The sequence below is a fragment of the Luteolibacter ambystomatis genome, from assembly GCF_018137965.1.
Taxonomy (GTDB): Bacteria; Verrucomicrobiota; Verrucomicrobiia; order Verrucomicrobiales; family Akkermansiaceae; genus Luteolibacter; species Luteolibacter ambystomatis.
On the sequence record NZ_CP073100.1, the window covers coordinates 2,650,270 to 3,111,642 of the forward strand.

General features: G+C 62.9%; 333 protein-coding genes, 3 tRNA genes and 2 pseudogenes (2 of these 338 cut by a window edge). 157 read left to right on the top strand and 181 right to left on the bottom strand.

Features of this window, described 5'->3' with window-relative positions:
- Together KBB96_RS21325 and KBB96_RS10145 are read right to left on the bottom strand one after the other, a co-directional pair.
- Window positions 1-154, bottom strand: the 5' portion of a protein-coding gene (locus tag KBB96_RS21325) for an IS3 family transposase (protein ID WP_386780373.1). Its footprint begins 284 nt before the window's first position; only the first 154 of its 438 coding nucleotides appear in the window; its start codon is at window positions 152-154; its stop codon lies off the left edge, out of view.
- Window positions 155-340, bottom strand: coding sequence for a transposase (locus KBB96_RS10145; protein WP_211634582.1), 186 nt, complete (start codon window positions 338-340; stop codon window positions 155-157).
- 183 nt (window positions 341-523) lie between these two features.
- Here KBB96_RS10145 and KBB96_RS21330 point away from each other — a divergent pair.
- A pseudogene (locus KBB96_RS21330) lies at window positions 524-700 on the top strand (thermonuclease family protein); the annotation flags it as partial.
- Window positions 701-818: 118 nt separating this feature from the next.
- On the opposite strand, the gene KBB96_RS10155 reads toward KBB96_RS21330, so the two are convergent.
- Both KBB96_RS10155 and KBB96_RS10160 read right to left on the bottom strand, forming a co-directional pair.
- Window positions 819-3,935: an efflux RND transporter permease subunit gene (locus KBB96_RS10155; RefSeq protein WP_211634583.1), complete on the bottom strand. Its 3,117-nt coding sequence runs from the start codon at window positions 3,933-3,935 to the stop codon at window positions 819-821.
- Between the two features lie 11 nt (window positions 3,936-3,946).
- The gene (locus KBB96_RS10160; RefSeq protein WP_211634584.1) at window positions 3,947-4,978 is read right to left on the bottom strand and encodes an efflux RND transporter periplasmic adaptor subunit; all 1,032 of its coding nucleotides are present in this window, start codon (window positions 4,976-4,978) and stop codon (window positions 3,947-3,949) included.
- 127 nt (window positions 4,979-5,105) lie between these two features.
- Here KBB96_RS10160 and KBB96_RS10165 point away from each other — a divergent pair, with 127 nt between their 5' ends.
- The gene (locus KBB96_RS10165) at window positions 5,106-5,786 is read left to right on the top strand and encodes a response regulator (RefSeq protein WP_345779490.1); all 681 of its coding nucleotides are present in this window, start codon (window positions 5,106-5,108) and stop codon (window positions 5,784-5,786) included.
- Window positions 5,783-6,868 carry a sensor histidine kinase gene (locus KBB96_RS10170; protein ID WP_211634585.1) on the top strand — a complete coding sequence of 362 codons (1,086 nt, stop codon included), beginning with the start codon at window positions 5,783-5,785 and terminating at the stop codon, window positions 6,866-6,868. The genes KBB96_RS10165 and KBB96_RS10170 overlap by 4 nt, the downstream gene beginning before the upstream one ends.
- Before the next feature lie 1,569 nt (window positions 6,869-8,437).
- Here the strand turns inward: KBB96_RS10170 and KBB96_RS10175 are convergent.
- The 9 genes from KBB96_RS10175 to KBB96_RS10215 all read right to left on the bottom strand — a co-directional run bounded on the left by KBB96_RS10175 (window position 8,438) and on the right by KBB96_RS10215 (window position 13,674).
- Window positions 8,438-8,872: a hypothetical protein gene (locus KBB96_RS10175; protein ID WP_211634586.1), complete on the bottom strand. Its 435-nt coding sequence runs from the start codon at window positions 8,870-8,872 to the stop codon at window positions 8,438-8,440.
- Window positions 8,869-9,216, bottom strand: coding sequence for a hypothetical protein (locus KBB96_RS10180; RefSeq protein ID WP_211634587.1), 348 nt, complete (start codon window positions 9,214-9,216; stop codon window positions 8,869-8,871). Before KBB96_RS10180 ends, KBB96_RS10175 begins: the two co-directional genes overlap by 4 nt.
- Before the next feature lie 391 nt (window positions 9,217-9,607).
- Window positions 9,608-9,943 carry a hypothetical protein gene (locus KBB96_RS10185; protein ID WP_211634588.1) on the bottom strand — a complete coding sequence of 112 codons (336 nt, stop codon included), beginning with the start codon at window positions 9,941-9,943 and terminating at the stop codon, window positions 9,608-9,610.
- A 151-nt stretch (window positions 9,944-10,094) separates the two neighbouring features.
- Window positions 10,095-10,544, bottom strand: coding sequence for an Hsp20/alpha crystallin family protein (locus KBB96_RS10190; protein WP_211634589.1), 450 nt, complete (start codon window positions 10,542-10,544; stop codon window positions 10,095-10,097).
- A 234-nt stretch (window positions 10,545-10,778) separates the two neighbouring features.
- Window positions 10,779-11,309 (bottom strand): sensor histidine kinase, encoded by a 531-nt coding sequence (locus KBB96_RS10195; RefSeq protein ID WP_211629220.1) that lies wholly within the window; start codon window positions 11,307-11,309, stop codon window positions 10,779-10,781.
- 141 nt (window positions 11,310-11,450) lie between these two features.
- A complete protein-coding gene (locus KBB96_RS10200) occupies window positions 11,451-11,819 on the bottom strand; it encodes a hypothetical protein (RefSeq protein WP_211629222.1) in 369 nt (122 codons plus the stop codon).
- Window positions 11,820-11,921: 102 nt separating this feature from the next.
- On the bottom strand, window positions 11,922-12,092 hold the full coding sequence (locus KBB96_RS10205) for a DUF1328 domain-containing protein (protein ID WP_211629224.1): 171 nt from the start codon (window positions 12,090-12,092) through the stop codon (window positions 11,922-11,924).
- Window positions 12,093-12,287: 195 nt separating this feature from the next.
- Entirely contained in the window at window positions 12,288-13,115 is an 828-nt protein-coding gene (locus tag KBB96_RS10210; RefSeq protein WP_211629225.1) for an SDR family NAD(P)-dependent oxidoreductase, read from the bottom strand.
- A gap of 67 nt (window positions 13,116-13,182) precedes the next feature.
- Window positions 13,183-13,674: a DUF6328 family protein gene (locus KBB96_RS10215; RefSeq protein WP_211629227.1), complete on the bottom strand. Its 492-nt coding sequence runs from the start codon at window positions 13,672-13,674 to the stop codon at window positions 13,183-13,185.
- A 103-nt stretch (window positions 13,675-13,777) separates the two neighbouring features.
- Between KBB96_RS10215 and KBB96_RS10220 the strand changes: the two genes are divergently transcribed.
- Window positions 13,778-14,806, top strand: a complete 1,029-nt coding sequence (locus KBB96_RS10220; RefSeq protein ID WP_264176970.1) for an SDR family oxidoreductase — start codon at window positions 13,778-13,780, stop codon at window positions 14,804-14,806.
- Window positions 14,807-15,118: 312 nt separating this feature from the next.
- On the opposite strand, the gene KBB96_RS10225 is transcribed toward KBB96_RS10220, so the two are convergent.
- Window positions 15,119-15,643 carry an HD domain-containing protein gene (locus tag KBB96_RS10225; protein WP_211629229.1) on the bottom strand — a complete coding sequence of 175 codons (525 nt, stop codon included), beginning with the start codon at window positions 15,641-15,643 and terminating at the stop codon, window positions 15,119-15,121.
- Window positions 15,644-17,056: 1,413 nt separating this feature from the next.
- Between KBB96_RS10225 and KBB96_RS10230 the strand changes: the two genes are divergently transcribed.
- From KBB96_RS10230 to KBB96_RS10245, 4 genes are read left to right on the top strand one after another with little or no spacing between them, the layout of a single operon-like run.
- Window positions 17,057-17,560 carry a ferritin-like domain-containing protein gene (locus KBB96_RS10230; RefSeq protein WP_211629230.1) on the top strand — a complete coding sequence of 168 codons (504 nt, stop codon included), beginning with the start codon at window positions 17,057-17,059 and terminating at the stop codon, window positions 17,558-17,560.
- 36 nt (window positions 17,561-17,596) lie between these two features.
- Window positions 17,597-17,863: a hypothetical protein gene (locus tag KBB96_RS10235; RefSeq protein ID WP_211629231.1), complete on the top strand. Its 267-nt coding sequence runs from the start codon at window positions 17,597-17,599 to the stop codon at window positions 17,861-17,863.
- Window positions 17,864-17,885: 22 nt separating this feature from the next.
- Window positions 17,886-18,110, top strand: coding sequence for a hypothetical protein (locus KBB96_RS10240; protein WP_211629232.1), 225 nt, complete (start codon window positions 17,886-17,888; stop codon window positions 18,108-18,110).
- Window positions 18,111-18,146: 36 nt separating this feature from the next.
- Window positions 18,147-18,593: a host attachment protein gene (locus KBB96_RS10245; protein WP_211629238.1), complete on the top strand. Its 447-nt coding sequence runs from the start codon at window positions 18,147-18,149 to the stop codon at window positions 18,591-18,593.
- A 541-nt stretch (window positions 18,594-19,134) separates the two neighbouring features.
- On the opposite strand, the gene KBB96_RS10250 is transcribed toward KBB96_RS10245, so the two are convergent.
- Window positions 19,135-19,848 carry a glutaredoxin family protein gene (locus KBB96_RS10250; RefSeq protein WP_226373520.1) on the bottom strand — a complete coding sequence of 238 codons (714 nt, stop codon included), beginning with the start codon at window positions 19,846-19,848 and terminating at the stop codon, window positions 19,135-19,137.
- Window positions 19,849-20,261: 413 nt separating this feature from the next.
- On the opposite strand from KBB96_RS10250, the gene KBB96_RS10255 reads away from it, so the two are divergent.
- Window positions 20,262-20,885 carry a DUF2238 domain-containing protein gene (locus KBB96_RS10255; RefSeq protein ID WP_211629247.1) on the top strand — a complete coding sequence of 208 codons (624 nt, stop codon included), beginning with the start codon at window positions 20,262-20,264 and terminating at the stop codon, window positions 20,883-20,885.
- A gap of 122 nt (window positions 20,886-21,007) precedes the next feature.
- Here KBB96_RS10255 and KBB96_RS10260 read toward each other — a convergent pair whose 3' ends face one another.
- The 4 genes from KBB96_RS10260 to KBB96_RS10270 all read right to left on the bottom strand — a co-directional run bounded on the left by KBB96_RS10260 (window position 21,008) and on the right by KBB96_RS10270 (window position 26,496).
- A complete protein-coding gene (locus KBB96_RS10260) occupies window positions 21,008-22,294 on the bottom strand; it encodes an erythromycin esterase family protein (protein WP_211629248.1) in 1,287 nt (428 codons plus the stop codon).
- A 106-nt stretch (window positions 22,295-22,400) separates the two neighbouring features.
- A complete protein-coding gene (locus KBB96_RS21270; protein WP_345779491.1) occupies window positions 22,401-22,640 on the bottom strand; it encodes a plasmid stabilization protein in 240 nt (79 codons plus the stop codon).
- 191 nt (window positions 22,641-22,831) lie between these two features.
- The gene (locus KBB96_RS10265; protein WP_211629250.1) at window positions 22,832-24,088 is read right to left on the bottom strand and encodes an acetate/propionate family kinase; all 1,257 of its coding nucleotides are present in this window, start codon (window positions 24,086-24,088) and stop codon (window positions 22,832-22,834) included.
- Window positions 24,064-26,496, bottom strand: coding sequence for a phosphoketolase (locus tag KBB96_RS10270; RefSeq protein WP_226373521.1), 2,433 nt, complete (start codon window positions 26,494-26,496; stop codon window positions 24,064-24,066). Before KBB96_RS10270 ends, KBB96_RS10265 begins: the two co-directional genes overlap by 25 nt.
- 438 nt (window positions 26,497-26,934) lie before the next feature.
- On the opposite strand from KBB96_RS10270, the gene KBB96_RS10275 reads away from it, so the two are divergent.
- A complete protein-coding gene (locus tag KBB96_RS10275) occupies window positions 26,935-27,153 on the top strand; it encodes a hypothetical protein (RefSeq protein WP_211629257.1) in 219 nt (72 codons plus the stop codon).
- 271 nt (window positions 27,154-27,424) lie between these two features.
- On the opposite strand, the gene KBB96_RS10280 is transcribed toward KBB96_RS10275, so the two are convergent.
- Window positions 27,425-27,904 carry a DUF4339 domain-containing protein gene (locus KBB96_RS10280; RefSeq protein WP_211629259.1) on the bottom strand — a complete coding sequence of 160 codons (480 nt, stop codon included), beginning with the start codon at window positions 27,902-27,904 and terminating at the stop codon, window positions 27,425-27,427.
- Between the two features lie 689 nt (window positions 27,905-28,593).
- On the opposite strand from KBB96_RS10280, the gene KBB96_RS10285 reads away from it, so the two are divergent.
- The 3 genes from KBB96_RS10285 to KBB96_RS21280 all read left to right on the top strand — a co-directional run bounded on the left by KBB96_RS10285 (window position 28,594) and on the right by KBB96_RS21280 (window position 29,874).
- Window positions 28,594-28,776 carry a hypothetical protein gene (locus tag KBB96_RS10285; protein ID WP_211629262.1) on the top strand — a complete coding sequence of 61 codons (183 nt, stop codon included), beginning with the start codon at window positions 28,594-28,596 and terminating at the stop codon, window positions 28,774-28,776.
- Between the two features lie 202 nt (window positions 28,777-28,978).
- A complete protein-coding gene (locus tag KBB96_RS21275; RefSeq protein ID WP_211629264.1) occupies window positions 28,979-29,257 on the top strand; it encodes a helix-turn-helix domain-containing protein in 279 nt (92 codons plus the stop codon).
- A 485-nt stretch (window positions 29,258-29,742) separates the two neighbouring features.
- Window positions 29,743-29,874 (top strand): hypothetical protein, encoded by a 132-nt coding sequence (locus KBB96_RS21280; protein ID WP_345779466.1) that lies wholly within the window; start codon window positions 29,743-29,745, stop codon window positions 29,872-29,874.
- A gap of 279 nt (window positions 29,875-30,153) precedes the next feature.
- On the opposite strand, the gene KBB96_RS10295 is transcribed toward KBB96_RS21280, so the two are convergent.
- From KBB96_RS10295 to KBB96_RS10315, 5 genes are all read right to left on the bottom strand, one after another.
- Window positions 30,154-30,615, bottom strand: coding sequence for a JAB domain-containing protein (locus KBB96_RS10295; protein WP_211629270.1), 462 nt, complete (start codon window positions 30,613-30,615; stop codon window positions 30,154-30,156).
- The gene (locus KBB96_RS10300) at window positions 30,612-31,382 is read right to left on the bottom strand and encodes a DUF932 domain-containing protein (RefSeq protein ID WP_211629272.1); all 771 of its coding nucleotides are present in this window, start codon (window positions 31,380-31,382) and stop codon (window positions 30,612-30,614) included. The genes KBB96_RS10295 and KBB96_RS10300 overlap by 4 nt, the downstream gene beginning before the upstream one ends.
- 127 nt (window positions 31,383-31,509) lie before the next feature.
- Complete coding sequence (locus tag KBB96_RS10305; RefSeq protein WP_211629274.1) at window positions 31,510-31,656, bottom strand: hypothetical protein; 147 nt, start codon at window positions 31,654-31,656, stop codon at window positions 31,510-31,512.
- Between the two features lie 11 nt (window positions 31,657-31,667).
- On the bottom strand, window positions 31,668-31,850 hold the full coding sequence (locus tag KBB96_RS10310; protein WP_211629280.1) for a hypothetical protein: 183 nt from the start codon (window positions 31,848-31,850) through the stop codon (window positions 31,668-31,670).
- 134 nt (window positions 31,851-31,984) lie between these two features.
- Window positions 31,985-32,389 (bottom strand): hypothetical protein, encoded by a 405-nt coding sequence (locus KBB96_RS10315; RefSeq protein ID WP_211629282.1) that lies wholly within the window; start codon window positions 32,387-32,389, stop codon window positions 31,985-31,987.
- A 604-nt stretch (window positions 32,390-32,993) separates the two neighbouring features.
- Here KBB96_RS10315 and KBB96_RS10320 point away from each other — a divergent pair.
- A complete protein-coding gene (locus KBB96_RS10320) occupies window positions 32,994-34,643 on the top strand; it encodes a radical SAM family protein (protein WP_211629284.1) in 1,650 nt (549 codons plus the stop codon).
- A gap of 284 nt (window positions 34,644-34,927) precedes the next feature.
- On the opposite strand, the gene KBB96_RS10325 is transcribed toward KBB96_RS10320, so the two are convergent.
- From KBB96_RS10325 to KBB96_RS10335, 3 genes are all read right to left on the bottom strand, one after another.
- On the bottom strand, window positions 34,928-36,166 hold the full coding sequence (locus KBB96_RS10325; protein ID WP_211629285.1) for a hypothetical protein: 1,239 nt from the start codon (window positions 36,164-36,166) through the stop codon (window positions 34,928-34,930).
- A 154-nt stretch (window positions 36,167-36,320) separates the two neighbouring features.
- Window positions 36,321-37,742, bottom strand: a complete 1,422-nt coding sequence (locus tag KBB96_RS10330; RefSeq protein ID WP_211629287.1) for a hypothetical protein — start codon at window positions 37,740-37,742, stop codon at window positions 36,321-36,323.
- 70 nt (window positions 37,743-37,812) lie between these two features.
- Complete coding sequence (locus KBB96_RS10335; protein WP_211629289.1) at window positions 37,813-38,940, bottom strand: hypothetical protein; 1,128 nt, start codon at window positions 38,938-38,940, stop codon at window positions 37,813-37,815.
- A gap of 455 nt (window positions 38,941-39,395) precedes the next feature.
- On the opposite strand from KBB96_RS10335, the gene KBB96_RS10340 reads away from it, so the two are divergent.
- The gene (locus tag KBB96_RS10340; RefSeq protein ID WP_211629291.1) at window positions 39,396-40,217 is read left to right on the top strand and encodes a hypothetical protein; all 822 of its coding nucleotides are present in this window, start codon (window positions 39,396-39,398) and stop codon (window positions 40,215-40,217) included.
- A gap of 64 nt (window positions 40,218-40,281) precedes the next feature.
- On the opposite strand, the gene KBB96_RS10345 is transcribed toward KBB96_RS10340, so the two are convergent.
- From KBB96_RS10345 to KBB96_RS10375, 7 genes are all read right to left on the bottom strand, one after another.
- Complete coding sequence (locus KBB96_RS10345; RefSeq protein ID WP_211629293.1) at window positions 40,282-40,728, bottom strand: helix-turn-helix domain-containing protein; 447 nt, start codon at window positions 40,726-40,728, stop codon at window positions 40,282-40,284.
- Window positions 40,729-40,844: 116 nt separating this feature from the next.
- Complete coding sequence (locus KBB96_RS10350) at window positions 40,845-41,990, bottom strand: tyrosine-type recombinase/integrase (protein WP_211629295.1); 1,146 nt, start codon at window positions 41,988-41,990, stop codon at window positions 40,845-40,847.
- Between the two features lie 93 nt (window positions 41,991-42,083).
- Window positions 42,084-42,157, bottom strand: a tRNA-Gln gene (locus KBB96_RS10355).
- 54 nt (window positions 42,158-42,211) lie between these two features.
- Window positions 42,212-42,282: transfer RNA gene (locus KBB96_RS10360), tRNA-Gln, on the bottom strand.
- 63 nt (window positions 42,283-42,345) lie between these two features.
- The gene (gene trpB / locus KBB96_RS10365; protein WP_211629297.1) at window positions 42,346-43,539 is read right to left on the bottom strand and encodes a tryptophan synthase subunit beta; all 1,194 of its coding nucleotides are present in this window, start codon (window positions 43,537-43,539) and stop codon (window positions 42,346-42,348) included.
- Between the two features lie 241 nt (window positions 43,540-43,780).
- Window positions 43,781-44,458: a dethiobiotin synthase gene (bioD, locus tag KBB96_RS10370; protein ID WP_211629299.1), complete on the bottom strand. Its 678-nt coding sequence runs from the start codon at window positions 44,456-44,458 to the stop codon at window positions 43,781-43,783.
- The gene (locus KBB96_RS10375) at window positions 44,455-44,712 is read right to left on the bottom strand and encodes a hypothetical protein (protein ID WP_211629300.1); all 258 of its coding nucleotides are present in this window, start codon (window positions 44,710-44,712) and stop codon (window positions 44,455-44,457) included. The genes bioD and KBB96_RS10375 overlap by 4 nt, the downstream gene beginning before the upstream one ends.
- A 178-nt stretch (window positions 44,713-44,890) precedes the next feature.
- Here KBB96_RS10375 and KBB96_RS10380 point away from each other — a divergent pair, with 178 nt between their 5' ends.
- A complete protein-coding gene (locus tag KBB96_RS10380; protein WP_211629302.1) occupies window positions 44,891-45,463 on the top strand; it encodes a hypothetical protein in 573 nt (190 codons plus the stop codon).
- A gap of 39 nt (window positions 45,464-45,502) precedes the next feature.
- On the opposite strand, the gene KBB96_RS10385 is transcribed toward KBB96_RS10380, so the two are convergent.
- The 8 genes from KBB96_RS10385 to KBB96_RS10420 all read right to left on the bottom strand — a co-directional run bounded on the left by KBB96_RS10385 (window position 45,503) and on the right by KBB96_RS10420 (window position 57,126).
- Complete coding sequence (locus tag KBB96_RS10385) at window positions 45,503-47,950, bottom strand: choice-of-anchor tandem repeat GloVer-containing protein (protein ID WP_211629304.1); 2,448 nt, start codon at window positions 47,948-47,950, stop codon at window positions 45,503-45,505.
- 133 nt (window positions 47,951-48,083) lie between these two features.
- Window positions 48,084-48,632 (bottom strand): dihydrofolate reductase family protein, encoded by a 549-nt coding sequence (locus KBB96_RS10390; protein ID WP_211629313.1) that lies wholly within the window; start codon window positions 48,630-48,632, stop codon window positions 48,084-48,086.
- Window positions 48,633-49,012: 380 nt separating this feature from the next.
- A complete protein-coding gene (gene eno / locus KBB96_RS10395) occupies window positions 49,013-50,308 on the bottom strand; it encodes a phosphopyruvate hydratase (protein WP_211629315.1) in 1,296 nt (431 codons plus the stop codon).
- A gap of 23 nt (window positions 50,309-50,331) precedes the next feature.
- Window positions 50,332-52,170, bottom strand: coding sequence for a GreA/GreB family elongation factor (locus KBB96_RS10400; RefSeq protein ID WP_211629317.1), 1,839 nt, complete (start codon window positions 52,168-52,170; stop codon window positions 50,332-50,334).
- A 75-nt stretch (window positions 52,171-52,245) separates the two neighbouring features.
- Window positions 52,246-53,739: a tetratricopeptide repeat-containing sulfotransferase family protein gene (locus tag KBB96_RS10405; protein WP_211629319.1), complete on the bottom strand. Its 1,494-nt coding sequence runs from the start codon at window positions 53,737-53,739 to the stop codon at window positions 52,246-52,248.
- A 95-nt stretch (window positions 53,740-53,834) separates the two neighbouring features.
- Window positions 53,835-54,497, bottom strand: coding sequence for a PEP-CTERM sorting domain-containing protein (locus KBB96_RS10410; protein ID WP_211629321.1), 663 nt, complete (start codon window positions 54,495-54,497; stop codon window positions 53,835-53,837).
- A gap of 196 nt (window positions 54,498-54,693) precedes the next feature.
- Window positions 54,694-55,413: a choice-of-anchor M domain-containing protein gene (locus KBB96_RS10415; protein WP_211629323.1), complete on the bottom strand. Its 720-nt coding sequence runs from the start codon at window positions 55,411-55,413 to the stop codon at window positions 54,694-54,696.
- 24 nt (window positions 55,414-55,437) lie between these two features.
- Window positions 55,438-57,126: a choice-of-anchor M domain-containing protein gene (locus KBB96_RS10420; RefSeq protein ID WP_211629324.1), complete on the bottom strand. Its 1,689-nt coding sequence runs from the start codon at window positions 57,124-57,126 to the stop codon at window positions 55,438-55,440.
- Window positions 57,127-57,188: 62 nt separating this feature from the next.
- Between KBB96_RS10420 and KBB96_RS10425 the strand changes: the two genes are divergently transcribed.
- Window positions 57,189-59,372, top strand: coding sequence for a TonB-dependent receptor (locus KBB96_RS10425; RefSeq protein ID WP_211629326.1), 2,184 nt, complete (start codon window positions 57,189-57,191; stop codon window positions 59,370-59,372).
- 221 nt (window positions 59,373-59,593) lie between these two features.
- On the opposite strand, the gene KBB96_RS10430 is transcribed toward KBB96_RS10425, so the two are convergent.
- The 8 genes from KBB96_RS10430 to KBB96_RS10465 form a co-directional block, all read right to left on the bottom strand.
- Window positions 59,594-62,362, bottom strand: a complete 2,769-nt coding sequence (locus KBB96_RS10430) for a tetratricopeptide repeat protein (RefSeq protein ID WP_211629328.1) — start codon at window positions 62,360-62,362, stop codon at window positions 59,594-59,596.
- A gap of 439 nt (window positions 62,363-62,801) precedes the next feature.
- Entirely contained in the window at window positions 62,802-63,827 is a 1,026-nt protein-coding gene (locus KBB96_RS10435; protein WP_211629330.1) for a toll/interleukin-1 receptor domain-containing protein, read from the bottom strand.
- 347 nt (window positions 63,828-64,174) lie between these two features.
- Window positions 64,175-65,530 (bottom strand): tRNA uridine-5-carboxymethylaminomethyl(34) synthesis GTPase MnmE, encoded by a 1,356-nt coding sequence (mnmE, locus tag KBB96_RS10440; RefSeq protein WP_226373522.1) that lies wholly within the window; start codon window positions 65,528-65,530, stop codon window positions 64,175-64,177.
- A gap of 123 nt (window positions 65,531-65,653) precedes the next feature.
- A complete protein-coding gene (locus tag KBB96_RS10445) occupies window positions 65,654-67,384 on the bottom strand; it encodes a beta strand repeat-containing protein (RefSeq protein ID WP_211629334.1) in 1,731 nt (576 codons plus the stop codon).
- A gap of 106 nt (window positions 67,385-67,490) precedes the next feature.
- Complete coding sequence (locus KBB96_RS10450) at window positions 67,491-68,975, bottom strand: hypothetical protein (RefSeq protein ID WP_211629342.1); 1,485 nt, start codon at window positions 68,973-68,975, stop codon at window positions 67,491-67,493.
- 69 nt (window positions 68,976-69,044) lie between these two features.
- Window positions 69,045-70,151, bottom strand: a complete 1,107-nt coding sequence (hisC, locus tag KBB96_RS10455; RefSeq protein WP_211629344.1) for a histidinol-phosphate transaminase — start codon at window positions 70,149-70,151, stop codon at window positions 69,045-69,047.
- A 264-nt stretch (window positions 70,152-70,415) separates the two neighbouring features.
- A complete protein-coding gene (locus KBB96_RS10460) occupies window positions 70,416-71,093 on the bottom strand; it encodes a ubiquinone/menaquinone biosynthesis methyltransferase (RefSeq protein WP_211629351.1) in 678 nt (225 codons plus the stop codon).
- Between the two features lie 54 nt (window positions 71,094-71,147).
- The gene (locus tag KBB96_RS10465; RefSeq protein WP_211629352.1) at window positions 71,148-71,318 is read right to left on the bottom strand and encodes a zinc ribbon domain-containing protein; all 171 of its coding nucleotides are present in this window, start codon (window positions 71,316-71,318) and stop codon (window positions 71,148-71,150) included.
- A gap of 148 nt (window positions 71,319-71,466) precedes the next feature.
- Here KBB96_RS10465 and KBB96_RS10470 point away from each other — a divergent pair, with 148 nt between their 5' ends.
- Window positions 71,467-71,838 carry a hypothetical protein gene (locus tag KBB96_RS10470; protein WP_211629354.1) on the top strand — a complete coding sequence of 124 codons (372 nt, stop codon included), beginning with the start codon at window positions 71,467-71,469 and terminating at the stop codon, window positions 71,836-71,838.
- 18 nt (window positions 71,839-71,856) lie between these two features.
- The gene (locus KBB96_RS10475) at window positions 71,857-72,459 is read left to right on the top strand and encodes a hypothetical protein (RefSeq protein WP_211629358.1); all 603 of its coding nucleotides are present in this window, start codon (window positions 71,857-71,859) and stop codon (window positions 72,457-72,459) included.
- A 191-nt stretch (window positions 72,460-72,650) separates the two neighbouring features.
- On the opposite strand, the gene KBB96_RS10480 is transcribed toward KBB96_RS10475, so the two are convergent.
- Window positions 72,651-73,421 (bottom strand): endonuclease/exonuclease/phosphatase family protein, encoded by a 771-nt coding sequence (locus KBB96_RS10480; RefSeq protein ID WP_211629359.1) that lies wholly within the window; start codon window positions 73,419-73,421, stop codon window positions 72,651-72,653.
- A 294-nt stretch (window positions 73,422-73,715) separates the two neighbouring features.
- Here KBB96_RS10480 and KBB96_RS10485 point away from each other — a divergent pair, with 294 nt between their 5' ends.
- Window positions 73,716-74,711: a hypothetical protein gene (locus KBB96_RS10485; RefSeq protein ID WP_211629360.1), complete on the top strand. Its 996-nt coding sequence runs from the start codon at window positions 73,716-73,718 to the stop codon at window positions 74,709-74,711.
- Window positions 74,712-74,935: 224 nt separating this feature from the next.
- Here the strand turns inward: KBB96_RS10485 and folE2 are convergent, their stop codons facing one another.
- The 4 genes from folE2 to KBB96_RS10505 all read right to left on the bottom strand — a co-directional run bounded on the left by folE2 (window position 74,936) and on the right by KBB96_RS10505 (window position 77,004).
- Window positions 74,936-75,715: a GTP cyclohydrolase FolE2 gene (gene folE2 / locus KBB96_RS10490; protein ID WP_211629361.1), complete on the bottom strand. Its 780-nt coding sequence runs from the start codon at window positions 75,713-75,715 to the stop codon at window positions 74,936-74,938.
- Between the two features lie 79 nt (window positions 75,716-75,794).
- Window positions 75,795-76,037: a 30S ribosomal protein S18 gene (gene rpsR / locus KBB96_RS10495; protein ID WP_318971836.1), complete on the bottom strand. Its 243-nt coding sequence runs from the start codon at window positions 76,035-76,037 to the stop codon at window positions 75,795-75,797.
- A gap of 12 nt (window positions 76,038-76,049) precedes the next feature.
- Window positions 76,050-76,223, bottom strand: a complete 174-nt coding sequence (gene rpmG / locus KBB96_RS10500; RefSeq protein WP_211629362.1) for a 50S ribosomal protein L33 — start codon at window positions 76,221-76,223, stop codon at window positions 76,050-76,052.
- 31 nt (window positions 76,224-76,254) lie between these two features.
- Window positions 76,255-77,004 (bottom strand): TraR/DksA family transcriptional regulator, encoded by a 750-nt coding sequence (locus tag KBB96_RS10505; protein ID WP_211629363.1) that lies wholly within the window; start codon window positions 77,002-77,004, stop codon window positions 76,255-76,257.
- A gap of 412 nt (window positions 77,005-77,416) precedes the next feature.
- Here KBB96_RS10505 and scpB point away from each other — a divergent pair, with 412 nt between their 5' ends.
- Both scpB and pheA read left to right on the top strand, forming a co-directional pair.
- A complete protein-coding gene (gene scpB, locus KBB96_RS10510; protein WP_211629364.1) occupies window positions 77,417-78,115 on the top strand; it encodes an SMC-Scp complex subunit ScpB in 699 nt (232 codons plus the stop codon).
- A 356-nt stretch (window positions 78,116-78,471) separates the two neighbouring features.
- On the top strand, window positions 78,472-79,542 hold the full coding sequence (gene pheA / locus KBB96_RS10515) for a prephenate dehydratase (protein ID WP_211629365.1): 1,071 nt from the start codon (window positions 78,472-78,474) through the stop codon (window positions 79,540-79,542).
- Window positions 79,543-79,625: 83 nt separating this feature from the next.
- Here pheA and KBB96_RS10520 read toward each other — a convergent pair whose 3' ends face one another.
- Window positions 79,626-80,057, bottom strand: coding sequence for a hypothetical protein (locus tag KBB96_RS10520; RefSeq protein WP_211629366.1), 432 nt, complete (start codon window positions 80,055-80,057; stop codon window positions 79,626-79,628).
- Window positions 80,058-80,151: 94 nt separating this feature from the next.
- Window positions 80,152-80,589: a hypothetical protein gene (locus KBB96_RS10525; RefSeq protein ID WP_211629367.1), complete on the bottom strand. Its 438-nt coding sequence runs from the start codon at window positions 80,587-80,589 to the stop codon at window positions 80,152-80,154.
- 204 nt (window positions 80,590-80,793) lie between these two features.
- On the opposite strand from KBB96_RS10525, the gene KBB96_RS10530 reads away from it, so the two are divergent.
- The 5 genes from KBB96_RS10530 to KBB96_RS10550 all read left to right on the top strand — a co-directional run bounded on the left by KBB96_RS10530 (window position 80,794) and on the right by KBB96_RS10550 (window position 86,836).
- Window positions 80,794-81,756: a beta-propeller domain-containing protein gene (locus KBB96_RS10530; RefSeq protein ID WP_211629368.1), complete on the top strand. Its 963-nt coding sequence runs from the start codon at window positions 80,794-80,796 to the stop codon at window positions 81,754-81,756.
- Window positions 81,757-81,827: 71 nt separating this feature from the next.
- Entirely contained in the window at window positions 81,828-83,102 is a 1,275-nt protein-coding gene (locus tag KBB96_RS10535; protein WP_211629369.1) for a hypothetical protein, read from the top strand.
- Between the two features lie 115 nt (window positions 83,103-83,217).
- Window positions 83,218-84,711: a glucan biosynthesis protein gene (locus tag KBB96_RS10540; protein WP_211629370.1), complete on the top strand. Its 1,494-nt coding sequence runs from the start codon at window positions 83,218-83,220 to the stop codon at window positions 84,709-84,711.
- Between the two features lie 73 nt (window positions 84,712-84,784).
- Complete coding sequence (locus tag KBB96_RS10545; RefSeq protein ID WP_211629371.1) at window positions 84,785-86,275, top strand: sulfatase family protein; 1,491 nt, start codon at window positions 84,785-84,787, stop codon at window positions 86,273-86,275.
- A 270-nt stretch (window positions 86,276-86,545) separates the two neighbouring features.
- Window positions 86,546-86,836 carry a hypothetical protein gene (locus KBB96_RS10550; RefSeq protein ID WP_211629372.1) on the top strand — a complete coding sequence of 97 codons (291 nt, stop codon included), beginning with the start codon at window positions 86,546-86,548 and terminating at the stop codon, window positions 86,834-86,836.
- Between the two features lie 162 nt (window positions 86,837-86,998).
- Here KBB96_RS10550 and KBB96_RS10555 read toward each other — a convergent pair whose 3' ends face one another.
- Window positions 86,999-88,129, bottom strand: a complete 1,131-nt coding sequence (locus KBB96_RS10555; RefSeq protein WP_211629373.1) for an AraC family transcriptional regulator — start codon at window positions 88,127-88,129, stop codon at window positions 86,999-87,001.
- 157 nt (window positions 88,130-88,286) lie between these two features.
- On the opposite strand from KBB96_RS10555, the gene KBB96_RS10560 reads away from it, so the two are divergent.
- The 3 genes from KBB96_RS10560 (at window position 88,287) to KBB96_RS10570 (ending at window position 94,298) form a co-directional block, all read left to right on the top strand.
- Window positions 88,287-89,636 (top strand): MFS transporter, encoded by a 1,350-nt coding sequence (locus KBB96_RS10560; protein ID WP_211629374.1) that lies wholly within the window; start codon window positions 88,287-88,289, stop codon window positions 89,634-89,636.
- Window positions 89,637-89,652: 16 nt separating this feature from the next.
- Window positions 89,653-91,926, top strand: a complete 2,274-nt coding sequence (locus KBB96_RS10565; protein ID WP_211629375.1) for an FAD-dependent oxidoreductase — start codon at window positions 89,653-89,655, stop codon at window positions 91,924-91,926.
- A gap of 185 nt (window positions 91,927-92,111) precedes the next feature.
- Window positions 92,112-94,298 (top strand): discoidin domain-containing protein, encoded by a 2,187-nt coding sequence (locus KBB96_RS10570; protein WP_211629376.1) that lies wholly within the window; start codon window positions 92,112-92,114, stop codon window positions 94,296-94,298.
- A 309-nt stretch (window positions 94,299-94,607) separates the two neighbouring features.
- Here KBB96_RS10570 and KBB96_RS10575 read toward each other — a convergent pair whose 3' ends face one another.
- A complete protein-coding gene (locus tag KBB96_RS10575; RefSeq protein ID WP_211629377.1) occupies window positions 94,608-95,822 on the bottom strand; it encodes a M14 family metallopeptidase in 1,215 nt (404 codons plus the stop codon).
- A gap of 285 nt (window positions 95,823-96,107) precedes the next feature.
- On the opposite strand from KBB96_RS10575, the gene KBB96_RS10580 reads away from it, so the two are divergent.
- The 3 genes from KBB96_RS10580 (at window position 96,108) to KBB96_RS10590 (ending at window position 98,531) form a co-directional block, all read left to right on the top strand.
- Entirely contained in the window at window positions 96,108-96,656 is a 549-nt protein-coding gene (locus KBB96_RS10580) for a sigma-70 family RNA polymerase sigma factor (RefSeq protein ID WP_211629378.1), read from the top strand.
- Window positions 96,653-98,125, top strand: coding sequence for a FecR family protein (locus KBB96_RS10585; protein ID WP_211629379.1), 1,473 nt, complete (start codon window positions 96,653-96,655; stop codon window positions 98,123-98,125). The genes KBB96_RS10580 and KBB96_RS10585 overlap by 4 nt, the downstream gene beginning before the upstream one ends.
- Window positions 98,126-98,342: 217 nt before the next feature.
- Entirely contained in the window at window positions 98,343-98,531 is a 189-nt protein-coding gene (locus KBB96_RS10590) for a hypothetical protein (protein WP_211629380.1), read from the top strand.
- 153 nt (window positions 98,532-98,684) lie between these two features.
- On the opposite strand, the gene KBB96_RS10595 is transcribed toward KBB96_RS10590, so the two are convergent.
- The gene (locus KBB96_RS10595) at window positions 98,685-99,581 is read right to left on the bottom strand and encodes a LysR family transcriptional regulator (protein ID WP_211629381.1); all 897 of its coding nucleotides are present in this window, start codon (window positions 99,579-99,581) and stop codon (window positions 98,685-98,687) included.
- A 71-nt stretch (window positions 99,582-99,652) separates the two neighbouring features.
- Between KBB96_RS10595 and ilvD the strand changes: the two genes are divergently transcribed.
- On the top strand, window positions 99,653-101,332 hold the full coding sequence (gene ilvD / locus KBB96_RS10600; RefSeq protein WP_211629382.1) for a dihydroxy-acid dehydratase: 1,680 nt from the start codon (window positions 99,653-99,655) through the stop codon (window positions 101,330-101,332).
- 189 nt (window positions 101,333-101,521) lie between these two features.
- Window positions 101,522-104,140, top strand: coding sequence for an alpha-N-acetylglucosaminidase (locus KBB96_RS10605; RefSeq protein ID WP_211629383.1), 2,619 nt, complete (start codon window positions 101,522-101,524; stop codon window positions 104,138-104,140).
- 71 nt (window positions 104,141-104,211) lie between these two features.
- Here KBB96_RS10605 and KBB96_RS10610 read toward each other — a convergent pair whose 3' ends face one another.
- The 6 genes from KBB96_RS10610 to KBB96_RS10635 all read right to left on the bottom strand — a co-directional run bounded on the left by KBB96_RS10610 (window position 104,212) and on the right by KBB96_RS10635 (window position 121,583).
- Window positions 104,212-104,907 (bottom strand): hypothetical protein, encoded by a 696-nt coding sequence (locus KBB96_RS10610; protein ID WP_211629384.1) that lies wholly within the window; start codon window positions 104,905-104,907, stop codon window positions 104,212-104,214.
- A 96-nt stretch (window positions 104,908-105,003) separates the two neighbouring features.
- A complete protein-coding gene (locus KBB96_RS10615) occupies window positions 105,004-107,667 on the bottom strand; it encodes a beta strand repeat-containing protein (RefSeq protein WP_211629385.1) in 2,664 nt (887 codons plus the stop codon).
- Between the two features lie 541 nt (window positions 107,668-108,208).
- Window positions 108,209-114,289, bottom strand: a complete 6,081-nt coding sequence (locus KBB96_RS21235; protein WP_211629386.1) for a rhamnogalacturonan lyase family protein — start codon at window positions 114,287-114,289, stop codon at window positions 108,209-108,211.
- A gap of 25 nt (window positions 114,290-114,314) precedes the next feature.
- Window positions 114,315-114,986 carry a hypothetical protein gene (locus tag KBB96_RS10625; RefSeq protein WP_211629387.1) on the bottom strand — a complete coding sequence of 224 codons (672 nt, stop codon included), beginning with the start codon at window positions 114,984-114,986 and terminating at the stop codon, window positions 114,315-114,317.
- A 143-nt stretch (window positions 114,987-115,129) separates the two neighbouring features.
- On the bottom strand, window positions 115,130-116,761 hold the full coding sequence (locus tag KBB96_RS10630; RefSeq protein ID WP_211629388.1) for a rhamnogalacturonan lyase B N-terminal domain-containing protein: 1,632 nt from the start codon (window positions 116,759-116,761) through the stop codon (window positions 115,130-115,132).
- 268 nt (window positions 116,762-117,029) lie between these two features.
- Window positions 117,030-121,583, bottom strand: coding sequence for a beta strand repeat-containing protein (locus KBB96_RS10635; RefSeq protein ID WP_211629389.1), 4,554 nt, complete (start codon window positions 121,581-121,583; stop codon window positions 117,030-117,032).
- A 600-nt stretch (window positions 121,584-122,183) separates the two neighbouring features.
- On the opposite strand from KBB96_RS10635, the gene KBB96_RS10640 reads away from it, so the two are divergent.
- Window positions 122,184-127,856 carry a CBM96 family carbohydrate-binding protein gene (locus tag KBB96_RS10640; protein ID WP_211629390.1) on the top strand — a complete coding sequence of 1,891 codons (5,673 nt, stop codon included), beginning with the start codon at window positions 122,184-122,186 and terminating at the stop codon, window positions 127,854-127,856.
- A gap of 10 nt (window positions 127,857-127,866) precedes the next feature.
- Here KBB96_RS10640 and KBB96_RS10645 read toward each other — a convergent pair whose 3' ends face one another.
- The gene (locus KBB96_RS10645; protein ID WP_211629391.1) at window positions 127,867-128,649 is read right to left on the bottom strand and encodes a hypothetical protein; all 783 of its coding nucleotides are present in this window, start codon (window positions 128,647-128,649) and stop codon (window positions 127,867-127,869) included.
- Window positions 128,650-128,757: 108 nt separating this feature from the next.
- Here KBB96_RS10645 and KBB96_RS10650 point away from each other — a divergent pair, with 108 nt between their 5' ends.
- From KBB96_RS10650 to tatA, 6 genes are all read left to right on the top strand, one after another.
- Complete coding sequence (locus KBB96_RS10650; RefSeq protein ID WP_211629392.1) at window positions 128,758-129,156, top strand: ArsR/SmtB family transcription factor; 399 nt, start codon at window positions 128,758-128,760, stop codon at window positions 129,154-129,156.
- Window positions 129,153-129,611, top strand: coding sequence for a DUF6428 family protein (locus KBB96_RS10655; RefSeq protein WP_211629393.1), 459 nt, complete (start codon window positions 129,153-129,155; stop codon window positions 129,609-129,611). Before KBB96_RS10650 ends, KBB96_RS10655 begins: the two co-directional genes overlap by 4 nt.
- A 5-nt stretch (window positions 129,612-129,616) precedes the next feature.
- Window positions 129,617-130,282 (top strand): MIP/aquaporin family protein, encoded by a 666-nt coding sequence (locus tag KBB96_RS10660; protein ID WP_226373523.1) that lies wholly within the window; start codon window positions 129,617-129,619, stop codon window positions 130,280-130,282.
- 19 nt (window positions 130,283-130,301) lie between these two features.
- Window positions 130,302-130,742: an arsenate reductase ArsC gene (locus KBB96_RS10665; protein ID WP_211629394.1), complete on the top strand. Its 441-nt coding sequence runs from the start codon at window positions 130,302-130,304 to the stop codon at window positions 130,740-130,742.
- A gap of 68 nt (window positions 130,743-130,810) precedes the next feature.
- Window positions 130,811-131,947: a glycoside hydrolase family 76 protein gene (locus KBB96_RS10670; protein WP_211629395.1), complete on the top strand. Its 1,137-nt coding sequence runs from the start codon at window positions 130,811-130,813 to the stop codon at window positions 131,945-131,947.
- A 190-nt stretch (window positions 131,948-132,137) separates the two neighbouring features.
- A complete protein-coding gene (gene tatA / locus KBB96_RS10675; protein ID WP_211629396.1) occupies window positions 132,138-132,329 on the top strand; it encodes a twin-arginine translocase TatA/TatE family subunit in 192 nt (63 codons plus the stop codon).
- Between the two features lie 207 nt (window positions 132,330-132,536).
- Here tatA and KBB96_RS10680 read toward each other — a convergent pair whose 3' ends face one another.
- From KBB96_RS10680 to KBB96_RS10690, 3 genes are all read right to left on the bottom strand, one after another.
- A complete protein-coding gene (locus tag KBB96_RS10680; protein ID WP_211629397.1) occupies window positions 132,537-134,915 on the bottom strand; it encodes a TonB-dependent hemoglobin/transferrin/lactoferrin family receptor in 2,379 nt (792 codons plus the stop codon).
- A gap of 115 nt (window positions 134,916-135,030) precedes the next feature.
- The gene (locus KBB96_RS10685; protein WP_211629398.1) at window positions 135,031-136,098 is read right to left on the bottom strand and encodes a hypothetical protein; all 1,068 of its coding nucleotides are present in this window, start codon (window positions 136,096-136,098) and stop codon (window positions 135,031-135,033) included.
- Window positions 136,099-136,124: 26 nt separating this feature from the next.
- Window positions 136,125-139,934, bottom strand: coding sequence for an autotransporter-associated beta strand repeat-containing protein (locus tag KBB96_RS10690; protein ID WP_211629399.1), 3,810 nt, complete (start codon window positions 139,932-139,934; stop codon window positions 136,125-136,127).
- A 210-nt stretch (window positions 139,935-140,144) separates the two neighbouring features.
- Between KBB96_RS10690 and KBB96_RS10695 the strand changes: the two genes are divergently transcribed.
- Window positions 140,145-140,906: a hypothetical protein gene (locus KBB96_RS10695; protein WP_211629400.1), complete on the top strand. Its 762-nt coding sequence runs from the start codon at window positions 140,145-140,147 to the stop codon at window positions 140,904-140,906.
- A gap of 171 nt (window positions 140,907-141,077) precedes the next feature.
- Here KBB96_RS10695 and KBB96_RS10700 read toward each other — a convergent pair whose 3' ends face one another.
- Both KBB96_RS10700 and KBB96_RS10705 read right to left on the bottom strand, forming a co-directional pair.
- A complete protein-coding gene (locus tag KBB96_RS10700) occupies window positions 141,078-141,743 on the bottom strand; it encodes a hypothetical protein (protein ID WP_211629401.1) in 666 nt (221 codons plus the stop codon).
- Window positions 141,740-145,198, bottom strand: coding sequence for a hypothetical protein (locus KBB96_RS10705; protein ID WP_211629402.1), 3,459 nt, complete (start codon window positions 145,196-145,198; stop codon window positions 141,740-141,742). The genes KBB96_RS10700 and KBB96_RS10705 overlap by 4 nt, the downstream gene beginning before the upstream one ends.
- Window positions 145,199-145,510: 312 nt before the next feature.
- Between KBB96_RS10705 and KBB96_RS10710 the strand changes: the two genes are divergently transcribed.
- From KBB96_RS10710 to KBB96_RS10745, 8 genes are all read left to right on the top strand, one after another.
- The gene (locus tag KBB96_RS10710; protein ID WP_211629403.1) at window positions 145,511-146,086 is read left to right on the top strand and encodes a sigma-70 family RNA polymerase sigma factor; all 576 of its coding nucleotides are present in this window, start codon (window positions 145,511-145,513) and stop codon (window positions 146,084-146,086) included.
- A gap of 41 nt (window positions 146,087-146,127) precedes the next feature.
- Complete coding sequence (locus KBB96_RS10715) at window positions 146,128-147,726, top strand: FecR domain-containing protein (RefSeq protein WP_211629404.1); 1,599 nt, start codon at window positions 146,128-146,130, stop codon at window positions 147,724-147,726.
- 121 nt (window positions 147,727-147,847) lie between these two features.
- Window positions 147,848-150,982: a beta strand repeat-containing protein gene (locus tag KBB96_RS21240; RefSeq protein ID WP_211629405.1), complete on the top strand. Its 3,135-nt coding sequence runs from the start codon at window positions 147,848-147,850 to the stop codon at window positions 150,980-150,982.
- Between the two features lie 153 nt (window positions 150,983-151,135).
- Complete coding sequence (locus KBB96_RS10725) at window positions 151,136-155,854, top strand: PQQ-dependent sugar dehydrogenase (RefSeq protein WP_211629406.1); 4,719 nt, start codon at window positions 151,136-151,138, stop codon at window positions 155,852-155,854.
- A 134-nt stretch (window positions 155,855-155,988) separates the two neighbouring features.
- A complete protein-coding gene (locus tag KBB96_RS10730; protein ID WP_211629407.1) occupies window positions 155,989-158,241 on the top strand; it encodes a DUF6797 domain-containing protein in 2,253 nt (750 codons plus the stop codon).
- 29 nt (window positions 158,242-158,270) lie between these two features.
- On the top strand, window positions 158,271-158,534 hold the full coding sequence (locus KBB96_RS10735) for a helix-turn-helix domain-containing protein (protein WP_211629408.1): 264 nt from the start codon (window positions 158,271-158,273) through the stop codon (window positions 158,532-158,534).
- A 192-nt stretch (window positions 158,535-158,726) separates the two neighbouring features.
- The gene (locus KBB96_RS10740; protein ID WP_211629409.1) at window positions 158,727-162,038 is read left to right on the top strand and encodes a beta strand repeat-containing protein; all 3,312 of its coding nucleotides are present in this window, start codon (window positions 158,727-158,729) and stop codon (window positions 162,036-162,038) included.
- Window positions 162,039-162,433: 395 nt separating this feature from the next.
- The gene (locus KBB96_RS10745; protein ID WP_211629410.1) at window positions 162,434-170,308 is read left to right on the top strand and encodes an Ig-like domain-containing protein; all 7,875 of its coding nucleotides are present in this window, start codon (window positions 162,434-162,436) and stop codon (window positions 170,306-170,308) included.
- A gap of 74 nt (window positions 170,309-170,382) precedes the next feature.
- Here KBB96_RS10745 and KBB96_RS10750 read toward each other — a convergent pair whose 3' ends face one another.
- Window positions 170,383-171,270, bottom strand: coding sequence for a hypothetical protein (locus KBB96_RS10750; RefSeq protein WP_211629411.1), 888 nt, complete (start codon window positions 171,268-171,270; stop codon window positions 170,383-170,385).
- Window positions 171,231-171,692, bottom strand: coding sequence for a hypothetical protein (locus KBB96_RS10755; RefSeq protein WP_211629412.1), 462 nt, complete (start codon window positions 171,690-171,692; stop codon window positions 171,231-171,233). The genes KBB96_RS10750 and KBB96_RS10755 overlap by 40 nt, the downstream gene beginning before the upstream one ends.
- A gap of 247 nt (window positions 171,693-171,939) precedes the next feature.
- Here KBB96_RS10755 and KBB96_RS10760 point away from each other — a divergent pair, with 247 nt between their 5' ends.
- The 3 genes from KBB96_RS10760 to KBB96_RS10770 all read left to right on the top strand — a co-directional run bounded on the left by KBB96_RS10760 (window position 171,940) and on the right by KBB96_RS10770 (window position 174,719).
- Window positions 171,940-172,605 (top strand): response regulator transcription factor, encoded by a 666-nt coding sequence (locus KBB96_RS10760; protein WP_211629413.1) that lies wholly within the window; start codon window positions 171,940-171,942, stop codon window positions 172,603-172,605.
- A gap of 205 nt (window positions 172,606-172,810) precedes the next feature.
- Window positions 172,811-173,431, top strand: a complete 621-nt coding sequence (locus tag KBB96_RS10765) for a PEP-CTERM sorting domain-containing protein (protein ID WP_211629414.1) — start codon at window positions 172,811-172,813, stop codon at window positions 173,429-173,431.
- Between the two features lie 82 nt (window positions 173,432-173,513).
- A complete protein-coding gene (locus KBB96_RS10770; protein WP_211629415.1) occupies window positions 173,514-174,719 on the top strand; it encodes a substrate-binding domain-containing protein in 1,206 nt (401 codons plus the stop codon).
- Here the strand turns inward: KBB96_RS10770 and KBB96_RS10775 are convergent.
- A complete protein-coding gene (locus tag KBB96_RS10775; protein ID WP_211629416.1) occupies window positions 174,710-176,320 on the bottom strand; it encodes a beta-N-acetylhexosaminidase in 1,611 nt (536 codons plus the stop codon). The two genes, KBB96_RS10770 and KBB96_RS10775, sit on opposite strands and share 10 nt — an antisense overlap.
- Window positions 176,321-176,495: 175 nt before the next feature.
- Between KBB96_RS10775 and KBB96_RS10780 the strand changes: the two genes are divergently transcribed.
- Window positions 176,496-179,459: a sensor histidine kinase gene (locus KBB96_RS10780; protein ID WP_211629417.1), complete on the top strand. Its 2,964-nt coding sequence runs from the start codon at window positions 176,496-176,498 to the stop codon at window positions 179,457-179,459.
- 89 nt (window positions 179,460-179,548) lie between these two features.
- On the opposite strand, the gene KBB96_RS10785 is transcribed toward KBB96_RS10780, so the two are convergent.
- The 4 genes from KBB96_RS10785 to KBB96_RS10800 all read right to left on the bottom strand — a co-directional run bounded on the left by KBB96_RS10785 (window position 179,549) and on the right by KBB96_RS10800 (window position 184,628).
- Window positions 179,549-180,853, bottom strand: coding sequence for an alpha-amylase family protein (locus tag KBB96_RS10785; protein WP_211629418.1), 1,305 nt, complete (start codon window positions 180,851-180,853; stop codon window positions 179,549-179,551).
- Between the two features lie 411 nt (window positions 180,854-181,264).
- A tRNA-Tyr gene (locus KBB96_RS10790) sits at window positions 181,265-181,350 on the bottom strand.
- Window positions 181,351-181,529: 179 nt separating this feature from the next.
- Window positions 181,530-182,909 (bottom strand): S1 family peptidase, encoded by a 1,380-nt coding sequence (locus KBB96_RS10795; RefSeq protein ID WP_211629419.1) that lies wholly within the window; start codon window positions 182,907-182,909, stop codon window positions 181,530-181,532.
- An 87-nt stretch (window positions 182,910-182,996) separates the two neighbouring features.
- Window positions 182,997-184,628 (bottom strand): trypsin-like peptidase domain-containing protein, encoded by a 1,632-nt coding sequence (locus KBB96_RS10800; protein WP_211629420.1) that lies wholly within the window; start codon window positions 184,626-184,628, stop codon window positions 182,997-182,999.
- A gap of 181 nt (window positions 184,629-184,809) precedes the next feature.
- Here KBB96_RS10800 and fbaA point away from each other — a divergent pair, with 181 nt between their 5' ends.
- Window positions 184,810-185,841, top strand: a complete 1,032-nt coding sequence (gene fbaA, locus KBB96_RS10805; protein WP_211629421.1) for a class II fructose-bisphosphate aldolase — start codon at window positions 184,810-184,812, stop codon at window positions 185,839-185,841.
- A gap of 236 nt (window positions 185,842-186,077) precedes the next feature.
- The gene (locus KBB96_RS10810; protein WP_211629422.1) at window positions 186,078-186,851 is read left to right on the top strand and encodes a VC0807 family protein; all 774 of its coding nucleotides are present in this window, start codon (window positions 186,078-186,080) and stop codon (window positions 186,849-186,851) included.
- A 120-nt stretch (window positions 186,852-186,971) separates the two neighbouring features.
- Here the strand turns inward: KBB96_RS10810 and KBB96_RS10815 are convergent, their stop codons facing one another.
- Entirely contained in the window at window positions 186,972-189,452 is a 2,481-nt protein-coding gene (locus KBB96_RS10815) for a S8 family peptidase (protein ID WP_211629423.1), read from the bottom strand.
- Window positions 189,453-189,670: 218 nt separating this feature from the next.
- Here KBB96_RS10815 and KBB96_RS10820 point away from each other — a divergent pair, with 218 nt between their 5' ends.
- The 5 genes from KBB96_RS10820 (at window position 189,671) to KBB96_RS10840 (ending at window position 200,455) form a co-directional block, all read left to right on the top strand.
- Complete coding sequence (locus KBB96_RS10820) at window positions 189,671-190,654, top strand: hypothetical protein (RefSeq protein WP_211629424.1); 984 nt, start codon at window positions 189,671-189,673, stop codon at window positions 190,652-190,654.
- 475 nt (window positions 190,655-191,129) lie between these two features.
- Complete coding sequence (locus KBB96_RS10825; protein ID WP_211629425.1) at window positions 191,130-192,542, top strand: hypothetical protein; 1,413 nt, start codon at window positions 191,130-191,132, stop codon at window positions 192,540-192,542.
- A gap of 266 nt (window positions 192,543-192,808) precedes the next feature.
- Window positions 192,809-197,533, top strand: a complete 4,725-nt coding sequence (locus KBB96_RS10830) for a LamG-like jellyroll fold domain-containing protein (RefSeq protein WP_211629426.1) — start codon at window positions 192,809-192,811, stop codon at window positions 197,531-197,533.
- Between the two features lie 638 nt (window positions 197,534-198,171).
- A complete protein-coding gene (locus KBB96_RS10835) occupies window positions 198,172-199,620 on the top strand; it encodes a sulfatase family protein (protein WP_211629427.1) in 1,449 nt (482 codons plus the stop codon).
- A gap of 205 nt (window positions 199,621-199,825) precedes the next feature.
- Window positions 199,826-200,455 (top strand): EF-hand domain-containing protein, encoded by a 630-nt coding sequence (locus tag KBB96_RS10840; protein WP_211629428.1) that lies wholly within the window; start codon window positions 199,826-199,828, stop codon window positions 200,453-200,455.
- An 89-nt stretch (window positions 200,456-200,544) separates the two neighbouring features.
- Here the strand turns inward: KBB96_RS10840 and KBB96_RS10845 are convergent, their stop codons facing one another.
- From KBB96_RS10845 to KBB96_RS10865, 5 genes are all read right to left on the bottom strand, one after another.
- The gene (locus KBB96_RS10845) at window positions 200,545-201,534 is read right to left on the bottom strand and encodes a PDZ domain-containing protein (protein ID WP_211629429.1); all 990 of its coding nucleotides are present in this window, start codon (window positions 201,532-201,534) and stop codon (window positions 200,545-200,547) included.
- Window positions 201,535-201,568: 34 nt separating this feature from the next.
- The gene (locus tag KBB96_RS10850; RefSeq protein WP_211629430.1) at window positions 201,569-202,057 is read right to left on the bottom strand and encodes a hypothetical protein; all 489 of its coding nucleotides are present in this window, start codon (window positions 202,055-202,057) and stop codon (window positions 201,569-201,571) included.
- A complete protein-coding gene (locus tag KBB96_RS10855) occupies window positions 202,054-202,551 on the bottom strand; it encodes an RNA polymerase sigma factor (RefSeq protein ID WP_211629431.1) in 498 nt (165 codons plus the stop codon). Before KBB96_RS10855 ends, KBB96_RS10850 begins: the two co-directional genes overlap by 4 nt.
- A 96-nt stretch (window positions 202,552-202,647) precedes the next feature.
- Window positions 202,648-202,920 (bottom strand): GNAT family N-acetyltransferase, encoded by a 273-nt coding sequence (locus tag KBB96_RS10860; protein WP_211629432.1) that lies wholly within the window; start codon window positions 202,918-202,920, stop codon window positions 202,648-202,650.
- A gap of 125 nt (window positions 202,921-203,045) precedes the next feature.
- Window positions 203,046-206,747, bottom strand: a complete 3,702-nt coding sequence (locus KBB96_RS10865; protein ID WP_211629433.1) for a beta strand repeat-containing protein — start codon at window positions 206,745-206,747, stop codon at window positions 203,046-203,048.
- Window positions 206,748-206,948: 201 nt separating this feature from the next.
- Between KBB96_RS10865 and KBB96_RS10870 the strand changes: the two genes are divergently transcribed.
- Window positions 206,949-208,010, top strand: a complete 1,062-nt coding sequence (locus tag KBB96_RS10870) for a substrate-binding domain-containing protein (RefSeq protein ID WP_211629434.1) — start codon at window positions 206,949-206,951, stop codon at window positions 208,008-208,010.
- 94 nt (window positions 208,011-208,104) lie between these two features.
- On the opposite strand, the gene KBB96_RS10875 is transcribed toward KBB96_RS10870, so the two are convergent.
- Window positions 208,105-211,236, bottom strand: a complete 3,132-nt coding sequence (locus tag KBB96_RS10875) for a beta strand repeat-containing protein (RefSeq protein WP_211629435.1) — start codon at window positions 211,234-211,236, stop codon at window positions 208,105-208,107.
- A 284-nt stretch (window positions 211,237-211,520) separates the two neighbouring features.
- Here KBB96_RS10875 and KBB96_RS10880 point away from each other — a divergent pair, with 284 nt between their 5' ends.
- Together KBB96_RS10880 and KBB96_RS10885 are read left to right on the top strand one after the other, a co-directional pair.
- On the top strand, window positions 211,521-212,222 hold the full coding sequence (locus KBB96_RS10880; protein WP_211629436.1) for a sigma-70 family RNA polymerase sigma factor: 702 nt from the start codon (window positions 211,521-211,523) through the stop codon (window positions 212,220-212,222).
- A 5-nt stretch (window positions 212,223-212,227) separates the two neighbouring features.
- Complete coding sequence (locus KBB96_RS10885) at window positions 212,228-213,238, top strand: hypothetical protein (RefSeq protein ID WP_211629437.1); 1,011 nt, start codon at window positions 212,228-212,230, stop codon at window positions 213,236-213,238.
- Between the two features lie 37 nt (window positions 213,239-213,275).
- Here KBB96_RS10885 and KBB96_RS10890 read toward each other — a convergent pair whose 3' ends face one another.
- The 3 genes from KBB96_RS10890 to KBB96_RS10900 form a co-directional block, all read right to left on the bottom strand.
- Window positions 213,276-214,541, bottom strand: coding sequence for a hypothetical protein (locus KBB96_RS10890; RefSeq protein WP_211629438.1), 1,266 nt, complete (start codon window positions 214,539-214,541; stop codon window positions 213,276-213,278).
- 273 nt (window positions 214,542-214,814) lie between these two features.
- The gene (locus KBB96_RS10895) at window positions 214,815-220,871 is read right to left on the bottom strand and encodes a beta strand repeat-containing protein (RefSeq protein WP_211629439.1); all 6,057 of its coding nucleotides are present in this window, start codon (window positions 220,869-220,871) and stop codon (window positions 214,815-214,817) included.
- 321 nt (window positions 220,872-221,192) lie between these two features.
- Entirely contained in the window at window positions 221,193-224,135 is a 2,943-nt protein-coding gene (locus KBB96_RS10900; RefSeq protein WP_211629440.1) for an autotransporter outer membrane beta-barrel domain-containing protein, read from the bottom strand.
- Window positions 224,136-224,447: 312 nt separating this feature from the next.
- Between KBB96_RS10900 and KBB96_RS10905 the strand changes: the two genes are divergently transcribed.
- Entirely contained in the window at window positions 224,448-225,008 is a 561-nt protein-coding gene (locus KBB96_RS10905) for a hypothetical protein (protein ID WP_211629441.1), read from the top strand.
- An 82-nt stretch (window positions 225,009-225,090) separates the two neighbouring features.
- On the opposite strand, the gene KBB96_RS10910 is transcribed toward KBB96_RS10905, so the two are convergent.
- Both KBB96_RS10910 and KBB96_RS10915 read right to left on the bottom strand, forming a co-directional pair.
- Window positions 225,091-226,332, bottom strand: coding sequence for a hypothetical protein (locus KBB96_RS10910; protein WP_211629442.1), 1,242 nt, complete (start codon window positions 226,330-226,332; stop codon window positions 225,091-225,093).
- Between the two features lie 58 nt (window positions 226,333-226,390).
- Entirely contained in the window at window positions 226,391-229,969 is a 3,579-nt protein-coding gene (locus KBB96_RS10915; RefSeq protein WP_211629443.1) for a hypothetical protein, read from the bottom strand.
- Between the two features lie 327 nt (window positions 229,970-230,296).
- Between KBB96_RS10915 and KBB96_RS10920 the strand changes: the two genes are divergently transcribed.
- Window positions 230,297-231,115, top strand: coding sequence for a 3-keto-disaccharide hydrolase (locus KBB96_RS10920; protein WP_211629444.1), 819 nt, complete (start codon window positions 230,297-230,299; stop codon window positions 231,113-231,115).
- Between the two features lie 15 nt (window positions 231,116-231,130).
- On the opposite strand, the gene KBB96_RS10925 is transcribed toward KBB96_RS10920, so the two are convergent.
- Both KBB96_RS10925 and KBB96_RS10930 read right to left on the bottom strand, forming a co-directional pair.
- Window positions 231,131-231,439, bottom strand: coding sequence for a hypothetical protein (locus tag KBB96_RS10925; protein WP_211629445.1), 309 nt, complete (start codon window positions 231,437-231,439; stop codon window positions 231,131-231,133).
- Window positions 231,440-231,696: 257 nt separating this feature from the next.
- A complete protein-coding gene (locus KBB96_RS10930; RefSeq protein WP_211629446.1) occupies window positions 231,697-231,996 on the bottom strand; it encodes a hypothetical protein in 300 nt (99 codons plus the stop codon).
- Between the two features lie 123 nt (window positions 231,997-232,119).
- On the opposite strand from KBB96_RS10930, the gene KBB96_RS10935 reads away from it, so the two are divergent.
- From KBB96_RS10935 to KBB96_RS10945, 3 genes are all read left to right on the top strand, one after another.
- Window positions 232,120-232,980, top strand: a complete 861-nt coding sequence (locus tag KBB96_RS10935) for a pirin family protein (protein WP_211629447.1) — start codon at window positions 232,120-232,122, stop codon at window positions 232,978-232,980.
- 203 nt (window positions 232,981-233,183) lie between these two features.
- Window positions 233,184-234,515, top strand: coding sequence for a DUF3472 domain-containing protein (locus KBB96_RS10940; protein ID WP_211629448.1), 1,332 nt, complete (start codon window positions 233,184-233,186; stop codon window positions 234,513-234,515).
- Window positions 234,516-235,081: 566 nt separating this feature from the next.
- Window positions 235,082-241,372: a beta strand repeat-containing protein gene (locus KBB96_RS10945; RefSeq protein ID WP_211629449.1), complete on the top strand. Its 6,291-nt coding sequence runs from the start codon at window positions 235,082-235,084 to the stop codon at window positions 241,370-241,372.
- A 99-nt stretch (window positions 241,373-241,471) separates the two neighbouring features.
- Here the strand turns inward: KBB96_RS10945 and KBB96_RS10950 are convergent, their stop codons facing one another.
- On the bottom strand, window positions 241,472-241,726 hold the full coding sequence (locus tag KBB96_RS10950; protein WP_211629450.1) for a hypothetical protein: 255 nt from the start codon (window positions 241,724-241,726) through the stop codon (window positions 241,472-241,474).
- 577 nt (window positions 241,727-242,303) lie between these two features.
- Here KBB96_RS10950 and KBB96_RS10955 point away from each other — a divergent pair.
- Together KBB96_RS10955 and KBB96_RS10960 are read left to right on the top strand one after the other, a co-directional pair.
- Window positions 242,304-245,891, top strand: a complete 3,588-nt coding sequence (locus KBB96_RS10955; RefSeq protein ID WP_211629451.1) for a hypothetical protein — start codon at window positions 242,304-242,306, stop codon at window positions 245,889-245,891.
- A gap of 44 nt (window positions 245,892-245,935) precedes the next feature.
- Window positions 245,936-246,667 carry a hypothetical protein gene (locus tag KBB96_RS10960; protein WP_211629452.1) on the top strand — a complete coding sequence of 244 codons (732 nt, stop codon included), beginning with the start codon at window positions 245,936-245,938 and terminating at the stop codon, window positions 246,665-246,667.
- Between the two features lie 24 nt (window positions 246,668-246,691).
- Here the strand turns inward: KBB96_RS10960 and KBB96_RS10965 are convergent, their stop codons facing one another.
- Entirely contained in the window at window positions 246,692-247,279 is a 588-nt protein-coding gene (locus KBB96_RS10965; RefSeq protein WP_211629453.1) for a TMEM175 family protein, read from the bottom strand.
- Between the two features lie 158 nt (window positions 247,280-247,437).
- Between KBB96_RS10965 and KBB96_RS10970 the strand changes: the two genes are divergently transcribed.
- From KBB96_RS10970 to dacB, 3 genes are all read left to right on the top strand, one after another.
- Complete coding sequence (locus tag KBB96_RS10970; protein ID WP_211629454.1) at window positions 247,438-248,016, top strand: lipocalin family protein; 579 nt, start codon at window positions 247,438-247,440, stop codon at window positions 248,014-248,016.
- 528 nt (window positions 248,017-248,544) lie between these two features.
- Complete coding sequence (locus KBB96_RS10975; protein WP_211629455.1) at window positions 248,545-249,288, top strand: hypothetical protein; 744 nt, start codon at window positions 248,545-248,547, stop codon at window positions 249,286-249,288.
- 49 nt (window positions 249,289-249,337) lie between these two features.
- The gene (gene dacB / locus KBB96_RS10980; protein WP_211629456.1) at window positions 249,338-250,852 is read left to right on the top strand and encodes a D-alanyl-D-alanine carboxypeptidase/D-alanyl-D-alanine endopeptidase; all 1,515 of its coding nucleotides are present in this window, start codon (window positions 249,338-249,340) and stop codon (window positions 250,850-250,852) included.
- 9 nt (window positions 250,853-250,861) lie between these two features.
- Here the strand turns inward: dacB and KBB96_RS10985 are convergent, their stop codons facing one another.
- Together KBB96_RS10985 and KBB96_RS10990 are read right to left on the bottom strand one after the other, a co-directional pair.
- On the bottom strand, window positions 250,862-251,854 hold the full coding sequence (locus KBB96_RS10985; RefSeq protein ID WP_211629457.1) for a hypothetical protein: 993 nt from the start codon (window positions 251,852-251,854) through the stop codon (window positions 250,862-250,864).
- 59 nt (window positions 251,855-251,913) lie between these two features.
- Window positions 251,914-253,773, bottom strand: coding sequence for an alpha-amylase family glycosyl hydrolase (locus KBB96_RS10990; RefSeq protein ID WP_211629458.1), 1,860 nt, complete (start codon window positions 253,771-253,773; stop codon window positions 251,914-251,916).
- Window positions 253,774-253,993: 220 nt separating this feature from the next.
- Here KBB96_RS10990 and KBB96_RS10995 point away from each other — a divergent pair, with 220 nt between their 5' ends.
- Entirely contained in the window at window positions 253,994-254,185 is a 192-nt protein-coding gene (locus KBB96_RS10995) for a hypothetical protein (protein ID WP_211629459.1), read from the top strand.
- A 61-nt stretch (window positions 254,186-254,246) separates the two neighbouring features.
- Window positions 254,247-255,215: a metallophosphoesterase family protein gene (locus tag KBB96_RS11000; protein WP_211629460.1), complete on the top strand. Its 969-nt coding sequence runs from the start codon at window positions 254,247-254,249 to the stop codon at window positions 255,213-255,215.
- Between the two features lie 276 nt (window positions 255,216-255,491).
- Here the strand turns inward: KBB96_RS11000 and KBB96_RS11005 are convergent, their stop codons facing one another.
- A complete protein-coding gene (locus tag KBB96_RS11005; protein WP_211629461.1) occupies window positions 255,492-257,522 on the bottom strand; it encodes a GDSL-type esterase/lipase family protein in 2,031 nt (676 codons plus the stop codon).
- 415 nt (window positions 257,523-257,937) lie between these two features.
- Between KBB96_RS11005 and KBB96_RS11010 the strand changes: the two genes are divergently transcribed.
- Window positions 257,938-258,306 (top strand): hypothetical protein, encoded by a 369-nt coding sequence (locus KBB96_RS11010; RefSeq protein WP_211629462.1) that lies wholly within the window; start codon window positions 257,938-257,940, stop codon window positions 258,304-258,306.
- Window positions 258,307-258,443: 137 nt separating this feature from the next.
- Here KBB96_RS11010 and KBB96_RS11015 read toward each other — a convergent pair whose 3' ends face one another.
- Complete coding sequence (locus KBB96_RS11015) at window positions 258,444-259,376, bottom strand: SGNH/GDSL hydrolase family protein (RefSeq protein ID WP_211629463.1); 933 nt, start codon at window positions 259,374-259,376, stop codon at window positions 258,444-258,446.
- A gap of 40 nt (window positions 259,377-259,416) precedes the next feature.
- Window positions 259,417-260,796: a phosphoglucosamine mutase gene (gene glmM / locus KBB96_RS11020; protein ID WP_211629464.1), complete on the bottom strand. Its 1,380-nt coding sequence runs from the start codon at window positions 260,794-260,796 to the stop codon at window positions 259,417-259,419.
- 515 nt (window positions 260,797-261,311) lie between these two features.
- Between glmM and KBB96_RS11025 the strand changes: the two genes are divergently transcribed.
- Together KBB96_RS11025 and KBB96_RS11030 are read left to right on the top strand one after the other, a co-directional pair.
- Window positions 261,312-264,830: a helix-hairpin-helix domain-containing protein gene (locus tag KBB96_RS11025; protein ID WP_211629465.1), complete on the top strand. Its 3,519-nt coding sequence runs from the start codon at window positions 261,312-261,314 to the stop codon at window positions 264,828-264,830.
- A 24-nt stretch (window positions 264,831-264,854) separates the two neighbouring features.
- Entirely contained in the window at window positions 264,855-265,514 is a 660-nt protein-coding gene (locus KBB96_RS11030; RefSeq protein WP_211629466.1) for a hypothetical protein, read from the top strand.
- Between the two features lie 83 nt (window positions 265,515-265,597).
- On the opposite strand, the gene KBB96_RS11035 is transcribed toward KBB96_RS11030, so the two are convergent.
- The 4 genes from KBB96_RS11035 to galE form a co-directional block, all read right to left on the bottom strand.
- Window positions 265,598-266,581: a PulJ/GspJ family protein gene (locus KBB96_RS11035; protein WP_211629467.1), complete on the bottom strand. Its 984-nt coding sequence runs from the start codon at window positions 266,579-266,581 to the stop codon at window positions 265,598-265,600.
- Window positions 266,582-266,603: 22 nt separating this feature from the next.
- A complete protein-coding gene (locus KBB96_RS11040; RefSeq protein ID WP_211629468.1) occupies window positions 266,604-267,365 on the bottom strand; it encodes a type IV pilus modification PilV family protein in 762 nt (253 codons plus the stop codon).
- Between the two features lie 4 nt (window positions 267,366-267,369).
- Window positions 267,370-268,071, bottom strand: coding sequence for a pilus assembly FimT family protein (locus KBB96_RS11045; protein ID WP_211629469.1), 702 nt, complete (start codon window positions 268,069-268,071; stop codon window positions 267,370-267,372).
- A 91-nt stretch (window positions 268,072-268,162) separates the two neighbouring features.
- Window positions 268,163-269,164, bottom strand: a complete 1,002-nt coding sequence (gene galE, locus KBB96_RS11050; RefSeq protein WP_211629470.1) for a UDP-glucose 4-epimerase GalE — start codon at window positions 269,162-269,164, stop codon at window positions 268,163-268,165.
- A gap of 165 nt (window positions 269,165-269,329) precedes the next feature.
- Between galE and KBB96_RS11055 the strand changes: the two genes are divergently transcribed.
- Entirely contained in the window at window positions 269,330-270,199 is an 870-nt protein-coding gene (locus tag KBB96_RS11055) for a cell envelope integrity TolA family protein (protein WP_211629471.1), read from the top strand.
- 78 nt (window positions 270,200-270,277) lie between these two features.
- Here KBB96_RS11055 and KBB96_RS11060 read toward each other — a convergent pair whose 3' ends face one another.
- The 4 genes from KBB96_RS11060 to nuoB form a co-directional block, all read right to left on the bottom strand.
- Complete coding sequence (locus KBB96_RS11060) at window positions 270,278-276,136, bottom strand: fibronectin type III domain-containing protein (protein ID WP_211629472.1); 5,859 nt, start codon at window positions 276,134-276,136, stop codon at window positions 270,278-270,280.
- A gap of 212 nt (window positions 276,137-276,348) precedes the next feature.
- Window positions 276,349-277,104, bottom strand: coding sequence for a rhomboid family intramembrane serine protease (locus KBB96_RS11065; RefSeq protein WP_211629473.1), 756 nt, complete (start codon window positions 277,102-277,104; stop codon window positions 276,349-276,351).
- Between the two features lie 59 nt (window positions 277,105-277,163).
- Entirely contained in the window at window positions 277,164-277,730 is a 567-nt protein-coding gene (locus KBB96_RS11070; protein WP_211629474.1) for an NADH-quinone oxidoreductase subunit C, read from the bottom strand.
- A gap of 29 nt (window positions 277,731-277,759) precedes the next feature.
- Window positions 277,760-278,296, bottom strand: a complete 537-nt coding sequence (gene nuoB / locus KBB96_RS11075; RefSeq protein WP_211629475.1) for an NADH-quinone oxidoreductase subunit NuoB — start codon at window positions 278,294-278,296, stop codon at window positions 277,760-277,762.
- Window positions 278,297-278,458: 162 nt separating this feature from the next.
- Between nuoB and KBB96_RS11080 the strand changes: the two genes are divergently transcribed.
- Window positions 278,459-278,977, top strand: a complete 519-nt coding sequence (locus KBB96_RS11080; RefSeq protein ID WP_211629476.1) for a hypothetical protein — start codon at window positions 278,459-278,461, stop codon at window positions 278,975-278,977.
- A 38-nt stretch (window positions 278,978-279,015) separates the two neighbouring features.
- Here the strand turns inward: KBB96_RS11080 and KBB96_RS11085 are convergent, their stop codons facing one another.
- On the bottom strand, window positions 279,016-281,277 hold the full coding sequence (locus tag KBB96_RS11085; RefSeq protein WP_211629477.1) for a glycosyl hydrolase family 95 catalytic domain-containing protein: 2,262 nt from the start codon (window positions 281,275-281,277) through the stop codon (window positions 279,016-279,018).
- A 162-nt stretch (window positions 281,278-281,439) separates the two neighbouring features.
- On the opposite strand from KBB96_RS11085, the gene KBB96_RS11090 reads away from it, so the two are divergent.
- Window positions 281,440-282,294, top strand: a complete 855-nt coding sequence (locus KBB96_RS11090) for an alpha/beta hydrolase (protein WP_211629478.1) — start codon at window positions 281,440-281,442, stop codon at window positions 282,292-282,294.
- Window positions 282,295-282,324: 30 nt separating this feature from the next.
- On the opposite strand, the gene KBB96_RS11095 is transcribed toward KBB96_RS11090, so the two are convergent.
- Window positions 282,325-284,172, bottom strand: a complete 1,848-nt coding sequence (locus KBB96_RS11095; protein ID WP_211629479.1) for a glycoside hydrolase family 36 protein — start codon at window positions 284,170-284,172, stop codon at window positions 282,325-282,327.
- A gap of 108 nt (window positions 284,173-284,280) precedes the next feature.
- On the opposite strand from KBB96_RS11095, the gene KBB96_RS11100 reads away from it, so the two are divergent.
- The 4 genes from KBB96_RS11100 to KBB96_RS11115 all read left to right on the top strand — a co-directional run bounded on the left by KBB96_RS11100 (window position 284,281) and on the right by KBB96_RS11115 (window position 288,011).
- Window positions 284,281-285,105, top strand: a complete 825-nt coding sequence (locus KBB96_RS11100; RefSeq protein WP_211629480.1) for a hypothetical protein — start codon at window positions 284,281-284,283, stop codon at window positions 285,103-285,105.
- A gap of 92 nt (window positions 285,106-285,197) precedes the next feature.
- On the top strand, window positions 285,198-285,992 hold the full coding sequence (gene trpA, locus KBB96_RS11105) for a tryptophan synthase subunit alpha (RefSeq protein WP_211629481.1): 795 nt from the start codon (window positions 285,198-285,200) through the stop codon (window positions 285,990-285,992).
- Window positions 285,993-286,020: 28 nt separating this feature from the next.
- Window positions 286,021-286,839 (top strand): diaminopimelate epimerase, encoded by an 819-nt coding sequence (gene dapF, locus KBB96_RS11110; protein WP_211629483.1) that lies wholly within the window; start codon window positions 286,021-286,023, stop codon window positions 286,837-286,839.
- A gap of 533 nt (window positions 286,840-287,372) precedes the next feature.
- Window positions 287,373-288,011 (top strand): lamin tail domain-containing protein, encoded by a 639-nt coding sequence (locus KBB96_RS11115; RefSeq protein ID WP_211629484.1) that lies wholly within the window; start codon window positions 287,373-287,375, stop codon window positions 288,009-288,011.
- Between the two features lie 90 nt (window positions 288,012-288,101).
- Here the strand turns inward: KBB96_RS11115 and KBB96_RS11120 are convergent, their stop codons facing one another.
- Together KBB96_RS11120 and KBB96_RS11125 are read right to left on the bottom strand one after the other, a co-directional pair.
- On the bottom strand, window positions 288,102-289,202 hold the full coding sequence (locus KBB96_RS11120) for an SdiA-regulated domain-containing protein (protein ID WP_211629486.1): 1,101 nt from the start codon (window positions 289,200-289,202) through the stop codon (window positions 288,102-288,104).
- A gap of 20 nt (window positions 289,203-289,222) precedes the next feature.
- Window positions 289,223-289,864, bottom strand: coding sequence for a PEP-CTERM sorting domain-containing protein (locus tag KBB96_RS11125; protein ID WP_211629488.1), 642 nt, complete (start codon window positions 289,862-289,864; stop codon window positions 289,223-289,225).
- A gap of 293 nt (window positions 289,865-290,157) precedes the next feature.
- Between KBB96_RS11125 and KBB96_RS11130 the strand changes: the two genes are divergently transcribed.
- The 11 genes from KBB96_RS11130 (at window position 290,158) to KBB96_RS11180 (ending at window position 297,722) form a co-directional block, all read left to right on the top strand.
- Window positions 290,158-291,267, top strand: coding sequence for a hypothetical protein (locus KBB96_RS11130; RefSeq protein ID WP_211629489.1), 1,110 nt, complete (start codon window positions 290,158-290,160; stop codon window positions 291,265-291,267).
- A 66-nt stretch (window positions 291,268-291,333) separates the two neighbouring features.
- A complete protein-coding gene (locus KBB96_RS11135) occupies window positions 291,334-291,480 on the top strand; it encodes a hypothetical protein (RefSeq protein ID WP_211629490.1) in 147 nt (48 codons plus the stop codon).
- A gap of 158 nt (window positions 291,481-291,638) precedes the next feature.
- Complete coding sequence (gene dapA / locus KBB96_RS11140) at window positions 291,639-292,523, top strand: 4-hydroxy-tetrahydrodipicolinate synthase (RefSeq protein ID WP_211629491.1); 885 nt, start codon at window positions 291,639-291,641, stop codon at window positions 292,521-292,523.
- Between the two features lie 20 nt (window positions 292,524-292,543).
- Window positions 292,544-293,281: a 4-hydroxy-tetrahydrodipicolinate reductase gene (dapB, locus tag KBB96_RS11145; RefSeq protein ID WP_211629492.1), complete on the top strand. Its 738-nt coding sequence runs from the start codon at window positions 292,544-292,546 to the stop codon at window positions 293,279-293,281.
- Window positions 293,282-293,356: 75 nt separating this feature from the next.
- Complete coding sequence (gene folK, locus KBB96_RS11150; protein WP_211629493.1) at window positions 293,357-293,878, top strand: 2-amino-4-hydroxy-6-hydroxymethyldihydropteridine diphosphokinase; 522 nt, start codon at window positions 293,357-293,359, stop codon at window positions 293,876-293,878.
- A 21-nt stretch (window positions 293,879-293,899) separates the two neighbouring features.
- Window positions 293,900-294,679, top strand: a complete 780-nt coding sequence (gene panB / locus KBB96_RS11155) for a 3-methyl-2-oxobutanoate hydroxymethyltransferase (RefSeq protein ID WP_211629494.1) — start codon at window positions 293,900-293,902, stop codon at window positions 294,677-294,679.
- 23 nt (window positions 294,680-294,702) lie between these two features.
- Window positions 294,703-295,107 carry a peptide chain release factor family protein gene (locus tag KBB96_RS11160; RefSeq protein WP_211629495.1) on the top strand — a complete coding sequence of 135 codons (405 nt, stop codon included), beginning with the start codon at window positions 294,703-294,705 and terminating at the stop codon, window positions 295,105-295,107.
- Window positions 295,108-295,372: 265 nt separating this feature from the next.
- Window positions 295,373-296,188, top strand: coding sequence for a thymidylate synthase (locus KBB96_RS11165; RefSeq protein ID WP_211629497.1), 816 nt, complete (start codon window positions 295,373-295,375; stop codon window positions 296,186-296,188).
- A 6-nt stretch (window positions 296,189-296,194) separates the two neighbouring features.
- Window positions 296,195-296,557: a hypothetical protein gene (locus KBB96_RS11170; RefSeq protein WP_211629500.1), complete on the top strand. Its 363-nt coding sequence runs from the start codon at window positions 296,195-296,197 to the stop codon at window positions 296,555-296,557.
- Window positions 296,557-297,024, top strand: a complete 468-nt coding sequence (locus tag KBB96_RS11175) for a dihydrofolate reductase (RefSeq protein ID WP_211629502.1) — start codon at window positions 296,557-296,559, stop codon at window positions 297,022-297,024. The genes KBB96_RS11170 and KBB96_RS11175 overlap by 1 nt, the downstream gene beginning before the upstream one ends.
- Before the next feature lie 11 nt (window positions 297,025-297,035).
- Complete coding sequence (locus KBB96_RS11180) at window positions 297,036-297,722, top strand: GYF domain-containing protein (protein ID WP_211629504.1); 687 nt, start codon at window positions 297,036-297,038, stop codon at window positions 297,720-297,722.
- 145 nt (window positions 297,723-297,867) lie between these two features.
- On the opposite strand, the gene KBB96_RS11185 is transcribed toward KBB96_RS11180, so the two are convergent.
- Entirely contained in the window at window positions 297,868-299,097 is a 1,230-nt protein-coding gene (locus tag KBB96_RS11185) for a competence/damage-inducible protein A (protein WP_264176972.1), read from the bottom strand.
- 31 nt (window positions 299,098-299,128) lie between these two features.
- Entirely contained in the window at window positions 299,129-299,524 is a 396-nt protein-coding gene (gene rsfS, locus KBB96_RS11190; protein WP_211629508.1) for a ribosome silencing factor, read from the bottom strand.
- Window positions 299,525-299,758: 234 nt separating this feature from the next.
- On the opposite strand from rsfS, the gene KBB96_RS11195 reads away from it, so the two are divergent.
- Window positions 299,759-306,532, top strand: coding sequence for a hypothetical protein (locus KBB96_RS11195; RefSeq protein ID WP_211629510.1), 6,774 nt, complete (start codon window positions 299,759-299,761; stop codon window positions 306,530-306,532).
- A gap of 35 nt (window positions 306,533-306,567) precedes the next feature.
- On the opposite strand, the gene KBB96_RS11200 is transcribed toward KBB96_RS11195, so the two are convergent.
- A complete protein-coding gene (locus KBB96_RS11200; protein WP_211629511.1) occupies window positions 306,568-307,161 on the bottom strand; it encodes a trimeric intracellular cation channel family protein in 594 nt (197 codons plus the stop codon).
- A 115-nt stretch (window positions 307,162-307,276) separates the two neighbouring features.
- On the opposite strand from KBB96_RS11200, the gene KBB96_RS11205 reads away from it, so the two are divergent.
- Together KBB96_RS11205 and KBB96_RS11210 are read left to right on the top strand one after the other, a co-directional pair.
- Window positions 307,277-309,001: an ABC transporter ATP-binding protein gene (locus tag KBB96_RS11205; RefSeq protein ID WP_211629513.1), complete on the top strand. Its 1,725-nt coding sequence runs from the start codon at window positions 307,277-307,279 to the stop codon at window positions 308,999-309,001.
- A 29-nt stretch (window positions 309,002-309,030) separates the two neighbouring features.
- Entirely contained in the window at window positions 309,031-309,330 is a 300-nt protein-coding gene (locus KBB96_RS11210) for a hypothetical protein (RefSeq protein ID WP_211629515.1), read from the top strand.
- Window positions 309,331-309,360: 30 nt separating this feature from the next.
- Here KBB96_RS11210 and KBB96_RS11215 read toward each other — a convergent pair whose 3' ends face one another.
- The 3 genes from KBB96_RS11215 to KBB96_RS11225 all read right to left on the bottom strand — a co-directional run bounded on the left by KBB96_RS11215 (window position 309,361) and on the right by KBB96_RS11225 (window position 312,004).
- The gene (locus KBB96_RS11215; protein ID WP_211629517.1) at window positions 309,361-310,509 is read right to left on the bottom strand and encodes a hypothetical protein; all 1,149 of its coding nucleotides are present in this window, start codon (window positions 310,507-310,509) and stop codon (window positions 309,361-309,363) included.
- A 9-nt stretch (window positions 310,510-310,518) separates the two neighbouring features.
- Window positions 310,519-311,199 carry a fibronectin type III domain-containing protein gene (locus KBB96_RS11220; protein WP_211629519.1) on the bottom strand — a complete coding sequence of 227 codons (681 nt, stop codon included), beginning with the start codon at window positions 311,197-311,199 and terminating at the stop codon, window positions 310,519-310,521.
- A gap of 199 nt (window positions 311,200-311,398) precedes the next feature.
- Window positions 311,399-312,004, bottom strand: a complete 606-nt coding sequence (locus KBB96_RS11225) for a hypothetical protein (protein ID WP_211629521.1) — start codon at window positions 312,002-312,004, stop codon at window positions 311,399-311,401.
- A 384-nt stretch (window positions 312,005-312,388) separates the two neighbouring features.
- Here KBB96_RS11225 and KBB96_RS11230 point away from each other — a divergent pair, with 384 nt between their 5' ends.
- Window positions 312,389-313,723 (top strand): hypothetical protein, encoded by a 1,335-nt coding sequence (locus KBB96_RS11230; protein ID WP_211629523.1) that lies wholly within the window; start codon window positions 312,389-312,391, stop codon window positions 313,721-313,723.
- 14 nt (window positions 313,724-313,737) lie between these two features.
- Here KBB96_RS11230 and KBB96_RS11235 read toward each other — a convergent pair whose 3' ends face one another.
- A complete protein-coding gene (locus KBB96_RS11235) occupies window positions 313,738-314,277 on the bottom strand; it encodes a DUF456 domain-containing protein (protein WP_226373712.1) in 540 nt (179 codons plus the stop codon).
- Window positions 314,278-314,426: 149 nt separating this feature from the next.
- On the opposite strand from KBB96_RS11235, the gene KBB96_RS11240 reads away from it, so the two are divergent.
- From KBB96_RS11240 to KBB96_RS11250, 3 genes are all read left to right on the top strand, one after another.
- Window positions 314,427-316,310: a DUF6797 domain-containing protein gene (locus KBB96_RS11240; protein ID WP_211629526.1), complete on the top strand. Its 1,884-nt coding sequence runs from the start codon at window positions 314,427-314,429 to the stop codon at window positions 316,308-316,310.
- A gap of 463 nt (window positions 316,311-316,773) precedes the next feature.
- Window positions 316,774-317,013 carry a hypothetical protein gene (locus KBB96_RS11245; RefSeq protein ID WP_211629527.1) on the top strand — a complete coding sequence of 80 codons (240 nt, stop codon included), beginning with the start codon at window positions 316,774-316,776 and terminating at the stop codon, window positions 317,011-317,013.
- A 123-nt stretch (window positions 317,014-317,136) separates the two neighbouring features.
- Entirely contained in the window at window positions 317,137-319,137 is a 2,001-nt protein-coding gene (locus KBB96_RS11250) for a c-type cytochrome (protein WP_211629529.1), read from the top strand.
- An 84-nt stretch (window positions 319,138-319,221) separates the two neighbouring features.
- Here the strand turns inward: KBB96_RS11250 and KBB96_RS11255 are convergent, their stop codons facing one another.
- Genes KBB96_RS11255 through KBB96_RS11260 form a run of 3 tightly spaced genes read right to left on the bottom strand, consistent with a single transcriptional unit; the run spans window position 319,222 to window position 320,980 of the window.
- Window positions 319,222-319,965: a hypothetical protein gene (locus tag KBB96_RS11255; protein ID WP_211629531.1), complete on the bottom strand. Its 744-nt coding sequence runs from the start codon at window positions 319,963-319,965 to the stop codon at window positions 319,222-319,224.
- Between the two features lie 46 nt (window positions 319,966-320,011).
- A complete protein-coding gene (locus KBB96_RS21195; RefSeq protein WP_264176973.1) occupies window positions 320,012-320,143 on the bottom strand; it encodes a hypothetical protein in 132 nt (43 codons plus the stop codon).
- A gap of 54 nt (window positions 320,144-320,197) precedes the next feature.
- Entirely contained in the window at window positions 320,198-320,980 is a 783-nt protein-coding gene (locus KBB96_RS11260) for a hypothetical protein (RefSeq protein ID WP_211629533.1), read from the bottom strand.
- Between the two features lie 100 nt (window positions 320,981-321,080).
- On the opposite strand from KBB96_RS11260, the gene KBB96_RS11265 reads away from it, so the two are divergent.
- From KBB96_RS11265 to KBB96_RS11285, 5 genes are read left to right on the top strand one after another with little or no spacing between them, the layout of a single operon-like run.
- Window positions 321,081-321,458, top strand: a complete 378-nt coding sequence (locus tag KBB96_RS11265; protein WP_211629534.1) for a BlaI/MecI/CopY family transcriptional regulator — start codon at window positions 321,081-321,083, stop codon at window positions 321,456-321,458.
- A gap of 9 nt (window positions 321,459-321,467) precedes the next feature.
- Window positions 321,468-322,373 (top strand): M56 family metallopeptidase, encoded by a 906-nt coding sequence (locus KBB96_RS11270; protein WP_211629535.1) that lies wholly within the window; start codon window positions 321,468-321,470, stop codon window positions 322,371-322,373.
- A gap of 3 nt (window positions 322,374-322,376) precedes the next feature.
- On the top strand, window positions 322,377-323,276 hold the full coding sequence (locus KBB96_RS11275) for a helix-turn-helix domain-containing protein (RefSeq protein WP_211629536.1): 900 nt from the start codon (window positions 322,377-322,379) through the stop codon (window positions 323,274-323,276).
- Between the two features lie 53 nt (window positions 323,277-323,329).
- Window positions 323,330-324,571, top strand: a complete 1,242-nt coding sequence (locus KBB96_RS11280; protein ID WP_211629537.1) for an MFS transporter — start codon at window positions 323,330-323,332, stop codon at window positions 324,569-324,571.
- Between the two features lie 57 nt (window positions 324,572-324,628).
- Entirely contained in the window at window positions 324,629-327,139 is a 2,511-nt protein-coding gene (locus KBB96_RS11285; protein WP_211629540.1) for a M60 family metallopeptidase, read from the top strand.
- A 51-nt stretch (window positions 327,140-327,190) separates the two neighbouring features.
- On the opposite strand, the gene fumC is transcribed toward KBB96_RS11285, so the two are convergent.
- From fumC to KBB96_RS11305, 4 genes are read right to left on the bottom strand one after another with little or no spacing between them, the layout of a single operon-like run.
- Window positions 327,191-328,573, bottom strand: coding sequence for a class II fumarate hydratase (gene fumC, locus KBB96_RS11290; protein ID WP_226373524.1), 1,383 nt, complete (start codon window positions 328,571-328,573; stop codon window positions 327,191-327,193).
- A 57-nt stretch (window positions 328,574-328,630) separates the two neighbouring features.
- A complete protein-coding gene (locus KBB96_RS11295; protein ID WP_211629542.1) occupies window positions 328,631-329,743 on the bottom strand; it encodes a hypothetical protein in 1,113 nt (370 codons plus the stop codon).
- On the bottom strand, window positions 329,740-330,318 hold the full coding sequence (locus tag KBB96_RS11300) for a hypothetical protein (protein ID WP_211629544.1): 579 nt from the start codon (window positions 330,316-330,318) through the stop codon (window positions 329,740-329,742). The genes KBB96_RS11295 and KBB96_RS11300 overlap by 4 nt, the downstream gene beginning before the upstream one ends.
- A gap of 9 nt (window positions 330,319-330,327) precedes the next feature.
- A complete protein-coding gene (locus KBB96_RS11305; RefSeq protein ID WP_211629545.1) occupies window positions 330,328-331,062 on the bottom strand; it encodes a hypothetical protein in 735 nt (244 codons plus the stop codon).
- 341 nt (window positions 331,063-331,403) lie between these two features.
- On the opposite strand from KBB96_RS11305, the gene mntR reads away from it, so the two are divergent.
- Complete coding sequence (mntR, locus tag KBB96_RS11310) at window positions 331,404-331,835, top strand: transcriptional regulator MntR (RefSeq protein WP_226373525.1); 432 nt, start codon at window positions 331,404-331,406, stop codon at window positions 331,833-331,835.
- Window positions 331,836-331,868: 33 nt separating this feature from the next.
- On the opposite strand, the gene KBB96_RS11315 is transcribed toward mntR, so the two are convergent.
- From KBB96_RS11315 to rsmA, 6 genes are all read right to left on the bottom strand, one after another.
- Complete coding sequence (locus KBB96_RS11315; protein WP_211629547.1) at window positions 331,869-332,891, bottom strand: hypothetical protein; 1,023 nt, start codon at window positions 332,889-332,891, stop codon at window positions 331,869-331,871.
- A 93-nt stretch (window positions 332,892-332,984) separates the two neighbouring features.
- Window positions 332,985-333,542, bottom strand: coding sequence for a peptide deformylase (gene def, locus KBB96_RS11320; RefSeq protein ID WP_211629549.1), 558 nt, complete (start codon window positions 333,540-333,542; stop codon window positions 332,985-332,987).
- Window positions 333,543-333,559: 17 nt separating this feature from the next.
- Window positions 333,560-333,979: an ExbD/TolR family protein gene (locus KBB96_RS11325; RefSeq protein WP_211629550.1), complete on the bottom strand. Its 420-nt coding sequence runs from the start codon at window positions 333,977-333,979 to the stop codon at window positions 333,560-333,562.
- A gap of 6 nt (window positions 333,980-333,985) precedes the next feature.
- On the bottom strand, window positions 333,986-334,663 hold the full coding sequence (locus KBB96_RS11330; protein WP_211629551.1) for a MotA/TolQ/ExbB proton channel family protein: 678 nt from the start codon (window positions 334,661-334,663) through the stop codon (window positions 333,986-333,988).
- Window positions 334,664-334,665: 2 nt separating this feature from the next.
- Entirely contained in the window at window positions 334,666-335,817 is a 1,152-nt protein-coding gene (locus KBB96_RS11335) for a hypothetical protein (RefSeq protein ID WP_211629554.1), read from the bottom strand.
- 70 nt (window positions 335,818-335,887) lie between these two features.
- Complete coding sequence (rsmA, locus tag KBB96_RS11340) at window positions 335,888-337,222, bottom strand: 16S rRNA (adenine(1518)-N(6)/adenine(1519)-N(6))-dimethyltransferase RsmA (protein WP_211629555.1); 1,335 nt, start codon at window positions 337,220-337,222, stop codon at window positions 335,888-335,890.
- 436 nt (window positions 337,223-337,658) lie between these two features.
- Between rsmA and KBB96_RS11345 the strand changes: the two genes are divergently transcribed.
- On the top strand, window positions 337,659-338,729 hold the full coding sequence (locus KBB96_RS11345; RefSeq protein ID WP_211629556.1) for a hypothetical protein: 1,071 nt from the start codon (window positions 337,659-337,661) through the stop codon (window positions 338,727-338,729).
- Between the two features lie 34 nt (window positions 338,730-338,763).
- Complete coding sequence (locus tag KBB96_RS11350; RefSeq protein WP_211629557.1) at window positions 338,764-339,975, top strand: OmpP1/FadL family transporter; 1,212 nt, start codon at window positions 338,764-338,766, stop codon at window positions 339,973-339,975.
- Between the two features lie 62 nt (window positions 339,976-340,037).
- On the opposite strand, the gene KBB96_RS11355 is transcribed toward KBB96_RS11350, so the two are convergent.
- Window positions 340,038-340,247, bottom strand: coding sequence for a hypothetical protein (locus tag KBB96_RS11355; RefSeq protein WP_211629558.1), 210 nt, complete (start codon window positions 340,245-340,247; stop codon window positions 340,038-340,040).
- A gap of 17 nt (window positions 340,248-340,264) precedes the next feature.
- On the bottom strand, window positions 340,265-340,696 hold the full coding sequence (locus KBB96_RS11360) for a type II secretion system protein GspG (RefSeq protein ID WP_211629559.1): 432 nt from the start codon (window positions 340,694-340,696) through the stop codon (window positions 340,265-340,267).
- 187 nt (window positions 340,697-340,883) lie between these two features.
- Here KBB96_RS11360 and KBB96_RS11365 point away from each other — a divergent pair, with 187 nt between their 5' ends.
- The gene (locus tag KBB96_RS11365; RefSeq protein WP_211629560.1) at window positions 340,884-341,891 is read left to right on the top strand and encodes a metallophosphoesterase; all 1,008 of its coding nucleotides are present in this window, start codon (window positions 340,884-340,886) and stop codon (window positions 341,889-341,891) included.
- 152 nt (window positions 341,892-342,043) lie between these two features.
- On the opposite strand, the gene KBB96_RS11370 is transcribed toward KBB96_RS11365, so the two are convergent.
- Window positions 342,044-342,409, bottom strand: coding sequence for a cupin domain-containing protein (locus tag KBB96_RS11370; RefSeq protein ID WP_211629561.1), 366 nt, complete (start codon window positions 342,407-342,409; stop codon window positions 342,044-342,046).
- A gap of 185 nt (window positions 342,410-342,594) precedes the next feature.
- Between KBB96_RS11370 and KBB96_RS11375 the strand changes: the two genes are divergently transcribed.
- From KBB96_RS11375 to KBB96_RS11405, 7 genes are read left to right on the top strand one after another with little or no spacing between them, the layout of a single operon-like run.
- Entirely contained in the window at window positions 342,595-343,602 is a 1,008-nt protein-coding gene (locus tag KBB96_RS11375) for an AAA family ATPase (RefSeq protein ID WP_211629562.1), read from the top strand.
- A gap of 43 nt (window positions 343,603-343,645) precedes the next feature.
- Entirely contained in the window at window positions 343,646-345,397 is a 1,752-nt protein-coding gene (locus KBB96_RS11380) for a hypothetical protein (protein ID WP_211629563.1), read from the top strand.
- Window positions 345,398-345,404: 7 nt separating this feature from the next.
- Entirely contained in the window at window positions 345,405-346,427 is a 1,023-nt protein-coding gene (locus KBB96_RS11385) for an ABC transporter ATP-binding protein (RefSeq protein ID WP_211629564.1), read from the top strand.
- Between the two features lie 3 nt (window positions 346,428-346,430).
- Window positions 346,431-347,849 carry an ABC transporter permease gene (locus tag KBB96_RS11390; RefSeq protein WP_211629565.1) on the top strand — a complete coding sequence of 473 codons (1,419 nt, stop codon included), beginning with the start codon at window positions 346,431-346,433 and terminating at the stop codon, window positions 347,847-347,849.
- Window positions 347,846-348,727 (top strand): DUF58 domain-containing protein, encoded by an 882-nt coding sequence (locus tag KBB96_RS11395; protein ID WP_211629566.1) that lies wholly within the window; start codon window positions 347,846-347,848, stop codon window positions 348,725-348,727. Before KBB96_RS11390 ends, KBB96_RS11395 begins: the two co-directional genes overlap by 4 nt.
- 9 nt (window positions 348,728-348,736) lie before the next feature.
- Window positions 348,737-350,560 carry a vWA domain-containing protein gene (locus KBB96_RS11400; protein ID WP_211629567.1) on the top strand — a complete coding sequence of 608 codons (1,824 nt, stop codon included), beginning with the start codon at window positions 348,737-348,739 and terminating at the stop codon, window positions 350,558-350,560.
- A complete protein-coding gene (locus KBB96_RS11405) occupies window positions 350,557-353,277 on the top strand; it encodes a VWA domain-containing protein (protein ID WP_211629568.1) in 2,721 nt (906 codons plus the stop codon). The genes KBB96_RS11400 and KBB96_RS11405 overlap by 4 nt, the downstream gene beginning before the upstream one ends.
- A 21-nt stretch (window positions 353,278-353,298) precedes the next feature.
- Here the strand turns inward: KBB96_RS11405 and KBB96_RS11410 are convergent, their stop codons facing one another.
- The 4 genes from KBB96_RS11410 to KBB96_RS11425 are packed head-to-tail and all read right to left on the bottom strand — an operon-like array spanning window position 353,299 to window position 359,851.
- Window positions 353,299-354,756: a DUF1501 domain-containing protein gene (locus KBB96_RS11410; RefSeq protein ID WP_211629569.1), complete on the bottom strand. Its 1,458-nt coding sequence runs from the start codon at window positions 354,754-354,756 to the stop codon at window positions 353,299-353,301.
- A gap of 1 nt (window position 354,757) precedes the next feature.
- Window positions 354,758-357,946, bottom strand: coding sequence for a PSD1 and planctomycete cytochrome C domain-containing protein (locus KBB96_RS11415; protein WP_211629570.1), 3,189 nt, complete (start codon window positions 357,944-357,946; stop codon window positions 354,758-354,760).
- A 37-nt stretch (window positions 357,947-357,983) separates the two neighbouring features.
- Window positions 357,984-359,321, bottom strand: a complete 1,338-nt coding sequence (locus tag KBB96_RS11420) for a discoidin domain-containing protein (protein WP_211629571.1) — start codon at window positions 359,319-359,321, stop codon at window positions 357,984-357,986.
- On the bottom strand, window positions 359,318-359,851 hold the full coding sequence (locus KBB96_RS11425; RefSeq protein ID WP_211629572.1) for a sigma-70 family RNA polymerase sigma factor: 534 nt from the start codon (window positions 359,849-359,851) through the stop codon (window positions 359,318-359,320). Before KBB96_RS11425 ends, KBB96_RS11420 begins: the two co-directional genes overlap by 4 nt.
- 140 nt (window positions 359,852-359,991) lie before the next feature.
- Between KBB96_RS11425 and KBB96_RS11430 the strand changes: the two genes are divergently transcribed.
- From KBB96_RS11430 to KBB96_RS11460, 7 genes are all read left to right on the top strand, one after another.
- A complete protein-coding gene (locus KBB96_RS11430; protein WP_211629573.1) occupies window positions 359,992-361,254 on the top strand; it encodes a hypothetical protein in 1,263 nt (420 codons plus the stop codon).
- A 45-nt stretch (window positions 361,255-361,299) separates the two neighbouring features.
- On the top strand, window positions 361,300-361,935 hold the full coding sequence (gene pdxH / locus KBB96_RS11435) for a pyridoxamine 5'-phosphate oxidase (RefSeq protein ID WP_211629574.1): 636 nt from the start codon (window positions 361,300-361,302) through the stop codon (window positions 361,933-361,935).
- A gap of 125 nt (window positions 361,936-362,060) precedes the next feature.
- Complete coding sequence (locus KBB96_RS11440) at window positions 362,061-362,780, top strand: ABC transporter permease (protein WP_226373526.1); 720 nt, start codon at window positions 362,061-362,063, stop codon at window positions 362,778-362,780.
- An 18-nt stretch (window positions 362,781-362,798) separates the two neighbouring features.
- Entirely contained in the window at window positions 362,799-364,364 is a 1,566-nt protein-coding gene (locus KBB96_RS11445) for a motility-associated ABC transporter substrate-binding family protein (RefSeq protein ID WP_211629576.1), read from the top strand.
- Window positions 364,365-364,368: 4 nt separating this feature from the next.
- Entirely contained in the window at window positions 364,369-366,399 is a 2,031-nt protein-coding gene (locus KBB96_RS11450; protein WP_211629577.1) for a DUF4340 domain-containing protein, read from the top strand.
- Between the two features lie 64 nt (window positions 366,400-366,463).
- Window positions 366,464-366,946: a Crp/Fnr family transcriptional regulator gene (locus KBB96_RS11455; protein WP_211629578.1), complete on the top strand. Its 483-nt coding sequence runs from the start codon at window positions 366,464-366,466 to the stop codon at window positions 366,944-366,946.
- A gap of 7 nt (window positions 366,947-366,953) precedes the next feature.
- Complete coding sequence (locus KBB96_RS11460; RefSeq protein ID WP_211629579.1) at window positions 366,954-367,397, top strand: DUF3307 domain-containing protein; 444 nt, start codon at window positions 366,954-366,956, stop codon at window positions 367,395-367,397.
- Here KBB96_RS11460 and KBB96_RS11465 read toward each other — a convergent pair.
- Window positions 367,381-369,510 (bottom strand): adenylate/guanylate cyclase domain-containing protein, encoded by a 2,130-nt coding sequence (locus tag KBB96_RS11465; RefSeq protein WP_211629580.1) that lies wholly within the window; start codon window positions 369,508-369,510, stop codon window positions 367,381-367,383. The two genes, KBB96_RS11460 and KBB96_RS11465, sit on opposite strands and share 17 nt — an antisense overlap.
- Before the next feature lie 48 nt (window positions 369,511-369,558).
- Here KBB96_RS11465 and KBB96_RS11470 point away from each other — a divergent pair, with 48 nt between their 5' ends.
- The 10 genes from KBB96_RS11470 to KBB96_RS11515 all read left to right on the top strand — a co-directional run bounded on the left by KBB96_RS11470 (window position 369,559) and on the right by KBB96_RS11515 (window position 381,014).
- Window positions 369,559-370,539: a hypothetical protein gene (locus tag KBB96_RS11470; RefSeq protein WP_211629581.1), complete on the top strand. Its 981-nt coding sequence runs from the start codon at window positions 369,559-369,561 to the stop codon at window positions 370,537-370,539.
- 14 nt (window positions 370,540-370,553) lie between these two features.
- On the top strand, window positions 370,554-371,381 hold the full coding sequence (locus tag KBB96_RS11475) for a FecR family protein (protein ID WP_211629582.1): 828 nt from the start codon (window positions 370,554-370,556) through the stop codon (window positions 371,379-371,381).
- 101 nt (window positions 371,382-371,482) lie between these two features.
- Window positions 371,483-371,761 carry a BrnT family toxin gene (locus KBB96_RS11480; protein WP_211629583.1) on the top strand — a complete coding sequence of 93 codons (279 nt, stop codon included), beginning with the start codon at window positions 371,483-371,485 and terminating at the stop codon, window positions 371,759-371,761.
- A gap of 14 nt (window positions 371,762-371,775) precedes the next feature.
- The gene (locus KBB96_RS11485) at window positions 371,776-372,048 is read left to right on the top strand and encodes a CopG family antitoxin (RefSeq protein WP_211629584.1); all 273 of its coding nucleotides are present in this window, start codon (window positions 371,776-371,778) and stop codon (window positions 372,046-372,048) included.
- Between the two features lie 15 nt (window positions 372,049-372,063).
- Window positions 372,064-372,450 (top strand): VanZ family protein, encoded by a 387-nt coding sequence (locus KBB96_RS11490; protein ID WP_211629585.1) that lies wholly within the window; start codon window positions 372,064-372,066, stop codon window positions 372,448-372,450.
- A gap of 77 nt (window positions 372,451-372,527) precedes the next feature.
- Complete coding sequence (gene ligA, locus KBB96_RS11495; RefSeq protein ID WP_211629586.1) at window positions 372,528-374,771, top strand: NAD-dependent DNA ligase LigA; 2,244 nt, start codon at window positions 372,528-372,530, stop codon at window positions 374,769-374,771.
- 44 nt (window positions 374,772-374,815) lie between these two features.
- Window positions 374,816-375,163: a hypothetical protein gene (locus KBB96_RS11500; protein ID WP_211629587.1), complete on the top strand. Its 348-nt coding sequence runs from the start codon at window positions 374,816-374,818 to the stop codon at window positions 375,161-375,163.
- On the top strand, window positions 375,145-376,353 hold the full coding sequence (locus KBB96_RS11505; RefSeq protein WP_211629588.1) for a DUF3142 domain-containing protein: 1,209 nt from the start codon (window positions 375,145-375,147) through the stop codon (window positions 376,351-376,353). The genes KBB96_RS11500 and KBB96_RS11505 overlap by 19 nt, the downstream gene beginning before the upstream one ends.
- Complete coding sequence (locus KBB96_RS11510; protein WP_211629589.1) at window positions 376,350-378,707, top strand: glycoside hydrolase family protein; 2,358 nt, start codon at window positions 376,350-376,352, stop codon at window positions 378,705-378,707. The genes KBB96_RS11505 and KBB96_RS11510 overlap by 4 nt, the downstream gene beginning before the upstream one ends.
- 33 nt (window positions 378,708-378,740) lie before the next feature.
- Complete coding sequence (locus KBB96_RS11515; RefSeq protein ID WP_211629590.1) at window positions 378,741-381,014, top strand: hypothetical protein; 2,274 nt, start codon at window positions 378,741-378,743, stop codon at window positions 381,012-381,014.
- A gap of 147 nt (window positions 381,015-381,161) precedes the next feature.
- Here the strand turns inward: KBB96_RS11515 and KBB96_RS11520 are convergent, their stop codons facing one another.
- Window positions 381,162-382,127 (bottom strand): PLP-dependent cysteine synthase family protein, encoded by a 966-nt coding sequence (locus KBB96_RS11520; protein ID WP_211629591.1) that lies wholly within the window; start codon window positions 382,125-382,127, stop codon window positions 381,162-381,164.
- A 116-nt stretch (window positions 382,128-382,243) separates the two neighbouring features.
- Between KBB96_RS11520 and KBB96_RS11525 the strand changes: the two genes are divergently transcribed.
- Window positions 382,244-382,951 (top strand): 3-keto-disaccharide hydrolase, encoded by a 708-nt coding sequence (locus tag KBB96_RS11525; RefSeq protein ID WP_226373527.1) that lies wholly within the window; start codon window positions 382,244-382,246, stop codon window positions 382,949-382,951.
- Between the two features lie 277 nt (window positions 382,952-383,228).
- On the opposite strand, the gene KBB96_RS11530 is transcribed toward KBB96_RS11525, so the two are convergent.
- The 12 genes from KBB96_RS11530 to KBB96_RS11585 form a co-directional block, all read right to left on the bottom strand.
- Window positions 383,229-384,509, bottom strand: coding sequence for a dihydroorotase (locus KBB96_RS11530; protein WP_211629593.1), 1,281 nt, complete (start codon window positions 384,507-384,509; stop codon window positions 383,229-383,231).
- Window positions 384,510-384,581: 72 nt separating this feature from the next.
- Window positions 384,582-385,511, bottom strand: a complete 930-nt coding sequence (locus KBB96_RS11535; RefSeq protein WP_211629594.1) for an aspartate carbamoyltransferase catalytic subunit — start codon at window positions 385,509-385,511, stop codon at window positions 384,582-384,584.
- Window positions 385,501-386,064 (bottom strand): hypothetical protein, encoded by a 564-nt coding sequence (locus tag KBB96_RS11540; protein ID WP_211629595.1) that lies wholly within the window; start codon window positions 386,062-386,064, stop codon window positions 385,501-385,503. The genes KBB96_RS11535 and KBB96_RS11540 overlap by 11 nt, the downstream gene beginning before the upstream one ends.
- Before the next feature lie 8 nt (window positions 386,065-386,072).
- The gene (gene pyrR, locus KBB96_RS11545) at window positions 386,073-386,603 is read right to left on the bottom strand and encodes a bifunctional pyr operon transcriptional regulator/uracil phosphoribosyltransferase PyrR (protein WP_211629596.1); all 531 of its coding nucleotides are present in this window, start codon (window positions 386,601-386,603) and stop codon (window positions 386,073-386,075) included.
- A gap of 8 nt (window positions 386,604-386,611) precedes the next feature.
- The gene (gene purD / locus KBB96_RS11550; protein ID WP_211629597.1) at window positions 386,612-387,865 is read right to left on the bottom strand and encodes a phosphoribosylamine--glycine ligase; all 1,254 of its coding nucleotides are present in this window, start codon (window positions 387,863-387,865) and stop codon (window positions 386,612-386,614) included.
- A gap of 142 nt (window positions 387,866-388,007) precedes the next feature.
- Window positions 388,008-388,379 carry a hypothetical protein gene (locus tag KBB96_RS11555; protein WP_211629598.1) on the bottom strand — a complete coding sequence of 124 codons (372 nt, stop codon included), beginning with the start codon at window positions 388,377-388,379 and terminating at the stop codon, window positions 388,008-388,010.
- A gap of 764 nt (window positions 388,380-389,143) precedes the next feature.
- The gene (locus tag KBB96_RS11560; protein ID WP_211629599.1) at window positions 389,144-391,690 is read right to left on the bottom strand and encodes an ATP-dependent Clp protease ATP-binding subunit; all 2,547 of its coding nucleotides are present in this window, start codon (window positions 391,688-391,690) and stop codon (window positions 389,144-389,146) included.
- Window positions 391,687-392,814 (bottom strand): protein arginine kinase, encoded by a 1,128-nt coding sequence (locus tag KBB96_RS11565; RefSeq protein WP_226373528.1) that lies wholly within the window; start codon window positions 392,812-392,814, stop codon window positions 391,687-391,689. The genes KBB96_RS11560 and KBB96_RS11565 overlap by 4 nt, the downstream gene beginning before the upstream one ends.
- Window positions 392,815-392,858: 44 nt before the next feature.
- The gene (locus tag KBB96_RS11570) at window positions 392,859-393,314 is read right to left on the bottom strand and encodes a UvrB/UvrC motif-containing protein (RefSeq protein WP_211629600.1); all 456 of its coding nucleotides are present in this window, start codon (window positions 393,312-393,314) and stop codon (window positions 392,859-392,861) included.
- 154 nt (window positions 393,315-393,468) lie between these two features.
- Window positions 393,469-394,338: a branched-chain-amino-acid transaminase gene (gene ilvE / locus KBB96_RS11575; RefSeq protein ID WP_211629601.1), complete on the bottom strand. Its 870-nt coding sequence runs from the start codon at window positions 394,336-394,338 to the stop codon at window positions 393,469-393,471.
- A 230-nt stretch (window positions 394,339-394,568) separates the two neighbouring features.
- Window positions 394,569-395,030 (bottom strand): CYTH domain-containing protein, encoded by a 462-nt coding sequence (locus KBB96_RS11580; protein ID WP_211629602.1) that lies wholly within the window; start codon window positions 395,028-395,030, stop codon window positions 394,569-394,571.
- A gap of 7 nt (window positions 395,031-395,037) precedes the next feature.
- Window positions 395,038-395,586, bottom strand: a complete 549-nt coding sequence (locus KBB96_RS11585; RefSeq protein WP_211629603.1) for a hypothetical protein — start codon at window positions 395,584-395,586, stop codon at window positions 395,038-395,040.
- Window positions 395,587-395,655: 69 nt separating this feature from the next.
- Between KBB96_RS11585 and KBB96_RS11590 the strand changes: the two genes are divergently transcribed.
- Together KBB96_RS11590 and KBB96_RS11595 are read left to right on the top strand one after the other, a co-directional pair.
- Complete coding sequence (locus tag KBB96_RS11590) at window positions 395,656-396,198, top strand: 5-formyltetrahydrofolate cyclo-ligase (RefSeq protein WP_226373529.1); 543 nt, start codon at window positions 395,656-395,658, stop codon at window positions 396,196-396,198.
- A 39-nt stretch (window positions 396,199-396,237) separates the two neighbouring features.
- Window positions 396,238-397,653, top strand: coding sequence for a sialate O-acetylesterase (locus KBB96_RS11595; protein ID WP_211629605.1), 1,416 nt, complete (start codon window positions 396,238-396,240; stop codon window positions 397,651-397,653).
- Window positions 397,654-397,672: 19 nt separating this feature from the next.
- Here the strand turns inward: KBB96_RS11595 and KBB96_RS11600 are convergent, their stop codons facing one another.
- The 3 genes from KBB96_RS11600 to KBB96_RS11610 form a co-directional block, all read right to left on the bottom strand.
- The gene (locus KBB96_RS11600) at window positions 397,673-399,535 is read right to left on the bottom strand and encodes a glycoside hydrolase family 97 protein (protein ID WP_211629606.1); all 1,863 of its coding nucleotides are present in this window, start codon (window positions 399,533-399,535) and stop codon (window positions 397,673-397,675) included.
- Window positions 399,536-399,648: 113 nt separating this feature from the next.
- Window positions 399,649-402,672: a glycoside hydrolase family 97 catalytic domain-containing protein gene (locus KBB96_RS11605; RefSeq protein ID WP_211629607.1), complete on the bottom strand. Its 3,024-nt coding sequence runs from the start codon at window positions 402,670-402,672 to the stop codon at window positions 399,649-399,651.
- A 146-nt stretch (window positions 402,673-402,818) separates the two neighbouring features.
- Window positions 402,819-405,791 (bottom strand): beta strand repeat-containing protein, encoded by a 2,973-nt coding sequence (locus tag KBB96_RS11610; protein ID WP_211629608.1) that lies wholly within the window; start codon window positions 405,789-405,791, stop codon window positions 402,819-402,821.
- A gap of 218 nt (window positions 405,792-406,009) precedes the next feature.
- On the opposite strand from KBB96_RS11610, the gene KBB96_RS11615 reads away from it, so the two are divergent.
- Together KBB96_RS11615 and KBB96_RS11620 are read left to right on the top strand one after the other, a co-directional pair.
- Window positions 406,010-406,546 (top strand): sigma-70 family RNA polymerase sigma factor, encoded by a 537-nt coding sequence (locus KBB96_RS11615; protein ID WP_211629609.1) that lies wholly within the window; start codon window positions 406,010-406,012, stop codon window positions 406,544-406,546.
- A 5-nt stretch (window positions 406,547-406,551) separates the two neighbouring features.
- A complete protein-coding gene (locus tag KBB96_RS11620) occupies window positions 406,552-408,144 on the top strand; it encodes a LamG domain-containing protein (RefSeq protein ID WP_211629610.1) in 1,593 nt (530 codons plus the stop codon).
- Window positions 408,145-408,159: 15 nt separating this feature from the next.
- Here the strand turns inward: KBB96_RS11620 and KBB96_RS11625 are convergent, their stop codons facing one another.
- A complete protein-coding gene (locus KBB96_RS11625; protein WP_211629611.1) occupies window positions 408,160-408,546 on the bottom strand; it encodes a Co(2+)/Mg(2+) efflux protein ApaG in 387 nt (128 codons plus the stop codon).
- A gap of 139 nt (window positions 408,547-408,685) precedes the next feature.
- Between KBB96_RS11625 and thiD the strand changes: the two genes are divergently transcribed.
- The 3 genes from thiD to KBB96_RS11640 are packed head-to-tail and all read left to right on the top strand — an operon-like array spanning window position 408,686 to window position 412,072.
- The gene (gene thiD / locus KBB96_RS11630; protein WP_211629612.1) at window positions 408,686-409,492 is read left to right on the top strand and encodes a bifunctional hydroxymethylpyrimidine kinase/phosphomethylpyrimidine kinase; all 807 of its coding nucleotides are present in this window, start codon (window positions 408,686-408,688) and stop codon (window positions 409,490-409,492) included.
- A gap of 43 nt (window positions 409,493-409,535) precedes the next feature.
- Window positions 409,536-410,021 (top strand): pantetheine-phosphate adenylyltransferase, encoded by a 486-nt coding sequence (coaD, locus tag KBB96_RS11635; RefSeq protein WP_211629613.1) that lies wholly within the window; start codon window positions 409,536-409,538, stop codon window positions 410,019-410,021.
- 5 nt (window positions 410,022-410,026) lie between these two features.
- Window positions 410,027-412,072, top strand: coding sequence for a carbon starvation CstA family protein (locus KBB96_RS11640; protein WP_211629614.1), 2,046 nt, complete (start codon window positions 410,027-410,029; stop codon window positions 412,070-412,072).
- A 129-nt stretch (window positions 412,073-412,201) separates the two neighbouring features.
- On the opposite strand, the gene KBB96_RS11645 is transcribed toward KBB96_RS11640, so the two are convergent.
- On the bottom strand, window positions 412,202-414,241 hold the full coding sequence (locus KBB96_RS11645) for an ATP-dependent helicase (RefSeq protein WP_211629615.1): 2,040 nt from the start codon (window positions 414,239-414,241) through the stop codon (window positions 412,202-412,204).
- Window positions 414,242-414,415: 174 nt separating this feature from the next.
- Here KBB96_RS11645 and KBB96_RS11650 point away from each other — a divergent pair, with 174 nt between their 5' ends.
- Complete coding sequence (locus KBB96_RS11650) at window positions 414,416-415,579, top strand: substrate-binding domain-containing protein (RefSeq protein ID WP_211629616.1); 1,164 nt, start codon at window positions 414,416-414,418, stop codon at window positions 415,577-415,579.
- Between the two features lie 62 nt (window positions 415,580-415,641).
- Here KBB96_RS11650 and KBB96_RS11655 read toward each other — a convergent pair whose 3' ends face one another.
- A complete protein-coding gene (locus KBB96_RS11655; protein WP_211629617.1) occupies window positions 415,642-418,743 on the bottom strand; it encodes a beta strand repeat-containing protein in 3,102 nt (1,033 codons plus the stop codon).
- Window positions 418,744-419,106: 363 nt separating this feature from the next.
- On the opposite strand from KBB96_RS11655, the gene rlmN reads away from it, so the two are divergent.
- A complete protein-coding gene (rlmN, locus tag KBB96_RS11660; protein ID WP_211629618.1) occupies window positions 419,107-420,186 on the top strand; it encodes a dual-specificity RNA methyltransferase RlmN in 1,080 nt (359 codons plus the stop codon).
- 9 nt (window positions 420,187-420,195) lie between these two features.
- Here rlmN and KBB96_RS11665 read toward each other — a convergent pair whose 3' ends face one another.
- From KBB96_RS11665 to clpB, 6 genes are all read right to left on the bottom strand, one after another.
- Complete coding sequence (locus KBB96_RS11665) at window positions 420,196-420,948, bottom strand: Rieske (2Fe-2S) protein (protein ID WP_211629619.1); 753 nt, start codon at window positions 420,946-420,948, stop codon at window positions 420,196-420,198.
- Window positions 420,949-421,044: 96 nt separating this feature from the next.
- The gene (locus KBB96_RS11670) at window positions 421,045-421,896 is read right to left on the bottom strand and encodes a LytTR family transcriptional regulator DNA-binding domain-containing protein (RefSeq protein WP_211629620.1); all 852 of its coding nucleotides are present in this window, start codon (window positions 421,894-421,896) and stop codon (window positions 421,045-421,047) included.
- Window positions 421,897-422,163: 267 nt separating this feature from the next.
- Window positions 422,164-422,790 (bottom strand): metallophosphoesterase family protein, encoded by a 627-nt coding sequence (locus KBB96_RS11675; RefSeq protein ID WP_211629621.1) that lies wholly within the window; start codon window positions 422,788-422,790, stop codon window positions 422,164-422,166.
- A gap of 85 nt (window positions 422,791-422,875) precedes the next feature.
- Window positions 422,876-423,340: an RES family NAD+ phosphorylase gene (locus KBB96_RS11680; protein ID WP_211629622.1), complete on the bottom strand. Its 465-nt coding sequence runs from the start codon at window positions 423,338-423,340 to the stop codon at window positions 422,876-422,878.
- Window positions 423,337-423,900: a type II RES/Xre toxin-antitoxin system antitoxin gene (gene parS / locus KBB96_RS11685; protein WP_211629623.1), complete on the bottom strand. Its 564-nt coding sequence runs from the start codon at window positions 423,898-423,900 to the stop codon at window positions 423,337-423,339. Before parS ends, KBB96_RS11680 begins: the two co-directional genes overlap by 4 nt.
- 105 nt (window positions 423,901-424,005) lie before the next feature.
- The gene (clpB, locus tag KBB96_RS11690) at window positions 424,006-426,582 is read right to left on the bottom strand and encodes an ATP-dependent chaperone ClpB (protein WP_211629624.1); all 2,577 of its coding nucleotides are present in this window, start codon (window positions 426,580-426,582) and stop codon (window positions 424,006-424,008) included.
- A 184-nt stretch (window positions 426,583-426,766) separates the two neighbouring features.
- Between clpB and KBB96_RS11695 the strand changes: the two are divergent.
- Window positions 426,767-427,915 (top strand): annotated as a pseudogene (locus KBB96_RS11695) (phosphopentomutase); the annotation flags it as partial.
- Between the two features lie 57 nt (window positions 427,916-427,972).
- Window positions 427,973-428,287, top strand: coding sequence for a DUF3293 domain-containing protein (locus KBB96_RS21335; protein ID WP_386780351.1), 315 nt, complete (start codon window positions 427,973-427,975; stop codon window positions 428,285-428,287).
- Between the two features lie 46 nt (window positions 428,288-428,333).
- Here the strand turns inward: KBB96_RS21335 and KBB96_RS11700 are convergent, their stop codons facing one another.
- The 10 genes from KBB96_RS11700 to KBB96_RS11745 all read right to left on the bottom strand — a co-directional run bounded on the left by KBB96_RS11700 (window position 428,334) and on the right by KBB96_RS11745 (window position 438,489).
- Window positions 428,334-428,723: a helix-turn-helix transcriptional regulator gene (locus KBB96_RS11700; RefSeq protein WP_211629626.1), complete on the bottom strand. Its 390-nt coding sequence runs from the start codon at window positions 428,721-428,723 to the stop codon at window positions 428,334-428,336.
- 199 nt (window positions 428,724-428,922) lie between these two features.
- The gene (locus KBB96_RS11705; RefSeq protein WP_211629627.1) at window positions 428,923-429,972 is read right to left on the bottom strand and encodes a response regulator; all 1,050 of its coding nucleotides are present in this window, start codon (window positions 429,970-429,972) and stop codon (window positions 428,923-428,925) included.
- A gap of 1 nt (window position 429,973) precedes the next feature.
- On the bottom strand, window positions 429,974-432,691 hold the full coding sequence (locus KBB96_RS11710; protein ID WP_211629628.1) for an ATP-binding protein: 2,718 nt from the start codon (window positions 432,689-432,691) through the stop codon (window positions 429,974-429,976).
- The gene (locus KBB96_RS11715; protein ID WP_211629629.1) at window positions 432,684-433,931 is read right to left on the bottom strand and encodes a class I SAM-dependent methyltransferase; all 1,248 of its coding nucleotides are present in this window, start codon (window positions 433,929-433,931) and stop codon (window positions 432,684-432,686) included. The genes KBB96_RS11710 and KBB96_RS11715 overlap by 8 nt, the downstream gene beginning before the upstream one ends.
- Window positions 433,932-434,243: 312 nt before the next feature.
- The gene (locus KBB96_RS11720; protein ID WP_211629630.1) at window positions 434,244-434,855 is read right to left on the bottom strand and encodes a SanA/YdcF family protein; all 612 of its coding nucleotides are present in this window, start codon (window positions 434,853-434,855) and stop codon (window positions 434,244-434,246) included.
- A 62-nt stretch (window positions 434,856-434,917) separates the two neighbouring features.
- The gene (locus KBB96_RS11725; RefSeq protein WP_211629631.1) at window positions 434,918-435,886 is read right to left on the bottom strand and encodes a diacylglycerol/lipid kinase family protein; all 969 of its coding nucleotides are present in this window, start codon (window positions 435,884-435,886) and stop codon (window positions 434,918-434,920) included.
- A 41-nt stretch (window positions 435,887-435,927) separates the two neighbouring features.
- On the bottom strand, window positions 435,928-436,485 hold the full coding sequence (locus tag KBB96_RS11730; protein WP_211629632.1) for a Maf family protein: 558 nt from the start codon (window positions 436,483-436,485) through the stop codon (window positions 435,928-435,930).
- 70 nt (window positions 436,486-436,555) lie between these two features.
- Window positions 436,556-437,437 (bottom strand): PDZ domain-containing protein, encoded by an 882-nt coding sequence (locus KBB96_RS11735; RefSeq protein WP_211629633.1) that lies wholly within the window; start codon window positions 437,435-437,437, stop codon window positions 436,556-436,558.
- Between the two features lie 7 nt (window positions 437,438-437,444).
- Window positions 437,445-437,837: a hypothetical protein gene (locus KBB96_RS11740; RefSeq protein WP_211629634.1), complete on the bottom strand. Its 393-nt coding sequence runs from the start codon at window positions 437,835-437,837 to the stop codon at window positions 437,445-437,447.
- Window positions 437,838-437,889: 52 nt separating this feature from the next.
- Window positions 437,890-438,489, bottom strand: coding sequence for an RNA polymerase sigma factor (locus KBB96_RS11745; protein ID WP_211629635.1), 600 nt, complete (start codon window positions 438,487-438,489; stop codon window positions 437,890-437,892).
- A gap of 335 nt (window positions 438,490-438,824) precedes the next feature.
- On the opposite strand from KBB96_RS11745, the gene KBB96_RS21200 reads away from it, so the two are divergent.
- Both KBB96_RS21200 and KBB96_RS11755 read left to right on the top strand, forming a co-directional pair.
- Entirely contained in the window at window positions 438,825-444,083 is a 5,259-nt protein-coding gene (locus tag KBB96_RS21200; protein ID WP_211629636.1) for a beta strand repeat-containing protein, read from the top strand.
- Between the two features lie 220 nt (window positions 444,084-444,303).
- Window positions 444,304-449,172, top strand: a complete 4,869-nt coding sequence (locus tag KBB96_RS11755; RefSeq protein WP_211629637.1) for a beta strand repeat-containing protein — start codon at window positions 444,304-444,306, stop codon at window positions 449,170-449,172.
- A gap of 71 nt (window positions 449,173-449,243) precedes the next feature.
- Here the strand turns inward: KBB96_RS11755 and KBB96_RS11760 are convergent, their stop codons facing one another.
- The 3 genes from KBB96_RS11760 to KBB96_RS11770 form a co-directional block, all read right to left on the bottom strand.
- Window positions 449,244-450,119, bottom strand: a complete 876-nt coding sequence (locus KBB96_RS11760) for an endonuclease/exonuclease/phosphatase family protein (RefSeq protein ID WP_211629638.1) — start codon at window positions 450,117-450,119, stop codon at window positions 449,244-449,246.
- Window positions 450,120-450,173: 54 nt separating this feature from the next.
- Window positions 450,174-451,883 carry a transglycosylase domain-containing protein gene (locus KBB96_RS11765; RefSeq protein ID WP_211629639.1) on the bottom strand — a complete coding sequence of 570 codons (1,710 nt, stop codon included), beginning with the start codon at window positions 451,881-451,883 and terminating at the stop codon, window positions 450,174-450,176.
- A 90-nt stretch (window positions 451,884-451,973) separates the two neighbouring features.
- A complete protein-coding gene (locus KBB96_RS11770) occupies window positions 451,974-454,211 on the bottom strand; it encodes a transglycosylase domain-containing protein (protein WP_211629640.1) in 2,238 nt (745 codons plus the stop codon).
- 246 nt (window positions 454,212-454,457) lie between these two features.
- On the opposite strand from KBB96_RS11770, the gene KBB96_RS11775 reads away from it, so the two are divergent.
- The gene (locus KBB96_RS11775; RefSeq protein WP_211629641.1) at window positions 454,458-456,656 is read left to right on the top strand and encodes a S1C family serine protease; all 2,199 of its coding nucleotides are present in this window, start codon (window positions 454,458-454,460) and stop codon (window positions 456,654-456,656) included.
- 111 nt (window positions 456,657-456,767) lie between these two features.
- Complete coding sequence (locus tag KBB96_RS11780) at window positions 456,768-457,991, top strand: MFS transporter (RefSeq protein ID WP_211629642.1); 1,224 nt, start codon at window positions 456,768-456,770, stop codon at window positions 457,989-457,991.
- A gap of 245 nt (window positions 457,992-458,236) precedes the next feature.
- Here the strand turns inward: KBB96_RS11780 and hemQ are convergent, their stop codons facing one another.
- Together hemQ and KBB96_RS11790 are read right to left on the bottom strand one after the other, a co-directional pair.
- The gene (gene hemQ, locus KBB96_RS11785; protein ID WP_211629643.1) at window positions 458,237-459,067 is read right to left on the bottom strand and encodes a hydrogen peroxide-dependent heme synthase; all 831 of its coding nucleotides are present in this window, start codon (window positions 459,065-459,067) and stop codon (window positions 458,237-458,239) included.
- A 4-nt stretch (window positions 459,068-459,071) separates the two neighbouring features.
- Window positions 459,072-460,076, bottom strand: coding sequence for a hypothetical protein (locus KBB96_RS11790; RefSeq protein WP_211629644.1), 1,005 nt, complete (start codon window positions 460,074-460,076; stop codon window positions 459,072-459,074).
- 198 nt (window positions 460,077-460,274) lie between these two features.
- Here KBB96_RS11790 and KBB96_RS11795 point away from each other — a divergent pair, with 198 nt between their 5' ends.
- The 3 genes in view from KBB96_RS11795 to KBB96_RS11805 are tightly spaced (at most 17 nt apart) and all read left to right on the top strand, a layout consistent with a single transcriptional unit that may run on beyond the window.
- The gene (locus tag KBB96_RS11795) at window positions 460,275-460,511 is read left to right on the top strand and encodes a ferredoxin (RefSeq protein WP_211629645.1); all 237 of its coding nucleotides are present in this window, start codon (window positions 460,275-460,277) and stop codon (window positions 460,509-460,511) included.
- A gap of 17 nt (window positions 460,512-460,528) precedes the next feature.
- A complete protein-coding gene (locus KBB96_RS11800; protein ID WP_211629646.1) occupies window positions 460,529-460,900 on the top strand; it encodes a DciA family protein in 372 nt (123 codons plus the stop codon).
- A gap of 14 nt (window positions 460,901-460,914) precedes the next feature.
- Window positions 460,915-461,373: the 5' end (the start) of an HAD hydrolase-like protein gene (locus tag KBB96_RS11805; protein ID WP_211629647.1), read on the top strand. It continues 603 nt past the right edge of the window; the window shows 459 of its 1,062 coding nt (coding positions 1-459); its start codon is at window positions 460,915-460,917; its stop codon lies beyond the right edge, outside the window.

Here is a 461,373-nt window from a genome sequence, read left to right on the forward strand (position 1 = left end):
TCCCAAGCCTCTCTTCCAATGGCGTCGTCTCGCGGGGACGATACCTCAGGGTCGAACGGCTCAAGCGCAGGAACCGGCACGCAGCCCGCCCCGAACACAGCTTGCCCTCCACCGCTTCCCTGGCGGCCCGGCGACGCTGTGCCGGGCTCACCACTTATTTTTCGCAGACCGCCTCCAGCACCCGGTTCTTGAGCAGGGCCTCGGCCAGCATCTTCTTCAGTTCGCCGTTCTCGCGCTCCAGCTCCTTGAGCCGTTTGGCCTCGTTGGGGTCCATCTGGCCGAACTGCTTCTTCCAGCGGTGGAAGGTTACCTCCGAGACATGGTGCTCGCGGCTCTCCATCGGCCTGCCGCAGGATACGCATCTTCTCTTCGGTCGTGTAGCGTTTTCCTTTCATTGTTGTGTTGGTCCGTGGGCTACGCCCCCAGACTAACACTCTCTCTGGCTCGAAAAATCGAGGTCACGTCAATCCGGCTGGAAGGCATCGACGCGCCGGAAGGCTCGCAGAATTAAGGCACCAGAGCCAAATGGGCTCTTCCGGGTCTGATCGCAGGCAAGACGATCACTGCCACGGTAACGGGTAAGGATCGTCACGGTCGGGCTCTGGCTTGGTTGGAACACGACGGTTCCAACATCAACCAGCAGATGGTAACCGACGGCTGGGCCTGGCAGTATCTACAATACAACCAGGACCCGGCGATCACCAAGCGTAGGCGCTCCATGCGGCACCTGCAGGCAACGGGTGCCGCATGGAGCGCTTACGGTAATTGTACGAATGGCTGTGATCAAATGGAGCCTCAAACCATCGCCTATCCCCACGCTAGGAGCGATAGTAGGAGGTCTCCCTGTAGAAACAGCCGAAGCGGTGCGCCAACATCGGCAGCACCAGCAGGTTCAGGGAAGTCGAAGACAGTAGGCCGCCGAGTATCACGATCGCCATCGGCCCCTCGATCTCGCGCCCCGGATCGCCGGTGCCGATCGCCAGCGGCAGCAAGCCCAGCGCGGTAACCAGCGCCGTCATCAGGATCGGCACCAGCCGCTCCCCCGCCCCCAGCCACGCCGTTTCCAGATTCCACTCATGTCTCTCCACTGTCACCAGATGCTCGTAGTGGCTGATGAGCATGATCGAATTCCGCAGCGTGATCCCGAACAGCGTGACGAAGCCGACCATCGCACCGGTCGACAACAAGCCGCCGCACGCGAACACCGCGACCACACCGCCGCACAAGGCGAATGGAAGGTTTGCGAGGATCAGCAGCAGGTTGCGGAAATGGCGGGTGACGATCGATAGCAGCAGCACGATCCCCAGCCCGGCCAGCGTACTGTGAACCATCAGGTCGCGGCGTGACCGCGCCTGTTCCTGCGCAGTGCCGCTGAACTCGACATAGGTGCCCGAAAGCATCATGATCTCCGCGCCAATGCGTTTCCGGGCTTCATCGACAAAGCCCGCCACATCCCGCCCCTCCACATCGCAGGTCACCGTTTGCACCCGCCGGGCATCGCGATGCAATACAACGTAGCGACCGGCCTCCTGACGGATGTCCGCGAGTTGGCGCAGCGGCACATGCACGCCGGTGGGACTCTTCAAGACCAGCTCGCCCACACTGCTGATGTCCTTCCGTAGTTCCGGAGGCAGGATCACGTTCACCTCGTGGACCTGGTTGCCCTCGTAAATCTCGCCCACGCCCATGCCTTGGTAGGCGGTGCGGACCGCGGTCAGCACGTCGCCGGGCGTGAAGCCCCAGCGGACCAGATCGGACGGACGCGGCCGGATCACCAGTTGTGGCGTGCCCTGCGGCGATTGCACCCGCACGTCGCGCCCGCCGCGGATCGAGTGCAGCAGCTTCGCGATTTCCTCCGCCTTCCCATCGAGCACGTCCAGATCATTGCCGCGCACATGGATTGCGACCGGGGCGGTGTAGCCGGACAGCGTTTCCTCGACGCGCTCGCTGAGGAAGGACTTCACCGCAAAATTCACGCCCGGGAACTTCTCCAGCATCGAACGCACCTCCGCCACCGCGCCCTCGGCGGCATCCCCCTCCAGCGGCCTCAGCTCCACGTCGAACTCTCCTTCATGCGAACCGAAGGTGTCATCCGAGGCCTCCGTGCGACCGATGCGCTGGTTCACCTTGCGGACGAAGGGCAGCTTCAGCAGTTCCCGCGTCACATCATCGCCCAGACTCCGTGCCTGAGCCAACGAGGTGCCGGGCACCGCCGCCATATGGACGATGAAATGTCCTTCCCGCAACTCAGGCACCAGTTGGCTCTGGAAGAGCGGAAGCATCGCGATGCCCCCCAATGTCACCAGCACTACTACAGTGATCACCGTACGAAAGCTCCCATTCAACCACGCCAGCAGCGCGAGGTAGCGGGCCTTCATCCAGCGGGCCAGCGGGGCTTCGTGCGCAGAAAGTTCGCATTTACCGAGGAACACCAGGGCCAGCGCCGGAGTGAGCGTCAGGGCCACGCCCAGCGAGGCCGCGATGGCGGAGACATAGGCGATCCCGAGCGGAGAGAACAACCGGCCCGCAATGCCGGTCATGGACAACACCGGCAGGAACACCAGGATCACCGCGAAGGTTGCGTGCACCACCGCGCTTCGCACCTCCAGCGAAGCCTCGATCACCACTTGCCAAACAGGCCGTGGTGACTCCAGCGTTCGGTTCCCGCGCAGGCGACGCAGGATGTTCTCCACATCGATCACCGCATCGTCCACCACCTCGCCGATGGCGATCGCGAGACCTCCGAGGGTCATCGTATTGAGCGAACAGCCGAGTTTCTCCAGCACGATCACCGCCGCCAGCAACGACAGCGGAATGGCAGTGCAGGAAATCGCCGCGGTGCGCAGGTTGTTCAGGAACAGCAACAGCACCACCACCACCAACACGCCGCCAGTCAGCAGCGACCACGCTACATTGTGGGTCGCCGTTTCAATGAAGGCCGCAGGCCGGAAGAGGTCGTCGTGCAGCCCGATGCGTTCTCTGGCGAGCGATGGCCTCAGCTCCGCCAGTGCCGCCTCCACCTTGCGCGTCACCTCCAGCGTGTTCGTGCCGAACTGCGAGGAAATCACCAGCACCACACCGGGCCGCCCCATGATCGAGGCCGCACCGAAGGGCGGCTCCGGTGCCTCCACCACACGCGCCACATCCCCCAGCGTGAGCACCGCGCCATCCTTGCGCGCCACCACCACGGCCGCGAGCTGCGCCGGTGTCAGCGCCTCCTGCGCCTCGGTCTGGATTACGATCCGCTGATTCGCATTTTCGATGAAGCCTGCCCCCTGCACGCCGGTCGCCTTCGAGGCAACCGCCACCACATCTTCCAGCGAAAGGTCATGCCGAACCAATTGCTCCGGGATCACCTGGATCTGGAGCTGCTTCACCTCTCCGCCGAAGACCGACACGTTCGCCACGCCATCCACAGTGAGCAGCCGTGGCTTCAACGTCCAATCGGCGAAGGTCCGCACCTCCATCGCGGTACGTTCCGTGGACGTCAGCCCCGCTTCGAACACGATGCTCGCGGAGGATGTCAGCGGAGTCATCACCGGAGATGCCACGCTCTGCGGCAACCTTCCAGTCAAGGTGCCGAGTCGTTCCGAAACGGATTGCCGCGCGAGATGGATGTCGCTGTCCGGCCGGAAGGTCAGCGTGAGCAACGACAGTCCTTGGATGGACGACGAACGCAGCGCCCCCACGCCATCAATACCATTCACCACGTTTTCAATCGGCTGCGTCACCAGCGTCTCCACCTGCTCCGGAGACAACCCCGGAGCCTCCGTCTGGATCGTGACCTGCGGCGGCGCGAACTCCGGAAACACATCGTAACGCGCACGCCCGAGCGTGTGCAATCCATAGCCCAGCAGGGCACAGGCCAGTGCGATCACCAAGCCGCGGAAGCGCAACGAGAAGCGGACGATGCCGCCGAGAAAACCTTCGTGCATCGCGGTGCCGGTCAGTCGTTGATCTCCACCTGACTGCGGAATTCTTCCGACAGCAGCACCTGCGCACCCCGGAGAACGTAGGTGTCCCCGCCCTTCCCGCCCGCTTGGAAAAACCCGCCGTCCGTCCGTTCCCCGGTCGGCACCTCACGGCGGGCGAATTCATCCGCCTCCCGCTGCTGATACGCCCACGCCCGACCACCCTGCCACACCACGGCATCATACGGCACCACAACGCCCTGACGTTCCTCGCCGCAGGACATCGCGCCTTCCAGGTTGATCGCCGGAGCGAGTTCCTCGCCGCCGTTCTCGACCTCGTAGAAATGGCTGCGTCCCTGAAGCTTCGGATCGATCCTCGGTGCGGCGGAGATCCACTTCGCCACATACTCCCGCCCTCCCGGTTCGCGCACGCGCACCGTGGGCGCAGCCTTGGTGCCCGCATCCTGCGGCAGGGTCAGCAGCAGCAGCGCGTTCTTCATACCCCGCCATTTTTCGGAAGCGGCGGACTCTCCCAGCATCGCGTCGCCGATCACCGGTCCCCATTGCCGCAGGCAGGTGGATTCCCAGGTCGCCACACGGCTGCGTCCGGCGGCCAGCGTCGCCTGTTCGGTGAGGTAGGCATTCTCGGCCAATTGCAGGTTCTTCTCGGACACCGCCCGCGGCTGGTCGTAGAGCGCCTTCTGGCGGTCACGGTCGAGGCGCGTCATTTCCACTGCGGCGGCCGACTTTTCGATGTCCGCCCGCGCGGCTTCAAGCTGCCCGCGCAGGTCGATCAGGTCCTGCGGATCCAGCACCGTCCCATAGACCCGCACCGATGGCTGATGTGCCGTCACCACCAGCTCTCCCAGCTCGATGTGCTCGCGCTCCCGCTCCTCCGCATTGCAGCACACCACAGTTCCGTCCTTCCCGATCCGCACCCGCGTGGGCGCATCCACCGGGCTGTCCGCCACCCTTTCCCCGGCGATCTCCTGCCGACCGAGGGTGAAGGCGTAGACCAGACCCGCGGCGGCACCCGCGAGCATCAGCACAAACAGAAGCTTTTTCATGGCGATGAACGTTCCATCCACCATCGCCACACCGGTTCCCCGCCCGCGAGGGGAAAGCCCTTACATCTCTGTCAGCACCTCCGGACGCGGTTTGACGCGACCGCGAGCGGACGGCAGGATCGCGGCGATGCGTGTGCTTGTCGTCGAAGACCAAACCAAGATCGCGCGTGCGCTGGAAACGGCGCTCGCCGCCGATGGCGCGGAGGTGGTGATCGCGGGCGATGGCGACCGCGGCCTGCAACTCGCGCTTGAGAGCCGCTTCGACGTGGTGGTGCTGGACATCATGCTGCCCGGCCTCGACGGACTCGAGGTGCTGCGGGAACTCCGCGCCCGCCACCACACCACGCCGGTGTTGCTGCTTTCCGCCCGCGGCGAGGTGGACGACCGCATCCGCGGCCTCGATCTCGGCGCCGATGATTATCTTCCGAAACCCTTCGTGCTCGCGGAGGTCACCGCCCGCGTCCGCGTGCTCGCGCGCCGCGCCGCCCCCGCCGATGCGCCGCGGCTGGTCATCGCCGATCTTTCGATCGACTTCCTCCGCCATGAGGTGAAGCGCGGCGGCCACCGCATCGACCTCACTACCCGTGAACTACGGCTTCTCACGTACTTGGCCCGCGCCAACGGCCGCGCCTGCCCTCGCGATGAACTGCACCAGCAGGTCTGGGACTATGCACCCGGCTACGATCCCGGCACCAATGTCGTGCAGGTGGCCATGGTGCGGCTGAGGGAAAAGTTGGACGCCCCCTTCAAGCGCAAGCTGATCCACACCGTCTTCGCCGAGGGCTACGCCGTGCGCGACACACCATGAAAGTCCGCACCCGCCTCACCCTCTGGTTTGCCGGACTCCTGCTCGGATCGCTGCTGCTGCTCGGCGGCCTGCTCCATTACGAGCTCGTGGATGAAGTCGCCAACGGCCACAAACCGGAATCCCCGTCCGAAAAAATCGAGGATCTGCTGCTGTCCTATGGCCTGCCTACCATCGCCATCCTTGTGATCGGCGGTTCGTGGCTGGTGCGGCGCGCGTTGCGTCCCGTCGAACAACTCGCTGCCGCCGCGGAACGTGTCCATGCCGGTCACCTTGCGGAGCGGATCCCGCTCAGCGGTCGTGGCGATGAACTCGACCGTCTCGCCGAGGCCTTCAACCGGATGCTCGGTCGTGTCGATGCCGGCATCAGCAGCGTGCGGGACTTCACCCTGCGCGCCTCCCACGAGTTGAAGACCCCGCTCACCATCCTCAGCGCGGAAACAGAGCTGGCACTGGGCGGCCCCACCGCCACGCCTGCCCAGCGTGAGCGTCTCGCCAGCCAGTATGAGGAAATCCAGCGCCTCACGGCCCTCGTCAACGCCCTCGGCCTGTTGGCGAAGGCGGATGCGGGCCTGCCCACGCTCGCCCGCGAAAACCTCCGTCTCGATGATCTCCTCCGCGAGGCCGTTGACAACATCCGCCCGTTGGCTGCCATGCGCGGCATCACCGTGAACTTGGAAACCTGCGATCCCGCTCCCATGCATGCGGACCGCTCCAGCCTGCGCCAGATCCTGCTCAACCTGCTGGACAATGCGGTGAAGCACAACCAGCCGGACGGTTGGATCGCCATCCGCCTCCGCCACGGCTCGGTCGGCACGGATCTCGCCATCGAAAACAGCGGCCCGCCCATTCCTCCTGCAATCCTGCCCAAGGTCTTCGACCGCTTCGTTCGCGGTCCTGGCGTCGTGGAGGGTTCCGGCCTCGGTCTCAGCATCGTCCGCACGCTGGTGGAAGCTCATGGCGGCAGGGTCTTCTGCGAACCCGGGCGCAGCCATGGGTTCTGCATCGAAATGAAGCTGCCGACGCAACTTGAGCGGAGAGACGGCTGTTGCTTCGTTTCTCCTTACCGCCCTGCGAACCTGTGATCTTGGCTTCCATTCTATGCCTTCCAGATCGACCGCACTCTGGATATGTGGAGAAAAGTGAACACCGCTCGATGTTCGTGCTTATTCAATATTCCAACGCGTAGCGGGCTCTTGCAAATCGTTCGCATTTGAGGTGAGGCTGGATAGGAAGGGCGGAAAGATAGCTTCTAGCCCAAAAAGGCCGCAGGTGCAGGTGGCCTCCCAAAAGAGTCTCTTTTAGAAGGTCGAAAAATTTTCGCATTTTGCCTTTGCTGAGGTGACCTCCGCGGCTGTCTCTTATTGATCTCTCAAGGCGCGAACGGAAGTCGTCTTCGGATCCAGCATCTTCAACTTCCCATTCGACTCCTCTTTCAACCATGGGAGTAGGGCAACGGTGGCATTGCACAGAAGCAGCCCTTGGTCGCGGCTGCTCGTTAAGCTTTGGTAAAGACGGCGGTAGATTCTTGGCCTAAATGCCAATTGGATTATGGTGACACGATGATCAATTGGTCTGAAATTTCATTCCTTCGAGTGAAAGTGGAACCACTCCCCGAACATCCGCAGTTCTGGGATGTCGGCCTCGTGCTGATGACATTGTTTGTTCGCACTCCCGATCTGGATTTAGTTTCCCGATGGCTGGATGCGGTGCTCCATGTCCACTGCTTGTCCCACCCGGAGATTCTGGAGATGGGGAAGATGAATCGGCTCCTGCCAATCTCGGTTTCGAGGAACTCCAATGCTTGGAATCAGGTCTGGCAGAGCAGGGAATCGGTCAGTGGTCGATCTTGATTCCCACCGGGGGTGAAATTTCGGACTTCGAATTAATCTGCGACGGATTCCCTTAGTACCGGGAGCCGATGAACAGCTCCCCACCGGATGCAGGCGTATCAACGTTAGTCAGTGCAGATGCCTTGGTGCGTTTTAACAATCAAGGCTGACACTGAATTTGAGAGCCGCTTTGAGATCTTCTTCGCAGTGACCGCCGAGACGTTCATTGATCTATCGTTCCCTTGAAGACAACCAACGCCCGCCTGGATCACCCCGACCCAGGCGGGCTATGGTTTTCTCGGTTGCTGCGCTACGGCCTGCCCGGTTGCGTACCGAGAATGTTAGGGATGACCTGAAAAATTTCAACTGGATTTCAGCGGGCTCGCCCGGCTGTTGCAACCCGGACGAGCCCTTCAGAGCAAGAGCTGCAACCCATTGCCCTGATAGCCGAAGGAAAAGATTCATTGCCGGATGCCGCAGCCACGCCAGCTAGGTCGCCCGCCTATCTCCCCCGGATCCAAGCGGGCAACCCTATCAGCTGGTAAGGTGGCCACCATTGCATCAAGCAATTAATGCGGCTCGGAGGATACCACGGACGTCGTGACAATCAAGTCGATTCTTGACCGTTTAGAGAGCAGGAAGGGAGGCCTGCCCGGTCGAACGCCGCACCGGACAGACCATACCTTTCATCACACCGAGAACCACCACGGTGCGAAGTAGTTTGGTACTGCGCCAAACTACAGTCTGGCACCTTTACCTAGGAAATATGCGGCTGCAAACGATTCTTCGTGGAGACCTTTTGGGAGATCCGCAGGCCCTTCCCTAGACAGGGATTTCGGCATCGGGGGGTGGCGGCATGAGGAATTCGAACTCAGTTGAAACGACGGCAATGCCGTATTCGGACGACAGCCCAGGCGTCACCGATGCCAAAACCGCCCCGGTCCACTGGGTCAGATCCTCCTTAATCGTGATGCGGAGGATGCCGGTGTCGGCCATAAGGTCATTGCCCGCGCTCTGGAAGGCCAACAGCGCGTCGTCGTAGTCGTCAAAGTCCTTTTCCACCGCGAAGGTGATGCGGGCCGTAGCGCCGCCGAGGGGCTCGAAAAACGACTCTCCTGCAAGGAAGCCATCGGCCTCGAAAAGATCCTGCTCGGCATCGATCTTCGGCACCGAGGCGAAGAACTCTCCAGGCACGATCAGGGTGAACGTCGTACCATCGCGGATGTGTTCGATGGTGGCGAAAGATTCCGCGCTCATGAGCCCTGCTGAACGGTGCCGCCGGTGATCGGACCCGGCACGCCGGTGTCGTAGTGGTTCGTGCCCATCGCGGGGCCGTGAAGAGTGAAGGTCGCTCCAGGGCCGTGGAAGGCCGAGGTGATGGCGGGTCCACCGGAGGCATAGCTCTTCGACGTGGGCCAGCTCTCCGGGATGTCCTGGCGGTCGATGGGTTCGCCACCGTTCCGTCTCAACTTCGCCATGCCGAGACTGGTCGGCCCGTTCTCCACAACATTCGCGTCAGCATCGGCGCCGCCCAGGTGTTTCTGACCATCGAGCGACAACGGGTTGACCGCACCTGCAGGTGGCCAGCTTCGGCGAACCATTTGGTGTAAAAGATCGAGGACGTAAGGATGCCGAGGTTGATCCCTACGTTTGAGAGGCGACCGGCTTCACGGGCTGGTCAAGAAGACCGGGAGGGCAAGACGGCAACGCGTTCAATCAAGTGTCGGCGGCGTGGTATTCGTCCCGGCGGATGTGGGTTTCATAGGCGATTCCCGCAGCCATCCTTCAGAAGTGCTGTTCCTGCGGAATCTTTCTTCACTGTAACATTTCGACCGTCAATTGCTTCTCTCTCCTCGGCCGCCTTCGGACTAAAGGCAACCATCATGCACTTACGAGCTGTTTCCTCGCCTCCGAGCGCGGACGTCATCGGCACGGAAACCTCGCAGCAACGGAACCCCTTCCCTGCTCCGGATTTCCGTGCCGTCCGATCTCCTAATCGGAAGTATCGGCCACCGCGTCCAAAGCCGCGACGAAGTATGATTCCTCAATCACAAACTGAAGCGTCAGGCAACCGTCCGTCCGGGACGCTCTGAGCCCCCCGTGACAGTATTCGCAGTTCTGAGCTTCTTCATCGTCCCATGCCTTCTCGAGAAGCTCGCGCGCGATGCGGCGCATCTCTTCAGGGACGGGGACACCTCCAGCCTGCGGAGGACGTGTCCGAAGGTTCCAGCCTACGGCGGTCGCTGCCAAGGCTACTTTGGAAAAGTCAAACTGGGCCATGGTGGTTTCGATGGCCTTGCCGCGGATTTCAGAAGCTTCGTTGGACATGATTCAACCTTCCTTTCTGCCAAGTGGTTTAATTGCGATGCGCTTCCGCACGCGATCCTCCGATGAAGACGTTTACCCTTCACGTAATGAAAATGAGGATATCGCCAGATCTGCCCGTGGGGACGAAGAGCGGCGGAAGCGCAACGATCGCTCAGTCAACCCTGACGTCGATTTGTTTCGGCTTTGCGTGCTCGCTCTTCTGGATCTGGACGTGGAGCACGCCGTCGACGAACTTGGCCCCAATTCGGGATGGATCCGCATCCGTAGGAAGATTGAAGCTTCGGGCGAAGCTACCGTAGCCACGTTCAATGCGGTGGTACTTCATGCTCTTGTCCTCATGTGAGAACCTTCGCTCGCCTGAAATGACGAGCGTGCCGTTTTCGACCGTCACCTTGACATCCTCCTTCGGAATCTGCGGCAGTTCGGCCGTGATCTTGTAGGAGTCTTCGTCTTCGCTGACGTCGACCAAGGGCGACCATTGCGTGGAAGCCGGGGATTGTCCGGCGGTGTCGCGGTTGTTGGGGTTAAATGCGCGAAGGATTCGGTTCTGGAAGTCCTCCAATTCGCGCAGTGGGTTCCAGGCACTCAATGCTTGTTTCATGGTATTTCCTTTCAGAACGGCGGATGGATTTGTCAGCCCAGTGAGCCGTCCATCCACCGTATCAGGACGTCGCGTGGGGAAGCCCGCCATAGCTTTCCTGAAAGCCATAGGCTCCGTTCGCGCCCCAAGCATTTTTCATTCCCGCAGAAAAGAATGCTTAAATCATTTATTTTCAATTTATTATCCAAAGATGCAGAACCGCGGGCGCGTCAACTTTTCCCACCTACGGGCCATTCAGGGCGTCAATTTTTCCAACCCCACAGCTTCCCCATACGCACTCGTGGGATCGAACGAATTCGGATATTTCAAGTCAGTCTCGGCATCGTTCAGGGCCCAGTTCCTGACCACACCGGCAGACGCCACCGACTCCCGCGGTAGGGTAACTGTGAAGCTCGTCTCCCCGGTTTCGCTGGAAGCCGCCTGGATTTGACCGCCATGCGCGACCGCGATTTCCCGGCAAACGTAAAGTCCGAGCCCCAGGCTCCCATGTTGGTCCTCATTCTCACTGCAAGTAAATCGCACCATCGGATCAAAGAGCGTTCCCAATGCATCGCCGGGATTTGGTTTCCCGCTGTTTCTGACCTCGATCACCATCGTCTCAACCCGTCCTCGCAGTGAGAGAGAGATCGGATTTCCGTCGCCGTGGTGGGCTGGATTGGAGAGGAGATTCGAGACCACCTGTCGCAGGCGTGGCGCATCCCACACATCCACGATCACCCCGGAAGTGTCCAGATGAGCACGAGCCACCAGGACGATGGCTTTCAAGTGCGCATGGTATCCCTCACCCAGTCCACCGCCGCTGTCTCCTGGACCAATGGCATCACCGCGCTTTCAGGCGCCCGCAAGAGGTTCTGTCCGGAAACGGGTCGGACAAGCGGCTTTTGTCATGAGTAGCCGGCGGACGATTCATCGTGCCTTCGGGAGAGGCAACTCCTTCAAGCGTATGAGGACAGCTTCCACGGAAGGAAGAAGAACCAGCCGGATGGAATCGCGAATTCCCGGCATGGTGTCGGGACTGGCAAGGGCGGATTCATAGGCCTCCATCAGGGAGGTTTCGATTCGCTGGAGGTAATCCAGCACCGGGCCGGAATGTTCACATGCATCCGCTTCCGCCAACGCCCTGAGAAGCTGCTCGTCCGGCTCGATGTCGCACATCGGGGATGCCCCCAGGGCTCGCAGGTGATTGCGGAGCCGCAGGATGTTGGACTCATGGCAGGAAAGACTTTGGTTGACGGCGGTCAGCTCAACGTCACTCCCGAGCTGACTTGCGGACATGCTCCATGCGAGCCGTGTGCCGCATTCGGCATGAAGGAGTGCCTCGCAGATCCGGATGCATGCGCCGTTGTAATTCATTTTCCTCTCGGCGTTGGCGGTCGCTCAAACACGCGGGGAACGTCCGCCGCGCATGAAAAACGAGATCAGCCACAGTACCAGGAAGATGACGAACAGGATCCAGGCTATGTGGGCGGACATGCCGGCAATGCCCGTCAGGCCGAGGACGCCGGCGATGAGGGCGATGACGAGAAAGACGAGGCTCCAGTGTAACATGGGTTTGACAGGTTGGCGGTGGGTGCCGGGCGGCGGAATGCCTTGCCGACGTTCAAACCGGTCGCACCTCCGGTGCTTAAATCAAGGAATGATCGGGACGTTTTCGGCTTTTCCGATTGTTCCGTAATGGCGCGCGGGAACAGGGAGCAGTGAATACTACAATCCACGTAGCTACCCTCGTCGAGGTCACCCGCCTTACGCCTTCTTCTCCTTGTCTCCACGCTCGCGGGTTCTCTCATCAGGCGGCACTTCTTCGTAGAACTTCTCATTGAACTTCGCCTGGGCGTGCTCGCTCAGAATGCGGCGCGCCCCCACCATCAGCTTGTTCATCGCACCGGGCACGACCAGCAGTTCCCCCTCTATCAGCCCCTTGTAGCCCGCTTCAGCCACATCCTGCGGAGCCATCAGGTTGCCTTTTTGAAAGCCGACGACATCCGTCATCCCGGCCTTGGGAAAGAAGTCCGTGTCGGTAGGCCCCGGACACAGCGCCGTCACGGTGATTCCCGTACCTTCGAGCTCAACCGCCAGTCCCTCGCTCCATGACAGAACGAAGGCCTTGCTGGCGTGATAGACGTTCAACAAGGGACCGGGTTCGAATCCCGCGACGGAAGCCGTATTGAGAATCCGACCGCGGCCCCGGCCCACCATGGCCGGCAGGAAGGCCTTGGCCAACCGGAGAGGCGCGGCGATGTTCAGCGCGACGATGGACAAATCCTGCTCCAAGGTCAGTTCCCAGGATTTGCCGCGGAAGCCATGTCCGGCATTGTTGACGAGTATATCCACCTCCCAGCCGGTTTCCTCGACTTGGCGCTGGATCATTTCCACCGCATCGGGCTTTTCCAAGTCCACGGCAATGACAGAGGTAGTGACATGGAAAGTCCTCTCAAGTTCGGTGGCCAGCGCCTGCAGTTCTCCGGCGACCGGAGCCACCAGGATCAGGGGATGACCGTGCTTCGCAAATTGACGGGCAAGGTGGAGGCCGATGCCCGAGGTACATCCGGTGATCAAAGTGGTCGCTTTCATGAGGGTTTGGGTTTGCGGTGGAAAATCCTTTTCGCAAACGCCATGCCATCCCCCGCATCCACCCGAATTACCTTTCCGCGCGCGAAAACAACCGCGGCAGTATGAACCATAGGAAAACGGCCACGAGGCCGGCCACCGCGGCGATCACCCCGCCAGCAAGAGTGCCGGCAATGACCCGTCCCACCAGATAGAGTTCGATGGCGATGCTGGCGGAAAGCGGGACCATGCTGGCAAGCAGGAGACGGGTCGCCAGACGGATGAAATGTTCCGATACATGCCGCGGCCCTGTCTGGCGGTGGTACGCCGCCGGAGTCATGATCAGGATAACCGCCAGGGACAGGAGGACGATGGAGGCCAGATGAAGGGTTTGTTCGGCCGGAGACAGCTTCTGGTCGAACCCCGGATTGAAGATGACCGTCAGTTCGAAGCCGAGCAGGGCTTGGATGCCGGGCAGCACCATCCGGCATTCTTCGAGCAGGTAGAGGGCGGCCTTGGACAGCGACAACCTCTCGTCCGGGTTGGTGGGTTGCTCCGGATTCATCGCCGAAAGTCGGCTCATGGCGCACGGATTTCAACTGTCGGCGTATTCGGAGGGCCCGGCACGTCTGCCATCCGCAGGTTGGCACGACGCGAGCGGAAGGAATTCCTCCACTCCTACGATCATGAATCCAACCGAAAATCATCCACATTCCGCCGCATCCCGCCGTAAGTTCGTCGGCGGTCTTACCACCGGTCTCGTCGCAGCCATGACAGCTTCCGGACGGAGCGAAGAGTCCGCGAATGAATTTCCGGCCAACCAACCCTCACAGACGAGGATGCAGGATCCCACCGACCAGTATCCCAAGCCGCCGTTCCCGAAACAAAAGCAGGAGTGGCCGGGCCTCGCGGGCAAGATGACGCCGCGACCGGACCACGGAGAGAAGAGTTACCAGGGATCGGGCCGACTCGCAGGCCGCAAGGCTCTCGTCACGGGAGGCGATTCCGGCATCGGCCGTGCGGCGGCGATTGCCTTTGCGCGCGAGGGGGCCGATGTGGCGATCAACTATCTGCCGGCGGAGGAGTCCGACGCCAGGGAAGTCGTTGAACTGATTCGCGCGGCCGGCAGGAAGGCGGTCGCGTTGCCCGGAGACATCCGCGATGAAGCGTTCTGCAAGAAGCTGGTCGAGGACGCGGTGAAAGAACTTGGAGGGCTCGACATTCTGGTGAACAACGCGGGAAGACAGCAGTCGGTGGACTCCATTCTGGACCTCACCACCGAGGAGTTCGACGCGACCTACAAGACGAACTTCTACGCGATCTTCTGGATCACCAAGGCGGCCATCCCCCACCTCAAGCCGGGGGCCACGATCATCAATACCGGCTCCGAGCAGGCGGAGGATCCCTCGCCGAATCTGCTGGTCTATGCGTCCACCAAGGCCGCGATCATCAACTTCACGAAGTCTCTTTCCAAGCAACTCGCGGCAAAGGGCATCCGGGTCAATGCGGTGGCCCCCGGCCCGGTGTGGACGCCTCTCCAGATCAGCGGCGGGCAACCCCAGGAAAAGCTGCCGAAGTTCGGCGAGAAAACCGCGTTGAAGCGCGCGGGCCAGCCTGCCGAACTCGCGTCGGCGTACGTGTTTCTCGCATCCCAGGAGTCGAGTTTTGTCACGGGGTTGGTCTACAGCGTGACCGGCGGACAGGGAGAAGAGTGAAACCCGGCGAATGCAGAAAGCCCCTTATCCGTGCAGATTACGTCCCAAGCGCTCCTGAACAGAGCGCCTGAACGGGCACGCCATCTGCGAGGATTGTCCTATGACAAATCGATTCAGCACTACCGCACAGCGTGTCGCTGCCGCCGCGGTCGAGATCTTCGGCAACGAGGAAAAGGCCGTGCGCAAGGAATCTTTCGTAGGCTCTCCTCCGAGAGCAGCAAGCAGCAGATCGAAGCGGCACGGGAAGCCTGTTCGTGGAACCCCTTCCTGAACGCGGATCCCATGGCGCTCCGCGTAGCGGTCGGTCGAGGGTCAATGAAGGCCTATTTGTTTCTTTGAGGTTTTCGCACGCTTCTCATGCCGTTGTTTCACCTGAAGGGCCGTGTAGTCCAGTCTGGCGGAAAGTATCTGTTTGGCGCGCTGGATCACCGGCTCTGAGCTGAAGGCAAGCGCCAGAGCTTTGTTTCCCGTTGGGATGCGCTCTACAAGCCGGGCGGCCGGACTGACGAGATGGTCAAGCGCATCCGCCATTTTCACGAGCCGGGATTCCCATGTCGAGGCCGTCAAGCGTTCCCAATATAACGTCGAGGCTCTTCTTTCTTCCGGCTTTGTCAGCACATCGATGATCAGAGCCACTCGTGCTCCGAATTTCCGATGGATTGATTCCTTGCTCACCTTGGTCTTCTCGATGAGGTGATGCATGATCGCTGCGGCGATCACCTCTGGATCCTGACAACCGAAGGCCACGTGAACAGCTGAGGCCACGCCGATGCAGTGAACGATGTAGGGTATCTTCGTCCGTTTCAAAAATTGCCCGCGGTGTGCGGTGGCAGCCAAGGAGCATGCATCTCGGCACAGCTGCCAAGACGTGAATCCATTCAAGTCTTCGTGCATGGTAAAAGCGGATAGCAATCTCAATCCCAGGTGCCTCCTGCAAACAGGGCATTCGCTTCCAGGCCCACAATAACGGATAGCATCTTCCGCGAGTCCTATCGGATTTGAGGCCCCTGTCGGTGCGCCATACCAGATGATCAGGAGTGGCGCATGTGATGCACCAGAGCCTGAAAAAGCATCCTGAGAGCCTTTAATCGTTAATCGAGCCTGGATAAATCCGGAAAAAGAAACGCAGACCGGTGCCACCAGATGATTAGAAGATTTTCCGATCGCAGGTTCAGGAATAGCCGGCTCTTGCAACGTACACCAAGTGCGAACGACTTGGGGACGTATCTATCAATACCCAGACCGCCGCCCTAGTTGTAGACCTCTTAAAGTGCGCAGAGAACCTTTGCCTCCGACCCTGTCCCGCGGCTTTCTTCGTCCGAAATCGACAGTTCGAAGCCTACGACGAGAGGCTGCCGGGCCATGTACCCGACGAGGAAACACACTGGGCGGGCGGGCGCCGGCGCAATCAATTCTTGGATGACCTCATGGTGCCAGCTTCTCAAAAGCCGCTTGCAAGCCGATGAAATCGTTTTCCATCCCTTCAATATCATTTCGGAAAGAGTCACGCAAATGGTCTACTTATTAGTGGAAGGGGTGTAATCGAGGCGAGAACCGGTTCCCGGGGGATTGGGCGGCGGAGGAGGAGGAGCCGGTTTCTGGGGTGTCTGTCCATTGGGTCCCACTGTACCGTTCATTCCCGCCGGTGCTCCATCCTTCGTCGGCTTTGAGGCATTCTCGTGGTATGGCTCCGATTCTTTTTCCCCGGCACTACCGCTCCGCTCCTTGCAGCCGCTCAGGAAGCACAGCGGCGTCATCACGACTACCCATTTGAGAATACCAGTCATGCCTTAGTCACCAGCATCTTCCGGGCCGACTTGAAACAGGTGAAGTGACGTTTTCATAGCGATGGTGGCATTTTGCGCCGTTTGTCGGCAGATGGCCCCGCCTTCGCAGCCAAAGGGCCATCCAAGCGAATAGATCCGCGGCGAGACAGATCGCCGCCACGAAATGCTGTACGCCTCTGCAGCTTCTGCTCAGTATAGGAAGTAGCCGAACCGGATCATGCACTTGGCATGATATCCGTGCACGATGCGCCGGGCTGTACCAAGGGCATCTTCTCGCGCTGTACGAAAATCTCCAATACAGGCGTAATGAGATCTATCACTTTGAAGTCTTCTCCCGCCACCCCTACTCCCACGCCCAAGCGCCCATGCATTGAAAGGTTCTGTCGTCCAATCTCCTATCACGATCCGCTCGCGCGGAACCTTCCATCCCGAAGTGGCACGGTTCGCGCAAGTCATGCCAACCATGTCCAAACTCACCACACTCAGCGTCCTACTCGAACAGGAAGTCAAAGACCTCTACAACGCCGAAACCCAACTGGTGAAGGCGCTGCCCAAGATGGCGAAGGCCGCCAACGATAAAGCCTTGAAGGAAGCCTTCGAGACCCACCTCGAGGAAACCAAAGGCCATGTCGAACGTCTCAAAAAGGTGGCCGACCTCCTAGGCATCAAACCCATCGGCAAGATATGCAAGGCGATGCAGGGACTTGTCGAGGAAGGCGGCGAAACCATCGAGGAGAAAGGCGAAGGCGTCCTCCGCGACATCGCCCTGATCGTCGCGGCCCAAAAGGTCGAGCACTATGAGATCTCCGGCTACGGCTCGTTGAAGACTCTCGCCGGGGTCCTCGGCCACGATGACCTCGTCGAACTCCTTCAAACCACCGAGGACGAGGAAGGCGAGGCGGACAAGAAGCTCACCTCCATCGCCGAACGGCTCCTGCCCCAGGCCCTGGAACTGGAACCCGCCTGAACCTCATCCCGCATCCGGTCCCAACCCTCCACTTTCATGAAAACCTGCGATCACTGTGGCAACGCCTACGAGAAGTGCTTTGAAGTCACGATGGCTGGGGCCACGCACACCTTCGATTCCTTCGAGTGCGCCATCCACGCCCTCGCACCCCGTTGCTCGCGATGCGGCTGCACCGTCCTCGGCCATGGCATCGAGGCCCGGAACGGAATCTTCTGTTGTGCCCACTGTGCCCGTCAGGACGGCGAACCCGGCGCGGTGGACAACATCGGGCAGTCGCCCGCCGCGAACGACCTTCCCGCGTAAGCCCTCCCACCGTCGTGCGCCCATGAGCGACGAACTTCCAACCGATCGCGGCTTTTCCGAACCGCCGTCCGCCCAATTCTCCCGGCGCTTGGACGAACTGAAAGCCGCGCTGGCGGACTACGAACCCCAAGTGACCGCCGAGGACCTTTCTACGGCGTTGCTGGACTATATCCGGGAAACGCCGCCGGATGCACAAGGCGGGCAGGCCATGGCGGAGGCCATCAAGCGCCGCCTGGGTCTGGCCTGATGCTACCGCCCTGTCATCCACCCACCGCTATATGCCATGAAATCGCTCCCACTGCTCATCATCGTCGCGGACCGCGGCCATGTCCGCGCCTTCCGAACCAATGAGGACGGCCACCTCCAGCAGATCGATGCGGAGGAAATCCCCGAAGGCCGGGAGACGCTGTCCGAAACCGTCACCGACCAGGCCGGTGCCTTCCGATCCAAGGGCCAGCTCGGAGCCTCCACCGCGGAGAACCTGCACCTCCAAGAAGACCTCGAGTCCAAGAACCTCCAACATGTCGCGGCGGTGATCCGCGGCGTCCTCGACCAACACCCGGGTTGGTGGGGGTTCGCCGCCCCGGCGGAATTCAATGATCGGCTCCTGCAACTGGTGGGCGAGGCGCAGCAGGGCCGCCTGTCCATGAACCTGACGAAGGATCTCTCACACCATCCCGTCAGGGAGATCGAAAGCCACTTCCGGAACGCCGCAGAGGGTCAGGTTTAACCGCTCTTCCCCATTCTCCATTCAAGGACCACCATGGATCCCCGACACATGCATCGGAGTCTGCCACGCGTTCCATCGCGGCAAACTGGCCGCGGTCGAAAGCTATGACCAAGCGCTCACGCGGTTCTGCGAAGGCCCGGCGAAAGTCGATCTCGAGCGGATCCGCCATGATCATCAGCAGCCCAGAGATCTGCTCGCGGGCCGAACCAGAGGATTCTTCGGGCATGGGGTGTCTTCGCCATCGCCGCCGAGTCGACCGCCACCCTCCTCGGCGATGCCGCCACCTTGAAGATCCTGAAGGAAGGGGTAGAGCACGGCATCTCGGATTACGAGTCCGCCCCCGCCAACGACCAGGTGATGGAGGACGATCCGCACCACCCCTCGCACCTCACTGGGCTACTTCTTGTGACGGTTACACGGGGGACCTAGTCCGGTTTGACTCTACCTGATGGGGTGATTGCAAAAGCGAACGACCGGTCATCTGGTGAGGCGCGCAGATGATGCTGGAAAGCGTAGGATGCCCCAGAGGTGAAAAGCCTTCTCACAACGCGGATTTCGCCAGCATCCAGACCGCCATGGCCATCATCAGGAGATTCTCAGTGAGGGAAATGAACCCGAGCGGCACCTTGCTGCCTCCGCCGACACAGGCACAATTGAGGTCGCGCTTCTCCAGATACACGGCTTTGAACACCGAGACGGCTCCAATGGTGCTCACCAGCAATGCCGCAGGCGCGGCAAACAGCGTTGCGAGGTGCCCGATCATCAGAATTCCCGCCCCTGTTTCGATGAATGCGTACACATACGCGTAAGGAACGTAGTGCTGGGCGAGGAGGTCGTACTGGATGAAGCCGGTGGCGAATCCTTGCAGATCTCGCAGCTTGAGAATCCCGAGCACGCACATGCTGAAGGACACGAACAGCTCCATGGTGCGGATGGGCAGAATCGATTGGTGCATCGCCCAGCAGGTGGACAGAGCCATCAGTAAGCTCGCCAGAAACACGGCGATGACGGGCTGATAGGTTTCCCCTTCCTTCGGATCCGGGCCTTTTCCCAGGAATTCCCGGAGGGCATCGTAGCCACCTACTCTTTTGTCTCCGATGAAGATCTGCGGGGTTTCGTCATAGCCGTGCCGCTGTTTGTAATCCTCGTTTTCCTCCTTGCTGGCCAGGTGATGATCTTCGATCTGATAGCCAGCGCGGCGCAGGAGATCCTTCGCCTTCACCCCCCAGGGGCAAAGATGCTTCGGTGTAACCATGCGGAAGATCCGGGCCGTCTCCTTCATTCAGCACCTTTAGCATAGGATACGCGAAACGCATCTGGAGCTTTCTGTCCGGCTTCATCCGTGGTGGCCAGCCTCATCGCATCCATAACAAATAAATGCCTCCCGCAGCCATCCTTCAGAAATGCCATTCGGGCAACCAGCAACCCAGCGTAACATTCCAAGCGTCGGCACCTTCCATCTCCTTGTCTACCTCTAAGACAAGCCCCCTTATCGCGCATCGACTAGCTGTTTTCTCTTCACCGAATGGAATCAAAATCAAGTAATCCAATTTAGAATGCGCCTTTCTCTTCAGGCACCAATACCGTATCCGCTTGGGAAATAAGTCTCTGAATTTACTCACGCGTCGCAATGCTCGCGACCATGGGGAGATCCGGTTATAGTGTGCGATGAACAAACCCAACCCGGCAAACCCTGGTCCGGTTTTCGCATTTACCGGAACCTACATCGCGGCCTTCGTTGCAGTGTCCCTCGCGACCGGCACTGCCGGACTCCCCTCGTACTTGAGCCTGATGGGCGTGCTGGTTCCCTCTCTCTACTTCCTCCACCGGAATTATTCGTTCAGCGCGGGCCTTATGTGGTCGTTCAGCGTCTGGGGACTTCTCCACATGGCGGGCGGACTGGTTCCGATACCTGACGGATGGTTCCATGAAGGCATTCATCCGATCCTCTACAATTGGTGGTTCATTCCCGGATATTTAAAATATGATCATGTGGTGCACGCCTATGGCTTTGGCATCACGACATGGCTCTGCTGGCACATTCTGAAAATAGCACTCCGGTCCCCCGGCGGATCGCGGGTTCAGCCTACTCCAATAATCCTGATCTTGTGCATGGCGGGCGGTATGGGATTCGGAGCTTTCAATGAGGTCGTGGAATTTATTTTCACCCTCGTGATGCCCGACACGAATGTGGGAGACTACACCAACATCGGCTGGGATCTGGTGGCCAATCTGATCGGAGCGTTGGTTGCGGTCGCGATTATTAGCCATGGCGACAAATGCCGACCATAACGGTTACGGCCTTCGGGCTGGCATGGGCACAGGCTAAATGCCAAGGGAGTATCAGCGATCAAATCCTTCACGCTCCCTTCCATGCCGCCTCCCACGTGAAACCGGCAATCGCGATGGAGCCATTAAATCCTGCCCGCGGGGTCTGCGGAAGGCCGGTCGCGCGCCGGTGCCGCGGAGTGATCCAGCGGATGGATGGCGGTGGTTTGGTCGATGTGGATGATCGCGTCGAATTGATCGGGCAGGCAGGAATAGAAGTAGTGGCTATGGCGCTCGGTCAATGGGCGGTAAATGACACCGATGGCGCGCTGGAGCATCGGCTCCCGCAGGGAATCGACAGCATCCCCTTCCTCCGTAAGATCAAGCCAGAAGCTCTCCCTGCCGATGCGATGGAAGAACTCCTCGTAGCTCCCCGGCAAACCAGGATTCATGGTGATCCGGCGGGGTTCTTCATTCCAATGATCGGCCGCGGTGACGGTGCCTGCAAAGCTTGAGAAGCCAATGGAGAAAACGCGCTTGCCGAGGCGCTGCTTGAGCAACTGCCCAACATTCCATTCGCCGCGACGGCTCATTTCGGTCGCACGGAAGTCGCCCAGATGGGAATTGTGGGCCCAGACGATGACTTTCGCGTCCTCGCCGGCCAAATGATAGTGGCGGGCAAGGGTACGGATGGTTTCGTCCATATGGGCATCGCGCAGATTCCATGATGCATTGCGCCCCCGGAACATCGCGCGATAATAGCGCTCCGCGTTCGCTACCACCGCCGCATTCTGTTCGGTGGGGAAGAGTTTTTCGGGATCATCGGAGGGGCTTTCCAACGTCTTGCGCTTCCGGATGTCCAGAAGTTGCGCGATCACCTCGTCTTCGCACGATTCGATTCCCTCCTTTTCCGTCGCGAAACCATAAAGTTGGGGATCCGTGCCGAAATGGTCGAAGCATGCGTAGCGCTCGCGGGCGCGTGCTGCGGCTTGCTTGTCCACCTTTTCCAGATAGGCCAATACAGCATCAATCGATGAATGAAGGCTGTAGAGATCCATACCGAAGATCCCCACGAGACCGTCGGCCAGAGGACGGTTCCATTCGCGCAGCCAGTCGACGAAAGGCGGCATGGTTTCATTCCGCCACATCCAGCGGGGAAAACGGCGGAAATCGCCCAGAGACTCGTTCGCGTCGTGCTCCTCAGCGCTGCCGCTGGCATAGCGGTGGACGCGCAGCATGTCGGGCCAATCGGCTTCAAGAGCAATTACCCGGAAGCCGTGGCGTTCGATCAGACTGCGGGTGAGATCGGCGCGCGTCTCGTAGAATTCACGGGTGCCGTGCGACGCCTCGCCGATGAGCACGAAGTCCGCGAGGCCAGCCTTCTGAACAAGAAGGTCGCGCTCGTTTTCGAGCGATCGGGTGGCGGCGGCCACGCACGCGCTCCGGCTGATGTGCTTGGCGGTATCCATGAGATGGGAAGATGGTGAGTGAAACCGTGAAAGGCCGGCGCGGGAGGCTTTCGGGGACCAGCAGGACCGATTATCTTGCGGCGTGGGATCTGTCCCCCTTTCGACCGCCTTTTCTCATAGGTTCTTTGTTCTCTTTCTTTCCACGGCCTGATCCGGATTTCTTCCCACCTCCCGAGATCTTGTTCACGGTCGCCCAAGCCCGCCTTTCGGCCTCCTTTTTGGAGACTCCCCTGTCCTCATAGCCTTCTTCGATATGCTCCGCCTGACGCTTCTGTTTTTCGGTGTAGTCCGATTTATCTCCTCGTGGCATTGGAAATCCTTTCGTTGGTTGCTGCTCGCAGGGTATCACCCTATCTTCGCAGGAAGTGTGCCATGGTTTGCCGGGCCGGCCTCCCCACCGGTCAGACGGCCGGATCGCCGGCTTACCCAAAGAGGGCTCGCTTGGTGCAAGCGGCCGCCGATCTCTTGATGTCCCGACGTTCCCAGCAGCGGCATTCAAAGCTACAAACTCTTTTCAGGATCACCTAGGAGTGCGGCGCATTCACGCACCATCTGCCAATCCTCCCGGCTCCGGACGACAAGCACCCGGCCGCTGCTTTCCGCACAGGAGATTTCACGATCAGCCGATCCCGCTTCATTTGCTTCCCGATCCAATCGCAAGCCCAGGAAACCGAACGCCTCGCAGGCGGCGGCACGGATCGACGGGGCGGATTCGCCGATCACATCGGTGAAGATCAAGGCATCCGGTGTCCGTCCCATACTTCCCAGCATTCCGCCGATTCCCCGCCGCAAGCGGTGCCGGAAAACCCCGATCGCCAATCGTGCGTCTTCATTCCCATGTTCCGCCAAGGGTATCAGGACGCGGGTGTCACCGCTGATTCCGGAAAGGCCCAGAAGGCCGCTTTGCCGATTGAGCAATTCTTCGAGCTCGTCCGTATCCATCCCCTCCCGGAGGAGATGGATGAGGATGCCGGGGTCTACCGAACCGGAACGGGTGCACATCGCGATGCCATCGAGCGGGGTGAAGCCCATGGTGGTATCAATGCTCCAGCCCCCGACAGTCGCGCAAAGGGAACAGCCCCCGCCAAGGTGGCAGATCACAAGGCAAAGTCCGGGATCATTTTTACGGCCGAGCAGAGCGGCGCCGTATTCCGCAGCCCACCGGAAACTGGTCCCATGGAAACCGTAGCGACGAATGCCCCTTTCGAACCACTCGCGGGGGCCTGCATACGTCGCGGCATACCGCGGCATCCGCTGGTGGAATGCGGTATCGAAAACCGCAACATGGGGAATATCCCCGAAGATTTCTTTTGCCACCCGGATCCCAGCCAGGTTCACGGGATTGTGTAACGGCGCGAAGGCACACAGCCTGTCGATCCCTGCTTCCACTTCTTCGGTCATGCGGACCGCTTCAGTATAGCGCTCTCCGCCATGGACCACCCGGTGGACCACCGCGTCCGGTTTCCCACCGAGCGTCGAATCCCGCGTCATCAAAGCGAGCATTCCGCGGATGCGGGTTTCGGCCGGGGTATCCTTGGAGATCGAACCAAGCCTCGATGAAATTCCTCCGGCATCGAGACTCACCAGCAATTCATCCGGCGGCTGATCCGGTGCTGTGGTATCCAACAAAGCCGTCCAAAGTGGCTCCCGAGGCTCTGCCATGCTGTCCTGCGGAACGACTTCGAACAAGCTCACCTTCAAGCTGCCACTTCCTGCGTTGACCGCGATGATTCTCATCGGGTTGCGGTTTCCGGCCATTTCCACCCGGTGATTTCCTGTGGATCCTCGCCGGTGGCGGCGATGGTGCGGGAGAATTCGCGCAAGACATACTCATAGTGGAGCACGCGCTCCCCGGTGCGGACCGCCACCTGGGGATTGATTTTCTCCGCCGCGCGCAACGCCTGCGATGCCACATGGTAGCGGCTGGTTCCATTGCGCACGAGCATGTCGAACGGAGTCGTAGTGGTGCCTTCTTCGTCATAGCCGTTCACCTTGAACCGATGGGCCGCGCCCCGCTCCGCCAACAACTGATGGACCGCGCTCGGATAACCATGGAAATTCACGATCACCGGCCGGTTCCGGGTGAACAGCCCACTGAAAAGCTCCTCGTCCAATCCATGGGGATGCTCGCTGCCGGGTTTGAGAATAAGAAGATCGGTCACATTGACCACCCGCAGCCGGAGATCCGGTACATCGCGCCGCAGGATGTCCGCTGCGGCCAGCACCTCCACGGTCATCACATCGCCGATTGCCACCAGTACCACGTCGGGATCCACGCCATCGTCGGTGGAGGCCCAGTGCCAGATGGAAGCTCCCGCACGGCAGTGCGCCACGGCTTCGGCCATCGTCAACCAGCATGGCATCGGATTTTTGTTCGCGATCACCAGATTCACGTGGCCGGTACCGGCCAGGCAATGATCCAGTGTGGAAAGCAGGCAATTCGCATCGGGCGGCAGGTAGACGCGCATGATTTCGTCCTTCTTGTTCAACAAGGAATTGATGAAGGCGGGGCTCTGGTGGCTGAAGCCGTTGTGCTCCTGCCTCCATAACGTGGAAGTTTCAAGGTAGTTCAATGAAGGAACGGGTTTCCTCCATGGGATCTCCATGCTCATCTTCAGAAACTTCGCGAACTGATCCATCATCGAGGTCACGATGGGCAGGAAGCTCTCGTAGCACGGGAACAAGCCGAATCTGCCAGTGAGGAGATAACCTTGCAGCCAGCCCTGGCAAAGATGTTCAGACAACACCTCCAGCACCCGACCTCCGGTGGCCGCGACATGTTCGGTACGATTCCCGTCTTCAACCGGCCACTGGTACTCTCGCTCAGTCGGAGCGTCGAAGATCCCGCCAAGCTTGTTGCTCATGATTTCGTCCGGGCAGAAGATTCGGAAATTGGCCGGATTGCGGGCGATCACTGCGGCGAGATAGCCGGCCACGGCCTTCAGCGGGCTCTCCTCCTTTCCACCCCGGTTCTCCGCTGTCAGTTCGATCCGGAAGGAGTCCAATTCAGGCAAGTTCAGCGGGCGGGCACGATCGCCGCCGAAAGCATGGGGATTGCATCCCAATCGCCTGCCGCCCCTTGGGCAGAATCCGAGCAAATCCACAAAGGGGATGCCGCGTTCATCAAAAAGTTCTTCGGGACGGTAAGAGCGAAGCCAATCCTCCAGAAGTTGAAGGTGCTCGGGATTCTCATGGATCTCGCTCAACGGGACTTGGTGCGCGCGAAACGATCCTTTAACCGGTCGCCCGTCGGCCATCTTGATGCCGGTCCAGCCTTTGGGACTACGCAGGACGATCATCGGCCAGCGGATCTTCAGATCCCCGTAGCCCTCCTTTGCACGCGCCCGGATCAATGAAATCCTGTGAAGAGCCTGATCCAGTGCAGCGAGAATTTCCTTTCCCTCATCGTCGGCACCTGCGAACAGCGGTTGCCAGCCGAAGCCGGTGAACAATGCATCGAGCTCCGCATTATCCATGGTGCCATAGATCGTCGGATTGGAAATCTTATAGCCATTCACATGCAAAACCGGCAGGACCGTTCCGTCGCGTCCCGGATGCAGGAATTTCGTGCCATGCCACGCGGCGGCGGTCGCTCCGGTCTCGGCTTCACCGTCACCGACGATGCATGTGACAAGCAAACCAGGGTGATCGAACGCAGCGCCAAATGCGGTGGCCAAGGCGTAGCCGAGTTCACCACCTTCATGGATGACACCCGGTACGCCGGGATAGAGATGGCTCGGAAAGCCACCCGGCCATGAGAATGCCTTCACGAAACGGGCGAGACCTTCCGAGTCGCGCGTCATCCCGGAATAGAAGCACTCCAAGGTTCCATCAAGGTAGGCGTTCGCCAGGACCGCCGGCGCTCCATGCCCCGGGCCAGTCACCAGCATCGCATCGAGATTCCGCTCCACGATGCACTGGTTCATGGCTGCCTGGACCAGATTGATTCCAGGACAGGTTCCCCAATGGCCAAGCAGGCGCTTCTTGACATGTTCGGCGCGGAGGGGTTCGCGCATCAGCACGTTGTCTTGCAAGTAGATTTGTGCGACTGCAAGATAGTGCAGAGCCCGCAAGTAACGAGCGAACACGCCGTTCTGTGCATCCGATGCCGGTTCTACTCCCGAACTTGAGGATGGGCTGTTCCAGGATGGCGGATCTGCGTTCACGGCGTTCAATGGCTGGGCTTTCCCAAAGCAGCGCTTCCGACAGCCATGCCGAAAGAGAATTTCGGAAGTCTTACCCCCGGCTCTGGCAGCAGTCCGCACGCCACAACAATTGCCACGTACGATAGCCGTCGCAAGCTCCCCTCCCGAAGGAGCTAATGCGACGTGCCGCTGGGTTGATCTACGGATGATCCGACAGCAGAAAGGGAGATGGCATTATCTATGACCGTGAAAGGGCACCCACCCTTTGAAATTGCCGGCGAGCGTCCGATATGTCGGGCAGGTCTTGGTCAAACAAAAGAACTCCGTCGCCAAGGAGGAGCCTCTTTCCTCGCGGCTCCGGATTGCTGGATGCACTCGGCGAGATGCATCCCGCACGAAAACGCCCTTCCGTTTGCGGGAGCCTCATTCCGCGCATAGTTTCCTAATTGGAGGTGATCAATGAATGAAGAAAAACATCCTGATAGCGATCCCCTGCACCATGTTGCGAAAATCCGGCGCAAGCTCCAAGAGCTGGCGGAACATTGTCGGGACGACATCCCGAAGATCCATGAGCCAAAGGCAAAGGTGCTTTTTGAAACTACGGCAGAAGTCCTGATCGGACTACAGACGGCTTACGAGCATTACACAACCCAAGCCGAACCGGCGATGCAAAGGTGAACAGGAGCAAATCAAGGATAATCGTCTTTGGCTCCCGTTATGCAGCGCATCTCCCAAAGCTGAAGCCGTACCCGGGCGGCTTCGGCATGCACGACCACAATGGGTTTCCCCTCTTTTCGTTTCCAGATTCTGGCAAGATAACGCAGTCCGTGGCCTCAATGGCAGCGATCTAAAAAATGAAGCGCGCCCGCCGGAGTTTCCTCCGGCGGGTGGGGGGAATTCATTCCAAATCGACGGGCCTGACCTCGCTGTCCGAAAGGCTCAGTAAACTTCACGACCAAGCAAGAGCTCCGAGATACATCCCGAAATAGCCCAGCACGCAGGAAAGGATGATGATGGCGAATCCATGCCCTGTCTGCCGCCGCATCAGGGCCACAATTCCGCAAGCAAGGCCTGCCGGAGCGAGGATGATCGGAAAGATCAGTAGCGAAATGACCGCACAGAGGTAGCCGGCGATGATCGCGGGAGCCACCGGGGCATTCAAAGCACCCGGTGCTGGATTCGCCTGAACAGAAGCGAATGTTTGGATGGGCGGAGCGGTGCCAAACAGCTGCCATAGGGGTATCCAGTCCGGCCTGCCTTCATACCAAGCCAGATCATTGGCGGTGAGCATGCCGCTTTGAAACATCGAGCGGAGCTGGTCTTCCGTGAAGGGACCAAGCTGTCTGCCGTCTTTGCCGATGAAAAAGTTCATGATGGATGGGTCAACGGGGTTGTTGGGGAGGAAGAGGTGGTGGTCCTTGCCGCGCATCGGGAGGAACCAGAGGAGGATCTTTTGCAGGCCAATCCGGAGATTGGGTCCGGGTGGGAGGTGGAGAAGTCGTCGTCCTCTTCTCGGATGTGTTGCGAACGGGCTTGCTCAAGGCTTTAAGCACTGCCAGGCCCATACAACCCGCTCCCACAAACAGAATGAATTTCCCGAAGCCGGACGATTTCTCCTGCTCGCTCATGTGTTGGTAGCCTGCTCCGGCCATCTTGCCGTTTCGCAGCCACATCGAAATCTCCTCCTCGATGGCGCGGACGGCTTGTGCGGAAGGGGCGGCGTGGATGGGGACGGCCAGCAATAGAAGGAAGGCAGCAAGGCTGGATCGAATGAAGGTTTTCATGGGAATGAGGGATCAGGGGGCATGGAAGACCCCGGTGCCGTTACAAATCGGGCATGGTCTGGGTGTAGCTCCGGTGCCCTTGCAATCGGGACACACGACCGTGTAGCCGGAAGCGGTGGGGATCGTTCCCTGGCCGGTGCAGAGGCGGCACCGGTCGCCTACCCGGCCCGTGCCTTGGCAATGGCCACAGGCCTTGCCATCGAAACTACGGATGAACTTTCCGGCCTCCTCGGTGAGGAGTTGTTCCGCTGACTTCACAGGAGGTGGAGCGGCAGAAACCGGTGCGGATGATCTCCACGGCATCAGATCAGGAAATATCCAGCCCACCAGCGCGATGAGCGAGAGAACGCCGGCAACCAACGCCAGCCCATGGACCCGTCTGAAGTTGGTTCCGTGCGACCCGGCGAGCGATGCAGGCAGCAGCGGCGGCAAGGAAGGCACAATCGGGGAAGCTGGCAGCGGTGGAACCGAAACGGTGCTCTCAACCTCCCCATCCGGCACCACGAAGGTCGTCTGACAGACCGGACACGGTGCTGCCTGCCCGGATTGCTCCGCCTCCGCAGAGATCCTGGCATCGCAGTGAGGGCAGTGGAATTTGAGTGTGTTCAAATCGTAGGAAACGTTAGGATCTCCTCTACTTTCCACAAGCCCAAATGGAAAGCTAGCTTTCCACAACCACACCCCCAGCGACCCTATTCTGCTCGGAAAGCCTGCTTTCCATGGGTGATCGCCAACCACTTAACGCCATTGGCGGACCGCTTCAAAAAGCTCGCCTAGAACTGGGTCTCACCCAACAGAGCCTAGCGGCAAAGTGCAACCTCATCGGATTGGATATTGGGAGAGAGACTATTTCTCAAATCGAGCGTGGCGTGAGAGGAGTCTCCGACCTTGAGATGATTTTGCTGTCGAAAGCATTGAAGATCGAAATCACACGCTTGGTTCCTAAAACTCTACCTCCGTGGAAGAAGGATCTCCGGCCTCCAAACGCGGTTGAGTGATTTACCAAGCTCAATTTGCCAGGCTTCTCTACATCCTCCCTCGTCCGCACAAAGACCGGAGCGATCAATTCTCCGTCTGCAATTATTTCCCTATAGCCTACCTCCACCGCCGATCCGACGGGTGGCAGAGAATGGCCACCCGGGATCCTGACCACGCAGCGCAAGAGCCTCTCGTGGTCGTCCCATCCTTCCATCCGGAGGTGACGGTTGCCCGCATAGCCGACTGACCGGCAAGTCAGAGAGGCTCGAAAGCTCAGCTTCCGGACTGAGCTGCCGCACCCAAGGTGTTTGAAGACAATCCCTTTGCGCCTCTTTCCGCGCAACGTTTCGAACATGGCCTCCTTCTCCCACCTCAGCCGGGCGGTTGGCACCTGACGGATCGACCACCGGTCCCGGCCATGGAGCAAATCGCTCAGACGGTCGAGGCGTCGTCGTAACGGCAGCATCCGCAGGTCGCCGCCCGCCAGTTCCAAAAGGTCGAAGGCATGAAAGGTGTCTCCGACCAGTTCGCCATCGAGGAAACATTCCAGACCCAGGACAAGGGTCGACAGCATCAACCGGGTGGGGATCACCACCGGCCGATCCAGACGATTCCACGCACGGACCAAACCATTTGAGAAGCGCAGCCGCAGGCGGATGCCATCGAATTCCTCCTGCGCGCACCAGCCGGGTGTTCGAATCAATTCTCCGGCCTCGGCCTCGTCGATGGTTCTGAAGGCCTCACACGACTGAGAATGGGAGATTCCGGGAGTGCCCGCGAGCTTCGGGGGATGGGAAGCAAAATGAACTTCAGAAAAGGAAGGCGGAGATGAATTCATAGGAAAGGTCGATGGATAAAAGCAGACACCCGGCTGTCGCCGGACCGCGCTGCGTTTCGTCGCTATGGCAGCCGGTGGTCACAGTGCCCCTGAACCACGGAAGGAATAGATCGTGCCGTGGCCGAGGATGACATGGTCGTGGAAGCGCAGTTGCAGCAATCCGGCGGCTTCGTGGAGACGCCGGGTGGCTAGTTCGTCCGCCCGGCTGGGGGTCGGATCCCCGGAGGGATGATTGTGGGCCAGCACAAAGCCATGGCCCGCGGCCACGATCACCGGGCGCAGCACCTCGCGGGGATGGCACGGCGATTCATCGAGGGTGCCAATCGCCACCACATTCCAGCCCAGCAACTGCATGCGGATATTGAGGACGAACACCACGATGTGTTCCTTCGCCGGATCGAACCAAGAAGCACGAGCGATCTCATCCTGCCAGACAGCGGCCACCGAGTGAGGATGGTCGAGGCATCGCCCGGATGCGGGAGCATCCTCCCCCACCCGAGCGACGCGGAACTGGCCGAGCAATCCGGACGGCTCGTTCATGACGCAAGCTCCAGCGCGCCATCGCAGAGTCCATGCAGGGCTTGCCCGCGGCGGATGGCGGTATGGGGATTTCCTCCCTTGAACACTTCCGTATAGGCGTTGAACAGCGACCACAGCGTGCGCGCCCGGAATTCCGCATGCCGGGGTTCACGCCACTCATGCACCACGTCCGGAATCTGGGTAGGCGTGATCACCCGGTTGTCGATCGAGCACACGATCAGATCGTGCGCTGAACGGTCATCCAACGTGTGGTCCCGATAGGCGGCGATACGCTCGTCGAGCTGGCGGAGTTTGCCGCCAAGCTGGCCGATGGCCCGGGCCATGAGCTGCGGCAGATCGCGTGCGGCATGGCGCGTATGCTTCCGCGAAAGCTGGACCTCGCCGGAGAAGGCGAGATTGTCGCAGATGAAGACCCTCGTTCCCGCCACCAAGCCGGCGGGATAGCGTTTGTCGTGAGAATTGCGCAGGCCCACCACCCAGCCGACGCCATTGTCGGACCGGGACGGCAGGGAAATGGAGAACACGCCGAAGTAGCGGGCACCCGCGTGGGAGAGCGCGTGGTTCTCAGCTTCGACACGGAAACCACAGGACACCAGTCCGGCCTGGACCTCACGCACCAGGGAACGATGGCTGAGCGGATGCCAGGACTCCGTGGAAGGAGGCGTTTCAACGGCAAAGACCTCATCGCGGGTGGCGGAGACGCCGCCGCGATGCAACAGGAGGCCCGGCGCAGCGGCGGGGACGGGAGGAAGAAGCAGAAGCTCCATGGGAATGAAGGTTTGGAAATGGGACTCGAAAGAATGGGAAATTGCCGCGCCCGGCCGGGCTGTCATCTCCGGCCGGACGCGGCTTCGTCACACCACCTGGTGTTTACCACAGCAGTACCCGGGAAAATCAGCGGCGGGGAACCAGCCGCCAGAACAAGAGAAGGACGGCGGCAATTCCGAGGGCCGGAAGCCAAACGGACTTGAGAAGCATCAGCGCGAACCAAGTGAGGGCCAGGGCCCCGAAGGCATAAATGAAGAAGCGGGCAGCATCCATGAGAGGAAAGTTCAGTAGCGGGACGAACGCGAGAGACCGGCCAAGACGAGCACCACGGCGGCCCCGACGATGCCGAAACCGATCGTTTTCAATCCATCGGCCACCCCGGTCAGGTCGGGGGCTTGCTGGACCATGGTCGCGCAGCCTCCGTCCTCGCGGCAGGCGAGTACCAACAGACCGAAAGCGACAACCAACCAGCGAAGTAACCGACGGCGGCCCGCACCTTGCGGGTTGCCGCGCTCCGCTGGCGCGGACGACGGCATCGGGTGGTGCGGAGACGGCGCCCGGTCGCACCAGAGACGAACCTGAGTCGAGGAGACGATCGGATTCATCGTTCACCTCCCGGTGTGAGATTGAATAGATCGCCGAGCGTGCCGAAATCACCACGTTCCATGTGCTCGCAGCACCGGATCAACCGCTCCAGGATTTCCAAAAACCGAGGCGGATGGAGCACCCCGGGCGATGGAGAATCCTCATGGGATGACGCAAAGTCGGAGCTGCGGCAGCCACCAAGGCTGCCCATCTCGGTGTGGAATTCGCGGAACCGTGCGTGGTTGGCCTCGGTTGGAGGAAGAACGTCGGCGACGAAGGAGGCGAACAGTTCACGTAACGAGCGGATCACTCCGCAATCAAGCTCCAAGCTGATGCGGTCGACGCCGAACGGAACAGCGGGCAACGGTGGGGCATCGCCAGGAAGGCGGCTGTCCCAGGAAACAGTAAGTGTGATGGTCATTGGAATCTGAAGGAGGTAGATGCTCTCCTTTCAGATCCTTATGACACGGACGTGAGGGGAATTCGCCGGGCCCGGAGGGATGCCAGGCCGGCCCCAGCCCATTGGCGCAATTGCATCCATGCTCGCTCTCGCTCGCCCCTTCGGGGCCGCTCGAGGCACGTGAACCGAGACGCCTTCGCTTCGCGAAGGCGTCTCGCTCCCCGCGGCTCGCACGACATGCCTGCCATGCGCTAGGGGGCTGGGGCGTGGGGACCATCGCTTCGCGCTTGCTTCGCTGCGCGCTACGCTTGGTCCCTGAAGGGCTCCGGTGGGGCGAATGGGAAGGTGGCGCCTCCGAGATCGAGACTCTCAGAAATTCCGGGGTATAACGAGTTTGATGACGAATACGGTTGCGTAAAGAATCCGAAGCTACTGCAGCCAAGCGTTACCGTCCACGGCGGAAAACCTTGCAGCATTTCGGCGAGGTAGCTGGAGAAGAATGCTTGCCAGCCTCGTTTTTCAAAAGCCTCCATCTCGAACGCCACAGTTGCATCCTTTCCGAGGTTCATTTGTTTTCATCGTCATGCCAACAAACGGCCCCTCGGACGATCCACCCCGGAACAAGATGAATCGCAAGCCGGTTCTCCAACTGGCGGCGAAGACCGTCTTGAACGTCGAGAATCTGGAGTTCCAAGAGAAGCTTCTCTGTGACGGTCTTGTGCTCAACCTCGGGGATGCCTGCGCTTACAGCTGCGGCTACTGCTACGTTTGCAGCGTCAACCGATTCCGGCCTCCCGCCTTGATCAAGGAATACAACAAGGAGAATGGTACCAACCTACGGTTCAGCGACGTCGTCATCCGCCGGAAGAACGCGGTCGAATTGCTGCGAACGCAACTGCTCAACAAAAAAGGCTCGCCACAATACCCGGATCCCACCGACCGCCGTGTCGTTTACTCATCTTCCTTGGTCGACGTGGCGGCGAACATGACCCTTTTGGAAGAAACCGCCGAAGCCTGCAACCTGATCTTCGAGCATACCAGTTGGCAGGTACGCCTCCTCAGCAAGAGCAATCTCCTGCACAAGCTGATCGAAAAGGACCTGATCCATCCGCGGCACCACCAGCGGATCATCTTCGGTGTATCGACCGGCATGCTCGACGACCGCATCGCGACGGCAATCGAGGAGGGAACACCAAAGGTCTCGAAACGACTGGAATCGCTCCATTGGCTGCAAGATCACGGGCTGCGGACCTTCGGCATGATCTGCCCCAGCTTGCCGCACGAAGACTACGATCAGTTCTCTCAGAAAGTTTGCGAGGCGATCCAGGCGGACAGGTGCGAGCATGTTTGGGCGGAGGTAATCAATTTCCGTGGTTCGTCATTTGAGCATTCCGTGGGCCGGCTCCGCGAACACGGGCTTTCCGCGGAAGCCGATGCCCTTCTCAAGATCTCAAAGCCTAGTTCGGGGGCTCTGTGGGAGGATTACGCACGAAAGACGTTCCTGGCCCACACACGAAATCTAGACCCGAAAAAGCTGCGCTTCCTCCAATACGTGGACGAACAATCCGCTGGCTGGTGGAAGAAGCAACGGTCCAAGGGTGCGGTTTTGATCGGAGAAACCGCCAAAAAACAGGGATTGGTAAGTAAGGAACGATCCACTCCCGCGGTGTTCGTCGTCACGGAAATCGTTCCGAAGCAGACCGAGATGGGACAGGAGGACATTCAGTTCCGAGTCGACCGCGAAGCCATCGTCACCTCCGCGGTGCGCCAGACCATCGTCGCAGCCAAGGCGCTGCATGAAATCCACAGCTACCGGGCGGGGATCCTGTGGAATAACGAGTATCCCACATTTGAAGCCTATTGCCGGGCAAAGTGGGGCTACGCCAAATCCCAGGCTTACCGGCTGGCAGCGTGTGGAGATTTTTTGAGCCTGTTCGAATCCCATTCCCCAAATGGGGAATGGATGCTCACCAACGAGAGCCAAATCCGATCTGTTCTGTCATTGCCGCGCGACCAATGGGTTGATTGCTGGAAGGAAATCATCGCGGAGGGACCGCCTTCGCGACTCTCGGCCCGAGAGGTTGAAACCAAAACGAAACAACATCGTGGCGACCTCCAAAAGAGCCGGGACGTCGTCTCTAAAGCCGCGAAACACGCCCCGGCCCGGAAAGCGCTGGACCGTCTCCGGACCATTATCTCGCATCATCCGAAGGCCCGGCATATCGGCAAGCTTCTTGACGGCATCGAACTCCTTCTCAACGACGAAGCCGGTTAGCCTCCCTTGGACCGCTCTTATAGTGTCGCGTGCACAGGCGCTCAACGGACGCAATACCGTATCATTTTTGTCACCACCTGCACCGCTGTCACCGCGTCACCTGTCGACTCCCCGGGCAGCCCCTCACTTCCCCCTCTCACTCATGACACCACCTCAAACCAAGCGCCGGCGCACTCTGTGACTGGAAAAGCCCCTCCGCGATGCCACCTATAACCGGGGCGAGCATCCTCAAGCACTCCCCCCGGTCGCCTCGTCCCACCTCCTGTTTCGACCGCCAAGACGTTCTACCGCTTCCCCAGTCGCTTCCGCTCCTTGGTATACCACTGCGTGGGCGAAAACTCCCTGACAGTAGCCAGAGGCGTCGCCAGTTCCTTCCGCCTCCCCAGCTTGGCCATGAATTTGTCCCGCGGCACAGCCACCGCAAATCGTTGGCTCGGAGGCTCAAGCTGAACGAGCCCCTCTGCCTCCAGAGCTTGAAAGATCCGCCGCATCTCCTCCGCCGTCTTCACCGATTGCACGGCTGTCATCGCGACTCTTCGCGACACGGCAGTTCCGACCGTCCTAACCTTCTTTAGCACCGCTTTCCAGCGCTCTCCCGGGACGAGTGGCACTTCCACCCCAATTCCATGGTAGACCAGCATCTCCAATCCGAGCGCCACTCCACGGACGGCACGTGTGACCAACTGTTTGTAGCATTCGATCGCTGGCTTTTCCGCCACACCCTGCCGTGCCGCCCAATTCACAAGCAACCGGGCCATGAAAGTGAGATTCCGAACCGCGTCCAGAACGGCCATCTCATAACGGGCAGGCAGCCCACGAAGTCGGCGGCGAATGGCTTGAAGGTAGTCACCCACAAGTTCCATCGGTGGCAGAGAGCAATGATGCCGGAAATCCTCGTTTCCGTATCTCAGCGCAAGTCCCAGATACTCCACGAGGGCCGTCAAATCCTTGAGGTGCGGCGGCTCGCCGGAAGGCAGTGAACCAACTGGAACTAGGAGACCCGGGCTATCGTCTCCGATCAGCGGCTTTACCAGCTTCGCCACCTTCGCGCGCGGGACAACACCCAGTATCGGGCAATAGGATTCGAACCGCCCCTTCAGGCAATAACCCGGAGGGCGTAGCAATGAGAGACCTCGGGCAATTTCCTCTTCCACCTGTGCAAGATCCTCCGAGGTGGTCACCGAAAACGAGCGCCAGAGGAGTTCGTCCCGAAGCACCCCGAAGTCAGCCGTGATACGCCCGTTCATCACGGCCATGCCGCAGGCGGTTCCGAAAGCCGAGGTTTGCAGCTCCTGCCAGGATTTCACTTGCGGGATCGGAGCCACTCTCTTCGCTTGGCAAGCCCTGGCGTAATCACGCTGGGCGACAAGCTGAAGGTAATCCTGGGACTTGGGATCGACATCCGCATACGCCTTGCCGCCGGGCTTGTGGTGAATCCCCTTGAAGAGAGGGTTTAGAATGGTCTCCAGAGCCCTCCGATGTGCCGGGGCATTCTCGGCCACAAGCAGGAGCGACGGCGTCATGCTGGGACGGTTGAACCGCGCCTCCTGCCACAACGACACCACCAGCGCCAGGGCGGCAGCGCATCCCGCGACGTCATGGCCCTCGTAGTGCCTCATCCAGTCGAGAAGACGGACAATGACCGGGGGATCGTCCGATGCCACATTGAGCCAGCATTTATGAAATGAAAGCATCGACTTCGACAATGGGGTTGGAGGTTTCAATCAATCGGCGGGCGGCGGCCACGGGTGTGTCCGACCTGACCCATGAATCGTCCTGCCGGATGGCCAATCCCAAGTCCGCGAGATGGGCGAGCAACGCTGCCACCTCGGCTGTCTTCGTCTTGACCCCCTTTCGAATAATGTCGCGCGGCGTCTGGGGATCACCCGACTCAGGCAGTTTGTCGTAGACCTGCAGGGCAAGCTTGCGCCGTGATAGCATCACGGAGTGGCCTTGGAGTTCCTGCTGGTGCCGGAGACTGCTACGGACGAGCACAAGCACCAGTTCGGTAAGGCCTTCGTGGAATCCGTCGGGCCATTTCCCTGCTACCTTCGACAGGAGCTCGACTCCTCTGTATAGGGTGGCAAACAACGGCGTGCAGAGCTCCACGTAGCGCGGCGAAATCCCCGGCAGCTTGCGCAGTTGTTGCCGGATCGACCGGTGCGCACTCAGCAGCCCTTCTACTTTCCCGGTCTGGCAGGCCGCTCCCATGAGACGGTTATTCAGCACGACTTTTGCTGCCTTTGGGAAAGCGGTGACTACGTCGAATCTGGCGTCGTCAGATGGAGCAGCATCCAAATCCGTGGAGCACAGCCATTTCGGAGCCAGCCAGAACATCCGGTTCGGCCAAGTGGCGGCGCTTCCGTTCGGATTGGCGATCCACTGGCCCATGAAATCCGGGACGCTGGCAATCAGATGTCCGAAGACAGGAACGGAGTAATCACCAACTGCGGGCAGGTGGGATCCGGTCAGTATCCCATTGAGCAAGTCATCCACAGGACCGACCTGCTCGATGCGGGAGAACTTCAGCACAGCAAGGATCCGCGCGTCATGGGCTGCTTCCAACTCACGGGCCAAGGGCGTTACTCCGACCGAGGAGGCGAGAAACCGCGGGTGAGTGAACGCCCGGTCCCTCCGGTCATCGGCGTCCTCCTTGAAGAAGTCGGCCTGTTCCCATGATTGGTGCGCCAGCCGATGAATGTGCTTTTCTCGAAATGACTTGGCCTCTTCAAGCTGCGACAAGGGAACAACACACTTGGTTATCGCCACGCGTTCGAGATGCTTCCGCTTCCTCATGATAATCCCGACATTCGCCAGATGCCTCCCCTGCAGCTCCTGAAGTGGCCGAAAAACGTGCTGTTCAAGGAGCCGGGAGGTCAATGGATCACTGCTTAGCAAGCTCAGGCCGGTTGTGAGACGCCGGTTGGCTTCCGGGTCTTCCAAACCCTCTTCGAGCGACTCCAGCGCGCATAGAGAAGCGCACATGGCGACCAGGACGTTTGCGCCAGCGACCGGATTGCCGTCGCCGAGACGGCCGAGATCCAATCCACGGCAAAGCTTCGCCAAGGGATCGGCGAGGGGTGAGGTATCGCTGTTCATGACTTTAGGGAGTCGAGGCACGCAAGAAGCCCCACCGTCCTCTCGACACGCGGACGGCGGAGCCAAAGGTTCACAGGACGGGTGCGGGTGTGTAGTAGCCCACCCGCTGTGGGGTATAGGCCCGGGTGATGTGACCGTCTTGGTAGGCGTAGCGTGCAACCATGCCTTCCAGAGGAGCTTCCAATGCGGAAATCACGACCTTGGGCTGGTTCCTGAATGCCTCGTCGCTGAAGAGCTCCGCGGCCGAAAGATCCACCAGGGTCTGGTAGTGGCGCAGGGCCTCGTTCCAGATCTTTCGCGTCCGCGCCTGCTTGAGGCCCTTCTCCACGGCATAGGACTTCACCAACGAGCCGATCTCCAGTCCATGGTCCTTCGACAAATGGGCGATGAACCGGGAAATGCCTTCTTTGACGGGATCGTCGGCCAACGAGCGGTAAAGCCCTTCGAGTTCGCCCATCTCGCGCCTGAAAACGGCAAGCAGACCCTCCATGGTGAACGACACCAGGCGCTCCTGGCCATCGATCATCCGCCGGCAACGTGTCGGAAAGGCAGTCACCAGGCGCTCCTCCAGGAGTCGTACCTCGAAGCGCAGCGCCGCCGGAGCCTCGACGTCGAACTTCTTCAATGCCCGGTGCATCTCGGTGTCCTTACGATAAATCTGCACTTTCAGCGAGGAGCCGAGCAGCGTGATCGATTCACCGTGGTATGCCGACGCTGGCTTCCTGACGCCGGGATGGCGGATATTCCGGCAGGCGCGGAGGAGTTCGCCGGATGGATCGGCAATGTGGAAGGGGATTTCCAGACCGCTCCAGTAGGCATCGGACTCCGGCAGACCGGGGATGATGCGGTGCTGATCCTCTCGGACCACGACCTTGCACAGTAGGTCGGATAGTCGGGTCAGCATCGCGATCATGGCATTCTGGCCGTCCAGGATCCGTCCGTTGTGTCCGAACAGCAGCGAAGGCGCGTTGCAGGAGACCTTGTAGGCGCGGTATTCGTCTCCGATCTTCTTGACGAAGATCCGGAGCGCGCCATTCGGCAGGAGATCGATGATGCCTACCTTGGAGCCCTTTTTGTTGTAGCCGGGCGGAATGACCTGAAGGTCGGGGAACCCGAGAGCGCGGGAGCATACTTCGGAATCGGTGAAAAGCTCCGCGGGAATGCGGACGTTCAATCTGAATTTGATCGAGTCTAGCATGGTTGTCGTTTGGTTGGTAGGGGATGAAAAATGAGAGGATTTGGCGTCCATTGAGCGCGTGCGCGCGGGACATTCCTCTCAGCGGCATCAGCCGCCTCATTTCCAGAGTGGGAGGCAAAACACGCGACGCGCACGAGTGGGATTCAATGACGTCGAGCACGAAGGGATCAGTGGCTCAACGGCGGCCAACAGCAACCCAAAAATCAACACAACAATTTCACCAATAGATACTTACAAACAAATCAAAGCTTGGAGATTGAACTGAATTTGAACGAATCACCTATGCTCGAGGGTTCTATTGAATCGGATTTGAACGAGACTTGTTCATTTTCCAGTCAAGATTGAACGTGTTTTGAAATCGCCAAGGACGATGAAGCTGCCCACTCCGAGCCGAAGAAAAATTCCGGAGCGGCCCATCGGAACCTTCCTCCCGCCCTTCAACAACTCCCTATCGCATGCCTGACACCACCGACACGCCCGAAGTTCCACTGATCAAAAAGGTCATCGAATTGCTCCGCGAAGAGCGGCCTGGGTGGCTGGATCAAGACCGTCTGCCGTCCCAGCCCGTAATAAACCGCCTCCTGTCCAAGGCTCAATTTCTGATTTCAGAAGCGGAACGGCTGCCGAAAATCGAGGTGCATGCTTACCAGCTTTTCGACTCCAACGATCCGTTGATGACCCCAGGAGACATTGCCGAGCGATTTAAGGAAGCGGGATGGAAGAGAGGAAAGTCCCGCAATACCATCGCGGATAAAATCCTCACCATACTAGAGCATGCTGACGCAGAAGGCGCTCGCGTGATGGAATTGATGACCGGTGTTCTGCTTGAAGGACCTCCGACACCGGACCCCAAGGAAAAGTTCATCGCTAAAATTCGTGCGGAGCTGGACGAGTTGTTTCGCCGCCTCGGCATTCATCAATTCCTCCCTAACCGGCAAGCATTGAAGGAGGTCCTTTTCTCCAAGATCGCGAACGCTCTCGATAGTGCTCTCCGGATCTCAGATTCCGCTTGGCGCAGGGCCAACCCCGAGGCCATGATAGCATCATCTGGCTTCATGCGTTACGTCTGCGGCTCAGATACGGTCGAACAGTATCGCGACCGAAAAGACGCTCGAGTGCGCGCCTACGAATTGTTCCTCTACGCAGCTCAACGGCAGATCCTGCCTCGCGAGCTGACGATAGCACGGGGCGGCTTACACAAAACCACGTGCCTCACACCTTCGGTGCCTCGCGACAAACCAATCGTGGAAAACTACTGCGAGGATTTCACGCTTTGAATGGATTACGAGGGCTTGGTAAAGACCATTCCCTCGGACACATAGATCCATGAGCCCGGCATCGCTATACCGCTGCCCGAGCCCCTTCAATCACACCTTCTGCGTAATGAGCACGCTCCTCGAACGAAGCCAACGCATTGAGATCGGTCTCGTAGAGTGAGCAGAGACGTTGGATTTCGTCCACCTCTCCCAGCGTGATGTTGTCGAGATCGACCGTGGGGATGCGTGGGAACTCGGGTCCCAATAGGAGGCTCAGCGCGAGGATGGAGAGTTCCACCGAGCGCACTTCGCCCGGCTGCGGTGCGAGCGTCCTAGTCATTTGAACGGGAGTCGCCTGATTGGCCGCAAGAACATCCTCCAAACGAAAACGAATGATCTTGTCCTTGCGGAAAGCCACCGGGATCGAGCCGTTAGCCGCCCAGTAGTGGATCGTGCGGGGATCGACATTGAAATGGACAGCAATCTCGGTTGCCGTTTGTAAAGCTGCCGGGGTTGGTCGGGAGGACTTCATCGTTTCGCACCGGGTATAATACGATACGGTCCATTTGGAAATGAATACCGACCGCTGTCGCCCTCGTAGACCCAGCACCGAACACCGTCGGACCATCGTGCCGGCCTTTCAAACGTTCAAGCAGCTAACCTCGTCGGACGAAGATCGAGAATCCTATGAGCGTCTCCTTTTGTGATGGCCCCGACATATCGGCGTCGCAACGTTTCGATTCCTTCGGAGTGGCCGAAAACGAAGACCAAGTCCTGCACCGGATACCCAGAGGCCACCATAATAGAGGCATTGGTCTTTCTCCAGGCGTTTCGAGGGAACACAGGGCCTCTAGGATTGGGGTTTCCTCCCAACAGTTTGCTGGAAATACTCCATCCACACAGAGCGCGAATGCGATCATCCCGGTTTTCAAAATTGGCGGGCAGCAACCCTGTTTCTGGATCGTCGGGCCGGAATACTTCGCCCCAAGCCCTAAGCGGGTCGTTCCACGGTATAAATCGTGCCGCATCGAGTTTGGCCTGCTCGTCCGAAACACGGATCCCGTCCTCAATCACATCCTGCCAGGTCATCCGCGCTGCTTCACCCTTTCGCAGACCTGAATACAGGAGGATTGCGTAAGCACCTGCCATTTCAGGATCGACTTCCTCAGCCTTGCGAAGCAATTGCTCTACTTGCTCGGGCTTCAAAACGACCGCTCGCTTGATCTTGCGCCGCTGGGGCTGCTCCACATGGTTGAACGTTTCCGCAAGGCACCACTTTTTGCGTGCGCACCACCCCCAAAAAGTGCGCGCGTTGCCGTAGTGCTCCCGGTAGGTTCCCCTGCTCCAAGTGGCCAATAGAGCCGCGAGTTCGGTACCATCAATGCCAGCCAAACTCCGTGAGTGAAAAGGCGTGAAGAACCGGATGGTCCTCTCGTAAGACCTCCTCGTCACCTCTTCGATTTCAGCGGTGGCAGTCCACAGATTTCCCGCTCTCAAAAGAATCTCCGATTCGGCGTCCTTGTCGAATCGCTCGCGGAAGAGCCTTGCTGCATCCACAAGGCTGGCTCCCGTTCCTTCCAATAGCTTTAGAGCCTGTTGGACCTCGGCTGACAGCGAAGGGGAAACGGCCAGTGCTTCTCCATCGGAGAGCTTCTCGATGTAGTCGCGAGCTTTTGCACGGGAAGGAAACCAGTAGCGCTCACGCTTGCCCGAGTCAGAAAGCGATGCAGGAACATCGACCTGCCACCTCCCACTTTTGATCTCCTTCGGCTTCAGCCCTGCGAACGATTTCATGGACAAAACACTGCCCAAAACTGCCCAATTTTGCCAGAAATAGCGGAAATCCGAGATTCAGGCGAAAAGTTCCCACTGATACTCAACGACAACTGGCAGTCTCGTAAGGACTCGAACCTTAACAAACAGAGTCAGAATCTGTTGTGCTACCATTACACCACGAGACTTTTTTGACGAAGCCTGGAGGCCAGTTGTTGGATGGGTGCCGGGCTGCGGGAGAGCAGCCTCGCTAGGACTCGAACCTAGAAATACGGAATCAAAATCCGGTGTGTTACCATTACACTACGAGGCTATTGACCCGTCGGCGGGGCGGGAAATTACCGGCCCGGTTCCGCGTTGGCAACACGGAATTCGTTTATTTGAGGAGGTATTTCGCGGCCTGCTCGACGTCCTTGTCACCGCGGCCGGAGAGGTTCGCGATGATGATGGTGTCCTTGGAAAGCGTCGGCGCGATCTTGCGGACATGGGCCATGGCGTGGGCGCTTTCGAGCGCCGGGAGGATACCCTCGGTGTGGGCGAGTTCCTTGAAGGCGGCGAGAGCCTCGTCATCGGTGGCGTAGGAATACTCCACGCGGCCGATGCTCTGGAGGTAGGCGTGCTCCGGGCCGACGGCGGCGTAGTCGAGACCGGCGGAGACGGAATGCGTCAGCTCGATCTGGCCGTCGTCATTGGCGAGCAGCCAGGTCTTGGTGCCCTGGAGGACGCCGAGCTTGCCGCCTTGGAAGCGGGCGGCGTGGCGCTCGGGAATGATGCCCTCGCCACCGGCTTCCACGCCGATCATGAGGACGTCATCATCGCCCAGGAAGGGATGGAACAGGCCGATGGCATTCGAACCGCCGCCGACGCAGGCGACGAGGATGTCCGGGAGGCGGCCTTCCTTCTCGAGGATCTGGCGGCGGGCCTCCACGCCGATGACGCGGTGGAAATCGCGGACCATCATCGGGAACGGGTGCGAGCCAAGCGCGGAGCCGAGAATGTAGTGGGTGTGATCGACGGTGGCGACCCAGTCGCGCATGGCCTCATTGACGGCCTCCTTGAGCGTGGCCTGGCCGGCGGTGACGGCGCGGACCTCGGCCCCCATGAGGCGCATGCGGGCGACATTGAGCGCCTGGCGCTCCATGTCCACGGCACCCATGTAAACGACGCACTCCATGCCGAAGCGGGCGCAGACGGTGGCGGTGGCCACGCCGTGCTGGCCGGCGCCGGTTTCCGCGATGATGCGCTTCTTGCCCAGGCGCTTCGCGAGGAGGATCTGGCCGATGGCGTTGTTGATCTTGTGCGCGCCGGTGTGGAGCAGGTCCTCGCGCTTCAGGTAGATTTTCGCGCCGCCGAGGACCTCGGTCCAGCGCTCGGCAAAGTAGAGGGGCGTCGGACGGCCGACGTAGTCGGCGAGGAGGTGGTCGAGCTCCTTCTGGAACTCGGGATCGCGGCGGGCCTCGTCGTAGGCCGTGGTGAGCTCCTGGAGCGGCGCCATGAGCGTTTCCGGGACGAACATTCCGCCGAATTTGCCGAAGTGGCCGGTGGCGTCTGGCAGGGTGGTGAGAGACATGATGCGGGGACCGGAAGGGGCTGAGGGGAAGAAGGAGGACGCCGGGGCGGAAAGCAAGCGGGAATCCCCTCCCCGCCCTGCGGCGAGGAACCACGAAAAACACGAAGGCTCGCGAAAAGATGGACCTCGGAAGCTCCGGGAGGAGGGGCCGGTCACAGGCAGGAAAACCACGAATGAGCACGAATCGATGAGGACAACCTCTTCATTCGTGTCCATTTGTGTTCATTCGTGGTCTCTCTTTTCAGCCGAAGATCGGGAAGTCCTCCAGATCGAGGAAGTCCTGGCCGTGGATGATGTGGGCGAGGAGCGGGACGCCGGTGAGATCCTCCAGGACGCCCTTGTTGGTGATCTTGGCGGTGTCGAGCTCGTCCTCCAGTTCGTTGAGCACGATGCCGGCACAGGTGAGGCCGCGGGCCTTGATGGCATTCACGGTGAGAACGAGGTGATTGAGCACGCCGAGCTTGTTCGCGGCGACGAGGATCACCGGCAGGGCGAGGTCGACGGCGAGATCGGAGATGGCGTAGCCGGGTGCGAGCGGGACTTCCCAGCCCCCCGCCCCCTCGACAAGGACGAGTTCGTGACGGGCGGCAAGGTCGCGGTAGCCCCGGATGAGCGCGGCGGGATCGAGCGGGTTGTTTTCCAGCATGCCGGCCACGTAGGGGGCGACGGCGGTCTGGTAGAAAACGGGGTTGATGGCATCGAGCTGGTCTTCCGGGAGGCCGGAGGAGGCGAGCAGGAGCGCGGCGTCCTCGCGATCGCCGGAGGAGACGGGCTTGTAGCCCACGGCATCGCGGCGGTCGTGGCGCAGGGCCTCGAGCAAGAGGGTGGTGACGCGGGTTTTGCCCACGCCGGTATCGGTGCCGGTGATGAAGACGCTCACGCGGGAGCCGTGACGGCTCGCGGCGGCGGGGTCAATCATTTCAGCGCGAGATTGCCATCCCAGCCGGTGGTGGGGAACGGCTGCTGCGGGACGGGCGGCTGTCGGCGCAAGCGCGCTTCGGCGGCGGAGCAGCGGATTTTCTTGAGAGCGGTGTGGATGGGGTGATGGTCCCCGGGATTCCGGATGGTGCCACAGGCGGTCCGGCAGGCGGCGACGACCGCCACGGAAGCGGCGGCAAGCAGACCGGCGACAATCCAGCGGCCGGTGGTGCGGGAAATGGATGGCGTTTTCATGATGGGGTATGCGTGGAGCATAGCCCATGAAGTCGGATTCATGAAATCGATAGACAGATTTAAATCATCTTCTGAATCGATGAAATGGAAAACCACAGATCTTCCCAAAATCCGCTGTCGGACTTGACTCGGATGCCTGTTCAGGATGTCTCATGGACCCAACTTCCCCTCCCCTGTCATGAGGCGATATCTTGCACTCGGATTGATCGGTATTTCCTCCCTCGCCATCGCCGCGCCGGAACCGGTGGAACTGGCCACGCTGCGTACGGCCTATGCCCAGAAACTGGAGGCGCTGATCAAGTCCGAGACCGCCAAGGGCAACATCGACGGCGCGGTTCTGGTGCGCGACGAACTGGCAAAAGTGAGATCGGGCGGAACCGTGGAGCCCGCGGGCGCGAAGACAGGAGTCGTCGTCTCCGCTGTGATCGCGATGGAGAAGTCCCCCTTCTACGGTTCCTTCTGGCAGAAAAACGATTCCACGCTGGAGTTCCACAAGGACGGGACGTGGAAGCACGATTACAAGGGCAGCGTGATGACCGGCAAATGGGAGACGACGGGCGATGCCCGGCTGATCTCGCTGACGAACTGGAACAACAATCCGGACCTGGTGTTCGTGCTGTCGAAGGACGGCTCGGTCTGCCGCCGGTCTGCGGACGGATATTCCTACAACCGTCAGCCGGGTGCGGGATCCCCCGCCGCCACGGCTCCCGCGGGCGGTGGGAGTTCGAATCCGTTCGGGAATGTGAGGTGAGTCTGTCTCGAACTACCAGGTACACCGTAGCTGTAGAAATCAGCGCGGGCCGCCGAGACCGAGGAGTTCACGCAAAGTCGGAAGGCGGGCGGTGGTGAAGGAACGGATCGCGCCAGCCTGCGGGACTGGATTCTCGGCGTTCTGAGTAACCACCCGATAATAGTAAGTCCGATTGGGAAGCAGTCCGGTCACCGGAGTCGAAACCATGGCGATGGCACCGACCGGCACCGTGCCTACCCTCACGGCGGAGGACGATTTCAGCGTGGGATCAGTGCCATATTGAAAATAGACAGCGGTGGCCAAACCGCCCGGATCCACACTGCTGCTAAGCACCGCCTGGATCCAGGTCACGGCGGAGGCAGCTTCCGTTACGAAAGTCGCCCCCAGACGGATGCGGAAGAACTCTCCGCCACCTGCCAAACGGCCATCGGAGGTCGTGCCACCGAATTGGGTGGTGCCATAAAGATGGCCATCAGCCGCCTGCATGAGCCCACCTGCTGGTTCCGATCCATCGAGGAACGAAAAGGTGTGGATCGTGGTAACCTGCCCTGCGGGAGTCATGCGAAAGACGCTTCCATGTCCGCCGGACGTCGTGCCATAGAAATTGCCGTCCGCCGCCAGAAGCAGCTTGGAGTTCGCATTGGGCACCACGGCAACGGTTTTGACCTGGTTGTCCGCCGTGAGCTTTTTGATGCCGTGGGGACCCACGCCGTAGAATTCCCCGCCGGGAGCCGCCGTCAGGCCAACATCGTAGTTACCGTCGTATAGCTCATCGGATGGCGCGAGAGTGGTAACTCCACCGCCGGGGCTGAAAGAGAAGACCACGCCGGATGACGGGAAATTGTAAAATGAACTGACGCCACGAAAACCGCCGTCCGCACCTTGCACCAACGCGCCGCGGGGATAGTCTCCTTGACCCGGATCGAAGTCGGCCAGGACATCCACCCGACCACGCGGAGTGAGCCGGATGATGCAGGGGTTGAACGAGCCGGATCGATTGATGTCGGCACAGGAGTAGAAATTGCCATCGGAACCCAGTACCGGCGCTCGCGGACCGGCGATCGTAGGAGAAAGATTGCCAAACTCGGTGAGCAGCGAGAATCTGCCTTCAGGCGTCAACCGGAAGAAGGAGCCGCGGGTTGCCCCAAAAGTATTGGCCCCATAGAAATTTCCATCCCGCCCTACGACCAAAGGAGAGGAACCACTGATCAGGCCATCGAAATCGTAGAGGGAAGAGATCTCATGATCCCCATTGATCCGAAAAAAGGTGCCGCCACCTCGAGTCCCTCCCGCAGTCGCGCAACCATAGAAATTACCATTCCGATCCTGAACAAGAGGTCCAACAGGCCGCGCCATTCCAGAGGAGCCGAAAGCACCGATGAAGGAGAACTTCCCGGCGGAGGTGACACGAAAAGCACCGCCATAACCAAGACCGTTGCTGGTAGTACCATAGAAATTCCCGTCCAGCCCTTGGACCAAACCGGAGAAAGGTTCCGTGCCAATGTCGCGATCCGGATCGAAACTATGGAGAATGGTAAACTTGCCCCCGGCGGACAGACGGAAGACCATGCCGGAACCAAATGCTCCGCCGTAGGCCGTGGTGCCGAAGAGGGAACCATCCGCGGTCCTGACCATCGATTTGCCCGGATAAACGCTCGTCGTGCCATCGAAGACATGGACGGTGATAAAATCCCCGGCAGGAGTGATCCGGAAGAGCTTTCCTCCGTGCGCTTGAGGATCGGAAGCGAGGGCTCCATACAATGATCCATCCGGAGTCGGAACGAGTTCGGTCGTCGAATCCGAACCCTCATCCGATGAAAGGTGGTGGGTGACTTGGAAGACACCGTCCAAGGAGAGAGTGAAGATCGTGCCACAACCTCCCGAGCCTCCACGGCTGGTGGTGCCGTGAAGGAGACCATCCACTCCTTGGACGAGTGCGGCATTGGAAGCGTAGCCGGTGATCTCACTGAACACCTGGAGAATCTGGACCATCCCCGAAGGCGTGACGCGGAAGATAGATCCGTAGTTATGGCCATCTCCGGGGTAATGGGTCACACCGTAGAGGTTTCCGTCAGTGGCCAGCACCATGGCATTCGAAGTCCAGACCACCGTGGAAGGAAGCGACGCAATCTTCGTCAGCGTACCCTCCAGGGTCATGTGAAAAACGCTGCCATCCACAGTCATGCCATAGAACCTACCATCCGGAGCAGGGGTCAGAGGACCTGCCGGAGCTCCGATTTCACCTTCAAAATGGGAAACGAGCGTGGCTTGGCCCGCAGGGGTCATACGAATCAAAGCACCTTGGTAGAACGCCCCTCCAAACCTGCTGACACCATAGAAATTTCCATCACTGCCACAAGTGAGGTCACCCACCCCATCTGGAGGACCCACAAACCCCTGGAGCGGTTCGAAGACAGGAGCCGCATGGAGGGCGAAGGAGGTGGCGAGAAGCAGCAATCCGGAACGGAAGATCACGCTGCGGGACATGACTTATTCCCCTACCCTGCGGCAAGCGCAATGACGTGATGGATGTGACATGGATCGAGGGGTGGAGGAATGCCCTTCTGCCACAGTTTAATGAGCCGGGCCATGCAGACACATATGACCCGCAAGGGCGCGGTCATCCTTCGGGCACGTAGCGGAGCGCCACGGCTCCGGATTTGAACTCCAGGCGGTTGACCAGCTTCAGATCGACAGGCTTGGGCAAGCCCGCGAACAGGGTGGGGCCGTAGCCAGCCAGCTTGGGATGGACGATGAACTCATACTCATCGATCAATCCCAGCTCGGCGAGGGCCATCGGGAGCTTCAGGCCTCCGGTGAATATTCCCCTGCCCGGCTGCTGTTTGAGCTGACGGACGGCCTCAGCGAGATCTCCGCGGATGAGTTCCGCGTTCCAATCAACGCTTGGCAAGGTGGATGAGACGACGTGCTTCCTGGCGGCGTCGATGGTTCGGGCGAAGGGGTGCATCCAGGCGGGCATGGCTTCCACTTCGGCGGGTGGGCGGAATGCGGTCTCCATCATTTGATAGATAACCCGGCCGAAGAGGAGGGCATCAGCGCGGTTGAGGTTATCGGTCGCGTGGCGATGCAGCTCTTCGTCCGGGGAGATCGCCTCATGATGGCAGCAGCCGTCCAAGGTGACGTTGATGGAATAGCGGAGAGGTCGCATGGTTGGAGACTATGCGGGGTGGTTGAGGAGCGTCGAGGGTGGAGGAAGATATAGCGCGAGGCTCCTGCCTTGCGTGTGGGGGAGGTCCGCGAAGGTGTTTGAGTGGGGAGTGGCCGGTGGTCACTCCAGGGTGGACTGAACGCGCAGGGATCTTCGTGGATCTACCCTGCCCGAAGTCTTACGACTCCGGCTACGGTGGAAGAGCCGCTGGCAACTGGACACTCACCGGCGGACTGAACGTGCGAGGGAGGATGTTGGTAATCCCAACACGCAAGGCGGGAGCCTCGCGCTACTACGCCTGCGGCGGGCAAAGAAAAAGCCGCACCCGTTTCCGGATGCGGCTTTGAGAGAGATACAGGGGATGTCCCCTGCCCTGCGGGTTAGCGCAGGACCTTGAGCTTGTGGATGCCGTAGACGGCGTCGTCGCCAAGCTGCTCCTCAATGCGGAGGAGCTGGTTGTACTTCGCGATTCTGTCCGAGCGGCTCATGGAGCCGGTCTTGATCTGGCCGCAGTTGGTGGCGACGGCGAGGTCCGCGATGGTGGCGTCCTCGGTCTCACCGGAGCGGTGGCTGAGCACGGCGGTGTAGGCGTTTTCCTTGGCCATCTCGACGGCGTCGAAGGTCTCGGTGAGCGAGCCGATCTGGTTCACCTTCACGAGGATGGAGTTGGCGACGCCCTGGGCGATGCCCTTGGCGAGGAACTCGGTATTGGTGACGAAGAGGTCATCGCCGACGAGCTGGGTGGAGCCGCCGAGCTTGTCGGTGAGCACCTTCCAACCGGCCCAGTCGTTTTCGGCGCAGCCGTCTTCGATGGAGATGATCGGGTAGCGCTTCTGGAGATCGGCGTAGAAGGCGACGAGTTCCTCGGCGGACTTCACGGAGCCATCGGACTTCTTGAAGACGTAGGCGTTCTTGGAAGCGTCGAAGAACTCGGAGGAGGCGACGTCGAGGGCGATGGAGATGTCCGAGCCGAGCTTGTAACCGGCCTTCTCGATGGCTTGGGCGATCACGGCGAGGGCGTCTTCCGCGCCACCGAGGTTCGGGGCGAAGCCGCCTTCGTCACCGACGGCGGTGGAGAGGCCGCGGTCGTGAAGGACCTTCTTGAGGGAGTGGAACACTTCCGCGCCGTAGCGGAGCGCTTCGCGGAAGGTCGGGGCGCCGACCGGCACGATCATGAATTCCTGGAAGTCGATCGGAGCGTCCGAGTGGGCGCCGCCGTTGATGATGTTCATCATCGGCACCGGGAGGACCTTGGCGTTCGGGCCGCCGAGGTACTTGTAGAGCGGGAGGCCGATCTGCTGGGCAGCAGCCTTGGCGACAGCCATGGAGACTCCGAGGATGGCATTGGCACCGATCTCCTTCTTGGTGGAGGTGCCGTCGATGGCGAGCATGGCGGCGTCGATGGCGGCCTGCTCGGTGGCATCGAAGCCGAGGAGCGCGGGAGCGAGGCGGTTGTTGACGTTTTCAACGGCCTTGAGCACGCCCTTGCCGAGATAGCGGCTCTTGTCGCCATCGCGGAGTTCGACGGCTTCGTGTTCGCCGGTGGAGGCACCGCTGGGGACAGCGGCACGGCCGACAGCGCCGCCATCGAGGACGACGTCGACTTCGACGGTGGGATTGCCGCGCGAGTCGATGACCTCGCGGCCGCGGATTTCAACAATGGTGGTGTAGTCCATGAGTAGTAGAGGGAGGTGAATCCTTATGGATTGAAGGCGGCGATGGAGCGGACCGTGAGCGTCTGCTTTTCATCGGTGGTGAGATCGCGTGCCTCGACGGTATCGCCCGGCTTGAGGCCGAGGAAGGAAGCACCGAGTTCGGACAAATAGGAAAGGTAGCTCTTTTCAGGATCGGAGTCCCAGGCACCGAGCACGGAGTAAACGACTTCCTTGCCGTTGCCATCGGTGAAGGTGACCACGGTGCCGATGTTCACGGCGGAAGCATCGGAGCCCTTGAAGTCGGTGCCGCGGGCGCGGCTGATTTCCTTCTGGAGCTCGGCCTTCCGGTTGCCGAGGAACTTCTGGTAGTCCTTGGCGGACTTGTATTCGAAGTTCTCGCGGAGGTCGCCGTACTCGCGGGCGATGGAGATGTCCTTGGTGTTCTGCGGAATGCGGACGCGGATGATGTCATCCAGTTCCGCCTTCTTGCGCTCGAGGCTGTCCCAGGAAACGAGGAGGTCTTCCTCGCGCTTCTTGCTCTCACCGGAGACGAGCTCGGCGGTGTCCGGCTTGGCCTTGATGACGCGGGCCATGAGCGACTTCTTCTCGAGATCGGCGAAGACCGGACACTCCAGCATGCGGCGGGCGAAGTTGCGCGCCTCGTTGATGTCCATCAGGCTGACGAGATCGCCGAGGAGCTGCTTGTCCTCGGTGAGAAGCGTCTGGAGGCGGGAGGTCTTGCGCGGACCATCGGAAAGGTGGTCGTTCTCCAACAGGTTGAGGATGGAAGCACCCACTTCCGGGCTGAAGACCTCGATGGCGGAGCCATTGCGCTCGCGGCAGATCCAGATCAGCGCGTCCGGGCCGAGGGCGCGGCGGGCGATGGCGGAGCGGAGGTGGCGGCCGAGGGCGAGAAGTTCCTTCTTCTCGACCAGGATACGGGCGATTTCCGTGACTCCACGGGCGCCGACGCGGTCGAAGACCTGCACGATGCGGTCCACCCACTCATTGCCAAAGGCGGCGGGATAGGCCTCGAAGATCGCGCGCTGGCGGTTGGACGGCAGCGGTCCGACTTCCTCGGCGAGCTTCTGGGCGTCCACGGTCTGGAGCAGGTCCGAGATGCGGACGGCGCTGGGATCGAGCTCCAGGGCCTTGGCGGTGCCGACGACTTCATCGCGGGCGGCGAGAAGTTGGAGGGACAGGCCGAGCTGGACGCGGGAGGACTTGCGGGCGGCTTCGTCGATGTCCGTGAGGAGCTGGCGGAGCGCGTCCTGGTCATTGGCGAAGGCACCGATGTCCGAAGCGATGGCTTCGAGAGCCTTGATCATGCCCTTGAGGTCGCGGGCGGCCTCGAAGTCGGCCACGAGCTGCTGGGCCGGAGTGCGGTCGCCGCCACGGAGGACGAGGGCCTCGGTGCGCTTCTGCGGGACCACCACGCGGCGGCTCTCACGCAGGGCCTTTTTGGCGGATTCCCACCACTTCTTGAAATCATCAGGAGCGATCACCGCGCCGGAGAGTTCCTTTTCCAGCGCATCGCCGGTCATGGTGCCGCCGTGGCTGTCCAAAAGGTGGACGATCAGCTCGACCGGGTCCTTCTTGGCGAGCGCGCGGAGTTCCTCCAACTGCTCGACTTTCTTCGCACGGAAATCTTCGGCGGGGATCCACTCGGTCTTCTGGAAGGCGAACTGGAGCTCCATCGTCTGGGCGGCGGAGCGCTCGAAATCGATGACCACTTTCTTGGAGGGCAGGTCCCAATCGACGACCTTGCCGGCACCCCATGACTTGTGGACGCAGAAATTTCCGGGGGAGAGCTGGGTAAGTCGCTCTCCCACCGGTTTCGGGATGCGTCCGGCTTCAACCAACTTTGCCACATCGGGATGCATGGCGCGGAAGATGGGAACCGGGGGCGCAAAACGCAAGTCCTTCGTGGTTCCAACGGTCGCGGGACGTCCGGGCCATCAGGTCCAGCCGAAGGCATCCAGCACGGGCCGGAGGGTTTCCAGATGCGGTTCCAGCCACGGCAGGTAGTTCCGCCAGCGTCCGAGCGAGCGGGTGTAGAGCGGCTTCGACACATCATCGTAGGTGGGCGTGCCGATGGGACGCGCGTCCGCAGCCTGATGGTGGGCGAGCATTTCCGGACGCCAGTCGAGCCCGAGAAAGGCGGCGAGCTCCCGGGTGCGGGCCTCCGGGTGCGCCAGCAGGTCCTCATAGCGGGACTCCATCCAGCGCGCGGGATCGAGCCGCTCCCGCCACAGCAGCCAGTGGCGCATGACTTCCGTGAGATAGAGCGCGGAGTCCGCCAGCGAGGCCGCGGCCACGCTGTTCGGCGCAAGAGGCACGATGGTGAAATAGAAGCTGACGAGAACGTCACGCGGATCGCGCAGCGGCATGAGGATGCGCGCCTCTGGAAACAACCGCAGCGGCAGGGCGAGATCCGGCGTGAGCAGCGGATCTTTTTCCAGCAGCAGCCTGTCGCCGGGCTCCTCACCCAGCACATCGGCGGTGCAGTGGAAATACACATCGCGGCCGGCGGCGAGGCTCGCCTCGTCATAGCCGTCCAATTCCACGAGCACCTCCGCGGTGGAGCGCGCGCCGAAGACGATCGGCGTGCGGAACTGGGTGGCGAGAACGCCGGACTCATCCGTTCCGATGCAGCCCGGATGAGCGGTGAGCACTTTTTCCATCAGAGTGGTGCCGGACCGGGGGAAGCCCGCCATCAGACAAATGCGGCGCGGCGGCTGCGGGGCCTCGCGCTGCCAGCGGGCCAGCCGCTCCGGGGTGATGCCTCGGGTGACCTCCCACTGGCGGGTGGTCATGGCCCGCCACTCTGGACGCAGCGCAGCGGACTCGCGGGCGATCTGGCGCTTCGCAAGTTCCAGCTCGCGCATGGCCTCCGTGAAGCCGCCGAGGCGATCGTAGATGGCGGCGAGTTCGTAGCGCAGCCGCCAGTCGTCGTGCGAGGTGTGGTGCTGCAACTGCCGCTCCAGGCGCTCGCGGGCGGTTTCGAAACGGCCCTCGCGCCGCTCCAGGTGGGCAAGCTGACGCACCAGCCGGGGATGCAGGGGATGGGCCGCGAGCAAGGCGGAGGCCACGCGGGCGGCTTCTTCCAATTCGCCGCAGCGCTCCAAGGCGGACGCGTGCAGCACGGCGATGTCCGGAGAATCCGGCACCGCCTGCCAAGCGCGGGCGGTGAAACGGGCACAAGCGGCAAAGCGACCGTCCTGAAAAAACCGCTTCGCCGCCATCAGCCATTGGTCCGGCGTGGCATCCGGATGCGCCAGGAGGCGATCCCACAATGGCGCGGCCTCGGCCGAGCGATAGACGTGCTGGAGGATGCCAGCATGAGTCAGCAGGTCGTCCGGTGAGGCATTGCCGGCGGTGATGAGGGACCACAGGGACAGCGCCTCATGGATATCCCCTCGTTGAAGGGCTTGTTCCGCCTCCGCTCTCATTCTTTGCACCTATCCTGATGACTGGGCAACGGCAGGGGAAGCCTGCTGACAACCGTGGCCGCCGCGGGACGTGGCAGCTACGGATGCAAAGAGTCCTACTTGCGGCGGCGGAGCGCCAGCGCGCCGAGACCGAGACCACCGAGCAGGATGCCGGACGGTTCCGGCACCGCCACCTGGTCGAAGCTCAGATTGTCCACGGCGAAGTAGGAACCGGAGCCTCCCGTCGGCTTGAAGGAGAGCGTGAGCGTTTCACCGCCCACTCCCTGGATGCCGAAGTTGAGTGTTTGCACGGTGCCATTGGTGACCACCAGACCGGTGCCGCCGCCGAGCGCACCGGAGACGCTGCCGGTCACGGTCCAGTCGAGCGTGGTATTCTGCAGGGACACGGTGGACGGGCCGACCCAGTCGTTCAGGTCGATGGAGGTCAGCTTGACGGCAATGGAGCCGGAGGAAGGGGTGAAGGCGATGGTGTAGTTGACCGCACCGGTATAGCCGCTGCCGGGACCATCGAGCTGATAGACCTGGCCGCCGGTCGGCCAACTGTTGTAGGCCTGCCAGCCGAGCGCGCCACCGGGGCTCCAGTTCAGCGCGATGTCCGGCGTGCCCACGGCGTTGCTGCCATGGGTGGTGGGAATGGTGGTGTTGTTGGTCAGGCCGGAACCGGTGAGAACCGTGGCGGCCTGCAGCGACTGGACCAGGGCGAGACCCGCCGCACCGGTCGAAGCGAGTTGGAAAAGCTTGGAGGATTGGAGCTTCATGGGGGTACGGGAAATAAAAACCGCACCGATCATGCCGGAACCCCTCCTCTGCCCTGATGGGGGAAATCGACAGCCTGTGGGGGAAAATCGTCGCGCCATCCCCCTTCCCTGCCACCGGAAAGAGGGATGGCGCGTATCAAGGCCCCACGGCACCACCAGTCGGACGATGCCGGGAGCTACCCCCCAAAGCGTTCGGTCAGCGGCGGCGTCTGAGGACCAACAAACCGGTGCCCAATACTCCCAGAAGCGCGGACGACGGTTCCGGAACGACGTCGAAGCGGAAGGTTCCCGTCGCGCTCACCGGCCCGTCCGAATTGTTGGTACCGGTGACGGTGAAGGTCACATCCCATGCTCCCGGAGTACTGAACCCGAAGTTGAAATGATCATGGCCGCCGGTCGTGGTGGAGATGGAGGAGGGCCCTGTCAGCGAAGAAGCATCCAGAATGATGCCGCCGAACACATCATAGCGCCACATGGCGAAAGATGCGGCCGGATCGCCGAGGCATGTTGCCTGCGTGATGGTGAAGGTAATCCCCGATGAATCCCAATCGTCGGGATTCAGTTCTTCGGAGGCGAGCCCGAGGAATGGCAACCCTTCTTCCTGTGTCCAAGGCAGAACCCAGATTGTCTCGCCAGAGACCTTTCCGAGAGCCGGGAAATCCATCGGCAGCGTGAGGTTCGCGGAATCCGCGCGGATGATGACATCGCCGGGAGCGTATTCTCCATTCGTTTCGACGCCATCGATCACGCCGCCTTCCGAATGGAAATGGAGATCGAACGCCCCGTCTTCATAGGCGACGCCGATGTCCGCGTGCCCGGAAGTATAGGTGACAGCCCCACGCGCATCCGGGGCCGTGAAAGCGCCGGCGAGCAGCAAGGATACCGCGGACAACGCGAATCGTGTTTTCAGTTTCATTTGGCTGTTATGTGTTGGTCGGGTTCAGAAAGATTTGATGTTCATGCGGTAGAACATGCGGTCGAATGGACCCGGCATGATGCGCAGGCGGCGGCGCGTGATGCGGCCCGCCGCGTTTCCTTCACCGGCCCCCGTTTCGGCATCGGTGAATGGAAATCCCGCAGTCCGGGAGGAGCGGAGACGCCATGTCACGAGGTCCGGACTGTAGGACGGACGGATCTGCCAACCGGTCTCGTTCAGGGGGTCCTTGTAGGTATCCCTCAGGAACTCGTAGCGGGCGTATCCGTCCGCATCCGGGAATGGCAGAGGCCCGAGGGAGGAATCCGGACGTGTGGGATCCATCCCGTGCCAGAAGAGTGCGAACTCCACGCCATTGGCCACGCCGTCATGGTCGAAGTCGTCCGCCGCGGACGCCAGCGCACCGCTGGAGATACCGGCCGTCCGTTCGAAGCTGGATTGCCAGTCGGCGTAGGTGTGGTTCGCGGTGAGGCCCGCTCCGAAGAACAGCCTGAGCGGACCGGAGGAAACCGGCAGGCCGTTCCTGACGCCATGCACCAGACACTCCGCCACGTAGAGTCCGCTTGCGGTGAAGCCTGCCATGATATTGCGGGCGGCCGCAGGGTTCAACGGGATGGTCCCCCCGCTGTTTCCGGCCAGCACCGTTCCACCTTCGATGAGGGCGAAATTCCCCGGCCCGCGGACCTTGCCGATCTCCAGCGAAACTCCGGACCATTCACTTCCCGACAAGGCTCTGGAAGCGGTTACCGGGTCCACCCCCACTCCGTTCGGAAAACCGGCGGCGAGAGTGGAGAGCGTGCCATTGACCTCCCATAGGGCTCCCGGAAGGGCGGAAGACGCACCGGTGGCGGTGCCAGCCTCCAGCATGACCTGATCCGGTGCGTAGGCAACCGGCTCGGAAGAGGAGCCCACGACCATCCGCGGCTTGCCCATGGCATCCGCCACGACACGGATCGAGGAGCCATTCGCAGCGCGGGAGGTGAAAGGCACCGAGAAGCGATAGGTCGCCCGGCCGCTGGTGATGCTGGTGGGCGCTGCCATCAGCTTGCCCTTTGCCTCGACGGTCACGTCGTAGGTCCCGGGTTTGGTGAAGCCCCAGTTGTAGTGGGTGTGGGAGGATACCGGAATGGTGTCGATCTTGTCGGCATCGGTGATTCCGTCCGTGGTATCGAAGGAGAACACCTGGGTGTTGAGGCTCTCGGTTTTCCATGTCGCGAACTGTCCTCCCGCCGCGGGTCCGGTCCCGGTCACGGAAATCAGGCGCAGTGAAATGCTGCCCTGCGGGCTGGGAGTGTAGTTCCCGCCAACGGATGCCTGGAAGATGCCGGTGGGGATGGTGGCACGGACCCCGAGGAAAAGGCGGCCGAGCGTGTTGTTCTGGGGAAGAATCCACAACGGAGTCCCTGCCGGGCCGAACCGGGCGAAGCTCCTGGGAGGGGACGGAACAGCTGTGAGCGTGGACGGGGCGGCGGTGAAAACCGTGGATGAGGGGTCCATGACCACGACTCCATCCGCGGTGCTGAAATCGTCGTCCTGATCATAGGAAGCGGTGATGCGCCACCCGGCATCCGGATTTCCGGGAGTGGGCACGTAGCCGAGGTGAAACTCGAAGTGGCCGTAGAGAAGGTCCGCAGGAGGAGTCGCGGCTTTGGCGGACGGCACCGCCAGCGCGGTTAGAGCGAAGATCAAGCGCATGGCGCCGGATTAATTGCAAATATCTTGCATTAGCAATTAAAATTCATAGGCAACTCAATTTCATGAACGCATTGTTTGCCGCAGCCGGATTTGCCCTGGTGGCTGTCACTCCCGGATTCGTATTTTCCCAGGACCTGTTGGAGCCGGTGGAACCTCCTCAGGAAGAACAGCCCGAGTTGGAGGAAGTGGTCGTGACGGGCGAACGGGAGGAGAAGGCCAGCCACCTTGGAGCCATTTCCATGCAGCCGGTGCAGGTCGTTCCAAAAGCGGTGCTGCAGCGCAACGCACGCGCCACGTTGGGAGAGACACTCGGATGGGAGCCCGGTGTGTCCTCGGGATACTTCGGACCCGGTTCCAGCCGCCCGGTGATCCGCGGATTCGAAGGGGTACGGGTGCGGACACTGAAGGACGATCTCGGGACGTTCGACCTTTCCGATGTCAGCCCGGATCATGGCGTGGCGCTGGAGCCGTTCCTGTTGGAGAGCGTGGAGATCCACCGTGGCCCTGCATCGCTGCTCTACGGCAATTCCGCGATCGGCGGAGCGGTGAATGCCAGGAGCCGCGTGCTCGCCCGCTCGCATCCGGCCGAAGCCGTGTCGGGCGGCTGGGAGACCCGATACGATACCAATGGCGAGGCATGGGCCGGGGCGGGCCATCTGACGCTTTCCGAAGGGCCTTGGATCCTACGGTTCACCGGATCGGCCCGGGATTCGAATGACATCTCCATCCCCGGCAGGGCGCGCAGCGGAGCCCATGAGTTCGTGGAGAGCCCGCGTGTCTATGACCCGGGCCTGGGCATGGAAATCCCGGTGCCGAACGCATCGGGGACACTTCCGAATTCGGCCCACGAGGGATCGACATGGTCGGGCGGGATCTCCTGGAAGCCGGAGGATCGCCCCTATCTGCTGGGCATGTCCTACTCCCGCTTCGACAGCACCTATGGCGTGCCTTATTTCTATCCCGGGGATCCCACCGATTTGTTCGGGGACTACAGCATCCAGATGGCGCAGGACCGCTTCGATTTCGAAGGCAGCGCGGATTTTGAAAACGCCTGCATCTCCCGCATCGAAGGCCGCCTCGGCTACGCGACCTACCGGCATGGCGAGTTCTTCGAGGGAATGGGCAAGGACTCGGGGCGGGACTTTCTGGACACCTCGCTGGGGAAGGATGCATGGGAGGGTCGTCTGGACACCCACCACAAGTTGCTTGATGGCCGGTTGACCGGAGTTGTCGGGATCACGGGCGGCATCGAGGATCTCACGGCGGCCCGCACCGTCTTCCCCCCTCCCGGCATCCAGCGGGCGCGCAGCCAGTTCCACAGCGAGTCCGCAGGGATCTATCTGCTGGAGAAATACGAGGTCGGAGACTGGACATGGCAGATCGGCCACCGCACGGAAGCGGCGAAGGTGACGGATGAAAGCCTGGAGCATCTGGGCTTTGTCCGCGGCAGCGAGGATGTCTCCAACAGCACCTCGGGAGGGCTCACCTGGAATCGGAAGGACGTGCCGTGGTTCGATGACATGTCGTTGACCGCCGTGCTTTCCCGCGTGGAACGGACCCCGACCGCCACCGAGCGCTACGCCTTCTGGAACAATGCCGGGATCGGACGGTTCCTGGTCGGCGGCGATCTGGATGGTGTCCCGCTGGACCAGGAACGCTCGACCGGCGGGGAGCTCGGCCTGAAGGTGTCGAAGGGTCCGGCGACGCTGCGGGTGAACGGATACTACTATGATTTCAGTAATTTCATCTTCCTCCAGGAAGCGCCCGGCCTCACGGGTGGCTTCGGCCGTGCGGTGCAATACATCGGCCGCGAGGCTCGATTCACCGGCTTCGAGTCCGAACTGGAGTGGAGGGTCCGCGAGGGCCTGGGATTGACCCTCATGAGCGACTACGTCCATGCGACGAATGTCACGGACGACGAACCGGTTCCGCGGATGCCACCGCTGCGGCTCGGAACGCGGCTCGAGTGGCAACACGGGAACTTCAACGCCGGAGTCGAACTGCGGCATGCCTTCGCACAGGACCGGGTGAAGCCCGCCCCGCGGGCGGAGCTGCCTCCGGGTTCCTACACGATGCTGAACGCGGATGCCTCCTGGAAGCTCTCGCGGGCCGGGCAGGATGTCACCTTTTTCATACGGGCCACCAATCTCCTCAACGAAGAGGCGCGTGTCTCCACCTCTTTCCGCAAGGACACCGCCCCGCTTCCGGGCCGCGGCCTCTCACTGGGCATTCGCCATGAGTTCTGAACCGCCTCAAAGTCACAAAGCCACAAAAACGGCCATTAATTCCGTGCATGAGGCTGCTAGAGTGCTAACTTGTCGGGTGGTGCCGTCGTCGTTTCGTGCTCAATGACCGAGGTTCCAACTCAGGGTGGATTCCTTGCACGGGCGGGGTTCGCCCCGCTCATGAACGACGGCGGCATCCCGTTTTTCAGGGGGGGGAGGAAAATTCCAACCACCGCCACGGTTCACGGGACCGGGAAGGGCGCGTTGCGGAAGCGTTCCGTCTGGCGGCGGAGGTCGAGATTCAGCGGATTGCCCACTCCCAGCAGGGGCGAGACGGAGAGAGCCTTCGCGGACCATTCCATGGCTCCCTTCCGATCCTTGCGGGCGAACTGGATCTCCGCGCGGGTGTCCAGATAGGCGGCCTGATCCGGAGAGGACGCAAGCGCGGCATCCTCGATGGCGGCGGCTTCATCCAGACGGCGGACGGCGCGCGCTGCCAGCCAGGCGGCGGTATTGCGGGTGTTCTCGCAATCCGGATAGGCCTTGATGATCCCGGTGAGGGCCTGCCAGGACTCTTCGAACCAGGCATCGTGCTGCTCGATGAGGCCCTCCTTTCTCAAGCCGGGAAAGAAGTAGTCGGCGAGCGCGCCATCCGGGCCCAGCGTGCGATGGCACTGTTGGAGCAGGGCGATGGCGGACTGGCGGTCGGTCTTGAGACGGTTGAAGGCACGGCAGTAGTCCGCGGTCATGCGGATGCGCAGCTTCACGCCGGGTGCCACGTTCTGGAGGCTTTCGTAGCCGTTCTCGTAGAGGGCGATGATCTCGTAGAAGGCGGCGGCGCGGGACCAATCACCCCGTTCCAAGGCGATCGTGGCATTGAGCTGGAGGGCCAGCTTCCACACGTCGCTGCCCGGCAGGGCAACCATGTAGGCCCGCTCCCACCACTGGTTGGCACGGTTGAAATCGCCGCCGTAGGCATAGCCCTGGCCGACAAGCACGCAGGTGGCGGGATCGGCGAGGACGAGCTTCTCCACCCAGGCGTCCTGGGCGGTGGCTTCGGAATTCCGCCCCGCGCGGCGCATCGCGGCGGCGGTGTAGGCATGGAAATCGGCGCGGCCGGGCTGCTGGTTGGCGATTTTCAACCACAGGTCCGCGCACTTGTCCCAGCGTCCGGCGGCGGAAAGGAACCAGAGGTAGCCCATGTTGGTCTCATCCGGATCTTCCTCCACATTGGAAACCATTTCCCAGGCCCGCAATCCGGTCTGCAGGTCATTGGCGTCCGTGGACAGGCCGGTCATGAGACGGATCTTCTGCTGACTGGCCTCCTTCGATTCATCGGTCGGTTCCTTCGGCTGGCTTGCGATGTCCGCCCAGGCGAGTTTCAGCCAGCGGTCACGCTGGTGCCCGGAATCGGACTCGATCCGGAAAAGGGCGAACAAGCCATCGAGACGGGCAGCCGGCGGGGCCTTCGGATCGAGCTTGCCCAGCCACTCCCACCACTCGTCCACACTGGTGGTCTCGCTGAAGAGATGGGTGATGACATCATTCCAGCGGCCGGCGTCATCCTTGGCGAAGGCGATGGCGGCGCGCTTGGCCAGGGTGGTGGCCTTGCCGTCATCGGCGCGGTTCAACGGGACGACGAGCTGGCCGAGGAAGCGCAGGAAGGTATCTGGATCATTGTCGGCGAGCTTCACCAGCAGCGGATCGTAAACGGCCAGCTCCTTCTTCATCCCGCGGCGCTCCAGGAAGGAGGCAACCGCGATGAGCTCGGCCTGCTTGTCTTCCGGTTGATCCGCATCCTCACCGAGGGAAGCGAAATTCCGGGCGATCCAACTGGCGAAATCGGGCCTCTTTGGATCGAGGCCGAGGACGCGGAAGGCATCCGGCAGGCGCTCCATGGAATCGTAATAGCGGAAGGCCGTGATCGGAGAGACTTTGGACAGGATGGTTTCCGCGGCCTGCGGCTGGCCGAGGAGGAAGAGGCAGTTCGCCGCCATCCAGCGGCTGCCATCATCGCCGCCGCGCTCGTAAGGCTCGAAGACCTCCATGTCTTGGGAAGTGAGGATGTTTCCGCGCCAGCGCTTCTCCGCGAGATTGCGGTAGATGTCCCGCAGGGCGGCGGGTCCCTCCGCTCCCTCGGAGGCCTCCAACCATGGCAGCGGATCCCCCTCGAGAACGGCACAGGATGCCACGATGTTTTCCTCCTTCGCCGCATTGGCGGCGGCGCGGGCCATCGGCATGTCTCCGGAGACGCGGTAGAGGGCGAGTTCCCAAAGCGTGCGCCCGACCCCGGCGGGCGGCTGGCCCTTTGCCAGCTCCGCCTTCAACGTGCCCTCCACGCGGTGGAAGTCCGCCAGGGCGAGCAGCCCCTGGCTATCTCCGGGATTCAGCTCCAGCAGCGAGCGGGCACGGGCCATCTTCCCCGCGACGATGGCCTCGCGGGCGGCGAAAACAGCGGCGCCTTCAACAGCGGGGCGGATTTGCAAACGGACCGCCGGATCGGTCTCACGCGCATAGAGCTTCAGGATCTGGAGCCAGGCGCGGCGCTGGCGCAGGTCATAGATGAGCCGCATGCGCTGGTCCTGCGGAGCGCGGGAATAGCGGTCCACAAGGTCGGTGATTTCCGAGGGCGTATCCGGGGTGATGTCGAAATCGATGCGGCGGAGCAGGAAGTTCGCGCGCTTCACGATCTCCGGATCCGGGCTTTTCAACGCCTGCTGGAGGCGGGGCACGATACCCGCGCCCATGCCCCACAGCTTTTTCGTGGCCTCCTCGCGGACGCGGAAATTGTCGTCCCCCAGCCGGGCCATCTCATCCGTCACCGGATCGCCGGATGGGATCGGAGTCGGCAGGGCTGGCGGGGACTTCGGGAGATCCGGCGATGGCACGGTCTTCCGGCTCGTATTCTCCTTCCAAGCGTCCGGCAACTCCCCCGAAGGCGCGCCAACAAGTGGCCCGGCAGCCGCCAAAGTCAGGGCCGCGAGCACCACGAAGTTCCGGGAGGCTGTCATCTCCCGGGAAAGGTTCGGTATTTTACGGGAAAATCAATCCAAGACCACGGGTGGCACGGCCACCGTATCCAGCCAGACAAATGATCCGAGGCCTCCGCGACCAACGACCGCCCTCCCGCGGGATATGGCATGAAGAGGGCACCACGGTTTGCGACGCACGGCCCGGGTTGCCCAGGGAGCCCCCTCTCCCTGCGACATCGTTTTTACGGTGGATCAACCCGAGAGGCTATCTGAAACATGTCAGAGATCTCTCTCCGAACAATTCGGTTGATGGCGACCATCTTTGGGAACCAGGTCGAAATTCCGAATCGTGGCCGTCCTTTGCTGGCTTTCCGGAGAAAAGTCCCTGCCTTCCCGAATTTTCAGACAGCTTCCAGGAGGGTTGGGGGCAAGTGGAGTCACCAAATGGGATGGAGCGAATACGCGCTGAATGCCTGTATTAGATTTTGACGACCGAGCCATTCTCTTCAATAAGCTCCATACATGCCTTCGCATATTGAACTGCGGAGGGAGCTCCCGCGCCAAAAACAAACGTTGGCGTTTGCGCGGGCCGTAGATCGATGTATGGGGTGCAGGCCACAAATCCATCCGGTGCCTCGCGGTCGAACAGGTAGTATCGAGCATTCGGGACGCGTGACAGTTTAATAGGAGTAATGCTGCCTGCCTTGGACGGTTTGAGCTTTTTGATTTCGCGGCAAAGATTTATAAGTATTTGCTCACCAGAGAGAACCTCAAGCCGAAGTTCCTCATATTCCATGCGGAAAGATTCGGCCGTGCCACGCAAATCAGGCAAATCCGGATCACAGTAGGCGATTTTGAGCCGAGCACCCCGCATCACCGCTTCCTTGTAGAATTCGCGATGATCGGAAAGGCTTTTCTGGAAATGAAAACCGCACAAGACCCCCTCATAGGAGCAAGAAGAAAGCCATGAGGGCAAGCGATCCAAGATATCTTTGCTTTTATCGATGATTTCAAAGAGTTCCGCCCGCCGTTGAACCCGCTTTTCAAAATTGATCGCAAAATCGAGAAACATCCTTGTATTCACCTTGGCGGCTTTTCCCCCAAGCGTGAATTTCCCCATATTCTGCAGCAAGAGATCCACGGACTTGACGGAGTCGAGCTGTATATATTGAATATCATTGAATGTGGAAGGAAGCTGGTCTTTTTCAAGGCCTGGAGAAAGAACGGGATAGACCGGTTTCTCCAATGCGAAGAATGCACCGATTTCAAAGTTCACCCAAGGGCGTGAGATCGACCGTTCGGTTGCAAGAAGCAGCAGAACTTGTGATTCCCGAAGTTTATCCATCAATTTGCTTCGCCACGAATCTCCCGTCTGGATATCAACGTCTGATAGAAATACTTCAATTTGTTCTACAAATGCCTTTCGTATCAAATCCTTTATTCGGGTGGCAAGTTCAAGATCAGTGGATGCGTGACTTAAGAAGATGAGTGGCTTTTTTTGCATGGGGGAGGGGGCCGTATTGGACCAACGGGCTTTTCTTAGCTGCCATGTTATACAAATTCAAACCAGATGAAGGGTGCGAATCTGGCGAAAAAGTTTGATGGAGCGGTAATTGAAACCTGAATCTGCCAAGAATCCGCCTGAAAAACGGCAGGGACCGCTTTCCACGCGGTCTGGTTGATGACTGCCCTGAATTACGGAGCGTGGCCGTCCTCAGCCGGATTTTTTTCGGAGACAAATCCCTGCTTTCCCGAATTTCTGGACAGCTTCCGGGATTTCAGGCCGCACAGCGGGACGGATCATCATCCACGATGCATGCAGTAGGCCGAGGAAAAGCGGACACCCCTCCCCTACTTCCCGATGCAGAAGCTGGAGAAGATGACGCCGAGGAGATCCTCGGTATCGACGCGGCCGACGACTTCGCCGAGGGCATCGAGCGCCTCGCGGAGATCGATGGCGGCGAGCTCGGTATCGGCGGGTGGTTCCAGGAACGCGGAGGCGGCGGCGAGCGATTGGCGGGCGCGGGCGAGGCATGCCTGATGACGGGCATTGATCGCCACGGCGTGATCGCCCCATTCGCCGCTGCCGAGGTGGAGGGCCTCGCGGATGACGGCTTCGAGGCGGTCGAAGCCTTGGTCAAGCTGGCAGGAAATGCGCACGGCCTCGATGCCTGACCAATCGGCGTGCTCGCCGAGGTCGGCCTTGTTCAGAATGAGAAGATGGCGGGTGTCTTCCGGAACGTCCGCGGGGCGGAGCAAGGGACGTGGCAGCCCGGCATCGGCGACTTCGAGAAGCAGGTCCGCGGATTCGATCTGGCGGACGGTGCGGCGGATGCCTTCCTCCTCGATGCGATCCCCTGCCTGGCGGACACCCGCGGTATCGATGAGGCGCAGCGGGATGCCGCCGAGGTTCACGGTTTCCTCGATGGTATCGCGAGTGGTGCCGGCGATCTCGCTGACGATGGCACGCTCGTATCCGAGCAGACGGTTGAGCAGGCTGGATTTGCCGACGTTCGGCTCACCGAAGATGACGGTGCGGACGCCCTCGCGGAGGATGCGGCCTTGGTCGGCTGTGGCGAGCAAGCGGTCGATGGCGGCGGACACGCGGTCGAGTCGATCGCAGAGGGCGCGGCCGGTATCGGGATCGATGTCCTCATCCGGAAAGTCGATGTAGGCCTCCACATGGGCGAGCACGCCGAGGATTTCATCGCGGGCTTCAATCGTGCGGCGGCCGATGGTGCCCTCCATTTGTTCACGAGCGGCACGGAGCGCCAGCGAGGTCTGGGCGGAGATGAGGTCCATGACGCCCTCGGCCTGGGTCAGGTCGAGCTTGCCATTGAAAAACGCGCGCTGGGTGAACTCACCCGGACCGGCGGGGATGGCTCCGCAGGCGAGGAAACGGGACAGCACCTCGCGGGTGACGAGCATGCCGCCATGCCCGGCGAACTCCACGGCATCTTCCCCGGTGAAGCTGCGCGGGCCCCGGAAGACGGTCATGAGGCCGTCATCAAGCGTGGCTCCGGCGGCATCGAGAATGCGGCAGCGCACGGCCTGGCGCGGCTCCGCGCGGGAAGCCCGGCCACCGGTGACACGATCCGCGATGGCTACCGCCTGCGGACCGGAAACGCGGATGAGGGAAACAGCCCCCACGCCCGGCGCGGTGGCGACGGCGGCAATGGTGGGAGTGTGGGATTCCGAGGGAGTCACGGGACCGCCATGGTCCGCGGTCCCCCGCCAAGGGTCAACCCAATCAATCATCTGAAGTACCGGAGCGAACCACTCCGGCCACGGATTCGAATGATCGGGTTTGTCAGCAACCGGCCCGGCGGCTCAGAGACGCCGGCGGCGCAAGAGATACAGCAGGCCGAGACCACCGAGCACGGCACATGATGGCTCCGGAACGACCGTGAGAGTCACGAAGCCCGGGCCGGTTTGTTCTCCTCCGAAATTGGAGCCGCCAGTCACATCGTTGTAATTGATCTGCCATTGGTTGGCTCCGAGGGTAAAGGTGCTGTCATCGGCCAGGCCGCTGAAAGTACCACCGTTCCAAGTGCCGCTGTAGTTGATCAGCGTCAGTTTGTTGCCGATGGTGAGTGTTCCCGCGGCAAGTTCCGTGAGGGAGAGGGAGGCAAGGCCGTTGAGCGTGAGCGCTCCATTGACCACAAGCAGGTCGCCGCCGAGAGCGGTCGAGTTGAGTTCATAGGCCAGAGTGGAGCCGCTGTTGAGCGTGAGTGCTCCGGTGGCAAGAGATTCGATGCCCACTCCCGGCGCGAGTGCGCCGGTGACATTGACCGCACCGGCCACACTGCCGTTGCCACCCAGGGTACCTGCCGCCGCCACGTCCACCGCGGAGGCACTGTTGGTGGCACCGTTCACCAGCAGCTTGCCCGCGGTGACGGTGGTCGCGCCGGTGTAGGTGTTCGTGCCGGTCAGGGTGAGATTGCCCGCACCGAGTTTTTCCAAGCTGCCCGTACCGGAGACCGGAAGCGCGAGGGTGGTGTTGAAACCATTGGTGTCGATCTTGCCGCCGCCGGTGCCGACGGTGATGTTGAACGGACGGGTGTTGGTCGTGGCGAGAGTGGCAATGTCAGCGGAGAGCTTGAGCGTGCCGCCGTTGGAGAAGTTCAGATTGGCGGCACCAGCGGTGCCACTGCTGCTGTTGTTGAAACCCCTGCCGGTGGTAAAGGTGCCACCACTGAGATTCAGAGAGCCGCTGCCACCATTGGAACCGGGGCTGGCCGCCAGCGTAATCGCCGTGGAACCCGCGTAGGTGAAGGAGGCTCCGGTGTTCACCGTCATCTGCGCGGACGCGAACGAGGTGTTGGGCTGGATCGTCATGCTGCCGTTCTGGGTCCAGGCGGCTCCCGAGTTGAGATTCACATTGCCCGCTGCCTGAACCGAGAGGGTGCCACTGGAAGTGACCGTGCCCGCGACATTCAACGTGTGCCCGGCGGTGCTTTCGTTTGCGAGCGTGATGGACTTGCCACTGGCCACCGCGATGGTGGATCCCGCTTGGAAATTGACCGTGGCACCGGCCCGGATGTTCCATCCACCGGTGGCGGCGGACTGGTTGCCGCTGACGTTGACGATGGAGTTGGCAGCCGGATCGACTTGGAAGAGACCGGTGAAGGTGTTCGCTCCGGTGAGATTCAGCGTGCCCGCGCCAGCCTTCACGATCGTCTGCGTGCCGGCGATCGCGACGTTGAGCGTGACCACGTCCGCGGCGGCGACGGTGGTGATCGTGGGATTGCCGGTGGTGGTGGAGAGGGTGAGGGTGCCGCCTGTGCCCGCGTTCACCGTCCAGGTGTTCGAGACGGTGGTGGCATCCCCGAATTTCAAGGAGCCGACGGTGCGGTTGCCATCGAGGGTGGTGGCGGCATTCGCGGTAATGTTCAGCGTGGAGAAGTCGAGCAGATCATCGGCCGCGAAGGTCGGGGCACTGTTCCAATTCGAGGGAGTGCCCCAGGAGCCTCCGGCCGGATTGGTCCATGTGAACGTGCCTGCACCGGCCGGGCCTGCCACCGAGGAGAGCAGTGCAATGAGGAGGGGTCTCGGAAACATCACGCCCGTTAGAATGAGGGCGGATCACAGGTCCGGTAAGTGGGCAGTCCTCCCCATGGGGAAGCGCCCATGTGAACCATCCAAGGGACGGTCCCTCCCTTTTTTCCTACTTCCCGACAGCGGCGGATTCGTGGCCGCCGAGGCCGAGGAACTCCCAGCAGATGAAGCGGCTGACGGAGAGCTGCGGATCGTCCTTGCCCACCCACTCCAGTTCCAGAGTAGCGGTACGGGTCTGGGGACGGGAATCCTTGCTTCCGCGCCAGTTGATGGACGAAAGCGCGCGTCCCGGCTCGGAGTCCACCTTCACGCGGATGCGGGTGGAGTCCGAGGTGGTGGCGGGATCGGCGATGCGGTAGGTACGGATGCCGGAGGCGGACTTGCCTTCCTCGCCCACGTCCTCGACGACGAAGACGCGGAACACGGCCTTCTGCCCCGGCGTGGGGGATTCGACGAAGGCCCGCAGGCTGCGGTACTTCGTCTGGGCGAACATGTCCCAATCGAGGCGGAGACCATCCGGGAAACGCTTGAAGAACGCCTGCACGCGCACCGGCTCCATGGCGAAGTTCGAAGCCTGGGCGACACTGGCGAGCAGCATGTCCGCGTCCTGCAGGCCGTACTGGACCTCCAGCGAGGCGAGCGGGCGGAAGAACTCCCGCATTTCGAACTGCGGGGGCTGGTCATAGATCATGAGGAAGAGGCCGCGCTTGCGGTCCTCCATGGAGAGTTCGTAGGCGGAGAAGGCCTCGGCGGGCGTGTCCGAGTCATCGATCCGTCCACCGCCGTAGAATTCACCGAGTTTGGGCACCTCTTCCTTGCCGCCGACGATGTAGGGAGCCTTGGCATCGGGTGTGGTGGCATCGACGTAACCGCGGAGCACCTTGTAGGCCTCCCGCTGCCAACCGCTGCGGAGGTATTCTTCCTCGTTGTTCGGACGCGGGGTTTCGCCGGGAGTGGCGGAAACCTGCCCGAGCGGCGGGGTGGTCTTTCCGTAGTAGGTGTTCAGGAAATAGACGCCCCCCGCGCCAAGGGCGCCGATGAGGACAAGCATGAGCAGCAGTGCCGGGATGAGCCCGCGGCGGCCGCTCTTTGGAAGGGAGGCGGATGAGGTCTTGGCGGGAGACGCGGGAGCGCTTTCCGCGAGCACTCCGGCGGGCCGGGCTGGCGCGGCAGTTGCGGCAGGCTGGGCGGGCGGTGCCGGAGCGGGCACCACGACGGGCTGGGCCGGAGCCTGAGCCGGAACGGCTGGCGAGGGAGCGGCAGGCGGCGGTTGCAGTTGCACCTGCGGCATCTGGACGGGAGCCTGCACCGCTGGTGGCGGCTGCACCGGAGGCGTGATCTGCGGGACCGGTTGCACAGGCTGCACCGGTGGTTGCGGCTGAGCGGGGACAGGCACCGGCACCTGCTGGACCGGCGCGGCACCCGATGGGGAAGCGGCGGGCGGATGATGCGGCGGAGCCGGTGAGGTGATCACTCCACCGCAGTGCGGACAGGGGCCGGTGGTGGGGGGCAGATCGATGGGGATGACAATCCGTCCATTGCAGTGGCCGCAGCGGAACTCCCGCTGCTGATATGGATCATACGTCCCCGTCATGTGTCGTTGTAAGCTGTCCCCGCTATTTTGTTAGATGAGCCGGCGGCCACTGTCAAACCCGCTCCGTTCTCATGACACGGCCACCGTGCCGAGCACGGCATCCAGCACTTCCAGGCAGCGTTCGTTCTGCTCCTTCGTGCCGATGGAGATGCGGACCCAGTCCGGCAGCTTGTAGCTGCGCATGGCGCGGATGATGACACCCTGCTTGAGCATGTCGCGGAAGACGCGGTCGCCATCACCCACTTTCACGAGGACGAAGTTCGCCACGCTGGGCACGTATTCCAGGCCGCGCTCCTTGAACGCCTGCGAGTAGAAGGCAAGACCCTCGCGGTTCACGCGGCGGGTGTTCTCCACGTGCGTGTCATCGGTGAGCGCGGCGATGGCGCCGGCCTGGGCGATGGAGTTCACGTTGAACGGCTGGCGGGCCTTCTGGAGAATGGCGGCCACGCCCTTCGACGCGAGCGCGTAGCCGATGCGCAGCGCGGCGAGGCCGTGGATCTTCGAGCAGGTGCGGAGGATGCACACGTTCTTACCCTGGGCGATGTACTTGAGGGTGTCCGGGGCCTTGTCGAGAAACTCGTGATAGGCTTCGTCAAAAGCGACGACGACGTGATCCGGCACGCGGGCCATGAAGCGGTCCAGCTCTTCCTGGCCAACCATGGTGCCGGTGGGATTGTTCGGATTCGCGATGAAGACGAGGCGGGTGTCCTCCGTAATGGCGTCCGCCATGGCATCGAGATCGTGGACGAAGCCCGGGTCCGGCACTTCGACGTACTTCGCGCCGAAGAGGGTGGCCATGAGCTTGTAAACGACGAAGGCGTGCTCCGCGGCGATGAGTTCCGCCCTGGCATTGAGGAAGCTGTGGCAGAGCAGCTCGATGATTTCATTCGAGCCATTGCCGAGGACGACGTTGTCGATGGAGAGGCCGAACTTTCCGGCGATGGCGCTGCGCAGGCGGTAACCGCCGCCATCCGGATAAATGTGGGCGTCTTCAAGAGCGGCGATCATCGCCTCCTTCGCGCGCGGCGAAGGGCCGAGCGGATTTTCATTCGAAGCGACCTTGACGATGTCCGCCGGCTCCAAGCCGAGTTCGCGGGCCGTCTCATCAATCGGTTTGCCTGGCTCGTAAGCCACCAGGTCACACACAAAACGGTTCGCGTAGTGATCGATATTCATCCGCCGGGAACCCTAGGACCCTCCCCCGGCGAGGTCAACGGCGGGGTATGACGGGATTGTAAAGTTGGAGCGATTTTCCTCTCCTCTTTTTAAACCACGAGAGACACGAATTTTCACGAATCGTGGAAAGCGGGGGATGCAATCTCTCTTGCGTCTCAACCTATTCGTGAAAATTCGTGAGCATTCGTGGTTTCAAATCCAGAGGAATCCTTCCGCCAAAGCATCCACGAAGTCCCTCCCCTTCGTGTCTTTCGTGGTTCCCTCTCAGGAGGGCTGCGTCGCCTCGTAGAAACTCACGACGCCGAAGGTCATGGGCGTGCAGGAGGCGGAGGCATAGCCGCACTTTTCCAGAAGCTGGATCATCCCCTCTCCCGAGGGGAAGGCCTCGATGGAGCCGCCGAGGTATTCGTAGGCATCCCGCTGCCCGGTGAGCCAGCCCGCCATCTTTGGCAGGACATTGTGGAGGTAAAAACGGTAGGGCGTGCGCAGGACTCCCTGCGGCAGCGAGAAATCCAGGATCACGAGACGGCCGCCTGGCTTCAAAACGCGGCGCATTTCGCGTAGCGCGGCCTCGTAGTCCGCCATGTTCCGCAGGCCGAAGGCGACGGTGACGACATCGAAGGAGGCGCTTTCGAAAGGCAGGTTCAGCGCGTCCGCGACGATCGTTTTCGCGATCCCGCGCCGCCCGGCGTGAGCGAGCATTTCCGCGCAGAAATCCGAGGCGATGACCTCGCACTCCGGGCACGCGTCCTGGATGGAGAGCGCCAGATCGCCAGTGCCGCTGGCGACATCGAGAAGGCGGTGCGGTTTCCAGCTTTTGATGCGGGCGGTGACCACGTGCCGCCACCACAGATCCGCGCCGCCGCTGAGGACGTGATTGGTCAGCACATAGCGGTCGGCGATCCGCGCGAAGGCGTCGCGCACGTAGTCGGCATCAGGCATCTGCGCGGAGTGGAAATGCTGCGGAGGCGGGGCGCAAGGACGATCCGGGGCAGGTCACTCCCCCAGCCCTTTCGCCCACACGCCCTCGCGGCTGAAGACGATGACCATGGGGCGGCAGCAGATTTCGCAATCGTAGTCGTACTCCGTGGGCAGTTCCTCGTCCGGCGGCACGGCCACCTCGAAGGTCTCGAAGCAGGTCGGGCAGGTCACTTCGGCGAATTCCATGGCCGATTCTGCGCCGCGTGGCGGCATCGTTACAAGCAACCTAACGAAGACATTTTGACGTGCGCGCGCGAATGGGATATGGGTGAGGATAGTCCCTTTTCCATGACCAAAGGGGGAGGGATGTCCCGCAAACCACCAAACCAGCCCCATGAAAACCAAGCTCTGGATACCCGTCTTGGCGCTCCCGCTCGTGATCGCCTCCTGTGACGACAAGAAAAAGGATGAACAGCTCGACAAGGCCAGCAAGGAAACGAAAGCCGCCGTGGACGATGCTTCCAAGAAAATGAAGGAAGCCGCCACCGCGACCAAGGACGCCGCTGACAAGGCCGGTGCCGAAATGAAAGCCGCCGCCGACAAAGCGGTCGCCGATGGCAAGGCCGCCGCCGACAAAGCCGCCGCTGATGCCAAGGCCAAAGCCGACGAACTCAAGGCCAAGGCCGAGGAGGCCGCCAAGAAGATGAAGGAGGCCGCAGGCGGCACTCCGGAACCTCCGCCCGCCCCCACCGCGCCCGGTCAATAATCCCATCGCGCTGCGGCCGTGGACACTCCACCCACACTGGTCCGGACACGGCCCCGTGTCTCATGGCTCACGCTCGCCGTGATCCTGGGTTGCTTTGCAGCCTGGGTCACGGCGTGCAAGATGGGCCTTCTGGCGCGCGGCGAGGCCGCGCTGCGCGAGCATGAGGTGCGCATCACGGGCAGGCCGCACTTCGCCAGCAGCGGCCAGGACGGTTGCCCGGAGGCATGGATCGAGGGGGATGCGCGTGGCCGCCGTTTCCACTGGCCGCAGGCCGATCTCCCTGCCGGGGAGCTGCCGCCGGACCAGTCATATACGTTCACGTTTCTGGAACCCGCCTTCTTCAGCCAGGGCGGGCTGACGCTGTGGAAAATCTCCACGCCACAGAAGGTGCTCTACGATGCATCGATCTGCCGCGTTCATCATGATGCAATGCACCGCACGGTGGTGTCCGTGGACGATTCCGCGGTGAATCCGGCGGAGAAGACTTTCTTCCCGAACTGCGGCCGCGTGGACCGATGCGGTCGCAAGGAGGTGGCCACGTGGGTTTGTGATTCCTGCCTGCGCGAACGCGACCGCTGGCTGGACCGCACGCGACTCTCCCCCGCTTCCGCCGCCCGTTGACAGGCCGGTTTCCTGCCCCGCTATCCCTTACACACCGCGGGAACCAGTTCGAGCAGGCCTGTAGCGGACGGTGGATGCCGAGGGAAAATGTAGTCGAAAGCTCCGCTTTCGATCTGGGGGTGGGTGGACGATGGATGGGAATCGAAGAACAGGCGAAGCCCATCCCCAAAGAGGGAAAGCGGAGCTTCCCCCTACATTTTTACGAGCTTCAGGTGCGATAGCAGCGGGCGGTGATCGCTGCCATTCGACTCCGCGACGACCTCCGTGCCCGCGTCCTGGAGCGTGAGGCCGCTGCCATCGCGCAACAGCACGTGATCGATGATGACCCGCGGCTGATCGGCGGGGAAGCTGGCGGCATCGCCCTTTGGCGTCACCCGGCGGAAGCCCGCATCGGCGAACATCTTCAACACCGCGGAGTCCGGCGTGTCATTGAAATCGCCGGTGATGATGACAGGCTCCTTCACGGACTTCAGGCGCTGGAGGATGAGCTTCACGTTTTCCTGCCGTGCGGTGTCGTCATTGCCTGAATCGAGATGGACACCGGCGATGGCGATCACACCCGCGTCCGGCACTTTCACGAAGCGGATCACGCAGACACGCGGCTCGCCATCCTTCACCGGCAGATGGATCGATTCATCCGCCACCACCGGAAAGCGCGACAGCACCGCCGCGCCATACGCGCCACCATCATAGGGCATCGCTGCGGCATAGGCGGAGGTCATGCCGAGTGCGGCGGCATAGGTGGCGGCCACGTTGACATTGCCATTGCGCTTCGTGATGTGATCAACCTCCTGCAGCGCAACGAGGTCCGGCTTCAGCTTCTTGAGGATCTCCTGTTGGAAGGCATGGTCGTATTTCCCATCCATGCGGCGGCCGCCGTTGCGGATGTTGAAGGAGACGACGTTGAAATCGGTGGCGCTGGCCAGGGAAGCGAAGGCGAGGAGGCAGAGAAGCGGACGCATGACGCGGTGATAACGCCACGGGAGAGATGGTTTTTCCAGCATTGGCGGTCCTGCCAAAGATTCCGGCGCTTTGGCCAAGTCTCAAGGCAGCACAAGCATTCCTGCTTGTGTGTGAGGAGTCCGGCACCCAGGAAAGCAGCAAACGGTCCGCGGGGTTGATCGCGGGCGTGCCGCAAGGATCAGCCGCCCTCATTCACGAGCAGGAATGCTTGTGCTACCATGCCTGCGGCGAACGGACGCCGCTTGCATGGAAAAGGCAGGAGGAATATGAATAAAGCGAGTGCTCTCCGCGTCATGCGCCATCCCTTGATCCTCCTCTTTTGCCTGAGTCTCATCGCCTGCGAGCGGCGGGAGGATGGCATGGCGAGATCGGAACCGGAGAAAAACCCCGCGTTTTCCGATCTGCCATCCAAGGTGCAGCGTATTTGGAATGACGAAGACACGCGGAAAATGCGCGAAGCCACCCGCAAGGATCCAGAGGGTGTGCTACGATGGCTGCATGAAGAGCACTATCTCGATGCGGCGGCCTATGACGCTCCGCTCACCTGCTTTCTGAGCGAATCGCTCGAACAGTCGCCGGAAAGAATGCTGGCGCTGGCGGATCAGATTGAATTCAGCGAGGCCCGGGACCGGTATCTGCAAGCCGCCTACGGAATGCTCGTGCGGAAGGACACCGCTCTGGCATGGGAACAGTGGGAAAAGCGGAGGAAGGCGGACAAGACGGACTCGCCTCATACGATCCTGTCCCTCACCGCCCGGAGAGGAAATCTTGAGGCATTATGGAAAACCTATCAAACTCATGCGCACGGAAACGAGGATGCCGCGCTGTTTCTGGCAACGGTCCCGGATGAGATTGGAATCCCTCCGGTGGCTGAATTGAATTTCATTGCCGGGCTTCTGTTTTCGATCGATCCAGCCGATGAAAAACTTCCCGAAGCTCTGGCCAAGGCATGCAAGCCGCTCGCCCAAGCCAGCCGGGTGGTTTTTCATTCGCTGCTGGATCAAGCTCCGGCTCACGCCCACTACGATACAGGCCGCAGCATCAGCGCCGCGGAAGAAATGAAACACGGCGAGTGGAAAGCCGCGGCGGAATCGATCGCGCGGATCTCGGATGCGGTGATGAGGGATGAATGGGTGGCGCGACTGATTGAGAAAGGCGGCGCGGATTCGGATGAAGTGCGGAAAATTCTGCCGGAGCTCGAAACCAAAAAGCAGGCACCCCCGCGGATCACGGGAGTCAGGGCGGATGGATATGAGGATGCATCGACCGAGCTACGGGAAAGGCCGTAGTTTTGAATGATGGGCGCGTCATCGGGAGCGGGCGTCTCCTTCAGACCCGGACATCCCGGAGAGACGCCCTCCCTTTTTGTAGCCGGAGTCGTGAGACTTCGGGCGGGGTGGATTCACCCCTCCCCTGGCGTGCCGCACCTGGGTGGATCAGAGGCGGACTGGATATGCACGGAACTTCGCTTGTCCACCCCGCCTGAAGTCTCACGACTTCAGCTACGTGAAGTCTAGTGCTTCTCGATGACCGCGTAGGCGTTGTGGTTGTGGATGGACTCGAAGTTCTCCGCTTCCACGCGGTACCACGTGATCGATTCGTGCGCGTTCGAGCGCGAGGCGACGTTGCGGACGAGGTCTTCCACGAACACCGGATTGTCATAGGCGCGCTCGGTGACGGCCTTTTCGTCCGGACGCTTGAGGATGCTGTAGAGTTCGCAACTCGCGGAGCGTTCCACCAGGGCGATGAGGTCCTCGATCCAGATCGGCTCGGTGGAGCGGATGGAGTAGGTGACGATGCCGCGCTGGTTGTGCGCGCCGCGGTCGCTGATGGCCTTCGAGCACGGGCAGAGCGTGGCCACGGGGACGAAGACGGTGACGATGAAATCCGTCGGCTTGCCCTCCTCGGCCTCGACCTCGAAGCGGACCTCGTAGTCGAGCAGGCCCTGCTTGCCGGTAACAGGCGCGGCCTTGCTGAGGAAGAAGGGGAACTGGAATTCGATGTGGGCCTTGCGGGCGTCCAGCTTGCGGAGCAGCTCGCGCGGCAGGGAGGCGATGGTGCGCACATCGAGGCAGCCGCCGTGGGCGTGGAGGGCCTCGACGAAGCGGCTCATGTGGGTGCCCTTGAAGTGGGCGGGAAGATCGACGGCGAGGGAGACGGTGGCGACTGTGCGCTGGACGCTGCCGCCCTTGTCACTGACCTCCACCGGGAAGCGCAGGCCTTTCACGCCCACGCGGTCGATGGGCAGACGGCGGTCATCGCGCTCGTTCTGGGTGTCCTTGAGTTCCTTCATGGTCCGTGAAAACACAAAGAGCCTGTCCGGGTCACGGACAAGCTCCTGGTGAGAATGATGGTTTCTCCGGAGCCCGGGATCAGGGCAGGAGATTCACCGCGCGAGCCTGCTTGATGGAGCGGGTGATCTTGCGATGAAGCTTGGCGGACACACCCGTCACGCGGCGCGGCAGGATCTTGCCGGTCTCGGTGGTGAACTTCGAGAGAAGCTCCGGGTTGGTGGCGCGCACCTGCTCCACCTGGATGTCGTGCCGACGGGTCGGCATCTTGCGGTTCGCCTTGCGGAAGGCGATGCGGCGCTGGACGGTCTTGGGCTCGGACATGAGAAAAAAAGATTAGCGGAGTTCGCGGTGAAGGGTGCGGCGCTGCAGGAAGGGATTGAACTTCACCTTCTCGAGACGACCCGGCGTGCGCAGGCTCTTCTTGTTGCGCGTGGTGACGTAGCGGGACGTCGGCTTGCCCTCAGCCTTGGCTTCGGTGCATTCGAGGATGATGATCTCGCGTGGCATGTGTCAGAAAACGTGGGGGCGGGAATTTAGTTCAATCATCATCCTCGTCAAGCGAAACCGTCTCGGAATCTTCATCATCCGAGTAATTTCCGCCGCTGAAGCCAACTTCGTTGGACGGACGGAAGCGGCGGTTGCCGTATTCCTTCTCCCACTGGGCCTGGCATTCGACCGTCAAACGGGCGAAGGGAATGGCCTCGAGGCGGGCGGTCGGGATCTTCCGGCCGGACATTTCGCAGACGCCGTAGGCACCCTTCTTGATGCGCTGGAGGGCCTGCTCGATTTCGTAGAGGGCGTCCTGTTCCTTGGCCAGGACGCTGAGGGCGAAGTCACGGTCGTAGGCATCGCTGCCGGCGTCACCCTGGTGCATGCCGGAGCCGGAGGCCTCGGAGCCTTCGGGAGCATTGCGGATGGTGTCGCGGGTGGTGCCGGTCATGGCATCCACAAGTTCGTCGCGGAGGTCGAGAAGGCGCTGCTTCTGCTTGTCCACGAAGACGGCGGAGTGGCTGCCGCCGCTGCCATTCACGGGCGCGGTCTCGGCTGCGATTTCCTTGGGGGCGGTTTCCTTGGTCACGTTCTTGGGAGCGGCTTCCTTCGCCTTCGGAGCCGGAGCCGGTTTCGCCACGACCTTGCTGGAAGCGGCCTTCACGGGCTCGGGCTTCTTGGGAGCGGGCGCGGCTTTCTTGGCGGGAGCCGGAGCGGCTTTGGCGGCCTTCGCCGGAGCAGCTTTCTTGGCGGGGGCCTTCGGCGCCGCCTTTTTGGGAGTGGATTTCTTCGCGGCCATGGCGCGTGAGCGGGTCTCAGTGAGAGTTGATCGGGGGTCGGAGCAGGTGCTGCCTGCGTCCCCCACCCCTCCAGAAGGGCGGGGTGGATTAGCCCCTGAACGGCCCTCCATCAAGGGGAAATTTCATAAATCGGCATTGGTGTCCCAGTTGAGAAAGTTTTTTGACCGGAACAGCGGCCAGAGATTGAAAATCAAGGGATTTCTTGAAAATCGATGATAGGTTCAACTGAATTTTGAGGTGCGAAAGTGACTGATCGGCAGGCATCGGGGATCAGGGAAGAACCGGCCATGTTACTTGAAGTCCGCCCCGGAGGCTTTTTGTCTCTCCAGAGCCTTCCGCCCTGTCCTTGGGGGCCCTCCCTGCCTAAAGGCTCGACTCCCTCCGTGAGCGGACCCTACGCTGCGCGCCCGTATGGAACTCAGCGCGATCGTCGAAGCCCTGCTCATTGCCTCGGAGGAGCCCCTTGCTACCTCGGAAGTGGCACGGCTGATCCGCGCCCGGGTGGCGGAGGCGGAGGACGTCCGCGCCCGTGAGATCGAGGAGGGCAAGGAACCTGCCGCTCTGGAGGAATGGCTGACCAACCTCGCCGCAGTCTCGTCCGAGCAGGTGGCGGAGGCCATCGCCGCCCTGAACACCGCCTATGAGGAATCCGGCCGTGCTTTCTATCTGACCGAGCGGGCGAAGGGCTGGAAGCTCTATACCCGCCCGAAGTATGGCGAATTCGTCCGCCAGCTTTTCCCCGGCCGGAAGCCGGAGCGACTCAGCGGCCCGGCGATGGAGACGCTGGCGATCATCGCCTACCGCCAGCCGATCACGAAGGCGGCGATGGAGGCGGTCCGCGGCGTGGCCTGCGATGGCATGCTGCAAAAGCTGCTGGACCGCGACCTGATCCGCATCGGCGGTCGCGCGGAGCTGCCGGGCCGGCCGCTGCTGTATGAGACCACGGATCTTTTCTTCGAGCACTTCGGCATCCGCAGCGTGGATGATCTCCCGAATGCCGCGGAGCTGCGCAAGGTGAAGCTGCCGGAGCCGGATGAGGCGAAGCCCGCCGAGCCGGAGCCCCAGCAGCTCAGCCTGGGCGCGAATGCCGAGTCATCCTCCGAGTCCTGAAGCATCCCTTGCCCAGTCGGTCTCCGTCAGCGATTCAGAAGGATTTCCACCACCGATGAACGCGGATGGACACAGATGGAAGAAAGGATGGCCGGAATTGGAGTCCACTTCCGCAAATATCTCTTCCATCATTTCCTATCTGCGTTCATCCGCGTCCATTTGACCCAAATACTGGAATTGGGAGTGTGGGTCCATCTCGCTCCGCTCGATTGCGGTTGAAAATTTCTCTTTTGGCGCGTGATGGAATGATGGGCTTTCCGTTCATTCCACGGCGGATTTCGCTTCCTCCGAATCCTGAAAAATCCTGTTAATCCTGTCCGTCCGGCGGCCCCGGATTTCATCCCCTTTCCTTTCCCGTGAATCTCGACGACATCCGCAAGCAGATCGACGCCATCGACACCGACCTGCTGGACCTTCTCAACCGCCGTGCCGACCTCGTCCATGAAGTGGGCGTGGTGAAAAAGCGCGACGGCCTCCAGATCTACGCCCCGGAACGCGAGGAGCTGGTGCTCCGCCGCCTGATCGAAAAGAGCCAGGGCCGCCTGCCGGAAAAATCGATCCGCGCGATCTACCGCGAGATCATGTCCGCCGCGCTCGCGCTGGAGGATGACCTGAAGATCGCCTACCTCGGCCCGGAGGGCACGTGGACGCATCAGGCGGCGATCAAGAAATTCGGCCACTCGGTGAACTACTCGCCGCAGCCGAACTTCGCGGATGTCTTCGACCAGGTCGCGCGCCGCCGCGCCGACTACGGCGTGGTGCCGATCGAGAATTCCACGGAAGGTGCGGTATCCCACACGCTCGATCTCTTCGTGGATTCCCCGCTGCACATCTGCGCGCAGATCCTGATGCGGATCGAGAACGGGCTGATGGCCTCCATTCCGCGCGAGGAGATCAAGACGCTGTACTCGCACCCGCAGGTCTTCGGCCAATGCCGCTCTTGGATTCTGAAGAATTTCCCGGACGCCGATCTTGTCGAGGTTTCCTCCACCACCAAGGCCGCACAGCTCGCCCGCGATAATGCCGCGCAGGGTGCCGCCGCGATGGGTGGCCCGCTGGCCGCGGAAATGTACGGCCTCACCATGCTGGAGGAGGCGATCCAGGACCGCGCCACGAATACCACGCGCTTCCTGGTGATCGGGGAAAAGACCTGCCCTCCCACCGGCAACGACCGCACCTCGATCCTCTTCGCCATCCAGGACAAGCCCGGCTCGCTGGTCAGCGCGCTGCAGGCCTTCGACCAATTCCACATCAACATGTCGAAGATCGAGTCCCGCCCCTCGAAGCGGAAGGACTGGGAATACATCTTCTACGTGGACCTCGCCGGCCACTGCGAGGACAAGGAAGTCGCCGCCGCCATCGGGGAACTGCACACGCACTGCTCGCTGGTGAAACTGCTGGGATCGTATCCGGACACGGGGGAGTGATTCCCCCGGTCTGCCGCCGGAACACCTACGACGCACATCGTAGATGATTCCCGCCTCCCATCACCGCGCCTTCAAGGCCACGACTATTCTTGTTCGCGCCTTTTGATTCCCTCCTGAAACTGCTCCCTCTCCCGCGCGGGCACAAGGAACAGCCCGATCGGCAGAAAGGTGATCACCGCCAGCGCACAAACCGCCATGGGCTCCACCTCCGAGTAAGGCAGCTCCCGGATCATCGAGGAGAATCCGCCGCTGACGATCAACCACCCCCACGGCACGAGGGAAATCACGCGCGCGATCCACAGCAACAGCCGGGCCCGGCTGTAGAAACCGGTCAGAAACGGCTGGGCGAGCACGAAGAGATGGATGGTCACGAAGATCCCGCCGGCCATGAACGGGACCGGATCAAAGCGCCCCCGCAGCATCGCCATGAACCCTTCGCCAATGTCCTCCCATATTTCATGGAATGGAAGCCTGCGCCCGATGAACTCTACCGAGGAGAACTGGATCGCGATCATGGAGGCTGCGGCGAGACCGAGGACCACGCGGGCAAGGCGGAGGCGGAGCTGATGACGGTCGGGCGTTTCCATTGAAACCTTGAATGGCATCGGACTATCTCGCGGGCCGTGGAACGTGTGCCGGAGCGGGCAGGCGGATCAATCCGGCCGTCAGGATGATGAGCGCGATGAGGATGCCGGCCTCCCCTCCGGAGGCCGCCTTGATGGAGAGCCACGCGACCCACGTTCCCAGCGTCAGCAAACGCGCGGTCCACAGCAGTGGCGCGCTGCGGGCGAGCACCATGGTGAAAAAGGGAGCCAGCAGGACAAGAGCGGAGGAGGTTAGAAGGAGTCCGTCCACGAGCAGTTGCTTCTGGTCGCCATGGCCACGAAGCACATCGGTGAAATGCCGCCCCATGCCGGTCCACCGCGTCCACCCGGCGGGATGGAGGGAGGGGGACACGGGAAGGAACTGTCCGGCCACGAGGATGAAAAGCGCGAGCGCGAACAACGCGCGGGCATGGCGCAGGCGGGGATCTTCCTGGGAGATCATGGAACAAGGGGGCGGACGCACATCTGATAGCTCCATCGCCTCCCCCTGCCAAGGCGAAGGATGGGATCTCCCAAGGAGCACGTCGACACCCGATCCCGCCGTCTCCCCAAGTCAAAAAATGCATGTAACATTTCCCAACCCGCCACGGTAACGGTTCCGCTGAAGCCGCGGCTTCGCTTCCATCGCCTGTTGCATTGCAAATCCATGAAACCCCACCTCCTCCAACTGTTGTCCGGCTTCGCGCTGGTTTCCGTTTCCTCCGCCGCCGAGCCATCCACCGCACCGGACCGGCATGACTTTTTCTATGCCGGTGAGGCAAAGACCCAGGACATGTATCGGGTCGAAAAGGGCGCGCTGGTCTGGAGCTGGCACAATCCCGGCAGCCGCGGCGAGATCAGTGATGCGGTGCGGCTCGCCGATGGCCGCATCCTCTTCGCCCACCAGTACGGCGTCACCCTCATCGACGGAGCGGACAAGGACAACAAGGTGCTGTGGCACCACGATGCGCCGCAGGGTTGCGAGATCCATACCGCCAGCATGATCGGCAAACAGCGCGTGCTCTTCATCCAGAACGGCCCGGAACCGAAGTGCGTGGTGATGAACATCGCGACGAACCAGGTGGAGCGCGAGTTCCCGCTGGAGGTGGGCAATGTGAAGGGCACCCACGGACAATTCCGCCACGCCGAACTCACCGCCACAGGCACGCTGCTGGTATCCCACATGGATGGTGGCAAGGTGTCCGAGTACGACGATCATGGTAGAGAGCTGTGGACCGCGAAATTCCCCGGCCCGTGGTCCGCCTCGCGGCTGCCGAATGGCAATACCCTCGTCACTGGATCGAAGCTGGTGCGGGAGATCACCTCCGCCGGAGACACCGTGTGGGAAATCACGCCCGCGGACCTGCCGGACCAGGGCATCCGCAGCTTCCAGATCTCCACCCGTCTGGCGAACGGCAACACGCTGGTGAACAACTGGGTGAACTCGTGGAGCGAAACGGTCGATCCCGCCACCGCCCCGGCACAGGTGCTGGAGGTCACTCCGGACAAAAAGGTGGTGTGGACGCTGAAAGCCTGGAGGGACCCGCTCAATCTCGGCCCCTCCACCACCCTGCAACTGCCGGACAGCACGCGGGCGAAATACGACAAGTTCGGCGGCTTCCATGATTGAGAAGCACGCAGCCGGAAATTCCTCCTGCCACGTCATCGAGCCATCATCTTGGACCCGGCACCATCGCGGGCATGAAGAACCTTCCACCCTTCGTTCTGCCTGTTTCATCCGCCGTGTTGTTCGGCATCGGTGGCTTCATTGCCGGTCATGGCTCCTCACCGCTAACAAACAATGCCGGAGTTCCCTCGTTGAAAGACGGACCGTCCACCACCAACGGCCGCAACAGCTCCCGCGGAGCAGGTTCTGGCGGGGATGACATGGCCGCCGCCCCGCGCGGCGGCAAAGCCCGCCAATCTCTGGCGAAGCTGGACCGGGGACAGCTCCAGGGCCGGATATCGGACCTGATGCACGGCCCGGACCGGGCGCGCGCGTGGCTGGACTTCGTGGACAGCTTGGAGCCGGGACAATTCGCGGATGTGGTGGCGGACTTCCGCGCCATGGGCATGTCCGGCACGAATCTCTCCGAATACGCCATGCTGCTGTCCGCCTGGGCAAAGCACGATCCACTGGCCGCGCTCGATTTCGCGGAGAAGAACACCGGCAACGCCTTCGCCCGCCAGACCATCCTCTCCACTTGGGCGAACTCCGATCTCAATGGCGCGATGGCATGGGCCAACAGTCATTTCCAAGGTCCACCGGACCAGGGCAATCCGTGGATGGTCGGCGTGATCCGTGGCATTGCGGCCGGCGATCCAGCCCGGGCCTCCCAGCTCATGCAGGAGATGCCGTTTTCCCGCGAGCGTGGCGACGCCCTCGTCTCGCTGGTGCCCACGGTGATGGCACAGGGACCGGACGCGGCGATGGCGTGGGCGGACAATCTCCGGGACCCCTCGCTGCGGGATCGCGCGATGCGTGAGATCGCCCCGCGTCTGGCGGAGAAGGACCCGCGCACCGCCGCCAACTGGCTGACCGCGGCGAACACCCCGGACGCGGCCAATACCATGGACGACGTGATGACGGCGTGGATGAAAGGTAATCCTTCCGAAGCCACCGGCTACTATGAAACCCTGCCTGCCGGTGACCTGCGCCGGGAGGCGCTGAGCAGCGTGATCGCCTCGATGGCTTCCAGCGATCCGAACCAGGCGATGACCTTCCTGAACAACCACCGCGGCGAAGCGACGGACGCCATTTACGAGGAGTTTGTCTGGAATTCCGCCCGCAGCCAACCGGAGCTGGCCGCCAGCCAGATCGCGAACATCCAGGACCCGCAGAACCGCGACCGCACCTACATGAAAATGATCGGCAAGTGGATGAAGCGCGATCCCCAGGCCGCCCAACAGTATCTGAACAGCGGAGCGGTGCCCGCCGGTGTCGTGCAGCAGTTCCAGCAGCCCAATGGCGGCTGAGACGTTTTCCGGTCACACCGGAAACATTCCGGGATCATGGGCGTATTGAAGACTGAATTTGTGGCAATTTGACCGAAATTGCCCGATTTCATGCAACTTCGTTCAACCGTCCATCATGTATCCACGCACTGCCTTCCTCTTTTCCTGCCTGCTCATCCACTCCGCAGCCGCCGCGGAAGCCCCGCTCCACCGTGCCGAGGCGGAGCGGTTGGCCGGGCAGCCTTACGCTCCCGGCTGGACCCCGCCCACGGAGTTCACCAAGGCGCTCACCTATGACCAGATGCGCGGCATCCACATCAAGCGCCAGGGGTGGCTCTTCAATGACTCCCAGGTGCAGGTGGAGCCGCTGCTGGCCGGCAGCTTCAACAGCAAGGGACTGCGGATCGGCCTTCTGGAAGGGGGCGAAGTACGAGAGGTGCCGTTTTCCGCCGCGCTCTTCGAATTCCCGTCCGGGATGGCCGCCCCACAGGACAAGGACCTGTCCGGCTTCAAGGGCTTCCGCGTGCATGGCGCACCTCGCACCGGGGCCAATTCCTACGAGCAATTCAGCTTCGGCGGCGCGAGCTACTTCCGCGGCCATCCGGAGGGCTTCAACTACGGGCTGAGCGCGCGCGGGCTGATCCTGCGGCGCGATGGCAAGGAGGAGTTCCCGATGTTCGAGCGCTTCGTCTTCGAGAAGCCGGAGGACGGAAGCTCCGTGATGGTCTGGCACGCGCTGCTGAACGGCCCGTCCGCCACCGGTGCCTTCCGCTTCACCAGCCGCCCGGGAAATCCGCATGTGATGGAGATCCAGGCGGACCTGTTCCCGCGCTCGGGTGTGGCGTGGAGCGATCTCGGCGTGGGCCTCGCCGGGTTTTCTTCGATGTACTGGTTCAGCCCCGCGGACGCGCGCCGCACGGCGGATTTCCGCGGCCGGGTTCATGATTCCGAGGCACTGGCGATCGATGCGGAGGATGGCTCACGGCTGTGGCGGGTGCTGGGAAATCCGGCGAAGGTGCGCACCAGCGTGTTTCCGGTGCATGGCCTGCGCGGCTTCGGGCTGGTGCAGCGCGACCGGACCTTCGATGCCTATCAGGACGATACGGCGCGCTACGAACGCCGGACTTCCGCCTGGGTGGAGCCGCAGGAGGGCATGACCGCCGGAGAGGTGAAGCTGGTGGAGATCCCCACCCGCGGCGAGTATGACGACAACATCGTGGCCTCTTTCACACCGGAGCTGCCCGCCGGTTCCCGCGAGCCGCTGCATGTCGCCTACCGCCTGCTGTGGTGCGAGGACGCACCCGCCGCCAAGGGGCCGCGGGTGGTGCAGACACGCACCGGCCGCCTGCCGGACAAGTCCGGGATCACGCTGCTGGCGGTCGATTTCGCCACCAGCCTGCCGGTCGCATCCCTGAAGCCGGAGGTGGAACTGCCTGCCGGAGTGGAGCAGCGTTTCACCTACCTCAAGGCAATGCCGGACGGGAAAACGGTGCGGCTCCACCTGGGCGTGGTGCCGAAGGCGGGTGAAGCCACCACCGGCGAGATCCGCGCGGGCCTCCTCCATGATGGCACCCGCACCGGCGAAACCTGGGCCTATCCCTGGACCGGTGGAGTCGAGGCGGCCCCATAGTCCGCACGAAAGAGCCTTTTGGTGGTCACACCGGCGTCCCTGGTGAAATGATGTGGTGTAACCTATGCATCGAATGAAGTTTCCGTTTCTCCCCGCCCTCCTTCTGGCCTCCGCCCCGCTCGCGCACGCCGCGCCACCGAACGTGGTGATCCTCTATGCCGATGACCTCGGCTATGGTGACATCTCATGCAATGGTGCCACCGCCGTGCGGACGCCGAACATCGACCGGCTCGCGAAGGAAGGCCTGAAGTTCCGTGCGGGCTACGCCACGGCCTCCACCTGCACGCCCTCGCGCTTCTCGCTGATGACCGGGAAATATCCCTTCCGCCAGAACGGTACCGGCATTCTCCCCGGAGACGCGGCGCTGATCATCCCCACCGGCCAACCCACCCTGCCCTCCGTGCTGAAAGCCGCGGGCTACCGCACCGCCGCCGTGGGCAAGTGGCACCTCGGCCTCGGCGGCAAGGGCGGCATCGATTGGAACAAGCCCGTCTCGCCCGGCCCGAACCAGGTCGGCTTCGACCACTCCTTCATCATGCCCGCCACCGCCGACCGCGTGCCGTGCGTCTATATGGAGGATGGCAGGGTGGTGGGTCTCGATCCCGCCGATCCGATCAAGGTGTCCTACCGGCACCGGCTGGAAGGCGAGGCTCCGCCGCTCGAAAAGGACCAGCGCAAGGTACAGTCCGATCCGCAGCACAGCATGGGCTTCGTCAATGGCGTGGGCCGCATCGGTCACATGACCGGTGGCACGAAGGCGCTGTGGAAGGACGAGGACATGTCCGCCACCTTCTGCAAGCAGGCGGTCGACTTCATCCGCGCCTCGAAGGACAAGCCGTTCTTTCTCTACTATGCCTGCCATAATATCCACGTCCCCCGCGTGCCCGGCCCGCAGTTCGTGGGAAAAACCTCCATGGGTCCGCGCGGCGATTCCATCGTGGAGGCGGACTGGCAGGTCGGCGAAGTCCTGCGCGTGCTGGACGAGCTGAAGCTGGCGGACAACACGCTGGTGATCCTCTCCAGCGACAACGGCCCCGTCGTCAACGACGGCTACCTCGACCAATCCGTGGTGAAGCTGGGCGATCACAAGCCTGCGGGCCCGTGGCGCGGTGGCAAGTATTCGAATTACGAAGGCGGCACCCGCGTCCCCTTCCTCGTGCGCCTGCCCGGCAGGGTGAAGCCCGGCACCACCAGCGATGCGATGGTGAGCCAGGTGGATCTGGCACGCAGCCTCGCGAAGCTCGCGGGCGCATCCGTGGCAGCGGACGCCTTCCCGGACAGCAAGGACGTGCTCCCGGCGCTGCTGGGCGAGAGCCCCACCGGCCGCGAGGAGATCGTCGGCCTCGGCAGCCAGGTCACGCTGCGCAGGGGCAGTTGGAAATACATTCCCGCCACCGGTGGCAAAAAAGCCTCCACCCCCGATCAACTCTACGATCTCGCCACCGATCCCGGCGAGAAGACCAACCTCGCAGCCACCAAGCCTGAAGAGATCAAACAACTCGCAGCACGGTTGAAGGAAATCACCAGCAAGGTGACGCCCCGCGAGCCGGTCACGGAAGAGTGATTTTCCCTTTCCCGCAAGGGAGGCTCCGGCGGCATGCGGCCGTCTCATTGCACGAATTGTCGGAGTGGCGTGACACCCACTCCCGGCCGCGTGCCCGCCGGATGAATCCCCGCATGAAGCCAGGAGTGTTCCGATCGCCGAGGCCCTTGCCGTGATGCCCCGGGATGCGCTCCCCGGGGGCGCAGACCTACCCACTTGGGTGATTCCCAAACCGGAGGACGACAGGTAGGATTCCACCGCCCTGTCGGAAAAACCCGTTTCCCAAAACCCATGGCCCGCAAGACCCAATTCCGCATCGACCACACCCAGGACGGCTGGCGGGTCGATGTGCCTTCGAATCTTTCCTCGACCGGCAAGCGGGAACGCCTGTTCTTCGGCAGCCGCGAGCAGGCTTCCTACTATGCACACCGTATGAAGCTGCATCCGGATCTCGCGGACGACAGCCATCTGGCGGTCGAGGCCGCGCGCGCGTTGAGCTACCTGGAGCCATTCGGCCTGTCGTTGGATGAAGCGGTGGGAATGGTGGTTGAACGGCTGCGCGGCCGCGCTCTTCCATCGTAGCCGGAGTCGTGAGACTTCGGGCCGGGCCCATTCGCCATGACCCGCGCAGGAACGGTCCACCATCGGAATCGGTGAAGCACGCGTCATCACAACGCAACCATGGGGATCGTGGAAAATCCACCCAGCCCGAAGTCTCACGACATCGGCTACAAGAAGCGGAACCTACCCCCTGTTCGCATTCCGGTACTCCTTCGGCGTGATGCCGAACTTCTTCCGGAAATGGCTGACCAGGGCGCTCGCGGTGCGGAAGCCGGAGCGCTCCGCCACTTCCTGCAGCGACAACGAGGACGACGTCAGCAACCGCTGTGCGAGATCCGTGTGCGCGCGCCAGATTTCATCGTGAAGCGTGGCACCCACCAGCAGGTTGAAGCGCCCTTCCAACGAACGCCGTGAGATCGTGGTGGCCGCCACGACGTCTCCGGCCTTGATCGTTTCCGAGGCGTGGTCGCGGATGAAGCGCAGCGCCTTCGCCACATCCTCGTCCTCGAAGGCATACACGTCCGTCGAGCGCCGCTCGACCACGAAGGCGGGCGGAATGAGATGCGGTTCCTTCGGCGCGGCCTCGCCTTGCAGCACCCGGTCCAGCCATTGCGCGGCCTCGTAGCCGCGGCGCTCCAGATCGATGTCCAGACTGGAGAGCGTGGGCGAGCACAGGTCGCAGAGCTGGGAGTAGTCCCCCACCCCGAGCACCGCGACTTCCTCCGGCACCTTGAAGCCGCGCTGCCAGCAGGCCTCCAGTACCATCGCGCCGATGCGGTCGGTGGAACTCAGCACCGCCAGCGGACGGGGCAGGTTGCCGAGCCAGGCGGCCAGTTCGTCATCGGCATCGCTGGTGATCGACAGCGTGGCCAGCGAGGTGGAATCCGTGCCGTGGATCACCTCCGCGAAGCCGCGGCCGCGGTCGAAGGAGAAGCGCGTGTTGTCGCGGTTGCGCACGAAGGCGAACGACTTGAAACCTCGGGAAAGAAGGAACTTCGCCGCCATCCGGCCGATCTCCAGGTCATCCGGCACCACGTTGATGAACGCCGGATCGATGAGGCGCGAGGTCACGTTGACGATCGGCAGCTTGCGGGTCTTCGCGGCCTCGGCGAAGCGCGGCTCCACCGCCGTGCAAATGATGCCATCGCCCTGCCAGGAGCCGACCAGCTCGGCGAGCTCCTTGCGCTCGCGGTCGAAGAAGGCCATCCGCCAGTCCGGCTTGCGCGAGGCGTAGCGGCTGATGCCGGTGAGAATCTTGTTCCCGTAGCCGCTCAACGACTCCACCATCAGTCCAATGTGACGATAACCTGCCATGCGCACGGGCAGGTTCCTTCGCATGCGCAGTGTTGTAAACGCATAATGCGACCTGCGGCACTTCACGGCAACATTACTGCTCAAATCAGAAAATAAATTACTCTATTACGCAGTTTCCTATTGAGAACCGCGTTTCATCCGCTACGTTTCCTCCGTCATGCCGACATCGTGGTCAGGGAAAATCCGTGGATTGAGGTGGTGGATTGTCGTCATCGTCTTCCTCGCCGCGGTGCTGAACTACGTGGACCGGCAGGTGCTTTCCGCGCTGGCTCCGACCATCCAGCACGACCTCGGCATGGACGACCGCGCCTATGCGGACCTGGTGAATCTCTTCCTCGTCGCCTACACCATCGCCTACCTGATCTCCGGGAAGCTGGTGGACAAGCTGGGCACGCGCGGCGGCGCGGCCTTGTTCGTGATCTGGTGGTCGCTGGCGAATGTCGCGACCACGTTCGTGCAGGGCGTGCGTTCGCTGGGCGCGTGCCGGTTCATGCTCGGACTGGGAGAGGCCGGAGTGTGGCCCGCAGCCTCGAAGGCGGTGTCCGAGTGGTTCCCCGCAAAGGAACGCGCCACCGCGATCGGCCTCTACACCATGGGCGCCACGGTGGGAGCCACACTCGCGCCATCGATCGTGATCCCGCTTTCCAAATGGACGCTGCCGGGCCTCGGCGAGGGCTGGCGCACCGCGTTTCTCATCACCGGCATCGCGGGCTTCGCATGGCTGGTGCCGTGGCTGCTGCTGTATCGCAAGCCACGTGAGAGCCGCTTCATTTCCGCCGAAGAGCTTTCGCTGATCGAGGAAGACGCGGGCGCGGAGAACACCGGAGCCGCGTGGACGTGGAAGCAGGTGCTGACCTACCGCCCGGTGTGGCTGCTGCTGCTCGGCCGCCTGCTCACCGATCCCATCTGGTATTTCTTCCAATTCTGGTTCGCCAAGTATCTGCACGATGGCCGCGGCGTGAGCCAGGACGCGCTGACGATGACATGGATGATCTATGCCGCCGCGGGTGTGGGTTCGCTGACAGGCGGCTGGCTGTCCGGTCTCGGCGTGAAGAGCGTGGGTGCTCCGGCCTCACGGCTGCGGGTGATGCTCGGCTGCGCGCTGCTGATGCCGGTGGCGTGGTTCATTCCACAGGCATCCAGTGTGGCGGGCGTGATGACGCTGGCCGTATGCGCGGTGATCCTTTCGCTGGCGTGGCTCACGAACATCACCGCGCTGGTGGTGGACCTGGTGCCAAAGCATTCCGTGGCCACCGTCTTCAGCGTGGTCGCCGCTGGCAGCACGCTCGGTGGCGTGCTCATGAACTCCGTGGTCGCCACGATGGTGGCCGGACCTTCCACAAAACCCGCAGGCTTCCTCGATGAAGCCCTGCGGACGGTTTGCGGACCGCTGCTGCGCTCGGTCGAGGGCCGCGGTTATGCGCCGTGGTTCACGGTGATGGCGGTGCTGCCGCTGCTCGCCTTTCTCATTCTCCGCGGTGGCGGCCTGCTGCGCCGCCGCGCCTGATTTTGCTGCGATTGTCATGCTCCTGGAACCTCCCTCCGCAAAACGCCATCTGCGCACCGATGAAATCACCGCCGACCTCGTCGTGATCGGCGGCGGGCTGGCCGGCACGTGTTGTGCCATCGCCGCCGCCCGCGAAGGGCTGAAGACCGTGCTCATCCAGGACCGCCCGATGCTCGGTGGCAATGCCTCCAGCGAGGTGCGGCTGTGGATTCTCGGCGCGACCTCCCACCTGGGGAACAACAACCGCTGGTCGCGCGAGGGCGGCGTGACCAATGAAATCCTGGAGGAAAACCTCTACCGCAACCGCCAGGGCAATCCCTACATCCTCGACACCATCCTGCTGGAGAAGTGCCTGCTGGAGCCGAACCTCACGCTGCTGCTCGATACCGCCGTCGATGAGGTGGAGATGAATGGCGAGGAGATCGCCGCGGTCCGCGCCTTCTGCCCGCAGAACTCCACCGTGTATCACGTGAAGGCCCCGCTGTTCTGCGATGCCTCCGGCGATGGCGTGGTGGCGTTCCTCGCCGGAGCCGCCTTCCGCATGGGCGCGGAATCGAAGGAGGAATTCGGCGAAGGCTTCGCCCCGGATGCCGCTTACGGCCAACTCCTCGGCCACTCGATGTATTTCTACACCAAGGACACCGGCGCGCCGGTGAGATACACCGCCCCGGCGTGGGCGCTGAAGGACATCACCGGCATCCCGCGCTACCGCCAGTTCAACACGAACATGCAGGGCTGCAACTTCTGGTGGCTGGAATACGGCGGCCGTCTCGATACCGTCCACCAGTCGCAGGAGATCAAGATGGAGCTGTGGAAGGTGATCTACGGCGTGTGGGATCACATCAAGAACTCCGGGAATTTCCCCGAGGCGGAAACACTGACGCTGGAGTGGGTCGGCCAGATCCCGGGCAAGCGCGAGAGCCGCCGCTTCGAGGGCGACTACATCCTCACCCAGCGCGATGTGGTGGAGCGCACCGTGTTTCCGGACGCGGTCGCGCACGGCGGCTGGGCGATGGACCTGCATCCGGGCGATGGTGTCTATTCCGCGCTGCCTGGCTGCACCCAGTGGCACGCGAAGGGCGTGTATGGCATCCCCTACCGCTGCTACTATAGCCGTAATATCAAAAACCTCTTCCTCGCGGGCCGCATCATCAGCGCCAGCCATGTGGCCTTCGGCTCCACCCGCGTGATGGCTACCTGCGGTGCGGGCGGACAGGCGGTGGGCATCGCCGCGGCGCTGTGCCGCGAATCGGGTTGCCAGCCTGCGGACCTGAATGCACCGGAAGCGATGAAGCGCCTGCAAACGCGGCTCGATCGTGCGGGCCAGCATTTGCCCGGCGTCACCGTGGAGGATGAATCCGATCTCGCCCGCAGCGCACGTGTCTCCGCGAGCAGCACCTACCGCCTCGCCACGCTGGAAACCAACAAGGCCTGGGTACGCCTCGACAGCGCGTGGGCGATGCTGGTGCCACTCACCGCCGGTTCCGCGCCGGAGTTTTCCTTCGAGGTTTCCGCGGAACACGCCGGAGCCCTGCGCGTGGAGCTCTGGAAAGCGGAGCGTGCCGGAGAGTTCACGCCGGAGGTGCTGGTGGATGCGCTGGAAATTCCGTTTTCCGAAGGGCAGTCCGATGTGGCGGTGCGCTTCCAGTGCGTGCTGCCGGTGGCTGGCTATCACTTCGTGAAAGTGTGCGAGGATCCGGCGGTGCGCCTGCGCGTGAGCGACCAGCGCGTGACCGGCGTGGTCGCGGTTTCGAATGCCTTCAACAAGGCGGTGGCCACTTCCGCAGTGCAGGAACCTCCCGCAGGCATCGGCATCGATCGCTTCGAATTCTGGCTGCCGAAGCGCCGCCCCGAAGGACGCAATCTCGCGATGACGGTGACGCCCGCCGTGGAGGTCTTCGCTCCGGAAAATGTGATCCATGGTCCCGCGCGTCCAACAAGCCTGCCGAATGCGTGGGTCGCCGATCCGCAGGACGCCGCACCGGAGTTGTGGCTCGACTGGGATGCGGCGGTATCCGTGGGTCGGGTGGTGATCGAGTTCGATCCGGACTGGGATCATCCGATGGAGTCGGTGCTGATGACGCATCCGGAGGAGGTGGTGCCATTCATGGTACGGTCGTTCGAGTTGGTCGATGACGCGGGCGAGGTGGTGCATCGCCAGGAGGAACATCACTCGGCGCGCTTCGAATGGTCACCGCCGGAGAAGGTCGCAACGAAGCGGCTCGGCCTGCGTGTGACCGCCACCGCCGGAGCTCCCGCCGCGGTGTTCCGATTCCGCTGTTATGAGTGATGAAATCCAATCGTGGCTGTGGCGTCCCGCCGCAAGCCGTGGTTGTGGCGTCCCGCCGCGACACCCTCCATCCAGAGCTTCGGCGGGACGCCGACGCCACGGCCTGCTGCGAGACGCAGCAGCCACATTATAAAATATAATTTCAAATTAGCGCAACATTCCCCACCTCATTCCGTAAACCCATCATGCACACGCACGCCCGATTTCTTCCGGCCTTTGTCACTTGTGGTCTCGCTCTGAGCGCGATGGCGCACGGCGCGGGCAATCTCGCCACCGGAGCCGCAGTGAAGGCCAGCAGCGAGAAAACCGAAGGCCCCGCGAAGAATGCGGTGGATGGCGTGGAGAGCGATGAGTCCCGCTGGATCGCGAATGCGAACAACGACAAGAACCCCTGGCTGGAGATCACGCTGGCGCAGCCGGCGGACATCGCCGCCGTGGATGTCTATTCCGGCTGGCGGAGCGAGGCCCAGCTCGCCGACTTCGATATTTCCGTGTGGGAAAACGGCCAATGGTCGCTGACCGATGCTGGCCGCGTGCGCGGCAACAAGGAGGACGTCCGCCGCGTGCTGGTCAGCGCCCGCAATGTCACCAAGCTGCGCCTTTCCCTGCCCTCCGGCGGTCCGGGCCGCATCCGTGAGATCGCCGTCTATGGAGCCGCGGACGAAGCCGCCGGCACCGGCGTGAAGGCCGTGGTCCGTCCCGGCGGACCGGTGGCTCGGAACGTCCACCAGATCGCGCTCAACCAGGTCGGCTTCCAAACCGCGTGGCCGAAGCGTTTCACCGCGCCGCTGAGCCCGGACGGCACGCCATTCATCGTACGTGCGGCCTCGGGTGGATCGCCGTTGTTCCAAGGCGTCATCAAGGGCAACATCGGCGACTTCTCCGACTTCAAGCCCGCCGACAGCGATGCCGAATACGTGGTGGAGGTGAAGGGCGGCACGCTCCGCGATGGCACCAGCGATCCCTTCTGGATCCGCACGGACCTGATGAAGGAGCGCTTCTGGCAGCCCGCGGTGGATTTCCTGATCGACTCCCGCAGCGTGGTCGGCACGCACCCCAGCGCCTACGGCGGCTGCCCGTGGCGGGACGGCACGTATTATGATGCGATCCTTCCCGCGCTGGTCATGTTCCAGATGGCGGACCCGGCGCGGATCGCGGCGATGCCCCGGCAGATCGATTGGGAGGCGGACAAGAAGCGCGTGCTTGATCCTTCGTTCAAATACTTCGCCGGTGATCCGGGCGGCAAGGGCGCGCTGGACATCGCGCGCCGCTACTACCAGGAATTCGAGCCACCGAAAGCCGATGCACCGGATGTGGTGAAGCTGATCCACTGGGGTGCGGGCTTCTATCTGCTCAATCCAGCCACCACCGATCCCTCCGGCGATCCGGATGGTCGCAAAATCCACAGCCAGACCGTCGAACAGGTCGCCTACGTGATCTGGGCCTGGCCGGTGCTGAAGCAGTGGCTGCCGCAATCCTTCTACGACCGCTGCAAGACGCTCTGCTTCGAGAATTGGAAGCCCTCGCTGGAAAACGATCCGCTGACCGATCCCGCCACCTACAAACCCATCTCCGTGCTCAACCAGGGTTCCGGGATGGGCGGCGACCTCAATCCCTTCAAAGGCCGCCACGCTCCGGGCCACTCGATCGTGCCGAACCTGCTCATGCATGAGGTGGCGAAACGCGAGAAGCGCGCCGACGCGGGCAAATATCTCGACGCCGCCGTGGTTCAAGCCGCATGGATCGTGAAAACGCTGGATTGGAACGACCCACGCACCACCAAGGGCCAGCGCATGAGCGAGCACCGCACCATTCCGAACCTGGTATGGCTGCTGAAGAACTACCCCGACCGCGCGCCTGCCGGACTGAAGGAAAAGATCCAGCAATGGGCCGAAGTCGCCGTCCACCGTGGAGACAACCTCTGGGATTTCCGACGTTACGATGAAGATAGTAATTGGACGATCCCGCGGATGAACGACGTGGGGAGCATCGTGAGCTTCCCCGCGTGCGCGGTGGCGGCCTCGTGGGCAGTGGACGATCCGGCCCTCAAGCGCCGCCTGCTGGAGCTGGCGGTCGCGCAGGCCGATGCGGCCTTCGGGCGGAATCCTCGTCTCGCCGCCTCCCCCAGCCTGCCGGAGCTCGGCTTCACCGGCATCGAGCGCGGCTGGCCGGTCCAGCACACGCTGAACATCTGCGCGCGCCTGGAGCTGTGCCGTGGCTCCATCTCCGGCAGCCCGGGGACCGAGATGTATCCCTTCAAGCCGGAGGGCCGCTACCGCCACCCGGAAGGCTGGGTCAACTACGGCGCCTCCTGGTGCATCAGCCTCGCGTATCTGAATGCCTCGAACGCTGGGAATCTGCCGGGGTTGTGAGACGATGCGATTTCCAAGCCCCGGAGGGGCGGCGAAAGGTAGCCGGTGGCGCAAGCCACCGGAACCGTCCGGATGATGATTGAAGTCCCGGAGGGACGACGCAAACGGAGGTCTGTGAGCGTTTTATTTGGAGTGAGTCGCCGGATTGAATCATCCGATGCGGTTGGTCCTGGGTGAGAGCGCAGGCAGCGTCGTCCCTCCGGGACTTCGAAATCACTCCGATCGACGACCGGTGGCTTGCGCCACCGGCTACCATTCGTCGCCCCTCCGGGGCTCAGAACCAGTCGTCAGCTCCTGCTTGATCCGAACTCATGGCTTCGGCTTCGCCTCGTCCTCCAGCAACAGCTTCATCATCTCTTCCGCAGCCCCTTCGCACACCGTGCGGATCAGCTTGCGGTCCGTGGAATATCCGAGCTCATAGGTGATCGCGGGCGTGCCGAAGGTCTCATACGCCCAGCCCTTCGACGTGGGCACGCCCACGTTGTGCGCGTCCTCGCGCTTGAACTTGTAATCCGGAAAACGTCCGTGAATCGCACCCAGCCAACGGCGGGTGAAGTCCGGCGGAAAGGTCGGATCTTTGTCCTGCTGGGTGTAGAACACATCCTCGCCGGTGGAATGGAAATCGATGAAGAGATACGGCTTCACACCCGGAGACTTGCCGATCCTTACCAGTGCCTCGCTCACCGCGCGCGTCTCAGGCTGTGAGAACGCCTTCCAATCGCGGTTCGTATCCACGCCGCCCATGTTGGACCGCCAGTGGCCGTGCTCCACACCATCCGGATTCACCAGCGGAATGACCAGCGTCTTGAACTTCGCCCGGTAGCGGCGCGCTAGATCGGTGTCCGCGGTGATGGTATCGACGAACTGCATCAGCGCCATGCTGCCGGTCACCTCCGGCGGATGCTGGCGGCCGATCACGAAGACGAGGTTCTTCGCATCACCCTCTCCGAAGGTGAGGCTGCGGAGCGTCCGGCCTTCGATGGACTTGCCCACCGGCTCCTCCTTCGCAAACGGCAGCCTGGCTTTCCGGTCCATCCACTGTTCCAGATCCGCGATGCCCAGCAATTCCTGCGCCGCCACCCACAACGGTCGAGGGCCGGCCTGGATCGTCGCCCACGCTTCACGGGTGTCTCTCTTCGAGACAAAGCCTTCCTTTGGCAGTTCGGTCCACGTCTTCCCATCCGTGCTCAGGCGAGGCCGCAGCACCGAACCCTCCGCGGTGAGGACGAAATGAAGCTTGAGAGTCCTCGCGGTGGCCGAGGTGACTTTGAAGGCATACCACGGGCTGGGGTTGATCGGCTCGTTCTCCGGAGAAAGGGTCAGCTTGAACTCATCCGTGCCGGCTTGCTCGCAACCATTGAGACGGCCTTGCGAAAAGTCATCGTTGAAGCTCACGCCCGCGTCCTCGAACTCCCAGATGCGGCGGATGTGCTTTTCCGCTGGTGGCAGATCCTTGGCAAAAGAGGACGGCAGGAGAAATACGGCGGCCATTCCCACCAGCCATCGGCTGGATGGGCGGGACATGGAGGCGGAGGAAGCCATGCGTTTCAAGGCGATGGATGACGGATTCAGCGTGCCGTGGGAACGCCGCGGCACGGGATTTTCTTTCCTCCCACCGGACGCGAATGAATTCCCCGTTTTCCACCCCGGTCCGATATTGCCACACGAACGCATGGCTATGAAAACCGCATGGCAGCCGCTTCCCCTTCACATTGTAAAACAAGGTCCTACGTCCACGCGGTCCGCCCGACGACAACCTTTCTCAAACTTTCTGGTCAGTTTCCGCCATTTCGCGGAACCTGCCATTAGATGAACCCCGATCCGGTCGAGCCGCACGCCGTGCCGCAGGACGAGGCGGAGATGGCTCACGCGATCGCCGCCCTCCGTGTCCCGCTGCGTGCCTACGTGCTCTCGATCCTGCCGCACAAGGCCGCATGCGATGACGTGGTGCAGGAGACCATGATCTTCCTCTGGGAGCGCCGCGGCGAATATCGGGAGGACACCAACCTGCGCGCGTGGGCGTTCAAGGTGGCGTGGTTCAAGGCCATGGGCCATCGCCGCGACCGCACGCGCGAGGAACGCGTGGTCACTTATTCGGAGGACAGCCTGCACCGCATCAGCGGCGCGATGGAAGAGATCCTGGAGGACATCGAGCCGCGCATGGAGGCCTTGCGCAAATGCCTGTCCCAGTTGGACGCGGATGAGCTCCAACTACTGCGTCTGAAGTATGTGGACCGCGGCTCGCTCACCGCCCATGCGCAGGACCGCGCCGAGCACCCGAACCGCGTCCAGAAGACGATCTCGCGGCTACGGCTGAGACTGCGCCACTGCATCCAATCCAAACTTTCCCTGTCATGAAGCCGACCTCCCCGGAGCTCCGCAAGCTCATCGACCAACTGCTCGATGGACGCGAGATGAGCAAAGTCGACACCAGCCGTCTCGAAGACCTCATGCACGATGAGGATGCCCTGCGTTACTACGCGGAAACGGTCACGCACGAGTCGATGATGGCGGACGCGCTGAATGACATCACCGGCGTGGAGAGGAAGCCTCACAACATCCTGAGTTTCCCGGCGAAGCTGGCACTCGGTGCTGCAGCGGCCGCAGCGTGCTTCACACTCGGATTCATCAGCCGCCCGCCACAGAGGGTGGAGGTGAAAGTGCCGGTTGCCGCCGTGCCCACGCCGAAGCCACCTCGCCCCGTGGACGCCCTGCCTGCCCGCATCACCGGCCTCATGGGCGTGGAGTGGGCAAACGGCCAAGAGCCGGATCTGCTTGGCACGCAGGGTCAGGCGCGCCGTCTTTCCATCCGCACCGGTCTGGTGGAGCTCACGTATGCCTCCGGCGTGCGCGTCACGCTGGAGGGGCCGGTCGACTACTCGATCATCGATGGCACCGCGGGCAGCCTCGCCGTGGGCAAGCTGGTCGCGTATGTGCCGAAGGGCGCGGAGGGCTTCCATGTGGACTATGCAAAGGGCCGGGTGGTCGATCTCGGCACCGAGTTCGCCATGGACGTGCATGAGGACGGCAGGACCGAGCTGGGTGTCTTCGATGGAAAGGTGCAGCTCCACGTTCCCGGGCAGGACGTTCGCCTGCTGCAGGTGAACCAGGCGCTGATGCATGATGACCAAGCGGAGGACGTGGTCAGCTCGATCCCGCTGGACCGTGACAAGTTCGTGCGTCGCATGCCCGCGCGTGATTTCCGCTGGGAGGTGAAGAGCGGCGGAGCGAAGCAGGTGGAGTTTGACGTCACCCATCTGATCTGGAAGTCCGGCACGTATCGCCCGGTCTTCAAGTGGATGCAGGGGCCCGCCGTAGTGGAGGTGAAGGATGTCGCCTTGCTTCGCGATGGCATGGTGATCAGCCGCACGGAGAACAGCGGCACCACCGGGAACTACGCCCAGAACGTGACCGGAAACCTCTTCACCCTGCTGGTTGGGAGCAACCAATACCAGCCCGGCCGATGGACGCTGAAGGCCACCCTCCGACCGATCAGGGGAGGTTCCCGTGCAACCGGCATCGTGCAGTTCGAGGAAGGCCTGATCACCACCGCCACCGAGGCGGACTTCATCGGCACGTGGCGTTACTTTTACAGCGGCCTTGAGCATCTGCGTCAATTCCTGCCGGACGGCACCATCCGCTTCTACAAGGGCGGCAGGCTGGCGACGGAGAATTTCGTCGGCGGCCGCTGGCACGTGCGGGACGGCATCCTCTATCAGGAAGCTCCCGAACTCGGCATCGTGGAAACCCACGCCCTGCGGAACAAGGACACGCTCATCTTCGTAAACCGGCCGTATGACAATGCGGTGCGGGTGAAGGACCCGTGAGGGCAATGTAGGGGGAAGCTCCGCTTCCCCTCTTCGGGATCGGACGTCCTTCGGCCTGACAAGCCACCGTCAACGGACCTGGCGGAGACATTTCGAAAGCAGAGCTTTCGACTACAATCCCCGCCAAATTTCTTCGTTTTTCTTGGTCAGGTTTTGAAACGCGGTGGCACTCCCCACCAAGGCGCATCGTATTGCCCGTTCCCAAAACCCCCGAACCATGAAGAAAAAGGCTCTTTTCACCGGTTGTCTGCTATCCGTGTCCTTGTGCGGGCCATTGCGCGCCGCGGATGTCGCTTGGGATCCTTCGCCAAGCGCGGTCGGAGCTGGCACCAATCAGGTCCTCACCAGCATCCCGCTTTCCAAAGCGGTGGATGGCAGGCTTTTCATCCGGATTTCGGTGCCATGAGCAAAGGACGGGGATACCCCGGCAAGGGGTGTCCCTGTCCCCGGTTCTCTTTCTTGGGTAATGCAAATGCAATGAACGATGGCGTGGAGGTCATGAGGGGATTCCCAAAGCGGCCTCCACGCCAGCAGGCTCCAACCGCACCAGGAGAGACACTCACCTTTTCCCGGGCCATCCCTTCAACAGGGCCATCAGCTCCCCGAGGGCTCCTTTCGCCCTCCCCGTGCGCCGCGCGAAGACGTGGGTGATCTTCGGCTGGCCTTTCAACGGCACCGCCACCACCGCGCTGCCCGCGAGCTTCTCCAGTGCGGCCGGAAGAATCGCGATCCCCGATCCCGCCGCCACCATCACCGCCACCGCCTGGGCGCGCGGTGACTCCAGGATCACCCGTGGGCGGAATCCCGCATCCGCGCACATTCGCCCCACCAATGCCGCGAAGGCCGGCGCGGCCTCATGCGCCACCGCCACAAACGGTTCCTTCGCCAGCTCCTTCAACGCGACCTGCCGCCGTCCGGCCAAAGGATGATCCGAGGCCACGAAGCAACACAGCGCTTCCCGATGCCACGGCGTGACTTCGATTCCCGCCGCATCCGCGGGTGCCTCGATGCCCACGAACCCACCATCGAGCCTGCCTTCGGCAATCGCCCGCAGTTGGTCGTGTGGCGGCGCATCGTGCAGCAGGATCTGCACCTGCGGATGGGTGCCGCGGAAACGCCGCAGGATCTCCACCAGATCGTCATTCATCACCGCGCTGACGAAGCCGAGGCGCAGACGCGCGGTTTCCCCCGCCACGGTCCGCTTCACCGCCTCTCCCGCGCGCGTGAGGCGGTTCGGAATCGTCCGCGTTTCCTCATAGAACAAATGCCCCGCCGGGGTGAGCGAGACCCCGCGCGGTTCGCGTTCGAAGAGCACCGCACCCAGCTTCTCCTCCAGCACCCGGACATGTCGGGACAGCGGCGGCTGGGCGAGATTGAGCCTTCGGGCAGCCCGGGTGAACGACAGCTCCTCCGCCACCGCCAGAAAGCACTCCAGTTCGCGCAGGGAATAATTCATACCGGATTGGTATCACAGGACAACCAATCGAGTCATTCCAATATGGATGATTCCACGGCCAATATCCAAGCATGGCTCTCAGCGACATCGTCAAGAAAGGCGCGATCCGCGCGCCGCACCGCAGCCTTCTCCGCGCGACCGGCGCGATCCGGTCGGAGGATGATTGGGACAAGCCCTTCATCGCCATCGCGAACTCCTTCGTCCAGATCATCCCCGGCCACGCCCATCTGGATGTGGTCGGCCGCAAGGTCCGCGAAGCCGTGCGCGCGGCGGGCGGCGTGCCTTTCGAGTTCAACTGCATCGGCGTGGACGACGGCATCGCGATGGGCCACGGCGGCATGCGCTACTCCCTCGCCTCGCGCGAGATCATCGCCGACAGCATCGAGACGATGCTGCGCGCCCACTGTTTCGATGGAGCGGTGTGCATCCCGAACTGCGACAAGATCGTACCCGGCATGATGATGGGAGCGGCGCGGGTGAACATCCCCACCGTCTTCGTGTCCGGTGGCCCGATGCGTTCGGGAAAGAATCCGACCACTGGAGAATCGCTCGATCTCGCGTCCGTGTTCGAGGCCGTGGGCAAACTCTCCGCGCAGGCGATCACAGAGGATCAGCTCGGTGAAATCGAACGCAACGCCTGCCCCACCTGCGGTTCCTGCTCGGGCATGTTCACCGCGAACTCGATGAACTGTCTGTGCGAGGCGCTGGGACTGGCGCTGCCTGGCAATGGCTCGATCCTCGCCACCGATCCCGCGCGCGACGCGCTCTTCGAACGTGCCGGACGCGCCATCGTGCGGCTGGTGCGCGATGACGTGAAGCCCTCCGACATCCTCACCCGCGGTGCGTTCGCCAACGCCCTCGCACTGGACATGGCAATGGGCGGCTCCTCGAACACCGTGCTGCACACCATCGCCGTGGCCCATGAAGCGGGCATCCCGCTGACGATGCGCGATTTCAACGACATGGCCGCGCGCGTGCCGCATCTCTGCAAGGTCGCGCCCTCCGGGAAGCACTACATGGAGGACATCGACCGAGCCGGTGGCATCTCCGCGATCTTGCAGCGGCTCGCGGAAATCCCCGGCCTGCTCCATCTGGATGCCTTCACCGTGAGCGGTCTCACTCTTGGCGAAACCATCTCCGTGGCGGAGGTGAAGGACGCCGAGGTGATCCGTCCGCTCGATCGCGCCTATTCCCAGCAAGGTGGGCTCGCCGTGCTTCACGGCAATCTCGCGCCGGACGGCTGCGTGGTGAAGACCGCAGGCGTGAGCCCCACCATGATGACCTTCACCGGTCCCGCCGTGATCTTCGAGTCCGAGCAGGAAGCCACCAGCGGCATTCTCACGGGACAGGTGAAACCCGGCGACATGGTGGTGATCCGCTACGAGGGACCGAAGGGCGGCCCCGGCATGCCGGAAATGCTCGCGCCCACCTCGGCCATCGCCGGTCGCGGTCTGGGCGAGTCCGTGATGTTGATCACGGACGGACGTTTCTCCGGAGCCACGCGTGGCGGCGCCATCGGCCATGTTTCCCCGGAAGCCGCCGCAGGAGGCACCATCGCCCTGATCGAGCCCGGAGACCGGATCGAGGTCGATATTCCGAAGCGCACGATTCATCTCCATGTTTCCGAGGATATCCTCGCCGAACGCCGGGCGAGGTGGACGCCGCCCGAGCCGAAGATCCGCAGCGGCTACCTCGCCCGCTACGCGAAGCTGGTCACCAGCGCGGACACCGGGGCGGTGCTGGCGGTGTAGTGGCTGTGGCGTCCCGCCGCAGGCCGTGGTCGTGGCGTCCCGCCGCGACGTCTTCCCTCCCAAGCATCGGCGTCCCGCCGATGCCACAGCCTGCCGCGGAACGCGTCAGCCACAGTTGGCGAAAATTCCCGGTCAGGTTCGGCGGTTTCGCGGCACAGCGCATGACGCGTCTTTTTGCCCGCTTTTCCCATGAACCGCCGCCAGTTCCAGAAACTCCTCGCCGCCTCCGCCGCAGCCGCCTTTTCCCCCACTGCCTTCGCCGCTGCCACGGGCACGCCCTTCCCCGCCGCGGACGCCCTGATCAAGCGCCTGCTCGGAGAGGCCGCCGCGAAGATCCGCTGCGAAAAAACCGAAAGCGATACGGACGCCTACACCATCGACCGCGATGGAGACACGCTGGTGCTGCGCGGCAACTCGCCCATCGCCATCGGCGCGGCGCTCAACGACTGGCTGCGCCGCGATGCCAGGCGCCAGCTCTCCTGGACCGGCGAAAACCTGACGCTGCCCGCCACCCTGCCGCTACCGACCGAACCTCGCTCCGCGAAAGCCGCACTGAAGCACCGGGTGGCGTATAATTTCTGCACCTTCGGCTACACCATGGCGTGGTGGGATTGGGCCGAGTGGGAGCGTGAGATCGATTTCCTCGCGCTGATGGGGGTGAACATGCCGCTGGCGATGGTCGGCACCGAGTGCGTGTGGCGCGCGGTGTTCACGAAGATCGGCATGAGCGATGCCGCGATCCGATCCTTCCTGTGCGGACCGTGTTTCCTGCCGTGGCAGTTCATGGCGAACATCGAGAGCTGGGGCGGGCCGATGCCGGTCTCGTGGCTGGAAAGCCACCAGCTTCTCGGGCGAAAGATTCAGGACCGCATGCGCGAGCTCGGCATGACTCCGATCGCCCCGGGCTTCACCGGCTACGTGCCGCTCGCGCTGCGCGAGTTGAAGCCGGATGCGAAGATCCTGCAGAAGAAGCCGTGGTTCGGTTTCCCCCAGGGCACCGCCCAGCTCGATCCCACCGATCCGCTGTATCCGAAGCTCGCCTCGATGTTCGTGGAGGAACAGCAGCGTCTCTTCGGCGAGGCGCATTGGTATGCCTGCGATGTCTTCCACGAGAGCAAGCCGCCATCGAACGATCCGGCATACCTCGGATCGGTCGGCAAGATGCTCATCGACGCGCTGATGAAGGCCGACCCGCAGGCGAAGATCGCCATGCAGACCTGGACTCTCTACGAGCCGGTGGTGAAGGCCATTCCGGAGGACCGCCTGCTGCTCCTCGATCTCGATGGCCGCCGCAAGGACTACTGGGGCCGCGCCTTCGTCTCCGGCGTGATCCACAACTTCGGCGGGCGTGTTTACCTCGGTGGCAATCTCAAGAAATCGCTGGAGCTGGATCGCCATGCGGTGAATCCGGATCTGAAGAACGTGCAGGGCCTCGGCGTCTTCTGCGAGGGCAGCCACGCGAACTCACCGATTTACATGGCCGCACTGGAAAGCACCTTCCGCAAGCCCGGTGCCGCGGACAATGGCAAGGCGTGGTTGCGCGACTGGGCGGCCTCGCGTTTCGGCGTCGCGGAGGGTCCGGCGATTGAAGCATGGGTCTCCACGTGGGATCACGTCTATGCTCCGGGCAGCGGCGCTTCCTACAACTCCGGCGAATCGCCTCTGTGTGCGCGTCCGACCCTGAACGGCAAGGCCAGCTCGCCCTCCGCCGGCTCCTTCTCACGCAGCTATCCCTTGGAAAAACTCTGGGATGCGTGGCAGTTGCTCGCGAGCGACGCCCAGCGTCTCGGCAAGCTGGATACCTATCGCTACGACCTCGTCGATTGGGGACGCCAGGCTTTGGCCGATCTCTCGGTGGTGCTGCGCAAGGACATCCTCACCGCCTACGAGGCCGGTGACCGCACCGCCTTCGACAAGGCCTGCCGCGCCTATCTCGAACTGGGCCGTGATCTCGACCGGCTGCTTGGCACCCGCCGCGAATTCCGCCTCGGCAACTGGCTTGCCAGCGCACGCCGCTGGGGCAAGGACGCCGCGGAAAAGAAACTCCACGAACGCGCCGCCCGCCTGCTGGTCACCTTGTGGGGGCCGAACCGCCAGGCGCAGGTGAACTTCGACTACTCGAACCGCCAGTGGCACGGCCTGCTCGGTGCCTATTATCTGAAGCGCTGGGAGAAGTATCTCGTCTTCCTCCAGTCGGAGATCGCGAAGCCGAAGGACCAGCGCCTCGATGACAAGACGCTGCTCAAGGTCTACGGTCGTCCGGGTCCGGAGAATCATCCGTTCTTCAAGGATCTCGCCGAATGGGAATGGCAGTGGGCCGATCAATGCCAGGGCACCTTCACCGCGGAGCCGGAAGGCGATCCGCTGGCCATCACCCGCGAACTGATCGCGAAGTACGAGAGATCCGTACCACGCACGCCCGCGAAGAGTCCGATACGCCCCGATGTTCCCGAAGACGCCTTCGCCCTCGGCGAATGGGGTGCGGGCAAGCTGACAGCGGATTGGAAAAAGATCCGCTGGTCGGTGGAAGGGAAGTTCTCCGACTCCGGCAAATTCGGCGTCACCTTCCAAGGCACGGGCAAGGACAAGGTCCGTGTACGCAACGTCACGCTCTATCAGAATGGCAAGGCGGTTTCGTCCGATCCGCATGAAGGCAGCACCGGCGCGGAGAATTCCGGCAACGTGTGGGCGATCCAGTTCCCGAATGTCACGCAGGCGCAAGGGCTGGAGATCGAAGCGGAACTCGCCAGCAACGCTCCGGCAACATCCACCGGTGAGATCCACGCACACCGGTTGGCGACGAAGTGAATCTTTGGCGTCCACCCGGGAGAATCCTACGACAAAAGGTAGTCGCGGAGCGACGGCAGATGAAACATCTCTCACCTCCTCCGGCGCAGCACCAGCACCCCGGCCCCAAAAGCACCCACCCACGCCATGTCCGGCTCGGGGACGGCGATGGTTCCGCTGATGACGAGGTTGTCCAGGGTGAGATACCGCGTGGTCGTTCCGGAGTTGTCGATGAACGGCATGTAGAACGTGACCGAAGTGCCCGGCAACGCGGCGAACCCACCACCGAGCGGCACGGCATTCACCACCGGATTCCCCGAACCGATGAAGCCGATGCGCGTAAGAGTGTCTCCGATCACATCATCGAATCCATCCAGGCTGGAATAGACCCGCGCATTGTGGCCGTTGGCACTGGTGTTGTCGTAGAAGAGGTTCGTCCCCGTCAGCTCCATCGACAGGCTGGTGAGCGTGACCACCTTGTCATTCGGAATGGTGACGGTGAATGAATAGTAGGCGTTCAATCCCAGCGCCGCGCCGGTATTGGTGGAGGGCGTGTCGAGGCCGGTGATCCGCAGGGCGTTCGACGCCCCCTCGTCGGTTGGACTTCCCGCGCCGGAGCCGATCATGAAATTGCTCACGGTGACCCCGGCGGCGATGGCCTCCGGTCCCAGCGTGGGCACCAGCGATGGCACGCCGCCGACATTCGTGAAGGTGAAGGTCGCCAGCACCGCGCCGGAGGCGGAAGCTGCGAAACCGAGAATGGCCGCGACAATGGGGAGAATTTTCATGGGCTGGGGGATGGAAATCGAAGGCAGCGGATGAGGCCCGCTCCCCGCCCGTCCATTCACGTCGAGGAGAGCGCGAAGCGGACCCGTTCCCGTGCATCAGGAAGCGGAAACGCGGAGACGGGCGAAGATGCGGTTTCCGCTACCACGCGGAATGGTCACGGTGATGATCTCCGTCTGCGCATCGAGGGTGATCACGGAGACGCCGGGCGAGGAATCGCCGGTGGTCACGCCCACGTGGAAGGACTGCCAGGTGGAGAGATTGTCACTGGCCTCCACCGAGAGGGAGATGTCGCTGGTCTCGGAGTTGACATTGCGGATGAAGGCGATGGTCCAGTTCGTGCCGTCCGAGCTGGTCATGAAGCTGCTGGACGACGCGGTCTTCGGATCGGTGCCGAGGACGTATTCCACCGCGTTCGGGATGCCGTCGTGGTCGTAGTCCGCGTTCGGAGCGCCATCGCCGGACGGATTCATGCCCAGCCCCTGGGACCAGGTGGTGTAGGGGCTCGCGCCAAATACGAGGTTCACCGTACGATTCACATCGTCATACTGGATGAAGAATCCCGATGGCAGGGCGCCGGGATTGAACGTGCCGGTGCGGGTGCCGGTGTAGCGCGCCACCGTGTAGGAGGTCAGCGTGGTCGCCTGGAGCACGGCGGTGGTCAGCGTGGCATTGGTGAGGTTCAGGTTTCCGGTCACATCCAGCAGGTCGCAGGTGCCCGCCTTGAGCTGGCAGAGATAGCTGCCGCCATTGAAGGAAAGGTCGTGCGTGGGCAGCGTGCCGACGGTGGTCGCCGTGCTGCCGGGCGAGACCACACCGGCCACGGTGGTGCTGCCCGCGATCGAACCGAAACCGGCGAGCGTCCCGGCCGCGCCAACGCTGACCTGGGTGGAAGCCAGAGCGGCATTCAGGTAAAGCGTGCCCGCCTGCACGGTGGTGCTGCCGGTGAAGGTCTGGGCGGTGGTGAGTGTCTGGCTGGCCGTGCCTTTCTTCACCAGCTTCACGGTATTGGTAGCACCATTCTGAATGATGCCGTCCCACGTGTTGTCGGCGGTATTGTTGAGGGTCAGCGTGGCATCGGTAGCGGCATTGTTCTGCACGCGGGATGCGCCCTTGTTCACGGTGTCCGTCACGATGCCACCCAGCTCCTGCGCATGGCCGTTGAGATCGAGGATGCTGGTGCCAACACCATTGGTGCCGATGTTGAGCAGGGCGTTCGGGGAAAGCCCGTTGTCCACACCGAGAACGACGCTGCCACCGTAGATGGTGGAGGTACCCGTCCAGTGATTGTTGGCATTGGCAAGGGTGATGGTGCCATTGCCCGCGGTGGTGCCGCGGAAGATCACGTTGCAACCGGCGACGGCCTCGGTGATCGCGCCGTTGAGCACCAGCGAGGCACCCTCCTGCACACCGATGCGGACCGGCGAGGCGGTGACGCTGACGGCACCATTGAGGGTATTGGTTCCCGCGGAGCTGGAGATCGCACCGCGCGAGCCGGCGAGGATCTCGGTGCCGGTGAAGGTGCCGGTATAACCCGCGCCGGTGACGGCGATATCCTTCGGAATCGTCACGCCGCCGGACAACGCGATCTGCGCGCCGGCCTTGACCGAAACAATGCCGCCCGCGGAGAGCGCGCCGGAGTTGGTCGCGCGCACCACGCCGGTGCTCACGGTGGTGGTGCCGGTATTGGAGTTCGGCACATCCAGGGTGAGGACGTTCACGCCCTTCTGCTCGAAGTTCGACTGGAGGCCGCCGGACAGGCCCGGGATGGCGCTCTGGCTCAGGTGGGTGGTGCGGTTGAGGGCGATGGTGCCGTTGTTGACGAGCTGGCCACTGCCCAGCGTGCCCACTCCCCCGCCCCAGCCGATGGTCAGCGTGGTGCCCGCGTCGACGGTGGTCTTGCCCGTGTTGGTGTTGTCGGCATGGATGATGAAACGGCCGCCGCCGGTGAAACGCACGTCGCCCGCGGGCGAACCGCCGTCTACCATCGCACAGGTGAAACGCTTCTCACCCACCGTGTCCGTGGACTCGAAGGTCGCGCCGTTGGAAAGGATGCGCAGAGCCGGGCCGACATTGGTGTTGCGGACCCACTCCTGATCGGTACCGGTGACGGAAGCGCGCAGCTTGCCGCCGTCGATGTTCAACTGGAGCGTGCCGGTAACGTTGTTCGTTTCCAGGATGGTGCGCGTTTCGACCACCCCGCCGGAGTTGATGTTGATGCTGGCGCTGCCCGCACTGCCCGCGAACGTGCCGAAGGAAATCACATCCGCGGTGAAGGTGGAGCCGGAATTGACCGTCACGCTGGCATTGGCCGCGGCGGTGCCACGGGTCAGGACGCCGAACTGGCCGCTGGAGGTGAGGTTGCCGCCGGAGAGGACGAGCTGCGCCGCGCCGGCATAGCTGTTGGTCTGGCCGCCACCGACGAAACTGGTGTCCCCGCCATTCGCCACGATAGTGCCGCTGGTGACGGTGAGCTTCGAATTTCCGGTGTCGTTGTTTCCGATGACGATCGAACGGCCTTCCGCGCTGCCGGTGGTGCCGGTGTAGGTGGCGGTGGTGCCGAGGTCATAGAGTGCCGTGGCGTTGATGTTCACGCGGGTCACACTCGAACCGGTGCCGGGTGCGATGGCGGAGGAGGACCAGTTGGTATCGGTGTTCCAGGCATCGCTGGTGGTACCGTTGAAGGTGTAGGTCGTGGCGCGGGCGGCGGAGTTCCAGGCCGCGAACATCGCGAGCGAGAGGAAGAGCGGACTCGGTTTCATGGTTTTTGAGAGGGTGGCGGACGGGCCGGATGGATCTGCAATGATGGGCTCTTCCCGGATCGGAAGCGGATGGACGCCGCCCCGGAATGGAACGGCAGGACGGGAGGAACTGGCTGGCAACCTACCCAAGCCGAATTGCTCGTCAAAACAAATTTGTGTGTTTTTTGCGCAGTAACCATGAAGACACATTGTGACATCGTTTGTTTCCTAGCGCACATGAGGGATTTACGCCGAAATGAAGGCCACTCATGGTGGAAGCCGATGCCGGGAGTGCCCGGAATCGCTTTTATATTCATATAATTCTGGATATGAACGGCTCAAATCAGGCCGCCACCACCATTCCACCCGCCCATCCACTCCTTGCAAAATCGGATATACGCCCTAGATCAAAATCCGCGCATACGATATTTTTTGTCTGTTTTGCGCTACAATCATCGCGCGACCGTGGTGCCTCTTCGTACGTAGTTCCTCCTTTAGGAGGGTTTCTGACGCGTCGTCGCTCCACCCAGCCCTCCTAAAGGAGGAACTACATACGAAGACTTCAGTTTCCCGTCACCACGAGGCGCAGGAATCCCGCCGGAGCGGTGCCGCGCGGAATGACCGCCTTCATCTGGCGGGTGGTGTCATTCTCGCTCACGACCACCGGGATGACCTCCACATCCACCCAGGTCACCATGTCCGATGAACGTCGTACTTTGTATGACGTATTCACCAGGGTCTTCGACATGGAGAACGTCAGCACGATGTTCCCCTGCCCGTCCTGGGAACACACCAGCGGGCTGCCCGGCTCCGCCACCAGGGGCGACCTGCCGAAGAAATACTCCAGCAGGTTCTGGCAACCATCCTTGTCCGGGTCCGCGTTCGGGCCGGTGATGAGTGGATCGGTCTGGCCGGAGAACGATGCGGCGGACCACTGGGCGAAAGTCGCGGCAGCGACCGTTGCCGTGAGCGTGATGCGCACCTGCCCCACGGTGGAGGTATCGAACGTGGCGGTATAGCCCGCCCCCGTCGTGTCATTCCATGTGAACACCGGCGATCCGGTGATCGCTGCGGGGGTGGACAACAAGGTGTAGGTACCGGGTGAAAGCGTGCCGCCCAGCAAGGCCGGCACCACCGTGATCGCACCATTCAAGACCGCCGTCCCTGAGACGGTCAGACCGCGGGTCACCGTGGAATCGACTCCCAGCGCGAGCCTCGCTCCCGATCCCAGCGTGAGATTCCCTCCCACCGTCCCGGTTCCACCGACCGTGGCACCGGAGGACGCGGACACCGCGGTGGCACCAAGTGAGCCGGTGATCCACAACGAACCGGTGGAAACGGTGGTTGCTCCGGTGTAGGTGCTCGCTCCTGCCAGCGTCCATGCGCCGCTGCCGCTCTTGGTGATCGCTGTGAAACCGGTGCCGTTCTTGATCGCACCGCTGAACAGGGCGTCCGTGTTCGCGCCGCCCACGTTCCACGTCATGGTGCGCCCCGCGGTGGGACCACCGCGCAGCTCGCCCGTGCCGGTCAGTTCGCCGATGGTATTGGTGAGGCCACTTGGACCGAAATTCACCTGCATGTACATGCCCACGCCGGTGGCCAGATTGATCCGTGCGGTGCCGAAGCCGTTGGTGTTGTTGATGCGGAAGTCGCCACCGTTCGGGCCCTTGGTCACATTGATCAGACCGGTGAAGGCGCTCCAGTTGCCGGTGATGTCACAGCGCACGTAGTCGGTCTGGAAATTGAGCGTGCCCGCTCCGCTCACCGTCCCCGACAGGGTACCGCGGCCGAAGGCAACCAGCGAACCGCTGTCACCCGCCGCCACTTGGATCGCATTCGGGAAAGTGCCCGCGCTGGTGCTGCTGCTGCCGAGGCTGTAGAGCCTCAAGGTGCCGCCATCCAATGTAACCGGGCCCGTGCCGAGCGCGCCGCCATTCGCCGCAGCATCCAGCAGCGCGATGGTGCCCGCCTGGATCACGCTGCCGCCGCTGAAAAGATTCGCCGCACCCAGCGAAAGCGTGCCGGTGCCGGTCTTGGTAAGGAGACCCGCACCATCGATGCCGCCGTTGGCCGCCGTGAGCGTGTAGTTCTTCGTGGTATTCGCCACGCTGACCGCACCGGGCGTGACCGGACCGGCGATGGTGATCGCATTGACCGATGAGGTGTCATCGAACACCGCGCTGTCCGGAGACAGGAAGACCTCGCTGCCACCGTTGAGCAACCAGTTTGCCGCCACGGTATCCCAGGTGGTTCCAGCCGTACCGGTCCAGGTGAGGGTGCCCGCCCCGCGCTTCACCACGATCTTGATGACTCCGGCCGTGGTGGTGTCGAAGGTGGCGGTCTGGTTCGATCCCACAGGTGGATTCCACACCAGCACGGGCGCGCCGGTGAGCGTGCCCGAATAGGTGGCGATGGTGTAGGTGCCCTGGGGAAACGCACCGGTGCCGGGCACCGGCGTGATGACGATGGTGCCGTTCGTCGTCAGGTTTCCATTGATGGTGAGGCCTGACACCACGCCATTGACAGCGGTGAAGGCGAGCTTGCCGCCGCTCTGGATCGCCACGTCACCGGTGATCGATCCACTGCCGCCGAGCGTCGCACCGTTCTGCACCGTCACCGCACTGCCGGTGAGCGATCCGGTCACCACCAATGCGCCCGCCTGCACCGTGGTCGCGCCGGTGTGGGTGCAGGCTCCGCTGAGCATGAGCGTGCCGGTGCCAACCTTTGTCAACGCGGTGATGCCGGTGCTGTTGCCGATGGATCCTGCATACAACGAATCCGTATTCTTGTTCCCTACCTGCCACGTCAGCGTGCGCCCGGAGGTCGGCCCGCCACGCAGGGCGGCGGTGGAGACACCAGACAGCTCGCCCATGGCCAGCGTCACGTTGCCACTCATCGTGAGGTTGTAGTAGGCGTAGGCATTGTCGCCCAATGTGACCGCCGCAGCCGCATAGCCGGATGAGTTCGCGATGCGGAAATCCCCGAGCACCGTGAGCCTGCCGCTGAAGGCCGACCAGTTGCCCTTGAGATCCGTGCGGACATACGGCGAGTAGAACGTGAGATCGCCCGCGCCGGTGAGGCTGCCCGTCAGGCCGCAACGTCCGTCCGCATCGATGCGTGCCACGCCACCCGCAGGGACCGCCACATTCCACGCCGCGGTCTCGCTGGCCTGTACGTCCGCCATGGAGAGCGTGCCATTGTTGATCGTGATCAGTCCGCTGCCGAGGCCGCTGGTATTCGGCGTCGATCCGGCCAGATAAATACGGCCGCCATTGAGGATGGTGCCACCGGTGTAGGTGTTCGCACTGGCGATCAGCAGCGTACCCGGACCGGTCTTGATGAGGGCACCGCTGCCACTGATCGTGCCGCTGGATTGAATCGAGCTGTTCGCGAGCGCGATGTCGATGGTGCCGCCGGAGCTGCCGAGCGTGAGATTGCGGTTCGTGTTCGTTTGCGAAGCGGTGAGGCTGAGGGTGCCGCCATTGAGAACGAAATTCGATGCCGCCGCGCTGGATGCGCCGATGGAACTCGGAGTGCCCGCATCACCCAATGCCGATACGGCGAGCACACCGCCATTCACCACCGTGGGACCGGTGTAGCTATGGTTGGAGGAAACGAGCGTGAGCGTGCCGCTGCCGCTCTTGGTCAGGCCGCCACTGCCGGAAAGGCCACCCGCACCATTGAAGGTGTAGTCGTTGCTCGCATTCACCGTCACTCCGGAGACAGGCAGCGTGGTCGCAAGCGACACCGTCGGGCTGGCCGCTCCGGTGTTGTCAAAGGTGACGGTGTCCCCGGAAACGAAGACATCCGGAGAGCCCGCGCGCAGCCAGTTCTGGCTGGAAGCGAGATCCCAGTTCGCGCCGGTGCCACGCCACGTCACGGTGGCCGCGGCGCGTGTGACCGGCACCGTCAGGCGGATGGAGCCGCTATCCGCGGCGAGCGTGTAGGGTGTGCCCGCGGGCACCACCACGGCGAGATTCGAAACGCTTCCGGTGAGCGTGCCGGTGTAGGTGGCGAGCGTATAGGTGCCGGGAGCGAGCGCGCCGTTCAGCGGATTCACCACGATACTCACCTTGCCGGACAGCGAGAGATTGCCGGTGATCGCGAGGCGGTCGTTGGCCTTGGTGGTGCCGGATGAATCATCGGACAAGTCCATGGCGAAGGCCGCGCCATCCTCTGCGGCGAGTCCGTTGCCAAATGCCAGCGCACCCGCACTACCCATGCCCAAGCCGGGCGTGATCGCACCGCGGTACTTGATCGTGACCGGCTGGGAAAATTGGCCGGTGCCCGCGATCCGGCCGCCGGTATTCCCACCTGCCGCCGCTCCGCCCCAGGTGCCCCCCCACACGGTGACCGGGCTTCCTTGCAGGCTGCCATTCACCACCAGCGCGCCATCCCAGACGGTGGTCTTGCCGGTGAAGGCATGCGTTCCGCCCAGCGTGAGCGTTCCCTTGCCCGCCTTCATCAGCGTCATCGCACCACCCAGCGAACCACTGCCGGTGAATGCGTAATCCTTCGGACTGTAGACGGTCACGGCTCCCGGCTGGAGCGTGCCCATGAGCGCCACCGCGGTGGTCGCGTCCCCGCCGATGTCGAAGCGCACCGTATCGCCGTTGGCGAAAGTACTATTCGTCCCGTTGTTCAACCAACTCGGGGTGATGCCGGCATCCCAGGTGGTGGCACCGCTGCCACCACGCCACACCAGCTTCGCATCCACCATCGGCGGAGGTGGCGGCGGGGTCATGTCCGTGCCGAGGTAATAGTCGGTATAGCTCGATTGCACGTAGCCCTTGGTCGTCGCCTGGATGCGATACTGGGGATTGTGCATCAGGGTGTAGATCCGGAACGGCTGGCCGTTGCTGGTCTTCACCACATCCGGGATCTTCGTCGTGTAGATGCGCAGCTCGGAGTTGTCGTTTGCCACCACCACCAGCTCCTCGCGCCAGTCGCCGAGGATGTCGCCCCAGAAGGCGGGTCGGCCGCCGTAGGCCTGATACACGCCGGGCGAGGTCTCATTGTAGATCGTATAGGTGCGCGACTGGCTGCCGGGATACTGGGGATTGAACCACGCGATGGCCGGGGCCTCCGCACTGCTGCCAACGGTGGCAATGAACTGGCGTCCGAGATATGGCTTCGTCAGCCCCGGAATCGCCGAGGAAACAGTGCCCGCATCCACACCCCACCAAATCGTCTCCGGCGGGAACGGCTGTTGGCTGAAAAGCGCGTTGCCCTTGCTGTCATAGACGTTCGGCTGGGTGGAGAACATCTCGATGCCCTTCGTACTCGGATCGAAATCCCCCACCACCCCGCGGCCGACATCCACCACATCCCCTGCATACCACTTCCGGATGACGGCACTCTTGTCCGCAGCATGCAGCACGGTGGCGAGACCGGTGCCATTGTTCTGCTGGATGAGGAAGGTTTCGAGACCGGGGCGGTCCGGGTCGATGTCCGTGATGTGGAAGCGGTCGCCGTGGACGACCTCGTTGAGCACGCCGCCGTTGATCTGGCCGGAGCCATCCGATTTCAACACGTGGCCAATGTCGCAGTATTCGTCCTTCCCATCATTGTCCACGTCCGCGAGGCGGATCTGGTGGGCGGTGGCGGTATGGCCGCTGAAGGGCCACGTCCAGCGCTGGGAGAGCACGCCGCCGCGATAGTCCCAGGTGGTGGCCACGTCATTGAAGCTCTCGTCCGGATTGCGGTTCGAAGCCTGATAGAAAATGGAAGGCTTCATGCCGTCCGCATAGACGATGCCCATGTGGGCATTCATGTGGGTGCGCGTGACCCATGCCGCCGGCACGGGAATGGTGGCGCGCGCTTTCTCGACACCGGTGGTGCCCTCCAGAATGGAGATGTATTGCACCTCGTCATCCGGCGCGGTGAGCGTGGTGCCATTGGGAAAGATCACGCCATTCGCCGTGCGCACGATCACCTCCGCCTTGCCGTCGCCATCGAGATCGTAGACCGTAACATTGTCCCCGTGGCCGATGCCGATGGAGGATGAGCCCGGCGTGATGTTGTAGTGGTCCACGCTGTTCGGCCCCATGTTCATCTGCCAGAGCAGCGTGCCATCGCGCTTGTAGGCCTGGAGCCACTGGCGGGCCTCGACGTTCGGATTGCTGCGGTCGATGACGAAATCGTATTCGCCATCGCCATCGAGATCCCCCACCCAGCAGAACTTCACGTCATAGGAAACGCCCGCCGCCGCATCGTCCGGCGTGGGTTGCATGGGCACGGAGAGATACTGGCGCGCAGACGCGTTCAAGGGCAGCGTGCAAGGTCCGCTGGCGAGGTTCGCCCACACGTCCGCGAGCTCCACGCCATTGAGCACCGGCCTTACCGAATAGGTGTAGGCGGTGGTGGAGAGGTTGCCCGGCGCATCCACGTAGTTCGTGGTGGTGGTGATGGGCGAGCCATTGACCTTCACCGCGGCCGCGCCATTGGCGGAGCGGTAGAGATTGAAGGCGACTTCCTCCGGATCATTACCCAGCAAGCGCCAGCCCACGTACACCTGCGTGCTGCTGGTGCGGATGGCGACCACCCCACGGCCCAGCCGCTCCATCTGTCGCTGGGCGGATGCCACCCATGGAACACCCAGCAGAAATACGAACCAAACAAGGGAACATCGGACGCGAAACATGAGGGCGGGTTTTTCAGTTTCTGTTTCAGGAGTGCCGGAACTGCTGGAGGGAAAGCACGAGGAGGATCACGAGAGCGATGATCCCGATCACCGCGGGCAGCCATCGCGGGCCCTGCTGCGCGGGAGTGGATGAAGGGATTCCCGGCGCTGTCGTCGGGACGGACACGATGGCGGCAGCCGGTGCCGCGCGCTCCGCGAGTGGGACGGGAGTGCGGATGTCCAGCGTGTCCCGCCCCTCGCCTCTTTTGAGCAGCGGATTCAGTCCCAACACATGGCCCGCCGCATCCACCACCTCGAGCGATCCGCCATAACCAGGCGGAAGCTTGTTCAGATAGACGGCGCGGAAACTGAGACCGGACGGACGTTCCACGGGATAGACCATCGAGAACACGGCCTCGTTGTTCCGGATGGCGGCGAAGACCCGTTGCGGATCCAGTTTCCGGCCATCGGCGGAGGCCTCGTAAAGTACGACGCGCTCCGTAGCCATGCGCTCCAGCACGGCGGCATCCGCCAGCGGCTCCCCGGCGAGGAGCCCCGCGATCTCCAGGGAGGTGGTGATCACCAGTTCCACTCCATCGCCATCCAGTCGCGCACGGGCGCTGCTCTCATACGGCTGGTGCGCCAGCGCGGATGACACTCCTCCCCACAACAACACAATCGCGAGGAAACGACGGCAGGCTGTGAGGGAAGCGGCCATGGTTCCGCCTCAAGACTTTTGCAAGGGCGACTCCGCAGTCATGCCCCGCGCCCCGCCCGCCGCCAGCAGGCAGCAGGCGGCAAACGCGCACCGGAGGAGGAGTTGGAACGGGCGGCCCATGATGGAGTTTTCCTACTATCCGACTAGTACATATCCACACAATCGATCGCACAGCCCGGGGCAAGGAATCCCGATCCACCGTTTCCGGAAGTGATCCGGATCTCCAGCTTGTTGGCCCCGGTGGTGAATGCGCTGGCCGGCACACGATAGGTGTAAGTGGTGTTGTTCCCACGCCAGGTGCCGATGGTCATGCCGCGCGAGTCCGGCTGGGACGAAGACTTCTGCAAGGGCGAGGACCAGGCATTCACGCCCACCTGCGGACGCCCTCCGGAAAACGCGGTGGTGATGCCGATGCGCACGGTGCGCTCCTTCACCTCGGCGGGCTTGAGATCGAAGTTGATGGCGATCGGATCATTCACACCACGCCACTGGCATGCGGGAAAATCGGCAGGGTTGCTTTTTCCGATCACATAGGCACCCGGGTTCCAAGGTGCCTGACGGCTGTCGGAGGGATGCATGCGGGGGATGTTCGCGCCATTCCGGAACTCCAGCGGTGTGCCGTCCCAGGTGCCGATGCGCCAGAGTGCGGGCATGCGGGATGGATCATCGGTGAGACGAATCGGTGGAAGGTTCGTCACCTGTCCCGCGATCACCTTCACCGGTGCGGTGTGTACGCCCAGTTCGTTCTTGTACACCGTCATGGTGTAGTCGCCCGGCTTCATGCAGGGGCTGGTAGCGGAGCCATCGCCACGCGCGGCCTCCATCCAGTACTGCGCGGTGGGATTCGAGAAGGCGATGGTGTAAGGTATGGCCGGGTCCCTGTCCTCCAGTCCGAGCACGGCCACCCGGCCGCGGCCGCTGGCGGGAATCCAGCCGGTGAGACCGAGATCCGCCATGAAGCTCATGTCCGGCATCGCGGGAGTGGTGCCTTTGGTGAACATCAGCGCGTAGGGACCATGGAGCACGCCGGTCCGACACTTCTCGGTCTGGGCATGGCCGGAGTTCATGTAGTTGTATACCTCGCTGTCCGATCCGCTCTGGTTCTGGATGTCCCGGAAGAACGGCCCGCCGCTGGAGCTTTCCCGATTCCCATAGGCCATGTAAACGCCGCGCCCCGTGCCGGTGACGCCGCGGATGGCGAGCTCCTTCGCGCGCTGGTTGCCATAGTACTTGCTGCGGGTGGTTCCATCGGCGAGGCCGAAGACGTCCTTCGATTCCACACCGCGCGTGTTGTCCCGGGTGGTGGACTCGGCGGGAGTCCCGGGAAACAACGGTCCCTGGAGACGGGTGATCCAGCGCAGCTCGCCCACGCGTGGCTCATTGCCCGCGTAGGTGGCCATGTAGATCACATTCTCGTTCTTACGAACGATGTAGTAGTGGGTCATGTTCGCCGCCACCTGGTTCTCGCCCGTGGTGGTGACGGTGACCTTCACCAGATTGGCATCCGCGGTGACGGCGGTGGTGGTGCCCTGCGAGCCGAGACCGGAGGCGATGGCCGAGGCCTTGCCGCGGTCGTTCAGCTCCGTGCCATCCAGCTTGATGGAATCGATGCTGCCGCTGGCACGCATGACCCGGAAGACGAGCCCCGCGCCGCTGTCCACCGTGTGCCACTTGTCATCCGTGACGACACCGAAGGCGGCATGCGCGCGATCCGCGAGAAGGGCGATCGTGACGACCACCGCGACCGTGGCGAACCGGAGGGAAAATCGTGACACGTTCATCTGGAGAAGGAGGGATATGGCGTATTCCGCCACCAACACCCGATCACGGAATCGTCCGTCATTTGCGGGCGTTCCGACAATAACCCGTAAGGATTAGGATGAATAGAGGAGCATGATGTGCAGGCGACGATCGGCAAAGGGATTATCGGGATGAGGGAAAATCCACCCTGACTGAAGTCTTACGACTCCAGCTACGCAGAGCGAAAATCGCGCCGCCCGGGAGGCAATCCGGACGGCGCGATCGCATCGCAACGGGTCACTCCTACTTGGTCGCCTTGAGGCGGCCGAAGAGCTTCCCGGACCCAGATAAAGTGCGTGGCACGGTGACGGTGATGGTCTCCGGAGAGCCCGCCGCCACGTTGATCGTCACCCCGTTCGCATCCGGACCGGAATTGGCGGCGCCGATGGCGACGGCCGTCCATGCGGACAGGCCGGTGCCGTATTCGAAGTTCAAGGTCACATCGGATTTCGAATCGGTGTTGCGGGTGAAGGTGAAGACGTAGCTCGTGGGATTCACCGCGAGATGCGGCGTCACGCCGGAGGACGATGCGAGCGGATTGCCGCCGAGCACGTATTCCAGCAGGTTGAGGATGCCGTCGTGATCCGGATCATCCCCCGCTCCACTTTCAAATCCGGGGGCACCGGTGAGTCCCTGCGCGGTGGCCCAGCTCGCATAGCCCGCCACCGTGAGCGTGAGCACGCCGGTGGATTCATCGAAGGTCCAGGTGTTCGAGCCATCGACCTTCGTCCATACGTTCGCGTTTTCGGTGAAGCCGGTGACGGTGAAGTTCGCGCCGAAGGTGACGGAGCCGAGCGCCGTGCGGTTCACCAGCGTCCAGGTGTTGCCATTGGCGAGAGCGGCACCGGTGGTGTCGATGTTGAAGTCGCCGTCCAGCATGACCGATCCGGAGATGGTGCCGGTGACGGAGTTGGTGACACCATTCGCCCCCGGCTTGAAGGCGAGCGCGCCATTGTCCGGGAGGATGAGGCCGCCCTCATTGACGTTGGTATTGCCGGTGTAGGTGTTCACACCGGAAAGCGTCAGCGTGCTGGCACCCACCTTGTTGATCACGAGGGCCGCGCTCGCACCGTTTGCAAACACTCCACCAAAGCTGCTGTCCACCGGGAAACCTCCGACGGTCTTGCCACCGATGGTGTAGGCCGCCGCACCGGTGTATCCGCCGCCACCCCCGGAGAGCACGCCGCCGGTGCCGATGAGCTGGCCGATGGTGATGGTGCCGCCGGACGGACCAGCAAGGCGGACGAAGCCACCCAGTGAACCGAGATTCAACGTCAGGTTGGTGCCACCACCTGTTCCATTGAAGCGGAAGCCCACACCGCTGGCGGTGATGGTGCCACTGAATCCGGTCAGTGTGCCGGTGAGATCCGTCACCCACGCATTGGAAAGCGTGATGGCACCGGAGCCGGTGACCGTGCCGAGGCCGAGGATATTGGAGCTTCCCGTCTTGGCGATGGTGTGGGTGCCGTTGGCGATGACGGTGCCGAAGTTGGCGGCTGCCGAGCCGGTGGAGATGCCACCGGTGCCATTGAGCGTGATCGCTCCTGTCGGCAGATTGACAGTGCCGCCGATGAAGACGGTACCACCATCAATCGTGACGCCGCCATTCGCAGTGCTCGTGCCGGTCAGCGTGAGATTGCCGGAACCCGCCTTGTGGAAGAGTCCGCTGCCGCTCGTCGCACCCGCAATGGTGATGGCGTTCGCTCCGGTGTCCAGAGTGACGATGCCGCCGGAAAGGACGATACCGCGGTTCGCTGCCAGCGTGAATGCGCCATCCGTGATCAACGTGGTGCCCGCGGCGAGCGTCAGATTGGTTCCAGCCGCGGAGGGCACTTGTCCCAACGAGAGATCCGAGCCGATCCTCAAGGTGCCGCCATTGACAACGTTCGCTCCGGTGTAGGTATTCGCCGCAGGGAGGCTGAGCGTACCGGTGCCGGCCTTCACGAATCCGCCCGCGCCATTGTTGCCCACCGGTTGCGAGAGCGCGACATCGTTGCCGTTGGTATCGAATACCGCCTGGCCGTTGAAGGTCACGGTACGGCTGATGGAGTAGTCATCGGTATTCCCCGCCGTGTAACGGAGCGTGCCGCCGAGGAACGACAGCGACCCGGTGCCCAGACCACCGCCGACGACCGCGAGCGTGCCGCCGCCGCTGATGATGGTGCCGCCGCTGTAGGTGTTCGGCACCTGGAGATCGAGCATCCCCGCGCCGGCCTTGGTGAGCGAGCCGGTGCCATCGATGGCCCCGGAGATGACCAGCGTTTCACCGGACGAAATGGTGGCGATGGTGTTCGACGCCAGGGTCACGCCGGTGGCGATGATCTGGCCCACATCCCCGGGGACCGCCGGGACGGAGGTGTCCGTGAGATTCGCGGTGCCGGTGCCGTTGTTGAAGATGAGATTGCCACCGCTGCCCGCCAGGAAGATGTAGGCGAGCGGGCTGTTCAGATTGAGCGCGGCCACGGTGCGGTCCCCATCCAGCGTGATCATGGAACTGCCGCCGAGCACGTTGCCGAAGTTCGCGGTGTCACCCGTGGCATTCGGGATGGTGCCGCCGGTCCAGTTCCCCGCGGTGCCCCAGCTTCCTCCGGAGGAGGACGACCAGGTGCCGGTCTGGGCGAGACTGCCACCGATGGTCATGGTGATGGCGGTACCGGTGCTGGCGAAGGTGTAGGTCAGTCCGCCGAGCGCACCGGAGGCGACGGTGAAGGAGGACGGGGAGAAGTTCGCGATGCTGGCCGCGGTGAAGAGCGTGTAGGTATTGCCCGGCGTCATCGCGCCCGGACCGGCGAGGCCGAGGTTCACCACCTGGCTCGCACCGAGTGTGAGCGCGCCATTCACATGGATCTGGTCCGAGCTGCTGCCCGTGCCGAGATCCACATTCACCGTCGCGCCGCTGCTGAGATTCAGCGTATCCACGGTGAGCGTGCCGATGGTCCCGGTGCCGCCCGGGATGAGGCTGGTGCCCGCACCCGCGGTGACCGTGCCGGTGACGCTGCCGGTGCCGCCCAGGGAATTCCCGGAGAGCAAGGTGAGGCCGGGGGTGGAAACATCAAGCACGCCCGGAGAAGTCACGGTGATGGCCTTCGAGCTGGCGATGGAGTTCTTCGTGAAGAGCGTGCCGTTTGTCACCGTGGTGGGACCGGTGTAGGTCAGCGTACCGGTGAGGGACTGGATGAAGGTTCCGGACTTCGCGATGCCCAGCGCGCCGCCGCCGGTGCCATCCTGGATGTTTCCGGCGAAGGTGCCGACCCCACCCGCACTGATCGTGAGCGTGGCCGGGGTGGCGGAGGCATTCTGGAGGACCGGCAGGGTGGCCGCGAGAATGGGCGAGGTATTGACCGCGCCGATCGTTCCATCCACGCCACCGGTGGTGAGGATGCCGCTGCTGTTGTTGGTGAAGGTGAGCGCATTGCCGTTGAAAGTGCCGCCGGTGGTCAGCCTCAGTTCGCCCTGGTTCAGGTAGATGCCGCCTGTGAAGGTGTTCGCACCGCCCAGGGTGAGCAGGCCCGGACCGGCCTTCGTCAAGGCGGTGGTGCTGGTGTTGTCCGCGATGATCGAGTTGATCGCGAGGCTGGTGGTGCCCTGGCCGAACTGGTGGACCACGAGATCCGCACCCGCCGCACCCTTCAACGTGCCGCCGGTGATGACGTTCGCGAAGCCGGTGGCCACCGCGCCGGAGACGAGGATGCCGCCGGAGCTGATGGTGTTCGTGCCGGAAAGGTTGACGGTGGATGACTGGGCCGCGGCAAAGCGCAGGCTGTTCGTGGTCACGTTGTCATAGGTCGTGTTGCTCGCCAGCGTGACATTGGTGTTGGTGGTTCCACCCCAGGTGTCCGTGGTGTAGGTGGGCGCGGCGAAGGTGGTCAGCGTGCCAGCGGTCGCGGCACCGCGCGGGAAGTCGGTGGGGTTGGTCGCGGCCGCATTGTTCGCCCAGACCAGCCAGCCTCCGATGATGCCATTGGTGCTGGCGGTGGTGCCGCTGACGGTGCTGCTGTTGTTGCTGTTGGTGATGCTGGCGGTCGCGCCGACTCCGCCGCGGGTGACCGGACCGAAGTTGGTGACCATCCTGCCGCCGCTGTTGCGGAACTGGTCGAAGTAGGACCAGCCGGGATTCACCTGCAGGCCGCTCAGGTTCTGCGTATAGGTATTGTTCGTCCCCGTGGTGAAGCGGACCGTGGCACCGCTCGTGATCATCTGGGTGCTGGAACTGAGACCGGAAGTGAGCGCGGGATAGCTGATGTTGACGTTCACTCCATTGAACGTGGTCGCTCCGGTGTAGGTGCTGGGATTCGAACTGTTGAGCGCCACGGAACCCAGACCGGTGAATGTCAGCGCGCTCGCGCCACCGCCGATGCCACCACCATTCGTCAGCGTGCGACCGGTGGGCACCAGCCAGGACTGCGAGGCACCAAGCGTGACCGGCGCGTTGATCGTGAGGTTCGCGGTCGCACCGGTCATGTCGATGCCGGTGCCGGAGATGCCTGCCAGCGTGAGGGTGCCACCGCTGGCGGCGACGGTGATGTTGGTCGTGTTCTGCATCAGCATCCCGCCGAAGCTCACGTTCGCAGCGACGCCAACGCCCGAACCGGTGGCGGTGATGGCATTCGTCCACTGGGCGATGTCGGCGGATGTAGGAACCACGCCGCCGTTCCACGCCGCCGGAAGGTCGAGCGTGCTGGCGTTGTTGAGGCGCGTGATGGTCGCGCCGTGGGCGGACAGGCAGGAGACGATCGTGATGAAGAGCGGGAGTCCGGACTGGAGGGGTCGCTTCTGGAATGGGGCAAGGATTTTCATGGTTTTTGCGCGATAGCGGGGGTTCCGGGCGGCAGACGGACAACAAACACCTTCCTTGTTTATTTTCAGATGGTTAGGAGGCGGATCGACAACTACCCGGCAGCACGGATACCGGACATGAATTGAAAGCAACAATTTCAAACATTGGCCTCCTGACCCGCTTCTCTCAAGAAGAAACCGGCAAACTACCACATTCGGACTAATAATCCCACATTTACCCAACTCATGAAAAACCCGCGTCGCAATGGGTTCCGCTCATGGCATCCGTTTCCCCAAAAACAAACGCAAATCACACACCATTAAATAATTAAAATAATTCACCCTCCTGAAAACGAGTCATCATCACCCCTCCCCATCAAACTCCGGCCAGGCCGCAGCCGATGGAGCGCCTTCCAAAAACACAGAAATTCCCACACACCCCGGATAGGCCCATTTCCGGGTATTCCGGCCAACTACGGGAAACCTCGTAGTATGTCCGTTCGATCCGCGCCCGATCGTCTCCCATTCGCCCCATTCGTTGCATACAACTACTCATTCGGGTAGCTGCCTCCCCTCCTGTCCCGGCCGATAGGATGTACTGTTCCTTCCGCGACCTCCGCCATGCTTCTCCCCCGCCCTTCCCGATCCGCACAGGCCCTGTTGCTATGCCTTTCCCTCGCCACCGCCCGGGCCGCGCCGCCGCAGGGCACATGGGTGAATCTCGCGGCGGACGGCCGCCTGTTGTATGCCCGTGACTCCCTCGGCAACCGTGTGCCAGACTTCGGCGACTGCGGCTACAAGGCGGGTCGCGAGGCCATCCCGGAGGCTGCGGTGAAGGTCACCCTGAATCCCGCCGATGGCGATGATCGGGCGCGCATCCAGACCGCGATCGACCAAGTGGCTGCGATGCCGATGGATGCGAATGGCATCCGAGGGGCGGTGCTCCTCACCGCCGGAGAGTACCAGCTCAGTTCCACCCTGAAGCTGAATGCCAGCGGCGTGGTGCTGCGCGGTGTGGGAGCCTCCGATACCGGCACCCGCCTGCGCGCCACCGATCCGCGGCAATACACGCTGGTCCAGATCGGCGGCAGCGGTTCCCGCACCACCGTCAGCAGCACCACGAAGAACATCACGGACAAGTATGTGCCGGTGGGCTCCCGCAGCTTCAATGTGGAGAACACCGGCAACCTCGCCGTGGGCCAGAGCATCGTGGTCTTCCGCCCATGCACCCAGGAGTGGATCAACGCGCTGGGCATGGACAAGCTCGACAACCCGTGGACTCCGGGGGATCGCGATGTCCTCGCCGAGCGGGTGATCACCCGCATCGAGGGCAGCCGTGTGTTCATCGATGCCCCCATCACCACCGCGATCGACGCCACCTACGGCGGCGGAAAAATCTATCGCTATACCTGGAGCGGCCGCATCCAGAACGCGGGCATCGAGGACATCAAGGGGATCTCCAGCTACAACGCCACGATCAGTAACGACGAGAACCACGCGTGGACGTTCATCGGCATTTCCTCTGCGGAAAATTCCTGGGTGCGCCGCGTGGTCTCGCAGTACTTCGGCTTCGCCTGCGTGAACGTCACCGCTGGCGGACGACAGATCAGCATCCTCGATTCCCAATCGCTCGATCCGATCTCCGAGTCCACAGGCGGGCGCCGCTATGCCTTCTGCATCGATAGCGCGACGCAGTGCCTGGTGTGGAACTGCTATACCAAAAACGACCGCCACCAGTATGTGACCGGCTCCGATACTCCGGGGCCGCATGCCTTCGTCTCCAGCACCAGCGATGCCGCACGGGCCGATGTCGGCCCGCACCACCGCTGGGGCAGCGCGTTGCTCTACGATCGCGTGACTTGCAATGGCGATGAGATCAACGTCCGCAACCGCGGCAACTCCGGCACCGGCCACGGCTGGGCAGGTGGCAACTGCGTGGTGTGGAATAGCAAGGCGGACAACTACATCATCCAGAATCCCCCCACCGCGAGGAACTGGCTGATCGGCAGCGTGGGTACGGTGAGTGGCAGCGCGGGCACCTACGATGCGAATGGGGCGAACGTCTTCCCCAGCACGCTGTGGGGAAACCAGCGGCAGGATCTCCAGACGCGCCGCGGCCTCCAGATCCGCGAGTATGTGGCCGGAGATTTCGACCAGTTCACCGCGGACGCGGGCGAAACCACGCCGGTGGATGCGACCTGGCAATCGCAGGTCGCGGCCCAGGGTACCACGGCAGGCTTTGACACGCTCCAGGCGGGGCGCTGGGTGCCATGGACACATTCCTTCTCCCTCGCCGCAGGAGAATCCACTGTCAGCGCCACGCTGTGGGTGAGCGTGCGCGGCACCGCCGCCAATGCACAGAACGGACGCCTCTACATCGACGATCTCGCGAATTCAAAGCCGCTCTCCACCTACGCCGCCTCCATTCCCACCACCGGCTCGACCGTCCTGCGCATCGATCTGGCGGACGACCTCGCCCGTCTCGCCGATGGAAAGCTCAACCTCGCGGTGCAGAACAACGCCGCCGTCGATTGGTCGATGCTCGAACTGCGCGTGGCTCCCGCCACCACCGGCAGCTCCACCGTTACCCTGACGCCGGAAGCCGATGCCACGATCCGCGCCGGTGCCTCCGCCGCAGTGAATGCGGGCGGCGATGTGGTGCTCGGCGTGAAGGAAGCCACCGGAGCGGATGACGACCGCCGCGCGCTGCTGCGCTGGGACCTCTCCGGCATTTCCAGCAAGGTGCTCCATGCGAAGATCCGGCTGGTGCCGGTGACCGTCGATTCCTCCGATCTCGAAAATGGCGCGGTGGTCTGCACCTCCAACACCTGGGCGGAAAACACGGTGACCTGGAACAACCAGCCCGCCGCCCCCGCGCGCCTCGTCACGTGGTGGCCGCGCCAGAACCAGCCGGTGGAGTTCATCGTCACCACGGATGTGCTCGCCGCGATGGCGAAGGATAAAAAACTATCCGTGCAGTTGTTCTCGGCCCGCGAGTCGGGAGGCACCAGCTATGCCTCGCGCGAGGATGCGGATCCGGCACGCCGGCCGCAGCTCGTCCTCGTCACCGATGGTACGTTTTCGCTGGATGCGCAGCCCCCCGCACGTTCGACGAGCGCGGGCACGTCCACCACCTACACGGTGTCCATGACCACGCGCGATGGCTTCACCGGGTCGGCCGCGTTTTCCGCCACCGGGCTTCCTGCCGGAGCCACGGCGACCTTCGCGCCTCCTTCTCTTTCCGCCGCAGGAACCACCGTTCTCACCCTCACCACCGCGGCGTCCACCCCCGGCGGGACCTACGACATCACGATCCTCGCCAATGGCACCGCGGGAACCGCGCGCAGCCAGGTCTCCCTGACCGTCACCTCACCCGGCACGGACTTGATCTGGAACTCGCCCTCCGGAGGCGTGTGGGACCTCACCACGGCGAATTGGTTCAATGAGATCACCGCCGCGCCGGATACTTTCCAAGCAGGGAAGAAGGTCGTCTTCACCGACCGGGCGAATGTCATCACGCAGATCACGCTGCCCGCAGGCGTGACCGTCGCACCCGCGGGAATCACCCTCTCCGCGGAGGACACCCACTTCAGCCTCGATGGAACCGGAGCGATCACCGGCACCGGTCCGCTGGTGAAAAGCGGCGGCGGCACTTTCACCCTCTCCACCACCAACGACCGGACCGGCACGACCACGATCTCCGGCGGCGCACTGGAAATGCCGGTGCTCACCAACGGCGGCGTGGCAGGCCCCCTCGGAGCGGCATCCACCGCGGCCCCGAACATCGTGCTCGATGGCGGCTGCCTGCGCTGGATCGGAAACACCGCCACGACGACCAACCGCGGATTCACCCTCACGGCGAACGGCGGCACGCTCGAGTCCAGCCCCACCGCCATCACCTCGCTGACATGGAGCGGCACGATCGCCACCAGCGGCAGCGGCGATCGCGTGTTCACCCTCGGCGGGAGTGACCCCGACCCGTTCAAAGGTTCCACCAACACGCTCGCCGGCATCATCACGGACGGCCCCGGTGGCCGGACCAGCGTGGTGAAGTCCGGAGGCAACTCCTGGGTCTTGTCCGGCACCAACACCTGGTCCGGCGGCACCCGGATCGAGGCAGGACGGCTCCGTGGCAACAACCCCTCCGGCTTCGGCACCGGCCCCGTCATGGTGGCGGACGGCGGCCAGATCTATCTTGCCTCCGCCTCGTCCTTCGCAAATGCCTTCACCATCGTCGGCCTCGGCATCCCGGAAATCGGCGGCAACTATGGCGCGCTCCGGCTGACCGCCAACAACTGCAACGTCACCGGTCCGGTCACGCTGGCCGGCAATGCCCGCATCACCGGACGCCTCGCCACCACCACCGGTGGGATCATTTCCGGAAAGATCAGCGGCGAGTACTCGCTGGAACTCGGCGGCAGCGCCACCGCCAATGACGCGGGCGTCACCACGCGCCTCACCGCCTCCGCCAATGCCTGCGTGCTCCGCGGCTCGCCGGACGCGGACCAGGGGGAAACGCAGACGCTTGCCACCAAGCGCCTCAATGACAGCAACACGCGCATTTCCTATCTGCGCTTCAACCTCGCCGACATTCTCGCCGCCTATACGCTGCCGGAGATCGATTCGATGGCGCTGCAGCTCCACCTCACCGCCCCCTCCGCCTCGGACACGCTCCGCGTCTATGCCCTCGCGGACACGAACGCAACCGGCGTCTCCGATGCCACCTGGACCGCGGTGATGACGTGGAACAACCAACCGGCGCGCACCACCGCTCCGGACGACATTCCCAACAGTTCGGCGGCCTTGCCGAACGCCAATGCGGTGCTGCTCGGATCGGTGGCGAACTACGGCGGGGTCGCGGGCATCGTCAGCGTGCCGCTCGATATCGTGAAGATCCGCGACCTGCTCGCCACGGACACCAACCAGCAGATCACCCTGTTGTTCCACAACACCTCCTCAAACATCGCCAGTTGGGCAGCGCTCGGAAACACCAGCGGCCTGCCCGCACCGGTGTTGGAAATCATCGGCCGCCCCTATGGCGGTGCGGGCGGCATCCTCACCCTCTCCAATCCGGGCAACCAATGGACCGGCCAGACCACGATCAGCCACGGCACCGTAAAGCTGGGCTCCGCCACCGCCCTGCCCCATGGCGCGGACAAGGGGGATGTGGTCATCAATAACAACAACCCCAACGAGAACTCCGTGCTCGATCTGAAAGGCACGAGCCCGACCTTGAACGCCCTATCCTCCTCCGGCCCGGTCACGACCCGCTGCATCGTCACGAACACCGCGGCCGCCACCGCCACGCTCACCCTCGGTGACAACGATGCGGATGGCGATTTCGCCGGCATCCTGCAGAACGGTCCCGGCGTGCTCGCCCTGACCAAGACCGGCACGGGAATCCAGATCCTCTCCGGCGTGAACACCTTCACCGGCTCCACCATCATCGCCGCTGGCACGCTGATGGTGAATGGCACGCTCGCCACCGGGCCGGTGCAGGTGCAGGCGGGTGGCGTGCTCTCAGGCACCGGCACGCTCGGCGGCTCCGTGACCATCCTTCCGGATGGAACGATCTCTCCCGGCGTGACCATCGGCACGCTGAATGCCAGCCAGTCGCTCCAGCTCCAAGGCCGGACCGAGATCGACCTGGACAAGACGGCAGGCACGCGCGACGAGATCCGCGGAGCCACCGTGCTGACCTATGGAGGCACGCTGGCGATCAGGAATCAGTCGGGCGCGCTTGCAGCCGGAGACCAGTTCCAGATCTTCACCGCCGCGGCGTATGCCGGGAGCTTCGCCACGCTGGAGCCCGCGTTTCCCGCCATCGGACTGATGTGGGACACCAGCCAGTTGGACACCTCCGGAACCTTGCGCGTGCGTGCGGCCACGCCGATCGAGACCTGGCGGCAGAACTGGTTCGGCACCGGTGCGGATGCGGGCCTTGCAGCGGACCTCGCCACTCCCGCGGGCGATGGCGTCTCCAACCTGTTGAAGTATGCCACGGGCACGGAACCCTCGCAGCCCGCCTTCACCCGGCTGCCGCGCCCCGTCTCCATCAGCCGGAAGCCGGGTATCCGCTTCCAGCGCAACCTGCTCGCCACCGACGTGGGCTACGAGGTGCATGCCTCCGGCGATCTGATCCAATGGCTGGTGGTCGCATCACGCACCGCCGGCGCCTCCATCTGGGCGTTGAACGGCGCGCAGGTCACGGACGATGGCACGGGTCAGGTCACCATCACCGAAACCGCCTCTCCGGGATCGCAGCGTTTCCTGCGGCTGAAGGTCACGCGCTGAACCGTGGCTCTCACCACGGCAGCGCCACCGGTTCGACCCCGGGAACGGCGATGGAGGCGGACAACGATACCATCCGCTGTGGGGAGTCGAAAACGTAAGCGCCACCGCTCAATTCCTTTCCGCGTTCCTCCACCCGTTCACCCCGCTGCTCGGCAGCAGCCAGATCGAGCACCGTGTGGTTGAGACCGGCCCGGTACGACATGCGGACGAAGCCCTTGCTCCAAGCCGGAGAACTCACAAACAGGGTATCGAGAATCCGCCGTCCTTCCGCGCTGGCATGGGAATTATTCCAAGTCTGCTCCAAGCCCGGATCTGCCTGCAGGTCTTTCAACCCGGCGGAGTCCATCGACCGCACCCATTGATCGAAGCTGGCCGCGTATGCGCGTGCCACCGCCATCCCATCTCGCGGGCGGAGCCGGTTGCGCTCATCCAGTATCATCGGCAGCAGCAAATCGCGGGAGGTGGTGTGGAACTCCCCGCGCATCACCTTCGCCAGCTCTTGCGGATCGTAGCGACCTTCGCGCTCGATCAGTGGACGCCAGCGTTTGAGATCCGCCTGCTTTCCGATGGTGGGAAGGAAATGCCGCACAATGGCCTGTTGCAAAACACGCTCCAATCCCAAGCTGGCAGTCTCGGTCTGAAGATTGGGCACATCAAGATCATGCAAACGATCCGCGAGATTCCCCACCAGGCCAGTGAGCCTGAGGGCTTCCGTTTCGTCTCCCGCCTGCGCGGCGAGACGGGCCTTCGCCAACAATATCTTGCCCGCATGGATATGGGCCCCGGCGGGCACGAAGCAGAAATCACCCGGCGGCAATACCAATCATTTGCAAGAAACCGCGGCTCTCCTCCGGTGATCGGACCTTGACCAACGCGCCTGTTCATGACGAAATTTCTCGTCATGATAAATTCCGTCACGTTCTGCCGGTCGATCGGGGATGCCACCCGCTGGCGGATCGCCATGCTGGTGCGGGATGAGGCGCTGTGCGTGTGCGAGCTCGCGGACATCCTGCGGATGCCGCAGTCCTCCGTCTCCAGCCACGTGCAGATCCTGCGGAAAGCCGGCCTGCTGGAGAGCGAGCGCTGCGGCAAGTGGACCTACTTCCGCATCCAGCCGCGCTTCCGGAAGCTTCTCTCCACCCTCGCCGCCAGCCTGGGATCGCCCTCTCAAAAAACGGAAGCCGCCGATCTCAAACGCGCCGTGACCCGCATGGAAAAGCGCGCGTCGAGTTGCTGCCCCGGTTCCGTAAAACTCATCTCCTCCACCTCTTCCAAAGTCTCCACACGCTGCTGCTCATGATCCTCTCCGAACTGAAGTCCCTGCTGGCGGAACACTCCACCCGCCAGTTCCACATCAGCTTGCCCGATGGCGATGCCGTTCCCGTGTGCTTCCACGTCACGGAAGTCGGCCGGACGCAAAAGACCTTCCTGGATTGTGGAGGCACCCGTCGCGATACCGTCACCTGCCAGCTCCAGGTCTGGGTGGTCCCGGATGTGGGCCATCGTCTGGAAACCGGCAAGATGGCGGCCATTCTCCGGAAAGCGAAAACCCTGCTGCCGGACGAGTCCGTCCCCGTCGAAATCGAATACGAGGACCGCATCATCTCCCAATACACCATCTCCCGCCATGAAGTGACGGGGGAAGCCGTCGTGCTATATCTCACCCACAAGCACACCGAGTGCCTGGCTCCGGAGCTCTGTGGCTTGCCGCCCATCGGCGGCAACCGTTGCCTTGGCCCCCAAGGATGCTGCTGACTCCCATGAAACGTCTCCTCGCCGAGTGCCTCGGCACCTTCATCCTCGTCTTCGCCGGGACCAGCGCGATCGTGGTGAACCACACCACCGGCAGCGTGATCGGCCATGCGGGGATCGCGCTGGTCTTCGGCCTGGTGGTGCTGGCGATGATCCACACCTTCGGCGATGTCAGCGGCGCGCATCTCAATCCGGCCGTGACGCTCGGCTTCGCAGCGGCACGGCGTTTTCCGTTGAACGAAGTGCCCGGCTACCTGCTCGCCCAATTCGGAGGGGCCATCACCGCCAGCATGGCGGTGAAACTACTATTCCCGCAGTCGATCACGCTCGGAGCCACGCTTCCTTCCGGCGGCTGGCAACAGAGTTTCATCCTGGAAGCGATCCTCACCTTCATCCTCATGCTGGTGATCCTCAGCGTCTCCACCGGCGCGAAGGAAAAGGGTATCACCGCGGGCATCGCCATCGGTGGCGTGGTCGCACTCGAGGCGATGTTCGCCGGTCCCATCTGCGGAGCCTCGATGAACCCCGCACGCTCGCTGGGTCCGGCGCTGGTTTCCGGACACCTGGACTCCCTCTGGATCTACCTCACCGCCACCGTGCTCGGCGCGCTGGCCGCCGTTCCGATCTGCATCGGTATCCGCGAACCCGGCTGCTGTGATGGCAAATGCCACTGAACCCCGCCTCCCAACCTTCATGTCCTCCCTCCCCATCATCCTCGTCCTCTGCACCGGCAATTCCTGCCGCTCCCACCTCGCTGAAGGTATCCTGCGCAACGCACTCGGCGACCGCTTCCGCATCGAAAGCGCCGGATCGAAGCCCGCCGGTTACGTCCATCCGCTCGCCATCCGCGCCATGGAGGAAATCAACATCGACATCAGCAGCCATCGTTCGAAGCACCTCGATGAGTTTCTGAGCGACACCGTGGAAACCGTCATCACGGTCTGCGGCCATGCCGACCAGGCCTGCCCGATGTTCCCCGGCCAGATGAACCGCCACCATTTCCCCTTTGATGATCCCGCGCACGCCACCGGCACGGAGGACGAGCAGATGGCCGTCTTCCGCCGGGTGCGCGATGAGATCCGCACCGTCTTCGAAGCCTATGCGGCGGGGCGGCTCGATTCCCTCCGAGCCTGAAGCGCACGCTTGCGACCGGGAGAATGTCCGAAAGATACAGGCCGCACCCGGCGTTTTGCACGCATTGCATGAAATACCCCGAACCTATTTCCCGGCGCAACTCGCTGAAAACAATCGGACTAGGCTGGATGGCATTGCAGTGCCCCACCCTGCTCCAAGCCCAGACCAAGCAGCCCGCTCCGTCCCGCGCCCGTGAGGTGACGGACTGGCTCGACCGCTACTGGGACGACAAGCGCGAGATCTACATGGACAAGGCCGACAAGAAGAACCCCACCGCGATCTGGGCCGGGGGCATTCTGTTCTCCACGCTGGTCGCCGCCGCCCGCCACGACAAGCAACGCTTCCAGCCGATGATGAACCACTACTTCAAGGGGTTGGAGGCCTACTGGGACCCGAAGGTGAAGATTCCCGGCTACGAACCGCTACCCACCGCCGGCAATGGCAACGACAAGTACTACGACGACAACGCGTGGATGGTGCTCACCTTTCTGGAAGCCTACGAGCAAACCGGAGAGGCGAAGTACCTGCGCCGGGCGAAGGAGACGCACGACTTCGTCCTCAGCGGCTGGGACGACCAGCTCGGCGGCGGCATCTGGTGGCATGAACGCCACAATGATGATGCGAAAAACACCTGCGTGAACGCCCCCGCCGCCCTGAGCTGCTTCCGCCTTTCCAAGTTCAGCGATCCGAAGACGGCGGAGAAGCTCATTGCCCAGGGCAAAAAGATCGTCGAATGGACGGTGAAGACCCTGCAATCCGAGGACGGTCTGTTCATGGACCACATCAAGGTTTCCACCGGCAAGATCAGCCGCGCGCGCCTCACCTACAATACGGCACTGATGCTGCGCTGCTTCCTGTGGCTCCACAGCTACACCAATGATCCCGCCCACCTCGCGGAAGCCAAGCGCGTGGCGAAGGCCGCGGACTCGTTCCTGGATGGCAATGGCGTTTATCGCGATTTACAAAAGTGGTCGCACCTCATGGTCGAGGCGGATATCGAGATGTACCGCCACACCAAGGATGACTATTACCTGAACCGCGCCAAAAAGACCTGCACCGCACATTACGATTCGTGGAAATCCGCGCCAAAACCGGAGGTCATCGACAATGCCTCATGCGCCCGCGAATTGTGGCTGCTCGAAGACCTCGACAGCCCCGCCGCCGTGAGATTCTGGCAAAATTCGGACAACCCCCGGAAGTCCTGATCCGTGGCGGCTCGATGGCCGGAAATAGTCCGGATTCCGCCCGTCAGGGGACAAAAAACGGCTTTCCCATACCCTGCCGGTACGCGACTGTCCCGGCAGGGAGCTGAATGCCGGATGGCTTGAGTTCTTGCCACGCCCGGGCCGGGCGGAGAATATCCTTTCATATCAAAAACATCAGTCCTCCAGTTTTATGAATCTGCCTCTCGCCATTCTGAGCCCTGTCGAAATCGGTCTCATCCTCGTGGTCCTGTTGCTGCTCTTCGGCGCGAAGAAGCTGCCGGAGCTCGCCCGCGGCGTGGGCAAAAGCCTCGGTGAATTCCACAAGGGCAAGGCCGAAAGCGAAGTCGAGAAGCCGAAGAGCGACTCCGACAAGCAGGCCTGATACTGATACAGAGCAAGCCCGTGGCTGGAGCATCTTGCTCCGGTCCGGGGTTGTTTTCGTTGCCCGGTTCCCAATCTCATTGGAAATCGCGGTGTCGGGACACCACGGAGGTTTGATAGTGACCGGAGGAGGGAGGTCCGGAGCGGGGACGCTCCGGACACGGACTGGAGCAAGATGCTCCAGCCACGGGCCGATTGCCAGGCCCTCTCAGAAAGTATAGGTCGCGGAGAGGTAGAAGTTGGTGCCCGCAGCCGTGGACCGGTCATCCACCGAGCCCGCCTGACCCCCGAAGACATCGAGGCCCAGGTGCCCGCCACCCCGGCGGACCGTGCTCCAGTTCCAATACTTCTCGTTGAACAGGTTGTTCACCCCGGCATTGAGCGTGACGCTTTCGATCGGGTGATACCACGCGACGATATCAAGCGTGAACCACGCCGGTGGCCGGAACATCCGTCCGTTCATGGTGGTGTCATCCGTGCGGGTGACGGCGGCGGTGTAGGTGCCGAGCAACTTGGCCCCGTATTTCGCATCCGGTTCCTGATATCCGATCCAGCCCACCGTCTTCCAGGGATCGACGGTATTGAGCGCCGTGCCCTTGGTCTGGTTTTCACCATAGACCCGCCCGGAACTCAGGCCCAGCGTGAAGCCATCGAACCGCCTGTCGGTTTCGCCCACGTTCCACTCCGCGCTGGCCTCGAGGCCGTAGATGATCGCCGCGCCGATGTTCTCCGTGGTCACCAGCACGGTGCCGTCCGGCATCGTATCCACCGGGACGTTGCCGTTGATGTAATCGCGATACTTCGTGAAGAAGGCCTCGATGCCCACCTTGCCCAGCCCGGACTCACCCTTGTAGCCCAGCTTGAAGGCGTGGCTCAGTTCTTCACGCAGGTCCGGATTCGGCACGGTGATCTGCTGGAAGCCGCCCGCGGGGTGCTCGAAGATCATCGTGAGCTCCTCCGCCGTGGGATTGCGGATGCCCATGCTGTATCCGGCGTAGGCTCGCGTGTGATCGGTGATCTTGTATTGAAGATCGAACCGTGGCGAGAGTCCGAAGTTCTCGTAGCCGCTGGAGGGCTTGAGGCCCAGATCGAGCAGGGCTCCAAGGCGCGCCAGATACGCCGGAGTCAGTTCGGCATTGATCTGATGGAAGTCACCGCGGAGACCCAGCGTGGTGCTCCAGCGCGAGCTCAGCTCGATCTCATCCTGGATGAAGATTCCCAGCCGGTTGGTCTCGGAGGGAGCGAAGGAGATGCGGTCGAACACCGTGGTCCGGGTGGAAACGATGGGCAGGCCGCCGTCCGGATTCGGCAGCACCACGCCATCGGTCTCGATGCGGTCGAAGCGGTTCGATGAATTTTCCTGCGAAACATCCACGCCTCCGAGGAAGCGGTGCTTCAACCCGAACAACTCGAAGTCGCGACGCGCGATCGAATTGATGCCGTAGATCTCGGTTTCGAAATCGATCTTCTGGCGGCGGTTGCGTCCTTCGGTGGAGTCGATCCCCCACTCCTCGGGGAAGCCGGTCTCGCGGCGCGGATTGGTGCTGCGGTTGCGCGTGCCCATGTCCGCGTCCTGCCAATAAACATGCGTGTCCAAGGTGTCGATAACGCCCCCCACCGGTTCGTATAGCCAGTTCAGGCTGATGCGCTGGCGGTCCACGGCCTGCCAGTTGTCGATGCTCTTCTTGAAGATGTTGAACATCTCGATCGACGGATGGAGCGCGCTGCGCATGTCCGCGTGGATGCTGCGGTGGTAGTTCTCCAGCGTCAGCAGGAAGTGGTTTTCCCCGGAGCCATAGCCCGCCTTGGCGAGCCACGCGCTGCTGTCCATCTGCATCGGGTCCGGCGGGATGGTGCCATTGTTGGCGGTCTCCTCACCCTCGCGTCCGGCATAGACGAGCATGATGTCGAAGTCCCCCTCCTTCATCGCCCCGCCGAGCTGCCACGCGAGGCCCTCGTTGCGTGAGAAATACTGGGTGCGTGCGAAGCCGCCCCAGTTCTTCTTTCCCAGCAGATCGTCGGAGCCCAGCGTCTTCATCGAAACCATGCCGCCCATGGCATCGCTGCCGTAGAGCGCGCTCGCGCCGCCCTTGAGGATCTCCACCAGCTGGAACATCGCCGGATCGAAGTAATCGCGGCCGATTCCGCCCGCGCCGGTTTCCGCGCCCGCGTCGAAGGAGGTCGAGGCATACTCCGGAGGCTGGCGGATGCCATCCACCTCCACGCCCACGCGGTTGCCCTCGGTGCCGCGGATGTTGAAGCTGCTCGATCCGCTCGCCGCATAGGCCACGGCACCATCGCCGGTGGTCATGTCGAACGGCACCACCACGGTGGGATCGTACTTCACGATGCCACCGAGATCCTGGGCGCCGGTCTGAAGCAGCGCCTCGCGGTCCACGCTTGCTACGGTACCCGCGGTATCCAGCCACGACCGCTGCGTGCGGGTGGCCACCACCACCATTTCCTCAAGCTGTGGGAGGATGCCTCCGGAATCCTCCTTGCCGGCATCCTGCTTTTTCTCTTCCGGATCAACGACCGGAGCGGCGTCCTGCGCCGGGACCGAACCCGCCAGGCAAAGCGAGAGCATCCACACGAGGTGGAAACGGCTCCCGGCATGCCTGACGGCCGGAAGCATCCAATGGAAACCATTCATCTGTCAAAAGTGGGAGGTATCGCCGCACACCTGCGGCCAGGAGAGAAGTTCAACGGCTGACTTCGAGGCGCATCATCCGCCGTGGATTGGCGGACATCATGGCATCATCGGAAACCTTGACCGATGATCGGCCGCTGGCAGTCACGACGGCCACACCGGATGCTCCGGTGCCCGACCACGACCACGCACCGGTGCCCACCTTCGTCGCAAGCGTCGACCAGGTCGTGAGATCGTTCGCCACCTTCACCCGGTAGGTGATCTCGGCCGGCGGAGTGTCGGGAATGGAGAACCCGATCCGCAGCCGTCCGTCCAAGCTCTCGGGCACGGGCGAGGCGGACCGGCCATTGTCGATGGTGGCGAGCGTGGGATTGGTCCCCAGCGCGTACTCCATCAGATTGGGTACGCCATCGCGATCGGGGTCCGCCAGATCCGCCGCATTGCCGCTGTTCTCCGTGGTTTGGAAATACAACTGCCGCCACGTCTCAAGCGGAGTGGTGGGAGCTCCGCCGACCTGCTGGAAATCCGATGCCACATCGATCCGCGCGCCGACCACCGAGGTATGGTTGGCCAGCGGCATATGGATCTTCACGCTGTGGATTACATCCGTGACCCCGGAGAGATCCCATTGCCACGTCACACCGCGGTAGGTGAAGGAGTCGATGTTCTCCATCTCCGGCACGCCGGTGTTGTTGTCCACCACCTTGGTGCCATCCAGGATCATCGGCAGCGTGGCGTGGATCTGCTGGTTTCCGCCATTGTAGCTCAGCACCGGACCGCCATTGAACGGAAAGGTCACGGCGGGATCCCAGGTGACATCGAGCTGGTAGACCGCGTGCTGGATGTCGAAGTTGGTGGCGGTCTGGTTGACCGTCATCGAATACGCTCCGGTCCAGCTGTAGAGACCCATGCCCGCACCGTATCCCGGACTGGCGACCGTCATCGTGCCGGTCATGGTCGAGGGTTTGTCCGGGATGCGATATGGATTCTGAGAGGCGAGAAAGGTCCAATAGGTCGTTTTGACCAGACCATCCAGCGCGTGGTTTTTCAGCAGCGATTGCGCGGTCACGGGCAAGGCGCCAAGCAGAAACGCTGTGGTGATAGTGAGTGAACGGAACATGGCAATGAGGATGAAAGCTCCAACGTTCAAGGAGTGTCCGTGACCTTGGCGCGGATGAAGCCGCTTGAACCCGGCGTGGTCAGGCGGAAGCTGCGGTATTCCCAGCCCAGCGGATCGGAAAGCGGCGGCATGCCATCCGCATCCGCGGTCACTTCGGAAACCGGCAGCGTCCAGTTCACCAGATCGGCGCTGCCCTGGATGCGGTAGCGGACTCCATCGATCAGCACGGAGACGAGACCATTGGCATCCACCGTGAAGGCCCCCGCGTTCCTGCGGACCGCCAACGTGAGCAGCACCGGGCCCTCCACCGGCTTCGAGCGCAGCTTGCCGCCGCTCCCACCGGAAAGCGGCGCACCATCGAACGCGAACTCCGCGAGGTTGTTCCAGCCATCATGGTCCGGATCGTGGGCCTTGCCATCATTGACGCCTGCGGTGAGGGACTGGTTCGCGGTCCATGCATCGAACGGTGATCCGGCCGGTCCCTCCGTCACCAGCAGCCTGCCGTTTCCGAGGATGTAGGCGGACTCGTGCTCCGCGCCCGATCCGATCCGCCCCCACGTGCCGCGCACCTGGGCCACGCCATCGATCTGGAATCCCTTGATGGTATCCGTGGAGGAATGCAGGAGATTCAGCGCGGTGCCGAATCTCAGCTTCAGATCCGCTCCATTTGGAAGGTTGGCGGCGGTAAGCGCCAGCGTGCCCTGGTTCAGGATGGTCGCACCGGTGTAGGTGTTCGCCCCGCCCAGGGTGAGGGTGTTGATGCCGGTCTTCACCAGCGTGACGGCTCCGGTGCCATTGTCCGTAATCGTGGCGCCGATGTCCGTGGCGCCACTCGCCGTGATCACCAGCTCGGAGGCCGTGTTCACTCCGGTGCCCGCGGTGAGCGTGCCGTTGTTGATCTTGTTCGTGCGGGTGCTGCTGCCGCCGCTGCCGATGATCCCGCCGCTCTCCACCCGCAGCGCGAAGCCGCCGAGATTGAGAACATTACCGACCGTGCCGCCGCGGGCTCCGAGGAAGTTCAGGGTGTTGATGACGCGCGGAGCCGTCAACGTGCTGGTGAAGCCGGTGGTGGAGGAACTCGCGTTGAGCTTGATGTTGGAACTGGTGGTCCACGTGGTGTCGTTCGCGGCCGCCGTGTAGGCGAGGTAGCTGGTGAGCGCCGTGAGGCCATAGGTCCCGTAGGTCACGAACTCGGTGGCCGCCACGCCGGACGATCCGGTGCCGGTGGTCGCCCACGGCCCGATGATGCCATCATCCAGCACCGGAGCCGTGCCCAGCAGGATCTGGTTCTTCACATCCGTGCCGATGGATTGGCCGGAGAAATGGATGGTCGCCCCCGGAACGCGCTCGAGCGTGCCGATCTGGACGACGATCTGGTTGACCGTCCCGCTGATGACCTGGTTGCGCGCGGTGTAGAAGATGTTCGCGCTCGATTCGAGCTTCAGCTTCGAGAACACTTCGGAGAAGAGGGTGCCCTCCGTGCCGCCGGGGAGATGGACCTCCAAGGTCGCCCCCTTCATCGTGATCGTGGCCGTGTCAGCGATACGATCTTCATAGTAGGAGTCGTAGTTTCCGACATTGACCAGCCGCAGCATGGTGTTCGGATCGAGCCGGACATCACCACGGATCGAGCCGAAGTCGCCGTTCAGGGTCAACGTTCCGCCCTCCACCGCGGTGCCTCCGGTATACGTGTTCACGGCGGTCAGTTCCAGCGTGCCGGTGCCTGTCTTCACCAAACCACCGGTGCCGGAGACCACGCCGCTGAGACGCCCGTCGGCCGAACCGAGGCCGTTGTCCACCCGCACCACGCGCGGGGATGCGCCGAGGTCGATCGCGTTGGTGAGGTCCACGTTGTTGTCCGCGCCGATGTTCGAGAGGATCAGCTTCTTGCCATCCGCCACGAAACCGCCGCCGCCCCACGTCAGCGCCGCGCCGCCGTTCAGGACCACCGTGCGCGGCATCACCAGCATCGTCTCGTCCAAGGGACCGCCGAAAGCCGCGAAGCCCCCGTCACCAGTGAACTCGATCTCGCCGGGACCGCTGCTCAGTGTTCCAGCAAGATCGCCCGAACCGAGGCCGAGCACGCCACCAGCGAGCTTCACATGACTCGCGGCAGGCAGAGCGGTGGCGCTGTCGATGCGCAGCATGCCGCCCGCGATCACGGTGTCCCCCGTGTAGGTGCTGGTGCCGCCGAGGATCTGCACGCCCGGCCCCTGCTTCACCAGCGCGAGCTGGTTTTCATTCGCACCCGCTCCACCGATTTTCCCAAGGAATGCCGGGACGTTATACTGATCGTAGGAGGGAGACGTGAGCGTGAGCGTGGAGACCGCGGCATTGCCACCCACAATCGCCGAATCCGAGCTCGTCCCGGTGGTGCCGATGCCCGTGGTCTCATTGAAAATGTTCACGCCATCCGCGCGGATGGAGGTGAACGATTGGTCCGACTTCGCAACGCCATCACCGAGCACTAGCCTCGCGTTCTCCTCGGACAGGATCGTGGCATCCTGGGTGAACCGGCGGCTGTAGAGGTTCAGCGCGAAATTGGCTCCGAAGCGGTTGTCGCCCCCCTTCAGCACCACCAGCGTGTCTTTCAAATACAGCTCCAACAGTGCGGCCGCTGTATTGGTGTTGGTGCCGGTCACGGTGTTCGTGCCGCCCATCAGGATGATCTGGTTGTAGGTGTTGCCGGTGAAGGTGTTGGCACCGGAGAGCACGAGATTGCCATCGCCCTTCTTGTAGAAGCCCGGGGCGAGGACATCGCCGGAGACATCCAGCGTGTTCCCCCCGCCCACGGTGAGCAAACTGAACGCGCCGGCCTTCAATGGCGCGGAGATCGTGTGGGTCACGGTGCCCGGAGAGCTGGTGATCAAGCCGCCCTCGCCGATCGCCAATGCGGCGCCAGTGGAACCGATCGTGACTCCGCTGGCGGATGAGATGGACAGCGTGCTCGCGCCGTGGGCCGCATCCAGAGTCACCCCCGTGCCGGTGGGGAAGGAAATCTTGGTTCCCTCCACCGGCAGCGCGCCGCCGGTCCAGTTCGCCGTGTCACTCCACAGCAGGCTCGTTCCGCCGCCACTCCATTCCGTGGCCTGCGGGAAAACGCTTGCCGCGTAGGCCGTGCTGCTCTGGTCGATCCGCGCCGCATAGAGCTGCGCGTGCTGCACGCCGGTGAATTTCACCTCATAGGAAAGGATGTCCTCCGACACGCCGCTGAGGTCGAACTGGACGCCGCGGATGTTCTTGTAGATGTCCTCCATCCCGCTCGGCATCGCGGCGCTGCCACTATAGACCTGCGAGACCAGATCCGAGTGGGAGGCATTCAACGTGAATGTCCCGGAGGCCGTGGTATAGTTGAGCACCGGCTGCGCGTGGTCGTGGAAGTCATAGCCGAATGCCTCGCCGATCTCCGCTTGGAAGGCCACCGTCTTGAGTCCCGCCACCGGAGTCTTGTCCACGAACCCGAGCGTACCACCGGCGAGGTTGATCGTGGCCGAGGCACCACCGAAGTAAATGGATGCGCCCGCCGGGTAGGGACCACCGGCCGTTCCGTTGGCGATCTTGTAGATCACCGCATCGCCGGAGGCGGACGTGTTCGAGCCGATGGCCCCTACCGCGCCTGTTCCTGGATCGTAGCTGGTCCAGCTGCCACCCGAGGTCTTCCACGCCGCGGTTCCAGGAAAGATGACGCCCGTATAGCCTCCCGCCACGGTGAGATTCGCCCAACCGTCGTAGTCCGTTTGCCCGCTCAGGGTGATCGGCACGGGAGCCGCAAAAGCGTTGCCGAAGCAGAGGGTGAGGAAGGCGGAAACGAGCAGCGGGGAGCGGAGAGGTTTCATGAGCGTCGGGAGGTTTGAGGATGCCCCACCATGTCCCGCTCCGGATTTCCCCGCGCGCGCCTGCTTGCGTTTGACCAGCGTTCTTTTGCCATTCCGTCGGACGCGGGTGACGGAACATGTGACAATGACATCATCATGACAAATCATCGTCTTCCAAAGACAAGCAGCCGCGCGACAAAGACTATGAACATAGTACACGATGCGGACGCTATGACAAAAACAACTGCTATCGCCTTCGCCTCGCTGCTCCTTGCATCCGTCGCGAACGCGGAATACGTCGCCGATGCCGACCCCGTCACCTCCGGCAACCAGCCCGGAAGCATCTACAGCCCGCTGACCCTCAGCGGCACCACCAAGTCCGAAGGCTGGACGAAGCTCACCGCGGCCAACTATCCGGGCAACGGCAGCTACCCGGGCAACAGCGCCTGGGTCGGCGCGCTCGGTTCCCAGGTGGGACCGAACGCCGGTGCCAACGGCCTCGCCAAGGTCTCCAATGGAACGAGCGGCGGCCCCTACCCGACCAGCGCCTCCATCTACCACGGCGGCTACGGCACCACGGCGAACACCTTCGGCGGAACGCTGTCCGTCCCTGTTTCCGGATCGGGCCTGCTCTCCGGCGTGAAGACCGTCATCTTCCAGCTCGATATCGGCGAGGCCTGGACCTACGACCTCTTCGATGATGTCGCGCCGGTCCTCACCTATACCACCTCCAGCGGCACCTACACCATCAGCGCCACCTACGCCTCGCGCTACGTGAAGTATCCGAACGGCCAGGTATACATGAACGGCACCTGGGAGGACCTGTATATCAACTCCCGCGCCTATCAGTTCAACCTCAGCGGCGTGACGGAAACCATCCTGTCCTACTCGGTCAGCTTCTCGGGAGTCGAGCACTCCCAGGTCTATGGTCTCGGCCTGCAGCAAAGCACCGCCACCCTGACCACCAACATCCTGCCGACGAACATTCCCTGATCGGGATCGTTCCGGTTTGTCTTCCACGTCCTGCCGGAGCCAAGGCCGGAAAGGCGCGGGATGAACTCCTGGAAAAACAAACCGCCGCGGGCAAATCCCGCGGCGGCGCGTTGAATATACTATATAGATAGTAGTTATCAGGCAGCAACCCCGGCCTTGACGCCGGGCTCTTCACTTGGATTCCGGGATCACCTTGATCCCCACCTCGCCCAACCGCTTTTCATCACCGGAGGGAGTGACGAAGACGAGACTGCGCGTGTCGTCCCGGTATTCCCATAGCGAGGTGTACACGGGAACCCCGGATTGCTTCGCGAAGTCGATGCGGATGCCGATGTTCCTCTGCCCGCCTCCCGGCCGGACATCGACGGGCTTCAATCCCTTTGGAACCTGCACCGCTTTCTTGTCGCAGAGCACGTACAGCTCCTCCGGGGTCACATTGAGGAAACGGATCGTTCCCCAGGCGAAGCCGGCCTCCGAGTCATCGATCACCAGCGCCTTGAGTCCGGAAGGCGCGGCCTCGTCCGGAACGAGAAGAATGAGCGGCCGCTCCATCGCTACCGGCACGCTGCATGACAAGGTCACGGGCGGCTCCCCCTCCTTCGCGGTGCGGTCGAGAGCGCGGATGACCAGCGGCGTCCCGGGAGCGTTCCCCGGATAGGCATGCGAGCGGCGCAGCGGATGCAGGTCCTTGATGGGAACGTCCTTGTCTCCGGAAACCCACGCGAGCTTGCGCGCCGCGACCGATTCGTCCCACGCGAGCAACCTCGCATCACCGCCATGCGCGGGAGATGCCAGCATGGCTGCCATGAGGAAAAACAACGGGCGGGGATGGATCATGATTTCGCGAGGCTGGTGTTCCGTTCCTCGGCCGGGATGTAGCGGAACGAGACGATGGTGAAGCGGCGGCCGAAGGTTTTGTTCACGGGAGTCAGTGCGGCGACCTTCGTTTCGGGCGGCTGCGAGGAGTCCACCCAGTCCGGCGTGCGTTGCACGACCGCTTCGCACCACGCCTGCGCGACAGGCTTGCCCTGCGGATCATGGGCCTCGCCATAGCCGCGGATGATGAAGGTGTCCGACCTCACAGTGAGGCGCGCGCCGATGGAGCCGAGCACGTCCGCTTCCGTCAGGTAGCCCGGGATGCCGACGCCGGTCTTGGCCGGATTGATGTTTGCACCGTTGGGATAGTTGCCGGTGTTGAAGGTCTGCAGGAGATACTCGTTGTTCAGGCCGGTGCGGTCGATGGCCGTCTGCAAGGCACCGGAAAGGGCGGACGCACCACCCGTCGGCTGGCGGTTCACGAACTCGCCGAGCGAGAAGAACGGGCCGCGCTTCTTCACCTCCGCCACCATTTCCTCCGCGAGCTTGCGGATCCTGCCATCATCCAGGCTGCGATAGCCACTCCAGGCGTCGTTGGAGGAACCGCTTGGATAGCGGAACCTCGGGAAAGGCGAGCCATTCTCGTAAACCGTGGCACCGGACGGAGAGCCATCGTCCAGCTTGAACGGCGTGCCGCGCAGGCCTGCCAAGACGGCACTCCAGGCATTGACGCTGGTCGAGTTCACATTGAACGCGCCATCCACCATCAGGTGCGAGGCGATGCGGAGACACCCTTCCGGAACGGCCAACCGGTCCACCAGGGCCTTGTCCGTCATGCCGCGCCTGGTGAGCACCATGGAGGTGTTCTTCAAGGGATGAAGCACGGGATCCGTGACGAATGCCGTGAGCAGGTCACGCGTGCCGCCGCTGGCACTGGCGGTGCCGTTGGTCCACATGGAGGGGGAGCCGCTGCCTTCACGCGGGGTGAAGGTGGGAGCCAGACCGGAGAAGAAGAACGAGTCCCACAGCGCCTCATTGACGAGGAAGGACGTGTCCACCACCGGCAGACCCGCAGGCGAGAACTTCTCCCCGGAGGCCGCCGCCGTCATGACCTTGGCGACGGTGCCGCTGGGTAGATAAGCGGATGCCCAGCTGTTTCCAGCCTGGTTGGACGGACCGAAGGCGGTGGGGGCGAGGTCCGCATGCTGGAATCCCGCGATGGACAGCAGCGGCGCGCGCGGCAACTCGAAGAAGGCGAGCTTCGACCGCCCGTTCGATGCCGCATTGGAAGCACCATAGTAGGAGCACCGGCCATCCGGCGTGAGCTGGAGCCCCGCACCGGAAACGGACGCGCACTGGCGCATCGCGGACTCGTAATGCGGACCGGAGGCGAAGGAGCCGCCACCGGTGAGGTAGCTGTTGACGAAGGTCTGGCGCGGGTTCGTGGTATAGGCGAGATCCGCCACCTGGTTGGCATCCACGGCCACGCGGTGGTAGGTTTCCAACACGCCCACCATCTTCGGCGCGGCCGCCAGCTCGGAGCCGGTGAAGGTCGGCGCGGCGAACGTCTGGTCACCGAGCACGTTGTTGTGGGAATGGATCTCTTCCATCAGCGACGGGGGCTTTCCGTTCATGCGTCCGGCATCCTCCATCGAGATGAAATAATGATGCTGGCCGCGGGTGAAGCGGATGGTCCCATCCAGACGATCCGTGGGCTGCACCTGCATGGAGTTGGGAAAGCCGGAGCCGTTCATGGAGTCCGCCGTGGTGAGACGGATCGCGATTCCTCCCTTGGTATTGAACTGGGACGGATCATCCACCGGACGCATCCGCCATGTCCGGGTCTGTTCACTGCCGCGGCGGTCGAAGAACCGCGGTGCGTTGTCCACCAGCGAGAAGACGCGGACCTCGCCGGGTCCGAGCCGCACCGGACGCGGCGGGCTGGCGGAGCCATCGGCGGTGAGGTTGAGGAAAAAGTAGGGATCGACGTTGCGTCCGGTCGTTCCTCCGGAGGTGAAGAGCGAAAGCCAGGTGTCCGGATTCGCCCTCCGGGTGCCGCTCTGGTCCACCAGGTTCCACTGCGCGCTGAGCGGGAAGTCCATCCAAGGATAGATCACCAGCCCCTGGGTCTCCACCGCCACGTCATGCGGATTCCAAAGGGTGACCACGGGCGTGAACACGAGGTTCACCTGCTTCTGCGCATCCACCCACTCGCTGATGAAATACAACAGGCGGTCCAACACCGGACGGACCGCGGTCTGGCTGACCTGGCCGTCCGGTTTCCCCGTCGCCACCGGCCACGAGATGTTCGAGGGGGGGCGCTCGAAGGCCGTGGGACCTTCACGGAGATAGAGATGCCGGGGAATCCGGTAGAACGACCGGAGCGTGTCAAAGGTCGGGATGCCGGCGCAGTTGAACTTGTGGGTGTAGGTGATCTCGCCGTAGTTCGCCGTGAGCTGGACCTGTCCGCCGGAAACCATGGGCGCATGGAGCGGCTTCTGGCCCTTGTAACCGGTGGTCTCCGAGCGGAAGGGATTCGCGCTGTTGTTCCATGCGGTCTGGGAGAACTCGCCATCGGAGAGATCGAAGCCGAGATTGAGATCGGTCTTCAGTCCACCATCGACCGGATTGGTCAGCAGGCCGGTGGCATGCGTCGTGTAGTCCTTGCCCAGACCGGACACCGGCGTATCCGCGGAGATGAGACTGCTGTCGAGTTGCACCTGCTTCAGATCGGTCACCCGTGCCGAGCGCAGGTTCCATCCGTCCTTGGGTTGCAGAAACGGCGGGTTCAATGCGGGATTCGGACGCGGCTGGGCCGCCAGCACGTCATTCATATCCGCCATCTGATCCGGGCCGCCTACGTTGAGCTTGGCCTTGGTGTTCTCCTGCACCACCGCCCACGCGGCGGCACCATCCTTCACGGTCACGGGAGCCGCCTTCAGATCGAAGCCATCCTGCTGCAAGCGGAACAGCGATGGCCACGACGGCTGCGGCGCGTTCTTGATCTCATCCTCCGTTTCGACCACGGCGGCATCGGGGCGTGACAAGAGCCAGCCGCGGAAGCGCGAACGTTTTTCCTTCGCATAGTCCGGAGCGGACCTGGTCGGATCATCGCAGTATCTCGGCGACCAGGATTCCCATACCCCCACCGCCTGCTTCCGTGATGTACCGGCCACCAAGTCACCATCCGCGGTGATCCTACGGTCGTCTCCGGCGAGCTGTTGAAGTCTCGACAATGCCAGAGCCACCGAGAGCCGCGCGTTCGCCATCGCCCTGGCACGCATCTCGTGCTGGCCCGATGACCGCAGCGTGACGGTACTCAGCGAAAGCAATCCCAGCGCGAGAATGCACAGCAACATCATCATCATCATGACGACGATGAGCGAGAAGCCCCGGACCCGCGGCGGCGGTGGGGATGCGTAGGTGGCGGCCGCTTTCGCATGCGGAGCCGCGCCATGGTTCGGAAGGGTTTTCATACGAGCAATGAAACCGCCCGCGACATTCGGGATGCCCCCCTGACAGAAAGAAGAGGCACGAAGCCGGACACCCGTGGATGCACAAGAAACATCCGGGTGCCGCACCCGAATCACGAAGGCAAGGTCACATGGCCTACTGCGGAACCTGCGTCAGGTTACGTGGATTTTCATACATCCACTCCAAACCTATCGAATACGCTCATGCCTCCTTGCAAATGACACACGTTTGGGAAACACTTGTTATCGCGAACCTCCGCAACCTCAAATGGGTTGACATCCAAAGCCGGTGATTTGAACCGTTGATTTCATTGCATGGCCGACACCCCGAACAGCGGACCGCCGCCAGACACCCTCTCATCCGGCGGTTTCGAAGAATTGGTCGCGGACCATCAAAAGCGAATCTACTTCTTCATCCGCTCGATGGTGTTCCAACCGGAAGACGCCGGGGACATCCTGCAGGACGTGAACCTGATCCTGATCCGCAAGCGGGAGAAATTCAAAATGGGCACGGACTTCAAGTCCTGGGCATTCGCGATCGCACGCTTCGAGTGCCTCGCCTACCTTTCGCGACGGAAGAAGACGGTCTTGCAATCCCTGGACACCGGAGTGCTGGAAAGCCTGGCCGACCGCGCGGAAGAACGTGCGGATGATGTCGAACCATGGCTGCGCGCCTTGGAAGAGTGCCGCCGCGGATTGCCCGATGAATCGGCACGGTTGCTTTCCCTGCGCTATCAGCATCAGGTGATGCTGGAAACGATCGCCGCCCAATGGCAAACCTCCGTGGGAGCTCTGAAACAGAAGCTTCTGCGCATCCGCATCCAGCTCAAAAACTGCATCCTGAAACGCCGCGGAAAGGAAATCACCGGAAATGACGGTTTTTGCCCGTAACCCGGGGAATTTCCGAGAGTATAATTTACGAAGAAGCGAACATGGCACACGACTGGCAGAACTGGATCGACCGGTTGAAATCCCGGGATCTCACGCAGGAAGAGCTGCGTGAATTCGAAGACGCGCTGCGCGAAGATCCGGCGCTGGCGGACGAATATCTGGACGCGTTGCTGACGGACACCTCGCTGGAGGCGGAAGGTCTGCCGGATCCACGGGCGTGGATGAGAAGCATGGTGGCCTCCCCGCTTTCCTCCCCCATCCCGCGCCGCGCTTATTACCGGAGTCCGGGATTCTGGGCCGCTGCGGCGGCAGTGGTTCTGATCATGGGTGCCGCCGGTTTTTTCACAGGCCGCAGTTCCGTCCATCCGAAGGTTGCGATGACTCCCGGGAAGCCGGAGCCGGTGGCCACCATCACGGATGCGGACGACGCCGCAGCCGCCGTTGGATTGAAAATCGGAGCGCCGCTCGACAAAGGCACGCTGGTGATTCCGGACCAGTCGAAGGTGGGTATCGCCATGCGCAGCGGCGCGCGGCTGGAGATCCGCGGCCCGGCGAATCTGGAACTGGAGAATTCGGAACGGATCCGTCTCGATAAGGGACGTCTCAGCACCTACGCCCCGGAGTATGCGCACGGATTCACCGTGGTCACGAATGACGGCCGGGTGGTCGATCTCGGCACGCGCTTCATCACCTCAGCGGGCACCAAGCTCGGAACCGAGGTGCATGTTCTCGATGGGTTGGTGGAAACGTATTCCTCGCCCTTCCGGAACGACCTCAAGCCGCAGGACTTGAAAAAGACAGAGGCGGCCATCCTCAAGGATGGCAAGATGACCTCCACCGACTACCTGGCGAGGCGGTTCGATGTACCATTGGACCCGAATCTTCCCGACAGCGATGGCGATGGCATCCCGGATGCCACGGAAGTGCAATACGGCAGCGATCCTTATGACTCCGCGTCGCAGCCGGTGCTGCTTCGCATGGAGGAATCCTTCCGGAACTATCCCATCGGACCGATCGCCCGTGTGAAAGCCACGACGGTTGGAGTAGAGCCGGCTGCCCTGTGGGAAGGTGGAGGTTCCTTTGTATCCAAAGGCCTCACCTATGAGAACCATGGCAGGACATTGATCACCTCGAACGGTTCCGTCCGCACCCTCGGAGAAGCCAACGTCGGCTCGACCTTGTTCCCCCTCACACGCCTGCCCGCCAACGGCGTCTTCTACATCAGCTACCTGATGCAGATCGAACAACCTGCGACCTCCCCCAAGTCAACCTTCGGAGGCTTCCTGCTCTACAATGGAGACAAGGAGGAATTGTTCGTGGGGGATTTGAGCACGGGCGGAAATATGGGATCACGGTTCCGGACCTCCGTGAGTGAAGAACACGGAAAGATCCCGGTGGATGGCGCCACGCATCTTTTTGTCATCCGCATCGACCGCACCAAGCTGGTCACGGACATCTATGTGGATCCGCCTCTGGGTGAACCGGAGAATGCCGGCAACCGCTTCATCCGCTATCAGGATGTCCCCGTCTTCGACCGGATCTCGATGCGCTCGGCCAGCTCAGGCGCCCAGTATCCCGTGAACTTCGATGAAATCCGCATCGGCCTGACATGGGACTCGGTGCTTCCGCTTGAGAAGTAAGCGAAACGATGGCACCGGACAGGCGCGCGATTTTTTTCGCCGAATCTCCGTAACCCAAAACACCCCGCGCAAGTATGCGGATGATTGTCATGAATAATTCGTGACTGCGTTCGCATACCCCATGAAAAAAAAACCTTCGAACCTCTGGTTCAAATCCCCCCTGTTGTCCGCGTGCATCGTCCTCGGACTATCGCTGCACGCCGGTGCCGCCAACTATGAATGGCAGACCGCGGGAACCAATGACACCTGGTCCACCGCAGGCGGTGACGCCAACTGGTTCATCGCCGGTGCCGGTCCTCTGGCCGCATGGGCCGATGGCAATGCCGCCGTCTTCAACGCGACCACCGATGCAACGGTGACGGTCAGTGGAACGGTCGCGCCTACGGCGGTGACCTTCGGCACTGGGTGGGCGAACAACTTCACGCTTACGGGCGGCACCATCGCATTTGGTGGTGCAACCGGCAGCATCGATTCCTCCGCGGTGGGAACTGTCGGCGGACGACAGCTCAAAATCCTCAGTGCGATCACCGGCACCGCCGGTCTCATGATCAACTCCCACGGCGATCTCACCGCCGGTGGCGGTGGCAATGGTGCCTACCTCCAGCTCGGCGGGAACAACAGCGGTCTCACAGGTGGCATCGCCGTCACCGGTGGATTGATCGATCTCACCGCGGCGAACTCCGTGGGCGCCAACACGCTCACCTTCTCCAATGGCGGCGGTATCCTCAATGCACAGCACGGAGCGATCATTCTCACCAATCCGATCACCGTTTCCACGGCTGGCACCGTACGGACCTGGAGCAATTCCATCTTCAACCTCACCGGGCTGATCTCAGGATCCGGCACGCTGGCGTTCACCGATGGCGGCGTCACCACGCTCGGTTCCGCCACCGGCGCCGGCGGCACGGCGGTGAACACCGCTGCGAACACCTTCGGCGGCAAGATATCGGTGGGAGGTGGCAAGCTGGGCATCACCGGTGATTCCGCTCTCGGCACGCCCCCGGCCTCCTTCCAGGCGGACAACATCACGATCTCGAACAACGCGACGTTCATGAACATGTCGCAGGCCACCTCGGCCACGAACTTCGGTGCCGGTTTCGATGTGACCCTGAACGCAAACCGCGGCATCACGCTCGGCACCGGTGGTGCCACCTTCCAAATCGGCTATGGAAAGACCTTCACGGTCAACGGAGCGATCACCGGAGTTGGCAACCTGACCAAACCCGATGGAGGAACACTCGTCTTGAACGATGCCATCACTTACACGGGCAACACCGGCGTCACCGGAGGCACGCTGACCTTCAATCCACCGGGCAATCTCACCAAGGGCGGCACGGTGACCGTCGCAGTGGGTTCGGCATTGAACTGGGCCCCGACTGGAAGGACTCTGACTCTCTCCGGGACCGGCAACACCTTCACCGGCGAGCTGCGTATCAGCGGCGTGGGGAGCACCATCGACATCGGCGCGAACAACGTCACCTTCAACGGCGCGGGCGGTACCGGTCTGCGCTATGCCGCCGCCAGCGGCACCGGCACGGTCAACGCCACCGGCGGTGGCAAGCTGATCCTTGGCACCACCGGCGTTGCCCCCGCCGGGGATGACTGGGGTGCGACCAACGTGAACGGCACCCTGCTCATCAATGCCGTGATCGACGGTCCTGCGGGAAAGACCTACGAAAACTATGGCGGCGGAGCCGGCGGCACCACGATCTTCGCGGTGAACAATACCTATCTCGGTGACACCTACGTCAGCGACGGCACACTTCAGATCGGTACCGGCGGCACCACCGGCTCCATCGGCGCGGGCGTCCTTGGAGTGAACGGCGGCAAGACGTTCGCGGTGAACCGCGCGGATGCCGTGACGCTCACGCAAAACGTGATCCTCGTCGGCGCTGCTGGAAACTCGAACTTCACCGTGGCGGACGGAGCCGCCGCCACCGATCTCACGCTGTCCGGCGTGGTTTCCGGCACGCGCGAATTCTGGAAGCGCGGTCTGGGCACGCTGGCGCTGACGAATAGCAACACCTACACCGGCAGCACCGTATTGGTGGACGGCATCCTCGATCTCAACACGCTCGGCAACGGAGCAACACCGGGAGCGAACGGCACCGGTGGCATCTTCATCGCCCAGGCAGGCACGCCCGCGACGCTGCGCTACAGCGGCCCCACCGCCTCCACCGACAAGATCGGCGCGAATGCCCTCCAAGGCACGGGTGCGAACACCATCATCGAGATCCCCAATGCCGCAACCACGTTGACCATCACCTCCCCGCTGGGTCAGAACGGCGCTGGCAAAGGCTTCACGAAGACTGGAGCGGGTTCGCTGGTGCTTGCCAATGACAGCACCTACACCGGCCCCACCGTCGTCAATACCGGCACGCTCCAACTCGGCAACGGCGGCGCGACCGGCACGCTCGGTGGTGGCGCGGTAACGAACAACGGCAAGCTGGTCTTCAACCGCAGCGGCATAACGACCGTGGCGGGTGTCATTTCCGGCAGCGGCTCGCTCGAACAGACCAGCGGCACGCTTTCGCTGACGGGGGCAAACACCTATACCGGTGAAACCACAGTGACCGGAGGCACGCTGTCACTCGCCAACGCGTTCCTGGACGATGCCTCCACCGTCCGCATCGCAACAGGCGGGGTGCTCGATCTCCAGCACGGTGCGTCCGATACGGTGGACAAGTTGTTCATCAACGGCGTCCAGCAGGCCGCGGGTGTCTATGATTCCACCAACAGCGGTGGCTTCATCACCGGCTCCGGAAGCCTCAATGTGACGGGCGTTCCCACCGATCCCTATGTGGCGTGGGCATCCGCAAAAGGCCTCACCTCCGGAGTGAACGACGCCAAGGGGGATGATCCGGACCATGACGGCCTGAACAATCTCATTGAGTTCGCCTTCGATGGGAACCCGCTTTCGGGAGCCTCCGACCAGCGGATCTTCACCAAGGTGGCCACGGTCAATGGAAGCCCGGCCCTGACCCTGACTCTGCCGGTCAGAGTGGGAACGAGCTTCCCTCCGAGCGTCGGAGAGCTGGTTTCGGGACCCGGCAGCGTCATTTATCACATCCAGGGTTCCGTGGATCTGGTGAACTGGGCACTGGACGTGGACGAAGTGCCTGCAGGCGACGTGGCGGCCGTTCAAGCGGGCATCGCCAATCCCGAAACCGGCTGGATCAACCGCTCGTTCTACATCCCAGGCTCTGATCCTTCCGGAACGCCCGAGTGCTTCATCCGCGCGAAGGCGACCGAGTAATCCCCCTGCATCAGTCGCAGCGGCCATCGCAACGCGGCGGCCCGCGGCTTCCATTTTCTTGGGTAATGCAATAGACGAAAATGACGGCCGGTGGATCACACCACCGGCCGTCATTCTTCGTTTCCCTCCAACAAGCTTTCCGAAAAAAATCCGATGTCCCCCTTTCGAATCCTGTCGGCGTGGTTCGGCCTGTTCATGATCGCCCGCTCCGCCCTGCCCGATGGCTTGATCGGACGTGAGAACTTCACCTATCCGGATGGCGCGATCGCGGGCAAAACCGGCGGCGAGGGGTTCGACCGCGACAACAGCACGGCGAACAATGCCTTCACCGGCCACACCGGCACGACGGCGGATTGGGACAACGTGGGCGGAACCCCACAGGTCAGCGGCGGGAGACTGATCACCTCGAACAGTTCCGCGAAGCGGGAGTTCGACGGCCCCGGCGAGGGCCTCAATACGGATGAATACTACGGTGCGATCAGCGGCGACGCAGCGGCGAATGCGAAGGTGGTCTATTTCCGCTTCAACATGACGCGGGATGCCGCCGTCACCTGGTCCGGCCTCAGCTCTTATGATTTCGGAAACGAACGCATTCTCTTCGGCGTGCCCAATGTGGCGAACCCGGCTTCCGGAAAAAGAGAGTTCGCCATCCACATCCTCGGCGGCGCGGAAGCCAGCTACAACTACTCCGGCATCGTGCCGGTCGCAGGCCTCACCTACACGCTGGTGGGCAAGTTGGACTTCGCCAACCAGGTGCTGAAATTGTGGATCAATCCCGATCTCTCCCAACCCGAAGCCTCCAACGTGCCGGTGGTGACGCGGTCCTACACCGCCGGGAACTGGTCCAGCTCGCTGCGCCTCGGCTCCGGCAGCGACAGCAGCGGCGCGGTGATCTGGGATGACGTGTGCGCGGCCACGACATGGACACTGCTCCAGCAGCCGGACACCGATGGTGATGGCATGCCGGACGATTGGGAAACGGCCAACAGCCTCAACCCCGCACTGAATGACGCCACCCTGGATCCGGATAACGACGGACTGAACAATCTGGACGAGTATCGCCAGGGCACCAATCCGCAGGTGGCGGACACCGATGGCGATGGACTTGACGATGGAGATGAAATCGAGCGGGGCACCAATCCCCTTCTCACGGATAGCGATGGCGACGGTCTGTCGGATGGCGTGGAGACCGGCACCGGGATCTATGTGAATGCGACCAACACCGGCACCAATCCTCTCACGGCGGACAGCGACGGTGACGGCTTCAGCGATTCGACCGAGATCACGCTTGGCACCAATCCGAACGATACCGCCTCCTATCCCCCTACCGGCAATCTCGCGCTGCTCGGTTACGATGACTTCGCCTATGCGGCAGGCAATGTCTCCGGACGCAACGGCGGCTTGTATTTCGACACGGACAATTCGATCACGAATAACGCGTTCATCGGCCACGACGGGACTCCCTCCGCGTGGATCAATACGGTGGGCACTCCCACGGTCGCCTCCGGCCGCCTCGTCACCAACAACTCCAGCTCCCGTCGTCCGTTCAATGGACCCGCGACCGGTGCCGGCACGGACGAGGAATACGGGGCGATCGCCAATGGTCGTCCTTGCCAGGTGGTGTACTTCCGCACCCGCATGACCCGCACCGCCTCCGCCACCTTCTCGGGCGTGAGCTGCTATTCCTATACCGCGGAGAAGCTGTTTTTCGGCGTGGTTTCGGAAGGCGCGGGCACCGACACGCTGGGCCTGAGCGAAACGGGAGTCGGCACCACGCAAACAACCGCTTCGGTGGCGGACAACACCGACCATGAAATCGTCGGCAAGCTGGACACCGCCACCGGTCTGGCCGTGCTATGGCTGGACCCGGATTTCACCAAGGCCGAGTCCGCAAACACACCTGCCGTCACGCGTGTGATGTCCTCGTCCTTTGCCACGACTTCCCTGCGATTGTCTTCAGGCGGCCAGGCGACGTGGGACAACCTCCGTGTGACGACGACATGGAATGCGCTGGCGGATGGTTCGCCACAGGCGGTGGCCGACCAAGTCTCCCTGCATCGCGGACAAAAAGTGCGGCTGCAGGTGCTGGCGAATGACAGCGGCGCGTATGACGCACAGGGACTGTCGATTGTTTCCGGTCCATCCTCCGGCACCGCCACGGTGATGGCGGATCATTCGATCCTCTACTCCCATCAAGGGGGAGCTGCTGGAACGGATACCTTCACCTACCGGCTGCCATCCCTGTTCCCCGGCGTGCCCGCGGTGGACGCCACCGTGACGATTACGGTGACGGAGCAACTGAGGATTCCCAGCCCCACGCTCCAGGTGCCGGACTCGCCTCCACCCGCTGCCTATGTCATGGTCAATGCGTTTCCCGGTGTCAGCTTCAGCAATCCGACCTGCATCGCGCGCATCGCCAATGACGGCAAGCGGTTGTTCGTGGGCGAGCGCAATGGCAAGATCTGGCTGATCCCGGACGTGACTGCGGCCGCGCCGGTGAAGCAGTTGTTCCTGGACGTGGCCGCGGTGGTCAATCCGCGCTCCACCGAGGATTTCGTGGACGATTCGAACGAGCGCGGACTGAAGGGCCTGGCCTTCCATCCGGACTACGCGAACAACGGACGGCTGTTTGTGACCTATTGCCTCACGATCAATGGCGTGAAGCAGGTGCGTCTGTCTTCCTTCAATGTGAGTGCGGCCAATCCCGCGGTGGCGGACACCGCTTCGGAGAAGCCCTTCATCACACAAGTCCATCTCGATACCATCCACAACATCGATGACATCGTCTTCGGACCGGACGGTTATCTCTACATGGCCTGCGGTGACGAAGGTCCGCAGAACGACGGCAGCAACAACAGCCAGCGGATCGACAAGAACTTCTGGTCCTCGATCTTCCGCATCGACGTGGATCGCAAGGCGGGATCGCTGGAACCGAATGCCCACGCCGCCATTGCCATCGACGGAACGACCGGCAAGGCCCGCTACGCCGTACCGCAGGACAATCCGTTCATCGGCGCGACTTCCTTCAATGGCACGGCAGTCACTCCGTCCCAGGTGCGCACGGAAATCTACGCGATGGGTTTCCGCAATCCGTGGCAGATGAACTTCGACCCCGTCACCGGCGACCTGTGGGCGGGCGATGTGGGCAACAACACGGTGGAGGAAGTGGACCGCGTGGTCAAAGGCGGGAACTACCAATGGGGCTACAAGGAAGGAACGCTGGCAGGTCCGAAGACGGCTCCCGTGGGATTCACCGGCAATCCCCCGGTATATTCCTATACCCACGGCAGCGGCACCTATCAGGGCGCGTCCGTCACCGGTGGCCTCATCGTGCGCGGCAACCGCTATCCGGGAATCGAAGGACGCTACCTGTTCGCCGACTATGTTTCCGGAAACGTTTGGACGCTCCAGAATCCCACCAGCGCGAATCCGGTGGTGGAGCGCATCGCGGGAGAGACCGGCATCGTGGCCTTCGACACGGATCCCTCCAATGGCGACATCCTGATGGTGGACCTCAATGACGGCCGCATCCTGCGGCTGGCCGTGAGCAGCGATGACAGCACCTTCCCGGATCGCCTGAGCAAGACGGGTATCTTCGCGAGTCTCGCGGACCTTTCCCCGAACCCGGGCATCCTTCCCTATGACGTGAACCTCCCGTTCTGGTCGGACCATGCGAAGAAACGCCGCTGGTTCGCCATGCCCGCAGCGGGTTCCTCCGCGTCATTCCAAAGCGAGGGCAACTGGACGCTGCCAACCGGTGCGGTATGGGTGAAGCACTTCGACATGGAGATGGAACGCGGCAATCCGGCGAGTGCGAAACGGATCGAAACGCGGCTGATGGTCAAAACGGACACGACGGCCTACGGAGTCTCCTATCGCTGGAACGACGCAGGCACGGAAGCATTCCTGGTGCCGGATGGCGGCGTCACGATCCCGCTGCGGATCACGGTGAATGGCACGCCGCAAACGCAGCCGTGGTCGATTCCCAGCCGCGCCCAGTGCATGACCTGCCACAGCCCGGCGGCGGGCAGCCTGTTGTCCTTCCGCACCCGCCAGCTCAACCATTCCGGGACGATGGCATCGACCTCCGGAAACTATCTGAGCCTGCTCCATGATGCGGGGTATCTCGATCAGGCACCTCCGGCAGGATTGGCGCGCCATCATGCGCCGTCCGAAACCGAGTATTCCTTGGAAACGCGGGCGCGCTCGTGGCTGTCCGTGAATTGCTCCTACTGCCATCAACAAGGTGGCGGCGGGCTCGGGGCCTTCGATTTGAGCGCGTGGCTCGGTTTGTTCGATACCGGAGTCATTGATGGCCCGGTCGGCAACAGCGCGGGAGATCCCGCGGACCGGCTCATCGTGCGCGGCGATCCGCTGCATTCCGCCATCCTGTCCCGCATGTCCGTCGCCAACGGCTACACCCGCATGCCTCCGCTCGCATCAGCCGTGGTGGATCAGGAAGGCATCGATGTGGTCCGCGATTGGATTCTCCAGGAGCTGCCGGATCGGAAAAGCTACGACGAATGGAGTAATTCCGCCTTCGCCGGACATCCCGCCAATGGAGTCCCGGGAGCCGATCCCGATGGCGACGGCGTGACGAATCAAGACGAATACCTCATGCACACGAATCCCCTGCTGGGCGGCCCGCCATGGCGGCCCACGCTGGGCCGGAATGGAGCACAACTCCAGCTTTCGTGGCCGAACCTTCCCGACCGCTCGATCCGCATCTGGACCTCCACCGATCTGATGAACTGGTCGCCCTGGAACGTTCCCGGCAACGACGGCGTGCCGCGAGCTGGAACGGGAGTGCGGACGCTGCCTGTGTCCGGGGACGAAGCGAAGCGTTTCTACCGTTTCACCATCGGCGAGTGATGCCGCAGTCAGACGGCAGTGCGCGAATCGCGCATTCCGTCGATTTTTCCGTAACCTCCCCAAGTCTTCCAAGTATGCCCAAGGGCCGCGGTTATTGGCCCTTTCCGCCTATTTATTCGTCCGCTTACCCCGTTATGCTCCGCACCACCACCTGCCTCGCCACGCTGGCCGCCAGCACGGCGGCCCTCCACGCCGCGAACTGGTATGAAGAAATGCAGATCGGCCCCGCGTGGTCGAACACCTTCGACGACACCTTCCAGGGCCAGAAGCGCCTGGCTGCCGTCAAGGGCATCCTCCTCGACCTCGGCGACGGCCAGTCCCACGCCCTCTTCGACACCGAGACCCTCGGCCTCGTCAACGCCTACTCCGGATTCGTCCACTGGGGCGGGACCCCGTGGACCGGCAAGCACGCCGTGCTCGTCGCCCTCGCCGATGAAACCCCGGTCTTCAACACCGCACGCGGCACCGCCAAATGGGCCGATGCCAAGGGCTCCTTCGAGGACTCCCGCAAGATCCCCGGCTACGGCAACTTCGACCACGCCCGCTTCAACGGCTACTTCCGCTCCGGTTCCACCATCGTGCTCGACTACACCGTGCTCGGCAGCCGCGTGCTCGAAACCGTCTCCGCCAGGGATGGCACCGTCACCCGCTCCTTCGACCTCGCCGAGCGCAAGAGCGACCTCACCACCGTCGCCGCCGATGAGGCCAAGCCTTTCACCGTCGCCGCCGACGGCCTCTCCGCCAAATCCGAGGACGGCCTGACTGTCACGACCAAAGGCGGCAAGCTCGCCGCCGACCCCAAGTCCCCGGGCCGCCTGCTGCTGCGCTTCGCCAAGGGTGACAAGACCACCGCCCAGGTCGCCTACGCCCGCGGCGCCGAGCCGAAGCCCGCCGGGGCTCCCGATTTCGCCACCCTGCTCAAGGGCGGCGCCCCGCTGTGGAAGGACAAGATCACCACCGAAGGCAAGGTCTCCACCGACACCAGGGAACCCTACGCCACCGACATCGCCACCCTGCCCACCGGCAACCCGTGGAAGGCCAACCTGCGCTTCGGCGGCTTCGACTTCATCGATGACGACAGCGCCGCCCTCTCCGCCTGGAACGGCGACGTCTGGGTCGTCAAGGGCCTCAAGGGCGACTGGAAGCAGCTTGTCTGGCAGCGCGTCGCCTCCGGACTCTTCGAGCCGCTCGGCGTCAAGGTCGTCAACGGCATCATCCACGTCAACGGCCGCGACCAGATCACCCAGCTCATCGACCTCAACGGCGACGGCGAGATCGACCAGTTCAAGGCCTTCAACCGCGACGTCTACGTCACCGAGAACTTCCACGAGTTCGCCTTCGACCTCCAGACCGACAAGCAGGGCAACTTCTACTTCTCCAAGGCCGGCCCGGTGAAGTCCGGCGGCCGCGGCTTCGACAAGACCCTGCCCAACAACGGCACCATCAACAAGGTCAGCGCGGACGGGAAGAAGCTGGAAGTCGTCGCCACCGGCCTGCGCGCCCCCGGCGGCGTGGGTGTCGGCCCCAACGGCGAGATCAGCGCCGGTGAGAACGAGGGATCGTGGGAACCGGCCTGCAAGATCAACTTCGCCCGCGCTTCCGAGCTGCCGGTGTTCTTCGGCTGCGAGCCCACCCGCCAGGAGCTCGGCAAGGGCAAGCCCTACACCGAGCCGCTGTGCTACCTGCCGATGGACATGGACAACTCCGGCGCCTCCCAGGTGTGGGTGCCGGAAGGCGCGAAGTTCGGGGTCAATCCCGGCGAGATGCTGCACCTCTCCTACGGCCAGTCCTCGATCTACCGGGTGCTGCCGCAGCGGGCGGGCGACCGCCTGCAGGCCGGAGTCTCCAAGCTGCCAATCAAGCTCCAGTCCTCGGCGATGCGCGCGCGCTTCGCCACGGACGGCTCGATGTACGTGCTGGGCTTCCGCGGCTGGCAGACCAATGCGGCCACCGAGTGCGCGTTCCAGCGCGTGCGCTACACCGGCAAGCCGGTTCCGGCACCGGACAAGTATGAAGTGAGCAGGACCGGCGTGAAGCTGCACTTCGCCCAGCCGCTGGACGCGGAGCTGGCGAAGGACCCGGCGAGCTACGCGGTGCTGCGGTGGAACTACGTGCGCTCCAGCCAGTATGGCTCGGGCGAGTTCTCGGTGGACCACCGCGATGCGGCGGCCGAGGAAGCCGCGATGACCAAGGAGTCGCACAACGTCAAGCAGCGCGACAAGGTGACGGTGACCTCCGCCACGCTGTCGTCGGATGGCAGGACGGTGGAGCTGGCGCTGGAAGGCATGAAGCCCTCGATGCAGCTCCAGGTCGGCTACGACCTCGAGGACAAGGACGGCAACCCGGTCAAGAGCAACGTCACCGGCACCGTGTACAGCATCCGGTGAGATGCATCCTTTGAGCCGGACATCCGCCCGTGGACCCCGTCGCCCAACAAACCGATCTTTTCCTCAAGGCACTGGCCGGCACCTTGCGGAGCATCCGCGAGGCAAGAGGCCTTTCCCAGATCGAACTGGCGGAGCGGGCGGGGGTTTCCCGGACGTGCATCGCCTACATCGAGGACGGAGCCAGGCGACCCACGGCGGATACCCTCAAACGTCTCTCCTCGGCATTGAGCCTTCCCCTGCACCAGATCATCCGGGCATCGGAAGAACCCGGCGCAACGTTTGTCACCACCTGAGCGACGTTTACCAAAGGTTGCTTTCGAGGCAGGATTGGAAGATGGCTCCAAGAGGTCCGGTTCGTCATGTCACCAAGGGATGCATGTCCACATCCGTCGCCCCGTTTCATCGTGGACCGGAACGACCCATGCGGCCATGGGTAGAATTGCCAATTACGCGAAAAATGAGCCGAAGCCATGGTTCACGGCGTAATGTACCCCAAACCCCTCATCGCCATTTTCCTCGCCTTGGCCGCCGGATCGGCCACCGCCACCACCTTCACATGGACGAATACCGCCGGAGGCTCCTGGGCCACTGCGGGCAACTGGAGCAGCGCGCCAGCCTTCGCGGCCGATGATCTCGCGGACTTCTCCACGTTGAACATTACCGCCAATGCCGTCACCACCCTCGATGGCAGCTACACCCTCGGTTCCTTGAAATTCGGGGATGCCACCACCGTCTCGAACACCTGGACGGTGAACGCGGGCACCGGCGGCACCCTCACCCTCGCCACCACCACCGGCAATCCCACGATCACCACCGTCGCCGCCGCGGACGCGGTCACGCTCAACGCGCCGATCGCAGGTACCCAGACGATCGTGAAGGCCGGCGCGGGCACGCTGAATCTCACCGGAGCGAACACCTTCACCGGTCTCTTCCAAGTCGATCCGGTTGCCAACTCCATCGTCAACGTCAGCGGCAACCAGTCCGCCGCCACCGGAGGATGGAACATCCGGGCCGGTGCCACGGTCAATTTCCAAGCGGGATCCACCATCGCGGTGGCCAGCGGCAAGTCCATCACGCTCGCAAACGAAAGCGGGGCCAGCCACACGTTGAATGCAGCAGGCACGGTCACTTCCAGCGGCACCCTCTCAGTGCAGGCAGCGGGCAATGTGAATCTCAACTCAGGAGCCGCCTGGACCCAGAACGGCAGCATGACGATCCAGCCCAACACCTCATTCGCGTCCGCGCAGATGACGGTGAACACCGGAGCCTCCTTCACCTACGCGGGTTCCACGGCGATCACGCTGGCGGCCAGCCCCGGTTCCAATGGTGGCAGCGGCTCTCTGAATCTCAGTGGTGGCACCTTTACCACCGGCAGGGGTTTCAACAACAGCAGCAGTGGCACCGCTGGTGCCGCCAATCTGAACTTCTCCAACGGCGGCACGCTCAAGCTCTCCGCTGACATTGCCACTCTCGCCACGACCAACACCCGTCCGTTCAATATCACCCTCGGCACCGGCGGCGGCAAGACCGACACCAATGGTTTCAACACCACCCTGGCGCTTCCGATCACCGGCACTGGCAGCCTTGAGAAACTGGGCACCGGCTCCCTCACCCTCACCGGCGCGAATACCTACACCGGTGCAACCACCGTTTCCGCTGGCACGCTCTCCATGTCCGGCGCGGGCTTCAGCGACACCGCCGCCCTTTCCGTGGCGACCGGTTCCGTGCTCAACCTGAACTACACCGGCACCGATACTGTCGGATCCTTTCGCATTGACGGTGTGGCCAAGGCCACCGGCAAGTGGGGCCGCACCGGCTCCATCGCCGCCCTCGGAGCGGACTATGAATCCAGCCTCATCACCGGAGATGGCCTGATCAACAACACCAACACCGCCTCCGATCTCTACTGGGATGGCACCGGCACCAGTTGGGGTTCGAGCGGTTCCTGGACCGTCGACCCCTCGAATGCCGCCATCGACCCCACCAACAGCCCGGTCGCGACCACTGCCGTGCTCTTCGGAGCGAACGGACTGACCACCACCCAGCAGGTGGATCTTGGCGGGAACCAAGCCGTTTCCCAGCTCACCATCAGCAGTCCGGTGGCGTTCAATTTCGCAGGCGGCGGGACCACCAGCAATCTCACGGTCGGAAGCTCCGGCATCACGCTGAATGCCACCGCAGGTAACACCACCTTCGGCTCCGCCACCGCGGGTCAGGAAGTGAACCTCGTGCCCACCGGCGCGGAAACGTGGACGAACCTCTCCAGCTCCACGCTCACCGCCGTGAACGGCCTGGCGCTCGGAGCCAACACGCTCACCACCGCGGGCAGCGGCAACTTCACCTTCGGCGGCGCCATCACCGGCACCGGCGGCCTGAACAAGCTGGGTGCCGGCACCCTCGCCCTCAACGGCACGAACACCTTCACCGGTAACAAGACCGTAGACCGCGGCGCGGTCACCGTCTCCGGCAACCAGGCCGCCGCCAACGGCTCCTGGATCCTCCGTGGCTACGGTGACAGCGGCACCACTTACAACACGGTGGTCACCTCCGTCACCCTCAATGCCGGTTCCACCTCCGCGGTCGCCTCCGGAAAGACCGTCCAGCTCGGTAATACCGCTGCCGCCGGCAACTTCCAGCTCCAGACGTTCACTGCCAACGGCACCATGACCAACGACGGCACGCTCTTCGCCGGTCGTGGCGGCACTCTCAATGTGGGAGGAGCCTGGACCCAGAACGGAGCCGCCACCGTAGCCACCCAAGGCGGTGTGACGGCCACCTTGAGCATCACCTCCGGAGGTTCCTTCACCTACACCTCCGCGACCCAGTTCCTGCTGAGTTCCAGCAGCACCCACGCCTTCCTCAATATCGACGGCGGAGTCCTGACCACCGGCGCGAAACTCCACGACGCCAACTCGACGTTCAATGCCTCCTCGGTCTCGAAGGTGACCTTGACCAATGGTGGCAAGATCAAGCTGTCCGCCAACATCGCCGATCTCTTCACGACCGCTGGAGGAGCAACTTCCTTCCAGGTCGGCACCGGCGGCGGCATCGTGGACACCAATGGGTTCTCGACCACGCTCAATCTTCCGATCACCGGCACCGGTGGTCTTACCAAGGCGGGTACGGGTACTCTGACCACCACCGGCGCGAACACCTACACCGGGAATACCACCGTCACCGGCGGCACGCTTTCACTGTCCGCCGCCAACCTGGATGACAACTCCTCGGTGACCATCGCCACCGGTGCCACCCTCGATCTGAACTTCCTGGGCAGCGACACGGTGAAAGCTCTCACCATCAACGGCACCGCGCTGTCCGCCGGCACCTACAGCAGTTCGACCCATCCGGGATCGATCAGCGGTGTGGGCCAGATCACCGTCCAACCCGCCTCCGGCACGTTCGCCTCGTGGGCCGCGGGTCTCGGGCTCAGCGGCAATCCGAACGCGGACTTCGACCATGATGGCATCGCCGATGGTGTCGAGTTCGTGCTCGGCACCGATCCGAAGGTCGCCAACAGCGGCTCCGGCATCCAGACCCAGAAATCCGGCAACAACCTGATCGTCACCTTCAACCGCGTCGACTCCTCGGAAACATCGGACATCACCCTGGTGGTGGAAGCCGGAACCGATCTGGCCACCTGGCCGCAGATCTTCCAGGCCGCGGACACGACCGCCAATTCCACTCCGGGAGTGGTGGTCACGGAAAACGGCACCGCACCGGACACCATCGTGGTCACCATCCCCACGAGCGGCGCTCCGATGCTCTTCGCCCGCGTCCGGGTGATCGTCTCGCCCTGATCCGGCATGGCATGATTTCCAGGCCATGACGTCTCCTCGGAGAGACCCGTCATGAGGTGCAACACATGCGCCGGCTTTGCCCGATCCAAGGGGGGGAACAAAGCCGGCGCATGCTATTTTCCCCCCTCGCGCGCCGTGGGCAGAATTGCCCATGGCAGAAAGTAGCACGCCTCTCCACGATCCACGGCGCAATGGGTTCAAAGCCTTCCATCCCGTCTGCCCGCCGCCGGGTCCGCATGGCAAGTCCATGACCTGACACGGCACCCCTGCCAGGGTCCGGCTCCGGGGAAAGGCGGACACTGGAACCCACACGCCTGTGCGCCGGTATGCCCCGTGGCAGACCGGCGCATTTCATTTTCCCGGCCCTCTTGCATTTCGTTCACCGCCACCCACCCATGAATACCCTACACACCACGGCAGCCATCCCGGCTGCAATCGTCCTGCAACTGCTGCCCTTCGTGGCCCAGGCCACCCCCACCTACAACTGGGACCTGCAAACCCACTACCCGGGCGCGGAGCCATTGCCATCCAGCTTGACGTCCCAACAGCTCGCTTCGATCAACCAGCTCGATGACTGCTATCCGCAGGGGATGATCACGCCGAATGGAACGGGACTCACCCCCGCGGAGATGAACGAGGTAACGGCGATGCCCGCCTACTTCAGCCTGAGCCGCAATCCCACCACGGGGGTTCTCAGCGGTCGCGACATTGTGATGGATGGAGATCAATCCGCCGTCGCCCAGCCCGATGTGACCAAGCCCGCGAGCTTCTACGCCGACTTCACCCTCAAGGTGGAGCGTCTCACGGACCTCTATGTGAAAGCCAACACCGGGCAAGCCCCACAGCTCGAGCAGACATACTCCGACCTGATCGAGCATTTCCTGGATCTGAACTACCTGCCAGGGGGCAGGGCGCCCGGTTATCTACCTGTGGGCAATGGCTACCTCTGGCGTGATCATGGCTGGAAAACCCTGCGGATGATCGACAAGCTCTCCGCGGACAAGCGTGATCTCTACGCGCTGAGCCTCGCTCATGTCTGCGGGTTTTCCACCCTGCTGCCGGACGACTCATGGTCTTCCACCGACGTTTACGTCAACTACTACCCGACCGCGAACAAGGCACTCGCGCTGATGTCGGACACGCCTGCGAAATGGCAGCTCATCAGGCGGCTGCGCCGCGGCATGGATGTCTCGACCATCGGCCGGGAGAATGACCCGGTTTCGCCGCTGGTGCCGCTCGATGGTTCCATCATCCACCACAACGGCTACGCCAGCAACTATGCCTCCTATTCCTATGCCGGGCAGTTGGTCATGCACACCAACTGGACCACGGCCGGGTTCACCAGCGCCTATACGGCCCAGGCCATCGTGAACATGCGCCGGGCCTCGCTGGCGTGGTGCTTCACCACCACCGGTGGACTGAATCCACTGCACCAGATCAGGGAAGGAAATTTCCCGTCCGGCACCTCGCTGGGCGACGGTGGTGCGGGCAATGGACCGGACTTCGCCCTCAAAGCAGCCAACCTTACCAGTGCCTACTATGGCACCCCCATCGCCGATGATTTGGAAATGGCCTATGCCGCGATCTCCAAAACCGGTGTGGGCAGCACGGCACTCCCGACCCAATGGCGGACCATCACGCCGCCCGCGGACCCCGATCCCACCTCACCGCTCTACACCGCCACCCTCCAGGGACACTATTCCCGCACCACCAATGGCACCTCCATCCAGCGCGGACCGGGCGATTGGGTTGTCTCGCTCCGCGGCCAGCCAACCCACTGGACCGGCGCCGAGTCCCGTTCCGACATGGGCCTGCCGCCTCATTTCATTAAAAAAATGCTGCATGGATCGCTGGAGTTGATCACCACCGGCAAGAACGGCCGCAAGCCGAACGAGGTGGACTCCGGCTACCGCTATGAGGGCTGGAACCCCAGCTACTACCCGAATGTGACCTGCCCGGACTATGCGCCCGGCGATCTCCTCGATTGGAAAGTCTGGGCCTATTTCAGCGGGGAAAGCAATCTCACGGGCAGCGCGAACCTGCGGGATTGCGGCGTGTGGATGAATGAAGGAACGGCCAGCAAGAGCGCCTTCTTCCTGGGCAACCGCATCGTGCTGGTGACCAACAATGTCACCGGCAATGGACTGCACACCGGCCTGATCCAGACCGCACACGATACCCCGGCCTCCGAGCCGCTGCTGCTCGACGGCGCCTCCAAATCGACCGATGGCACCTGGACGCTGGCCGCCGGTGGCAACCACAAGATCGTGGACCCGCGTGGCAACGCCTACTACGTCCATGCGGACGCGGCCACCCCGCAGATCCAGGCCCGCCGCGGCAACCAGGACTGGACCTACTCGCTCGCCAGCCAGTGGACCGGCACCGGCACCGCGCCGACCTTCACCTACGCCTCGGATTTCCTCGCCCGCATGAACGAGTTCACGCCCACCACGGCGAACTACTCGCGGGTGTGGTTCGATCACGGCGCGTCCGCGACCAATCAGGCTCTGACCTACACGGTGCTGGTGAAGCCGCAGCCGGGTGGTCTGGACAACTACGCCACCGCCATGGCCAGTCCGGCCACCGCTCCGGTCACGGTCACGAAAAGCACCAGGATGCACCGCTACCAGGACCGCGCCACCGGCACCAACGCCATCGCGGTGTTCGATCCAAACGAAGCGGTGCAGATGGGTGGAATCGCCACCGTGAATCGTGCCGGAGCCTACATCTGGCGCACCGATGGCGATCTGCTGCGCCTCAGCATCAACTCCTCGCAGACGGAAAACACGGCGGCCTTCCAACTCGCGCTCACCGGTGAGTGGACGCTCGAATCGCAGCAGGGCACCTACAGCGTCACCGTGACGCCGAATGCCGGCGGCACGACGGTGTCGCTGTCCTACCGGGATACCCCGCAGAACCTGGTCCTGCGCCGGGTCATGCCGCAGGTGGTGGTGACGGCACCCGCGAACAACACCACGGTGAACGCACCCACCAGCCAAACGGTTGCCGCGAACGTGACCAGCCACGGCCACACCATCGCGAAGGTACAATTTTTTGATGGCACCACCTCGATCGGGGAGGACGCCACCGCGCCCTATGCCGTGACTTGGACGACATCCACGCTGGGCAGCCACAGTCTGAGCGCCCACGCGGTGATCTCGGCGACATCGTCCGTGGACTCGGCAGCGGTTGTCGTTTCCGCAGTGAACACGGCACCGGTTTTCACTTCGGATCCGATCCAGGCGAGAGCGGTGGTGAACACCTCTGTCGTGGGTAAACTCGTTGCCACGGATTCGGGGTATTCGGAAATCCTGGCTTACGCGAAGGTCTCCGGCCCGGCGTGGCTGACAGTGGCGGCGGATGGCACTTTGGGTGGAACTCCCTCCAGCGGCAACCTGGGAACCAACACCTTCACCGTGCGGGTCACGGACAGCTACGGAGCGCAGGCCAATGCCACGCTTTCCATCACCGTGGGGCAGACCAATGCCGCACCGACCTTCACCACTTCCCCCATCGCCAAGCCCTCGGCTACTGAGGATGCGGGATACTCGGGCACCTTGGCAGGCTCGGCCACCGATGCGGATGCCGGCGACTGGATCACCTATACGAAGGTGAGCGGCCCGACCTGGTTGCAAGTGGCGGCGAACGGCGCACTCAGCGGCACGCCCTCCAACAGTGATGTCGGAGCGAACACATTCACCGTGAAAGCCACCGATGGTGCCGGGGCTTATGCCCAGGCGACCTTGAATCTCAATGTCACCAACGTGAACGACGCGCCGGTGTGGGCGAACCCAGCTCTCACCAAGGCGGATGCCACGGCAGTAGCCGCTTACTCCGCCAGCGTCGCCACCGACGCAAGCGATGCGGACGTGGGCGACACCCTCACGTTCACCAAAGTCGCAGGCCCGGCGTGGCTCAACGTGGCGGCGGACGGTGCGCTCTCCGGGACTCCCACGAGCAGTAATGACAGCGGACAGTCCTTCACGCTTCGGGTCACGGACTCCGCCGGAGCCAGCGCGGATGCCACGCTTACCATCGCTGTGAACGTCAATACAGGAGATGGAACCTGGGTGAATGCCGCGGGTGGCACGTGGAATACCGTCACCAACTGGAACGCGGCCACCATCGCCGATGGCGCGAACCGGATCGCGGATTTCAGCACGCTGAACCTCACCTCAAACGCGGTTGTGACACTGGATTCGACTCATGCCGTCGGCCAACTGAAGTTCGGCGATACCACTCCCAGCCACAATTGGAGTTTGAACGGATCCACGCTGAAGTTTTTGACGACGACCGGGAATCCGACCATCCAGGTCAATAACGGCACCGCCACTGTCGGCACGGTGCTTGCGGGCTTCCAAGGTTTCACGAAAACCGGTGCCGGAGCGCTCACGCTATCGGGAGCGAATACCTATACCGGCGTCACGACCGCAAGTGATGGTTCCGGATTGGTCACGGTCAATGGCAACCAGAACGCGGCCACCGGTGGTTGGCTCATTGGTCCCGGTTCCAGTGCCGCCACCACCGTCACCTACGCCGCGGGAAGTCAGCTCACTGTCAACGCGGGCAAGCAAATCCGCATTGGCAACATCGGAGCCACCGGCACCTCAAGCCAAACCTTGAATACCGCGGGCGCGGTCGTGAACGCCGGCAGCCTGCTGGTCGGCCGCCCGGGTGTGCTCAATGTGGACACCGGTGGCACCTGGGATCAAAGCGGCACCATGAGCATTGCTGCACAGGGCGGCTACGGAGCGACCATGAATGTGAAGAACAGATCGGTGTTTTCCTACTACGGAAGCTCCACCGTGAAAGTGAACGGCGCGCCTGGCAGCGGCGGCCCGGCGAACCTGACGATCGACGGCCTCTTTGCCACCACTGCCGGATTCGAACAGACCACGACGACCACCGGCTATGGCCGGGTCACCTTGCAAAACGGCGGCACGATCAAACTCGCCGCGAACATTCCCGCGCTGTCCACCAGGGTGCAATTCATGCTCGGCACCGGCGGCGGCGTGATCGACACCAATGGCTTCGCAACCTCCCTCGATCTGCCGCTCACCGGCGTCAGCGGCTTCACCAAGTCGGGCGCGGGCATGCTCTCCCTCACCGCCGCGAACACCTACACTGGCGCAACCAACGTCAGCGGTGGCTCATTGGTCGTGAATGGCTCTCTCTCCATCGGTGCTGTCACCGTTCAAAGCGGTGCGACCCTCGGCGGTTCTGGCGCAATCGGCGGCGCGGTCACCGTGCAAAGTGGCGGCACGCTCGCTCCGGCCGGTGACTTGACCGTGAACAATGCCGTCAGCCTCGCGGGCAACACGGTGATGACCCTTGGCCGGACCGGTGCCACGCTCTCCAACACCCGGTTGAAGGGCGTGACCACCCTCACCTGTGGCGGCACTCTCACCGTGACCGATGTTGGCACGGATGTGCTGGTCATGGGAGACACGTTCCAGTTATTCAGTGCCGGCGCCTACACGAGCAGCTTCAGCGGCTTCACGCTGCCCCCCCTGCCGAACGGCTTGAGCTGGCACACCGGGAAGCTCTCCACCGAGGGCATCCTCACCGTGGGTTCTCCGCCGCTGCCTGTGGACGATAGCGTGACCACCGCCGAAGACGTCGTGAGCACCTTCGCCGTGATGGCGAATGACGGCGACCCGGACGGCGACACGCTGTCCTTGTCCTCCGTGACCCAAGGCGCGCACGGTTCCGTGACGATCTCGGGAAGCAACGTGCACTACACTCCGGCGGCGAACTACAACGGCTCGGACAACTTCACCTACACCGTGACAGACTCCACCGATGGCACCGCCACAGCCACCGTTGCGGTCACAGTCACGCCTGTCAACGATGCCCCGACGTTCACGGCGAACCCGATCACGGGTGCCGGTGCCACCGAGGACGCGGCTTTCAGCGGCAGCGTGGCCGGCTACGCCAGCGACATCGATGCCGGTGATACGCTGACGTTCAGCAAAGCCTCCGGCCCGGCATGGCTGAACGTGGCCGCAAATGGCACCTTGGGCGGCACTCCAGCGAATGACGATGTGGGTATGAACCATTTCGTCATCCGGGTGACCGATGCGGCGGGTGCCACCGCGGACAGTTCGCTCGCCATCACCGTTGCCAACACCAACGATGCACCGGCCTTCCCTTCCAATCCGGTGATTGGCGCGAATGCCACCGAGGATGTTGCCTACGGCAGCTCTCTCGCGGGCACCGCGAGTGACGTGGACGCGGGCGATACGCTCAGCTACTCGAAGGTGGGCGGTCCCACTTGGCTGGCCATCGCGGCAAATGGCACGCTTTCCGGGACTCCCGTGGCTGGCGACGTCGGCTCCAACAGCTTCACCGTCCGAGCCACGGACAGCCAGGGAGCCACCGCCGATGCCACGCTGACCATCACCGTTGGCACCCTCTACTACAACGGCACATGGACGAATGCGAACGGTGGCTCTTGGCCGACCGTCGCGAACTGGAGTGGCGAAGTCATGGCGAACGGTCCCGGACGGACGGCGGACTTCAGCACCCTCAATCTCACCGCGAATGCCACCGTCACGTTCGATGGCGCTCGTAAGATCGGCACTCTGATCTTTGGCGACACCACGCCGAGCCACGACTGGACCCTGAATCCGGGCAGCGGCGGCACGCTCACGCTTTCCACTCTTTCCGGCACGCCCACCATCCAAGTGAACAACCGCAGCGCCAACATCGGCATCGTGCTCGCGGGCACCCAGGGGCTCACCAAGGCTGGCACGGGATCGCTCACGCTTTCCGGCGCGAATACCTACTCCGGCACCACCACGGCCAATGCAGGCACCTGCTCGCTCAACGGCGATCAATCGGCGGCGAACGGCGGCTGGACGATCAACGCCGGAGCCACGGTGAATGTCCTGGGCGGTGCGACCCTCGCAACAGCGGGCGGCAAGTCGATCTCTCTGGCGAACAACAGCACCGCCGCCCACGCCCTGAATGTGGCGGGCACGGTGACGAACAACGGCAGCCTGTCGGTCGCAGCCCTGAGCACGGTCACCCTCAACTCCGGTGGAGCATGGACCCAGAGCGGCAGCATGGCCATCCAATCGCTGGCTTCCTATGCCAATGCCCAGTTGACCGTGAACAGCGGCGCATCGTTCACCTATACCAGCGGCACGGACATCAAGCTGGCGGCCAGCAGCGGCACCGGCGCGGGCAATGGCACGCTGACGGTGAATGGAGGCATCTTCACGACCGGCAGGGGCTTCAGCAATGCCGCCAGCGGTACTGGCACGGGATCCGCCAACCTGATCCTCACCAATGGCGGCACCCTGAAGCTGTCCGCGGACATTCCCACGCTGATCATCACCAGCGGGCGCCCCTTCACCTTCCAGTGCGGCACGGGCGGCGGCGGTCTCAACACGAACGGATTCTCCGGCACCCTCGCCCTGCCCATCTCCGGCACCGGCGGTTTCACGAAGTCCGGCTCGGGCACGCTCACACTCTCCGGCGCGAGCACCCACACCGGTGCGACCACGCTGGAGGGTGGCACGCTCGCGGTCACCGGTTCGCTGGGCGCCACCGCAGTGGACGCCAAGGCCAATGCCACGCTGGCCCTGAAAGGCAATCTCGGTGGCAGCCTCATCGTGCGTTCCAGCGGTCACCTCGCATTCGATGTGGCCGCCAGCCCCGGCGCCCAGGTGACACGAACCATCGCCGGCATCCTCACGCTGGATAGCGGAAACATCATCGACCTCAGCGCGGCGTCCACACCCGCGGCCGGAACCTATGTGCTGGCGACCGCATCTTCCATTTCCGGCACACCCGGCACGGTCAACCTGCCAGCCGGGGTTTCCGGTACGGTATCCATCGTAGGAAACAACCTGCAACTGACGATCGGCAGCGGTTTCATGGCGTCGAACGCTCCGGCCGGAAACGATGCGACCGCCGCCCGCAGCACGCTGGCCCTGGCGCTGGGAACGGATCCGGCCACCGCCAATTCGTCCGCTTCCGGAACCGGCATCACCACGCGGCAATCCGGCGGCAACTTCATCGTGACCTTCAGCCGCGACGATGCCTCCGAGAACTCCGGCCGGCAATTGCTGGTGGATGCGGGCGATTCACCGGGCGTGTGGACCCAGGTCTTCGTCATCGGAGCCACCACCGCCACCTCCAGCCCCGGCGTGGAAGTGATCGAAAACGGCGGGACTCCGGACACCATCATCGTGACCATTCCGCTCAACGGCTGCCCCAGCCACTTCGCACGCCTGCGGATGGCCGGGACAAGCGGTGAGTGACACGGCGGTCCGGAAGAAAAAGAAAAAGGAAACGGCGGCTCCCGGCCGCCGTTTTTTTATCCCTGCCACATCCTTCAGATCCCCGGGCCGCCAAGGGACTTCTTGCCCAGCTTCCACACCGGACCACCGGGATCGAAGGAAGGAGCCGCACTCTTCGAGCCCGGCGTTGGGAGCGAGCCCTCCAAACGGAACAACGGCAGAATCGGCGAACCGGTGGGATCCTTCTGATAAGTCGCGCCGTTTTCCTCGACGTAGAGCAGCGCGCCAAACGAACCACCCGGGACCTCGCTGATGAGGATCTCCATTTCATATTCCGATCCGGCGTTCGCCTCGAACTCGGCCCCGACAGCGAGGCCTCCGATCGCATCGTTCCATGCGAACCCCTCATATTGATAGTAGGTCACCGGCCGTTTCATCGGATAGTCGCGGCGGATCTCCTTTTCGAGATCGCGGTTTTCCTTCTCCCCGCGCAGGACGGCGCGGGTGTCCTCGTTGGACAATGTCATGGGCGTGGTGCCGGAGGTCCAGCCGTGGTCGAGCACGGTCTTGCGGTTGAAGCGGACCACCAGGATGTCATCCGCCGCACCCACGAAGCGATAGCGCGCGGTCTTCGGCGGGATCACGCTGCCGCGGTAGAGCACCATCCAGCGGCTCGGTTGGACCTCCTTCTCGCACTTGAAGGCGGCGGGCGCGGCGTCCGCGGACATCTTCGGGATGAAGACGCGGGTCTGATAGAGCTTCTGCGGAGCCTGGTAGTATTTCCTCAGCGAATTCTCGCGCCAGCCGTCGTTCACGAACTCGCGGACGATCTTCACCATGTCCGCGGGCGTGACATCGGTGGACTGCCGCTTGTCGGTCTGCTTCATGTCATAGAAGGTGCCGATCATCGCCCCTGCGTTCGGATCGAGCAGGCCGAAGGGATTCACGCCACCGGAGGCCCCGCCGCCGATGCCCGGCCCCATCCCCCCTGGCAGTCGCCACGCCCTCCCCCGGAACCGCTGCCGCCGAGACCACCGGAAAGACCGCCGCTGCTCAGCGCTCCCACGGAAGACATGCTGGCGGAAGCATCCGGCTCCGGCAGGGTGAAACTGCTGCTCGCCCCCTTCGCCGCCATGCGCGGGGCGTTCGGCATCGACATGGTGGCACGCTGCTTCTTGTTGCTGATCTCCTTGACTCCGGCCGATCCACCGCCGCCCCCCTTCGGCATGAAATCGATCTCCGCCTCCTTGGCCGGGATGGTCTGGAAGATCCAGACCACGCCGATGGAGAGCAGGATGGCGTGAACGATGATCGACACGGACAACGATCCTCCTCCCAGCTTGCGCCAGAAGGAAAGCGGCGAGGAACGACGTGGGGCCATCGCGGCCATGGGTTCTTGGGACATCGGAAAAAGGGAGGATGTGGGTTTGGACAGCAGGCCGGATTTTTCACCCCGACCGCCTGATGCCTGTCATCAGGCTATGCCCGCCCGGAACGGGAACAACTGGGCAAAACTACCGATCCACGCCATGCCGGCAGCCTCGTGAACCCTCCACCACGGCACAATCCCGAACCCGGCTCCTCCAAGTGCGGGGATGGGCAGAATTGCCGAATTGCGAACTGATCCCGGCATCGCGATACTTGACCCGATCATGAGCACCCACGACAAACCGAAACCGGCGTCCCCGCGACCATCGATCACCATCGCGGTGGTCGAGGATGATTCCCGCATCCGCTGGAGTCTCTCCGCCATTCTGGAGGAAGAGGATGATTTCGAATGCGTGGGTTCCTTCGCCAGTGCGGAGGAAGCCCTCACCCACCTGCCAAAGCTGGCCCCCCAGGTGGTCCTCATGGATGTGAACCTGCCGGGCATGACGGGAATCGACTGCGTGCGGCAGCTCACCTCGCGCAAAAATCCACCCCAGATCATCATGCTGACCGTGCGTCAGGATTCTGAAATCATCTTCGATGCCCTGGCGGCCGGTGCCAGCGGCTACCTTCTCAAGCCACCCACCGCAAGCGAACTGGTCAACGCGGTACGGGATGTCTTTTCAGGCGGAGCTCCGATGACGGCTTCCATCGCCCGCCGGGTGGTGCAGTCCTTCAACAAGGCACGCGCCCGGACTCCGGAGACGGAGTCCCTCTCACCGCGTGAGATCCAGGTGCTGGAACTGCTGGTGCAGGGGTTTGCATACAAGGAGGTGGCCGCCGAACTCGGCATCAGCTACTCGACGGTGCAGCGCCACATCGAGAGCATCTACCGGAAGCTTCACGTGCATTCCCGCACCCACGCGGTGTCGAAGTATCTGGGTGCCTGACACCTCCGGCCGCCTTGGCCGCGCATCCGGCCGGAGTCTTCACGCCCGCCGGTGAAGATGCCGCAAACACCCGCAGAGTTCCGGGCAGTTTTGCCCATTGGATGGCAGGACGGTGATGGAGATGATCGATGGTGCCGGCGCGGCCGGAGACATGCCCCCAAACTCCATTCATATGGCCATAAGACCCCTGCTCCTTTGTGCAGCCATGACCGGCGGCACTCATGCCGCGATCGTCGCCATCAACGATACCTTCGCCGCCAACACGCTCGCCAACTATACCGCGGCCGGCGGCTATACCCTCTCCTACAATGCCAGTGGTAGTCCGGATTTCGGAGATGGAGCGGGAGACGGCTTTCTGAATGTCAATGTGCCGGCCAGCAACAACACCGGCTCGCTGGTCACCTCGCTGGGAACCGTGGACGCGGAAGATGTGGGCAAGCAACTGACCCTCGTCTTCCGGCTGGACGGAAGAAGCGTGAACTTCCACTCGGACAATGTTTCCTTCACCGTCAATGCCACGGTGGTCCCCTCCACCACCGTCTCGACCACCACGTTCCCCGAATGGGACAACGCGGGCACGGCGGCCACCGGAGCGGGCGCCATCACCGACTGGCGCATGAAGAACGCCGTCGGGACGCTTTCCTATACCATTCAAGCCGCGGACGTCGGCAATACCCTCGGCTGGAAGTTCGCCTCCGCCTCGACATCCTCGGGTGGATACTCATTCGGAATCGACAACTGGAGCCTCTCCGTCGTGCCCGAGCCGTCCTCCTCCCTCCTCGCTCTCGCGGGCTGCACCACCCTGATGCTGCGCCGCCGGCGTTGAGCTTCCCCTGATGCACCATTCCCTCCAAAGGCATCAGGCGCGCGCCCATCCCATTCCCGCCGGCGGGAAATCTCCGCCGGTCATGCTGCTCGCCCTCGGCATGCAGGACCCGGCACTGCTGGAAGGCATCATCGGATGGGCGCGCGCCAATGAATGGAACGTGGATCTCTCCGTCCTCCACCACGGGCAGTTGCCACCCGCTTCCGGATTCGATGGAGTGCTCGCCACCGCCAGCAACCGGAAGATCGTCCACTGGCTCGCCCGCCTGGAATGTCCCGTGGTGAGAATGTTGGACGCCGGTCTCCCGAAGCTCGCACGCGAGACCTCCCACTATCCGATGGTGAGCTGCGATGCGGAAGCCGCCGGCAGCCTGGGAGCCGGGCACCTGCTCTCGGTCGGGCGCCCGACATTCGTCTTCTGCCGCCTGTCGTCCGGGAGTGACGCCCTCGCGACCCAGCGTGGATTCGTTCGCACCATTCTCAAGTCCGGCCGGGAACCCGTGGTGCTCGACTTCATGAAAGACCACCCGAAGCTCTCCCGGAACCAAGCTCCACCGCGCGGCCTGGTCCGCGCATGGATGATCGCGAAACTCCGTGAACTGCCGCTGCCGGCAGCCGTGATGACGGATGACGACCGCTGCGCCCTCGACCTGATGGCTGCGGCCTCCGGCATCGGTCTGGACATACCCGGAGACCTGGCCCTCCTGGGCAGCCACAACCAGCGTTATCTGCTGAGTGCCTCGACGGTGGAAATCTCTTCCGTGGATACCAATCTGAAGGAGGTCGGCAGGACGGCGGCGGAATTGCTGGACAGCCTTGTGCGGGGTGGGAGAAAGCCATCCTCCCCCCTGCTGATCCCCCCCTCGCGGGTGGACACCCGCGCCTCCACTTCGCTCTACATCGGGCCGCACCCCGGCGTGCGCCGCGCGATGACCTACATCCGGGAACACTTCGCCCGACCGATCCGGGTGGCGGATGTGGCGAAAGTCTCCGGCCTCACTCCGCGCGGACTGCAGAAGGCCCTTCTCCAGGAAGCCGGTATCACTCTGGTGAGGGAAATCACCCGCCTGCGGCTGGAAGCCGCCATGCAGCTTCTGGACGACCCCGGACTATCACTCGAGGAGGTGGCGAAGCGGACCTGCCTGAGCGATGCGAAGAACCTCTGCCGCCTGTTTCTCACCTACTACGGAACGTCCCCGCGCAAGTGGAGCCGGGGCAGACGCCGGAAGTTGGAAGCTCTCATCGCGGAAAGCACCGACAGCGGCTCTTCCGCCCGTGCTCAGGGATGATCCAGATGGGTCGCGTTCGCCCCCTCATCCGTCACTTCCGGAGAGTTCGCGAATGGATCATACGGAACCACTCCCCCGGTCCGCAGCACCGGCAGCTCCGCCCGCAGGCGGTCTTCGAATGAAGCGAGATCCTTGCGCTCGCGGGGGGTCCATGCCGCCTCGGCCATCGCGATGAGGCGCGGCCAGGTGAGAAACTCACGGCGCCGGGTGGTCGCCGCGTTTTCCGTCCACAGGCACGCCTGCATGCCGAGAACCTTGGACTCCTGCTCCGCTGTCAGCCCCAGGGCATCGGGGAATCCATACACGTCCGCGAGCGGATTGAAGCCCTTCCACGTGCGTCCGGACTTGTGGGACTCATGCTGGATGAAATCGAAATACAGCGGCCGCCGCGGGCACAATACCACCGGGTACCCGCGCTGCAGGGCATTCTGGAGCACCTGGGGTTGATCGTGACGCCACCAGAAGACCACCGTGCCATCGACAGGCAATCCCTGCGCCGCGATCTCGTCCCAGCCACCGGCCTTCAACCCCATCCGACGGATCAGCGAGGCCGTGTCCCGGACGAACCAACCCTCCACTCCGGCATTGTCGGGAAGATTCTCACGCTGCATCAGCCCCCGGACTTCCGGCAGTGACGACCACCCGCCCCAGCCGAAGTGAACCTCATCCCCGCCGAAGTGGATCATCCCGGCCTCTGGAAACAACTCCGCCACCTCCTGGAACACCTTGGCGCGGAATTCCCATACGGCCGGAGATCCAGGATTGTAGGTGAACCGCGGCCATTTCAAAGGCTCCGCAGGCTTCTTGTATCCACCGCCACCCAGTTCCGGATATGCGCGCACCGCAGCATCCGCATGTCCCGGCATGTCGATCTCGGGAATCACCACGATGTTCCGCTCCCTGGCGTACCGCACGATCGAGCGGATCTGGTCCTTCGTATAAAATTCCGCCTCCCCTTTGCCCTCGGGATCGGCCTCATTGCCACGGCCCCCGATGGTGGTGAGCGCCGGGTATCCTTCGATCTCGATCCGCCATCCGGGCGAATCCGTGAGATGCCAGTGGAAGCGGTTCAGTTTGTACCGCGCCATGGCGTCCAGCAGGCGCTTGACCTCCTGTTCCCCGGCGAAATAGCGGCTCTCATCCAGCATGAATCCCCTCCACCCGAAGCGCGGGGCATCCGTGATGGTCCGGCATTGCAACCGGAAATGACCGCCATCCCGCGGTGCCTTCGCGATCAACTGGGCCAGGGTTGTCGCTCCGTAGCAGAGGCCCGCTTCCCCACCCCGGATCCTTGCGCCGTTCGGAGTAATCTCCAGTGTGTAAGCCTCCTCGTCCTTGGTGTCGGCCGCAGGTTCAAACACCACCCCCGGCCCCCCTTTGTTCTCCGTCCTTCGTACGTTTCCGCCAAGAGCCTCCACCACCAGGCGCACGGCCCGCTCACCAGCCGGCGTGGCTGGCGCTTTCACCGGCGCGTCAAGCGGGAGCAGCAACTCCCCTTGGGTTTCGAGGTTGCCCGCTGGCAGTGGAATGACAGACACCTCGGCGGCACGGGTCCCGGCCACCGCCGCCAGAAACAAGAAGGAAAGAAGAAAACGGAGCATAAGGGTGGGAGAAAAAACATCCGGAGCAGACAAAGGCGCCCCGCAAGGATGGATGAATTGTTGGTTGGACCATCATGCCAGCCTCAGCCAGCTCCCATAGTCGGCAAAACTGCCCATGGACGACCTTGCCCGGACCCGCTTGCAAAGGACCGTGCTTTCCTGCGATCCTCCCACCATGCTTTCCCGTCTGCTGGCGCTCTGTCTCCTCATGGCGGGACACCCGGCCACCGCCGCGAGTCCGGTGGAAGAGCCGGTGGACATGAGCTTCCGCAACTGGACGACACGGGAAGGCCTCCTGCACGACCGCGTCCGCACGGTGCTCCAGACACGGGATGGATTCATCTGGCTGGCCACGGATGCCGGCCTGCTGAGGTTCGATGGCTCCTCCTTCAAGGCTTTCACCGTTCATGACGGCCTCCATGCGCCGGTGGTGAGCGCGCTTTACGAGGATGCGGAAGGCAAACTATGGATCGGCACCATCGGTGGTGGCATCAGCGTGATGGCCTACAACCGGATCGAGCGCACCTACACCCGCACCGATGGGCTGCCGTCCGAGTGGATCACCGGCTTCGGACTCAATCCTGAGGGCCGCTTGCTGGCGAACACCTGGGGAGGACTGGCACTTTTCGATCACGACCATTTCATCGCTCCACCAAAGAACGAAACCGAACCAGAACCGATCCTGCCGATAGCCCGCGACGGAGAGGGCACCCTGTGGGGGATCGGCCACAGCTGTCTGAGACGGTGGCAGGACGGCCAGTGGAAAGCCGATCCCGGGGGGACATCCAATGCCACCGCGATGTGCGTGGATCATAAAGGGCGGCTGTGGGCATTCTTCGAAGACCGGCTGTGGTGCCGGGACGCGGGCGTATGGACCTCCCACGAGATGCCGGCAGGGACCGGAGGCCTGGTGAACACGCTGGCGGAAGCCCCGGATGGCACGATCTGGATCGCGGTGTACCGGAAAGGGCTCCATGGCTTCAAGGACGGGCGCTTCATCACACCGGCCCCCACCCCCGGCTACAGCCCGGACCTGATGGAATCGGTCATCGTCACCCGGGACGGCCAGATCTGGCTCACCTCTACCTACGGTCTGTACCGTATGTCGGAGCAGCGCATCCGCTTCGGCATCGTGGACGATCCGCAGGCCGCCCGCGTCTCGAACAATCTGGGCGGCCTGCTGGAGATCTCACCCGGGAAATTCCTCCTCGCCACCCAGGGCAATGGCTTCCTCGTCTGGCAGGACGAACGCATCTCCCGCCTGGATGAAAATCCCGAGCTCGGTCCGGAAGTCTTCGGCAATCTCCTCTATCGCACCACAGATGGAACCCTATGGCTGGGAGGAGCGAAGGGACTCTACAAATGGCACCCCGATCAGGAATCCGCCGTTCCCATCAAGCAGAACCTCCCCATCCCGGACTCCGCATCCATCTGGGCCATGGAGGAAACCGGCGATGGGACCCTGTGGATGGGCAGCACCCTCGGCCAGCTGCTGCGGATACGCGGGGATCGGATCGAGAAGGTGGAATATGGCGGCCGGAACGAACCGATCAAGGCGCTCGCGGTGGAGAAGGACGGCACGGTATGGGTCGGCACCCGCGGCAATGGCCTGTTCCGGCAAAAGGATGGCGTCTGGTCACGGCTGGGACGTGAGACCGGATTGCTGAGCGAGGTGATCCGGACGCTTTATCTCGATCCCGATGGGCATCTCTGGGTGGGCACGGATGGCGGCGGAGTGGCGCTGTTTCGCGGCGACCGCTTTGTCCCGATCTCCGGCGAGGATGGGTTGCCGAGCGACAGCGTCTCCCAGATCACCACGGACGACCGCGGGTGGCTGTGGCTGGGCACCCATCGCGGACTGGCGGCGATCAACCGGGCCGAGGTGGATGAGGTTCGCCAAGGCAGGCGGACGGAGGTTCATCCGATTCTGGTGAATCACTCGAACGGGTTGCTCTCGGAGGAATGCACCATCGCCCCGCCGGTCAAATGTGCCGATGGCTCATGGGCCTTTGCCACGGTCCGCGGGTTTTTCCGGTTGCAGCCGGACGACTTCCAACCGGACACCTCGCGGCCGCCGGTATTCCTCGTGAAGCTCCTCGCCAATGGCAACCCGGTGGAACTACGGGAGGAGAAGATCCAGCTCCCTCCGGGGACCGAACGTCTTGAGTTCGAATATTCCGGCATCTTCTTCAAGGATCCCGACCGGCTGAAATTCCGCACCCAGCTGACCGGGCTCGATTCCGGATGGGTCCAGTCCGGAACCCGGCGCTCGGCGGAATACCGCAATCCCGGACCCGGCACGTTCCGGTTCGAGGTGCAGGCGTCCACCGGCAATGGACTGTGGAGCGAACAACCTGCTTTCGTGGAAATCATGATCGCCCCGCACTTCTGGCAAACCTGGTGGTTCAGGCTCGGAGCCGTGGCGATCTTCGCCGGCACGATCGTCTTCCTCGCGAGGCATGCGGAGCGCAGGCGCTCCGCGCTCCGCATTGAGGCTCTGGAACGCCGCCAAGCCGTGGACAATGAAAGAGCCCGCATTGCGAGGGATCTGCATGACGATGTCGGAGCCAGCCTCACACAAGTGGCGCTGCAAAGCCAACTGGTGGAACGCAACCTGATCCGGCGCCCCGAGCGGGCCGGCGAGTATCTCAAGGAGATTTTCAAGACGGCCCGCGAGACCACGCGCGCGCTGGACGAGATCGTATGGGCGGTCAATCCCACCCAGGACACGCTCGACAACTTCGTCTCCTTCCTGGGTGCCTTTGTTCAGGACTATACCCGCAGCGCCGGCCTCCGCAGCCGCTTCGACGTACCGGAGACCGTGCCCGCGCTGGCGATGCCACCGACCGTGCGCCACCACCTCTATCTCGCCTCGAAGGAAATCCTGCACAACGTCATCAAGCACGCGCACGCTTCGGAAGTCTCCCTGAAGGTCACGATGAATGACGGATGCTGCGTCATCGTCATTCGCGACAATGGCTCGGGATTTGTCGAAGCCCCGGCCGCGGTGGGGGCGGACGGACTGCTCAATCTCCGCAGCCGCCTGGAACAGGTCCGTGGGACCTGCTCCCGCTCCAGCACCCCGGGTGAAGGCACCTCCGTGGAAATGCGCATCCCCATCGATTGGGACCAAGGGTAGGGCGGACCGGCAATCGACATTCAGAGCGATCCCCACAAGGCCGGGACCTACGATCTTCATCGTAGTTCGACCGCACCCACCGCGTCCGCTCACTTGAGCGTCATCAGATAAACATGGGCCTGGTTCGAGCGGAAGTTGTCCTCCAACACGCCATTCTTCACCTTCACGGTCCGCTTCTCGCCGTTGACCGTGGCCACAACCTCTTTCACGGCCTCCAGACCTGGCAGGGTGGTGCGGACCGACAACCAGTCGGCCTCGCTTTCGTTCACCGCGATCACGGTCACGAGGTCACCCTGGCGGCGGCACCAGAAGAAAACGTTTCCGAATTCCGCATCGTACCACGTGGTCGAATCCAAGCTGGGATTCCCGATGCGCGGCCACAGGTCCTGCGTTTCCTTCAGGACATCCTTCAGCGCCTGCCGCAGCGGAGGCCGCACGAAGATGGTGTAGTATCCGAAGCGCTCGTGCAGCGAGTCCTCCGGCTGCAACAACCAGTAGAAGAGCCCGTTGGACCCATGGGCGATGAGGTCGAAGGCCTGGCCCCGGATCTTCACCGGCGTATCGGGAAAAGTGGCGCGAAGCTTGTAGGGTGGATTTTCCAGATTCTTTTTCACCGATTCGATCTTCGCCTGCGCTCCGGCTTCATCGAGCGTTCCAGACTGCACGGCGGAAAAGAGCTGCGCCGGGCTCACCACCTCGGAATCCGCCTCGTTGAAAGCTTTGAAGTCCGTGTCGAACAGGTTGGCAATGGCGATCCACGGCACACCGTGCTTCGCCGCGGTCCGGTGCTGCCGGGGAAGCGCGCCCGCCTTCAAGGCGGAGGGCGGCCCGCTGTACACCTGGGGCATGTCGACATCGCAGGCATCCTTGAATGTCTCCAGTTCCCAATTCGACGAAAACACCGGATGATCCGGATCGGTGTCCTTGATCCAGCGATAGATGCCTTTCAACTCCTCCGGCTTGATATTCTTCACGGCAGGTTCGTCCGCAAGATACCAGGCATAGAGCGCCGGATGCGTTTTAAACCGCTCGATACGCCTGCGGAGCGTGGCGAGCGCTTCCGGAGCCGGCGATGCCTTCATGTCCAGATCAAACAGCACCTTCAGCCCGCGCTTGCCCGCCTCATCGAGATACTCCGCCACCTTGTCATCGCTCATCGTCCTGAACTGATAGGTCTGAACAATGTTGAAACCATAACCCGCCGCCCGATCCATATCGGAAACATTCACCGCATAAATGCCGCGGGGCATGAACGGCTGACCGTCCACCGTGGAGCGCGCCTGGAGGTATTCGACCTTCGGTTCCGCGGACGCATGCGGCGGGAGCAATGGCATGACGGCGGCAAAACCCAGGGTCAGAGCCCGGATGTTGAGATGGGAGTGGAATGGTTTCATGGAACGAAGAATGGAAAAGCCACCAACCGCGGCAGGGACGGTTCGGTCCCTCATGGCATCCCAAGAACCTTGCCGGCAATTCCGGAAGGACCTGGTTTCAAGGGATCTCCAGCCGCGGCAGTGGCAGTGGAAAACGTGACCCTTTTGCCAGCATGGGACATTGGGCAAATCTGCCCATTTTTCAGCCGGGACAATCGATGGGCATGACCGGCACCAGAAGCCTCACCGCGCCTGCGAAAAGGATTGGATTCCGAATGTCAATCCAGCCCGGCCCATGGAGGCCATCGAGATAGATCCAACCAGTCTGAAATCCTCCGCTCCGTCTGCATTGGGCGGTATTCGGGCACATGCCAAAACGAAAGGCTCCGCATCGCGGAGCCTTGTCTCGTTACAACCATCTTGGAGTCAAGATGGTGGGCAGAGCTGGATTCGAACCAGCGTAGGCGTTAGCCAGCAGATTTACAGTCTGCCCCCTTTAGCCACTCGGGCATCTACCCATTCACTTGTGTTTCCCGCCTCGCGGCGGGGCCGGTTGTTTAGGGAGCGGGCGCGGGGTTTGCAAGAGGAAACCGGAAGGTTTTCCGGGATTTTTTTCCGATCGGGCAACCGGCTCCCCGCGGTGCCGCGGAAGTAGTTGGCGGACAATGGAGGGCCATCACCCGATTGCGCGACACGCCTACTTGTTCAGCCCTTGGATCGTGTCCGAGATCAGCGTCTGGGCAGCCTTGCTCCATTCGAGGGACTCCTTGGCGAGCTCGCGGTGGTAGGGGCCGAAGCGCTCGGGATCGAAGCCGGCGGTCTGGCGCTTCGATTCGGAGAGGATGGCCTCGTAGAAGCCGGTGAACTTTTTGATGAGGTCGCGATCCGACTGGCGCATGCGGTTTCCAGCCAGCGAGCTGTTCATTTCCAGCAGCGCCTTCACGGACGGGCGCGTGCGGTTCTGCTGGAGGATGCCGAGGGCATCAATCTTCTCGGACTGGCCGCCGGCGCGGAGACCGGCGGTGGTGGGCTGGAGGGTGGAAAGCGCGAGCAGCAGACGGGTCGTGCCGTTCACCTCCTCAATACGACGGCGTTCCTCGAGGAAGGAGGCGATGGGAACGGTCTTCCACTTCACATCCACATCGAGACGCGCGGCGAAACGGCGGACATCCGCGAAGGGCGTGGCGGCCGCCCACACGTCGGTGCGGGCGGCGATGAGGTGGGTGATGATGCCGAGGGCCCGGCCTTCCGGAGCGGTGAAAAGCGGTCCGCCGCTGTTGCCCTGGATCACGGCGGCGCTGGTTTCGATCTGGTTGGGACCGAGCCCGGTGACGGTGCCATCGAGGATGGTGAGGACTCCACCTCCTCCGCTGTTGCCAATGGCGAAGACACCGTGGCCGACCTTCATTTCATTCGTGGCGAGTTCCGGCGGCGGGGAGGCCGGTTCTTCCTGCATGGCAAAGCGGACCATGTCCGCGGCCTCCGCGACCTCGAACGCGCCGAATTTGGTGAAGGTGCGCCCGGCGGTGGTGCGGATATCGAGCTTCGAATTTCCGCTCAAGACGTGGGCGGCTGTGTAGAGGTAGGTCTTGCCATTCTGACGCGCGAAAAAGCCTGTGCCCTCCGACTGGTCGCCCTTGATGATGACGACGGAGGCGAGCAACCGGTTGGCCAGGGCCTTGTCAGTGGGGCCGGTATCGGGACCTACCTGCGGGAAATTGAGCGGATCTCCTCCTGAAGCGGGTGCCGGGACAGACTCCGGAGTGGTGACGGCAGTTTCCGGAGAGGGAGGCGCGGTAGGAGCGTTGCTGGAGATCTGGGCGATCCTGCGCTGCAGATCGGCAACGTCGCTTTCGGCTTTCTCGGCACGCTGGCGCAGGCCGTCCATCTGCTGGAGGCGCATCTTGAGGGCCTCGTTCTCGGAGTTGAGCTGGCTGGTGTCCGCCTGCAGGTTGGCGATCTGCGTGCGAAGGCCTTTGGTCTCCGCCGTGTCCTTGGGCTTGTCACAGGACGAGACAAGCAGGGAGATCCCGAGGATGCCGGCGAGGGGAAGATCGGTTGGGGGCCGCGGAGACATGTGTTGATGTTGAGGCCCGGAAGGACGAGTTCAATGTTTTATCCCCAAGGGAAGCGTCACATCCGGAGATGCGCCGGGATCGTGCTTTCAACGGAGGGATGCCATGTTTTGGGCTAGGGCCGCCTGCGCTTCCTTGCGCCACTTGAGCGCCAGCTTGGCGGCGTCACGATTGTAGGAGGAGATCCGCTCCGGGTCGAAATTGGAGGTCTGGCTCTGGGCGGCCGCGGAAATGCTGTTGTAAAAGGAGAAATAGCGCCGGACGAGATCCGCATCCGAGACCTTCAGGTTGTTCTCCATCAGGGAGGTGTTCATCTTGAGAAGATTGACCACGGCGGCGGAATCGCGGTTTTCATTGAAAATGGCGAGTGCGGTGAAGTTCGAACCGCGGATTTGGGAGGTGAGACGAAGCCCGCTTTTCGTTGGCACGAGCTCGGCGAGCGCCCACAGCAGGCGGGTGACGCGGTTGAACTCCGCGATGGTGCGGGGTTCCGCCATGAAGGTCGCCGGAGTCATCTGGCGCCAGCGGACATTGTCATCGAGCCGGGCGGCGAAACGGCGGACCTCGCTGAAGGGCGTATTCTCGGACCAAACGTCCTGGCGGGCCGCCACCATGCGGGTGACCACGCCGATGACCCGGCCATCCGCCGCGGAGGCGAGCAGCCCGCCGCTGTTGCCCTGGATGATGGAGGCATCCGTCTCGACCTCGCCGGGACCGACGGCCTTTACCTTGCCCCGGAGGACGGTGAAGACTCCGGCTCCGCCGCTATTGCCAATGGCCACGACCTCGGATCCCGCCACACACGGACGTGCGCCGAAGAGCTCCGCCGCGACCGGCACGGACTCCAGCATCGCAAAGCGGGCCAGATCCGCGTTCTCCGCCACCTGGAACATGCCGAATCGCTTGTACACCCGTCCGTCCACTCCGGTCGCCTCAAAGGTGGTGTTTCCGCTCAGAACATGGGCTGCGGTGTAGAGCCAGACCGTCTCGCCATCGCTGGCGAAAAAGCCGGTGCCCACGCCCTTGTCCCCCTTGATGATGACCGCGGCGCGGGTGAGCCGGTTGGAGATTTCATCGGCCTTGGAGGCATCCACCGCTTCCGGAGCGGCAGCGGAAGCAGCAGGCGGGACCGCCGAAGAGGAAAGCGCGGCCACCGGAGATGGGGAAACCGGCAACGAAGCGGCGATGGTGACGGGGTTGCTGCCGTCATCGAGATAGAACCGCTTCACCCACTCGCGCGGCACGGTATCCGGGCCCAGATTGGCCACTCCTCCATCATGATGGATGGTGACGGCGCGGTCCCCGATGCTGCGGATGACGGCATTCTGATAGGTGCGGCCGCCGGGGCAGGCCAGTTCGGGAAAGGATTCGCCGACTCCCTTCAAGCGGGCGCGGGAGACCGTCTTGGCGCGGAGCTCGGCGTTCTCCTTTTTCAAATCATTGAGTTTCTGGCGGAGCTCTTCGACTTCCCGCTCGGAGGCATCCAGCTTCAGGCGGAGCGGCTCGATCTGGAGTGTGCCCGCCTTGAGGGCCTGGATCTCGGCCTTGAGCGCGGCGTTTTCATCGGTCTTGGGCTTCTCCGCCTTCATGGCGGCCATTTCCTCGCGGAGCTCCCGGATCTCGGACGACGACGCCCGATCGGCCTTCTTCGTACAACCTGCGAGAAGGGAGAATACCAGGGCGCCGGAAATCCAAAGCCCGGTGGGGGACCGCAAAAGCATGTCCGCATCATGCCGCCAACCCCGGGAGACATTCAACGCTTTATAGGCCGGCAGAGGTGACACGGGGGTCACACAGGGACGCGATCGGCGAATCCTGAGCCGGGAACCTTGGAATGCGATGTTTTCCGTGCCGATTCGGCCTTGTGTCCGTGGCGCGCATCCTGCTACCCCCTGCGGCGTCATGCCAGTCGCTACTCCCGCCCAATACCGGGCCATGCTCGACGCCGCCCAGAAGGGTGGATACGCCTACCCCGCGATCAACGTCACCTCGATCACCACGATCAACGGTGCGCTGCGTGCCTTCGCCGAGGCCAAGTCCGACGGCATCATCCAGGTTTCCACCGGTGGCGGCCAGTTTGCCTCCGGCACCAAGGTGAATGACGCCGCCTTCGGCGCGATCGTCCTGGCCGAGGCCGCCTACCGCCTCGCGGAGAAATACGACGTCCTCGTGGCTCTCCACACCGACCACTGCCACCCGAACAAGGTGGACGGCTTCCTCCGCCCACTGTTGGCGGCCTCCCGCGAACGCGTGGCCGCCGGAAAAGGCCCGCTGTTCCAGAGCCACATGTTCGATGGTTCCGAGCTCCCGCTGGAGGAGAACATGAAGATCTCCAAGGAACTCCTCAAGGAGTGCGTGGAGCTGGGCATCATCCTCGAGATCGAAGCCGGCGTCGTCGGCGGTGAGGAAGACGGCCACGACACCTCCGGCCACCCGGCGGACAAGCTCTACACCACCCCGGAGGACATGCTCACCGTGTATGAGGACCTACAGCCGATCGGCCGCTTCCTCTTCGCCGCCACCTTCGGCAACGTCCACGGCTCCTACAAGCCGGGCGCCGTCCAGCTCAAGCCGACCATCCTCCGCGATGGCCAGAAGGCCGTGACCGACAAGCACGGTGCCGCCGCCGAAATGGACCTCGTCTTCCACGGCGGTTCCGGCTCGGAGCTGGAGGACATCCGCGAGACCCTCGGCTACGGCGTGGTGAAGATGAACATCGACACCGACACCCAGTACGCCTTCACCCGCCCGATCGTGACGCACATCTGCCAGAACATCGAAGGCGTGCTGAAGATCGACGGCGAAGTGGGCGACAAGAAGCAGTACGACCCGCGCTCGTATCTCAAGAAGGCCGAAATCGGCCTCGCCGACCGCCTCAAGCAGGCCTGCGACGACCTGCTCTCCACCGGCAAGACCATCCACGGCACCGTGTGATCGCCTGTTGAGCCTCAAATTCTGATCGAAAGGGCACGGATCTCCGTGCCCTTTCTTTTTTCCGTAGCCGGACTGGTAACAGTTCGGGCTGGGAAGATTCGCGAAAACCCGTGCAGGAACAGCCGCTTCTTGAAGAGCCGTTGCTCCCCGCGCGTTGTTTCCTCAAGTCTCTTCCCTAATCCGTTTCATCCGTGTAATCCGTGGTCCGTCACTCCCGATCACCCCACCCTTCACCCATGCCTCCGAAGCCGCACAAGCCCGAGAATCCGCTCATCAACATCATGGTGAACGTGCTGGTGCCCGTGCTGGCACTGGGAACCTTGAGCAAGGACCCGACAATTCAAGAGAAGCTCGGCAAGGCCGCGCATTGGTGGCACCTCGGACCGGTCTATGGCCTCGCCATCGCGCTGGCGCTGCCGCTCGGCTACGGCATCTGGTTTTTCGTGCGGAACCGGAAGGCGAATTTCTTCTCCCTCATCGGCCTGCTCTCGGTGCTGCTCACCGGCTGCATCACCATCTATCTCTGGAACAAGGACGGCAGCGTGAAACCCCAGGCCGCGCTGCTCTACGGCCTGAAGGAAGCCTCCATCCCGCTCGCCCTGGGCGTCGCTATCCTCGCCTCCCACCGCACGCAGAATCCGCTGCTGAAGGTCTTCCTCTACAATGACACCATCTTCGACATCCCGAAGATCGAGGGCAGGATCGGCGAACAGGAACAGGACGGCTACCGCAAGCTGCTGCTGGCCTCCACCCGCCTCTTCGCCACGTCCTTCCTCGTCAGCGCCATCATCAACCTCGCGCTCAGCCTGTTCCTCTTCCGCGGCTTCGACCACAGCGCGGGTGACGCACTGGAGAAATACAACGCCATCATCGGCAAGATCACCGGCTGGAGCTTCGTCGTCGTGCTCGTTCCCGCCTTCGGCTTCCTCTTCCTCACGCTGCAGCGGCTGGTCGCGGGCTTGAAGGGCCTCACCGGCCTGACGGACGAGGAGATCATGCTGCCGCGGTGAGGTGGAGCATTCCTGTGGATCACTCGACAAGGTTCGACCGGGCTGGCGCGCCGAAGAAGAAAGAGGGATGCCCGACCCAATGCGCCCGGAGAACGGGACAGGAGCATCCCTGCTCCTTGGTCACAACGTCACATGCAGCCGCAGGAACTTCCTCGGCATGCCGGCGGTGATGGGAAGGGTGGCGGTGACGAGTTGGTCGTTGGCGTTGTCCTCGGTGACGGTTTCGGTGATGCCGGCGGTGGACCAGGTGACGAGGTTGTCCGACCACTCCGCATGGCCGGTGGAGGCGGTGCCCTTGTGGCGCCGCCAGGTGAGCTTGATGTTCGAAGCCGTGCGCGCAAGTACGGTGGCTGCCGTATTCGGTGAATTGGGCGGCAGGCCGAGGTGGTATTCCACGAGGTTCGGTAGGCCGTCGCGATCCGGATCGGCGGTGGCGGACGTGTCGGCGAGGCCGGGATAGGCGGCGGTCCACGCGGTGTAGTCGGAGGCAGGCGTGGTGCCGCGCACGGTGAGTTCCGCCGAGTTCAGCGTGCCTTCGATCCCGGCATCGAGGTCGGCGATCTTCAGGGTCCAGGTGCCTGCGGAGGATTCTCCCCAGTGGCGGACGGACGAGAAGGTCCAGTCGGCATAGTCATTGCCCGGGTCGCCGTGGGAAGCGGCGAGGACATCGGACACGCCGGATGGCGAGGTGAGCGTGATGGCCAGGTCGCCACGGTAGCCGTGGCTGATGTTCACCTTCACGGTGACATGCTCCACCCGCAGCGCTCCGGCGGATGGCAGCACGAAGCTGCGGGTGATGCCGGTGGTATTGTTGTCAGGGATGGTCTGGTTCAGCGAGGATTGGGTGGAGACGATGGGCGTGGCATTCGCGGGCAGGTTGATCCAACCGGCGGCGAGATTGACCGCGGCGGCCGCATCGATGAGGCCCGCGCCGTAGTCGTGATGAAAGCGGAAGCCCGCGCCATTGCTTGTCCAGCCGGAGTCGGCGGAATTCACGCGCTTGCTGGAGCGGATGAGGATTTCCCGGACATCCCGCCAGCCCAGGTTCGGATTGCGCTGGAGCATGAGCGCCACGATCCCGGCGGCGGTGGGCGTGGCGGAGGAGGTGCCGCCGAAGGTGGTGGTATAGTCGCCGTTGCTGGAGGAGGTGTTGTAACCCGCGGTGCCGGAGCGGTCCACGGTGGTGATGCCGAGCGCGGGCGAGGTGCCGCTGGAGGGGGCCACGCACACCAGGTTCGTGCCCGGCTCGCTGTAGTAGGAAACGTGCGCCTGGCTGTCGAAAGCGCCGATGGCGATGACGTGGATGGAATTCGCATAACCATCGTAGTTCGAATTGTCATCGGCCGTACGGCCGTTGCCACCGGCCCAGGTGAAGATCGTGCCCTTTCCGCCGCGGCCGGTGGCGGTGGCATTCGCAAGCGCGGCCTGGGTGAGCGTGCCCGGGCCTTCCAGCGTCTCGCCATCGTCATCCGGCCCCCAGGAGTTCGACTTGATGGCGATCACCTCATTGTGCCAGCCCATGGCATCCGCCTCCTGGGAATCGGTGGTGGAGGCGGCGATGAGACGCATGCCGGTGAGAGTGGCTTCCGGCGCGGTGCCGGAAACGCCGGTGCCGTTGTTGCCGCGGGCGGCGGCATTGCCCGCGCAGGCGGTGCCGTGCTTGTCCACGGTACCGGTGGCGGAGGGATTCGGATCGGAGTCATTCCCATTCCAATCGTGGCTGTAGGTGGCCTCGTAGTTCGTGCTGAGATCGGGATGCGCCGTCTGGAGCCCGTCATCCACGATGCCGATGCGCACGCCGTTGCCGCGCCAGGCATTGGTGCCGGAAGTACCAGAGGGATAGTTCCAGACGGACTCGATGTTCACATCCGTCCCGGCCACCACACCGGACTGCCCCTGGTTTTTCAAATGCCACTGGCTGGCAATGAGCGTGTCATTCGGCAGGGCACGCGCGCTTTGCTGGTGGGCCAGCTCCACCTGCACGGAAGCCACTCCGGGAATGGCCCGCCATGCTTCCAGACCGTCCAGCGCTTCCAAGGGGGAAGCGGCGCGCAGCACGATGTGCCGCGGAGAGGCAGCGGGCATCGATTCTACAGGCAGGTGGAGACGCCCGGCCAAGGCATCGCGCGCGGTGCCTTCCGCAGCTTCCGCCAGCACGTTCGCAGTGACGAGACGACGGTGCGCGGGAGTGTGTGTTTCGTCCTGCGGATAAAGAACGGGCAGGACGATCGCGCCCCCGGCTCCGAGCGCGGCGAGACGCGCGCGATAGGTCTCCGTCGTGGCCGGTGGCGAAAGCGGCTGCGGATGGTCCTCCCCCGCGGCATCACGCAGGACCACCTCATCCAGCGCGAGCGTGAAGCGCCGCATGCGCCCCCCATCCGGAATGCTCCAGTCCACCGCCACGGCGGCTCCGGAGACGACCGGCGGAACGCGCGCCTCGGACGTCCCTTGTTCCTCCGCCACAGCCGAGGTGGTTTCGCCGGTGGAAACCCGCGCCACCTGACCGCGCTCCCGGCCCGGCCAGCACGTGAACACGAGCAGCGCAAGAACCAGCAAGGCGGCGGCAACAAGCCAGCGGGATCTGGAGGACGGAGGCGGCATGGCTTGAAGCACGGCGGAATCCAGCCATCCGTCATCGTAGCCCGGGAAACCGGCCGGGTCGAGGATTCAGGAAATGGCCCGGAGCCTGCCCTTCATAGCGCCACGGGCATGAAGATCCGGTTAAGTTTTCGATCCCGCCACACCACCGGCAAATCCCCCGCCCTGCGGCGTTTTCCTTTTGCCATCCCCGCCAACCATGGGGACATTGGAAAGATCTCATGCTTCACCGCTCCTCCATTCTCCTCGCCCTCACCCTGCTGTCCTGTGACAAGGAGAAGGACCGCGTGCCGGATCTGAAACCCTCCGCCGACCATGGCTCCCGCAACCCGCGTGAGTCCCGCCCGGACCGCCAGCGTGATGAATCCGCCCCGGCCTTCCGGCAGCGGAAGACCTCACCGGGACAGGCCGCATCCGAAACGGACATCCGCACCATTCGCGAGGGCGCGGCCAAATATGCCACCACCGATCCGGCCGCCGGTCTGGAATGGATCGCGAAAACCGCGGGTGGCAGTGATGACGCACTGCGCCAAGGCTATGCCGCCCTATTGGATGAGATGATGAAATCCAAACCGGAGGACGCCATCGCCCTTCTCGACAAGCCCGCCGTCGGCCCCTACCGCCAGGCATTCACCCTGGAGCTCTACAGCGCGTTGACCCGGAAGGACCCGGCCCGCGCCTGGGCATTGCTAAAGGAAAATCCGGGAGGAGCCGCTCCTCCGGTCGCCACCCGCGCCATCGTCACCCAGCAAATCAACCGGGATGGCATCAACGGTGCCTACCAGTCCTTCCGCGCGAACAACGAAAGCCTGCCGAACAGTTTCTTCCTTTCCTCGATCGCATCCGAAAAAGGACTCTCGCCCCAGGACGCCGCCGCAGCCATGGGCATGCTGCGCCAGAATGATTCGGAAGCCGGATTCCCCCGTGCGCTGGGCGTCGTGATTTCGAACATCCAGCCCGCTGACCGCGCGCTGGTGACCTCCTATCTCGCGGACCGCCCCGCGGAGGAACCCTACGACCAGGGGTATCGTGCCGCCACCACGCTGCTGCTGGACAGCGGTAGTCCGGAGGCCGCCTATGAATGGGCCTCCCGCATCACCAATCCCGTCCTCAAGGAAGCCGCCCGCGCCGAAATCCGGGACAGCCTCAAGACGGTGGACGCCGCCACCCGCGACCGCGTGGACAAGCTGCTGCTCCAGAAGTGATCCGCCCGGAGACGGACGCCTGACCTACTACGCTCCCCGTATTGTTCCCTTCCGCATTCCACAGCGGATGAGGACACCGGGAAGTCATGCCGGCATCCCGGGCAGGAAGGATGATGATACGGAAGCGGCGGAGTGAGGTTCGCATGGTCCCGGAGAACCCGGAAAAGCCGCCGGAGATCGAACAGCCATGTGCGGTGGCAGCGGAACGCGAAGGACCCGCAGACTCCGGCACACCTTTCCCGAAACACTACGCGCGGCGGATAAACCACCCCGGACGTGATAACACACCGCCCGCAAAACACATTCTAACAAAAAATACCACGTGTCCGATATTGATACCACTTATCCGAAAAAATACCCACGATCACTACCACAGAACACACAAACCTACGCGATAGAGTCATCTTATTTCATATCAATAACTCCGGAAACATGAAACCATCCATGCTGTTAGGTATAAACCGCGCAACCCACCATGAAAACACCCGAAGCCCGACGCCTGGCATCCCTGCTCGCCACCGCCGTACTCTTATCCTCCGGCTCCGCCGCCCTGGCGGATTTCGTCCCCGTGCCCCTGCCCGATCCGAAAATCCCCGGCTACCACTTCCCGGAGAATGAAGCCACCATCCTGAAATGGGTGGCGGACTCCTCCGTCACGGACCCTACGGCCAGCGCCGCCGCGGACAACCAGATCTATCTCCACGGCTGGGGCATCTGGGCCTCACTCACGGCGGAGACGGATCAAACCGAGAACGGCCAGAAACTGCGTGTCTTCGAGACCTGGCTCACGCCGCAGGACATCACCGCCGCCTCGCAGGCAGGCAAGAATGAAAGCCTGCTCAAGCTTCCCCGGGGTTCCCGCCCGGTCCTTGAGGAATTCCGCCAGTTGAAACACCACAAGGGCAAGGACCCGCATCTGGAAGCCGCCGGCACGGCCACCGTGCTCGGCTTCGTGAAGTATGATCCCACCGCCGCGGATCATATCATGAAACAAGGCCTGCTTCAGAAGTCCGTGCTCGACCAGCTCCTGTCCTACGGCGCGGATGAGATTCCCGTTTTCCCGGTCACCGGCCTCGCGCTCAAGCCGGTCTTCCAGGTCATCAAGAAGAGCGACCTGGTGGACGGCCGCTACTATCAACTCCCCGTCTGGCCCGGCCCGCCGTCCACGCCGCAGCAGTGGGGCTCCACCACCTGGCCCGCTTCCGTCTGGATCGATGTGAAGGACGGAGGCTCCGGCAAGGGCGAGATCGACAAGGCTCCGAAAAAGGACGGCTCATCGCGCACCGATGCCACCACCTATCCCGTTTCCAGCCTCATCAACTTCAAGCTGAACCCCGACCAGGCGGGTGCCTTGAAAGCGAAGGGTGCCGCGGAGGGCGACTACGCCATTCTCGTCGCCATGCATGTCTCCGGCCGCGAGATCACCCGCTGGACGTGGCAGACCTTCTGGTGGACGCCCACACCCGCGAATCCTCTCGCCCCCAGCTCCGATGCGATCGCCAAGGCCCGCCCCGTCCAGATCAAGGCACCGGCCGCGAACTACGCCATGTCCATCGCCTATACCACCGAACTACCATCCCCGCCGTACGTGGGTGGCGACAACAAGGGCAACTCCATCTACGCCTACAACCCCTGGCTCGAGGCGGGCTTCGGCCCGTCCGACCTGCCGGACTCCATCCCCGGCACCTACAACGGCCAGCCCGTGCAGAACAACTACGGAGTACAATCGAACTGCATGAGCTGCCATGGCGCGGCGAACTACAACCCGAACAACGTCTCCACCGCGCCGGACTATTCCGGCGACCGCTACATCAGTCTCGGAGATCCGCGCTTCTCCGGTACGCTGAAGGTGGACTTCCTGTGGTCCCTGCCCGGCAACGCGAAATAACGCGAACCACAAAGCCAAAAACATCCCAACAAATTCCAGCCCCCGGATGGGTCTCCGCGACCTATCCGGGGGCTTTTGCATGCGGCCGCTCTTGGAATCAACGGCATCGCCCGGCTCCGCCCGGCCCATATTTTCAAAGGCAGACACAGATTCCGCCTCCAACTGGTCCGCGGCACGGTCCAGTCACGTGACCATCGGGATTCCCGTGGCCGACGCTTTCAGGCACGGCGTGGGATTGATTCGTTTTTGTGAACGCATTCGTACCCATGAAAAACCCGAAATCCACGCTATGCGCCGTGGCGTTGCTGGCGGCGGCCTCCACGCCCGCACACGCCGAGTATTATAACTTCACCGGCCCCTCGGGAGCGAGCATCGACGGCTCGGACATCCTCTATCAGGAGACCCGCTATCCGGTCTGGCCGCAGAGCACTTACAATGCCCGCTGGTTCCCGGGCATCGCCGGCACCACCACCAGCACCAGCTTCTACAGCGGTCCCACGTGGAACGGCAGCTATGATACCGGCACCCGCAGCATCGGCTACATCCAGAGCTTCTGGGGCATCGACAATCCCGTGACCGCGGGTGATTCCGTGACGCCGGAGTGGTGGCACGGCAACATGCGCGACGTGCCTTCCGTGGGCGAAGGCGCGTCCGGCAAGGTCGAGGGCTCGTGGTCGATGACCACCGGCACCTGGTATCCCACGGCGGTCCGCATCTGGCGGCCCACGGGAAATCCCGCGAACGTCTCGAAATGTGGCCAGTGGTTCAAAGACGGCGTCACTGGCAAGTGGCACCACCTTTCCACCTTCAACATGCCCTTCGTGGCCACGCGCTTCACCGGTGACACGGGCTTCATCGAGGACTTTTCCAACGGCAACGTGAATCCGCACCGCGTGGATTTCCGGAACTACTACTTCCGCAAGAGCGGGACATGGACGCCGGGCAAGACCTTCAAGCCCTCCACGCGGCAGGCCACGGAAAAGGGAACGTCCGGACTGATCGAGAGCAACACCGCGGGGTTCTTCGAAACCTGTTCGGGTACCAGCTACACCGGCAACATGGGCCCTGGCGCGCAGGAGCTGACCTACACGCTGACAATGCCGACCACGCCGACCTTCGACACTCCGGTGGTCAGTTCGGTGACGGCGGTGACGACCACCAACCAGCTCGACGTGAAGTGGGCGATGAGCGCGACCAGTTCACCGCAGTTCTCCTACAAGATCGAGGTCTTCCCCACCACCAACACCTCCGGCACACCCTCGCTGACGGTGACGAAAATCGATCCGGACACCACCGACGTGCTGATCCCGACCACCGGCCTGCCGACGCCGACGGTGAAAGTGACGATCACCGACATCTTCGATCAGGTCGCGACGGCGGTCGTAGCCACCGCCTCCACCGCCACGCTGGCGAATGCCAGCACGCCCTCCGGCACGGTGGCGGGCCTGGGTTACAAGTACTATGAAGGCAGTTGGACGGCGCTCCCCACGTTCGATGCCGCACTGGACACCTCCAGTCTGGTGCAGAGCGGCGGCGTGAATGCCGTGGACATCACCGTCCATCGCCAGACCACGAAATATGCCGCCCAATACAAGGGCTACGTGAACATCCCCTCGGACGGCCTCTGGTCGTTCACGCTGAAATCCTCGGACGGCAGCAAGCTGCTCATCGACGGCACCGCTGTGGTGACGAACGATGGCGTGCATGGCGGTGGCTTCGAGGTCATCGGTGCCACCGGCCTGAAGGCGGGCAAGCACGCGGTGGAAGTGCAGTACTTCAAGAGCGATCCCGGAGCGACCGGCAGCAATGAGGAAAACCTGATCCAGCTCACCTGGGAAGGCCCCTCCGTGGCGAAAGCCGCGATTCCCGAAAGCGCCTGGTCACGCGTGCCAACAGGTGGCGAGCCCACCATCACGCTGACCTCTCCGGCCAATGGTGCGACGGTGGCCGCGGATGCGGCTTCCCTCACCGCGAGCGTGAATCCCGCGAGCCAGACGCTGCAATCGGTGCGCTTCTACAACAAGGACACCTGCTGGGGCGCGGCCTACAGTTCCACCGCCTCCGGCGCGAACCGTCTCTTCGCCTCCTCCGAGCTGCTCGGCGCGGGCGCAAACCACCTGCGCGCCCGTCTCGTCTATGGCAGCAGCGGCCAATACACGCTGGATTCCCCCACCATTGACATCACCGTCACGCAGCCGGGGATTTCACCGTGGCAATTCTCCGCCATCGGTTCGCACGTCTTCCAGGCAGCCTCCAGCGTGTCGAACAACGTCCACACGCTGGTCGGAGACAATCTCAACTTCAACTGGCAGCTCATCAGCGGCAATACGACCATCGTCGCACGGCTCAAACGCCGTCCGGGCACCTCATGGGTCTCGCAGTTCGATGGCACCGGCTATGACGGCGGCTGGTCCGGCGGCATCATCTTCCGCCAGGATCTCACTGGCTATCCCGGCAGCGAGATCGGCAACAAGTTCATCACCCTGCTGGCCTCCGCCTCGAATGGCATCTACCTGCAGGACAACACCAATTCGAACGCGGGCGGCCTCTTCTGGCCTTCACCGAACCTGCAGAACGCCTCGAACACCTACAACTGGATGAAGCTCCAGCGTGCGGGCAATGTCTTCACCGCCTATCTCTCGGTGGATGGCACGACCTGGGACAACGTGGGCTCGCGCGATCTCTCCGCCCAAGGCTTCAACACCGCGATGTACGTGGGCGTTTACTCGCTGGCCCGTCCCAGCACGAATCCGAACCCGAACCGCTGGCAGTTCGACTCGGTGGCGGTCGGCACCAGCCTCCCCACCCCGCCCGCACTGCCGGACTACGTGGCCCGCTGGGCGATGAACGAAGGCACCGGAGCCGGTGTGGCGGACAGCACGCCCGATCCGATCAACGGTGTGATCCAGAACGCCGCGCCGTGGGTCACGGGCGTGGCCGGAACCGGACTCGACTTCAACGGCACCAACCAATCGGTGCTCATCCCGCCGCTGTCGCTGAACACGAATACGGTCACTCTCACCGGCTGGGTGAAGCGCAATGGCGCGCAGACCGCATGGGCTGGCATCGCCTTCACGCGTGGCTCGCTGACCAGCGGCATGATGTTCGGTCCTTCCAATGACCTGCGCTTCACCTGGGACTCGGGATCGAACTCGTCCTACAACTTCAGCAGCGGCCTGGTGCCACCGGATGGCACGTGGACCTTCTGCGCGCTGGCGGTGGAACCGACGAAGGCGACGCTCTATATGAAGCCGCAGGGCGGCTCTCTCACCTCATCCGTATGCACCGGTACGTTCAATGCCTCGCCCTTCGATGGTGACTTCTACCTGGGCTGGGACACGAACAGCAGCGGCCGCCGCTACAAAGGCTCGATGGATGATTTCCGCGTTTACCGCCGCACCCTGAGCTCCACGGAAATCACAGCCATCGCCTCGGGCAATGGCGCTCCGTCGTTCACCACCGATCCATTCAGCAAGCCGGGCGCAAGCTCGGGCAGCGGCTATAGTTCCACGCTGGCGGGATCCGCCACCGATCCGGACAGCGGTGATGTGCTCACCTATTCCAAGGTGTCCGGTCCCTCGTGGCTGACGGTCGCCGCGAATGGCATGCTCGGCGGCACGCCAATGTCCGGCAATGCAGGCACCAACAGCTTCACCGTGCGCGTCACCGACGTGGATGGCGCGAGCGATGATGCCACGCTGACCATCACCGTGACCGACCCGAATGCCGCGCCGGACAGCGATGGCGACGGTTTCTCCAATGCGCTCGAAACCGCGCTGGGCACCGATCCGAACAATGCATCATCGAAGCCCGCCACCTCCTACTCCGGCCTGCGCGCCTGGTGGAAGCTGGATGAAACCACCGGCACCTCCGCTGCGGAGGTCACGGGACGCACCGGCCAAACCGGCACGTTGTTGAACACGCCGGTGTGGACCACCGGCCGCATCGGCAACGGTCTCGACCTCAACGGCACAACCCAGGCGGTGTCCGTGCCCGCGCTGAACCTCGGCATCAACAACGTGACGCTCAGCGCCTGGGTGAAGCGCAATGGCAGCCAGTATGGCTACAGCGGCATCGTTTACAGCCGGGATGGCAGCGCCTCCGGCCTGATGGTTGGCCCCTCCAACGACCTGCGCTACACTTGGGCGGGCGGCCAATGGGGATTCTCCAGCGGCCTGACCATCCCGGACGGCGTGTGGACGTATTGCGCGGTGGTGGTCGAGCCGACCAAGGCCACGCTCTACATGATGCCGGATGGCGGCGCGATGCAAACGGCGGTGAACACCACCGCGCACGCGGAGGCTCCGTTCAGCGCCACCTTGTACCTCGGCTGGGATACCAACCAGAACGAGCGCCACTTCAAGGGCACGATCGACGATGTGAAGATCTACACGCGTTCGCTCACCGCCACGGAGATCAGCCAGGTGGCCACCGCCCCGGTGTCGCTGCCGTGGCAGTCGCAGGACATCGGCAGCACCGGCGTGACCGGCTCGGCGATGCAGACCTCGGGCACGCTGATCCTGTCCGGCTCCGGCGCGGACATCTGGGGCACGGCGGATGCCTTCCGCTACACATGGCAGGCGCTGACCGGTGATGGCTCCATCACCGCACGCGTGGCCACCCAGCAGAACACCGATGGCTGGGCGAAGGCAGGCGTGATGATCCGTGAGAGCCTCACCGCCGGGTCGAAGCAGGCCATGCTCGCGGTCACTCCGGGCAATGGCGTGGCTTTGCAATACCGCTCCACCACCAGTGGCGCGAGCAGCAACACCGCTGGCTCCACCTCCGCCGCACCGCGCTGGGTGAGGCTCACCCGCACCGGCGATGTACTACGCGCCTACGAGTCCGCGGACGGCTCCACCTGGACCCAGGTGGGAACGGACACCACCATCACCATGGCCGCGAACATCTACATCGGCCTCGCGGTGACCTCGCACAACAACACCGTCTCCAGCACCGCCACCTTCGACAGCATCACCGTTGTGCCCTGAGGCACGCGCGTTCCATTCACCAGCAGCCGCATGGGAAGCCATGCGGCTGTTTGTTGGAATCGGTCCTCTGAAGGTAGGGGCGCCTCGCCGAGGCGTCCGGGCGAAGTGGTCCGGTGCGGAAAGGACACCGTCCCAACACGACAGGGCCTTGGGAGGCGTTTGTGGATGAAGGATCTGCCTGATCCACCGGTTTCTTCAGCCCCGGAGGGGCGGCGTAAGGTAGCCGGTGGCGCGAGCCACCGGATCCGACGCTCATGATGACCGAAGTCCCGGAGGGACGACGCAAGCGGAGTCCGATGTACGGCGAATCGATTGTCGGGCGGTCAGACCGATGGAGCTCGGATCGGTGAGTCCGGCGCAAGAGCGCAGGCAGCGTCGTCCCTCCGGGACTTCCATACTCATTCGCGCACTGCCCGGTGGCTCGCGCCACCGGCTACCGTTCGCCGTCCCTCCGGGACTCAGATCGAAAAGGTGGCGCTTTGTCGATGGCCGGATCATCTGCCAGACCCGGACGCCCCGGCGGTGCGACCCGACCTTCCACCTTCTTGAAAAATCCCGGGAACTCCGCCGTAGTGGTGGCGCTCATGAGATTTTGTATCCCCTTTCCCCCCGCCGCGCTTTCCCTGCTGGCGGCCTGCATGCTTCCACTGCCATCCCGCGCGGAGGAGAAGCAGAATCGTCCGCCGAATGTGATCATCATCTACATCGATGACATGGGCTACGGCGACATCGGTCCGTTCGGAGCGAAGGGTTACAAGACGCCGAACCTCGACCGCATGGCCGCGGAGGGCACGAAGTTCACCAGCTTCTACTCCGTGCAGGCGGTGTGCTCCGCCAGCCGCGCCGGGCTCATGACCGGCTGCTATCCGAACCGCCTCGGCATCTCCGGCGCACTGCACCCACATTCGCAGGTCGGGCTTGCCCCGGAGGAAATCACGATCGCGGAGATATGCAAATCCCGCGGCTATGCCACCGGCTGCTTCGGCAAGTGGCACCTCGGCGACGCGAAAGAATTCCTGCCACTCCAACAGGGCTTCGACGAATACTTCGGCCTGCCCTATTCCAACGACATGCTGCCGAAGCCGGGGAGCAAGAATCCGCCGCTGCCGCTGATCGATGGCAACACCGTGGTGAATCCCGACGTGGACGATGCCGCGCAGGACATGCTCACCACCTGGTACACGGAGCATGCCGTGGATTTCATCCGCCGCCACAAGGACAAGCCGTTCTTCCTCTACCTCCCGCACTCGATGGTGCATATCCCGCTGCATGTCTCGGACAAGTTCCGCGGCAAGAGCGGACACGGACTCTTCGGCGATGTCGTGGAGGAGGTCGATTGGTCGGTCGGCCAGGTGCTCGATGAATTGAAACGCAGCGGCATCGACGGGCACACGCTGGTGATGTTCTGCTCGGACAACGGACCGTGGCTCTGCTACGGCGATCACGCGGGCACCGCCGGGCCGCTTCGCGAGGGCAAGGGAACGAGTTGGGACGGCGGCGTGCGCGAGCCCACGCTGATGCGCTGGCCCGGCCACATCCCGGCAGGCCGCACCAGCGATGCCGTGCTCGCCACCATCGACATGCTGCCGACCATCGCCAGCCTTTCCGGCGCGGAACTGCCCGCGCGGAAAATCGATGGCAGGAACATCACGGAGATCATCACCGGAAAGAGCGATGCCTCTCCCCATGAGGCACTGTTCTTCTACTACCACGTGAACGATCTGGAAGCGATGCGCTCCGGAAAGTGGAAGCTCGAGTTCCCCCGCTCCTACACCTCGCTGGATGGCAAGCCGGGCGGCAAGGATGGCAAGCCCGCGCCCTACAAGAACCTCACGGTCCCCGCCGTACAACTCTACGATCTCGACTCCGATCCCGGACAAAAGACCGATCTCGCCGCCGCACATCCGGACGTGGTGGCGCGGCTCACCGCCCTGGCGGACAAGCAGCGCGCGGAACTCGGCGACGCTCTCGGGAAACAGCCTGGCACCGCCCGCCGTCAACCGGGCAAAACCAGCCCGGCTTCCGTGTTCCCCTCGGACGAGGGTTTCGACAAGAAGCCGGACCCGAAATACACGCCGAAGCACTAGAATCCTCGTGGCTGGAAGGTGGCCTTCGGATGGGGAAGATCCCGGAACGACGGTCCCGGCATGCCGATTTGCGCCCTCCCCGGAACCTCAACAGGCATTTTGCACTCCTCTCCGGAATTCTAACAGCACCAAATCTTTTTGGACACTCCGACGGTTTGCGGTTACGGATCGTTGCCCCCCGTTCCCTTGCAACAAACACCAAAACATGAAAATCCACACTCTGCTGGGCGTGGGGGCGATCTTCGGAGTGATCGCGTCCGCTGATAGTGCCTGGGCCAAACCGAATCCCAACAAGCCGCCCAAGCCCACGAAGGCTGAAAAGGAACAGGCCGCTTTCGAGAAGGCCGATGCCAATGACGACGGCTTCCTCAATATCTTTGAATTCGCAACTACGCAGGGCCCCGGCACGCCGCTGGTGGAAGTCCGCGCCCGCTTCATCCCGATCGATACCAGCGGCGCATTCGAACCGGTATATGAAATCGATCCGGCCACCGGAAATCCGGTGATTGATCCAAACACCGGAGAACCGGTTTTGGCCACCGATCCGAACACCGGAGAGCCGCTGAAAGGCGACCCGATCCCGGATGGCCTCATCTCCGCGGACGAATGGGCCGCCTACAACGCCTCAGGCAAGAAGCTGAAGGATCATACGCTTTCGAAGTTCGAGCTGGCCGATTTCGATGGTGACGGCGTCCTGACACCCGAGGAATTCGGTTATCTGGTATCTCCCAAGGTCAAGTTTACGAACGTTCTCCGTCAATTCGAACGAAAGGATGCCGATGACGACGGGGCGCTGACTGAGGACGAATACCGCGGCAAGACCACGGGCGCATAAGGCAACCCCGAGGATTTTCCATTCATCGCAACGGGTGGCGTGCCATGCATGCCACCCGTTTTGTTTTCCGATCCGTTGGGAACGGAATGTTACTTCTTCTCTCCGGTCTGCTTGATCGTGCGGGACAGCTCCTCGAGCTGGGCGCGGAGTTCCGCGAGCTGCTTCTCCACCGCCGCGTTCGCATCCGATGCGGTGGCGGCGGTTTTGTCCTTTTTGCCGACGGCTCCCTGGAGAGCCTCCATTGCCAGCTTGTACTGCTGGGCCGTCGCATCCGGGAGCTCCTTGATCTCCGGAGCACCATCCGGACCCGGAGGATGAACCTCAAGGCGGCGCGTGAAGGTGCGCAACGGCACGGCCGCACCGCTGGTTCCGAAGCCACCTCCCACGCCTTTCCACCCGGTGGTGGAGACGGTGTTCTCCTTCTTGCCAAGGGTGGCGATGACTTCGGCTTCCTTGCCCTGACGGATCAGCACCAGCTTCACCTTGTCACCTTCCTTGTGGTTCGCCACGAGCACGGAGAGCTGGCGCGGCTGGATGAGGATCTGGTCATCGAGCCGGGCGAGGATGTCATTGCGGAGAAGGCCGGCCTTCTCCGCCGGACTGTCGGCAGCCACGACCTCCACCACCAGACCCGTATCCGGCGGGACGGGAAGATGCGGAGCAAGGTCCTCGGTCACGGGCGCGGTCGAAAGCCCGAGATAGGTGACGGGTCCCGACGGCTTGCGGCTGATGAAGGTATCCTCGCCATTGCCGCTGCTGAAGGCCCAGCGCATCGGCAGAGCGACATCGGTGAAGCCACCCGCCACTTCGGTTGTCTCCTTGCCATCCGGGCCGACAATGTGGAATTGGACCTCACCATCGCCGTCGGCCGCGCCGGTGATGGAAATCACCGCATCCTTCATGGTCGTCGCAGTGGAGGAGGAGGACGAGGAACCGGATCCACCCGCGGTGGCGGCGCTGGCAATGGCGATCCTTTCCGCAACCTTGGCCGGGGCAGCGGGAGCGGAATCGGAAGATTCGCCGCGGGCCGCGGTCATGGCGGCCAGGGCGATGAGGGACATCAGTGTGGTTGTTTTCATGACTTCGTTGGTGTTCGATTTAATTACTATAAACTTAGTAGGTATTGACCGCCACCGGCAGGACCTCCTGCCGCACGCGGGATTCCACGGAGCGCTCCCGACCGGGCAGGGTCTCGTAGTAGATCTCGTCCACCCAGGTGGTCTGGACGAGGCGCACCGGCCGGTTGTCCGCGTCATTGGCCACGCCGAGGTTCGTCACCTCCATGAGATGCTGGCGGCTTTCCACCGGCACCTTCACCGGCGCGACCGCAGCGCCTGGCACGGAGACGGTGGCGGGCGGCGTGGTGGCGGAACGCGGAATGAGAAACACACCCGCGACGCAGGCGGCGGCCGCGACGGCAATGAGGGGCACCCGGCGGCGGAACGGCACGATCTTCCGGACCCGCGTTTCATGCAGGTCCGGATTCGCATCGCGCAGGCGCTGCATCAGTTCCCCGCCCGGTTCGGCAGGGGCGAGCTTGCCCAGCAAGGTTTCCATTTCACGCTCCAGGGCGAAATCGGGTTCGGCATCAGGACAGCTCATGACACGAGGGCAGTGAGGGATTCACGGAGGGTTTCCAGGGCGCTGCGGTAGCGGGAGGCCGCGGTGCCCTGCGGGATTTCCAGGGTTTGGGCGACCTCGGCGAAGGTGAGGCCGCCCCAGAATTTGAGCATGAGCACATCGCGCTGTGCGGCGGGCAGGTGCTTCAAGGCACGTTCCAGCTCGATCAGCGTGAGGCCGTCCTCATTCCCCGCGGAGACGGTGAAGAGGGAAAGGTCCGCGCTGGCCTGCTCACGGTGGGCGCGGCGGTCGGTGCGCCGCCCGAGGTCGATGGCGCGGCGGCGGATGGTGGTGAAGACGAGGGCGGCTTCCGGTTTTCCGCCGGACCGGCGCCAGGATTCCACCAGCGACTCCTGGAGGATGTCTTCCGCATCGTGGAGGCAGCGTGCCTGCTGGCGGGCGAAGAGCAGGAACCGGCCCGCGTTTGCAGCGAGCCAGGTGTTCCAGTCGTCGTGTGGTGGAGTCTCTTCTGCCATCGGCGGGACCGCGTCCCACCCCTGACAGCGCCGCACCGCCGGAAATTTATCGCCGGAGCGGAAAATCCCGGAAATTTCCGCTCATTCCACCTCACATCACGCCCGCAGGTCGTGGTGTTCCGGGTGGCGCCGGATCCAGGCGGCGGCGTAGCCGCAAACAGGCAGCACCTTCAACCCGCGTTCACGGGCGATCGCCAGCACGCCCTCCATCAGACGACCCGCCGTGCCTTGGCCGCGCAAGGCCGGATCCGCCTCCACATGCGGCAACACCAGCACGTCGTCCCGCACCTGGTAATCGGCGAACGCGAGCTTGCCCCCCTCGATCAGTTCGAAGCGGCCGCGGGCGGCATTGTCGGTCACGGTGTCCATGCCATTTCCTCGCGTGGGAGCCAGGCCCCGTCAAGAGGCACCCGGAAACGAGCCGTCCGGCCCGGACGAATCCGGGCCGGACGGGTCTCATTGCATTATGTACCCGGGAAGGTCGTTGTCGGAGGTCACGGCGTGGTGACCTTGAGGCGGACGAAACGCTTCGCACTGCCGGTCGGAAGGGTGTAGCTCACCGAGGTGCCACTGTCCGTCACGCTGCCATTGGAAGCGGGATCCCAAGTGACGAGATTCTCGGACACCTCCACCACATAGCTGGCGGTGGCGAGTGGGTCCTTCGGCCAGGTGATCACGCCGTTCACCGGCTGCGGATTCGCGGTGAAGCTGCTGCCGGTCAGGCCCATGAAGTATTCCACGCCGTTGCGGATGCCATCGCCATCGAAGTCGAGGTTGGCAGTCTGCCCACCGGCATTGGCAGCAGCCCACGAGCTGTAGCCGGAGCCCGCGACGGAAAGCGTGACCTTCGATGAATCGACGTAGCTCAACGTGAAGTTGTTCGCGCCAAGCGTCACGGTAGATCCTTCCGCCAATCCGGCGAAGGTGCCGGTCAGACTGCCGCCGGTGTAATCCACCAGCGTGAGCTTCGTACCACCGGCCAGCGTGCCGGTGCCGAGATCCGTCAAATTGAGCGTGGCCCCGCCGAGGTCCACCGCACCGGCCGCGGCCAGCTTGTCCGCGGTGACGGCGGTACTGTTGATCTCCGCCTTGAAAGTGGCACCGGTCACAAAGGTCGCGCTCTTCGCCGCCCAAGTGCCGATGCCGGAGCCCGGTGCCAGCGTGCCCGCGGCATTCACCGTGAGCGCGGAAGTGGCGGAACCGGTGCCGCTGAGCGTGCCCGCGTTGATGGTGGTGGTGCCGGTGTAGGTATTCGCTCCGGCGAGACGCATGTGGCCCGCGCCAGCCTTCACGACATTGTAGGAGGGAGTCACGGCCACACCGGCACCGGCGGTGTTCACGAGGTTCGCACTGACGAGCAGGTCGATGCCCGAAGCGGTGGTCCCGGCGGCGATCGTGAAGGTGGTGTTGGTCTGACCCGCCATGCCCAGCGTGGTCAGGCTGATGGTCGAAGTCGTCGCGGAGGCGTTGGTGGTGACGCTGGTATCACCCGCACCGTTGTTGCGCAGGTCCATCTTCGATCCGGCCATGCCGGTGATCGTGCCACCGGCCAGGGTGATGCCCACGGAAGTCGGCGAGTTGTTGCCGGTGTGCTGGATATCGATGGTGCCGCTGTTGAGCGTCAGATTGCCGGTGCGGAAGTTCTGGTTGTAGCCCAAGGCATCGGCAACGCTCACCTTCAACGTGGCTCCGGCATTGATGGTCACGTTGCCGCGGATCGCACCCGAGCCTCCGCCGGTGGTCAGATTGATCGTGCCCGCGTCGATGATGGTGCCCGCGGTGTAGGCATTGATCGCGCTCAGGGTCAGCGTGCCCGGTCCCAGCTTGCGCAGACCGAGCGTATCCGTGGTGATCGTGGGAGAAGTGCCTGCCACGTGGTCCGAAATGACCGTGCCGTAGGTAATGGCACCGCCCGGCGCATTCGTGGTGTCCAAGCCGATGAACGAGCCGCTCTTGAAGCCGGTGGCGGATGGCGTGCCGACCACGACATTGGTGAGCCCCTGCAGCGTGTTGATGTCCGAGACGGTGAATTCACCCGCGCCACCGATGTTGAAGGCGGCGGTGGCACCGGAGGCCACGGTGAGGTTCGCGGTGGTCCAGGAAGCGGGCGTGTTGTTGTAGAGCGAAGCCTGCTTCGGGAACTTGAGCACGCCGCCATTGACGGTGGTGGTGCCGGTGTAGGTGTTCGTTCCGGAAACGGTCCACGTGCCACTCCCGGCCTTGGACAGATGGGTGATGTTTTTCACGCCGGGCACCACATAGCTGGAGCCCACCGGACCGCTGGCGGCATTCGCGCCCGCGCTGAGGGTGACCACCTTGGTGGCGGTGTTGATCGCGGTGATCGTCTGGCCGCCAGTGATGCCGGTGCCGGTGATGGTTGCGCCGACCACGATCCCATCCACGGAGCCGAGTGTCACCGTCGTGGCCCCGGCGGCGAAGGTCGCGACGAGCGGAGTGCTGCCGGTGATGCCATTGTCGATGATCGCCCCGGCAATCTCACCGGTGCCTGCGGTGGATCCGGAGAGAGTGACAATCCTGCTGCCAATGCCGGTGGCAGTGAGGCTGGAGGAGAACTTCAACAGTCCGGTGCCGCTCTGCGTGATCGCAGCGCCACCGTTCAGGTTGATCACACGGTCGGTGGTTTCACCGGTGCCGGTATAGACAAGCGTGCCGGTGGTGGTGGGCGATCCCATGGCGAGGGTGCCGTTCGCCACCGTCATCGGAGCGCCGAGGTTGGAGGTCGCAGTACCGCCGGTGACCGAGTTCAGGGAGGAAATGCTGAGCCGGGTGCCAAGGATGGAGGTCGCTCCCGTGTAGGTGTTCGCCCCGGTGAGAATCACATCACCCGTGCCGCCGCCCCCGCTCTGCACGATGGAAAGCGGACCGGTGCCGGAGATCACCCCGGCGGCGGTGGTGGACTTGCCATCCCACTTGGAGGAGATACTGCCGCCATTGGTCCCGAGGGAGATGGTGCCGGGCAGCGTGTAGATGCCGTCCTCGCCGAGAAGCGTGCCGCCGTTGAGCACCCAGTTGTTCGCGATCGTATAGCTCTTGGTGTTCTGGATCCACAGGCGGACCGTGCCGCCGGCGTTGATCGTAACCGCGCCGGTGCCGAGGGCGGTGGGAACGGAGGTGTCCGCGCCGGTGCCGCCGGTGCCCAGCGAGATGATCCCCTTCGCGACGATCGTACCGCCGCTGTAGGTGTTCGCGCCGGACAGCACCAGCGTGCCGGCGTTGTTGAGGGTCTTGCTCAGCCTGCCAGGGCCGGAGATCACTCCGGCGACGTTCAGCGTGCTGTTGATGTCCCAGTCACCGGTATAGCCCGCGGACAGGACGATGCCGCGGTTCGCATTCAGGGTGAAGGCCGCGCCGGAAATATAAGTGGAAGGAGAACCGCCGCCGCTCAGCGCAATGCTGTCCGATGTGGCCACACCCGGAATCGCACCGAAGGCGCTGTCCGCCTTGAAGCAGAAGAAGCCGCCGGTGATGATCGTCCTGCCGCTGTAGGTGTTCGCGCCCGTCAACTGCACCGTACCGGTGGCAGTGAGATTGCCGGTGCCGCTGATGACGCCGGACAGATTGTTGAAGTTTCCGCTCAGGTTGAGGTTGGTGCCGTCGATCGAGATGTTGTTCGCGAAGGCGGTGGTGTAGGTGAGCGTGGGCGAGCCGGTGGCGCTCACCGGGCCGGAGCCCAGCGCTGTGGCATTGCTCACGGTGAGCGTGCCTTCCTGGAGGTTGTTGCCACCGCTGTAGGTATTCGCACCGCTCAGTGTCAGCGAGGATGCGCCCGCCTTGGTGATCGCATTCGCGCCGATGAGCTGCGCGGAGATGGTGGTGGGTGTCAGCGTCGTGATCGTGGACAGCGAGGGCGAACCGCCGTCGCCGAGGGTCACGGACTGCCCCGCGAGCGTCCACTTCGAACCGGTCGCTCCATTGTCGCTGAAGAGCAGGTTGCCGATCAGAAGAGGCGACACGTCCTGGGTGACAGTGGCATCCGCCGTGATGTTGCTGGCGAAGTAGGCGGTGAAGGTCGCGCCATAGGCCGGCAGGTTGCCGGACCACTTGGTGGAGTCATTCCAGTTTCCGGAGGCGGAGGTATCCGTCCAAATACCGTCATTGACGGCGCTGGCGGTGGTCGCGGAGAGGGCGATGAGGGGGGCGGCCAGAATGCTGGCGCGGAAGGACTTGGGCTTCATGATTGAATGGGCAATGCAAATAAACGACGTCATTCAGGGGGGAGGCGCGGGCGGACGCCGGAACCAACGCCCGGAAGTGACACCCGCTGCCATATCGACCCGGACTTGCACGATTCAAGCCGCCGCCCCCGTTTCCCACCGTGCCCCACGGGAGTACAGTCGGCCTTTGACAGCGAGACCGTCCGCAGCCCAGCATCCGGCGTGAATCCGCTGGAGCGAAAGACCCTCTCCGTCCGTCTCGCGGACGAAATCGAACGCTCGATCCGCAACGGTGAATGGACCGGCCTGCTGCCCGGCCACCGAGCTCTGATGAAGACCTACTCGGTCAGCGCGAAGACCTGCATCGCCGCCATCGACCAGTTGGAAACCCGTAAAATCATCTCCGCCGGCGAACAAGGCAAACGCCGTAGAATCCTCATCAAAGGAAATGCCGCCACGCGGAAACTCGAAACCCTGCTCATGATCGATGACATGACCGCTCCCAGCGGCGGCCACTCGATCGTCCTTCACGCCTACCGCAGCGCGTGGGAGGAATCCGGAGGCCGCGTGATCAACCTGCGCTTCGACTTCCCCCGCTACCGCCACCCGGAGCGCTTGCTGCGGGAAACGGTCGAACGCTACCGCGCCGATGCCATCCTCCTGCAAGTGGCCACCCAGCCGTGGATCCAGGCCGCCATCGCCCTGCGGCCGACCTATCTGGACGGCGGCGCGAAAGTCTACGAGGAGGCGACCTCGGTGAGCTACAGCATGGGAGCGGAAACCCGCCGCGTGGCCACCATGCTCCATGCGATGGGGCACCGTCGCATTGCCGCGCCCCAGGAGCTCCTCGCCAAAACCTTCGAGCAGTCCATCCGCCGCAACCTCGGCGAGGTGCTCGGCCTGTCACCCACCTCCGCCCAGATCGCCGCGCTGTGTCCGATCTTCCCGGAGAGCGTACCCGCGGCGTGGAACGGCTATTGGAAAAAACTCTTCGCCTCCGTGCGCCCCACCGCCGTGATCCTGAACAAGGATCTTCACGTCCATTCCCTCCTCGGCTTCTGCTCCCGCCACGGCATCGCCATTCCGCGGGATCTCTCCATCGTCTGCCTGGAGAGCACGGATTCCCTGGCCTGGTGCGATCCCAGTCCCACGCGCATGCGCTTCCCGGCGGAGATCGCCATCGGCGTCTTCCGGAAGTGGATCCGCGGCGGCTGCCGCAACCTGGGATGGAAAACGGTGGAACTGGAATACGTGGAGGGTGCCACCATCGCGCCACCACGCTGATGACCCGGTTCAAGGGAAAGTGGAGGCGGTGCGGCGCGTACCCATCGCACACCGCCTCCACTCCGGCGCATCATCGCCGTACCCATGAGAGGGGTTATTGCCCCGCCACTTCCACGCGCAGGAACTTCTTCGGCGCGTCCACGGGGATGGCCGCCAGCTTGAGGACGTAGTCAGCCGGAACGCCGGTCTGGTCACCGGCCACCATCGGCACCACGGACGAGGCCGTCCACGGCCCCGCGGAAAGGGCGGTGCTTTCCGTCAGCGCGTAGGTCTGGTCCAGACGCTCCAGCCAGTAGAGATACAGCGTGTTTCCGGAAGGATACACCTGCACCAGCGGGCCTGCCGGGCTCTGCGGATCGCTGCCGAAGAGGAACTCCTTGTAGTTGGTGAAGCCATCGCCATCCGGATCATCCTGCTGTCCCTTCAGGTTCGCATAGGCGGGGTTGGTGATGTGCGAGTCCGCCCAGGTGCCGTAGGGCGTGACCACGGGACCGGTGGTGACCACCAGGCTGCCGGTGTTTCCTACGAGATGTGCCGTAGCAACCGCGCCGGAGATGCCCTCGGTGTTGGTGGTGGAGATATAGACTCCGGCGGCCTGCTGCACGCCATCGAGGAACAAGGTGCCGACCGTATCGGAGGTGCCGTGCGTGAGAGCGAGGGTGGAGGTGGCTCCATCAAGCGTGACACGCGAGGCATCCCCAAGAGTGGCGGCCGCCAGCGTGAGCTGGCCGCCGGTGACGGTGGTGTTTCCGCCCCACGCCGGGTTGATGACGGTGACATTGTTCGCGCCGGTCTTCGTGAGGTTCGCAGTGCCGGTGATGGCGCCGGTGATCACCATCGCACCTCCCGTGGAATCGAGACCCACCTCCCCCGCCAAGGTGAATGCTCCGGACCAGGTGCCGGTGCCCGCGCCCTGGTTGTGCAGGGTGGCACCACTTTCAAGGCTCACGGGGGTCGAAATACCAAGAGTACCGAAGGTTCCCGCACGCGCGCCGTTTTTCACCACCAGCGTGCCGGTAGCACCACCGAAGGCCGCGGCACTGGTTTCCGCCCACACGGTGCCGCCCTCGATGACGATGTGAATGGGACTGCCGGAGGCATCCCCGCGGAAACCCATGTCATTCGTGCCTACCTTGGTGAGCGTGTGGTTGTTCCCGATGATGGTGCCGCCAAGCGCGAGGTCGAAACGACCGGTACCGCCGACGGAGGCATCCGCGCTGAGAATGAGGTTTTTCACGCCCGCCTCGCCGCCGTTGCGCTGGGCACCGGTATTCACCAGCGCGCCGCTGGTTCCCGGTCCCGTGCCAGCGATGGTATAGGTGTGGCGCGGGCCGGGATTCTTCCCGCTCACGTCCACCTGCGCGCCGGAGGCGATGCCGATGGTGGGGGCGGACCCGAAGGCGGTATCGCTGCCCATGATCACGGTGCCGCCATTGACCACGACCGCACCGGTGTAGCTGTTGCCCGTGCCGCCGAACGTCAGGGTGCCGGTGCCATTCTTCGTCATACCGGTAGTGCCACCGATGAGGCCGGTGCCAAGCAGAGTGTAATCGTTGCCCGTGCTGTTGTTCACCGTGATACTCGTCGGCTGGAGCGCGCCGCTGAGGTTGATGGTACGGCCGGTGGCATCCGGGCCATCAGCGAAGGTCACATTGTCATAGAGGCGGAAGCCGGTCGGCGTGCCATCGACGGTGAATGCGAGGTCGGTTTCATTGGTGATCCAGTTCTGCGAGGAAACACCCTGCCACACAAGCTGGCGCGGCGCGGCAAGCGGCGGGCCGACACGGAGCGTGCCGGTGCCGGCGAAGAACGCATCGCTCTGGTTCGCGAGCGGGGCATTGGACGCGGTGGAACCATAGACGCCGTTCGGCATGGCCACGCCGCCGAGGGTGAGAGAGCCGACCTGATCCTCCAGACCGCTGCCCAGCGAGATCTTCCCACCGGTGGCGATGCTGACATTCGCGGTGTCCGGAAAGGTGGCGGCGGGCAGCGCGAGCGTGCCTTCATTGACCACGGTATTGCCCGCGTAGGTGAGCGTGCTGTTCGACAAGGTCAGAGTGCCGAGACCCTTCTTGGTCAGTCCGCCCGCGCCGCCGAGCACGTTGACGATGGTCACGGCATTGCCATTGGTGTCGAAGGTGAGACCGCCCGCGAGCAGGTTCACGAAGACGCCGTTGAAGAAGTTCGCATTGGCGGACTTCGCCTTCACCGTGCCGCCGTTGGCATTGACCACGTTGCGGTTCGCGTCCGCGGTGGTGGAGCTGGCACCGATCTGGATCGCATTGGTCTCAAGCGTGCCGCCGTTGAGATTGACCACCCCCCATTGCGGATTGGCCGCGTTGTTGCCGCCGGTCTTGAGATTGCTGACATTGAAATAGGATGTACCGCCGAGAGTGATGGTGCCGCCCGCGGTGGCGGGGATGGTGGCGCTGCCGTTGTTCCACTGCGCCATCGCCAGCGTGGCGGAAGGCGCGCTGAAGGAGGCGCTGTCCGAGAGCGTGATGGCATTGCCACGGGTGCCGTCATTGCCCATCAGGATGGTGGCCACGCTGTTCGCGGTGACGCTGGCGGTGTTCGAAAGCACGAGGCTGCCGGAGCCCGCGGAGTTCGTGCCGCCCAGGGTGATCTGGGAGGACGAGTTGTAGTTGAGCGAGGCGGCATTCGAAAACGTGACGGCCTGGGCCACACCGTTGTTGCCCACCACCCATGCGCCGCCGGTGTAGGTCACGGTGCCACCGGTGGCGGTGAACTTGATCGCCGTGCCATCACCCATCGTCCATGCGGTGGCGATGTTGAGCGCGCCGCCGGAAATGCGGTACTCCGGGCTTTTCGAGGCACCGTAGGCGGCGTGGCCGATCGCCAGCGTGCCGGTGTTGAGCGTGCCGCCGCTCTGCACGATGATCGCGCGGTTGTTCGCGATGTTCGACGCGCCGAGATCCACGGTGGTCACGGTGATGGTGTCACCCGCACCGATGGTCACGGTGCTGGCACCGGTGGTGGTGCCGCCGTTGTCGATCTTCGCGATGTCACCGGATCCGGGAGCCACTCCCCCCACCCAGTTCGAGCCGGTGGTGAAGGCTCCGACGAGGCCGGTGGTGCCGGAGTTCCACGCGATCGTCGCCGCCATGGCGGACGGGGTGGCGAGGAACACGAGGATTGCGAGAGGTTTCGACAGGGGGATCGCGGACCGCTGCAGCGGACCGGCCGGGGAGGAATGGGTCTTCATGGTATCGATGCAATTAGGCGATGCGGCGGACTCTCCCGGATGGTCGGCGGGGAGAAGTCCGACGAAGACAGGGGTCCGATGAAGGCCCTGCATCGGGTAGTGGCGGAGCCATGAGAGATCTGACGAAAAAAATTTCTCCTCCCCGCGGAAGTCGTTCCGCGCCTGATGAAACGGTTGAAACATCCCGTCGCCTCCGCTCGTCTGGAATGACCCGCCTTCATGGCATGCCATTTCCAGCATTGCCATTCCGATGGGGATGACGTCTCTTAGGAGAACCACGTTTCATGCTCCGTGCCACCACCAACGAGGAGAACGGCCTGCCGCTGGGCGAGTGGCCGATGCTCTCCACGTACGCGGAAATCCGGGAGACGGGTGGTGACCGCATCCCCCTGCTGGAGCGCCTGCCGGGCCTGACACGACGGCTGCTCCCGGAAACAGGCGGCCAGCTTTCCGAGCAGGACGCTCGCGCTTTCACTGACCAGTGGATGCGCTGCCAGCTCTCCGTGCGGGCCTACTTCACCAGCTATCTCAGCGACCGCTCCGCCATCGACGACTGCATCCAGGAGGTGGCGATCGTGGCGTGGAAGAAGGGGCCGCGTGACGAAGGCGCGGATGCCTTCCTCGCCTACTGCCTGGCTTGCGCACGCCGCATTGCCAAGGGCGAGGTGCGGAAGAAGTACCGCCATCCGCAGGTCAGCCTGTCTCCGGACGTGTTGTCCTCGCTCGCGGAAACCGTCGCCCATATGGAGCAGGAGGAAACGATGGAGCCCGCCGCACGCATCTCCGCTCTCCAAAGCTGTCTCGATTCCCTCAAGTCCGCGCCACGGCGGCTGCTGGAACTCCGCTACACCTCCCGCGAACCGGCCGCGCTCCAGCGCGAGGCCGAGGCCACCGGGACCTCCCGCGACGCCCTCTACAAGAAACTGGAACGGCTCCGCGCCCTGCTGCGCGACTGTGTGCTCAGGAAATCCGCCCTCTCGGAATGACCCGGATGCCTTCCGAAGACGATCCGCCGGACGCGGAGCTGGAGCGGCTCGTTTCACGCTTCCTCGATCGCTCGCTCACGGAGGAGGAGCGCGACCGCCTGGAACACCGGCTGCGCACCGAGCCCGCCGCCGAACGCTACTGCGCGCGTGCCATCCGCTTCGACGCCACGCTCCAGGAAGCCATCGACCCCGGCGGGCTGGAATGGGAGGAAACGCGGCGTGTGACCTTCAATCCACGCGCCGGAGCGCCGATGTGGTCGGTACAGCGCCAGCAGACAGTCCGCTACGGCGGCAGCGGGACCGGCCTGCCAGGGCCGGAACGGCAGCGCAGGCGCTGGCCGTGGATCGCGGGGGGCCTCCTGCTGCTCGCCGCGGCCGTCACCGGAGGAGTTATCTACTATCAAAGCCGTACCAGCGTGTACGCGCTGCGCAACGGCGACTTCGAGGCGACGGATCTCACGCAGAGCCCCACCGGCGTGAGCCTGGCCGTGCTCCACTGGCAGGACTATTTCAACACCCCCGGCACCGGCGTCTCCGAAGTCGGCCGCCAGACGAAGGGCCGCATCTACGCGAAGTCCGGACGGAACGTCGTCCGTATCCAGGACCGCGCCTTCCTCAACCAGCTCATCCTCGACCAGTACGGCAAGACGCTCAAGGCCGTGCCGGGACTGCGCGTGACGGTGTCGGGCTGGTCCTACACGCCCGACGCGAATCCGCACGCGCTGCGCGGCAGCCTGCGTTTCGTGGCCAGCGCCTACCCGGTGATGATCCAGTACGAGGCCGCGGACGGCACCGCCAACCTGCCCAATGGCGGTTGGTCGGCCTTCAAGATCGAGCTCACCGTGCCGGAAAACCTCCACCGCGAGGCCAGCGACCGCTCCGACAAAAAAGCGCCCGCCCCGCCCGCGATCGACCTCACCGGCAAGGATCTCACGCTCTCCCTGGACAACCGCTCCGCGAGCTACCTCTATCTGGACGACCTGAAAATCGAGGTCCGCCAGCCGGAGAAGCGGTGAAGAGCGGCAGATATATTACTATAAATTCCGTAATAAATCACCACGGCAGCCGCACCGGCTCGATCTTCCGGTCTTCCTCGGTTTCACGGACGCCGAGCGTGCGGCGGGCCATGTCGAAAACGAACGGCTGGCCGTCGATGGGATCACGGGTGACGCCACCGGCCGGTCCGCCTTGCGTGACGATGCCGCCCTTCTCCAGGATCATCAGGTCCAGCGCGGCCTGATGCTGGCTGAGCACGGACATGGCACGCATGTAGCCCTTGTTCCATGCCTTGCTGCCGATCATGAGGGATTGGAGAATCTCGCGGCTCGCTCTCGATAATCCGGAGAAATCCGGTTCCTCCACCAGCACGGGATTGGCGGCCCACTCCGTACAGGTCACGGTCTTCAAACTGGCGACCGCCTTGTCGAAACAAGAGGCGTAGGCCTGTGCCAGTTCCACCGCATCGGAAGGGCGTTCCGGTTTGCTTTCATCCAGAATCATCGGCAGCAGGATGCAGCGCAGCACCGTCTGGCTTTCTCCGCGCATCACATCCGCGAAATCTCCGGGAGAGTAGCGGTAGCGCGCGAGCACCGCCTTCCAACGGGGCAGATCAGCATCCCGCCCCAAGGCTGGCAGGAGATGCTGGAAGGCATAGCGTTCGATCTCCAGATCCAGCAGGATGCGCACGGTCTCCCCCAGCAGGTTCGGAGTCTCCACGTCATGGAAATGGTTCGCCAGGTTTCCGGCGAGTTGCACGTAGCGGAGGGTCGTTTCCTCATCTCCGTTCTCGGCAGCGAGGCGCGCTTTCATCAACAGGATCGTGGAGGAACATCTCGCGGCGCGTGCCGAGATGAAGCCGCTGAAATCATGCGGCATGCCTGCGGACGAACGCTGCTTGAGGGCGGCGATCCGTTCCACGCGCTCCACCAGAGCAGCATTTGCAGAGAATTGGCGGTGTGCCTCCACGGCATTCCATGGTCCGGGCTCCATCAGATACGCGCGGAACTCCGTGCTGCCCGGAAAACCGGGGCCGGGGCAGTCTCCTCCACCAAGGAAGTGCATCTGGAGATAGCCGTTTTCCTCATCCGGCACGGGATGGAACTCCACGCTCAACGCCGGAAACTCCGTCTCCAGCCTCTGCATCGTCTGCTCCACCGGTTCCCGCAGCCGCTTCCGGGCCTCCGCCGTAGGAAAGCCTTGGAGAAAATCCGCCTTCAGAGCGGCGAAAAACTGGCCTCGGGCCACCACGTGAACACCCGCGTTGTTCGCCTTGTTCCAACTCCATCCCATCGCGCCACCCGCCCCCAACAGGAGGATCATGCAGGCTGCAAATGATTTGGATGGCCGGTATTTCACGCGGACCGGACTATCAGAACAGCGGGAAAATACAAGCACCGAGGTGTTAGAGAGGGTACGTAATCCCGTTATATACAGCAGCTTGAAAATCCCGGCACGCTCCAACAAGCGGCTGCGGATCAGAGCGAATCTTCCCCGCCCGAAACCCCACGACTCCGGCTGCAAGACGCAAGCCGCCCCGTTCCATCCGGGCAGACGAAACGGGGCGGTGGAGATTGCAGCTCGGTCAACCAGACATTATGGCACCGTGACGCGGAGGCGGGCGAAGCGCTTCCCGCTGCCGGTGGGCACCACGTATTCGATCGAGGTGCCCAGATCCGTCACGCCGGTGCTGGTCGTGGTCCAGATCGAGAGGTCGGTGGAGGTTTCCACCACCCAGGTCGCGTTCGCGGAGGGATCCTTCGGCCAGGTGACCTTGCCGCTGACAATCTGCGGATTGGCGGTGAAAGAGGAACCGGTCTGGCCCATCAGATATTCCACGCCGTTGCGCACGCCATCACCATCAAAGTCGAGGTTCGCCGCCTGTCCGCCGGCATTGACAGCAGCCCAGCCGGTGTAGCCGCCCTGGGAGGTGACATTGAGGATGCCATTGCCGGTGATCGAAGCGATCTTGAAGGTGGCGCTGGAGGTCAGGGAACCATAGGTACCCACCGGCTGCGCGACGCCATTGATGTAAAGCGAGCGCACGCTATCAGTCAGCGCGTGGTTCAGGTTCAGCACCGCACCGGTGGCGAGGCGGACATCCGCACCATCCGCCAGGGTGGCGGTGCTGATGGAGAGCGTGCCGGTGGTGACGGAGGTGTCCCCGGTGTAGCTCAGCGCGCCGCTGAGGGTGGTGGTGCCGGTGCCGGACTGGGTCACTCCGCCGCTGCCGCTGATGGCATTCGGGAAGGTGAAGGTGGCGGTGCGGGCGAGGGTGAGGTTGGCATTGTTCACCACCGCACCCGCGCCGAGCGCGCCCGCAGAGCCACCGACCTGGAGGATGCCACCGCTGATGGTGGTGCCGCCGGAGTAGGTATTGGCCGCGGTGACGGTGAAGGTGCCCGCGCCGGACTTCACCAGCGAGATGGCGCTGGTGCCGTTGACCACGGTGCCGTCATAGGTGTTGGAACCGGTGTTGCTCACCGTGAGGACGGACGCGGAAGCTCCGTTGTTGGTCACGGTGGCGGCATTGGCGCTCTTCTGCAGACCTGCGAGCGTCTGATTGAAGCCGTTCAGGTCGAGCGTGCCCGCGGCGGAAATCCCGATGCTGGGCGTGGCGTTGGTGGCCATGCCATTGGTCGCGCCGATCTTGGTGAGGCCGGTGATCTGGTAGCTGGTGTAGCTGCCGCCGCCGGAGAGGACAACATTGCCCACACGCTGCACGATCGCAGCGGAGGCCGAGGTGATCGATCCGGTGATGGTCAGCGTGGAAGTGGCGTCCGTGAACAGGTGGCCGCCGCCGCTCACGCCGGAGGTCACCGTGATGGGACCACTGAGGGTGGCGGTGGCGCTGGTGGCGGCGAGCTCGATGACGCCGCGACCAGTGGCACCGACGTTCGTGCCGAGCGTGATGGCGTTCGCCAGGTTCAGTCCGTTCGCCACCACGAGGCGGCCGGTGGTGGCCGCACCGGTCACGGTGACCGGGCCGGTGCCAAGGGCCGAACCGTTGTTGACGTTGATGATCGAGTTCGTGACCGTGGTGCCGCCGGTATAGGTGTTCGCGGCGGAGACGGTGAAGGTGCCGCCGGTGGTGGCGGAGGAGAAGGTGCCGCCGTATTCCAACACGCGCGCGCCGCCGGTCTCACCGATCACCCCGCTGAGGGTGCCACTGGAGCCATACGCGGTAAGTCGGGCGTCCGCGGTAAGCGTGAGCGCGCCGGAGAGCGTGTTGCCGTTGAAGCGGATCGCACCGAGATTGCCGGTGGGTTCCACGTAGCCGGTGCCCGCGATGCTGATGGGATAGGTGTAGGTGCCGCCCGCGACCAGGTAGGCCTGGCCGGTGGCGGCGATGGTCACGGATCCGGTACCGAAGGCGGTGACGTTGTTCGCGCTGAGACGGCCGGCATTGATGAAGGTGCCGCCGTCATAGGTGTTCGCCGTATTGAACTGCAGGGCCCCCGCCGCACCGGTCTTGGTCACCGAGTAGGAGTTCGCCCCGTCCGTGATCACCCCGCTGATGACCTGGGTGCTGGTGGTGGTGCTGAGCACATTGAACGTGGCATTTCCGGTCAGCGTGCCCGCGCCGGAGAGCGTGAGGGCACCGGTGTCCGTGGCATCGCCCAGGTTCACCGTGGCGGTGTGGGTCCAGGGATTCGCGATGGTGCGGGCGGTGGCGCTGTCGCTGGACAGCGTGCCGCCATTGAAGCTGATGGAGCCGGTGCCGAGGGCGGCATTCGCGCCCGCCTTGATGCGGCCGGCATTGAGCTGAGTGCCACCGGTGAAGGTGTTCGCGGTGGAGATGGTGGCCGCGCCGGTGCCATTCTTCACCAGCGAGGTGCCGCCACCGATCGCGCCCGCACCGGTGAGGGTGTAGGCGTTGGTGCTGTTGTTGAAGGTCAGCGTGCCTGGATTCGCGGCGACCGCGAGGGTCGGGTTGAAGTTGGTGGCCGTGTCATCGAAGGTCACGCTGTCCAGCCAGTAGAAGCTGTCCACCACCGGTCCGGGGCTGGTGAAGTTCGCCGTGGTGCCCACGTCCCATACCGCGGAGCTCGCGCCGGTCCATGTGAGGGTGCGGGAAGGCACTTGGAGGGTGACGGTGGTGGGGTCCGTGGTGGTATCGAAGACCGCGGAACGGTAGTTGGTGGCATTGGCGAGCGCGAAGTTCGCGGGCAGCGCGGTGGTGCCGCCGTGCTTGATGACGGCGAAGGTGCCTCCGGCGGCCGGCACCGTGCTGAAGGACACCGTGGCGGTGTTGTTCACCGTCAGCAGGCCGGTGGCGGTGAGCGCCTGGGTGGTATTCGGATTGAACACGAGGTTCGAACCGGTGGAGCCCGCTCCGAGCGTGACATTGCCCGCCAGCGTGCCCTCGCCGCCGAGCGTGCCGGTGGTGGTGGTCGTGGAGACATTGACGTCACCGCCGAGGGAGCCGGAGAGATTGAACGTGCCCTGGCTGACCGTGACCGGCCCGTTGAACGCGGAACCGTTTCCGGAATAGTTGACGGTGCCGTTGAAGTTCGCGCTGGAGCTGGCGTTGATCTCCAAGGCGGAGCTGCCGAACAACGCGCCGGTCATCGTGCCGGTGTTGGACGTGTAGGCGACGATCCGCGAGGCGGAGTTCACCGCCACGGAACCGCTGATGACGGAGTTCGCATCAAAGCGGATGGCGCCGAGGTTGCCCGCGCTTTCCAGCCAGCCGTTGCCGTTGATCGTGAAGTTGTTCGCGAAGGTGCCGCCCGTGAGGTAGGTTTGGCCGCCGGACTGGATCTCCACCGCAGCGGTGCCGAAGCGGGTGCCCGCGGCATTGGTCGCCTGAACGCGGGCACCGTTCTCGGCAACGACCGTGCCGCTGACGGTGTTCGCGCCGCTGAGGGTGTAGCTGGACTGGCCGGAGGTGCCGGTGCCCTTGAAGGCGAGCGTGCCCGCGCCGGAGAAGACGTTGGAGACGGTCGACGAGTCATTGCGGAAATGGCGCAGGGTCGCACCGGTATTGATCGTGGCCGTGCCGGGCAGTACCCCCGCCGCCGCACCCGTGCCGACCTGGAGCGTGCCGGTATCCACGACGGTGGCACCGTGCGCCGGGCTGCCGGAGAACGTCAGCGTGTCCGTGCCGCTCTTGGTGAGCTGGAAGGCTCCGGAAACCGCACCGCTGATGATGACCGGGGCGTTCACGTTGAACTGGGTGGCCGCGGTGAGGGTCTGGGCACCGGACAGTGTGAGCGGGCCGGGGGCGCTGATGTCACCGAAGGTGGGCGAGGTGGTGGTGTAGGTCACCGCATTCCCCACCGTGACCGCCGGGGTGCTGGCGGCGGTGAGGGTGCCGGAGGTGTAGGTGAGCGTGCCCGTGCCGAGCGCACCGGCCGCGCCGACGCGCAGGACGCCGCCATTCAGCAGGGTGCCGCCGGTGTAGGCATTCGCCGTGGACAGGGTGATGGAGCCGGAGCCGTTCTTCGTCACCGCGGCGGTGCCGCTGATCGCAGCACCGGTGAAGCCGTAGTCGATCGCGTTGTTCGAGAAGGCGACGGAACCGGGGAACACCGGCGCGCTGATCGTGACGACCTGGCTGCTGACGCCGTTGTCATCGAAGATGGCCTGGTCCCCGGTGTAGAACGCGCTGATGTTCGCGCCGTCATACCAGTTTCCGGAGGCGGCGGTATTCCAGAGGCCGTCCGCGGAGGTATTGGTCCAGATCACGGAAACCGGCGAGGAGACGTCCAGGGTGATGGCGTCATTGGTGCCGCTGCCCATGTGGATGACACTGCCGCGGTAGTTGGAGTGCAGGTTCGTCGCGGACCCGGAGAGGGTGCCGGTGTATTTGAGGATGGTGTAGGTGCCTGTGGCCGGCGGCGTGGCGAAGGCGATTTCGCTGGTGCCGTTGAGCGTGAGGTTCGTCGCGGTGTAGGCGGTGGTCGGAGAGGCGTTGTTGCCGTAGAGCGTGGCTCCGGTGGTGGCCCCCACGGTCAGCGGACCGGCGGTGGTGGCATCGCCCGCGAACTTCGCGCCATCCGCCACGGTGACGGTACCGGTGTAGGTCGGGGAGTTTCCATTCAGCGTGACCAGGCCGGTGCCCGCCACCTTCACAGCGCCGGAGCCCGCGAGACCGCCCGCGATGCCGCTGGCCGCTCCGGCGGTGCTGAACAACACATCACCGGCGCTGACGGTGAGCAGACCGGTGAACGTATTGGCACCGCTGAGTTGAAGGGTACCGACGCCGGTCTTGGTGAAGCCATTGGCACCGGAGATGACGCCACTGACATTCGTGTCCACTCCGGTGCCCGCCACGGCGTCCGCCACATCGAAGGTGACGCCCGTGTTGGAAAGCTGGACGCGGGCGGAGACGGTGGAAAGCGCGGTGCCGCCGAAGGTCCAGGTGGTGGAAGTGTAAGGCACGAAGGCGGAGGTGCCGCCGGTGCTGTTCAAGGAAAGCGTGCCGCCATTGACGGTGAGCCCCGCGCGCGGCTCGAAGAGCACGGCATTGCCGGAGCGGTTGTTCAGCATCAGGTTTGCACCGCCGCCGACCGTGACAGCCGCGGTGGTGGAGAGCGTGCCGCTGGTGAAGCCCAGTGCGGAACCACCGGTCCATGCACCTTGGATCACCGTTGCAGCCTCGTCACCGATGACCGCATTCGAACCCGCGCCGGTGAGGGTCAGCGTGCCGGTGCCCCAACCCGTCGCATGGCCGAAAACGACATAGCCGCTGGCAGTGGAGGTGCCGATGGTGACATTGCCGGAGTAGCCGGAGGCGCTGCCTTTCAACACCAGGTAGCGGTCGTTGGAATTCGCGCGGGCGAGGGTGACAGAACCCGCGCCGGTGATCGCACCATCCAGCGTGAAGTTCTGGCTGAAACCGCCGGAGCCCTGGGAAATCGTATTCGTCGTCGCACCGGCATCCAGTTGGATCGCGGTGCCGCTGGGGATGCGCTGGAACTGGCCGCCGTTGGTCGAGCCGCCGGTCAGGGTGCCGCCCACCAAGTTGATCTTCGTCCCGAGCGTCCAGTCTCTGACCGAAGTATAGGCGGCCGACTGGTTCTGCTGGAGACTCAGGGTGGCGGTGGTGTCCACCTTCACGATGCCGCCCGCACCGGTGAACAGGCTGGCCGTGGCAGCCGCCGTATCGTAGCGCAGGGTGCCTGCGACCACTTCCAGCGTGGTATTGGCGGAGGTGATCTGGCCGCCCGTATTGCTGAAGGTCCAACTGCCCGTGCCGGTCTTGAGGACCGTGGTGGACGCGGCGGAAAGGTCCATGTTCCAGGTGAGCGTCTTGCCCGAGGCGACATCCACGGTGGGGGTCGTACCGACGAAGGAGCCGACGGCGTCCACGGTGGCCAGCGTGTAGCTGTTGGACGCGGTGATCTTGTTCAGCGCGTAGGATGTCGCCGCGGTGGCGGTCATCGTCGCCCCGTCCGCACCGGCGAGTACCAGATTGGCCGTAGCATCGGCCTGCGGGCCGGCGGTGTAGGTGGAAAGGGCTCCGGCTGCGGAACCATTGCGCCACTGGTTGCCAGCGGGGGTCCAGGTACCGGTGCCACCGGTGGTGGCGGAGCCATCGCCATCAGCATCCCAATACCAACTGGTGGCGCTGGCAGTGTGGGAGGAAGCGAAAACGAGGGAGACAACGAACAGACCCGGCAGCAGCCGGGAGAAACGGGGTTTCATGGGTTACAATACAGGTAAGTTGGATGCAAATGGATCGCCTAAGTCATTTGCATAGAACTTTAGTGCATGCAACGTGTAATTTACGTCGTGGATATTTATAGAATATCCACCATAAATACATTGTGCATTCTCATGACGCGAACCAAGGGGTCATTTTCGGCCTGACACCAGAAAATCCCAACAGAAAACCGTTCATTATTCCTGACTAACAATCAGGGGCAGATACCGGGAGCCGCCTTCCCTGGAGCGTGGGTGGGCCAAAAGAAACCGCCGCCCCGATGGCCGGGACGGCGGTTCGAGTCATGATTCCGGGAAGGCGGATCAGAAGTTGTAGTTCAGGCCGATGGAACCGCCATGGCTGTCGAGGCCCTCGCTTTCCGTGGAGATTTCCCCGCGATAGCCGACGTCCAGAATCAGGTCGTCCGAGAGCCGGATGCCGGTGCCCGCGGTGAGCAGGACGGCGGAATTCAGGTCCGGCCCCACCACCGAGAACGGCGCGCCATTCGGCAGGAAGGCGGAGGCGCTGTTGCCACCGTCCTCGAACTCATGGGCATAGGCGATGGAGGCATAGGGGCGGAACGTTCCGCAATCGCCGCGGATGCGGTAGCCGATCAGACCGCGGAGCGAATCCACGCTGTAGTCTCCCACACCGACCGGGAACGGCCCGCCGACGGTGAAGCCGTCCACATCCACGTTCTGATACTCAAGTCCGAGGAACGGGCCGTGCCTGAAGGTGCCGGTGTCGAAGGTGTAGCCAACGGTCCAGAGGGCCTGGAAGCTGGTGGCATCCACGTCCGATCCGCCCGCGCCGATGACAACGCCGCCGAGGGTGCGGGAGGCATCGATACTATGGCTGCCGTAGCCGATGAGGGCGTCCGAATACCAGCCGGTGGATCTGCCATAGGTGGCGTAGATCGCGCCGCGCAGGCTGTCGATGTCGGTGCTGCCGCCCACGTAATCGAGATCGCTCTTCGATCCATTGACCAGCACGCCGATCACGAAGTCCGGCGAAACGCGGTAGTCGATGCCCGCGGTGAAGGATGCCACCGTGCCATCGAAGTCCGAGAGGGCGGTGCGGCCGCTATAGTCCTGCCAGTCATACGACACCGCGCCCCAGACATTGAACGGACCGGAGGAGGAGACGGAGGGCGTGGGAGCCATGCCGCCCTTCGCGCTGACCTGGGTGCGGTAAACGCCACCGCCATCACCCGCGTCCCGCAGGTCGGAGAGGCGGTCACCGATCTGGCGGTGCAGCGCGTAGTCGCTGTTGATGATGGAGGACGTGAGCGCGAGATAAGTGGATGGATCTATGGCGGCCAGCGTGGCCTGCACGGCGGGCAGGTTCGAATAATCCAGCGCGGCGATGAAGTCCTGCATCAGCGGGTTCGGACTGTTGACGGAGGCATCGAGCGCGGCACCGAGCGAAGCCTGGTTTGCGGTGAGGCCGGGCAGGCCCGCGAAGTTGTGCTGCACGACGAGCTGCACATCCGTGCCGCCGCCCGCGAGCTGGGTGGTGGCGAAGAAGTTGCCCAGCACGGTGTTCGTGCTGGTGCCGCTCTCCGTGGCGGTGAAGGGCCCGGTTTCCGCCGCGGCGGGATTGGTGGTGTTCAACTCCAGGCTCAGCGTGGCGGCGGCGTTGAAGCCGCTGATCGCATTCGCGCTGTCCACCACCGTGTAGGTGCCATTGGTGATGGCGCGGTTGACGTTGGTCGGAGAGAGATGCAGGCCGTTGTTGCCCAGATTGTAGGTGTTCGCACCGGTCTGGACAACGAGGTCGCTGTTCACGCCATTGTTGATCGCCGTCTGCGGGATCACATCGACGCGGAGGTAGGACCCGGCGGCGTGGGTGACGTTGCCATTGACGGTCAGCGCACCGACCGCGTTGTTCGGATTCGAGTTCAACGCGATGGTGGTGCCACCGGCGCTGAAAGCACCGGCATTGACGTTGATGTTCGCCACCCAGGTGCCTCGGCCTCCAAACTCGGAAGCGCTCGCGTTGACCGTGGCGGTGGGACCGCTGTTCCCGGCAAGATCGCCGTTGATGATGAGGCCGCCATTGCCGACATTGATGGTGTCCACCGTGACCGAGCGGAACTCCGAATAGTCGCCGATGAAAGCCGTGCCCTCGGCGGCCTTGTTGATGATGGAGAATTCCTTCACGTCGCCATAGACGATGTTGTGGGTGGTGTCCTGGCTCCCATAGATACCGGTCAGCCCGGCGCCGAAATTCAGGATGTTGGCACCGGTGCCGCCGAGAATGGTGGCGCTGACGGTGGAACCGTCGGAGAGATTCACGATGTCGCTGCCGCCCTGCAGGTCCATGGCATTGCCACCCACTCCCCCGTAGATGGAACCGGAGTTGTTGATGACCTGCACGCCGTTGTCGCCAAGGATGCCGGTGGCTCCCGGCGCGCTGGCGATGATGTTGCCGCTGTTGTTGACCGAGGAATCCGCTCCGATCTGCACCACGGTGACTCCCCCGAAGATGGAGCCGGAGAGGTTGTTGGTGATGGTGGAATTCGCACCGGCTTTCACACCGCCCGCACCACCTTGGATGGTCCCGAGCCCGGAGAGGGAATTCACTCCGTTCGTGAGGGTCAGCGTACCATCCGTGGAGATGCCGATGGCGGCGGCGGCCGTCCCTTCGATGAGGCCGGTATTCCCCACCACCAAAGTACCGGATTCACCGCGGATGCCGTAGGCGAGGCCGGTGATGGTGGCACCGGTGTTGTTGGTGATGTTACCGCCCTTCTTGGCGAAGACCGCGCCATCCGCGCCACCGAAGCCCTGAAGGGTGCCGCCGGTGTTGTTCGTCAGCACCAGCATGTTGTTCGCGCGAATCGCGCTGGCGCCGCTGATGAAGTTGTTGTTGATGACGGTGATGCTGGGCGTGGCGGTACCGCCGATGTCGATGGTGTCGATGCCATGATTGGCCGCGCCATTGTCACTCTTCAGGATTCCGTTGTTGGTGATGGTGTAGGTGGCTCCAACGACATCGAAGACCTGGATCTCGATGACATCGGTCCCGGTGGGATTGAGGGTGACACCGGGATTGATGAGGATGTTGTGGGCACCTGGGGGGATGGCCGGCACAAAGCCAAAACCGGTGGCGATGTTGTTGGCTCCGCTGTCACCGGGATTGGCGGTGACATTTCCGAAGCCATCGGGGGCGATGGTCGCGCCAATCGCGGTGTGAACCACGGCGGGAACGATGATGAGGACGGGCAACACCGCATGGTACAAACGGCGGAACTTTGGTTTCATGGTTTTCTTACAAGGGGTGGGAAAACATGGGGCACAAGGGTCCAACAGGTGAAAACCCTTTTCCCAGTCAACCCTGATGCTCAGCAGTTTCCGCCACTACAATCAAGTCCGTGATGGCGGGCATATCGCAACGCCCTGTTAGCATTATGCAATGTCCGGCGGATGATTTCACAACTCAACCGAACAGGCTTTCCCTCTACCAGCGGGCGGATTCCCTTGGGGGAGCGAAAACCTTTCAATCATCCCTCCGGGGAGGTCGCGGAGCAGAAAGAACTCGCGGCGGCCCGCCTTTCCCGCGCACGCTCCGGGGAGATGAAGTTCCTTTTCCCGATCGTCCTCGGCTGCCTGGCCGTTTCCGTTTCCTGCAGCTCTCCCCCGCCCGATTTCGTTCCGCGCTTGTCCTCGCTGGACAAGGGAGAGTCCACCACCGCGGACTTCGCGGGATCGAAGGTGCCGGTACTACGCTCGGAGTACTTCGAGAAGGCCTGGGGCGCGCCGCAGATCCAGCGCCTGCCGGATGGCGGATGGCGGCTGCGCTACCGGAAGGGGGACACGCTCAATTTCGTCTCGGTGTGCAGCATGCCCCGGGGCGAACGCGCGCCGGTGGTGCCGCCGCGCTGGGAGGAACCGACCGGGGGGCCGCAGGAATCCGCCGCTCCCACCCATACCCAGCCATGGCGTTCGTCGTTCATCCTGAACCAGCCGGTGAGGTGGTATCAGGCGGACGGCGGCAGCGGCGCGGATTTCCCGAAATACAGGACCGTTGATTTCCAAGCCACCGCTCCGGACGGCCGCACGGGTTGGTATCGCATCGAGGTGGAAGCCACCCGCGATGTGGAGGTCGCGGACCAGATCAAGCGGGTGAACTGGTGAACCGTGGATGGACGCGGATAAGATGAAGAGGGATGGTTTCAGGGAAGAGCTTCCATTTGAATCCATTCCGGGTAGGTGCCCGTCATGAAGCCTCCACAACCGAACCTCGCCTTCTTCGCACCTGCTCCTTCCACCACGCTTTCATTGCCGCAAAGCCACGGGCGAGCGCGTGATCGCGAACTTCGCGGATCTTGAAGTGGGTGGAGATCTCCTCCTCACGTCCGCGGTAACGGGGTAGCAGGAGGAGGAACTTCGCGCCGTCCTGATTCTCCGAAGTGCGTACAAGGAGAGCCGGTGAAAGCAAGCCCTTGGCGAGGATGGCTTCACCATCCGGCAAAGGCACGGAACGCTCCGTCATCACGCCCCACGGACGATGATGAAACGCCAGCGTGCCATCTTCACTTACTGCCAACCGCCCGGCGGTGCGCACCGGCAGCCCGCCGAAGCGGCCGAGAGTGAAGGCATGCGGACGATCGTGCGTGGCACGCCTGCGCCCGAACCACGGCAGCAGCACATCGGTGGCATAGCGGGTGCCGAATGAAGAAAGACGCAAGGTGGCGGGAGCGAGCCACAGCGCCAGCAGGATGATGGCCACGCACAGGCCCGCCGCCAACCATGGCGCGATGAAATAGCTGAGGACGATGAGGCTCATCACCGCGGTGCGGCACAGCTTGAGAAAAGCATCCACCAGCGAGAACGGCGAGAGGATGATGAGCACGTTGATGGCATGTCCGGTGAGCCAGACCGCGAGAAAGGACACCACGGAGGCGATGGTCACCACCACCACGGTGGAGACGGCGACCACCGAGACGCCGGTGATGGAGGCGAGTGGCAGCAGCAAGGCCGTGGTCCCCTCCCCCGTGGCCTGGAAATGATCCGCCATCTCGCGGGCGACGAAGGGCACGAAGGCGGTGCTGGCGACGAGGGCGCTGGCCTTGTTTTCAAACAGCTCCACCATATCGAGCGGCTTCTTCAGCACGCCCGGCACCGCCGTGCCAAAGGTGTCTTTCGCGAAGCACAGCAACAGCACCGCGAAGCCGCAGCCCCATGCCGCCGGATGGCAGAACCACGGCAGCTTGTCGCGCAGGGCCGCATCGGTATGGAAATATCGCCACGCACCGACTCCGGAAACGCCGAGCAGAGGCGAGATCGCCACACCGGTGACCTCCGTGATTCCCTGGCTGAGATCCACGCCGGGCAGGCGGTCCGTCTTTACGGGCAACGGCTTCTCCGCCGGTGGACTATCCGCCCTCGCGGAAGCACATGCGAAAATCCCGATGGCCACCACCAGCACAGCCCGGCTCAAACGACGGATGGAACTCATGCCGCCAAGCTGGCAGATCCGGAGTGGGGAGGCGATGGGGAAACGAGGGAACCCGTGCCTATTGCTTGGCCGCATTCACCGTCAGAGGGCTCGCGGGCGTATAGATCTCATTATCCACCAGCACCATGACCTTCAGATTTCCGGTCGCTTTCAGCGCACTGAACCCCTTGACCACGATGGCTCCGCTGTCATCGAGCTTTTCCGACTGCAGGGTGACGCCCCCGATGTTCACATCCACCGGCTTCCCCTTCAAAGATGGATCCAGATCCGCCAGCAGCAGCTTCAGGGACATGTCGTTCGTGAGCGGCCCATCGAAGCTGGGCGGGAAAAAAGCCAGTTCCTTGAATTTCAGTTTGAGCTTTTTACCCACCTTGACGTTCACGGATTGGTCGCTGCCATTGGCGGTGCCCGGCTTCACGACCAACTTGACGGCCTCGTCCTCGACGGGATTCGGGATGGTGTACTCGAGCGACTTGTCCATCCGTTTGAACGACGAAACCTTTTCAAGCTCCTTGCCCTGCCTCTGGACATACAACTCGATGCCATCCGGAAAAACACCGGCCAACACCACCTTGGGTTCGTCGAAAGCCACCTGCACGGGTTGTGAGGTGGTCACCGAAAGCGCCGGCTTCGGCTCGGACTGGATCTTCACGTATCCCACCACCTCCGGGTGGTTCTTGGCATTCGGATCCCAAACGCCGCCGGAGTCCGAGAGGAGGATGAATTTATCGTCCTTCGAGGGCGCGCTCCGGATCAGCAACTGGAGCATGTCATCCGTGGCACTGGTGATGATGACATCCGCGAGGGAGGAATCGAGCATGGCCCGCTTGACCCGCCCGAATCCCTTTCCGGTGACGGACATTTTCTTGCCCCCTTCCGGGAATTTCGCCGGGATCACATTGTCGCCATAGGAATCGATGGCAACCGGGGCGGGGTCCTTGATTTCGATCTTCCCGAGATCGCGGCTGAGGATCTCATGGACCTTTTCTCCGTTCACCGTGGAGCAAGGCCCCTTGAAATTCCCGATCACCGAATAGGAGCCCGCGGGCAGACTTCTCAGGCGATCCGGATCGAATCTCAAGGTGGCATTCTCGCCGGCCGAAATGAGCTTCCCGAAAAGCGCCAGTTCCTTCTGCTTGGCTTCCACATCGGCGTTTTTCCTTACGATCTCCGTTATGACCTGAGGTCCCGCGGCAATCACATTGGCCGTCTGATTTGCTTGAGATACCTCGACATATTGGGCGGCCAACCGCTGTACTTGGATCTCGGCATCTTTGTCGGCATTGACCGCATCCACTTGTTTCTGATCCCAGTTCTCCTTCGCTTCGTTGTAGCGTTTGACCTCGGGATTCCCGGCGTTCTGCTCCAAAATCCCGGCAGCGGGCTTCTTCAAGGACTTCAGGACGGCGTCCGCCTTATCCACTTCCTTCCTGACATCCTGCTTCACCCTCAAAGCCCTGTTCTTCGCTTCAAGCTGGAGGTTGTAGTTGGTCTGGGCAATGCGTTTGTCTTCGTCCGCCTTGTCCCTGGCGGCATCCATGTTCATCAAAATGGTTTCACGCTCGGACGGAATCCGCCGCAAGGTTTCCATCTGCACGGTTCTCGAACCCGAATCCAGCCCGGCCACAAGGGGGGCACTCAAATATGGTCGCAATGACCGCCCCTTCAACAAAGCCGCGTCGGCCAATGTTTGCTCGTCGGCTTTGAGAGCAGCCAAAGCCGGTGCCTGGATCTTCTTCCCGAATTCGTACCCTCCGATCGAAATGCTTTCGAGATTGCCGAGCTTGTAGGCATCCTCGGTCACGCAGAACGAGTTGATGACAATGTTCTGTTCCTCGCCCCGGCTGTTCACGAGGACGGAGGGAGTGATGTTGTACAGGGATGGGAAAGCCACGTAGCTGTTGGAGCTGCCGAGCTTCGGCTCCAATCCCGAAAGTCGCGAGCGGGCTTGGGAAAGGGCCAGCCCGAAATCCCCTCCCGGGGCGATCCGGTTCGGGTAACTCTTCAACCATGTATCCACCACGCCCAGATGAAAGCGCGCGACATCAAGCCCCTGCGCCGCCTCCACCACATCGGACGGAGCCATACCCCGGCGTGGATTGTAATTGCGGGTAATGCCATTCCATGTCGTGGACCAGATGTTCGCCTGCTTCTTGGGAATCCAGCGGGTGCCGAGTTCGAAGTGGAGATAGTTGCGGTCCTTCAGGCTCTTGCGGTCGGTCATGATGACCAGCAGCGCGGGCACGCTGGTGGCATTGAGCACGAGGCCCGAACCCTTCCTGGCATTCCCCGGTTCCACCAACCCTTGGAGGCCCGGATCGAAACGGTAGGTGACTTCGCGGCCGTTCGAATTCGGAACCACCACCGGCAGCAGCGTCCGGGTCGCGATGTCCTGCTGGATCTTCGTCATCTTCTCGAGGAAGAACTTCGCCTGCGCCTGCTTGCCCTCCGCGATGAGCTTGGCGGCAAGGGCCAGTGAAAAACGCGTTTCGAAGCGGTCGCTGTTCCGCAAGTCCAGCGCCTGGGCCTCCACCAGCGGAAAGGCCGCCAGAATGGTGGGGTGAGGACGGTTGGGATTCCAATCCGCGGCGACGCAACCGTTGGAATCCAGCTTCGCGTAATACGGATGCAGCGTGGTCTCCGCAATGTAGTCGCTGCCGGTGCGGCTGCCTGGCGAAACGCTGACCTGCGTGACCACGAACCACGGAATGCTGTTGGAGCCGCCATCGATGGGCGAAGTGATGTAGTTCATCAGCTTCTGGGTGACGACCGTCGAAGCCGCCTGCTTGGCGATATCCCCTTCCGAGAGCTGGAGATGATCCGCGACCAAGGCGAGGGTGGCCAGATCCGGAGCACCAGGCTGCGGCGGGATACCGGACGGCAGGCCTTGCGCGGCAACGGTGGTCGCACCATTGATGGTCAGGTTCGTATTGTTGCTGACCGCGGTGGGGGTGGGAAGTTCCGGCAGCACCCCAGTGGTATCCGGCCGGGTCGGAACCGGCAGGGTATTTCCAGCCGGCACGTCTTCAGCCGCGGAATCGAGGGGCACCGTCCCGGCATCGGCATTGTCGAGCTTGTCGAGTTCGGTCTGCTTCTTCTTGAGCTGGAGCAGCGACTTCTTCAGTTCGAGTTTCTGTTGGAGCAGTTCGTTCTGCTTGCTGGTCTGATAGATCTCGTCCTCGGTCTTCTTGATGGCATCGACTCCGAACTCGCCTTCCAGCTTCACTCCCAAGCTCTTTTCCGCCAAGCGGCTCGCCGCCCCCTGCTGGCTGGTGCGGATACGCCCCTCCACCGTCGCATAGTTGACATCGGCCCCCACGCCAAAACGATTCATATCTCCTTTCACAAGCACGGCGCTGGAGATGGAGGCATGCCCCCACTCGGCGGCGTGGCGCTCGGCCGTATCAAGCGCCCTGGAAACCTGGTCCAACTGCCATTTGATTTTTTCCGGCGATGGAACGTCATTGGCGCAGGTGGCTTCGATGGCCTGCCGGGAGAAGCGCTCCGCCGGAACCAGCACCTCGCAATCCTTGGCGTCCTTGGAACCACTTTCCCCCGGATCGGCACGCATGTAGTTGTTCCGCATGTCGCTATCGACCGGTTTGGGACGGCGGCTTACCGCTCGATTGGGGTCCACGGCGTCCATCCTGCCGGGCAGGAATAGAACGCATGTCATCGCAATCGCGGACAACGAAGCACGGGATCGATTGGCCTTGGAAAACATGAGGGGAAGGAAGGGGGTAAATATTAGATCCTATTAGATCCACATCTGGATAGTTCACCTATTCCAATAGGTCATGATCCATGAGTCAAACCGTTAGGATCAATCTTATTTTCAAACAAATACCCGAAAGATAATATCGACACGCCCTCATCCATGATATTCCATCAGGCTGGGTCCTCGTGCATGGGAGAAAACCTTCCCGTTCTTGCATCCGGGTGCGCGATACATTCTGATGAACCGGTGATCCACCGGAACCAAACCGTCGCCCGCCCCTTGATCGGAAAATCCGCCGGCCTGCTGGCCGTCTCGGTCCTGTTGTCCATCCTGCCCGCCGCGGCCGGGGATCACCCGTGGGTGAAGCTATTCAACGGCAAGGACCTGGAGGGATGGACGCCGAAGGTCTCCGGCCACAAGTGCGGCGAGAACCCCTTCAACACGTTCCGCGTGGAGGACGGCATTCTCAAGGTTTCCTACGATGACTATGGTAAATTCAACGAGCAGTACGGCCACCTCTTCACCAACATCGCCTACTCGCACTACATCCTGCGGATGGAGTACCGCTTCACCGGGAAGATGATGGCGGACGCGCCGGGCTACTGCAATCTGAACAGCGGCGTGATGATCCACTCGCAGTCACCGCAGAGCATGGGCCTGCGCCAGGGTTTCCCCGCCAGCCTGGAGGTCCAGTTCCTCGCGGACGAGGGCAAAGGCGCTCGCGCGACCGGCAATGTCTGCACGCCGGGAACGAACCTGGAGATGGATGGAAAGCTCATCACCCAGCACATCGTGGAATCCAGCGCCCCCACCTTCCCCGCCGAGGAATGGGTGAAGGTGGAGGTCGAGGTTCACGGCAATGACGAGGTGATCCACCGCATCAACGGCAAGGAGGTGCTGCGCTACCAGCGCCCGCAGCTCGATCCGCAGAACCGCGTGATCCCCGCCACCCCGCTGCTGGAGGCAGGCGCGCCGTTGCAACTCGCCTACGGCTACATCGCCCTGCAGGCCGAGGCGCAGCCAGTGTGGTTCCGGAACATCGAGCTGAAGTCGCTGGAGCCGTAACCGCAGCCAGCGATTTCAAACCGCATAGGCCCGTGCCATGTCCCGGAGTTCTTCCAGATCATCGTCGAAGCACTCATCCGGAAAAGCCCCGGGGATAGGTCCCGACAGGAACGCCAGCACCTTCCCAACGGCGAGCTCGCATACCGAATGCCTCCGGAACCACTCTCGGGCCGCAGGCAGCCCGAGGTGTCCCATCAGGGAGAAATAGGAAATGCCGGGCAGCCATGGAGCGACGAAACCATCCGCCGCGGACGAGCGTCTGGCGAAGTGCTCCCAACCCGCCAGGACATCCAACAAATGGGTCCCGGTATAGTAACGTAACAAGCGGCCTCCAGCGGTAGCAATGACAGCAGCGGAGTATCCGCCACCGGCGTCCGCCCCAATGGCATGATCTCCCGGAAATCCTTGCCCAGCAGAAATTCCAAAGCCTCGCCGTCCAGCCAGTCCGTCGGATCGAATGAGGGAGGTCCCTCGAACTCTTCCAGCCACACGCCTGTCACCTCCTCACGGAGAGCCTTGAAGAAGGGAAACAGATCGTCCCGAGTCGTGGCCTCCGGGAAGCAGGTTCGCGCAAGAAGGAATTATTTCTTCTCCAGCTTCTTCAGATACTTCGCCGGGTCCTTGTCGAAGTCCTCGCGGCAGTCGTTGCAGCAGAGTTTGATTTCCTGGCCCTTGTAAACGAAGGTCACCGGATCCTTGCCCTCCTCCTTCAGCTTCTCGCCGGAGACGATGCAGGTATCCAGCGGGTAGGGCTTCGCCGTTTCCTTGGAAGCGGGCTGCTCCTTGGTTTCCTTCTTGGGCTTGGCGGGCTCCTTCTCCGCGGCAAAGGCCGGAACGGCGGCCAAACCCAGAACGAATGCGAGGACGGCGGTTTTCATCATGTTCACACTGGGCCGCAAAAGCGGGTTCCCTGCAAGCACGGAGCGCACGCCATTCCTCCACGACATGCTCAGACATCGTTCCCGGCATTATCCATGCCCGCCGGTCCGTGGTAGATGGAGGGCATGAAAACGCTCAAGCACATCCGACGCAAAACCGAAACCCACTGGGTGGGTGACGGGTTCCCGGTCAGCTCCATCTTTTCCTATCATGACTCCGGCGCGGAGATCAGCCCGTTCCTGCTCATGGACTACGCGGCTCCCCATGAGTTCCAGCCCGGTCCGCGGAAGCGCGGCGTGGGCGCGCATCCCCACAAGGGATTCGAGACAGTGACGCTCGCCTACCAGGGCGAGGTTTCGCACCGGGACTCCAGCGGAGGCGGCGGCACCATCGGCCCCGGTGACGTGCAGTGGATGACGGCGGGCAACGGCGTCCTTCACGATGAGTTCCACTCGGAGGAGTTCACCCGCACCGGCGGCACCTTCGAGATGATCCAGCTCTGGGTGAACCTTCCCTCCAAGGACAAGAGCGCGCCCGCGGGCTACCAGACGCTGTTGCGCGACCAGATCCCGAACGTGGCACTGCCCGATGACGCGGGCACCCTGCGCGTGATCGCCGGTTCTTTCGATGGCCATCAGGGTGCGGCGAGGACCTTCACGCCGATCGAGCTGTGGGATCTCCGTCTCGCCGCGGGCAAGAACATCGACCTGCCGCTGCCGGACGGATACACCAGCATGGTTCTGGTGCTGGAGGGCGAAGCCGCCATCATGGGACAGATGCTCGGCGGAGGCGATCTGGCCGTCCTGTCCCGCGAGGGTTCCGGCACGCGGATCGATACCCGTGAAGCTACGAGAGCTCTCGTACTTGCCGGGCAGCCGATCGACGAACCCATCGCAGGCTACGGCCCCTTCGTCATGAACACCCGGGAGGAGATCCTCGCCGCGTTCGAACAGTTCAGCAACGGGGGCATGGGCACGCTCGATTGACCCATCCTCTGAAAAAGCGCCGCTCCGGAAAGTGCGCTCCGGGGCGGCGCAGCGGGAGGCGGTTTTCCCCACCGGGAGATGCGCCCGGCGCGATTTTATTTGAAAAATCCGGGCCCGGGCGACGTTCTCTGGCGATGTTTTTGTCCAGCCGCATGCCGGTGGAGACCGCCTATGGGTCGATCCGCCGAGTTTCCCGCCCTGTCATGTCCAGCCGCCTCGGTCTGGCCGCCTCGTTGTTGCTCAGCGCCTTTTCCCTGGTGCCCGCACGGGCACAGGACGCGCCGAAAACCTGGGAAGTGCCAATGGGGGGAAATTCCTACCTGACCCAGCAGCCGAAGGACGGGGATCGCCGCGGTGGCCGGAACGACTCGTGGTCGAGCCCGGACGCCGTGACCTCGGTTTATTTCCGGGTGGATCGCGCCGCCGATCTGGACATCGTGCTGCGCGCGAAAGTGCCGCAGGGCGAATCCCGCATCCGCGCCACGCTGGCGGGCAAGGCGGTGGAAAAGGATCTCAAGGGCGCGGAGGCCAGCGATGTGCCCCTGGGCCGGGTGAGCATGAAACAAGCGGGCTACGTGAAAGTAGACCTGCAGGGGATCAAGAAGACCGGTGACACCTTCGCCGATGTCGAAGCGCTGGAAGTCACCCCGGTGGGCAAGGACGCCGCCGCCGTGGTGCTGAACTACGTGAAGGACAACAAGGGCAACAATTTCTACTGGGGCCGCCGCGGTCCCTCGATCCACCTCGGCTATGAGCTGCCGAAGGGCGAGCCAGTCGAGTGGTTCTACAATGAGATCACCGTGCCGGTGGGCAGCGATCCGATAGGTTCTTACTTCATGTCGAACGGCTTCGGCGAAGGCTACTTCGGCATGCAGGTGAACGGTCCGGAAGAGCGCCGCGTGCTGTTCTCCGTGTGGAGTCCGTTCAAAACCGACCACCCCGGTGAGATCCCGGAGGATCAGAAGATCACTCTGTTGAAAAAGGGCACCGACGTTCACGGCGGTGAATTCGGCGGCGAGGGCTCGGGTGGCCAGAGCTACTGGAAGTATGCGTGGAAGGCCGGAAACACCTACCGCTTCCTCAACCGGGTGCATCCGGATGGCAAGGGTTCCACGGTCTATACCGCGTGGTTCTTCGTGCCGGAAAAGAAGGACTGGCAGCTCATCGCCAGCTTCAAGCGCCCGCAGACGGACAAGCACTACACCGGCGCGCATTCGTTCCTGGAAAACTTCTCGGACCGCCAGGGCTTCCTCAGCCGTGGCGCGCTCTATGGCAACCAGTGGTGCCGCGATGTGAAGGGCGAGTGGCACGAGGTGACCACCGCGCGCTTCACCACCGATCCGATCGGCCGCAGCCTGTTCCGCATGGACTATGCCGGTGGATCAAGGGGCAAGGAGTTCTTTATGCGCAACGGCGGCTTCTTCGCCGAGAATGTGAAGCCGGACCAGAAGTTCACCCGCGAGCCCACTCCGGCGAAAAAGCCGGTGATCGATTTCTCCAAGCTGGAAGGCGCCGATCTCGTCGGCGGGGAATAAGGTCCCGGAACCAGCCTGAAAAGGGCCGGGTGACATAACCGGGGCAGCTCCCCGGGAATCCATGCAAATCCACTACGAGCCCCGGAGGGCGGAATGAAGAAGGGAACAGTTGCTCCCTGAACATTCCGTCCCTTCGGGGCTCGATCTTTTTCTCCGATGTCGCATGGCGCTCGTTGCATGGTGCCATCTCCCAATCCCCCCTCCGGGCTTGGATCGCCAAGAGGACTAGTAGAGGCCCGATCCATACGTCCTTCCTCCCACGGACACCCTCTTCATGACTCAAATTCTCGCTATTGCATGTAATTCAATGAGTTGCATGCATCATCAAAATCCACATTCACCTATCGAAAATACCCTAATCCTAACAGCCTCACGATGGCTGAAAACATCCGGATCTTTTTGATTTTCAGAGATTTTCCCTCCAATCGCTGAGTCGCAAAAACGGCCTTAAAAATCGCAATCCGATGATTTGTGCGCAATTTCCGCCTTTACGCCGTAGTCCTGTCCACGCCAACCCCTACGTGTCGTCTTTGTGTCGATATTGTATTCCAGATTGCATTACCCCCATGAAATTGAATCGCCTGAATGGCTTCCTCCGTCGTTTCGTTTCCCTCCTGACCGTCCCCGCGGTCGTCATCACCTTCCTCGGCGGCGCCGCTCACGGCGCGAACCGCTACTGGGACGGTGGCACCGTCAACATCGCCGCCAACGGTGATGGAGCCTCCGGCGGCACCGCCGGCAACTGGGATACCACCCTCACGAACTGGGACCAGGGCAGCGGCCTGGCTCACGTGGCGTGGAACAATGCATCGCTCGACAGCGCCTTCTTCGCCGGAACCGCGGGCACGGTGACCCTCACGGCCCCGGTCACTGCAGGCAGCCTCACCTTCACCACCAGCGGCTACACGCTGGCGGGCACGAACGCGCTCACGCTGGGCGGCACCACCGCCACCATCACCACCTCGACCCTCAACACCGCGGGCACCACCACGATCAGCGCGCCCATCGCAGGCGCTCTCACCGGCGGCCTCACGATCGCGTCGAACGGCGACATGAGCGCCACCGGCGCCGGTGCCAGCGGTCTCGGCGTGCGCCTCTCCGGCACGAACACCTTCACCGGTGACATCACCGTGACCTCCGGCCTGCTGAGTTACACGACGGATGCCGCGCTCGGCAATGCCGCGAACAACATCATCCTCAACGGCGGCGGCCTGCTCGACAGCTCCGTCAACCAGACGATCACCCGCAACATCACCGTGGGCGCGGCCGGCGGCATCTTCCGCACCTATGGAGCGGCCGTCGCCACCGTCAATGGCATCCTGAGCGGCTCCGGCGCCTTCGGCCGCACCGACGGCGGCACGGTGGTCTTCAACGGTAACAACACCTTCACCGGCGTCTTCACGAGCAACAGTTCCTGCGCGACCATCTTCGCCGGATCGAACCCCGCCACCACCTACAACGTCAACGGCGGCTCGATCGTCGTGGGCAACAACGGCACCAGCGGCTCGCTGGCGTCCGGCTCGGTGATGAACCTGGCCAACGGCACCTCGCTCTTCGTCCGCCGCATCGACGCGGTGACGGCCACCGGCATCCTGCCCGCCACCATCAATATCGCGGGCGCGACCTCGAAGTTCGAGTACAACCCGAACAGCGCCACGGCGACGATGTCCTTCGACCAGGACTTCGGCACGGATGCGACGAAGGGCTACTTCCGCGTCAGCGGCGGCACGCTGAGCCTGGCCTCTGGTACGGACATCGTAGTAGATACCGTTTCCACCGGCCTCCAGACCGCCTCCAACGTGGGCCGGCTGGAACTGCTCTCCGGTTCCACGATCACGACGCGCGCCTTCAACCTCGGTGAAACCGGCAGCAACTCCGGCGTGGTCACCCAGTATGCGGGCTCCACGGCCACCATCCTCAGCGGCAATCTCGGCTTCCGCCTCGGCCACTGGACCAACGGCGTGAATCCGGGCAACGTTTACAACCTCCTCGGCGGCACCCTGGACGCCACCGCCCTGGCCGCGAACGCGGGCAACGAGCGCTTCGTGAACATCGGCTGGGACGGCCAGGCGGACATGACGGTGGGCGGCGGTGCTTCCGCCGCACTGCTGAAGGCCTCGGGCATCCAGATCGATGCGAACGGCGACACCGCCTTCAACGACACGCTGACCCTCTCCACCAACGGCACGGCCGAGGTGGGCGCGCTGGGCATCAACAGCGGATCGGTGAACGACCGGCTGGTCCTCAATGGCGGCACCCTGCGCACCACCGCGGACGCCACCTGGTCCCCCGCCATCACGGCGAACGCCTCGACCACCTCGGTGTTCGACACGAACAACTTCACCGTCACCGTTCCCTCCAACATCGGAGGCACCGGCACCATCAGCCTGCCGACCAACAGTGGCTCGCTGATCCTGACCACGACCGGCACGCAGACCGTGTCCGCGGGCTTCGCCGATACGCTGACCATCCGGAAGCAAGGAGCAGGCACGACGGTCCTCTCCGGCACCTCCACCCACACCGGCGCGCTGACGGTGGAAGCCGGCCGCCTCGACAACACCGGCACGCTCGGCTCCACGGTGACCGTCAACTCCGGCACATCCATCGGTGGCGAGGGCGTCTTCAACGGGGATGTTTACTTCAACAGCGGCTCGAAATTCATGGTGGATCCCGTCACCTCCGCCGCGCCGACGTTCCACTACGTGAGCCTTTCCGGGCAGCCGGTGGTGTCGTTCACCTCGGTGCCGGTGCAATCGCAGACACCGATCACGCTCTTCAACTACACCGGTGGCGTCATCGGCTCGATCTTCACCGATCTGTTCCTCCCCACCCTGCGCAATCCGGTCCTCACTGACACGGGCACCTCGGTGACCCTGTCCTTCACCAACCAGAACCTGACGTGGAACGGCACCACGGACGGCCAATGGGACGTGGGCACCAGCCTGCGCTGGAATGCGGGTGAAACCGACGCCTTCTACACCGGGGATGCGGTGACCTTCGACGACACCGGCTCGAATGCCGCCGTCACCCTGGCGGGTGAAATCCTGCCATCCTCCGTCACGGTCAATGCCAGCACCAAGGCCTATGCCTTCGGCGGCACGGGCTACATCGGCGGCACCGGCGGCATCACCAAGTCCGGCACCGCCTCGCTCACTCTTGGAACGCCAAACACCTACACCGGCACGACCACGATCAATGCCGGCACGCTGGTCCTCGGCAATCCGGGTGCGCTCGGCAGCTCGGCAGGCGCCACCACCATCGCATCCGGAGCCACGCTGGACGCGGGCGGCCAGGATCTCACCTCTGCCTCGGAGTCGATCACGGTCGGAGGTTCCGGCGTGGGCGGCGCGGGAGCGTTGGTCAACACCGGTGCCACGCGCTGCTTTCTTCCGAAGGTCACGCTGAGCTCGGACACCACCGTGAACATCGCCAGCGGCAAGTCGCTCGCCATCGGCCAGAATGCCGGCAACGCCGCCGCCCTGGGCACCCTTTCCCTGGGATCGAACACCCTCATCAAGAACGGTCCGGGCGATTTGATGCTCAACGGCGTGAACGTCACCAGCGGCAACATCACGGTGAATGCCGGTTCTCTCACCCTGATGCGCGGCTACACCACCGGTGCGGGAGAAGTGAACTTCGGCCAGCAGCCCACCACCTTGGCAGGCACCGGTACCCTCACGATCAACAGCGGCGCGACGGTCACCACCAACCGCTGGGGCGCCGCGCTGACGATCTCAATGCCGATCACCATGAACGGCGGCACCCTGGGCAGCACCTGGCCGGGACCGAATGGCGCCACCATTTCCAGCCCGATCAACCTGGCGGCCACCAGCTCCGTCAACTTCACCGGTGGCTATGGCGTCGGCACCCTGAGCGGTGTCATCTCCGGCCCCGGCACGCTCAATACAAACAGCGACACGGTCATCCTCACCGGTGCGAACACCTACACGGGTGGCACCACGATCAATGGCGGGGTGCTCGCCTTCAACAGCGGTTCGCTCGCCACCACCGGCGCGCTGACGATGAATGGCGGCACGCTGCGCTGGAACGGCACGCACGCCCAGGACATCTCCAGCCGCGTGGTGATGGTGGCCGCCAAAGCCGCGGCCTTCGACACCAACGCCAACAACGTCACCTTCGCCTCTCCGCTGGGCACCGGCAATACCGCGGCCATCACCAAATACGGCGCGGGCACTCTAACCATCGCGCCGGTCAACAACTACACCGGCGGCACCAACGTTGAAGCGGGCGTGCTGAGTGTCTCCGCCATCGCGGACGGTTCCGGCAGCAGCAGCATCGGCACCACCGGCGGCACCGCCAACTACGTGGGTGTCAACAACGGCTCGACGTTCCAATACACCGGCTCCACCAACGCCACCACCACCCGCACCTTGTGGGTGGACCGCGGTGCGGGTGCCATCATCGACATCGCCCGCACCGGTGCGACGCTCACCTGGACTCCGGGTGGCGGCACCCGCAGCATGCCGCTGGTGAAGACCGGCACCGGCACCCTGCTGATGAACGGCGCCTTCACCGGCACCGCCACCGTGACGGTGAACGCCGGCACGCTGGGCTTGGGTGGAGCGAACACCTACACCGGTGCGACCACCGTGAACGCGGGCGGCACGCTGCTGCTGAATTCCACGCTCACCTCGGACATCAGCGTGGCCACCGGCGGCACGCTCGGCGGCGAAGGCACCTCCGCGAACGCGATCACGCTCAACGAAGGCTCCACGCTGCTGGCGAACTTTGCCACCCCCTCCGCCCAGCTCACCACCACCGGCGCGGTGACGGTGAACAAGACCACGGCGGGCGTCACCCTCCAGCTCCAGAACGCCCCGACCACCGCGGGCGTGCAGGCGGTGCCCTTCCTGAAGTACGGCACGCATAGTGGCGGCACGACGAACTTCAACACCGCCGCCTACCGCTCCGCCAGCATCACGGATGACACCACCAACAAGATCCTGACGCTGAACTACACCTCCGATGCGAAGGTCTGGGCGGGCGTGGCCGGCAACACCACCTGGGACACCGGCACCTCCACCGACTGGACCGGCGCGGACACGAAGTTCTACAGCGGGGACAACGTCAGCTTCACCGAAACGGCCACCAGCAAGGCGGTGACCCTCACCGGCACGCTCAACCCGTCCCAGATGACGGTGAACAACACCAGTGCCTACACCTTCAGCGGCTCCGGAACCATCACCGGCAACGGCTCGCTGACGAAGACGGGCACCGGCACGCTGAACCTGATCCAGACCAACGGCCACGCCTACACCGGCGGCACCATCATCAGCGGCGGCATGATCGCCGTGGGCAACAATACGGTGAACAACCAGGCAGCCACCGCGCTGGGCACCGGCACCGTGACCATCAACGCCGGTGGCAAGCTCGGCCTCTATCCGGGCAGCACCGGCAACGTCTACAACATCCCGAACAACCTCATCCTCAATGGTGGCACCATCCACCAGGAGGACGGCCACGAGCACTTCCTGGGCACCGTGTCCGTGACCGCGGACAGCATCGTGGAAGGCCGCTGGAATCCGAAGTCGGTCTGGTTCGATGGTGTGGTTTCCGGCACCAGCAAGATCACCGTGACCGATGGCGGCAACGGCGCCTGGGTTGCCTTCACCAATCCCTTCAACAGCTTCTCCGGAACGCTGGCGCTGGGCAGCAGCAACGTGAACGTGGTGGCGAAGGACAACACCACGCTCCAGTTCGCCACCGTGGACTCCGGTGCGACCACCGCGATCTTCCAGGTGGCGGCCACCAATGCCGTGCCGAACGTGACCGTGGCCGGACTGAAGGGCACCGCGGCCGCCAAGGTGATCAACGCGGATGCCACCGCGCGCACGCTGACGGTGAACAACACGGCGGACAACACCTTCGCCGGTTCCATCGGTGACGGTACCGCGAACGGCAACCTGCTCTCGCTGGTGAAATCCGGCAGCGCCTCCCTCACGCTGGGCGGTGCGAGCACCTACACCGGCGCCACCGCCGTCAATGCGGGCACGCTTATCGTGAATGCCGCGAATGCCTCCAGCGCCACCACCGTGGCCACGGGCGCCACGCTCAAAGGCACCGGCACCCTTGCTGGCAGCCTGGCCGTGACAGGCACCGTGGCTCCGGGCAACAACGCCGTGGGCACACTCACCGCCGCCAGCGCCACCATCTCCGGCACCTACGCCTGCGAGGTCAATGGCACGAATGCGGACAAGCTGGCCGTGACCGGCGCGCTGACGCTGAGCCCTGGTGCCACGCTCGCCATCACCGCCACCAGCCCGACCGCGAACAGCTACGTGATCGCCACCTACACCGGCAGCGTTCCCGCCTTCACCACGACCACCGGCCTGCCGAGCGGCTTCTCCGTGGACTACAGCACCCCGGGCCAGATCCGTCTGGTGCAGTCCGGCTTCACCGGCTGGGTCAGTGGCTTCGGTCTCAGCGGCGGCGATGCCGCAGTGGGAGCGGACCCCGATCACGATGGCATCCCGAACGGCGTGGAATACGTGCTGGGTGGCAATCCCGCCACCGGCATGGATCAGGCCAAGATGCCGACGCTGGCTCTGGTCAACACCGATCCGGATGGCGCGGGTTCCGCTCCTGCGGGTGACTACGTCCTCTTCACCTTCCGCCGCACCTCGGCCTCCGCAGCCGCCGGAGTGGGCGCCGGGTGCGAGTTCGATGCCGACCTGACGGGCACCTGGACCACCGCCGTGGGAGCCTCCGGAGTGGTGCAGAACGTCACCCCGGACGGCTTCGGCACGGGCGTGGACAAGGTCGAGGTTTACGTCCCGAAAGCCACCTGGCAGGTCGCGGGCAAGCTCTTCGCCCGTCTGCGCGTGACGGTTCCCTGATTTGTTTTTTGTGGAAGATGCAGCAAAGCCGCGGAGGGAAACCTCCGCGGCTTTCTCATGCCCGGATGCGACGACACGGCACCTTCGCAGATTCGCCGATCACCTGATCCGTGTCCACACGCGATGACTTCCAGTGGCATCCGTCATCACTTGAGGCTCGAAGACCCAGTCTTCCGGCACCTCCATCTTGTAGGCCGCATCGTCGAAGGGATTCGCGGCACCGGGTTCGTGTCCGGGTTGAAAGGTCACCGCCTCCACTCCGCCGCGCCATTCCGGACAGTCTTCCTCCCGCAGGTAATCCCCCGGCGAGCAATCGTCGGGACTGGTACGGCGGTGCTGCAGAGGAAAAGACATCCGTAAAGATAGTACGACTTTTCCGCTCCAGCAACACGCCCGCCCGGAGCCGTTAAATGCATGCATATCTCATTCATTTTAAAGCCTTTCTTCTTGCAGCCACGGGCTTTTCCCGCGATAGGAAGGCTCGCTGGCGAATAAGTCGCGTCCGGCTGCCTCGATCCTTTCGAGATGGCAGTGTCTGGATGGGATGGAAGTGCCGCGATCGTTGCAAATCGCAGTCAATTTTAGCCATTTACTCCTCCACACGACCGCCCTGCCGCTGAGGTGAGCTAAATCTCCATAGCCCGGAGAGACGAATCCTTTGATTCTGCGTGATCTTGCGTGAGCCGTGCCCATCGGCATGGATATTCGTCTCAATTCGAGTCGCCCAAATGGCTTTCATAGGGGCGAGTAGGGCAAGTGACGATTTTTCATACCTACAACGTAAATACTCATCGAGTTGACAGGCGGCCTGCTGGAAGGGTCCTGTACCGTTGTTCTTTGTTTGTCCTCGTTCTCTTGCACCATGAAATCCGTCCAAAAATGCGCAGCCGTGCCGCTGGCTCACGCCATGTCGGCTTCTAAAATCGATAGGATGAGATCCGGCTTCTCGCTGGTAATCACCCTGATGATGATGGTCCTGCTGGCGACCCTTGCCCTCGGCCTGTTGTCCCTGAGTTCCGTGACCCTGCGGAGCACCCAGGCCGGAACCAACATGGCCATCGCCCGCTCGAATGCCCGGCTGGCCCTCGCCATCGCCCTCGGGCAGCTCCAGCGAACCACCGGCCCCGACCAGCGGGTGACGGCACGGGCGGAGATTCTGGAAAAGACCGCCAAGCTCAACCCGGAGCGCCGCTTCATGACCGGCGTGTGGGGCAGCTCGAAGTGGGATCCCACCCGCCCGGATGACAAGACTTTCGTGGAGTGGCTGGTGTCCACCATCCCCGGCACCGAAGACCCGGCCGTCACCAGCTTCGCCGCCACGGCGCTGGGCGATGACAAGACCGTCGCAACAATCGTCGGCACCGGCTCGGTGGCGTCACCGGACGAACAGGTGAAGGCGCGCCTGGTGGACATTCATGCGAACGGCAAGGTTTCCGGTCGCTACGCCTACGTCACCTTCGACAACAACGTGAAAGCGGATTTCGCGACCGGCGGCACGATCCCGGACGACACGCTCGCCAAACTGAGCCGGCTGTCCGCCGCACCGCGCGCCGCTATCGACCTTTACGGGCTGGCCGAACTGAAGGACGCCGCCTCGAAATCCACCAAGACCCTCGTGACCTGGAACACCAGCGCGGCGGCCTTTCCCGGCAACAACGGCATCGTGCCACGCAGTACCTTCCATGATGGAACGGCGAACACACTCTCGCTCTTCACGGATGTGCGCAACGGCGGCATGCGCGCCGACCTGTCCTCCGCCTTCGAGCAGGAGATCGGCGATTTCAACGCCATCAATGAATTCCACAATTCCGGGGAAACCAACGACACGTCGTTCTACAGCACGGTGGGCACGGCCTACAACGCGCCGGAATTCTACAAGGGAGCGAAGCTGGGCTACCTCTACGAGATCCCGGTGGGTGGCAGCAACCGCCTGCGCGGCCCGACGTGGGACCTGCTGCGCAATCACTACCGCCTCTACAAGCGCGACCATGAGGCGCTCTCCTGGCCGCGCGCCATCACCGTGGGGACCGACACCTTCGCGGCACGCGGCGAGATGCCGATGAGCTACTCGTCCGGCCTCAACCAGACAAATGGCAACTACTCGTGGCGGGCCAGTCCCGGCGTCCTCTACTCGAAAGCCAGCAAGGGAACCTATCAGAGCATGAACCTGCTCGAGCAGCCCTACAACGCGGCCGCCTCGCTGACCGGCCCGATCAACCGGCCGACGGCGGAACGCATCGCCCCCGTGGTGACACGCTTCACCCTCGCGCTGGGACTTGTGAAGCGCTACAACAGCGGCGTGGAGGAACTGGGGGTTTCGTTCGATCCCTACGTCACCGTTCTCAATCCCTACAACGTGCCGATCGCGTTCGACTCCTTCGGCATGTTCATCAGCAAGATGAATCCGGTGCGCCTGACGGTGAACTACACCGACGCGGACACCGGCACGCAGAAGGTGGCCAACGTGGTCCTTTCCGCCAACTACTACACCCAGGGATCGCTCTCGATGCGGATGCCGGTGAAAAGCTCCCCCTATGTGCTCCAGGCCGGAGAGGTGAAGACCATCAGCCCCGAGCGCGTGGACAAGAGCGTGGTGGACCAGGTGATCAAGTATTCCGGCATCACGCCGATCCACGGCACCTTCGACTACAACGAAGGCTCCGGCATCGTCGCCACCGGACAGACCCCGATCAAGGTGAAGACCGGAACCCAGGTCACGCTCGAGATCCGCGGCCGCACGTCCGGCGATACCGAGTTGGACCACATGATCTTCTCGCTCTACTACGGGAAGAACCACAGCGGCACCACCCGCAACCTGGATACCGATGTTCCGCCGACCAACAACATGTTCGCGGACACGGATATCTTCGACGATCCCTTCGTGACGAAGGTGAGCTTCGCCACCCATGACAACAGCAGCATGGGCAGCCTCTTCGTCAGCCGCACCGTGAACTACTCGCAGGTGCCGAACGCGGGCCAGGTGGGCCTCTCCGTGGGCGCGCTGGACATCCGCATGAAGAACACCTCGGACGACGTGCCGGTGTTCACCGCCTTCAACCCGCGCTCCGCGGCGGTCGATCCCCGCGACTACAGCGGCGGCGACCGTGTCGGCCCGGGCTGGGATCTGAAACTCTCCCCGATCACGGACATCTCCCAGCTCCAGCTCGCCACCGATCCGGCGGGCCACGGGATGTGGGGTGGCGGTGTCGTCGCTCCGAACGGCGAGAGCAAGGTGGTGCTCTATGAAGTGCCGCGCGTGCCGATGACCTCGCCCGCGCAGTTCCAGCATGCGGATACCTCGGTCACTTCGTCCGGAGGTTCCCGCCACATCGGCAACTCTTTCCCGAACGCGGGCATTGCCTCCTCCACCGACATCCAGGGCCGCCGGGCGCTGGTGAACAACTTCGCCAATGTGGGGCCGCAGAGTCTTGCGGACGCAAGCTGGGCGGGCAACGAGGCGATCTGGGACCGCTACTTCTTCAGCAGCCTGAACTACGGCACCGCTCCGCTCGCGGGCGGCATAGGCCCGCGCTACCGCTCGCTGGACGAGGCTGCGGAGGCGGTGGTGGATGCGAAGGACGGCAGGGACAGTCCGTTCTTCAATCCCGCGATGAGGTATCTCGATTGGGACCACAGCTCGCGTGCCACCCGCATCGCCGAGGTCAAGGACTACTCGACCATCGCCATGCACCTGGCGATCCAAGGCGGATTCAACATCAACTCCACCTCGGTGCGCGCGTGGAAGGCGATGCTCGGTTCCCTGCGCAACCAGGACGTGCCAAGCGTCAGCGGCGGCGGCGTGTCCTATTCGAAGACCAGCCAACCGAGCGGTACCGGACGCTATGCGATGCCGGAAAGCCCGGACTCCGGTATCTGGAGCGGCTATCGTTCCCTGTCCGATGACGAGATCGACAAGCTGGCCACGGCGATGGTCGCGCAGGTGAAAGCCCGCGGTCCCTTCATGGGTCTCGCCGACTTCGTGAACCGCCGCCTCACCAGCGGCTCGAAGAACGGCTATGAAACCGGAGCCCTCGGCGCGATGCAGATGGCGATCGAGGAAGCCGGACTCAACGGCAGCGTGAAGGGCGGCAAGGACTCCACCTTCGGCAGCATGGAGCACCGCACGATCAACGTGGGTTCCCGCTCGATGACGGTCTCCACCGCGACCGGCGCGCCGCAGTATCTGATGCAGGCGGACATCCTCAGCCAGATCGGCGCGAAGATTACCGCACGCTCGGATACCTTCACCATCCGCACCCAAGGGCAGGCCGTGGACACGGAGGGTAATGTGGCGGCTTCCGCCTGGTGCGAGGCGATCGTCCAACGCACACCGGAGTGGACTGTGCCGACGACCGAGAAGCCCTACAAGCCGGCCACCAGCTATCCCTCGGCCTCGAACAACGGCAATCCCCTGCTCACCCGCTGGCAGCCGAATACCAACCTCCCCGCTGCCGACCAGAAATTCGGCCGCGTCTTCCAGATCGTTTCCTTCCGCTGGCTGAAGCAAAGCGAAGTCTGATCGATCCGGATCTTCCCGAAACCAACCTTTTCCATTTCATTCCCATGTTCCGTCCTCTCATCCCCGGCCTCATCGCCGCGCTCTGCCCTCTCCTTCTCCACGCCCAGGACGCGCCCGCCGCAGGCTCGCCTGCGACCGAGGAAGCGAAAACCAAGGGCCTGAAGTTCCAGGTCTCCGCGTGGGGCGACTGGAGCGGCGCACCGTTGTTCGCGCAGGTCGAAGCGAAAAAATACACCCAGCTCAAGATCGCAGACATGGCCTTGACCGAGGCCATGCCCTTCAAGCGCGAAGAAGGCATCACGCTGTATGAAAAGGTGGAGGCGAAGGACGGGAAGGAAGAGGGCTACAAGCCGAAGTTCCACGTCACGGTACCTGCTGACATCAAGACACCGCTGGTGTTGCTGCTACCGGGCAAGGACAAGCAGATGATCCCGCGGGTCTATGAGCTCGATCCTTCGGGATATCCGGCCGGTGCGTATCGCTTCGTCAACCTCAGCCCGATCCCGGTGCTGGCCACGGTGAACGAAACCCGCACCACCGTGCCGCCGAACGGCGACAAGATCGTGAACCGCTCGCCAAAGGCGGATGAACGCGTGCAGATCACCGGCACGGTGATGGGCCAGGACGGAGTGCCGCAGAAACTGTTCTCGACCATGGCCATCAACCGCACGACCAAGCGCATGATGATGTTCTTCTATCCCGCCACCACCACAGCGGACAGCGCCACGCTGATGTGCCGCAGTCTGGTGGACTTCGTGGAACCGGCGAAGCCCTGAGCCGGGCAAGGCATCATCCGGCGCCTACTCCTTTTCCCGCCTCTCAAGGAACCGCTCGATACGCTTGTCCGGCACCAGCCAGATCAGCGCCACGGCGACGTAACAGGCGATGGAAAGCCACGGCACATGAAATGCCAGCGCCATGCCTGCGATGTAGAACGCCGGTGAGACCTTGCCCTTCCAATCACCACCCACCGCGGCTGCGAGCGGCGAATCCTTGCCCTGCTGGCGGATGATCGCATTCTGGAGGATGACGTAGGCAATGGCGGCCATGAGCAGCACGAACCCGTAAAGAGCCAGCGGAGCCTCGCCCATATGACTCTCCCCCACCCAGCCGGTGGTGAACGGGAACAGGGACAGCCAGAACAGCAGGTGCAGATTCGCCCACAGGATGCCGCCGCTCACACGCCGCGTGAGGTGCAGCATGTGGTGATGGTTGTTCCAGTAGATGCCCACGTAGATGAAGCTGAGAACATAGCTCAGAAAGACGGGCAGCAGCGGTTTCAACTCCGGAAGCGTCTCAACATGTGGCACCTTCATCTCCAGCACCATGATGGTGATGATGATCGCAAGGACGCCGTCGCTGAAGGCTTCGAGCCGGTTCTTTTCCATGCACCGAGTCTAACGGGAGGCTGCGAGGAGGGCAAATCCCAAGGCCTCCGGGATGAACGAAGGTTTTGGGGAATTGGCGGAGCTATGGAAGCGCGCAGGCAAGGAGCAGTGGCATCAAATCCTCTGTTGCGGGGGACGTTTCGGGAGTATCGTCACGGGTGAAACAGTTTCCCGCATTCTCCGCAGCACTGGCCGCTCTGGCACTCGCCTCCTGCACCATGCCTGCCGATCCGCCGCCGAAGAGCATGCATGCGCAGCTCAAGACGGCCACGCAGGTGGATGTGAAGCGCTACTCGGGCCGGTGGTATGAGGTGGCGAGACTCCCGCAGTGGTTCCAGAAGGACTGCGCCTCGGCGACGGCGGATTACTCGCTGAACAAGGACGGCTCGATCAAGGTGGTGAACACCTGCATCCAGGCGGATGGCTCGCGCCGCTCGGTGGAAGGACGGGCCGAACCGGCGGATGGCACGAACAGCCGGTTGAAAGTGAGATTCCCCGGAAAGTGGTATGCGGCGGCCATCCCGGTGCCGAAAGAAGGCAATTACTGGATCATCGATCTGACACCGGACTACCGGCATGCGATCGTGGGCACGCCGGACCGCTGGACGCTGTGGTTCCTCTCCCGCTCACCACGGATCTCGAAGCAGGACTTCGCGCGGATGAAGAAGGTGGCGCATGAGCAGGGGTTCGATACAAGCCGGTTGGTGGTGGATGCCCACACGCGCATCGGCGGATAAGTTGTGAATTTGGAGTGCGGTGAGCCATCACCGCTTTTGGTACCGGAGAGTCATCGACGGGAGCCCACGCAGATGACGGCTGAAAGCTTGCACCACTATGGAGTCAGCCTTGGAACATTGGAGGCGGGCATGGCGAAGGCCGCATATTTCCCGGCGATGACTCGCCTGCCCTCAAAGCGGTGATGGCTCACCGCACTCCAAAGAAAGAAGCGGCGGGTTCGACGGACTCATCCATAAAGCAATCGGCGGATGCGGAACCGGGGAATTCCGTCATCCGCCGATCAAAGCTGGTCGGGGGGAGTTGTGTTGTCTTCCGGGGGGAGAAGGTCTGCGTCCGGCCGGGGGGAACCTCGCGCTGACAGGAAGAGAGTGCCACAATTTCGGCCACAGGAATATTACGTGATCGTGGTGACGCGATCACAGCAGAAGTGGAATGTCGGAATCCTACCTGCAGCGGGAGATTCGATACAAGCGATGTATCCCGGCGGGAGCTAGCATGAGCGGACCGGTTTTTCCTCCCTGCCACCGATGAAAGCTCGCGCCCTCCTTGCCCTGTGTCTTTGTTCCACCGCGCTCCAGGCGGCAACCGAATCGCGGTTGTGGACATCCACGGACGGCAGGACATTGGAGGGCGTCTTTCTCCGTTCCGACCGGAAGACGGTAACCGTCAGGAAGCCGGAGGGCCGCACCACCGAGATCCCCTTGGATCGCCTCAGCGCCGAAGACCGCAGCTATGTGGAAAAGCAGGTTGCGGAACAGGCGGACTCCTTCGCGAGCGGCGGCAAAACCGCGAAAAAGCCTCAGGGCCGCATCACCTACAAGCTCTCCGGGGGCTCCGAAAAATGGGAACCGGAGCGAAAGAAGCGGATCGTGGAGGCGATGGACAAGGCGGTGGCGTTCTACAACGAGCACTCGGATTTCAAGAAAGCCCTGACGGCAAACAACAGCCCGGGCACACCGACGGCGGATGGCAACATCAGCGGCTGGATCAATTTCGGCGGGCAGATCGGCTTCCGTGTGACCCTCCATGAAATGGGCCACACGCTGGGCATCGGCACGCACGGCAACTGGCAGAAGAACATCAAGGACGGATTGTGGACCGGGAAGCACGCGCTGGCGCAGTTGAAGGAATTCGACGGCCCGGACGCGGTGCTGCACGCGGACCGCATGCACTTCTGGCCCTACGGCATGAACTACGACAACGAGGCCAGCGACGTGAACTACCTGCGCCACGTGAAAATGGTGGTCGCGATGTGCAAGGACATGGAGTGACCCACGTTCGGGCTTTCGCGGGAAGCTCGGGCAGTGTTAGGGTCGCGGCGTGTCGAATGCACGACGATCGAAAACGACCTTGGTGATCCTGCTGGCGGCCGGTTGGGCGGCTGCCGGAACGTTTGCGATCTTCTGGTGGCGGGACTCCGGCGTGGTGTGGAAGCAGCAGGCCGAACCCGCGGTGAAGAAGGTCCGGGTGGAGAAGAGGATCGAGACGGCGCCGAAAGCAACACCGGAGCCCAGACTTGAACCGTCGAAGGTGGAGGAACCACCGCGGGAAGGTGGCTTGTCGAAGGCGTTCCGCGAATGGTCGGCCCGCACCGAATTGAAGGGCGCGCTGGTCGCCTTGTGCGTGCTGGATGAGGAGGGACGGACGCTGTTCGCCTCACCGCTGGCGGAGACGGCGCTGTGCCCGGCATCCTCGATGAAAACACTGACCACCGGTGCGGCATTCGGATTGCTGGGACCGGACCATCGTTTTGAAACCACGCTGACGGCGAACGCGAAGATCGACGCGGCTGGTGTCCTGGATGGAGATCTGGAGCTGACCGGATCGGGCGATCCCACGCTGGCCCGCGAGGATCTGGAAGCCATGGCGGATGCCGTGGTGGCCAAGGGCCTGAAAAAGATCAGCGGTGGCATCGTGGTGAACACGAAAGTCTTCGCCGCGGAGCCGGTGAGCGAGCATTGGAACTGGGGAGACATCGGCAATGCCTACGGTGCCGGCACCTATGGCGTGAACGTGGATCACAACCGGATGACACTCACCTTCGATCCGGCGGACAAGGAAGGCGGTCCGGCGAAGCTGGCGGGCAGCGATCCCGTCCTGCCGGGCATCAAGTGGGATTGCGTGGTCGCAACCGGTGCCGCTGGAAGCGGTGATCAGGTGACGGTGTTTTCCGAGCCCTATGGGAAGGAGATCTCCATACGCGGCAGCGTGCCTCTCGGAGAACGCGGCTTTACGGTGAATGCCGCGATTCCCGATCCTCCCGCGTATGCGGCGGATGTCCTGCGGGCACGGCTGGTGAAAGCCGGAGTGAAGATCGCGGGTGGCGCGTCACGGCGTACGGACACGCGGGTGGCGCTGGCCGGCCATCGCTCGGAAGCCCTGCCGGAGATCATCGACCACTTGCACCGGGTGAGCGACAATCTGGAGTCGCAGGCGCTGTATCTGACGATGGGAAATCTCAAGCATGACGATCCGGCAAAGGTGGTGTGGAAATTCTGGGAGGATGCCGGAGTGTCCTTCGAGGGATTGCGGATGATCGACGGCAACGGCCTCGCCCGGGCGACGATGATCCGTCCGCTGGATCTGGCACGGGTGAACCTCGCGGCCTCACGCGCGGCGACGGGTGAACGCTATGTGCGCAGTCTGAGCGGCAGCGGCCCCATGCGTTCCAAGCGCGGCGCGATGTCCGGTGTGAGGACCGAAGTGGGATTCATCCAAACACCGGATGGACACCGGCGCGTGTTCGCGCTGATGGGGAACGGGCTGGATACGAACCTGGATTTTTGGACGCTGCGCACGCCGTTGCTGGAAGCGGTGCGAACGGCGGCGGATTGAATCGAGCCGTCACTTGATCACGCGCCAGGCGGCGAGATTGGCGAAGTCACGGCCGGTAATAGGTGTGAAGTTCCAGACACCCGCATCCATCTCCGCTTTGACCTCGTTCGCGGGCGCGTCTCCCGTCGCATCACCGATCCCCAGGGAGACCGTTCCGGCTTCATCCGGTTTGCCATCGGGCTTCTCGAATGACACCCGGAGCTGGCTGCCGGCCTGCGGACCGGGATTCCTACGATCCTCGTAGTGCTTCTCGATGATCGTGCAACTGGTGGCGGGAGTGACGAGTCCTGAGTAGCGCAGCTCGCGCCATGGCTTCGCACGATTGGCGAGCCACGTCATGGCGTTCTCCCTTGAGGCGGGTGTGGCTTTCGCGAGCTGGGCGACATCGGCGGCGCTTGCCGGGAACAGCTTCATTTCCACCACGCGGTTCCCGGCAGGTGCTGCTGAAGAAATGCCATCCGCCATGCCGAACTGCCACACGGCCACTTCCGTCCTGGCATTGCTGACACGGCAAAGTTCCTGCCAACGACCCGGCTGCAACCACAACGAGCCGATCTTCACTTCCAGCGTTTCAATGGCACGCTCCTTGGCATCGAGCAGCGAATGCTCGACGGCTACCAGCTCACGCACACCCTCGGCGGTCTTCTCCGCGACGATCTTGACCTTGCTTTCGTGCGGGCGGCGCGAACCGAAGGTCGTTTGCGCAAGGTCCTCTTCGTAGGATTGGGGAGCCAGCAGAATTTTTCCATCGACCTGCTCGCCGGTCGTGCTGTTCCAGCAACCGCCCCCCTTGCTCTTGTCCACGATGGCCTTGAGGCCGCGTTTTTTCAGCAGCGCGTCCATGACGGAAGCATCGCCAGATTTGCCGGCTCCAAGCTCGGAAGCCACCGCCGCCGCCTGCCCCTTCGGAATCTCCAGCAGAACGATGCGGCAGGAGTCGGCCGCAGCCGCAGGGATGACAACGGCTGACAAAAGCGAAGCGAGGACAGGCAGGCGGAGCATGATGCCACAAGCATTTCCCACCGGATGTGAAAACGGCAAGCGGTGTTTTCCCACCACTCTCAATCCTGGCTGAGAATGATGAATCCATACGGCGGCAGCGCAAGCCCGCCGAGCGGCGCGGGATGCCCCACCACACCCGTGCGGCCCTCCACGGTGATCACTTCGGTGTCATCGAAATCATCGCTGTAGCCGCTCCAGTCCGCATTGAAGCGCACCTTCCACTCGCCCGCCGCGGGCAGGGTGATCTCGTAGAACTCGTGGGCGTTGGCGGTGAGATTCATCACGATGACCGTGCTGTCGCGCGGGCCGCCCTCATACCAGCGATTCCAGGCGATCACCTTGGCATGGTGGTTCTGGTGGAAGACATCCACATGCGCTCCGGTCAAGCCGCGGGTCACTCCACCGAGATTGCGCCGCAGCCGGATCAGGTCATGGAACGCGAGCCGGATGCCACGAAAACGCCGCGCCTTTTCCCAATCGAGCGGATCTCGGTCATCGAACCAGCCGTCCTCGAGAAACTCCTGCCCTTGGAAAAGCATCGGCACGCCGGGCGCGGTCAACATCACGCCCGCTCCCTGCAGGGCACGGCGGCGCGCCCACAGGCTGTCGGGATTCTTCGGGTCGATCTCGGACACCATCCGGCGGCGGCCATTCGCCACCTCGTCATGCGATTCGGTGTAGATCACGCGGCGGAAGGGATCACTGGCATCGCCGGGCAACACGGCGGCCACCATCGCGCCGACATCGCGCGCGTCATCCACCGGATTTTCCAGCACCGCACGCACCGGATGCACGAAGCCGGCATCCCATTGCGTATCGAAGCCCGCGCCGCCCTCCTCCACCCATGTGGTGAGCGCGGCGTTGTTGCCGAGATCCTCGGCCACGGAAATGACACGCGGCGAATGCAGCTTCAGATCCTTGTTGATCCATTGGAGCACCTGCCAACCCTCCGCGATGTCCGCGGACTCCGGGTTGTCCGCGCCCTTCGAGCGGCGGATATAACTGACCGCATCAAGACGCAGGCCATCGGCGCGGAATTCCTCGATCCACATCAGCGCGTTGTCACGCAGATACTGGCGCACCTCCTCGCGGCCGTAATCTGGGCGGGTGTCGCCCCACGGAGTTTCGGAACGCCAATCGTTATAGAAGTAGATGCCGCCCTTGCCGTTTTCCGACCAGCCATCGAACTGCCACAGGTCGAGCGAATCCGGGCCGAAGTGGTTGTACACCACATCGAGGATCACGGCGATGCCGTGGCGGTGGGCCTCGCGGATGAGTTCCTTCAAGCCATCCGGGCCACCATAGCCGGCCTCGATGGCGAAGGGATTGCAGGGATTGTAACCCCATGAGGTTTCACCGGGGAATTCGGTGGGAGGCATCAGCTCGATGGCATTCACGCCGAGATCCTTCAGATACGACAGGCGCTCGATGACTTTCTTGAACGTGCCACACGGCGTCTTCTCGCCACGCCGCACGCCGAAGGTGCCGACGTGCAATTCATAGAGCACGACTTCATTGAGAAGCGGCGTCTCGAATTCGACGCCCTGCCAATCGAACGAATCGCGGTAGATCACCCCATTGCCGGTTTCCGGATCGGTGAGGCGCACGCGCGGATCGATCTTCAGCATCGTGTTTCCCCCATGGGCGATGCGGAACTTGTACTGGTCCCCTGCTTTCGCCTTCGCACAAACGATGCTCCACATGCCGCCCTCCTCGCGGCCCATCGGCATACCGGGATCCGCCCAATCGTTGAAACCGCCGGTGACATGCACCTGCGCGGCGTTTGGCGCCCACACGCGGAAGAGCACGCCATCGCCAGTGAGAACGGCACCCATGCCCGGCTGGGTGGCAGGCTCCACAACGGCTGGCGACACAAGCTTTGCCTCGGATTTCACCGGATCGATCACGGGAGGTTTCATGCGGAGATCCTTCCAGCGGAAACCGTGCCCGCTGCATCACCGCGTGAATCCCACGCAATCAACGGGACTCTGCCCACGACGCCGGGAAGCACGGATTGCAAATGCGCATCCGTCGTGCGTTCTGCTCCGCGCCCTGTTTCCGATTTCCCGTGGAGATTCGCGAAAACGACCACGACGGCTTGCGCATCCGCGGAGTCGGAGCGAGACTGGCGGGTTGGCCATGAAATCGAAAAGCATCCCTTCAGTCGAGAACCTCACGGCTCACGAACAAGCCGCGAAGAAGATCACCTCCTTGCGACGGAAAGGCATTCCCTGCCATCTGGAGGATCACCCCGACCGCCACGGACATCACCTGGAAATCGTGCGGGACGAGAAGACCGATCCCGATCTGCCACCCATGACGGGAGGCTGATGAAACTTTGTGACGATCCGGAGTTGAAGGTTCGCTCAAGCGGGCTTCATGTTGGTCACGCATGAGCGGCCCGGTAGCGACTTCACACGACATCATCGGCGACATCCACGGCCGCTACGATCGTCTGGAGTCCCTGATGCGGTTGCTGGGATACGAACATGACGGCGTGTCGTTCGTCCCACCTACCGGTCACCGGGCTTTGTTCCTGGGAGACCTGATCGATCCCAAGCCGGGTCATCACCAGCCCGGCGGCGTGAAGTCCACCCTGCATGCGGTGAAAATGATGGTGGATCGCGGCCATGCCGATGTGATCCTGGGCAATCACGAACTCAATGCGATCTGCTTCCACACCCTCGGGCCGGATGGCAGACCTCTGCGCCACCACGGTCACCGCAATGTCCGCACCCATCAGGGAACGCTGGACGATTTCCCGGATCATGAAGATCCACAGGGAGAGTGGCGCTCACTGTGGATGCCATGGCTGAAGCGCGTTCCGCTGTCACTCGATCTCGGCTATCTGCGCGCGGTCCACGCGTGCTGGCATCCGGAGCATCTCGCCTACCTCGCGGACAAGTCACTGGAGGACGACGGCTTCCTGCTGGCTGCATCCAGCAAGGCCAATCCGGAAGGCGAAGCGATCGAAGCGGTGCTGAAGGGCATCGATATTCCCCTGCCTCCCGGCTACAGCTATTCCGACAACAGCGGCATCTCACGCAGGCACTTCCGCGCGCGCTGGTGGGAGCATCCACAACCGGGCGTCACCTGCGCGGCACTGGTCTTCCCTGCGGACGGGCGGATGCCGGAGCTGCCGGTGGATCCCGCGGCGCTGCATGTGATCCCGGGTTACCCGGACGATGCGCCGCCGGTATTCTTCGGCCATTACTTCAAGCCGGTGGGGCAAAAACCGGCTCCGGAGCAGGACAACATCGTGTGCTTGGATCACGGCGCGTCCGTGGGTGGTCCGCTCGCCGCGTATCAATGGCAGGGCGAGCGGAAGCTGAAGATGGAGCACTTCGTGGAGGCGGTGTGAAGCCGCCAACTGTGGCTGTCGCGTCTCGCGGCAGGCCGTGGCATTGGCGTCCCGCCGATGCTCTGAAAATGTCGCGGCGGGAACGTTGGAAACTTGCGCCACTACTGGATCTCCTTCATCTCGCCGGGCTTCCACGAATTCCCGCACGATTTGGAAAGAACCGGGGCAACAAAATGAGCGCGTGTCTTCGCTACCCGAAGTCTCACAGCATCTGCTACAAGAGAAAGCCCCACACCGGCGGACCGGAGCGGGGCTGGAGGAGGAAGCGGGGATGGCTCAGGGCTCCACGTCCGTGCGGAAGGGAGACGCGGGCAGGCCGTCCTTGTTGAAGAGATTCACGTCCGGGACATTCGCCCAGCCGTAGCGGACGGCGGCAGGTGCCTCCACGCCATCGGCATGCACCACCACCTTGTCGCCTTTGATCTCCGCGATGGCGGGGACGAAGTTCTTGTCCGCTCCGGCGATGGTGAAGCCCTTGAGCGCGCCATCCTTCGCTTCAAGGCCCTTGCCCACGTGATCGAAGGCAAGCCAGGCCTCCTTGCCCTGCACCTTCATCTCACGATAGGCGGGACCGGAGTAGGCCACCTTCTGTCCATAGGCGAGGGCCTTCGCTGCCAGCGCAAGACGGGTGCCGACGGGCCCCTTGTTCTGCGGATGGATGTCCCCGGCATCGCCCACATCCGTGGTCACGACCATCGCGGTGTCCGGGACGGACTTCCAGGAAAGAAACTGCGCTTCCCGTAGTTCCGGCGTCATATCCTTGTAAGGGGCGATCTGGACGAAAAGAAACGGGAGCTTGGGATTGTTCCAGCGCGCGCGCCAGTCCTCGATCAAGGCCGGGAAGATCGTGCGGTATTGCTTCGCGCGGCCGTTGTTGGCTTCACCCTGGTACCAGATCACGCCCTTGATCGGCACCTGGAGCAACGGCGAGATCATCGCGTTGTAGAGCGCGGTCGGGGTGTTCTGGTTGTATTTGAATCCGGGCTGCGCGATCTGCTTCAGCGGCTCCTGGAAGTCAGGAAGCGTCTGGAGCTTCTCCGGACTGGTCCAGGCCTCCGCGACGGTGCCGCCCCAGGCGGAGAAAATCAGCCCCACCGGCACCTGGATGGCGGGCTGGAGGTCACGGGCGAAGAAGTAGCCGACAGCCGAGAAATCCGGTGCCGTCTCCGGCGAGCACACGGTCCAGCGACCACGTGGCTCCTCCACCGGCTTCAGCGAGTTCGCGAGCGGCACGTAATACTGGCGGATCAACGGATACTTCGCACCGGCGGCTTCCTGCTGCCAGTTGAGGATCTCCTTCTGGCCGCCGCGTGGTCCGAGCTGGCGCTCCATGTTCGATTGGCCGCTGGCCACCCACACATCGCCGATGAGGATGTTCTCCGCCTCGATCTTGTTGTCCGGGCCGGTAATGGTCATCGTGCGCGGCTGGGTGCTGGCGTCCATCGGCTTCAGTGTGACCTTCCAATGGCCGTCCTTGGTGGTGGTGGTCGCCTTCTGTCCTGCGAATTCCACGGTGATGGCCTTGCCTTCCGGAGCGGTGCCCCACACCGGGATCGCCGCGCCGCGCTGGAGCACGGCTCCGGAGCGGAAGTAGCTGTTCGGCTTCATCAGCAACGCCGGATCGTGGGCCTTGCTGCCGGTGAGGGAGGTATAGACGGTGGCCGCCATCACGCCCGCGCCCTTGGTATTCGGATGCACGCGGTCCGGCAGTAGCTCCGGGTTTTTCTCAAGCGCGGCATGGATGTCGATGACGCCGAGATCCATCTCCTTCGCGAGGCTGTCGAGGATGACGATCTCTTCTTTCACCCCGGCCTCGTTGATGCCGTAGTTGCCGGGTTCCGGCACCGGGCACGGGCGGCAGATGAAGATGCGTGGCTTCGAGGGCAAGTCGCGGAAGGTCTTCACCATCTCCGTGTAGTCGGTCTTGTACTCGTCCTTGTGCGACCAATTCTGCGGCTTGGTGTCATTGGTGCCGAGCATGATGACGACCACGTCCGGATTGTACGTCTGGGCGTTCTTGAAGGCTCCTTCCTTCCAATACGGGTGATCGCCCTTCTTGAGCAGCGTGCGGCCGCTGACACCGAAGTTCTTCACCGCCCAGCGGTCGCCGAGCAATTCCTGGAGCTGGTCCGGATAGGACATGCCGCGGTCCGCGCCAGAGCCCTGGGTGATGCTGTCCCCCACGCAGGCGACACGCACGGGGGCCTTGTAGTCCTTGGGGTTGAGAGGGCCGGTGACCGCGAACGCGGCGAACGTGGACGCGGACCACATGAGGCCCGCGAGGATGGGTTTGCAATAGGGAGCCATGGTGATGATGAGAGGAACGGATTCCAATGCCCCAGAACGGAGTTTGCACGGAATTCTTTCGTGGGATGATAGGGATGGGGCCGGAGAGATGATCCCCCTTTTTTGCAGCCTCCTGTTTGAAAATAGCCGCCAGAAGCACGCAAAGCAGGAGCTTTACGCTACTACGCCTGCGGCGCTCGGGGTTTCCTGCGCCCACTTGCTCTTGCAGCAGCGGGGTTTCCTCCTTACCCAATCCCTGTTCCCAGAACCAAATCCCGTGACCAACTCCATCGACTTCCCCTCTCTATGGCGAGTTGTCTCCGTCACCTCGGGTCGACCGATGTGGGAGCACACCGTTCATGGGCCGGACCACTGGCGGCGGGTCGAAAGAAATGGGATCCTTCTTGCCTCAAGAACCGGAGCGGATGTCGAGATCGTGCGGTTGTTCGCACTCTTCCACGACAGCCAACGGGAGAACGATGGCCACGATCCGGATCATGGTTGGCGCGGCGCGGAGTATGCGGCGGAACTGCGCGGCAGTGCCTACGCTCTCGACGATGCCCGTTTCGAACTACTCCGGCTCGCCTGCATCGGCCACACGGACGAGCTTCATCATTCCGATCCAACGATCGGCACCTGCTGGGATGCAGACCGCCTGGACCTCGGTCGCGTCGGCATGATCCCGGACCCGTATTACATGAGCACGGCGTTTGGAAAGGAGATCGCCGCCCGAGGATCGATCTTCGAGTTCCTGCCGGAAGGGTGGCAAAGCGATCCGTTTTGGACCGGACAGCACGAAGTTTAAAAACCGCCGGCGCGACCCTCTTCGGGGTCGAAAGGAATATTCAAAATCCGCCCTGCCCGGAGGTCGCTTCGCGACTCTCCGGCTATGATCCGTGACCTCTCCGAGGTCAAAGATCACGGCGGATCAGCACCCAAAGTTTACTTCAGCAGCGCCTCGATCTGCTTGCCGATTTCCTTCGCCTTGGTTTCGGCTTGATCGAGCGGCAGACCGGTGGCCATGCCGGGACGCTTGTGACCAGTGGCGGTGAGCCAAGCATCCTTTAGCAGGTTCTCACGCTGGGTGACGAGCTTGAGGATTTCCAGACCATGAGTCGGAGCGGCGGCCATTTCTTCCGCGCTCTTCGCTTTCGCCACATCGCTGGCACCGAGGAACTTCAAGATCTCACGGGCCATCACCCAATGGCCTTCCGGGCCGGGATGAACTCCATCGCTGGCGAGAGCGAAGTTCGGATCCGCCTTCCGATGCTCGTCAAGATACGCGGTCATCGGACCGTGGAGGTCGGCCACGACCCAGCCGGATTTTTTCATCGAGAGCAGCCAGTCGCCATAGCGGCCGAGCACGTCATTGTAGCCGGGCTTTCCGCCCTTCAGGGAATCGAACACCGGCGGCGTGATGAAGGCGATCTTCGCGCCGGTCTTGGTGACCTCGTCGCGAAGCCAGGTGCAGCCGTCCTGATAGGCCTTGAAGCGTGTTTCATCGAACGGCAGATAGATGCCATCGTTCATGCCGTAGCAGGCGAAGACGAGGTCGGGCTTGGTTTTCTCCAGCACCCGGGCCAGCCGCTCGTGCAGATCGGGACGTGGAAACTTGCCACCCGCATGGCCTGCCTCCGACAAGCCCGAGACGGTTTCGCTGGGAAGCCCGACATTGATGAACTCGTAGTTCGCCGCCTTGTCGCGGGTGATGAAGTAGGCCTCGATGTCCGCGGTATATTGTCCGGCGTAGGTGATGCTATCACCGAGAAACACCACGCGCTTCACGCCCTGCGGCAGTTTCGCGGTCTGGGCGGAAACGATGGGGGGAGCCAGCAGCAAGGAGGCGGCGGCAACAAGGCGGAGCAGGGTTTTCATGAGCGCGGAAGTGGAAGGATGAGGCGCAACCACCTACCTGTCACTCACCGTTGATCTTTCGCGTGCCGGTACCGATTTCATCCCGGATGGCGGCGGCGAATTTGCTCACCCACAAGCGGGCGGTTTCGATCTCGCGGTGCTCCACCAGCACGCGGAGTTTCTTCTCGGTGCCGGAGTACCGGATGAGATGGCGGCCCTCGGTGCCGAACTCCTTGGTCGCCTGCTTCATCAGCTTCTTGAGTTTCGGCAGGCTCTCGAGATCCGGCTTGTCCGGCACGGGAATGTTCGCGAGCTGGTTCGGATACTCCTGCATGATCGAGGCGAGAGTCGCCAGCGTGGCGTTCTTGTCACGCATCATGCGCAGCACCTGGAGGGCGCTGAGGATACCATCCCCGGTGGTCGCATGCTCGGAGAAAATGAGATGTCCGGAGTTTTCACCGCCGAAGGTATAGCCGCCCTTGCGCATCGCCTCGATGACATTGCGATCGCCCACGGGGGAGGTTTCGACCTTGATGCCATTGCGGCGCATGGCCTCGTACAGCCCGAGGTTGCTCATGGTGGTGCAGACCAGCGTGTCATGCTTGAGGCGGCCCTGTTCCTTCATGGCAAGCGCACAGAGGGCGAGGATACGGTCGCCGCTGACGACCTGGCCGTTCGAGTCGCTGAAGATCACGCGGTCCGCATCGCCATCGAAGGAGATGCCGAGGTCGGCATTGTGGCGGCGGACCAATTCGCCGGCGTTCTCCGGATGCAGCGCGCCGCAGCCGTCATTGATATTGGTGCCATCCGGGCCGATGCCCGCGGTGACGACTTCCGCACCGAGTTCCTTGAAGATGAGCGGCGCGATGAAATAGGCGGCACCATGGCCGCAGTCGACCACCACCTTCAACCCGTGCAGCGAGATATTGTCCGCGGTGTGCTTGGCGAACTCGATGTAGCGGCCGCGGGCATCATCGATACGGTGCGCCTTGCCGATCTGGCGGGGTGGGACGGGAGCCGCCTCGGGCTCGTCCCCGAGGATGTGGCGCTCGATCACGTTCTCGATCTCATCGGAAATTTTGTAGCCATCCGGTCCGAAGATCTTGATCCCGTTGTCCTCATACGGATTGTGTGAAGCGGTAAGCATGATGCCGGCGGCGGCCCCCATGGACTTGGTGAGGTGGGCCACGCCGGGAGTCGGCATCGGGCCGACCATGAAGACGTCCATGCCCATCGAGACCAGACCGCTGGTCATGGCGGTCTCCAGCATGTAGCCGGAAATGCGGGTGTCCTTTCCGATCAGCACGCGGTTCCGGTTCGGACCGGAGGACCGCAGCACGCGGGCAATCGCCTTGCCGAGACGCAGAGCCACCTCGGCGGTGATGGGGAATTCATTGACGCGGCCACGGATGCCGTCGGTGCCAAACAGTCGGTTGCTCATCGGAAAAACAGTGCAAGAGGAGGAAGCAGGGCCTTCCGCGCGGAGCGCTCCGCGGAAAGAAGACTCCGGGAAGAGGAAGGCTATGATGTCGCGAATGTGACAACAAAGCCATAGACGTAGAACAAATGTTCTAGCCGCCGGGGATTTGGCAAACCTTCCCGGCAAAAAAATCCCCACCCAAATGTGGTATTGGCGGCTTTTTCATTTCTCTGGCATATTTGCATTCAATTTTTTCGCAAAAATGTCCATTCTCACGCTTATCCCTATAGAGGCAGGTACCACTCTCCACTTTCGCCTCTCCCTATGACCCCCAACGGGTCATAACAACCGATCCATGATTTGAATTTATTTCATCCAATTTACTGAAAGATTTATGCCATTTCTGGAAAAGTCATCAACAGGCTCAGGTGGCATTTCAGCACATGGACTCCTAGAAAATTGAATGAAATAAATTCGATTCCTCAATGAGACGGAAAAGCCCGTTCGCCGCATCACATTTTTAAAACCCAAACCCGATGAAAACCCACAATCTGAAACCCCTGTCCATGGGGCTGGCAGTTCCGTATCCACGCGGCTTCTCACTCATCATCACGTTGATGATGATGGTGCTGCTGGCCACGCTCGCGTTGGGCCTGCTGGGGCTTTCGACCATCAGCCTGCGCTCGTCCACCCAGGGCCAGGCCCAGCAGATGGCGAGGGCCAATGCGCGGCTGGCGCTGATGCTGGCTCTCAACGATCTCCAGAAGCAACTCGGCCCGGACACCCGCATCAGTGCTCCCGCCGATCAGATTTCCGCGAGCTCGCCGGATCAATCGACAGTGCCGGTGTCACAGCGGAACTGGGTGCGCGTTTTCAAGGCATGGCCCGCCGGGAAGCCCGGCGACCCGAGGCCTGCGCCGGAATTCCAGCAATGGCTCGTATCCGGCGCGCCGGAACAGATTGTGAATCCCAAGCTGGTCGACGCGCCCCTCGGCGGGGGCTCGCTGGAGATCGTCACCACCAACAGCGTGGGTGCCACCGGCCAACCGGTGAGGGTTCCGGTCATCGCCCGCAAGGACGATGGCTCCGCGCTCGCCGGAGACCGCTTCGCGTGGTGGGTCAGTGATCTCGGCACCAAGGCCCAGATCGCGCCGACGGCAAAGACCCCCACGGCCATCGCCGAAGTGCGTGCCGACCAACAAGCCGCTCCCGGATACGCACTGAAGCCGGTGGGCACGAATACCAAGCCCTTCGCCGCCGTCGATCCCCAGGCTCCGACACTCGGCCGTCTGCCCACATGGCAAAGCTGTGCGCTGCTGGCGGACAAGCCGGAGAACGTCCGCGGGTTCTTCCATGACTTCACCACCTGCAACCGCGGGCTGCTCACGAACGTGCGCGCCGGTGGATTCCGCAAGGACCTCTCGATGGAACTCGAGCGTCCCGCCGGTAGCGGCCCCGATCCCGCAGCCACGGCGCTCTATCAGGTGGGCGGCGAGACCGGCATCAACCTGCAGGAGCTCTGGACCTACTACAACCTCTACAAGAACCTGAAGCGCGGCGGATCGTTCACCTACACCACCGGCGGCACGATGCCCTCCGGGTCCCCCTATCTCCAGATCGGAGCCACACCGACGGAGTGCGCCAATGACGAAACCTTCTACCTGAAGCAGCCGGTCATCACCAGCTACCAGATGGCGCTGTCGTTCCGCACGATGCCGGTGACTTCCGGCGGCGCAACGGTGAACCGGCTCCATCTCTACGCCGATCCCATCATCACGATCTGGAATCCACTGGACGTGCCGGTGGTGCTGCCTTCCGGGAATTACCTGACGGTGAAGTACTGGCAGATCCCCTACGACATGGTGATCCGGAAAGCCGGCGGCGCCACCCTCACCTGCCCGCTGGCCGCCTGTCTCTCCGGTGCCACCAGCACCTCGGACGGCGATTCGAATTTCCTGAGCATGCGCATGGGCAAGCTCCAGCAGATCGTCCTCAAACCCGGCGAGGTGATCAAGATGTCCCAGGTCGGCCCGGCCATTTCCAAAGCCTCCGTCGGCGGCAGCGGCCACCAGCTCGATGCGAACAAGGGCTTCAACTACGGCGGTGGTGTCTACATGCCGGTGCGCGACCGTGCCGGCCAAACCATCGACCTGGCGGTCAACGACACCATCTCCTACGAACTGAAATCGAACGAATTTACGGCCGGTGCCACCAAGTCGAGCGGCCACACCATCAGTTCGACCGGCGTCTCCCACACCCGCCATTTCTCGCTGACGCATCACGAGGTCTATGTCGGCGAGGACCGCGGCCCCTCCAGCGAGAGCCTCGGCTATGGCAACATGAGCGTGGATTGGGACTTCGGCGACAAGCGCGTGAAGCCCGCCGAAAACCGCGGCACCTCCGAACCCGGAGTGCCCGGCACCAAGAAGCCCGCCGACCGGCTCTACGCGAACGATTCCAAGCTCAAGGATGTCTTCCGTTCCATCAATGGCTCCGACACGCGCGACCTGCCCGCCTCCGCGCTCGCCGCCTCGAAACAGCCGTTCGCGCTCTTCTCCTTCAGCGCCAAAACCGAGAAAAGCGGCGCGCGTGGCACCCGCAGCCTCGCCCGCTTCAACCCGAAGGCGCTGCACGTGGACTTCTACGACCTCACTGCCCAGGAGCGGGACCTGCTGCCCTATGAATACAGCGTGGAACCGCTGCTAAGCTGGAAGAACAACAAACTGGAGGTCAGCCCCAGCGGCAACGCCTACTTCGGCGGTGGTGAGGATGCGACCAACGGTTGCAGCACCGTCATCACCCACTCGATCCCACGCGAATCGGTCATTTCACTGGCGGCCTTCCAGCACTCGTTCGCCAACGGCTTCGACACCCAGAAGGCGAAGCATGGCTATGCCACCCTCAACGCCCGGGAGCCGATGCTGCCCCAGATCGCACACGCGATCGGCAACTCGACGGCCTGCCCGGTGCTGCCCGCCGCCAAGGCCGAGGGTACCCTCTCCGGCAACCGCCCGCTGGCGGACCACTCCTACCTGGCCAACCAGGCGCTATGGGACGAGTGGTTCTGCTCCGGCATCACCCCGCAGACCTCCGACACCTACGGCAGACCTCGTAGCCAGCTCACGGTCGCGCAGGAATTCTTCACCAATACCACGAAGCTGCCGGTGGCCGCCTACAAGGCCGAGCTGCGCGGCAAGGAAGCCTCCAAGCTTGCCGGTACCTACATCCCGGGCGCCACCCCCTCCCCGAACGCGACCAAGGAAATCGCCAGCCTGATCCGGGTGGACGGAATGTTCAATGTGAACTCCACTTCCGTGGAAGCATGGAAGAGCCTGCTCGGAGCGCTGCGCGGACGTCCGGTGCTGGTCGCGGACATCCATGGCAAGGAAACGGTGAAGTCCGAGAACGACACCACGCCCGTGGCCGGCCTGCGCTCGCCACAGGACCTGCTCGCAAAGAACCTCGGGGATGCCTCCTCGCCGGAGCAATGGTCCGGCCGCCGCACGCTCACGGATGACGAGATTTCCGCGCTCGCGCGGGACATCGTGATCGAAGTCCGTAAGCGCGGGCCGTTCCTGTCGCTCGCCGATTTCGTGAACCGGCGCGTGGGCAATGATGACAATCTCGCCCGCTGCGGAGCGATCCAGGCAGCGCTGGAATCCGAAGGAAACCCGGTGAACGCCGAATTCCGAAAGAGCCGCTCGGTGAATGGCGATGTCAGCGGCCGCTTCGTCTTCCCGAAGGCGGAGGACGGGCCGATCTCCACCGGTTGCCCGGGTGTGGTGAGCCAGGCGGACATTCTCACACCGATCGCGCCGGTGCTTTCCGCCCGCTCGGATTCGTTCGTGGTCCGCGCCTACGGCGACCGCACCGATGCCGACGGCAAGGTGATCGCCCGCGCATGGTGCGAAGCGGTCGTCCAGCGCTCGCCGGAATTCATCGATCCCACTGACACGGTGGAAAAGGACTACGCTGCCATCACCCCGCTCAACCGCAAGTTCGGCCGCCGCTTTGAAGTGGTGTCCTTCCGCTGGATCGATCCCCGCGAGGCCTGAACCACCACCGCCTTTCCACCCGACATGACCAGACGACTTTTCGGATTCGGCTTCCTGCTGCTTCTCCAACCGCTCACCGCCCAAACCAAGCCGGAGGAGGGGCCGCAGGTTCGGTTCCTCGCGGAACGCGTGCCGGACAACCTCGGCGAAGTGGTGATCCAGAACGGGGACAACAAATCCGCCCCCTTCAAACTGCCCGTCAACCAGCTCTCGCCGCCCATCGCCGCCGCGGCACGCACCTTCGTATTGAAGTCGGGAGACAAGGGCCAACCCCTCTGCCCGGTGACCCTGCCGGAAACGGGCAAGTCCTTCGCGGTGATCCTGGTACTCGCTCCGCCTGCCGCGTATGCGCCGATCGTGGTCCGCACCGATGATCCGGAGTTCAAGGCGGGCGACGTGTTCTTCATCAACCGCTCCACGCAAACGGTGCTGGCGAAGCTGGGTGACACCAAGCTGGCGCTGAAAGCGGGCGAATCGAAAAAGAGCCACCCGACCAACCCGGTGAACAACACCTACTACGACATCGCCTTCGCCACACAGGAGGGCGAGAAAACCAAGATGATCAGCACCACCCGCTGGCCGATCGACAATCTGCTCCGCAGCTACGTGTTCTTCTTCACCACGGCGGAAGGCGCCACCAGTTTCCGTGCGGTGGACGAATACATGACGCCACCACCGCAGTAGCCTCTTCTTTTATCACGGCAAAGGAAAAGCCCGGCACATGGCGTGCCGGGCTTTTCTTGTGGGAGCTTTCCGGAAGGAATGGCTTACATCGAGGTCACTTCCACCAGCTTGGAGAACTGGTAGGAGTTCTTCGCGATGAACTGGGCCTTTTCCTTGTCATCCTTGAAGGTACGCACGCGCAGCTGGTTCGTGCCGACGTCGGTCAGGACGGTGAGCGAAATATCCACCGAGACGATGCGACCAGCTTTCATTTCATCGACAGTGACCAGGCTGGTCTTGAAATCGGTGTTGTTCGAATCCAGAACCTTCAGGGTATTGCCGAAGATCTGCACCGATTGGGCGGTGGTAACCGTGGTGCCGCTGGCACCACCTCCGCCGCCGGAACTGGACGGGCCGCGGGTCAGGGTGACGGGCACGATCTGCTTGGTGGGCGGAGTGTTCGGCGAGGTCGAGGCCTTCTGGACCTCCACGTTGAACTTGAGCGTGAACTGGTAAACGTTCTCGCAGACGAAGTTCTTCACATCGGACACCGTGCGGGTGCCAAAAGCGGTCTGCAGGTCGGTCTGGCCGAGGAGCGAGTTGAAGGTTTCGTTCGGTTCCACCAGCAGGCGGTACATCGCGAAGGTGTCGTAGCTGGTGGAGGCCTGGCCGGAGACCGGATCCTTGTAGTCCAGCTTGTACGAGATGCAGGAGACGTCGCCACCCTGGTCGGTGACGTTCGAATAGCGGTCGGTGGGGGCGGAGAAGAAGATCAAGCTGGCGGCATTGTTGCTCTTCACCTTGGCATTGCCCGGCAGGTCGCTGTCCTTGCTAAGATCGGCGTAGAGCCACTCGAAGCTGTTGCCCTTGCGGGTCACCATCGCCTGGAAGTCGGCGGCCATCGAGTCGGTCATCGCCTTGCCCTGGCGGCTGGCGCGGATCTCGGAGCGGGACTTCTGCCAAGCCTCGATGGACACGGAGGTGATGCTCACCAGAACGGTGACGATGATCGTGGTGATGGCCATGGCCACCATCAGCTCCATGAGGGTGAAGCCCCGGCGGATGGAATCGCGGAAATGGGTTTTCATGATCGGAAGCGATTGCGCCGTCTCAGCGGCGGGCAGCCAGGTTGCGGGTGAAGATCGGGGTTTGCAGGGCGGAGTTGGTGAATCCGGCGCCTGTGATGTACTGGTAGGCAGTACTAGGCACGCCGTAGAAATCGGCGGAGAAGGCGATCACGGCCTCGGTGTACTGCGTGGCGTCGGTGGCCGGATTGTTGGGCGGCTTGGGATCCTTGATCTGGCCGGATTCACCGAGCTCGAGGCCGTTGGTCTTGAAAACGAGCTGGGTGGCGCAGACCGCGAAGACGCGGCCTTCGAGTGACTTCAGGTCTTCCTTGAGGTATTCGTCGTTCTTCGGATTGTTCGAATCCTTGCGGCGACGCACGGCGGACTGGATGACGTAGTCGGAACCGGCGATGCCCGAACCGGCGTTGGTGTAGGCGGCGAGGGAGCCGTCATCCCGCATCTTGGTCGGATCGGCGCGGTACTGGTAGATCAGGATTGTGCCATCGGAGGGCTTGTTGCCGTCCTTCTTGGCGTTCTTGATCCAATCGAAAGCCTTGTCGAAGGCCGTGCCGACGGTCTGGCCGCCACCGCCGGTGAACTTCTCGTTCGGGCGCAGCGTGCCGAGTTCCTTTTCCAGCGTGGAGGCCAGACGGTCCGCTTCCTGGGCGCTGAGCGCGCGGCGGATGCCGGAAGTGGCAGGCCCGAAGACGGTGAGGAAGGCGGAGAGAAGCACGGCAAGGACGCCGATGGCGATCACGGTCTCCATCAGGGTGAAACCGCGCCGTTGGGATGTGGTGGTCGTCATGGGCTTAGAAGGTGGTCACGGTGGCAGGAATGCCGGCCTGATCCGGGGAGCGGAAGAGCGAGGTATTGCCATTCCGCCACACGATGAAGCCGCCGAACTCGCGCTTCGCGCTGCCGACGGTGCGGGGTTCGCCGGCGCTGCCGGTGCGGACACCGGAACCGACCACGAAGGTCGCGCCGGGAGTGGTGCAGATGCCTTCCGAATTGAAGATATAGGCGTAATATTTGCCTTCGTACTGCTTCTTCACGTTGTCCCCGCTGAGGGAGATTTCCGTGAGGGTCTGGCCGTCGCTGCCTCCCTTGCTATAGGTCTTGCTGAAAAAGACACCGTCCGGAAGGGTCGCCCCGCGGCTGGTGAGCACCCACTTGTCCTTCACCGGCTGGTTGGTGGCGGGATCGAGGTCCTCATAGGCGATGAGCACGCGCTTCAGATAGTTCGTGGCGTCCTTGGGATCATTGATGTCCACCAGCACGCAGGCGCGGGTGGCCTTGCCGGTGGCGGTGGACCGGGCTTCCGCAAACAGGGCCTCCGCGGTCGTAACCCCGCTGTTGAGGTTCTTGCCCTTGGTGATGCCACCCATGCCAACGGCACCCACCGTGAGCAGAATGGCGATGATCCCGATGACCACCAGCAATTCAATCAGTGAGAAACCCGCAGGGGGACGATGTGGAGGATGTCCTCCGGTGGATCTAAAACGGCTGTTCATGTAAGATTGGGTTTAACGAGAACTTGCGCAATTCGCGGGCGCTTGCAAGCCCGAATGTGATTACATCGCAATTACGCGCAGAAATTGTTTTTCAGTGGTCATAGCGCCCTTTTCGGGGTCCGTTGGCCCAAGCCCAAGCGGGCCGGACCATGTCACGGACATCCTTCCGGCGGGCTTCCCAGCCCAGAAGCGACTTGGCCTGAGAGGGATCCGCAATCAGCTTGTCCGGATCTCCGGCACGGCGTGGACCATACTTCACCGGCACCTTGTTGCCTGTAATTTCTTCCACTGCCTCGATGATCTCCTTCACGGAAACGCCGACGCCGGTACCGAGGTTGACCTTCAGGGACTCTCCGCCCGCAGCGAGGTGGTCGAGCGCGAGCGCGTGGGCCTCGGCCAGATCCTCGACGTGGATGTAATCGCGGACGCCAGTGCCATCGGGCGTGTCATAATCGGTGCCGAAGACCTCCACATACTCGATTTCCCCGGTCACGGCCATCAGGACGCGCGGGATCAGGTGGGTTTCCGGATCGTGATCTTCGCCGATCAGGCCATCGGCGGAACTGCCGCTGGCATTGAAATAGCGGAGGCAGGCGCTGCGGAGCCCCCAGGCGTGGCCGCAATCGGCGAGCACCCATTCCAGCATCAGCTTGCTGCGGCCGTAGGGATTGATCGGGCGCTGCGGGTTGGTTTCGACGATCGGAATGCTGTCCGGGACGCCGTAGGTGGCGCAGGTGGAGGAGAAGACGAAGACCTTGCAGCCGTGTTTCTGCATGGTTTCCAGCAGCACCAGCGGCTCGGCGGTATTGTTGCGATAGTACTTGAGCGGATCGGTCACCGACTCGCCGACATAGGCATAGGCGGCAAAGTGGACCACGGCAGTGAACCGGTACTCTTCAAAGAGGCGCTCGACCAAAGCCCGGTCACCCACGTCTCCTTTCATCAAGGTCACGGATTCATCCACGATGGCCTGTTCGTGGCCGTAAACGAGGTTGTCCAGAACGACGATCTTGCGGCCTTGGGAGGCCAGCAGGCGGACGGTATGAGAGCCGATGTATCCGGCACCGCCGGTCACGAGGATGGATTCGGGCATTGCAATGATCGGGAGGCTAGCTGACCCGGAGGGAACGAAACCGGTGGCGGGGCTGTCAATGCGGGAAGGCGGAGAGAATCCGGAAGTCTCCCCCCCTGCTCCGGATTCCCGCATCGTGTCCGCCGGCTCTTGAATAAACCGCGGGGTGAACGAGTCTCACTCCACATGAAGACCCCACTCTTCCGCCTCGGGCTCGGTCTTGCCGCGGCCGTCTCCTCCCTTTCCCTGGTGTCGTGCTACTACGATCCCTACGGCCCCGGTCCGGGCTACGCCTCCGGCTATGGGGATGGTTACTACGGCGGGGGGATTTCCACCTCGATTTTCGTCAGCACCGGCGATCCCGGGTGGGGATACGATCCCTACCGCTACTGCTACTACGACTACAGGCGCCGCTGCTACTACGACCCCTACCTCCACGGCTACTACCCTGTGGGTTACCGCCCGCCGATCTGCCACGGCGTGCCGCACCCGTATGGCTGGCGTCCCGGCGGCGGCATCTGCCCGCCCCCGCGCAACATCCACTACGGCCAGATCCCGAACTACCAGAACCGCTTCGAACAACTGCGCCAGCGCAACTACGCGTGGGTGCGTGACTTCCGCGAAAACCGCGAGGCGAATGCGGCCCAGTTCCGGAACAACCTCGCCGCCAACCAGCAGGCCTACCGCGACCGCTTGCAGCAGAACCAGTTGAATCTCCGCAACCAGCAGGAGATCAACCGTCAGAACTTCCAGAACCGGTTCCAGGACAACCGCCAGGATTTCCGCCAGCGCTTCCAGGACAACCGCTTCGAGAACCAGCAGCGGCTGCAATACAACCAGCAGCAGTTCCGTGAACGCCTGCAGGACAACCAGCAGCATCGCCAGCAATCGCTCGACAACTGGCGTTCCGCCGCCACGGAACGGCAGCAGAATTTCGCGGAAGCCCGCGCGCAGAACCAAGCGAACTTCGCCGCCAAGGTGGAGGCGAACCGTGAAGCCGCCGCCGACCGCCAGGCAGCTTTCCGCGAGAAGATGGACAACGCCCGCGGCCGCTGAGGCCACCGATCCCCATTTCCCGGGTCCTCGAAAGGAGCCCGCGCCCTCACCGGCGCGGGCTTTTTTCATGTGAACCCGTTAGTTCCGGGCGGGCATGGACGGAACCCGGCACCGCACGAAGAATCTCGGATTCAATTCGGTATTGGCCCTCACCTGCTGCCATCCCCACACCGGCCCGGAGTTTTCAACAAAGACCCCCTCCGGTTTCGTGGTGCTCCAATGAACCATGTCCGGGCTGAACTCCAAGGGAGCCATGGGAGTCAGATCGTTGTTCAAATTCGCCGGAATGGTGTAAACCATCATCTTCCCCAACTTATAGGGCTGCAGGGAGAACTGGTACCCCCGCAGGAGACTCTGGCTGGAGTTGGTAAGGACCTCCATCCAATCGGATCGACCGTCGTCATCGAAGTCGGAAGACGGTCCGTAGGTGCCCATCCTGCTTCCAACGCGCCCAGAGAGATTCTGGGTGTAGAACAGCGTGAGCGGGTCCAAGGCCGCTACCGTGGTGGACCCGGACTCCGGCACCACCTGGAGCTTCGCGGTGGAAGGAAGCGGATGTGCGATCTGCTGGACGGCACCGGAAACCAGATCCACCACCACGATGCCGCCGGTTTGCTGCGCATTGGTCAGTACCGCCGCCTTCGTCGGCGAGAGCAGCCGCGTGCGGCCTACCACGTAAACGGGCAGTGGGATGTTCGTCAGCGTGCCCGCAACGAGGTCATACTTCATCATTTTGGTGCCCGTTGTATCGACCTGATATCCGGCCGGGTCACAAGCAACGGTCTGGACGGACGGGAATGAGAACCATGCCCCCTTCGCTTTCCCGTCCGCATCCTGAATCTGATAGGAATTGGCCACGCCGATGTCGCTGTTGCTGACCAGCACGTGCCGCGGACCGGCGGGAGCAACCACATAGCCGCGGGTCCACACCGGCAAACCGGTGCGGAGATCGAGTGTGGCGTCATGAAGGCGCGCACGATGGCCCATGACCGCCAGACCGCGCGCCGCATACTCCCCATAAACCTCCGGCACCGGAGTGGAGGTCCACTCGTCCGTACGGGGATGATACGTTTGGATATGATAGGCGCCACGGGCGAAGACCTCCTGATTCAACGAATAAGTGCCTCCCACCAGCGCGTGCAGGTTCCCCACTTCATCGACCACCACTTCATCGAGCGTCCAGTAGTTCGGCTTCGGCGGCGCGGGAACGGTGAGTTCTCCCACCACGGTGCCATCCGGGGCCAGTTCACGGATCTTGGTCCCATGAATGAGAAGGAAGCTGCCCGGCAGAAAGCGCGTGCGTGGAGCGGCGATGGAAATGGTCGCGGAGGCGGTAGCCTGACCCTCTCCATTCGTTACGGTGACCTCGTAGGTGCCTGCCACGCTCGGAGCACCGGAGGCCACATCCAGCACCGGTTCATGAGCGTCCGGCAGCGGCGTGCCATTCCGGCGCCACTGATAGGACAGCGGCCCGGTGCCCTGAGCTGAGACCACCAGTGAAGCCCCCTCACCTGCCAGCACCTCATGGGAACGGGTGAAACGGGTCACCACCGGCGCGCCCAGCGAACTGGCGGGCAGCGGTTGGAGCGACTTGTCCCGCACATCGAACCGGAGCTGCCCATCAATGACGACGGATACCAGGAACTTCGAGCCATCGATCGCCTTCAAGCGATCCACCACCCCGGCGATTTCCGTGCGACCGAGCAACTGGCCGTCAATTCCCCAGCGGGTGATCTGGCTGCGGTCCGAATCCGAGGGCTCGAGCACGACCAGCGAATCATCCAGCCAATCCGCATCGCGCGGACGGTTCAGTTGCAGCTTCGCCACCTTGCCCAAGGTCGGATAGGTGCCCAGGGTGCCGCTGCCGGTGAACAAACGTCCGAGCGTACCCGAGGGACGCACGAACGGCGTCTGACGGAGATCCACCGACAAACCATAGGTGCTGAAGCTGCCGGGCCGGTAAGTGGGGCCAAACCACGAAGGCCCCTGCGGACTGGAGCCGATGTCGAACTTGAAGAAAATCTGGTTCACCGGATCCCAGTTCGCGCCCTTGATCGAGGACTTGTCCATCCCGCCCACCGTGATTCCGCGAACGCCGTTCTCATCCACCATGAAGGTATCGCTGCCTGCCGACACCACGAAACGGTCCCCCACCAGCGCGCGCAGATTGTAAACCCGCGGCGGCGTGGTCGTGCGGGTGCGCTGGGGCGAGGCCAGGTCGATCTTCGTCACCACCGCCCCGTTGTAGCCACCACCGTAGAACGCGTTCTTGTCCTTCGAGAAGCTCCACAGCGCGTTGGTGCCTTTGATATTCGTCACGATGCGCTCGACAAAGCGCCTTTCGGTGAACGACCAGCGGAGCAGATAGCCCGCGACATTGTCATAACCCCAGAGCGTGCCGTCGCTGGTCACGAACAAATCATCCAGTGCGGTCGTGCGGCGGATCACCGTCGGATCAGTGGGCAGGTCGAACCACGACAACGGACGGAGGTCGAAACCGAACGGCACCGCCACATCCTCGTTGTACTGGATCACCCGTAGATTTCCGCCCTGCACGTCCAGGGCCATCGCCCGGGGTGGCGCGTATCCCTCCGCCACCGGCTGCAGGCTGGGATCGTAGGCCCGGATCAAACCATCGGAAAGCACCACGAAGTCTCCCTCCGGCGTAACCACGCAGTCGTCCACCCGCGTGAGGTTCAGCCGTCCGGCCGGCGAGCCATCGCGGCCATAGTAGAACCCCAGGTTGTCCAGGAAGTAGAGGCCTCCGGGCAGCGCCCACAGGCGCTTGATCGATTGCGGGGAACCACTGGCATTGTAGTAGCCGAGCGTGCCCACCGCCCCCACCAGATCCATCTGCAGCCCTGTGACCAGATGGCTGACGCCAGTGGTGGCGCCCACCATCGTGCCTTCCGGCGAAACCGCCGTGAGATCCGGGGCCACGATCACAGTCGAGTACGTGCGCGGCGTGATCGAAAGCCCCGCTCCCAATTGGAAGGACCACACCGTCCCGGTGGGGAAGGTCTTCCGCGAGATGCAGAGATTGTCCTTCACCACCCATATATCCGATACCGGCTGCGCGCCCGCCTGGACCTGCCTCCAACCACTGCCATCCAGATTCATGGCGAAGACTGAATAGGCCGTGGCGACGAAAATCCCTTGGCTGGAGAACACCCAATGCTGCGCCTGCTCGGGCAGCAGCAGTTCCAACGGCGTGAGCCAGCCGCCGGCGGAGCGATCGTAACGCAGGACCTGGTCTCCCGCGGGATCGAGGAAATACAAGATGCCATTCACCACGGCGGGAGCGTCGTTCCCCGCGCTCCCGATTTCGGGAACCGAGAAGCCGCCAGTGGTTCCCGAACTACCCTCATCGATCATGCCGTTGTTGTTGTAGCCACGGACACGGTAGGAATACGCGATGCCCGGACGGATCGTGGCATCGTCATAGTAGGTCGTAGCCGGGCCGACCCGCGCGAGCTCCCGCCAATCCAGGTTCGGCACCGGCGAGCGTTCGATCACGAAGCCGTCCAGCTCCAGCGGCGCCGGATTAACCCAGGTGATCCGGTTGCAGAGGATGGCGGAGCGCTCCACGGTCACGGACACCGCATATGGCGGGATCGCGCCCGTCACCGGAGTGGTGATGGTGCAGGCCGGAGAGGCCACACCCACTCCCTTCGAGTCCACCGCCTTGATGACGTAGTAGTACGTCGTGCCACCGGCCACCGTGGTGTCCTCCCACGTGGTGGCGTTCGCCGGAAGGGGGATGGTTGTCGCGCCGGGGCCGCTGGCATTGGTGCTGCGGGACAACACGAAACCCGCCTCAGTGGACAATCGGTCCGTCCACTTCAGCGCCACCCGGTTGTCACGGAGTGCCGTCGGTTGCAGATCATACGGCGTGCCATCCAGAGTGGTGGCGGATTTCAGCGTCGCCATCGTCAGCGCGGTGGAAGCCGCCTCCGAACTCCGGCGCAAGGCGACCACGCGGATCTGATAGGAGGTGTTTGCCGTCAACCCGCCCACCGTCGCCCCGGTGGCCGAGGGCGGGAACACTCCGGAGGAGGTCCATGCCCCGGTGCTCGTCGCCTTCCGGTACTCCAAGCGCACGGCATCGCCCGCCCCTTGTGGCAGGGACCACGACACCACCAAAGAAGTCGCCCCGCGAGTGACGATCGCCGGAGCAGCCGCCGGAAACGCCGGCATCGAGGGCGCGTGGAGCAAACGTCCATCGGCATCAAAGTGGAACATCACCGGCAACCCGGACACGAGGGTCACGGCCACCGCTCCCGAATCCAATGCGAAAAGCCGCACCGGAGTTCCCGGCAGGACGGTCTCGGAAAATGCGGCGAGCTTCCGCCCCCGGCGGAACTCCACCCTCGTGCTGCCATCCGGGGCGGGCCGGATGGTCGCGAGCTTCGCGGCATCCAGCCACGCCGCGTCCGTCACCGTCACTCCAAGGTCGGCGGTCTGCCGCCATGGCTGGCTGGCAAAGACGAAGCCGCTTCCGGTTGCCGCCCGGCTGCCGTCCGGCGTCACGCAGACCAATGGCGTGCCGGGACGGCCGCTACCAGGAGGCACCACCTGGCTGAAGAGATTCGACCACGGCCGGCGATAGATCTCCAGAGCAGAGGAATCGGATGAGAGGATCTCATCGGTGGCGGCATTCCACACCGCATCACGGTCGAAGGATGCGGTATTGGTCGTCCAGGTGTTGGTGGCGGTGTTCAGCTCGGCATAGCCGCCGGGATACTTCACCAGCGCCGAGCGGTCGGCGGAGGCCGTCACGTTTCCGTCATAACTGGATGCCGGAAATGCCGGTGCCGCCAGCCACGAGCCGCCGGAGAAGTCCCCCGTGCGAACCGCCGTGCCATTGCTCGGGAAATAGACCACCCGATCCTCCTTCGGCACATACTCCACCGTCCCGGCTGCGGGCAAGGCGATGGAAGCCCGGTAATCCATTTCCTCCGGAGACCAACGGGCAAGCTGCGAGGCTGAAGACGAGAGAATGGTCATGCCCACTTCCTTCCCCTGCCGTACGAACCGGGGCTGGCTGGAGTAGGCTATCGGCACCGGCGGCGGTGCTGGCACCGCTCCGGAGCCGAAGCCGAGGTTCTGCCACAGGACCTTCGTCAAAGTCGGGCGGGTTCCGGCATCCTTGATCTCGCACAAGGTCGAGCCACTGGTGAAAAGGTCGGTCGGCACGCTCGTCGGCGAGGTCTGCCCGAGCACCGCCCCCGCCGCATCCAGCACCTTCACCGTGGTTCCGGTCACCACCGCATATTGATCCAGCGTGAAGAACGCCGCCGCGGACACCGGCGTGCCCAGGTCAACCTGCTTCACCGGCGAAGCGCCCAACTGCCACAGCGATCCATTCGCGAACCACACCCGCGTGCCATTCCGGCTGGGCCAGAAATTCGCCGCGGACGCCAGCGGCAGGGTGGACTTTTCCACCACCGCGGGCTGCACGCCCACGTCCAACCGCAGCACGGTGACCGCGCCATTCTCCACCTTCACGCCCACCGCCACGCTGCCACCCTCCGTGGACTTCCACCTCGCGCCGCCGAGATCGGTGGCGAAGGCAACCTCGGAAAGCAGTGTGCCGGTGAAGCGATCGTAGGCGGAAACCTTGCTGCCGGAGATCACATGCAGCGCGTTCCCGGAAAGAACCAACCCACCCGTGTTCACGCCGGGCAGAAACAACGCCTCGCCGCTGCCATCCGCATTCGCCCGGTAGATGCCTCCGGGAGCTATCGCGAACTCGTGGATGCGGTCCCACACGAACGCCGTCGGCGAGGCCGCCTTCGTCATCCGGATCGCCGTGCCCCAGGTACCGGCCTGGAGGTCCAACCGCGAAACCTGGCTGCCGGAAAGGAACCGGACTTCGTTGCCAAGCGACTCGATGTCCGTCGAAACGGCGGAAGCCCCTCCGAGGGAAAAACCCATCCATCCGACACATGTCAAAAACCGAGCCCGAGAGATAAAACGAGGGGAGCGCATACCAGAAAGAAAACGCCCGCTGCTAGCCCTGATTCCCTTGATTGACAAGCGATTTACAACAACACATCCACCGTGCGGAATGCATGACTCCTTCAAAAGAAAACGTCCGCCATGCAGGCTTCATTTCATCCATTCTTCATGCGGAGTCCGCTATGAATTCAAGATTCGGTGCTTCGCCGCCCGAGGCCTTCGCGGCGCTCACGTTCCCGCCGGAGCTTTTCCAAGGTCACGCGCGGCCGCAGCAGCCAGCGCCCGTAGAGCCACCCGGCCAAGCCGCCGCCGAAGTGGCAGCCGTGGCTCAGCGCCCACCAGGATTCCAATCCATGTTCCGCCAAATAGCGGCCGCCATTTGAAAACAGGGGCAATCCCAACGCCGGGTCCATCAACGCGAGCAGCGCCGAAGCCGCCAACAGCCCGATACCGACCCAGCGGCCGGATACCATCAACGGCCACATGGTTGATTCCGGGGAAAGCGTGGTGACCAACAGCAGCAGTCCATAGGCCGCGCCGGAAATCCCCACCAACGTCACATCATATCGCGAGGCGAAAAGAAGATGCCCGGCAGCCCCGCCCAGAATCGCGAGGAACACCGCGCGCAACAAAATCCGCCGTCCCAATACATGCTCCACGCGCGTTCCCAACAAAAGCAGGCAGAATGCGTTCAATCCAGCATGCAGCCAGTTGCCATGGAGCAGGGCATAGGTCCCGATCTGCCACAGCCACCCCATGCCGATGGTCTCCTGGCTCAGACCCAACAGGCGGAAAAGCGGACCAAGCCGCGCGTGACCGCCGTAGGATTCAACGGCGGCCTGGATGCCAAGAATGACCAGCACGATCAGCCACGGCAGGCGCGCCCGCCCGAGCTGGCCGAAGCCCCGCCCCACCCCATGCGCACGAGCCACCAGACGATTCATCGTGCAGGAGGGGTGCGGGTTCGAGGAGCGGAGAAAGGCGCGATCGTCCGGAAGAAAAATCAGTCGATCACACGGGCCCGCGGTTCACGACCGATGGTGTCATCACCGCCCGCGCACGTCACGAACGGACCGCCTTCCAATGGCGCGATGCCCGTGAAAGCGACGTCCGGCATGTCCGAAGGACGTCCCTGAAGCGGGAAATCCTTCCGCAGCGGGAAGAACGGATAACCTTCCCACATCAGGATGCGGCGCAGGTCCGGATGATTGGTGAACCGGATGCCCATCATGTCATAAACCTCACGCTCATGCCAATCGGCACCGGCCCACAGGTCCGTCACGCTCGGCACGGACTCATCCTCACCCACCGGGGATTTCACCCGCAGGTGCTTCGAGTCGTCCACCGTGACGAGTTCATAAACCATCTCGAACCGCGGATCGTCGCCGAAGTGGTCGAGGCTGGCGATGTCGATGACCATGCCGTAGCCGAGCTCGTTCTTCGCGAAGGCCATCACATCGTGCAGCGCCGCCAGCTCCACCGTCACGGTGTGCTCGCCACGGAACTCATTGCCGGACTTCACCTGCGCGCCGAATTTCTCGCGCACCTTGCTCACGTCTTCCGCGGACATCGTTTCGGTAAAGGGGAAAAGGGTGCGGCTCAGGCCATTTCGTTGAGGAACTCCTGCTTCTGCTGCTGGAGCGCTGGCTGGGTCTCGATCTTCGCCTGGAGCTTCATGAGGCCTTCGATCAGCGCCTCGGGGCGCGGCGGGCACCCGGAAATGTACACATCCACCGGGATCAGCTTGTCGATGCCCTGGAGCACCGCGTAGCTGCGGTACATCCCGCCGGACGAGGCACACGCGCCCATGGCGATGCACCACTTCGGCTCCGGCATCTGGTCCCAGATGCGTTTCACGGCCAGCGCCATCTTGTAGGTCACCGTGCCAGCCACGATCATCACGTCCGCCTGGCGGGGCGAAAAACGCATCACCTCCGCACCGAAACGACTGAGGTCAAAGCGGCTGCAGGCGGCGGCCATCATTTCGATCGCGCAGCAGGCGAGGCCCATCGGCATCGGCCACATCGAGTTCTTTCGCATCCAGTTCATCGCCGCATCGACGCGGGTGAAGATCACGTTACCCTCGATTTTCGAGTCGTAGGCGGCGTGGAGCGGCTGCTGGGAAGGACTGACCATGGTGGCTATACCGATACCCTGCCTCCCCACCGCCCCCGCCTCAAGCCGTTTGTGAAGGATTTCACAAGCAGGCGGCCACCGCCCGGCCATCGCACCCCGATCAAAGTCTCCTCTCTTTGAATGGATTGCGAAACAGTCATGAACTCCCCACCGTCATCGGAAATGAAACACACCATCCTCGTTTTCCTGGGCAGTTGTGCCGCTGCTTGGGCCGGAGAAGCCGCTCTTGTTCAAACCTATCAACCGCTTGACGGTCAGGGCAGTGGTGAAATCGAGATCCGGCCGGTCTCCTGTGTGGACTGGTACAGCCATTCCGGTTTCCCCAATGTCATCAATCTGATTTCAGCACCCAACAAGCCGCCCACCAACGCCCCCGAACCTGTGGGCGATATCAATCTGGCCTCCATCTACGGCCTTTCGTTCAAGGGCGGGGACCCCGAGGGGGATCGCACCATTTTACTGGATGCGACCCGGTTCGCCGTTCCGGAAAACCACGGCCATCCCCGCGAGAAGATCCTGAGAGCCAGCCTCGAGTGCCTGCGAAAAGTCCTGCCAGAAAAATTCACCTCCGCTCCGATCAAACTGGAATGCCATGAAAAGGATCGCGAATGGATCGGCAAAATCCTGGAGGAGTTCAAGAAGCACGACCGCAGTAAACCTTTCTTTGAGTCTCCTCGATAAGACCTTCGGAAAAACTCTTCGAGCCTCCCGGGCTCTTTTCACTTCCGCTCCACCGTCACCGCCACGCCAGGCTGGAGCGGAATGGCGAGCCTGCCGTTCTCCCGCTTGGCACCGGGCGGCAGGCTGGCGATTTCCCCGCCGGGGAAGGGATCGGCCAGGATGGCAGTGGACGCCTTCGCGGCGGTGATCGTGAAGGACCGGGTGGCCCCGTCCTTCCGCGTGGCGGAGATCTTGAACCCGCCTTCGGCCCGCAGATCGGCGAAGGAAGCGTCCTTCCAAGCCTCCGGCACGGCGGGGAACAGCCGGATCACGCCGGTGTGGCTCTGCATGAGCATTTCGTGGATGGCATCCATGAACAGGAAATTCCCCTCCAGAGTGAACGGCCGGTAGGTGAAGCCGCTGAGACCGGACTTCGTCTGATCGCCATTCACATGAAAACCATTGCGGGTGACGAAGGCGCGCTCGAAGTCCCGCAGCGGCCGCGCCGAATCCTCCGGCATCCCGGCACGGGCGGCGAGCGCCGCTCCCCAGGTGAAGGAGTAGCCGACCCACGCTCCGGAGCCGCTGCCGATGAGCTGCTTCACCGTGCTCTTCACCGTTTTCTCCGTATCCGGCGAGCCCGCCGGATCGAGCAGGCCCAGCGGATAGATCGCCATCGCGTGGGAAAAGTGACGGTGCGAGTGCTTGAAGGGGATGCCCTCCGCCACCAGCAGTTCACCGGTGGATGGATCGGTCTTCAATGGTGCGAGCTTCGCCTTGATCGCGGCCCACTTCGCCGCCTCGTCCTTCTTGCCAAGAGCGGCGGCCATTTCCTCCAACGCGCCGGAAGACCACAGCAGCAGCGCCTGATCGAAATTCGAGTTCGGCTTCAGATAGGCGGCGAAACCGCCATCGTTCCACTCCGGGCTGGAGGTCACCGGCAGCACCAGCTTGCCGTCCTTCTCCGAACACAGCGAGAAAACCGAAGTGGCGACTTCCTTCAGCCACGGATAGCCCCGCTCGGCCAGGAACCGGTCGTCGCGCGTCGTCTTCCAATAGCGGTAGAACGCGTGGCCGTTCCAAAGACCGGCGGTGAGGCTCATGGCATACGGCGGCCAGCCGCCCATCGGCTGCGCGGCGCGGGTCATCACGCCGGGCACCATCGCCGTGTTCATGCCGAAGAAGTTCTTCCCATAGGCGCGGAACTCCGGCATACGGTTCCAATAGTAGTTCAGATACGACATCCCCGGATCGGTGAGTCCCGCGGTCTGCCATGCCACGTAGGTCATCTGGGTGTTGAGGTCGTTGTGGTAGTCACCCTTCCACGGCGGCAGGCCGCCGCCATCCGCGGTCCACACGCCCTGCAGGGGCATCGGATCGGACTGCGCGCGCGAGGATGCCCCGTAGTAGTACTTCACCAGGTCATAGTGGTGCTGGAGACGCGGCTCCGGCAGCGTGACCGAGGAGGTGCGGTAGAACGACTTCCACCATGCGAGATGGGCGCCCAACGGCGTGTCCCAGCCTTTTGCCAAGGCGGAGGCAGCCCCTTCCCGGGCCTTCGCCAGCGGATCGCCGCCCTGCTCGCCGGAGGTGATGGAGATCGCCGCCAGCGTCTGCCCGGCCGCCGTTTTCCAACGTACGGAGAACGCATAGCTGCCACCCGCGGCGGTCTTCTGGAGATAGGACACCTCGTTTTCACCACGGGTGAATTCCGGTGCGGGATAGCCGAGTTGATTGATCGAGGAAGGACGCACCAGATCGAACTTCGCGGTGGCGGGCAACCGCAGCAACGCCACCGGAGACGTGGCGGAGAAAAACGCCTCCGCACGGGTCCCATCGGTGAAGACCACCGAACCGAGCGCCTTTTCGAAGTCGAGCTGGAATTCCTTCGCCTGCTTGTCCGCGGGCAACTCGATCACCAGCCGCCCTCCGGGGATCTTCGTCCACCGGCCCTTGTCGTAGATGCCGTCGAAGTATTTCCCATAGGTGCCACCGTCCTTTTTCGCGATGGCTTCCAACAGCGTCTTGTAGGTGAACTTCGGATCACGGACCTCGTCCGGAGCCCGCTCGTCCCACAGATCGCCGCGGTCGAGCGAGAGATTGAGCTTGTTTCCCGCACCCCATAGCAAGCCGCCCGTCGCACCATTGCCCAACGGGATGGCATTGTCCCACTGGTCGATGGGTGCTGGCAGCACCAGCGAATCCGGGCCGAGGACGTCATGGAGGCGTTCCGCACTGGTGGCCGTATCATCGGCACGAACGGAGGTTGCGAGGGCGATGGCGACAAAGCCGTACGAAAAGGACTGCAAGAACGGAGACATGGTCATGAACAAAAGACCGCCTCCTTACGCCAACGATCCCGGAAAATTCGCAGATTTTCTCAAAAAACTCACTTCTCTCCTTCCCGCTCCATCGACCCGCGGCACACGGAAAGGCTAACCGATAGGCCCTTGCGAAAGCGGCATTCCGGGCGAGGCTATCGTATGTTCAGGGATGAAGCCGTTAGCCCCTTTGGCGGTCTGAATTCCACCGCCTTCACCCACCTGCGGGATCTCGACTACGCGGGCCACGGCAATCCCGCCCAGACGCTGGACCTGCTGCTGCCGCCACGCGGTGACGGCCCACCCCATCCGGTGGTCATCTACATCCACGGCGGATCCTGGGACTCCGGAGAGAAGGAAGACGGTCTCGTGCCTCTGAGCCTGCTGGCCAGCGGTGACTTCGCGCTGGTCAGCATCAACTACCGGCTCACGGGCGAGGCACGCTGGCCAGCCCCCTTGGAAGATGCCCGCGCCGCACTCGCCTTTCTCCGGGAAAACGCCGCCACCTGGCATCTCGATCCGGAGCGGATCGGCATCGTGGGCGTATCCGCGGGCGGACAGATCGCGGGCATGCTCGGCACCCATGCGCCCGGGACGACCGCCCCGGACGGCATCCGCTGCGTGGCCAGCTTCTTCGGACCCACCGATTTCCTCTCGCTGGTGGGCCATCCCGAGTCATTGGAGCCGGAAGAGGCGGCGTTCGCGGAACGGTTTTTCGGCATCGCGGGACCTGACCTGTTGGAAACGGCGCGGCGCGCCTCACCCGTGAACTGGGTGGGGCCGGACGCCGCCCCTTTCCTGCTGATCCATGGCACCGAGGACGAGGTCGTGCCGTTTTCCCAATCCGAGGGGATGCATGCCGCCCTGCTGCATGCCGGGGTGGAAAGTACGATGATTCCCGTAGCTGGAGCCGGCCACGGCTTTTTCGTCCCCGCCTTGCTGGAGCCGGTACGCCAGTTCCTCGGCAGGCACCTGCTGGATCGGGCCGATGCCCTGCCGCGACGGCGCGCGGGATGAAACACCACCCCGCCCGGCCACGGCCGCGGTTCACTTCACCGGCACGATCTCCAGCAGCCGCCCGGAATGCGGTGGCATGGCGGAAAGCTTGAAGGAGCCCCCGTGTTCGCCGAGATCACCGCCGCTCCAATAGTCGGTGAGCTTCGCCTTGCCTCCGAAGGTCACCTCGCGGTCGGCGGGCTGGTCGTCCCAGTTGAAGACGGCCACCCACTCACGCCCCGCGTCCTGAAGGCGGCCGAGCGCGAAGGATTCGTCGGCGAACCGGAACGGTCGGCCGGTCGGCGGGATGGACTTCTGCAGCAGCGCGATCCGGTCCGGCGGGAGCGATGGTAAATTGTCGCCGCTCAGCAGCATGCCACCGGTGGCGCGCAGCAGGGTCGCGTGGAAGAGAGTCTCATCCAGAGTGACTCCGCCCTTGCCGACGGGCTTGCCGTCCGGCCCCATCACGTCGGCGCTCTTGGTTCCCAGCAGCAGGCTGTCCGGGTCGTTCCACCACAGGCGGCCGTTCTGCCAGTTCCGGTAGAGGTTTTCGCGACCAGTGTCCTTGAAGGACTTCCACGAGGGAGCCACGTCCATGCTCGCGCGTGAGCCGTGGATGAGCCCGAGCGAAGGCCACAGCGGATGATTGCATCCGAGGATGAAGCTGTCCCCCGCGCCGCGCAGGATCGCCTCCATGCCGCGGCGGTAGGCTTCCACACGGGTTGCGTTCGGATCGTGGTGGTGGCCGCCGTGGATCGCGCCCCAATAGTTCGCATCCAGTTTGAAATAGGTCACCCCCCAATCGCGGTGGAGGGTGCGGAAGGTTTCCTCCAGCCACTTCAGCGCACCCGGGTGGGTGCCATCGAGCGCATACCATGGACCCATCCGCCAGCCGCCGAAGCCGATCTTGTTCGAGGGCAGCGGCTTGCCATCGTCCCCGGTCACGAACCATTCCGGATGCTCCTTGAAAAGCCTCGATTGCGGGCTGGCCACGAAGGGTGCGACCCACAGCGCGGGCTCGAGCCCATCCTTGCGGATGCCCTTCAGCACCTCCTGCACGCCGCCGCCGAAGGCCTTGCCGGTTTCCAGCCAATCCCCCATCCACGGCTGATAGCCGTCATCGATCTGCACGTAGCGCAGGCCGGGCAGGTTCTCCTTCATCCAGCGGGAATTGTCGGACACGTTCTTCGCGGTGACACCCGGGCCGAAGCAGATCCACGAGCTCCAGCCGGTCGGCACTGGATCGTGCTTCAGACGCGGATGATTCTTCGAAATGGCCGCGGTGAACCCGTCGTAGAGCGCCTCGCGGTCCTCTCCGGCAGCGGCCATGAAGTCCTCCAGCATCCAAGTCTTGCCGGCCTCCAGCGTGAGGTTCTCCGTATCCTCGGAAACGCGGAGCCGCTTGCCATCGAAGCCGAAGCGCCCGGTGAAACGCCGGCAGGAGGAAAAGCCCAGCAACAACCGCTGCTTCCCGGCGGGAGCCAGCGTCACCACGCTGTAAACGGTGCGGAGCCGGTCCGGCTCCGGAATCTTGTAGTGGGCACGATCGGTGTAGGTATCGAGATCCACCGGTTTCTCCAGCATGCCCGCAGTCTGGGACAGCTTCGTGAAGCCCTCGCCGTGCAGCGGAGTATCCCCGGGCAAGCCGTGATCGCCGTCGTATAGCACCACCTCGCGGATCTTCACCGCGGCCTTGCCCTTGTTCACCACGGCCCACCGTGAGACGGCGCCTTCATCCTTGCGAACGAGCGCCACGTCCGCCGACGCGGAGGAACCATCCTCCAGAATTACACGACCGGGGCTGTCGCGGAGAAGTTGAAGCAACGACGGAGCTTCCACCCCAAGGGTGGAACCGGTGGCCGCCACGACGGCCAGAAGGATCAAAGGATAGCGGAGCATGATGAGATCGAGGCATCTACCTTGGAAATTTCTGTGAACTTTCGCAAACACCGACAGCTTTCCTTTCCCTTTTTGACGCTCCGGCACCGGCCTGTTATCAGCCGGACCATGGCGACGTCCCTCAAGCGGCTTTCGATTCTCCTCGCGCTGATCGCCGTCCTGGCGTCATGCGATCACCCTGACGGAGAGAAGAAGACCGTTGATACCGGGAACAGCTCCAATCCCTCCAGCCGTCCCTCTCGCCCTCATGATCGGACCACCCGGAGCGAATCCAGCGCGGCAACCGAAAAGCGATTGGAAGAGAAAGCCCGCGATGATGCCCGCACCCGGCCCGAAGACGGACTCCGCCGGTTGCAGAACAACGGCATGGAATCCCCCTACACGGATTTCGAGTTAAGTTGTTTCCTGGATGAACTGGTGGGGCTCGACGCCACCCGCGCCTTGGATCTCTACGGCACGCTCCATCCGAGCGCGGATGATCCATACGGGCAACTGTTCCAGTCAACCTACTCGCAGCATCTTTATTTTTCTCTCGGTCGACATGCCCCGGCCTTGGCATGGGCTTCATGGAAGGCAAACCGTGCCGTGATCGATCGTTCGGATGCGGCAGGCCTTGTCATCCGAGGCCAGAGCCTTACGAGCGTCCGTGAGACATGGAGGGACTACGTCGCTGCGGACCCCGAAGCAGATCCCGTTTTTTTCGCCCGGAGGCTGGGCAAGAAAACGGAGTATCCGGATCGAAGCTCGCGTGAGCAAACTTGGAGCACGGAAGATGTCGCCTTCGTGCTTTCGCTCCTCCGCGATGAAGAGGACGGGGAAAGAATTCAGGCCGCAGTTTCGCACCTTTCCCTGGGCACCTTCACGGAAGACCTGCCCATGCTGGAAGCATTTCAACAAGCCAAAGCCGCCCCATCCTCACCCGATGGAAAATAACAGGCCTGCCAACCGACCCCATCCCTCCCCTTCCCCACGCTTGCCACGGGCGGCGAAACCGCAAATGCTCCCGCCCCGCCTCAGGACCACCCATGAACCGCATCGACGCCACTTTCGCCCGCCTCCGTTCCGAAGGGAAAAAAGCCTTCGTCGCCTACGTGGCCGCCGGTGATCCGGGATTCGAGGCCTCGCTGGAGATCCTCAAGGACCTCGCGGCCGCTGGAGCGGACATCATCGAGCTGGGCCTGCCGTTCTCCGATCCGCTTGCGGACGGCATCGTCAACCAGATGGCCGCGGACCGCGCGCTCAAGGCGGGCATGACCACCGCGAAGTCGCTGGAACTCATCCGCCGCTTCCGCGAGACGCATGAGACGCCCATCGTCCTCTTCACCTACCTCAATCCAATCTTCACCTACGGCTACGAGCGTTTCCACCAGGACGCCGCCGCTGCCGGGGCCGATGGCATCCTGCTGCTGGACCTGCCGCCGGACGAAGCCGACCAGAATACCGATCTCGCCCGGGGCGAGGGCCTCAAGCACATCCGCCTGATCGCCCCCACCACCCCCGCCGACCGCGTGGGGCTGCTGGCGAAGAGCGCGGAGGGCTTCATCTACGCACTCTCCCGCACCGGCGTGACGGGTGGCCACGTGGCTCCCTCCGCGAACATCGCCGCCCAGGTCGCCGCGATCAAGGCCCACACCGATACGCCGGTGTGCGTCGGCTTCGGCATCACCACACCCGACCAGGCCAAAATGGTTGCGGAATCCGCGGATGGCGTGATCGTCGGCTCGGCGATCGTCAAGCAGGTGGAGCTTCACCCGGACCGCGCCGCAGCAGCCGTCCGCGAGTTCACCGCCCCCCTCATCGCCGCCACCAAGTCGGCCTGATCCATCTTCCCTTCACCACTTTCTTCCCATGCTCCTGCACTTCTACAAGATGAACGGTGCCGGCAACGATTTCATCGTCGTCGACAACCGCGACCTGTCCCTCTCCGCCGAACTCGATGGCGATACCATCGCCGCGCTCTGCGACCGCCACCGCGGTGTCGGCGCGGATGGCCTGCTGGCCGTGGAACCCGCCGAAAACGGCGCGGACTACAAGTTCCGCTATTACAATGCCGACGGCGGCGAGGCCGAGATGTGCGGCAATGGCGCCCGCTGCTTCGGCCGCTTCACCGCCCACCTCGGCGAGGAGATGGCGGAACGCGTCACCTTCGAAACCATCGCCGGCACCCTCGCCGCGGACATGGTCGGTGAGAACGTCCGTATCGCCATGTCCGAGCCGAAGGATCTGAAGCTGGACACCGGCGTGAAGATCGAGGACCTCGAAGGCGACCTCCATTTCCTGAACACCGGCGTTCCACACGTGGTCGTCTTCGTGGACGATCTCGATGAAACGGACGTCGTCGAACACGGCGCGACCATCCGCTTCCACGAAGCCTTCGCCCCGGCGGGCACCAACGCGAACTTCGCCAAGGTGCTGGAGCCCGGCCATATCGCCATCCGCACCTATGAGCGCGGCGTGGAGGATGAAACGCTCGCCTGCGGCACTGGCATGGTGGCCAGCGCGCTGATCCACCACCTCCTCACCGGTGCGCCTTCCCCGATCCAGGTGGACGTGGAAGGCGGTGACACGCTGGAAATCGGCTTCGAGAAGACCGGCGACCAGACTTTCACCAACGTGACCCTCGCAGGTCCGGCCGATTTCGTCTTCGAAGGCGAGATCGAGATCTGATCCAGGGTTTCCGTCCCGGTTTCTTCATCCTCCACGGAAGGGCGGAAAGATCCTTCCTCCCAAGTCAAAGCCCGGCTCCCGGCCGGGCTTTTTCGTGCATGCACGCTCCGCCACTGGCAGCCGCACGGCACACAATAAAACGCCATGGTTGGCAGCAGGATCGGACGAATCCGTCAACCTTCTAACAGACATCATCCGTTTTTCAAACCACATGTCCGATTTGGATGACATGTAATACGCAAGCAGATGCCGTGCCCGTGATATTTGCAATGAAGACCACCCTTGGAGCAATATTTATCAGCACAACCCCTTAACCCACACAATCTATCGCACATTGCACGACTCCACAACGCAATCGCATATCTGTCTTTTTCGTTTCCAGGGGACCAGAAACAACTTCGGCACACCCCTTCATTTGATACGAATACATATCCAGACGAGTCTCACGGCGTGATAAACAGGAGGTCCTGCGCGCGAACGACCATCCTGGCTATCCCAACCCTGTATTCATCCATTACAAACCATTCCAACAAATGAAGAAATCCCTTGTTCTCGCGTTCGCGGCTCTTGCTGCCGGAACCCTCGCCTCCAACGCCGCCGGCCTCAAGATCACGGAAGTGATGTACACCGGCCTCTACGGTGAGTTCGTGGAAATCACCAACACCAACGCTCCTGGCGGTGCCTCCATCGACCTGACCGGCTATGTCTACTCCGACAACCACCGCGCCACCTCCGGTTCGAACGCCGTGGATCTCTCCGCGATCGGCACCCTTGCCCCGGGCAAGTCCGCCATCATCACGGAAGCCGATCCATCCGTGTTCGACACGGTGTGGTACGGCACCTTCACCGGTGTGACGAAGCCTTCCGGTCTCGTCGTCGTCGGCAACGTCACCGTCAACCTCGGCCGCAACGACGAGGTCAACATCTATGACAGCATCGGCACGCTCGTGGATCGCCTGACCTACAACGACCAGGCCACCCCGGGCACCGACCCGGCCGGCCCCCGCACCGAGGAATTCAGCGCCGTTCCGGGACCGTCCACCGTTCTTGGTGACAACAAGTTCAAGAACTGGGTGCTCTCCGTGGTGGGCACCAACAGCGCCTGGAAGTCCGGCAACCACAACGTGAGCCCGAACGGCAACGGCACCGTGGGCAGCCCGGGCATCTACTAAGATCCTCGTTTCCCCGCTCATTGACTGAATCGAAACCGCCACTCCGGATCCCCGGGGTGGCGGTTTCCATGATTCATTCACGCTGTTTTTTCACGGAGTCGTCTGCCGCACACGGAAGAAACCCTTCTGGCCGGTCACCGGAGCGCTGGTGGCGGAAGTGAAAGCTCCAACCGCCGTCTGCACGCCGCTGACGGCAGCCCAGGGGCTGGAAAGATCGGGCGTGTATTCGATCACATAACTGACACCGACGCTGGAACCCCAGGTCAAAGCCGCCGTCATCTGGCTGCCGCTCCGCACGATATCGGACGTCATCACCTTCAGCGGTGCCGGAGTCAGGACGATGAGCCGGGAGCTCAGTCCCTCGCTCGGTTGTCCCGGGCTTGCAGCCGTGATTTGCTCGGAAACCAGATAGAGGACACCATCGTCATCCATCGTGAGCCCCTCGATGGTGCCACGATTGAGGAAAGCGATGTCCAGCGTGTCCACCACCGTGCCCGTGCGGGTCATCTCGACGATGCGCTTGTCGTCCCGCCCCAGGAACAGAATGTTCTGACGCCGCGGATCGGAAGCGGAAAACGTGGCGCAATTCGCGAGGACATAGACGTCGGACATGCTCGATAGCCCCGCATTGATGAACTTCGAGCCCTTGATCGGCATCGTCACCACCGGCTGGTTGGTCGTGTAGCCGGTCATCACGTAGGCCATGACGGGATCACGCTCCTTCACCCCCCATAACGAATCGGTGAGAGGATCGTAGCAGATGCCTTCCAGGCCGATGTTGTCCTGGACGCTGCCGTCACCAAGGAAGATCGGCCCGGTGTTATTGATCCGTGTGGCCTCCGCCCCCGGCACATAGTCGATGAAGTAACCGCGGCGCATGCGCTCCAGCGCGAGCATGAACCGCCCGTTTCCCAGATATGCCACGCCCTCGGGATCCGCGGAGCTGTTGAAATTGTGGAGCAGCATCGAGCTTTTCACCTGACCGGTTTTCGAAAGCTCGATGAAGTTCCCGCCTTCGTCCCCGATCACATAAAGCGAATCGGTATTCCGGCTGTAGGCCACACCGGAAGCTTCGCTGCAGATGCTGTCGAGCGCGTACACCCGCGCCGAAGTGAAGTCGTGCAAGGGAGCCGCTTGAGCCGCCACCGCCAGCGCGGGAATGGCGGCGAGGATGGATGGATGCGCGTTCATCAGGAATCGCTTCGAAGCATTCAACGGCGGCGGCGGAAAGCACCCAAGGCCCCCAGCGACAGCAACAGCACGGACGAAGGTTCCGGCACGGCGGTGACCACGAGTCCGTTCAACTGGAGGTCATTGCGATTGGGAGCTCCCGCAGCGGGCTTCACCACGTTGGTGGTTGCGAGGGCGGTGGCGAAGAAGCCGAACTCAACGGTTCCCGTAGTGCTGAAGTCCGAGAAATCCCACGTCTTGATCGCCGTCGCGTTCGTCAGCACGGGCGAAAGCGTCCACGCTCCAAAGCCACTGCCATTGTCGATGCGGTAGCCCCACTGGTGGCTGCCCGCCGAGGCATCGTCCGCACTCACGATGTAGGCGAGGTCCGTCAGGTTCATCTGGTAGCCCGGCGTGGTCTTCACCGTGAAGCCGATGTAGTTCGACATGTTGAGCGAGGGACCGAAGCCCGCATAGAAACCCGGCGTGGTGTTGAACTGGTACACCGCACCATGGGTGTCGAGCGTGGATGAGATCACATGATCATCCTGATCCCAGCTCTCCGGGGGATTGAGTCCGGTGGGGGCGTTGTTCATGTCCCAGGCGACCACGAGGGCTGCATGGGAGGAAATGGCAAACACGGCCTGCAGGGCGAGGCAGGCGAGAATGGCGGTCGATTTCATGGATCGGAAGAATGATTCGATGGATTACTGCATATCCTCTTCGCGGATATGATCCCCGCATTCATTCCATTCCACATCCACCCATCTACATATCGAATCCGTGACTTGTTCGTCACCCCTTCATTGCATTATGCGAAAATATGTCATCTTCCAAGTTCGCCACATGAGCCGATTTGCATTCCCCATGAAAAACCGGAACAAGGCCCGACTTCCGGAACACATACATTCCCCATTCCACCGAAATCGACACATCATCCACATTGCACCAAACCCATCATCCGGCGATTCGTTCCATGATGAAGCTGGAGCGTTTCGCATGGATCACCGCGTTGGCCGCGGTGGCCGCCTGGGGAACCATGCGGACACCCGCATCCCACGAACAAAACGACGATTCTTCCAATCCACTGCCATTGCAGCAACGCACGGCTTCTCCACGGACTGCCGGAGAGAAGGATAACCGGGACTATTCCCAGGTCCATCGTTCCTCCGCTGCCCAGCGGTCCAGCCAGGCTTTGGAAAATCCCGATCCGCTTGCCCGCATGACGGATTTTCTCGCCGTGCTCTCATCTTGCGATGCAGCCGGCCTCGACCGGATCGCTGCGGAGATGGAGGAAATGCAGGCCCGCGGAATCTCGCTCGGTCCGGAAGCGGATCTGGTGAACTACCGCGCCGGGCAGCTCAAGGGAGCGGATCTGCTGTCCTCCCGGACGGGGACAGCCGCGGATCTGTCTGTGATGGGCAGTCTGCGGAAGCAATTCGAAGGCTGGTTGCAAACGTCGCCGATGGAAGCCCGGCAGTGGCTTGATCGGCTGCCACCGGGCAAGTTCCGCGATGAGATGAGCGTCGCCAGCATCGCCAACACGGCGAAAAGCGACCCTGCCGCCGCGATCCAGCGTGCATCCATCTTGCCAGCTTCCCAACAAACCGCCGCAGGCCGCGCCGCCGCGGAGGAACTGGCCCGCAGCACCTCCGCCGGAGAAATCTCCTCCCTCCTTCAAGGCATCCCACCCGGCACCGGGACAGGCTATCTTACCTCGCTTGTCGATACGCTCATCAACGCTCCGGAAGGAGATGTCCTCGCGGACTCGCTGTCCGGCGATCTGCTTGCCAGCCCTGCCGTCACCAGCGCCACCTTGCTCCGCGCCTCCACCGCCCGCGCCAAACTGGATCCGATGAACGCGCTCGATTGGGCTGCCTCTGTGGAGGGCAGGAAAACCGACCTGCCTCCCGGAGCCGTGCTTTCCGCAGCCGTCCGCGGCATGTCCTTGGCCGATCTCAGCCGCGCTGAACAATGGGCCGCCGCCCATCCTGCCGCCAGCGGCCTGCCCGCCGCCATCGCCGAACACCGTTCGCTCCTGGAAAACCGCGGGAACGACGAGAACGAGTACAATCGGGATGATTGATCGCCGCCTAGCGGCTCTCCACTTGGCAAACCGCGGGAGCGGTGCTACGGCTGTCGCGCGCTCCCGATGATCGCCCCGCTCCACGACAGCCCGAAGCATCTCAAGGAAAGCGAACTCCCCGAGTTCGCGCGGCTGGCCTTACCCGCCCACAAACGGGCGGCGCGAAAACTTCGCGCGGAGCACCGCAGGCTGGGGTTGCCGATCATCGTCTGAAAGGACGGACGCGTGGTCGAAAAGCAGCCCCGAACGCCTCCGGCGCGCTCCGCACATCCTCCCGGCGGCGGATTGTTTCCCCATCGCCGACTTTTTCGCATTTTCGGACGTTCAAAGGTTGGACGTCCGCCTTCCAATCTCCACACTCCCATCCAGTCATGCGTTTTTCCGGCACCTACACCGCCCTCATCACCCCCTTCCGCGACGGCAAGGTCGACGTTCCCGCCTTCCAAGCCCTCATCGAACGGCAGATCGCCGGAAAGGTCACCGGCATCGTCCCGGTCGGCACCACCGGTGAATCCCCCACTCTCGACACCCACGAACACATCGAGGTGATCCGCCTCGCCGTGGAGTTCGCCGCCGGTCGCTGCGAAGTGGTCGCCGGCACGGGCGCGAATGCCACCCATGAGGCCATCGAACTCACGCAGGCTGCCGAGAAGGCCGGTGCCACCGGCACCCTCCAAGTCTGCCCCTACTACAACAAGCCCTCCCAGGAAGGCCTCTACCAGCATTTCAAGAAGATCGCCACGGAGACCTCCCTGCCGGTGATGCTCTACAGCGTGCCGGGCCGCTCCGGCATCGAGATCGGCGTGGAAACCACCGCCCGCCTCGCCGCGGATTGCCCGAACATCGTCGCCATCAAGGAAGCCGGTGGTTCGGTGGAGCGTGTGAACCAGCTCGTGGCCGCGCTTCCGAAGGACTTCGCCATCCTTTCCGGTGACGATCCGCTCACGCTGCCCTTCATGGTCTGCGGTGCCGTCGGTCTCGTCTCCGTGGCCAGCAACATCATCCCGGAAACCATGAGCAATCTGGTGAACCTCTGCCTCGCCGGAGATTTCACTGCCGCCGCCGCGCTCCACAAGCAGACCTACCCGCTGCTCAAGGGCCTCATGTCGCTGGACGTCAATCCGGTGCCGATCAAGTCCGCCGCCGTGCTGCTCGGCCATTGCCTGGAGGAATTCCGCCTGCCGCTGGTCCCGCTCACCGCCGCCAACAAGGACGCTCTCACCGCGCTCCTCCGCAGCAACGGCCTGCTGGGCTGAAACCGAGACCTCCCATTGCCATGATCAACCTTCTCGTCACCGGCAAGTCCGGCCGCATGGGTCAGGCCGTCCTCCAAGCCGCCGAAGCCAATCCCGCCGTCACCGTCACCGCCACCCACGATGCGGGCGAGGACCTCATCAAGGCCCTCACCGGAGTGGACTGCGTGATCGACTTCACCATGCACAAGTTCACCCGCGAACTGGTGGAGGCCGCGCTCAAGAACGGCACGCGTCTCGTGATCGGCACCACAGGCCACACCGATGAGGAACGCGAGATGGTGAAGGAAGCCGCGAAGACCCTGCCCATCGTGTTCGCCGCGAACTACTCCGTGGGGGTGAACACCTTGTTCTGGCTCACCAGCCGCGCCGCCCAAATCCTCACACAAGACCGTTTCGACATCGAGGTGGTGGAAATGCACCACCGCCACAAGATCGACGCGCCCTCCGGCACCGCCCGCCGGTTGCTGGAAATCCTCAATGAGGAAACCGGCACCTCCTACCAGACGGACATCGCCCATGGCCGAGTCGGCAACGTCGGTCCGCGCAAGCCGCGCGAGATCGGCATGCACACCCTGCGCGGTGGCGATGTGGTGGGCGACCACACCGTCGTCTTCGCCGCGGATGGCGAACGCGTGGAATTGACCCACAAGGCCAGCTCCCGCCTCACCTTCGCCGCCGGTGCCGTGCGCGCCGCCGCCTGGCTCGCCGACAAGCCCGCCGGACTGTATGATATGCAGGACGTGCTGGGGCTGAAGTGAGTTTTCCTCTATGCAGCATTCAGCTTTCGACAAGAGGCGCGCTGGGAAACCGGCGTGCCTTTCCCTTCCGCCGTCTTGAAGCCCTCCGTTTCCCAAAGAGTCGGCATCGCCCTCGGATCGAATCTGGGGCGTAAGCTGGCGCACCTCCAGATCGCCCGCGATCTGCTGAAAAACATCGCCGTGCCCGGTGCTCTCTTCCGCCAGGCGCCGATCTATCAGACGGAGCCGGTGCATTGCCCGGATGGCTCTCCGGATTTCTTCAACACGGTGGTGGAGTTCGCATTCACGGGGACCCCCTTCGACCTGCTCGGGCACACCCAGGCCATCGAGTTCAAGCTGGGACGCGAGGCCACGCCGGAGCGCAACGCGCCGCGGATCATTGATGTGGACATCCTCTACTTCGGTAGCGAGGAAATCGACGCCGGACTGCTGGTGCTGCCACACCCGCGCCTCACCTCCCGCCGCTTTGTGCTGCAACCGCTGGCGGACATCCGTCCGGAACTGGTGCTGCCGGGCGATCAGGTCACCATCGCCGAGCACCTCCAGCACCTCGACTCTGCCGAAGCCCCGCTCGCCCTGGTGCAGGCGCATTGGTAACAAGCCAGCCACCTTCCCATCATGACCGGTTCCGAAAAGTCCGCCGCGATCACCGCCCGCAAGGGCACGCAGCGCATCGCCGCGATCACCGCCTACGACTATCCCACCGCGCGCCTGCTGGATGAAGGCGGTGCCGATGTCCTGCTGGTGGGAGACTCCGTGGGCATGGTGGTGCTCGGCTTTCCGGACACCACCCATGTGACGCTGGATCACATGCTCCATCACATCGCCGCCGTGGCCCGGGCGAAACCCGCCGCACTGATTGTGGGCGATCTGCCGATCCACACCTACGACACCCCGGAACAAGCCGTTGCCACCGCCCGCAAACTGGTCGCCGCCGGAGCCGAGGCGGTGAAACTGGAGGGCGGCGTCTCACACCGGGAAATCATCCGCGCCATCGTGGCGGACGGCATCCCCTTCTGCGGTCACCTCGGCATGCTGCCCCAAAGCGTGCTGGAGGAAGGCGGCTACAAGAAAAAGGGCAAGACCCCCGCCCAGCGCGAAGCCCTGCTGGCGGATGCGCATGCCGTGACCGATGCCGGTGCCTTCGCCGTCGTCTTGGAGTCCGTGGTTCCCGCCGTGGCCGCGGAAGTCACCGCCGCCATTCCCATCCCCACCATCGGCATCGGCTGTGGGGAAACCACCTGCGATGGAGAGGTCACGGTGGTCAGCGATCTTGTCGGCTCCTATCCGTGGTTCGTGCCGCCATTCGCCCGCGTGGAGGCCGATGTGGCTGGTGAAATCCGCAAGGCTGTGAAAGCCTACGTGGAACGGGTCCGTCCGTCTTCCTCTGATCACTGATCACTGCCAACCTGGCGCTTTCCATGATCTCTCCCGAAAAACAAGCCGCCCTCGATGCCCGGCTCGCCACGATCGGCGTGGAGGAAGACGACCTCGTGGAAAAGTTCATTCTCGGATCCGGTTCCGGTGGACAGAAGATCAACAAGACCTCGTCCTGCGTTTACCTGAAGCACGGCCCTACCGGCATCGAGATCAAGTGCCAGGCCCATCGTTCGCGGGAAATGAACCGCTTCCTCGCCCGCCAGGAATTGTGCGAGCGCTTGGAAAACATCCGCCGGGAGAAAGCCGCCGAGCTCCGCGACCAAATCGAGAAATACCGCCGCCAGAACCGCCAGCGCTCGCGCGGCTCCAAGCGCCGCTCGGTCGCGGACAAGCGCAAGCTCTCGCAGAAGAAGAACCTCCGCCGCTCTCCCGGCCGGGACGATTGAGGAGAGCCCCAAATGCAAAGATCGCCGCTGATCGCGGGCTGCTCTCTGATATGGAGTGCGGCCAGCGATCGCCGGGAAGAGGGCCTGCTTCCGCCAACCATCTCCCGTGTTCCAAAAGCACCCTCCCCCTGGCTCAAACTCTTCCCCACCGCTCCGCACCACCCCCGTCGATCACTCTCCGGCACCGAAAGCGGCGATGACTCGCCGCACTCCGAAAGGAAGAGTCATTCTTGCGTCCAGCCCCGGAATGGCGGATTCTCTCCCCATGCGCCAATACCTCGATCTGCTCCGCGATGTGTTGGAAAACGGCGAGTCCCGCTCCGACCGGACCGGCACCGGCACGCTTTCCATCTTCGGCCACCAGAAGCGCTACGATCTCCGCCAGGGCTTCCCGTGCCTGACGACCAAGAAGCTCCACCTCCGCTCGATCATCCATGAGCTGCTGTGGTTCCTGAAGGGCGATACGAATATCTCCTACCTGAAGGAAAACGGCGTCACCATCTGGGACGAGTGGGCGGACGAGGACGGCGATCTCGGCCCTGTGTACGGCCAGCAATGGCGCGCGTGGCAGGCGGGGGATGGACGCACCATCGACCAGATCCATCTGCTCATCGATGGACTGATCGGCAATCCGCACTCGCGCCGCCACATCGTCTCGGCCTGGAACGTCGGCGAGATCCACCGCATGGCGCTCCCGCCCTGCCATCTGCTGTTCCAGTTCTACGTCCACGAAGCCACGGAGGAAGGCGGGAAGAAAGGCCTGTCCTGCCAGCTCTACCAGCGCAGCGCGGATCTCTTCCTCGGCGTGCCGTTCAACATCGCCTCCTACGCCCTGCTCACGATGATGATCGCACAGGTCTGCGGTTATGAGGCGCGCGACTTCGTCCACACCTTCGGCGATCTCCATCTCTACAGCAACCATCTTGACCAGGCGAAGGAGCAACTCACCCGCGAGCCGCGAGCCCTGCCGAAGATGTGGATCAATCCGGCGGTGAAGGACATCGATGCCTTCACCTACGACGATTTCCGCCTGGAGAACTACGATCCGCATCCCGCGATCAAGGCCCCCATCGCCGTCTGACCGGCCATGTTCCGCTACGAACACCGCCGCCAGCGGCCGATTTCCCGCACGCTGTTTCTCCGGCGCATGCTGCATTCCGTGGCGTTCGCGTTCGGCAGCGTGGCCGTTGCATTGTTCGTGGGCATGCTCGGCTACCACGTGCTGGAAGGCCTGCCGTGGGTGGATTCGTTTCTCAATGCCTCGATGATCCTCGGTGGCATGGGGCCGGTCGATCCGATGAAGACGGAGGCCGGGAAAATCTTCGCAGGCCTATATGCGCTGTTTTCCGGATTGGGCTTCATCGGTCTGGCCGGTTTGCTTTTCCTCCCCGTCGCACACCGGCTGCTGCACAAGTTCCACTACGAAGACGACGAAAAATCCTCCTCCTGATGACCCGTCCCCGACTTACCGCCGTCGTGGCCATGACGCCCGACCGCATCATCGGCCGCCATGGCACCCTGCCCTGGCATCTGCCGGAGGACCTCGCCTTTTTCAAGCGCACCACCAGCGGTTATCCCATCGTGATGGGCCGGAAGACCTATGAGTCGATCGGCAGGCCGCTGCCGAAGCGGCGGAACATCGTGCTCACGCGGGACAAGACATGGAGCGCGCCAGGCGTGGAGGTGATCCATGCACCGGACGAACTACTAGGACTATCCGATCTCGGTGGCGAGGTGTTCATCATCGGCGGAGCGGAGATCTACGCGGCCTTCATGGACATCACGGATGCGCTGCTGGTGTCCCATGTGTTCGAACGCCATGAGGGCGACACCCGCTTTCCGGAATTCGAAGAACGGTTTCCGAATGCCACCGTCGTGGAAACGCACGAAACGTTCGAGGTCAGACGTCATTTCTAACAAAACCCTTCATGCGGATTCACATCGGCAAAGATGGCACCCAATCCGGGCCTTTCACCAGGGAGCAGGTCCAGGCCATGCTGGCCACCGGCGAACTCCGCGGCGATGAACTCGCATGGACGGACGGGCAGGCGGACTGGGTCCCACTTTCCACGCTCGTACCAGTGACCCGGGCTTCTGCGGATCCCGCGCCCTACAATCCCTATGCTCCTCCGGTGATCGGCGGCGTCCCATTGACGTCCATCCATCAACCGGGTACCGGCCCATCCGGCATCGGCGGCTGGCTGTTGTTCTACTGCATCGCGCTGACCATCCTGAGCCCGTTGCTCTCGCTGGCTCAAGCGGTGGGAACGGTCGGCGTCTGGGAAAAAGTACCGGCACTCCGTAACGCCCTGCTCGTGGAAACCGGCGGCGTACTTCTGCTGGTGGCATGCGGCGTGGTCGTCGGCATCCTCCTGTGGATGCGACACCCGCATGCGCTGAAGATTGTCAAAGCCTTCCTCATCGTCCGGCTCTGCTCGTTCATCGTGATCGAAGTCGTCGCGCTGCTTCTGATGCAGGATCTGGGACCGAAGGTCTTCGAAGCCGGTATCGGCGGCGGGGTCGGAGCCACGATCCGCGAAGTAGCCTATTTCCTGATCTGGTGGTTCTACTTCAAGAAGTCGGTGCGCGTGGCGAATACGTTTCCGTCGGCATAGCGGCCAATGTGGTCGGAAGCTCCGCTTTCCATCCGTGGACAGATGGAGAGGCGGGGTGAAAGTCGAAGGACGGACGACATCGCCCCCCCCGAAGAGGGAAAGCGGAGCTTCCCCCTACATTCTGAAAGCGAAGCTTTCAGCCACGTCACAGTGCCAGCTTCCGCACTCCGTCGAGCGCGGCCTGGCTCACGCCGAGCTTGAAGTCCTTGCGGTTCCGCAAGTGGATCTGGCGGAGCGCGATCGTGTGCCCCCCCTTGACCGCCCAAGCCAGCCAGACGGTGCCCACCGGCTTGTCCTCGCTGCCACCGCCCGGTCCGGCGATCCCGGTGACCGCCACGGCCACATCCGCGCCGCTGACACGCAACGCCCCTTCCGCCATCGCCCGAGCCACCGGTTCACTGACCGCGCCGTGGAGTTTCAGCAGCTCCTCCGGCACACCGAGCACATCCCGCTTCGCCTCATTGGCGTAGGTCACGAAACCGTGCGTGAAAATATCGCTCGATCCCGCCACGTCCGTGATGCGGCTGGCGATGAGGCCGCCGGTACAACTCTCCGCCGTGGCCAACTTCCAACCACGTGCGCGGCACAGCTTCAAAACGGCCTCCGGCAACGACGTGCCATCATCGCTGATCAAAAACTTGTCGAACTCATCCAGCGCGATCTTCCTCCCGGCCTCACGCGCCGTTTCATCCCCGATCAAGCGCAGGTCCACCTCGCCGATATGCGCGCAGTAGCCGTATTCCAAGCCCGGCACCATGGCGAGGCGGGCATCGATCGCCTGGTTGAAATCGCTTTCGCCGACTCCGGTGAATTTCAACTCCAGCGCACCCGCTGCGGCTTCCACTCCGGCCAATGCACGCAGGCGCGGCACCACTTCCTCACGGAACATCGGATGCAGTTCGCGCGGTGGGCCGGGCAGCAGGAACACCGCGGCATTCCCCTTCCCATTCAAGCGCGGCGGCACATACACGCCGGGCGCGGTGCCATTCGGATTCGGCAGCACATCCGCGCCCACCGGCACCAGCGCCTGCTTGCGGTTCGAGTCCGCCATCGCCTTGTTCCGTGCCGCGAAAAACGCCTCCAGCGACCGGATCGCCGCCTCATCGGTCATCAGTTCGATCCCCAGCACCCCGGCGGTGATCTCGCGCGTCAGATCATCGCTGGTGGGGCCGAGGCCGCCGGTGACGATGACCGCATCCGCACGCGAAACGGATTCCGACAACGCCTCACGAATCGCCTCGCCATCCGGCACGGTGGTTTGACGCTCGATCCGCAAGCCCAGCTTGAAAAGTTCCCGGCCGAACCATGCACCGTGGGTATTGAGCGTGTTGCCGAGCGTCAGCTCGGTGCCGGTGTTGATGACTTCAATGCGCACGTGGGAACAAGAGTCCCAAAGCCCGGCGCGATCAAGCCTTGGCCTCGGGACCGTCAGATGCCGGAGCTTCCGGTTCGTCCTTCCACAGCACTTCCTTCGCATCCCCCCACAGCTTTTCGAGGCCGTAGTAGTCGCGCAGTTCGTCGTGCATGATGTGAACCATCACATCGATGTAATCGAGCACCACCCAGCGGGTGTCGGCCTTGCCCTCGGCATTCGCGGGGCGGGAGCCGGTCCATTCCTCCACATGGGCGGACACGTCGCGCAGGATCGCGCGCAGGTGCGGCATCGAGGAGCCGGAGCAGACGATCATGAAGTCGGTGAGATTCGACACGCCGCGCATGTCCCAGACGCGGATATCCTCCGCTTGGATCTCATCCGCCGCCTTGGCGCATGCCTTGGCCAGTTCCAGTGCTTCCAGTGCCATGAGTCGATTTCCCCGCTCGGGGGGCGGGATCCTAGGGGCGAACGGCGGATTGGCCAACCGAAATCGGAAAATGGCTCTGCGTACGTAGTTCCGCCTTCAGGCGGGCGGAGTGGAAATCCTTTTCCCGATGCGGCTTCCCGGTTCACCCGTGCCGGGAGCATAGGCTTTTCCCAAAGGAGCAAAGGAACCGTTCGATCTTCCCCTTTCTGCAACGCCCGTCTAATCAGATGGATCATGCGCCCCGCCCTCATCGCCCTGGCTCTGTCGATGCCCCTTTTCGCCGCGGATCTGGAGTTCAAGGAACGCTTCGCCGATCCCGCCACCCGGACCGAATCCCTCGGGCGGCTGGTGCCGGAGACACGGGACTGGTATTTCTACCGGGCTCTGGACCACCAGCTCAACGGCCGGACCAAGGAATGTGAGGCCGTCCTGACGGAATGGCGCGCCGCGATCGACCGCAAGGAACGACCGGTGGAAAGTGCGGGTCTGGAGGAATTGGAAAACCGTGCCCTGCTGCTGGCGTGGCCGGCCAACCCGGACAAGGCCGCCGACGATCTGATCCGCCATCTCGGCCTGGAATTCAATGACACCCGGCCGGATGCGAAGGCCGATGAAAAGCTCCCATCCACCCTGCCGCCGGAGTCTGTTTCCCGGGAAGTCTTTGAGAAGGAAGCCGCCGCCCAATATCCGGATCGCCCATGGGAGGGCTACAGGCAAGACCCGCTCTACGCGGAACTGGACAAAGGCCCGGGCATTCCCGAGGCGGAACGCCGCTGGTTGCTTTCGCATCTCGCCCGCGCCGACCACCCGGCCATTCCGGCGTTGATCGCTGCGGAACTCGCCCCCTCATCCCAGCGCCCGAAAGCAAACCTGCCCGAGTCCATTCCTCTCGCGGCCTACCTCACCGTTGCCCAAATGAAGGAGCTCATGCGTCTGGAGCCACGGGTGAAAGGCCACGAAAAGTTCGTCCTACGCTATCTCGCCGCAGTGGCCCCGGCGGACAATGCCGGATTGCTCACGGACGTCACCGTCCGCGCCGACTATGCGAAACGCTGCCTCGAATTCACCGCCACGCTGCCTCCCGCCCTCGCCTCCCTGCACCTCGCCGCACTGAGGGCGCATCTTTCCTACCAGCGCGATCTGGGCAACTATCCCCAGCGCGATTTCCTGGAGTATCTTGAGATGCCACGGCAGTCCCATCCGCTGCTCCGCAGCGATGCCGCCAAGGGAATTCCGGAAAACGACCGGTTCTTCGAAGCCACCCGGCTCACTGCCACGACGAATGATTCCGAACTGATTCCCGCCTACCTCGATCACTTCCTCTCCTCGGCGGACTCCGCCGCACCATTCGCGCCGTTCATCGAGGAAAAACGATTGGCCCTCTACCACGCGGAGGCCCGCCTGCTGGCCGGGGCCGATCCGGCGAAATGGTCCGCCGCACTCGATCCGGGGGCTTTCCGGGATCTGCGGGATCTCACCACCATCACCTTCGCCCCGGGCCAGCCGCAGCTTCTGGCAGCAGACGCCCAGGTGAAACTCAAACTGGTCCTGAAAAACACTCCGGAGTTGCTCGTCCGCATTTATCCGCTGGATCTCGCGGCCTGGTATTCCACCCATGCCGAGCAACCCTCCAGCAGTCTCGACCTGGATGGCCTGGTGCCGGAGCGGGAAATCCGCATGACCTACGCCCAGGCTCCGCTGGTGCGCCATCAGGAGACCATCGATCTGCCGGATCTGAAAGGGCGTGGCATCTGGATCGTGGAAACCGTTTCGCGTGGCGTGGCCGCCCGTGCCCTCATCAGCAAGGGCAAGCTCCTGACCACCCCCGAGCGGATCGACGGCGGGTTCGTCGTGCGCGCGTTCGATGAAACCGGGAAGCCCGCAACCGATGCCACGCTGCATGTGGACGGACAAGCGCTGAAGCCGGATGCGGACGGCCGTATGATCGTGAAGGCCGGCTTCAAGAGCGACAAGCCGCACGCCTACGTCACGGGAGCCGGTCTCGCCGCCCCGATCGCCCTCGACCTCACGCCCTCCACGCCTGTTCTGGACGCACGCTTTCACGTGGATCGCGAACAACTCATTGCGAACCAGAAGGCCACGTTGCGGATGGCGCTCGCTCTGACGGACCACGAGGTGGAGCTGCCGCTGGAACGCCTGCAGAACCTCACTCTCACCCTGGGCGCGAAACTCGGCGATGGCGTGACGACCCAGCGCGTGATCTCGGACGGGCTGAAACCCGCGACGGAGCAAACCGTGGACTTCCTGGTCCCACCGGATGCCCGGACCATCAGCCTGCGGCTGACGGCAAAGGTCACTCCCACCACGGGTGGCGAGCCGGAGAATCTCTCCACCGAACGCGAGTTTGCGATCAACGGCGTGCTGGATACCGACAAGACCGGCGTGGCACTCCTTTCGCAAACCACCCGCGGCTATCGTCTGGATCTGCGCGGTCGCAATGGCGAGCCGCTCGCCTCCAAGGCGGCGCAGGTGAAATTCACCCACCGCGACTACACCAAACCGGTGAGCGCCTCACTCCGCACCAACGGCGAAGGGCAGGTGGAATTGGGGTCGCTCACTGGAATCGAGACCCTGGTGGTAAGCGGAAACGAGATCGAAGATACTTCCTTGGATCTGGAGAGCCTCCGTCATTCCGGCCCCGATTTTGCGGAGGCCATCACCATGACACCTCATGACACCTGGCAGCTCCCGGTGGACACCGGTGCCGGTCCTGTGGACCGCCTTCGTTTCCGCCTCATGCGCAGGCAGGACGACAAGGTGGTGGAAAACGCATCCGATCACCTTTCTGTGGAGAAGAACCAGTTGGTGGTGCGTGCCCTCCCGGTGGGCACCTACGCTCTCTATGCGGACGACCGACGATGGACCATCACGGTACTGTCCGGTCCGCTGGTTTCCGGTCCCGGGCGCGAAGACCTGATCTTCGGGTTCACTGGTATCGAGCACCGGCAGATGCCCGTTCTCCCCTCCATCGTGAAAAGCACGCTTTCCGAAAAAGCGTTGGATCTGGAGCTCACGGGATTCACACCCGATACCCGGATCACGCTGGTCGGAGTGAGGTTCCTGCATCCGGGGGATTCATGGAATGCGTTGATTCCCCACCAACGTCCGCGGCGCGGCTACCACGATCAGACCTTTCAGGGCTGCTCATATCTCACGGACCGGAAGCAGGACGATGAGATGCGCTACATCTTCGACCGCCGCAGCGCCACCGCCTATCCGGGTACGCTGCTGCCACGTCCGGGCATGCTGGTGAACCGCTGGACGGCACAGGAAACCACCACCCGTGAGAATGCCGCCAGGCTGGGGGATGAAGGCCGCATCACTTCCGACGGCGTCCTGGGTATGGCCAGCGGGAACAACAAGTTGTCGCGAGGGGCCGGCGGTAGTGCCGTTCTGTCGGACCGCGCCGCCATGGACTTCCTCGCGAGCAACTCCGTGGTCCGCTATTCCATGAAACCGGGGCTGAAAGGTTCCTTCCAAATGCCTCTGGATGACTTCCGCACCTGCCAGTCGATTCATGTCGTGGTGACGGATGGCTCGTTCATGAGCCGCACGATCATACCGCTGCCACCGTCCTCGCCTCCGCTCCGCGACCTGAGATTGAACCGGCCACTCGATCCCACGAAGCACCACACCGGCACGCGCGGCGCGGCGTTTCTCGCCAGAGGTGAAGAAACCGCCATCGACAACATGCTGGATGCGGACTGGCGCGCCTTCACCACCTTGGAGGAGGCTTGGTCCTATCTCGCCGGTGCCACGCCACAGTCGGAGCACGGCCTCTCAGACCTCGCCTTTCTCAAGGATTGGTCGGAATTGAAGGAAACTGACAAGCTCGCCGCCCTCAATGAATCCTCCGGCCACGAGCTGCATCTGTTCCTGTTCCGCAAAGACCGCGCCTTCTTCGACAAGTTCGTGAAGCCGCGCCTCGCCGAAAAGATGGAGCCGACCTTCATCGACGACTATCTGCTGGAACGCGATCTGACTTCCTACCTCCGGCCCTATGCTTGGGAAAAACTCAATGCGGCGGAGAAAGCCCTGCTGGCCCACGCCCTGCCTGCCGCCCGCGAACGCATCGCCACGGATCTGCGCCAGCGCTGGGAACTGGACCGCCCGGATGCGGATGCGGAAAACAATCTGTTCCTCGCCACCTTGCGCGGACAGGGGCTGTCAGAGACGGATTCGCTGGGGCTCGCGAGGAACGCCCCGACGTCGGGTGCGACCGTGGATCAGGTATTGTCCGAGCCGAGGGTGACGGGAGCCTCCTACATCGGCCAGAAGCTCCGGGCCATCATCATCCCGTCGATCGATTTTGAAGATATGACCTTGGAGGAGGCGGCGGAACAGCTACGCCGAAAATCGAGGGAGTTTGACACCGTCGAAATCGACCCAAGCCGCAAGGGAGTGAACTTCGTGGTCCGTTTTCCTTCTGGAACTCCACCCGAGACGCGGGAAATGCGCATCAAAAAGCTGCAACTGCAAAATGTCCCTCTGGGAACGGTCTTGAAATACATCTGCGGTTCCTCACGCCTCTGCTACAAGGTGGAGGAATACGCCGTCGTTTTCACGGCCTTGACCGAAACCGGCGAGGACTTCTTCACGCGTTCATTCACCGTGCCTGACGGTTTCAGTGCCATGCTGGAAGGAAACGAAGCGGCGGCTCCCGCCGACCCGTTCGCCGCGGCATCCAGTTCCAGCAGCTCGCAGAACAGGCTGTCCGCCCGCCCCGCCATCTCGGAACTGCTGAAGAAAGCCGGAGTGCTGTTTCCGGATGGAGCCACCGCAACCCTGGTGGGAAACAAACTGTTGGTCACCAGCACGCCCACGGAACTCGACAAGATCGAGCAGTTGAACGAAGCACTCGGCGTCAAGGAAGCGCCGGCCGATCCCTTCGCCGCGCCGGATGCAACCACCTCCTACAAAAGCGCACTGATATTGCCTCCACCCGTCCTCAATCCGGACACCACCCGGGTGTGGCGCGAATCGAATTACTACAAATACCGTGGTTCCACGGACGAGGAATTCATCCCGCTCAACCGCTTCTGGATCGACCTCGCCTCGTGGGATGGAAAAGGCCCGTTCCTCTCGCCCCATTTCAACGAATGCATCCACAACGCGAACGAAGCCCTGATGTGCCTCGCGCTGCTGGACCTTCCGGAACACGCGGACAAGCCCGAAGTCCGAGCCGAGGCCGCGAAACTGCACGTGAAGGCCCGCGCACCGATGCTGCTGTTCTACAAGGACACCCGCGAGACCGACAAGGTGGCGAAGGACGCGCCGGTGCTGGTGCGGGAAACCCTCCACCGCCTCGATGAAAGCCACCGCACTGTGGAAGGCCGCAGGCAGCAGGCCAGCCTCGGGGACAAGCTGGTCGCAGGCGAGCACTACGGCATCTCGCTCGTCATCACGAATCCCTCCGGCGACGAGCGCCGGGTGGACGTGCTCGCGCAGATTCCCGCCGGAGCCATGCCATTGAAGGGACTGCCGGTGACCCTCTCGAAAACCGTCACGCTGAAACCCTACGGCGTGGAGAACCTCGAAATGGCCTTCTATTTCCCCGCCCCGGGGGCTTTCACGCTCTATCCGCTGCACGTCACGGAGGGAGACACCGTGCTCGCCCACACCGAGGCGCGGAAACTCCAGGTGGATGCGGAAGCCGCCGCGCCGGACACGGCCTCATGGCCGGTGCTCGCGCGGGATGGCACCAACGAGCAGGTGTTGGAGCGACTCCGCCGCGACAACCTCCACACGCTGGATCTCGATGAGATCCTGTGGCGGCTCCAGGACAAGGCCTTCTTCACCACCGTCACCGCCCTGCTGCGTGAACGTCTGGTCTTCTCGATGGGAGTTTCCGCCTACGGGTTCAAGCACCGGGATGCCATCGCCATCCGCGAATGCCTGGAGAACTCCGAGATGACTGGGAAATCCGGAGGCTGGCTGACATCGCCGCTGCTCGACATCCGCCCGCAGGTGCATCTCGACTTCGAGACATTGGAGTTCGATCCGCTGGTGAACCGCCGCGCACATCGCTTCGCCGAAAATCCGAGACTGTCGAATCAGGAGGCCGCGGAGTTCCAGGAAAAGCAGCTCGACCTGCTGGCGTGGAAACCCGCGCTGGATGATGGCGACCAACTCCGCCTGGCTCTGATGCTCCAGCTTCAAGATCGCACCGCCGAGTCGATCGAACGCTTCAACAAGATCGACGCCGCCAAGCTGCCGGGCCGCACGGCCTACGACTATCTCCATGCGGTGCTGCTCTTCGCGATGCAGAAACCGGACGACGCCCGCGCCATCGCCCTGCGCTACGCCGATCATCCGCTGGCGCTGTGGCGCGGTCGCTTTGCCGAAGTGGTCTCACAGGCGGACGAGATCGCCACGCTGGCAAAGGGACGCCCCGCGGCCGCCACACCGGACAAAAAAGAGATGGAGCCCTCCTTGGAAATCGCCTCCAATGCCGATGGCGCGTTGCAATTGAAACATCGCGCGCTCAAGCAGACGCGCCTCCAGCTTTTCCATGTCGATCTGGAAGTATTGTTCTCGAAGGACCCGTTCCTCAAGGGCGGCATGAACGCCCTGCCTCCGATCCGCGCGAACGAAACCCGAGAGGTGGCGCTTTCCGACAACGGCGAAACCCGCGTGGAATTGCCGGAGTCCTTCCGCCACGGCAACGTGCTCGTCGCCGCGGACACCGGCACGAAGCAGGTGCTCCGGGTGCTGGACAGCCGCGCCATCGATCTGCTGCGCAATCCGGCGGAGCGCACGGTGCAGGCACTCGATGCCAGCGGCAAGCCGCTGGTGAAGAGCTACGTGAAGGTGTATGTCGAGAAACGCGATGGCACCACCGCCTTCCTCAAGGACGGCTACACCGACCTGCGCGGGAAGTTCGACTACCTCACCCATTCGTTCGATCCGGAAATCCGCATCAAGCGCGTGGCCGTGCTCGTCATCCACCCGGATGCCGGGGCGAAGACGATGGTGTTCGAGCCATGACTGGGAGTGGCGGTCCGAAAGCCACCACTCCTTGATCACACCTCCGATTGATTCAACGAATAGCGGATCGCCAGCAGGCGGATCGTCACCACCACCACCGTCGCCAAATAGAGCCCGAAATCGGGATTGAGGCCAAGCCGGTCCAATCCCAGCAGCACCGCACCGCCGATGATCCCGGCGGTGGCGTAGATTTCCTTGCGGAAAATCAGCGGCACCTCCGCTCTCACGATGTCCCGCAACACGCCGCCGAACGTTCCGGTGATCACGCCGAGCGCGATGCACGCCCACCAGGCGAGACCATGGCTCTGTGACACCCGCACGCCGATGGAGACGAACACGCCCAGCGACACCGCGTCCACCACCGAGACCGCGCGCCGCATGCGGCACCACAGGGGTTCCGCCAACCACGCCACGATCGAAGCAAAGGCCGCTACCCCGAGGTAAGCCGGATCCCGCAGCACCACCGGCGGCACGTCTCCGATCAAAAGGCTGCGCAAGGTGCCGCCGCCCACGCCGGTGATCACGCCGACCACAAAGGTGCCGAACCAGTCCATGCCCTTCTGACGGCCCGCCAATCCGCCCGAGACAGCGGCGACGAAAACTCCGATGAGGTCCAGCAAATACAACATGTCACCCTCGGCCTAACGCCCCGCGGCCTCCCGTGCAATCCTTCATCCATCATGGCCCGCGTTTGTTGGAGCCACTTGCTTTCAATCCCGGGGTGGCGTTAATTGTGGGTCATTCATGGCCGTCATCACCCGCGTCTTCAAACCCGCCCTCGCCCGCTATCCGGGGCGCGCCGCCGTCTCGTTCGTCATGGCGATCGTTTGCACGTCATTGGTGCTGGTGCTGCCCGGCGTGACACAGGTGTTCATCGATGAAGTGATCGGCAACAAGCGGGGCGACCTGCTCATCCCGACAGCCCTGCTCGGGGTCGGCGCGATCATCGTGCGGCAGATTCTTTTCACCCTCCGCACCTATGCGAACAATGCGCTGGAACAAAAGCTCACCCACGATCTGCGGGTCGCGCTCTATACGAAGCTCCAGCGGCTGCCGATCAAGTGGTTCGACACCAACTCGTCCGGTGAGATCATGTCGCGCGTGGCGGATGACGTGCCAACGATGGACCGCATGATCGTGGAGGCCATCGACCAGACCGTGCCCGCCATTCTCCAGTTCACGATGATCCTGAGCTGGATGTTCTGGAAAAGCTGGGAGCTGACCTTGGTCACTCTCGCTCCGCTTCCGATCATCGCGGTGATCACCTCCGTGTATTCGAAGCGCGCCGAGCCACGCTGGCGGGCATCCTCCGAAGCCACCTCCGCGCTCAATTCGCTGCTGCATGACAACCTCGCCGGCATCCGCCAGATCAAGGCCTACACGGTCGAGCCGGAAGCGCTCGGCCGCTTCGATGCCGCCAGCCGCAATGTCGGTGAGAAACACATGCGCGTGATGAAGGGCCAGGCGATGGTGTGGCCCACGGTCTCGCTGCTCGCCGAGTCCAGCATCGTCGTCATGATCGCCTACGGCGCTTGGTCGGTGCTCAACGGCCACATGTCGGTCGGCACGCCGATGGCCTTCCTCATTTCATGGGGCTTCCTCTTCGATCCCATCTCGCGGATCAACAACCTCACGCAGACCTTCGTGCGCGGCAAGGTTTCCGCCAAGCGCGTGTTCGCGATCCAGGACATGCCGGACGAGGTGAACCTCACCGGAGGCGACCGTCCGGAGGCCTTCCACGGCGGCGTGCGCTTTGAGAACGTCGGCTTCAGCTACGATCCGGACACGCCTGCGGTGGGCGGGCTCGACATCGAGGCGAAACCCGGCCAGACCATCGCACTGGTGGGTCCCACCGGTGCGGGCAAGTCCACCATCCTCAATCTGCTCACGCGCTTCTATGAGGCGGAAACCGGTGCCATCTATTTCGATGACAGGAACATCGAGTGCATTTCGAAGGAATGGCTGCGGGACAACACCGGCTACGTCACGCAGGAGAGTTTCCTCTTCAACACCACGCTGCGCGAGAACCTGCTGCTCGCCAAGCAGGACGCCACCGACGAAGAGCTCTGGGAAGCACTCGATGCGGCGAACGCCGGTGCCTTCGTGCGCAAGCTGCCGGAAGGACTCGACACCGTCGCAGGCGAACGCGGCGTACGTTTCTCCGGCGGCGAGAAACAGCGGCTCTCGATCGCACGCGCGCTGCTGAAAAATCCGCCGCTGCTATTGCTCGATGAAGCAACCAGCGCGCTCGACAACCGCACCGAACGCCTCGTGCAGGAAGCACTGGAACGTTTGCGCAGCGACCGCACCTGCTTCGTCATCGCCCACCGGCTCAGCACCGTGGAAAAGGCGGACATGATCTGCGTGCTGGAAAAAGGCCGCATCGTCGAAAAGGGCACGCATGACGAATTGCGCGCACGTGACGGACTTTACGCACGTTTGTGCGAAGCCTCTTCCATTCTGGAATGATTCCCGGCATACTTGCTTCCGCTCGTCCCATGGAAACCGTCGTTCATCTCCCAGAGTCCGAAGATCCCTGCACCATCCGCGATGTGCTCGACGCCCTGCGGAAGCAGAAACTGGAGCCGCGCCACGACGCGAAGAACTGGGGCGATTGGATCCATCTCGAGGGATGCCGCACGGTGATCAGCATCGAGTCGATGCGCGGCCTCACACGCGCCGCCACCATCGAGCATGCGGAGGACGACAGCCCGGATCCCACACCTGCCATCCTCAAGGCCTTCGGCAAGCTGGGTTGGTATGGCATGGATGAGGATGGTGAGTACCAGTTGGATTGAACGAGGGTCCGGGAAGTCATCAGGAACTCCTCACGGAGATCCGGCCAGCACCCCGCTTTTCTTCAGCCGTGCGAAACGTTCCGCACCCAGATAGTTGAGCAGCTTCGCCTCATTTTCGCGCGCAAGACCGCGCAGTGAGCCTTCCACCGCTTCCTCATCCGCGGGATTTCCACCGGCCCCGCTGCTTTGCCGGAGATTCCGGACCTTCTCATCGTAGTCCCTTAGTTCGGAATACAGGTAGTCGATGTCGCCCCCGCCCAGATTCCATGCTCCGGCATACCGTTGCAGGGTCTGGTAGCGGCCATCCTGGTGCATCCGGAGATCGGCCAGAGTGTCTCCCCCGAGCATTTCCAGCAGACGCTGGTCACGCCCCGCATCCAGGGTGCGGAGCTGCTGCTCGAACTCCTCATCGGTGAGGCCGTTCAACCGCCGCTCGTCATCCGCCCGGGCCCGCGCCTCCCGCCACTGTTGCTGGATTGCCAAAGCGGCATCGACCTGATCGCCACTCGCACCGGCACGCGCAAGGTCGCGGTACAGTTCTCCGACCTCGCTGTCGCCGGGCTGCAGCGAAGCGTAGCGAGCCTGGCCGAGCAGCCCTTTCAGCTCCCGCTCATAGTCCTCATGGTTCGCTTCCGTCTGCCGTTCCAGGTCCGTCTCGTCGATCTCCCCCCGCAGCAAGGCCGCCTGCAGGTCACGGGTCTTGCAATCCAGAGTCTTCCGCAGACGGAACAAGTCATCGGTTTCCGGAGCCGACAACTTCAAGCGCTCCATGTCAAAACCCCGCAGCACCCTCTCGCGATCCCATGCCTGGAAACCCGCATCACCGAGGCAATCGCGCATCCGGCTTTCCAGCCCGGCTTCGTGCCCGGCCACGAAGTTCTCCATATCGGCCGCGTCGATCTCCCCCCGCGAAAGCTGTTGCTGTATCTCCAGCAGACGCTTTTGCCACCGGTCTTCGTAATCGGAGGCAGCCAGCGACGCGATCAGGTGCTCCCCGATGCCTTCATCCCGCAGCCGGTCGATCCAGACGAGCCGGGGAACACTCCGCCGGAGGGATTTCGGTTCGTTCGCAGCGTCCCCGGTTGTCTCTACCTTCTTTTCTTCCGGCACGCGTACCAGCCATGCGAGCAACACGGCATTGAGTCCCAGCGACAGATAAAAGGCGCCTTTCGCTTTCATGGCGTGTGGCTATTTCCGCTCAAGGGCGGCTGGAGGTATCCGCACTGTGGCGGGATTGGATGATTCTCCATAGAAAAACGCGCGGACGCGGAACCGGCACAAGGTCCCCGCGGGGAGCTGGATCTTGCGGAATGAGGTGGCATCCGGCGGGAGGAGAGCGCACAACTTGAACGCCCCTTCCCTGTCCTCGGCCACTTCCACCAGGTAGCCGTCCTCATCCGTGGCACGATCCTGCCAGCGCAATTCCACGTTGGTCGGAAAGGAAAGTCTCGCGGTGAGTCCATCCGGTACGGCCGCTGCGAAGCTGCCGGCGGCGCGGATGGAGGCCCTGGCAATGTCACCCGCGGCGGCGGCTCCAGGCAGCGGACCTTCCTCCTCTTTTCCCGCCACGCCTTCCGGGACGGTGCCCGTGGTGATCACCGTTTCAGCGGAAGGCTTGCCGAAGAATGGCACCAGACGGTAGCTCAATTCCGCTCCCGGCATCACCTTCCGGTGGGTCCATGTCGTCGTCTCCGGCCACGCGGCGTCGAGCTTCGTGAAATCGTCTCCCGGCGTATTGAACTCGATCCAGCACCCGCCCGGAGCGGTCGCCGCATTCCGCCAGTTCAATATGACATCACGGTCCTTCACCACCGCCGTCAGGTTCACGGGTGGCCGGAAGTCCAGAGGTTCGTTTTCGGCTGCGGACACGGAGATCCCGGCAGGGATCAAGGTCAGGAAAGTACGCGCCGCCCTACGGAAAAAGGAAATCCCGTTCATATCTCGCATCAGGGTTTCCGGCACCGCACGGATGATGGAAGTCCATTCCATCCGCCACGCGGCACCGGACAATCCCGGCCCCGGCATGGAATGCCGGAGCCGGAAAGGATGGTTTCAAGCGGTTCCCGGTTTACTTGCTATAGCAGCGCACCTGCCGCCACTGCACCGTCACCGGTCCGGTCGTCAAAGTACCATAGCAGCCGTACTTCCAGTAGTTGCTGACGTCCTCGGTATCGTTGAACTGCTTCTTCTCCGATCCGTTGATCCAGATCTCGAAGTAGTTGCCCTGGTAGTGGATCACGTTGACCCGCTTTTCCACTCCATAGCAGCTCGTGGCCAGCACCGTGCTGCCCTCCCGCAACGTACCGCCGCTGGCGGAAAAGCCGCGGATCATCATCTGCGTGGCACCGCTCGTGCTGCCCCATACCTGCATCAGGCACTCGTCGTTCAGAGGAGAGCTGAAGGTGACATAGCCTTGGAACTGCCGGCTCCCCGTGCTGTAGTCGTTGTAGATGCGGATCTCCGACCGGTTCGAACGGTTGTCCAGAATGCGGAAGGTTTCGGTGGTATCCGCCCAGGCCGAACTGCCGCCCTGGTAGTCGGCGCAGATCGTGCCGCTGCCCACCGAACGATAGGAGGCCCAACTGAAGGTCTGGAGCCCGCTTTCGTTGTCCAGATGGACCGCCTTGGTGTAGGTCTGCTGGGTCCAGCCGGAGCCGATCTGTGCATCTGCCATGGTTGCACCGCAGGCGAAAATCGCAACGGCGAACGATATCCGGATTGTTTTCTTGTACATTATCTCAGGGTTTTTGGATGTTGTGTTTTTGTGTTTTTATCTTCGCCTCGGCATCAGGCTCCGGCGGAGAATGTCCCTCCCGCACTCACGGCGGTGAACCGGAGGCGGACGATAATGCAAATGCTGAACAAGAAGGCGGCGATCACAGCCGATCACCGCTCTAACATGTTTGTCAGTCCCTTTGCCGGGAACCACCTACACAAACGAGTAGGATCATGTGGGCCCCGGATATGCGCATGCCCTTCGGGAAACCCGGAAGCGTGATAGCGTGGAGATTGGCAGGCCCCATCGTGATGGGACGCCGCCAACCGAAGCCCGCAGCGCATGACCTCCGACTCCACCACCGGACATCCCACGCCACAGCCACACGGCACCCGGCAGTCTCTCTGGCGCAAGCTCGGTGGAGGATCGCTCTCCATTTCGCTCATCGTCCACGCGATCCTGCTCTGTCTCGGAGTCTTCTGGATCTTCCAGATCATGCCGGAAGAAAAGACGGACGTGGATTTCATGCCGAAGGGCGGGGGCGGAGGCTCTCCGGGTGTGAAGGAAATCAGCAACAAGAAGCAGCGCGCCACCATGTCGGTGCCGAACGCGCCGCGCATGGTGGCAAAGGGAGCGACCAGCAACTTCACACTGCCTGAGGCGGACCCGTCCTCCGCAATGTCTTCGGTCGGCGCGCCCGGCGGCGGCAGCTTGTCGGGAGGACTCGGCGGCAGCGGTTCCGGAGGCGGACGCGGGGATGGAAATGGCAAGGGCTTCGGCAGTGGCAAAGGTCCCGGTCTCGGTGGTGGAGCGGGAACCATGAATCCCTTCGGCATGCTCGACCCGAATGCAAACGCCCTCGTCGGCACGTTCTACGATCTCAAGCAGAATCCGAAGGGGCGTCCGAGCGAGCTGGGGGAAAAGACGAACTGGGACCAGATCATCTCCGGAACACGCGAGGTCGTTCACCACTTCGTCTCCCGCGGCTGGAACGAACGCACCCTCGCATCCACCTACTACCAAGCCCCACAGAAGGTCTATCAGACGAAGGTTTTCATTCCCTCCATGGATGCCGGGTCCGCACCGAAAGCTTTCAACTGCAATGTGCCGGGTTCGCGCTGGATGGTTGTTTACCGCGGCATGGTGCGGCCGCCTCATTCCGGAAAGTTCCGCTTCGTGGGAGCCGGAGACGACATCCTCGCGGTGCGCTTCAACCGCCGCAATGTCTTCGACTACGGCTACGAGTCAGCCACCGGGGGATTCCAAATCTTCAGCAACATGGCCAATCTGCAGGAACCGGAAAAAGCCAGGGAGTTCGCTCGCAAGGAACGCGGGTTTTCGATGCCCCTGCCCTTGCAGACCTACGGCTACCCGGGCCTGTCCTCCCACGCCCGCCAATACATCAAGGGCCTCGGAGTCGGGGAAACCTTCGAGGCGCGGGACAACACCGACTATCCGATCGAGATCCTGATCAGCGAGGTGCCGGGCGGTTTCTTTTTCGCCTACCTCCTGATCGAGGAAGTCGGAGCGAATCCGGCCAAAACCCCGGAGGGATTGCCGGTGCTGCCGCTGTTCCGGCTGGATGGAAGCGAACCCGCGGCTGGATCGGCCGGTCCTCCCTTCGACAAGCAAGCGGCGCCGTGGCGGATTTCACGGGGTTCGCAGGTGGATATTTGACTTCGGTCCGAACCTCACTTCCCGATCCAGAACACATCGAGGAAGAACCACAGCAGCATCAGCACGCCGACAGCGAGCTTCACTACCAGACCGGTGACGGTGCCGACCACCGAACCCACGCCAGACACGGTGGCATGCTTCAGCTCCTTTCGGGCGAAGATCAGTTCGAACGCCAGCGCCCCGATCAAGGGCCCGAGCAGCAGTCCGAACGGCATGAAAAACATGCCGACAATACTGCCAACAAATGCGCCGAATGCGCCCCAGCGGGTCCCCCCGAACCAGCGCGTTCCCGCCGCTCCGCTGTAGAGTTCGAAAGCCTGGGACGCCGCCATCAAAACCGCCAAAACCAGAAAGGACCACCAATCCAATCCGGAGCCCTCGCGCCCGAGCATCAGCCGGTGCGCGATGGCGGCAATCAGCAAAATCAAGTGCCCCGGCAGCACCGGCAGGACGCAGCCGATCATTCCCGCGATCAGCAGGCAGGCCGTGACGATCCAGGCGCCGACCGTTCCCACGGTCCCCCAGCCCGCCCAGCCGATGAGTGATTCCCACATGCCGATCACTAGAAGCGATCCGCCCGCGGTGCAACCCCGCACGCCGGAGTCCGGACGGTTCCACCGTATTGCATGGCTTTTTTTGAGACCTTGCTAGACCTGTAGCACTGGCGTCGTAGAGTTCGCCTCTCATCATCGTGCATACCACCATGTCAAAGACTGCTTCGATCATTGCCACCTTTGCCGCCAGCACGGCAGCCCTCCACGCCGCGAACTGGTACGAAGAAATGCAGATCGGCCCCGCGTGGTCGAACACCTTCGACGACACCTTCCAGGGCCAGAAACGCCTCGCCGCCGTCAAGGGCATCCTCCTCGACCTCGGCGACGGCCAGTCCCACGCCCTCTTCGACACCGAGACCCTCGGCCTCGTCAACGCCTACTCCGGATTCGTCCACTGGGGCGGAACCCCGTGGACCGGCAAGCACGCCGTCCTCGTCGCCCTCGCCGATGAAACCCCGGTCTTCAACACCGCACGCGGCACCGCCAAGTGGGCCGATGCCAAGGGCTCCTTCGAGGACTCCCGCAAGATCCCCGGCTACGGCAATTTCGACCACGCCCGCTTCAACGGCTACTTCCGCTCCGGTTCCACCATCGTGCTGGACTACACCGTGCTCGGCAGCCGCGTGCTCGAAACCGTCGCCGCCAGGGATGGCACCGTCACCCGCTCCTTCGACCTCGCCGAGCGCAAGAGCGACCTCACCACCGTCGCCGCCGATGAGGCCAAGCCCTTCACCGTCGCCGCCGACGGCCTCTCCGCCAAATCCGAGGACGGCCTGACTGTCACCACCAAAGGCGGCAAGCTCGCCGCCGACCCCAAGTCCCCGGGCCGCCTGCTGCTGCGCTTCGCCAAGGGTGACAAGACCACCGCCCAGGTCGCCTACGCCCGCGGCGCCGAGCCGAAGCCCGCCGCCGCACCGGACTTCGCCACCCTGCTCAAGGGCGGCGCCCCGCTGTGGAAGGACAAGATCACCACCGAAGGCAAGGTCTCCACCGACACCAGGGAGCCCTACGCCACCGACATCGCCACCCTGCCCACCGGCAACCCGTGGAAGGCCAACCTGCGCTTCGGCGGCTTCGACTTCATCGATGACGACAGCGCCGCCCTCTCCGCCTGGAACGGCGATGTCTGGGTCGTCAAGGGCCTCAAGGGCGACTGGAAGCAGCTCGTCTGGCAGCGCGTCGCCTCCGGACTCTTCGAGCCCCTCGGCGTCAAGGTCGTCAACGGCATCATCCACGTCAACGGCCGCGACCAGATCACCCAGCTCATCGACCTCAACGGCGACGGCGAGATCGACCAGTTCAAGGCCTTCAACCGCGACGTCTATGTCACCGAGAACTTCCACGAGTTCGCCTTCGACCTCCAGACCGACAAGCAGGGCAACTTCTACTTCTCCAAGGCCGGCCCGGTGAAGTCCGGCGGCCGCGGCTTCGACAAGACCCTGCCCAACAACGGCACCATCAACAAGGTCAGCGCGGACGGGAAGAAGCTCGAGGTCGTCGCCACCGGCCTGCGCGCCCCCGGCGGCGTGGGTGTCGGCCCCAACGGCGAGATCAGCGCCGGGGAGAACGAGGGATCGTGGGAGCCGGCCTGCAAGATCAACTTCGCCCGCGCTTCCGAGCTGCCGGTGTTCTTCGGCTGCGAGCCCACTCGCCAGGAGCTCGGCAAGGGCAAGCCCTACACCGAGCCGCTGTGCTACCTGCCGATGGACATGGACAACTCCGGCGCCTCCCAGGTGTGGGTGCCGGAAGGCGCGAAGTTCGGGGTCAATCCCGGCGAGATGCTGCACCTCTCCTACGGCCAGTCCTCGATCTACCGGGTGCTGCCGCAGCGGGCGGGCGACCGCCTGCAGGCCGGAGTCTCAAGCTGCCAATCAAGCTCCAGTCCTCGGCGATGCGCGCGCGCTTCGCCACGGACGGCTCGATGTACGTGCTGGGCTTCCGCGGCTGGCAGACCAATGCGGCCACCGAGTGCGCGTTCCAGCGCGTGCGCTACACCGGCAAGCCGCTCCCGGCACCGGACAAGTATGAAGTGAGCAGGACCGGCGTGAAGCTGCACTTCGCCCAGCCGCTGGACGCGGAGCTGGCGAAGGACCCGGCGAGCTACGCGGTGCTGCGGTGGAACTACGTGCGCTCCAGCCAGTATGGCTCGGGCGAGTTCTCGGTGGACCACCGCGACGCGGCGGCCGAGGAAGCGGCGATGACCAAGGAGTCGCACAACGTCAAGCAGCGCGACAAGGTGACGGTGACCTCCGCCACGCTGTCGTCGGATGGCAGGACGGTGGAGCTGGCGTTGGAAGGCATGAAGCCCTCGATGCAGCTCCAGGTCGGCTACGACCTGGAGGACAAGGACGGCAACCCGGTCAAGAGCAACGTCACCGGCACCAGCTGCACTTCGCCCAGCCGCTGGACGCGGAGCTGGCGAAGGACCCGGCGAGCTACGCGGTGCTGCGGTGGAACTACGTGCGCTCCAGCCAGTATGGCTCGGGCGAGTTCTCGGTGGACCACCGCGACGCGGCGGCCGAGGAAGCGGCGATGACCAAGGAGTCGCACAACGTCAAGCAGCGCGACAAGGTGACGGTGACCTCCGCCACGCTGTCGTCGGATGGCAGGACGGTGGAGCTGGCGTTGGAAGGCATGAAGCCCTCGATGCAGCTCCAGGTCGGCTACGACCTGGAGGACAAGGACGGCAACCCGGTCAAGAGCAACGTCACCGGCACCGTGTACGTCGTTCCCTGATACGGATCATCGACGGGGCATCGCCGGTTTTTACCGGGGATGCCCGTTTTTCCGTATCCGGATTTTTCTCCAATTTTCATGCTAACCGGCGCGCTATCCGCTAGTATGCCGGGCCAGTCCGTCATGATCCGAATTTCGATTCTTTCCTGTCTCGCGCTCGCAACCGCGCAGGCCGAACTCAGCGCGACCTTCAAGGCTGGAGACGCCACCGACTCCCGCCTCGACCGGCTGCCCGCCCTGCTGGTAAAAGCCGGCGAACCGGCCACGCCGTTCCTCGCTCCCGGTGCTTTCGAGGTCACCTGGACCGGCAAGCTGGTTCTGCCCGAACGCCAGCGCCTGTCCTTCTCCTTCGAGGGCACCGGCTCCGCCTCCGTTTCCGTCGATGGCAAGAGTCTGCTGGAAGAGAGCGGCACGCTCGGAGCCAAGGCTTCCGAAAGCACCCGCCTCAATCCCGGCGACCACGACATCACCATCACCTACAAGAGCCAGCCGGATGGCTCCGGACGCTTCCGCCTGTTCTGGGAGGAACGTGCGTTTCCGAAGCAATCGGTGCCACCCGGTGCCTTCAAAACGGAAGCCGCGGAACCGGTGAAACTCGGCGAGCTCCAGCGCCAGGGCCGCGCGCTCTTCGCGTCCAACCATTGCGCGAAGTGCCACGTGCCCGCCAGCGGACTCGGTGCCACGCCGATGCCGGAAACCAACGAATTCGCACCGCTGCTTGCGGGTGAAGGCGACCGCGTGACCGGCGAATGGTTGGAGCGCTGGATCGCCGCGCCGCACACGCTGCGCCCTTCCACCCGCATGCCCGCGCTGGTCGACGCCTCCACCGAAGCCGGCCGCCAGCAATCCGCGGACATCGCGGCCTTCATCACCGAGTCCCAAAAGCTCGGCGGCGAACCCGGCAAGCCGGTGGACAAGGCGCTGGCGCAGAAAGGTGGCGAAACCTTCCATACCCTCGGCTGCGTGGCCTGCCACACCCTCCCCTCACAAGCGGAACCGGACAAGGACCACAAGCGCATCCCGCTCAACAACGTCGCCTCGAAGTTCCAGCCCGGAGCACTAGCCGTCTTCCTCAAGAAGCCGGACGCCTTCCACTCTTCCAGCAGCATGCCGGACTTCCGCCTCAGCGATGACGAAGCCGCGGGACTCGCCTCGTTCCTGACCACCGCCTCCACGGGCAAGGAAACCAAGCTCCCCGGCACCGCGCCGAAGGGAGACAGCAAGCGGGGTGAAGAATTCGTCAAAGCGCTGAACTGCGGCTCCTGCCATCCCGGTCTGCCGATGGCGGAAAAGGCCGTGGCACCGGCACTCGACACGATCTTCGCCAAGGACTGGTCGGCTTCCGGCTGCGTCGCTCCCGCACCGAAGCGCGGCAAGGCCCCGGTGCTCAACCTCGATGACAACGAGCGCCTCGCCCTCGTTGCCTTCTCGAAGACCGGCAGCAAGCCGCTGACCCGCGACACCCCCGCCGAGTATGTACGCCGCGAGATCACCTCGCAGCGTTGCGTGTCCTGCCACTCCATCGATGGCAAGGCCTCGCTGCTCGATGAGGTTCACAACGAAAGCCGCTCGCTGGTGGCCGATCTGAAGCACCTCGATGAACGCGTCGCCCAGAACCGCCCGCACTTCACCTTCCTCGGTGAAATGCTGCATGCCTCGTACGTCGAAGCAATGATCCAGGGCACCGCCAAACCGGAGCCACGTCCGTGGCTGCTGATGCGCATGCCAGCCTTCCACTCGAGGGCCCAGGCGCTTGCAGAAGGCTTCGCGCGCCTGCACGGCATCGAGCCCGGCAAGCCGGGTGAAGTGAAGGTGGATCCGGCTCACGCGGAGATCGGCAAGAAACTCTTCAGCGCGGAAGGCTTCGGCTGCATCACCTGCCACGCCATGGGGGATCTCAAGCCCACCGCCGCCTTCGAGGTGGAGGGCGTGAACCTCAAACTGGCCCACGACCGCCTGCGCGACGAGTACTTCTACCGCTGGATGGACAACCCGCCGTCCGTCACGCCCGGCACCAAGATGCCGCGCTACTCCGAGGGCAACCAGTCGCAACGCACCGACGTGCTCGAGGGTGACGCCCGCAAGCAATACGAGGCGATCTGGGAGTATCTGAACCAGAAGTGAAGCATCCGTCTTGCACATGAATTCAAAAAGGCCGCGGGAGTGATCCCGCGGCCTTTCTTGTCATTGAGGATACCCACCAAAAACTTACGGAGCCTTCGCAAACGGGCTGGCCGTTTCACGCTGTTTGATCTCCTTCGGCATCCACGTCCACGGGTCCTGGCCCTTCGGCGTATAGACCGCCAGGCCGATTACGCCGACATTACGAGTATCCCCTTTGGAAAGGTTCGCATACGAATTGTTCACCGTGGAGAATTGGAACGCCGCCACCGAGTTGTAGCCGGTGCGGTAGCCTTCCACTTCCAACGTCTCACCCGCGGGCACCACATAGCCACGCTTCGTCACGCTCGCGGTTTTGCCGTCGATCACATCGAGACCATCGACGCTGAGCACCACCTGCAGGTCGCACTTGCAGCGGTTGTGGAGGACGATCGAGTAAGTGCCACCGTGCGTGCCCTCGACGAAACGACGATAGCCGCGTCCGTGGGAATAGGAGCGGTAGCTGGTCAGGAAACCAAAGTTCCCCTTGATCCCCCACTCCAGCATGTCACCTGCGACCGTCTGAAAACCCTCGGTTGTCTCATCGCTGGTCACGTTCATCGCCTTCAAACCCTCCCTGTCATTGTAGTAAATCGCATCAATGCCCGCTGGTCGTGAAGATGCGCGATCAAACGACGTGGAGGTCATCGCCGACTTGATGCTACGCCCGAACGTGGTGGCCAATCCCGGGCGCTCCTTCTTCGGTGCGGCGAAGGCATCCGAGGCGGATGCACTGCTCCCGCTCCTCTTGGGATTGCTCAGGATGGCATCAATACGGTTGCGTGAAATCACCCCATCACCAGGACTGCGCCCTCCGGTGACAGCATTCGAAGCACTCTCACCATAGGGACTCTTGAATGCGCCCCCGCCAGCGCTTGTCGTTGAACAGGAATTCAGCATCCACACCAACAGGCCCGTCGCGGGGATCAACCATCGAAGTTTCATAGTGCTGAAAAAACAGCATTTTCAAGCCCACACGTCAATCAAATAATGCTACATTTCCAGCATTTAAAAATCCACCACCTTAAAACTCCATCCCGCCGCGCGGAGTCTCCGTCTTAGCCCACTTCCATGGATCTACGCCCTGCGGCTTGAAAACCGCGATGCCAATGACGCCTACATTGCGGGTGTCTCCGGTCGAATACCGGACCTTCGAGTTCGCCACGGAGGTGAACCGGAAGGCCTTGCCGTCATAACGGTCGGTGGGATAGCCCCTCACCTCATCCATCGCCCCGGCCTTGATCACGAACCCCGCCTGATTGACACCCGCAGGACGGCCATCCTTCACATTCACGCCATCGATGCTCAGCACCACCAGCAGGTCGCTGTTGCAGCGGTTGTAGAATACCACGGAATATTCATCCCCACTCTTCCCCTCCACGAAGTGCAGGCCTTTTCCTCCAGTGTTACCAGGTCTGTAGTAGCTCGGCAGGAAGTCCGACCTGCCCTTGATACCCCAGTCGAGCACGCCGCCCGCCACCGGAAAGATCCCGTTGATCGGTGTGTCCGGCACGCCCATGGCCGTCAGTCCCGCCCGGTCGTTGTAGTGGATGGAGTCGATGCCATACGGACCGGCGCCTCCGCCATTCGCGCCGCTGGCGGAGGCGCCGATGCTGACCGTCGATCCCGCAGTAGTCGCCAGTCCCTTCCTTTCGGCGGATGCACCCTGGCTCGCCGCGGCATCCGCGGTTCGGCGCGCTGCGACCACATTCGGCGCGATGTCCGCGTTGCCGTTGTCATAGGAAACACAGGAATTCAGTCCACAGGCCATCAGAGCCGATGCCAGCCACTTCCAAGTCGTTTTCATCGGCTGCCATGACACCCCGCGCCCGCCTTTCCCGTCAACACCAATGCTGAATTTTCAGCATTTTAATTGCGGAATTTTTAGCACGTGCCAGACTGGCCGCATGAAGCCTTTGGAAAGCCAGCTCTCGCGCCGCGAGCGGCAGGTCATGGACATCCTCTTCCGCCTCGGCAAGGCCACGGCGCAGGAAGTGATGGACGAAATGAGCGACCCGCCCAGCTACTCCGCCGTGCGCGCGCTGATGGTGACGCTGGAAACGAAGGGCCACGTGAAGCACGGCAAGGAATCCCGCCGCTACGTGTACAGCCCTGCCGTCCCGGAAAAGAAGGCGAAGCGTTCCGCTCTGAAACAGTTGCTCGCGACGTTTTTCGAGGGACGTCCGGAGAATCTCGTGGCATCCTTGCTGGACCCGGAGGACCAACAGCTCAGCGGCGAGGAGATCGAACGCATCCGCAGCCTGATCGGGCCGAAGGAAAAATAACCCGCCGCCATGAACGCGCTGATCGTCTTCCCCTTGCTCGCCGCGGCCGCCGTCTGGTTGGCCGGACGCCGCGATGCCTCGCGCGATCCGCGCCTCACCACGCTCGCGCTGGCATTGCTGGCGATCGCGCCGTTGTTCCTGTTTCTGCCGAAGATCCCGCTGCTGCCCGCGCCAGTGCTGGCGGAGGCACCCGCGGCTGCGCCGATATTTCCCTTTTGGGTCCTGACCGCGCTCTGGCTGGCAGGATTCCTGTTTTGTGCCACCCGGCTCATGCTCTCCGCCATCGGTCTCACCCGCTGGCATCGGCGTTCCACGTTCATTGAGACCACTTCCGATGGCGTGGAGATCCGCGAGTTGGATGGCCTTCGTGGTCCGGTGGCTGCGGGCGTGTTCCGCAAAACGATCTTTGTTCCGACAGGCTGGGCGACTTGGGACGACTCCACGCGTGAAACGGTGCTGCTCCACGAGCTGGCCCATCACCGCCGCCACGATCCGCTTGTCCGCTGGATCGCCGCTATGGCGGTGGCCGTGCATTGGTTCAACCCGCTGGTGCATTGGATGAACCGTCGCCTTGCTCTCCAATGCGAGCACGCCTGCGACCGCCGCGTGATCGACACCGGCGTCCGTGCCGACCGCTACGCGGAAATGCTCTGCCGCTTCGCCGCGCGCGGACGCATGGATGCCGCCGGTCTGGCGATAGCGGAGATGTCTTCACTGGAGGCACGTGTGCGTCACCTCATGACCCCGCGTGCCTCGCGTGGCTTCTTCACCCTCGCCGCTCTCGCCAGCCTGGTGATCTGGGGCGGCTTCCTGCTGCCTTTGCTCGGTCGCAAAGCCACTCCCGTGAATGCTCCGGATCAAGCGGAGGTGGAAATGCGCCTCAGCGCGAATCCCTTTCCGGCCGATTCGCCATAAGCCATGAAGCGCCGCACGGTCCCGGAGATCGAGATGATCGACTACGGGCAGGAACACCTGCGCCGCCAAGGCTTCGTGGCGATGCCGCTGATGGATTCCATGCGGAAGGATCCGCAACGCGGCCATCCGCATCTCCATGACTTCTACCAAGTCACCTTGCTCAACGGCCATGGCAAGCTGATGCATGACTTCCGGGAAACCACCTTCTCCGGTCCCATCCTGTTCTTCGTCAGCCCCGGCCAGGTCCACACCGCCACGCCCGATCCAGGAGCCAAAGCCACGGTGGTATCCTTCACCCGGGAGTTCTTCAACGCCCACACCGGGGATGCCGGATTGCTCGCGGAACTGCCGTTCTACTACACCGCCTACGCTCCACCGTGGCTGCCGCTTTCCGAGGATGAGGCCACCATCGCCCGCAGCCTCCTCAACGAGATCCAGCAGGAATACGATGCCGCCCAACCGGGTGCGGCGGAGATCCTGCAAGCCCTGCTGCGAATCCTCTTCGTCCGCGCCAGCCGCTGGTATGGCCATGCTCATCCGGTCGGCAGTACCACCCGCGGCCCGCGGTTGGTGCGCGAGTACCAGTTGCTGGTGGAACATCACTTTCACCACTGGCAGACTCTGGAGTCCTATGCGCGGCAACTCGGCGTGACCGTGAACCACCTCAACGACGTGGTCCGCGAGGAAACCGGCCGGGCCGCGGGCGAGCACATCCGGCAGCGTCGTCTGCTGGATGCGAAGCGCCTGCTGCTCCACTCCGATCTCACCATCTCGGAAATCGGCTACCGCCTCGGCTTCGACGATCCCTCCTATTTCAGCCGCTTCTTCCGCCGCTACGAAAAAACCACCCCGGCCGACTTCCGGGAGAATATCCGAGAAAAATACCATTCTTCTGGAGATTGATCCCGGTCGGGCGCGTTGTCCGCAAGCGGCGTTGGACGCACCTTGTGGTCCTCATGCAAGAGTCCTTCGCTCAATCCGACGAAGCGGCAGCCGTCGCCACGGCTACAGAACGTCCGGTGCACAACACGGTCTTCGCGCTGTTGTTCGCCATCAGCTTCTCGCACATGCTGAATGACACCATCCAGGCGCTGCTTCCGTCCATCTATCCCATCCTTACCACCTCCTACGGGCTGAACTTCACCCAGCTCGGCCTCATCACCTTCACCTTCCAGCTCACCGCCTCGCTGCTGCAACCGGTGGTCGGTTTCCTCACCGATCGCAAGCCGATGCCCTACTCGCTGCCGGTTGGCATGGGGCTGACGCTCGCCGGGCTGATCTCGCTGTCACACGCATCCAGCTTCCCGATGATCCTCGCCTCGGCCGCGATGGTCGGCAGCGGTTCCGCGATCTTCCACCCGGAGGCCTCGCGCATCGCGCACATGGCGGCGGGCAAGCGCCGCGGTCTCGCCCAATCGCTGTTCCAGGTAGGTGGCAACATGGGCAGCTCTTTCGGCCCGCTGTTGGCCGCGCTGATCATCGTGCCACACGGCCAAGGCTCCATCGCGTGGTTCTCCGTCGTCGCGCTGCTGGGCGTGGTGGTGCTCTATCAGGTAGGCCGCTGGCAGGCGGGAAACCTGCACCGCATCCAGCGCAGGCCGAAACGCACCGAAGCCATTACCAAAGATCAGCCTTCGCGCCGCACAGTGGTAACCGCGCTGCTGGTGCTGGTGGTGCTGACGTTCTCGAAGTACGTGTACCTGTCCTCGCTGACGAGCTACTACACCTTCTACCTGATGGACCGCTTCCACGTGTCCGTGCAAAGCGCGCAGTATCACCTGTTCCTGCTGCTGTTCGCGGTGGCGGCCGGCACCATCCTCGGCGGACCGGTGGGCGACCGCTTCGGGCGAAAGCGCGTGATCTGGGGCTCGATCCTCGGCGTGGCTCCGTTCTCGCTGTGGCTGCCGCACGCCGGTCTCGGCATGACGGCGGTGCTCAGCGTGATCATCGGCTTGATCCTGGCCTCGGCGTTCTCCGCCATCCTCGTCTACGCGCAGGAACTGCTGCCGGGCAAGGTGGGTATGATCGCCGGACTGTTCTTCGGACTGGCCTTCGGCATCGCGGGTATCGGCGCGGCGGTGCTCGGCAAGATCGCGGACCACACCGGCATCAACCACGTCTTCCAAATCTGCGCCTACCTGCCGCTGCTGGGCCTGCTGACAGTGTTCCTGCCGGACGTGGAGACGAAGGAGAAGTAATCCACCACGCGCCAGTTTTTCCTCGCGGACCCGCACCCCATCGCCTCAGGTGATGGGGTGCGCTTTGTTTCCCGTCTTGCCTTTGCGGCCGTCACCATTGGCAGCCTTGTGACCGTTCATGCCGAGCCTTCGTTGGAAGGAGGCGGACGGACACAGGTGATTGCGGGACTCGATGGCTTTCCGTTCAAAGGCACCTCGGGCCGGCTCATTCTGGCGGGGGAAAAGACCTTCGCCCTCGCCGCCGACAAGCAAGGCCGCATTCCCGCCGCGGGCGGCTTCTATCATGACGATGCCTCGAAGGGCCGCATGATTGTGTTCGCGCATGACGGCATGCCGACCGATGGCAAGCTGCTTGCGAACGCCGCAGCCTGGGTTGCTGGAAAGGAGAGGAAAGCGGTGGTTCTGTCCGATGACCCATCATGGACCGACCGTTTGCAAAAGGCGGGATTCAAGACGCAGGTGGCGTCCTCTCCGACCTCACTGGCGGGCGCCTCCCTGATCCTCGTCCACGGCGCAAAGCACCTGGATGCCGCTCCGTGGCAAAAGGCCATCGCCGATCACCTCGAGCACGGTGGTGGAGTCATCGTAGCAGCCACGACATGGGCACAGGATGAAAATGAACTTTCCCAACTCTCCAAACTGACCGGCTCGGCGGGCATCTATCCCGCCGGTGGGGATTCCTTCGAGATCGAGAACCCGATGGCACTGGATGAGCCATCGGCGTTGCTTTCGATTTCGAAAGCGGCGGCCGCCATTGCAGATCCCAAGCTGTCCGCAGGTGATCGCAAGCTCGCCTGCCGCACCTTGGAAGGCGCCATTCCCCTACCACAGCATCCGCCCGCGCTCGACAAACTGCTGGCGGAACTCGCCACGAAATACGGCCACCTCGCGCCCACCGTGGCCAAGCCCTATCGCATGGGCCGCGATCCCCTTTCCGACCTGCGCCTGGCGGCGGAGATCGAAGAGATGAAGCACCTGCCCGTGGACAAACTCTTCGTCCACCCTTCCGCCGCGGCGTTTCCCGGTGCCGGGCCGGCGGGCACGCGTGTCAGCCGTGAACTTTCATTTCCAGCCTCATCGCCCGCCGCGGAGGCTTTCGTCAATGAGGCGGGACACGGGACATGGAGGGAAACCGGCCTCTACGCCGAGGCCGGACAAGCCATCACCGTGCGTATTCCCGCCGCGCTCGCTGGCAAGGGCCTGAAGGTCGTGATCGGACTTCATGAGGACGAACTGTGGCGCAGCGAGAACGCGGAGAAGGAACTACTACGTTTCCCGTCGATCTGCCGGACCTTCGATCTCGACAAACCGGAGACGAAGATCGGCTCCCCCTTCGGCGGACTCATCCGTTTCCTCGTCGATCCCGGAGTGAATCTGGGTGAAGCCAAGGTACGCGTCGAAGGTGCGGTCGAAGCTCCGGTTTACGTCCTCGGCAAGACCACGCCGGCCGAATGGAGCAAGGAGCGCGCGAAGCCCGGCGAGTGGGGCTATCTGGCCACGCCCCGCGTCACCCTCTACGTGCAGCGTGAGGCCTTGGTCGCGGTCAACGATCCGGCGCCCTACGCGAAACACTGGGATGAGGTGATGCGCCTTGCCGATGAATGGCTCGGCTACGCGAAGTGGCGGCTGCGGCCGGACTGCGCGGTGCAGGATGCGCAGGTGGGAGGAGGCCTTCACCATTCGGGCTATCCTCTGATGCTGGGACCGGGCGATGGCGATCATCTCATCGTGAAAGCCGATCTCGTCGCCAATGGAGACTGGGGCATCTATCACGAACTCGGCCACGGCTTCCAAAGCTGCTTCCACGACCAATACACCCTCGCCACCCACGCGGAGGTGGACGTGAACCTGATGCCGGGCATCGTCTATTCCTATCTCCATCACCGCACGGCGTGGGATGGACCGACACACGATACCTACGATGGCCCTTCGCGCATGAAAGGCATGAAGGAATTCCTCGAACTGCCGGAGGCCGAACGCTCCTGGGAAAGCGCCTGCGAAGGTGTGGCGGCGTATGACTTCCAATTCGGCCTCGCGGAGGCATTCGGCTGGCAGGTATGGAAGGATGCGTTGTCGAGGCTGATGGGATTCCTGCAGAAACCCGCGTCCGACACGGAACTCGCTTCTCTGAACGATGGCGACAAGGAGCAGCAGAAACGCGACCGATTGTTCGTGTGTCTGTGCGCCGCCTCGAAAAGCAACCTCACGCCGTGGTTCAACCGCTACGGATTGGGCAAAGGGAATTTCCCTCTCGGATCCAAGGCGCTGGCGATCGCGGCGAAATTCCCGGAATGGTCCGGAAACCGTCCCATCAGCGGGATTCAGGGACCACCCTCCATCGGTGCGAATGACACGGCCACCTATAAGGCGATCGATCCCGATCCGGGCCAGATCTTCGAATGGGACATTGTTTCCGGAAATCCGGATCAGTCGTTCTCCATCGACAAGCGTTCCGGTGAACTGAAGACGCTGAAGAAACCGGCGGCACCCGCGACCCTCCTGATCCGCGTGCAAGACTGCGGCGTGCCACGGACGGAAAAGACGATGCAGGTGACAGTGAAGCCGTAGCTGCACGCGACCCCGTCGCTCTCCCCACTCGCAAGTTGAAAACTTGCGCTGCTACGGCCGCGTCATGCGTTCCGGCACGACCCATTCATCGAACTGCGCTGCCGTTAGATGACCGCTGGCGATGGCGGCCGCACGCAGGCTGATGCCATCATGATGCGCCTTCTTCGCGATGGCCGCGGCCTTGTCGTAGCCGATGTGCGGATTGAGCGCGGTCACCAGCATCAAGCTGTTCGCCACATAGCCATCCACCACCGCGCGATTCACCTTCAAGCCTTCGAGACAATGTTCGGCAAAGCTGTTCATTGTCCCGGACAGCAGTTCCACGCTGTGGAGGAAATTGTGGATCATCACGGGATTGAACACGTTCAACTCGAAGTTCCCCTGGCTGCCCGCGAAACCGATGGCGGCATCGTTCCCCATCACCTGCACGGCCACCATCGTCATCGCCTCGCACTGGGTCGGATTCACCTTGCCCGGCATGATCGAGGAACCCGGTTCGTTTTCCGGCAGCGCCAGTTCACCGAGTCCGCAGCGCGGCCCGCTGCCGAGCCAGCGGATGTCATTCGCGATCTTCATCAGCGTACCCGCCAGCGTCTTGAGGGCCCCGGAGGCATAGACGAATTCGTCGTGCGCGCTGAGCGCGGCGAACTTGTTCGGATGGCTCTTGAAGGGAAGCCCGGTGAGCTTCGCGATCTTCGCCGCCGCCCGCACCGCGAACTCCGGATGAGAGTTCAAACCCGTACCCACCGCCGTGCCACCGATGGCGAGATCGCACAGTCCCGTCATGGTTTGCCGGATCCGATCAATGTCCCGGTCGATCAAGACGACGTAGCCCGAGAACTCCTGGCCGAAGGTCACCGGCGTGGCATCCTGCAGGTGGGTGCGGCCGATCTTCACGATGCGGTCGAACTCCACGCGCTTCGCCACCAGAGCCTCACGGAAGCGATGGCACGCCGGAAGAAGATCGTGCTCCAGCACCTCCACCGCGGCAATGTGCATGGCACTCGGAAAGGTATCGTTTGACGACTGCGACATGTTCACGTCGTCGTTCGGATGCACCGGCTTCTTCGAACCCATCTCTCCACCGGCCATCTCGATGGCGCGGTTCGAGATCACCTCGTTGGTGTTCATGTTCGTCTGCGTCCCGCTGCCGGTCTGCCACACGCGCAGCGGGAAATGATCATCGAGCTTTCCCTCCACCACTTCATCCGCCGCAGCGGTGATCAGATCGCGCTTTTCCTCCGGCAGCTTGCCGAGTTCCGCATTCACCAATGCGCAGGCTTTTTTCAAAACTCCGAGCGCGCGGATCATCGGACGTGGCATCACATCCCGTCCGATGGCGAAGTATTTCAGCGAACGCTGGGTCTGAGCCCCCCAGTAGCGGTCGGCGGGCACCTCGATGGCCCCCATGCTGTCGGTCTCGGTACGCGTCATCGCCGGGATTCTAGCCCGATTCCCGAAAAGCCACATCAAGAATCGCGTGGCCGCGCTTCAGTCACCGAAGGTGTTCATGCTGGCATTGACCTGGATGGTCCGGTCCAGCTTGAAGGTCGTATAAGCCAGCCGCTCCGGAGCGCCGCTGTTGAAGGGAGTGATGGTCAGCACCTCGAGGGTGTAGGTGCCATCTTCCTTCGCCACATCCTCCAGACCAGTGATCGCAAGCATCGCGTTCTGCGGTACCGTGGAATCATACGAAACCACGGTCGCTCCCAATGGTGTCCCGGTGGTACCGAGAGCGGGATTGCCCTTGTAGACCTGCACGTAGGTCACGCTCTTCGGATAGGCGTCGCTGAGTTGCACGCTGCCGGTGGTCGGAGGAGCCTGATACGTGCGGGTGGTGTCGATACCCGTGATCTGGGAAGTCGCCACCGGCCAGATCTGCACGGTCGCGGCGGCGTATTGGGTCTGCACACCGCCCGCATCCGGATGAGTGTAGACGGTGAATGTCTCCTGACCGGTGGCCTTGGTCGGCGTGCTGGTGGGCAGGCGCTGGAGAATGGCATTGTCCACGAAGGTGCCGTTCTGCTGGAGCGTGGTCGCGTCCGTGTATTCGCCACTGGCCGAGGCGGCGGTGTAGGCGTAGATGAGCGGATCGTAGGTCTTGTAGCTGCGGCGTACCTGCATCTTGCGCGCATACTCCGGCACGGTCGGATCGCTCTGCAGGCCTGATACCTGGATGCGCATGCCATACGGACGGTCGGCGCGGGTGCGGGCGGGCACGGAGGAATCCTCGGACAGCGCCTGGATCGTCACGCTCGGCAGATAGGTGCCCAGCGTGGTTTCATCCACCTTCACGAAGGAAAGCGAGGACGCCTTGCCGAACAAGGAAAGCGAAAGCTGGAGGCCGAGATCGAGCACCGTGGTGCCGAGGAATAGTCCAAGGCCTCCCGAGGGCGGGATATAGACCTGGCTGTAGAGTTGGAAGACCGTGTTGTTGGTGATCGGCTGGGACATGATGGTCCCGTCCGTGCTGGTCAGCGGCGTGTCGTAGATCACCGTCTGGCCGTTGACGACCTGGATCTGGCGGAGAAGGTCCTGATCCTGCCCCCGGGCCATTGTTCCCGCGGCCAGAAACAACGCCACGATCTGGAAGCGGAGTCTCATGGCGATGGCTTGGCGGTTTCACCCGCGGCAGCAACGGTGGCGGGCTTTTGGGAAGGACAGGAAATCGCTCCGCCGCGGCAAACGGCCACGATCAGAAAGTCCGACCTGCGGAGCGCCTCCAGTTTGTCTCCATCGACGGGCGCTTTGCCGGCAGCTTGATCGAACGTGATCTCAAAGGCGGAGATGCGGCCCCGGTTCGCCACTTGGAATTCCTGCCAGGATTGGAACTTCGATCCGACCGACGGTGTCTCAACCACCAGTGACTTCAGTTTCTCCGGCACGTGGATGACCGAGCCCTTCGGCACGATGGTGAACAAACCGCTGTTTTCCAGAAATGTGGACGTCTCCTGAAGGTCCAGGCCCTTCACCTGCTGCTCCTTCGGCATCAATTTGCCCGCGTTCTCGCGATGCTGGCGGGCGAGAAGCTGCGCGTCCGTCATCACGTCCGTGGCCGGAGGTGGAATGCGCTTTGGAAGGAACTCGAGGCCCATGCCCCCGCCCTTCTTTTGCGCGCACGCGGTCCCCGCCCCCATCAGGGTCAGGCAGGCGGCGGCGGTGAAGGTGCGGCGGTTCATGAATTCAGGTCAGTTTCCCGCCACGAATCGCACCTCGCCGCTGGGATCGTAGCCGCTGAATGGCGGAGTCTCGCCATTGAGATTGAAGCCATGGTCGATGTGATAGGTCACGGGAATCGACGCGTTGTTGAGCACGTAGTTCTTCGAAACCGTAATCTTGCCGGTGGGCGTCGGCGGCGTGGCCAGATACTCACCGACCACGTAGAAATAGCCGCTGGGATTGAGATTATAGTAGGGAGGATCGAAGCCCAGCAGGCTGCCCAGGCCGAGGCCTGCGAGGTAGAAATCGAGGCGGGTGTCCGGCGTGCCAAACTCCTTCTGGACGATCCATGTGTCCCCCATGTAGCGGACGGGAGCCAATGTGACATTCGGCCGGTCGCCGGAAACTTCCAGCCACTTGTCATAGAAGCGCGTGTCATTCACCTTCAGCTTCACGTAGCTGTAGGAGTTCACGTAGGAGCCGAGGCTGAGGAGCTGGTTCTTGCGAAACCGGCGCTGGGAATCCGAAGGATCGGCCGTGGCACCGGAGGCCTGGTCGCCCAATGTCAGGGTGCCCGCCACTCCATAGATCCGATAGTAGTAAGGCCGTCCCAGGCTGAGACCGAGCCCGAGGTTGAGTGAATTCATCCGCACCGGATACTGCATGCCCGGCGCCCAGCACCATACGCTCGGCGCCGCGCGCAGGGGCGCCGGGCACAGGGCGATGATGAGGCATGCGAGGAGGCTCGCTGCTGAGGTTTTCATGGCAGGGATGTAAGGGGTGGACAGAAGACTCCGCTCCCGGAGAACCGGTCCGTGCGGTGGGTGCCGTCACGGGTCAATCAAGGAGGGGGCTAGAGGATGAACTAACGACGCATGTGATATCATATGCGACGCCGGGAAATTTTTTATCATCCCCACCCCCTTATCTCGACCATAATGTTAAAAACTATTAGACTATTCACTTATGGGAACGAGGGTGGCCCTTCCCACCACGACATGGGGCGATCGTCGCCAGGACCGCCCCACCTGATGGGCTTCACCACAGGCTGCCGTGCGTTGGAAACTTGCGCTGCTTCCAACCCAACCGCTAGCATTCCGGCCACATGCCTTCCCGTTCCCAACGCACCAGCGGCTCCGTCGCCATGGACGACTACCTCGAGCAGATCCTCCACCTGATCGAGGATAAGGGTTACGCGCGGGCGGTGGACATCTCGAAGAACCTCGGCATCTCCCAAGCCAGCGTGACGAACATGCTGCAGCGCCTCGATGCCGAAGGGCTGGTCAAACACGAGAAGTACCGTGGCACCGTATTGACGGACGAGGGACAGCGGATCGCCCGGGCGATCATCGAGCGCCATGAAACGCTGACCCGCTTCCTGCGGTTGTTCGGCATCGATGAGGAAACCATCTACCGTGACGTGGAGGGCATGGAGCACCACGTCTCCCGCCCGACGCTGGAGGTGATCCGCGCCGTGGCCGATGCCCTGGAGGCCGATGCGGCACTCCTCGAACGTGTCCGGAAGCTCTGCCCCTGATCTTTCCCAGCGGCAGAGCCCGGTAAAAACGAATCAGGCGGAACGACCGAGTTCGCGACCGACAATCATCAGCGTTTCGCGCACACCAGGAGCGAAACCGCCGTCGGTCTGCACGGCGAGCATCACATTGCCCTCGCGGATGAACTCAACCGGCACGCTGCCGGCGAAAAGGCGCAGGCCACCCCCACCGAAGCCGAGGTTCGCTACCACATGCTTGAGCGCATCAATGGTGGCGATGTCCTGGGTGGCGACACGGGCGATGTGCCGGATACCCGGCAGGGCACGGGAGCGCTGGAGGATCTCCTCCGGGCTCATCTCGCGATCCACGCCAAAGATGGCGCGCAGTTCGAGCTGGCGGATGCTGGACGAATCGGACTCGGTGGCCGGAGCAGGAGCAGCGGCGGCAGGCGCAGGGGCCGGAGGCGGTGGAGCGACCTGCACGGGAGCGGCGGCAGCCGGAGCAGGAGTCGCCTGTGGCTGCCAACTCACCGGGGGTGCGGGAACTGCAGCGGGAGCCGGTGCCGGAACGGATGCCGGTGCCGCTTCGAAAGCGAAAGGAGACGCAGCAGGAGCCGGAGCCGCCTGTTGCTGGGGCGGAGCCACCGCGAACGGCGAGGTGGCGGGAGCGACTTCAAAAGGCGAGGGGGTGAACACCGGGGCGGCTGCCGCAGCAGGAGCGGGAGCCGGAGCTTCGAAACCAAAGCCTTCCTTGGCATCCGCAGCTTGGAACGGGCTCTCCCCTCCCTTGCGTTTTTCGGGCAGGCGGGCCGGTTTGCCGGGCTCCAGCGGGCGCGCGCCATTGACATCATCGGCCGCGGCGAAAGGAGAATCCGCACGCGAGACGGCGGCAAAGGGGCTCACCGGCGGAGCTTCCGAGACGGCCGCAAACGGGTTCACCGGCGGAGCCGCATCATGAACCGCGGCGAAAGGGCTGGCGGGCGGAGTCGCGGCGGCGGCAAACGGACTCGCCGGAGGCGCGTCCGGCACCACGGCGAAGGGGCTCGGTGCCGGGGCTTGGCCGGGGAACGAGTCGAAAATGCCTCGGGGATTGCTCATGAGTCTGGAGGGGATATTGGGGTCTGCAAAGATTAGTTCGCCCCCATGTCATATTCCATTGATGACACGAAGTCGAGCCCCCTTCGCAGAAAATCAACTTTCCCCAAATTCTTGAGCGAGCTTTTTCAATCGGTTACGCATCGCCACCTTGATGGCGGCGGGCAGACGATCGGTGAATAGCACGCCATTGAGGTGATCGGTCTCGTGCTGGATCGCACGGGCCAGCAAGCCGTCCGTCTCGACCACCAGCGTGGAGCCATCGAGTTGAGGGAGGGTAGCCTTGACGTCCAGCGGACGCCGCACCTCGGACCGGATGCCGCGGATGCTCAGGCAGCCCTCCGGTCCGGATTCCTTTTCCTCGCCGAATTCCAACTCCGGATTGATGAAGATCAGCGGCATGATCGAGTCGAGATCCGCATCCTCGCCATTCACGCGCAGGTAGGAAATGCACTCGGGATCGTGGGAGACATCGACCACGGCCAGACGCAGATCCACGCCCACCTGCGGGGCGGCGAGGCCCACGCCATTCGCGTCCACCATCGTCTCCAGCATGTCGCCCACCAGTTGCTGCAGCGAGTCATCAATCTCCGTGACGGGCTTGCAACGCTGGCGGAGGATCGGATGGCCGTATTGGACGATGGGGAGGATCATGGCTGAAAAGGGCTGGCTTATTGGTCCGGCCGGCGGATGCGGGCGGGCACGTCCTTAATCTGGATGCCCGCCTTGGTCAACGCATCCCAAACCCCCAGCAGGCGTTCGATCGGCATGCCCTTGTCCGCCTCCAATTCCAGCTTGCGGCCGGGGTTCTGTTTCATGAACGCCTGGAGGTAGGAATCGAGCAGGCCGTCCGGCACCGCCATCGAGTCCAACATCACCTTTCCGGAGGCATCCATGCGGATCACGGAACGCGTGGCCATCTCCTTGTCGGAGGGCATCTCATGCACTGTCGGCAATTCGATCCGCATCACGTCGCGCGGCTTCTTGGTCTGGGTGGTGACGATGAAATAGATCAGCAGCACCAGCAGGATATCGATCAACGGCACGATCTGCGCCGTCTTCTGGATCTTGGGAGGACGCTGGAACCTCACGGCGGATCAGGAGTTCGAGGGCTTGGCGCACAAGCGGGCCAGATCCGCCAGCACGCCTTCCAAGCGCGCGGTCATCAGTTCGATGCGGCGTGCGAACCACGCGTGGGCCACCAGCGCCACCACCGCGATCGAGATGCCGAAGATGGTGGTATGCAGTGCCTCCGCAATACCTCTGGCGATCGCAATGTTGTCATTCGAATCGCCGAGTCCTTGGAACACCGATACCAGACCACTGACGGTGCCGAGCAACCCGAGCAACGGAGCAGCGGCGATGAGCACATCCAGCGTCTGGATGCCGGAGTGGAGGTTCACCATCTCACCCCGGGCGGCGGCTTCCACCGCGTGGGTGATCTCGGTCTGGCCCTTGCCGGAATGGCGGACCGTCACCGCGCCGAGACGGCCCAGGACGCTCTGACCGCGCTGGAATTCCCCCTCCACCACACGCCAGCCATCGTGATCGAAATTCGCATCCAGCGCCTCGATCTTCCGCGCCAGCGTTTCCGGCACCACGGTCGAGCGGCGCAGCGAGAGCGCCTTGAAGACGATCACCGTCACCCCCACCACCGAGGCGAGAACCAGCGGGTAGATGAAGAAGCCGCCTTCGCTGAAAAACTTTCGGAGGGCGTCCAACCCTCCCGGTGCGTTGTCTGGAATCCCTGCCAGCAGGGTCTGGGCGATGGTCATGGTTAGAAATTGAACGTGATCGTCAGATCGAGGGGTTCGCGGCCGAGCTTCTTCCGCAGTTCCGGCGGCAGCGGCGGGAACTTGGCGCTGCGGATCGCCTGCAGGGTGAAGCCTTTCTGCTGGATGGTGCAATCCACCTCTTCCGTCACCGTCAGCTCCTTGCCCAGCTTGCCATCCTGACCGATGACGAAATGAACGGTCATGAAGCCGGAGGTGATGAGGTTCTGATAGCGCTCGCAGTTCCGCATGAACTCGTCCCCGACAAGGCGGTTCACCGTCGCCTGATAGCGGCCCAAGGGAGTGTCCACCACATCGACGGCGCTCTTGCCATCACGGGAGATCGAGCCACTGATCCGGGTCTTTCCGGCGGAAGGCTCGGATTGGGAAGCCGGCTTGGACGGAGGCGTTTGCTCGGGCTCGGCGGATTTCCGAGGCTCGGGAGCGGGCACGGGTTCAGGAGGAGGCTGCGGCTTGGGCACCGCGATCGGATCCGGTCCCTGCATCAAAGGGCCGGGCTCCACCGTCACAGCGGGTTCGACGGTGACCGGGGGTCCAGGTGGAAGCTGTTCAATGGTCACCCCATCATGCGGCTTTGACGGCGCGGGAGGAGTCGCATCAGGCTGCGGGTCCGGCGGCTTCTGCCGGTCCAGCGTTTCGACATGGTCGGCGGGCATGCCGTTCTGTGACGGCAAAGGCGAGGCTTGATCCGGAGTTGGAGGCTGGTCACTGGTGGCGCGGGTATTGCGCTCGCCGATGAACATCGCCTTCACCGGCGCCTCGGTGGAGGTTTGTTCGCCGGTGGTCTGGGAAAAAGTCGGTTTCAATACCGGGATGGCGGCCGCTGGTTCAACAGGCGCCGGCGCCGGTTCAACCGCCTTGTCCGTGACAGGCGGTGGCTCGGGAGTTGGCTCGCTCACCGCCGCCACCGGCTCCGCCATGACCTGCGGCATGACCAGTTCGATGACCGCCACCTGTTCCTGGGATGAGCCGGTCGTAGAAGCCGCGCTTCGCTCTGGTGGCGGGATCATGGCGATGGCCAGGAACACGAGCGCGTTCAGTACGAGCGACGCCACCAGCGAGAGCATCCACAAGGAACCCTCCCCGCTTGATCGGGCGGAACGCGCGGCGGTCATCGGTCGAAGTGAGGGGAACATGCCCGAGGGGTCGGACGGGTGCAATTCAGGAATCCCTCCCTCTCTGTGGTCTCCGAAGGAAGTTGAGCTTTCACCCCAACTTCACCACCGCCTCCCAGCACGCCAGGAACCCGGAGGCGAAGTCGCTGGGACGCGAATCGATCCACGCCTGGACCTCGCGCGGCGCGAACCATTGGGCGGCATCGATCTCCGCACAGGGAAAACGCACCGGGCCATCGTAGCGGCAGCGGTAGAGCCGGACATGTTCCCAGCCTGTCGCCGGACACGCCTGGATGCGGGCGATTTCCTCCGGTTCCACACCAGTGATGCCCATTTCCTCCTCCAACTCGCGAACGACCGCGGTTTCGTAATCCTCTCCGGCATCGAGGTGGCCGGAGACACTGGAGTCCCACACACCGGGGTGGGAATCCTTCAACAGGGAACGCCGCTGGAGCAGCACTTCGCCACGACGGTTCACTGCGAAGACATGGATCGCACGATGGAGCAGTCCCTTCGCATGCACTTCGCCGCGGGTGGCTTGGCCGGTGACCACGTCGTTCTCATCGACCACGTCGAAGACCTCCGCGTCCTTCTGTGGGATGTCCATCAGCGGATGCGGATCGTAGGCGCGTGCGAGGGACACCCATTGGTCGAGGGAAAGCTCCTCGGCACGGGCGGTGGACAGAAAGCCGACGAATGCCGCAAGCGACTCCCAATCGGCGGACTCGGGCAGGTTTTTCTTCAACTGCTTCCGGCGCTGGGAGAATCCGCAGCGCACCAGTTCGTCAAACAGACGTGCATCGAATGGCGGCAGTCCGCCAGTCCTCGGGGTGAGCACGGCCACACTGGAATCGATCTGCGGGCGCGGGAAAAACGCCTCCGGTGGCACCGTCCGCAGCGGCTTCACCTCCCAGCCGCTCTGAACCCGCAGGGTCAGCACGCCGTAATCCTTGGTGCGAGGTGCCGCGGCCAACCGGTCGATCACTTCTTTTTGAAGCATGATGACCGCCCGCTCGAAAGGATGCGGCCGGCTGAGGAAGTTTTTCAAAATGGCCCCGCCGCAGGAATAAGGCAGATTGCCGAGAAATTTGGCCGGGCGATGTTTGAAAATCTGCCGCACGTCGAACTTCACGCCGTCTTCATGATGGACCTCCACGCTGGGTTCGTCCTTGAAGCGCTCCTTGAGCATCGCCGCCAACCGCGCATCAAACTCCACGAGGATCAACCGGCGCACCTGGCCGACGAGATGCTCGCTGAGCGCACCGGTTCCGGGGCCCACTTCCACCACCGCATCATCCGGACCCGCCTCAAGCTGGGACACGATCCAGCGCGCGCAGTTCGGATCGATCAGGAAGTTCTGACCCAATTGCCGGCTGGGCGTCACGCCGGACTGCTCCAGCACCTCACGGATTTCGCGTCCCGTCATTCCGCCGCTTCTTGATCCATCAAGGCTTCCAGCGCAACCCCAAGCATCATCGGAGAAGCTTCGAATTTATTTTTAGATTTTTTGAACATCTCCCCAAGTGGACGGTCTGACTCCTATGAAGACCGCAATTGCGCGTTTTCATGTTAGGGTGAACAGCAGTTGTCAGCCCCCGTCGATCCCCCCGGAGACGATGGGTTGATGATCTCGGCCGCCGGGGGTGGGGACCTCCGGCGGCCACTTTTTTTGCCTGATTTCAGAGACAATTCCGCGAATTGGGAATTCCACGCCCGGGTTTCCACGTTTCAACGTCCGGGATTGAACCCTTGCAGCGGATCGTGCTAAAAAATAGGGTCGCTTTTCCGAAAGCTATTTCTTACGGATCTGTGAAGTAAACGTACTCCCCTTCATGGCTGATCATCCCCCAACCGAGTCGAAAATGAAAGACCCGATCCGTCCTTGGTTCAAAGCCTTGGAAGGCTTGGGCGAATACATCGGCATCCGGTTCGGCAAGGTGAATCCGGAAACCAACGAGGTGGAGTGGATTTTCCTGCCTCATACGGAATACGACGGCATCGGTGCCTTCGCGCACCTGATGCGCGAGGGCGGGGTGAAAATGAACCAACTCCCGCAGATCACTCATCCGGCTCCGTTGAACTGGACTTCCTTCCTGCGGCTGGTGCCGAGGATGATGGGTCCGCGGCGGCGCCTGAAATGGAAGCCGCTGCCACAGGGACCGGCGCTGGACAATGCCCAGCAACCGCCGCCCGCCGTGGCGTGGCACGTTTTCACCGAGGAGGATTCCGCCAAGCTGCGCCGCGCCAGCCGCTTGGCGAACGTTTCGGTCAATTCGCTGCTGCTGAAGTACCTCGACCGCGCCGTCCGCGCGGATCTGGAGAATCCTTCGTCCGCCATCCCGTGGATGATCCCGGTGAACATGCGCGGCAAAGTCACCCAGGACAGCGATGTCGCGAACCACGCCAGCTACATCGGCATCCGCATCTTCGCCTCGGAGAGCGTGAAGGACGTCCATCGCCACATTTACGATGCTCTCGGAAAAGGTCAGCACTGTGGCAACTGGAAGGCACTCAATGCCACCGGCTGGACCTCCGAAGCCACGAAGCAGAAGATGCTCAACATGGACCGGGCCACCCTCCAGTGGAGCCTCGGCGGCTTCTCGAACCTCGGCGTCTGGGATCGGGAAAAAGCCATCACCGCCGAAACCTGCCAAGGTCCTTGGCTGTTTTCGCCGCCGGTACTGAGCAGCCAGTTGGTCGGCGCAGGTTGTATCACCTTCCAAGGCCGTCTCAGCCTCACCCTGCAGATCCATCCGGATCTCACCACCTCTCCCGAGGTGGCGGCGAAGTGGATGCGTACCTGGGTCCGCGAGATCGAGTTCGATTTTCCCGCCTTCTGGCCTGCAGAAAACGCGACTGCCGTTCCGACCCAGGGCCACATCCACAGCTTTCCCGGCGCGCTGCCCGCAAGCTCCGCACGCACCGGCTCCTGATTCTCCTCCCTTGCCGAAAAACCCACGACATCCCATGCAGCCAGCCCGCGTCCGCGATTCCCGTCTCGCCATACTTGCCGTGGCGTTCCTCTCCTTCCAACAGGCACATGCCGTCGGCTTCCGCCTGCCGAACCAAGACCCCGAAGCCATCGCCCGCGGCAATGCCTTCGCCGCCACCGCGGACAACCCCTCCGCGATCTACTACAATCCGGCCGGCATCACCCAGTTGGAGGGCCAACAGCTCAGCGTCGGCATATACGCCATCTCTGCCGACCTCCACTACACCTCTTTCACCGGCGCGACGGCCAGCAGCGATCCCACGGTCCAGTTCGTTCCGCAGATCTACTACACCTATTCGCCCAAGGAGTCTCCATGGTCCTTCGGCCTCGGCGTTTACGCGCCGTATGGCCTCGGCGTGGACTACGGCACCCGGAGCCCGATCTCCACGATCGCCCAGGAAGCGAAGCTTCTCTACGCCACCGCCAATCCGGTGGTCGCCTACCAGATCAGCCCCACCCTCTCCATCGGCGGCGGCATCACCCTCAACTACTCGGACGTCAATCTGGAACGCCAGATCGGCTTCGGTCCTGCGGATGGATTCCGCTTCAAGGGTGACGGCTTCGACACCGGCTTCAACCTGGGCCTGCTGTGGCAGCCCGTGACCGAGTGGTCCTTCGGCCTCAACTACCGCTCCGCCACCGAGATCGGCTACGATGGCAAATCGATCGCCTTCCCTTACGCCGGGTACAGCCCCACCAGCGCTTCCATCGATTTTCCACAGAACATCGTGGCGGGCGTCTCCTACCGGCCGAACGACAGGTGGAACTTCGAGTTCGACCTCGATTGGACCGACTGGGACGTGGTGAATGACGCCACCTTCCGCGGCACCTTCGGCGGTCCGCAGGTCTTTCCGTTCCGCTATACCTCCGGGTTCATGTACAATTTCGGGGTCACCCGCCAATTGGGCAACGGTTACTTCCTCAGCGCCGGTTACATCTTCAGCGAGAACTCCGTGCCGGACCGCACGCTCACCCCGTTCAATCCGGACTCCGATCTCCAGCTCGGCAGCATCGGCTTCGGCCACCGCGGCGAATGCTTCAGTTGGGCGGTGGGCTATCACTTCGCCTACAATGGCGGCCGCACGGTCGTCGGCAGCGTGGCAACCTCGCCGATCGGCCAGACTGCGGACGGTCACTATACGACGTTCAACAACGCCTTGAACGTTTCCGTGCGCTACTCGTTCTGAGGCCGAATTTGCGGACATCTGGCCGGAAATCACCCCACTGGAGTCTTGTTAGGCCGGATTTTTCAGTTCACTTTAAATCCAAGAAAGGCGACGGCGCGCTCCGGCAGACCGGAAACCTTTCTCACAAAGTCGGTGAATCCCAAGTGATGCTCATCGTGCTTCAAAATCCGGGGGGAGATTGAAGGGCGAAGGAGCCGCGGCAGACCGCCGGTGCTGTTCCCTAAAAAGCGCGGGCCTGCTTTAGCAACAGGCCCGCGCTTTTTGGTAGCCATGGCAATGGCTGCAAGCCTTACCGCTCCACCAGCGATGCGCAGGTGTGGATGATGTCATCCGCCCGGTTCGCCGTATCGGCTCCGCGGCTGCGCAGGATCACCCCGGAAGCGGGCGTTGCTTCATACTCATAGGCCCGACCCCAGGGATCGGTGGGCAGCGACTGCCGCAGATGTGTCCCATCCGGCATTTCTTCCAACAGCGCGGCGAGGCCTTTTTCCTTCGCAGGAGCATGGCCCGTGCGATGAAAGTATTCATCCAGATCGCCGTCCAACTGGCGCAGGTCGAACTCCGCCCGCTCGCGCAGCGAACTCCGGAACACCACGTGGTGGAGGCCCCACACCATGCCGCCGGTCACCAGAAAAACCACCGAAGCGAACCCTAGAAAGCCAGTCCCCGGCCACAACCGCGGGTGGCCGTTCCAACGCATCAAAAACGGGAACGTTCTCATGGACTGGGGCAGGAAAAGACCCTGATCCCGGGCCGCGGCAGTGGGGCCGTGTCCCGGTTCCAGGGTCCACTGGGAAAACGCTGCCCGGCCGACTTCTTGTCTGTATTCCCATTCTGCAGCGGAAAATGACAATACCGTCACATTTAGGGAAACATTCCGCCCTCGGGAAAGTATCCTTCCAGCCGTCATGAATTTGGATTCTTCCGCCTTTTCCCGCCGCGACGTTCTCAAAACCACCCTGCTCTTCAGTTCCGGCCTTCTCGCCGGCGGCTGGGCATCCCGCCTCCAGGCGGCTACCGCGAAAACGGATTTCGGCCAAGGTGGGCTGCACCTGCTGGCGGTCGGCGACTACGGCACGGCCAATGCCGAGCAGAAGAAGGTGGCCGATTGCATGAACAGCTTCGCGGGCAAGCTCAGGTCACCGCTTTCCGCCGTACTCGCACTAGGGGACAACTTCTACGGCATGATGACGCCGGAGCGTTTCCAGCCCGGCTTCGAGCAGATGTATTCGAAGGAGCATCTCGACTGCCCGTTCTATGCCTTGCTCGGAAACCACGACTACGGTCCGCAATACGATTCCAAGCAGGGCCGGGCGAAGGCGGACATGCAGCTCGACTACGCCAAGGCGAACCCCACCTCGCGTTGGAAGATGCCGGCAAAGTGGTATTCCTTCGAACTGGGCGCACCGGACAAGCCGCTGGTGAAGGTGATCTATTTGGACGGCAATAACTTCGAAGGCGCATTGACGCCGCAGGAGAAGATCGACCAGAAGCGCTGGCTGGAAGCGGAGATGCAAAAGAAGACCTCCGCGAAGTGGTTGTGGGTCGTCTCACATTACCCGTTGTTCTCGGACACCACGAAGCGCGGCGACAAGGAAGGCGCGAAGCTGGTGGAGAACTGGGGCGCCTATCTCCGCGAAAAGCCCGTCTCACTCTATCTCTCCGGGCATGATCACAATCTCCAGCATCTGCGCGTGGAGGGCTACCAGCCGAGCTTCCTTGTTTCCGGTGGTGGTGGCGCGCACCGCTACGAAGTGCAGCAGTCCGACCGCGGCTTCTCGATGCAGACGCGCGGCTTCAACCACATCCACGTCACCGAGGACAAACTGACAGTGCAGCTCATCAATCCGGACGGGCAGCGCCTGCATGCCTTCGAGCGGAACCTCAAAGGCGAGACGACGATTCTAACAGTTTGATCATCCCGCTGGGAGTGGCTGCTTCCGAACAGCCATGACAAGAGGGAAAGACAGCATGCCGTTTCAACGCATCCGGAGTTCAGGAAACCTACCCGCTTGAGAGTTTTGGGGGATCGTTTGGGAAATGGCAGATCGAAAGCCACCACTCCCGGTCAGGCCTCATCACGATGCACCGTCTCCGGAGAGAAAGCATCGAGACAGACGGCGATATACTCCGCTCCCTCCGGACCGGGTGAGCTGTAGCGCACCCATTCTCCACGATTCGTCTGAATGGCCTGGCCTGCGGACACCTGATGAACGCCCTCGCGGGTCTCCACCTGCAGGGTACCGCGCATCACCACCGTGTACTCATCGAATTCCGGAGTCTGGCCCGGCTCCGCCCAGCCGGACGGACTGACCATCCGCGCGATGCTGACCGCGGAGGTGCCCGAATTCACCCGGCCGAAGAATTCCTCGATCACTTTCGGAGGCTCGCCGTGGGCATGGATGCGGGTCGGAGCTGGAATCAGTCGTGCCATGGCCGGACGATGTCAGGCATGGGCCGGAAACGCACGGGAAAGTCACCGCTGGACGGGTCCGATTGGAATCCGCGGTCACATTTGCAAAATACATGCCCGGGCGAATCGCCTATTTTTCATGCGATCTTCATTCCCTGCGGCGTTTCCTTTGTTAGCGTCGGTCAGTTCAGATTCCCCAGATTTCCATGGAACACGCCTCCGAAACCGAAGTTGTCAACGCGGGCAAGCACCTCCGCTCGCTGGTGAACGGCCTCAATCAAGTGCTGTTCGGTCAGGAGGAACTGATCGATCTGGTCCTTACCGGCATTCTGGCCCGCGGCCACATCCTGCTGGAAGGTCTGCCCGGCCTCGGCAAGACGGAGCTGGTCAAGGGTCTCTCAAAGCTGGTGCGCCTCGGCACGAAGCGCGTCCAATTCACCCCGGACCTGCTGCCGGGTGACATCACCGGCAACCCGGTGCTGCAAGAGACCAACGGCCGCCGCGAGTTCGTGTTCCAGCCGGGTCCGCTCTTCACCAACATCGTGCTGGCGGATGAAATCAACCGCGCCTCGCCGAAAACCCAATCCGCCTTGCTGGAAGCGATGCAGGAACGCCGCGTGACCGTGCTGGGCGAGACCCACACACTGCCAAAGCCGTTCTTCGTGCTCGCCACCCAGAACCCGATCGAGCTGGAAGGCACCTACCCTCTGCCGGAAGCTCAGCTCGACCGCTTCCTGTTCAAGCTGGAGGTCACCCGTAACAACGTTGACACCCTCCAGCGCATCGTCTCGAACCGTGAGATCGGCACCGAACCGGTGGTGGAGCCGGTGATGGATGCCGCCACCTTGGAGGAACTGCTGGAACTCGTGCGCCGCATTTATCTGCCGGACGTGGTGGCGAACTACATTGCCCGCCTCGTGGATGCCACCCATCCCGGCCAGTCTTCCGCAGCGCATGGCATCCGCTACGGAGCCAGCCCGCGTGCGGCGCTTGCACTGGCATCCGCCGCCCGCGCGCGCGCGCTGATGAACGAGCGCGTCAATGGCAGCTTCGAGGATGTGAAAGCGGTGGCCCCCGCCGTGCTGCGCCATCGCATCGTGCTCGACTACAATGCGCGGGTGGAAGGACTGACCACGAACGACCTGGTGCGCTCGCTGCTGGAGGAAGTGCCGTTCCAATCCACCTCCACACCTCGGACCCTCAAGCCGGCCTGACCACCGGCCGCCCGACCGCTTCCGATTTCCCATATCCCACTTCATGATGCGCCGGCTCGCCCCTCTGCTGCTCGCTCTCGCTGCTTCCGCTTCCGCCCAGGAGCAACTGATCCGCGAGGTGACCGATCCGAAGACGGACACCCACGTCGAGATCACCTCGCTGTTCTCCGAGCCACCTTCCCACGGCTACCTGCCGGTGCGGGTGACGATTGCGAACCGGCTGGAGTCGAACCGTTCCGTCACCGTTTCATTCGAGTGCAACACGAACGGCTCCTACAGGGACGAAGGCAGCAAGATGACTTCGTCGTTCACCTTCGATGCTCCGGCGGAGAAATCGAGCGATCACGATATCCTCGTGCCCTTGCCAACCGCCATCGGCGGTCGTGGCACCGGCACCTCCGTGAAAACCACGCTGTCCGGCACGCTGGGCAACAGCAGCCATACGTTGAGCGGAGAATTCGCGGAGAACCAACCCGGAGTCTTGATGGGGGAAAAGCTCTACACCGCCAATGCCCTGGATCTCTCGAAGGAAGCCGGCTCCCACCTGAGCACCTATCGTGGCAGTGTGACCTTCGCCTCCCGCTTCGATGCCCGGCGCATGCCCGACGATTGGCGCGCCTACTCCGGCTACGACCATGTCATCATGACGGATGACGAGTGGACGACCTGCTCACCGGGCGCGAAGACCGCCCTGCTGGCATGGATCCGTCTGGGCGGTCATCTGAGGATCTACACGTCCACCGGCACCGCCACCGGCCTCAACCTGCCGGTGGATACCAGTTTCGGCTCCGTGAAGGTGGAAAAGACCAGCGGCGGCGCGCTCAAATTGGACGCTCCAGCCGTGGTCAACGCCATCCTCGCCAAAGGCCCCCGCTCATCGCAACTCGAGTCCATCAACAACGACTACAACGCGAGGTGGCCGTTGCAGGATGACTTCGGCAAGGTCGGCTTCAACTACGCGGTTTTCATTGTCATCCTCATCGCCTTCGGAGTCGTCGTGGGACCGGTCAATCTCTTCGTCTTCGCCAAGACCGGACGCCGCCACCGATTGTTCATCACCACTCCTCTGATCTCTCTTGCCGCAAGCTTGCTGCTGGTGATCCTCATTCTTCTCCAGGATGGATTCGGCGGACGCGGAGTAAGAGTGGCACTGATGGAAGTGCGTCCGGACAACAGCGAGAACGCGGCCTACATCCACCAGGAACAGTTCAGCCGCACCGGCGTGCTGACGGGCGTACGCTTCACGCTCCAAGACGCGGCCGTAATCTCCCCGGTACCCATCGCGGAGGACAACCGCTGGGCTCGCCTCACCACCACGAATGGCGGCGGCGGCAACGGCTACTCGGCCAATTTCGTGGATGGCAAGCTGGAGACCGCTGGCGATTGGTTCCAGAGCCGCTCGGAACAAGGCCAGATCCTGGAAGCGGTCATCCCCACCCGTGGCCGCATCGAAAGAGCCACCGGCGGCGGCGATCCCTCGCTGCTGTCCACCTTCGATTTCCCGATCGAAACGCTGCTCTTCCGCGATGACTCGAAGCAATGGTGGAAGGCTACCAACGTGCAACCCGGCTCGCGCATCCAACCCGTGACCATCACCGATGCGGAAGCCAATGGCATCATCGACATCGAAAAAGGCCGCCTCGGCAACCGCAACGCCAACCTGTTGGACAAGGTGAAGCTCCGTGACGGCTCCTTCATCGCCACCACCCTCAAGGCTCCCGCCGTGGAGACTTACAAAAGCATCAAGTGGCAGCAAACCCGGACCGTGATCACCGGACCGGTCATCATCCCCTGAAACCACCATGTCCGCCGCCCTCAAGGTTCACAATCTCTACCGTTACTTCGGCCATCTCCAGGCCGTGAACGGCGTCTCCTTTGAAGTGCCACATGGCTCGGTCTGCGGTTTCGTCGGCGCGAATGGCGCGGGCAAGACCACCACCATGCGCATCCTCGCCACACTTGACTACCCCACCATGGGGGTCGCGGAAGTGTGCGGCATCAATGTGGTGAACCATCCCTCCGAGGTGCGGAAGCTGATCGGATGGATGCCCGACCACTTCGGCAACTACGAGCACATGACCGTGCTCGAATATCTCGATTTCTACGCGCGCGCGCTGGGCTACAAGGGCAAGGAGCGCCGCCAGCGCGTGCAGGAGGTGATGGAATTCACCGACCTCATCCCACTGGCCGAGCGTTTCTCCAACAAACTCTCGAAGGGCATGACCCAGCGTCTCGGTCTTGGCCGGGCACTGCTGCATGACCCGCAGGTGCTGATCATGGACGAACCCGCCGCGGGTCTCGATCCGAAGGCGCGCGTGGAACTGAAGCACCTGATCCGCGTGCTCGCGAAGGAAGGCAAGACGATCTTCATCTCCTCCCACATCCTCTCCGAGCTGGGCGAGATGTGCGATTCGCTGCTTTTCATCAATGCCGGGCGCGTGGTCCATCATGGCAATGCCGAAGATCTCAAGCGCGGCGCGGACGCGCTCGGCGGCGTCCTTTACGACGTGCAGGTGGCGGGCGAAGCGCAGACGGTCTCCGATTGGTGCGTGCTCCAGCCGCATGTCGAGTTCCTGGAAGCGCGCAAGCACGGCGGACGTATCCGGATCGAAACCGATGATCCGGCAAAGGCCGCGGACGTGCTTTCGCGCATGGTGAAGGACGGCCTGAGGGTGGTGGAGTTCCACCGCGAGCAGCGCAATCTGGAGGACGCCTTCATCGACATCCTCGGCCGTATCGAGCGCGGTGAGAAAAACGTGATCGCCCCCCCGCCGATGCCGGAAACGAAATCCGCGCCAACGGCCACCACCGCCAGCGAGTCCTGATCCATGTCCACCATCTCCGAACGTCCCGACGACTTCCCGGACCGTTTCTCACCGATGCTGGTGAAGGAGCTGCGCCAGGGCTTGCGGGCGAAGACTTTCGTGATCGTCTTCCTGATTCTCCAGGGACTGCTGGGACTGATCCTCCTGGTGGCGAGCGCCGGGGCCACCTCGGCACGCGCCGGAGAAAAGGTTTCCCAAATCGTCTTCGTCTTCTTCTCGCTCGCCGTACTGGTGGTGCAGCCCTTGCGCGGCATCGGCGCGCTGGCCGGTGAGATCCGCGGCCAGACGATCGACCTGATGGTGCTCACACGGCTCAGCGCGATGCGGATCGTGCTCGGGAAGTGGGTGGCCATCGTGAGCCAGTCCGCGCTGATCACGGCCACGATCTTCCCGTATCTGATCCTGCGCTACTACTTCGGTGGCATGTCATTGTTCCCGGAACTGCTGGCGGTGCTGATGGTGCTGTTCGTTTCCGCCGGTTTCACCGCCATCACCGTGGGCATCTCCGGCAGCGCGTCGGTGATGGTTCGCGGCATCATTCCAATCATCGCCGCCATCCCGCTGATCATGTGCATCTTTGAATTCGGTTTCGGCGGGGAACTGGGAGAACTGATCGGTTTGTTCACATTCACCGACACCGGAAAAACCTGTGCGCTGCTGCTCTTCATCATCACGACCATCCACATCTCCTGGAACATGCTCTCGCTGGGAGCCTCCGCCATCGCCCCACATGCGGAGAACCATGCGACGCCCCGGCGTCTGGCCGCGCTGGCCGTGCTGGTGGTGGCTCCCGTGCTGATGCATGCCGCGGACATTCATTCGGAGGAAGCCATCGTCATCTGGCTGATCCTCGCCGCGCTGCCGATCGCCATCGCCCTTACGGAGAACACTCCTCTCGTTCACGCCATCGCCATCCGGTTCGCCCGGCGTGGCGCGGTCGGACGCCTTGCCGGACGCATCCTCTATCCCGGCTGGCCGTCCGGAGTGATGTTCACCATCGCGGCGTCCGGTATCGGCCTGCTGATGATGCCGGTGCTTTCGCCGGGCAAAGACGTGGACATGTGGATCGGCATGCTGGGAGGACTCGGCAGCCTCTTCCTGCCCGGTCTGCTGGTGATCGCACTCGGGAAGAAAGTGAAGGACCGGCTCGCGGTCTATATCCTCGGATGGTCGATCTCCTTCGCTCTGGTCATGATTCTCTCCGCCATCACCGATGGCATGTCGTCGCGCGGCATGCTGTGGGGGTTCGTCTGGTGCCCGCTGATGCTACTCCCGATGTCCGACCACGGCATCAGTGATCACGCGCTGTTCATCACCGGCCTGATCGTCGATGCGACCTACCTCGGCACCCTGATGATCATGGCCATCGCCGCCCAGCGCGGGATCAGTGAAATCGAACGCCAGGCTCTTGCCAACGAATGACCGCCGAGGAACTCCAGCTCTGTCACAGCCGCGCTCTCGCTGCCGCCGGAAGGTTGCGGCTGCCTCTGCGCTCGAAAGTCTGGCGCGGCCAGGCCGGTGAATTCAATGGCGGTGGCACCGGCTCCTCGCTCGATTTCCAGGACCACCGCTCCTATGTACCGGGCGATGATCCCCGCCATCTCAACTGGCAGGCCTATGCGCGCACCGGGCACTACACGATGAAGCTCTACCGCGAGGAAGTGCGTCCGGTGATCGACCTGATTTTCGATGCCTCCGAGTCGATGTTCTTCGATCCGGTGAAAGCCGCGCGTTCCGCCGAGCTATTCTACTTCATCGTGGCCACCGCCCGGGCCAATGGTGCCAGCGTCGGCATTCACGTCGTCCGTGGCGATGCCTCCGTGCGTGTCGATCCGGACAGCATCCCAAGCCACCGCTGGCTGGACGCCGCCCGCGCGCTGCCAGCCGCGGATGCCTCCGCGCCGCTGGATCTCTCGCGTGTCACGCTCCGTGCCAATGCCGTGCGGGTGCTGATTTCCGATCTGCTGTTCCCGGGCAATCCCGATCCCCTGCTGCGCCATCTCGGCCAGCGGCACGGCAGCATCATCGTCTTCTCTCCCTTCCTCGCAAGCGAAGCGAAGCCGGAGTGGACGGGCAACTACGAGTTTGTTGACGCGGAGCGCCAGACCCGCCACCAGCACCGCATCGAGCCTTCCGTACTCGACCGCTACCTCGCAGCCTACGCGCGCCACTTCGATCTCTGGAAGCAATCGTGCCGCCGCCATCAGACCGCCTTCGCGCGCATCCCGGCGGAACCGGATCTCGCCACCGCTCTCTTCAGTTCCGCCGTTCCCGCGGGAGCGCTGGAAACGTCCCACTGATCTCCGCCCGTGCTGACTCTTTCCAATCCCTACGGCCTCTGGGCGCTGGCAGGCATCCCGGTGATCCTGGCCATCCACTTCCTCCAGCGGAAGTCGGTGGTGCTGCCGGTGTCCACGTTGTTCCTGTTGGAGAAGACGCAGCGCGAGTCAGTCAGTGGCCGCCGATTCGACCGACTGATGAATTCCATCCCGCTGTGGATGCAGTTGCTGGCGGTGCTGCTGCTCGCGTGGTTCCTGTGCGAGCCGCGCTACCAGAAACCTCGTAGCACGCAGCGCGTCGCCATCGTGCTGGATTCGTCCGCCTCGATGAATGTCTTCAAGGACAAGGCGCTGGAACAACTGAAGGCGAAGCTTCCTTCGCTGCAAGGACCGGCCGCCGCGCTGGATCTCATCGTGTTCGAAAGCACGCCCGGCCGACCACGGCTCTATGCCGGCGACTCTCCTGAGAAGCTGTTGGAAGCGCTCAAGGACTGGCGGCCACGGGATGGACTCATTGACCCCTCGCAGGCGCTGCGCCTCGCACGCTCGTTGGTTTCACGGGAAGGCATTGTCGTTTACGTCACGGACACGCCTGCGGAAACGCTGCCCTTTGACGCCCGCCTGCTGGCGGTGGGCGAACCGATCGACAACGTCGGCTTCACCGGCATCTCGTTCACCCACGAGGAAGGCGCGCTGGTCTGGCGGGCACTGGTGCGGAACTACGGCACCGGTCCGGTGGACCGCACCTGGACCTTGGAGAGCCCGGGCGGCCGCAGCGAGGCCAAGCCGATCCATCTCGATCCGAACGGCCTCGCATCCTTGCAAGGAGCCTTCCCTCCCGGCACCGACAAGGCACGTCTGGTACTTTCCGCCGACCGCTTCACCACCGACGACATCCTACCGCTGGTCGTTCCGAAACCGAAACCGCTTTCGCTCTTCGCCGGCACTTCGGAGACCTTCCAGGATCTCACGAACAAACTGCTGCGTTCCATCGAAGGCATGGCTCCTGCCAACGACGCCTCCGAATCGGATCTCGCGCTGATCAGCTACGACCCACTCGACCCGATCCTGCCGCCGGGCAATGCGGTGGTGTTCGTCCACGATTCCACCAAAGGCGGTGCGTATCTCAAAGGTGGGATCGTCCCACAACCCCACCCCTTGATGGACGGGCTCAACTGGCAGGCCCTGCTGGTGCGCGAGACGATCACGCTGCAACGCACGGCCGCGGACCAGGTGCTGCTGTGGCAGGGCGACCGGCCGCTGATTTTCCTGCGCGACATCGCCGCCACCGCGGAGCGTCCCGCCGCACGGCAGTTGTGCTTCAACTTCGACCTCCGCCTTTCGAATGCGGCCACACAGCCCGCCTTCATCGTGATGCTGCATCGCTTCGCCGAATCGATCCGGGACTCGAAGGTGGCTCCTGCTTCGGAAAATCTGGAAACCAACCAGTCGATCCGGCTCGCCTCGCATCCCGGTGCGGAAGGCAAACCCGCCGCTCCGCTCGAAGCCACCGCGCTCGATCCGGATGGCAAACCCGCGGCCGTGTCCCGCATCAAGCCGGGCGATCCATTGCAGGCTCCGCTCGATCCCGGATTCTTTACCGTGAAGCAGGGCGATGAAACGTTGCTGGAAGCTTCCGTCCACTATGGCGACACCCGCGAGGCGGACTTCACCGCGTGTGGCGCGGCCGATACCTTGAACCAAGGCACCGGCGAGGCCGTCGAACGCCACACCATGGAAGATCCGCTCTGGAGGATCGGCCTGCTTGTCCTGATCGCCGTCCTGCTGGTGTCGTGGCACTATACGGTGGGACGCTCTCGTTCCTCCGCCGAACCGAACCTCTCTCATTCGTGACCCTGCCCGTCTTCCAAGCTCCCGAATGGTTCCTGCTGATCCCGGCGCTCGCACTGCTGGGGTGGTTCTGGCGTCCGCTGAAGCTGCACTCACCATTGCGCGCGCTGATCCTCCTGATCATCACCTTGATCCTCGCCGATCCACGGATGCGCCGGCAACAGGATGCTCTCGACCTGTGGGTGCTGCTCGATCGCTCCGATTCCACCGAGTCCATCGTCGATCAGGGCCTGCCGGAGTGGCGGAAGCTGCTGGAGAAATCGAAACCCTCGCGGCATGACACGCTCCACTTCGTGAACTACGCCGCCGAGGTCGTGGAACTGGGCAAGGACGGCGATACCTTCACCGGCTCGCGCAAGCTGACGCGCACCAATCTCGCGCTGGAAAACATCGCCGCCATGGCGGACGAGAAGAAGCCCTCGCGCGTGCTGGTCTTCACCGATGGATTCTCCACGGAGCCCCTTCATGAAAGCGCCGCCCAACTTGAATCCCGCGGCATTCCGGTGGATTTCCGGTTGATCCGCGAGGAGACCGAGGAGGACTTCCGCATCGCGCGTCTGGAGTTCCCGGAGCGGGTGCAGGCGGGTGAGCCGTTCCTGCTCGGCGTGATCGCCCGCGGTTCGAAGGACATCACCGTACCGCTGGTGCTCCGCCGCAACGGCCAGAAGCTCACCGAAACCACCGTCACCCTGGTCAATGGCGCGGGCAAGGTGGAGTTCACCGACCGCATCCCGCGCACCGGCTCCTTCGAATACGAGGCGGAGATCCTTCCCGAGAAGGACGCGCATCCGGGCAACAACCGCTTCAACCGCTGGATTGAGATCGCGGGCGGGCCGCGCATCGTGCTGGCCACCCGCTACGCCGATGATCCGGTGGCGAAAGTACTAGAAACGCAGGACTTCACCGTGCAGACGATTTCCGATCCCGGCCAGTTGCGCCCGGGCCTGCTGGCGGGCGCGAGGGCGGTGGTCTTCAACAACATCCCCGCCCACGAGGTGCCCACCGATTTCCTCAAGGCGCTCGACTTCTACGTCCGCGAGCAAGGTGGCGGCTTCCTGATGGTCGGCGGCGAGAGGTCGTTCGGTTCCGGCGGCTATTTCCAGTCCGCGATCGATCCGCTGCTGCCGGTGTCGATGGAGCTCAAGACCGAGCACCGCAAGCTCTCCGTGGCGCTCGCCATCGCCATGGACCGCTCCGGCTCCATGTCCGTGAACGTGGCGGGAGGAGTGACCAAGATGGATCTCGCCGACAATGGTGCGGCGAACGCGATCGAACTGCTCGGTCCGATGGACCAGGTTTCGGTGATCGCGGTGGACAGCGCCCCGGAGGTGTTCGTGCCGATGTCACGCGTGGAGAACCACAAGAAGGAGTTCCAGACCCGCGCGCGCAAGATCCGCTCGGAAGGCGGTGGTATTTTCATCTATGAAGCGCTCAAGGCCGGATGGGACCAGTTGAAGAAAACCAATGTCGGCACGCGCCACATGATCCTCTTCGCCGATGCAAACGACTCGGAGGAACCCGGCGACTACAAGAAGCTGCTGGCGGAGATGACCAGTGAAGGCTGCACCGTGACCATGATCGGCATGGGCACGAAGAAGGACCAGGACTCCGCCCTGCTGGAGGACATCGCCAAGCTCGGCAACGGCCGCATCTATTTCGCCGAGCAGCCGATGGACATCCCCAACGTGTTCTCCCAGGAAACGGTGACCATCGCCCGCTCCGCTTTCGTGAAAGACCCGGTCGGAGCCAAGGCCACCGGCCGCTGGACCGAGGTGTCTCCGAAGCCGCTCGACTGGCTCGCGGAAACCGATGGCTACAACCTTTCCTATGCCCGCGAGGACGCCACCGTCTCGCTGGTCACCACCGATGAATACCTCGCACCACTGGTCGCACAGGCACGCCGGGGACTCGGCCGCACCGCCGCGATCTCCTTTCCGCTCGGCGGCGAGTTTTCAGAAAAGGCCCGCGCTTGGTCCGGCTATGGCGATTTCGTCCAGACCGTTACCCGTTGGCTGATGGGGAACGAAGTCCCGCCCGGAATCGGCATCCGCCACCGCCTCGATGGCACCCGCCTGACGGTGGACCTGCTCTATGACGAGGCGCTGTGGTCGGAGAAACTGGCCGCCATGCCACCGAGGATCAAACTCGTGGAGGAAGGCGGCGTGCCCTATGACGTGGCGTGGAAACGCATCGCGCCGGGACACTTCAGCGTGACACGCGATCTGGAAGCCGGTTCGGTGGTTCGTGGCGCGATCCAGGTGGGCAGCGTGGCCCTGCCCTTCGGTCCCATCAGCGTGGGGGCATCGGTCGAGTGGGCTTTCGAACCGGAACGCATCGCCGAGTTGCGGGCCGTCTCCACCCAGACCGGTGGCCGCGAGCTTCTCAATCTGGAGAACGCCTGGCTGCGTCCGCCATTCATCCACGAGGCCTCGCTGAAGCTGCCGCTCGCGATCGCGTTGATGGGTTTGATCCTCGCGGAAGCCCTTTTCACCCGCACCGGTTGGAAGCTCCCCGCCTTCTCCTTGCCTGCGGGCAAACGGGTCCGCACCCCGCGTCCAGCCCGGGTGGCGAAGTCCCGCACCGCTGCCTCCACGCCCGTCGTCGAAGAAATGCCCGAACCAGAAGCGGATGACCAACCGGTTCCGAATGTCCCGCAGATGCCGCCCACCGAGGACACCGACCGCCGCTCCCGCTTCCAGCGTGCGAAGGACCGGCGCTGAACGGGAGCCCGGATGCCACGACTACGTCAGGATCGCTTTCACCGGAGCGGCAGGTTCCACGCCGGTCAGTTTCATATCCAGCCCTTGGTATTTCACCGTGAAGCGGCTGTGGTCGATGCCGAACTGCTGTAGCAGCGTGGCGTGAAGATCTCGCACGTGAACCACGTCCTGCACCGCTGCATATCCCATCTCATCGGTGGCACCGTGGACGGTGCCCGGTTTGATCCCAGCGCCGGCCATCCACAAGCTGAAGCCCTTGATGTGATGGTCGCGGCCACTGCCCTGGCCCATCGGTGTGCGTCCGAATTCTCCGCCCCATATGATGAGCGTGTCCTCCAATAGTCCACGCTGCTTCAGATCCTTCACCAGCGCCGCGGAAGCCTGATCGGTGAGCCGCGCGCACTCGGGCAGTTGCTTTTCGATGTTTCCGTGATGGTCCCAACCACGGTGATAGAGCTGCACGAAGCGCACGCCTCGCTCGAGCATCCGCCGGGCGAGGAGGCAGTTGCTCGCAAACGAGCCATCACCGGGAGTCTTCACGCCGTAGAGATCACGGATGTGCTGGGGCTCGTCCCGCATGTCCGTCAGTTCCGGCACCGAGGTTTGCATCCGGAACGCCATCTCATACTGGGCGATACGCGTTTCGATCTCCGGATCGACACGCTCCTCCCGCAGGATGCCGTTCAGGCGCCCGATCTCATCGATCACCTGCCGCTGGGTGGATTGGCAAACGCCGTCCGGACTGCCGACATAGTGGACGGCATTGCCCTTGCTCTGGAACTGGACACCCTGGAACTTGCTGGGCAGGAAGCCCGCGCTCCACTGCCGCGCCGAGATCGGCTGGTCCGGTTCCGACCCGCGGGAAACCATCACCACATAGCCCGGCAGATCCTGGGTCTCCGCACCCAGCCCGTAGAGCAACCACGAACCCATGCTCGGCCGCCCTTTGAGGATCGAGCCGCTGTTCATGAATGCGTGCGCCGGATCATGGTTGATCTGTTCCGTCACCATCGAGCGGATCACGCAGATCTCATCCGCGATCGAGCCGATGTGTGGAAACAGTTCGGAAATCTCGACCCCGCTCTGTCCGAACTTCCGAAACTTCGTGAACGAACCACGCGCGACCAGCTTCGAGCCCTGGAGCTGGGCAAGCTGCTGTCCGGCAGTGAAGGAGGCCGGGAATTCCCTGCCATGAAGCGCATCGAGCGCGGGCTTCGGATCGAAGGTCTCCAGGTGGGAAGGCCCGCCGGCCATGCACAGGTGGATCACGCGTTTCGCCCGCGCCGGAAAATGCAGCCCGCCCCGCCCCTGGATGAAGGGCAGCCCCGCCAGCGGCTCCTGCTCTGCAAGACTCCTGCCTCCCCCGAGCAGTTGTGCGAACGCCAGCCCGCCGAGACCGGCGAAGCTGCGCTTGAGAAAAGTACGACGGCTCCAGTCGAGCTGATGTCGTTCGAGATGTTCGATGAAGGGATGTTTCATCTCAGTAGCGGGTGATGGTTTCGTGGAGGTTCAGGATCACGCGGCAGGTCTGCGCCCAGGCCGCGAGCTCCACCGCCTTGGCAGGATTGCCGTGATCGGAGAGGCCGGTCTTCAGGAATGCCGCGGCATCGGCGGGGGTGGCCGCGTAGGCCGATCGTTGTTGTCCGACGAAGGCAACCAGAGATTGCAATTCGGCGGGCTTCGGCACTCGGCCGAGTGCCGCAAGGAATGCGTCCCGGACACGCTCCGCATCCGTGGCAGCCGGATGCTCCGCGACGAGCCTCAATGCGAAAGCGCGCGCCGCCTCCACGAAGGTGGGATCATTGAGCTGCACCAGCGCCTGCTGGGGGCTGTTGGATTGCAGCCGGTCTGCGGAACATTCCTCGCGGCTCGGTGCGTCGAATGCCGCCAGCATCGGATGCATGAACGTACGCTGCCAATGCATGTAGAGGCCGCGCCGGTACTGCTGGTCGTCCGTGTTGGCGAGGTAGTCGCGCTGGGGAAAATTCAGGTTCGCATAGTAGCCGGCCGGTTGGTACGGCTTCACGCTGGGACCGCCGATGATGCTGCCGGACAGCAGGCCGGAGATGGCAAGGGCATTGTCCCGCACGAATTCCGCGTCCAGACGGCGGGGCGATTGCTCGCAGAGCAGGCGGTTGCCCGGGTCGATCCCGGCCAGGTCGGCACGCGCCGCCGAACGTTGGCGGTAGGTATGGCTCATGACGATCAGCCGGACCATGTGCTTCACGTCCCAGCCGGAATCGCGGAACTCGGCCGCCAGCCAATCGATCAACTGCGGGTGGGACGGCCACTCGCCCTGGTTGCCCAGATCATCGAGCACGTTGGAAAGGCCCTTGCCGAAGAACTGCTTCCACAGCCGGTTGGTGAACTGCCGTGGGGTCAGCGGGTTCTCCGGGGATGACAGCCAGCGCGCCAGATCAAGGCGGGTGAGGCGTCCGGTTTTTCCCGCCAGCGACGCATGGGGCAGAAACTCCGGCACCGCAGGCTGCACCACCTCGGCGGGAGCCGCCCAGTTGCCACGTGGCAGCAGATGGGAGACCCGCATCTGGGCCGGAGGCAGCGCCTGCGCCACCAGCGAGTGGGCGTAGCCCGCGCGGCAAGCGATGATCCCATCCCGGATCCTGCGGTAGTCCGCGGGCAGCGCCGCATCCGGCGTGGTGGCTTGGAGCCAGCCTGCCACGAGTTCCCGGCGATAGGATTCACCCGGCGGGGCGGCAGGCGTTTTCAAGGCCGTGGCAAGTTGGGCGCGCAACGCGCTGGGCATGCCCGGCACCGCATCACCGAAGGGAGTCACACTCAGGCGGACGCGACCGAGATTCGTGCTCGCCAGCGTGACGCGCAGCACGCGTCCGGCTTCGGCCGGAAGCGGCTCCGCCAGATGATAGATGGCCTGGTGCGGACGGGACGCCGCGTCCTGCGGCTCCTCCAGCACCGCTGGTGCGGATGTCCACTGCGGCTCCAGAAGCGGCGAACTGTCGCCATTGTTGTACTTCGCCGGGGTGCGACGGTCCGCCTGCGACCATGCGATCTTCAAGGGAACCGTATCCACGGCAAACGTCGGCGTGACGCTGAACTTCCCGTTCACCTCCCGGCCCACCTTGCCCGAGTTCCTGGCGTCAGGCAGCACCTCGAGCCGGATCGACCGCACCGCCGTATCCGGCACCGGGAAAGCCACCGTCACTATTTCATCCTTCACCGGCGGTCCCGTGAGCAGAACCGAACTGCTTGCCGCATCGACCTCATGCGGGGTGCCTTTCACCACGGTGGTTTCGCCCGGTGCCAGCACTGCCCAGCCGGTGGGGTTTGCCGTCAGAAACGCGGCCGCACCCTGTATCCACTGCTGGAACCCGGGAGCATCCATCCTACCCCCCGCCGCCAATGCCGCCACGCCTTGATCCTGGAGCCACAGCAGGCGCTTCTGCACCGCGATGTTCGGCGCGCAGATTTCAGGAGGAAACGGATACTCGTTGTTGAACCCCGGCAGGTCCTTGTTCGGCGTGTAGTTGTAGTCGGAATATACTCCCCACTGCCGCACGTCATCGAAGAACGCGCCCAACGAATAAAAGTCCTTCGAAAGCAGCGGATCAAACTTGTGGTCATGACACTCGGCACAGCCGGTGGTCAGCCCCAGCCAGGCCGCGCCCACCGCACGCACGCGGTCGCCCGCGTACTTCGCGAGATACTCCGGCGGCTGGGCTCCCCCCTCGCGGGTCATCAGGTTCAGCCGCAGGAAGCCCGTCGCGATCCGCTGCTCATCGGTCGCGCCCGGCAGCAGGTCGCCTGCGAGTTGCTCGATGGTGAACTGGTCGAAGGGCTTGTTGTCGTTGAACGCCTTGATGACGTAGTCCCGGTAGGGAAAGATCCGCTGGTTCTGGTCACCGTGATAGCCCACCGTATCGGCGAAGCGCACTACGTCCAGCCACGGCACCGCCATTCGCTCACCGTAGTGCGGGGAAGCCAACAGCCGCTCCACTTGCCGCGCATATGCGTCCGGACGGGTGTCGACCACGAAAGATTCAATCTCCGCCGGGGCGGGCGGCAGACCTGTTAGATCCAACGCAAGCCGCCGCAGCAGTGTCGCCTTGTCCGCCTCCGAGGAGGGTTCCAGATTCTCCTGCTCCAGCCTCGCGAGGATGAACGCATCGATCGGATTCACCACCGACTCCGGATGCTTCTTCACCGCCGGCACGACGGGCTTCACCACCGGCGCGAAAGCCCAGTGCTGCTCATACTTCGCCCCTTGTTCGATCCAGCGGCGGATGAGGGCCTTCTGCATCTCCGTGAGATCCTTGTGAAACTCCGGCGGCGGCATGACCTCCTTCGGGTCGGTGGAAACGATGTGTTTCCAGATCGCACTCTCCTCCGGCTTTCCCGGAACGATCGCCCGCTGCTCGGAATCCTTCAGCTTCGCGTAGCCGCCCTCCTCGGTGTCCAGTCGCAGGTCCGCCTTGCGATGGGCCTTGTCGAAGCCATGGCAGGCAAAGCAGGTGTTCGAGAAGATCGGGCGGATGTGGGCGTTGAACGACACCTTTTGAGGCAGATCTGAGGAAGCGGCAGCTTGCGCCGGCACCGGGACCACCGCCTGGGAGCGGCTCCACACGGAGACCACACCGCCAATGACCACCAGCGTGGCCGGGATCACGATTCTGGAAACAATTCGAAGCAACATGGGGAAGAAGAGGAAACGCAAAACCGGTCCAGCCGGGTCACGGCGCGAAGATCCGGATTTCATTGAGCCCGCCACCTTCGTTCGGATTGGACACAGGGCGGCTGGCGTTGCGCCAGTGGGACAGGCAGACGAGCTTCACATAGCGGGCCGTCACCGGCGCGAACCGGAACGACTCGAACGGGATGTCCGTACCTGGCGGCGGTAGTTCGGTGATCTGCGCCAGCTCGCCACGAGCGACTTCCCGGAATGAGACGTTGTCATCGGACACCAACAGGGAAAAGGCGCGCGTACCGCGGTCGGCGTGGTTGCGGTTGCGGGTGTTCTGGAGATCCACCCGGGCGATCGTGGCTGGCTCCAACAGGTCCACCGTGAACTCCCCGTCCACCTGGTTCGGGGCCAGCCAGAACGACCAGTCTCCCGGCACACCTGTATCATTGAGGCGGCCATCGGTCAGCTTGTCCGGCGGGAACACCTCGCCGGTACGACCCGCATAGTAATTCGGAGAAAAAACCGGCTTGCCCAGCGCCAGGTTCACGCCGTCCGCCGGCCGGGGGCGCGCGGCGGGCAGTTGCCGCGCCGGATTCGCGATGCTCACCGGCTGGTTGTCCAGCTGCGAGAGCAGGCGGGTGCCGCCACTATCCCGGAGAATCGCCATCGATTCGCCGCGTTTCAGCCTTTGGAAAGACGAAGCCGCACCGGGAATCTGGATCTCGCCATCGAATACCTCGCTGACCACCACCGCGCCGTCGTCACCCCTGCCGACCGCCACGCCGAACTCGGTCCCCAGGTCCGTGATACGCCCACCGGGGGTATCGACATAAAAGCCGCTCGTCCCCTTCGGCACCTTCACCGATGCCCTCCCGCGGGTCACCTTCATCGAATGATCCCCGGTCACCTCGAACCGGCATGGAGCCTCCAGCACCACCTTGACCCCGCTCCGGTAACTGAGCTCCGCGAAACCGCCTGCAAGATCCTGCACCCGCCCGGGGCCAAAGCCCTGCTGGAGGGCCACCGGCTCCGGCCAGCTGGCCGCAGTCATCCCGCTGAGCGTCGCCGGCGCAGGATCCGGCCTCCGACTGGAGAAAATCACCGTCCCGACCATCAATCCCACCGCTGCGGCAGCCGCAACCGGCCACCACAGCCCCCGTCGGCGTACCGGCATTGGCACGATTTCCGGGGCGAACGTCGGCACTTCGTCACGGCCATGCCTCACCAGCGAGCTGTGGATGGCGATGATCCGCCGGTAATGGCGCCGCGCCTCGGAGCTTCCCCGCAATAGCCCGGCAAGTTCCTCCGCTGCGTCCGGTGGCAGGTCCCCATCCAGCAACAAATGCGTCAGCGCCTCCAAACGGCGATCATGGAATGGAGCGCTCATGGGAGGGAATGAACCAGCTTGCGCTCCACACAGACCTCCAGCAAATGGCGGATGCGGTGCAGTTCCAGCGAGATTGCGTTCGGGGTCTGCCCTCGCGCCGCAGCAAGTCCACCCACCGAGGCTTCCGGATGGTAGCGCTCCAGAATGAGCGCCCTCTTTTCCGGTGGAAGCTGTCCCAGGCATTCCTGAAGCGCGTGATCCAACGCACCTGTCGCCTCGTCGTCATCGAATTCCTCCGCCGCGAGCTGGTCAACCAATTCGGAATCGAACACATGCCGGTCCCGTGCCACATCCCGCCGCGCCGACTTCACTTGGAAAAAGGCGATCCTGCAGGCCCATGGCATGAACGGCCTTGCCGCGTCGTACTCCTCCGCCTTTCTCCACAGGATGAGATTCGTTTCCTGCAGCACATCGTCCACCAGCCGGTCGTCCACCGGCATCAGCGACTGGATGTAACCACGAAGCGCCCCCTGATGACGTGTGATCAAGGCCACCAGATGCTCCTGTGAATTGGCGGGCGGATATTCCATCTCTCTTTCTTATTTGCCGGAAAATGCCCCGGTCTTTCGGATTTTTTCCCCCGACGACTCTCCCCCGCTCCGTAAATTCAACGTAAACCGTTCGTCATGAACTTGATCCGACTCACGGAGTGTCCGACCCTCGGAGACCCATGAAAACGACATCCATCGCTCTTTTGGCCTCGGCCGCACTCGCCGCCGGAGGTCCCGAATACCAACTCCACGAATGGGGCACCTTCACCACCGTGTCCGGTTCCGATGGCGTGCTGCTGGAAGGACTGCAACGCGAGGAGGAACAGCTTCCCGCCTTCGTTCAATCCCACTACGGCTTCGAAAACAGCTCGAATCCGAACATGAAGAACTACGAGCGCCTCGCACGGCTCCACGGCACCGCCGGATATGCGGAGCCCGGCCAAAAAGGCCTAGCGAACCGCCCGCTGGCGGGCGTGACCGTGAAAATGGAAACGCCCGTGCTCTATTTTCATTCGCCCGAGACCTTCCATGCGAAGGTCAAGGTAGGCTTCGAAGGCGGAACGATCAGCCAGTGGTACCCGGAACGCTCCGGCGGCGATACTCCTCCCGAACCCAAACCGCCCGCCGATCCCGCCAAGAATCCGACCCCGCTGAAGGCTTGGCTGCTGGATTTCAACAAGCCCTACCATGGCTCGATCGAGTGGGATGTGGACGTGCTTTCGCCCGCGGACAGTGCGAAACAACTGCTCTTCAAGCCAAGCGACTCGCTCAGTTGGGTCCGTGCCCGCGTACCGGATACGAATGTCGTGCGCACCAGCAGCGGCCAAACCGAGGGCTACCTGTTCTACCGCGGTGTCGGCCACTTCGATCCCGGCTTGAAAACGACCGTGGACAACAACGAGGTCATCCATCTGGAGAACCGCACTGGCGGCACGATCCCGTATCTGGTCGCCTTCGAGCGCATGGCGGATGGCACTCTCCGCTGGACCGAGCGCCGTGACGCCTTCACCGCCGGAGGCTCCCTCGATCTGCCGGAAAGCGCATTCAAGACGGAGCCGGAGGGATTCTGCGAGCCGATCTACCGCGCGGTACAATCCGGACTCGCCGGATGCGGCCTCACCGAGGCCGAGTCCCACGCCATGGTGCAGACATGGTGGCGGAGCTACTTCGAAATGCGTGGTCTGCGCGTGTTCTGGGTGCTGCCCCGCACCGCCACCGACCGCATCCTGCCGCTGGAGGTATCCCCCGCTCCCACCTCGCTGGTGCGGGTGCTGGTAGGCCGCTCGGAAATCTTCCGTCCGCGGCACGAGCAGGAATGGATCGCCATGAAAGGTGCCAGTTCCGAAACGGATGTGCGGTGGAACCAGATTGTCTATAGCGACCGCTTCGGCATCCCGATCCAGAAACGCGTGGAAATGCTCCAGCAACGCGCGGAGCGATAGCCTTTCGCGGCTTGCACATCGGTCCCGCCCGCCGTTGCATCGGGCATGGATTTGTCGGATTTCCGGAAGGAATACTCGGACCGCGGCCTGCATCATGATGAGCTGGCCGCGGACCCCTTCACCCAGTTCGCGCAGTGGTTCCAGCAAGCCACCGCCCTCGGCCTGCACGAGCCGAACGCGATGACCCTCGCGACGGTGGACCAGCGCGGCATGCCGGCCCAGCGGACCGTGCTATTGAAAGGTTTCGACGAACGTGGCTTCGTCTTTTTCACCAACTACCAGAGCCGGAAGGCACTGGACATCGCCGTCAATCCCCAGGCCTGCCTGCTCTTTCCCTGGGTGATCCTGGAGCGACAGGTGATCGTGCAGGGCCGGGCGATCAAGACCTCCCATGAGGAATCCCTTGCCTACTTCCACTCCCGCCCGCGGGAATCCCAGATCGGAGCCTGGGTTTCCGACCAGAGCACCGTGATTCCGGACCGGGCGTTTTTGGAGAACCGGCTGGCGGAAACCCGCGGCCGTTTCGGCGACGGCCAGATTCCGCTGCCGCCGCACTGGGGCGGCTACCGGGTGGTCCCACAGGCCATCGAATTCTGGCAGGGCGGGCCCGCGCGGCTCCATGACCGCTTCGTTTACACCCGCGAGGGCGCGGGGTGGCGGATCGAGCGGTTGTCCCCCTGATGCCGCCGAGCTTTTCCGGTTGCCAGCCGCCGCCATTTCCCTAGGAAAGGCCACCCGCCCGGAAGATCCGGGCGACCACCTGCCGTCACCCGATGCGCGCATTCCGGATTCTATTTCGAAAGGAGTTGAAAGGGTTCTTCCAGAATCCGTTCGGCTGGATCGTCATCGCCTTCGTCATCGTCATGCAGGGGATCTCCCTCTCCATGGCCATGAAGGGGCTCCGGAGCGCCAACTCGCCGAACAGCCTGATCTACGCGATGGTCCACACCCCGCTGTTCTGGTTCTATTTCCTGTTCATTTTCCCGCTGATCACCATGCGGCTTTTTTCCGATGAGGAAAAGAGCGGCACACTGGAAACACTGCTGACCGCCCCGGTCCGGACCTGGCACGTGGTGCTCTCGAAATTCGGAGCCGCGTATCTGTTCTACATCGTCCTCTGGATCCCCAGTTACTTCCAGCTCAAGCTCTTCAATTGGACCACGGGACTGCCCGATGCCTGGACCACTGGAAACATGGTGGGCACCTACGGGATCGTCCTGTTGATGGGTGCGACCTTCACCGCCGTCGGCTGCCTGGCCTCCTCGCTTACCTCCAGCCAGATCATCGCCGGGATCACCACCATCTGCGGCCTGCTCATCATCTACTTCCTCGGCTTCGTCACGGTGATCTGGGGGAGTGGTTTCCCGGGGGCGGAGTTGTTCCGCTACATTTCGATCCAGCAGCACCTCCACTATTTCGCCAGCGGTCTGCTGGACACCCGTCCGGTGGTCTTTCACCTGACACTCACCCTGTTCCTGCTGTTCATGACCTACCAGATCGTGGACTACCGCCGCTGGAAGCACTGATCCGCTCTTCTTCCCATCATGTCCGATTCCACCCAAGACCCGACACCCGCTCCCGCCAAGGCGGTCAGCCGCTGGCGTGTCGGCTCCCTGTCCGTGGTCCAGATCGCCCTGATCATCGCGCTGCTGGTCGCGGTGAACTACCTCGCGTCCCTGTATTTCCAAACCAAGGACGCGTCCCAGGTCGGCGACTTTTCTCTTTCGGAGCGGTCGTTGAAATACCTCCACAGCGACGCGGTCCGGAAGCACAAGGATCCCATCCGCCTCATCGTCGCGATGAGGGCCAGCGCGACGATGTCCGACCGGGTCCGCGCTCTCGCCGAGGACTACTCCCGCCATTCCGGTGGAAAGATCACCATCAAGCTGATCGATCCGGTCCGGAATCTCGACGAAGCCCAGAAGCTGGCCGCCACCTACGGCATGTATGACCCGGCGAACCAGCAGATCTCCCGCAAGGATCTGGTGATCATCGATGCCCGTAGCCAGGAGCAGATCGACGCCGCCACCAAGGAGAAGAAGCCGACTTCCGCCAACGTCCGGATCATCAACACCGAGACCATGCTCACCTACAAGGTGGAGGCTGGCAAACAGCGCACACTCGAAGGCTTCCAAGCCGAGGACCTCATCACCGCGGGCCTGATGGCGGCCATCGAAGGCACTCCGCGGAAGGTCTATTTCCTTGCGGACAAGAGCCGGATGGACACCGAGAGCGCCAATTCCCCCTGGCGGACGTTGGAAAAAAACCTGGCCCTCCAGAACCTCATCCTCGAACCCATCAACATCGCCGGCCTGGCCTCCATCCCTCAGGATGCCGCGGGAGTGGCGCTCGTCGCACCCAAGTATGACTTCACGCCGGAAGAGATCTTTACCTTGGAATCCTACTGGGACCGGCCGAAGTCCGCGCTGATCGTGCTGTTGAAGCCGGATGACGTGCCCGACCGCCTGCGCGCGTTTCTCCGCGCCAATGGTGTGACCCCGCGCCGCGACCGGGTCATCACCGTGCGCAATCACCAGACCCTGTCCACGGTGCATGGCAATTTCACCGAAGGCGTTTCCTTCCTGGGTGGGCTGGCGAAGCAATCGACCATCCTGGACGGCGTCAGCTCCTCCCTGGAAGTGCGTGAGAACGCCGGGGAAGACCAGTTGTCGGACCGGCAGATCCATCCGCTGGCCCTCATCCAGGCGGCTCCGGAATTCTGGGGGGAGACCAAGTTCGGACAAGGCAAGGAGACCTTCGATGCACTGGAAGACAAAGGCGCGCCGATCTTCCTCGCCGCCGGCGTGACCCGCGGCTCGGAAAGCGACGACCGCTTCGCGGACCAGAGTTCCCGCATGCTGGTCATGTCGAACACCGATTTCCTCGATCCATCCCGGTTGATGGAATCCAATGTCGACTTCCTCGCTTCCTCCGTGAACTGGCTGGTCGGCCGTGAAGAGATGGCAGGCGTGGGTCCGCGGTTGATCGGCAAATACCGGCTCCCGATGTTGGACGCCCAGGCGGCGTTCATCAACCGGATCAATCTGTTTTTCCTTCCGGCCTTCGTGCTGGTGATCGCCGGCTTCGTCTGGTCCTCGCGCCGCGCCTGATCCGATGCGTTCTCCCTTCACCACCTTCCTGCTCGCCCTTCTCGCCGTCGTCGCCTGCGGGTTGGTGGGCTGGCGCTTTTCACGGGGCAATCTCTACGTGCTGTTCGGAGCTCCGCCGACCAAGGCCGGGGAATTGCTCTATCCCGGGTTCCCCTCCTACCATTCGAACAAGGTGCGGAAGATCGCCCTGTTCACCAAGGCCGCCTCGATCTCAGACGATGGCAATGTGGCCGACACCGCTGGCAAGGGCACACGCGCGGTTTTCAACTGGGATCCCAAACAGGGATGGATGATGGAGGAGCCTTGGAAGGACCGCATGGACCCGGATGCCGCGGAAGCCCTCATCAATTTCACCCGCGGCACCCACGTGGCCGACGTGATCCCGAAGGACAAGATCGACCCCGGTACCGCGGGCTTCAAGGACGGCGTGATCGTCATCCGCATGGAGGACGAAGGAGGACAGCCGCTGTGCAAATACCTGCTCGGCCGCAAGACCGCATGGATCGGCACCGAAGAACCGGAGCAGATCCCCGGGGGTCCTCCGCAACAGCCGATCGAAGTGCCCACGGTCTTCGTCCGCACCTGGGACAAAAGCCGCAAAAACTACATCTACGCCTGCACGGGGGACATCCACGCGCTTTTCAACGATGGTTTCCGCTACCTCCGGGATCACCATCCTTTCTATTTCGCCCGCACCGCCCCGTTTGCAATCGAGCCGGCGACCTCCGGCACGACTCCTTTTTTCACTCCCGAAAACCTCCAGCACGTGCGGCTCCGCAACAGTGGCGGAGAACTCACCGTCGCCCGTGAAGGCCCGGGCCAGCCCTGGCACATCGTCAAGCCGCTCGACCTGCCCACCGATCCCAACCAGATGCTGATGCTCCTGGGCGGTCTGGCGAAACTACGGGCCGTGAAAGTGAGCGACCGGTCCTCCGTCACGCTGCCGACCAACGGCGGAACCGCAGGCACCGAGCAAATCGCGCTCCAGGCCTTCGGCTCCACGGCGGAAACCATCCTTGAGATCCTGCCACCCGCCACTCCCGGCGCCGCCACCCGTCTCGCCACCGTGAGCGATCGTCCGGGCACCGTCTTCGAACTGCCGGTGAAGGCGGAGGCGGGAGTCATCACCCTCTCCTCACTGCCGCTGACAGTGAACGCGCTCCGCGATTCCACGCTCACGAACCTGAACATTGCCGCCGTCTCCGGCATCCTCATCCAGCCGGCGGCCCGTCCGAAGATCTCCCTTTCCCTCAAACGGAAACGCTGGGTGATGGGCGAGGGGGAAAACGAACAATCCGCCAACGAACGCCGCCTCTACGATCTGCTGAAGGCCGTGACAGAGCTGAAGATCGAAGGCTTCGTCACCGATGCCGCCACCGATTTCAGCCCGTGGGGACTGGACAAGCCGCTCGTCACCATCCGCTTCCTGACGATCGACAACCAATCCCTGGAACTCGCCTTCGGCCGGGACAAAGCCAACGACTACTTCGTCACCCGCACCGGCACCAACACGGTGATGAAAATCAATGGTGACATCATCAGCAAGATCGCCACCCGCCCCTTCGAGTGGCGCAGCGCCTTGGTGTGGTCGCTCAGCAAGGCGGACCTGCTGCGGATGACCATCCAGGCAAAAGGCAAACCGCTGACAGCTCTCCTCTACAACGATAGCAAGCAGACCTTCGAAGCCATGCGCAACGGAGCGGATGCCACCTTGGACTTCGACCAACCCCGGGGCCGCAACTTCATCGACGCCCTCGTGGCGGTACAGGCGAACCGCTGGGTGTCCGAGGATGACGAAGCCGCCGCGGCCGCCCTCGCGGATCCGGCGCTGACCTTCACCATCACCAGCAACAAGATCGACGAAACCGGCGAAATCAACGGCGAAGAGGTCCGGGTGCTGAGCCTCGCACCCGCCGCCGCCGGATCGCTCAACCGTTTCTACTACGGCCGGGTTAGCACCGATCCGAATCCCTTCGTGCTGGATCAGGAAACCTACATCCGCCTGGCCGTGGAGCTCTTTGGCGACCGCCGCTGAAGACTGTTCGATTTGCCTTCCCCTCCAACAGGTGAAGCGACAACATTCATCGCATCATCCCCAAATGAGCACCGATTTTTCCCGTCCTGAACTCCCGGCACAAGGCATCGTGGCCGCGCTTGCCGATGAAGACCGTTCCCTGTTGAGCAACTACGGCGAGTTCCTGCCGGTTCAGCCCGGACAAACGATCATCTCCGAAGGCAACGCCCAGGATTCGCTCTACTTCGTGATCTCCGGCGTGCTGCACGTCCACACGGACTCCCAGACCCGCCGCACCTTGATCGCGCGTGCGGAGGCCGGTGAAACCCTCGGCGAGGTGAACGTCTTCGATCCCGGCACGGCCAGCGCCTCGGTGACCGCCCAGGATTTCACCCAGGTCTGGCGTGCGAACCGCGAGGACATCGACGCCTTCGTGACCGCCTACCCGGAAGCCGGCGCCCGCCTGCTGGCCGCACTGGTCACGCTGATGAGCCGCCGCATCCGCCGCATGAACGAGCGCCTCGCCGCCAAGGAACTGGAATCCGAGTTCCACGATTTCTGGCACTGAAGCCGCCATGTTTTCCGCTCCGATCATCGGTGCTGTCACCTCATCCGGCGGCCAGTTCGATCCGGCTCTCGGTGGTGCCGTATTGTTCGCGCTGCTGATCGGTCACGCGCTGGCGGACTATCCGCTGCAAGGTGCTTTCCTCGCGAAGGCCAAGGACCGCCACTCGGACTCCGGAGCGATGTTCGCGGAGAGCGTGCCGCCAAAGGGGCTGTGGATCCACGCGCTGACCGCCCACTCGCTGGTGCATGCGGGATCGGTATGGATCATCACCGGCTCGGTGGTGCTCGCGCTGATCGAACTGGTGCTGCACTGGATCATCGATTTCGCCAAGTGCGAGGGCTGGACCGGCTTCACCACGGATCAGATGCTGCACGTCCTCTGCAAGATCGGCTACGCCGCCGTGATCGCCACCGGCCTTGTGGCGGCGAAGGGCGTCATTTGCTGCCCATGACCACGGTGCCGTCCCACCCTGCGGGCGGCTCCACGGCGTAATCCGCCGACCACTTTGCCAGACGGCTGGCCGCGCCATCCTCGGGATCGGCGCGCTGGAGTTCGAGAAACGCTTCCGCCGCGCGTGCGAACTCTCCCTTCTGGAACAAGGCGAGTGCCACAGCGAACGCTTCGTCCAGATCCGGATCGCGGGACAAGGTGTGCAGCTCCACCGGTTCATGGCGGCCCTTCACCCGGATACTGCCCACGCAGCGGAGTTTCGCGTTGCCATCGGTGGCATCGACCACTGCTCCGGAGACCAGCAACGGCACGGCGAAATACTTGGTCATCCCTTCGATGCGCGAGGCGAGGTTCACGGCATCGCCAATCACTCCAAACTCCGTGCGCTCGCGCGACCCGATCTCCCCCGCCAGCACTTCGCCGAGATGGAGCCCGACGCCGATCTTGAACGGTTCACGCCCCTCATCCATCCACTTCCCGTTCAACTCATCGAGCGCCTCCAACATGTCGCCCGCGGCCTCGACCGCTGCTCTGGCGTTGTCCCTCTCGTCCCCTTCCTCCAAGGCCCCCCAGTGCGCCATCACCGCATCGCCGATGAACTTGTCGAGCGTGCCACCATGCTTGAACACGATGTCCACCATCCTGGACAAATACTCGTTGAGCTGGGCCACCAGTTCCGCCGGATCGCTGTCCTCGGAGCGGCTGGTGAAGCCGCGAACGTCCGAGAACAAGACCACCACCCGCCGTCTGCGGCCTGAGGCGACACCGCGATAGAGATCCGGATCACGCACCAGCGTGTCCGCCACATCGCGTGATACAAAGCGCCGGAACTCACGGTGCAGACGGCCGCGTTCAAGCCTCTCCGTCACAAGATCGTAGGACTGCGCCAGGATCCAGCCGGCGGCGAAGGTCCCCACCACCAGAACCACCATGACCAATACAAAGGCTTTCGCAGCGAGGAGATAAGAAGCCGCCAGCACCACGACCGCCAGCCCCAACGCGCCAACCGCGGAAACAATGGGGCGCTTGATCCACGCCGACCAAGCCACCGCCGCGGCCACCGCACAAAGCAGCAGCAGCAACCAGGTCCCGGTGGCGTGCTGCTTGTCCAGCGGCCGCACATACGCCCCTTCCAGCGCGCAGGTCAGGGCCTGGAGGTGGAGCTGGGGTCCGGTGATCACACCACCGATCGTGGCATGCTGGTCCTGGAACCGGGGAGCCGTCGGCCCGATCACCACGATCTTGTCCTTGAAAAAACTACCTTCACCGTAGTTCCGCTTCCAATCGTCGGGCACGAAGATCGAACGAACGCTGCGGGGGGCATAAATGCTTCTCGCGCCTTCCTTCCGGCCGAGCGCCAGCCTCATCTCCTGCCGTCCTTCCGGCACGGGTTTTCCAAGAGCCCGCAGGATTTCCCCCGCCAGGGAATAAACCCGCTCGGAGTCCTTGTGGGGACGACCGTTCATCTCGCTCAGCGTCGTGACATAGGAAACCGCGCGCACCTTGCCATCGTCATCCGGCTTGAAGTTGGCGAAACCACACCGCGTCTGATCCGGCCCCGGGCCGAATAGCTCCGGGATGGGCTCGATCAAGGTGTACAGCGTCTCACCTCCATCCTTCACCCCGGTTTCTGAGAACGCCGAAGTCAGAATCACCTTGTCCCGATGCCGCCCGATCGCTTCCGCAAGATCCAAGTCCGACTGGGGAAAAGTCTCCTCACTGAAAAACAGATCGATCACGATCAGCTTCGCTCCCGCGTCTGAAAGCTTGTCGATTGCCGCCGCCCACACCGAACGGTCCCATGGGAAGCGGGTGGTCATCATGCCAAGAATCGGATCGCCGGCGACCACCTGCGGGTCCACGTCCGTGCCGGAGAGACTGGCATCATCAATACCCAGCAGCACGATGTCCTGCCGTTCCTTCGGCCCTCCGGTCACCCGGAGAACGATGTCCCAAACCCCTCGGTCGGCACGCGCGGCAATCTCCTGCACGTGGCTGAGAACCGGGAAATCATCGGGCAGCACCATCACCAGCACCACCAGCGCGCTCCCCAGAAACGCCACCAGCGCCTTCCGGACGGAGCGTTTCCGGGTGATCGCGCGCAGGCTTGTCATGGCTACGTATTCTCCCTAATCTACACACGACTAACAGGAAAATCCCCGATGAGAACCGCCGGACTGCTATCCCTTGCACTCGTGCCTTCGCTGGCGACGGCGGACGTCCTGTCCTCCTTCGACCGCTTTCTGGGCGACTCTCGTCCGGACTACGATCCCACCCAGCTCGAAGCCCGTGAGGTCGACAGCGGCCGGGATTTCGCGCCCTTCTCGCCCGGCGATTCCGATCTCGGGGTCCAGGAAATCCTCGGCGAATACAAGGGCCTGCCTCCCGTGCGCCTGGAGCTTTCCACCGGCCTCTACTGGACGGACAATGCCCCGGCCGCCACCCGCCAGCTTGATGACGAATCCTGGTTCTGGACCGCCCGCGCCGCCGCTTCCTGGCAGCCACGCATCGGCCCCGGCTGGTTCGCCGACCTCGGGGTGGATGCCAGTCTCTTCGAGTTCGATGACGGAAATGCCAATGATTTCCAAAACTACGTGGTCTATGCCGGCGTGGTGAAGCTGCTCCCGGATCTGCAGGACCTGTTGCTCTACGGCCGCTTCGAATACCAGTTTCTCAATTTCGACAATGGCGGGGTTTTCTTCCCCGGGAATGACGACTACAGCGCCGCCCGCATCCGTGTGGGAGCGCAGAAGGTGCTCTTCAATACCCCGCACCATCATCTGGCAGCCGGTGTCAGCGCCGCCTTCGATCTGGCGGCGGATGATTCAACCCTCGAGCGCAACGAATACGCGCTGGATGTGAACTACACCTGGTTCATCCGGGACAATCTGAGCGCCACACTTTCCTACCGCGGAGCCTTCTGGGACTTTGACTCCCCCACCGGTGTCCTCCCGTTCTACACGGAGGACCGGCAGGACTTCAACCAGGTGGTCGGCCTCGAGCTGGCCTATCATCCGTGCAAGAACTCGAAGGTCTACACCTCGCTCTTCTTCAGCGACAGCAACTCCAACACTCCCTTCGGTGCGAACGATTCCCAGGCCTGGACCGCAGGGCTGGGCGTGGGTGCCGTGTTTGAATTCTAAACCCCGATCCCGCGATGAAAACGGCCTTCCTCACCACCACCGTTTCGCTGCTTGCGCTCGCCACCGGCCATGCGGATCCCCTCAAGTCCGCCAAGGTCACCGTGGCGGTCAATGAGGTGAAACTCCTCCCGGATGCCCAATCCGCCCGCCCGGCCCAGGTCGGAGACACCGTCAGCGGCTCCACCTCCGTGGAAACCGGCCGCCGCTCCCGTGCCGAGCTCACCTTCGCCGACAATACCGTCACCCGTCTCGGCCAGAATTCCGTCTTCTCTTTCCGCTCCGGCGGCCGGGACATGGAGCTGTCCCAGGGCACCATTCTCCTGCAGGTGCCGAAGACCAATGGCGGAGCCACCATCCGCACCGCCACCGTCACCGCCGCCATCACCGGCACCACGGTGATGTTCGAGTACAGCCCGAACAAGTGGATCAAGCTCGTAACCCTGGAGGGCAGGCAGAAGCTCTTCATCAAGGGCAGGAAGGACGCCATGGAGGTTCCCGCCGGGCAGATGATCATCATGCACCCCAATGGCCAGATTCTCCAGGCCCCAGTCACGGTCGATCTCGCCCGGATGGTCGGCACCTCCGCCCTGACCGGGAAAAACGGTAATTTCGGCCCCCTTTCCCCCCAGGCCGAGGGATTGATTGCGGACGCAATTGAAAAACAAAAGGAGCAGAAGCGCACCGGCGACCTGATCCCCACCTTCTCCGTCATCACCGGCCCCGGTGGCCGTGTGGGCGATCTTTCCATCCTCGGCCGCTCCGTGACCGGCTTTCATCCCGAGGTCAGCAACCCCGACGATATCGTACCCGGACCGGTCATCACGGGTCCCGGTGGTCCCTGAACCTTCCGTGCGGAAATGCCCCGGGACAGGGTGTTTCCGCTTCCCCATCGCCTGTTGATCCGCTTTCCTAACGCCCTCATCCCCATCCGACCGAGCCAAACATGGAACTGGACATCATCGACGTACATTTCGACCTCCGGGACATCAAACCCAAGGAGATCGAGGAAGCGCTCGAAGATCCTTTCTCCGTCCGCTTCATGCCGGATGTGGACCGTCCCGATGGCGAGGCCCGTTACTACGCGCTGGGACGCACCGTCTCGGACCGCTACCTGTTCCTGTGCTTCCGGACCGATGGCAAGGCCACGCGCATCATCGCCGCCCGCAACATGAGCGAGGGCGAGCAGCGCTTCTACGACCGCAAGTACAACGAACTCCGCTGACCCTTCCCCGCCTGATGAAACCTATCACCCGCTGGTCCGATATCCCGGAGTTCGCCGACGAGGAGGCCGAAGCCGTCTTCTGGCGCGAGAATGAACTCGACTCCCGCCTCATGGCCACCTCCGTGCAGGAGTCGGACACCAAGGAATCGACCACCATCACGCTGCGCTTCGACCCGCGCATGCTTTCCCGCATCAAGCGCATCGCCCGCTCCCGCTTCCTCAACTACCAGTCGATGATGAAGCAGTGGCTCGCCGAACGTCTTGAGGACGAGATGCGCAAGCAGTGATCCCCGCGTGATCTGATGCGCCTGCCCCGCCATCCGGCCTTCTGGCTGACCGCCTGGCTTGTGTGGTTCGGCACCCTGTGGTGGCTGTCCTCCGCACCACGTGAAATCCCGGGCACCCGGGACATCACCAATTTCGACAAGGCCTGTCATTTCGGCTACTTCTTCGGCGGCGCGGGACTGTTCGCCGCCTTCCTCTATCGCCTGCGCCCGGCCAAGCCGGACTGGAGCACCCTGCTCGCCCTTTGCATGGTGGCCGGCATGGTCGTCGGTCGTATGGACGAGTGGCACCAGACCCACGTCCCGAACCGCTCCGGTGACGACATCAACGACTTCCTCGCCGACATGACCGGCACCCTCTGCGGCGTGCTGGTGTTCCGGCGGATGCACCGGATGGTGGAATAAGCCTCCGGCTTCGGTCACGACGGATGCACTTCCGTATTGGTCCCTTATAGATCCTGCGCTCTAATCTCCGGAGCCGCATGGACGACCTTTTCAGCCAGAATCCGACTTCTCCGGAACCCCGCATCCGCCAGCTCCGCACCGAACTGGCCCATCACAACCGGCTTTACTACACGGATGCCGCTCCGGAGATCTCGGACGCGGACTACGACAAGCTCTACCGCGAGCTCGAGGAACTGGAGACGAAGCACCCGGAATTCGACGATCCGGATTCCCCCACCAAGCGCGTCGGCGGCGAACCCATCGAAGGCTTCCAACAGATCCGCCACCGCGTGCCAATGCTGAGCATCGATGATGTGTTCGAGCTCAAGGATGCGGAGGTTCCGGAAACCGAGCTGATCGATTTCTACAAGCGTCTTCAGAAGGGCCTCGGTCGTGAGAATGTCGAGGTCACCGTAGAGCCGAAGATCGATGGAGTGGCGGTGTCCCTGCTCTATCGCGATGGCAAGCTGGAGTATGCCGCCACCCGTGGCGATGGCACCACCGGTGATGACATCACCCACAATGTCCGCACCATCCGCAGCATTCCGCTTTCATTGCACGAGCCCTTCCCATCCATCATCGAGGTCCGTGGTGAAATCTTCATGCCCAATGAAGGCTTCGCGGCGATGAATGCGGAACGCGATGAAGCGGGTCTGCCCACCTTCGTGAACCCGCGCAACGCCACCGCAGGCACGCTGAAGCAACTCGATCCGAGGATCGCCGCGAAGCGCCCACTGCGGTTTCTCGCGCACGGCCTCGGTGCCTACGACGGTCCCGAGCTGGCCAGCGAGGACAAGTTCCACGAACTCCTCGAAGCCCTGCGCCTCCCGCGCAACAAGCCGGTACATCATGTGGAAAATCTGCATGAGCTGCTGGATGCCATCCGGCAGATTGACACGCTCCGCCATCAGCTCGACTACGGCACGGATGGCGCGGTGGTGAAAGTGCTCACCCGCTCCGAGCGCGAGAAGCTCGGCTTCACCTCTCGCGCGCCACGCTGGGCCGCCGCCTACAAGTTCCTGCCGGAGCAAAAGGAAACACGCCTCCACTCCATCACCGTCCAGGTCGGCCGCACCGGCGTGCTCACTCCCGTGGCCGAGCTCGATCCGGTCTTCGTCTCCGGCACCACCGTTTCCCGTGCGACGCTCCACAACGATGAGGAAATCCAGCGCAAGAACATCAACATCGGCGACATTGTCCTGATCGAGAAAGCGGGAGAGATCATTCCCGCAGTGGTGCGGGTGATCACCAAGCACGATCCGAACTCGAAGCCATTCTCCTTGTTCGATCACGTCGGCGGCAAGTGCCCGTCGTGCGGCGGCCCGATCACCAAGGAAGAAGGCTTCGTGGCGTGGCGCTGCCTGAACTTCGAATGCCCCGCGCAGGCGGTTTCGAAGATCAGGCAGTTCGCTTCCCGCAAGGCGCTCGATATCGAGGGCGTCGGCGAAACGGTGGCGGAAGCCTTGGTCGGAAAAGAACTCTGCCGCACCCCGCTCGATCTCTTCACGCTCACCGAGGAATCGCTGGGCAGCCTCAACCTCGGCACCGGAACCGAGCCGCGCCGCTTCGGCGAAAAAAACGCCGCCAAGGTGATCGAGGCGCTGGCAGCCGCGCGCACCAAGCCGCTCGACCGCTGGTTGTATGCGATGGGCATCCGCCAGGTCGGTGAATCCGCGGCCAAGGAACTTTCCCGCCTCTTCGCCAGCCTCACCGAACTCACCACCTCCGATCTCCTGCCTGCCATCGGCGAGCGCGGTTTGAAGGACACCTGGCTGAAAGCGAACCCGGTGAATCCGAAAAAGGAGAAGCTGGACGATGCGGAAAAGGAACGCCGCAAACAGATCGCCACCGAATACAAACCGCGTATCGCGGAACTCACCGAAAAGCTCGCGCCCTACTCGATCAGCCCGGAACTGGGTGGAGTTGCGGCTCAGAGCGTGGTCGACTACTTCGCATCCGAAGCCGGCAGGCACGTTCTCGAACGGTTGGGTGAACTCGGCATCGATCCGAAGTCGGACAACCATCTCCCGATCGCCACCGCGGCCGATCTCTCGGCCCTGCCGCTGGCGGGAAAAACCTTCGTTCTCACCGGCACCCTCAGCATCGATCGCGATGACATGAAGCGCCTGATCGAGGAAAAAGGTGGCAAGGTTTCCGGCTCGATCTCCGCCAAGACCCACTACCTCGTCGCGGGTGAAGGTGGCGGCTCAAAGCGTACCAAGGCCGAGTCGCTGGGCGTTCCCGTCATCGATGAGGAAGCCGTCCGGGTCATGATGGCCTGATCCTCACACAAAAAACGCCCGATGGCAGCGGACTGCCATCGGGCGTGATCATTGCTCTATTGCTATTACCCAAGAAAACGGACGGAGCGGCAGGAGCGACCGCTGGAACCGTGCTTTTCCACAAATTCCCGGGCCACCGTGGAAACGGCGGCGGCAACACTCGGATGGAGCGGCAAATTCATCGGGAAATCGGAAAAGACGGCAAAAGGAACGTTGTGGATATGGCACGGCAAAGTGCCGCCAGCAACCCCCCAGCTTCGGAAAATCTGCGAATCAAAGTTGAACAGATGGCGAATACCGGAATTTGCCGGAAATTATTTCGCGCGATTGGCAAAAGACGTGTTTTCCGCCACATCCCGTTCGTCGCCCCGCCGTGTCGCTCCGCTGGCTGATTTTCCTGCTGTTTCCCCTGACCGCCTGCCGGAAGGAAGCCCCGCGCCCGGCCCCAGCCATCGAAGCTTACGTGTGGCAATCGCCGTCCCGCCCCGAAGTCGCCGCCGCCATACAGCAGTCACACGGTACGGTCGCCACCCTCCACGTCCGGGCCGCGGAGATGCGTTGGACCGGCCAAGCGTTCGAAACCAACCGCGCTGTAACCAGCCGCCTGCCGAAAGCCGGCTGCGGACTGGTGCTGCGGATCGGTGCCTCCGCCTCACGGCTCGAATGGACGCCGGATCAGGTGGCTCCCGTCGCGGCGGTGGTTCGGGAGCTGGCCGCCCTCCAGCCGGGGGAAATCCAGTGCGACTACGATTGCCCGCAATCACGCCTTGATCGCTACGGCCGGCTGCTGGACGCACTGCAAAAGGAAGCGGGCGCGATTCCGCTGGTGCCCACCACACTGCCATCCTGGCTGGATGAACCCGCCTTCAAAACACTGGTGGCGAAGCGACCCGGCTATGTGCTCCAGGTTCATTCGCTGCAACTTCCAAAACAGGCCGGCCAACCGGTGGTGATCTTCGATCCCGCCACCGCCCGTTCGGCTGCAAAAAAAGCCGCGTCTCTTGGTATACCCTTCCGGATCGCCATGGCCACCTACGGTTGCGAGGTCTGGTTCGGCTCCGATGGCAAGGTGATGGAAGTGATTTCCGAAGACGCCGCCCCATTGAACAAAACACCCGCCAGCCGCGCTTTCACCCTGGCGGACCCGAACGAAAGCGCGCGGCTGATCCGTGAATGGAACACCTCGCCACCCGCCGGTCTGCAAGCCGTGATCTGGTATCGTCTGCCCGTGGAAGGTGATCGCCGCAACTGGCCATGGGTGACCTTCCAGCATGTCGTCCGAGGCGAAGCAGCGGCTCCCAACCTCGTGCTCGAAAGCACCGATCACGACGGCACACACGACCTGCACATCGTGAACCGCGGCGATTTTCCCGTTCCACTTCCCACCACCGCCATCATCACCACTCCTGTCATCTCCGCAGACGGAGCAGGAGCCTATCGCTTGGAAAAACACGATGATGGCTTGCACTACCTTCGCCGCGAAGGCATCTGGCCGTGGCTCGATCCCGGGAAAAAAATTCCCGCAGGTTGGTTGAGAACCCGCGAGCCGGTTTCACGTATTGATTGGCACTTCACTCCATGAACCTCCGTGTTCTTCCCGGGCTGCTCGCCTGGACCTTCGTCTCCCCCTTCGCGGCCGCTTGCGGGCCGTTCTTTCCGGACACCGTTCTCGACAAGCCACAAGCCGCGCTCGATGTCCCGCCGGTATCCTATCTCGCAGAGCTGCACCGGATGGCGGGCACGCAAATGCCGGAAACGGACGAGATGTCACGCTCCGGTGAAGCATCAACTGCTCTGGCGCAGATCCCCGCGGAAGTCGCGGAACTGACACGATACTGGACGGAAAAGAATGCGGACCCTGCGGACATCGAGAGACTCACCTTCCACTATCAGGATGTCAGGCGGTCAATGTTGGGTGGACTGAATTACACCGCGGCAAGGCGGTTTCCGACGCAGGCGGAATCCATGCGCTCTTTGCCGGAACGTCCTCTCAACAACGAATACCCCGGTGAAGTAGCCGACTACGTGGAAGCGGCCCGACTTTATGGGCTCGGCAAGAACGACGAGGCCCGCGCTCTCTGGAAGGCGATATTGGACCGCCCCATCAGTGAACGACGTCTGCGATGCGTATGGGCGGCGTGGATGCTCGCGCAAACCGCCCCGGATGATGACGAATGCCTGACATGGTACGAGCGGGTGGACAAGGAAGCCACCGCAGGAGGTACGGATGCCATCGGGCTGGGTCCTGCCTCCATGAGCAAACGGGCGAGGTTGTCATCCGATCCTATCGCCAAGCTTCATCTGTATTTCGAGGGATTCCGTCGGGGCGATGCCGTGGACGTATGGGAACTCAGGCGTTGCTCCCGCGAGCTCCTGCGGTCCGCATCTGCAGAAGATCTCTCCAGAGCCGCAGCCGATTCCTGGGTGCGCCAACTGGTTCACCTGGACCTGCAAGCCAACCTGGACGGCCCTCGGGACGAGCCATCTTCCAAACCGGATCCTTCCTTGATCCCGCAGGCGTGGCTGGATGCGGTCAGACAACATGCGCAAACACCTCTTCCGGATGGAGCAAGACTGGCTTGGGCGCTCTATTCTCTGGGCCGCTTCGATGAAGCCCATCAGTGGCTGGATCTCTCGGTCAAAGAGTCTCCGCTGTCCCTTTGGCTGGAAGCAAAGTTCGATCTCCGGGCCGGCAAGTTGGACAAGGCCCGGGACCATCTGGGCGCGGCCATCCGGATACTGGAGGCGCAGAAGAATTGGGACCCGGCGAATCCCCCTCAGCGGGGCTATTGGGCGGGAAACCTGCGGGAACGCTTTCAGAAAACCCAAGGCCGCCTTCTGGCGGATGCCGGTTTGGTGGCACTCGGGCGGGAAGACTACCCATCTGCTCTCCAATTTCTCAGCCAAGGCGGTTATGCCGCAGATGCCGCCTACGTCGCGGAGCATCTCCTTTCGACCTCCTCTTTATTGAAGCATGTCAAAACGGTGGCACCCCGGTTCTCGGACAAGCCTGCAGGCAAGGGGGACTATTTCGACTGCTACTTCGATAGCACCCCTCCGGAAGTCGATCCGGCCACCTGTCTGGAACCCAACCGGGTCGGCGTTTACCGGTGGCTCAAAAATCCGGACAACCGGCTCCGCTATGAACTGGCGCGTCGGCTCGCCCGCGAAGACCGGCTCAACGAAGCGGTCCCATTCATGCCACCGCAGTTGGACAAGGTCTTCCGCCACTACGCCGCATTGGATCGCGCCGCGAAATCGGGAAGGTACAAGGGCTCGGTTCTCGCTGCGATCCTGTGGAGGCAGGCGAAGATCCACCGCTGGTGGGGTGCGCAGCTTTTCTCCACCGATAGTTTCCCAGATAATGGTATCTACGAATGGGACTTCCCCTTTCCGGAGCTCCAGGACATGCGAACATTTCGCAACGGCTGGGCGATGGAGTGGTCCGGTGGCTCCCGCTATCAAGGAATCGCCCGGTTTGTGGCGGCCCGCACCGAACAGGAGAAAGCCGTCCCTCTGGTCCGGGCCGAGGAAATCCGGCGCCTCTCGATTCCGCGGCTGAAATACGACCACCGCTATCACTATCGCTCGGTGGCTGCGGATCTGGCTTGGAACGCGGCCAAATTGCTACCCAACGACGATCCGCAACTCGCCTTGCTCTACAATACAGCCGGTCGATGGGTGGAAAATTCCAATCCCGACATGGCGGACCGTTTTTACGAAACCATGCTGAAACGGTGTCCCAACACGGAGATTGCCGGGACAGCTATCACGCGTCGCTGGTTTGTCCGGGATGTGCCCCCCCTCAAGGAATTGTCCGGCCTTCCCGCGAAACTCATGCCCAAACCTTTCGAAAACGGGTGGAAACCCAGGGATCCCAATGAGAACTTGGAACCCGAGCCAACCGATGTCACCGATCCAGATGAGAACCGGTGATCTGATCCCACCTCTTGATTGGCACTTCACTCCATGAACCTCCGTGTTCTTCCCGGGCTGCTCGCCTGGACTTTCGTCTCCCCCTTCGCGGCCGCTTGCGGGCCGTTCTTTCCGGACACCGTTCTCGACAAGCCACAAGCCGCGCTCGATGTCCCGCCGGTATCCTATCTCGCAGAGCTGCACCGGATCGCCGGGACGCCGATGCCAACGGAACGCTTCGTTCTCGGCGAGACCCCTTTTCTGGCTCAGATCCCGCTGGAAGTGGCTCAGTTGCGGATGGGATGGCGGGAAGCCGGAGTGCCGGAGCAAGTCATCGAAGATCGCATCAAACGCTACACGGAGGTACGACAGGTGCTGCTGACCGGTCTGGAAACTGTGGGACGGTCAGGCTTTCCAATCGGCGCAGCGGCTGCGGGAGCCCTGCCGCTCAAACCACTGGAGCAGGATTTCCCGCGCGACGTGGCGGACTACGTGGAAGGAGCTCGCCTGCATGCCATCGGTCGTACGGAGGAGGCGCGTGCGCTGTGGAAGGGCATACTGGAACGCCCTGCGGCGGAAAAGCGCCTGCGCGGCATCTGGGCGGCGTGGATGCTGGCGAAGACCTCCGGCGATCCCGATGAATGCTTGCGCTGGTACGAGCGGGTGGACCGCGAGGAACAGGAAGGCGCGATCGATCTTCTGAACCTGGCCGCCGCCGCGAAATCCTGGCGGGCATCGGCGGTGGGAAATCCGATCGAAAGCCTGCGCCTGTTCTACGATGCCTTTCGTAGTGGCAAGGAGGGTGCCGCCCTCGATATCCGCAATATCTCCGCCGCCATTCTGGAAGAGAAGAATGACACGAGTCTCAAGGAAGCTGCGGCCGATCCGGTGCTGCGGCGACTTCTGAATCTCCATCTCCAGGCCCTGCTCGATGGTCCCGGACAAAACGACCGCATCGAGGAAGAAGCGGAACCCGGCGCGGAGCAGGCATCCCTCCTGCCTCCGAATGAATGGCTGGCCGCGCTCGCGGCGACGGCACCATTGCCTCTGGAGGATGGTTCGCGGCTGGCGTGGGCATTGTATGCCGCCGGACGCTACGATGAGGCCGCCCATTGGCTGACGATCTCAAGAAAAGACGAACCGCTCGCCCGGTGGCTTCAGGCGAAGTTCGACCTGCGCGCCGGCAATCTCGAAGCCGCCCGCCGGAATCTGGCCGCCGCGGAGCAGGTCTGGTCAATGGCAGCGGATTGGAAGCCGGGCAATCCCTATTTGGAGTCGATGTGGATGGATGCGGGTACGGAACGCCTCCAAGGCTTCCAAGGCCGTTTGCTCGCCGATGCCGGCATGGTGGCGCTCGCCTCCGCGGACGTGTCCGCCGCAACCGTGTCACTGGTGGAAGGCGGCTACGATGAAGATGCCGCTTATCTGGCGGAGCGGGTGCTTTCCACGGACGAGCTGCTGAAGCTGGTGCGTGCCAAAGCACCCGCATGGGAGCCGGCGCCGGACCGGCCACAGTCCGAGGAGGAAGACTACCGGACGGATGATTCGGATGTCGTAGATCCCGCCACCTGCCTGGAGGGTGACATGATCGGAAACTACTCCTGGCACATGACCGCGAAGAACCGGCTCCGCTATGAACTGGCACGGCGGTTGGGACGCGAAGGCCGTTTGGATGAGGCTGCGGAGTTCATGCCCCCGTCATTGAAACGGCTTTTCGACCACTATCGCTCCCTCCATGCCGCCCGAACCTCGGGACGATATTCAGGAGAAGCGTTGGCCGCGATCACCTGGCGTGAGGCACGCCTGCACCGCTCCTGGGGGGCGGAACTTTTCTCCACCGACACTTTCCCCGATGGCGGGATCCATGGCTGGAGCTTCGAAGCGGAAGATCTGTCGGCAATCCGCTCCCACCGTCATGGCTGGACCGTGGAGTGGAACGAGCAGCTTGAGATCAAGGACGCGGAGGTGGAGGCCGATCGCGCGGTGCCGCTGGTCCTGGAGAGCGAGATCGAGCGCGTGAAACGGCATCCGCTGCCGAATACCAACCGCTTTCACTACCGCTACGTCGCCGCGGATCTGGCCATGAAGGCCGCGGAATCCCTGCCGGACAATCATCCCCAGCTCGCCCCCCTCTACAACACCGCCGGCCAGTGGCTCGCCGCCCGCAATCCCCAGGCCGCCGATCCGCTCTACCAAGCGATGGTGAAGCGCTGCAAGGACACGCCGATGGGACAAGCAGCCGACAAGAAACGGTGGTTCATCGGGAATACGGAGGCGTTGCAGGATCTGCCGGGTTTGCCTGATGAACTGATGCCGAAAAAACCGTAGCCACCATGTAGCCGGGCTGGTGACAGCTCGGCTGGCAGGACGCACGGCGGTCTTCGCGAACGCTCAAATGGCAACGAGGCACGAAAGGAAAGCGTGGATCACCACCGCCTGAAGTCTCACGACTCCAGCTACGAAGAGACGGACGAACTACGATGTTCGTAGTCCGTCGAAGATCTTGTGTGAGAAGTACCGTTCCATGCGGTCCGGGAACACCGTCACCACCTTCGCTCCCGGCCCCTTTTCACGCAGCACTTCGAGAGCCGCGGCATAATTCAGGCCGGAACTCGGCCCCACCGGATAACCGAGCGACCAAAGCTGCCGGGTGAGATCCAGACAACGGCGGTCGTCGATCCGCCACTCGCGCAGTCCGCCATTGTCTCCGCCTTGCTTCCACGATTCGTAGATCGCGGACAGGCACTCGACCACCCCTGGCACATCCGAACTGAAGGCGAGACTGCAACATTCCGCGTTTCCGCCGAAGACCTCGCCACAGCACGGGATGGCAGCGTGCGCGCTCACGTCACAGCCGGCATCGCGGAACGCTTCCCACAATCCTCGCAGTGTTCCTCCGGTGCCCACACCGCTGACCACGGCGTCCACGGAGCGCCCCTCAACTTGCGACAAGATCTCCGGACCGGTGAAAAGGCGGTGCGCCTCGGTATTGTCCGGATTTTCGAACTGCCGCGATTCAAACCAACCGTTGGTGGCCGCCGCGTCACGGGCGGCTTCCAGCACCCGCGCCATGCCGCCCTCCACGCGGATCACCCGGCCCCCCAGCGCCTCGATCATCAGGCTGCGCTCGCTGGTGGCGGAGGCTGGAATGAATGCCGCGAACTTCATCCCCATCTGCGCGCAGGCCAACGCGAGCGCGATGCTGGTGGAGCCGCTGGAGGCCTCGACCACCGTGTCTCCCGGCTTCAGCACGCCGCGGCGGCGGGCTTTCTCCAGAATATGGCGGGCGATGCGGTCCTTGGTGGAGCCACTGGGATTGAGGAACTCCAGCTTGCACCACACCGGACCCAGCTCCGGATCAAGTGTCACCGCCGCCAGCGGCGTGGGGCCGGTGCGGTGGAGAAATTCACCGGTAGGTGCGGTGGGCGGAACGGAAAGCATTCCGTCATCCCACACCCCCATTTCCCGACAGCCAAGCTGCAATGTTTTCCTGAGTTTTTCGGGCAATCTCGTCTGGTAGCAAGATCATGGCCGGTATAGCCGTTATGATCACGACCATGACACGCACTCTCATTGCTCTCGCCTGCTGTCTCGCCCCGCTCGCTCATGCGGGAGAAAAGCAACTTTTCAACGGCCAGGACCTGACCGGCTGGGAAGGTCAGCCCGGCTTCTGGTCCGTGAAGGACGGCGCCCTCACCGGCCAGACCACCGCCGAGCACCCGGCGAAGGAGAATACCTTCCTGATCTGGAAGGACGGCGAGGTCGCGGATTTCGAACTGACCTTCAAATACCGCATCGTCGATCAGGATGGCGGCACGAAGGGCTTCGGTAACAGCGGCGTGCAGTATCGCAGCCGCATCGTGAAGCCGGAGTACTCCGTGGTCGCCGGCTACCAGGCCGACTTCGAGGTCGGCACCACCTACAGCGGCATCCTCTATGAGGAAAAGGGCCGCGGCATCCTCGCCAAGCGTGGCGAGAAGGTGACCATCACCGATGGCGAGCAACCGGGGAAGCCGAACATCGCCGTCACCGGCCAGCTCGAGAAATCCGAAGACATCCAGGCCGCGATCAAGGGCGGCGAGTGGAACGAATACAAGGTCGTCGCCAAGGGTGGCCACCTCCAGCACTTCATCAACGGTCACCAGACCGTGGACGTGCAGGACAATACCGAGATCGGTGCGCGCAAAGGCGTGATCGCCCTCCAGCTCCACCAGGGCAAGCCGATGACCGTCCAATACAAGGACATCGTGCTGAAGACGGAGTGAAGCAACAGCACATTGTGAATGTTCACAGCGGACCGTGTGGAGATGGCAGGAGCCTCTCTTGCGGTCCGCTTTTCATTTCAAAATGGAAGGGACCGCAGATTTCGCAGATGACACGGATTGAATTCCAGAATCTGATCTCTCAATCAGCGGAATCTGCGTAATCTGTGATCAAATCCACGCGGAGGCTCAAAATCCGACGATCCAGCCTCACAGGATATTTCGACTCTCGCGAGCGCGATGCACCGCCCTCAGCCGCAACTTGGAGAGTTGCGCTACTTCAGCGCTCCAACAGGATCTGATCTCCCAACACCACGAGGTCCACGCGACCCTTCAGCGTCTTGTCGAAGAACGGCGTGTTGCGACTCTTCGACTTCATGAAGTCGAGCGAGAAGGTCGTTTCCGCCTCGGTGTCGAACAAGATCAGATCAGCGGGTCTGCCCTCCTCCACCGGCACGGGCTCAAGGCCCATCATGCGGCGTGGTTCGGCGGAGTAACGCTTCACCACCAGATCCCAACCGAACTTCCCCGTGGCGACGAAGTAGTGATAGAGCGAAACCAGCGCCGTCTCCAGACCGGTGATGCCGTTCGGCGCGCTGACGAAGTCCTGCGACTTCTCAAACGGCGTGTGCGGCGCGTGGTCGGTTGCGATGAGATCGAAGACACCTTCGATGAGCCCTTGCAACAGCGCCTCCGTATCCGCCTTGGTGCGCAGCGGCGGGTTCATCTTGTAGTGGGTGTCGAAATCGCCGATGTCCTCCTCGGTGAAGAGCAGGTGATGCGGTGCGACCTCGGCTGTAACCTTCACATCGCCACGCTGCTTCCACCAGCGGATGGTCTCCATGCCGATCTTGCTGGAAACATGCTGGATGTGAATGTGTGCGCCAGCCGCGTGGGCGAGACGGATGTCACGGTCGATGATGATTTCCTCAGCGGCGGCCGGAGTGCCCTTGATGCCGAGACGGTAGGAAACCACGCCTTCGTTGAGCGCACGCGGACCGGCCAGTTCCGGCACCTCGCAGTGGCTGGCGAAGAACATGCCGAACTCGCTGGCATACTGCATGGCCCGTAGCAACACCGCCGGATCGGCCACGCTGTCGCCGTCATCGGTGAGCATCTTCACGCCCAAGCCACGCATGCCATCGATGCCCGCGAGCTCCTTGCCCGCGCGATCCTTGGTGATGCAGCCGGAGGTGTACACCGGGATGCGGGAATTCTTCGCGGCGCTGTCCAGCACCATGCGGACCACCGGCGCGGAGTCGATGGCGGGCTTGGTGTTCGGCATCATCACGATGCCGGTGATGCCGCCATTGATCGCAGCCTCGGTGCCGGTGGCGATGGTTTCCTTCGCTTCCTGGCCCGGCTCGCGGAAATGCACGTGCGCATCGAACATCGCGGGCATCACGAGACGGCCGTTCGCCTCGATCACCTTCGCCCCTTCCGGCGCGGACAATCCTTTGCCGATGGAACGGATGATGCCTCCCTCCACCAGCACGTCCCCTTCGCGGAGCGTGGCGGAGTCTTCGGAGGCGATGCGGGCGTTGCGGATGAGGAGGGACATGTGGTTATTCGTTAGATGTTAAAGGTTACAAGGAAGAGGAGGCGGGAGAAATCCCCCAATAACAAATAACCTCTAACCAATAACCTCCCCGCCCGGCTTCAGCCAGTAGAGGACGGCCATGCGGACGGCGATGCCGTTCTCGACCTGGTCGTTGATGAGGCTGCGCGAGTAATCGAGCACGCCATCGCAGAGTTCCACACCGCGGTTCACCGGGCCGGGGTGCATAATGTAGAGGCCATCGCCATCGATGCGGCGCAGGCGTTCCTCAGTCACACCATACAGGCGGTGGTATTCGCGGACGCTCGGGAAGTATTGGACGTCCTGACGCTCCATCTGGACGCGGAGCAGATAAACGACATCCGGCTTCCACTTCATCGCTTCCTCGTAGTTCGTGAAGCGCTGGACGTTCTCCGGGCCAACCTTCGGCACCAGCGAACCGGGCCCGAGGTAAGCGACTTCGACTCCGAGCTTCTTGAGGATCGTGCTGGTGGAACGGGCCACGCGGCTGTGAAGGATATCGCCGACGATCAGCACACGCTTGCCGGTGGGATCGGGGAACTTCTCCTTGATCGTGAAGGCATCGAGCAAGGCCTGCGTCGGATGGGCGTGCGCGCCGTCACCGGCGTTGATCACGCTGGCCTTCGTCATGCGGGCGATGGTCGAGGGCAGGCCGGAGCGGCTGTGGCGGACGATGATGTAATCGGTCCGCATCGCCTGGAGCGTCTCCACCGTCTCACGGACGGACTCGCCCTTCACGATGGAGGACGAGGCGACGGCGAAGTTGGTGACGTCCGCGGAGAGCCGGTTGGCCGCGACTTCGAAGGACGAGAGCGTGCGGGTGCTTGGCTCGTAGAACAGGGTGAGAACCGATTTCCCCTTGAGGGCCGGGACCTTTTTGACCGATCGCGTGAAGAGTTCTTTGAAGGGAACGGCTTGGTCGAGGAGGTGGTCGATTTCCTCCCTCTCAAGCGACACGATATCGAGCAAATCCTTACGAGGCATGGACCGGGTTGAGGTTCGGGAACAAGTACAGGGCGGTGAACGCGGCGACAAGCACGGCGATCATCGCCATGAATCCGGCGTGATGCCGCGAGAAAGGTTTCTTCAGGGCGATGTAGAGCGCCACCGGAAAGGCTCCTACTCCGCCCGCCAGCGCGAGCACGTAGCCGAGCCCCAGAAGGAACGGATGCGCGGTCGATAGCTGGAGATGGGAAAGTGCCGGAGACACGCCCGTATTCGCAGCCGTCATCGCCTCATGCCGCCGCATGGTGTCCAGCTCCCGCTCGCTGTGGCGGCGGGTTGGCAGAGCGCTGCCGGAGGCTTTGGCTACCACGGGAGCCGCGTCTTCCTCCGGAGCGGGCTGGCGCTCGGAACGCTTCAGAGAGCGGACCGCTTTTGCGGGTGGGCGCGGGCGTGGCGGCTCGTCGTCGATTTCCGGAGCACTCTCGGGCGGCGCCTCAGTGGAAACATTCGACGGCGATCCCGGAAGCCCCATCTCCTCACGGAGCCTGGCGATTTCCTCGGCCGACTTCTTCCGCTGGGGCAGCGCGCTCATGGGTTCATTTATTTGGATCCGGGTTCGACCACTTCGATGAAATCCTTGCCGTCGGTATTCTCCAACGAAACGTAGACGTGGTCGAGACGGTTCGTCTCCAGCACCAGGCCGACGTAATCCGGCTGGATCGGCATTTCGCGGTGGCCGCGGTCGATCAAGGCAGCCAGTTCGACCCGGCCGGGACGCCCCCAATCGGAGAGGGCATCCAGCGCGGCACGGATGGTGCGGCCGGTGAAAAGCACGTCATCCACGAGAATGATGTGCGCGCCATCGACAGTGAAAGGGATGTCGCTTTCCTGGAGCTTCGGATTCTCGTGGAGATGCTCGAAGTCATCGCGGTAGAGCGAGATGTCGAGAATGCCGAGATCAAGCTCGCGGTCTTCATCGGCGAGGAGATTGCAAAGGCGCTCCGCGACCTCGTCGCCGCGGCTGCGGATGCCCACGAGGGCGATCGGCTTGCCCTCGGTGCGGGTGCGGATCGCATCGGCCAGAGTCTCGACCGCTTGCGCGATTTCTTCGGCGGAAAGGGTGCGGTTCATGGAGGAAATCATTCGAAATGCATGATGCCGATGTCCCGGCGGCGTTGCGAGCCGGGGAACGTGACGAGATCGGTGGCGGCGTGGGCCCTGCTTACGGCCTCCTCGCGGGACTCCGCCCCGGCCACCACGGCGAGCACGCGGCCGCCATTCGTCTCCCAATCGCCCTCGCAGGTCTTGCGGGTGCCGGCATGGTAAACGCGCGCGCCATCCACGAAATCGAGGCCGCTGATGCGGTCGCCGCTGTGGGAGCTTTCCGGATAACCGGCGGAAGCGAGGATCACGCACACGCTCCAGCCCTCGCTGAAGCGGATCAGCTCCGGGGCCAGTTCGCCCTTCGCGCCCGCGAGGCAGAAGCCCGCGAGATCCCCGGACACCAGCGGCATCACCGCCTGGCACTCCGGATCGCCGAAGCGGCAGTTGTATTCGATCACCTTCGGCCCCTGCGGAGTGAGCATCAGGCCGAAGTAGAGGAAGCCGCGGTAGGGCAGGCCATCGTGACGCAAGCCGAGCACGGTGGGGGAAACGATGTCGCGCTCGATGGTTTCGAGCAGGTGGACGTCGATCAGTCGGCGGCTGGCGACCGCGCCCATGCCACCGGTGTTCGGACCGGCGTCCCCTTCTCCGATGCGCTTGTAATCGCGCGCCGGGGTGAAAATCAGGAAGCCGTCATCCACCACGGCGGCAAAGATGGAAACTTCCGGGCCGGTCAGGCATTCCTCGACCAGAAGGCGGCCTTCGCCAAAGCGGCGCTCGACCAGCACTTCCTTCAGGAACTCCTCCGCGGATGCTTCATCCGGACAAACCGCCACGCCCTTGCCCGCGGCGAGGCCATCGAACTTCAGCACGGTCGGGTAGACGCCGTTGATGGCGGCGCGAGCTTCCTCGATGGTGTCCACCACCGTGACCGCGGCTGTCGGAATCTTGTGGCGGAACAGGAACTGCTTCGCGAACTCCTTGCTGGCCTCAAGCTGGGCGGACTGTTTGTGCGGTCCCCAGCACGGGATGCCTGCCTGCTCGCAGAGATTGGCGAGGCCCTCGTTTTTCACGAGATAGCTTTCCTCACCGGCCACGCAGAGGTCGATGGCATTGGCCTTCATCCACCCGACGAGGGATTCGAGGCCATCGGCGGGGACGGGCCGGGCGATTTCCAAGATCGCATCGCTGCCCGGGAAGCAGAACAGCTCCGGAGCCCCCGGGGATTCCGCCAACGCGCGAACCAGCGCGTGTTCACGCCCGCCTTTGCCAACAACCAGAATTTTCATCCGGGCCGGTTTTCCGGGAAAGCGACGGAAGACGCAACCCCGGAGAACGAGGGGTCGGACATTCGTGGCTCTTCCTTTGGTAGCCGATGTCGTGAGACTTCGGGCGGGGATTACTTCGGGCCTCCCTGACACCCCCAGTCACTCAAAACGATCCCGGATCATCCACCTTCGGATCCCGGGGCTGGAAATAGACCGGTAGCGGCCGGTCAGGATAACGTTTCAATCTTTGGAACGAAGTGACAGCCATCCCCGCCCCCGAAATGATCGAACCGAAGGTCACCACGATCCATCCGCCGAAATTCAACGCGCTGACCAGCGTGGCAACCGTCACCACCAAGCCGATCGCAAACAAACCGATGCCCGCGAAAAGCCGGAACTGGAAGTGATCCCTCAGCTTCTGGTTCAACAACGCGCCATCCCGCAGGCCCGCCGGATTATATTTCACCTCGATCTCCCGCACCGCTGCGCAGGCCCACTCGCGGGACCAACCATCCTTTTCCAACTCAAGAGCCACGTGGCAAGGCGTCGAAGCCTTCAGTCTCTCCCGAAGTTTCGAGCTATTGGAAGCAACGGTCATCTCATAACTCTGTCCCGCAGTCAGCATCGGAGCGAATCTTGGTGAGCAAGCGCGCCGAAATGCAATATCGGGATAAATTGACAATCGCTCCTATCAGGAGGTGGGAAAAGGAAGCGGCCCGACCGATAAACCTCAGGAAAAACCCATTAAACCTGGAGGCTCTTCGGCCGGACCGCCTTGTGTGTCGCGACACAGGACTATACGCAGATCCGGGACCACTTTATCGATTATTTTTCCAGCGACATTTTCCACCCGATGAGGTTTGCCAAAGAGGGTTGGAATGAAGTCCCCGACGTAATGAGCCCGCCTCCAGAGGTAGGGCGATCTCGCCGAGAGCGCCGGGTCTGAAACTCCGCTCGCGATTCATGGCCCACCCTTGAAGATTGTTGGGGGACGATGCTTCATCCGCCATCCCTCCATCGCTCCCCGGACGCCTCGGCGAGGCTTCCCTACCTTCTGAAACGCCCACCTAAAAAGAAGCGGCCCGACCGATAAACCTCAGGAAAAACCCAATAAACCTGGAGGCTCTTCGGTCGGACCGCCTTGGTCGTCGCGACGCCGGGGCTATAGGCAGAGACCGGCCTGCTTGGTCAATGGATTTTTTTCGGATTTTTCGAGGGGAAACAAAAAACCGGCCGGAGTTCCCTCCGGCCGGTTCGCAGATGGTAGAAGACGCTTGGCGGTTGGAAACCGCCGCCACGTTATGGCATCGGCACGTTGGCTTCGTCCGGAGCGGATTTGGCTTCGACCGGGAGGAACAGGAGTTCGTCGGTCTCGCCACGGCGGACCACCTGGACGGTGTCGCCAGCCTTGATGTCGCCGCGGAGCAACGCTTCGGCCAGCGGGTCTTCCAGGTAGCGCTCCACCGCACGGCGCATCGGACGCGCGCCGTAGGACGGATCGTAACCCTTCACGATGAGCAGGTCGCGGGCACCTTCGGTGAGCTCCATGATCATGTCCTTTTCCTTGAGACGCTTGACCAGCTTGCTGACTTCGAGATCGACGATCTGCGAGAGATCCTTCTTCTCGAGCATGTGGAAGACCACGAGGTCATCGAGGCGGTTGAGGAACTCCGGTTTGAAGTAGCGCTTCGACTCCTCCATGATCTTCTCCTTCATGCCTTCGAAGTCGGCTTCGTCCGAGGTCATGGCACCGAAACCAAGGGTGGTCTGGCGCTTGATGGACGAGGCCCCGACGTTGGAGGTCAGGATGATGATCGTGTTGCGGAAGTCGATCTTGCGGCCCAGCGAGTCGGTGACCATGCCTTCCTCCAGGATCTGGAGCAGGAGGTTCATCACATCCGGGTGCGCCTTCTCGACTTCGTCGAAGAGCACGACCGAGTACGGGCGGCGGCGGACGGCTTCGGAAAGCTGGCCACCTTCCTCATAGCCGACGTAGCCCGGAGGCGAGCCGATGAGGCGGCTGGAGGTGAATTTCTCCATGTACTCGGACATGTCGATCTGGATAAGCGCATCCGCATCGCCGAACATGAACTCGGCGAGGTTGCGGGCCAGATAGGTCTTGCCGACACCGGTCGGGCCGAGGAACAGGAACGAACCGATCGGGCGGCGCGGGTCCTTGAGGTCGGCACGCGAGCGGCGCAGCGCCTTGGAGATCGCCTTGACCGCCTCGTCCTGGCCGATCACGCGGCCCTGGAGCTCGGACTCCATCTTGAGGAGCTTCTCGGTTTCCTTCTCCTCCATGCGGCGGAGCGGGACGCCGGTCCACTTCGAGACGACGGCCATGATGTCATCATCGGTGACGGTGACGACGGTTTCCTCGGACTTGGCGCGCCAGTTCTTGAGGGTGTCCTCAAGTTCCTTTTTGGCGTGCTTTTCCGAATCGCGGAGCGCGGCGGCTTTCTCGAAGTCCTGCTCACTGATGGCGGCAACCTTGTCGCGGTTGATCTGCTCGATGTTCGCCTCGAGTTGCTTGATCTCCGGCGGGCGGGTCATCTGGCCGATACGCGCGCGGGCTCCGGCTTCATCGAGCACGTCGATGGCCTTGTCCGGCAGGAAGCGTCCGGTGAGGTAGCGCGAGGTGAGGCGGACGGAGGCCTCCACGGCTTCCGGGGTGAACCGGGCCTTGTGGTGGGTCTCGTACTTCTCCTGCAGGCCCTGCATGATCTTGATGGCATCGTCCACGGAGGGCTCGTCCACCTTGACCTGCTGGAAGCGGCGCTCAAGCGCGGCATCCTTCTCGATGTACTTGCGGTACTCGTTGAGGGTGGTCGCGCCGACGACCTGGAGCTCCGAGCGGGAAAGCGCGGGCTTGATGATGTTCGAGGCATCCATCGCGCCTTCCGCCGAACCGGCACCCACGATGGTGTGCAACTCGTCGATGAAGAGGATGACGTTCTTCACCTTGCGGATCTCGTCCATCACCGCCTTGATACGCTCCTCAAACTGGCCGCGGTACTTCGTGCCTGCCACCATGAGGGCGAGGTCGAGCGTCACGACCTTTTTGTCGCGCAGGATTTCCGGCACATTGCCCGAGGCGATCTCCTGGGCGAGGCCTTCCACGATGGCGGTCTTGCCAACGCCGGCCTCACCGACGAGCACCGGGTTGTTCTTGGTGCGGCGGCACAGGATCTGGATGACACGCTCGATCTCCGGCTCACGGCCGATGACCGGATCGAGTCCGCCTTCGCGGGCGAGCTTGGTGAGGTCGCGGCCGAACGCGCGGAGGGCGGGAGTCTTCGACTTGCCTTCCGTTTCGGGCGCTTCGGATTCGCTCTTCACTTCTTCCTCCTCTTCGAAAGGACCGTCGTCGTCCTCGATCTCGTCGTCATCATCTTCATGATCAGGCGAGAAGTTCGGATCGATCTCGGCGAGAATCTCGTTGCGGGTGCGCTGGATGTCCACGTCCAGCCGCTTCAGGACGCGGGCGGCCACGCCCTCGCCCTCGCGGAGCAGGCCGAGCAGCAGGTGCTCGGTGCCCACGTAGGAATGGTTGAGCGCCTTGGCCTCCTTGTTGGCCAGCGCCAGCACCTTCTTCACGCGCGGGGTGTAGGGGATGTTTCCGGGAGCCTTCTGGGGCGCGCCGGAGCCGACCTCTTTCTCCACCTCCATGCGGACGGTTTCGAGGTCGAGACCCATTCGTTCGAGAACATTGACCGCCACTCCCTGGCCCAGCTTGATCAGCCCGAGCAACAGGTGCTCGGTGCCGACATAGGAGTGGTTGAAGCGGTCCGCTTCCTTGCGCGCGAGCGCAAGGACCTGTTGGGCGCGTGGGGTGAAGTTGTTCATGCGTCGCCGGAAGTTTCGGGGGTGTTGGGATTGTCCCCGTTTCTGGTTGTAGGACGAATATCAGGGGGTGGAAGAGAATGCAACCGGGAGCGAATGATTTCCGCGCGAATTGCATCACGCTCCTCGGGCGAAAGCTTGCGTCCGCTGTGCAATTGAAGATGCGCCGGCTGGATGTCCATCAGCAGCGCGTCCGCAAGACGCATCGTGTCGTTTGTAAAGAAGCCGAGGTCGGAGCCAAGGCGCAGCAGCGAGACGTGATTCAGAGCTTCCTTGGAATCAATGACCCACGCATGGCGCAACACGCCGTATGCGCGGCCGATCTTGTCCGCGACCATGTCCGGATCATCCTCCAACAGCTTCTCGCGGGCGTTCCGCTCATGCTCGGCGACCTGTGAGATCACTCGCTCAAGACGCCGGATGATGGTATCTTCACTCTCGCCCAACGTGGACTGATTGGAAATTTGGTACAAATTTCCAAGCGATTCGGTGCCCTCTCCATAGATGCCGCGCACCGCCAGACCAATCTTGTTCACAGCCTGGAGGACCTGGCCGATCTGGTCGCTGAGGACGAGGCCGGGCAGATGAAGCATGGCGGAAGCGCGCAGACCGGTGCCGAGATTGGTCGGGCAGGTGGTGAGATAACCCAGCTTCGGGTCGAAGGCATAGGGCAGCGCCTGGGCGAGTTCATCGTCCAAGGCGGAGAGCCCCTCATACGCCTCGCGGAGTTCGAGGCCCGGACGGATCGCCTGCATGCGGAGATGATCCTCCTCATTCAACATGAGGCTGTACATCTGGCGGCGCTCGATCACGGCGGCGGAGCCATCACCACGGGCGGCGTGCTCGCGGGAAATCAGGTGGCGCTCCACCAGCACCTGCTTCTGCACGGAGCTGAGATCGCTGAGCGTCTGGGAAAAGCCGTCCTTCATCGGGGCCAGTCCTTCCACGGCGGGACGCAACTCCTCCAGCGTGGCGGCGCGTTGCTCGCGGGTGGCCCAGCCAGGGAACGGCTCGTCACGCAGGTTGCGGGCGAGCCGGATGCGGGAGGTGAGAACGACGCTGTTGTCGGCATTCGCGCCGGTCATCCAATCGGCGGGATACTTGATCAGCGTGGAGAAACGCATCATATGCGGAACAGAGGGTCAGGGGTGTAATAGCGGAAAGCGTGCCATCAACCGGAAATGCCGGTGTGAAGCTCGATCTGGCGGATTTCATCCCGCAAGCCGGCGGCCTCCTCGTAATTCTCGGCGGCCACGGCCTGGTCGAGGCGGGCGCGCAACTCCTCCAGCCGCTGGTCACGGACCTGCTGCTCCATGAGGCCCTTCGGCACCTTGCCGACGTGCAGGCTGCCCTTGTGCATGCCACGGAGAATGCCGGTCAACTCGTCGTTGAAGGTCTTGTAGCACTCGCTGCAGCCGAACCGGCGCACGCGGCGGAGGTCTTCCAGTGTGAATCCACAGGCCGGACATTGCTTCCCGCCGCCCGCGGTGACCGGAGCGTGGGTCTGGGTCACGACCGTCTTTTGACCGGGCATTCCACCGAGCAGGGCATCCGCCAGCGAGAATCCCGTGGGGTCGGTCACCCCGCGCTCCTGCGCGCACGACTCACACAGACAGACCTTTTTCATCTGCCCGTCAACGAGTTGCGTAAGGAAAACGGATGCTTTTTTGTCGCAGAAGTCGCAGACCATGCCTGAGAGAAGCTAAAACCCCCTGAGCCCGATGCGAAATGAAAACTTCGCGCAGGGTGAGGGTTTTTAGCATTCCGGGAGCCGGAAAGGCTCAGTAAACCGGCGTTCCGGTCGAATTCGCCTCCTCACGGAAGGCTTCGATGAAGCGCTTGGTGAGCGGGCCGGGCTTGCCATCGCCGATCTGGCGGCGGTCCAGCGAGATCACGGGGACCACCTCGGCGGCGGTGCCGGTGAGGAAACACTCGTCCGCGATGAAAATGTCGTAGCGGGTCAGCGACTGCTCGCGGACCTCGACGCCCAACTTGCCAGCCACCTGGAGGATCACCGAGCGGGTGATGCCATCGAGGCCGCCGTCCGAGATCAGCGGGGTGAGCAGCACGCCGTTCTTCAGGAGGAAAATATTGTCGCCTGTGCACTCGGCCACGTAGCCCTGCTCGTTGAGCATGATGGCTTCGAGGGCGTTGGCCTGGATCGCCTCGATCTTCGCCATGATGTTGTTCAGGTAGTTCAGCGACTTGACCTGCGGCATCAGGGCGGCCGGAGCCGGACGGCGGGTGGCGCAGGTGATCAGCGCGAGGCCGTTGTCGTAGTGCTCCTTGGGGTAAAGCTGGATGGTGGAGGCGATGATGAACATCGACGCCTTCGGACAAAGATAGGGGTTCAGGCCCAGACCGCCGGTGCCGCGGGTGACCACGAGGCGGATGTAGCCATCCTTCAGGCCGTTCGCCGCCACGGTCTCAACGGTGGCCTTGATGACCTCTTCGTAGGTCCACGGGATGGTCAGCACGATGGCCTTGGCGGAGTCGAACAGGCGGCGGATGTGCTCTTCCAGACGGAAGACGCGGCCGTTGTAAATGCGGATGCCTTCGAAGACGCCGTCCCCGTAGAGGACCGCGTGGTCAAACACGGAGATTTTCGCTTCGGATTCATCCACCAGGTTGCCATCGAGCCAGATTTTCATGCGGGGTGGGGAGCGTAGCGGCGGAACTCCGGCTGGCAAGCCACTTAGGCTGCGACATTCATACGGGATTTCCGGAATACCCCGGGCATTGGGACCACGGATTACACGAATTGAACGGATGAAGAGAGGGACCGCAGATGACGCGGATTCCGCAGATCGAATGGACCAAGAGGCGCTTTAAAAACCAGAGCCATCTGCGAAATCTGCAGTCCGGTCTCTTCCCTATGTCCCTACCACTCCTTGAACGGCATCCGGACGAGGTGGGAGTTCAGGTAGCGCGGATCGTCGGAAACCTCGTCCCCCACCCACTCCGGCAGCGGGACTTTCACGTCCTCCGAGTCCATCTCGATCTCGGCGACGATCAGGCCGTCATTGTCGCCATGGAAAACGTCCACTTCCCACACATGCCCGGCGTAGCCGACGCGGTAGCGGATCTTATCGATCACCGCGCCGGTGCAAAGCGCCAGCAGTTCCCGCGCCTCATGTGCCGGGATGGTGTATTCGAATTCCTGCCGCACCAGTCCCTGCGCGCGGCCCTTGATGGTGAGCCACGCTTCATCCCCGGCAAGACGCACGCGAACGGTGCGGTCCGGATCGAGGCTCAGGTACCCCTGAGTCATCCGCTTACCGGTCGCGCCGTGATTCCATCCGGAGCCGGTCACCAGAAACTTGCGCTCGATCTCCCGGCCCATGGCGGTATCAGGGAGTCTGCCCTTCGGCGGGCTTTTCCTTCGGCTTGTAATCGGTGACGGCAACCCAATCGACCGGGCCCTTGTCGAGCCGCTGGGTCTCGCTGGCGTACACGGCGTCCTCGTTCTTCGGGTCCATGCCGGCCGCCAGTTCGATGAAAATCCGGGAAAGCTGGGAGTTCTCGTCGCCGCCCTGCTTCTGGAGCAACTGGCCGCGGGTGATCAGCAGACGGGCGAGCACCTGCGGGCTGTAATCACCGGTGGCCGCATCCGGGATCACGCCCTTGCCAAGCTGGAAGGTGGTGACCAGCGCCTTGCGGTTGCGCGGAGAAAGATGCAGCGCCACCGCCAGCAAACGGCGGGCTTCCTCAAGGGAAGTGGGCGAAGCCTTCGCCTGGATCACGCGGTTGGTGGCATAACTGGCGAGGTTGGTGGCGTAGTCCTCACGCTCGCTGTCGAGCATGCCGAGGTCATTGGTGAACATCCCCTTCCCCACCTTCGGCGGAGCCCAGGTAAACGGCTTTGCCTCCTCGGCGCCGGACACCGACGCGAGAGCCATCAACACGACCGCAGCTTGCCACGCACCCCTCATGGCCGATAACCTCGAAAGCGCTCCGGCGCTTGGCAAGTGGCAAATCCCGAGACATTCCCGAACAAATCCGCGCTCCGCACCGAAATGCGGCGGCGTCTCCGTGAGATACCGGGCGATTCAGCCGTGCTCCGCGAGGCGATCTCCGCATGGCTGGACGCGCATCCGGAGGCGCGCGTGATCGCCTCCTTCGCCGCACTGCCGGGAGAACCCGATCTGCTGCCATTGGTCGCCATACATCCGGAACGCATGTGGGTTTTCCCCACCGTTCGTGGCGAGCATCTCACGTTTCATCCGGTGGCGGACACCGCCGCTGATTTCGAGGCCGGCTCCTTCGGCATTCGTGAGCCTGCGGCATCGCTGCCAACGATGCCGCACCGGGACATCGATGTATTCCTCTGTCCGGGACTCGCATTCACAAACTCCGGCGGTCGGCTGGGCCGAGGCCGCGGCTTCTACGATCGGATGCTGGCTCTCGCCCGGCCCGATACGATCAAGCTCGGCGTTTGCTTCCCCTTCCAGATCACCGCCAACATCTTTCCCGAGCCCCACGATGTTTCCATGAGCGGGATCATCTGTTGAAAAGAAAGAACAGGAGATGCCGCGCGGTAGCCACCAGCCGTGAAATCCTTGTCCGCCTTGATCCCGCTCGTCCTTGCGACCACTGCCGCCGCACGGCCTGTCACCATCGTCAACCCGGGCTTCGAGGCAGACGCCATCGCAGGAGAAAACGCCCCGAGTTTCGAAGCCCGCGCCACCGCCCCCTCGGGATGGAGCTATGTGGAAGGCGTCGGGGGCATTTGCGGACTCCTGGACCCGAAGGCATCGACCGCTGCCGGAAAGCCGGACTTCTACCCCCCTGCCGTCACGGGCACGGAAGGATCGCGGGTATGCTTCTTTTTCAAGAACGGAGCGATCCGGCAGACCCTTGGCGAGAAACTCGCACCCAATACCACCTATACCCTCAGCGTGGCCAGTGGCACGCGCCTCAAGGGAGCCTTCGGCGGCTACAGCATCGTCCTCGACACCACGTCAGGCGCACTCGTCGGTTCGTGGACCGGCGCGAATCACAATATCGCGAAACCCGGCTCCTTCGCCGCCACCTCCCGCAGCTTCACCACCGGTCCCAATCCACCCGGACTTGGCGAAAGCCTGCGCATCACCCTTGCGCAGGAACCTGGCAAACCGGATGCCGACGACTACGCCGATCTCGACGACGTGCGCCTCATGGCGGTTTCAGCCGCAACCCGTCCAACCAAGTGCCCGGTGGACGTCTTTTTCGTGGCGGGGCAATCGAACGCCCACGGCTGGAAGGCGGATGCGACCGCGCTCAGCCCTAACAACCGGCACTATGCAGACACCCCCGATTCGCGTGCGCTGCTGGCATACCGCGAACGGAACCTTCCCGAGCCAGTCGACTGCACCGGCTCCATCGGGCTCCTCGGGGTACAGGGCGCTGGCTTCGGCGGATATTTCAGCGGCTTCGGTCCGGAGTTGTCCCTCGGCAGCGATCTGGCCAAGGGAGTCAACGGACGTGTCGCCATCATCAAGTATGCGATCGGCAGCGCCGGCCTGGAACAGAATTTCATCAAAGCCCACCCAACCGCGAAGCCCCACTACGAAGCGATGCTCGCCCACTTCCGTTCCTCGCTGGCGGAACTGCAGAAGCAGGGCTTAGAACCGCAGATGAAGGGCCTGTTCTGGCTCCAGGGTGAAACGGATTCAGGCGGTGGCGAAGCCGCGCGATATGGCGAGAACATGAAGCGGTTCATCGCCGACTTGCGGGTGGACCTCGGCGCTCCGCAACTGCGCTTCTTCCTCACCGAGATCAACGGCCAGATGCCAGCCCTCAAGCCACGCGCGGGCGTCGCCCAGGTCAATGAGGGAATGAAGGCATGTGCCGCCGCCGATCCTCTCGTCCGGTTCATTCCCGTCAGTGACATCGACAGTGGCTTCGCGGATGCCATCCACTACAGCGCGGATCAGGAGATCGAGATCGGCCGACGCTGGGCCAAGGCATGGCTTGGCACGAAATAAAGGCGGTTGCTTTGCGGGGTCATCGTGCCGTGAGAATCACGGCGAATCCGTTGCCCGCTGCGACCTCGCGTTTGAGGACCGTCTTTGCATTCACCTCCAGCTTGTCGATGGCCACGTGAGTGAGAGTGGACACGGCAGGATCATCGCGAAACACCTCCGCCTGATACGTCTTCGCCGGATCAAGGAAAGCCAGCGGCACCTCGAACGTGCGTGCGGAGTTTCCGTTCAATCCACCCACAAACCAGACGTCCCCCTTGCGACGCGCGATGGTGACATGCGTGTCCGGATGGCCGTCCAGCACCCGCGTTTCATCCCAGGTCGTTGGCAGGCGATCAAAGAACGAAAGCTCCGGCACTTCCTGGATCACGGGTTTGGTCGGCCCTGCCTGACCCACGCCGGGTGAACCCATCGGACGATCATACCAGTAAAGCATCTGCCACGGGCTGAAGATGCATACGGCCTTCGCAAGCTGCGAGGCATGCGAACCCATCTTCTCCGTGACACGTGGCGCGAAGTAGCAGTTCGTCTGATCCGCCGCTCCGGCGAGACAGCGGGTGAAGATCGTCTTGAGCACGTCTATGTTCGGCACGCTTTCCTCATCGCCGCGGATGCCTTCCTGAGTGAGAAGATTGGGCCACGCGCGCGAGACGCCGGTGGGGCGGTATTCATCGTGGATGTCCACCATCAGCTTGTGCTCCGCGCACTTCGCCACCGCCTTGTGAAGCCATGCCGTATCACCCTGCGGTCCGACCTTGACGAAGCCGAACTTGATGCCCGCCGCGCCCCACGATTGGTAGAGCGGCGCGATCTCATCGATCTGCCGGGTCAGCGCGATCTGGTTCACATAGAGGATCACGCCGATGCCCTTTTGCTTTCCGTAAGCGATCACCATCTGGAGATCGAGCGGACCGGGAGAGCGCGCGGGATCGAGATCCACCTTCGTGGCATCGGATGAAGCGGAGCCTTCCGGTCCGTACCATCCCGCATCAAAGAGGATGTGCTGCAAACCGTGCGCCGCGGCGAAATCGATGCAGGCCTTGCCGCCCTGCGTGGTGAGCGACGCCTCGCGGATCACCTTGCCGGGACGAATCCATGAGATGTCGGCGATCTTGGAAGGCTCGTTCAAATTCAAGATGAACCCGCTGTCCTGCAACAGCGCCGCCGGGCTGCCCCCCACCCGCACGTAACGCCACGGGCTCGTGAAGGAATCCGTGAAAGCAACGCCGCCCGCCAACTTGGCGCGCAACGTCACCGCGCCATCGGACACAAACTTCATCCGCGCTCCATCGACCAATCCGGCTTCGCCAATGGCAGCAAAGAGATCCGGTGCGAGCTGGGCGAACAGCGGTCGCTCAACCTGCCCCTTTACCTCGGAGATCAACTGCCTGGTGATCGGGCCCTGTGCGGTCGTGGAGGTCCACACCTGCGTAGCTTCCGGCAAAGTGAATGAGGTTGCTTCATCCGTCACGGTGCCATCCCCCGCCAAAAGATATCGCCATGCGACTCCCGTGTCATACGCACGCACCTGAAGCTTCACCTCAGGCAACCCTGCTTCGGTGGGAATGATCGGCAGCGTTTCCTCACGGCAGCGATCCTGTACGGTAGAGGCTTCGCCGAAAGAGTTCGACCAGGTCGTATCGATGTCCTTCGCATCCATCTTTCCAAGCGTGCCGCGCGCGGCCACAACTCCGACACCGCGCAACTCCAACCCGAGGTCGCCATGATTCACCACCGTGCGGCCACCGGAGGTCAGACCGTAAACGAGCTCTCCCGTGGTCTCGTTCTTCTCCAGCGTGAAGACCGATCTCCCACCCGGACTTCTGACGGTGCGCAGGGTCGCGTAATCGGCCGCCGATGCGGAAGCGGCGGAAAGCAGCAGCATGCAAAACAAGTTCCAGATCATGACGAATGGCTTGGACCCTGCATGCCATTTCATGCGGGAGTCCATCGGAAACCCCCTTCCTGCAACGTTTGTTCAGGCTCCGCCGCAACCTCTCATGGCACCGCGATGCGGAAAAACATCTTCCCGGCCGGTGGTTGCTCCAAGGACACATCCACGGTCGAGACTCCATTGGCATCGCGCGCACCCTCGTTGAACGCAGCACCGAATTGTCCGCTCACGAGAGACTGCCAATCGTCCAGCGTGGTCGAATACTGGACCTGCGGTTGCAGGAAAGGTCCTGTAGCGCTCAATCGGTAGGAGTATCTCAGACCGTTCACATCCATGGTGAGTGTCGGCAGTTTCGTGCTGTCATCGCGCACCAGCGGATTCGTGCCCAACACGCATTCGATCGCATTCGGAATGCCATCGCCATCCGGATCATCATCGGTTCCGGCGGAAGCGATCGGAATGCCTTTGAGAGCCACCCATTGTCCATAGGGGTCCGCAGGGAAATACTCCACGATGAGCTCCGGGTGCCAATCCGCATTCGTATGATCACTGCTGGCGAATTGCCACTGGGGCGCGCCTGTATAGGGAGCGCCATAGGTCAACAGCAACCCTGCGTTGCCACTGCCACCGCCCGCGATCCATGAATCAACGATCTTCGTGAGCGAGTCGCGGGTGGACACTCCGCTGGGTGCTGACAACGGGATTTCAATCCATGCGCCCACCGGTGCGATGGATGAATCGAGGGTGGCGGACCCGAGCTGGGCATAGCAATCGGTGGCCGTGCGTGCGCCCGCGGTTCCTCCCAGCCAGGCCCCGGCAGTGGACGCGGCATGGTTCCAGCACGACGTGCCGGACACCGCGGCCCCGTTCGCACTTCCCTCAACCCATCCGGAATTTCCTTCCCGCTCCAACTGGACACCCACCTGACAACTGGCGGATAGATCCGTCACCGCCGCCACGCGCAGGCGGAGTGTCATCGATTTGATGGAAGCATACCTTCCTCCCAGCACGGACAGATCGAACCTCGTCAATCCGGAGCGCACCTTGCCGCTGCCGAGCACGCCAACCAGGAGCGTGTCGCGTCCACCGTAGTTGTTGCCGGGAGTCTCCTGAACCAAGGAGGTATCCTGCACGCCCTGATAGTTGCTCAGGTGGACGAGACCGTCCGAGGAACCGGGAGACGTCCCTTTCTTGAAGATCATCGAACTGAGAGGCGGAGTCGGTGGTACCACTTCCCGCAGCCCGTTTTCGGTGAGGATCACGGTGAAGCCATTCCCCGCTGCGACACTCCGAACCAGCGTGGCGCCCGCATCGACATCGAGCATGTCGATCGCCACCTGCGTGGTGGTCGCGACGGAGCCATCATCCCGGAACACCTCCGCACGATACGCCTTGGTGGAATCGAGAAAGGTCAGTGGCACTTGGAACGTACGCGCCGTATTGCCATTCAGACCCGCGAGAAACCATGTCGTCCCCTTGCGCCGTGCCACCGTCACGTGTGTGTCCGGATGCCCATCGAGAATCCGGCTTTCATCCCAGGTCGTCGGCAGGCGATCGAAGAACGATAGTTCCGGCACCTCCTGCAATACGGACACTCCTCCTCCGGCACCCGCACTCCCGGGCGAACCAGCCGGACGGTCATACCAGTAGAGCGTTTGCCACGGACTGAAGATGCAAACGGACTTCGCCAGTTGGGACGCATGCGAACCCATCGTGGCCACCCGGCTGGCAAAATAGCAGTTGGTCTGGTCCGATGCCCCTGCGAGACAGCGGGTGAAGAGACTCTTGAGCGCGTCCGCGTTCTTCGGGGTTTCTTCATCACCACGGATACCTTCCTGGGTGAGAAGATTCGGCCACGTGCGCGACACGCCGGTGGGGCGGTATTCGTCGTGGATGTCCACAATGAGGTGATGGTCCGCGCATTTCGCCACCGCGTTGTGAAGCCAGGTGGTGTTCGATTGGGAGCCCACATTGACGAAACCGAACTTCATGCCCGCCACGCCCCACGACTCGTAGAGCGGCAGGATCTGGTCGAGCTGCCGGGTGAGGGCGATCTGGTTGACGTAGAGAATCACGCCGACGCCTTTCTGTTTTCCGTAGGCGATCACCGCCGGCAGATCGAGCGGTCCGGGCGAACGCGCCGGGTCCACGTTCACCGTCGTCGCATCCGATGAGGATGAATTCTCCGGCCCGTACCATCCGGCATCGAAGAGGATGTATCGCAGGTCATGCGCGGCGGCGAAGTCGATGCAAGCCAGGCCGCCCTGCGTGGTGAGCGTGACCTCGCGGAGCACCTTTCCTGGCTGGATCCACGAGGTGTCCGCCACCTTGGACGGCTCGTTCAGGTTCAGCATGAACGCGCTGTCCTGAAGCAACGCCGCGGGAGAAGACCCGACCCGCACGTAACGCCATGGACTGGTGAACAAACCCGTGAATGCCTCACTGCTGGATAGCGAAGCGGAAAGGGTCGAGGTGCCGGTGCGCGTGAACTTCATCCTCGCACCATCGACCAAACCGGCCTCCCCCAGCGAGGCGTAGAGGTCGGACGCGAGCTGCGCGAGCACCGGACGATCCAGCGAACCGCTGGCCACGGAAAGCGATTGCTTCGAGATCGTCCCCTGCGCGGAGGTGGAGGTCCACACCACGGTGGAGGATGGCATCGGAAACGTGGACTTCTCCGAGGCTACCGTGCCACTGCCGGAGATCAGATAGCGCCACGCGATCCCCGTGTCATACGCCCTCACCTGGATCTTTGCATCGGGTTGTCCCGTCACTGACGGAACAATCGAGAGTGTCTCCTGCCGGCAGCGATCCCGCACGTTCATCTCTTCCCCGAAAGGATTCGACCACGTGAGATCCACATCCGCTGCCTGGACATCTCCCAGTGCCCCTTGGGATGCTACGATGCCAATCGTACTTCCCAGATCCAACCCGAAGGTTCCGCGTGTGACCACCACACGACCTGCGGAGGTCACGCTATGGAGCAAGGCTCCGGTAGTGGTATCCCGCTCCAATGTGAACACCACACCTCCTCCGGGGCTGGCGATGGTGCGCTCGGTCACGAACGCACCGCATGCTGATGCAGCGGCAGCCATCCATGCGAAGATGATGAGGGAGCCTTTTGACATGAGGATCGGTTGCTTGGAATGGCGGAACCCAATGGCATCCCGCGCGGGAGCCGCGGCGGAGCCACACCTTGGGAAAACCGCTCCAGAGCGAACTCTGGAGCGGCTCACATTGCATCTATTTACCCACGGAAACGAATTTCAGGGCTTCATTCGGTTACCTTGGCCCGGATGAAGATCTTCACATTTGCAGCCGGATCAGAACCGGGAATGTAGAAGGAACGATAGGTCCAGCCGCCGGGCAACGGCTTGTCCGCAGCCAGAGTGCCCTGCACCGCAGCCACATCCGCCGGATTGGTGACCTCGTTCACATCGATGAAATTGCCGGTCCAATTGGTCACATCAACAGAACCCTGGATGTGATAGGTCACACCATCCTGGGCGGTGGAGACCAGTTCGTCCGGCCCCAAATCGGGGAAGCTTGCGCCCGTCCGCACCGGCATGGTGAGGGTCAGCGCGTTCAGCCCGCCCACCGCAGCCACCTTGGTCACGATCCGGCCGTCATTCGCTCCTGACAGCGGATCACCATCGAACGCGAACTCATGGAGGTTGTTGTGACCATCGTGGTCCGGATCCTGCACCGGACCGTTGCTGGTGCCATCGAGACCTTTCGAATTGGCCCATGCGATGTAATAGCTGCTTGCGCCCGTGGACTCGAGGGTCACCGCCTGGCCGTCGTGATAGCGGATGATGAAGTTGTTGATGCCGATGGCGACCGGAGCGTTTTCCGCAAGGCCGTTGAAGGTGCCGGTGAGCGTGCCGGTGTAGGCGATCAGGGTCAGCTTCGTGCCGACCGGAACAGCCCCGGCCGTGACGGCCCGGTCGGAGAGGCCGAGCGTTCCGCCGAGCGTCACGTCTCCATTCACGGAGATGAGATCCGAGCCGACGGGACCGGAAGTATCAATCTCAGACGCCAGCACGGCCCCGGCGGGAAGGGTCAGCGCACCGGTGGTCAATACTCCGATCGCACCATTCCCCGGGGCAAGGGTGCTGCCGGATTCCAACGTCACCGCGCCGATGGTACCGGTGCCACCCAAGATGGTGGTCGAATGGACCACGGTCGTCCCGGTGCCAGTGGCCAAGCCGGTGGTATTGTTTGCGAGCAAGGTTCCTCCGGAAACATCGGTGTTGCCGCTGTAGGTATTGGCTCCGGAGAGAATCAACGTGCCGGTGCCAGCCTTGCCCAGGCCGCCGGTTCCAGAAAGGATGCCGCTCAAGGTGATGGTGTGGGCGGTTGAAGCGGACAGGTTGCCGTTGGTCCCTGTGAGATTCATTGGCAGCGATGAACTCCATGAAGCACTGGATGACAGGGTGCCGCCACCCATGTTGAGCGTGGCGGTGCCGCTCCCTTTGCTGATGCCGCCGCTGCCGACCGACAGCGTGCCGCCGGTGAGGTTGAGGGTTCCGGCGGATGCGCTGTTATAGCCCAGCGCGATCTTTTTCACCGATGCCGTGCCTCCGGCCATGTTCCAAGCGGCGGCGGAGTTCTGCCCGATATAGACGGCTGCATTGCCAACGGCCAACGTGCCACTGTTCATGTTGAAGGTGCCTGCGTCGCCGGCGTATTCCCCGATGACCAGGCCGCGGTCGGACGGCGTTCCGCCGGAGATTCCGTTCACGGTCAACGAGCCGCTGGTGAGGGTGAGCGTGCCGGTGCCGGTGTTGTCGAAATAGCCGAGCCCCACCCATCCACCGAATGTGATCTGGGCATTGTTCTTGATCTCCGCACTGCCGCCGCTGCCGACGTTGAAGCTGCGCGAAGCGGGTGCGGTGGCGGATGCATCCAGGCTTCCACCGTCAAAAACAAAGCTCCCTCCCTGAACGACGGTCTGGCCGGTATAGGTATTGCCGCCCGATAGCGTGAGTGTGCCCGCGCCGGTTTTACCAAGCCCAAACGCACCACTGCCGGTTCCCGTGCTGTTGGCGAGGTTGGCCAGTCCGATCGCATTGCCGGTACCAATGTTCACGCGCAGCGTGGCTCCCGCCCGCAGCCCGTTGTTGTTGATGTTGGTGGTTAGATTCGCAATCAGCGTGGCGACCTGGCTTTCGCTGAACTCACCAATTCCGCCTGCATTCAGGGCCAGGGTGGCGCCACTGTTCGCGGCAATGTTTTCCTTGGTCCACGAGCCAACGCTGCCGCCATAGAGCGAGGCCGCGGTGGTGAAGGTGATCGTCCCGGCGGTGATCTGCCACTTGCCGGCGCTGGCGGCAGTGGTTTGGACGGTGGTCAGGGTAGCGGCCGTCCCCGTGCTTTCGTAGGTGCCGGTGTAGCCGGACATATCTCCCGAAAAGCGGACTTCGGAGGTGGCCGATCCGCTCGTGCTGGAATAGCGGGTCAGATTGGAAGAACCGGTGATTGCTCCAGTCAGATCGAGCGTCTGGAGCCCTGAGGTCACCGCACTGGTGGAGATCCCACTGGCGGAGGCCACTTCCACCGCACGCGTATTGGTGGTCGTGCCCGCTCCTCCGCCGCTGACAAACAACGATCCGCCCTTGAGGATAATCCGGTTTGAAGCCACCCCGCACCCCGAGCCTGCCGCAAAGTTGCCGCTGAGGACCGTCACATCTCCTGTGAAGTCATTGGTCTGGTTGGTGAGATTCAGACGCCCCGTACTTCCCGGCGTGGTGATGTTGCTGCCATGTTTGATAATCAGCCCGCCTGTGATGGCACCGGTGATCTTCTGGGCGATGGTCGAATTGGAGGAGCCGGAGCCATCGATCCCTGGATTCGCCGCCTCATTGTAGCTACCGGAAAACTTGATCGTGTTGATGGCATCGGAAGTCGAACCGAGCGTATAGGCCCCCGACGTGTTGCCACCGATAAACCGGATCTGGTTGACCTCCACGCCGCCGTTGACCGTGACCGTCTTGCTTCCGGAGATGGTTCCGCCGAACACCGCATTGTCGAGGCTGGCATTGTTCCAGGCGACATGGGCCAGGCCGCTGCCTTGGTCCCAGTTCACGACGGTCGTGTTCCAGTTACCCGTGTTATAGGTGGAGGCCCCATCACCGTTGGTGGCGATATCGGTGGTGCCTCCGTCCCAGAAGCGGTCGGCGGCGGCGGAGTGGAAGATGGGAACGATGGCGAAGACAATGAGACTCGGGAGGGAGGGGATTTTCATGGTAATGCATCCGATGTTCACACCGGATGCTCTGGGGCCTCCTCGGCCCGCGATTCCTCCGGTTATCGGGCATAAGCACCAAGCACCCGTTTTCGCGGAAAAATTGCCCGCCATTCCCACTTTCGAAAAAATCGGGAAAAAATCGCGAGATCCGTCACACTCGCGCTTATGCCCGATGGGAACATCCCGCAAATCCCTCCCCAACCCCATCTCCGGCCATGAAAGCAGAAACCGATGAAGGAAACCGGGAATTCCTGTCCAGGCTGCTGCCCAATCAGAAATCGATCCGGAATTTCATCTACAGCCTCCATCCCCACTCGGAGGACCTGGACGACATCATGCAGGACACGGTCATGAGTCTGTGGGAGAAATTCGACACCTTTGAACTGGACCGGGAATTCCTGCCATGGGCGAACCGCCTCGCCTATTTCGAGGTCCTCCGTTTCCGCAAGAAACGCAGCCGCGACCGGCTGGTCTTCTCCGACCAAATGGTCGAGCAACTCTGGGAGGATGCGCCATCGCCGAATGATACGGAAGCCGTCCGACAGGCTCTGGATGCCTGCCTGTGCAAGCTCGACGGCCGCGCCCGCGAGGTGGTGGAGGCACGCTATGCCCGTGGCGCATCGATCGCCACGCTGGCCAAAATGCGCCGCGAATCCGTCCACCAGCTCTACCGCATCCTGGAAAAAGTCCGTCTCGCGCTGGTGAGCTGCGTGCAGCGCCGGCTGGCTGCGGAAGGCAACCCTTTCTCCTGAACCATATGGGCCGCTACCAGCCATCCACCCGTCTCAACCTTCTCCTGTCCCGTTTGACGGACGGACTGCTCCATCCCGACGAAGCCCGGGAGCTGGAGGAAATTCTGCAAAAGGATGCCGGAGCCCGGACCTACTACCGCTTTTTCGCCTCGGTCCATCTGGAGCTGGAGGACCATGAACGTCTGGCCGCGCCAATGGTGATCCAGCCTCGCCCGATCTGGCAGCGTCCGGCATGGCTGGCGGTCGCCGCGACTGCAATGCTGGCAGCGGGCCTGGCGTGGTGGCAGATCACCAAGCCCCGGCCGCCCGGCCCGGCCATCCCCGGCGTTTCCGTCCACCCCACGATGGCGGTGATCTCCGCATCGAAAAACGTGGCTTGGAACCAGCCGATGGTTGCGGAAACAGGCACTCCCTTGCAGGCTGGCACCATCCGGCTGGATGCCGGAGAACTTTCCCTCTCACTCGATGGAGGCTCCGAAGTGGCGGTACGCGCTCCGGTGGAATTCGAACTACTAGAGAAATCGGAGTTCGCCCTGCGCCGTGGCCAGGCCGCCTTCCGGATGAACGGGCAGCTCATCGTCCATCTGCCCCATGCCGCGGTGGTGAACAACAACGGCGAGTTTTCCGCAAACGTGGCGGAAGATGGCACGGCGGATGTCCGCTCCTTTCAGGAGAGTGTGACAGTCTCCACCACGGAGGACCGCCGGCGCAGCCGTGAGGAGTTCCTGCTGGGCAGCGGCCAGTCACTCCATGTCACCGACAAACTGGCGGTCACCGCGCTGGCTGCGGACCAGTTTCTCCGCCTGCCGGCTCCGGCTCCCATCGGATATTCCCTCGCCGGAGAGTCATACGCCAAAGCCGTGCGGGAGTCGTCCCCCCTCCACTACTGGAGATTCCAGACGATGGACGAAAAGCGGCAGATCGCGGATGAAACCGGCGGCACTCCCCTCCTGCTCAAAAAGAATCCGCGGATCGAAGGCAGCGCCGGACGTGGCTACCTGTATCTGGATGCGGCGGGCAGCGCCGGATTCGCCACCACCGAGGCTCCCCTCAAGGGACTGGACACCTCGACCGGACGCAGCATCGAATGCCTGCTCTTCCCGGGCAGCGACCAATATCTCACCGCCGTTTCGCTGGAAACCGCGGACCCTGCTTTTCCGCTTCCCGCCCCGGGAGCGAAAATGCACCACGCGCCGCAACTGTTCGCGCTCGAACGGATGAAGCGGAATGGCGAAAACATCGGCCACGTCCACCCGGACTATGCGCTCCGCAGCATGTTCCGCTCGCCGCCGGGTTACAAGGGAGGCACGAACACCTACTCCCGCGAATCCCATTTGTTCTACCGCTGGATTCATGTGGTGGCCACCGCGGATGCAGGACGGATCCAACTCTATGTCAACGGCCGGCTCTCGGACCAAAGCCCTGCCGGCATCGGCTTCAACAACCTCAACATCCGGCCGATCATCGGCAACCTGCAGCCCGATCCCCGCGACGAACAACGCCAGTGGATCGGCGGTATCGATGAAGTCGCCCTCTATGGCAAAATCCTCACTCCCGAGGAGGTTGAGCACCATTTCGAAGCGCTGAAACAGCCATAACGATCCCCGGGGCCGTCATGCCCAGTCGGGCACCCGGAGCTGGAACTCCGGAATGCGGGCGAAGACCCACTCGCCCCCGGCTGTTTCGCCGAAAAAGGCTCCCTCCACCCGCGCACCCAACTTGGTGACATGGTAGCTGTTGTAGGAAAAATCCTCGCCCGGAGCGAGTACCGGCATCTGGCCGATCACCCCATCCCCCTCCACCACGGTGACCTCACCGTCGTTTTCCCGGACCACCCATTTGCGACCGCGGATCGTGACCTGTTCGGTGGAGCGGTTGCGGATCGAGATGAAGTACACGAACGGGTGCGGCTTGTCCTGCGGAGCCTCCAGGCTCGGCATGTAGAGGACGTCATCCACCTTGACGCTCAGGCCTTGCAGTTCGCGGATCGTTCCCGGCATGGGAAGAACACCATCCCGCCTCTAACGCCTCCTGCCAAGTGGGAAACCGCAATCTTTCATAAATCGTCAAAAAACGTCCTCCCCCTCCCCCACGCAATGCGTCTTGCATGAAGTCCGCTCCATCCGGGATGGTCGCGCCATGCATCCTTCACCGCCGGTCGCGCTGACCATCGCCGGTTCCGACTGCTCCGCCGGCGCGGGCATCCAGGCCGACCTGAAAACCTTCGAACACTTCCGCGTCCACGGCCTCACCGCCGTGACCTGCGTGGTCTCGGAAACGGCGAACGTGGTCCGTGCCGTCCATCCGGTGCCGCCGGAACTCGTGGGCGACCAGGTGGAGCTGCTGCTGGATGCCTTTCCGATCTCCGCCATCAAGACCGGCATGCTGTTCTCCGCCGCCCACATCGAGGCGGTATTGGATGCGCTTTCCCGTTACCCGGCCATCCCGCTGGTGGTCGACCCGGTGATGATCGCCTCCACCGGTGATCCGCTGCTGGAGCCCGATGCCATCGCCGCCCTGCGCGATGAAGTGCTGCCCCGCGCCACACTGGTCACCCCGAACCTGCACGAAGCGGAAGCGCTGGCCGGGGAGAAAATCACCAGCGTGGACGATCTGGAGCGGGTGGCTCTGGCCCTTTCCGCCCGCTTCGGCACCGCCTTCCTGCTGAAAGGCGGCCATCTGGACGGCCCCGAATGTACCGACCTGCTGGCGGATGGCGGCCTCGTCCACCGTTTCACCGCCGCCCGCATCGCCGTACCCGGCTCGCACGGCACCGGTTGCACCTTCTCCGCCGCCATCGCCGCACAACTCGCGCTGGGCCAGCCCCTAGCCGATGCCGTGAGCGTGGCAAAGGTCTATCTCACCGAGACCCTCGCCAAATCCTATACGCTCCATTCTCCCGCCGGAGGATCCATTCACGCACTCAACCAGGGAACCACGCTCTGATTTGAGCATTTCAAATTCCGGATTTTAAATTCAAATCCTCCCCATGCGCACCGCAGTCTATGCCGGTTCCTTCGATCCACCGACAAATGGTCATCTCTGGATGATCGAGCGCGGGCTGGAGCTTTTCGACCGCCTGATCGTGGCGATCGGCAACAATCCCTCGAAATCCTACACCTTCACGGTGGAGCACCGGATCAAGCTGCTGCGCGAGTCGGTGCCGTCCTGCGAGCGGCTGACCATCGACCATTTCGACAACCGCTTCCTGGTGGACTACGCGATGACGATGGATGCCCACTACATCCTGCGCGGCATCCGTTCCCCGGACGACTATGAATACGAGCGGGTGATGCGCCACATCAACAGCGACATGGCCCCGCAGATCACCACCACCTTCCTGATGCCGCCGCGCGACATCGCGGAACTTTCCTCCAGCATGGTGAAAGGACTGATCGGCCCGGAGGGTTGGGAGGAAATCGTCCGCCGCTACGTGCCGATTCCTGTGTTCGAAGCACTGTCCCACGACACCTGATTGCCATGAAACGCCTGCTTACCGTCCTCCTCTGGATCTTCATCTCGCTGCTCGGCATGACCGCCGTGGGCGTAGCCGCCTTCCAGCGCGGGGAACCGGTCAACGCTTTGTGGCTGGTGGTCGCGGGTCTCTGCACCTTCGCCGTCTCCTACCGTTTCTACTCCGCCTGGCTGTGTGCCAAGGTGCTCACCATCGACGACCGCCGCGCACCGGCCGCGGTGACTTGTGCGGATGGAAAGGACTTCGTGCCGACCTCGAAGTGGGTCGTCTTCGGCCACCACTTCGCCGCCATCGCCGGTCCCGGACCGCTGGTGGGTCCGGTGCTTGCCGCCCAGTTCGGCTACCTGCCGGGCGTGCTGTGGATTCTCATCGGAGCCACCCTCGGCGGCGGTGTGCATGATGCCGTGATCCTCTTCGCCTCGATGCGACGGAAGGGCAAATCACTCGGGCAGATGCTGAAGGAGGAAATGAATCCCTTCATTGGCTTCATCGCCATGATCAGCCTGCTGGCGATCATGACCATCCTCCTCGCCGTGCTCGGCCTGGTGGTGGTGAAGGCGCTCGCCGAAAGCCCGTGGGGTCTCTTCACCATCGCCGCAACCATTCCGCTCGCGTTCATCATGGGCATCGCGATCAAGAGCGGCAAGGTGGGGGTGACTCCCGCCACGATCTTCGGCGTGATCGGTCTGCTGGCCGCGGTGGTCGGTGGCAAGTATCTGCCGGAATCCTGGAACCACGCTCTGACGCTGGACTCCAAAACACTGGCCTGGGCGATCATGATCTATGGCTTCGCCGCCTCGGTGCTGCCGGTGTGGATGCTGCTCGCGCCACGCGACTACCTCAGCACCTTCCTCAAGCTCGGCGCGGTAGGTGTGCTCGCAGTCTTCATCGTGGTGCTGGCACCCCCGTTGCACATGCCCGCGATCACGCCCTTCGTCCACGGCGGCGGCTTCATCGTGCCGGGTCCGGTGTTCCCCTTCGTCTGCATCACCATCGCCTGTGGGGCGATCAGCGGCTTCCATGCGCTCATTTCCTCCGGCACCACGCCGAAGCTGCTGGCCCGCGAAAAAGACATCCGCCTCGTCGGCTACGGTTCGATGGTGACGGAGATGCTGGTCTCGCTGATGGCGATCATCGCCGCCTGCGCGCTCTCGCCGGGCCAGTATTTCGCGATCAACTCGCCGGTGAACCCGAACGACAACGTCGCGGTGGCCGCCCAGATCGAGAAAATCAATTCCTACGGCCCCACCTATGCCGTCACTCTGCCGGAGATGCAACAGCTCGCGAAGGATCTCGGCGAACCGCACATCATCGGCAAGACTGGCGGCGCCCCCACCTTCGCGGTGGGGATGGCCCACATGTTTGCCAAGGTGATCCCGGGCAATACCGCGCTCTCGCTGTGGTATCACTTCGCCATCATGTTCGAGGCGCTGTTCATCCTGACCACGCTGGATGCGGGCACGCGGGTGGGACGCTTCATCCTCCAGGATCTGCTCGGGCAGGCCGTGCCCGCGCTCAAGGACACCGGCTCCTGGATCGGCAATGTCACCGCCACCGGTCTGCTGGTCGCGGCATGGGGTTTCTTCCTCTATCAGGGTGCGATCGATCCCGCGGGCATCGCCAAGAGCCTGTGGCCGATCTTCGGCATCTCGAACCAGCTTCTCGCTGTGATCGCCTTTTGCTTCGGCACCACCCTGCTGATCAAGATGGGCAAGGCACGCTACTGCTGGGTCACCGGAGTGCCGCTGGTGTTCCTCACCATGGTCACCTTCACCGCGGGGTGGCTGAAGATCTGGGATGCGGGTTCAGCGGGATTCCTTCCGGAAATCGCCAAGCAGCAGAAACTCATCGAAAGCGGCATCCAGGGCAAGGCGCTCGAAGCCGCGAAGACCTCGCTGTTCAACGCGCGCATCGACGTGGCGGTCACCGCGGCCTTCCTGGTCTTCGTCGCCATCATTGTGCTCGGCACCGCCCGCGAATGCTGGCTGCTGCTGCGGAAACGGAAGGAAGCCATCCTGCAGGAAAGCGACTACGTGGCGCTGGCGAAGTAACATCTGTCCGATGAGCCCTTCGCTGTAGTCGGAGCGCGGACTTCAGTCCGCATCATGACCAGCCGCGAAGCGGGAGGCTTTTTCAAAGCGGACTGAAGTCCGCGCTCCGACTACAGCAAAAGGCTCTTTTCAAAACGGATCGTCATCCACCCATCCGCCACGGCCCACATGCCATTCCTCCACGAGATCCGCCGGACAATCATCCAGGAACCGTGACGGGCGCTGGATGACATCGCCGGTGTAAGACTTCGGGTTGATCATCGGGTAGCTCATGTAGAGCTCGTCCTTGGCGCGGGTGATCGCGACGTAGAACAGGCGGCGCTCCTCCTCCAGCATGGCATCGTCCTCGGCATCGAGGATGCGGCTGTTCGGGAACTGCCCGTCGGCGAGCCAGATCAGGAACACGACCTTCCATTCGAGGCCCTTCGCCTGATGGATGGAGGACAGGACCACGCACTCGTCGTCCTTCGCGCGTTTGTCGCCGGACGGCTCGCCATCCACCGATCCCATGAGCGAAAGCTGGGCGAGGAACTCCAGCACATCATCAAAAGTCTGACCGTAGGAAATGAGCTGCTCGATGTCGCTACGGCGATTCTCGTAGTTGTCGAAGCTGGCCTTGAGGTACTCGTCATAGACACCCTCCAGCACGCTGAAGAGCATGTTCGAGGGCGGCACGAACACGCCGCCCGGAGAAAGTTCGTCCAAGGTGTAGCAGAGCTGCTCCCAGTCCTTCGCCGCCTTCTTCGGAGGTTTGAACCCGAGCATCACCTCCGACCACGATGCGGGCGGCTCGTCCTTGTCCGCGAGGCCGGTGGCCAGCCAGTTCTGCCAGAGCTTCTCCGCCGCCGAGGGGCCGACGCCCGGCATGAGCTGGAGCATGCGCTTGAAGCTGACCTCGTCCTTGCGGTTGGTCACAAAGCGCAGGAACGCCGAGACATCCTTGATGTGCGCCTGCTCGAAGAAGCGCAAGCCGCTGGTGATGGTGAATGGAATCCCCGCACGGGTGAGTTCCATCTGCACTTCCAGACTCTGGAAGTGGGCGCGGTAGAGCACCGCCATTTCCTCCAATGGAATGCCTTCGTCCCGTAGTTCCAGAATGCGCTGCGCCACGAACGCCGCCTGCGAAGCCGGATCATCCAGCGGCACCAGCGCGGGCTTCACGCCAAGCGCATCCCGTGACGAACGCAGATCCTTTTCAATGCGACCTTGGTTCACGCGGATCGCCGCGTTCGAAAGATCGAGGATCTCCGGCACGCTGCGGTAGTTCGTTTCGATCTTGAAGATCCGTGAATTGAAGTAGCGCCGCTGGAATGACAGGATGTGGTCCAGATCCGCTCCGCGCCACGAGTAGATCGACTGCGCGTCATCCCCCACCGCCATCAGGCTGTTCGAGTCCCCGGCAAGCAGGTCGATCATGCGGCTCTGCACCGAGTTGGTATCCTGATACTCGTCCACCAGAATGTGGCGGAACTTCCCGCGGTAAAGGTCCAGCACGTCCGGCCGCTCCTCGAAGAGCTTCACGGTGAGGACCAGCAGGTCATCGAAATCCATCGAGTTCGTGTCCCGCTTCTTCTTGGCGTAGCCGTCGCGGACCTGGTCGATCTGCTCGATCCAGTCATCGAAATAGGGGTAGCGGGTGGCCAGCACGTCCTCCAGAGATTCCCCGGTATTTTCGATCAGGCTGAAAATCGTCGCCAGCACGTCCGCCTTCGGAAAGCGGCGCTGCTTGGTATCGATGTCGCAGGCGGCGACCACCGCGGACAACAGCGATTTTTGATCATCCCGGTCGAGAATGGAAAAGGAGCGGGTGAATCCGAGATCGTCCGCATGGCGGCGCAGGATGCGGTTGCCGATCGAGTGGAAAGTCCCCGCCCACAGGTCGGAGGTGTCCGCGGTCACCAGCTCCTGGACGCGGGTGATCATCTCGCGCGCCGCCTTGTTGGTGAAGGTCAGCAGGAGGATGTTCCGGGATTCCACATCGTGATCCAGCAACCAGGCTACCCGGTAGGTGAGTGTCCGCGTTTTACCCGATCCGGCGCCGGCGATCACCAGCGCGCGCCCGGGCGGCGAGGACACGGCGGCGTGCTGCTCGGCATTCAGCTCGGCGGCATAGTCGATTCCTGACCGAGGGGCGGTCTGTCGCCGGTGGAGGGTATATTCGCGCGCCATGTCTCCCCGCCACGATGGCGCAAGCCCGGGACCGATCAAGCGCCGAGAACCCCGGGGAGCAGGTGGACCTTGCGTCTTGCAATCCCGGGGTTCCACGTCTTTAACCGTAATCCCGCGATCCGGAAAACGCCGTACCCCGCCGTCCCGCCGCCGATGATTTTCCTGCCACCCCACGTGACCGCACTGCCCACCCCGCCCCGCCCAAAGCGTGTCTTGTTCGTCACCGACTTTTATCAGGAAGAGGTTCTGGACGGTATCGTGGATCACGCGGGACCAGCAGGCTGGGAACTGATCGCGAACATGCGCTTCCACGGAAAATTCCCCGGGGAAACGGAGGCGGACGGCATCCTCGCCGTCGCCATCGAGGATCGGGTCCGCGAGTGGCTTGAGAAGTGGAAGGGCACGCCCGTGGTCAATATCGGAGCACCCTATCCGGGATTGGAGGGACCGTCGGTGAACACGGACTACATGGAGGCGGCCCGTACCGGTGCCCGCCACCTGATGGAGCTGGGCCATACCAGTTTCGCCTTCTATTCCCTCACGGATTTTACCGAGTCCCCGGCGATATTCGCCGCCTACCAGAATGAACTCGCCAAGTTCAACCTCACGGTCACCCATGCCAATTTCGCGGCGGTTCATGGCAGGGATGCCATCGATGTCCCCCGGGCGGAGCGCCTGCGCTGGCTGGCGGACCAGTTGCTCGCGCTGAAGAAGCCGCTGGCGGTCATGAGTGATGACGACCGGCGCAGCCTGGAATTGATCGCAGCCTGTAACATGGCGGGGCTGAGGGTTCCCGAGGATGTCTCCATCCTCGGATGCGAGAACCGGTCGGTGGAATGCCGCATGGCCCGGGTCCCCCTCTCTTCTGTGGACATGAACTGGCGTGGCGTCGGCCGGGCGGCGGCGGCCCTGTTGGAGCGGCTCATGGTCGGTCATCCCGCCGAAACGGATCAACTGCAGGTGCCCACCCGCGGAGTGGTGGCCAGGGCGTCCACGGCCACCTTCGTGACGGAATCGGAGGGCATCACCCGTTCCATCCTCCATATCCGGCAGCACTTCCCGGAATCGATGAAGATGAAGGACCTCGCCCAGATGGCGGGAATGACCGAACGTTCCTTCCGCACGGAATTCAAGCGCCTCGTCGGCCGCAGCCCGCGGTCCGAAATCCAGCGCGCCCGGCTCGCCAGTGCCTGCAGCCTGCTCCGGGATACCGATCTCAAGCTCGACGCGATCGCCATGGAAAGCGGGTTCGGAACGGCTCAGAAACTTTGCGAGGTCTTCGCCGAGACCCTCGGCACAACCCCGGGAGGGTGGCGGCAGAAGGCGCGCCAGATCTGAACATCCCGGAAAGATGAGGCCCGCGGCTGGAGCCCATTTCACCAACCGCGGGCCAAAGTCCCTTACGGGACTGTCAGTTGCAGGCGCACGAAAAAGCGGGTGGCCGGGCTCGCCAACGAACGCGGCACCGTCACCGTGACGATGGGCGGATTCGAGTTGTTATCCGTTACGACGGTGACGCCGTCGACCCCATCCACCGCCGTCGTCCAGCTCGTCAGATTGGTGCTGTATTGCACGGCGGGGTTGTAGTTCGCGGAATCGACGGTGCGGAAGAAGCTGAACGTGATGTCCGCCGGATTGACCGCCGTGAAGGGCAGCAGGGCCTGGTCTCCCGGAGCGGCGGGATCCCCGCCGATCACGAACTCGATGCCATTGGTGATGCCATCGTGGTCGTCATCCGCATTGGCCGCACCGACTCCATGGCTCAGAGCCCAGGCGGCATAGCTGCCCGCGCTCGCCACGGACAACCGGCCGGTGCCCGCGAAATGCGCGTCATCGATGTTCGTCGCACCGGAACCGGTAGCGCCGTAGGTACCCGAGGCCATTGTCACACCTCCGATCACCAATCCGGCAACGGTGTCAGTCTGGCCGTGGGTCAAGGTCAGCTTCCCTCCCGCGGCAATATTCACAGTGGAAGTATCGGCCAGCGTGGCGGCTCCCAGCGACAGGGTGCCCTCGCTGACGGTGGTGTCCCCGACATAGCCCGGCTGGGCCACGGTCGCGGTATTGCCCCCAGTCTTGGTAAGCGAGGCGGTGCCGGTGACCGGACCATTCACGACCAATGCCTGGCCGGCCGCCTCAAAGGTGACCGCTCCAGCCAGGGTGATCGCTCCAGTCCATGTGCCGACACCGCCCGCTCCTTCCACATACAAAGTTCCACCGGATTCGATGCTCACCGGAGTCGCAATGGTCCGGGGGTTGTAGGTGCCGAGACGGGCGCCATTTTTCACCACCACGTCGCCGGTGAGTCCGCCGAGGGCATTATCCGTGAGCTCCGCCCACGCACGACCGCTCGCGATCACGTAGTGGATCGGAGTTCCGGATGAGTCTCCACGGACACCGATGCCTTGACCCGCATTGAGCGTGAGCGTGTGATTGTTTCCGGTGATCGTGCCGACATTGCCGGGGTTGGCGGTATTGTGGCCGATGTCGAAGCGGCCGATGTTCGCGTTCAGCGATGCATCCGCGGACAATGTGAGCGCACGAACGCCCGCGCCTTCATTGATCGCGCCACCGCTGTTCGCCAGCGCGCCCAGGCCATCCACACCATTGCCGGCGATGGTGTAGTTCGAGGGATGACCGACGCCGCCCGGCTGCTGGCCGTTGAAGTCGATCGCGCCCCCCGCGGCAATGGTGATGCCGGAGGTGAAGCCGAAGGCCTCCGCGTTCAGGACCTTGAGGGTGCCCGCGTTCACCTGCACCGGACCGGTGAAAGTGCTGCTCTGACCGCCGAAGTTCACCAGGCCGGTGCCGTTCTTGGTGATACCGGTGGTGCCGATGATCCCGTTGACGGTCGTGTTGTTGAAGCCGTTCAGGGTATAGGTGGCCGTGGTGTTGTTGAAGGTGACGGAACTCGGCTGGAGCAAGCCGGTCAGGGCGATGGTGTTCACCGCCGAGGTGTCATCGAACAACACGTCATCGCCCTGCAGGAAGGTGATGTTGCCCGCACCCGCGCTCCAGTTCGCACCGACGTTCACATCCCAGTTCCCGGTCGTGGCGCCGGTCCAGACCAGCGGCAGGCCGCTCCCCGAGACGGTGAGGTTGATCACGCCGGGGGAGGAAGTGTCCAGAGCCACGGTCTTGCGATAGATCGAACCATCGATGGAGACATTGGCCGGCCCGAACAGACCGCCGTAGCTGACGAGCGGATAGGTGCCGTTCGGTGGCAACTGCGGCAGCACGATCTTGCTCGCGCCATTGAAGGTCACGGTGCCCGCCACCGTGAGCGGAGAGGCGGTGTTGATCGAGAGATTCGCACCAGTGGTGCCTCCGACCGTCAGATTGCCATTGATGGTGCCGGCCGCACCGAGCGTGAAACCATCGCTGACATTCGCGCTGCCACCCAGCGTGGTATTCAGGTTCAGGCGGCCGCGGGTCACATTGATCGTACCGGTGTAGGCGGAGGCATTGCCGGTGATGTTGACCGTGCCGGTAAGGTCGGCGGTGGTAGTCGGGATGCCGACTTCCAGATTCGCCGTGCCGGAAAGCGCGCCGCTGATCGTGCCGGTCTGGCCGCCGTTTGCGGTGATGCGTGCCGCACCGGTCAGGGTGACCGCGCCGGTCAGGTTGGCGCCCCCTTCGAAGCGGATCGCGCCGCGTTGTTCCGTGCCTTCCGCCCAGCCAAGGCCTTCGATCTGCAGCGCATTCGGGAAGGCTCCAGCCACGGCGAAATCGAGCTGGGAGTTGGTGCCGGTCACCCGTGCCATGCCGGTGCCCAGGGAGCCCACGCTGCTGAGCGCAAGGCGGCCGTTGTTGACCCAGGTGCCGCCGGTGTAGGTGTGGCCGACCGAAAACCGCAGGTGGTCGGGACCGGTCTTGATCACCTTCAGCGGCGTGGAACCGTCGTAGTCCTTGATGACCACGTTGTTCACCTGGTAGTCGGTACTGCCGCCGTTGGCGACAATGGTGAGAGTGCCGGAGGACGAAGTCACGAAGCCGCTGCCGGTGCCGACCTTCATCCAGTGGCTGGCGTTGTGGAACAGCAGGCCGCCATTGGCCACGTTGAGGGTGGCACCATTGCTGATGAGAAAGTCTCGGGTGGTCTCCACATTCCCGATCGACTGGTTGGAAGCCAGGGTCGTAGCCGCTCCGTTGTCGTAGTAGGTGGAGGTGGCCGTTGCCGTGCCGAGATTGGCCGCGCCGAGCACCTTTTCCCCGTTCGGGATCTCGACCACCTGGGTACCGGTGTATTTCAGGAAACTCCAGCGGGTGTGCGCCCAGCCTGGAAGCGGACCAGTGGCCGGAGTGGCGCCATTGATGGTGCCCAGCGAGATCGCCGCATTGGTATTGTTCGAGTCGAACCAAACGCTGTCGCCTGCGTTGACGACGATGTTGGCGGTGGTGGCGTTGACGACCGTTTCGGCCGCATGGGACAGGGTCGGCAACAGGGCCAAGGCGGCCGCAGTATGGAGGAGGGAGGCCCGGAGGGATGAGTTTTGTTTCATGGGTTCACGCAATAGGTTGAATCCCATTCATGGATCATTGGGTGCGGAGCCTTGGGGGGGAACCGGAGGGCCGGTCATCGCAGGAACCAGCCTGAAATTGGGAGGCCTTTTGTGTCTCCCGGCGGATGCAGCGAGGGCTGCCCGTCCCACCAACCAGACTTACGGGCGGAAAAACAACTCCGCCAGCTACGCAACACAACGCTCTACAAATGGAATTCCCCGCACCCTAGCGTCCGTTTCGGATGAAGGAAGTGACTGGGATTCCCCTTTTCGGACAAAAATTTTTCCCTTTTTGACCGAACGGGCATCGAATCACAGAAAATCCACGCTTGAACCCACGCGATACGGGTGAGATGGACCGGCATGAGCGCAGCCGCCCCACGATCCCTCCACGACCTCGGGCTCTCCGGGATCGAGCGGGTCCTGGAAGAGGCAGGCGTGCTCCCCCACCACGCGAAGGCCCTGTGGAAAGCCCTCCAGCGCGAGGGCGAACTGGATCTGGCGTCCCGTGACTTTTCACCACCGCTGAAGCGCTGGATCGAGGAGCATGTCGGCGAGGGCAAAGCGTTCTTCCTCGATGCGCCGGAAGTCACCGAGGAGATCCGCAGCAGCGATGGTCTGACGCGGAAATACCTTCTCAAGCTGCGCGACGGTCAGACGATCGAAACCGTGCTGATGGGCTACGACGGCCGCCACACGGTCTGCGTGAGCACCCAGGCGGGCTGCGCGATGGGTTGCGTTTTCTGCGCCACCGGGCAGATGGGCTTCGTCCGCCACCTGCGCCCCGGCGAGATCGTCGCGCAGGTCCTTCATGTCCGCCGCGTGCTCGCCACGGACATGCCGGACCGGAAGCTCCGCAACATGGTCATGATGGGCATGGGTGAGCCGCTACACAACTACGACTCGGTGATGCAGGCTCTGGACATCATCTCGAATGTCCGCGGCATCAGCCTGGGTCCCAGCAAGATCTCCGTGAGCACCGTGGGTGTGATCCCGAACATCCTGCGCCTCGCCGAGGAAGACCGCCCCTACAATCTCGCGGTGAGCCTTCATGGTGCGACCGAGGAGCAACGCTCGGCGCTCATTCCCGTCAGTAGAAAGTGGAACCTCGCCGATCTGGTGGATGCGTGCCGCCGCTACGGAGCGATGACCGGCCGCCGCATTTTCTTCGGCTGGACGCTCATCGCCGGAAAGAACGATTCCCCGGAACAAGCCCGCCAGCTCGCGGAACTGCTCAAGGGCATCGACGCCCACGTGAACCTCATCCCGCTCAACCCCACGCAGGGCTACGAGGGGGCGGCCAGCGCCAACAAGGCGGGCATCGTCTTCCAGCGCATCCTGCGGGATGCCGGCTTCCCCTGCACTTTCCGCCAGCGCCGTGGCATCGACGTGGCCGCAGGCTGCGGGCAACTCAAGGCGGAGAAGAAACGGATGGCGGGGTGAGGTGCCCGCTCACACCTCCTTGAGAACCAGCGAAACCACGTAGAAGCCCTTCGGCCCGGAAGCATCGACATAGACCTCCAGCGGCACGATGCCGTCCGCCGTGGTCTGGATGGAGGTCTGGTTCGCGGCACCGGTGGGGGTGGTCGCGAATGATACACGCGTGAAGGTTCCGTTCAGCGTCTCCGAATAAAGGATTTCGTACTTCGAGAAGGCGCTGGCGGAGAACCGTAGTTTCATCCGGCCGGGCGGCTGGACGCTGATGGAGCGGATGCCGAACCCGAGACCCGGGATCGTGATCGCCACCATTTGCGTGACAGGATCATAGGAAGAGGCGAAGCGCTCGATGTCCCGCGGCGCGGGTTCGGTGGAGTTGCCTTCCGCATCGCGGAAGACACGACCGCGGATGTCATAGCGGGAACCGTGGCAGGGACAGCGCATGCGGCCGTCCGCCACCACATACTTCCCCACCGTACATCCGGCATGGGTGCAACGCGAATCGAGTGCCACGAACTCCGCGGCCGAGACCCGGTTCAAGGTGAAGGGCTTCGAGATCTGGCTGAACTCCACCTGCACCGATCCACCCGCGGCTTGCAAGACCGGGAAATCCACCAGCTTCAACCGGATCTGGGCGGGCCCTGCCATCGGTTCCGATACCTCCGCCAGCACCCGGCCAACCCATGCCGGTGCGACCATCGAGGAGACACTGCCGAGAATGAAGCGCTTGAGCATCACGCGCCGCGAATTTGAGGAAACGGAGTCCATGAGGAAGGTATTCGGTCTTCCTGCATGAAAGCCGCCGCCCATGCCCCCTGAAAGCCCGGCATTGCGACGATTCGGACAAACGCGTCCCGCCTTCCTTCAAAACCCCAGGTGCTGGCGGACACGGTGGCGGTAGGTCCGGCCGACGGCGAGCGGCAGGGACCAATCGTGCAGGTGCAGCCGCCATCCATCCGCGGCAGATCGGTCGAGCCGCCGGATGCGGGCGCGGCGGATGAGATGGCGCTGGCTGATGCGGAGAAACTCCTCCTCCGGCAACTGGGACTCCCAGGACTTGAGGCTGCGCAGTTCGGTGAACCGCGGACGGCTTGCGAAATGAAGATGCGTGTAATCCCCATCCGCCTCGATCAGCACGAGATCATCCCGCTCCACGGACACCACGATCCCGCCGCTGCGGATGTGAAGAACCCTCGGAGACGGCTGAGACGCCGGAGCAGGCACATCTCCGCCGCGGGAATAAAGCAGGGCCGCGACATACGCCGCCGCATCTGTTAGACACGCCTGCATGGAGGCACTCCATGCGACCTTGCGGCGGACCATGTCGTAGCCGAAAATTCCGCGCAGCCTGCCCTCATGATGCAGGGGGACGTTGATGCTGGAACGGATGCGCTGGCGGCGGAGTTCCGCCTGGTAGGCACGGGCCTGCCGCGGCAGCAGCTCGGTATCCGGATTCGGCACGATCTTCCCGGCCATCAAGGGTTTCTGCATCCACCGGATCATGTCCACGGAAGCCGCCTGCAGGTCCTCCACGTGCTGGGAAACCCCGTCCCGGGTCCATTCATGGGTGTTCCAGAAGTGGGTCAGCGGCTCGTTGTAACGCACGATCCACACGCGGTCCACGCGATGGCAGGAGCCCAGACAGGAGAGGGCCAGATCCACGGCAGGCTCCGCCGGATGGCTGGCGGCGATCAAAGCAAGCTGCCTCCAGAGCATTCTGTTAGATACACCATCGGGGGACCGTTCTGACATGCCTGCATCATCGGATGAATGGATGCAGAATATCGACCACTATTGCTGGAAATCGTTCCGGCTATGGACATATCCCCGCCTCCAGTGGATAGGCCTGACACCCGGTCGGACGATCCGCTCCCCCCCTCGAAATCGACCGGCCGGCAAAGCTGTGCTCAACACCCGGCTTCATGCGGGGGGCCTCAAGCTCATGACGGCCTCCCGCATGTCCAGGTGGCATGCCCATCCACTTCACATCTCCACCACCCATGGCGGCCGCGGCTCATGGCCGCCGGTGGAAAAGGAGGCGGCGTTCACGAACAGAGTATCGCCGCTCTGCTTGCGGCCATACCCGGCATGCACATGCCCGAATACGTGGAGACGCGGACGGATGCGCTTCAGTTCTTCTAACAAGATCGGGCATCCAAGGTGTCTCCGGCTCCGCGACGGCGTGTCCAGGATGCCGTGGGGAGGCGTGTGGGTGACGAGGATGTCGATCCCTTCCGGAATCTTCCGCCAGTGCTCGCGGAGCTCATCGTCGGTTGCGTAGAAGGCGAAACCGGGAAGGTTCGGGCACCAGGGTGAGCCGTAGACAATCAGGCCGCCGATGGTGGTCGCGGAATCTTCCAGATACGTCGCGTGGGGAAAGGGCGGCGAGCTGCCCGGAGACCGGCGTTCGAGGGAACGATCGTGGTTCCCCGCGATGCAGATCACGTCTTTCGCCGGAGCGGCCTTGAACCAATCATCCATCTCACCCAGCGGATCGGGGCGTGGATCACTGTACTCGCACATGTCGCCGCAATGGATCAGCAGGTCCGCCTCCGGAAGCAGGAGGTAGTCATGCTTTCCGTGGGTGTCAGCGATAAGGCAAAGGCGCATGGGCTGGAATTTTTTTACCCAAAAGGCCGGATGATTCGCAATGGCTCCCGGTTTCCAACTTCTTTTCCCAGCGAATCTCGACCTTTCAACGCAGGCGGGTATCAAGGCGGAGCAGGCCCGCCTGACCTATGGAGAGGGCGGCGAAATCCGGATGGGCCGGATTCAACAGATAGTTCGATTCTTCGTTTGTCACCGCGCTTGGAACCGCCATCACGGCAGAACGGCCGCTGCGTATCCATTCGTCACCAAAAATCTGGGTCGCCGATGGAGGTTCGGGAGAAAACCAACCGGCGGGCAAGTCCTTCGACAAGACCCGTAGGATCAATGCCTCGGGGATACCAATGGGAATGGTGCTGTACTGTCCCATGATCATCGAAACATCATCCGTATGGACGAGGATCTCCAAAGTGGCCAGGGAGATCGAAGAGGCGGCGTAAACCATACGGGTTCCTTGTGAATTCCACCGGCCTCCATACAGCCTTGCGCCCTCTCCATCAAACGCCGAGGCGAGGTGCTTGGTCTTTGTGATGCGATAAGCGGTGACGCTCATGAAAACACGCCGTGTTCAATGCGCCCGAGCAAATTGGCAACTTCTTCCGCTCCCGGTTCCGTGTCACAGAATTCCATGGGCGTCTTGCCTCCGAGAGCCCTTTTGGCGCTCGAGAACCAACGGCGTGCCGTATCGAGAGAACCCAGAACTTCAATCGCACGCTGGAAAGCGGATGCAACGCGAAGAATACGCTCGGACTCGTCCGGCTTGAATATTTCCCGACGTGCAATGGTACGCTCCGGAATCCTGACCACCTTGGAAAGTTCGCCCGAAGGAGCATCAAGGGCGATTTTGAGACGGTTGAACGCTTCTTTGTTCAATCCCTTCTCAATCGCACCGCGTATATCATCCACCGTCGCTTTTTCAGGCTCTTGATAAACCCGGAGAAGATTCGAAAGCAGAATGGCATAGCGCCCCGTGGAGGTCGCATGAGTTGGGACCACCCAGTCCCATTTTTTCCGAAGCGCCGCACGCATCTCCGCTTCCGGAGCCCCTGGCGTCCAGAAGTACAGGGAAAAGTCCTTCCCCTGGTTTTCACTTCCGATCCTCACCTGCGTCATATGGCATAATCTAGTCCGCCATTTGGCAGCACGCAAGGGTGATTTACCGCACAATCTGGAATGCAAAAACGCCCGCGGTTTCCCGCGGGCGTTGGAGGAGACGGCTCAGGCCTTGCGGAACAGCATCGTGCCGTGGTCCACATCGGCTTCGATCACGTCGCCATCGGTGAACTTGCCATCGAGCAGGTCGAGGCTGAGCGGATCGAGCAGGTGGTGCTGGATCGCACGTTTCAGCGGACGCGCGCCATACACCGGATCGTAGCCCTGATTGCCCAGGAACTCCTTGGCCTTTTCCGTGAGCGCCAGCGCGAGGCCTTGCTGGGCGAGGCGCTTGCGCACGCGGTCGAGCTGGATGTCCACGATCGAGGTCAGCTCGTCGCGCCGCAGGCGGTCGAAGATGATGGTCTCATCGATGCGGTTGAGGAACTCCGGACGGAAGTGCGCGCGCAGGGCATCGAGCACCTTGGCCTCGCGCTGCTCGGCGTTCTCTTCATCCAGAATGTACTGGCTGCCGATGTTCGAGGTCATGATCAGCACCGTATTGCGGAAGTCCACGGTGCGGCCCTGGCCATCGGTGATGCGGCCGTCATCCAGCACCTGGAGCAGCACGTTGAAGACATCCGGATGGGCCTTCTCGATCTCGTCGAAGAGCACCACGGAGTACGGCTTGCGTCGTACCGTCTCACTGAGCTGGCCGCCCTCGTCGTAGCCGACGTAGCCGGGAGGCGCGCCGATGAGCCGGGAAACGCTGTGCTTCTCCATGTATTCGGACATGTCGATGCGGATCATCGCGTTCTCGTCATCGAAGAGGAACTCGGCGAGCGCCTTGGACAACTCGGTCTTGCCGACACCGGTGGGACCGAGGAACAGGAACGAGCCGAGCGGGCGGTTCTCGTCCTGAAGTCCGGCACGGGCGCGACGGACCGCGTTCGACACCGCCTTGATCGCCTTCTTCTGGCCGATCACGCGTTCGCCGAGGCGCTGCTCCATGTGTACGAGCTTTTCCTTCTCGCCTTCCTGGAGGCGGGACACGGGAATGCCCGTCCATGAGGACACCACGCGGGCGATATCCTCCTCGGTAACCTCTTCCTTCAGGATCGCGCCGTTCTTCTGGAGTTCCGCAAGCTGCTGCTGGGCAACTTCCAGCTCCCTCTGCGCGGCGGGGATAGCCCCATAGGTGATCTCCGAGGCGCGGCTGAGGTCGCCGATGCGCTGGGCCTTCTCGGCGTCGGTTTTCAGAGAATCGATCTTCTCCTGCGCGGTGCGGACCTGCTCAATGATGCTTTTTTCATTACGCCACTGGGCCATGAGGCCGGCGGACTGCTCCTTGAGATTGGATTGCTCCTCCTTGACCTTTTCCAAGCGCGCCTGGCTGGCCTTGTCGGTTTCCTTCTCCAGTGCCTTCTTCTCCATTTCAAGCTGGAGGATCTGGCGTTCGATCGTGTCGATCTCGGTCGGCATCGAATCCAATTCGATCTTCAATCGCGAGGCGGCCTCATCGACGAGATCGACAGCCTTGTCCGGCAGGAAGCGGTCGGCGATGTAGCGATCCGAAAGCATGGCCGCGGACACCAGCGCGCCGTCCTGGATGCGGACGCCGTGGTGCACTTCATAGCGCTCCTTCAGGCCGCGCAGGATGGCGATGGTGTCCTCCACGGACGGCTCGCCCACCATCACCGGCTGGAAGCGGCGCTCGAGCGCGGCGTCCTTCTCGATGTACTTGCGGTATTCATCCAGCGTGGTCGCGCCAATGGTCCGCAGTTCGCCGCGGGCAAGCTGGGGCTTGAGCAGGTTGGACGCGTCCACCGCGCCCTCGCTGGCTCCCGCGCCGACGATGGTGTGCAACTCATCGATGAAGAGGATGATCTCGCCATTCGATTCGGTGACTTCCTTGAGAAAGGCCTTGAGACGCTCCTCGAATTCACCGCGGAACTTGGCCCCGGCGAGCATGCCACCGAGATCCATCACGATCACGCGCTTGTTCTTCATCGAATCCGGCACGTCACCGGAAACGATGCGGCGGGCGAGACCTTCTACGATGGCGGTCTTGCCAACGCCGGGCTCACCGATGAGCACGGGGTTGTTCTTGGTGCGGCGCGAGAGCACCTGCATCACGCGGCGGATCTCATGATCGCGGCCGATGACGGGGTCGATCTTGCCAGCACGGGCGCGGGCGGTGAGGTCGGTGCCGTATTTCTCCAGCGTCTGGTATTTTCCTTCCGGATCCTGATCGGTGACCTTCTGTGAGCCACGGACGCTCTTGATGGCCTCCAGTGCCTTCTTCTCATCAAGGCCCGCTTCCTTGAGCAGCTTGCCCGCGGGCGTGTCCGCTTTGAGCAGACCGACGATGAAGTGCTCCACACTCAGAAAATCATCGCCGAGTGATTCGCGGACGCTGTCGGCCTCGTCCAAGGTCGAACGCAGGCCATAGCTGAGTTGCGGCTGCGAGGATGCACCACTCTGCCGCGGTTCACGGTCGAGCGCGGTGATGACGGCGGCCTTGAGCCGTGGAACATCGACCCCGGCTTTCTGGAGAATGGGAACGGTGATGCCACCCTCCTGCTGGAGCAGGGCGAGCAGAACATGCGCGCCCTTCAACTCCGCATGGGCGGATTTGGAAGCAAGCTGCTGGCCGGATTGCAGCGCTTCCTGAAGTTTGACGGTCAGTTTGTCGAGAGGCATGGGTAATATGGATGATGGAATCTATCAGGAGTCGGAGATGCTGCCACCTCCTTCCTGTTGTTTTCTCCTTTCTGGAGATAGGATGCCCTAGCATGAACTTTATTCAAAAAATTTTCTCAACTTTCTGTCAGGACCCATGGAGGAAATGGCTGTAAAACGGGCCGATCCGTGCCACATATGAGGCATGGCCCGGCGAGCGTTGTTGATTGTGCTGGATTCGGTCGGCTGCGGGGGCGCGCCGGATGCCGCGGTCTATGGCGATGCGGGTGCAGATACCCTCGGGCATCTCTTCGAGCATCTGCCCGGACTGGAGCTTCCCCACCTGGCCTCCATCGGCCTCTACGAGGCCCTGAAGCGCACGCACCGCGCCTTTCCGCTGTCCACGCCCATGCTGCGTTCCCATGCCTCCTACGGCATCCTCACGGAGCGTTCCACAGGCAAGGACTCCACCACCGGCCACTGGGAGCTCATGGGAGCCGTCCTCACCAGACCCTTCGCCACTTTTCCCCAATTCCCGCAGGATCTGGTGAGGGAGATCGAGCAACGCGGCGGAGCGAAATTCATCGGCAACGTGGCCGCCTCCGGCACCGAAATTCTCAAGTCGCTGGGCGGAGAACACGTCTCCACCGGCAAGCCGATCCTCTACACCAGTGCCGACAGCGTGCTCCAGATTGCCGCGCATGAGGATCCCACGATCTTCGGCTTGGAACGGCTGCTCTCCCTCTGCCGCGTGGCCCGGGAGGTGCTGGACGAGCGCGGCGTGCGCGTCGGCCGGGTGATCGCACGTCCCTTCCTCGGAGATTCTCCCGCCACCTTCCACCGCACCGCAAACCGGCACGACTACTCGCTGCAACCACCTGTCACCACGCTGAACCGGCTGCAAAACGTCGGTGTCCAGACGATCGGCATCGGCAAAATCGAAGACCTTTTCGCCGGTGCCGGGCTGGATGTTTCCCGGCCCACCGTCTCGAATGCGGACGGAATGACCACCATCGCCCGGCTGTGGGCGGAGCAGCGGGACCAACCGCATTTCATTTTTGCCAACCTGATCGACTTCGACAGCGTCTACGGCCACCGCCGTGATCCGGAAGGTTATGCGCGGGCGCTGCGGGAGTTCGATGACTGGCTCGGCCAGTTCATCGGCCATGTCGGTCCGAACGACCTGCTCATCGTCACCGGTGATCATGGCAACGACCCCTACCACCGGGGTACCGACCATACCCGCGAGCAAGTACCCCTCATGGTCTTGAACGGTGAAGCCCCGGCCGACGGCACCTTCAAAGACGTGGCCACCCTGGTGGAACGGCACCTCTTCCCGGTACCACCGGAATACTTCCAAACCGTGTTCCGGGCAGAGGCACCAGTCGGCGGCTGGCCCGATACCTTCGCGGTGGTCACCGCCTTCAACCCACGCCGGAATCCGCAGGCCTCCGCCGAGGAGAACGCTCACGCGGATCTGGAACTGCACCGCGAGCTATCCGCCCGCGGATTGCAGCCCTTCCGGGTCACGGGCGCCTCACCAGACCTGCTGCATCAAGAGCCGGGCTGGGGTTTCGACACAGCCGGTCTGGCAATGGCGGCTGAATTCGCGGCACGATTCGACCAAGTCGCGTTCTTCCACATCGATCACGGCGGGATCTTCATCCATCCGGATGGATCGGGCACCCGCTGGCCTGCAGGTACATGGCAAGCCCGGCTGGTTTGAAAAACCACCGGGCTGCGAAATCGGACGGGCCGGACGGGCCCGGTCTTCAGGCCACGGATAGACGGTAGGAGAAATCCTTCCGCTGGAAGTCGGTCGGCGAGACTTCGTAAAACTGCTGGAACTCGCGGGCGAAAATCTTCGGAGACGCGAATCCGAGGTCGATGGAAACCTCTTTCACGGAATGGCCTTCACGAAGCAGGTTGCGCGCGGCAACCATGCGCTCGCGGCGCAGCCAATCCTTTGGCGTGATTCCGAGGCCTTCCTCGAAAACACGGCGCAGGTGGCGCTCGGAAATTCCGACGACCTGACACATCCGGTCAACCCGGTAGCAGGTGGTACGGGCGACCGATGCCAAGGACAAAGGCATGGGTTCTCGCGCGCATAGCACGAGGATCTGGCCGTTGCGATGAACGACCTCGACGTCACGACGTTTCACGGTTGGGGACAAGGGCTGGTTGTGAACAGGACATTGGGTGTATACCTTTAGGAACCCGAACTGTCAAATTTACAAAAAAAGGCCTGCGGTCATTTTCCTCTTTGCCGCTCCCGTGCATATTGCCCTTTCGCGGGATGCAAAAAGGGCGGCAGTGCCATCGCACTGCCGCCCATGAGCCGTTCCGGCAATGACCGGAAAATCAGATCAGGCCAAGCGCGGACGAGATGAGGAGGTCGTCATCGAACAACCAACGGGCGGTTTCCGTGCCAGCGGCGCCAGTGGGCTTGGCGGGAGCGGTGCCCACGTCAAGGGTAAGGCCCGCCCCCCGGACGCGGCGGACGCTGCCACCGGCATCGTAGATGGACATCAGCGCGGCGAGCGTCTTCACGGACGCCTTGGTGGCGGCGGAATCATCGCTGCGGCCCAGCAGAACGTCAATCAGTCCCGGGGTCGGGTCGGTATCGGAGGAAAGGCGGCTGCCCTCCCCTCCTCCGGCCACACTGATTCTGGCCCCGGCGGTTTCGAGCGCGGCGGCGAGAGCCTCGGTGCGCGATGAGAGGCCATCGACCTTCAGCGCGGCGGGAAGTTCGTTTTCCAGGGCGGATGCCAGTTCCACCTGGCGATCATGCAGCTTGGCCCAATCCGGCGAACGCAGCCCGGCGTCACCACCCGAATCCCCACGGCCCGAAACCCCGATCTTGATGAAGGAGGCGACCGCCTCCCCCGCACGGTGCACCTTGATGCCGGCACAGACAGGAGCCAGGGCGAAGGCGGCGAGACGACTGGACATGAGCACGTTGCCCATGGCCTGCATCTTCGCGGACAAGAGAGCATCACGCTCGCGCTTCACGGAGAAGAACTCCATCGCGCGGCGCAGGGTCACCTCAAGCTGGGGGATGTCCCAAGGCTTGGTGATGTAGCGGAAAATGCCGCCGTCGTTCACGGAGCCGATGGCGGCATCAATGTCCGAGAAGGCGGTGGAGAGGATTTTGATGATGTCCGGATAGTCTCCGGCGATCTTCGAGAGGAAGCCCACCCCCGTCTCGTTCGGCATCCGCTGGTCGGTGACGATGATGCCGATCTCGGACGCATGGCGGCGGAACACGTCAAGCGCCTCGATGCCATCCCCGGCCTCCAGGATGCGGAACTTGTCGCCAAAGAGGCGCCGGAAGTACTTCCGGGTCTTCTCTTCGTCATCGACGAAAAGAATGGCGTAACGCTGGTAGTCGTATTGCTCGGGGTCTGGCATGTCAGTCTGGGCTGGATTGAGAACTGGATGAGAGGGCTGCGACCGGCTTCTCCCCGGAGACGGGGAAAAGAAGGCGGAAGCGTGTGAACTCGCAGGGTCGGCTTTCCACTTCGACCTGGGCGCGGTGACGCTGGAGGATCTGATGGGTGATGCTGAGGCCGAGGCCCATCCCCTTCCCCACATCCTTGGATGTGAAGAACGGGTCGAAGATTTTCTGTACGTTTTCCGGCGGGATGCCAATACCGTTATCAAGGACGGTCACCATCCATGAATTGCCGGCGGACTCGATGGAGACGTCCAGCGCTCCGGCGACCTTGTCCGAGGGGTCCGCCTCATTGCGCATCCGGATGGCATCAATGCTGTTCTGGAACAGGTTGATGAAGACCTGGACGAGCTGGTTGGTATTGCCGCAGATCGGAGCCATCGTGGGCGCGTCCACCTTGAGAGTCACGTCGTGGCCCATCTGGTGGCTGACCATGCGGCGGGAACGCTCGACCACGTCCACAAGATCGGCATCGCCATCCACGCCGGGATCTTCACGGGTGAACTGGCGCAGGTCCGCGATGATCTGGGAAACGCGCTCCACGCCCTCGCGGATGTCTCCGACGATGTCCGCATAGTCCTCGCGATCATCCTCCGGCAGCGAGCGGGAGAATGTCTCCAACGCGTGGAGGCCGGCGCGGGAGTAGTTCAGCGGGTTGTTGATCTCATGGATCAGCCCCGCGCTCATGCGGCCGAGGGCGGAGAGCTTTTCGTTCCGGATCAGCAGCACCTCGTTCTCCTTGATCTGGTCGAGGGCGGCCTGGAGTTCGTGGTTGAGGTCCGACATCTCGCGGCGGATGCGCGCCATGGCGAGCTGGTTTTCCAAGCGCAGCGACAGCTCCGCGGTGGAGAAAGGCTTGGTCAGGAAGTCGCTGGCACCGGCCTCCAGCGCGGCGAGCTTGGTCTGTTCATCAGCGCGGGCGGTTAGAATGATGACCGAGACACCGCGGGTGGCATGGTGATCGCGGATGCCCTTGCAGACTTCCACGCCGTCCATCTCCGGCATCATGTGGTCGAGAAGGGCGAGCTGCGGCTGGTGCTGGCGCGCGAGTTGAAGGGCCTGTGCTCCATCGCCCGCCTCGATGACATCCACGTCATCCATCTGCATGCGCAGGAAGCGGCGGATGTCCGGCTCGTCATCCGCGATGAGGACGAGCGGGCGGACACCGGTGCGACGCCCGATCGACATCGGCTGCTTCGCGCCATAGCCATTGACCGGCGACTGGACCGGTGCGGCGCGTGAGGGTATGGAGAGCGCGGCCTTGCGGTGGAAATCGGCGATCACCCCGCCGTCCGACTCGACTTCCTCCTCCGGCTCGTCCGCCGCTTTGGCCGGGGCGGCCTGGACCGGAAAATGGACGCGGAAGGTGGTGCCGTGGCCCACCTGGCTTTCCACCTTCACCTCCCCTTCCATCGCCTCCGCCAGGCTGCGGACCAAGGCGAGACCGATGCCCGCACCCTGGAACTTGCGGGTCGAGGAAGTATCGACCTGCCAGAAGCGTTCGAAGATATGTTCCAGGACCTCCGGAGCAATCCCGACTCCGGTGTCCGCCACCGAGAGCTGGAGCATGCCGTCCGACACTTCCGTGATGACCTCGATGCTGCCGCCGGACGGGGTGAACTTGATGGCGTTCACCACCAGGTTGAGCACGATCTTGTCGAACTTGTCGCGGTCGACCATCCATGCATCGCCGCCGCGGACCTGCCAAACGAGGGCCACATGGTCCTGCTCCGCGAGGTGGCGGAGGGAACGCAGCATGCCATCCAGATGCGGCTGGAGGTCCGTGGCCTGGCGGACGACATCGGCGTGGCCGGTGTCGAAGCGGACGAGGTCGAGGAGGTCGTCGATGAGCTTGAGAAGGCGCAGGCCGTTGTGCCCGAGCAAGGTGGTCATTTCCGCACCGCGCGGATCGTTCTGCAGCGGCGGCAGTTTCGCCAGCCGCTCGGTGATGCCGAGCATCACGGTGAGAGGCGTGCGCAGTTCGTGGCTGATGTTTGCGAAGAAGCGGGTCTTGGCTTCGTCCAGTTCACTGAGCTGGCGGTTCTGGGACTCGAGCTGGGTTCGGGCTTCCTCCACCTCCTTGCGCAGCACGAACTCCCGGAAACGCAGCCGCTCATAGGCGTGGTTCCCCACCAGCACGAAGACCGCGGTGACGAAGAGGAAGTAGGAGTTGTTGAAAAGGATCCGGCCGTTCGCCTCGTGATTGTCCACCATGACCGCCACCGCGAAGAACACGAAGCACAACAGCACCATCACCAGGGTCCGCCGGAACGACCAGCGCAGCAGGATCGACAGCCCCAGCAGCACCAGATTCAAACCCGCGTAGTAGGGCGAATCACCACCACCGGTCAGTGCGATCATCGCGCAGATCGCCAAGGTCGGAAGACCGGGGATGGCTTGGGAAATCCAAGCCGGAGGGCGCTTCACCGCCGCGCGGGAAAGCAGGAAGAACACCACGCCCAGCAACAGCGAGCTGAATGCCCGCAGACCGAGGAATTTCCAAGCCAGTTCCGGATACACCACCCAGTCCAGGGAAGCTCCGGCGAGCATGAACAATCCGGCGAGCACGGCGGCGCGACGGTCGTTCGCCACGGCCACGTCGTATTCGTAGTCGCGGAACTGTTGTTCCAGCACGGCGGGATCCACCGCCTTCTGGCTCTGGACCGGATCAGCCATTTCCGACTTCGATATCCAGGAACAGGTTCACACCGGTGGCATCCGCGGTGATGGTGGTGGACTTGATCGGGACGTTGTCAGGCACCAGATCCTCCATCTCACTGTTGTCACGATAGATGAGATTCCATTCCATCAGATACTCCATCCAGGCTTTGCGCGGGTTGCTGGCCGCCACGTTGGTGACGATCACCCGGCCCCCCGGCTTTACCATGGTGGCGAACAACTCGACCAGCTTCTTGCACACGCGCTGGGAAAGATAATCGAAAAGACCGGCGCAATAGACCACGTCATAGCCCGTGAATTCCTCCTCACCTCCCTGCGAAGCGGCACGCAGCAACTGGTGGACCGACCGCTGGAAGTAACGGACCGCGGTTTCACGGCCACCGGCCATGCGCGCCTCCTGGATGCGCTCGCGGGTGTATTCCAGCGTTTCCGCGTTGAAGTCCAACAGGTCGATCTCGATCAGGTCGCTCTCGTCGTGTTCACGCAGGAAGCGCTGGATCTCGACGGCAGGTCCGCAGGCGAGGTTGAAGACGCGGGTCCGCGCACGGCCGACGCGGCTGCGGGTCTCGCGGATCAATGTCTCGATGAGATAGTCGATGCGATTGCGGTGGGCCACCACGGGCTCGGTGTGGAGCAATGCGAAGTTGAGAATTTTCGCAAAGGCCGAAGAACCTTCGTAGGGATTCCTCAACATCATGTTCACCATCTCATAGTCACCGGCATATCCGAGCGGCTTGGTGTAGGTGCGGTAGAGGAATGGCGAGCACAACACGATCGGATGCAACTCGCGTCGGACGTAGGACTTGTGGACGGCGGACTCCTCATCACCGACCTCGCGCGCGACCTTCTCGAAGCGCTCCATCGACGGCAGCACTTCCTCCACCACCCGGGCCTGGACGTTCGAGAAAATCTCCTGCTCCAGTTCATCCCGGCGGCGCGTGACCGTGGTGCGGATACCCACATCCACCCCGGTGAGCCAGTGCTGCACGCCATTGAGCATGTTCGCCATGTCCGCCACCACCAGCTTGAAAGGGTCCTGGACCTGGTTTGCGGACTTCCACTCCGTCATGAAGGACGTGAACTGGCCGCCGATGTCGGCATTGCCCGCAACGGACGAGAGGAAATCGACCTCGACCCAGCCTTCATCGAGCGTGGCTTCGCAAACGAGGACGATGCCGGTATTCAACAAGTTGCTGATCACGGCCTTGCCGTGGTAGAGCAACCGCCTCGAGGCCATGATCCGGAAGTCGGAAAGGACTTCGGAGAGCTGGAGGATACTATAGGGGTTGTATACCTCGAAAACGACGGAGTACCGCTTGATTCTCAGCAAGTTGGCTGTCAGCTCTGTCCCTTGGCTATTGCGGCACGTAATGACGCTTTGTGAGGTGTCCCCAACGAGTTCCATTGCTTTTGTTAAATTCAAGAAGTTCTAAACCGGCGGGGCGCCACCTCCGCCATTACGCGATCACGTTGCAAACCCGTGCGACGTAAGCAGGTCGCCCACCAAAAGACAACAAAGGTCATGCTGGATGGCCATTTTGCCACCGATTCAATGAATTTCAGGCAGACCGACTTTCTCACCAAGATGCCTCGGACGCGTTCCGAGCACGCGGACATCAAGCCACATTTTCACCCGCGCACCAATCTCGCGGAGGTGGGTCTTGTATCCCCCCCTGCCCTCGACATCCCGCGCATTGTAACCCACGGCATCAATGCCATGAGCCTCTGCCAGATAGATCGCACGCTCGTTCTGAAATCGCTGGGTGATGAACACGATCTCCGTCACCCCGAACACCTCCTTGGCCCGGACTACGGAATCCAGGGTCCGCAGTCCGGCGAAGTCTCCGACAATGCGGTCCGTGGGCACGCCGTGCGCCACCAAAGCCTGTCTCATCGCCTCCGGCTCGTTGTAATTCCGCTCCCGATTGTCCCCGGAAACGATCACGAAATCGATTTTTCCCGCTTTCCACAGATCCGCGGCAGCATCGATCCGGTAGCGGAAATAAAGGTTCTCCCGTCCCTCGATACGATGGTCACAGCCAAACACCAGACCGGCACGGCGGTGCGGAACGGACGCGGCATCATTGAACAGCCGTCCGCGGGAAGCGATCATCGGAGCGACATTCGCATACCCCACGAACAAGACGACGAGCAGGATCACCAGACCGCACGCTTTCAGGAAACGGCGCAGGTACCGCTTCCACCTGGATGGAGCCTGCCCCTTCATGCGCCCGCCTTGGTGGCCGGATCGGCAATCCGTTTCGGCCACAACATCATCGCCTTCATCACCTCGACAAAGCGGCTGCCCGGCAGCGGATCTTCCGGCGCGAGCACGCGGAGACGGCGCGGGCTTTCCGAGAAGCACACCTTGCGCGCGCGGCCGAGCAATTCGCCATCCACCTGGACCGGCACCTCACGTTCGGCGATGACGGTGAAGTCCTCCGACTGGAAATACTCGGTGGAGGCAGCCAGATCCACGCCACCCAGCGCAAGCCCCTTGAGAGAATCGAGCACCAGCTTGTAACCCGCTTCCTTGAACACGAGCACATCAAGCATCGAGTCCTGGTTGTCCGCCATCCGGAAGAGGCGGAACTGGCCGCCGTAGAGAGAACCATTCCCCGCGAGCACGGCCACGCCTTCCACGCGGCGACCATCGCGGCAAATCACTTCCATGCGCGGCGGCTTCTCGCCCAGCACCTTCACTGCGGAAAGCAGATAGGCCAGCGGCCCAAGCATCTTCTTGGTTTCCCAGGTGGTTTCCTCGATGACCATCGCATCGAAGCCCACCCCGGCCATCTGCATGAAGGGCGCACGGTTCGCCTCGAACAAATCGATCTCACGAACATGGCCGCGCTCGATCACCTCGAAGGCCTTGAGGAGATTGTCGTAAGGAATGCCAAGTTCGCGGGCGAAAACGTTCATCGTTCCAGCGGGCAGCACGCCCAACGCCGTTTGCGATCCCGCCAACCCGGACACCACCGCATTGAGAGTGCCATCACCACCGGCGGCGATCACCACCGGCTCGCCTTCCGCCGCGAAACGCGATGCCAGATCGCGGGCTTCATCAGACGAATTGGTGGCGCAGAGGTAGAACCGGTTGGAGTGTTCCATCAGGAAACGGAACGTCCGCTGCCCCCTCTGGCTTCTCGCCTTCGGGTTGAACAGCAGCGGATAGCGCGGCGGAAATGCCATGCGCGATTCATCGTCCAATCCCCCGCCGCCCGCAATCCGATTTACCGTTCGCCCAACAACCTTTCCACCACCTCGTCCACGGGCAGTCCCACCACATTGCTGTAGCTGCCGCGTATGCCGCTGACGATGCGGTCGCCATGCTCCTGGATGCCGTAGCCACCGGCTTTGTCGAGGGTATGAACGAGGGCCAGATAGCCCTCGATCGCAGCGTCATCCAGCTCGCGGAACTCCACCTCGGTCAGCGCATGGAAGGTTTCGCGGACACCGCCGGGACGGATGATACACACGCCGGTGCAGACGGTGTGAGAGCGCCCGGAAAGTTTCCGCAGCATCGCGCGGGCTTCCTCCGGGGAACGCGGTTTCCCCATAGGCTCGCAGTCGATATAGACCAGCGTGTCCGCCCCGATCACCGTCGCATCCGGATGATCCACGGCGACTGCCTCGGCCTTGAGCGCGGCGTTTTCCTCACAGAGTTGGTCAAGCGGCATCGCCGGATCATGAATCTCCTCCGCCGGAGAAGCCACGACCCCGAACGAAAGCCCGGCCGCGGCCAGCAATTCACGACGGCGCGGCGATGCGGAAGCGAGAATCAGTTTCACGCGCGGAAGAAGGACCGGAGCCAGACGCGGGGAGCAAGGACATTCCGGCCCTGTTCGAAAGGAGTCCAACTCACTTTCCGGAGGGAGCCGGCACGGGACTCACGGTCACGGAGATCTCCTGGGTGCCGCGCAGCAGCTTCAAGTCCACGGGTTCCCGCGGGATCAAATAGAAGAACGCGTTCGCGGCATCGGCATAGTTCGCCACCTGCCGCGTTCCCACCTGGAGCAGCACGTCATTCGGGCGGATGTCCGCCTTGGAAGCCGGAGAGTCCGGCGTCACCCGCATCACCTGTGGCGATGGGGATTCGGCGCGCAGGGAAAGGCCCAGCCATCCGCGGGCCAGCTTGCCGCCGCCGCAGACATCCGCCTTCACACGCTGCACCGCCTCCACCGGAATCGCGTAGGCACTGTCGCCATTGCCGGCCGATTGGTAAACGAGCGCCACCACGCGGCCATCGTCCGTGCTTACCGGGGTTCCCGTAGGTGGCACCGCTCCTTCGAAATTGATCCGCAGCAGGGCGAAGGGCAGCACCTTCGTTCCGATCTGCTTCACCCAGCCGGTCGCCCGTGCCTTGACCGGCCCCGGAGCGTGCAACGGAGTGCCCGGCGTGTAGGGAGCCGTTTTCGCCCAAGCCAGCCGGTCGGAAGCCAGCGGGGTTTTCAAAAAACAAAGCCGGGAAACGGAATCCATGCCCACGACCTCGGCCTGCACCGGTTGCCCAGCGCGGGTCGCCCCCGGACGTGTGGCATCCGTGCCAGGAAGCGCCACGGCAACAAGCATCCCGCCTTCCTCCAAAGGCGTGGCGATTGATTTCGCCGGAACACCACCCGCCGCAGCGGGAAACACGACCTCCCACTTCGCCACCTGGGCACAGGCGGGATGCAGTCCTGCCGATAGGAAAAAAAAGCCGATGCCGCACCGGGCAAGGCGTGAGATGGCGGTCCGGACCATGCGGCGCTCAGAACACCTGCTCGCCGACGCTACCCTGGGTCGTGGGCCCGAGGTCCAGCTCGTCGAGTTGCTCGACCGGAGGTGCTGGAGCGGGGACCACCTGATGCTTCACCGGCACCACGGGTGCCTGCTCGACATCGGCGGGACGCGGGATCAACAGGAACGCGGCCATGATGGTCGCGTAACCGAGACCGGCTCCGTAGAGCCACTTGGTGCTCCCCAGTTCACCGAACCAAGCAGTCGTGCGCTGCCAGACACCGGCCGGAGTCCACCGTTTCACGGCGGCCTCGCGCTGGCGCTGGTGGAACTCGCACAGGAAATCCTGCCAGTATCCCTCTTCCGGGCGCTCTTCGCGCTTGAGGGCCAGCAGGTTTCCGATTTGTTCGACCGAGGGTTTCACGACGGGGATGGTTAAGATTTATAAAATTTCCACCCGTCTGACAAGGACTTTTTTAAAACCTCTGATCCCACCATTCCTGAAGGAACGACTGGAGCTGAAGGTGCGCGTAGTGGAGCCGCGATCGAACGGTGCCTTCCGAGACCTTCAACACCTTCGCGATCTCCCCATGGGGCATCCCTTGGATGTCGAACAGGGTCACCACCGTTCTGTGGGAATCAGACAGCTTCCGCATGGCTTCGTTCAATTTTAGCTGGAGCTGGTTGAGGTGGCTCTGCTGCTCCGGATTGGATGCGTGCCCGGTGTCCACCAGCGCCGGATCGTCCTTCACGGATGAATCCGGGTCCTGAAGGCTGATGCCGGAACGACGCTTCCGCTTTTTGAGGAAATTCAGCGTCAGGTTCACGGCGATCTGATAGATCCACGTGTAGAACGTGGATTGCCCGCGGAATTTCCCCAGCGATTGGTACGCCCGCGCGAAGATCTCCTGCAGAAGATCATGCGTGTCCTCCTTGTGGGAGGTCATGTTGTAAACCAGGCCGTAGAGCTTGTCGCCGTATTTGAGGATCAGCGCGTCAAAGGCGCGGGTATCGCCCTCACGGGCACGTGCGACCAACTCCCGATCCGGATCGGGTTGTTGGGGTTGGGAAAACATTCAGGGGGATCAGGGGGAGAAACAGCGGCATCAGCCTACACACGCGGCCGGTCATGTAAAGATCGTCCCCTAACGGTTGGCTCCAAATAAGTCCCATCCGCCTGCCGACCCCCTCAAGAGACGCAATTTGAGGATGAATTTGTTGCACCCAACCCAATGATCAAAATGAAAAATACTCATGGAGCATCAGCCGATCCGGGCTCCTTCATCGCGAATCGAGGAGACGCAAATTCCGGTGTGTTATGACTGGAAAAGGAGCAGAAACGGCCCCACTAATAACGGGCATTATCGGGCAAAATCCAACATTTTCCCGATAAGAACGTTAGTTGCAGCCCATGAAACCAAAAAATATCCATCAAAACAGGCTCCTGAGCCTGCTTACCACCTTGACGTTTACCCTGGCGGTCCAAGCCCCGTTGCACGCGGCCAGCCTCTACTGGGATGGCAACTCCACCACCGCGGATGCGGATGGCGGAGCTGGCACCTGGAGCACCGGCGCGACCACCAACTGGGACACCACCGCCACCGCAGGCACGGATGTCACATGGACGGATGGCTCGGACGCCGTCTTTCCCGGAGTGGCCGGAACCGTCACCGTCAGCGGCACCGTCAGCACCCCTTCCCTCACATTTTCCACCACCGGCTACACCGTCACCGGCGGCACGATCACATTGACCGGAGCGCCGTTCATCGACACCGGAGCCAACAATTCGACGGTAGCCTCCGTATTGGGCGGTACCGCCGGCTTAACCAAAAACGGCACGGGTTCTCTCACTCTTTCAGGGGCGAACACCTACAGCGGCACTTTGACCGTCAGCGCGGGCACCCTGAAGGCGGGCAACGCGGCCGCCCTCGGTCTGGCTGGCACCAGCAATGGCACCACCGTCCTCAGCGGTGCGACGCTCGACATCAACGCCCAGGCGCTCACGACCACGGAAATCATCACCATCTCCGGCACTGGTGTGGGAGGAGCGGGAGCCTTGGTCAACACGGGTGCGGACCAACTCAATGCGGTGAACAAGCTGGTGTTGGCGGGCAACGCGACGCTGGGTGGCACTGGACGCTTTGACATCCGTCCCGGCACCACGCCGACACTCGATCTGGCCGGGTTCACGCTGACCAAGGAAGGAACCAACCAATTCAGTCTGGTCGGAGCTTCGATTACTCCTGGCAGCATCACGATCAATGCCGGCATCCTGAGCGTGGAAACCACCTCGGTCCTCCAGGGAACAGGAACCGTCACCATCAATGCCAACGGCACGCTGGGCCTCTACGGCACCACCGGGACCAACATCACCCGCGGCATCACCTCCAACGGCGGCGCGATCAGGAACCTCGGTTCCGGCGCCACCGTCAACAGCACGATCTCGCTGGCTACCAGCACCACCACCACCATCGGCAGTCCCAATACGATCGCCACCACTCTGGCGGGCATCATCTCCGGCAGCGGAGCGCTGACCAAAACCGGCACGGACACCTTCACCCTGTCCGCTGCCAATACCTACACCGGTGCCACCACGGTGAATGGGGGCCTGCTGGTGCTCTCCAATACGAACAGCTCCCCGTCCTACAGCATCGCCACCGGAGCGGTGTTGGAAATGCAGAACCAGTCGATGCCGGTCAATGCGAGCATCTCCGGCACCGGCACCCTGCGCAAGACCCAGACCGGCACCCTGATCTGGGGCTCCACCGCAGGGACCTTCGCGATGGGCTCGGGAGGCTTGATCGACGTACAGGCCGGCATCTTCACCGGCGGCAGCAATGCCAACGAAGTGTGGACCAGCAACCTCTCCGACCTGAATGTGGCCGCTGCGGGCACCTTCGACGGTGTGGAGGCGAACATCCGCGTGGACGCACTCACCGGTAGCGGCATCATCAAGTCCGGCTACACCGGCGCCGGCTATTCCACCTTCACCTTCGGCGTGGACAATGGCAGCGGCACCTTCACCGGCACGCTGGTCAACAGCGCCGCCGCCGCCAATATCACCAAGGCCGGTACCGGCACCCAGATCCTGACCGGCGCGAATACCTACACCGGCACCACCACCATCAATGGCGGCGTGCTGGAGATCGGCGCGAACGGCACTCTGGCCACTTCCGGCATTACCGTGAATGCCACCGGCACCTTCCGCAGCGATGTGGCGGGCAAGACCTTCTCCACGATCGCCGCGGCAAACAACTCCACCTTGTCCACCCCCGCCCTTACTGGTGGCACCACCAACCTGACCGGGGTGTTGAACCTGGCGGATGGAGGCACGATCAACGTGGCTCCTCTCCTCGGCAATGCCACCACCGGCACCTACGATCTGATCACCGCCACCGGCGGCATCACGGGTACGGGAACTCCCGTACTAAACCTCTCCACCTACGGCACGACCCGCGCCACGGGCTCGGTGGTGGTCACCGGCAACAAGCTCCAGCTCGTCCTCACCGGCACAGGCGCGAACCTCGTGTGGAACAATGCCTCCGCCGCCGGAGTCGCCACCGGCACCTGGGACAACACGCTGCTGAACTTCAACAACGGCGGTTCGAATGATGCCTTCCAGGCCTTCGATGCAGTCACGTTCGACGACACACTGCTTTCCGGCACGGCCAAGACGGTGAACCTCACCGGCACGCTCGCGCCATCCGTCGTGACGGTGAACAATTCGAATGGCAACTACACCTTCGGCTCCACCGGCACGCTGACGGGCGGTGGTTCGCTGGTGAAAAGCGGTTCCTCCACGCTGACGATCGCCAGCACCACGGCCTACACGATGACCGGCAGCATCACGGTCAATGGCGGAACGCTGGATCTGAGCGGCAAGCAGGTGACCCCCTCCTCCGTGACGCTGGCGGGCGGCACTTTCAACAATGCCACCGTCACCCCCACCTCGCTGGATCTCCAATCCGGCACGGCTGGCGCGACTTTCACGGGATCAGGCACGTGGACCAAAACCACCGCGGGCACCGCAACTCTGAACGCGGCCAATACGATCACCGGAGCGGGTGTGATCAGCGCGGGCACGCTGAGCCTTGGCAACACCGCGACCATCGGCAGCGGCACCGTCTCGATCGCCAGCGGAGCCACGCTTGCCGTTTCGCGCGCGGCGAACTCCCTGGCGTTCTCGAACGCCTTCAGCGGCACCGGCAGCATCACCTTGACCGGCACGAACACCGGAGCCGCGACGAATGCCTCCGAAGTCACCCTGAACGGCAATAGCAGCGGCTTCAGCGGCCCCCTCTCTGTCACCGGAGCCCGCGCCACCCTCACCTCGTCCGCCACCGCGGGAGGCACCGGCCCTCTCACGGTCACCGGCCCGGGCGGCCAGTTCTTCCTGGGAGGAGGCACCTACACGAACAACTTCTTCCTGAATGGCAACGGCTGGACGGAAAACGCGGGCACGCTCGGCGCTCTCCGCATCAACGGCGGCACGGTATCCGGCACGATCACGCTCACCGGCAACAGCCGCATCACCACCTACCAGACCTCCGGCACCATCAGCGGTCCCATCGTGGAAAGCGGCGGCTCCCGGAGCCTGGAGCTGGGCATCACCGGAGCCGTGAACACCCTCACCCTCACCGGAGCGAGCACCTACACCGGTCCCACCACCATCACCAATGCCACGGTCAACCTGAACGGTAGCCTCGGAGCTACGGCTGTCACCGTAGCATCCGGCTCGACGCTGGGAGGCATCGGCTCGATCAACAGCGGCGGGTCGCTGACCCTTGCTGCCGGATCGAACCTCTCGGTGAACCCGGTGGCAGGAGCCCTCACCGTGAACGGCAACGTGGCGGTCAACGCCACCACCACCGTCAACCTCACCACCGCGGCGAGTGGCGGCGTGATCACCGTGCTCAACTACACCGGCGCGGTGACCGGCACCGCGGCGAACCTGGCTCTGGCGAACGCCGCCAACTACCGCCAGGCCGTCTTCAACGTGGCAGCGAACAAGATCACCGTGGACCTCGGCAACAAGGCACTGGTCTGGAACGGCACCTCCGGCGGCCAATGGAACGTGGGCGGCGCCAACCTGCGCTGGAACACCACCGGCAGCGGTGAAACCGATGCGTTCTTCCAAGGCGATGCCGTCACGTTCGATGACACCGGCGTGACCACTGCCATCGCCCTGGGCGGAGCCGTGCAGCCGGCATCGATCACGGCAAACGCGGCCACGAAGAACTACACGATCACCTCATCCGGAGCGAACGTGATCGGCGGCATCGGCGGTCTGACCAAATCGGGCGCCTCCACCCTCACTCTGACCGGCGCGGCGAACACCTACACCGGCGGCACCATCGTCAACGGTGGCACGCTTTCGCTCGGTCTCGGCGGTCCGGCGGGTACGATCCGTGGTCTGCTGACGATCAACAGTGGCGCCACCGTGACCACCACGGTGGGTGACGCGCTCGGCTATACCGTCGGCACCCAAGTCACCACTCTCACGCTCAACGGCGGAACGTTGAACAACACCTCCGGTGGCAACGAAGGCTTCACCACGAATGTCAGCATGACCGGGGGCACTGTCAGCTCCACAGGTGGCGCGTTCAACTTCACCAACTCCTACGGCATCACGTCCAACGCCAGTTCGACCACGTCCGTGTTCAGTTCACCGATCTTGATCCGTGACACCAACAACCTCCCTGTCTCGGTCGCGTCCGGCACCACCGCCAGCGGCATAGACCTCGACGTGTCGGGTGTCGTCTCCGGAAACGCCCTGACCAAATCGGGAGCAGGCACGTTACGGCTCGGCGGAGCGAACACCTACACTGCGGGCACCACGCTGAGCGCGGGCACCTTGATCGTGGCCAATACCAGCGGTTCCGCCACCGGCACTGGTGCGGTCACCGCAGCGGCTGGCACCACGCTCACCGGCGGTGGCACCATCTCCGGCGCATTGACCAGTGCAGGAACCATCGCCCCCGGAGTCAATAGCACCGGCACCCTCACCACTGGAGCCTCCGCGCTTACCGGCACCCTCGCCATCGAGGTGGATGGAGCCAATGCCGACAAACTCGTCGTCAATGGCAACCTCACCCTCGGCGGCAGCCTCTCGGTTTCGCTCCTCGGCGGAGGTTTCACCGCGCCCTCCTACGTGATCGCCACCTACACCGGCACACTGACGGGAACGTTCGCTTCCGCACCGTTCGGCTACAACGTCAACTACGACACCGCCAACAAGCAGATCGTGCTCACCCAGTCCACCGGCTACGCCTCGTGGGCGGGCACCAACGGCCTCACCTCCGGCAACAACGGACCCACCCAGAATCCAGACAATGACAGTCTCGCCAACCTGCTCGAGTACGTGCTGATGGCAAATCCGCTGGCATTTACGTCGGCGGAACTGCCGGTGCAGGGCTTGGACAACGACTACCTCTATTTCTACTTCCTGCGCAGCACGCAGTCGAAGCAGGACACGAACGTGGCCGTCCAGTGGGGCACCAACCTGAGCTCATGGACCGACATCGCCATTCCCGACACGGATCCCGCGGATGGTGTGGTGTTCATCGACCAGAGCAATCCGACCTTTGACAACATCATGGTGAAAATCCCGCGGAGCAATGCCGTGGACGGCAAGCTCTTCGTCCGTCTCAAGGCCACGCCCAAGCCCTGAGACACACCCTCTTCCGGGTTAGCAATGCCCCGGCCCCGTTCCACCCTTCCGGGTGGGACGGGGCTATGGGGCTATATGCGTGTACGACATACGTTCACCACTTTTTGCTGGCGCACCAGGGGAGGCAGGTATCTACATTGTTAATGTATCCCCCTTTTCTTCGTGAGAAATTTTCATGAGGACGGGTGGGGTAGCTCTGTTGCTTCTGTTGCATAAACCCATGAAACTCAAACTCACACACCTTACGGTGGCGTTGGGCCTTGCCCTGCCGTCTCTTGGCTCCACCCTCACCTGGCAAACCGCCGGTACCACCAATAACTGGAGCACCGCCGCCGGCGACACCAACTGGTTCGTCGATGCCAATACGATCCTGACCCAATGGAGCGACGCCAATGACGCGGTGTTCTCCGCTGCGGCCGGAGAAACCGCCACCCTGGTCGGAACCGTCACGCCCACCACGGTCACGGTGGGAGCGAACAATGGCACCTGGACCTTCAATGGCACGGGTATTCTGGCCGGAACCGGCACCCTGACCAAAAACGGTACCGGTACCCTGACCCTCGCCAATACCACCGCCAACACCTTCTCCGGAGGCACCACCATCAATGGCGGCATCCTCTCGATCGGCACCGGCGGAACGGGAGCGAACACTTCCACGGTCAGCGCCCTCGGCACCGGACTCGTCAACATCAACACCGGCGGCACCCTGCGGCTGTGGATCCAGAACTCCAATACCTTCACGTATGCGAACAACCTGTCGATCAACGGCGGGACCGTGTTGAATGAAGACGGGATCAGCAACCTGACCGGCACCGTCGCCGTCGGCGCATCCGGAGCCACCCTGACCAGCAAGTGGACCGGCAAGGACATGACTTTCTCCGGGATCCTCTCCGGCACCGGCGCGGTCACCACCACCACCGCGAACAACGCCACCGCCAAGGTGATCCTGATGGGGGCGAATACCTACAGCGGCGGCACCACGGTGAACTCCGGCACCCTCCAGCTCGGAAACACCGTCGGCACGGACTACGGTGGCACGGGCCGGATCGTGGGCAATCTCACCGTCAACAGCGGTGCCACCCTCCTTCTCCAAGGCAACAATGTCCTGGGCTACAACACCGGACAAAAGATCAACAACCTCACCCTCAACAACGCCACACTGACCCACGCGGGCACGGGGGACAACGGCTGGGGGGTGGCCTACACCCTGACCAATTCCACGATGCAGGCTACGGGGGGCGGGCGTTTTGCCTTTGGCAACAACACCTCCGTCACCACGCTGGCATCGACAACCCCCTCGATCATCGCGGGCACGGTGTTCATGCGCGAGAACAATACCGATGCCACCGTGCCCTTCACGGTCGCCGATGGAGCTGCCTTCAACGACCTTCAGGTCAACGGCAATCTCGCTCTCAGCACCTCGGTGATCGTCACCGGTGTGGGGATCACCAAGAACGGTCCCGGAAACATGGTGCTCGCGGGAGCGAACAACTATTCCGGCAGCACCATCATCAATGCCGGTACGCTCACGCTGGCGACCAGTGGCACGCTGACCGCATCCGCCATTGTGGTGAACAATGGCGGTTTGTTCCGTCCTGAAGTGAATGGCAAGGTTCTGACCTCCCTCACTGCAAACAACGGTGCCATCCTCGGCGGTGTCGCGCAGACCGGTGCGACCACCACGGTGACCGGAGCGCTCAATCTGGCCGATGGAGGCACCATCAATGTAGCCCCCATGCTCGGCAATCAGGCACTGGGCACCTACGATCTCTACACGGCTGGCAGCATCACCGGCACCGGCACACCCGTGCTCAGCATGGGCTCCAACTATGGAGCAACCCGTGCGACCGGTTCGGTGGCGGTAAACGGCAACAAGCTGCAATTCACCCTCACGGGACTGGGTGCCTCGCTGGTGTGGAACAACGCCTCCGCCGCCGGCGTGGCAGCCGGAACGTGGGACCTGAACAACCTGCTCAACTTCAACAACGGAGGGAGCAATGATGTCTTCAAGGCCTACGACTCCGTCCTCTTCGACGATACCATTGCCGGAGCGAAGACGATCACCTTGTCCGGCGTGCTGGCGCCATCCCTGGTGACCATCAATTCGACCGGAGCCTATACCTTCAACTCGACGGGTGTGGCGACGGGTATCCTCGCGGGCATCGGTTCGCTGGTGAAGTCCGGTTCTTCCACCGCCACCTTCGGCACCAACATGGCGTACTCCATGACCGGTGACATCACCGCGGCGGGCGGCACGCTGGATTTCTCCGCGAAGACCCTCACGGTCGGAAAGCTTGCCCTCACCGGCGGCGCCTTCAACAACGCCACCGCGAACATCACCACGGTGGACCTCCAATCCGGCAGCTCCTCCGCCACACTGAATACCCCGAACGCATGGACCAAGACCACCGCAGGCACTGTCGCACTTACCGGCAACAACGGCCTGAACGTCGCTGGCACGGTGAGCGCGGGGAACCTGGTGGTGGGCAATGCCACTACTCCGAACACAAACGGCTCGCTGGGAACCGGCACCGTCACCGTGGCCTCGGGTGCCACCACCACGTTCTGGCGGACCAACAACCTCACCGTGAACCCGTTCGCCGGAGCCGGTGCTTTGGTGTTCGCCAGCACGAATACCGGTGTGAACGGCACGGGCCAGGGTGACTACACCATGGGAGTGAACACCGCCTTCTCCGGAACCATCACGGTCAATGGCGCGCGCGTGCAAGTCACGAACACCAACGGCCTCGGCACCGCCTCGCTCGCCACCGGTGCCAACGGCCAGTTCCTGGTCAGCGCGGGAGGCACCTATCCGAACGCCATGAACCTTTCAGGCAACGGTTGGGCGGAACCCACCGGAACCTTCGGCGCCCTGCGCCTGGGCGGAGGATCCATCATGTCCGGAACCGTGACACTCTCCGGAAACACCCGCATCACCACCCACGCCTCCACCGGTACGATTTCCGGCCCCATCGTGGAAACCGGCGGTGCGCGGAATCTGGAAGTGGGCGGCGGCTCCGCCACGACCGGCATTCTCACGCTCTCCGGCGCGAGCACCTACACCGGCACCACCACCATCACCGGTACCAACACGCTGAACCTCACCGGCAGCCTCGGAGCCACTTCGGTGACCGTTGGCTCGACCGCCAGCATCGGCGGCACCGGTTCCATCGGCAGTGGTGGTTCGCTGACCTTCGCGACCGGCGGCATCATCGCGGCGAACATCGCGAACAACGGAATCACGGTCAATGGACCGGTCAACCTCGGCACCTCCACCGCCGTCTCCCTCGTGACCGGCGGCAGTGGCACTCCAAGCGGCACCATCACCCTACTCAACTACACCGGGGCCGTGACCGGCACGGCTGCGAATCTCGTGATGGCCACACCGGCCAACTACCGCCAGGCGATCTTCAACGTGGGCGCGAACAAGATCACGGTGGACATCGGCGCGAAAGCCATCACCTGGGGTGGCGTCACCGACGGCCAGTGGGTCATCGGCGGCAGCAACCTGCGCTGGAACACGGCGGGCAGCGGTGAGACCGATGCCTTCTTCCAAGGGGATGATGTCATCTTCAACGACTCCGGCACGAACACGGCCGTCACGCTCACCGGCGTGCTCCAGCCGAACTCGGTCGTGGTGAACAGCAATACCAAGAACTATACGTTCACGGAAACCGCTGCGAACTACATCGCGGGGAGCGGCAGCCTGACCAAGTCCGGCTCCTCCACCCTCACCCTGACCGGTGCGGCGAACACCTTCTCCGGTGGCACCACCGTGAATGGCGGCACGCTCGTCCTCGGCACGGGTGGCGGCGCGGGCACGATCCGCGGCCCGCTGACCATCAACAGCGGCGCCACCGTGAACGCCACCGCCACCGACGCGCTCGGCTACACCGTGGGCACCCAGGTGACCACGATGACGCTCAACGGCGGCACGTTCAATATCGGGCTCAACGGCAACGAGGGCTTCACCACGAACGTCTTCATGACCGGAGCCAGCCTCACCTCCACGGGTGGCGGCCAGTTCAACTTCACGAACGGCTACGGACTCACAACCGTCGCCAGTTCGACCACCTCGCTGGTCAGCGCGCCGATCAACATCCGGGACACCAACAACCTGGGCGTGGCGGTGGCCACGGGCACAACAGCCAGCGGCATCGACCTGGACATGACCGGCATCATCACCGGCTACTCTGTCACCAAGTCCGGCACCGGCAGCCTGCGGCTCACCGCCGCGAACACCTACACCGCCGGCACCACGGTGGCGGCGGGCAAGTTGTTCGTGAACAATACCACCGGCTCGGGAACGGGCACCGGTGCGGTCACCGTGAATGCCTCCGGCACCCTCGGCGGCACCGGCATCATCACGGGAGCCGTCACCGCCGCAGGCACCATCGCTCCGGGACAGAATGCCACCGGCACGCTGACCACTGGAGCGACCACCATCACCGGCACCCTCGCCATCGAAACGGACGGTGCCAATGTGGACAAACTGGTCGTCAACGGCAACCTCACCCTCGGCGGCAGCCTCACCCTGTCGACCCTCGGCGGAGGCTTCACCGGCCCCTATGTGATCGCCACCTGGACCGGCACGCTCACGGGCACGTTCGCTTCCACGCCGTTCGGCTATAACGTCAACTACGACACCACCAACAAGCAGATCATCGTCACCCAGTCCACCGGCTATGCCTCGTGGGCGGGCACTGTCGGCCTGACCAGTGGCAACAACGGACCCACCCAGAATCCAGACAATGACAGTCTCGCCAACCTGCTCGAGTACGTGCTGATGGCCAACCCGCTGGCGTTCTCGTCTTCGGAACTGCCAACCCAAGGCCTGGACAACGACTATCTCTATTTCTACTTCCTGCGCAGCGCGCAGTCGAAGCAGGACACGAATGTAGCCGTCCAGTGGGGTACCAACCTGAGCTCATGGACCGACATCGCCATTCCCGACACGGATCCCGCGGATGGCGTGGTGTTCATTGACCAGAGCAACCCGACCTTTGACAACATCATGGTGAAAATCCCGCGGAGCAACGCCGTGAACGGCAAGATCTTCGTCCGCCTCAAGGCCACTCCCAAGCCCTGATCGCGGGAGACCACTTCTTCCCAAAGTCCCCCTTCCGCCCCGTGCGGGAGGGGGATTTTTTCATTCACGAATCATGGCTGTTTCTTCTCCGTCTTTTCCAATTCCAGCGTCGCGCGCACCGGGAAATGATCGGATGGCCAGATGCCATCCTTCGCATCATGGAGAATCTCCGAGTCGACGGGCGTGAGGTCCGCGCTCGCATAGATATAGTCGATGCGGCCACCGTCGGTCTTGCCGCGGAAACCGTGCATGGTTCCGGAGATCGAGGGCGAAGCATCGGGGTGCAGGGATTTCCAGACATCCACCGGATGAAAGGTGCTGTTGCGGATGAGTTCCTGAACCGGATTGTCCTCCCCGGTGTTGAAGTCTCCGGTGAGCAGGAAAGGCCCCGCCGGCTGGCGGGCGGCGATGCGCTCGAGGATCAAGGCCATCCCCTTCTCCCGGGCGGGCTGGGACTCGTGATCCATGTGCGTGTTGTAGAAGTGGATCACCTGCCCGGTCTTCTTGTCCCACAGCCGGGCCCAGGTGCAGATGCGCACCACGGTATTCCCCCATGACTTCGAGTTCACCACCTCGGGCGTGTCGGAAAGCCAGAAGGTGCCCGTCTGCTGGATACCGAAGCGATCGGTCCTCACCAGCAGAGCGGAGTACTCTCCCTTCTGAAGCCCGTCCTCGCGGCCGATTCCGATTTCCGTATAGCCCTCCAGCCGCTGGCCCAGATCATCGAGCATCGGCCGCAGTGCCTCCTGCACTCCCAGCAGGTCCGGATGATCGCGGCGGATGATATCCGCCACCTGGTCGCGGCGGGCGGTCCACGCCCGATTGAGCAGATCGCCGCGGTTGATGTAGCGGAGATTGAAGGTCATCACGCGCAGGGGTTCGGCCGACAGGGAACCTGCGAGCGCACACCACGCGGCAAGCCAACGGAGGGAGCGGGATCCGATCATGGCGAGCACGATGGTGAAGCGGGCGGAGGATTCAAGCCCGCAAAATCCCCGGGATCACTCGTTGCCGAGCCGGTCCACGAATTCGTCCAGGAGCGCCTTCAACCGCGCCTCCGGAGCGATCACGGAGGGTTTGTCGAAGCCGATCCAGATCACCGTTGCGCCCTTCGGCCCCAGGCGCAGCGTCCATGCCTCGCGTTCCGACCCGGTGGCCCCGGTGAAACAAAGCGTGCCCGAACGCGGCTTCAGCACCGACTTGGCCTCCGTGGCGGCGGATGCCGAGAGCGCCGGACTTTCCTGCGGATGGCCGGTGTAAAGCACTTCGCCCGCGGCATTGCGGATTTCCCGGATGAAGAACGCCCTGGGCCTCCGCCCCTTGTTGCCCAAGGTGGAAAGCCCGACCGCCATCTCCATGGGAGTGGCGGACACCGAGCCACGGAAGAGATCCTCGGTATCGAGAAAGGGGCCGGAAATGCCACAGCGTTTCGCGATCCGCTGGACCTCCGCCGGTCCCACCTGCCGGCCGGTTTGTACCGGTTTCCCCGGCAGCACCAGCTTCTTGCGCTCGGCGGCAGCGGCGGCCACGAAGGGCTCGAAGGCCGAGCCGAGATCACGGCGGACGCGGGTGAAATCGTAGCGCGAGTCCTTGAAATCACGTCCGCCGATGTAGGCGAGGATCGCTCCGCTTTTGTATTCAATGGTGATGGCGGCATACTGGAGGTAATCCACCGGCTCACCGTCCTTGTGCGCGGCATGTGTCGGCTTCTGCCAGGTCTTCTCGTTTTCCAGCGACTCGACCGCGCGGGCGAGTTCAGTTTCCAGCCGGGTCTGCCAGGCGGAATCGAGATTGGTGCGGATCTGCAGGCCACCGAGGCGGATGTCGGATTCGTCGAGGATCGTATCCAGTTCGCGGCGCAACTGCTGCATGGCATACGAGCGTTGCACCTCGCGATCATCATCCTTCACCAACCGCACCGGCGTGGAAATGATCCGTTCCTTGTCCGCTTCGGTGATGAACTTCATCGCGATCATGCGGTCCAGCACCTCGTTGCGCTGGGCCTCCGCCGCAGGGAGATTCCGGAACGGCGAGAAGATGTGCGGGCCACGGATGATGCCGACGATCATCGCGCACTCGCCCTCATTGAGCTCGCGCACCGGACGGCCGAAGTAGGTGCGCGCCGCTTCCTCGATGCCATGGCACCCCGCGCCGAAGTAGATGCGGTTGAGATAGCCTGTTAGAATCTGGTTCTTGTCGTAACGCCCCTCGATGCGCAGCGTCAGCGCGATTTCGAGGAACTTCCGGTGCAGCGACTTCGCGCGGATGTCGAAGGTGTTGCGCGCGAGTTGCATCGTCAGTGTCGAGGCACCCTGCGTGAAATCGCGGTCCTTCAGATTACGGATCGTCGCGCGCATCAGACCCCGCACATCCACGCCGGAGTGATCGAAGAAGCGGGCATCCTCGCGCGCTTGCAAACCCTTGACCAGAAATTCCGGCAGGTCCGCGCGGGTGATCAACCGGCGGTTGTTGCCGGTGGACGCATCCATTTCCTTGTCATTGCGATCGTAAACGATGTTCGCCGCAGGCAGGCGGTTGACCTCATCAAGGTCGAACTTCATCGCGAGGCAGAAGTAGAAGAACGCGATGCCGCACACGATCACCGTGGCCAACACGCCCAGCTTCAGCACCCACTTCAGCGGCGTATGCAACCACGCGGGCACCCACCGCAGGAAACGGGAGGGAGTCGTGATGGGACGCCAGGTGGACATGGGCGGGAAGAGGACTGCAAATTTGAAATTCCGGATCTCAAACCCGGGAACCCGGATGGAGGATCTGGAAAAGATACGGAACGTGGCCTTTCATTCCTCCACCGGTTGGGCGCGGATCGGTGCCCGCGGTTCGTCCACGGGAACCGCGCGCGGCGGTGCGTCCCGGGCGGATGGCTGGAGCACCGGGCGCGCACGCGGCACGGCGCTGTCCGGCACCGCATCTTCATCCACGGGAATCGCCTTCGCGGGATGGATCGGGCACAGGTCGTTCGGGTCGAACGTATCCGCCGGGACATCGTGATCCGCATAGGCCGTCCCCGCCTCTTCGCACCCGGCGGTGGCACGCTTGCCGGACTGGCGGCACAGGCGCGCGGTGATGGTTTTCGATGCCGGGCTGAATTCCCCCGCCTTGTAGCCGAGTCGGTCCGCCGTCTGCATGATCTTCACCCACACGGGCAGCGCGAGCGTGGCACCATAGCCGCCCTGCATCGTCTTCACCGGAGTATCGAATCCCACCCACACCGTGCAGGTCAGGCTGGAGGTATAGCCCGCGAACCACGCATCCTTGAAATCGTTCGTCGTGCCGGTCTTGCCCGCGCAGGGTTTGTCAAAGCCGAGCTTCTTCACCGCGGCCGCAGTGCCACGCGATGCCACCTCGCGGAGGATCTGGGAAATCGCCCACGCCGATCCCGCCTTGGCCGCTGGATACGACAACTGCGGCGTGGCATAGAGCACATTCCCATCGCGATCGCGGATCTCGCGGATCAGGTAAGGACGATAGCGTTCGCCATTGTTCGGGAAGATCGTGTAAGCGGATGCCACCTTCCATGGAGTCGATTCCCACGCACCAAGATACGATGTCGGTTTCTCCGGCATCGATTTCGCCGGATCGCGATCCAGGAATCCAGCAGAGCGTGCCACGTCCTTCACGCGTTCCATGCCCGCATAGTTGCCCACGCGCAGCGACATCGTATTGCGGGAGCGGATGAGACCGTAGGCCGCCTCGTGCATGCCGGTGTAGGTGCCGTCCGAGTTCTTCGGATGCCAGGTCGATGGAGCTCCGGCGATTTCCCCCGGAGAAATCGGATCATCGCTGATGCTGGTGGTGGGACGCAGACCACGATCGAACGCGGCGAGATACACGAACGGCTTGAAGATCGACCCGATCTGACGTTGCGCCCGCTGGGCCCGATTGAAACGGGACTCATCCGCATCACGTCCTCCCACCACCGCGAGCACCGCGCCGCCGTGGTTCTCCATCACCACCGCCGCACCCTGGATATAGCCCGGCTCGGGATCGCGCTTGTCCTCGGGTTTCTTCAACCAGGCCGTGCGGGTGAGATGATTGTAGCCGCCCATCTGCTCCACCTCACGCAAGCGTTCATCAAGAGCCTTTTCGGCACGCTGCTGGATGCGATTGTCGATGGTGGTGGAAATGGTCAGGCCACCCAGTTCGAGGTTCTCTTTTTCCAGGATCAACTCGAGGTCATGGCGGATGGCGTCCATCGCATAGGACTCCTGGAACTTCCGCCGCCACTCCGGCCGCACCTCGATCTTCTCCGCCTTCGCGGCATCGGCTTCCGCCTGCGTGATCGCATTCGCCGCCACCATGCGGTCCAGCGTGGTATCGCGCTCGCGCTTCGCCTTCTCGATGCTTTTGAACGGATTGTAGGCGTCCGGACCGCGCACAATCCCGGCGAGCAGCGCGGACTCGGACAACGAAAGCTGTGAGGCGTGCTTCTCGAAGTACACGCGCGAGGCCTCCTCGATCCCGCGGATCTGGCGGCCCCAGTTGATCGAATTCAGATACGCCTCCAGGATCTCATCCTTCTGCATCGTGGACTCGATGCGGATACCGATGGCGATTTCCAGGAACTTGCGATCGAGCTGGTTGATGAAATTCTTCGACTCGCCCTCCTTGAGCCGGAAGACATCGGACGCGAGTTGCTGCGTGAGCGTGGACGCGCCTTCCTTCTTGCCGGAAAGGTTCTTCGTGAATGCACGCACGATGCCGATCGGATCCACCGCGCCGTGCTGGTAGAAGCGCTCGTCCTCGCGCGCGAGAATGGCCTTCCGGAAGGTGTCCGAAACCTGGCTCAATTGGATCACATCACGCTTCTCGCCGTGGATGCGGCCGATCTCCTCGCCATTGCGGTCAAAGACGATCGAGCGCTCCGGCATCGCGTGGATCTTCTGGAGATCGTAGCGGCTGGCGCGGAAGCCATACACCACCCCCAGCATCAGCAGAACGTAGAGCCCGGCCACGCAAGGATAACCGGCCAGCCGAACCAGCGGCCTCAGCGGCGAACCCAGCGGTTTCGTCAGCAACCGGAACAGGTGGAACGGCCAGAAAAACAGGAGCGAAACGAAGGTCGGAGAGCTGGAGCCGGACCCGTCGCCATCCCGGCTCGCGCGGTTTTTCGAATTTTTGCTGGAATCTGGCTGGGCGCTTTTCGGCATCGCTGCGCGGACCGTAGCGTGCTCTATTGACCGCCGCCACCCCGTATTGATGAAGATCCCATGAAGAAGGAACCGCAGACGAACGTCCCATCCGGCGTCGCTATGCCCCGTGGAATGATGAAAACGCGTGCGTTTTTTGCAGCCGTCGCCGCCGGCCTGTTGGCGTGGTCCCCCGCCGCCCTCCGGGCCGCGGAACCGGTCAAGACCGTGGCGGATCTCAAACACATCGAAAAGGAAGTCGCGGACGTGGCCTCGAAGGTCATGCCCGCCACCGTGGCCTTGGTTTCGGAACAGACCGGCTCCTCCGGCTCCGGAGTCATCACCTCCGCGGACGGGCTCATCCTCACCGCCGCCCACGTGGTGCAGGGCGTGGATGACATGCTGGTGGTCTTCCCGAACGGCCGCCAGATCAACGGCCGCGTCCTTGGCGCGAACTACTCCAAGGACATCGCCATGGTGAAAATCGACGGCAAGGGTCCTTGGCCGTTCGTCGAGCGGGGCAATTCCAAGACCCTGATGGCGGGCGACTGGCTGGTGGCGATGGGCCATTCCGCCGGATTCGACCCGAACCGCACCCCGCCGGTCCGCTTCGGACGCGTGGTGTCCAAGGGCCCGGGCAATTTCTTCACCAGCGACTGCACCCTGATCGGCGGTGACTCGGGCGGCCCGATCTTCGACCTCCAGGGCCGTATCGTCGGCATCAACTCGTCCATCGGCGAATCCCGCCGCAACAACAACCACGCGGGCGTGGACGGCTTCCGCGAGGACTGGGACCGCCTGATGGCCGGTGACAACTGGGGCGAGCTCTCCATGAATCCCTTCGCCAATCCGGAAGCTCCGGTGCTGGGCATCGGCATGGGCCGGGATTCCAGCAAAGGCCTTGGCGTGCCAGTGGAAAAAGTCACTCCCCGCTCGCCCGCCGCCGCCGCCGGCGTCCGCGTGGGCGACCTGCTCGTCGGCATCGATAGTGGCAAGGTCGGCAGTGGCCGCGACCTCCAGCTTGCCCTCGCGAAGAAGCAACCCGGCGACAAGATCCGCCTCGCCCTGATGCGCGACCAGACCAAGCTCGACCTCGAGGTCACGCTGGTGAAGCGCGACGCGCTCTACGATCCCCGCTCGCTGCGAGGCATCGGCATCGATCCGGAACTCTTCGAGAAAAAGGAAGTGCCGCTTCTCAGTGCCGAGGAAAACGAAGCCATCGCCAGCCAGTACGCCGACCTCTGCGCGGTAGGTGAATCGGTGGCCGCTCGTGTGTCCGCCTCAACCGTTCAGGTCTATGCCGGCAAGAATCAGGTCGCCTACGGCACCGTGGTTGGCAATGGCACCCAGGTTCTCACCAAGTGGAGCGAGATCGCCAGAAAGGGCGCCGCCATCCAGGTTCTGGATTCCAAGGGCACCACCCACAGCGCGAAGATCACCGGTGTTCATGAGGATGAAGACATCGCCGTGCTTTCCATTGATGGTCCGGTACTCACGCCGGTGAAGTGGTCGGACCGCGGCTCCCCCGCCCTCGGCAGCTTCGTCGTGGCCTCCCGCCGCGATGCCAAGCTCGGCGGCCTCGGCGTCGTGGCCGTGCTGTCCCGTTCCCTCCGCGAGTCCGACCAAGCCTTCCTCGGCGTGAACGGCGACATGACCTACAGCGGTCCCGGCGTGAAGGTGGGATCCGTGGAGGAAAAAACCGGCGCAGAAACCGCGGGCATCAAGGAGGGCGACGTCATTCTGAAAATCGGAGATCGCGCGATCTCCGGCCTGATGGAGCTCCGCAATTCCCTGCTCGGCAAGAACCCGGGTGACAAGGTGGCCATGAAGATTTCCCGCGGCGGCAAGACGATCGACGTCGAGGTCCTGCTAGGCAACCGCCCGCGCCTGCCCCAATTCACCAACCTCCGCCTCCGCCAGATGGAGCAAATGGGCGGCGCGATCAGCCGCGTCCGTGACATGTTCCCGGCCGTGGTCCAATCCGATCTCCAGCTCAAGCCGCAGCAATGCGGTGGTCCGGTGGTCGATCTGGATGGCAATGTCATCGGCATCTCGATCGCCCAGGCCGACCGCACCCGCAGCTTCTTCATCCCCGCCGATGAAGTGGTGGCCATGCTGAAGAAGCCGACCGTCGATTCCGCCGTGGCACGCGTGGGCAATCCACCGGCCGAACTGCCGAACCAAATGGCCCGCCGGGGAGATGACCAGGCGCCGCGCATGCAGCGGGCGCCTGATCGGGAAAGCATCGGCCGTGCACGACGCAATGTCCGTGACATGGAGCGCCTGATCGAGCGCCTCCATGAGGAAATGGACGCCGTCGAGCCGGCCCGCTGAACCCTTGTCAGGGGAACTACGAGCCGCGCGGGGTTCCACTTGCGCGACCGTTCATTCGCGAGTCTCTTGAGGCCCGCCCGCCACCCGGCAGGCGGGTTTCCTTTTTAACGCATGGACTCTGGAAGTGACGGGGTGGAAAAGGTGGAAGGACGCGTCCTTTCCGAAAAGTGGCTCCTGCTCCTGCTCGCGGCGGTGCAGTTCACCCACATCATGGACTTCATGGTGATGATGCCGCTGGGCCCGCAGCTCCAGCGGGAGCTCAATGTCACACCGCAGCAGTTCGGCGGCTTCATCTCCTCCTTCGCGATCACCGCCGGGGTGGTCGGCCTGCTGTCCGCGCCCTTCATCGACCGCTTCGACCGTCGCAAGCTGCTGCTGTTTTGTTACGCGGGATTCGCCGTGGGCACGCTGGCCTGCGGTCTCTCAACCACGGCGGTCATGCTCCAGATTTCCCGCGCGATCTGCGGGGCCTTCGGCGGCGTGAGCGGCGCCGCGATCATGGCGATCGTGGCGGACGTCGTTCCACCCGAGCGCCGCGCCCGCGGCATGGGCATCATCATGACGGCTTTCTCCTTCGCCGCTGCCGCAGGAGTGCCGATCGGGTTGAAGCTTGCCCAGATCTGGCGCTGGGAAGCGCCGTTCCTCACCGTGGCCGCGCTGGCGGTGGTGGTGTGGATCTGTCTCTACCGCGTGCTGCCTCCGGTGCGCGGACATCTGAAAGAAGGCCAGGTTCCGTCGGGCAGGGATTTCCTCAATCTCCTCGCGGATGGAAATGCCTGGACCGGCATCCTGCTGATGACGGCGATGGTCTTCGGACACTTCACGATCATCCCCTATCTCTCGACCTATCTGGTCGGAAACGCGGGCATGCCGGAGGAATCCCTGTTCCTCGTCTATCTCACCGGTGGCCTTGTCACGATCTTCACCGGTCCATGGGTCGGCCGGATGGCGGACATCCATGGCCGCTTCAAGGTCTATTGCGTGCTGGTGGCCGGAGCATCCATCGTGATCCGGCTGCTGACGAATTCCGGACCAATCCCCATGTGGCACGTGCTGGTACTGGCCGCGTTTTTCTTCACCTTCGCCAGCGGACGCTTCATCCCCGGACAGGCGGTGATTTCACAAGCGGTACCTTCCGCGCGGCGCGGCGCCTACATGAGTCTGGTCGGTTGCGCGCGCGACCTCGCCTCGGGCATCACGACTTCCATCGGCGGCATGGTGGTGCAAAAAGGCCCGGGCTTGTCATTGCTTCACTTCGACCGGCTCGGCCTGGCGGCGATCACCGTGAGCATCCTCAGCTTGTTCGTATTCCGCAAGCTGCGTGCGGTGGCGTAACCCATATCATCCACCCTCACTCGTTTCCGACCTCAGAGATGTCGCGGAACATAGCCGGAGGTTGAGGAGCCTTGGCGACGGCACCTCCGGATCGTCGCCCGCTTTAAGAATCCGCACCCATGCGCAGCGGGGTGCGGAAAGGCGGATAGGACATGGATACGCGAATCCATGGAACACGCGATGACCCCACGGTCTTCGACCCGCTCCGAGATCGTCCCAAGGTGCCAAAGACTCTGGCCAATATCTTACAGGCACACACGCCGGAACAACTCATCCAGCGGCAGCTGCATGCCGATGTAGAAGTCACCGAACTCCGCGTAGCGCGCGGAGACTTCATCGAAGCGCATCTCATACACGATCGCCTTGATGTCCATCGTATCCTTCGCCAGCAGCGTCACACCCCACTCGTATTCATCAAGACCGGTGGAACCGGTGATGAGCTGGAGAATGCGGCCTGAATAGGTGCGGCCCACGCGGGCGTGGCCGGACATGAGTTCGGCGCGTTCCTTGAAGCTGAGGGAATACCAGTTGTCCGCGCCGGTGCGGCGCTTCGACATCGGATAGAAACAGATCGCCGGCCAATCCGGCAGCACCGGATACAGGCGGTGCTTCAGGTAGTGGGCCATGCGGTCGTCGAACTCGGCGAGCGCTTTCCCGTATTCCTCAGAACCCTCCGTGAGCCCCTTTTCAGCGATCAGGGTTTCCGCCCCATACTGCTCGCGCGTGGTGGTGTATTCGGAGCGCTCGGTTTGCGAGAGGTAGGAATACACAGGTGTGAGAATGTCCGGTCCCAGCGAAAGCGTGAGCTGCTTTTCGTAAGCGGTGGCCACGTGCAGGTCCGGCGTGAGCAGCATGAAGCCGATGTCCGCCTTCGGCGTGGCGATGGCATAGGTCAGCAGATGGGTATCCTTCGTGGCGCGGATCTCCTGAACCAGCTCCGTCAGGCGCGTCTTCGCCGCCCGCTTCTCGTCCTCACCCAGCAAGGACCACGCGGAATGGTCCACGTCGTAGAAGAGGTGCATCACGTGCCAGCCTTCTTTCGGCACGAGCGGAGTCACAGGAGTATTGCTGGGCATGGGATCAGTGGCGGTCGTTGGCTAGAGGGGTATCGAGGAGCCTCTTGAACTCCTGGCGCGGCGAATCGGTGGACGGGGCCTCGAACAATTCCAGCCGCCATGGCGGCGTCTGCCCCGCACGGTAGGAGGCATGGAACGCGATGTCCTCCAACCCGGCGGTGGCGGCAATCTCGACAGTCCCGGGGCTGATGGCACGTGTCACCGGATCACCGATGGTCTCGCCTTTCTCGTTGCGGAAAAACGCGCGGATCGCACAGGGCGAGCCTTCCAGCTCCAGCTTCACCACGGGAATGAGCTTGGTATCGCGACGGACCGTATCCTTGCCCGCGATCGGCTCGCGCCAGAAGCTCTCGGTGCTCTTCACCGTGATCCGATCCCCCTTCACCGGGTAGCGGGGATAATCGTCCGAAGTATCATGAATGGGCAGCCGCTTGCCCGCCGTGGTCAGCACGTAAATCCCACCCGCGACCAACAGCGCGGCCAGAGCAATCAGACCGATCTTCTCAAGCTTGGAAAGGCCCAGCCGGGTGCGGATCGCCTCGACGTTCAGCGGGATTGCGGCAGATGCAGGTTCCGCCGACACCGATTCATCGTCCAGGACCGGCCCGGCAGCGACCTCCGAAACCGCCTCTCCGATCGCAGTCTCCAACTCCGGCTCAAGCGGGGGCTCCGGCTCTGGCGGGGAAACTTTGGATTCCGGCACCACGGGCCTTTCCTGCGCGGGGAGTGGCTCGGACGCGGGAAGATCGTCGTCCAGTTCCCCAATGTCGTCAGATATCTTGCGGCGCTGCTCGAATGGCTGGGCTGGTCCTTTGGCAGCCGGTTTCTTGCTCCGGACCGAAGACGCCCCGTCTCCAATGGAAACCGCGCGGGGTTCCGGAGTCAGGGAACGGGTCCGCAGCTTGGAAGCCGGGGGCAGTTCAGTGGCGGACGGCTCGGGGGACAAGTCGCCTTCTCCATCAAAGTCCCACAAATCCAATTCGGACGAGTCCTTGGGGGCTCGGGCCACGGGCGGACGCTGCCGGGGCGGCTGGGGTCCGTCGGGTGTTTCGGAAGAGGGTTGGCTCATGGGCGGACGGCTCCGAGGTGTTTACGGTCCGGGCACCGGCTTGGCCAGTGCGAATCCCTCAGCCTCCCGCCGGAAAAATCGAATTGCAACCGGGAGCGGTCGGGGCCATCCAAGGCCCAGCAACCTTTCACGCACTACATGGCCGATCGCGAAGACAAGAACGCAGAAAACGTCGCAGGGAAATTCTACGTCGACAGCCAATGCATCGACTGCGACCTCTGCCGCGAGACCGCGCCGAAGAACTTCACCCGTGCCGATGACGAAGGCTACTCCTTCGTATACAAGCAGCCGGAGAGCGACGAGGAGCGCGAGCAATGCATCGAAGCCATGGAAGGCTGCCCCGTCGAAGCGATCGGCAACGACGGCGAAGACTGAACCCTTTTTCCCTCCCGATGAACGATGACCCCGCCCTGAAAAGGATCCGCGAGGCCATCCTCCGGGAATGGCGCGGAGCGGACGAACCGGTCAATCTGGAGAACCGGGTTTCCCGGCCGGATCGTTTCATCAAGGCAATCCTCCACCAGGCCGGTGTGGCAGAAGGATTGCAGGAAGACCAGGTCCGGGGTGCCTGGAAGGAACTGGCCGGGGATTTCATCGCCCGCCACACCGAGCCACTATCGGTCAAAGGCGGCCATCTGGTGCTACGCGTCACCCAGCCCGCCATGCGCTTCCATCTGGAGCAGATGAAGCCGATGCTCCTGAAACGGCTCCGGGAAGAACTCGGCGAGGATCGAATCCTTTCCGTCCGCTTCCAAATCGGCTGAACTTCCGCCCTGTCATGTTCCGCAACCTGATTTTCGACTGGTCCGGCACCCTCGTGGACGACCTCGGCCCCGTGCTGGAGGCCACCAACCTCGTTTTCGAGAGCTACGGCCGCGATCCGCTGGACCGCGATGCCTTCCGCCGCCATTTCCGGCTGCCCTACAGCGAGTTTTACCAGGAATTCCTGCCGGAGGTGGCGCTGGATGAACTGGAAAGCCGGTTCCGCCCCGCGTTCCATGACTCGAAGGCCCCCGTTTTCGTCCTGCCTCACGCGCGCGAAAAACTGGAATGGTGCGCCGCCCACGGCATCCGCTGCTTCGTGCTCAGCAGCATGCACCGCGAGGCCTTTCACCAGCAGCTTGAGGAATTCGGCCTCGAACCGTTCTTCGAGGCCACCTACGCCGGAGTCGTGGACAAGCGCAAGATGATCCATGAGATCCTCGCCACCCACAAACTCGATCCCGGCGCGACCGCC

Bases quoted from the DNA above. Each gene is read 5' to 3' on its own strand.
- KBB96_RS10960 (WP_211629452.1), top strand. From the start codon at position 245,936: ATGTTCCGTCCTCTCATCCCCGGCCTCATCGCCGCGCTCTGCCCTCTC.
- thiD (WP_211629612.1), top strand. From the start codon at position 408,686: ATGCATCCTTCACCGCCGGTCGCGCTGACCATCGCCGGTTCCGACTGC.
- KBB96_RS10885 (WP_211629437.1), top strand. From the start codon at position 212,228: ATGCCTTCCGAAGACGATCCGCCGGACGCGGAGCTGGAGCGGCTCGTT.
- KBB96_RS10285 (WP_211629262.1), top strand. From the start codon at position 28,594: ATGAGCGAGAGAACGCCGGCAACCAACGCCAGCCCATGGACCCGTCTG.
- KBB96_RS10905 (WP_211629441.1), top strand. From the start codon at position 224,448: ATGAAGTTCCTTTTCCCGATCGTCCTCGGCTGCCTGGCCGTTTCCGTT.
- dapB (WP_211629492.1), top strand. From the start codon at position 292,544: ATGATCAACCTTCTCGTCACCGGCAAGTCCGGCCGCATGGGTCAGGCC.
- KBB96_RS11515 (WP_211629590.1), top strand. From the start codon at position 378,741: ATGAACCTCCGTGTTCTTCCCGGGCTGCTCGCCTGGACTTTCGTCTCC.
- KBB96_RS10710 (WP_211629403.1), top strand. From the start codon at position 145,511: ATGGCCGACACCCCGAACAGCGGACCGCCGCCAGACACCCTCTCATCC.
- KBB96_RS10955 (WP_211629451.1), top strand. From the start codon at position 242,304: ATGAGATCCGGCTTCTCGCTGGTAATCACCCTGATGATGATGGTCCTG.
- KBB96_RS10895 (WP_211629439.1), bottom strand. From the start codon at position 220,871: ATGAAACCCCGTTTCTCCCGGCTGCTGCCGGGTCTGTTCGTTGTCTCC.
- KBB96_RS11250 (WP_211629529.1), top strand. From the start codon at position 317,137: ATGATCCGAATTTCGATTCTTTCCTGTCTCGCGCTCGCAACCGCGCAG.
- KBB96_RS10715 (WP_211629404.1), top strand. From the start codon at position 146,128: ATGGCACACGACTGGCAGAACTGGATCGACCGGTTGAAATCCCGGGAT.
- KBB96_RS11410 (WP_211629569.1), bottom strand. From the start codon at position 354,756: ATGAAACATCCCTTCATCGAACATCTCGAACGACATCAGCTCGACTGG.
- KBB96_RS11585 (WP_211629603.1), bottom strand. From the start codon at position 395,586: ATGGCTCTCGCGTCGGTGTCCGGCGCCGAGGAGGCAAAGCCGTTTACC.
- KBB96_RS11305 (WP_211629545.1), bottom strand. From the start codon at position 331,062: ATGAAAACCTCAGCAGCGAGCCTCCTCGCATGCCTCATCATCGCCCTG.
- KBB96_RS21280 (WP_345779466.1), top strand. From the start codon at position 29,743: ATGAAAGGTGTCTCCGACCAGTTCGCCATCGAGGAAACATTCCAGACC.
- KBB96_RS11525 (WP_226373527.1), top strand. From the start codon at position 382,244: ATGACACGCACTCTCATTGCTCTCGCCTGCTGTCTCGCCCCGCTCGCT.
- hemQ (WP_211629643.1), bottom strand. From the start codon at position 459,067: ATGCCCAGCAATACTCCTGTGACTCCGCTCGTGCCGAAAGAAGGCTGG.
- KBB96_RS11725 (WP_211629631.1), bottom strand. From the start codon at position 435,886: ATGGCATTTCCGCCGCGCTATCCGCTGCTGTTCAACCCGAAGGCGAGA.
- KBB96_RS10550 (WP_211629372.1), top strand. From the start codon at position 86,546: ATGGCCCGCAAGACCCAATTCCGCATCGACCACACCCAGGACGGCTGG.
- KBB96_RS11015 (WP_211629463.1), bottom strand. From the start codon at position 259,376: ATGAAAACCCTGCTCCGCCTTGTTGCCGCCGCCTCCTTGCTGCTGGCT.
- KBB96_RS11490 (WP_211629585.1), top strand. From the start codon at position 372,064: ATGCGCCTGCCCCGCCATCCGGCCTTCTGGCTGACCGCCTGGCTTGTG.
- KBB96_RS10875 (WP_211629435.1), bottom strand. From the start codon at position 211,236: ATGAAGACCCATTCCTCCCCGGCCGGTCCGCTGCAGCGGTCCGCGATC.
- KBB96_RS10430 (WP_211629328.1), bottom strand. From the start codon at position 62,362: ATGACAGCCTCCCGGAACTTCGTGGTGCTCGCGGCCCTGACTTTGGCG.
- KBB96_RS10155 (WP_211634583.1), bottom strand. From the start codon at position 3,935: ATGCACGAAGGTTTTCTCGGCGGCATCGTCCGCTTCTCGTTGCGCTTC.
- KBB96_RS11745 (WP_211629635.1), bottom strand. From the start codon at position 438,489: ATGTTTTCCCAACCCCAACAACCCGATCCGGATCGGGAGTTGGTCGCA.
- KBB96_RS11510 (WP_211629589.1), top strand. From the start codon at position 376,350: ATGAACCTCCGTGTTCTTCCCGGGCTGCTCGCCTGGACCTTCGTCTCC.
- KBB96_RS10965 (WP_211629453.1), bottom strand. From the start codon at position 247,279: ATGGAAAAGAACCGGCTCGAAGCCTTCAGCGACGGCGTCCTTGCGATC.
- folE2 (WP_211629361.1), bottom strand. From the start codon at position 75,715: ATGAAGGAACTCAAGGACACCCAGAACGAGCGCGATGACCGCCGTCTG.
- KBB96_RS10555 (WP_211629373.1), bottom strand. From the start codon at position 88,129: ATGGCAGGTTATCGTCACATTGGACTGATGGTGGAGTCGTTGAGCGGC.
- eno (WP_211629315.1), bottom strand. From the start codon at position 50,308: ATGGACTACACCACCATTGTTGAAATCCGCGGCCGCGAGGTCATCGAC.
- KBB96_RS10990 (WP_211629458.1), bottom strand. From the start codon at position 253,773: ATGAAACCTCCCGTGATCGATCCGGTGAAATCCGAGGCAAAGCTTGTG.
- rsmA (WP_211629555.1), bottom strand. From the start codon at position 337,222: ATGACGGGACGCGAAATCCGTGAGGTGCTGGAGCAGTCCGGCGTGACG.
- KBB96_RS11030 (WP_211629466.1), top strand. From the start codon at position 264,855: ATGACCAGACGACTTTTCGGATTCGGCTTCCTGCTGCTTCTCCAACCG.
- KBB96_RS10375 (WP_211629300.1), bottom strand. From the start codon at position 44,712: ATGAAAACGCCATCCATTTCCCGCACCACCGGCCGCTGGATTGTCGCC.
- KBB96_RS10220 (WP_264176970.1), top strand. From the start codon at position 13,778: ATGAATCCAACCGAAAATCATCCACATTCCGCCGCATCCCGCCGTAAG.
- KBB96_RS11475 (WP_211629582.1), top strand. From the start codon at position 370,554: ATGAAAACGGCCTTCCTCACCACCACCGTTTCGCTGCTTGCGCTCGCC.
- KBB96_RS11235 (WP_226373712.1), bottom strand. From the start codon at position 314,277: ATGTGGGAATCACTCATCGGCTGGGCGGGCTGGGGGACCGTGGGAACG.
- KBB96_RS11415 (WP_211629570.1), bottom strand. From the start codon at position 357,946: ATGTTGCTTCGAATTGTTTCCAGAATCGTGATCCCGGCCACGCTGGTG.
- KBB96_RS11085 (WP_211629477.1), bottom strand. From the start codon at position 281,277: ATGTCTCCGTTCTTGCAGTCCTTTTCGTACGGCTTTGTCGCCATCGCC.
- ligA (WP_211629586.1), top strand. From the start codon at position 372,528: ATGGACGACCTTTTCAGCCAGAATCCGACTTCTCCGGAACCCCGCATC.
- KBB96_RS10850 (WP_211629430.1), bottom strand. From the start codon at position 202,057: ATGAGCTGTCCTGATGCCGAACCCGATTTCGCCCTGGAGCGTGAAATG.
- KBB96_RS10335 (WP_211629289.1), bottom strand. From the start codon at position 38,940: ATGCTAGACTCGATCAAATTCAGATTGAACGTCCGCATTCCCGCGGAG.
- KBB96_RS11275 (WP_211629536.1), top strand. From the start codon at position 322,377: ATGAAGCGCCGCACGGTCCCGGAGATCGAGATGATCGACTACGGGCAG.
- KBB96_RS11095 (WP_211629479.1), bottom strand. From the start codon at position 284,172: ATGCTCCGCTATCCTTTGATCCTTCTGGCCGTCGTGGCGGCCACCGGT.
- pdxH (WP_211629574.1), top strand. From the start codon at position 361,300: ATGGATTTGTCGGATTTCCGGAAGGAATACTCGGACCGCGGCCTGCAT.
- KBB96_RS10345 (WP_211629293.1), bottom strand. From the start codon at position 40,728: ATGAAGTCCTCCCGACCAACCCCGGCAGCTTTACAAACGGCAACCGAG.
- KBB96_RS10770 (WP_211629415.1), top strand. From the start codon at position 173,514: ATGCTGCTCGCCCTCGGCATGCAGGACCCGGCACTGCTGGAAGGCATC.
- KBB96_RS11580 (WP_211629602.1), bottom strand. From the start codon at position 395,030: ATGGGCCGGGAGATCGAGCGCAAGTTTCTGGTGACCGGCTCCGGATGG.
- KBB96_RS10255 (WP_211629247.1), top strand. From the start codon at position 20,262: ATGAACAAACCCAACCCGGCAAACCCTGGTCCGGTTTTCGCATTTACC.
- KBB96_RS10565 (WP_211629375.1), top strand. From the start codon at position 89,653: ATGCTCCTGGAACCTCCCTCCGCAAAACGCCATCTGCGCACCGATGAA.
- rpmG (WP_211629362.1), bottom strand. From the start codon at position 76,223: ATGCCACGCGAGATCATCATCCTCGAATGCACCGAAGCCAAGGCTGAG.
- KBB96_RS10280 (WP_211629259.1), bottom strand. From the start codon at position 27,904: ATGCGCGGCAAGGACCACCACCTCTTCCTCCCCAACAACCCCGTTGAC.
- KBB96_RS10300 (WP_211629272.1), bottom strand. From the start codon at position 31,382: ATGGAGCTTCTGCTTCTTCCTCCCGTCCCCGCCGCTGCGCCGGGCCTC.
- KBB96_RS10250 (WP_226373520.1), bottom strand. From the start codon at position 19,848: ATGGTTACACCGAAGCATCTTTGCCCCTGGGGGGTGAAGGCGAAGGAT.
- KBB96_RS11420 (WP_211629571.1), bottom strand. From the start codon at position 359,321: ATGAGCGCTCCATTCCATGATCGCCGTTTGGAGGCGCTGACGCATTTG.
- KBB96_RS10760 (WP_211629413.1), top strand. From the start codon at position 171,940: ATGAGCACCCACGACAAACCGAAACCGGCGTCCCCGCGACCATCGATC.
- KBB96_RS10580 (WP_211629378.1), top strand. From the start codon at position 96,108: ATGAACCCCGATCCGGTCGAGCCGCACGCCGTGCCGCAGGACGAGGCG.
- KBB96_RS10400 (WP_211629317.1), bottom strand. From the start codon at position 52,170: ATGCATCCCGATGTGGCAAAGTTGGTTGAAGCCGGACGCATCCCGAAA.
- KBB96_RS11045 (WP_211629469.1), bottom strand. From the start codon at position 268,071: ATGAACAGCCGTTTTAGATCCACCGGAGGACATCCTCCACATCGTCCC.
- KBB96_RS11535 (WP_211629594.1), bottom strand. From the start codon at position 385,511: ATGCCTCGTAAGGATTTGCTCGATATCGTGTCGCTTGAGAGGGAGGAA.
- KBB96_RS11670 (WP_211629620.1), bottom strand. From the start codon at position 421,896: ATGCTCTGGAGGCAGCTTGCTTTGATCGCCGCCAGCCATCCGGCGGAG.
- panB (WP_211629494.1), top strand. From the start codon at position 293,900: ATGACCGGTTCCGAAAAGTCCGCCGCGATCACCGCCCGCAAGGGCACG.
- KBB96_RS11560 (WP_211629599.1), bottom strand. From the start codon at position 391,690: ATGAACAACTTCACCCCACGCGCCCAACAGGTCCTTGCGCTCGCGCGC.
- galE (WP_211629470.1), bottom strand. From the start codon at position 269,164: ATGCCCGAATCCATCCTCGTGACCGGCGGTGCCGGATACATCGGCTCT.
- KBB96_RS11425 (WP_211629572.1), bottom strand. From the start codon at position 359,851: ATGGAATATCCGCCCGCCAATTCACAGGAGCATCTGGTGGCCTTGATC.
- KBB96_RS10860 (WP_211629432.1), bottom strand. From the start codon at position 202,920: ATGGACACCGTGACCGACAATGCCGCCCGCGGCCGCTTCGAACTGATC.
- KBB96_RS10605 (WP_211629383.1), top strand. From the start codon at position 101,522: ATGAACCGCCGCCAGTTCCAGAAACTCCTCGCCGCCTCCGCCGCAGCC.
- KBB96_RS11300 (WP_211629544.1), bottom strand. From the start codon at position 330,318: ATGAACCGCCGCACCTTCACCGCCGCCGCCTGCCTGACCCTGATGGGG.
- KBB96_RS11315 (WP_211629547.1), bottom strand. From the start codon at position 332,891: ATGAGCAATCCCCGAGGCATTTTCGACTCGTTCCCCGGCCAAGCCCCG.
- KBB96_RS10830 (WP_211629426.1), top strand. From the start codon at position 192,809: ATGAAAAACCCGAAATCCACGCTATGCGCCGTGGCGTTGCTGGCGGCG.
- KBB96_RS10840 (WP_211629428.1), top strand. From the start codon at position 199,826: ATGAAAATCCACACTCTGCTGGGCGTGGGGGCGATCTTCGGAGTGATC.
- purD (WP_211629597.1), bottom strand. From the start codon at position 387,865: ATGAAAATTCTGGTTGTTGGCAAAGGCGGGCGTGAACACGCGCTGGTT.
- KBB96_RS11775 (WP_211629641.1), top strand. From the start codon at position 454,458: ATGATGAAAACGCGTGCGTTTTTTGCAGCCGTCGCCGCCGGCCTGTTG.
- KBB96_RS10660 (WP_226373523.1), top strand. From the start codon at position 129,617: ATGAAACGTCTCCTCGCCGAGTGCCTCGGCACCTTCATCCTCGTCTTC.
- KBB96_RS11070 (WP_211629474.1), bottom strand. From the start codon at position 277,730: ATGTCCGCGGAAGACGTGAGCAAGGTGCGCGAGAAATTCGGCGCGCAG.
- KBB96_RS10230 (WP_211629230.1), top strand. From the start codon at position 17,057: ATGTCCAAACTCACCACACTCAGCGTCCTACTCGAACAGGAAGTCAAA.
- KBB96_RS11715 (WP_211629629.1), bottom strand. From the start codon at position 433,931: ATGGCCTCGAGGCGGTTGCTCTACCACGGCAAGGCCGTGATCAGCAAC.
- coaD (WP_211629613.1), top strand. From the start codon at position 409,536: ATGCGCACCGCAGTCTATGCCGGTTCCTTCGATCCACCGACAAATGGT.
- KBB96_RS10330 (WP_211629287.1), bottom strand. From the start codon at position 37,742: ATGAACAGCGATACCTCACCCCTCGCCGATCCCTTGGCGAAGCTTTGC.
- KBB96_RS10890 (WP_211629438.1), bottom strand. From the start codon at position 214,541: ATGATCCTCCTGTTGGGGGCGGGTGGCGCGATGGGATGGAGTTGGAAC.
- KBB96_RS10460 (WP_211629351.1), bottom strand. From the start codon at position 71,093: ATGCCTGATGCCGACTACGTGCGCGACGCCTTCGCGCGGATCGCCGAC.
- KBB96_RS10750 (WP_211629411.1), bottom strand. From the start codon at position 171,270: ATGGGGCCGGGCATCGGCGGCGGGGCCTCCGGTGGCGTGAATCCCTTC.
- KBB96_RS11565 (WP_226373528.1), bottom strand. From the start codon at position 392,814: ATGATGCGTTTCTCCACGCTGATCAAGTATCCCGCCGATTGGATGACC.
- KBB96_RS11470 (WP_211629581.1), top strand. From the start codon at position 369,559: ATGAGAACCGCCGGACTGCTATCCCTTGCACTCGTGCCTTCGCTGGCG.
- KBB96_RS11665 (WP_211629619.1), bottom strand. From the start codon at position 420,948: ATGGACTCCGTTTCCTCAAATTCGCGGCGCGTGATGCTCAAGCGCTTC.
- KBB96_RS10835 (WP_211629427.1), top strand. From the start codon at position 198,172: ATGCTTCCACTGCCATCCCGCGCGGAGGAGAAGCAGAATCGTCCGCCG.
- KBB96_RS10795 (WP_211629419.1), bottom strand. From the start codon at position 182,909: ATGTCTCCGCGGCCCCCAACCGATCTTCCCCTCGCCGGCATCCTCGGG.
- KBB96_RS11200 (WP_211629511.1), bottom strand. From the start codon at position 307,161: ATGTTGTATTTGCTGGACCTCATCGGAGTTTTCGTCGCCGCTGTCTCG.
- KBB96_RS11065 (WP_211629473.1), bottom strand. From the start codon at position 277,104: ATGAATCGTCTGGTGGCTCGTGCGCATGGGGTGGGGCGGGGCTTCGGC.
- KBB96_RS10590 (WP_211629380.1), top strand. From the start codon at position 98,343: ATGAAGAAAAAGGCTCTTTTCACCGGTTGTCTGCTATCCGTGTCCTTG.
- KBB96_RS11600 (WP_211629606.1), bottom strand. From the start codon at position 399,535: ATGCTGCTGCTTTCCGCCGCTTCCGCATCGGCGGCCGATTACGCGACC.
- KBB96_RS10175 (WP_211634586.1), bottom strand. From the start codon at position 8,872: ATGAGCGCGGAATCTTTCGCCACCATCGAACACATCCGCGATGGTACG.
- parS (WP_211629623.1), bottom strand. From the start codon at position 423,900: ATGACGCAGGTGAGGATCGGAAGTGAAAACCAGGGGAAGGACTTTTCC.
- KBB96_RS10995 (WP_211629459.1), top strand. From the start codon at position 253,994: ATGAAATCGAAAAGCATCCCTTCAGTCGAGAACCTCACGGCTCACGAA.
- KBB96_RS11780 (WP_211629642.1), top strand. From the start codon at position 456,768: ATGGACTCTGGAAGTGACGGGGTGGAAAAGGTGGAAGGACGCGTCCTT.
- KBB96_RS11180 (WP_211629504.1), top strand. From the start codon at position 297,036: ATGCGGATTCACATCGGCAAAGATGGCACCCAATCCGGGCCTTTCACC.
- KBB96_RS11345 (WP_211629556.1), top strand. From the start codon at position 337,659: ATGAAAGACCCGATCCGTCCTTGGTTCAAAGCCTTGGAAGGCTTGGGC.
- KBB96_RS10520 (WP_211629366.1), bottom strand. From the start codon at position 80,057: ATGATCGCGATCCAGTTCTCCTCGGTAGAGTTCATCGGGCGCAGGCTT.
- KBB96_RS10685 (WP_211629398.1), bottom strand. From the start codon at position 136,098: ATGTTCCGTTCACTCACTATCACCACAGCGTTTCTGCTTGGCGCCTTG.
- KBB96_RS11080 (WP_211629476.1), top strand. From the start codon at position 278,459: ATGAAACACACCATCCTCGTTTTCCTGGGCAGTTGTGCCGCTGCTTGG.
- KBB96_RS10615 (WP_211629385.1), bottom strand. From the start codon at position 107,667: ATGAAACCGAGTCCGCTCTTCCTCTCGCTCGCGATGTTCGCGGCCTGG.
- KBB96_RS10900 (WP_211629440.1), bottom strand. From the start codon at position 224,135: ATGAAACCAAAGTTCCGCCGTTTGTACCATGCGGTGTTGCCCGTCCTC.
- KBB96_RS10405 (WP_211629319.1), bottom strand. From the start codon at position 53,739: ATGAGAGCGGAGGCGGAACAAGCCCTTCAACGAGGGGATATCCATGAG.
- KBB96_RS10950 (WP_211629450.1), bottom strand. From the start codon at position 241,726: ATGTCTTTTCCTCTGCAGCACCGCCGTACCAGTCCCGACGATTGCTCG.
- KBB96_RS10525 (WP_211629367.1), bottom strand. From the start codon at position 80,589: ATGATCTCCCAGGAAGATCCCCGCCTGCGCCATGCCCGCGCGTTGTTC.
- KBB96_RS11450 (WP_211629577.1), top strand. From the start codon at position 364,369: ATGCGTTCTCCCTTCACCACCTTCCTGCTCGCCCTTCTCGCCGTCGTC.
- KBB96_RS10935 (WP_211629447.1), top strand. From the start codon at position 232,120: ATGAAAACGCTCAAGCACATCCGACGCAAAACCGAAACCCACTGGGTG.
- KBB96_RS10380 (WP_211629302.1), top strand. From the start codon at position 44,891: ATGAGGCGATATCTTGCACTCGGATTGATCGGTATTTCCTCCCTCGCC.
- fumC (WP_226373524.1), bottom strand. From the start codon at position 328,573: ATGACGCGTACCGAGACCGACAGCATGGGGGCCATCGAGGTGCCCGCC.
- trpA (WP_211629481.1), top strand. From the start codon at position 285,198: ATGAACCGCATCGACGCCACTTTCGCCCGCCTCCGTTCCGAAGGGAAA.
- KBB96_RS10775 (WP_211629416.1), bottom strand. From the start codon at position 176,320: ATGCTCCGTTTTCTTCTTTCCTTCTTGTTTCTGGCGGCGGTGGCCGGG.
- KBB96_RS11760 (WP_211629638.1), bottom strand. From the start codon at position 450,119: ATGATCGGATCCCGCTCCCTCCGTTGGCTTGCCGCGTGGTGTGCGCTC.
- KBB96_RS10185 (WP_211634588.1), bottom strand. From the start codon at position 9,943: ATGTCCAACGAAGCTTCTGAAATCCGCGGCAAGGCCATCGAAACCACC.
- KBB96_RS11710 (WP_211629628.1), bottom strand. From the start codon at position 432,691: ATGGCTGATCCGGTCCAGAGCCAGAAGGCGGTGGATCCCGCCGTGCTG.
- rsfS (WP_211629508.1), bottom strand. From the start codon at position 299,524: ATGGCACTGGAAGCACTGGAACTGGCCAAGGCATGCGCCAAGGCGGCG.
- KBB96_RS11265 (WP_211629534.1), top strand. From the start codon at position 321,081: ATGAAGCCTTTGGAAAGCCAGCTCTCGCGCCGCGAGCGGCAGGTCATG.
- KBB96_RS11675 (WP_211629621.1), bottom strand. From the start codon at position 422,790: ATGCGCCTTTGCCTTATCGCTGACACCCACGGAAAGCATGACTACCTC.
- KBB96_RS11040 (WP_211629468.1), bottom strand. From the start codon at position 267,365: ATGACGACCACCACATCCCAACGGCGCGGTTTCACCCTGATGGAGACC.
- KBB96_RS10800 (WP_211629420.1), bottom strand. From the start codon at position 184,628: ATGCTTTTGCGGTCCCCCACCGGGCTTTGGATTTCCGGCGCCCTGGTA.
- KBB96_RS11655 (WP_211629617.1), bottom strand. From the start codon at position 418,743: ATGAAACAAAACTCATCCCTCCGGGCCTCCCTCCTCCATACTGCGGCC.
- KBB96_RS11240 (WP_211629526.1), top strand. From the start codon at position 314,427: ATGTCAAAGACTGCTTCGATCATTGCCACCTTTGCCGCCAGCACGGCA.
- pyrR (WP_211629596.1), bottom strand. From the start codon at position 386,603: ATGAACCGCACCCTTTCCGCCGAAGAAATCGCGCAAGCGGTCGAGACT.
- KBB96_RS10825 (WP_211629425.1), top strand. From the start codon at position 191,130: ATGAAAACACCCGAAGCCCGACGCCTGGCATCCCTGCTCGCCACCGCC.
- glmM (WP_211629464.1), bottom strand. From the start codon at position 260,796: ATGAGCAACCGACTGTTTGGCACCGACGGCATCCGTGGCCGCGTCAAT.
- KBB96_RS21275 (WP_211629264.1), top strand. From the start codon at position 28,979: ATGGGTGATCGCCAACCACTTAACGCCATTGGCGGACCGCTTCAAAAA.
- KBB96_RS11270 (WP_211629535.1), top strand. From the start codon at position 321,468: ATGAACGCGCTGATCGTCTTCCCCTTGCTCGCCGCGGCCGCCGTCTGG.
- KBB96_RS11165 (WP_211629497.1), top strand. From the start codon at position 295,373: ATGCGCCAATACCTCGATCTGCTCCGCGATGTGTTGGAAAACGGCGAG.
- KBB96_RS11610 (WP_211629608.1), bottom strand. From the start codon at position 405,791: ATGAAAATCCCCTCCCTCCCGAGTCTCATTGTCTTCGCCATCGTTCCC.
- KBB96_RS10425 (WP_211629326.1), top strand. From the start codon at position 57,189: ATGAACGCATTGTTTGCCGCAGCCGGATTTGCCCTGGTGGCTGTCACT.
- KBB96_RS11100 (WP_211629480.1), top strand. From the start codon at position 284,281: ATGGCGACGTCCCTCAAGCGGCTTTCGATTCTCCTCGCGCTGATCGCC.
- KBB96_RS10820 (WP_211629424.1), top strand. From the start codon at position 189,671: ATGCTTCACCGCTCCTCCATTCTCCTCGCCCTCACCCTGCTGTCCTGT.
- KBB96_RS11115 (WP_211629484.1), top strand. From the start codon at position 287,373: ATGAAGAAATCCCTTGTTCTCGCGTTCGCGGCTCTTGCTGCCGGAACC.
- KBB96_RS10340 (WP_211629291.1), top strand. From the start codon at position 39,396: ATGCCTGACACCACCGACACGCCCGAAGTTCCACTGATCAAAAAGGTC.
- KBB96_RS11460 (WP_211629579.1), top strand. From the start codon at position 366,954: ATGTTTTCCGCTCCGATCATCGGTGCTGTCACCTCATCCGGCGGCCAG.
- KBB96_RS11260 (WP_211629533.1), bottom strand. From the start codon at position 320,980: ATGAAAACGACTTGGAAGTGGCTGGCATCGGCTCTGATGGCCTGTGGA.
- KBB96_RS10165 (WP_345779490.1), top strand. From the start codon at position 5,106: ATGCGTGTGCTTGTCGTCGAAGACCAAACCAAGATCGCGCGTGCGCTG.
- KBB96_RS10945 (WP_211629449.1), top strand. From the start codon at position 235,082: ATGAAATTGAATCGCCTGAATGGCTTCCTCCGTCGTTTCGTTTCCCTC.
- KBB96_RS10160 (WP_211634584.1), bottom strand. From the start codon at position 4,978: ATGAAAAAGCTTCTGTTTGTGCTGATGCTCGCGGGTGCCGCCGCGGGT.
- fbaA (WP_211629421.1), top strand. From the start codon at position 184,810: ATGCCAGTCGCTACTCCCGCCCAATACCGGGCCATGCTCGACGCCGCC.
- KBB96_RS21240 (WP_211629405.1), top strand. From the start codon at position 147,848: ATGAAAAAAAAACCTTCGAACCTCTGGTTCAAATCCCCCCTGTTGTCC.
- KBB96_RS11025 (WP_211629465.1), top strand. From the start codon at position 261,312: ATGAAAACCCACAATCTGAAACCCCTGTCCATGGGGCTGGCAGTTCCG.
- KBB96_RS11295 (WP_211629542.1), bottom strand. From the start codon at position 329,743: ATGAGACTCCGCTTCCAGATCGTGGCGTTGTTTCTGGCCGCGGGAACA.
- KBB96_RS10180 (WP_211634587.1), bottom strand. From the start codon at position 9,216: ATGGTTCGCCGAAGCTGGCCACCTGCAGGTGCGGTCAACCCGTTGTCG.
- rpsR (WP_318971836.1), bottom strand. From the start codon at position 76,037: ATGTCCGAGCCCAAGACCGTCCAGCGCCGCATCGCCTTCCGCAAGGCG.
- KBB96_RS10810 (WP_211629422.1), top strand. From the start codon at position 186,078: ATGCCTCCGAAGCCGCACAAGCCCGAGAATCCGCTCATCAACATCATG.
- KBB96_RS10215 (WP_211629227.1), bottom strand. From the start codon at position 13,674: ATGAGCCGACTTTCGGCGATGAATCCGGAGCAACCCACCAACCCGGAC.
- KBB96_RS10435 (WP_211629330.1), bottom strand. From the start codon at position 63,827: ATGCAAAAAAAGCCACTCATCTTCTTAAGTCACGCATCCACTGATCTT.
- KBB96_RS10385 (WP_211629304.1), bottom strand. From the start codon at position 47,950: ATGTCCCGCAGCGTGATCTTCCGTTCCGGATTGCTGCTTCTCGCCACC.
- KBB96_RS11800 (WP_211629646.1), top strand. From the start codon at position 460,529: ATGAACGATGACCCCGCCCTGAAAAGGATCCGCGAGGCCATCCTCCGG.
- KBB96_RS10200 (WP_211629222.1), bottom strand. From the start codon at position 11,819: ATGTCCGCAAGTCAGCTCGGGAGTGACGTTGAGCTGACCGCCGTCAAC.
- KBB96_RS10745 (WP_211629410.1), top strand. From the start codon at position 162,434: ATGAATACCCTACACACCACGGCAGCCATCCCGGCTGCAATCGTCCTG.
- KBB96_RS11335 (WP_211629554.1), bottom strand. From the start codon at position 335,817: ATGTTCCCCTCACTTCGACCGATGACCGCCGCGCGTTCCGCCCGATCA.
- KBB96_RS11035 (WP_211629467.1), bottom strand. From the start codon at position 266,581: ATGAAAACCCATTTCCGCGATTCCATCCGCCGGGGCTTCACCCTCATG.
- KBB96_RS10190 (WP_211634589.1), bottom strand. From the start codon at position 10,544: ATGAAACAAGCATTGAGTGCCTGGAACCCACTGCGCGAATTGGAGGAC.
- KBB96_RS10670 (WP_211629395.1), top strand. From the start codon at position 130,811: ATGAAATACCCCGAACCTATTTCCCGGCGCAACTCGCTGAAAACAATC.
- KBB96_RS11645 (WP_211629615.1), bottom strand. From the start codon at position 414,241: ATGGCGCGCGAATATACCCTCCACCGGCGACAGACCGCCCCTCGGTCA.
- KBB96_RS10485 (WP_211629360.1), top strand. From the start codon at position 73,716: ATGCGCCATCCCTTGATCCTCCTCTTTTGCCTGAGTCTCATCGCCTGC.
- KBB96_RS11330 (WP_211629551.1), bottom strand. From the start codon at position 334,663: ATGACCATCGCCCAGACCCTGCTGGCAGGGATTCCAGACAACGCACCG.
- KBB96_RS11005 (WP_211629461.1), bottom strand. From the start codon at position 257,522: ATGGCTCCCTATTGCAAACCCATCCTCGCGGGCCTCATGTGGTCCGCG.
- KBB96_RS11520 (WP_211629591.1), bottom strand. From the start codon at position 382,127: ATGCTTTCCGTTCCGCCCACCGCACCTACCGGTGAATTTCTCCACCGC.
- KBB96_RS10320 (WP_211629284.1), top strand. From the start codon at position 32,994: ATGAATCGCAAGCCGGTTCTCCAACTGGCGGCGAAGACCGTCTTGAAC.
- KBB96_RS11160 (WP_211629495.1), top strand. From the start codon at position 294,703: ATGATCTCTCCCGAAAAACAAGCCGCCCTCGATGCCCGGCTCGCCACG.
- KBB96_RS10690 (WP_211629399.1), bottom strand. From the start codon at position 139,934: ATGAAACCTCTCCGCTCCCCGCTGCTCGTTTCCGCCTTCCTCACCCTC.
- KBB96_RS11395 (WP_211629566.1), top strand. From the start codon at position 347,846: ATGACCGCCGAGGAACTCCAGCTCTGTCACAGCCGCGCTCTCGCTGCC.
- KBB96_RS10410 (WP_211629321.1), bottom strand. From the start codon at position 54,497: ATGAAGCTCCAATCCTCCAAGCTTTTCCAACTCGCTTCGACCGGTGCG.
- KBB96_RS10725 (WP_211629406.1), top strand. From the start codon at position 151,136: ATGTCCCCCTTTCGAATCCTGTCGGCGTGGTTCGGCCTGTTCATGATC.
- KBB96_RS11060 (WP_211629472.1), bottom strand. From the start codon at position 276,136: ATGGGTTTTTCCCTCGGAGGGGCTTCCGCCGTTTCGACGGACATCGAG.
- KBB96_RS10450 (WP_211629342.1), bottom strand. From the start codon at position 68,975: ATGACGGGGACGTATGATCCATATCAGCAGCGGGAGTTCCGCTGCGGC.
- KBB96_RS11380 (WP_211629563.1), top strand. From the start codon at position 343,646: ATGATGCGCCGGCTCGCCCCTCTGCTGCTCGCTCTCGCTGCTTCCGCT.
- KBB96_RS10780 (WP_211629417.1), top strand. From the start codon at position 176,496: ATGCTTTCCCGTCTGCTGGCGCTCTGTCTCCTCATGGCGGGACACCCG.
- KBB96_RS10940 (WP_211629448.1), top strand. From the start codon at position 233,184: ATGTCCAGCCGCCTCGGTCTGGCCGCCTCGTTGTTGCTCAGCGCCTTT.
- KBB96_RS11370 (WP_211629561.1), bottom strand. From the start codon at position 342,409: ATGGCACGACTGATTCCAGCTCCGACCCGCATCCATGCCCACGGCGAG.
- KBB96_RS10730 (WP_211629407.1), top strand. From the start codon at position 155,989: ATGCTCCGCACCACCACCTGCCTCGCCACGCTGGCCGCCAGCACGGCG.
- dapA (WP_211629491.1), top strand. From the start codon at position 291,639: ATGCGTTTTTCCGGCACCTACACCGCCCTCATCACCCCCTTCCGCGAC.
- KBB96_RS10705 (WP_211629402.1), bottom strand. From the start codon at position 145,198: ATGAAAACCCTTCCGAACCATGGCGCGGCTCCGCATGCGAAAGCGGCC.
- KBB96_RS11570 (WP_211629600.1), bottom strand. From the start codon at position 393,314: ATGAAAAAGGTCTGTCTGTGTGAGTCGTGCGCGCAGGAGCGCGGGGTG.
- KBB96_RS10265 (WP_211629250.1), bottom strand. From the start codon at position 24,088: ATGGCCGGAAACCGCAACCCGATGAGAATCATCGCGGTCAACGCAGGA.
- KBB96_RS10560 (WP_211629374.1), top strand. From the start codon at position 88,287: ATGCCGACATCGTGGTCAGGGAAAATCCGTGGATTGAGGTGGTGGATT.
- KBB96_RS10210 (WP_211629225.1), bottom strand. From the start codon at position 13,115: ATGAAAGCGACCACTTTGATCACCGGATGTACCTCGGGCATCGGCCTC.
- KBB96_RS10535 (WP_211629369.1), top strand. From the start codon at position 81,828: ATGAAGAACCTTCCACCCTTCGTTCTGCCTGTTTCATCCGCCGTGTTG.
- KBB96_RS10985 (WP_211629457.1), bottom strand. From the start codon at position 251,854: ATGCTCCGCCTGCCTGTCCTCGCTTCGCTTTTGTCAGCCGTTGTCATC.
- KBB96_RS11455 (WP_211629578.1), top strand. From the start codon at position 366,464: ATGAGCACCGATTTTTCCCGTCCTGAACTCCCGGCACAAGGCATCGTG.
- KBB96_RS10625 (WP_211629387.1), bottom strand. From the start codon at position 114,986: ATGGCCGCTTCCCTCACAGCCTGCCGTCGTTTCCTCGCGATTGTGTTG.
- KBB96_RS11390 (WP_211629565.1), top strand. From the start codon at position 346,431: ATGTCCACCATCTCCGAACGTCCCGACGACTTCCCGGACCGTTTCTCA.
- KBB96_RS11755 (WP_211629637.1), top strand. From the start codon at position 444,304: ATGAAACTCAAACTCACACACCTTACGGTGGCGTTGGGCCTTGCCCTG.
- KBB96_RS10585 (WP_211629379.1), top strand. From the start codon at position 96,653: ATGAAGCCGACCTCCCCGGAGCTCCGCAAGCTCATCGACCAACTGCTC.
- KBB96_RS10930 (WP_211629446.1), bottom strand. From the start codon at position 231,996: ATGATGAAAACCGCCGTCCTCGCATTCGTTCTGGGTTTGGCCGCCGTT.
- bioD (WP_211629299.1), bottom strand. From the start codon at position 44,458: ATGATTGACCCCGCCGCCGCGAGCCGTCACGGCTCCCGCGTGAGCGTC.
- KBB96_RS10245 (WP_211629238.1), top strand. From the start codon at position 18,147: ATGAAATCGCTCCCACTGCTCATCATCGTCGCGGACCGCGGCCATGTC.
- KBB96_RS10635 (WP_211629389.1), bottom strand. From the start codon at position 121,583: ATGAAAATCCTTGCCCCATTCCAGAAGCGACCCCTCCAGTCCGGACTC.
- KBB96_RS11120 (WP_211629486.1), bottom strand. From the start codon at position 289,202: ATGAACGCGCATCCATCCATCCTCGCCGCCATTCCCGCGCTGGCGGTG.
- KBB96_RS11350 (WP_211629557.1), top strand. From the start codon at position 338,764: ATGCAGCCAGCCCGCGTCCGCGATTCCCGTCTCGCCATACTTGCCGTG.
- KBB96_RS11735 (WP_211629633.1), bottom strand. From the start codon at position 437,437: ATGGTCCGGACCGCCATCTCACGCCTTGCCCGGTGCGGCATCGGCTTT.
- KBB96_RS10420 (WP_211629324.1), bottom strand. From the start codon at position 57,126: ATGCGCTTGATCTTCGCTCTAACCGCGCTGGCGGTGCCGTCCGCCAAA.
- KBB96_RS10695 (WP_211629400.1), top strand. From the start codon at position 140,145: ATGACAAAAACAACTGCTATCGCCTTCGCCTCGCTGCTCCTTGCATCC.
- KBB96_RS11125 (WP_211629488.1), bottom strand. From the start codon at position 289,864: ATGAAATCGACCGCCATTCTCGCCTGCCTCGCCCTGCAGGCCGTGTTT.
- KBB96_RS10315 (WP_211629282.1), bottom strand. From the start codon at position 32,389: ATGACCATCACACTTACTGTTTCCTGGGACAGCCGCCTTCCTGGCGAT.
- KBB96_RS11000 (WP_211629460.1), top strand. From the start codon at position 254,247: ATGAGCGGCCCGGTAGCGACTTCACACGACATCATCGGCGACATCCAC.
- KBB96_RS10275 (WP_211629257.1), top strand. From the start codon at position 26,935: ATGAATGAAGAAAAACATCCTGATAGCGATCCCCTGCACCATGTTGCG.
- KBB96_RS11765 (WP_211629639.1), bottom strand. From the start codon at position 451,883: ATGTCCACCTGGCGTCCCATCACGACTCCCTCCCGTTTCCTGCGGTGG.
- KBB96_RS11480 (WP_211629583.1), top strand. From the start codon at position 371,483: ATGGAACTGGACATCATCGACGTACATTTCGACCTCCGGGACATCAAA.
- KBB96_RS11280 (WP_211629537.1), top strand. From the start codon at position 323,330: ATGCAAGAGTCCTTCGCTCAATCCGACGAAGCGGCAGCCGTCGCCACG.
- KBB96_RS10755 (WP_211629412.1), bottom strand. From the start codon at position 171,692: ATGTCCCAAGAACCCATGGCCGCGATGGCCCCACGTCGTTCCTCGCCG.
- KBB96_RS10540 (WP_211629370.1), top strand. From the start codon at position 83,218: ATGTATCCACGCACTGCCTTCCTCTTTTCCTGCCTGCTCATCCACTCC.
- KBB96_RS10350 (WP_211629295.1), bottom strand. From the start codon at position 41,990: ATGAAATCGTTCGCAGGGCTGAAGCCGAAGGAGATCAAAAGTGGGAGG.
- KBB96_RS10910 (WP_211629442.1), bottom strand. From the start codon at position 226,332: ATGAGTTCCATCCGTCGTTTGAGCCGGGCTGTGCTGGTGGTGGCCATC.
- KBB96_RS10445 (WP_211629334.1), bottom strand. From the start codon at position 67,384: ATGTTTCCGAGACCCCTCCTCATTGCACTGCTCTCCTCGGTGGCAGGC.
- KBB96_RS10390 (WP_211629313.1), bottom strand. From the start codon at position 48,632: ATGCGACCTCTCCGCTATTCCATCAACGTCACCTTGGACGGCTGCTGC.
- KBB96_RS10145 (WP_211634582.1), bottom strand. From the start codon at position 340: ATGGAGAGCCGCGAGCACCATGTCTCGGAGGTAACCTTCCACCGCTGG.
- KBB96_RS10785 (WP_211629418.1), bottom strand. From the start codon at position 180,853: ATGAAACCATTCCACTCCCATCTCAACATCCGGGCTCTGACCCTGGGT.
- KBB96_RS10415 (WP_211629323.1), bottom strand. From the start codon at position 55,413: ATGAAACTGAAAACACGATTCGCGTTGTCCGCGGTATCCTTGCTGCTC.
- KBB96_RS10240 (WP_211629232.1), top strand. From the start codon at position 17,886: ATGAGCGACGAACTTCCAACCGATCGCGGCTTTTCCGAACCGCCGTCC.
- KBB96_RS11175 (WP_211629502.1), top strand. From the start codon at position 296,557: ATGACCCGTCCCCGACTTACCGCCGTCGTGGCCATGACGCCCGACCGC.
- ilvE (WP_211629601.1), bottom strand. From the start codon at position 394,338: ATGAAAATCTGGCTCGATGGCAACCTGGTGGATGAATCCGAAGCGAAA.
- KBB96_RS10640 (WP_211629390.1), top strand. From the start codon at position 122,184: ATGCTTCTCCCCCGCCCTTCCCGATCCGCACAGGCCCTGTTGCTATGC.
- KBB96_RS11680 (WP_211629622.1), bottom strand. From the start codon at position 423,340: ATGAGCGTCACCGCTTATCGCATCACAAAGACCAAGCACCTCGCCTCG.
- tatA (WP_211629396.1), top strand. From the start codon at position 132,138: ATGAATCTGCCTCTCGCCATTCTGAGCCCTGTCGAAATCGGTCTCATC.
- KBB96_RS11205 (WP_211629513.1), top strand. From the start codon at position 307,277: ATGGCCGTCATCACCCGCGTCTTCAAACCCGCCCTCGCCCGCTATCCG.
- KBB96_RS10505 (WP_211629363.1), bottom strand. From the start codon at position 77,004: ATGGCCGCGAAGAAATCCACTCCCAAAAAGGCGGCGCCGAAGGCCCCC.
- KBB96_RS10295 (WP_211629270.1), bottom strand. From the start codon at position 30,615: ATGAACGAGCCGTCCGGATTGCTCGGCCAGTTCCGCGTCGCTCGGGTG.
- KBB96_RS10880 (WP_211629436.1), top strand. From the start codon at position 211,521: ATGCTCCGTGCCACCACCAACGAGGAGAACGGCCTGCCGCTGGGCGAG.
- ilvD (WP_211629382.1), top strand. From the start codon at position 99,653: ATGGCTCTCAGCGACATCGTCAAGAAAGGCGCGATCCGCGCGCCGCAC.
- KBB96_RS11530 (WP_211629593.1), bottom strand. From the start codon at position 384,509: ATGTCCCTCCTCATCCGCAACGCCCGCATCGCCTCCGAAGACTCCGCC.
- KBB96_RS11465 (WP_211629580.1), bottom strand. From the start codon at position 369,510: ATGACAAGCCTGCGCGCGATCACCCGGAAACGCTCCGTCCGGAAGGCG.
- KBB96_RS11360 (WP_211629559.1), bottom strand. From the start codon at position 340,696: ATGAGAACGTTCCCGTTTTTGATGCGTTGGAACGGCCACCCGCGGTTG.
- KBB96_RS11640 (WP_211629614.1), top strand. From the start codon at position 410,027: ATGAAACGCCTGCTTACCGTCCTCCTCTGGATCTTCATCTCGCTGCTC.
- KBB96_RS10480 (WP_211629359.1), bottom strand. From the start codon at position 73,421: ATGCGTCCGCTTCTCTGCCTCCTCGCCTTCGCTTCCCTGGCCAGCGCC.
- KBB96_RS11225 (WP_211629521.1), bottom strand. From the start codon at position 312,004: ATGGCAGATGCACAGATCGGCTCCGGCTGGACCCAGCAGACCTACACC.
- KBB96_RS10235 (WP_211629231.1), top strand. From the start codon at position 17,597: ATGAAAACCTGCGATCACTGTGGCAACGCCTACGAGAAGTGCTTTGAA.
- KBB96_RS11430 (WP_211629573.1), top strand. From the start codon at position 359,992: ATGAAAACGACATCCATCGCTCTTTTGGCCTCGGCCGCACTCGCCGCC.
- KBB96_RS11485 (WP_211629584.1), top strand. From the start codon at position 371,776: ATGAAACCTATCACCCGCTGGTCCGATATCCCGGAGTTCGCCGACGAG.
- KBB96_RS11385 (WP_211629564.1), top strand. From the start codon at position 345,405: ATGTCCGCCGCCCTCAAGGTTCACAATCTCTACCGTTACTTCGGCCAT.
- KBB96_RS21270 (WP_345779491.1), bottom strand. From the start codon at position 22,640: ATGCCACGAGGAGATAAATCGGACTACACCGAAAAACAGAAGCGTCAG.
- KBB96_RS10170 (WP_211634585.1), top strand. From the start codon at position 5,783: ATGAAAGTCCGCACCCGCCTCACCCTCTGGTTTGCCGGACTCCTGCTC.
- KBB96_RS10655 (WP_211629393.1), top strand. From the start codon at position 129,153: ATGATCCTCTCCGAACTGAAGTCCCTGCTGGCGGAACACTCCACCCGC.
- KBB96_RS21235 (WP_211629386.1), bottom strand. From the start codon at position 114,289: ATGTTTCGCGTCCGATGTTCCCTTGTTTGGTTCGTATTTCTGCTGGGT.
- KBB96_RS10575 (WP_211629377.1), bottom strand. From the start codon at position 95,822: ATGTCCCGCCCATCCAGCCGATGGCTGGTGGGAATGGCCGCCGTATTT.
- KBB96_RS21200 (WP_211629636.1), top strand. From the start codon at position 438,825: ATGAAACCAAAAAATATCCATCAAAACAGGCTCCTGAGCCTGCTTACC.
- KBB96_RS10845 (WP_211629429.1), bottom strand. From the start codon at position 201,534: ATGAAAACAACCACACTGATGTCCCTCATCGCCCTGGCCGCCATGACC.
- KBB96_RS10815 (WP_211629423.1), bottom strand. From the start codon at position 189,452: ATGCCGCCTCCGTCCTCCAGATCCCGCTGGCTTGTTGCCGCCGCCTTG.
- scpB (WP_211629364.1), top strand. From the start codon at position 77,417: ATGGAACTCAGCGCGATCGTCGAAGCCCTGCTCATTGCCTCGGAGGAG.
- KBB96_RS10975 (WP_211629455.1), top strand. From the start codon at position 248,545: ATGAAAGCTCGCGCCCTCCTTGCCCTGTGTCTTTGTTCCACCGCGCTC.
- KBB96_RS11540 (WP_211629595.1), bottom strand. From the start codon at position 386,064: ATGAGCGCGCTGCCCCAGCGGAAGAAGTCGGCCGAGGAAATCGCCAGG.
- KBB96_RS11215 (WP_211629517.1), bottom strand. From the start codon at position 310,509: ATGAAAGCGAAAGGCGCCTTTTATCTGTCGCTGGGACTCAATGCCGTG.
- KBB96_RS10865 (WP_211629433.1), bottom strand. From the start codon at position 206,747: ATGAAGCCCAAGTCCTTCCGCGCCAGCATTCTGGCCGCCCCCCTCATC.
- KBB96_RS11365 (WP_211629560.1), top strand. From the start codon at position 340,884: ATGAATTTGGATTCTTCCGCCTTTTCCCGCCGCGACGTTCTCAAAACC.
- hisC (WP_211629344.1), bottom strand. From the start codon at position 70,151: ATGAATATCGATCACTACGCGAACCGTTTTGTGTGTGACCTGGTGGCT.
- KBB96_RS10680 (WP_211629397.1), bottom strand. From the start codon at position 134,915: ATGCTCTCGCTTTGCCTGGCGGGTTCGGTCCCGGCGCAGGACGCCGCT.
- KBB96_RS10740 (WP_211629409.1), top strand. From the start codon at position 158,727: ATGTACCCCAAACCCCTCATCGCCATTTTCCTCGCCTTGGCCGCCGGA.
- KBB96_RS11445 (WP_211629576.1), top strand. From the start codon at position 362,799: ATGTCCGATTCCACCCAAGACCCGACACCCGCTCCCGCCAAGGCGGTC.
- rlmN (WP_211629618.1), top strand. From the start codon at position 419,107: ATGAGCGCAGCCGCCCCACGATCCCTCCACGACCTCGGGCTCTCCGGG.
- KBB96_RS10325 (WP_211629285.1), bottom strand. From the start codon at position 36,166: ATGACGCCGTCGCTCCTGCTTGTGGCCGAGAATGCCCCGGCACATCGG.
- KBB96_RS10205 (WP_211629224.1), bottom strand. From the start codon at position 12,092: ATGTTACACTGGAGCCTCGTCTTTCTCGTCATCGCCCTCATCGCCGGC.
- KBB96_RS11135 (WP_211629490.1), top strand. From the start codon at position 291,334: ATGATCGCCCCGCTCCACGACAGCCCGAAGCATCTCAAGGAAAGCGAA.
- KBB96_RS11620 (WP_211629610.1), top strand. From the start codon at position 406,552: ATGGGCCGCTACCAGCCATCCACCCGTCTCAACCTTCTCCTGTCCCGT.
- KBB96_RS10765 (WP_211629414.1), top strand. From the start codon at position 172,811: ATGACCGGCGGCACTCATGCCGCGATCGTCGCCATCAACGATACCTTC.
- def (WP_211629549.1), bottom strand. From the start codon at position 333,542: ATGATCCTCCCCATCGTCCAATACGGCCATCCGATCCTCCGCCAGCGT.
- KBB96_RS11055 (WP_211629471.1), top strand. From the start codon at position 269,330: ATGAAGACCCCACTCTTCCGCCTCGGGCTCGGTCTTGCCGCGGCCGTC.
- KBB96_RS11210 (WP_211629515.1), top strand. From the start codon at position 309,031: ATGGAAACCGTCGTTCATCTCCCAGAGTCCGAAGATCCCTGCACCATC.
- KBB96_RS10545 (WP_211629371.1), top strand. From the start codon at position 84,785: ATGAAGTTTCCGTTTCTCCCCGCCCTCCTTCTGGCCTCCGCCCCGCTC.
- KBB96_RS11605 (WP_211629607.1), bottom strand. From the start codon at position 402,672: ATGTCAAAAGGCTCCCTCATCATCTTCGCATGGATGGCTGCCGCTGCA.
- KBB96_RS10465 (WP_211629352.1), bottom strand. From the start codon at position 71,318: ATGGAATTCGCCGAAGTGACCTGCCCGACCTGCTTCGAGACCTTCGAG.
- KBB96_RS11615 (WP_211629609.1), top strand. From the start codon at position 406,010: ATGAAAGCAGAAACCGATGAAGGAAACCGGGAATTCCTGTCCAGGCTG.
- clpB (WP_211629624.1), bottom strand. From the start codon at position 426,582: ATGCCTCTCGACAAACTGACCGTCAAACTTCAGGAAGCGCTGCAATCC.
- KBB96_RS11195 (WP_211629510.1), top strand. From the start codon at position 299,759: ATGCGCCCCGCCCTCATCGCCCTGGCTCTGTCGATGCCCCTTTTCGCC.
- dapF (WP_211629483.1), top strand. From the start codon at position 286,021: ATGCTCCTGCACTTCTACAAGATGAACGGTGCCGGCAACGATTTCATC.
- KBB96_RS11625 (WP_211629611.1), bottom strand. From the start codon at position 408,546: ATGCCGGGAACGATCCGCGAACTGCAAGGCCTGAGCGTCAAGGTGGAT.
- KBB96_RS10305 (WP_211629274.1), bottom strand. From the start codon at position 31,656: ATGGATGCTGCCCGCTTCTTCATTTATGCCTTCGGGGCCCTGGCCCTC.
- KBB96_RS10665 (WP_211629394.1), top strand. From the start codon at position 130,302: ATGTCCTCCCTCCCCATCATCCTCGTCCTCTGCACCGGCAATTCCTGC.
- KBB96_RS10570 (WP_211629376.1), top strand. From the start codon at position 92,112: ATGCACACGCACGCCCGATTTCTTCCGGCCTTTGTCACTTGTGGTCTC.
- KBB96_RS11130 (WP_211629489.1), top strand. From the start codon at position 290,158: ATGATGAAGCTGGAGCGTTTCGCATGGATCACCGCGTTGGCCGCGGTG.
- KBB96_RS11355 (WP_211629558.1), bottom strand. From the start codon at position 340,247: ATGGCTACCAAAAAGCGCGGGCCTGTTGCTAAAGCAGGCCCGCGCTTT.
- KBB96_RS10650 (WP_211629392.1), top strand. From the start codon at position 128,758: ATGATAAATTCCGTCACGTTCTGCCGGTCGATCGGGGATGCCACCCGC.
- KBB96_RS10610 (WP_211629384.1), bottom strand. From the start codon at position 104,907: ATGAAAATTCTCCCCATTGTCGCGGCCATTCTCGGTTTCGCAGCTTCC.
- KBB96_RS11375 (WP_211629562.1), top strand. From the start codon at position 342,595: ATGGAACACGCCTCCGAAACCGAAGTTGTCAACGCGGGCAAGCACCTC.
- nuoB (WP_211629475.1), bottom strand. From the start codon at position 278,296: ATGGTCAGTCCTTCCCAGCAGCCGCTCCACGCCGCCTACGACTCGAAA.
- mntR (WP_226373525.1), top strand. From the start codon at position 331,404: ATGCCTTCCCGTTCCCAACGCACCAGCGGCTCCGTCGCCATGGACGAC.
- KBB96_RS10855 (WP_211629431.1), bottom strand. From the start codon at position 202,551: ATGGCAGAAGAGACTCCACCACACGACGACTGGAACACCTGGCTCGCT.
- KBB96_RS11230 (WP_211629523.1), top strand. From the start codon at position 312,389: ATGACCTCCGACTCCACCACCGGACATCCCACGCCACAGCCACACGGC.
- KBB96_RS11795 (WP_211629645.1), top strand. From the start codon at position 460,275: ATGGCCGATCGCGAAGACAAGAACGCAGAAAACGTCGCAGGGAAATTC.
- KBB96_RS11170 (WP_211629500.1), top strand. From the start codon at position 296,195: ATGTTCCGCTACGAACACCGCCGCCAGCGGCCGATTTCCCGCACGCTG.
- KBB96_RS10700 (WP_211629401.1), bottom strand. From the start codon at position 141,743: ATGATCCATCCCCGCCCGTTGTTTTTCCTCATGGCAGCCATGCTGGCA.
- KBB96_RS11705 (WP_211629627.1), bottom strand. From the start codon at position 429,972: ATGCCAGACCCCGAGCAATACGACTACCAGCGTTACGCCATTCTTTTC.
- KBB96_RS10595 (WP_211629381.1), bottom strand. From the start codon at position 99,581: ATGAATTATTCCCTGCGCGAACTGGAGTGCTTTCTGGCGGTGGCGGAG.
- trpB (WP_211629297.1), bottom strand. From the start codon at position 43,539: ATGTCTCTCACCACCCTGCCAGACGCCACCGGCCACTTCGGCAAATTC.
- KBB96_RS11090 (WP_211629478.1), top strand. From the start codon at position 281,440: ATGTTCAGGGATGAAGCCGTTAGCCCCTTTGGCGGTCTGAATTCCACC.
- KBB96_RS10470 (WP_211629354.1), top strand. From the start codon at position 71,467: ATGAAAACCAAGCTCTGGATACCCGTCTTGGCGCTCCCGCTCGTGATC.
- KBB96_RS10530 (WP_211629368.1), top strand. From the start codon at position 80,794: ATGAAACCCCACCTCCTCCAACTGTTGTCCGGCTTCGCGCTGGTTTCC.